The sequence below is a fragment of the Prevotella herbatica genome (genome assembly GCF_017347605.1).
GTDB classification, from domain to species: domain Bacteria; phylum Bacteroidota; class Bacteroidia; order Bacteroidales; family Bacteroidaceae; genus Prevotella; species Prevotella herbatica.
On record NZ_AP024484.1, the window covers coordinates 2,237,844 to 2,699,216 of the forward strand.

Below are 461,373 nucleotides of genomic sequence, written 5' to 3' on the forward strand. Positions count from 1 at the left end.
TAGTGGATGATGGTGGAGGATAGTGGAGGTTAACCTCCACCTTTAAATGGTTATCCACCAGTTATTTATGTGATGCGTGGAGGTTTTTTGTCTGTTTTAAACTTTCTGGAGAATTTTAATTTTCTGCCAATTTGCATGTAATAAAATATTGCAACAGGAATACTGTAAATTCTGTAAAACTAGGGAGATAGTCCTCGCAGAATCGTATAATTAATGGCTTATCAGTAACTTTCCTGTAATTTTTTCCTGGCGCCTTTAGGTGCGTTTCATGCAATTTTGTCAAGCCCTATATGTGATAAACTTTCCTTGGTTTCTGCATTTTATTTATTTCATGAATATCTAGCTGCACTCAACATAGCTCAAGTAAACTTGGCTCTGTCTTCGTTTGCAAGATATTTAAATTCTTTCAATATCTAGCTGCGTTCGGCATAGTTCAAGCTAGCTTGGCTCTGCTCTCACTTGCAAGATATTTCCGCGAGAAACGCGTGAACGGCCGTTATTGTTGTTATAGTTTCGTTTCCCAAACTGTCTTTCTCTGCCAAATCTGCGAGATCTGCGAGAGAACGGCCGTTTATATCTCAAGCAAACTTGCCCCAGCTTACATTTGTACGACAAGCCTTCAAGAACAACTCTTTTATCCTTATGAAATAGACAAGAGTACAATAGATTTAAGAACTGCTTTTTTGTTTATAATTCATTCCCAATATGATTTTATTTTTCTCATGCAAAAATGAGAACTGGCGATAGCTTATTTTGGTAGAATATTTATACCATTAACATCAAATAGTAGTGTGTTTACACGCTACCTTTTTTTGTGTTTTTTCCTTGTGTAGGATACCAATAAGCGATTTCTGTATTTATTTTTCATTCATTCCATCCATTTTAATATATTTTTAGCTTTTTGTTAACTAATAATTAGCATGCTACTATTATTTTTTGTAATTTTGTGCCGATTTCAGGGATATTATTATTATCCGAACTGTAAGAGTAGTGATTATTATCGTATGTTTTTTATAACAACGAACATTATATATTTTGATTGAATTTAAATAATTTAATAGCTGGTTTTTTGAATATTCATAGGCACGCATTCTCTTCTAGCTTTAGTTTAATCATATATATTCATGTCTCTATTCTTCAAAACGGTGCGGCTCGTGCAGTATCCCTTCCACCTCTTGGCAGTTGCCTGGAGGGAGGAGATTTTATATCCATTAACGTCACATTAAAAAAACATCATACAAATTATATGAAAAGGATTCTTTTTAGTTTATTCCTCTCTATTTTATCTCTTGGCGCATTTGCACAGATGAGCGATAGCCAAATCATGAGCTTTTATCAGCGTGAGGCTAAGGCTGGAACGTCGCAGGGACAGATTGTTACCAAATTGATGCAAAGTGGTGTCAGTATTGACCAGATTCGCCGTGTTCGTGACCAGTATACCAATCAAGCCAAGGACGCAGCTAATTCTTCGTCTTCAGCTGATGCTTCTACAGGCTCAACTGGTAACCTTCGTAAAAACAACGGAGCAAAACGTCAGGAACTCACTTCAAAGAGATACGATTCTGATAAGCGTACTAAGAAAAATATGCGTGATAATCAGGATGACGAGTCTCAACAAGATGATCAAACGCAGGATCGCTACCTTAAGATGCAGCGAAATGGTGACGAGCAAGTTGATGAAACGCTTACCCCTGGAGGAAAGAAAGTCTTTGGACGAGATATCTTCAACAATAAACTACTGAGTTTCGAACCGAATATGAATATCGCCACGCCGACCAACTATACGATCGGGCCTGGTGATGAAGTTGTTATAGAAATCTATGGAGCTTCACAGAAGAGTCTCACTCTTACCGTGTCTCCTGAAGGAACTGTTACCGTTCCTGGTTACGGTCCTATCTATGTAAGTGGTATGAGCGTAGATAGAGCCAATGCAAAAATCCGTGCAACCCTTGGTTCACGCTTTAGTAGCAGCCAGATTAAAACGTCAGTTGGGCAGACTCGTACGATCATTGTAAATGTGATGGGCGAGGTTAAGGTTCCTGGAACCTATACCCTTAGTGCTTTCGCTAGTGTCTTCCATGCACTCTATATGGCAGGAGGAATCAATGGACTTGGAACATTACGTAATATCAAAGTCTTCCGCAATGGTCGTCTTGCTACAGTTGTGGATGTATATGATTATATTCTCAACGGTCGCCTCACTGGTAATATCCGTCTTCGCGACAATGATGTTATCGTTGTAGGACCTTATGACTGTCTTGTTGATATTGGTGGAGCAGTAAAGCGCCCAATGACTTATGAAATGCGCAAGAACGAAAGTGTCGCTTCTGTTCTAAGATATTCTGGCGGTTTTGCTGGTAATGCATACAAAAAGTCGATTCGTTTGAATCGTGCCTCTGGTAATGAAAAGTCAGTGTTCAATATCAATGAGTTTGATATGAGCAATTTCCGTATTGCCGATGGAGACTCTTTGGGTGTCGACTCAATTCTCAACCGTTATGAAAATATGGTTGAGGTGAAAGGTGCTGTTTTCCGTCCAGGAATGTATCAGCTTGGAAATGATATTAATAGCGTTCGCTCACTCATTCGCCATGCCGAGGGTGTAACAGAGGATGCTTTCACGGATCATGCTGTACTTCATCGCATGAAGGCTGATCGTACACTTGAAGTAGTATCAGTTGATATAACTGGTATCATGAAGGGTACTGTTGCTGATATTCCTTTGAAGAATGAAGATGTATTGTTCGTCCCAACTCAGTCAAACCGAACTTCAACCCGTTCTGTCACTATTCATGGAGAAATCCAGTTCCCAGGAACTTATCAGTATGCAGACAATGAAACCATAGAGGACTTTATCATGCAGGCTGGTGGACTCACTGATGCTGCTTCTACAGCAAAAGTGGATGTATCTCGTCGCATCATGGATCCAGCGGCAACAGAATCATCAAGAGAGATTGCACAGACATTTAGTTTCACGTTGAAAGATGGATTTGTCATTGATGGTAAGAAAGAATTTAAACTACAACCTTATGATGAAGTTTATGTTCGTCGTAGCCCAGGTTTCCAGATTCAGCGTAATGTGCGCATCGAGGGTGAAGTACTCTTCTCTGGTTCATATACGTTAAACAGTAAGAACATGCGACTCAGCGAACTTGTCAAAGCAGCCGGAGGTACGACTCGTGATGCTTATGTTCGTGGCGCCCGCATAGAACGTCTTATGAATGATGATGAGCGTGCTCGTATGCAGAATGTATTGCGTATTGCCAATATGCAGAATGAGGATTCTAAGGATTCTATAAAGACGGCTAAATTGGATATCGGTGAAACTTATTATGTTGGTATTCATCTAGAAAAGGCACTAGCCAATCCTGGAAGTAACGATGATATAGTGCTTCGCGAGGGTGATAAACTTGTTGTTCCTGAATATAATGGAACTGTCAAGGTCAGCGGTGATGTGATGTTCCCAAATACGGTTGCCTATGCTTGTGATAAGAGATATAAGTATTATATCAACCAGGCTGGTGGCTTTGGAATCCGTGCGAAGAAGAGCAAGGCATTTATTGTCTATCAAAATGGAACAGTCTGCGAGGTCGGTCACGGCAAAGTTGAGCCAGGATGTGAGATAATTGTTCCTAGCAAGCCAAAATCAAAGGGCAATGGTTTAGCCAATATTCTAGGAATAGGAACAAGTGTTGCTTCATTGGCAACGATGATAGCCACTATAAGCAATCTTGTGAAATAATTTGTAAGTAACCCCATTTTATAATTTCTACATACAATGGATTTTGAATCAAAAGATACACAGTTGAATCATATAAATGAGGCTTCTGATAATAATTTGAAAATTGAAAACGAAGAAGAGACTTCTATAGATTTAAAGGCTGTATTCGCTGCACTTTGCAAACATAAGTTGCTTTATATAATAGTAATACCTTTGTCATTGATAATTGGCATAATATATGCGAAGTCTCTGCCAAAATATTATAAGTGTCAGGTAACACTTGCTCCTGAACTTGGTGGAGCAACAGGAGGAGGAACCCTCAGCTCTTTGGCTTCGTCAATGGGCTATAAGGTTGGTGGTAGTAAAGGCGATGCTGATGCCATTACTCCTACACTCTATCCAGACCTCATGAACTCGGTTGATTTTAAAACGAGCCTTTTTGATGTAAAAGTGCATCGCATGGACAGTAGCAGAGTCATGACATATTATGATTATCTCCTTTATTATCAGAAAACACCGTGGTGGTCGAGACTATTCAGTGGAAAGGATACAATCCGCCATGAAAAGGTAAATCCATTTATGTTGACAAAAAAACAGACAGATATAGCTAAAATTATCAATTCAAATGTTGTCTGCGATGTTGACAATAAAACAGGTGTAATCACTATTGATGTTACTGATCAGGACCCATTGATAGCGGCAATGATGGCGGACTCAGTAAAGACGCGTCTTCAAACTTTTATCACAAGGTATCGTACCAATAAAGCGCGCAATGATCTTGAAAGTACAAAGAAACTGTGCATCGAAGCAAAACGAAGATACGAACGTGCTCGTCAACTCTATGGAGCCTTCAGTGATGCAAATCAGGAAGTAATCCTAGAGAGTGTACGAAGTAAGCAGGAAGATTTAGAGAACGACATGCAGTTACAGTTCAATAACTATAATGCTCTAGCTGCTAGCCTTCAGGCAGCCTATGCAAAGGTTCAGGCAGTCACTCCTGTATTTACAACTTTGCAGAGTGCAACTGTTCCAACAAAAAAAACGAGTCCACAAGGAAGTCAGATAGTTCTAGTATTTCTCTTTGTCGGCATCCTAATCCCAACCATCTACGCATTAGCTAAAGAAGGAGAACTCAAAAGAATGATAGGCATTTAGATATACTTTTGCGTGCTATATCTCTGCAATCAAATAATGCATGTGATTAAATTTCGTACAAAAGGGAGCTGAGTTACAAAATTGCTTGAATCTATGTCGAATGCAGCTGAAATTCTTCGAATAAAAAGCGCAAATAAACGAAACCACGTTCCTTTCTCTTATTTGTGTATTACGTTATTAAATAACTGTATCTCAATCTGACATTATAGAGACGAAACAATATTGTAATATTGCTGATAGTTTGAAAACTCAATATATAATGCTACAAATAAGATAATAATAACCTTTAAAATATTTAGACATGAAGAAGGAATATCAAGTAGAATTTCAAGTACATTACTTCTTAAATCAAGATGGTTTGCATACTTTTAATGCGTTTCAGCATAATACATGTGAGAAGCAATTATTACAATCTTTGAAGACTATTGCTGCGATGGCTAATTGTCGAGATCTAACTATAGAGTTGAAACCAAGCCAAGAAGGAGGATGGAAAGATATAATAACTATAGGAGGTGGTGTTGCTTCTTTGTTAGTCTTTGTTAGCGCCTATATCCCTTATTTTTTCAGTCCAGCTGTTGATAAAAATATTGATACAAAAAATGTTGTTGAAATAGCTGAAAAAATATCAGAAGGAAAATTCACAGAAGAGGAAGCCAAAATACTTGTAGCTGGTAATGAACGGCTTGAAGCTTATGCAAGCCAATATTATAAGAATCTAAAGAAAGAGCAACGAGTAGTAAAAGTAGAAGGGCAAGTAATAAATCCTGAAAGTAAAAAAATTATTTGTACTTCTACGATAAATCAGAAGGACTTTGATAGTCATATTGTGAATAGATATAAAAATAAAATTGATATAAAAGGAACTACCATACAAATTATATCCCCAATACTAGTTGATGCTAAAAGTTTTAAATGGAGAGGAAAATATTGTGGTGATGTAATATCATTTGACTTAAAAGACAAGGATTTTATTACTCAGGTCCATAATCGTGATGTGCTATTTGAGGCAGGAACATCAATTAAGTGTGATTTACAAATAGATCAAACTATTATAGAGAAAGGACCTATGAAGAAAGTAAGAAACAGTTATACTGTAACTCAAGTTTATTCATGGGAAGATGGTAATCATATACAGACTGAAACTAAAAAATATGGAAAATTAGAAAAGTAGTATTCTTATCATCGTAAAATAAAACATACCTGAATTAGTGTCAAAATACTAATGGGTAATATTGTTGATAATTTTTAGAAGCAGTTTGAAAATAAGTTATTGAATGATTTAATTAACAAAATTTGATAATGACAACAGTGCTTTGTTTGATCAATTTTAGCTGAAGTATCAAAGATAAAGAATAGTATCAATTACATAGTTTTAGTTTCTAAAAACGAGCAATAACAAATAAAATAAGTTTTGCAGAAAGTCTTTTGAAACTTAATATAAATTTTAACAAGAGACATAAATAAGATTATTAATCAGCTAATTAATGGCATAATAATCGATAAATTGACTTGTTAGATAATCGATTATTGAAATTACATATGATGGATAAAGATATAATAATAGCCGTAGCCGGCACTGGCTATGTAGGATTAAGTATAGCAACATTGTTGAGCCAACACAATAAAGTGATAGCTGTTGATGTTGTTCCTGAAAAGATAGAGCTTATTAATAATAGAAAATCACCTATACAAGATGAATACATTGAAAAATATCTTGCAGAGAAAAAACTAAATCTTACAGCAACATTAGAAGCTCGTTCTGCTTATGAACAGGCTGATTTTGTGGTTGTAGCAACTCCTACTAATTATGACTCTGTAAAAAATTATTTTGATACTAGCCATGTTGAAGAGGTAATCGAATTGGTCCAGGAGGTAAACCCTAATGCTATTATGGTAATAAAAAGTACTATTCCTGTCGGTTATACAGAAAGTGTACGCAAAAAGTATAATAATAATAATATCATATTTGCGCCAGAGTTCTTACGAGAAAGCAAAGCTCTTTATGATAATTTGTATCCTAGTAGAATTATTGTAGGTCGTCCAAACAATGATGAACGTTTAGATAAGGCTGCTCATTCTTTCGCTAATTTACTTCAAGAAGGTGCTATAAAGAAAGACGTTGATACTCTTTTTATGGGACTTACTGAAGCTGAGGCTGTAAAACTTTTTGCAAATACGTATCTTGCATTACGTGTCAGTTATTTTAATGAACTTGATACTTATGCCGAAATGAAAGGATTAAATACTAAAGATATTATTGATGGTGTTGGTTTAGATCCAAGAATTGGTACTTTTTATAATAATCCGTCGTTTGGCTATGGTGGATATTGTTTACCAAAAGACACAAAACAGTTGCTCGCAAACTATCAAAATGTTCCTGAAAATTTGATAGAAGCTATTGTTGAAAGTAATCGTACTCGTAAGGATTTTATAGCGGATCGTGTATTGTATAAAGCTGGTTACTATGATTATTCTAATAGTGGTGACTATTCTGCTGAAGTGGAGAAACCTTGTATTATTGGCGTATATAGGTTGACTATGAAAAGCAATAGCGACAATTTTCGTCAGAGCAGTATACAAGGCGTTATGAAACGAATTAAGGCTAAGGGTGCGACGATTATTATTTATGAACCTAACTTAAATGATGGAGAGACTTTTTTTGGTAGCAAAGTTGTGAATGATATTGATGAATTTAAAAAACTTAGTCAAGCAATTATAGCTAATCGCTATGATAAGTGTTTGGATGATTTTGAAGATAAAGTATATACTAGAGATATCTTTAGAAGAGACTAATTATTATTCCAATTCTATACAATATGACAGCAAAAATAAAATCGCAAAGGGATTATTCAATTGATATATTAAGATGTATCGCTTTATTGGGCATAATTTGTATTCATGTACAGCCGACTTCTGTATTTATTCAACAATTTAGAAGTTTCGATGTACCTATGATGGTGTTCCTTTCAGGCGTTGTCTTTAGTATGAGTACTAACCACCACCCAATTGATTATAGGAGATATATAGTGAAGAGATTTGTTAGGCTAATTCTACCTACATGGATATTTTTGTCTGCTTATTTTGTTTTAAGATATTTGTTGCATCCTGGTACATTACCTTTTGGGATAAACTTCTTTTTTTTATTAACAGGTTGGTATGTTTGGATAATAAGAGTATTCTTTATTATAGCTCTATTTGCGCCTTTGGTGGTAAATGTCGGAGAGAAACGATCAAATGTAGCTTTATTTATATCGATAGTATTAGGACTTATCATAAATGAATTTATTGCAATATTTATACATTCTACAGATAATGAAAGCCTAGTAGTTATGCTTGTTATGAATTTAGGATATTTTTTAGTTTTTATTTTGGGAGTTGGTATGAAAAAAATTAGTATAAGTCAACTTAACGTTATAATAATTCTAGCCATAACAAGCTATGGTATTATTGCGACTTATTTATATATTCAAAATAGTCATTATGTACAGACTAATGATTATAAATATCCTCCTAGATTTTATTATTTATCATATGCCTTAATGATAATATTATTATTATATAAATATAAAGATATATTGCTGAAGATATCCCAAAAAATTCATGTTTTTAAATGTTTTCGTTTTATAGGCTCTCATACGATTTGGATATATTTTTATCATATACCTATTGTTGAATATTTAGTTCCACGTAACCTTCCCGCATCTTGGATTTATAGATATATGCTAGTATTAGCTATTGCTGGATTTTTTACATATATTCAAAGTTACGTTGTTAATAGTTTGGCTGAAAAATTGAAAAATAAAAAGATAAGTTACTATTTAAAAGTCTTACTTGTAGGATAATAAAATTATGATAGAATTAAAATCAGATTATTCGCAGAAGAATAAGAAAATAGCAATAAATACATTAATTGTTTATGCTCGAATGATTATTGTGACGCTAATCAGCTTAATTACTGTGCGTTACGTTTTAAAGGCTTTAGGAGCGTCGGATTATGGATTGTACAATGTGGTTGGAGGGGTTGTAGCTATATTGAATTTCATTTGTACAGCTATGCAGACAACAACCCGTAGATACATTAATATAGAGATGGGAAAAACAAATCGAAATCTTAACAAAATTTTTAATGTATGTTTGTTACTTCATGTTGGCTTTGCAATTCTCTTGTTAATTATAGTTGAGACAATAGGTAATTTTTATATATATAATTATCTTAATGTAGTGCCAGAAAAATTACAAGATGCTTCTTTCGTATTTCAAATATCTGCTATAGTTTCTATTATTGGTATAATAAATGTACCTTATCAAGGACTTTTGTCTGCTTATGAAAAATTTGGAACTATTGCTTCTATTGATTTTGTTACGACATTATTAAAAATACCACTTGTTGTATGTTTGGCTTATTTTGAAGGAAATGCATTACGTTTTTATGCGATAGGAACGTGTCTTATTTCTTTTTCTTCGTTTATACTTTATAGTTTATTTTGTTATAAGCATTATTCCGATATTGTTAAATTTAAAACATATAAAGATTGGAAGTTATGCCGTGAAATAATTGCATTTAATAACTACACCGCAATAGGTGCATTTGCATATATAGGACGTACCCAAGGATCTAATATAATCGTTAACTATTTCTTTGGTACCATTATAAATGGTGCATTTGCGTTAGCATACCAGATAGAAAACAATATAATGAATTTCGTTGGTAATTTAGCCACATCTTTTGAGCCTCAAATAACTCAATCTTATAGCAATGGCGATTATAAGAGATGCTATTCTTTGGTGAGTAAAATTTCAAGATATTGTATTTTAATAATGCTATTTGTCTTGTTTCCATTAATATTAGAGTTAGAATTTATATTAAAAATTTGGTTAGGTAATATTCCTTCTGGTGTTATTTTGCTTAGTTACTTAACATTGCTAAGTTTATTTGTGAGGTCCTTAACAGGAGGTTTGCCTCCTCTAATTTTAGCTACAGGCAATGTTAAAAAATTTCAGATTTCAGCGAGTTTTTTGATGTTGATAGGATTACCTTTAGCATTTATAGCTTATATTATTCATGCCCCATATTTTATTATTATTGTTATAATGACAATTCTGGATTTAATTAATAGAGGATATATAGTTTATTTGGCCTCTATCCAAACGTCTCTTAATATATATAAATTTATATCAGAAACTTATAAACCTGTTGTCTTTATGTTACCTTTTATAATTTTATATATATTGATGGATAAAGAAATAGAGTTTGTTGGTTATACTTATCATATCGTTAATTTATTATGTGCTTTTATATTTATAGGCTCACTTGGATTTATTTTTGGTTTAGACCATAATGAAAAGAAACTATTAATAGCAAAAATTAGGAGACACAATTTATGATATTGAATTTCGTTGGTGATGTCGTTGTTAATGACGCATTAAATATAGAACTCTCACTAAAATTAAAAAAAATACTTAAATGTGGTGATTATAATGTTGTCAATTTTGAGGCACCTGTAAAAACTGCAAACCAAAAAAAAGTACATAAATCAGGTCCTTCTTTAAGTCAAGATGAAAATGCGCCACATTGGTTAATAAAAAATGGTTTTAATGTAATAAGTTTAGCTAATAACCATATTTTTGATTATGGTGACTCTGGTTATTTGTCTACAATACATTCATTTAAAGGCAATAATTTCATAGGCGCAGGGACATGGGATGAGGCATATAGTCCATTAATAATAGAACAGGATGGACTAAAAGTTGCTATTTTTTCAATGGGAGAACAACAATTTGGTTTCTTTTTTGATAAAAAAGCTAAAAGGCAAAAATTTGGCTGTGCTTGGATAAATTATGATTCTGTTAATGACATAATAATAAATACAAAAAAAAATGTTGATTATATTATTATTATGGTTCATGCTGGTTTAGAATGTGTTGATGTTCCTTTGCCAGAATGGAGAACTAGGTATCGAACCTTAATTGATTTAGGTTGCGATGTAGTTATAGGTGGTCATACACACACAGTTCAAGGATTTGAAATCTATAATAATAAACATATTATGTATAGTCTTGGAAATTTCTGCTTTACAGAAAATTTGGAGAATAATTCAAAATGGAATATAGGGGAATTTGTTAAATTAAATATTAATAAAGAAGGAATTGATGTTAAGACCTATGGAACAGAATTTTTAAATAACAGAATAGAACTATTCGATGATTTACGTTGGAATAAATTATGTCTAAGACTCAATAATATGTTGATTGAAGATAATTATGATCAATATGTAAGAGAAATTTGTTTGTCTCATTTAAATGCATATGCATCATTGTGTTCTTGGGGAGGTTATATTCATCCATCAAAAATAGATGCAAAAATGCTATTTAAATTATTCCTTAGCAAGATAACACCTTATAAAATAAAATTTGATGATGTACATATGTTGAATAATTTGCAATGTGAAACTCATCGTTGGTGTTTTGAACGAGGATTAAAGATAAAAAATAATTTGATATGATATTATGAGTAAAGTGAAAAAATTACTAAAGAAAATTAGATTTGTAACTTATCTAAATGATTTACGTATTTATTATCAGTGTTTATTATTTCCAGAATATATGGCAAAACGCATTTATATCGGAATGTGTAAGCGAATACCTAATTTTAAAAATCCCAAAGACATTAATGAAAAAATTAATTATCAAAAGTTTCATTATGATATGAAACTGTGGGCTAATTTGGCCGATAAATATTTAGTCCGAGAGTATGTTCGTGATAGGGGGTTAGAAAATATTCTTATACCTCTTATTGCAAAATATTACAGTCCGGAAGATTTTATCAATGATTTTGATAATTTACCAGAACAGTTTATTATAAAGAATAATAATGGATGTGGAGATAATATAGTTGTGAAAAATAGAGATGAAATTAATAAATCGACTTTATTGTCTCAAATTAGAGAATGGTATAAAGTCGGGAGATTTGGAGTTTTGACGGTAGAACCACATTATACTTTGATAGATGAAACGATAATTTTGGTAGAAGAGTTTTTGGTTAATACAGAATGTTCAATAAACTCAATTTCTAAATCTTTAATAGATTATAAGGTCTGGTGTTTTAATGGCAAACCATATTGTATATTTGTGGGATACAATCGAAATATTTCTGACGGTTCGGCAACATTTGACTTGTATGATACTTCTTGGAATCGTATGAATAAATATATGGTTGAAGCAAATCCAGAGCATGCTGTGTCGTCAATAGAATTACCTAAACCCCAAAATTTAGATTATATGTTGGAATGTGCATCAATCTTATCCAATGGTAATCCTCAGGCAAGGGTTGACTTTTATAATATAAATGGCCATATATATTTTGGTGAAATGACGATGACTTCACAAGGTGGATATATGAATTATTTAACACAAGAGTTTCTTTTGAAAATGGGACAACAGTTTGAAGTTTAACAAGATTTATTAATAATATGTTCAATCTAAATCAGTTTATTGGCAAATTCGTAACAGAACGTAGTCAAAGCATGTTTGCTAAAGATATTGACGCAAACAAGGAAAAAATACGCAACGAAGTTGAAGGTAAAAGCCTTTGTGTTATAGGTGGAGCTGGTAGTATTGGTTCTTCGTTTATTCGTGCTATATTACAATTTCGCCCATGTAAGTTAGTTGTTGTTGACCTAAATGAAAATGGGTTGGCTGAACTTACAAGAGACTTACGTTCAACTGAAGGTATGTATGTACCTGATGAATATCGGACTTATACACTTAACTTTGCAGACCACATATTTGAAAGAATTTTCAGAGAAGAAAAAGGTTTCGATATTGTTGCTAATTTTTCTGCGCATAAACATGTTAGAAGTGAGAAGGACAAATATAGTGTTCAGGCTTTGATTGAAAATAATGATATTAAAGCTAAAAAATTACTTGATTTACTTTCTGTTTATCCACCTAAACATTATTTTTGTGTTTCTACAGACAAAGCAGCAAATCCTGTTAATATTATGGGAGCAAGTAAGCGTATCATGGAGGATATGATAATGGCTTATTCCTCTAAGTTCAATGTGACAACAGCACGTTTTGCAAATGTTGCCTTTTCCAATGGATCTTTACCCGATGGTTGGATGAAGCGAGTAATGAAAAAACAGCCATTGGCAGCTCCTAATGATGTAAAACGTTATTTCGTTTCTCCAGAAGAGAGTGGTCAAATTTGTATGTTGGCATGTATTCTTGGTAATAATGGAGAAATATTCTTTCCCAAACTTGGTGAAGAACAGATGTTGACATTTAGTGCTATATGTGATAAGTTTGTTGAATCAATAGGATGCAAGAAAAAAGAATTTAAAACTGATGAAGATGCTAAGAAATTTGCATCTGGCATGCCTTTTGGTAATAGTATTTACCCTGTTGTCTATTTCCATAGTGATACAACTGGAGAAAAACCATACGAAGAATTTTATGTTCCAGGTGAAAAGGTTAACCTACAACGCTTTAAAAGTTTAGGAGTTATAGAGGAAGTGAAGAAGCGTCCACTTGATGATATTAATTCTTTTTTCGTCGAAATGGAAAATTTATTTTCTGAATCAGAATTTACAAAAGAAGAAATCGTGCAGTCAATTAAGAAGTTTATTCCGAATTTCGAGCATGAAGAAAAGGGGAAAAACTTAGATCAAAAAATGTAATTATGGGATATAAGAAAATTACAAACTTTGTTAAAGATTTATTTCAAGAGGAAAAAGTTCCTCTTGCGGTACCTGTTTTCGTTGGTAATGAAAAGAAGTATTTAGATGATTGTATAGACACAACGTTTGTTTCAAGTGTAGGTGCTTACGTAGATCGATTTGAAAAAGATGTAGCTGAATATACGAAGTGTAGCCATGCAGTAGTTACCGCATCAGGAACAACAGCATTACATATGTCTTTGATATTGGCTCGTGTAGAACAAGATGATGAGGTGCTTACACAAGCTCTGACATTCATTGCTACATGTAATGCGTTAAGCTATATAGGTGCACATCCAGTCTTCATTGATGTTGATAAGGATACAATGGGACTTTCTCCTTTTGCTGTGCGCGAATGGTGTGCAAAGAATGGCGTAATAAAGGATGAACAATTGTTTAATAAAAAAACAGGTCGCCGTGTAAAAGCCGTTGTTCCGATGCACACTTTTGGTCATCCAATTCATTTGGATGAGATGGTTGAAGTTTGTAAAGAATATCATTTGCAATTAGTTGAAGATGCCGCTGAGAGTATTGGCTCTCTATACAAGGGAAAGCATACTGGTACTTTTGGCGTTGTTGGAGCATTGAGTTTTAATGGTAATAAAACAATAACAACTGGTGGTGGAGGAATGATGCTATTTCAGGATGAAAAACTTGCGGAATTTGGTAAACACCTGACTACACAAGCTAAAGTACCACATCGCTGGGAATTCAAACACGACCATATAGGTTACAACTATCGTATGCCTAATATAAATGCAGCGTTAGGTTGTGCGCAACTTGAACATATAGAAGAGTATGTTGCAAGTAAGCGTAAAACGGCAAATGAATATGAACAGTTCTTTAAGAATGTACCTGACATCACATTCTTTACTGAACCTGAAAATTGTCGTAGTAATTATTGGCTTAATGTTGTTCTCTTGAAAGACAAAGTTGCTCAGCAGAATTTTTTGCAGTATACAAATGATAATGGTGTAATGACACGACCTATATGGGAACTGATGAATAGACTTCCTATGTTTGAAAATTGCGAAACAGATGGATTGAAAAATACCGAATGGTTTGCAGATAGAGTAGTTAATATACCAAGTAGTGTAAGAATATAAAGAAGAGGCGATTGTGTTAATTCTTGATTCGATTTCAACTCTATTATTTAGAGTCCCACCAATTAGTTTTTATCAATTTTTTATGGGAATTATAAGCATTAATAACTTATTAAAAGATTTAAATAATATGAGAAATATAAAAAAATATTTAGAAAGGTGGGTAGGAGCTTCTATAGGGCTACGTTACACCCTAAATAGTAGTTTGAATTTCGAAGATAGTAATTTATATGATAGATAGTAGCTCCGAGGTGAAAATCCTCCACAGCCCACTTTTTTAGATAAATAATGAGACCAATAATATTAATAGGAGGTGGTGGACATTGTATGTCGGTTATAGATGCTGCAATCAGTGCAGGTTTCTTAATAAAAGGGATACTTGATCTACCTACAGGAGTTGGTAAATTTGTGTGCGGTATACCAATATTGGGAACTGACGAAGATATATCAAAATACATCAATGATTGTGACTTTGTTGTTACACTTGGTTTCATAAAGGATGTAACCCTCCGCATTAAACTTCATGATAAAATACGTGCTCTTGGCGGTCATTTGGGTACAGTTATCGCTTCTACTGCTCATGTAAGTCAGTTTGCAGAAATAGGTGAAGGAACAGTTATCCTTCATCATGCTAATGTAAATGCAGGTGCAAAAATAGGTATTGGGTGCATTATCAATACTTCTGCAAATATTGAGCATAGTGTTGTTGTTGGTGATTATGTTCATATTTCTACGGGTTCAATGATTAATGGTGATTGCATTGTTGGAAAAGGAACATTTATTGGAAGTCAATCTGTTGTTATAAATGGAAAATCAATTTGTGACAATTGTGTTATAGGAGCTGGTTCTGTTATCAGCAAAGATATTATACTATCAGGAACTTATTACGGAAATCCTGCAAAAAAAATATAGTTATGGAAAATGATGACTTAAGGGTATCAATTAACACATCCATTATTGATACTTTAAAAAAAATGGATGCTGCTCGACATAAAGTACTTCTTGTATTTGATGATAATAATTTTGTCTCGATAATAACTATAGGAGATATACAGCGAGCGATTATAAAGGATTCTAATTTAAATAGATCTATTTGCTCTATTGTATCTAGAGATAATAAGGATTTTGCTAATAGTAATGATACAGAAGAGCTAATTAAAAAAAAGATGTTGGCTATTCGATGCGAATTGATGCCAGTCTTAGATGATAATGGAACTCTCACAAAAATATATAAATGGACAGATTTCTTTGGGGAAAATGATATAAAGAATGACTCATTAATAGATTTGCCTGTAGTAATTATGGCTGGGGGGAAAGGAACAAGATTGAAGCCAATGACAAACGTCTTGCCAAAACCATTAATCCCATTAGGCGATAAAACTATATTGGAGGAGATTATGGATCAATTTGAAAACATAGGTTGCCATAATTTCTATATGTCAGTAAACTACAAGTATGACATAATTAAGTATTATTTAAGTCAGTTGTCGCACATATATAATATATCCTTTTTTAAGGAAAATAAACCTCTTGGTACAATAGGTAGTGTTTCTTTGCTTAGGGGGAAAATAAATACGTCGTTTTTTGTTTCTAATTGTGATATCTTAATAGATCAGGATTATCGTGATGTTTATAATTATCATAAGAAAAACGGCAATGACATTACGATTGTTACTGCAGTGAAAAATATTCAAATTCCTTATGGGGTTATTGATACCACGGAAAATGGCGTAATGACAGGATTAAGGGAAAAACCAAATCTTAATTATATGATAAATACTGGTGTTTATATCTTAGAACCTCAACTAATAAACGAAATACCAGATAATGAATTCTTCCATATAACGGATTTGATGAATAAAGTCAAAAAAAGAGGAGGAAAGATTGGGTGTTTTCCTGTAAGTGAAAAATCTTGGACTGATATTGGTGATTGGAAAGAGTATTTAAAAATAATAAATAAATAAGCAAATGGGAAATCCTTTGGTTAGTATTATAACGATTACAAGAAATAGGGCGAATATTATTTCTCGAGCGATTAATAGTGTATTAAATCAAACGTATACTAACATAGAATATATTATTGTTGATGGAGCTTCTACAGATGAAACTCAAGACGTAGTAGCTTTATTTAAAGACAAACGCATAAAGTATTTTAAATTAGATGAAAATCTGCCTATCCCAGAAACAATCAATTATGGTTTTGAGCATAGTCACGGAGATTATATCTCATTTCTTGATGATGATGATGAATATTTAGAAAATAAAATAGAGCGGCAGATAGAGTTGATTTCTAGACTTCCTTCTGAATATGGTATGGTCTATTGTTGGATGAGTTATTTCGATAATGAGACCGGAGCGTTTAAGTATGTTCATAATTGCCAATTAAAAGGTGATGTCGGAATAGATGTAGTAGAACGTCCTACAGTTTCGGGTACTCCTACTTTCTTAATTAAAAGAGATGCTTTTGCTCAGAGTGGAGGTTGGAGAAATGTTGGAATAGTTTCTGATTGGGAGTATGGAGCTAGATTTTGTCAAAAATATAAAGTCGATTTCGTACCAGAATCTTTAGTAAAAGTATATGTAAATCATGGTTGCCAGAGAATGTCTGATTGGGGATATTATAGATCACAAAATAAGCATCATATACAATTTCATAAATATTTTCTTTTAGAATATGAGGATATCTTTAAAAAATATCCGAGAAAGAAATTTTTTCATCTTTATAGATTAGCTTTATTATATTTCTGTGATGGACAGATCCTTAATTTTTTTAAGTCATATCTTGAGTTGATGAAAATAAAACCATCACTAAAAAATCTATTTATTCCTGTTCGAGCAATTACAATGTGGTATGGACAAAAATATAAATGATATAAGTAATAAAGAAAAAATAGCTATTGTAGTCGTTGGTTATAATAGGATAGATTCTCTGTCAAGATTACTACAGAGTTTATCAGTATCTAAACTTCCAAATAGTGTACCTTTGGTAATTAGTGTAGACTGTAGTGGAAATGAAGAACTATATGATTATGTAAAATCGTTTAGATGGCAATTTGGTGACAAATATGTGTTTATTCAGTCAAAACGTTTAGGCTTAAAAGAACATATTTTAAAATGTGGAGATTTATCCAAGTATTTTAAAGCAATAGTTTTATTAGAAGATGATATATACGTTTCTCCTTTTTTTTATGATTATATAGAGGCTACGGTTAATAAATATTCAACAGATACGCAAATATGTGGAATCGGCTTATTTAAAAATGAGATTAATGGATATGCACAAATTCCTTTGGAATTTTTAAATGATGGGGCAGATGTTTTCCTTTGGCAAGAAGTTTGCACGTGGGGAGAATGTTGGACTTATTCTATGTGGTCAGAATTTAGAGCATGGTATGACGAAAATGAAAATTTTAGTTTTGAAAAAATTGATATTCCTCAGGAGATAAAAATGTGGAAGAATGCTTGGTCTAGATATTTATTGGCATATATGATACAGACAGAAAAATACTTTTTGTATCCACAGATATCTCTTGCTACTAATTTTAATGATTGTGGTGTACATGTCAATGAACTAAATAATACTTACCAAGTAAATATGCTCTATGGTTCTAAACAATATATTTTACCAGAATTTGCTGAATTGAATAAATATGATATTTATTGTGCAAATTCTAAGTTGTATGCATTGCTTAATATGTCACAGTCGGAACTAACGATAGATTTCTATAATTTAAAAGAAAAGAAAAATTATAAGAGATGGATATTGACGAGTGCAATATTGAATTATAAGATAGTTAAATCATTCGGTCTGAATTTGCATCCGTATGAAGTAAATATTATGGTAAATAACTCTGGTCAAGGACTTTTCTTGTATGATACAAAGATACGATGTAAGAATATAGAGAAAAATGCACTTTATTCATATTTTTATGGTAATTTGAGATTAAATATACTTATAAAAGGTATGATAGGCTTTTTAAGAAATAAGTTTATTAGTAGAATTAAACTATAGTATGATTTTTAATAAAGTATATATTGCATTAATTGCTAAAATAATAAGGTTGTTTAGCTTTATATCTAAGCGGATTAAGTCTAAATATGAAGGTCATATATTAATGTTCCATACTATATCTCCAGTTAAAGATGTCAATGATGTTTGTGATTGTTCTTATGATTATTTTGAAAAAAGAATTAATTATTTTATAAATAATAATTATGAATTTCTAAGTATGGATTCTGTAGCTGATATTATTAGTCGCAAATTATCTAAAAGATTTGTCTCTATAACTTTTGATGATACATCTTTAACCGTATTTAAGAATGCTTTCCCGTTATTAAAAAAACATAGAATTCCTTTTACAATTTATGTTGCTTATAATCTAATTAATAGTACAGGTATGTTGACAGAACTACAGATTAAGGAAATGTTGTCATCTGGGCTTTGTACTTTAGGTGCGCATTCTATGAGTCATGTTAAATTAATAGGCAAGTATATTGATTATAATTATGAGATTAAAGAAATAAAATTAAAGTTGGAAACAAAATTTTCAACAAGGATCAACCATTTTGCTTATCCATACGGACAACCATATCAGGTTTCTTTGAAAGCTATAAGAACGGTCTCTAAGGTCGGTTATAAGACGGCTGTTTCATCTGTTAATTTGCCATTAAAGGAATGTACTTCTTTTAAATATTATCTACCAAGAGAATTGAATTGAATATGACCGATTACGAATTCATTTTTTTATTATATGATAATGTAAAGTTATACATAATAGATTTATTGATATTTTCTATTATTTTCTATGCTATATCAAGACGTTATATAATAAATTTATTAAATCCATTATTAGTGGGAGTTATTGGAACTGTTTTCGCAGATACGATTCCGTTGTTTTTGTTCCAATTAGGGAAAATAGATTCTAGTATATTTTTATATTTTGTTTTATGTGAAATATCTTTTTGGCTGTTTTTTATGTCATTTTATCATAAAAATTATTTTAATAGATTTGGTTATCACATAAGTAATGAACATAATATATCCAAATTAGTATTTAATATATTCTTTGTTTTTGTATTATCGGGCTATTTGTTTGTGTTTGCTACTGGTGGAATAGGGCTGTTTATGGAGAATAGATTTGATGTATTTGCTGATAATGGTTATCTTTCTTTGGTAGTACTTATTATTAACTTGCCAAAAACGTATTGCACAATTTATTTGTTTGATAGAATTAAGACAAGTAAGTGTAGATCCATTTTACTTATTTCTTTACTGTGTTTGCTAGATCTTCTTACAGGAACAAAGTCTTTTATATTACCATTGATTGGAAATTATTTTATATATAAGGTATTTTTTAAAAAACAAAAGATCAAGATACCTACGTACGTATATCCCATTATTTTACTATTCCCAACAGTAACATTGTTAATGAATGGAATGTCTGAAGGATTTTATTCAGCTATAGGAAATTTAAGTTTTAGGTTTGTCGAATATGGAGATGGATATTGGATGGCTTTCCCTAATCATGTAATAGCAAATATAAAAATAGATAATCCTATAGAATATATATTTCATCCACTGTTGTCTTTATTACATATTTCACCTCATGTTTCTAGACCACCTATTGGTACTCTGCTGATGTATGAAGTTAGACCCGAAATGGATGGAGTATTGGGCGGCCCAAATGCTAGATGTCCAATTACAGCTTATGCATTATTTCACTATGCCGGAGTCTTATTTTCTGCAATATGTGGCTATATAGCATCTTTTTTGGCATTTAGAATTAATCGCTTTTTGCCAAGTGGCTTAATAGGTGTAAGTATTTTTGGCTCATATTACTCTACGGCATTAGTGTTAAATGCAGACCCATTTTCTCAATGGCAAAATTTAATAATATTGACAGCTGAAACTTTTGCCTTATTATATATATTAAGGATATCAGGTATAAAGATAATAAAAAATGGATAATTTGAAGGTTAGTGTGATAACAGTTTGTTTCAATGCAGAAGAGACAATAGATGAGACTTTATTGTCTGTCGTTAATCAAAGTTATAATAATATAGAATATATTGTTATAGATGGAAAAAGTAATGACTCTACATTACTGCATCTTAAGAGCTATAAAGATAAAATTGATTGCATAATTAGTGAACCTGATTATGGTGTGTATGATGCGATGAATAAAGGATTGAATGTTGCTAATGGAGATTTCGTTATATTTCTTGGAGCTGATGATCATTTCATTTCATATGATATAATTGCTGATGTAGTTAATTTAATTAGGGAAAAAGATTGTGTATATTATGGAAATGTAGTTAGAGGTAAACGGAATGATATATATAAAGGCCATTTTAACAAGTATAAAATCTCTTTAGAGAATATATGCCATCAATGCATCTTTTATCCTCGTAGTGTTTATAAGTCATATTTATATGAACTTAAATACAAAACATATGCAGATTATTATTATAATTTGCAAATATTTCCGTTGGTAAAATTCGTTTATCTGCCTATTATTATATCATATTTTAATGTAGGTGGTATAAGTTCGTCCGTTGTTGATAAAGATTTTGAAAACGATGTGTTTAAGTTAGTACTTAGACAAAATGGTTTCTGGGCTTATTTATTACGACATATATATAAATTTTATAAGAAAATAAAATGATTAGTGTTTGTATGGCTACTTATAATGGTGAGAAATATTTGAAAGAACAAATTTCTTCAATTATGTCTCAGCTTTCTGAAAAAGATGAATTAATTATTTCTGATGATGGGAGTGAAGATAAGACCCAGGCTATTATTCAATCTAATAAAGATAATCGCATAAAATTTTTTAAGAATATTGGAAGACATGGTTTTATATGGAATTTTGAGAATGCATTGAAAAATGCTTCAGGCGATATTATCTTTTTGAGTGACCAAGACGATGTATGGATGTCTGATAAGGTTGAAAAAACTATGGATGAACTTAAAACAGTAGATATGATAATACATAATGCCGAAATTATCGATTCTGAAGGTAATTCAAAAGGATATGATTATTTCAGTAGATTGCATTGTTATACAGGATTTTGGCAGAATTTATATAAGACAAGATGTCTTGGATGTTGCATGGCCTTTAAACGTCATGTGCTTAATGAGTGTCTCCCTTTTCCAAAGCATATAGTAGCTCATGATTACTGGATTGGTATGTATGCGCTTTCTAAGTATAAAGTTATGTTTTCAAGTGAAAGACTTATAAAGTATCGACGTCATGGTGATAATGCCTCTCCTTCTGCTGAAAAATCACCATATTCTTTTTTTTATCAGCTTTTCATAAAACGTTGTAATATTCTTGCTAATGTCTTATTTAGAAGAATAAGACATTTTAATTTATAGATTGAGATAATGAATGTCTATTATGGTGAATAAAAATATATTGCTGCTTGGGGGAAATGGTTTCCTTGGTAGAAGTCTTGCTGTGGAACTTAATAAACGAGAAAAATTTAGAGTTTCTGTCTTTGATTTGACGGAGCCATGTCATGCTTATGATGGAATAAATTATTACGCTGGTAATCTGAACGAGACAGGAAAAATAATCAGTATTATACAGAAAGAACATATAAATGTGCTAGTGCATATGGTCTCGACGATAATTCCTGGTTCTTCTGTTGATAATTATATCAGTAACTGTGAAATAGTCCAGATAAATACTATTCCATTGCTTGATTATTGTGCAAAGAACAAAGTTGAGTTTGTCTTCTTTTCTTCTGGCGGTACCGTATATGGTGTTAAGGGAGGAACCATTCGTGAGGATGAACCCACAGCACCTATTTCCTATTATGGTTTAAGTAAAGTTCAGATCGAGGATTTAATAAATTTTTATCATCGTCGGTACAATCTTAATTATATAATTCTGCGCCCATCAAACCCATATGGGCATGGACAGAACCTTTATGGTAAGCAAGGACTTATAGCTGTTATAATGGGAAAATTATTGAAGAATGAACCTGTGAATGTATTCGGTAATGGGGAGACTATTCGCGATTACATTTATATTGATGACTTTGTGTATTATGTGGCATCTCTAATTCATAAGGGTGTTTTAAACGAAACCGTAAATATTGGTTCTGGTGAAGGATATTCGATCAATCAGATTGTGAGTTTTGTAAATAAGATGAGTGGTGATAAACTTAAAGTTGAATATATTGATGCTCGTAAAGATGACGTGCCAAAAATGATTCTTGATACAACTCGTTTGCACAATTTCATTGATCATAAAAATAAGACAATGGAGGAAGGTATAAAATTGTTTTACGATGGAATAATGAATGATAATACAAATATAATATGATTAAATTGGCAGTTAGTATAAATAAATGCGACTCTGGTGGTCAAAAAAGTGTAATCATGTCCTATTTGCGTAATTTTGATAGAAATAGAATACAATTTGATTTGATTGTTGATTCAGATTCAAATAGTATTCCTTTTGAAGAAGTCAAAGAACTTGGTGGAAGAATTCTTGTAATACCTCCTTATCAAAGAATTTTCAAGCATATGATAACTTTGGGAAAAATATGCAGAGATAATAAATATGACGTATTCTACTCAGCGAATAATACAATGAATATATTTCCTTTATTTATTGCTTGGATTTCAGGCATTAAAGTGAGGATAAGCGAGAGTTTGACAACCGCCTCTAAATTTGAGAAAAAAAAGACCTTACTAAAAAATATATTAAGAAGGTTCTCTCTTTATTTTTGTAATTACTATATGGCTAATGGCATTGAGAGTGCAGAATATCAGTTTGGAAAAAAAACAGTTCGTGATGGAAAAGTCGCTATTTTTTTAAATCCCATTGATTCAACTAAAAATGGATTTGACTTAAATTTACGCAATAAAACTCGAAATACACTAAATTGGGACAATAAAATTGTCTACGGAACTATTGCCAGATTTGAGACACAGAAGAATCCTCTATTCTTAATAGATATAATGGCTGCAATAAAAGAGAAACAGCCTAATTCGCAATTCGCTATTATTGGAATTGGATCAATGGAGCAACAAATGAAAGAAAAAATTAAAAAATATGAATTCGGAGATAGAATGACTTGGCTTGGACGAAGAGAAGATATAAAACAATTTTATAATGCTTTTGACGCATTTTTACTTCCTTCTTTATATGAGGGATTTCCTGTTGTAGGGGTTGAGTCACAAGCTGCAGGCCTTCCTGTTTTCTTATCTGATGTTATTACTCATGAAGCAGCAATTCAAGAATTGGGACACTATATTAGTTTAAATAAATCAGCTTATGATTGGGCTTCTATTATCATATCCGAAACAGAAAAATCTATGAAAAATAGACGCGGGCGTATTGATTATCTAAAACAGCATGGTTTTGATGCTGTCATGGAAACTAATAGATTAATGGATTATTTTGAGAAAGCGGTTATAAATACGAAATAAAGATACTTTCATGAATTATATAATTACTGGTGGTACTGGCTTTATTGGTACCCATCTTACGAATTTGATAAGGGAATGTTATCCCAATGCTAATATCTATAATCTGGATATTGTAAAGCCTGGAACTCCTAATCCTGTTGTTAAGGATTATAAGCCAGCTGTTCTTTCTGGTAATGTGTTAGAGAGTACATGGGTGGAGTCTGACGTCCGTAAACCTATAGAGAATTTGCCGTTTACTCCTACAGAGCATGATATTATATTTAATTTCGCAGCTGTTCATCGTACTCCTGGGCATGAGAACTATGAGTATTTTGAAACAAATATAAATGGGGCGGAGAATGTTGTCGCTTTTGCCGAAAAATATAATATAAAGAAAATCGTTTTTACGTCTTCAATAGCTCCTTATGGTGCAGCAGAAGTAGAAAAGTTTGAAACGACTCTTGAAACTCCTAATACAGCTTACGGTATATCTAAACTTGTAGCAGAAAAGATTCATAGAATATGGCAGAATGGTGATAGCGTTAATCGTCAGTTGACTATAGTTAGGCCTGGTGTTGTGTTTGGACATGGTGAAAATGGTAATTTTACTCGCTTGTATTGGGCTATACGTGGACATAAATTTGCATACCCAGGTCGTAGGGATACAATAAAGGCTTGCATCTATGTGAAAGAATTAGTTCGCTTCATGTTGTATCGTCTAGAAAACCATGAACAAGGAGTTGAATTATATAACTGTTGTTATGAACCAGCGTATACGATACAGCATATTGTAGAGGCTATGAAAAAGGTAACAGGTGTAGGTGTATTCGTACCAGAAATACCTAATTGGATAATAATGCCACTTGCTACCATTGCAAAATGTATGGGTAGTCCTATGGGGATATGTCCGGCACGTGTGAAAAAACTACAGATTAGCACAAATATATGTGGCGCAAAACTAAAGAATTCAGGTTATGACTTCAAATGGTCATTCGAAGATGCTTTAAATGATTGGTTTGAAGATAATGAAAAGAAAGAATTGATATAAAAATATATATTGGCTAAGAAAACTAATGTGATGTTAGATAAATAATTGTTGTTGCAACTTAACAATAGTATAAAACACGTTTAGTAAGCTATAAATCTTGACTTGACTTTAAGTTTTAATGTCAAGTATGCATGAACAAACATTCGTAAATTTAAAACTATAATTTATTAAACGGATTTAAAATTTCAATAAAATACTTTTTATGTTTACTGAAGATTTGTTTACTTTACTAAAATATTCTTTGTGGAAAAAAGACGTTAATATTGTTATATCAGAAAAGGATATAACGGTAATAATGGAATTGGCAAAACGTCAGTCTGTGATTGGATTGGTTGCTGATGCTATTATAAGCAATGATATTCCTATTGGTCGCGATAATGTAATGATGCTTTTGTCGTATCTCAATGCCGTAAAGCGTAATAATAGAAATGTTGATGAGGGATTGACTGAACTTTGTTTCTTATTGAATAAAAATTCTATTGGATATTTTGTGTTCAAAGGTCAGACAATGGCGTACCTTTATGGTAAGCAGAATATTAGATGTGCAGGTGATGTTGATTTTTATTGTGCAGAAAAGGATAGGGAAAGGCTATTGAGACTACTAAAGAATGATGTTTCATTCAATGATGAAGTTTCTTTTAAACATCTGTCTTACAAAAAGGATGGCGTAGATTTCGAACTTCATTTTAAGTTGGCAAACTTTAGTGTCAAAAGGCATCAAGAGTTTTGGGACAGTTTGATTGAAGCAGAAATACAAAATAAGAAGTGTGATAATATCTGTATTAATGATATTGATGTATCAACATTGTCACCAACGACAAATGCCGTATATCTATTTATTCACATATATCATCATTTTATGAAAGAAGGTATCGGGCTGCGACAGTTATGTGACTGGGCGGTATTCTTGGATCATTATAGAAATGAAATTGATCGTAATGAGGTTGAAAAGATACTGAATAAGTTAGGATATGTGAAAGCATATTGTGCCTTTGGAAGTATTCTTATTGATAAATTGGGATTAGAAAAAGACACTTTTCCTCTTCCCGTAAATGAGAATGACAGAAGATGGGGAAAAAAAGTGTTAAAGGTTATATATCATGGTGGTAACTTTGGATGGAGCAATAGAAAAATCAATAGAATTGGATTATTGCATAGCTTGGAAACAGGATTTCTGGCTATATCACATACGATAAGATTCATGTCTTTATCACCTTTGGAAAATTCAGTGTATATTCCTCATGAAATGTATAGATCAATGCGGAAATATATAAGGATTGGAAGAGATCGAACAGATATTTTATAACCAAAAGAAATGCGATGAAGGCTATAGGTTAGTAAGTTATTATCACAATTCTGATATTAACTTTTTAATCGTAGTATTACGGTTATGCTATATTTCGATTTATAAGAGTGAACTAATCATTCCAATACTCTTATAGTCGTATTTTAGTTATCATGAAAAACATAAATTAATAATATCTTCGTAGTTAAATTTGTATATACGTCCAATGGAGAAGAATGTTTTATTAATAATTTTGACGTATTGTAAAAATAGATAATAGTATTGCAATGAATATTATAAAAACAGATATTGACGATGTCCTTATTATAGAGCCTCGTGTATTTAAAGACGAACGTGGTTATTTCTTTGAAAGCTTCTCACAGAGGGAGTTTAATGAAAAGGTTGGCAATGTGAATTTTTGTCAAGATAATGAGAGTATGTCTTCGTATGGGGTTATGCGTGGGTTGCATTTCCAACGTCCACCATATAGTCAAAGCAAGTTGGTGAGATGCGTTAAAGGTGAAGTTCTTGACGTTGCAGTTGACATCCGTAAAGGTTCTCCTACGTATGGTAAACATGTGGCTGTGAAACTGACGGAGGATAATCATCGTCAATTTTTTATTCCAAGGGGTTTCGCTCATGGATTCTCTGTGTTAAGTGATGTGGCAGTGTTCCAATATAAGTGTGATAATTTTTATCACCCAGAGGCAGATGGCGGAATAAGTATTATTGATGACAGTCTTGGCATAGACTGGAATATTCCTACTGATAAGACTATCTTAAGTGAGAAGGATACTAAACATGATTTGCTTAAGGACTTTGATAGTCCTTTTGACTATAATGTAGATTTGTATAAATAATATTTTGCTTAAAAGAATAATGAAAAGAAACATTATAATTACAGGTGGTGCTGGCTTTATTGGTAGCCACGTTGTAAGATTATTTGTGAATAAGTATCCTGAATATAATATAATCAATCTAGATAAATTGACGTATGCTGGTAACTTGGCTAACCTGAAAGATGTAGAAGATAAACCTAATTATAAGTTCGTTAAAATGGATATCTGCGACTTTGACGGTGTATTTCAACTTATCCAGAATGAACATGTTGATGGCATTATTCATCTTGCAGCGGAGAGTCATGTTGACCGCAGTATTAAGGATCCGTTCACTTTCGCACGTACTAATGTGATGGGAACTTTGACGTTGCTTCAGGCTGCCAAATTATATTGGGAGAGCTTGCCTGAAAAATATGATGGTAAGAGATTTTATCATATATCAACAGATGAAGTTTATGGTGCTTTGGAAATGACTAATCCCGAAGGATTGGAGTCTCCATTCTCAACGAAGGCTTCTTCTGAGCTTCATCATACTTATGGTACTGACTTTTTTACAGAGGATAAAAAATATAACCCGCATAGTCCATATTCGGCAAGTAAGGCTAGTAGTGATCATTTCGTTCGTGCATTTCATGATACTTATGGTATGCCTACTATAGTCACGAACTGTTCAAATAACTATGGCCCGTATCAGTTTCCAGAGAAGTTGATACCTTTATTTATTAATAACATTCGCCACCGTAAGCCTTTACCTGTATATGGTAAGGGAGAGAATGTACGTGACTGGTTGTATGTTGAGGATCACGCTCGTGCTATTGACGTGATATTCCATAATGGAAGTATTGCTGATACTTATAATATTGGTGGATTCAACGAATGGAAAAACATTGATATCATAAAGGTTCTTATCAAGACTGTTGATAGACTGCTTGGTAGGAAAGAAGGAGAGGACCTCAATTTAATTACGCATGTCACGGATAGATTAGGTCATGACAAAAGATATGCTATTGATAGCAGAAAACTTCAGAATGAATTAGGTTGGGAACCTAGTTTGCAGTTTGAAGAAGGTATTGAGAAAACGGTTAAATGGTACCTTGATAATCAGGCGTGGATGGATAATGTCACTTCCGGTGATTACCAACAGTATTATGAAAATATGTATAAAGGCAGATAATCAATTTTAGTAAAATAGTTTAATAACAAAATGTGTAACTTTAAGTATAAAAATCCATTGGATGTTATTTCTCCAAAGGAGTTTGTAGAAAATGTTGAACTTCTTTTTGATGGTGGTCCTTTTTCATATTCAATTGTAAAGCTTATTTATGATGATAGTCCAGTAATAGGACTTCGTTGGAATGTGAGTGACCATGAACAAATGGATGATGAAAAAATAAATGGGAGTAAAGAATGTGTAGGAATTCCACAATCACATGGTGTCCCTATTTGGTTTATTATTCCTAAATCTTTTTATCGATATTTACGCTTGATTATTGAAGATGAGATGAAGTCAAATGACATACATACAGGACTATCAATACAACAAATAAGCGAAAAAATAGACAACATGGAAATAGTCTAATAATAATCAATATTATTTATTGACAGTTATGGAAATCTGGTAGACATATTATATTGTTAGTTTTATATATATATGATAATAGTGTTGCATTGCTAAGTTAATTACTTATATAATTTATATTCATAATAAATTCATACAGATTCTTCGGTGTGCTATTCATAATGACCTTGAAGTTCCACGGCTGTCTTTCTTGTGTTGTTTGGATAATATGGTCTCTCAAATTTATAAGTTCTATGTTAGGCATTTATATTATGTTTTATTTAATATGGCATAATATGGTTTGTACAATCTCCAAATAGAGGACCTACTTGGAAATTGTACAGAGAACCAACAATAAATTATTTTTTCTTTTTGTTGGGGGTTTGCGTAAGAGCACTGCCTGCAGCGGTCTTACTTTTACTACTAGTTCTGCCATCTCTGAGAACGCTTGAAGCTGCCTTGGCAGCTTTTCTACTCGTAACTTTTTTGGAGTTGTTCATATTCTAAAAATTATAAATTACTTGGAACTGGCACTAATTCTTCATCAACATAGAAGTTGCCCGTCCTTTGATTACAACTGTTACAAAGTGGCACAATATACCAACTTTGATCGCTGCTGTATGCTTTCTGAACATGGGCGCCGACTAAGTCACCTCTGTGATGACAATCTGTTGCACCACATCTGTAAGCCCTATGTGATGCATGGGCATTCCAATAATCCAACCATGATGAATAGCCCGATGGGGCAGAATAACGGGCTGAACCGTTTACATTTGTAACAAACATTTTATTTTTCCACGTTAATATGTGGCTCCTAACAGTTTACCAAAAGCGTTAGTTATTTATTAAAATACGTATTAATTATATTAATAGATAGAAATATGGAATTATCTGGCGATATGCTAATGCAAAAAATCGCAAATAGGGAAAATAATGAAGATTCTGCAAAAAAAGCATTTGTTCAGTTTTGTTCAAAATATGAAGAGAGGCTTTTGCGATTAGTTGAACCACAGTGTATTAAGTATGGATATTCTCCTGATGTGGCTTTTAAATCAGTAGAATGTGCATTTGCAAGAGTTTGGAAATATCACAATTTTGATAAGTCTAAATCTAAATGTAAAAATGTGGATGATGCTATTGTTATATGGTTGAACAGAATTGCTTATACCCAGATCCTAAAATTTAAAGATAGTGGTGAATGTGCAGTTGTGAATGGAGATGAAAATTTAGCGATTATTACTAACGGAACAGAGTTTTATGAAATATCTTCTGAATATAAATATATACCAGATGACGAGAGAAAAGAAAAATCTTTAGATCTTGATTTAAGGCTTTCTTGTATGGACGAGAAACATAAAATAGTTTTACTTACATATTTAGCTTATGAAGTACAGGGGAAGAATATGCCACGTACATTATTGTTAAAATTAAGATCTCGCTTGAATTTAAAACAGTCTTCAATAAGGGTTTACAAGAAAGAAGCAATTGCTTCATTAAACGTTAAAATATAAATTATTCTTAATATGAATGACATTGAGGAGATTCATTTTATGCTTTGCACTAGTGGCTATTTGCCTCCGCGTAATGAATATGAGTTGTATGAAACAGAAAAACATAATACAAGTTATAAGTTAAGAAATTCAGACAGGCGAGTTGATGTTGAAAAGATTATCAAAAAATCGTGCTCATGTAGTATTTCTTATATGCATGCAGATGATTCATCTATGGTTACAGAACCGATAAGAAGGGCCGCAGCACGTAACTTGGAAAGTTTGCCTCAGAATATAATAAAGAAAATAAAAAGTCAACATTCCTCAAAGAATGATGAAGATAAATAAATGCATAACTAGTCTAGCTGAAGAAGTGGCTAGAAATTATGATAGCCCAATTCTTCTTAAAAAGATTGCCGATGATGAGCTCATCAATGTTATCTATGATGATTATGGTAAAGATACATTTGATGGACTGACATGTTTTGAACCATTTACTGATGAATTCTATATTCATATCAATTGTGCAAGGGCCAATTCTCTGGATAATGCTAAAGGAAGGTTCACCTTCGCGCATGAGTTGGGGCATTATTTTATTCCATCACATAGACTTGGCTTGATGAGTGGGACAATGCCACCTCATTGTTCTGTTAATTTTTTATATGATAATAGTGCATGGATGATAGAACGTGAGGCTGATGCATTTGCTTCGTCACTTTTAATGCCAGAGTATTCGTTTTTAGATTTCATTAAAGGTGTTCCTTTCGATTTTTCTCTTATAGAAAATATAGCAAAATATTATAATGTTAGTAAATCTGCTGCGGCATTAAGATATTCAGCTATTGGGAATATTCCTATTATGGTTGTTTTTGGTATCAATGGAAAAATTAGGTGGGTGTGTCGCAACGAAAATTTCCCTTTTTGGCGAATGAAGTATGGTAATGGCAGAGGTGATGCTATTCCTGAAAATACCGTTATGGGAACATTTTTCTATGAGAATAATAATAGCGATTGCTGCCAGAAAGAGATTATCTACGCCGGTGATTGTTTTGACATAAATATCAAAGAAGAAAATAACCAGGAATTCTTTGAATGGTGTATTCCATATAGGAATATGGCATTAAGTGTAATATGGGAGAACAGCAATATGCGTTGATTTTATCTTTTATTACTATACAATTTAAAAAAGATACATAAAATATGATGTATCATAGCCGATTTTATACTTATATGATTGACATATACAATAAATTCTTCCAGATTCTTCGATGCGCTATTCATGATGATATTGAAGTTCCACAGCTGTCTGTGAATGAATGGAAACAGATATACTGCATAGCCCAAAAGCAATCGTTGTTGGCGGTGATATTCCGTGCTCTTGAAAGAGCTACACCTCCGTCGGATGATGATGAAGAAAAAGATGTGTTTGGAAAGCTGGTGATAGAATGGCTCGGACAAGTTAGGGCTATTGAGAGAATAAATCATAATGTCACGGCTAATGTCATTAAGCTATCTGAAAAGTTTGCTCAAGACAAATTCCAATCTTGCCTTCTTAAAGGACAGGGCAATGGCTTGTTGTATCCGCAGCCTAACTCCCGTACTCCTGGTGATATAGATATATTGATTAGACCGAGGAAGTATGACTTAGGAAAAAGGAAAGTTGCTGATGATGTAAGGAAAATAATAAAATATGTTAGATTGCAGGAACCTGATGCAATAGCAATCTATAATCATATTGAATATCCTAGATTTAACGGAACCGATGTGGAGGTGCATTATCGTCCTTCGTTCATGTTTAATTTCATTTTCAATTCTAGACTACAGGAGTTTTTCACTGAAAACGCTGATGAACAGTTCCATAACAGAACAGAGATGGCGGATGGAGTGATTGCTGTTCCTACGTCTGAATTTAATAAGGTGTTTTTGTTGAGCCACATTTACAAACATCTGTTTCATGAAGGTATCGGACTTAGGCAGTTGCTGGACTATTACTATGTGCTAGAGAATGATGTAGAATTCAGTAATGATTATAAAGCGTTGTTCTCACATCTTGGTATTTGCCATATAGCTGGTGCAATCATGTGGATATTGACAGAGTATTTTGGAATGAAACAAGAAAAGGTTCTGGTACCTGTTGATGAAAAACGTGGGCGATTTGTGCTGAACGAAGTATTGCAAGGAGGTAACTTCGGAAGGTATGATACACGGTATAACTTCGGCAATGACGTATGGGGAAGAAATTTGCAACGTCTGTATCGTGATTGGCGATTACTAAGGTATTTCCCGTCAGAAGCAATCTCTGAACCGATATTCCGCATCTGGCATTTCTGCTGGAGGCTGAAGCATAAAAAGACAAAGCTGAAAAAGCAGGAAGACATATAGAATGTTGAATATATAACGAGCATTAGAACTTTTACCGCTAATCACCATCGACTAATTTTCATGATTGTGGGATTGTTATTTGCTTGAATAGATTTCCAAATATTTTGGAATGAAATATTTATTTATGTATTCCTTCTGGTGTTCGAAAGACATTTTTATACCTCCAAACTTAATGATCTCCTTGGCTTCAACTGAAGTCTTTGAAAATGTTTTTTTAAATGGGATATTGTTCAATGTAGCTGTCAGTCGCCACGCTCCATTACCCATTTCTGTCCATTGAATATCTGCTATAGAAATATGATAATCTTTTTGAACATAATTGAAAATAGATGGTTTGTATCCATCCAACGATGACAGTAAATCAGGATTCATCTCGGCAAAATGCCCCTCAATCTTATCTATCCAATAACTGTCTACGCTATATCTTTCGGATAGTCTTCTGAACTCTGTTACTGCATTTACCGTATTGCGTATAATATCCTCTGGATTTTTGAGGTTATTCTTTCTTCCAAAAACCAACAAGTCTTCATGGGTGATATTCATGGATTTCCCATTGACTGAAAGATAATGTGATGGATCGAAATGATTACCTGGGTTGAAACAAGAGAATGTCATATCATAAGCTGGCGTAATATGCCATGCACCATTCTCTTCCATCATAAATGAAAAATTCTGGATATGAGCATCTACATTTGTTGTCAATATATTGAAAACCATGCGTCTGTAGGTTTCTTCCTTTTCTTTGTAAGGTAAGCCCAGTTCATCACAAACGTCCATCAAATCTTCATAACTGCTAGCCTCGGGGTTCATTGCAGCCAAAGTCTGTGTATGAATCTTCTTGCCATTCTTACGGTCATAACGCTCTGTAAGAAAGTGGTAGTCTCCATCTATCTTAATCAACTCTGAGGGCATCATTGTTATTCCTGCCAATTTCGCCATTTCGCTATAAACCATCTCTATTATTGTCAAAGGATAATAGTCTTTCTCTGCAAATTTTAAGATGTAATAGGTGTATTCAGAAGGCAGCAGAATTTGTCCTGATCTGATTTCTCCTGTTATTTTGTTACGCGCGATAATGGCTTTGGTATGTTGCCCACCAGCTGAAGTGCCAACTTCGTACAAGCTTTCCAAAGAAATGTCTTTGCCTGCAACAACAGTATCTTCGCGCTTTTGTAATATTTCCTGAGCTTTATGATATAAATTATCTAAGTTGATATCGTCGTTTGTGCCAATCTGTCTTGAGGGTTCGAATTCGAGAGCTCCCATGCTTCGTTGTCCGATAAATGACAGTTTATCGATTGGTGTCAAATTTTTATCCTTAATGTTCTTCGATTGTGCCCATGCTGCAAATACTGTATTTCCCCATCTGCCAGGCATACTATCGCTGATGAAAGCTGGTAGACCATGAAAAATACTATCGTTTTGCAGTCCATAGAAAGGAAAACGACTTTTGGGATTTCGTATAGATGCAGTAAGCGGTGCTATGTCCGGTCCATTTTTTAGAAATGTAGGATTGTACTCAAAAATAGAACGATTGCGTCGGATATCCCAAGTGAGCCGTCCTACTTCCTGATTCCAGATGATAACTTTAAGATTGTTTTCCATGTCTTATTCTCTTAGGTTTACGTTCTTCTAATTTCGCCATCGCATAAGGTGACACAGGAATCTCTGGCATAATATCTGCGATTCCATCTGTAAAATCTATAGCTTTCAGCATTGAGATGAAATTTCCCATTGTGATATTGTATGAATATCCCAACTCAAAACGTCTGATAGTGAGTACGCTCACACCAGATTTCTCTGAGACCTCTTTCTGCGTAAGTCTTGAAACTAATCGATACTCTTTGAAGCGCTTGCCTAAAGCAGCTATCACTTCACTTGCAGATTTCTTGTTTATATGGTTCAGCTCATCCATGTGGCAAAAGTACATAAATTATCTGTTAACTGCAAATATATTCTATAAAGAATAATATATGAACGCAAAATAAATATAATTTTGTGCTTAGATGTAGATAATAACAAAATAACAGAGACTTATAAAGTTGTTATAGCGATAAATATAATGTTTATAAAACTAGTAGGTTGAAATAAAAATATAAAGCATTAGATAGAGTGATTCTTAAAATTTTATCATACACTGATTTATAGTATGTTATAGGCATCAAAGCTTAACTATACGTATTGGTGTTTCTTCAATTTGCATGATACATCCAAACAAAAGGATATAAACTTGCATTTATTAAAAATACTTGTTATATTTGCCAGATGCAATCGGACTTTAAAAACTCTAATATATGAAAATATTAATTGCCGGTGGTACTGGATTTATAGGAAAGAGCTTGATTCCTTTTCTTGTAAAGAATGGACATGAAGTAAATGTTCTGACCCGACGGAATATGAATGATGTGGAAAACATACATTATTTCCGATGGGATGTAGATAAACGACTTATTGAGCCGAAGGCTTTTGATGGTGTGAATGCTCTCATCAATATGACTGGAGCTAATATTGGTGAAAAACGCTGGACTATAGACCGTAAGAACGAAATCTTAAATAGCAGGGTGAAGCCGTTGGACTTTCTTTTGAAAGCCATCAGTGAATATGGCAACAGAATAGATGTGCTGATTTCTTCTTCTGCTGTGGGATATTATGGAGCAGTAACCACTAATCATATTTTTACTGAAGAGGACTATAACGGTACTGATTTCCCGGCTTATGTATGTAGGTTATGGGAAGATGAAGCGTTGAAGTTCAGAGAGATAGCCGACCGAGTGGTTATTTTACGTAAAGGTCTAGTTATCGGAAAAGATGGAGGAGTATATCAGAAATTAGCACCATTGGCGAAGTTAGGTTTGAGCGTTGCTCTAGGTAGTGGCAAGCAATATTTCCCTTTGGTATATATGAATGATCTAATTCGTGCTTATAATTACATTTTGGAGCATCACGAAATTGACGGTGTCTTCAATATTGTGGGAAATCAAAATATGACCATGAACGAATTCTCCCAAAAACTATTAGACTCTTTTGGTAAAAGAAAGTTGTTGCCAAACATTCCAGCATTCATAATTAAAATGCTATTTATGGAACGAGCTGAAATGTTGCTTCAAGGCTCAAAGATTAGTAATGAAAAGTTTAGAAGTACAGGCTTTGAATTTATGTATTAATTGACTGGTGCTAGTAATGAGTCTGTAGGCGGAAGTAGGGGATGACCGTATATAAAATAATAATATAACTTTAATTTTTAAAGCCATGAGTATTACAATTGAACAAGCAGATTCTGTTATTAAGAGTTTAAATCAAAACAATCCGGAATGGTTTTCTGCCCACGAATTCATTGGTAGATACATTAAAATGTATGAGTATAATTATATAGATATGCTGGTGGAATACAAGAATAAACATACTCTGGAGATTTTCAAAACTGTTCATAATCAAATTGCTAACTTCCTAAGTGCTAACCAAAATAAATTAGGTATTAGTTTAAATGGTCAAGTAACAGATATGAATGTTCATCATTTAGAAACACCTTGTAGCAAATGGGATATGAAGCCAGCTGAATAATTGGCATTTTATATTTATATAGATGACTGTTTTTTTAGAAAAGGTTATAGTTGCAATAATTAGGTAGTCATATCCTAATCTGGTTTTCTGTAATAAAGGATTGCAATATGTAATGCAGTACGTGTAAGATGATACTGATTCACGATAATATGAATAATGTTGATTAGATAATGGGATTTACAATCAAAAACATAAATACGATAAATGATATTGCAACATCACACGGTGCTGGAATAAAGAAGGTATTGTGCTCAAATGATGAGGCTTCTAGTAACATTACTCAAATTGCAATGTCTCGCTTGAAGGCGGGTGAACAGGTAGAAGTGCATGTGCATGAAACGATGGAGGAACACTTCATCATTGAAGAAGGCAGTCTTGAATTCATGATTGATGATAAGGTGATGACTGTTAACGCGGGTTCTTATGTTATGGTTCCTGCTGGAACAAAGCATGGGATAAAGGCGGTCACTGACTGTAAAATGATAACGGTGGGGTGCGCTATTTAGAAAAGGCAAAATATTACCTTTTAACTTGTTCTTGGCACCGAATGAAGAATATTTGCATTTGCGTTGTGTGGGTGATGTCTTGTAACCAGATCATAAATATTCTAATGAACTATTGATTATGATAATTTTTTTGATTACATTTGTAATCTGAAAATAAAATTATTTATTACTATATAATGAGTCGTAAATTATGAAGATAAAAGAACTTATGATAGAAGGACTTTTCGATGAATATGATTTTCATTGGAAATTAAATGCTAATACTACTCACGATGTGAATATATTGGCAGGACGGAATGGTTCTTTTAAATCTACAATATTAGATATCATATATACTTATATAAAAGAAACACAATCCATCAATAAATTTAAGGATATTTCAAGCCTCAGTATTAGCTTTACTGAAAGCTATAAGTATACATATTTGAGAAAGAATGAAGAATTTAACATAACTAGTGGTGCTAGTGTTACTGGAGAAAATACAATTTCTATACCAGTGCATGACTATCTTGCAACAAAGGATCATATTAAAATAAAAAACGATGATTTCAGAGATCTTGTGCTTATTGATAAAATAGCAACATTTGACAGAATGGCGAATGGAAATTTGCTTGACCTGAAACTTGATAAACTTGTAAGTGGATATGGGCATTATCTTTATAATCTATCTGTAGAAATAACAAAAACGATACAGAAAGAGAATAAAATTGATTTTAATAGACTGAACGAAATTAATAAAGCAAAGGATCTTTTTGTGAAAATAATAAATGATTCTTTTGCGCATTCAGGAAAGAAAATCAATGAGAAATCTAATGAGTTGGAATTTATTACAAGTAAGGAAAAGAAGATTGGTGTAAAACAATTGTCTTCCGGAGAAAAGCAATATCTTATTATAATGCTTACCGTATTGTTAGAAGTCAATAAGGAATATATCTTATTAATGGATGAACCAGAGATTTCTTTAAATATAGAGTGGCAAGAGACTCTTTTAGAAAACATAGAAAAACTTAATCCTAATTGTCAGATAATTATGACAACTCATTCTCCAGGTATATTACTTAATGGATGGGGACAGATGGTTACTGAAATGGATAAGATAACGATATGTAAATAATTGAATCTGATGGATTTAAAAGAATATATAACTAAAGATTATATTTATAACACAAAATTCTTCAGAGAACAAAATACTCTAATACCAGTAAAAGTCCTTGTGGAAGGTGATGATGATATCGAATTTTGGAAAAAAGTACTTTCCAAATATAACAAATATAATTTTAGTATTGCAACTAATAAAGTAATAGATAGTAGAGGTACAACTACTGTACATAATGGGAAGGATGCTTTGATGAAATGGGCCTCTCTATTATGTGAGAATTTTATAATATGTGTGGATGCTGATTATGATTTGGTGATAGATAATTATCATTCATATACGAATATACTACGTGATAATAAATATATTATAAATACGGCGTATTACTCTATCGAAAATGTTTTGTGCCATCCTGATAATCTTACAAAAATAGAAAAAGAATTGACCACTATTGATTCCTCTTTTAATTATCTGGATTTCTTAGAGCTGTTGTCTTCTTCTATATATGATTTGCTACTTTTATTTGTAGCGGCAAAAAACGAATCTATTAAAAGTCAAACAGACTCTGATTTTACCATCATGGATTTTAAGAGGGTCGTAAATTCTCTTAAATTCCGCAATAATACTTATAGTGAAGATTTTAAAGCGTTCTCTGATGAATATCATAATGATAATGCATTAAAACTTCTTCTCGGTAAATATAAAAAAGCAATGAAGGCTGCTGATGTTGCTTTATGTAGTTATAATTGTAAAGATAAAAATGCCTACAAGCTGATACAGGGACATTTCTTATTTGATAGGATAGTATTCCCTGTATTATGTTTTATCTGTTCAACTATAAGAGGATGTAGAACGCAGATAAAGGATTTATATTATAATTGTACTACTTTTGATGATACAATGATTCCTGATTCACTTGAGAGGAAACTAAATGATATTTATGTCTAATTATTAGGGAAGGGGCATTGCTAAAGGATTTACGCTTTTATGTGTTACACCTTCTTCACGATGATTATGTTGTAGAGAGGGTGGCTTTTGTAATAGCTTGTTGATTGATTTGATGTAATGGTATCTTTGTTTAGTCCACAACTCATATAGATAGTAGTTTATTACAGTTAAGATAATATTATGCTTGAACAAAATTCTTAATCTTAGCTTAAAGAGTTAGAAATTTATTGAATTAGTGTGATGAATATTTAGAGAATAATAGCATTGTAAATACTGATATTATGGCTTTCGCCATAGTATTACATGAAGAAGGAAAATGGATATGAAGAGGAAACTCTTTATATCCATTTTCCTTTTATTTTTTTATGTCCTTGAAACAAAATCCTTTGTTTTTAATTTATAAGTGAGAAAAGAATATAATCATAGTCCTTTTGATCGCTAAATGTTAATATTTATAAATAAGTGTATACGAAAAGTACAATGTTTTAAATTTGACATTATATTTGTACCATTCTTAGTAATGCTAATTGGAAATATAAAATAATCGTAAGTGATTGATATATAAGAAGAAAGTTCTAATTGTTGTTGAATCTAAATCATGTAAATAGACAAGGTCTTCACTAATATAAAATTTATTATCAATTTGATAAAAACGTGTAGTTCCTGATAATAACATATTATAAGTGTTTATTGAAAATAATTTAGAACAATAATAAAAAGGATGAATTGAGTTAATAGTGTAAGTGGCTTCATACATTGGTAAATTCAACTTTTAAAAATATAACGAGTATAAAGTTGATGTTTATACTTTGCAGTGATAGTGATAATTAGAATTGGAGTTGTTAGAATACTCATCATGATTGTTGTATTCTATTTTATTTAAAGCCATTGTATATGAAAGTATTAATAGCCGTTAGTAATGGGTTTATAGGAAAAACTTTGATTCCTTTTCTTGTAAAGAAGGGAAACGAAGTAAATGTTCTGACCAGAAGGGCAATGACAGATGTGAAAAGCATACGTTATTACTTATGGGATGTAGACCAAGAATTTATGGATTCTAAGGCTTTTAATGGCGTGAATACACTTGCCAATATGTCAGGAACTAGTATTGATGAAAAACGATGGACTGTAGACCGAAATAAAAGAATCCTTAATAGTAGAGTAAAACTATTGAATTTCCTTTTGAAATCAATCAAAAAATCCCCAAACAAAATAAAGGTGTTGATATATTCATCTGCTTTGAAATCTTATAAAGCAGTAACTACTGATAGAGTTTTAAAGCATAACGAGGTTGGCCGCGTATTAAACATTATTTCAAACGAACATTTTATCATGAACGAGTTGTTTGATAAGATGTTACATGCTTTTAATAGAAGAAGATTATACCCAAACGTTTCTGAATGGGTAGTCGAAATATGATTCTGCGAATGTTCGTAGAAAGATGATGCTATGAGTGTTTATAGACAAAGATAAGAACAATAATAAAAAGAATGAATTGAGTTAATAGTGTAAGTGGCTTCATACATTGGTAAATTCAACTTTTGAAAATATAAGGAGTATAAAGTTGATGTTTATACTTTGCAGTGATAGTGATAATTAGAATTGGAGTTATTAGAATACTCATTATAATCGTTGTATTCTATTTTATTTTAAAGCCATTGTATATGAAAGTATTAATTGCTGGTGGTACTGGGTTTATAGGAAGAACTTTGTTTCCTTTTCTTGTAAAGAAAGGAAACGAGGTAAATGTTCTGACCAGAAGAACTATGCCCGATAAGGAAAACATTCATTATTATCAATGGGATGTAGACCAAGGATTCATTGATTCGAGGGCTTTTGATGGTGTAGATGCTCTCATCAATATGACCGGAGCTAATATTGGCGAAAAGCAATGGACTGTAGACCGCAAGAATGAAATCCTGAATAGTAGGGTGAAGCCGTTGGACTTTCTTTTGAAAGCCATTATTGAATCAGGTAATAGAATAGATGTGTTGATTTCTTCATCTGCTGTAGGATATTATGGAGCAGTAACCACTAATCATATTTTTACTGAAGAAGACAAGAACGGTACTGATTTTCCAGCCTATGTTTGTCGGTTGTGGGAAGATGCGGCTTTGAAGTTCAGAGACGTAGCAGACCGAGTTGTCATTTTGCGTAAAGGTTTAGTTATTGGACCAGATGGAGAGATATACCAAAAACTAAAACCAATAGCTAAATTAGGGCTTAATGTTGCATTAGGCAATGGTCAACAATATTTCCCATTGGTATGTATCAATGATTTGATGAATGTTTATAATCATATTTTGACACATAACGAAATTGACGGTGTCTTCAACATTGTTTCAAATGAACATCTTACCATGAACGAATTCTCGGATAAGATGTTGCAATCTTTTGGTAGAAGAAGATTATTCCCAAATATTCCTGCGTGGGTATTAAAAATATTATTCCACGAACGAGCGCAAATGCTACTACAGGGATCTAAAGTTAGCAATGGGAAAATAATAAGTACAGACTTTGACTTTTGGTATTAATATATCTATGTCTGTCATGAGTCTGGCTATTTTAATAATAAAGGAGGAAAATATTATGAAATTTTTGATTGGATTACGCAATAATGTTTATGCTGATTATATTGGCTATAACTTGAGATTGTTGGGACATGATGTCATGGTCGTTGAGGGGGGAAGCGACATTCTAGATATGCTATTTAGACAGAATTGGGATGTTGTTATTGTCGGCATTCTCGTGAATTATTATAATGGTTTGGAGATTTTAGATAAATATCAAAAATATTGCCATGAAAGATTGAAAGTAGAAGATGACTTTGTAAGAGCAAAGATTTTTATAGCTAGTAGTTTTTTTGATAAAATAAGTATGCAGCAGGCTATGTCTTTAGGCGCAGCCGATTATTTTGTTATGCCTCAGGATACAGATGAACTTTTAAATAACATACTAAAAAAATAAATATTATGAAATATCTTCTTTTTGTATTTTTATTAGCGAATTGCAACATCGCGTTTTGCCAGGAAAAATCGATAGAACTGCAATCAGTAGGTGTCACAAATATGATGGAATTTTATAATAAGCCATCTAGAGTGAACTGGAATATAACTTCAATTGAAGGAACCATAAAAACGAATATCGATAGCACACATAATATTACATTTGTGCCAAAACTAAATTTGGCGCAGAAAGTTCCTATTGGTGATGGCTATTTTAAGACGGTTTATGCTCAAGAGCAATTAGAAACTTATCTGATTATATCTAAAAAGCTATCTCTATATGCTTTATATGCATATTCTTCATCAACTTTGTTTTCTAAACATTTGGCTATAGTAGAAGGTACATTTTTATTAACAAACGGATGGAACCTGACTGGAGGTAGTAAGATGTATTATTGGACAAAACCAATTTTTAGTTATACTGTTGGTCTCGAAAAATACATTGGAAATTACTTGATTACCGTGAAGCCTTATCTGGCTTATATGCATTCTAATTGCTATGGATCAATAAACGTAGGCGTCAGAAGGTATTTCAAAGATCCAAAGAATTATATTCATGCTTGCTTTTTTGATGGACATTCTGCAGAAATAGTCCCCCATTTAGACAGCGAGTATTTATTAGGTAACAACACATGGGGCTGTTATATGCTATGGCAACAAAAACTGACTTCTTCTTTTTTGCTTAAGACTGTTGCATCTTTCAGAAATGAGCAATATACAAACGGAATGAACCGTAACATACCTGGATTTACTCTTGGAATCAATTATATATTTTAATTATATGATAACGCATTTTTTTATGTCATTTGATGCAGTATTACTGCATTTGATTCGCATTGCAGTTATACTTTTCATTTTATCTGCAATAGCTGTTTCTGCTACAACTTTATTTTTAAGTTGGAGAAGGCATCTAAGTGAGTATCGAAGAAAAGTGCTTCGTCTGAAATATGAAGATGTCATTTTTGGCTTATTGCATCATAGAGATATGACCGAGATTGGTAATATCAAGAAAAAGCTAGGCAATATAGAAAAATGGACATTTATCGGCATATTAAATGATCTGAGCAGATATTTCATGTACAAGGATCAAGAAAAAATCAGGCAGATAGCTGCTGTATATGATTTGGAATCGTACATGTTAAAGAATATAAGGTGGAGACATTTTGTGTATAGTACCAGAGCTTTGAAAGTATTGGTAAACATTGGATGCACTCAGAAGTCGTATCCGATATTACTGAAGCTTAGTGAAAGTAAAAATGCTGTCACCAGATTATATGCAACTCAAAATCTGATTCTTTATGGAACCTTTGATATTGAAAAAGATTTCGTAAACTACAAATTTTACCTTTCTCTTTGGGAACAGATGAGTTACTTTTATCTATTCAAATATAAGCTGAAGGAGGTGCCGAATTTTTCAATATTCTTATATTCATCAAATACTTCAATAATACTATTTGGATTAAGAATGATGAGATTGTTTCGTCTGCCTCTGGATATTAGTAGTGAATTTCAAGAAGAATTGATGAATAAAAACGCTCAAATTCAGATGGAGTTATGTAGATTGTTAGCTGTTAATAATAAAAGTATAACTGACAAAAAAGCATTATTTACGAAAATTGGTTTATATAGCATTGAGGATATGTTATCCAATTACTCTAGACTTGACTATATTACAACTGATACAATGCTTGATATTTATTATCATACCGATAATTTAAGTATTAAGAAACATATTCTGATTTGTATTTACGATTACGTCGTTGGAGGTAAAAGTGATATAAAATACTTCGCATCCCAATATGAAACTGGGGATTTAAATGAAATGTGTAGAAATTTAATTCAAGAGAAAAATGGAAAGTAATTTTTATATAGGATTTTGGCAAATTATAAATATGCTGTTTCTTACATATTCAATGGCCATCGTGATAATTTATACAGGAATGTCTTTGGTTTCAATTTTTCATCTGTTTCATTATAAAACAAGAAATGTTGATATTAATTATGACTTCCTGCTTGCGGCGGCGGATGCTGCACCGAGTGTAAGCGTAATTGCATCTGCATATAATGAGTCAGCAACGATTATCCCTTGTGTGAGAGCGTTGCTTAATTTAAGATACTCTAATTATGATGTGATTGTGGTTAATGATGGAAGTACAGATGACACTCTTGAAAAATTGAAAAAAGAGTTTCAACTAGAAAAACAAAGTTATATTATAAATTATAAAATCAAAACAAAAAAAGTTCGTGGAATTTATCGTTCTGAAAATAGTATTTTCAGAAATCTGATTGTTGTGGATAAAGAAAATGGAGGTAAAGCTGATGCCATGAATTGTGGAATAAATATTTCATATAAGTTTTATGTTGTTTGTGTTGATGTAGATTCCATCTTAGAGCGTGATTCTTTGTTGAAATTAGTAAAAGCCATTATTGAAAAAAAGGATGGGAATGTAATTGGAGTTGGAGCATCAGTACATGTAGCTAATGGTTGCAAGTTTGAAAACGGAAGTATTAGGGAGCAACTTGTTCCTAAGAGATATTTTGCAGGTATGCAAGTTGTTGAATATTTGCGTGCTTTCTTAATAGGTAGAATTTCTTTGGGACAAACAAGAAGCCTCTTACTTATATCAGGAGCATTGGGAATTTTTAAGAAAGAGGCAATGTTAAAAATAGGTGGATATCTGACGTCTACAATCGGGGAAGATATGGAGCTAGTCACGCATATACAGGAATACCATTATGATAAAAAAATACCTCATTTGGTATTGTATATTCCTGATCCTTTGCTTTGGACGGAAGTTCCTGAGACTCTTCTGTCTCTGGGACGTCAACGGACACGTTGGACACGTGGATTGATTGATACGTTGAAGTTACACAAAAGAATGTTTTTAAATCCAAAATACAGGTCAACAGGTTTATTAGGCTACACTTATTTCTTTTTCTTTGAATGGATGGCTGCTATTGTAGAAATGATAGGTTATATTTATTTCATAATAGCTCTCTGTTTAGGATTGACTATATGGAAAACATTCTTCTTGTTGTTTGTTTTTATGTATTTATTTGGCACTACATTTTCATTTCTTGGTGTTTTTATTAATGAAACTAGTTTTCATGTATATAATAAAACTAAAGATGTAATGAGATTGATTTTTTATTCATTGTTTGAAGCATTCATCTATCATCCATGTATTGTATTTTGGTCGTTGAAAGGTAATTATATGTATCTAAGAGGTAATAAATCATGGGGGACAATGAAGAGAAAAGGATTTTAATATATTTATTGTTTCTAAAAACAATGAATATAGTACGGTATATGTAGATGTCGTTTTTTCAGATAAGAAATCAACGTTTTGCATAATTGATAGATGTTTAATCATTACGTTCTACTGGAAAAATGGATGGATAATTGGGATTACTGAAGGGATAGACGACCTTGTTAATATAATGTTTAGTTATTGTTATAATATTAAAGATGATGAGAAATGGATACCGAGAGTATCCCCCCTCATAAAGCCATTTATCTTCTTTATTAATTTTCGAATTAGAATATATAACTTCAATAGTTTGAACTCGTAATATAATGAATGATGTTTATTCTTGGGTGTCATTAATCAGAATCTTAGAGAGTAAGAATGTTCGTTAAATAAACAGTATATTTGCGACATGCTTAGTAATGCTAAGTTAGTCTAGAATATAAGTGTAAATTATGAATATGGAAGAGGAAAATCCTAGTCCTTTATTAATCTATATCGTGTGCACAGGTTTATTATAATAACAGTCATTCATAAATAATGAATGGCTGTTATTTTTTAGTTAGATGCTATTACTGTTCTTGTTTAGCCCATAATTCACCTTCTCCTTGATAGCCGTTTTGCAACCACATCTTATCGAATGCGTGTGAGAGATCTTTCCCTATTTCTGCGCCTAAACATTCAAAGGCTACGTTTCCATTGCCTTTGTCATGGCAAATCCACTCTTCGCCTTCACCTTGAACACCATCTTGTAACCATAGTTTTGCAAATGCATGTGAGAGATACTTACCTTTTTCTTTTCCAAGGCATGCTAATGCAACTCTGTTGTTAGGTCTAAGCTCTTTAATGAAGATTTCTCCATCTCCTTGAATTCCGTGTTGTAACCAAACTTTGTCCAACGCATGGCTAAGATATGCGCCAATTTCTGCTCCAAGGGCTTCTAAAGCAATAAATTCTTGTTTAGCCCACAGTTCACCTTCTCCTTGATAGCCATTTTGTAACCACATCTTGTTTAGGGCGTGTGATAAATATAATCCCGTTTCTGCGCCTAAACATTCAAAAGCAACGTTTCCATTTCCTTTGTCATGGCAAATCCATTCTTCTCCTTCACCTTGAACACCATCTTGTAACCATAGTTTTGCGAATGCGTGTGAGAGATACTTACCCTTTTCTGCACCGATGCATGCTAATGCAACTCTGCCGTTAGGTCTGTTTTCTTTAATGAAAACTTCACCATCACCTTGATTTCCTGTCTGCAACCAAACTTCGTTTTTTGCATGGCTTAAATACTTTCCACTCTCGCCACCAAGAGCTTCTAATGCAATTTTTGTCATAATTTAAGTTTTAGATTATTTAAAAAAATGGGGTGTTTCCCCTTCTCTTGTTTTTCTAAGTTTTAGTAATATAAATATTGTCTTTTTGCAAATATAATAAAAAATACATAACGTGGTATTTTAGGAATCGTTTTTTTTTTTGCAAAAAACAAGAATAACAAACTGGTTTCTTGAGTGAAACCTTAATCTTCGTGAATAAGTATCTTCTTGAATAACACTGTTTTAAAATAAATATTATATTTGTGAAATACTTAGTAATACTAATTGTGAATTAGAAATAATCGTAAATTTATAGGGACGAGGAAAGTCCTAGTCCTTTATTAATCTAAATCGTGTGCACAGATTTTATCTAAATTTCAAGATTATGAAAAAAGTTTTTAAAATTAACTGCGAAAATCGTGCAGGTTTTGTTCAAGAGTTTAAAGTAAAATGGCATGGCGGTGAGAGTGGATGGAGTGATAGATATCCTAATCCACAAACTAAATCAATTGATTTAAGAACACTTAATATTCCGGAAGGTGCTGAGGTCTGGATTGAAGTCAATGCCATACTAGGCAAAAAGAAAACTGCTGATGAGCATGTTGTCTATGATCCAAACTCTGATGATGCTGCACTCTATGAAACTACTGGCGCAACTTTGACTTATAAAATTAAGTTGATTAACTAACACTTTTATTTAGGAGTGTTTACAATTAGTTTGTCTAATGTGCACTAAGTTGCAAGTTTATTGTCAACACTCCTAATCTAATCTTTTATTTAGATTTGCCGAGAAGGTATAACGTGGTAACTTCGGGTGATGATAGACAATGTATTCTCAAATTCAACAGATGATGTTGCTATTTGAAGTATGTTATATTTTAAGATGTATAATTCAATTGAATTATCGTTTATGTGTATTTTATAGTTAACTATGGCAAAAAAATCCTTTTGGAAGTTTCTCTGGTTAATTATATCTAAAAATAAAGAAGGTAATAAAATAATGTCTATATTTGTATAACAATCTAGAGAGTTGTTTATAAAGTTACAGTGGATGATTTTTGAATCGAATGAATATTATGATTTTAGTAAACTATAGACTTAAATTAAATTCAATCCACATGAAATGACAATAGCTCTTACATATTGACTACAAATTTGATATAACATAAAAAAAAACGATTTATGAACTGTAAAAAAAACTATTTTCTGCCTGTAATAACAGCTATTCTGATTTTGTTATCATCATGTAGTGATGAAATTAATTCAGATATAATATATGATATTGCACCTATCAATTTTAATTTCAAGATAGTTAATAAAGACGGAAATAACATGTTGGACTCTAAAGGACCAGGGTATAATCCTAATTTTATAGCCAACACAAGTATTACAATCCAGTCAAAGACTTACAAACTAGGCGTGGATGCCCAAACAGTACTTACACCAAGTACTCGTGCTTATTATGCGCCTTTTAAAGGTATGATGATTGGGGTTGACAACGGTGAGACATATGCTGTAATAGGTCCATTCATGGGAAACTATAACTGGGATAATGAAAAGGTAATTATTAATTGGGGAGACAATAGTACAGACATACTGACGTTCTCGTCATTTGTTCATTACAAGAAAAGTGGAGAACCTTACTTTGATCGATCTTATATTTTGAACAATTCAGGTTCTTCAACTGTATTTGACACGGCAGGATATATTACTCTTGAGAAATAATAGAATACTTTCCAAAAGTAGTCTATTTTCTCAATGATATAAGAGTAACCCGTTGGAGGGATTAAATGAATGTGCATTTAATTCCGTCAACGGATTAGATTATTGATAATGATTATCAATTCTTATTATGAACAATATTTAGAGTGGGGGATAATATTCTAGAATGTCATTCCCACTTTTAATGCGATTGAACCGTGGCTGAGGCTTTCTTGAAATTCAGTCTTCATATATTGATTTTCAAATTGCTTCAGTCTTTCAAACTCCTGAAGTTCGTAACCAACAGCAAATAACACCTTATTCTTTTTGAAGGCCGACCATTCAACACCAATTGTCGGGCTGAAATAAAAGCCTCCGTTAGTGTTATTTTGTGGAGCGAAACTATATCCACATCCACATTCGGCGTACGGAGTGAATTTGTGAGGTGCTGAAAGTTTGTATTTCACATCTGCATATAGTGGTATCAAAGTTTTCTCGTATACAGAAACACCTGTGCCTACTCCTGCTGAAAATCTGTTGCTGATATTGTAATAACCAATCACGTGAAGAGTGACAGGAGTACGGGCTGGAGTACTCATTGCAAGTCCTGTTCCTAGATATCCAGAAAAAGAAATTTTGCTTTCTTCTTGGGCATTAACAGTCATCATACCTGTTAGCATGATGCTAAGAAATAGAATTATTTTTTTCATTGTACAGTTACTGTTATTTGTTTTACAATTTTCAGAGCAGTTGTAATTCCGCTCATATCTTTATATATTGTTCCTGAAGTTCCGTCAGGACTGCTATGCCCAATCAATTGTGCATTAAATGTTTTCTGTCCTGTCGTTAAATCTACCATAGCCTCGTATACAAGTGCAGGTTGTCCGCTGCCTTCTTTTCCTCCAGAATAATTAGGGTCACCTTCTTTAGCATTCTTTGGATAGCTATCGTTAAAGTCGATAGAGTGATTAAGTTCTACCATGACAATGAATTTCTTAAGATTACTGTTTGGTGTAATCTTCACGTCAAATCCCCTACGTGGTGTGGCTCCCGACATTGCATCAGTAAGTGGTTGATCTTTTGTAGGTAGATACAGACCGTCTGCATATTTCACGCCTCTTGCATAACACCAACATGGAAGTGCTTCTTTTCGGCGGTTGCCTTTCGCATTCTGCCAAGCCTGATGGGCAATCTTATAAGATGCATACACTGTTGTGAGATAGTTGCCATCAGGGTCTTCAATCCATATTGCAACCTGTGGAGGATTCTTTTTGTTTATGCCAAGAAAGAGTGGAAAATCGTGAAGCCAGTTGTCACCCTCTACAATCTTTACCTTAATGTCGCCCTGACTGTATTCTACTAAGTCCTTGTTGCACGACCAGAAACTGCTTATCAATAGCAGCAAGCTAGAAATTAATACCATCTTTTTCATATCAAAGTTTAATTGTTATTTAATTGTTACCAAATGGGAACATGGATGAACGTAATAGTTCAAAGTATGTTTCAACATTTTTAAAAAAGAATTTGATTTTATTTAAGTGAATTAAAAGTATTGTCAATAATCATGTCTATTGCATCAGTAATCTGTTTCCATCCTGTTTCCTGATCAATTTTAATACCATTATATATATTGCAATTATCTTCAAGCATAGCTAAATATGTTATTGATGATGTTATTATTGTAGCTATAGCAGCAAGACTCTTTTGTTGGCACATCATTATTTCAGCTATGTTCGCAATTATATTGTTACCAGCTACTTCGCGCTGCCGTCTCACCACTTCAATAATATTATTATTGCTTGACAGTTCCCAACGATATAAGCGTCTGAGCACAGAGTTAGTTCTTAATTGCATTATCATTTTATGAAACACGCTTTTAAGAAAAGCAGGTATACCTTCTTTTTCAGGAAACTTATTTGGGAAGTTAAGCCAAAAATCGTTCTTACGTATGTAGGCAGTAAGGAGCCCGTCAATAGAACCAAAGTATCGATATATCAATATCTTTGATACTTCAGACTTAGCGGCAACAGCATTGATACCGATTTTTTCGAATCCGTTTTCTTCAATCATCTGTCCGATGGCCACAATCAATTTGTTTTCTGTAGCCTCTCTATCGCGTTCCGTATTTACTGTTTTATTCATATAAATAGTTATGTTACCAATCGGGAACAAAAGTAATTTGTTTTAATGTAACTTCCAAATAAGTCTCAATAAATTTATATTTTATTATAGATTTGTGTTTATCACAAACTCATGATAGATAAGATTAACATTAGCGATAGATAAAATAAATCAAATATATTTTGATTTATATTTAACTTGCACTATCTTTACAACCAATTAACATAGTCAGCATTAGGAAAAAGCAAAATTAAAACGTGTTTTTATTTTGTATTTCCACTGATTTGCTCTATCGTCGTTGAAGATCTATTTAAATTAAAAATACAATTATGGCAAAAGTAAATTTTCAAGGAAGCCCAGTAGAATTGACTGGTGAACTTCCAAAAGTAGGAGAAAAAGCACCAAAGTTTGGTGGAGTTAAAGCAGATTTGAGCGTTGCTCATATTGGTGATTTTATTGGTAAAAAGGTTGTGCTCAACTTTTTCCCAAGTCTTGATACACCTGTTTGTGCTAACTCTGTAAGACGTTTTAATAAAGAGGCATCTTCTTTACCAAACACAGTTGTTCTGTGTGTTAGTAAGGACTTACCATTTGCACAGTCTCGTTTCTGCACAACAGAGGGCTTGGAAAATGTAGTATCACTTTCAGCATTCCGCTGCAACAGTCTAGAAGATAACTATGGTCTTGGTATTACTGAAGGTCCTTTGAAAGGTCTTTTGGCTCGTGCAGTTGTCGTTGTTAACGAGGAAGGAAAAATTATCTACGAAGAATTAGTTAATGAAATAACTAATGAACCTAACTATGAAGCTGCTTTGGCTGCTTTAAAATAAAATTAGTTAGTTCTTAAATTGACACGAGAGAGGTTGATCATTATATTTAATGTTTTTCCTCTCTCGTGTTGTTTGTGAACCTTTATTTTTCTGCTTTGCAACATAATTTGATACGTTTTTCAGTTATAGAATTGGAAAAGTGGAAAAAAAATATTTAATTTGCATCTATGAAAGTTATACACATCTTGACTTCAGTTTGGCGATTCTATCGCGATGGCTTCCGTAACATGACGTGGGGGCGGACTCTATGGCTCGTGATAATTATCAAATTGTTTATCATATTCGTTGTATTACGAATGTTTTTCTTTCATCCTGCACTTAGTGGCATGAGCGACAAGGAAAAACAAAATAAAGTGGGAGAAAACCTCATAGATAATATAAAATAGAATAAACCTAAAGAAAAATTTATAAAAGATAATCTATATGTTAGACACTTCACTAATCGACTGGTCGAGAGCACAATTTGCTTTGACGGCATGCTATCATTGGCTATTTGTTCCACTGACGCTAGGCTTAGCGATTATCATGGGAACAATGGAAACTCTTTATGTTATTAAAAAAGATGATTTCTGGAAACGTGCCGCACGATTCTGGATGAAGCTTTTTGGTATAAACTTCGCTATCGGCGTGGCAACGGGAATAATTCTGGAGTTCGAGTTCGGAACTAACTGGAGTAACTATTCATGGTTTGTCGGTGATATCTTTGGAGCGCCATTGGCTATAGAGGGTATTTTGGCTTTCTTCATGGAGGCGACGTTTATCGCGGTGATGTTTTTTGGTTGGAATAAAGTTAGCAAAAGTTTTCATCTGGCATCTACTTGGCTTACAGGTATAGGTGCTACACTGTCGGCATGGTGGATACTGGTTGCCAATGCTTGGATGCAACATCCTGTGGGAGTGGCATTTAATCCGGTAACAGTGCGCAATGAAATGACCGATTTTTCTGCTGTCGCTTTTTCTGCTGCACCGGCAATGAAATTCCTTCACACCGTAAGTAGCGGTTGGTTGACTGGATGTGTTTTTGTGATTGGAGTGAGCTGTTGGTTCCTGTTGAAAAGGCGCGAACAACCTATGGCAAAGGCAAGTATAAAGGTGGCTGCGATAATCGGATTATTCTCTGCCCTGTTCGTTATGTTTACTGGCGACCAATCAGGCTTACAGATGGCGAAAAACCAACCTATGAAACTGGCTACTGCTGAGGGACTGATGGAGGGAGGAAAGGATGTGCCTTTTTCTCTGGTGCCAGGTTTGAAAATTCCAGGTATGCTTTCTGTTCTCGCCACACATGATACAAATGGTTACGTGCCAGGTATTAATGATTTAATTAATGGATACACTGATCCTGTAACTGGCGAGAAACATTTGTCAGCAGATGAAAAAATGGTTAAAGGAAGGTTGGCTTTGAATGCTTTCAGAGATTTCAAGAAATATGAAAAGACTGATCAGACAAAAAAAGATTCAGCTCAGTTAGTACTGAACAAAAACATGAAGTATTTTGGTTATGGATACATCAAAGATAAACATGAACTGATACCGGAGTTTAACTTTAATTTAATCTACTGGGCTTTCCGTATTATGGTTGGTATTGGTATTTTACTCATATTAGTTATGGCTTCGATGTTATGGTATGGCTACAAAGACAAATTAGAAAATAATCGCTGGTTGCTGTATACTGCAATTTGCTCAATACCTTTGGTGTGGATAGCAGGGCAGTGTGGTTGGATTCTGACGGAAGTTGGTCGCCAGCCTTGGGCGATACAGGATATGTTACCATTGTCTGCTGCTGTTTCTGGTGTAGAAAGTAGCTCGGTAATCATTACATTCTTCCTGTTCTTATTACTGTTTACAGCTTTGCTTGTTGCGGAATTGACAATCTTATTGAAAGCCATTCGTAAAGGACCAGAGCCTATTGTTGAATCAAAATAAAAATGTTGCCTTATGATAACTTATGAATTTCTGCAACAATATTGGTGGTTCGTAATTTCGCTATTGGCGGGATTGCTAGTGTTTTTGATGTTTGTGCAAGGTGCAAACTCTCTAATCTTCGCTGTTGGAAGAACGGAAGAGGAGAAGAAGCTGATTGTAAATTCCACAGGTCGTAAATGGGAATTTACTTTTACCACCTTGGTAACATTCGGTGGCGCTTTCTTCGCATCATTCCCATTGTTTTATAGCACAAGTTTTGGCGGTGCTTATTGGGTGTGGATGTTAATCTTGGTTAGTTTTGTATTACAGGCTGTGTCTTATGAATTTCAATCCAAACCAGGAAACATTTTCGGATCGAAAGTATATCGTCGTTTCCTCGTTTTTAATGGTGTCTTCGGACCGTTCTTGATAGGTGTAGCTGTAGCTACATTCTTCGACGGGTCAAACTTCATCGTAAACAAGGCATCAATGGGACTGCTTGACAATAACACAATCAGTTATTGGGCGAATGCTTCTCATGGACTTGACGCATTGCTTGATCCATGGAATTTGATATTTGGATTTGCAGTGATGTTCCTCGCTCGTATGGAAGGATCATTGTATATGATCAATAATATCAACGACAAAGAATTAAATGGTAAGTTGCGCTTGCAGCTCTTGCGTGACACTGTTCCTTTTTTGATACTATTCCTTGCATTTTTGGAACATATATTAGTTAAAGACGGTTATGGTGTTAATGCTGCCGGAGTGGTTAGCATGGTGCCGTATAAGTATGCCTTAAACTTGTTGCACATGCCCGTGGTAGGTGCAATGTTCCTTATCGGAGTGGTATTGGTATTATACGGTACGATTCGCAGCCTTATATCGAAGAAATATATGCGTGGCATCTGGCCTGTAGGAATAGGTACCACTCTGACAGTGATAGCATTGTTCCTTGTTGTAGGTTACAACAATACGGCCTATTATCCTTCCAATGCAGACTTGCAAAGTTCGCTTTATTTGAGCAATAGTTGTTCTAGTTATTTCACGTTGCAGGTTATGTCTGTAGTCTCAATACTTGTACCTTTCGTGTTGGCATATATTATTTATGCATGGCATGCTATTGATAAAAGATCTTTGACAAAAGATGAGTTGAAAGAAGACGGACAACTATACTAGAATTGAAACTAGACAGTGGTAAGTTTTTTTAAATACGGAATTTTTTGATTAATGTTATAGGTTCTTATTCACTTTTGGTGATGTCAATCTGTTTTATAAAAGTTCTCACATAAATGTTGTGGTGAAGCAATAAATTGATATTACAAAAAGTGGCTAAGAACCATTTTAAATTAGGTTATAAGCCATAAAGATGTGAAAGTAGAACCTTTATACCTATAAAAATAAGGATAATACCTCCCAGTAGTTCTGGTTTTAATTTCTTAGCGATAGGTTTGCCAAATCTTACCCCCAGTAATACGCCTGTTATAGACATTACAAACGAGACAAAGCCTATTATCAATAGTGGACATACAAGCATTTTAATATTTGAGAAGCCTGTGCAGGCGAAAGATATGCCAACAGCAAGAGCGTCTATACTTGTGGCAATGGCGAGAACAACTTGCGTTTTAAGTTTGCGTGGTTTTATTTTCTTTTCTTCTTCTGGGAGAAAAGATTCTCTTATCATTCTGCCACCCAAAACGGTGAGTAAGCCGAATGCAATCCAGTGGTCTATATTCTCAAGATATGATGTAAATGTACTCACTCCAAACCAACCTATCAATGGCATTGCAGCTTGAAAGAGACCAAAGAGAAAAGCCATTCTTATTATCATTTTCCCTATATGTTTCTTCACGATGATGCCACTTGCTATAGATACAGCGAAACAGTCCATGGCTAGTGCCAATGCTAAAAACCAAATATCGAGTTGATTCATTTATTCTTATATTTTATTGCAATATTATTGTCCTGAAATAATCCCTTAATACACCTTTGTAGCGATTCTGACTGTCAGCGCAAAGTATGATGACTTGACGACCATCAGACAATTTAGGCCCTAGGCACATACCTTCGTAGTTGGCAAAGTTGAAACTCGTCAGTTGTAAAGATGTGCGCCAAAAACATACAAGATGTTTGGTTGGATTACCTGGAACGATACGGAATATGCGGTTTATAACCCAACTGCCCAATTTCATAGGAGTTATATACAATTCACGCTCGAGAACAAGTAGGGTAGAATCGTTGAGTGAAAGTAGTTCGGAAACGCCATAGGCGTGTCTATCTTGTGGAGTGTCGGCAGGCTTTAAAGGCTTTTCTATGAAATATGGAAATTCTTTTTCTACGGTCAGGTCTGTATTCAACTGTTTTAGGCGTAACATTCTACAACTGTCACCTATAAGTGGTGACTCGTTGATGGTAAACAGTTTGTCACGAATCTTATCATAAGTAAGACTCTCTATGCTTCTGTTTGGGCTGCAATGTTTCTTATAATCAGTAATCTCTGCAGAGCGAATAATATTTTTTGAATTAACATCATATTCTATGATATTAGATGGTTCTTCGTTGCCAACATATATACGATGTGTCTCAGGATTGAAAGTTATCGCTTCCTCATCAAGATTACTTCCATTTAGATTAATAAAATCCTTGTTTGTTATATTTGTTATTTCGCCGTTGTTATTGATTTCTATATGGAAAATATAATACCCCTCATTGTTGCCCTTATCTGAAACAACAGCATAGTCGTCATTGCCTATATTGGCAATGCCACTGTAGTTGCCAGGAGGTATGGCTGAAAAATAATGTTGTGGCATAATACTAACTGAATCATAATCCTTCAATCTTTTTTGCCCCTGTATAGAAAGACTCAGTAAGATTATTATACCGAATAGAATATTTTTTTTCATATTCAATCAATTGTTGCCTTCTTTATGTTGTCCTTACAGAAGAAACGGTGCAAAGTTAATAAAAAAATCCAGATATGAACTGTTTGAATTTGTATTTTATGTATTTGAAATATTAAAATTCATGTCATGGTGCAATATATAATTATAATAGGCGTTATTATACTGATTTTCAATTTATATACTACAAACGTAAACTTCCAATTAGGGTTAATTATGATTAAATCTTATATATAAGATGTTGATATATCAAAAAAAATCATTACCTTTGCAAGCCTTTTAATAAGGTGTGAATACGGATATTGCTGATAATCAGGAAGTTAAGAAAAAGAAATAGGTAAAAGGATGAGACAACTTAAAATTCAGAAGAGTATTACAAACCGTTCAAGCGAAGCCTTGGATAAGTATCTCGTAGAAATTGGACGTGCACCACTTATCTCCATTGATGAGGAGATAGATCTTGCGCAGAAAATCAGAAAGGGAGGCGTTGAAGGAGGACGCGCCAAAGAGAAACTTGTTACAGCCAACTTGCGATTTGTTGTTTCTGTTGCAAAACAGTATCAACATCAAGGACTTTCACTTACTGACCTTATAGATGAGGGCAATATCGGTCTTGTGAAAGCAGCTGAGAAGTTTGATGAAACTCGTGGATTTAAGTTCATTTCTTATGCCGTATGGTGGATTCGTCAAAGTATTCTACAGGCTATCGCAGAGCAGAGTCGTATTGTTCGTTTACCATTGAATCAGGTTGGTTCATTAAATAAAATCAATCGTGAAATCAATAAGTTTGAACAAGAGTTCCAGCGTAAGCCTTCACTTTCTGAACTTTCTACTGTAACTAAAATAGAGGAAGAAAAGATTGACCAAAGCCTTATGGCTGATAGTCATCATGTAAGTATAGATGCACCTTTCCAGGATGGTGAGGATAATAGTATGGTTGATATAATGGCTGGTGGCGATGATAGCCGTACAGACCGTCAGGTAGATCATGAATCAATGGCACTTGAACTTGAATCAGTATTGAAGAAGGTTCTTAAAGAACGCGAGATTACTATTATACGTGAATGTTTTGGAATTGGATGCCACGAAAAGGGACTTGAGGAAATTGGAGATCAGTTAGGACTTACTCGTGAGCGCGTCAGGCAGATTCGTGAGAAGAGCATTGCTAAGTTGCGTGATAGTGGTTATGCAAAGATCTTAATGAAATATCTTGGATAAGATATAAATATGATATGAAAGGTAAGAGAAGAGTAGTCTTCTCTTATTTTTTTTGAGGCTAATCATAAATAGAGTGTTGTCGAATAAAACAGAGAATAAAACAAACTAATATATAGAAACAAACTAATTAAGACACAATTATGATTATAGAAGACACAAATTCATTTCATGTAGTCGATGAAGGCTTCACAATGAAAGAAGCTATAATTGAGGCTAAGAAATGTTTGAATTGTAAGACCCCACTATGTAGAAAAGGGTGCCCGATAGGAAATAACATCCCTGATTTTATTCATGCTTTAAGTATGGGCAACATGGGGGATGCTATGAGCATTATTAATGAAAAAAGTAATCTTCCAGCTATTTGCGGTCGTGTATGTCCGCATGAAAAACAATGTCAGGGCCATTGCGTTCTAAACAAGAAAGGTGAACCTATACAAATAGGTAAATTGGAACAGTTTATCGCAGACTTTGATACAAACATGAATCTTATTCGTAGAAAACTGCCACAGAAAGATCGTGGAAAAATAGCTGTTATCGGTTCAGGACCTGCTGGATTAACAGTAGCTGGAGATTTGGCAAGACAAGGTTTTAACGTAACAATCTTTGAAGGACAGAGTGAACCCGGTGGTGTGTTGATGTATGGAATACCAGAGTACCGTTTGCCAAAGAAAGTAGTACGTGCCGAGATATCAAAGATAGAGGCATTGGGAGTATACTTTGAATGTAACACTCTTGTCGGCGAGAATGGAGTAAATGTAGACAGTCTGTTTAGGCTGGGGTATGATGCAATCTTCATGGGAACGGGAACTGCTGTTCCGCAGAATATGGACAGTACGCCAGGTGCAAAACTTCATGGAGTAAGTCAAAGTACGTATTTCCTTCATAATGTGAGCAGTTTTAATGAAGGAGCAATAGGTAGAAACATGGTACCTTTAAAAAATGGTGAAAAGGTAGGCGTTATTGGGTGTGGAAATGTAGCTATGGATGCAGCTCGTACAGCGATAAGGCTTGGAGCAGATGTAACAGTGCTATACCGCCGAACTCAGGAAGAAATGCCCGCCATAAATTCAGAATATAATGATGCGTTGAAAGAAGGCGTGAAGTTTGAATGGGAAACAAGCGTAGAAGAATTTATTCAAGGAAAGAATGGACGTCTTGCTGAATGCAGATTAAAGACTCCGCAAGGAGAACGTATAGAGAAATTCGACCGTATATATCTTGCTATCGGAAGTAGGCCTGCAAATAGAATAGTTAGTACTACAGCGGGAATTGAAGTTGATGAAAAAGGGTATGTGAAAGTTGTTGATAGACCTTGCGGAATGACCACTCGTAGAGGTGTTTTCGCGGGTGGAGATGTTGTACATCGTCCGCAGACGGTGGTGCTCGCAATGAAAGCCGCAAAGAACGTTGCTCAGGGCATAGCGCAGTATGTGGATGCCATGAAACTGCTTCAAGTTGCTAAAAAAGTTGAAGAAGATCACAACGCAGACAAATAAAACACAATTTTTTATCAATTTCGTGTTGTCTATCAGTAGTTTTTAGTAACTTTGCGGGCAAATATATTAATATATTCAAATAATGGCTGAAATAAAGACAATTAAGACCGCTTTGATCTCGGTCTTCCACAAGGATGGTTTAGATAAATTGCTAGCTAAACTTAATGAAGAAGGTGTTAAATTTCTGTCCACAGGCGGTACTCAGAAGTTCATCGAGTCACTGGGTTACGAATGTCAGACAGTAGAGAGTGTAACAACTTATCCGTCAATACTCGGAGGTCGTGTCAAGACTTTGCACCCTAAGGTGTTTGGTGGTATTCTTGCACGTCGTGAGAATGAAGGTGACATCGCTCAGATGAAGGAATATGATATCCCTTCTATTGATCTTGTTGTTGTTGATCTCTATCCTTTTGAGCAGACTGTAGCAAGTGGTGCTTCAGAAGCAGACATTATTGAAAAAATTGATATAGGTGGAATTTCTTTGATTCGTGCAGGAGCAAAGAATTTCAAGGATGTTGTAATCATTCCTAGTAAGGCAGAATACTCTGTTTTGCTGGATATTCTTAACAAGAAGGGTGCTAATACAGATATTGAAGATCGCAAGATGTTTGCAGAGCGTGCTTTTGGAGTGAGCAGTCATTATGATACAGCAATCCATAACTGGTTTGTTAAATAATAAAATAAATATGGGATTTTTTTCTTTTATTCAGGAAATAGCAATGGACCTCGGTACAGCTAATACTATCATCATCAGTGATGATAAGATTGTTGTAGATGAGCCATCAGTTGTTGCCCTAGACCGTCGCACGGACAAGATGATTGCCGTAGGTGCGAAGGCAAAGATGATGTATGAGAAGACTCACGATAACATACGTACAATACGTCCTTTGCGTGATGGTGTTATCGCAGACTTTACAGCTTGTGAACTGATGATGCGTGGACTTATTAAAATGGTTCATTCTGGCAGCCGCTTGTGGTCTCCTTCTCTTAGAATGGTTATCGGTGTACCTTCTGGTTCAACTGAAGTTGAGTTGCGTGCTGTACGTGACAGTGCCGAGCATGCTGATGGACGTGACGTCTATTTGATTTTCGAACCAATGGCAGCTGCTATCGGTATCGGTATCGACGTTGAGGCTCCTGAAGGTAACATGATTGTTGATATCGGCGGTGGTAGTACTGAAATTGCAGTAATATCTCTTGGTGGTATTGTCAGCAATAACTCTATTCGTACAGCCGGTGATGATCTTACAGCTGATATTCAGGAATATATGAGCCGTCAGCATAATGTAAAGGTAAGTGAGCGTATGGCTGAACGTATTAAGATTCATGTTGGTTCTGCTCTTACAGATCTTGGTGCAGAGGCTCCTGAGGACTTCGTAGTACATGGTCCTAACCGTATAACAGCACTTCCAATGGAAGTTCCTGTTTGCTATCAGGAAGTGGCTCATTGTCTTGATAAAACTATTGCAAAAATTGAAAATGCTGTTCTTTCAGCACTTGAAAATACACCTCCTGAACTTTATGCCGATATCGTAAAGAATGGTATCTATCTTAGTGGAGGTGGTGCTTTGTTGCGAGGCTTGGATAAGCGACTCACAGATAAAATTAATATACCATTCCACATTGCTGAAGATCCATTGCACAGTGTAGCAAAGGGTGCAGGCATTGCACTAAAGAATGTAGACAACTTCTCATTCCTAATGAGATAACATATAGATGTAAGGTGTTGATTGACTTGTATTCTCAAGTTGTCAACACCTAACATTTAACTCCAAATTCAGATATGCGTAACCTTCTTGATTTTCTGGCAAAATATAATCACTGGTTTATCTTTATTCTGTTAGAGGTGATAAGTTTTGTCCTTCTCTTCCAGTTTAACAGTTATCAGGGCAGTGTTTGGTTTTCTTCAGCCAATGCTGTTACGGGAAAGGTGTATGAGACAGAATCTGAAATTGGCTCGTATTTCAAGTTGTCAAAGGTTAACCAAGAGCTTACTCAACGTAACTTGTATCTTGAGCAGCGACTTAGAGAACTTCATCAGCAGATAGGTGATTCCATTGGTGATTCAATCATGGAAAACAGCCGAATCTTGAAAAGTTTACAGCCTTTTAGACTTATTCCTGCAAAGGTAATAACTAATTCTGTAGACAAGCATGATAACTTGATGACTATCAATAAAGGTGAGGCTGATGGTGTGAAAAAGGATATGGGAGTAGTTTCTGGAAATGGTGTCGTAGGTATCGTATATCTAACTTCCACACATTATTCTGTTGTTATTCCAGTACTTAATTCACAATCAAACATTAGTTGTGTCATTCAAGGACGTGGCTATTTCGGTTATCTTCACTGGACAGGTGGCGATGCTTCACAAGCTTATGTAGATGATGTGCCACGTCATGCTCATTTTAAGTTATATGATTATGTCGTGACAAGTGGATATTCTTCGGTATTCCCAGCAGGAGTAATGGTAGGAAGAATAAGACACGTTTATAATTCTGCCGATCAGATGTCGTATAGACTAAAGGTGATACTTTCGACTGATTTTGGAAAGTTGCGTGACGTATGTGTTGTAGACAACACTATCATGGCTGAACGCCTTCAAGTATTACGCGCTGCGCAGGATTCGATAAAAACAAAAGAAGAAAAATAACAGAATAGGAAAGTTATGAATGTTCAGTTGCTTAGAGGCTTTTTTGCCTTTGCCATATTATTGTTGGTACAGGTGACGGTGTTGAATCATATACATTTGTTCAATTGCGCCACACCGATGCTTTATGTATATATGGTGTTGCTCTTTCCACGCAATTATCCGCGTTGGGCTGAATTACTGTTATGCTTTATTATGGGACTACTTGTGGATGTATTCTCTGATACCCCAGGTGTATCTATGGCATCTATGACTTTTCTTGGACTCATACAACCAACTATGTTGAAAATGTTTTTGCAACGTGATAGCGCTGATGACTTAGCGCCGTCGATACGTAGTCTGGGAGCATATAAGTTTGGATATTATGCCATAATAATGGTTTTGATATATTGTGCCTCATTTTTCACTCTTGAGACATTTAATTTCTTCAATTGGCTACAATGGTTGGAATGTGTTTCAGGTAGCACTATCTTGTCTGCCATATTAATATTGGCGATAGAAAATTTCCGTTCAAAATGATTTTGTCATTTATGACGTTTTCTGGAATTTCCATTTAATTAAATTACTGTACGGTGAAGGATTTTAATCTTGAAAACAGACGTTTTGTCATTGGTGGAGTGGGTATAGCTATTGTGCTCATTTATACCATTCGTTTGTTTACTCTGCAATTGCTGAGTGATGACTACAAGAAAAATGCCGACAGTAATGCATTTCTAAAGAAAATAGAATACCCTTCGCGAGGTTCTGTATATGATCGCAATGGTAAGCTGATGGTTTATAACCAACCTGCTTATGATATTATGGTTGTGATGAATGAAGCTCGTGGGCATTTAGATACACTTGAGCTCTGTTCTGCTTTGGGAATGACCAAGGCTGAGTTTACAAAGCGTATGAGCGATATTAAGGATCGAAATAAGAATCCTGGTTATAGTCGTTTTACACAGCAGCTTTTTAAAAGTCAACTTTCTGATAAGGAATTTAGTGTCTTCCGTGAAAAAATGTTCCGTTTCCCTGGATTTTATGTCCAAAAACGTAGTATCAGACAGTATGAGTATCCTTATGCAGCCCATGTGTTGGGGGATGTAGGTGAGGTTTCTGATGCAGATATAGAGGAAGATGATTACTATCAGCCTGGTGACTATATTGGTAAACTAGGTGTTGAAAAGGCTTATGAGAAACAATTACGTGGCGAGAAAGGCGTTCAGATTCTCCTTCGTGATGCTCATGGGCGAATTCAGGGCAGTTATCAAAACGGAAAATTTGATAAAAGGCCAGTTGCAGGTAAGGATCTGACATTGAGTATTGATGTTAATTTACAAGCTCTTGCTGAAAGAATGTTACAAGGAAAGATTGGAAGTATCGTTGCGATTGAACCTTCTACAGGTGAAGTTCTTGCACTTGTATCTTCTCCTACTTACGATCCAAGGACACTCGTTGGTAGAATGAGAAGTAAGACACATAGAGCTTTGTCACGAAACGTCTGGAAGCCACTGTTGAACCGTGCTATAATGGGACAGTATCCTCCTGGCTCAACTTTCAAAACAACACAGGCACTTACATATCTAACAGAAGGTATAATAACACCGTCAACTATGTTCCCGTGTAATCATGGATTTTCTTATCATGGATTACATGTAGCATGTCATAGTCATCCGTCACCGCTAAATCTTATAGATGCAATAAGTACGTCATGTAACGGATATTTCTGTTGGGGTCTTTATCACATGATGAGCAATCGCATTAAATACAAAAATGTGAAGGATGCCATGAATATATGGAGAGACTACATGGTGAGCATGGGATTTGGTTACAAATTGGGCATAGACTTGCCTGGAGAAAAGCGTGGACTTATACCAAATGCAACATTCTACGATCGGGCTTATCATGGTTCATGGAATGGACTTACAGTGATTAGTATTGCAATAGGACAAGGTGAAGTAAATCTTACTCCTTTGCAGATTGCCAATTTGGGAGCTACGATTGCTAACCGTGGTTATTATTATGTACCTCATGTAGTGAGGAAAGTACAATATGAACCTCTAGATACAATTTATATGCGTCGTCATCGCACAATGGCAAATGAAAGGGCATATAGGGCTGTAATTGCAGGTATGCGATCATCGGCACTAAAAGGATCTAGTAAAGCTTTGGGACATCTTCCGTTTACAGTCTGTGGTAAGACAGGAACAGCACAAAATAGAGGGCAGGATCACTCTGTATTTATGGGTTTCGCGCCAATGAACAAACCTAAAATCGCTATTGCTGTATATGTTGAAAATGGTGGATTCGGAGCTGATTTTGCAGTTCCTATAGCAGGAGTTCTGTTTGAACAATATATAAATGGTAAACTATCACCGTCGGCTATGAAAGAGGCGGATGAATTACAGAAACGTAGAATTGCTTATGGCTCGCGTAACAGATAAACAACCTAGTGTACTTGGTTCACTTGACTGGTGGACTATCGGCATCTATATTGCATTACTGATCTTTGGATGGATCAGTGTGTGCGGTGCTAGCTATACATACGGAGATACTGATATATTCAGTCTTTCCACACGATCAGGTATGCAGATTGTATGGATAGGAACATCTCTGTTTCTTGGGCTAGTTATATTGTTGCTTGATGATAAGTTTTATGATACGTTCTCCTATGTCATATATGGTATATTCTTAGTATTACTGTTTCTAACTATATTTAATCCGCATGAGATAAAAGGCTCACGATCATGGCTCGTTTTAGGTCCGTTGCGTCTGCAACCAGCAGAATTTGCTAAGTTTGCCACGGCATTGGCGATATCCAAGCTCATGGGATCTTATGGTTTTAATATTCATCGCTGGAAAGATTTTACTGCAGCATCCGCCGTTGTTGTCTTGCCAATGTTGTTTATTATAGCCCAAAAGGAGACTGGATCAGCATTGGTTTATCTGTCTTTTTTCCTTATGTTCTATCGTGAGGGAATGCCGGGAAGCGTCTTGTTTACCGGTTTGGCTATGGTTATATATTTCGTGCTTGGAATAAAATACGAGAATGTAATGCTGTTTGATACGCAGACATCTGTTGGTAAGTTTATCGTGTTATTGCTTGTGCAGATATTTTCAGCAGTGCTTATTAATGTATATTGCAAGGACAAGAAGAAAATGCTGATAGTGCTGTATTCATGTTTGGGAGCTACTTTGATATGTTTCTTGTTCTCGGTATATGTAATTCCATCATTTAATATTGTATGGGTACAACTTATAATTTGTCTGGTTCTTATCGGATATCTTCTTTACAATTGGCTGCGTACTCACTTATCAAATTATTTTTATATATTAGCATTTACGATAGGTTCTATCGTGTTTTTCTATTCAGCCGACTATGTTCTCAATAATGTAATGGAGCCGCACCAGCGTGTACGTATCAATGTGTTGTTGGGACTTGACGAAGATATAAGTGGTGCTGGATATAATGTGCATCAAAGTGAAATAGCAATAGGCTCGGGCGGATTGCAAGGAAAAGGATTTCTTAATGGAACTCAAACTAAATTGAAATTTGTTCCAGAACAGGATACTGACTTTATTTTCTGCACGGTAGGTGAGGAAGAAGGATTTCTTGGTTCAGCAGGAGTACTATGCCTATTCCTTGCTTTGATATTAAGGTTAATGTATCTTTCAGAGAGGCAACCATTTGCATTCGGACGAATATACGGTTATTGCGTGTTGGGCATATTTCTGTTCCACGTCTTTATAAATGTAGGTATGGTGTTAGGATTGACACCGGTAATCGGAATTCCGTTACCTTTCTTTAGTTATGGAGGCTCCTCCTTGTGGGGATTCACGTTGCTACTGTTTATCTTCCTGCGAATAGATGCAGGAAGAAATCTAGTGCGTACTTAGTGAATATCCAATGTCGCTGATACCAGGAAGTATCTCGCGTTTCATATTATGTCTTATGCTTACAACCAAACTGTCACCTTTGTTAAGGCTAACTTTGTCTATGTCGAAATTGTATTGGTAGTAGCTTATCCCTAATCCTTTGCTATTACCGTTCTTGTCGATAAGCTGACAGTTTATGGTGTCACTTTTTGTGATGTGTGACGGATATATAGTTTGATCAACAATAAGTGTGAGTCCCATAAATGGATAAGAGCTATTAATTCTCAATCCTAGATTAGCAGCAAATACACCATTAATATTCATTTTAGGTACCTCGAATTTCAAAGTGTCATTCTTTTCCCATCCAGAAACAGGTGTATGCTGATATTTGTCATACACCTTATTTCCAGTACAGGAACTTATAACGGTCATTGCCATTATAATCAATACCGTAAAGATATTCTTTCTCATCTTATATTATCCTTCTTGACCGTTGTTCTCAACTTTAGGCGGATAGTTTCTTTTTCTGTTGTTATTACGCTGAGGACGGCTGTTCTTGTCGTAGCCGTTGTTGTCAGCATTGCCATTTTCAGTATTGGTTACTTGCGGCTTAATGTTGTTATTTGGAACATTACGGTTCTTGTTCTTATTTTTCTTTTTTCGTTTAGAACTATCGAAGCGGTTAATATCGTCTTCAAGTAGATCTTTATGTTTCTTTGGTGCCTTTGCCTTATCGTTTTCAAGAAGTGATAAAGGTTTTTCACCGTGTCTGTTCATCTCAATGATCTCATGTGCGCGCTGTGCAGTAACAGTCTCCAGATTAGCTGCCATGTTCTTGTCTGTAGAGTAGGTGATGAGACCTGAAAGGATGTCACTCTTGAACAAATGATAGTCGTTGTCCATAGTTTGCAGCATTATTTCTCTGCTAGGAATCTTCTTTCCTGCTTCAACATATCCATCAACTTCATAGTTAAGACAACATTTTAGTTTTGCGCACATTCCTGCTAGTTTTTGTGGATTCAGTGATATATCCTGAAAACGTGCTGCATTTGTACTAACGCTTACAAAGTTTTTCATCCATGTGGCGCAGCACAGTTCACGTCCACAAGGACCTGTACCGCCGATTCGCCCAGCTTCTTGTCGAGCACCAATCTGCTTCATTTCAATCCTTACATGGAAAGCGGCAGCTAAGTCTTTAATAAGTTGTCTAAAGTCTACTCTTTCGTCAGCAATATAATAAAATATGGCTTTGTTTCCGTCACCTTGATATTCAACGTCACCAATCTTCATTTGCAAATTAAGATTCTTTGCAATCTGACGACTTTGAATCATTGTATCGTGTTCACGTGATTTTGCTTCTTCGTATTTTTCAATATCAACAGGTTTTGCAATTCGGTAAATACGCTTTACATCATCGGCTGATTTTAGATTAGCCTTCTTTATCTGTAGCTTTACCAATCTTCCTGTAAGGGTTACTATACCGATGTCATGCCCAGGAGTTGCTTCTACAGCAACGATGTCGCCTTTCTTCAACTCCAGTCCGTTAACGTTATGATAATATCCCTTACGAGTGTTCTTAAATTGAACCTCAACTAGGTCTGTGCTCTCTGCGTTACCAGGAACGTCTGCCAACCAGTCACAAGTGTTGAGTTGTCTGTCCTGTCTGCCGTAAGCTCGGCAACAGAGTCCATGGTCACAACCCTTAGAGACCTTGAATTTCATATTTTTATAATCCATACGAATTGTTATTTTCTAATTATTAAAACAATCATTTGCAGAGCCAAATCGAAAAATACTATTTTCCCGTTGGCATTCTGCCCTATATCTTTTCTAGCCTTCTGCAATAGTTCTGAAATCTCTATCACATTGGCTTCATTAATGAATCTTGCAAAATTGCTAGAGAAGTTTTCCTCCTCTTGAGTCATATAGCACAACTCGGTTTGTTTAAAGTTATACATAAAGTTTTCTCTAACCATTCTAGAGAAATAGTTTAGCATACGACGTTGCTTTTCCCTTCCATAGTTTGAAGATGCAATCTCACTCCATTTCTTTAGTTCCTTGATGTCGCGCTGATACGACAGCCGCATAAGCATTATGAACATGTCGAGGAATTGACGATTTTCGTTTCCTGCATCAAGATTCTCTAATGCGCGCATCCAGTTGCCGTTAGCTATACGTGCAATTCTGTGTGCAATGTCTTGGTCTAGTCCACGTCGTTCTGTCAACGCTTTTTCTATGGCATCGTCGTCAATCTTCTTTATGTCAATTCTTTGTGTACGACTTTTTATCGTATCAAGCAGCAGTTCCGGTTCTTCACAAACCATTATGAATACCGTCTTATGTGGCGGTTCTTCCAATAGTTTCAATAGTTTGTTTGCACATTCGGCATTCATTCTCTCCGGCAGCCATATAATACTTACCTTATATCCTCCCTGACTTGATTTCAAACTCATTTTTCTAGTCAGCTCGTCGCTTTCTCCTGCACCAATAATAGCTTGCTGGTTGGCAGCATCCATCTTTGTAAGCCAGTTGTCAATGTAGAAATATGGACCTTCAGAAATCATCTCGTGCCATTCTCTGGTAAAGTCGTCACTAATCATCTTGTGATCGGCAGACATTCCTGCGGGTTTTATAACAGGATAAGTGAAGTGAAGGTCGGGATGTTCCCAATTCTTCAGCATGGCTTCAGCGTTTCTTATTGACATCTGGTCACTCAATAATGAATTGTCTCCGTCACGCTCTCCTAAGAGATATGACGCGAAAGCCATTGCAAGAGCCATTTTCCCGCTTCCCAACGGGCCGCATAGCATCATTGTACTCGGTACTCGTTGTTCTTCAACAAGTTGTCTGAGTCTGCCTATTGCCTCTTCTTGACCTATAACATTACTGAACTTCATCTGTCTATAATATATCCTTTGCTATTTCTTTTACGCTATCTACTGCCGAAACAGTGTAGAAGTGTATCGTTTCAAATCCTGCAGCATAGAGTTCTTTGCATTGTTGTGTGCACCATTCTATACCTAATTTCTTTGCGTCATCATCTGTCTTGCACTTTATAACTTCCTCAGCCAGAGCTTCAGGCAAGTCGCATCTGAATGTTCGTGGTACGACTGTTAGTTGTGAAAGTTTTGCCAAAGGTTTAATTCCTGGTATGATAGGAATGGTGACACCAATTTCTCTCGCTCGTTTAACGAAATCAAAAAACTTATTATTGTCATAAAACAGTTGTGTTACAGCGTACTGTGCACCAAGATCCTGTTTCATTTTCAGGTATTTTATATCCATTTCCAAATTCGGAGCTTCTTCATGTCTTTCAGGATAAGCGGCTACACCAAAAGTGAATTTCTCTCCAGGATGCTTGATAATTGTCCCATCATTGAAGAAACCATTGTTGAAATTGTTAACCTGTTTGATAAGTTCTGTTGTATGTGTATACCCACCTTTTGTTGGGGTAAATATTCTGTCATCTTTTGCCTTGTCACCACGAAGCAGCAGTAGGTCTTCGATGCCGAGAAATTGTAGATCAAGTAGTTCGTATTCAATATCTTCGGCACTGGCTCCACTACAAATTATGTGTGGAATTACAGGTATGCTATATTTATTTCTTATAGCAGCAGCTATTGCTATTGTGCCCGGACGCCTACGCACTCTATTGCGTTCAAACTGTCCATTAGGAAGTTCCTTGTAGACGTATTCGCTATGATGAGTGGTAATATTTATATAAAGCGGGTCGAATACTTTCAGTTTATCAATTGTAGCAAAGAGATTTTCCGTGCCGTTTCCTTTTAAAGGAGGCAGCACTTCGAATGATAATTTTCGTTTACCCTTATTTTGGTTTATTATTTCTATTACTTTCATGTTTGTCGGGCGCAGGTACAATTTGTTGCAAAGTTAGTAAAAAACTATATAAAAAACGAAGAAAACAATAAAAATGACGTTAAAGGTCTTGCAAACAAGTTAGTTGAACTTTTTCAAGTATATCACTTTATTTATGGTCAATCATAAAAATAGAATGATGTAATCATATAATGAAACTAAAATAAAAACAGAAACTTTGTCAATTAAGGTACGTTATCCTCTATAAATGAATTTGGATGCTCTACCAAAAAAAGTTTTTTTAATGTCACTAATGTCATAATGTCACAAACCCTTTGTTTATAAGGGATGAGCGAGTGACATTAAGTGACATTATCGGTGTAAAAGTGGCATTAAATAGTAAATCATAACTGTTTTTGGCGATTTGTTACCAAATATGCTGTACATGTATAGACACTTTTTCGTTTATGATGATCTTTACTCGTCATTATGTACGCTATACTTCGCAATATGTTTAGTTTTTTATCTCAGAAGTCGACTGCAAAAAAGTGGTAATTATCATCAATCTTATTCTTGTCGTCTTATTGATAATCATTTGTTTACCTGCGCTGGGTAATAGCCTTTTTTACGTTAGGCAATTCAATTACCTAACGTGGGTAATTGAGTTGTTCACGTTGTGTAACCCGATTACCCACGTTGGGTAATCGGATTACACATGTGCTAAGGTAATCTTATTGCACACCCACTAATGTAATCGAATTACCCAAAAGCTGAGATAATTTAGGTAAAAGTTTGTGTGCTCAGTATTCCAAATGCATTTACATCCTTTAAATTCATTCTCTCATGTTCATATATGTATGACGTCGATTTTTGAATTATTCATGTTGTTTAGGAAACTAGCCTTTATATTCAACAAAACTCCATTAGCACAAATATGTATTTATACAAATAGCATAGTTGCGAAAAAAACGCTAAAAATAGGTACGAATTGGAGTTTAATGTCACTTTTACCCCGATAATGTCACTTAATGTCACTGGTTAAAGCCCGATAAACAAAGGGTTTGTGACATTATGACATTAGTGGCATTAAAAAAACTTTTCTGGTAGACCTTTCTCTGAATAAATGAATATAAAGCTTATGGAGTAGTAGTCAATCCTTTGAATACGACAGGAATTACATATTCTGTACGTACTGGGTGTCCCTTTTCTGTTCCTGGTTTCCATTTAGGCATTTTTTTCATAACGCGAAGTACTTCGTTATCACAATCAGGATCCAATGACTTTATAATTTTTATATCAGAAATGGTGCCATTTTTATTTATTATGAAACTTACTACAACTTTCCCGTCAATTTTCTTTTCTTCTGCAGATTTAGGATAACGGAGATTACGAGTAAGCCATTTCATATATTCTGTGGCACCTCCAGGAAATTCAGGAAGCTCTTCAATCACTCTAAACAATATCTTATCAGTGTTAGCATTAACACCATTGTGAGTTGTCGTTTTATTAGCAAAACCAGTAGTATCAGCTGGTATGTTTACTGAATTTGACTCTGTGCCTTTTGAAGCGTCACCGTTAGTAGCAAGCCCTGAAGATGTAACGTCTTTGTCTAGCATGATAACTGGAGCAGTAAATGCTGTGCGTTTGCCATCTTTTTTTGATATCTTTTTATGCGCTACATTAAGTAACTTAGGCGCAGATAACTTGTATTTATTTTCGGCAGGCTTCATTTCTGACAATACTTGGTCAAGGTCCATGTTGTATTTTTCCTTTGGAGTGAATAGTATAGTCAGTAGTATAAATAAAAAAGGCAATGCTACAATCGCTACCATAACAATCGTCACAATAGTATTGCGACGTGCCGAGTCAATGCGCAACTTGTATGCACCATACTCTTTGTTTTTTCCTTCAAAGATAATATCACACCATTCTTTGGATGTCATGTCAATTTTTCTCATCCCAATATTTGCCTTGTTATGATATGGCTTTTGCCTATTGTGTCAATTGCCCGATTTCAATTAATGTTATATATTTTTTATAAATGCATGCGAATATAGTTATTTTTTCACATCAAAGAAAAAATATCGTTGTTTTTTCACTTATTTTATACGCTTTGATCTAGTTTGACTTATCTTTGTAGTCAAAATATTAAGTAAAATGGATATACAACACGCAAAACTTATAGCCGCTATGACGGAATATGATAAAGGCGACGCTATGAGAATTCAGCATTTTATGAAAGTGCATGATTATGCCGTCACAATAGGAACTTTAGAGGGGATTGGTGAAAATCTGATGTCTATTCTCGAATCTGCTGCAATATTGCATGATATCGGAATACATTTAAGCGAAAAAAAATATGGTTCATCTAATGGTAAATATCAAGAGAAGGAAGGACCGGAAGAAGCTCGTAAGCTTCTTTCTTCACTAGGTGGGTATAGTAATCAACAAATTGAGAGAATATGCTATCTTATAGCTCATCATCATACGTATAATAATATTGATGGTCTTGATTATCAAATTCTAGTTGAAGCAGACTTTCTTGTAAATATATATGAAGACAATCTGTCATCTCGGGCTATAGAGAATGTCAGGGCGAAAGTATTCCGCACAAAACCAGGACTAGACTTGTTAGATAATATGTATGATGTTATCAAAGAACAACCATAAAGCATTTATTTTAGAGTGAAAAAGTGAGGCTAAATAGCTTTACTGTCTTAAAATAATCACTAATAATTTAAAATATTATAAAGGGAGTAAACATTTTATTGTTTTATGCGTCTTATAATTATATTTGCAACCATAATGAACTTAAAATTTATAGATATGAAGAAAAAAGTTTTGATGCTAACACTTATAGCTGGAACATTGCTAGTAAGCAGTTGTGCAAGCAAAAAGGAGTTACTGAATTGCCAGACAGAAAACAAAGAACTGTCTTCAAATTATCAGGATTCAAAAGAGCAGCTTGCTGCAACCAAGGCTCGTGTTGCTAGCCTTGAAGATCAATTGGCACAGCAGAAAAGAGACTATGCATCTTTGCAGGGGTCTTTGGATAAGAGTTTAACTAATGCAAACTCAAACAATATCAACATCTCAAAGCTTGTTGATCAGATAAACGAAAGCAATCGCTACATTCGTCACTTGGTTGAGGTGAAGAGCAAGAGTGATTCTCTAAACTTGGTACTAACCAACAACTTGACACGTTCTTTAAGCAAGGACGAGATGAAGGAAGTTGATGTACAGGTTCTTAAGGGTGTTGTCTACATATCACTTGCTGACAATATGCTTTATAAGAGTGGAAGCTATGAAATTAACGACCGTGCTGCCGAAACATTGAGCAAAATTGCCAAAATCATCATGGACTATAAAGACTATGACGTATTGATTGAGGGTAACACCGATAACGTAGCAGTAAACACGATGGCTCCTAGCATGAAGAATATTCGTAACAACTGGGACCTTTCTGCACTTCGTGCATCTAGTGTTGTTCAGTATTTGCAAGATCATTATGGTGTAGATCCAAAACGTCTCACAGCTGGTGGACGCGGTGAGTTTAATCCAATCGCTACAAATGATACTGAAATCGGAAAGCAGCGCAATCGCCGTACTCAGATTATCATCACTCCAAAGCTAGACCAGTTTATGGACTTGATAGACAAGGCACCTGAAGAAAAATAAAGAATATTAAAAGGTAAAAAGGTTATATTAATGGCGTGGGACTCAATAACAATGAGTTCTGCGCTATTTTTTTGTTTTCATTGCTTGGATAGCATATTTAATGTAAAAGCTATCAATTAACAACAATTCGATAGCTTTTTTCGTTAATGTGAAATCTTTTTTCTACATTTGCAAACACTATTGATAATTTAAGTATAGCTTTTATGGAAAAGATTAAAATGACCACACCATTAGTGGAAATGGACGGTGACGAGATGACACGTATTCTTTGGAAGATGATCAAGGATGAACTGATTCTTCCTTTTGTCGACTTGAAGTCTGAATACTACGATCTCGGTCTGCCCAACCGTGATAAGACTAATGATAAAGTAACAATAGATTCAGCTAATGCCGCACGCAAATATGGTGTGGCCGTGAAATGTGCAACAATAACTCCTAATGCTCAGCGAATGGATGAATATCATCTGCATAAGATGTGGAAAAGTCCTAACGGTACGATACGAAGTATTATGGACGGAACTGTATTCAGAGCTCCTATAACAATACCTTCAATTCGTCCAGTTGTGAAGAATTGGGAACAACCGATAACTATCGCTCGTCATGCTTATGGTGATGTTTACAAGAGCGTGGAGATTCGTGCTGATGAACCAGGAGTGGCAAAACTTGTGTTTGAAGGCAAAAGTGGAAAGAAGCAGGAGGTAGAAATTCATAACTTTGACGGTGCTGGAGTTATTCAGGGAATGCACAACACTGATAAGAGTATAACATCTTTTGCTCATAGTTGTTTTAAATTTGCGATAGACACAAAACAAGACCTGTGGTTTGCTACAAAGGATACTATTAGTAAAACTTATGATGCGCAGTTCCGACAGATCTTTGAAGAAGTGTATGAGAAAGATTATAAACAGGAGTTTGAAAAACTAGGAATTGAATATTTCTACACTCTAATCGACGATGCTGTTGCACGAGTAATCCGCAGTAAGGGCGGATTTATATGGGCATGTAAGAACTATGATGGTGACGTAATGAGCGACATGCTATCAACGGCGTTTGGTTCACTTGCAATGATGACATCTGTATTAGTTTCTCCTGATGGTAAGTATGAATATGAGGCTGCTCACGGAACAGTTACAAGGCACTATTATAAATATCTGAAAGGTGAAGAGACAAGTACAAATCCTATGGCAACGATATTCGCATGGAGTGGTGCGCTTAGGAAACGAGGTGAACTTGATAATATAAAAGAATTGGTTGAGTTTGGTGACAAGCTCGAACAGGCATGCCTTGACACACTTAATTCTGGAATAGCAACAAAAGACTTAGTAAATCTTATGGAAGGTGTTGAGGCAAAACAAGCCAACAGTGATGAGTTTATTGCTGCTATAAGAAAGAACTTGGAGGTTAGTCTTAGTAAATAATATTAAATAGCTCTTTGACTATAGAATTTATATAAAAAGTCCGTTGTAGCATTTTTTGCTACAGCGGACTAATTCTTTATTCCTGAAAATAATTTGTTAATCTTGAATCATTACTTTATAAGTTCTATTTATTAGCCGAGTCCCATTTGTAAGTGGCATCACATGTGATCTTTGCCGTTAGATTGTCTATCATAAGATTAAAATCTCCCTCTTCAAGAATCCATTTGCCATCATATCCAACAAATGCCAAATCATTTGCAGAAAGACTTATTGTTACGGTTTTAGTTTCTCCTGGTTGCAGTTCCACTTTTTCAAAGCCACGTAGTCTACGTCCGTCTGGAGTCATAGAGGCAATGAGATCTGAACTGTAAAGAAGAACACTTTCTTTTCCCAATTTATCACCAATATTCGTCACATCAACAGAAACATCAATGGTGTCATCTTTCAAGAAATGTGTTTTGTTGATTCGCAAGTTACTATATTTATACTCAGTATAACTTTTCCCATATCCAAATGGCCATTGTTGAGTTATCTTAGCATTATAATCATAAGCACCCTCCATTGTTGCAACTTCCTGACTTTTCTTGAAATCATAATTAGCAAGTGAATTTATTTCACTAGGATATGTGTATGGAAGTTTTCCTGAAAAATTACGTTCTCCAGACAATAAATTTACTAAAGCATCAGCCCCATAATTTCCCGGAAGCATTATATCTACAACACCATCTGCTAATGGTACTATATCAGAGATGATACGAGGGCGACCTTCATTGAGAATAAGAAGTATAGGTTTGCCAGTCTCTGCAAGCTTTTTTACAAGATTTCTTTGATTCAAAGATAATGTTAAATCTGTGAGATTACCTGGAGTCTCCGTATATGAATTTTCACCTAAGCAAGCCACTATTACATCCGCAGATGCTGCTGCATTAACTACAGTTTCAAAATCAGACACGTTCTCGTCGTAATATTTTCCTTGTTCGTTATAAGTTACTCCTTGGCAAAGTTTTACATTTTCCTTTCCATATTTATTGCAGAAAGCCTCATATATAGTATTGTATTTTCCTGCAAACTTATCCGTTAGATTTCCTTGCCATGTATAACTCCAACCACCATCAAGACAGCGCATTTGATTGGCGTTGGGACCGGTCAATAGTATTCTCTGTCCTTTTTTCAATGGGAGTATAGATTTATCATTTTTTAGAAGGACTATACTTTCTGTTGCTCCTTCTAAACTCAGGTTGGCAAATTCGCTACCTCCAAATTTAGGATAATCACAGAGCTTTTGTGTTGGATGATCAAATAATCCTAAACGATACTTCATACGAAGTATGCGTTTTACAGCATCATTAATTCTATCAATAGAAATACTACCATCTAAAACTAATTCTTTCAGGCTATCACATGTGGTAGGATCGTATGGTTCCATTATCATGTCAATACCAGCGTTTATGGCAATTCGCAATGCGTCTTTTTTATCTTTAGCAACCATTTCGCGCGTATATAAATTATTTATATCTGCCCAATCAGTAACAAGGACTCCATCCCAACCAGTTTGATCTTTTAACCATGTAGTAAGTAATTCATGATTTGCATGAACAGGCATTCCGTTTACAGATCCTGAATTAACCATTATTGAAAGTGCTCCACTATTGATTCCTGAAAGAAATGGTGCGAAAAATTTTTCACGCAAGTCTGCTGGAGAAATATATGCTGGTGTTCTATCTTTTCCTGTCCAAGGAACGCTATATCCCAAATAATGTTTAAGAGATACCGCAATATGGTGATTGTCTATATTATTAGGATTATTTCCTTGAAATCCTAAAACCATAGCCTTAGCCATTTCTGCATTCATGAAACAGTCCTCACCAAAATTTTCCCATATTCTCGGCCAACGAGGATCACGTCCTAAGTCAACAGTAGGGCTATAACTCCATGGAATACTTATCGCACGTGTTTCATAAGCTGTAGCTTCTGCGCAGCGACGTGCCAGATCTCTATTGAATGTGGCTGCTACATTAATGTTTTGTGGAAAAAGAGTTCCATCTTGCGTATATGTAGAGCCATGATTCTGATCTAGTCCATAAATACATGGTATACCTATACGTTTAATCGATATTTTCTGAATGTCAGACAAATACTTTTCCCAAAGCTTCGCTGTCGGAGCTATTGTATTTGGGGCATTCAGAATTGATCCAATCTTATAGCGATTGAATATGCTGTCAGCCTTTTGTAAGTCAATATGGAATACTCCGTTTTTATCATTACTACCCAAAAGGTCAACAACTACTTCCATCATTTGTCCTACCTTTTCGTCGATAGTCATCTTATTGAGTGTGTTGTTGACTTTTTGTTCTATTTTCACATCTTCTTTTATTACCGGTACGGCTGCTTGTATTTTACAAGCAGCCATTAAAATAACCGGTAGTATTATTAATTTATTCTTAAAGAACATATTTACTTCTATGTGTATATGTTTATTCTACAGTAACTCGATCTACATAAAATCCATGACCTCCGATAGCTAAAGCTCCTTGATTCATGATAAGGTTGCGGTCGTTATCGTTAAGTACAAATTCCCAAACACCGTCTGCAGCGATATCTTTCTTTGTACCTACAGATAATATGGTCCAACTCGGAGTCATAAGTTGTATTTGATGATAAGAATCGCTAGATTTAAGCGAGTAGTAAACTCTGACGTGTGCACCAACCTTTACATTTTCAAACATAGAAGATACTGTACTTTGGAAAATTTTGTTTGGATCTCCATCAGGAAGCTCCCATGAAACATAACTGTGTCCTTCCCATAAAGTCTTTTCTGATGTAACTGTAAGTTTACCAGTAGCAACAAAGGCCTTGTCTACATAGAACATTACGTCATCACCGGCTTTTGTCTTTGCTGTCATTACATAATCTCCTGCTTCTAAATCTGGACATGTAAATGTTAAAGATGTAGCTGTCTGCGCTACAAACTCTGTAATAGTATTACCGTTTATAGTGATAGAAGCTATATTCTCCATATTGATACCATTAATCGTTACTGGAGCCTTAGCGCTTGAACGTATTGCTGCATCAACAACCATAGTCTGTTTGTTAATCGCAATTTTATCAGCACCATACATCTTTCCGTCAGAAGTTACCATTGTTACCCGATAGCTACCATCGGCAAGAGTTGTTGGAACAGTGTAATTTAATGAATTTCCATCAGCTGCAGGTTGTGCGTCAATCGTAACACCACCAATGATAAGACTTTTTACGTTGGTGAGCTTTCCACCGAAAAGAGTTGCATTACCTCCAGAAGCGACGATACGTTCTACCCCAACAGTAGATGTATATGGATCGCTGTCCAATGGTTTAACCTTTACCAACCCCTCACGGAATGTAGACTTTCCCTCAACTGTGGTTGCAATGACTTTAACGTCATAAGTTCCTGCGAGAAGAGTTGTGTCTATTGCTGTACCTGTGTGAGATTCCTGACCGTCAAAGTTCCACGTAACTGTAGTGAACTCGGCAGGCGTTACTGTAACTGTCATTGAGAAACTTCCGTCACGATTGAATTCTGAAATTACTGGAAGTTCTCCATTAACCCTGTTTGCAAATACTGGATCCAAAATGTGCGGATTATCATTTGATGTAGCTGTGGCAAACGGATCATTGTCACTGCAAGAAGTAACGGTAACCGCCATTGTGAGAACTGCCAACAACATAAAATATATCTTTTTCATATTATTCTAAATTTTAATATGTCGTTTAATTTACTATTACTTTACATCCCACCATACATGGGTATGCCAATCATCTTTTCCTCCCATTTGTTGCAATGCGTCATCATAGCCTTGCTTGTTATAAGAAGATTCAAGAACAGGATAACAAAGACGAACAGGTATGTCATCACCACCGGTCAAGTACTGTCCGAATCCATAGTCTTTTGGCGATTTCATAATAGGATAGCCTGAACGACGTACGTTTGCCCAACATTCAGCTGGATTAGTAAAGTGCAAAATCCAAGCTTGGGTATTTATAGCTGCCTTAGCCTGTTCCTCAGTATGGCCGATACCGTTGTTGGAAATGTATGTGTTAAAGTCTGCGTCAGAAATTTTGTCACATCCATAATTATCTGAAAGAAAGTCCATTGCTGCGCGCACGCCTTTTGTGTATAGTTCTGTAACAGTTCCTTTATTGCTTATCCATCCTTTCAATGTAGCCTCTGCTAAAAGAAAATCTACTTCTGCTGAAGTAATTACGACGCCAGGATTGTCGCTTTTTAAAAAGTTATTGGCTAGTTTAGGCTCAACCTCACGGGCCACATTAGGATCTACATCCGGATTATTCTTTGCTATCTCTGTTAACTTGTCACTCTTGAATCCTGTAGGCCAAGGCTCCCAAGAAAAAGCACCTGGAACATTAGGCGTAAACTTGTTATTACTCTTAACCTCATCGGTTATATCAATGCGGCCTTCTGTTCCAGTAGAACTCATCAACTTGTCATAATAGCAGCGTGACATCATAAATGTCCTTGGGTCGTTGTTATCGTTTAACTGATTGAAAAGAGTAGAGCAAATGTAGCTAGGATTATTTGTTGGATCATTACCGAAAAGCAGTTTTGAAAGTGCATTTCCACGGTAATCAGAATAGCTTTCCTGACCAAAACTGAATGCGATAGACATATAATTTATTAATGCGTCATCGGCAGAATTTTCTATAATACCACCATCAGCATTAAGAGCTTTGATAAATTCAGTCTTAGCCTTATCAGGTTCTACATCAGAAATTCTCATAGCAAAGCGTAGTCGAAGAGAGTTAGCTAGCTTTTTCCATTTTGTAACATCACCTTTGTATATGACATCACCGCTAATCTTGTCACCAGCTGCATTAAGCATTGTTGTAGCAGAGTCAAGCTGTTGAAAGAAGTCAGCATAGATATCTTTTTGTAAGTCAAATTTTGGATTTGTTATTCCGTTATAGAATCCAAGCCCTGCCTCTGAATATGGTACATTTCCATAAGTATCTGTTATTACAGACATAAGGTAAACACGATACACGCGCATTGCTGCGTTTATATTTGACTTGGCTGCATTGCCGTTAGTACGTATCTCACCATCGGTAAGATTCTTTATTGCATTAGGATATAGAGTCGTCCACATGCGGCTCATTTCCTGATTATCAATGGTATGTCGTCCTCCATAGTTTGTGGTGTTCCAACATCCCATCAACTGCTGTGAGAAAGCATAGAAATAGTTACGATATATTTCAACCATGCTCAGGTCGCCATAAGTTTGCAATTCGGCAGTTGTTAGCTGTGCGTTAGGATCTATTGTAGCAGCCTTTGACGGGTCTGTATTCATGTCATTCATGTAGTTGTCACTACAAGAAATGGTGATAAGCGGAGCTACAGAAGCCAATAATATTATTAAATATGATTTATATTTTTTCATTTTTAAATCTCCTTTATGTTATAAAAGAACTATTGTATTAGAATTTCACGTTCACACTGATACCATAACTCTTGCGTGATGGCAGAGAACCATATTCTAGTCCCATACCAGTTGTGTTGTTATAGTTTGAATCAGGGTCAATGTTAGGAATGTTTTTCCATACAATAAACGGATTACGTGCCACAAGAGATATCGTTAAACCATTGATAGCTTTCTTCAACCATTGTTGAGGTACATCGTAACTCAATGTGAGTTCACGGCACTTTATATAAGAGTTATCATAAATGAACATTGATGGAGCATTACGGCATACGTTCATCCAATAATCTTCTGGATTTACATAAATATCGTTTTTACGGTAAGTTCCGTCACCATTGTCTATGACTCCAGGAGCGATAAAGCCACCTGTAGGTTTCCAACTGGCTGAACCTTTCGCAATGCCAGCTTCCTGACGCTGTTCTTCTGATTTATACCAATCTTCACGACCAGCCAAAGTTTCTTTTGCCTTTCCTGATTCGTAAGATGCACGGGCTGACATGGAATACAAGTCTGCACCAACTTTTACGTCAAATATTGCATTTAATGACAAGTTCTTATATGTAAGAGTCGTAGTAATACCTCCTGTCCATTTCCAAGAAGCATTTCCCAAAACGTGATTGCTTTTGTCGTATTCAGGCAAACCCGTTGATGGATTAATGAGAATCTGTCCTGCATCGTTTCTCTTGAAATCTGGACCAACAATAGAACCGAAGTTCTCACCAACTTTAGCTGCAACTTGAACATCAAGCCAAGAGGCTTTTTCAAGTTCAAACATATCCATGTTGTCAACTAATCTTTTCACCTTATTACTATTCTTAGAGAAATTGAGATTCAAATCCCAAGAGAAGTCTTTTGTCTGTATGGGGCGTGTGTTAAGTGCTATTTCAACACCTTTGTTATCTATTTCACCTGCGTTAATCAATCTATATGTATAACCTGATGTCCATGATGAAGCCATACCCATAATTTGGTTCTTACTTTTCTGTGAATAGTAAGTGATGTCAAGTCCCATTCTGTTGTTGAGGAACTTCGTTTCAACACCAATTTCGAAAGAGTTTGTTCTTGTTGGCTTTAAGTCTTTGTTTGGAATTGTATTGTTGTTGATGTATCCTATAGTGTATCCTGGATATGTAAACTTAGATTTAGTATATACTAGTCCAAGCTGATATGGATCTGTATCACTACCTACCTGTGCCCACGACATGCGCAACTTACCATAAGGAAGTAGATTGCCGAGTTTTGTTAATTCAGAGAAAACGAAACTTCCCGAGAATGAAGGATAAACATATACGTTGTTGCTTGTTGGTAGGGTAGAACTCTGGTCGCCACGTAATGTTGCGTCAAGATATAAAAGATGTTTCCAACCAAGGTTTACAGAACCATAAAGAGAATTAATTTGTTTACGATATGTATTCTGCTCCAAACTAATCTCATTGAAACTCATCAAAGCTTTGACATCACGTATCTGCATGTCTTGCGCTGTGGTTATAGTCGTGAGATTATTCACTTTATATATACTTCCACCAAGTGTCGCATTGAGGTCAAAGTCGCCCCAGCTATTGTTGTAAAGGGCAAGAGCTTCAAAGTTATACATGCGGTTGCGGAAGTTACTGTCTTGCATACGACCAGCTTCAAATCCTGGTGTTGTTGGAGCCTTGAAATCCTCGAATGTAAACCAGTTGAGGTCGGCACCCATCGTTGTCTGTAACTTCAAGTGTTTGTCTATGTTCCAAACAATCTTACCTGTAAGACGGAATTGGTCTTTTTTAGAATCGTTGGAATTTTTATATACATCCCAATATGGGTTCACATTATATGGGTCCATTCCGTTCCAGTTGGCATAATCTCCGTTGGCATCCTGATAAGTTTTCAACCAAGCCTGATTGTATGTAGTAGCCAAAGTCATTAGATTCTTTCCAATGTTTGACTTGCTGTCACCTAGAGCTGGACGGTTTTTAACATCCTCACGTGTGTAGTTAGCGCTGAAATCGAAGTCAACATTACCTACAGATGTGTTGGTGCGCAAGTTGAAAATGTCACGACTCATGTGAGTCTTTGGCACAATATCCTTGTTGCGCATGTCGGTATATGTGAAACGCATACCAGTCTTTCCGTTGTTAACTCCAACAATTGCTGTGTTTGTCGCAGTAAAACCAGAACGGAAGAAATCTGAGGTGTTATCTGGTATAATCATATATGGACGTTGTACACCATCAAAATATTTCAGGCTGTTAAGTGCATCGGCTTTAGGTCCCCAACTCTTGTTGGTGTTTGACACAGCATCAATACTATATGTGCCGTTACTGCCCATACCATAAGTCTGCTGGATATTATTCCACTTAGCCAATTGGGTATCCATTGTAACGGAACCATTGTATTCAACGCTGAATTTATCTTTTCCTGCTTTTTTAGTTGTGATGAGTATCACACCATGAGAAGCACGGCTACCATAGAGTGCAGAAGCCGCTGGACCTTTTAATACAGACATTGTCTCTATATCATCTGGGTTGATACTTGATATTCCGTCACCAAGGTCAAATCCTCCTGATGTACCAGCACTACCATAATTGGTATTGTCCAAAGGGACACCATCTACTACATACAATGGTTGGTTGTTACCTGTCATCTCTGTGCTACCACGAAGAATTACTCGTGTAGAACCTGATGCACCACCTGCAGTCTGACTGACAACTAGTCCTGGAATCTTACCAGCGAGAGAATTTATTACGTTTGTCTCTTTAGCCTTAGTAAGTTCTTCACCTTTGACCTCGCCGATTCCATAACCAAGAGCCTTTCTGTCACGCTTAATACCTAAAGCCGTAACAACTACTTCATCAATCATCTTTTTGTCTTCAGCAAGTACCACATTCATGTTGTTATTTGCTTTAACGGTCATGGTTTTGTATCCTACATAGCTTATTTCCAATAATGTACCAGGTTTAGCATCAAGGCTGAAATGACCATTGGCATCAGTTACTGTGCCCATACCTTTACCTTTTACAACGATACTAGCCCCGATGATAGGTTCGCTACCGTCGGTAACAGAACCAGAGATATTCTGAGTCTGCTGTACGATAGTTACACTTGGTTTAGCCTGCATTTGGATAGTTCCGGCTAGTGGTAAAGTCAGACCAATAGCAAGCATGTGAACTAATTTCCGATTACTTTTCTTCATCTTCTTAAATTTAGGTTTTTATTATTTATTAGTTATTCTTATTCTATTATTTTCTTACCGTTGTGGATGTATATTCCGTCCCAAGAAGGTTTGCCATTCAATTTCATACCATTTATTGAATAATATGCTGTGTCTTTTTTCCCTTGGGTATATACATTTTTCAGTCCTGCAGTTTCCTGTGTATAGACATTAACTTTTCCTTCTTCCTGATATATCCTTACATAGTCAATATACATTTTAGCCTCACAACCTTCTGTAGGTAGTGCGGTGATGTTTTCTGCGTTGAGAATATTTGGATAATCTCCACCAACAGCCATATTAAATAAAATATAAAATGGTTTATGGAAATAATTATATGAGTCATACTCGTTGGTTATTGTAGCCTCATAATATGGTTTGGTTGAATTATCAAGATAGAAACGCAGATAACTGTCATCCCATACAGCCGTGAATATATGATAGTCACCTGTTATGTCATATTCACTGGTAACGGCACCTGTCGTCCACATGCGGTGGTCTGTTAAACTGCTACCCCAATGAATGCAACCTGAGAATAATCGCTCTTGAGTTGAATTCTTAATACCATCTGAATGTCCGGCTTCCAGAATATCAATTTCTCCACATGCAGGCCAACCTACATTCTGCGGATCTTCACCCATCAACCAGAATGCTGGCCACAATCCGTTTGCTAATTTTGGCATCTTTATTCTAGCTTCAATCTTTCCATGTTTGAAGTTCACCTTTGTGCTGGAATTTATACGTCCGGAAGTAAAAGACTTTCCGTTGTGTGATTCCCTGCGGGCGATAATAACAAGATTGCCATTCTCTATATTTACATTGGAACTACTATTTGTATAACACTGAAGTTCGTTGTTGTATGGATTGTCTAATACTTCAACATTCCAGTTCTTATTCAAAGAGTTTTCATTAAATTCATCACTCCATACAAGTTTGTAGTTTTGTGCATGAATAGATAAAGGAATAGTGTAAAACAGTAAATAGATTATAAACTTTATTTTCATGATTGATTTTTGTTACCAAATTCGTGGCAAAATTAATCCAATACTTCATAGCATAGGTTTCAAAACAAACAGAAAAAGTTTCAATACTGACATATAATCAGTATTGGAATTTTGCCATAATATAGTAAAGTGCTTATTTACAGATATTTACTTGGAGAAACTCCAAAATGCTTCTTAAATGTGGTGCTGAAGTGTTTTACGTTCGCAAAGCCTGTCATAACAGAAACATCTAATACCGAATTACCTTCTTTTATTAAAACGGCGGCACGTTCGAGACGCAAAATCCTTATAAAATCCTGTGGAGTCTGAGACGTAAGAGCTTTTAGTTTGCCATAGAACAGAGTACGGCTCATAGCCATTTCTATACATAGGTCGTCTATTTTGAAATCAGTATCAGATATTTTATCCATAACTATCTTTGTGGCTTTCTCAATAAACTTACGGTCGTTATTGTTCATGTGGCTAATTGTACTATCATCAGGTTGCACGTTCCTTGCCATGTCAATAGATCGCCCCATATAATATTTGCTAAGTATGCGTCTGTTTCTTAACATACTTTCTATCTTACCCTTTAATATTGCTACGTCAAATGGCTTTGTGATATAATCGTCTGCGCCTACATTCAATCCACCGATAACGAAGTCTCTGCCTGACTTGGCTGTTAATAAAATAACAGGTAAAAAAGATGTATCTGGATTTTCCTTTATGATTTTGCAGAATTCATCTCCGTCCATTCCTGGCATCATAACATCAGATACAATAATATCGCATACTTCATTATCAAGATATCTCTGCGCCTCTTCTGCACTCTCCACTGTGACAACATTATAATTATTTCGAAATGTCATGCTGATATAATTACGCAGTTCGGCATTATCGTCAACAAACAGCATGATGTCTTTTGATTTATCATTTGTCAATTGTACATCCTCTTCTCTAGCTATAGATTCTATTGGTAATATGTCTTTGTTGTTATTCCTATCTGCATCCTGTTTATCAATAAAATCCATGAGATGTTCAAAGCCTCTTTTCAGTCTTATATGGAAAACCGTTCCGCTATTCTCCAAACTATTGAATGTGAGACTTCCTTTATGGAGTTTTATAAGTCTGTGCGTTAGCATAAGTCCTAGTCCGCTTCCCGTCTCATTGGAATTGATTGCATTATCGGCTCTGTAGAAATTCTGAAATATATGTTTTTGTGCCGTTTGTGGAATACCGATTCCATTATCAGCGATATCTATGCATATCTCATTATCTTCAATCCGTGCGCATATATTTATATATCCACCTTCTGGAGTATATTTCACTGCATTTGAAATCAAATTTTCAAATATGCTGTCTGCCATATTTGTATCCATCCATACATTTTCTTCTTCTGGACATGATTCTAATGCTATTATTATATTTTTTTGAGATGTTCGTGGAACAAATTTTTCTATTTGTGTTTGTAATAATTGTTTAAGATTTAATGGACTTACGCACATGTTTACTTCATCGTTGTCGGCTTTCTGGAAATCAAGTAATTTTGTAACCATTTTCAACAACTTTCCACCATTTTGCCTTGCTACATTCAGATACTTTCTAGTTGTATCGCTGAGCGAATTATCGGCAGCTATATCATTGAGCGGTGCTAGGATGAGGCTAAGAGGTGTACGAATATCATGGGCTGTATTAACGAAGAAGTTTATTTTTTCGTTAAAATACCTACGTTCCAAACGTTCCAAATAAAATCTCCAAGCAGCATAAGCTAAACCGCACATTATACATATATATATAAACCATGCAAAAAATGTGTTCCACCATGGTTGATTTACAGTTATGTCCAACGACTTTGTATCAAGAACTCTGCCGTCATTGCGACTAATACTTCGTATCAGTAACTTATAATTACCAGAAGGAAGATTTGTGTATTTCACGTTTTGTGCTTCGGATGGTGCACTCCATTGCCGGTCAAAGCCATCAAGCATATACTGATAGACTATATCATGTTGGTATTTGTAGTTTATGCTTTCAAAATCTATCTCAAATGTATTCTTGTCGTAATCCAGCGTTATGTCTCCTGAGGCAAGCATATCATAAAGTCTACCGTTAAGATCAGAGTCTTTATCCGTGGTATTGTCGTTTCCAAGAAGCGATATTTTAGTCAAAATTAGTTTTGCATTGTATGTAAGGTGTGATATTCTGTCCGGATTTATCACCACAGCACCGCTGCTGCTACCGAATACCATTTTCCCGTCGGAAAGTCTGCACACCGACATTCGTTTGTATTCCCTATCAAGCCCTCTTACAAAATTTATATCAATAACGTCATTTCCCTTTTCTGGAAGAATGAGCGATAATCCCATATCTGTACTTGCGAATATGCGATTTTGGTTGTCTTTTTCTAATGTGTAAACCGTATTAGACGGTAGTCCGTTGGCTTTTGTTATTGTTTGTTTTATCACATGTTTCTTCATGTCATAGATATAGATTCCTCCGCCGTCTGTAGCTATCCATGCCGTATTATGGTTGACAAACAAGATAGACTGTACATAAGAGTTTATATCTTTACCCGGAAACTCTGAAGCTAGAAAATACTGTTTAAAACTACCGCTTTCCTTGTTTACCGCAAAAAAACCATTTACCGTACCAACAGCTATTCGTCCATCTGGCATGTCGGTAATGCATTGTACTAACTGAATGGGATAATACTTTTTCTTGTTTCCGTCAACTTGCACAAGGTCTCCGTTAAGACACCCAATCCACAGCGTATTGTCATTGTCTTTCCACAAGGAATATACATAATCAGTTTTTAAAGTACCTTTACTGACACTATATATACTGCATGCCCTTCCTTCACTGTTTATTGAATATACTCCGTTCCCATAAGTCCCAGCAAGAACACCGCTAGCATTACGGCATAATGTAAGTACAACCTTGTCTGTCATTGCATGATGCCATATACCTAATTTCTTGTTATATATACTCACGCCTCTGTCTGTGGCAAACCATATATTACCGTCTTGAGTCTCAAGAACATCATTTACGTTATTATTTATCAGCGACTGGTTATTTAGATATTCATGCTGAAATAATTTCATTACATTATCTGTTGGATAAGCGATGTCAATACCTCCTGAATATGAGCCAATCCAGATGTTGCCATAGTGATCCCTACATATATCATATATGCCATTACCATGAAGAACATTTCCGGTATTATCATCGGCATTGAACAGCAGACTGACGGTTGTACCGTCTCTTTTTGCAGCATACACACCACCTCCGTCAACACCAATTAGCATCATCTTTTTATCCATTGGAATAATACTTCTTACAGGGGTCTTTGGTAAATTGTCAAAAGCTTTAAATTTTGAAATCTTGTGATGGTGCATATCATATATCTTGATACCTTGTTGAAATGTACCTATCCAAAGGTATGATGTAAGTTTATCATAATAGGTCACCTGTGCGTTTATTTTATTTAGAATATTTGCCGCTTTATATCTTTTGGTATCAACAAATATAATTCCGTCATTGGCGCATGCTATAAGGGAATTTCCTACATGATTCAATTTATTTATATATCTATTTCTAATAACTCTTATAAGTTTTTTGTTTGGAGTAATAGTATATAGTCCTGTATTCATGGCGAACCATATATTATAGTTCTTATCAACGTAAACATCGTTTAGTATAATCTCTCCATGAATAAGACTATCTAGAGATAGCTTGTTTTCAAAGCTATCAAGTCTTCTGTTATATATAAATAAATTCCCCTTGTTATCAAAAGCGTATATGCTTGCATTAGCAATAAAAACTCTTACGTTACGCCCGCTTGCATCGCTATACATTTTTGTGGTCTTAAAATTGTAGTTCTTTATCTGAATTCCGTTGTAGCGGTCTATTCCGTTTTTTGAACTGAACCACATTCCCCCATAAGGACCTTCAATTATAGAATATATTCGCTGACTCGAAAGTCCGCTACTCATACCTAGATGATCGAAAATAAACATGTCGCGACTATATTGTGGCAATACATTTGCATGCAATATACTAGCTATACTAACTGCGATTACAAGGCATATAGTTCTTAAATTTCTCATATGTAAAAAATTACGGCTCAACTTTCAAAATAGATTAATGTAAAATCACTTACAATTGCAAAAATAGTAAATTAATCTGATTCATCCTAAAAATCTGTTATTTTTGTAGAAATCATCTGATTCTTCATGGTTATAATAGCATTAATTTGATATATTTAACCCAACAAGTTTTAAGAAAATATAAAGTAACGGTGGTATTGTAAGTGATTGTCTTTTTTAACTTAACTTTGTGCAAGATATATATAATTGAATATGAAAATAAGGATACTCCCAATATTGTTTATACTTTGTGCTTTGACAAGTAATGTTGATGCTCAGGTAAAGGGCGTACTTATTGATATAGAGACGAGACAGCCGATAGACGGTGTAGCTATTTATACCAATACGAATAAAAAAATCTACTCTGACAAAAACGGACACTTCTTTATCTCTGACCCAAACTGTACTAGCATAACGCTTACTCATAATAGTTATGTTAGAAGAAATATGGAACTTAAGAACATGAAAGATTCAACTTTCCTTATTCCAAAAGCAATAACAATAAACACAGTCGTGATAACAGCTAAAGCTCCCAAGATAGGCTTTAGTACAAGTAGCATGGTATCTAATTTGTTTAATGATCCAATGACTTCTCCTAAAGGTCCTTCAGGAATAGACTTGTTGAGTATATTTGAAAAAAGTAGGAGTAAGGTGAAAAAAAGTGTGATGAGAAGGGCACATGATGCTGTGAAAAAATATTAGAATTTTGTTTCATAAACAAAATCTTCTAGGTATTTGATATTTTGAAAAATGTACATAGGTTTTGCAAAAAGATAAGCGTCTAAATGTCTATTTATTGGTAATCAGTAAGTTAGATAGCTTTTAGTTGAAAACATCGTGTCTGCATAATGTCAAATATGATTTCCTTTTCCATATAGAAACGTAAACGTTTGATCGTAGAAACGCAAACTTCGTATCGTAGAAACGTTAACGTTTGATCATAAGAATGCAGACGTTTGTTCGTGAAAACGATTTTCTATCCGCAGTAAGTCGTAAAATCAATAAAATCACACTATTAGAGCTGAGTATATTCATTGTATAATCGAGATTAAGTCTAAGTTTATATGATAAAACCGCATTTATTGCATCACTAAAAACGGCATTGTAACGTCACTTGATTATTGTAGATTTACAACTTAGTATGCTGATAATCAATGCTTAGTCACTACGACGCTATATTTTTCTAAAATCATATGTGCGCGCATGTGCGCATACATTATATAAAGTGCCTCATATTTTTATTTTGTATGATTTGCACTACCTTTAAATAAAGTAGGCTACGTCACGACAATAAAAATAAAATTAGCATTTTATTTTGTATTGTGTGTGATTTGCACTACCTTTGCAAAGCGAATATATCACCTACAAAAATATAAAAAAGTATGATTCTTTTTTTTAGAACTCAATCTAAGAGTGTTATTGCTACTGAATTCGATCATCAGCCAGACAAGAACGAAATCAGTGAACTTTGCTGGCTTTACGGCGATGCAAAGTTGGAAGAAACCCAAAAATTGGAAGGCTTCTTTGTTGGACCGCGCCGTGAAATGATTACCCCTTGGAGTACAAATGCCGTTGAGATTACCCAGAATATGAGTCTTAGCGGCATTTTGCGTATAGAGGAATACTTCCCTGTTGATTCAGAGGGAGCTGAACATGACCCTATGCTGCAACGTATGTATAATGGTCTTGATCAGGAAATATTCACAGTTAACCACAACCCAGAACCAATCAAGTATGTTGACGACCTCGAAAAATATAACAACGAGGAAGGTCTTGCATTAAATGATGATGAGATTGCCTATCTCCACACACTTGAGAAGGAAAACGGACGACCACTAACCGATTCTGAAATCTTTGGTTTTGCACAGATAAACTCTGAGCATTGTCGTCACAAGATCTTCGGCGGACAGTTTATCATTGACGGGAAAGAAATGGAATCTTCGCTTTTCAGTATGATAAAGAAAACCACTAAAGAAAACCCTAATAAGATTTTGTCTGCATACAAGGATAATGTAGCTTTTGCTCAGGGTCCTGTAATAGAGCAGTTTGCTCCTTCAGATCAAAGTACTAGTGACTATTTTCAAGTAAAAGATATAGAGAGTGTTATTTCTCTAAAAGCTGAAACTCATAATTTCCCAACTACTGTTGAACCTTTTAATGGTGCTGCCACTGGAACTGGTGGTGAAATCCGCGACCGTATGGGTGGAGGTGTCGGTTCATGGCCTATCGCTGGAACTGCATGCTACATGACTGCATACCCACGTTTGAAAGATGAAAATGGAAAAACAGATGTTGAGCGTGACTGGGAAGATATACTTCCTGTACGCAACTGGTTGTATCAAAGCCCTGAACAGATTTTGATTAAGGCTTCTAATGGTGCCAGTGACTTCGGTAACAAGTTTGGTCAGCCACTTATTTGTGGTTCTGTACTTACTTTTGAACATCAGGAAAATAATGAAAAATATGCCTACGACAAGGTCATTATGCTTGCCGGTGGTGTAGGATATGGCAAAAAACGCGATTGCCTAAAGAAAGAACCTGCAAAGGGAAACAAAGTTGTCGTCGTTGGTGGTGATAACTATCGCATTGGTCTTGGTGGAGGTTCTGTATCTTCTGTTGATACAGGTAAATATAGCAACGGAATAGAACTAAATGCTATTCAGCGTGCAAATCCAGAGATGCAGAAACGTGCTTATAATCTCGTTCGTGCATTGGTTGAAGAGGATGAAAATCCTGTTGTTAGTATTCACGACCATGGTAGTGCAGGTCACTTAAACTGTCTTTCTGAACTTGTTGAAGAATGTGGCGGTGAAATAGATATGACTAAATTGCCTATCGGTGACAAGACTCTTAGCGCTAAAGAAATTATCGCGAATGAAAGTCAGGAGCGCATGGGACTTCTTATTGATGAGAAGTATCTTGACCATGTTCAGAAGATTGCTGAACGTGAACGTGCTCCGATGTATGTTGTCGGTGAGACAACGGGTGACGCTCATTTCAGTTTCAAACAGGGTGATGGTGTAAAGCCTTTTGACCTTGATGTAGCTCAGATGTTCGGTCACACACCTAAAACCATTATGGTTGATGAGACTGTTGAACGTAGATATGACGATGTCACTTATTCACAAGATAATATAAACGAATACCTTAACCGTGTTCTCCAGCTTGAAGCTGTAGCTTGTAAGGACTGGTTGACTAATAAGGTAGACCGTTCTGTAACTGGTAAGATTGCACGTCAGCAGGGACAAGGAAAAATCCAACTTCCATTGTCTGACTGTGGTGTTGTAGCTCTTGATTTCCGTGGAGAAAAAGGCATATCTTCTTCTCTTGGTCATGCACCACAAGCAGGTCTTGCTGATCCAAAGGCTGGAAGTGTACTCTCTGTAGCTGAGGCTCTTACTAATATAGTATGGGCGCCTCTTGCAGAAGGACTTGATAGTCTTAGTCTAAGTGCTAACTGGATGTGGCCATGCCGTTCTCAGAAGGGTGAGGATGCACGACTCTATGAAGGAGTAAGGGCATTGAGTGATTTCTGCTGTGACATTAATGTAAACGTACCTACAGGTAAAGATTCTCTATCTTTAAGTCAACAATATCCTAATGGTGAGAAGATTATCGCTCCTGGAACTGTTATTGTAAGTGCAGGCGGTGAAGTCAGTGATGTGAAGAAAACAGTAAGCCCAGTACTTGTAAATGATAAGGATTCAAGTCTTTATCATATAGATTTCAGTTTTGATGAACAGCATCTAGGCGGTAGTGCATTTGCACAGAGTTTGGGCAAGGTCGGAAGTGATGTTCCAACAGTGAAGAATCCTGAATATTTTGTAGATTGTTTCAATGCTATTCAGGAACTTGTAAAGCGCGGTTGGATAATGGCAGGTCATGATATCAGTGCCGGTGGTTTGATAAGTACTCTTCTTGAAATGACTTTCGCAAATGAGAATGGTGGTATCAATGTTAATCTTCATGACATCGCAAGCGATGATATCGTTAAGACTTTATTTGCAGAGAATCCTGGTGTTGTCATTCAGGTCAGCGATGCACATAAGGAAGAATTGAAGAAATTCCTTGATGACGAAGGTATCGGATATGCTAAGATTGGTTATCCTACTCCTAATAGTCGTAAGATTATTGTTAAGAACGGAGATAAAGAGAATGAGTTCGATATAGATTCTCTTCGTGATACTTGGTACAAGACATCTTATCTTCTTGATCGTGATCAGAGTATGAACGGTATGGCAAAGAAGCGTTATACAAACTATAAGAAGCAACCTATTGAAATTTGCTACAATAAGGATTTCAAGGGTACACTTGCAAGTTATGGTATTGATATTAATCGCAGAAAGTCAACAGGAGTTAAGGCCGCAATTATACGTGAGAAGGGTACTAATGGTGAGCGCGAAATGGCTTATACAATGTATCTTGCTGGTTTTGATGTAAAGGATGTAATGATGACTGATCTTATCAGTGGTCGTGAGACTCTGGAAGATGTCAACTTTATCGTATTCTGTGGTGGTTTCTCTAACAGTGATGTTCTTGGCAGTGCCAAAGGATGGGCTGGAGCTTTCCTTTATAATCCTAAGGCAAAAGAAGCTCTTGATAAGTTCTATGCCCGCGAGGATACTTTGAGTCTTGGTATTTGCAACGGCTGTCAGTTGATGGTGGAATTGAATTTAATCAATCCAGAGCATGAACACAGAAGTCACCTATGCCATAACAACTCTAAGAAGTTTGAGAGTGCATTCTTAGGATTGAGTATCCCTCAAAATAAGAGTGTTCTTCTAGGAAGCCTTAGTAATAATAAACTAGGTATATGGGTAGCTCACGGAGAGGGTCGCTTCTATCTTCCAGAACCAGAAGACCATTATAATGTAGTAGCAAAATACAATTATGCTGAATATCCAGGTAATCCAAACGGCTCTGATTATAATGTAGCTGGTATCTGCTCTGACGATGGTCGTCATCTTGCTATGATGCCACACCCTGAGCGTGCTATCTTCCCTTGGCAGAATGCTTATTATCCACTTGACCGTAAAAATGATGAGGTCACTCCTTGGATTGAGGCATTTGTCAATGCAAGAAAGTGGATAGAGGAAAAAATATAAATATGTATTGGACATTATTCAAGACATTTATTAAGATTGGCTTAGTCACCTTTGGTGGTGGCTATGCCATGATTCCAATGATAGAAGCTGATGTTGTTGACAAATATAAATGGGTAGACAAGGACGAATTTGTTAATCTTGTCGCAATAGCTCAAAGCTGTCCAGGTGTATTCGCCATCAACATCAGTATCTTTATTGGATACAAACTGAAAAAAATATCTGGAGCAGTCTGCACTGCTATCGCTGCGGCATTACCGTCTTTTTTCATTATACTCCTAATAGCGATGTTTTTTCATCAGTTTCAAGACAACAAAATTGTGGCTTCCATATTTGCTGGCATACGTCCTGCAGTTGTTGCTCTTATTGCCGTTCCAACATTTAATCTTGCTAAAAGTGCGAACATCAATATTTATAATTGTTGGATACCTACAATAGGTGCTATTGCTATCTGGTTACTTGGTGTTAATCCAATTTGGGTGATTGTAGCTGCTGGTTTTGGTGGATTTCTCTATGGTAAGTATATAAGACCTACTGAATAAACATTATTATATTGAAATCAATATTATGATATTCATACAACTTTTTATAGCATTTTTTGAGATTGGCTTGTTTGGCTTTGGTGGTGGTTATGCCATGATTTCTCTTATACAGAGTATGGTCGTGACACGCTATCATTGGCTCACTGTAAGTGAATTTACTAATGTCATAGCCATTAGTCAGATGACTCCAGGACCTGTTGGCATAAATTCGGCTACGTATTGTGGATATACTGCTATACGCAATGCTGGATTTTCAGAATCTATAGGAATACTTGGCTCACTTACCGCTACAGCCGCAATCATTCTGCCTTCATTAGTATTGATGATTGTGATAAGTAAGATGTTTATGAAATATATGGATTTACCTATAATACAGGATGTGTTTTCTGGTTTAAGACCTGCTGTTGTTGGTCTTCTTGCTGCGGCTACTCTTCTACTTATGACTCCTGAAAATTTCTCTACTCCTTCTGATCCTTGGACATTCTGGATTAGTGTTGGATTGTTTGCCACAACGTTTATAGGAACAAAACTAGTAAAAATTAATCCTTTGAGCATGATATGCTGTGCTGCTTTCGCTGGATTGCTACTGCTATATTAATATAGGCTACGATTGCCGATAGTCTGCCATAGAAAAACAACAAGACTATTTGTATATTTTAAAGAGGTTTTTATGCTTTTTTCATAGAATATTATGGGGAACCAAGGTGTTTAAACGTAATATAACTATTAAATGTACATATAATTATAAATCTAATAAAACATGGGACAAAATCAAAAAGGGTCAAAAGTATACCTTGTTTCTATTGTAATGGTTGCCGTACTAGGAGGGTTACTCTTTGGCTACGACACTGCAGTTATTTCTGGAGCCGAAAAAGGATTACAAGCATTCTTTCGTGGAGCAACGGATTTTGAGTACACCGACTTTATGCATGGCTTAACTTCGTCGAGCGCATTAATTGGATGTATTATCGGTAGTTCGCTGTCGGGGCTTTTTGCGATGAGGCTTGGAAGAAAGAATTCTCTCGTGTTTGCGGGTATATGCTTTTTTATATCAGCATGGGGATCTATGTATCCAGAATCATGGATACTAACGAATGGTAAACCAACTCTGAATTTACTTGTCGTTTTTAATCTGTATCGTGTCCTTGGTGGTATAGGTGTTGGTATGGCTTCTGCAATTTGTCCAATGTATATTGGTGAAGTTGCTCCGAGTAACATAAGAGGTATGCTAGTAAGTTGGAATCAGTTTGCTATTATCTTCGGTCAACTTGTTGTTTATTTCGTAAATTTCATAATTCTTGGAGGTCACTCAAATCCTATATACAACGCAGCAGGAGCTATTGCGAATATGGCAGATGCACAGTGGACTATTACGACAGGTTGGAGATATATGTTTGGTTCAGAATGTATACCAGCTGCATTGTTTACAATTTTTATTTGCTTCGTTCCGGAAACACCTCGCTATCTTGTAATGATAAAACAGGATAAAAAGGCTCTTGACGTGCTCACGCGCATAAATGGGACAGAAAAAGCGATAGAAATTTTAAGTGATATTAAGAATACAATCTCAGTAAAGAAAGAGAAACTTTTCTCTTACGGATTTATGTGTATCTTTATTGGTATTATGCTTAGTGTTTTCCAACAGGCCGTTGGTATTAATGCTGTTTTGTATTACGCACCTCGTATATTCCAGGATATGGGTATGGAAAATCCTATGGTTCAGACAGTAATAATGGGAATAGTGAATATATCATTTACTCTTGTTGCTGTGTTTACTGTTGAGAAACTTGGAAGAAAACCACTTCTTATATGTGGATCTATTGGTATGGCTATCGGTGCTCTAGGTGTTGCGATAACTTTTGGCAATCCTTCACTCAACATTTTGACAATGCTTAGCATTATGGTTTATAGTGCATCATTCATGTTCAGTTGGGGACCTATTTGCTGGGTACTCATCGCTGAAATATTCCCTAACACCATACGTGGTACAGCTGTAGCTATTGCAGTGGCATTCCAATGGATATTCAATTTTATTGTCAGTTCAACTTTCGTTCCGATGTTCAATATGCATTTGTCTCATGGAGACAACTTCGGACATTGGTTCACTTATGGCATTTACGGTTTGATTTGTGTAATCGCCGCAGTCTTTGTTTGGAAGCTTGTTCCTGAAACGAAAGGTAAGACATTGGAAGATATGACTAAACTTTGGAAAAAATAACATAAACTTACGATTTAAAAGAAATAAATCCCGAGAATAATTTCTTGGGATTTTTTCTTGTGTGAACCTTCCAATATGCTGACAAAAAAGCGTAACTTTGCAGCATGCAATATTTGGGTGAGTTAATATCTTTGGGGGTAGCCTTCTCGTGGACGATAACGGCAATTCTTAGTGAGTATGCAAGTAAACGCTTGGGAAGTATCACTCTCAACATGTTGAGAATGGTTTTTGCTCTTGCTTTTTCAGTTGTTATGTTTCTTGTTGTATTTGGCAGGCCGTTGCCGGCTGAAGGATCTACTGAGGCTTATTGCTGGATGGCTTTGTCTGGCTTTGTTGGTTTTGTGATGTGTGACTATTGTTTGATGAAATGCTACACCATTATTGGCTCGCGTTTTGGACAGTTGTTTATGACATTAGCTCCGCTTTCGGCAGCTATCACAGCATGGATATTGCTTGGACAGAAGTTACAAATAATGAGTATATTGGCTATGTTTGTTACTTTGGCTGGAATATCAATATCCATACTAGGACGTGGCGACAATCATCTGCTTTCTTTGAAGTTGCCGTTAAACGGAGTATTTTATGCGGCTGTTGCAGCTGTGTGTCAAGGTATTGGATTAGTAATAAGTAAAGTCGGACTTGATAGTTATCAGGCAAGTATGCCGCATGATGTGGCGATAAGCACTCCGTGGATGTTGCCATTCTGTGCAAATTTCTTCAGATGTCTTGCCGGTTTGGGCGGATTTACTGTATTGATGATATTCAATAAAAGTTTTGGAAAGTTTCGTAATAGTTTTCGTGATGGCAAAATAATGGTTGCAGTTATAGCGACAACAATATTTGGTCCTTTCGTTGGTGTGGCATTTTCTCTTATGGCGGTGCAATATACTGCGGCTGGAATAGCAAGTACACTGATGGCACTTACTCCGATTATTATATTGCTACCGTCGCGATATATGTTTCATCAGCATATTACTTGGAAAGAAATAATGGGTGCTTGTATCTCTGTAGTAGGAGTTGCAATGTTTTTTCTTGGATAAGTTATTGATAATAACGAAAAATAATTATCTTTGTGGCGATCACGAGAATAAATTATAGAATATGAATATACTTGAAACGATAAAAGGTTGGTTTTCGTTTATGCGCAAATCAAAGGATGTAGCACTTGTCCTTGGTGGAGGGGGAGCTCGTGGAATTGCGCACATAGGAGGAATAGAAGTTTTGGAGGAACGAGGATATAATATAACATCTGTTGCAGGAACATCGATGGGAGCACTTGTCGGAGGTATGTATGCCTGTGGCAAACTGAAAGAATTGAAAGATATTATATTAGGAATAGACAAGAAGCAGATGCTTTCTATTATGGATATCTCGTTGGGACTTGATCATGTGGCAAGTGGCAAGCGACTTATGGAAATCATAAATTCAATTGTTGGTAATACAAAAATAGAAGATCTAAATATAAAGTTTTGTTGTTGCGCCTCTGATGTGGTAAGCGGTGAAGAAAAGGTTTTTAGAAATGGATTTTTGAAAACGGCTATCCGTGCTTCTGTTTCTGTACCATGTTTCTTCAAGCCAATGTGCGATGGTGATAATCATATTTATGTTGATGGAAGTGTACATAATATATTACCATTAAACAGGGTAGATAGGAAATCGGGTGATAAACTTATCGCCATTAATGTGAATGGTCCTGATAATACGCCTTTTGATGCTTATGTGAAAAAGAAAAAAGATAATAATAAAGCAATGCGTGTATTGCGTTCAATGTTATTTTTTTTAAAACCAGACCTGTCTGGAAATTATATGAATATGGCGGTAAGAGTTGTTCACATGTCAATACAGGCAAATTGCAAGTTAGCAATACAATTAAATCCACCTGATATTTTGGTGGAACTACCGATGGATAAATTCGGACTTTTTGACTTCTCACAAGCAAAGGAAATATATCAATATGGACGTGACGAGATGACTCGTAAACTTGATGAATATGAAAATAAATAATTTTATAATGAGAAAATTACTAATAGCCTTTCTTTTTACTGTCATCAGCATCAATAATGCTAATGCTCAGGATAAAAATACTTTTTGGTTGGGAGCAGACATAAGTGGAACAACCCAGTTGGAAAGTAGTGGAGAAAAACTTTATAACACTAAGGGCGAGATTAGGGAAAATACAGCTCTGATGAAAGAATTGGGATTGAATGCTGTTAGACTCCGTGTATGGGTGAATCCTCGTGGTGGATGGTCTGGAGCAGAAGATGTTTTGGAAATGGCAAAACGTGCCAAATACTATGATATGGCTATTATGATAGATTTTCATTATAGTGATTGGTGGGCAGATCCAGGCAAACAGCACATTCCTGCAGCATGGCAATATATGAGTTATGATGAAATGAAAAATGCTTTAGCTGAACATACAGAAGATGTTTTGTCACTTCTGAAAAAAAATGGTATTGACGTGAAATGGGTTCAAGTTGGAAATGAAACTACAAACGGTTTCCTTTGGCCTATGGGACGTGCAAGTGATAATATGGAAAAATATGCTGGCTTTACAGAAGCTGGTTATCAGTCAGTAAAAAAGGTGTATCCAAATGCTCAAGTCATAATACATCTTGATGGAGGATGTGACCAAAAACGATATGATTTTATCTTTGATGGATTGAAAAAATATGGTACACATTATGATATGATAGGGCTAAGTGTTTATCCTTATTGGGATGTAATGGCTAAATTGGAGAGTGATTGGAAAGGTACTGTTCGAGATTGTACAGCCAATATAAAACATCTGTATGAAAAATATGGAAAGGAAACCATGATTGTCGAGACTGGTGCAGAAGCAAAACATCCAAAAGAAGGGTATATCATTATGAAAGCTCTTATAAATGCAGCTAAAAATGATTGCGGAGGACATTGCCATGGAGTGTTCTATTGGGCACCTGAACTTGAGGGACAATATCCGCTAGGAGCATTTGACAATCATCGTCCAACAGAGATAATGAAGGCTTTTGCAAAATGATAAATCGTTGATATTATGACGTTATAACTTATCAGTGGGTGAAAATAATAAATAAAAAAGAATTTTATTTTGTTATTTCATTTGTTTGCGGTAATTTTGCAATTAAAATATAAATATCATACGATGACATATTCTATTGAAAAAGTAACCACACTGATAGGTGCGCGTCGTTTTGGCGAGAGTGATGCTAATATAGGATTTATCCTTACAGACAGTCGCTCTCTTTGTTTCCCAGAGGAAACGTTATTCTTTGCCCTTAAATCTGAGCGAAATGATGGTCATAACTATATACAAGAACTTTACAGACGTGGAGTTAAAAACTTTGTTGTCGCAGATGTTCCAGCAAATTATGATACATTATATAAGGATGCGAATTTTCTGAAAGTCATTAATGTTCTTGAGGCATTGCAGCGCCTAGCTGAGAGACATCGTGACGAATTTAATATTCCTATTGTCGGCATTACTGGGAGCAATGGAAAAACAATGGTTAAGGAATGGCTTAACCAACTACTTGGTGATGATCTGTTTGTTACTCGCAGTCCCCGTAGTTATAATTCGCAGATAGGTGTGCCTTTGAGTGTTTGGCTTATGAATGAACATACTCAGGTAGGTGTGTTTGAAGCTGGCATTAGCAAACCTGGCGAGATGTTGGCTTTGCGTGATATCATACAGCCAACTATTGCTGTTTTGACTAATTTAGGTGAGGCTCATCAAGAGAACTTTTCAACGAAAGATGAAAAATGCAATGAAAAGCTAGTGCTATTCCATGATGCTCAGACCGTTGTGTATAATGAAGATGATGATATTGTAAGTAAAGCTGTTTCTGAACTTGATGACTTTAAGGGTGAAAAACTGTGCTGGTCGCTGAAGGATAAGCATGCACCAATGTATGTTAAAAAAATAGATAAGCAAGAAAATACCACAACAGTTACATATATATATAATGGTGAAGAAAATAGTTATTCTCTGCCTTTTATAGATGATGCTTCTATTACCAATTCTATTATCTGTGCTGCTGTAGCATTGAAAATAGGCTTAGTTGCTGATAGGCTTGATAAAGGTATGCAGAAGCTTGAGCCTATAGCTATGCGTTTGGAAGTTAAAGAGGGGCAACATGGATGCACTCTCATTAATGACAGTTATAATTCAGATATTAATTCTTTAGACATCGCTCTCGATTTCATGAATCGCCGTCCTGATCATGAGGGACGTATACATACATTGATATTGAGTGATATTTACCAAAGTGGCATGGCCGCTAAGGAATTATATAGTGAGGTGAGTGAATTGTGCAATAAACGTGGAGTAGTTAAGTTTATTGGAATTGGTCCTGAACTTTCTGCTAATGCTGATGTTGTCACTGTTGGTGAAAAGAACTTTTTCCCAACCGTTGATGAATTTGTTGCAAGCGAGGTGTTCAAGTCTTTGCATGACGAAGTTATTCTTGTAAAGGGTGCACGTCAGTTTGGATTCGACCAGATAACAGAGCTTCTTGTACAGAAGGTACATGAGACAACTTTGGAGGTTAATTTAAATGCAGTAGTGAATAACTTGAACTGGTATCGTTCTTTTATGAAGCCAGAGACAAAGTTGGTTTGCATGATAAAGGCAGATGCTTATGGTGCTGGTAGTGTAGAGATTGCGAAGACTCTTCAAGATCATCGTGTTGATTATTTGGCAGTTGCAGTTGCGGATGAAGGAGTTACTCTTCGTAAGAATGGTATCACTAGCAACATAATGATAATGAATCCGGAGATGACTGCTTTTAAAACCATATTTGATTATGATCTCGAACCAGAAGTTTATTCTTTCCGTTTACTTGATGCTCTTGTAAAAGCAGCTGAAAAAGAAGGTATAACTGGATTCCCTGTACATATTAAACTTGATACAGGTATGCATCGCCTGGGCTTCAATCCTGATACGGATATGGAAGAACTTATTAAAAGGCTCAAACATCAGAATGCGATAATACCACGTTCTGTGTTTAGTCACTTCGTTGGTTCTGACTGTGATGACTTTGATAAATTCAGTGCTCAGCAATTTGAACTGTTTGAGAGAGGAAGCCGTAAACTTCAAAGTGCTTTCGATCATAAAATACTTCGCCATATTGATAACAGCGCTGGTATAGAGCACTTCCCTGAAAGGCAGATGGATATGTGTCGACTTGGATTGGGACTTTACGGTATAAATTCACGTAACAACGAAATAATAAATAATGTAAGCACATTGAAGACTACAATTCTTCAGTTGCGTAATGTTCCTGCAGGTGAAAGTGTAGGATACAGCCGTAAAACAATTCTGGATAAAGATAGTATTATAGCTGCTATCCCAATAGGATATGCTGATGGACTGGACAGGCATCTGAGTAATCGTAATGGATATTGTCTTGTTAATGGTAAAAAGGCTGATTACGTTGGAAATATATGTATGGATGTGGCAATGATTGATGTCACAGGAATAGACTGCAAGGAAGGTGATAGTGTCGAAATTTTCGGTGACAATTTGCCAGTAACTGTATTGAGTGATATTATCGGAACTATTCCTTACGAAGTGCTTACAGGTATAAGTAATCGTGTAAAGAGAGTCTATTTTCAAGATTGATAAATAATAGTTATAATATGATAAACTGCGAATCTATAATGAGATCCGCAGTTTTTTTGACACAAATAATATTAAAACGTAAACGTTTAAGTATATCTATTTGATAATTTGTATCGTTATGTGAAAAGTTTTTGTTAACTTTGCGAGCAATGGGTGAAAAATGCGCCCATGATTTTAAAACCTATAGAAAGCGAAACTACAAATTATTAATCGAAAATTTAAATGGAACAGATTTTCAGCTATATCATTAGCTTTGGTGCCAGTGTGATGATGCCTATTCTTTTTACCATCATCGGCTTGTGTATTGGAATGAACTTTGGAAAGGCTTTGAAGTCCGGACTCTTTGTTGGCGTCGGCTTTGTTGGCTTGGGAGTTGTTACGGCTTTGCTCACAACTAATTTTAATACTCCTTTGAGTTCAATATCAGATTTCTATCATCTACAACTTAAGGTGTTTGATATGGGATGGCCTGCCGCTGCCGCTGTAGCTTATAACACAGCTGTTGGTGCATTGATAATACCTATATGCTTAGGTGTTAATTTTTTAATGCTCGTCACAAAGACTACACGTACAGTTAATATTGATTTGTGGAATTATTGGCATTTTGCATTTATAGGTGCTGTCGCTTATTTTGTTATGGGTGAGAGCTTACTTTGGGGATATTTTGCAGCTATCGTTTGCTATATTATAACTCTTGTATGCGCTGATATTACAGCAGAAAAATTCCAGAAATATTATGATTTGGAAGGTATTTCTATTCCTCAGCCTTTCTGCCAAAGTTTTATGCCTTTTGCTATTATAATTAATAAGGTGCTTGATAAGATACCTGGCTTCAGTAAGCTTGATGTTGATGCAGAAGGATTAAAGAAAAAATTTGGTGAACTAGGAGATCCTTTGGTTCTTGGTGTTATCGTTGGAGGATTGATTGCTCTTTTCGGTGAAGCTGGACATATTGCAGACTTTAGTGGTTATGTTAAGGAATTGCAACAGGCAGATGCCACTACAACGTCAACAGATGCAGCTATGACAATAGTAAAGAATATCTTGTCACTTGGTGTTATTATGGGAGCCGTTATGGAACTTATACCACGTATCACTAAATTGTTTATAGATGGTTTGATGCCAATTTCAGAAAAGACAAAGGAACTTGTAAACAAAAAGTTTAATGGTAAAAAAATATATATAGGTATGAGTCCTGCTTTGGTTATCGGACATCCTACAACATTGGTTGTTTCCTTGTTCCTTATACCAACAATCTTAGTCTTAGCTGTATTCCTTCCAGGTAATCAGTTCCTTCCATTGGCATCTTTAGCAGGAATGTTTTATTTATTTCCTATGGTATTGCCTTATACTAAAGGTAATGTTGCTAAAACTTTTGTTATTGGTTTAGTGGCTTTAATATTTGGTTTGTATTTTGTTACAGATATGGCTCCTGCGTTTACAAAGGCTGCAGCATCTGTTTTCGCTGAGACAGGTGATAAAGCTGCTCAGATTCCTGATGGTTTTTCAGGCGGTGCTCTAGACTTTGCTTCAAGTTTGTTCGGCTGGATAATATATAAATGTACCAGTTCTTTACGATATGTTGGTATGGGGCTGTTGACCGCTGTAACATTAGTACTGATGCTTATTAATCGCAGACGCATTGTGAAGAGTGAAAGTAAAAAATAAATATAATATGAAAAAGATATTTTTAACAATGGCTTTATGCCTAACAGCTACATTTGGAATGGCACAGACAAATTATGAAGTAAGATGGGCTAGTAACCCTGAAGATGCTAAGCATTATGATACACAGCGTCTTCGTAAGGAATTTGCAATAGAAAAAGTTTTTGCTCCAGGGGAAGTTAACTGGGTGTATAGTATGTATGACCGTTTTCTTATCGGAGGTGCAGAACCTGTTAATGCTCCGATAAAACTTGAGGCTATTGCTCCTTTGAAAGTAGATCATATTCTTCATCAGCGTGAGCTTGGTATTATTAATATCGGTGGTGATGGAATTGTTACTGTTGATAATAAAAAATATGAACTGAAATTTAAGGAAGCTCTTTACATTGGTCGTGGTGATTACGAAATCACTCTTGAATCAAAGGATGCTGCAAAACCTGCAAAGTTCTATATGAATTCGGCTACTGCTCATCAGGCTTATCCGATAAAGAAAGTTAGTATGAAGGATGCTAAGGTTATCAATGCCGGTAGAGCAGAGGATAGTAACCTTCGCACTATTAATCAACTTATTATTGATGGTGTTGCAGGTGTTCATACATGTCAGTTGCAAATGGGACTTACTGAATTGAAACCAGGGAGCGTTTGGAATACAATGCCAGCACACACTCATTTGAGAAGAATGGAGACATATTTGTATTTTCAAGTTCCTGAAGGTCAGAAAATATGCCATATAATGGGTGAACCACAAGAAACTCGTCCTATTTGGTTGAACAATGAGCAAGCTGTTATCTCTCCACAATGGAGTATTCATTGCGCAGCAGGTACTAGCAATTATATCTTTATATGGGGCATGGCAGGAGAAAATCTTGACTATGGTGATATGCAGATAGTTAAAATACCAGATTTAAAATAAAAACAGACAACATCTTTCATACCTAATAACAACGAAAATGAGCAACTTAAATTCTGGTTCAGATGGTAATGCTATGACAAAATACCGCTGGACCATAGCAGGTCTACTGCTGTTTTCTACTACCGTAAATTACATGGATCGTAATGTGATAGGCTATCTTAAAGACTATTTCTGCGATCCTAATGGATTCGGTTGGACATCTACTGATTATTCAATACTAACTTCTGTTTTCACCGCTTTTTATGCAGGTTTTACATTGATAGTTGGTTTTATAATTGATAAAATTGGTACACGACTAGGACTTGCAGCTTCTTTGATTTTATGGTCAATAGCAGGCTTCTTCAGTGCTGCTGCTGGTAAAAGTCTTGGTGCTCAGTTGGCAGCACGAGGACTATTTGGAGCAGGTGAGTCTGGTAACTTCCCAGCATCCATTAAGACTGTAGCGGAATGGTTCCCTAAAAAGGAACGTGCACTTGCTACTGGTATCTTTAATTCTGGTTCAAATGTAGGTGCAATGATTTGTGCTCTTGCTATTCCGCCAATTCTTGCTGCATGGAATCCTTCTATTAACGGTCATCATCTTTTTATGGGACTGTTTCATGGTTGGCAGATGGCTTTCATTATAACTAGTCTTATTGGATTTATCTGGTTGATATTCTGGTTCAAGCTATATGCTTCACCTGCTGATATGCTGAAAAAAGGTAAGATTAATCAGGCTGAATTTGATTATATCAATAGTGATGAGGAATTTGTTAAGCCTGTAGTAGAATCAGAACATAATACTCCTGCAAAAAAAATACCATGGTATAAAATGTTATGCTATCGCCAGACTTGGTCTTTTGTTCTTGGTAAGTTCATGACTGATGGTATATGGTGGTTCTTGCTCTTCTGGTTGCCTACTTATATTAAACAGCAGTTCTGTTCTGATATGACCCCTGATGATACAAAATATACTGTGATGATTTCAACATTCGTTGTATTTGGTATTGCTATTATCGGTTCTGTTTATGGTGGTGCTCTTCCAATGTCATTTATTAACAGGGGATGGAAGACATATAAAGCGCGTATGACCTCATTGTTAATTATAGCTTTCTTCCCATTACTTCTTATCTTCACTCAGACTGTTGCTAAGTTTAACGGAATGAACGGACTTATCGCTGCTGTCGCTGTTATAAGTATTGCAGGAGCTGCTCATCAGGCTTTCTCTGCAAATTTATTTACTACAGTTTCTGATATGTTTCCAAAGAAGGCAGTTGGTTCTGTCACAGGTATCGGTGCTGCTGCTGGAGGATTAGGTGGCGTTTTTGTTCAGATAACGGCTGGACGCCTAGAAGATTACTACCGCGTAGCTAATAATGGTGATGTATCTACTGCTTACGCAATCATGTTTGGTGTTTGTGCTTTTGCATATCTTATTGCATGGTTATTGATGAAGGTACTTGTTCCTAAGTATAAACCAATTGCTGCATAATGTAATCATGAAATTATAATTTCATGAATTTCTAAATATAAAGTGCCCCCCGAAAGTTATATAACTTTCGGGGGGCATATTGTAATGTTACTACCTATTTAATGTTTGTATTGAATAAAGCGAAAAGCTAATTTATTAAATGAAACCTTGTTTCTTTAATGCATCAATCATTCCCTTACTCATTATCTCATTGTCTTTTTTCGTATATCTTATGTCTGTGAAAACTTGTGCAAGTGTTTCTTTCTTGTTTATTTCAACGAACTGAATATTCTCTTTAAGATTTTCTTTCTCGGTATAATAATCATTTATTTTCTCAGGCGTGTAGTCTTCATAATGCTCGTTGTGTATTATAGCGCTTAACGGAAGTCGATCTGATATGTTCGGTTCCTCATTAGGCCATCCTAATGTTATCGTTGCAATAGGAAAAACAAGCTTGGGTAATTTTAGGGTGTCTATGATCATTTGTGGCATATAGATAGTTGTGCCAAGATAACATGTGCCAAGCCCTTCACCTTCAGCAAGATTACAGAATGACTGAGTGTATAGTAACGCATCTGTTGAAGCATTCATGAATGATAGAAAATTATCATATCCAGGTTTTGCTTTTCTGTTCTCAGCCCACGTGCTGGTACGTCGAAAGTCTGCACATATAGTGAGAACAACTGGTGCTTCAGTCACCATCGGTTGATTGAAATGAGTAGGTGCGAGAGCTTCTTTACCATCTTTACTACGTGTAACAATCACGCTATATAATTGTAAATTCCCCATCGTAGGTGTATGCTCAGCTTCTTCAAGTAACTTATTAAGTAGTTCTTCGCTGACAATCTTATCTGAGTATTTTCTTATAGTTTTTCGATTTCTTATTGACATCATAATATTATAAGTTTTATTTTTAACTTCGCAAAGTTACTAAAAATAATTTGCAAGTTACTGATTTTGTGAAACTTTTGATTTTTACTTCAAGCAAAAGTTTTCTAAAAGGAAAATTTATTTGAAAAAATAACAGGGGAATCGTTTCATTATATCAAAATATTATCCTATATTTGCAATTACAATTTACTGTATTTACAAATAATGGAAAACAATAAGACCTTCTCTTTCGAGGATGCGTTTAAGGCAGCCTTAAAGTACTTTGGTGGTGATGAACTTGCTGCAAGAGTATGGGTGAACAAGTATGCGATGAAGGATAGCTTTGGTGCAATCTATGAGCAAAGTCCTGTGGATATGCATTGGCGTATATCTAATGAAATCGCCCGTATAGAAAATAAGTATAAGAATCCGATGTCTGCTCAGGAGGTTTTTGAACTTCTTGATCATTTCAGGTATATCGTTCCTGCCGGTAGTCCAATGACTGGCATTGGAAATAATCATCAGGTGGCAAGTCTAAGCAACTGTTTTGTTATCGGTCTTGATGGTGATGCAGATAGTTATGGTGCTATAATGCGAGTAGATGAGGAACAAGTCCAGTTGATGAAGCGTCGCGGTGGAGTAGGACATGATCTTAGTCATATTCGCCCGAAGGGTAGCCCTGTAAACAATTCAGCTCTAACATCTACCGGTCTCGTTCCATTCATGGAAAGATACAGTAATTCTACTCGTGAGGTTGCTCAAGATGGTCGTCGTGGAGCTCTTATGCTGTCAGTAAGTATTAAGCATCCTGATAGTGAGGCTTTTATTGATGCCAAAATGGAAGAAGGGAAAGTTACAGGAGCAAATGTGTCTGTAAAACTTGATGATGAATTCATGAAGGCAGCTGTTAGTGACAAGCCTTATATGCAGCAATGGCCTATTAATGCAGAAACACCTAAATTCAAAAAAGAAATATCAGCCCGTAAGTTGTGGGAAAAAATAGTTCACAATGCATGGAAAAGTGCTGAACCTGGTGTGCTGTTTTGGGATACCATATTGAAGGAGAGTATTCCTGATTGTTATGCCGATTTAGGTTTCCGTACAGTAAGTACAAACCCATGTGGTGAAATTCCTTTGTGCCCTTATGATTCATGTAGATTGCTCAGTATCAATCTTTATAGTTATGTTGATCATCCATTCACAAAGAATGCTAAGTTTAATTTCGATAAATTCAAGAAACATGTGCAGTTTGCGCAGAGATTAATGGATGATATTGTTGATCTTGAGATGGAGAAGATTGACCTTATAATGAAAAAAATAGCTGATGATCCTCAAAGTGATGAAGTTAAAGGCTCTGAATATAATTTGTGGAAGAAAATACAGCGTAAGAGCGGTATGGGAAGACGTACTGGCGTTGGTATCACTGCAGAAGGTGATATGCTTGCTGCAATGGGACTACGTTATGGTACACAGGAAGCGACTGACTTCTCTGTCATTGTTCATAAGACGTTAGCTATTAATGCTTATCGTTCTTCTGTTGATATGGCAAAAGAACGTGGAGCTTTTGAGGTTTATGATGCAAAGCGTGAGGAGAAAAATCCTTTCGTTAATCGTATAAAGGATGCTGATCCTGAATTATACTCAGATATGGTGAAGTTTGGTCGTAGAAATATAGCCTGTCTTACAATTGCTCCTACTGGTACAACTTCTTTGATGACTCAGACAACAAGTGGCATAGAACCAGTGTTTATGCCTGTATATAAGCGTCGTCGTAAAGTTAATCCTAATGATACTGATGTTCATGTAGACTTTGTTGACGAAGTTGGAGATAGTTTTGAAGAATACATTGTTTATCATCGTAAGTTCATTGAATGGATGAAGGTCAATGGCTATGACACAGAAAAGAAATATTCTCAGGAAGAAATAGATGATCTTGTTGCAAAATCTCCATATTATAAGGCTACTGCGAATGATGTAGACTGGCTTATGAAAGTCAAGATGCAGGGTGCTATACAGAAGTGGGTTGACCACAGTATATCTGTTACAGTAAATCTACCTAATGATGTTGATGAGAATTTAGTTAACAGGTTATATGTTGAGGCTTGGAAGAGTGGTTGCAAGGGCTGTACTATATATCGTGATGGCAGCCGTGCTGGTGTAATGATTTCTGTATCTAAGAAGGATAAGAAAGAAAGCGGACATGCTGAAGGTGCAGACGTTCAGGAAGATCAACCTAAGGGACATCCTTGCGAACAACCAGAAGTTACTGAAGTTCGTCCTAAAGAATTGGAGTGTGATGTAGTTAGATTCCAAAACAATAAAGAAAAATGGGTTGCATTCGTTGGACTACTCAAAGGTTATCCTTATGAAATATTTACTGGTCTTCAGGATGATGAAGAAGGTATTATTTTGCCAAAGAATATAATTAAGGGAAAGATTATCAAGTCTACAAATGAGGATGGTTCTCATCGTTATGATTTCCAGTTTGAAAATAAACGTGGATATAAGACCACTGTAGAAGGATTGAGTGAGAAGTTCAACCCTGAATACTGGAACTATGCAAAACTTATTTCAGGTGTGCTAAGATATCGTATGCCTATTGATCATGTACTCAAGCTCGTTGCTTCTCTCCAGTTAAAAGATGAGAGTATCAACACTTGGAAAAATGGTGTAGAGCGCGCATTGAAAAAATACATAGTTGATGGTACAAAGGCTAATGGTCAGAAATGCCCTGTCTGTGGACATGAGACGCTGGTATATCAGGAAGGTTGCCTGATTTGTACTAATTGCGGTGCAAGTAGATGTGGATGATATATGATAATTAAAGAAAGTTACATAACACTTACTGACCTGCGGTTTCATGCCTTTCATGGCGTGATGCCGCAGGAACGGTTAACGGGAAATGATTATAGCGTGAGCCTAAGGATTGGTTATCCAGTCTTTGACGCTTGCTTGTCAGATGAAGTTGATGATACGTTGAATTATGCTTCTGTATATGATATAGTCTCTCAGGAAATGAATGTGCCAAGTCAACTTCTTGAACGTGTGGCATATCGCATTGCTGATAGGTTGTTCAGAAAGTTTAATCTGATAACTGTATTAGATGTAAAACTTAACAAGCTTAATCCTCCTTTTGGTGCAGACTGCTATGGAGCTGGGATTGAACTTCATTTAATAAATGATAAAACCGAACTGTAAAGTTAGGTTTTCTAATTATTTTTTATTATTTTTGCCAAGAATATACTGGTATATGAGTAAAAAGAAGGTATTCTTACTGATAACAATGTTGTTGTTTACTGTTACACTATTAGCAGCAAACCATAAGTTTACACTTGTAATAGATGCTGGGCATGGTGGTCGTGATCAAGGTGCCCCTGGTCTTTATTCAAAAGAGAAAGACCTTACATTAAAATACGCTTTGGCGTTTGGTGATTATGTAGAACGTAATTGCCCTGACGTAAAAGTTATATATACACGTAAGACAGATGTGTTTCTTGAACTTGTTGAGCGTGCTAGAATTGCGAATAAGAATAATGCCGACTTGTTTATGTCGTTTCATATTAATGCCGTTGATGGTTCTAGGACCGCTCACGGATTTCAGAGTTACACATTAGGACGAGGTGAGCATACTGGAGATAAAGGAATAATGCAGAACCTTGAAGTTGCTAAACGTGAGAACTCTGTAATTTTTCTAGAGAAGGATTATAAAACAGTATATAAAGGCTTTGACACAAATTCTGCCGAAACTGACATAATGTATGAATTCATTGTTGATCATAATCGTGCTAGAAGTGTAGAATTTTCACGTATGTTACAACAGTGCGTATGTGCTTCTACAGGACGTCAAAATGGAGGCTCACATCAAAATAATCTTGCTGTGCTGAGACTAACCTCTATGCCTAGTTGCCTATTGGAATTAGGATTTATATCATCTCCTGACGAAGAGGCGTTCATGAATTCAGATGAGGCTGTACCTATGTATGTGAGAGGAATATTCAATGCGTTTATGAAATATAAACAGAAATATGATATTGATATATCTGTTCCGTATAAGGCTCCTGATACTGATGATAATCCTACAGTAGATTTGCCTCAGGTGGTTCCTCCTTCTTATAAAAATAGTAGTGAGGATAAACCAAAGATTGAAACTAAGCGTGTTCGTAGGGTAAAGCGTGCCCCTGTTGCAGTTAAGAAAGAAGACAGCAATGACTCTGATAAACCAGTATTTAAAATTCAGATTCTTGTCAGTAAGGGACAACTGAAAAACGATGACAGTCAATTTAATGGGCTAACAGACATTAGCTCATATACAGAAAACGGCATGATTAAGTTTACTTATGGAGCGTCGTCAAACTATAATGAAATATATCGTTTACGTAAGCAGATATTAGATAAATTCCCAGGTGCTTTCATCATAGCATTTAAAAATGATGTGAAGATGGACGTAAATGCCGCCATAAAAGAATTTAAGGCAAATAGATAATTGATTAAGATAAAATATGAAATTTACAAAGGAAATAAAGATTGCACTTGTTGCCATACTTGGTATTCTTGTGCTGTTTTTTGGACTCAACTTTCTCAAAGGTATGACCATTTTTTCAAATGATAATACTTACTTTGTATCGTTTAAGGATATTAGCGGCTTGTCTTCTTCTAATCCAATTTATGCTGACGGATATAAGGTCGGAGTTGTAAAGCATATCAACTATGATTATGATAATAATGGCAATATTATTGTACAGATAGATTTGAATAAGGATTTGAGAATTCCTAAGGGGAGTTCGGCAGAGATCAATAGTGATTTAATGGGAAACGTAAAGATGAATCTACTGTTAGCGAATAATCCACGAGAGCGAGTTAATCCAGGTGATACAATTGTTGGTGGTATGAACAGTGGCCTTATGGGGAAAGTTGCTGCCTTAGTTCCAACTGTTGAAAAGATGTTGCCTAAGATGGATAGTATTCTAACTAGAGTTAATACTCTTTTGGGTGATCCTGCAATAGCACATTCATTGCACAATATTGAGGGTATAACAAATAATCTTAATACAACATCGCAGCAATTAAATATATTAGCTACAGGCTTGAACAAAAGTGTTCCTAGCTTGATGCATAAGACTGATGGTATTCTTACTAATACAAATAAGTTTACGTCAAATTTAGCATCTGTAGACGTTGCTGGAACTATGGCACAGGTTGATGAAACAATCGCAAACTTAAAGTCTTTCACTAATCAACTGAACAGCAAGGATGGTACTCTTGGACATTTAATGTATGATCCTGCTCTATATAACAATATGAATAGAACCATGATTAGCGCTGATTCTCTATTGATTAATGTTCGTCAACATCCAAAGAGATATGTTCATTTTTCTGTTTTTGGAAAGAAAGATAAATAAATATGAATTTGGCTTTAATTAAAATTAGTCTAAATAATAGATAGCAATGTTTCACGGCTTTCGGTAGATACCGGAAGCCGTGTAATATTTAATGTTTAGCTATGATTTCAACGATGTTTCACTATCAAAGTGTTCGATATGGTAAAAATAGCTGTAATGCTCATAAAATCAACACTTTGCAAATTTGCAACACAGTCACTTTAAGCTAGTTTAATGTTAAATGCGTAAATCGCACTAAATGAGTGATTTATAACGTACCTTCGTAAAATTATTAAATTGTGCGATTTGCTTTTATGATTTTCTTTTATTAAATTTGCACTCGCAATAATGCTATAAGTCGAAAGACATACAATTTATTATTTTTTATAGATGAAAGTAAATCCTAATAACTGTTGGGGTAAGGCTCTTGAGCTCGTTAAGCAAAACGTCACGCCTCAGCAGTTTGAAACATGGTTCAAGCCTTTAGTCCTTGAAAATTTCGACGAAAATACAAAGACTATATTGGTACAGGTACCCAGCCCGTTTGTGTATGAGTATCTGGAGGAGAACTTTTTGGGTTTGCTAAGAACGGTTCTTTGTCGTACTTTTTGTGAGGGAGCACAACTTGCATATAGGGTAGTTACAGATAAAGAAAATAAACTTACACAAGATATTGAGGCAGATCCTGCTGATGCGGAGCCTAAGAAATCATATAATCATGCGAACCAGCCACCTTCATCTCTTGATGTGGCTATGCCTCAGGAAATTGATTCTCAGCTTAATCCACATCTTACTTTTAAGAATTATGTTGAAGGCTCAAGTAATAAGTTGCCAAGAAGTGTGGGTATGTCGATAGCAGAGCATCCTTCTACTCCTCAGTTTAATCCAATGTTTATTTTTGGACCTTCTGGTTGTGGAAAGACTCACTTGATGAATGCTATTGGTGTTCACTGTAAACAGATGTATCCCGAGAAGCGTGTACTTTATATCAGTGCTAGACTGTTTCAGGTACAGTATACTAATGCTGTGCTACAGAATACAATTAATGATTTCATCAATTTCTATCAGACTATTGATATGCTTATTGTTGATGATATTCAGGAATGGGCTACTGCAACGAAAACACAAGATACATTCTTCCACATATTTAATCATCTGTTCAGAAATGGTAAGAGAATTATTCTTGCTAGTGACCGTCCTCCGGTTGAACTTAAAGGCATGAACGAACGACTTCTTACTCGTTTCTCTTGTGGACTGATTGCTGAATTGGAAAAACCGAATGTAGAACTTTGTGTAGAAATCTTGAATAGTAAAATACGCCGTGATGGATTGCATATTCCGGTTGATGTGATTAGTTTTATTGCATCAACAGCAAATGGAAGTGTTCGTGATCTTCAAGGTGTCATTAATTCTCTTCTTGCATATAGTGTTGTGTATAATTGTGATATTGACATGAAACTTGCAGAGAGAGTCATTAAGAGGGCTGTAAAGATTGATGACAAACCACTTACAGTTGATGATATACTGGATACAGTTTGCAATCATTTTAATGTGACTACTTCTGCTGTAAACGGTAAGAGCCGTAAGCGTGACCTTGTTGTTGCCAGACAGGTTTCTATGTATCTTGCACAGAAATATACAAAAATGCCTGCTTCTAGAATTGGTAAACTTGTTGGTAATAGAGATCATTCTACTGTTATTCATAGTTGTTCTCAGATAGAAAAACGACTTAAAGTTGATGTTGCTTTTAAGGATGAACTTAGTTCTATTGAAACGTCTTTTAGACTAAAGTAGTACTTGTATTTTAATTATATAAATGATATCTCCAGTCTTATTGACTGGAGATTTTTTATGTGTTAAACATTGTGATATTTGTATTTCGTATTGAATAAAAGTGTATATTTGCCACTAAATCTATTAGTAACCAATTATTTTGCATGAGAACTAAAAATTTATTATTTTCAGCTATGTTGATGATGGCTATGCAATCGTCAGCTCAAGTAAATATCAATGTTGATGTTTACAATAAAGGTGTTGTTATGTCTCCTAATCTGTATGGTATCTTTTATGAGGATATTAATCATGCAGCTGATGGAGGATTGTATGCCGAACTTGTCAGGAACCGTTCTTTTGAGGATAGTAATACCGAAGCAGTGGCTTGGAACTCTGTTGGTGGAGCTACTATGAAGCTTGTTAAAACAGGCTTGTTGAATAAGGCACAAGCGCAAGCTTTAGAGGTTGGCTTTGCTGGAAATGGTAAGGCATCAGGCATTAATAATGATGGTTATTGGGGAATTAATGCTGTTCAAGGACGCACTTATAAACTGTCTTTTTGGGCTAAAGGTAACCTTGATGGTAAGTTGAATGTATGTCTTGGTAATGATAAGAAAGTAGTTGCCGTTACCGAAATTTCTGATATTGTTACCGGTAACTGGAAGAAATATAATGCTGAATTTACTTGTCAGGAAAATCAGCCTAATTCTCGTTTATGGATAACTTCTGAAGGCAAAGGTAATGTTGTGTTTGATGTTGTTAGTTTGTTCCCTCCTACATTCAATAATCGTGAGAACGGATTAAGACCAGACTTAGCTTCTATGTTGTTGGCACTTCATCCAAAGTTCTTGCGTTTTCCTGGTGGCTGTTTCGTAGAAGGACAGGAAAGTTCTGAAAATGCTTTCCATTGGGAACGTACAATTGGACCGATTGAAGAGCGCAATGGTCATAAAAATGTAAACTGGGGATATCGCACAAGTGACGGTCTAGGTTTCCATGAATATTTGCAGATGGCTGAAGATTTTGGTGCAAAGCCTCTTTATGTAGTAAATGTTGGTATTTGGCATGGCGGTTTTACACCGTTGAAGAAAATTCAGCCATGGATTGACGAAGCTTTGAATGCTTTGGAATATGCAAATGGCCCTGTTACATCAAAATATGGTGCCCTTCGTGCAAAGAATGGCCATCCAGAACCTTTCAATATTGAGTACTTGGAGATTGGAAATGAAAATAACCAACCTGAACAAAAAAATCTGAGTGATAAATACTATGAGCGTTTCAAACTTTTCAAGAAAGCTATCTTGGCAAAGTATCCTAAAATGCATCTGATTGGTGACGTTGCAGCATGGGGTACAGATGATCCTAGATGGAATAATCCAGAGAAGGTTGAACTTGTTGATGAGCATTATTATCGCAGTCCTGCTTGGTTTGCACGTAACTTTAATAAATATGATAGTTATCCACGTGATGGGCAAGGTATATATGTTGGAGAATATGCGGTAACACAAGGATTTGGTGTAAATGGTTCTCTAGATGCTGCTTTGGGTGAGGCAATATATATGATGGGAATGGAGAAGAATTCTGATGTTGTTAAAATGGCATCGTATGCTCCTATCTTCGCCAACTTGAATGATTTAAAGTGGCGACCAGATATGATTCAGTTTAACTCAAGCAACGTTTTTGGAACTCCTTCGTATTATGTTCAGAAGGTTATGGCTGATAATGTTGGTACTCGTGTACTCAATGTAACAATGAATGATCCATATACTAAAAATTTGATGGCACGAACTGTTGCTCCTGAAGTTAGTAAGTTTGGATTTGCTACATGGGGAACAAAAGCTTCTTTCAGCTTCGACAGTTTCTCTTCTGAAAATGCTTCTCAGATTAGTGTTGATGCAGCTAAACCTATGCTTGAAATTAAAGGTGATTGGAAATCAGATGGTAATATCGTATCTCAGACTTCAGACAAGGAGGGTTGCATTGATATTGTGAATGCTGATATTAAGTCTAATCAATATACCGTTAAAGCTAAAGCACGTAAAGATGGTGGTGCTGAAGGATTCATCCTTGTCTTTAATTATGTTGATAAGGATAATTACAGCTGGATTAATTTTGGTGGTTGGGGAAATACTCAGCATGGACTAGAACAGGTTGTTAATGGTTCCAAAATGCAACTTGCTACTAAACATGGTAGTGTCAAGACCGGTAAATGGTATGATATTACTTTGAAGCAGAATGGTGACAGTATCAAGTGCTGGTTGGATAATGAACTTGTTTTCGATACCAAACTGCAACAGAATACTGCATTGGGAGTATTCTCAACAGCTTCTTATGATGAGAAGACTGGAGATGTTATCGTAAAGGTAGTAAATACAACAGCTGAAGCCAACCAAACAAATATAAACCTTGGCAATTATAATGCAAAGTCTGCTAAGTTGATTTCGTTGTCTTCTTTGAAGGGTACTAATGAGAATTCTATTGATAATCCAACTAATGTTTATCCAATGGAACGTTCTTTGAGCCCTGCTGATGGAATTGTTTCTCTTGAGATTCCGGCTTACTCGTTGAGCATTGTTAGAATAAAGTAATTATACTGATTCGTCTGAAAGTATTTTCAGACGAATCTTTTTTATATGGATGCAATAAAAAAAATAGCGCTGCAATCTCACGATTCCGGCGCTAGGTATTTACTAAAATAAATTAACTCAAGTGTGTTTGACTTCTTTCTCACGAGTTCTGTCAAACTTGTAATATATATGCGAAAAATTATATTCTATTTGCGTTTGATATAATTACATATCGAATGCAAATATATAGTATTATTTTCAATTTATCAAGTTATTGATATGATTTTTTAAGTATTATAACAGTATTAACTATCTACATTCTCTTGATAAATTATTATCAATAGCTGATTTTTTCCATTTATAATACCCAGCGATTGCTATACAGACGTATAAACCATACAGAAGTGCTTTAAATGGAAGTCCTTTATAAATGTAGAGATAACAGCTGATTGCATCAACAATAATCCAGAATAACCACTGTTCAACATACTTTCTTGCCAAAGCCCACAAGCCAACGAAACTCATGGCGTTTGTAAATGCGTCAAGCACTGGAACGTTTGAATCTGTATAGTTTTTCAGAATCCAATATGTTATTCCCCATGCTATGAAAAAGAAGATTGTAGCTGGAATGTATAATTTCTTTCTCATGTGAGTAATTGGCAATACTTCGTCTTTTCTTTGTCCGTACTTCTTGCCGAATTTCCATATTGCATATCCATACATGGCGGCTATTGTGTAGTAAGCAGCCATGCCCGCATCTCCATATAGCCCATGACTTGCATAAAGCCATATATCAAGTGCTGGCATGATAATACCAACTATCCATAGTAATATACTAGCACGATACTCAAGCCAGATGTAAACCAGCCCGAGTATCGTTGTAAATATATCTAATCCGTGTGCGAGTATAAAATCCATCAGAATTTTAGTGTTATATATCCCATAGCGGTAAATCCAGCATTAGGGATGAATCCTATTTGATAATAGCGATTTTCATTTGGATGATTGTATGAGTCTATGATTGATGAGTACACCCATCCACTTGAAGCATAGTGTCGGTCGAAGATGTTATTGAAGTTAGCACCTATAATCAACTCTTTCATGCCAATCACTTTCTTTGCTATCTTAAATGTATAATTTAGATTTATGTCAGTTTGTGAATAGCAAGGCAGTGAACGATCGCTGTTCTGTGTATTGTCAAGATATTGACTGCTTACGAAGTTTGTGTGCCATATTGCTTGTACGCCACGGTAGTGCAGATTCACAAATCCGTTTAATATCGTTGAAGGAGAGAAGGCTAGGGTAGAATTGTCATAGTGTATTGTACGGTATGAATCATCCCAGTCTACACTTGCTGACTCATCAAAATTCTTGATTCTATTTCTGCTTAGTGCTGCATTGCCTTCAACTGTCAACCATGATAGTGGATTCCAGCCTGCTGTAATTTCAGCTCCCATACGATAAGAACTCTTTACGTTTGTTGTAAGATTCTCGCCTATATCACTCTTTGCACCTGTCTGAACAAATTGGTTGCTGTAGTACATGTAATAAAGGTTTATCCCAGCATGCCATTTGTTGCCACTATATTCATATCCTAGTTCTATGTCGGTAAGGCGTTCAGGGGTAGGGAAAGGATAACTTCCGTTGTCGGTGAAATTGTTACGTTCTGGCTCGCGGTTGCTATATGCTATAGAAGCATAGGCTTTGTGTCCATTGTTCATATATGTGATACCTGCCTTAGGATTAACAAAGTTATAATGCTCATTAATATCAAGCTTCTGGTTGCTATATGTTCCGTCTCCATTGCTTATAAACTTGTCATTAATACCTTTTGTCTTGTATTCAACTAATCGCAACTGTATATCCATGAAGGCATCCCAGTAATTATTGAAGTGATAGTCTGTTTTGAAAAAACCACTGTAATCATATTTATGTGCATCAGAGTCATAATACTTGTAGTTTCCGCTAGACAGATACTTTTCGCTCATCTCTTTGTTTGCAATATAGGTAAGATCACCGAAGTGATTTCCGTGGAATTGCTGAAGGTTTACACCTCCTGTTACATTCCATGTTCCGTCGTTATAGTTTACGTTGTATATGGCTCCGTATGTGTTTTCTGTTAATCCTTTCTTACGTACAAAGTCGGTCTTTTTTACAGTTTCTCCGTCTGAAGTTGTGAAGTTTGTAAGTCCAAATTTTTTAAGTTTGTTATTTGGGCGGAACTCTTTATAATATCCATATCCGTAAGTATAGTGGATGGCAATATTATGGCTCCAATGTTCACTAGGTTGCCATACAGCAGAAAGAATGTTGTGGTTTTGATAATAATTATCAGTAGTTTTATCCCAATAGCTTCCGTCATTCATCTGATATCTCTCTGTTATATATTTCCCGTTAGCATCTTTGGCGAAATTACCCTTATCATCGTATTTAAGAGTTTCGTAAAGAGTATTGTATTTGCCAAGACCAGCTTCATACATATCTTTATATGTCTTCACTCCGTAGTCCATAAGTGACATGTCGTTATCACCAGCAGTGACTCCGTTCCAAGCTTGACCTGTTTTCTCAAAGTTACCAATGTTTTTGTATCTTATCTGGAAATTGTCACCAATCCATGTTAGTCCACCATAATATGAACCAGAACGTCCGCCTGTTCCGTGGATGTATCCATCTGTAGCTGTCTCATGGTATGCACCGTCAAATATAAGATGTTTTCCCATAAGTCCTGTAGAGAAGTTTGCTCCAGTGTTGTATGTGTTGTATGAACCGTAAGAACCTGTTAGCTCAAAGCTTGGAGTATAAGATGGCGCTAGTGTTGCCAAGGATACTGTTCCGCCAAAAGCTCCGTCGCCATTTGTTGAAGTTCCTATACCACGTTGTATCTGTGCACTACGTATAAGCGTTGCATAACTGTTCATGTTTGCCCAGAATACCGTTTGGTCTTCAGGAGAGTTCAAAGGAACTCCGTCAAGCGTTACGTTTATTCTTGAATCAGCTGCACCACGAATGCGAAGGTGTGCTGTTCCTGTACCCAATCCATTTTCTCCCCAACCTATTACACCTGGTGTTTGAGCCAATAGAAATGGTAATTCCTGACCGCTCTTAGAGAATGTTTCCAGTTTCTTTTGGCTTATGTTAGCTACGGCATAGGGTGCGTTTTTCTGTGCTCTTACTCCGTTAACAACAACATCTTGTAGGTTTACCGTCTTTACGGAATCTGTAGTTTCTGCCTTTGTTGCGCCTGCGGCTAACAAAGCTGCAATGATAATCAAATCTTTTTTCATTAAGCTTATTTGTTAATACCTAAATTTTTGTCTATACGTTATCGTCTCTTTGCGATAGGGGTACTATTATAGAAATAAACTCGTGGATTTTGTTGTTGTTCCTGCGTCGGCATTATCCGTTTCAGGTTCCATGGGTCTGATCTCAGCATCCGCAATAGCGGTAGCACCCCTTGACATTAAATTCTTTATGTCGATGCAAAAGTAATTAAATAATGTCATACTACCAAAAAAACTTTTATTATAATGCTTTTAGTAGAATTTGTATATGAGAATGTCTTTAAACAAAAAGAGAACCCTCCAAAGATGGAAAGTTCTCTCTTAATGATTTATCTTAATGATAAGTTTGCTTATTTGCTGCAGCTACAAGCTGTCCAAGGCTTAAGTTCCTTGAAAAAATCGTGTCCCTTGTCATCTACAAGAATAAAGGCAGGGAAATTTTCAACATCAATTTTCCAGATAGCTTCCATTCCAAGTTCTGGATATTCAACACATTCAATACTCTTGATTGAACTCTGTGAAAGTACAGCTGCTACACCACCGATAGTTCCTAGATAGAAACCTCCGTGTTTTTGGCATGCGTCTGTAACAGCCTGTGTGCGGTTACCCTTTGCTATCATGACAAGACTAGCACCGTGATCCTGGAATTCATCTACATACGGATCCATACGATTCGCTGTAGTTGGGCCCATTGAACCGCAAGCATATCCTTCTGGTGTCTTAGCTGGTCCAGCATATAGAATTGGATGATCCTTGAAATATTGTGGCATATCCTCTCCTGCATCAAGACGGGCTTTAAGCTTTGCATGTGCGATGTCACGAGCAACAATGATAGTACCCTTGAGGTTTACACGTGTAGATACTGGATATTTTGCTAGTTCTTTGCGAACTGAGTCTATTCCCTTGTCTAGGTCAATCTCTATTCCTGTTGCGCCTTCTCCTGGCTTACTAAATTCTGCAGGAATTAGTTCTGATGGATTTGTATCCATCTTCTCCAACCAGATACCGTCAGCATTGATTTTTGCCTTTATATTACGGTCAGCAGAGCAAGAAACACCCATACCGATAGGACAACTAGCACCGTGACGAGGCAAACGTACAACACGGATGTCGTGAGCTAAAGCCTTACCTCCGAATTGTGCGCCAAGACCAATCTTGTGAGCTTCATCAAGAAGTTTATTCTCAAGATCAATATCTCTGAAAGCACGACCTGTTTCGTCGCCTGTTGTAGGAAGATTGTCGTAATACTTGATAGAAGCCAACTTAACTGTAAGAAGATTCTTCTCTGCAGATGTTCCGCCAACAACGAATGCAATGTGATAAGGAGGACATGCTGCTGTTCCAAGACTCTTCATCTTTTCAACAAGGAATGGCAGAAGAGTACCCTCGTTCTGTATTGTAGCCTTTGTCATAGGGTAGAAATATGTCTTGTTTGCAGAACCACCACCTTTGGCAACCATGACGAAACGATATTCTGCACCCTCAGTTGCTTCGATATCAATCTGTGCAGGAAGGTTGCATTTTGTGTTTATCTCATCATACATGTTTAGTGGCGCATTCTGTGAATAGCGTAGGTTATCTTCTGTAAAAGTGTTGTAGACACCGCGTGAAAGAGCTTCCTCATCTTCAAAGCCTGTCCAGATTTGCTGACCTTTCTCGCCGTGGATGATTGCAGTACCTGTATCCTGACAGAAAGGAAGAACTCCCTTTACTGCTGTTTCTGCATTACGAAGGAACTGGAGTGCTACATACTTATCATTCTCGCTTGATTCTGGATCTTTCAGAATCTCGGCTACTTGTAGGTTGTGCTCACGTCTAAGCATAAACTCTACATCGTGGAATGCCTGTTGTGAAAGAAGTGTCAATGCTTCTTTTGAAACCTTTACAATCTGTTTACCTTCAAACTCACTTTTTGTAATACCCTCTTTTGTTAGAAGACGATATTCAGTATCATCCTTGCCCACTTGGAACATAGGAGCATACTTGAACTCAACTTTGTTTGCCATATTTGTTGATAATATTTATAATAAGTGTTTAAATTTTGCAGTTTTCTAATAACCGAATATATCTTTAGTAGAGATACGCTTTATTGGTGCAATCTTTTCTAATGCATTCATATTCAAGTTTTTCTCGTCACCTAGTATGATATATCGATATGGTTTGCTAGCCATATTTTGCTTCTCGTAGTCAACGATATCTTTAAGAGTTACCGATGGAAGTGCGTTATATATTCTCCTGTTGATATCATAGTCCAAACCTTTTTCCTTTGCATTTAGATAAGAGTTAATGATATTCATCTTTGTAACACGCATACTTGCGAGTTGCTTTTGCAGACTTTGCTTAGCTAGGTTGAAGTTGGCTTCGTTTTGTGGAATTGTATCAATAATCTCGTTGAATACGCGTATACAGTCCATCATCTTGTCGTTTTGTGAGATGATGAATGTTGTTCCATATTGTGTGTGATTCTTTATAGGCATATTGTAATAATATGCGCTTGCACTGTATGCTAATCCACGTGCTTCACGAAGTTCCTGGAATACAACCGTGTTCATTCCGCCACCGAAATACTCGTTGAATACAGCTGCAACAGGAGCTTCTGCTGGATTAAACTTCTTACCTTCGTTGTGATACATCGTCATGTAGATGTTCTTTGCGTCATAAGGGGCAAGAAGTATTTCATTCTTTGGAGTTTGTTGCTCCATGTATGGCTTGTTCACTGGTACGTCAGCTAATTTTGTTGCAGTCTTATGCTCCTTTGTTATAAGGTTGTTCAACTGCTTTTCTGTTGCAGGACCATAATACAATACTGTATGTTTGTAGTTGCTGAGTTTCTTTATCAATGCCAACATGTTAGCTGGATTTGTATTCTTCAACTGGTCAGCAGTGAGGTCGTTTCTCACACTATTATATGTTCCATACATACCGTAAGCTTTAGCAGCAGTGAAATTGCTCCTCTGCTCTTTCTTAGTATCTTCACGGTTCTTTAGTACCATTGCTACATAGTTTTTCCATGCAGTGTTGTCAACCTTTGCATTTTTTAATACATTCTCAGCAAGAGCTACAGCCTGTGGCATATTCTCTGCAAGTCCACTTAATGATACTGTTATAGTCTTTCCGTTAACATTGATTCCGAAGTTGCATGCAAGTTTGTAGAACTGTTGTTTTACCTGCTCTGCACTAATCTTATCAGTGCCTAATAAATCAAGATAGTTGGCTGCGTGTGAGTATCTTACGTCGGCTTCATTTCCGAATTCGTATCTCATTTGCAGATTGAACAACTTGTCTTCGGCATTCTGTTTCATTATAATTGGAAGTCCCTTACTAGTCTTTCCGAATGTAAGATCTTTCTTATAGTCAATAAATTTAGGTTGGATAGGCTTAACCTCTGATGATGTTATATCACGTAGGAATTGACTGCTTTTATCCCTGTTTGTCGGGATTGCTGTAATCTGCGGCTTATCAATCTTCTTCTGATTCTTGTCTTCTCCTATGCGTTTGTAGACGCATGCGTAGTTGTTGCCAAAGAATTTGTTAGCAAAGTCAACAATATCTTTCTTTGTAAGTTTTGAAATTCTGTCAAGTCTATCTACTTGGTTCTTCCAGTCAATACCGTTGATAAATGATTCAACGAATTTATTTGCACGGTCCTTGTTGTTTTGTAGAGAGGTATAATAGCTGAGTTTCATATTGTTTATGACTGAAGGAATGAGGTCATCACTGAACTCACCTTTCTTCAGTTTTTCAATCTGCTCAAGCATCAATGCGCGTACATCTTCTAACTTCTGACCTTCTTTAGGTCCTCCTTGTAGAAGAAACTCGCTGTAGTCGTTTAAGTTCTCAAACCAAGCTCCGGCATATTGAACCTTCATGTTTTGGTTTAGGTTCAGATCGAACATACCAGCTTGCCCATTATATAGGATTGACTTAATAACGTCAAGAGTATCGCATTGCAAATCGCTAGCTTTGTTAGCTTTCCAGCCAAGCATCAGGTTTTCAGCCTCAAGACCAGTAACCGTTGAGTCTACAGCTGCGGTTAGATTTTTTACTGGTGCATATTCTGGGCGTGAAAGATTGTCGCTCTTCTTCCAGTCACCGAAGTATTTGTCAATAGTAGCTATAACTTCGTCAGGGTTCATGTCGCCAGCCATACATATTGCTATGTTGTTAGGCACATAATAGCGTTTGAAGTAATTTTTTATATTTAATATTGATGGATTCTTCAGGTGCTCCTGTGTTCCAATTGTTGTCTGTGTTCCATAAGGATGTTTAGGGAATATAATAGCGTTAAGTGCGTCATATTCTTTTTCTCCGTCGTTTGAAAGAGATATATTATATTCCTCGTATACAGCTTCAAGTTCGGTATGAAAACCACGTATAACCATGTTCTGGAAGCGGTCGCCTTGAACTTTTGCCCAATTGTCAACTTCGTTTGCAGGTATGTCTTCAACATAGCATGTAACGTCGTTGCTTGTGTATGCATTGCTGCCCTCACTTCCTATAGAAGCCATCAGCTTATCATATTCGTTAGGGATATTATATTTTGCAGCAACTTGTGATATAGAGTCTATCTGGTGATAGTATGCCTTGCGCTTTGCTGCATCGGTAATCTTTCGATAGATCTCAAATCTGTTTTGTATAGAATCGAGTAGGGGTGCTTCTTTTTGAAGATTAGAAGAACCGAAATGTGTTGTGCCCTTAAACATAAGGTGCTCTAGATAGTGAGCTAGTCCTGTTGTTTCTGCAGGATCGTTGCGGCTTCCTGTACGTACTGCAATATAAGTTTGAATACGTGGCTTTTCTGTGTTTACGCTCAGATAGACCTTCAAACCGTTGTCCAAGGTGTAGATGCGTGCTTGCATCGGATCTCCCTTGACGGTGGTGTAGTGATAGTCCTTGGCTATGGCTGTTGAAGCCATTGTCAAAACTATAGACGCTAAAATAATTCTAAGTCTCATGTTATGTTTTTTAGTTTTCAAAATCTATTTCGTGATCCAGATTGTTGATGAAGTCATCGAGCACGTGTTCCTCTACGTCGCCCATGGCATACTCTTTCTCTGCGTCCTTCTTTATTTCGGCAATCCATGCTCGGCGTGCCTTAACATAGTCTATACGGATACGTTCAATGTCAACTTCTGTTATCTCGTCGAGCTTGTAGTAGTCAAGTATCATCTTATATGTCCATGCCCATTGATACTCACGATAATTGTCGTTAATCTCTTTAAATCTTTCTATAACATCTTGTATAGTTTCAATGTCTCCGCTTTTGATATCCTCTAACAAGCGGAATTCCTCGCTTTCAGGCAGTAGAAGACCGCTGAGATCGTTCCATTTACCTAATCCAATGTTATCGGTAGGAGGTTCAATTGCTCCAAAACGCTTTACAACTCGTTTCAAAACTGCTCCCATATAAATGCGGAGCGCTATGTCGTAGTATTTTATTCCCTTATTCAGAGAATCTGCGTTTATAACGTAATTATGATATGTGTAAGCTGTAACATTTGTTCCACTAGCGTCAAGGAGTTTTTCAAGAATAGCCTTGCCTTCTAGTATCTCACCTACTGAAAATGGAGACAACCAATCAAAGTTTACAATACTTTTTTGACTTCCGATAGCTCTTACATCTCTCTTTGGCCATTTGCGGATGTCACGATACAATCCCACTGTTGTGATGTTTCTTCCTGGAGAGAGATACATCGTGTCACCGTAGGCGATGAGGTATGAAAAAGGAAGATTACGTGTGTCAGGGTGGTACATCAGTTTGCCGAAACATACTGAGAATGTACCTATGTTTGCTGGCATCAATACGTAAGCACCACTTGCAGTCTTTGTTCCTCTTTCTAGAACTCCATAATGCATTGGTCCCATTTTGTAGGCGTGGTTTGAGAAGTTCGTAGCACTTCCTGCATTATAGAATGAGAACATTCCACCGATTAGCAAGCTGCTCTTATGGTGACTGGCTGTAAACGGGCCGCAGAATGCGGCGCAAGCCTCTCCGTTGCTCATGTAAGAATTGGCGAAGAAAATGCTTGATGAAGCAGTGAAACCATTGCTAATTTGGCATGCTTCACCTACAAAACAGTCTTGCATCTTAACGCTGTTAATGATGCTTGAACCTTCACTGATGATTGAGTTCTCGCAGATTACTCCAGTTCCAATATATACATTTGAATTAGGAGAACTAAGGATTGTGCAGTCGCTTAATCGTGCCGCACCATTTATCTCGCAGTCATCATTGATTACAGTGTTGGTGATTTCTTTTGTATTTACAATTTTTACATTGTTTCCTATACATGCCTGATCTTGGCGGTTGCGAGCAACTTCCTCATTTATGAGACGACGAATGGAATCTTTCAGAGCTCTGTCATTAAAATGCTTTACCATGAAAGCTGCAAACTGACTGTTTAAATCACTGAATAGAATTACGTTTCCGTCGCCGACTTCATTTAAAACAGATATAAGATTACCTTCTCCGTATGTAGCGCCTTCAGTGGTTTCCATTGAACTGACATTACTTATATGGCAGTCATCACCGATAGTGTAGTTGTTGATAAAGCTACCTATATTTTCTATCAGGCAGTTATCGCCGATTGTGACATTACGTAATGTGGCATTATTTATACCTGAGTGTTTCAGAAATCCACGACTCACTTCTATATTCTTGTCGAAAGCCCCTATATTTATTTGTCCATACAGCATCACGCGATGCATGTAGTTAGGCTTGAAATCTTCAGACACGTGAACGTTGGTCCAGTCCTCAGCCCAACAGCTGCGGTCTTCAAGAATAGTAATTTCTTCGTCTGTAAGTTGTCTCATAATTATGGATTGTTAGTCTATTTTTGGATAGAGAAAATCATTGTAAGGGTACTTTTGCACATGCAACTCACGCACTTTTTTATATAATATCGTACGGAATTCGTCAACGTTTTCCTTCTCCTTAGCACTTATAAACAGACAGTTGTCGTTAAGTCGTGCCATCCATGTTTTCTTTAGCTCCTCAAGAGTTATATTCTCTTTGGTCTCTGGAGTAAGATCGTCTGGTTCTTTGTCAAGCCAATGATAGTTATCTATTTTGTTAAATATAATCATTGACGGCTTTTCGCTGCAATCAAGGTCCTTAAGTGTCTTTTCAACCACCTGTATCTGCTCTTCAAAGTCAGGGTGAGAGATGTCTACAATATGTAGCAGAATGTCTGCCTCTCGTACCTCGTCAAGCGTACTCTTGAAAGAGTCTACAAGGTCGGTTGGCAATTTACGGATGAATCCAACTGTATCGGCAAGAAGAAACGGTAGATTCTCAATAACAACCTTGCGTACCGTTGTGTCTAACGTAGCGAAAAGTTTGTTTTCTGCAAAAACATCGCTCTTAGCCAACATGTTCATAATCGTACTTTTACCAACGTTGGTATAACCCACGAGTGCTACACGTATCATCTGTCCGCGGTTTTTGCGCTGGGTAGTCTTCTGCTTGTCAATTTCTATCAGACGCTCTTTTAGTAGTGTTATGCGCTGTAGAATTATTCGGCGGTCCATTTCAAGCTGGGTTTCACCTGGTCCACGGAGTCCTACCGAACCTTGTCCTCCACCAGAGCCAGAACCACCACCCTGTCTTTCAAGGTGAGTCCAAAGTCGTTGCAGTCGTGGAAGCATATAGCGGTTTTGAGCCAATTCAACCTGAGTCTTGGCGTTTGCTGTCTGCGCACGCATAGCAAATATATCTAGTATCAGCGATGTGCGGTCAAGGATCTTAACCTGCAATTCGTTTTCAATGTTTCTCGTTTGCTTAGCAGACAATTCATCATCAAAAATGACCATGGCGATAGGTTCTTCGTTCTCTTCGCAGTCTTTAATATATTGTTTAATCTCTTCAAGTTTTCCCTTACCGACATACGACACGGAATTAGGTCCGGTTACTCTTTGAGTATACCTTTTAACCGTTACTGCACCGGCTGTGTCTGCAAGAAATTCAAGCTCGTCAAGATACTCCTTAGTTTTGGATTCATCTTGATTACTTGTGATAAGACCAACTAAGATAGCGGTCTCGTTCTTGACTTCGGATATAACTAATTCTTTCATTAATTGTATATGTATATAATTATTGTGCAAAAATAATAAATTCGATTGACAATTAATATAATCCTATCTATTATTTTTTATAATAATGTAGGTGTCGTTATGATAAAATAGTACCAGTCGAATAGTGTGATGACACTTATTTCGTCGCAAACGTTTACGTAACTTTTTACGTAAAAAAATGATAGCCATTTGATTTAAATCAATCTTTTGTATATCTTTGCATCATTATAAAACTGATTTTCAATAAGATCATAACTACATAAAGCAAACTGCTGAAACATTAAAAAATGAGAAATTGCTCCGACGTGATGTCGGAGCTTTTTTCATTTACGAAGGTTGTTTCAGTGAGACATCGCAAGTATTTCTAGTTCTTAATAAATTTTGATAGTGCCATTTATGTTGATCACCATTAAAGTACTTGTGATTTTCTAATCATGTGATTTTTTTATTACCTAGCGAATAATTAAGAATAAAAAGATTACCAAAAAGTTTAAAATAGCCAAAAAACCTCCACGGTTAATATAACATGCTGAAATATAATGTTTTATCGGTGGAGGTTATCTTCCACTATCCTCCACTAACCTCCACTATTTTGTAAAGTATTGGGAAATATATAGCTGATGTGAAGTTTAAATATTGATTTTAAAGAATCAATGTAACTTTAAAAATGTTTACATGGAGCACTGAAACAAAAAAAACTCCGCCATATTTTAGGGGTATTATGATATTTTGAAATCATACCTAGTATTATATGTGCATGCAAAAAAGGAATAACTTGATGTGCTTGTTATTAATTTAGCAACCTGTTTTACGTAGAAATAGACATCGTTTGATCGATGAAACGCAAACTTTATGTCGTAGAAACGCAAACGTTTGATCGATGAAACGTAAACTTTATATCGTAGAAACGCAAACGTTTGATCGTTAAAGTTGATGTCAAACGTGATAATTCTATTTTAATTTGTAAAAAAGTGGAGGATAGGTGGAGGATAGTGGAGGATATCCTCCACCGCTAAAGTATTGATTGATAGTTGATTACTCTACTAGTGGAGGATATTTTGAGAATTTGAACAAAAAAAGTTTTTTTTATTTATGATAATAGTATAGGATGTGGTCCTTCAAATTAAGGTACGATGTATATGATTATATTAAGAAAGTACTTGTAGTAATTGTATATCTTGATAATTACTGTGCGTATTTGTTGGAAATGGTGATAAATGTATCAACTATAGAAAAATATAGCGGTGTTTTATTTTGCTTTTAGGCTCGTTTTTTGTATATTTGCAATATCAATATAGATAATCTAACCAACATATTGCGCATGAGATTAATTATAGAAAAAGATTACGAACAGTTGGCGGAATGGGCTGCCGAACATGTCATTAAACGAATTAATGACTTTAACCCAACACCGCAAAAAAAGTTTGTGTTGGGACTTCCTACTGGGTCTTCACCTATCGGTATGTATAAGAAACTTATTCAAGCATATAATGAAAAGAGAGTTTCTTTCAAAAATGTAGTTACGTTCAATATGGATGAATACGTGGGGCTGCCGGTGGAACATTCAGAGAGTTATCATTCTTTTATGCATAACAATTTGTTTAAGCATGTTGATTGTCCGAATGAAAATATTCATATCCTTAACGGTAATGCTGCTGACTTGGAGGTTGAATGTGCCAACTATGAAAAGCAGATAGAAGAAGCTGGGGGGATAGACCTGTTTATAGGTGGAGTAGGCGTTGATGGACACATTGCGTTCAATGAACCAGGCTCTTCTTTGAGTTCACGTACACGACAAAAAACACTGACACAAGAAACACGAATTGTAAACAGTCGCTTCTTCGGCAACGATATGAATAAAGTTCCTGCTTATGCTCTGACAGTGGGAGTTGGTACGGTTATGGATGCACGTGAGGTTATGGTTCTTGTGAATGGTCACGCTAAGGCACGAGCTTTGCAGGCTGTAGTGGAAGGCGGAGTAAGTCAGATGTTTACAATATCTGCATTACAGATGCACCAGCACGGTATCATAGTATGCGATGAAGCTGCAACAGATGAATTGAAAGTAGGAACATATCGTTATTTTAAGGATATAGAAGGATTATGAAATTAAGTCTAAGTTCACAAATAGTATTAAACAAGGTGCCAGAGGAATTTTATCGTCCTAGCACCGCTGTAGAACGTTCGGAGATTACACGCTGTGAGAAGATTCCCACAGACATATTCCCCAAAGTCGAAGAAGGTGCTTGTAATATTGCCGATGAGATAGCGAAGATTATTTCCAATCATGCTAGCGAAGGACGCAAATGCGTATTGGGACTAGGTACAGGAAAGTCTCTTGTTCCTGTATATGATGAACTGATTTCAAGATATGAGAAACATGAACTTAGTTTCAGTAATGTAATCGTGTTCAATTCTTATGAGTATTTTCCACAAAGCGCAAAAAGTTCACACAGTGCCATAGCGCAATTGCATGATATGTTGCTTGATCATATTGACGTGAAACCTGAAAACATATTTTCTCCAGACGGTACAACTCCACAGGATAAAGTGTTGGAGCAATGTCGGTTGTATGAAGAGAATATAAGGAACTGCGGTGGTATAGACGTCATACTTCTTGGTATTGGAAGAATTGGTAATATTGCCACAAACGAACCTGGTTCAGGATTAACAACAACATCACGACTGATGCTGATAGACGCAACAAGCCGTGAAGAAATGACAATGAGTTTTGGAACTCAGGAACCTGTGCCACCATGTTCTATAACAATGGGTATCGCCACAATCCTTTCTGCACGCAAGATATTCCTTACGGCATGGGGCGAAGAGAAGGCGGATATTATTCAGCAGACAGTGGAAGGTTCTATCGCAGAGTCGATACCTGCCTCATTCTTGCAGACGCACAACGATGCTCATGTGGTGATAGACCTTGCAGCGGCGGCAAAACTTACACGTATAGTTCATCCATGGTTGGTAACAAATTGCAAATGGACTGATAAACTGATACGCGCAGCCCTTACTTGGTTGTGCCAAAAACTTCATAAACCAATTCTGAAACTTACTAATAAGGATTATAACGAAAATGGTTTGTCAGAACTTCTTGCATTGTATGGTTCTGCTTATAATGCTAACATAAAGATATTCAACGATCTTCAGCATACTATCACGGGATGGCCAGGAGGTAAACCGGATGCTGATGATACGTCTCGACCGGAACGTGCCAATCCATATCCAAAGAAGGTGATCGTGTTCTCGCCACATCCAGATGATGATGTTATTTCCATGGGAGGTACAATCAGAAGACTTGTACAGCAGAATCATGAGGTACATCTTGCTTATGAGACTAGTGGAAATATTGCTGTTGGTGATGAGGAAGTGACAAGATTCATGCATTTCATAAACGGCTTCAATCAGTTGTTTATAAATAGTGAAGATGCTACTATCACAAAGATGTATAAGGAGATAAAGGAATTCCTGGCAAACAAGAAAGACGGTGAGATTGATACTGTAGAGGTAAGAACGATAAAGGGATTGATTCGCCGTGGAGAGGCTCGTACCGCATGTACGTTTAATCATATACCGCTAGATAATGTGCATTTTTTAGACCTTCCTTTTTATGAAAGTGGCAAGATAGAAAAGTTGCCGATGACAGAAAAGGATGTAGAAATTGTACGTGCCCTATTAAAAGAGGTGAAACCGCATCAGATATATGTTGCCGGTGATCTTGCTGATCCGCATGGAACCCACAGAAAGTGTACGGATGCTGTTTTGGCTGCACTTGATCTGGAGAAAGAAGAAGGTGCAGAATGGCTTAATGACTGTCGTGTGTGGATGTATCGTGGGGCATGGGCTGAATGGGAAATAGAGAACATCGAAATGTGTGTTCCGATGAGTCCGGAAGAGTTGCGTGCAAAGCGTAATGCGATATTGAAGCATAGTTCGCAGATGGAAAGTGCACCGTTCCTCGGAAATGATGAACGTTTGTTCTGGCAGCGTGCCGAAGACCGTAATAGAGCTACCGCAAAATTATATGATGATTTGGGCTTGGCTTGTTATGAGGCTATGGAAGCGTTTGTGGAATATAAAATGCTGTGATAAAATAATAATCCCGGATTCGTTTTGAATCCGGGATTATTATTATTCGTTGACGATGATGCCGCCCATTGGAGCTATCGTTATCTTTGTCTTTCCGTTCTTGCTTATCTTTATGTTCTTCAAACTTGGTGTAGGCCATAGCTCACCTTGTTTTTTGTTTCCGTCTGCATATAGTTTCACTGTCTTTCCGGCAAACATGTCAAGATTCAATGTGATAGTTATTGGTTTGTCTGTACCGTTAATACCACCTACATACCATTTGTCACCAGTCTTTCGTGCTATAACAGTATACTTTGAAGGATATCCGTCTAAGAACTTCACGTCATTCCATGTTGTAGGGATTTGTTTCAACCATTCCTTCTCAAAATCAGGTAATGTTTCAACCACGTTTGGTGTTACCTCAACGCAGTTTACACTTGTCTGGTTTGTGATAGCGGTTGCCATTTCAAATATATCACCAGTGAATCTTTGATGACGGCTCTTGTTGTCCTTACTCATATATTTGTTCATGATAACACCACCCCAGTCAAAGCTGGCTACGGCATTTCTTGTATATGGGTACATGTTCATTTCAAAGCCTTCTTTCTTTGCGTGATAGTCAGAGAAGTAAACGTTCTCGCTGGCAAGTGCAGCTTCGCTTGCAACATAGTTAGGATACATGCGCTCCCAACCTCTAGGGATTGTGCATCCGTGGAATATTACCTGAATGCCATAGTCATTGGCATCACTCAGAATATCTTCATAAAGTTGCATTGTATGTTGTTTGTCTCCGCCAAAGAAGTCTACCTTTATACCCTTTACACCAATTTTCTGCATCCAAGCCATGTCTTTCTTTCGAGCGATAGAATTACTCATCACATTACGTGGAGTTTGTGGCGCATCGTTTTCAAAACCGTTACTGTTATACCATAACAAAAGGTGTACACCTTTGCTTTGAGCATACTTAGATAGTTTTTCCATTCTGTCTCTACCAATCTGTGTATCCCAGAATCCATCAACAAGTACATACTCATATCCCATCTTTGCTGAGACATCAATAAATGCCACTTGGTCATCATAATTTACACTGTTGTCTTGCCAGATAAGCCAGCTCCATGTATATCTTCCTGGTTTATAATCATATTTTGTTTCATACAATGGGTCTACTACATCGTATGGAATTGTAGTCTCAACGATAGGCTTCAAAGAACTACCCACGGTGATTGTACGCCAAGGAGTATTTCCTGGAAGAGAAATTGCAGCATATTCGCTTCCGATGCCATTTGCTTCTCCCTTTTGTGGATATGTAACGCTAAAGCCTTTTCCAGCTTCATATTCAGAAAGTCGGCTTCCTGGGTATTCTCCAGTCACTCCTGTTTCTGATATCAGCACCCAGTTGTTTCCCTTTGCATTTGGAATTCGATACAAACATGGGAAGGTATAGCCGACACCATATTGTGACGGATCTGTTAGCTTAGAGTCTGGTCTATATTCCTCTTCATAGCTAGGCTTTGTACGTTCCCATCCCGTCATAGGTGTTATCTGTGGAGAAAGGAAAGTCCTTGTTTGAGAAGGAAAGTTGAAACCGCTCACCTCTTTATATATAATAGCAGCCTTTGGATTGTCATTTTTCGGACGAGGCAAAGAGTATCTGAAAGCGATATCGTTGTTAGATACATTGAATGTAATCTGCATTGGCAGGTTATCTGCGTTTACAAGATCAAGAGTAATTTGGTTAGCGTTATATTCTACATGACTTTTTTTAGTGCGAGTCATGTCATAGCTTTTATTTACTTTTGATTCTTCAGCATTAACAATTTTCAAATTTTTGGTAAAGTCACCATAATTGGCATTTAGTCCTAATGCAGAACGTGATAATATTTCCGCTCCGTTGTAGTTTACTGAGTAGGTTGCTAGACCACCGTCGTCATTGATGTCGACTTTAAGTTTACCGTCTGGCGAACTAACAATATGATTATCGGCAAAGGCAATGGTTACCGATAATAATGCCAATGATATTAAAGTTGCTCTCTTCATGTTATTGTATTTAATTAGATTTCTTTTACAAAGGTAGTGCAAACGAGTGGAAAAGCAAAATAAAACATCGTTTTAATTTTGTTTTCCCGAGCGCAGCCTATCTTCACCAATGGGTAAAGGTAGTGCAAACGAGTGGAAAAGCAAAATAAAACATCGTTTTAATTTTGTTTTCCCGAGTGCCGCCTACCTTCAACTGGGTTAAAGGTAGTGCAAGCCGAACACAATACAAAATAAAATAGGAAATTTTATTTTTATTACTTATATGAATTTCATTCTCACCCCAAATACAATTACTTATTTCTCAGTTCGTCAAAATTTGTTGAGGCGCAGTTTACCTTAAATAGAGTCTGTTGTAGTGCAAATCTTATATAGAATAAGATTGATTTATTCATTCTTTATCTTATGATACTGTTTGATTTGAAATTAAAGTAAAATAATGCAAACTAACACTGTATATAATTTAAAAATGATATATTTGTGGTTTTCGTCATCTTTATTTTGTGAATGTCAACTAATTATATGTTAATTGTGTGATTACAGTTTAATATTGTTAGTAGGAAATGCTTTTTGTCAGATGCTAGAAAGTCGATTTATGCTAATTTTACATCGATTTAAGGGTAAAAAAGAATATTTTTAGTTAAAAGGTCAGTTTATTTTGTTATAACAAAAAAATGTTTATATCTTTGCACGATATTATATGACAGCTAAAAAAAGAGCTGTGTTACAGGCTCAAGAACTAGTAGAGTTGAGTTCTTCTATAAAGTGATAATTATTAGTGATAAGTAAATGAGTTTTATTCTTGATGTGAAACTACAGAATAGGTGTAGATTATTGTGTCCTATCTATTCATGCATTAGACGTTATCCATTATTGGCAAACATTAGGATTGTAAGATACTTGGGTGTTTGCAAAAGTAATGTGTTGCGCTTTTTTATGCTCGTTTCTCTGATGCTTATCCTGATTAATCCTAATGCTAAAGCGCAAAATTTTGCCTTGAAAACTAATATGCTTTATGATGTTTTGTCTGTTCCTTCTTTAGGTTGTGAAGTTGCTGTAGAAAAGCATTTTTCGGTCAGTCTTATGTGTACTTACAACCCGATAAAATACGGAGATAAGAAGTGGAAGAACTTTTCTTTCCAACCGGAAATAAAATATTGGTTTCACCGTAAATTCACAGGACCCTTTGTCGGAATTAATATGATTACTGGTGGCTTCAATGTTGATAATTTGCACGCTTATGGATTATATGGTAAGCACAGACAAGGTCACTTTGTCGGTGCTGGTATAAACGTTGGCTATAACCTAATACTGACTAATCATTGTAGTATTGAATTCTCTTTGGGTGCAGACTACGTCCGTACTAAATTTGAAAGATTTCGAGAGGGGGATAATCCTTATAAAGAAGGTGACTTTACTGGAAATACCGTATTGCCTACGGGCACTGGGGTTACTCTTGTATACATAATAAAATAAAAATTAAAAAATATCTAGATATATGAAATTTCATAAATTAACACTGCTGGCTCTAGCCCTAAGCTGCGTTTGCTGCTCTTTAGCTCAAACTGCGTATAAGGGGCAACTTTTCATCAACAACGAGAAGTTTACGATTCAAGGAAGTCTTCTTCGGGTCCAACTTCGTGTAAGTTACAACGATGACGTTCTTAACAATGGAGAAATGCTTAATTTCACCCCTGTTCTGAAAAACGGATTTCAGTCTCAAGCGCTTTCATCTGTAGTTATCAACAGTAAGGAACGTCTGAAGTATGAAAACAGAAAGGATTATTTTAATGACTTGATCCGTACAAATGTACCTGTTGTAACGAAAGACCCAAGACATGGTACTAGATATTTTATCTATGATACCACTATCCCTTACAATGACTGGATGAGAAATGCGTCTTTGTTTATCGAGAGTGAAGAGCGTGGATGGGGACATACACCTCATGTATATGAGGATAAGGTATTTAAACAGATCGTTCTTAACACTGTTCCTACATCAACTTCTGATTTTACTGTAGACGAGGTATTTGTAAATGGTGGTTCTTCTGCTAAAGCAGATTGGGTGCAATTTCTTGACCCTACGAATGTTTACAGTTCTGAACTTTCAATGAGTGGAGTAATTCCTCTTATGGACAGCAGAAAAATTGGAAAATTGAGTAATCGTAAGTTTAATAAGGCTATATATGAAGAATTAAAGAAATCACTTGATTCTCAGTTGCAGGTTCAAGGTACGGTTGTTCGTAATGTAGCTATTGTTGGTTATGGTGCACCTATCGGTAATTATAAGAAAAATGAAATAGAATCTAATGAGAGAGCTCTTAGTTTGAAGCAGTTCTTGATGAAAAATAATTCTACAGCTACTGATGGTCTTACTGTTACTTGGGTACCAGAAGATTGGGATAGCATAGCTAGTCTTGTTGATAAAAGTAGTATGAAACTCAGTGGAGCTGCTTTGGATATCATCCGTACAGAGGATGTTGTTGCAGGACGTGAAGATGAATTGAAAATGCTCGGTGACGGTGCTCCTTATGCTTACATGAAACACTATGTGTTCCCAGAAGTATGCAGATTGAAATATACTGCGATTCTTGAACGTAAGTCTAACGGATATAATTCTGGTAATACTGCCTTCAATAATGCTACTGCAGTTTCTGTTTCTCAGATGTATGCATCTGCTAATAACTTTAAGGTTGGATCTTCTGAATTCAATGATATAATGGACCTCTCAGCTCGTCTGTTCCCAGATAATGTTGAAGCTAATATTGATGCTGCTGGTGTGGCTTTGATTCGTGGTAATATTGCTCAGGCACAGAACTATCTAAACCGTTGGGAGACAGATCCACGCGCTTATAATAATCTTGGTGTAATGTATATGCTACAGGGTGATTTGTCTAAGGCAGAGGTATATTTGAAGATGGCTGCTGCTGGTGGAGTACAACAAGCTAGAAAAGTGCTTGATTATCTTAGCAATGTGAAGAAGCTTAAATAGGATTGAGAAGATTAAATTTTAATAAATAATAAATTACAAATAATTTTTCTTATGAAAGGAATAATAATTAAAATTCAGACTCTGCTACTTTGTGGAGTCCTAATCACTGGACTTTTTTCTTCTTGTGCTAGTGATGACAATATTGAGACTGGTACCAAGGTAAATCCTGGAGATAAGGTGTTGACTCTTACTCTCAATACTCCGAAAGCAACAACTACTCGTGCTACTAACATGACTGCAAACACCACAGAAGATCAGATTAATAGATTGACTATTGGTATATTTAGTTCTGATGGTAATACAGTTAGAACTATTCAGGAGTTGAGTTCTGATGCTGCTATAGGAACTACAGGTACTTTTTTTACAGATGGAACTAAAAAAGAAACGACTGCAACTTTGGTAACAAATTCTTTGGCAGATGGGGATATGGTATTGGTAGCAGTTAATGCTCCAACTACGACTTTTAATGGTTGCACCAAAGCATCTGACTTTGAGGACAAAACAATAGCTATAGATGCGGCTCTTGCTACTGACGACAAAAATAATATCGGAACTGCTGAGGCTAAAAATAACATACCAATGTATGGTTCTGGCAATATAATAAAACCAGCTACTGGATCAACTACCTATACTGCAAATGTTAATGTTAATCATCAGCTGGCAAAGATAACTTTAAGCGATTTAGCTGTTGCTTTTGATCCGAACGGTCCTTATAAGAATGCTATTTTTACACCGACTAGTTTTTTCTTGATTAATGTTCCTGAAGATTTAAAATTCAATTCAGATGCATGGTCTGGTTCTACTATAATTTACCACGGTAATGATGATAAGGCAACTACATATAAGGAGTACCTCGGTACAGGAAGTGTAACTGTTAGCCCTTTGCAAGTTGCTGCTTCAAAAACATCATCTGTTACCCTTAATAAATTTTTTTATACGATGCCTAACAGTGATGTAGCAAATAACACTAAATTGGTGATTTGCGGTACATTTGATTCTGATGGTGATGGTACGCCTGATCCTGGCAATACGTTTGATTCAAATGGTGATGGTACGCCTGATACAAATCCTGTATACTATCCAGTAAATATAAATTGGGTATATGATACTGCAACAAAGAAATCAGGTCCTGCCGATAAAGCTGTGGGCATTATTGCTAAGCAGGTTTCTCCTAACAAAAATTATATCTGCAATGTTAAGATAAAGACTAAGGGTGCAGCTTCTCCAACTGCAACCATAGATCCTGAGGACGTTTCAGTAACAGTTAAGGTTGCATCATTTGATAATGTGTCACAGGAAACTGTTTTTGAATAAATAGTTAAAAGACTTTGAATAAGTATTATCATTATGCGTAATGGAATTAAGACAATATTAATTGGACTTTTGCTGTCAATGATTATGGCATCATGCATTTACGATGAGTATCCTGATCGTAAACAATGTGATTTGATGCTTAATATCGTTGATAGCACAGGTTCACATTCTAATATACCTGATTCTGTTGCGCATAAATATGATGTTTATTGGTTTGTAAATGGTATCTACAAACAGACAATAAGTGCAGAAGATGATGGCTTATACAGATTGTCATTTGACAAGGGGGATCGAATTACTTTCGTTGCTATTGCTGCGAAAGATACTGCTGCTTGTAAGATGAATGTACCATCCGTGGGGGAGTCAATAAAGAATGTTTGGCTTCAACTCAAAACTAGTAGTAATAATATTTCTCCTCAACCTAGTGCTATTTATTACGGTAGTATTGATACCACGGCTACTGCGTCTGATCCGACAAGTAATAGATATGTTATATCTATGAAGGATGTTCGTTCTAGAATTAGTGTAAGAGTTAATGGACTAAGGGAGCGTTTTGGTGATGGTAACTATCGCATAGTTGTAGAGGGATTGCGTAGTGGTATTGCTTATGATGGTTCAACTTCTGGTGAATTGATAAACTATGAGTTTACTGGTAAATTTGATTCCGAAGGTAATTATGTTACAGGAAATGCAATGGTTTTCGCATCTGGTTCCGATGAGAGGGTTCGTGTTCGTGTTTATAAAGAGGATGGTGGAATGCTCTTCGATAGGGATGTTGATGAGGATAATAAACCTCTGATTGTGAATAAGCGTGACAATATCGTTTTTGTGATAAACGCCAGTTACTCTACAGATATGACTATTAGAATTGTGCCTTGGGATGAGGTCCCTAATCCTGGTGTATTCCAATAAGTTGACTGAATGTTAAATTTTATGACATTAAACAGTAAACATAATATATTTCAAAAAGTTGTTTTCAGTTTCATTGTTCTTGTCTCTTTCACTGCATCTTTTTTGATGCAGTCTTGTAGTGAGAATGATAATCCTGAAGATGATAAGGCTGTTGTTGTGTTGACATGTAAGTCTTTAGATTCTGAAACATCAACGAAACAGGACAGCAGTGTTACGCGTGCGATTACATCGACAACAGAAAATCAAATAAATAATGTTACTGTATTTATTTTTGATAGTAATGGTGATGTGATAGGTAGTGGTTATGGAGCTGGTGATATTACTCATACTGGTGCTAGTGTTACTATTACAACCAGACCTGCCGTAGGATGTACAATCTATGTGGTTGCAAATGTTAGTAGTGGAACGTTTAAAGGTGTGTATAATAAAACTCTGTTTGATCAGCAATATGCTACTATAACAGCCCCTTCTTATCTTCAAGATGATAAAACCAATATTGATACTTATCCTATCATGTTTGCTCAAGAGGCAGGAGTTGAAATAAAATCTGGAACTAAATTAGAGAAAACAATTGCTGTTGCGAGGTTATTGAGCAAGATAACGTTTAATATAAAACCAAAAAAGACTTCAGCGAGTCTTTATCCTATTACAATAGATGGTTATCAACTGCACCATGTACCTTTGGCTTGTTATTATGTTGATACTTATACGTCAGAACCTAATACAGTTTCTTATGGTGATTTTGATCCTGTTGCACTAACGACAAAGACAACCGATGGTAACACGCTCTCTTTCACATATTATGTGTATGAAAATTTGGCTGGCAAAAATTCAGCTTCTACTACATGGAAGGATAGAAACAAAATTAACACTTCAGGCCTCAATGTATCTTATCTGACAGTGGATGCTCATACTGATATCTGGAAAAGTAGATTCTATATTTATCTAGGTGGAAAGATTCTTACTTCAACTGGTACGAGTGGTGCTACCTATGATTATTCTGATTATAATATCTATCGTAATACTAATTATACAGTTACGGTGAATATTACTGGTAGTGGGGCTAGTGAAGATGATGTGAGAGTGGACTATGATGCTAATATCTATTTCGATGCGCCTGGGATTAAACAGTGGACTAATAATTCAATAGACGTATCGATGTAGTTTTATTCTACAGCACTTATTATGCGCTCGTTAGCAAAGTCGATACGCCTGTTGTCCATTGACTTCAGATATATTCTTGTAGTCTTCTCTGATGTGTGACCCATTCCGTCGCTTATCACGTCTATAGGAATTTCCATATCTAATGCTGCGCTTGCCCATGAGTGTCTTGCTACATACATTGTAAGGTTGCAGTCTAATCCTAGTTCTTTAGCTATCTTTTTTAAATTGTTGTTTATTGCCCTTTGACGACTGCGATATTGTGTACGCTCGTTGTCTTTGTTTGAATTCACTATCGGCAATAAATATGTACTGTCATTGCATGGATAGCGTTGTATGATGTCGCGCATGCATTGTTCCAATTTTATAGACAATATTTGACCTGTTTTCTTTCTTCGATAGGTGAGAAAACCATATTCAATATCTGTTTTCTTTAGGAATGCCATATCAACAAACGACATGCCGCGCGTATAGAAACTAAACATGAACATGTCTCTAGCAAATTCCATTGATTTTCTTATTTTTGTCATGCTTCTGATCTTACTGATGTCTAGTGTTGGTATAGCACGCTTCAAAGTCTTGTCAACTCCTGTATAAACATGCCTAAATGGTCTACTGTCAAATATTAACTCGCTGTCTACAGCTCTATTGTAAACAGCTCGCAATATGCGCATATAAAAAGAACTGGAGTTCATTGTGACACCTCCAGAACGCAAAAAAGTCTCGTATGATTCTATTAGCATGCAGTCTATATCCTGCATATTAATATCTTTATTCTTTCTGAATTTTTTAAAACTGTGTAGTGTACTAGTATATGTCTCAGCAGTGCGGTTATGCCCATTTTGAGATAATTGAGTAATAACATTTTTCATAAATGCAAAAAGAGAATGTTTATCTACTTTTTGTTTAGGTGTATCGTTTGTTATGTGACCTATACCTTTATCATCTACCTTAATTACAATGTCTTTACCCTTCTTAATTGTACCTTCAGAAATATCAATAATAATTTTTACCATAAATCCCTTAATCTTGAAGGTCCAAAGGTAAGATAAAAATTGGATATATTATTATAATATTTGTAATATAGTTGTATAAATTGAAGAAAATATTCATTAATATTGTCAAATCGGCATTTATTTCAGATTATTTATGCAGTTTGAAACTCCTGTTTTTAATAAAAAAGTCATGGAATAAATGTGATACGTGCATAGCCGTTGCCAGTATGTCCTGTTTCATTGCCTCCTCCTGGTGCAGGCAAAGATGTATTGCCTGCAATCATGGTTGAATTTGTAAATACGTAACCACTATAATGATTTGGAGTATCTGAAGGTTCTATAACAGTAGCTGTTGACGTTGCTTTAATGGCATTGCACCCTGTATAGCCCGATACAAATGAAGATCCCCCAGAGCCACCACAATGGGCAGCATTGCTTCCTGCATAATATCCACCACCTCCGCCAGTTTGCGTATTTCCATCACAATAACCAAAATGACCAGTTGACACAGTTGAATTATATACAAATGTGTTGCTTGTTGTATTATAAGTATAATATATATAATACCCTCCTGCTGTTTGTGTAGCCCCGAAACTGTTGTTATATCCGTAAGATCCACCAGTAGAAGGATTTGTGTGATTTATAGAAGTACCATTTCCTCCTATTAATGTTCCTCCGTATCCTCCATTTCCATCACCATACCATACTTCGGTTGCAGTATTTGTACTATTTCTATTGTTTGCACCACCACCACCAGCTGCAACCATAATCCTAGATTTCAAGCTATTAAAATCATTCCATGCTCCTGATGTAAGTCTAATATCTGATGCTCCACCTCCATTTCTTCCCCATTGATATTGGGCATTATCGTTGATTAAAGTAGAACCAGAATTAAAGGGGGTGGATGTTGCTACTAATGTACTACCTTGTTGTCCTACATAAATGTATACTGCATTGTCTTTTTGTAAACTAATATTTCCTATGGTATAAGCGCCATGCCCTCCTAAAAATCCGTTTATATCTCCTCCTGATGCTCCCCAACATTCAAATTTACTTGTTCCATACAAAGGTATAGTAAAACTTTGAGCAGCACCTGTATAATTGAAGTTTGCAATAAACTTATAAAACGTTCGGCTTGTATTTGTCGCTGTCAATGCAGAATAACTTCCTGGTGAGATAGTTGTAGAAAGAGGAGCCGACCATGCATCATTATTTGCTGTAATGCTATTGAATGTAGTACCCGAACCTGCCTTCGCTATATAATAATACTTATTATTGTAAAGCAAAGGTTGATTTCCCGAAAAATTACTTGAGGCAGTAACGGTTGTCTTATCTGAAGAGTCTGAGAATGTTGAATTTCCTCCCGTATAGGTCCTTGTTGTAGGAACACTTTTTGTTCCTAGAGTTATTACGGCAAGCCCCATTTTGTGTGCCATATCAAATGTGATACTGCTTGCTGTACTGCTTATTGTTCCCATTGCAACTTGCAGGTCATTTGCTTTAAAATCGTTTGTTGTGTTTTGAATTGTCGTAACAGACCAACCAGAAATGAGATTAGTAAAAAATGCGTCAGCTGTAGTTGCAGTAGCAGTAACGCTTGATGTTTGAGATGATTTATATGGATAATAAGCGAAATACTTATACTGTGGGGAAAACAAAATATTATTATCTAAAATCCAACTACTGCCATTATAAGAAGCTTTTACATTTGAATTCTTTATATTGTTGTTCTGATCCACTACATATATGCCAACGGCTTCTGGATTCTGGAAACTTGAAACTGGGGCCTCAGTTCCTCCCCAAGAACTAGGGTAGGAGATAGCTCCTAATGTCATTGTGTTAACCGAAGATGTAGACAACTTATATATAATGGATGTACCAGAATCCCATGTAGTTCCTGCCAGAGGTGCTTTGAGAGTCTTATCTCCGTTCCCATTATTGAATACCGCTTCTATATATGCGGTGCTGCTAGGCGAGAAAGTTTGTGGAATCATCATCATAGTACTTGTTCCACTGGTAAGCGCTACGTCTGCAGTGCCATCAATGACTATTCCTGTTGTTCCGTTGAGAGTAATACTTATATTACCTGTACTTGTACCATTGCTTGTATCCCAGGCGTTTGTGCTCAAATTATACGTTGCGGTTGTTATAGCCCCTTTTATAGCTATACTCTTGAATACACCAGGCACCATGTCCTTACCTACAGCGAATGTGATTGCCGTGAGAGCATGATAGAATGACATATCAACTCCTGCCGCAATAGACGTGGTATTTCTTGTCTGATTCAATGTCTTGGCAACCATCAGGTCTGGTTGTTTTGTCACATCAGTATTAGCTGTATATGTGATAGATGGCGTACCAGTTGACGAAGCACTCGCAACGGTCACATCACTGTTACCAAAAGGAGTATAGGCGAAAAAAGACAGTTTATCACCATTGTCAGGCCAAAAGTAGTCAGTACCCGTTTTCCAGATACTTCCAGAAGTGCTAACTTGTTGATTATTTATGAAATCGGGTGCGATACCGCTTAAATCAGTAGCAGAACTAGTACTGCGATAAGCGAGTAAGCCAAATGAGCTTCCAATAGAAGATGAAGTGTTTGGTGCTCCACGAGTAGGTAGCACCTTATCTGTAGATTCATCAATTATAACTCTTCCGCTTTTAGTTATAGGAATATTATTAGCTGTTTGAATATGGGTTCCTATTTGTGTTATGGGGTGAAGGTATAGTGGGGTAGGGATGTCAGATTTCACTATTAGTGGTTCTTTCTCATTACTTGACAAAACTGCTCGCGATTTCGCCTGTTGTCCTGTCCATCCTTCTACTGTCCGTGTGGTAAATAATATCTTATTTCCCGATAGATCATTATACGCAAATTCTCCGCTTTCTCGGCAAGACGATAGGGTTAATGCACATATACATACTATACCAGTTAAACACTTTTGTAAATCATTGATACTCATAATAATCACTATAACAATTTTCAATAATTATCACTCAAAAAAATGTCCCTCTCTCCGCGAGAGAAGAGATTTTTTAATTAATAATGGTGCAAAAGTAGATTTTATTTATAAACAATCCAAATTTTTAGAAACTTTTTTTCATCAAAAATTACAAGTCGACTGATTTTTAACACTTTACATATTATTTTATGCCTAAACATGAACAAAATAGTATATAATATCTGTTATATAAATAACAAATTATATAAGGTTTAGCATTAAAAAAACAGTGATATTCCTTTGATATAAATTTATAGTCATAAATAGAAATACTCTTCATGCTTAAATCAACAACTATTTCTTTTAAACTTTCATTTTGTTATTTAGAACTTCCACATTATTTATTAATAACTAAAGGAACTTTCATAAGTATTATCGAAACTAATACTGCATGCATTTATATTTATAATAAGATATTCGTATATTTCTATTCTCTCGCGGAGAGAACAGAATTGGATCGAGTTATGGAAAAGAAGTTTTTGCTTAGGATAAATGTATCACTTTTACTATTGATTATAATTTCTCTGTTTTCTTCATGTACTGGCGAAGCAAACATTATAGGCTGTGATAATAATGAACAAATTAACTTTTCAGTATTAACTCCAGAATGGCAAAATATAGATTCATTGTCTAGCACCAAATCTTCACGCGCAATACCAATTGTGGATACTTCATTTGGTACTGATAAAAATTTCAACTTGATAGCAGATCAAAATGACGGAGTTGGCAGTTACAGTATCTTGATAGATAAAGAACCTGTATCTTTCATTAATAGCATGTGGCAGACTACAAATCCTCATTATTGGCCAGGAATCACTAATAAGACGGTTAACTTCTACGCATACTACCCTACTAGTATTTCTGGTAATATTTCTCATACCGTTGGATCTGCGCCAACACTATCATATATAGTCCCAAATGATGCAGTCAACCAAATTGATATAATCACAGCTACTGCTAATAATGTTAGTGGGAATACTAATTCTGCTACGCCATTAACTTTTAATCATGTTTTTGCGGCAGTAAAGTTTGCTGTAGGTACTAGCGGATTGCCTAGTGGAACTATTAAATCAATAACGATAGATGGGATAAAGAATTCAGGCACATACACTTTTGGAAGTGGATGGGCTCTTGGTTCAACGATATCATCATTTACAGTATCACCATCTGCAACAATAACTGGTACTAGCGGAGAAAATATCACATCTGACGCCTTTACTTTAATGATGATTCCTCAACCTTTTACGAATGCAACCATCACGCTTACATATAATACAGGGACAACATATAAAAAAAATATATCTGGAAATTGGACCGCTGGAGCATCATATACTTATAATTTATCAAAACCTGTAAATATTGGTGATTACTATTATAGCGATGGTACTTGGGGAACAATTGCAGAGCATTCTAGTTCTACAGCATTACCAATAGGAATAATATTTTACAATACAACAAGCTCGATTGATAGTGGACATGGGTGGAAACATGGTTATGCTATGGCTTTGCAAACAGCAGCGAAATCAATACCATGGGAAAGTTCTAATGACGGTATAGTTGACAACAAGGATGTTAACACCAATTTTCCGACCACTTTTGATAAAATGAAATTGGATATGGATGGCTATACTCATAGCCTTTCAATGAAAACTTATGGTGGCAGTAATTCTAAAATTTTATCTAATTCAAACTATCCTGCTTATTATTCTGCTCTTAATTTTGGAAATGGAACTTATGGAAGTGTTATAAATGCAGCACCAAAAACAAATAATAGTGGATGGTACCTTCCTAGTATCGGCCAATGGTATTATTTTATGCTGTATATTGGCAAAGCATCTTTCATAAACAATGGAACTAGTGGATCATCTTCTCAAGCATCAATCATTATAGAAAATTCAATTAATACATATATTAATTTAGCAAAAACATATAATAACACATCAGAAACAGTTTACTCTATTTCTTGGAATTGGTGTAGTTCTGAGTATAATGGTTCAGTAGCTTGTGATGCGGCTTTTTCAGGAGATGCTGTATATATAATAGGAAACTTATCAAAGGAATATGTTGATAATATGGTTGTAAGATCAGCGATAGCATTTTAAGAATTATATAGAGCACATATGATTAAAAGATTTTTGATCGTTTGAGAAATACTAATGATACTTATTTGTAAAACTGATTTAACTTTATCCCCCCTAAATATTTTTAAAACGAACCTTTCTCTTCTCTCGCGGAGAGAAGAGAAAGGATTGAGTTATGGTAAGAAAGTTTTTGCGAGGTATAAATGTATCACTTTTATTATTAATTATTATATCTTCGTTTTCTTCATGTGCTAACGAAATGAATGTTTTTGAAGATAATAAACAAATAAACTTTTCCGTATCTGTCCCAGAATGGAAGAGTACTGATTCTTCTACTACTATGAAAAGTTCACGCGCAATGCCAATAGCAGGAACATCATTAAGCACTTCTAATACATTTAACTTAATAGCAGACCAAAATGACGGAGCTGGTAATTACAGTACATTGATAAATAGTCAAACTGTTACTTGTACCAATAATTTATGGAAAACATCAAATAATTATTATTGGTCAGGGATAGCTACTAAGACTATAAACTTCTACGCATACTACCCTACCACTATTTCTACCAGTATTACTCATACAGTAGGCTCTGCGCCAATTTTATCCTATACAGTTTCTGATAATGTATCTAATCAAATAGATATAATGACAGCGGCAGGGACGAATGTTAGTGGGAATACTAATTCTGCTACGCCATTAACTTTTAATCATATTTTTGCGGCCGTACAATTTAATATAGGCAGTTCGGGTATGCCTAATGGTACAATAACAGGTATTGCGTTGAATAATATATTATATAAGGGAACTTATAACTTTAATGGAACTTGGACTCAAGATGCAACGGTAAAAAAGTCTTTCTCACAAACAGTATCATCTTCTACAAGTGCCGGTACAGCAATAACATCAGGCACTACGACCTTTATGATGATACCTCAAACACTAGCTAGTGACGCAAGTATAACCGTGACCTATAGTAATGGTGGAACACTTACAAAATCTATAGCAGGAACATGGAATGCTGGAAAAATATATACTTACAATATTTCAAAAACTATACCTGTAGCGAATTTTGATTATACTGGTAATGTTCAGACTTATACAGTCCCTCTTACAGGAACTTACAAATTAGAAGTTTGGGGCGCTCAAGGTTCTTCGGGATGGTCTGGCGGCATAAGTGCAAATGGAGGTTATAGTTATGGAAATATTTATCTAACGACTGGAGCAGTACTTTATATCTATACAGGAGGATCTGTAGCTTATAATACTTTTAATGGCGGTAGTGAAACCTATAATGGTGGAGGAAAAGGTGCTGCACCTGGAGGAGGTGCTTCTCATATAGCCACAACAAACAGAGGGGTATTAAGTAATTATAAAAATTATCAATCAGAAGTATTGATTGTCGCTGGAGGTGCAGGAGGAGTAGAATGGAGTGGTACCGGTGGCTTTGGCGGAGGTTTGAATGGAGGAAATGGAAATTCACAACAAAGTAGTGATTTTGCAGCTTCAGCATCGGCATATGGTGGCAGTCAAACTTCAGGTGGTGCTTCCGTAGCTCAATCTACATCTGTCTATCCAAGTCCTAATACATTAGTAGATGGTAGCTTCGGGCAGGGGGGGGATGGATATCAAAGTTCTCTCAATGATTATGGTGCAGGCGGAGGAGGCGGTTGGTACGGTGGCGGAGGTACCTCATATTCTGGAGCTGGTGGCGGTGGTTCCGGACATTTAGGTTCAAATTTAATAAGTGGAACAACAGGTATGAGCAATGGCGTTCGTTCAGGTAATGGCTACGCTAGAATAACTTTCGTTTCAGCCAATTAAATTCCCGTTCTCAATCCTTTTCTCTTCTCTCGCGGAGAGAAGAGAAAAGGATTGAGTTATGGTAAGAAAGTTTTTGATAAGGATAAATGTATCATTTTTGTTATTAATTATTATTTCTCTGTTTTGTTCATGTACTGGTGAAATGAATATACTTGAAGGAAATAATAATAAACTAATTAACTTTTCTGTATCTGTACCCGAATGGGAAAATAACGATAATAATTCAAATCAGGATTCTAGAGCTACTCCAATCTCAGGAATATCATTAGGAACGTCAAGCACTTTTAACATGATTGCTGATGTCAATAATGGAAGTAATAGTTACAGCACAATAATCAATAACGAAACCGTTTCTTTCATAAATAGCATGTGGCAGACCACAACTCCTCATTATTGGTCTGGAGTTACAAATAAAACTGTTAACTTCTATGCATACTATCCAAGTAACATTAGTACTATTTTTCATACAGTAGGCTCTGTACCAACATTATCATATACAGTTCCTACTGAATCTAGCAACCAGATTGATATAATTACTGCTACAGGTAATAATGTAAGTGGCAATACTAATTCTTCTACCCCATTGACATTCAATCATATTTTTGCAGCAGTTAAGTTTGCTGTTGGCAATAACGGGCTACCTAGTGGGACTATAAAATCCATAACAATAAGTGGAATAAAAAATACTGGTACATACACTTTTGGAAGTGGGTGGACTCCTAGTTCAACAACATCATCATTTACAGTATCACCATCTACAGCAATAACAGGATCGGCTGGAGTAAATATTACATCTGATGCTTATACCTTGATGATGATTCCTCAAGTTTTCAGCAATGCAACAGTTTCATTAATTTACAATAACGGTACTACTTTTTCTACTACAATATCAGGTACGTGGAATGCTGGCAATTCATATACTTATAATTTATCCAAAACAGTAGTATCCAATTTCGCATATACAGGAGCATCACAAACTTTTACGGTACAATATGCAGGAACTTATAGAATACAATGTTGGGGTGCTCAAGGAAGATGCCAAGGTGCATATACTTCAGGAGATATTTATCTAAATAAAGGAACAAATCTATATGTTTACGTTGGAAGTGCAGGGGTACAATCTTCAACTTCATTATCATCTCCAACTGTATTTAATGGAGGTGGAGGATACACAAGTGGCTGTCTCGATTATAACAATTCTACAGGTGGAGGAGCTACTGATATAAGGCTGGTAAATGGAAGTTGGGATGATTTTTCTTCATTAAAAAGTAGAATAATAGTAGCGGCCGGTGGTGGTGGAAATATAGCTCCTATGACAAAGCCTGGATATGGAGGAGCCTTAACTTCTGCTGATGCTGATGGAGCTTATCCACAAAGTACATTTCCTAGCGATTATGGAACTGTTAGCGGTGTAACACAAACTAGTGGATATAGTTTTGGCATAGGACAAACAGGAAATTCCGGAGCAAATTTAAGTAGATCTGGAGGAGGGGGAGGATATTATGGCGGGTACGCTTATCATTGTGCAGCCTCAGGAGGTTCATCATTTATATCAGGTTATCCAGGTTGTAATGCGATATCAGCTTCATCAACATCAACAAATATTATACCAACAGGCTCTCCTAATCACTCTTCAGGGTATATTTTCATAAATTCGTCAATGATAGCAGGAGATTCTTCTATGCCTTCACCATCTGGTAGTGCGGAAATTGGTCATTTGGGTGCTGGCTACGCTAGAATAACGTTTATTTCTGCTAATTAAATACTTATTCTCATTCTTTTCTCTTCTCTCGCGGAGAGAAGAGAAAAGAATTGAGTTATGGGAAAGAAGTTTTTGTTAAGGATAAATGTATCGCTTTTGTTATTAATCATTATTTCTTCGTTTTCTTCATGTGCTAACGAAATGAATATGTTTGGGTGGAATAATAATGAACAAATTAACTTCTCGGTATCTACCCCTTCTTGGAAGGGTAATGATTCTATAGCTAGCCATTCTGTTAAAACAGAAACACGTGCAACTCCAATAACAGATGCTTCTCTTGGAACAGACAAAACATTTGGAATAATTGCAGATATTGTAAACGGAAGTAATTATACAACAGAAATAAACAAAGAAGTAGTTTCGTACAATACAACTAATAAGATTTGGGAAACAATAGCTGATCATTATTGGCCTGGTGCAAACAAAACGGTTAATTTCTATGCGTACTATCCCGCAAGTATCACAAATGGAACTATAACTCACACAGCGGGTACAACTCCGACATTAACATACACCGTTCCTGCAGACGCAACCACTCAAGTAGATATAATAACGGCTACAGCTAATAATATTAGTGGTAGCACAAATTCTTCTACACCATTAACATTTAGTCATATATTTGCTGCTGTACAGTTTAGTATAGGCAGCACAGGTATGCCTACAGGAACAATAACCGGTATTACTCTGAACAATATATTATATAAGGGTGCCTATAACTTTAATGGAACATGGACTCCCGATGCGACGTCAAAAACATCTTTCTCACAGACTGTATCAGTACCAACCAATGCTGGTGCTTCTATTACTTCAGGGATATTGACTTTTATGATGATTCCACAGACTTTGGGAAGTGATGCAAGTATAACAGTTACTTATAGTAATGGTGGCACACTTACGAAATCTATATCAGGAACATGGAGTGCAGGAAAAATATATGCATTCAACATTTCAAAAACGATTTCCGCAACTTTTAACTATACAGGCAATGTTCAAATGTATACAATACCTTTGGATGGAACATATAAAATAGAGTGTTGGGGGGCTCAAGGGGGATGTTGCGATAATGGAGATGGTGGCAAGGGCGGATATACTAAAGGTGAAATTTTGCTGAAAGCAGGAACCACCATCTACTTTTATGTTGGACAAAATCCATCCAAAAACAGTTTGCTAGGAGGGTGGAACGGTGGTGGCAATGGGAGCAGTCATGCCGATGGTAATGGTTTACAAACGGGCTGTGCCGGTGGAGGCGCTACAGATCTTAGACTTGTTTACTCACAAGATTCTCAGGATTTTAATAGTTTAAAATCTAGAATAATGGTTGCTGGAGGTGGAAGTGGTACAGGATATTGTGCAGTGTATACTCTTTACTGTGGAATTGCTGGTGCTGGTGGTGGTCTTAATGGTATGGATGGTAATGATATTAGTCAAAATGGGAATTTGGATTATACCGCTTCAGGTGGAACACAAACATCAGGTGGAAATACTAAAAATGCGTTTGAGTATGTTGATGGAGACCCTAATAAAAGCTTAATAATAAATTCTGGATTGAATAAGGGTGGATTTGGATATGGAGGAACAAACAATGGATATAAATCCGTATTAGGTGGATGCGCAGGCGGTTCTGGATATTACGGAGGAGGAGCCGCAAATAGAGCACATGGTGGTGGTGGTGGTGGATCCTCTTTCATATCAGGCTATCCTGGTTGCAATGCCATAGATCAATCATCAACATCAGATAGAATTACACATACAGGATCTCCTGTTCATTATTCAAAGTATGTTTTTACCAATTCACAAATGATTGCAGGTACCGCTTCTATGCCTTCACCTACAGGTGGCACCGAAACAGGTCATACAGGCAATGGATATGCTCGTATAACCTTCGTTTCTGCTAATTAAATACCTGTTCTCAATTCTTTTCTCTTCTCTCGCGGAGAGAAGAGAAAGGATTGAGTTATGGTAAAGAAGTATTTGCGAGGTATCAATGTATCATTTTTATTATTGATTATTATTTCTACGTTTTCTTCATGTGCAAACGAAATGAATATTTTTGAAGGAAATAATAATAAACAAATTAACTTTTTGGTATCTGTTCCAGAATGGAAAAATACAGATTCATTGGAAACGACGAAAACTTCACGTTCCACACCAATTACGGATACATCGTTTGGTACAGATAAGACTTTTGGAATGATAGCTGATGTTAGCGATGAAAGTAGTTATACAACAGAAATCGACAAAGAGACGATTAAGTATAATACTGTAAATAAGATGTGGGAAACGACAGCTGATCATTATTGGTCAGGAACTGCAAATAAAACCATGAACTTCTATGCATACTCCCCTACTAGTATTTTCACTAACATTTCTCATACAGCAGGCTTTGCTCCTACTTTATCCTATACAGTTCCTGATAATGTATCTGATCAATTAGATATAATGACAGCTACAAATAATAATGTTATCGGCAATACTAATTCTTCTACTCCATTAACTTTTAATCATATATTTGCTGCTGTGAACTTTGCTGTCGGTACTAACGGATTGCCTAGTGGAATTATAAAATCAATAACGATAAGTGGAATAAAGAATTCAGGCACATACACTTTTGGAAGTGGATGGACTCTTGGTTCTACAACATCATTATTTACCGTATCACCATCTACAACAATAACAGGTACTAGCGGAGAAAATATTACATCTGATGCTTTTACATTAATGATGATACCTCAAGTTTTTACTAATGCAACCGTTTCATTAGTTTACAATAATGGCACTACGTTTTCTGCTAAAATATCGGGAACATGGAATACAGGTGAGGTTTATACTTATAAGCTTTCTAAAACTATAGTTTTTAATTATGATTACACTGGCGCATCTCAGACCTTTACAGCTCCATGCACAGGGACATATAAAATTGAATGTTGGGGAGCATCAGGAGGAAATGATGATGCAGATGTCGTTATTGGTTATGGAGGTAAAGGTGGATATACAAAAGGATATATAAAAGTAAATTATGGACAAATATTTTATGTGTGTGTAGGTAGAGCTGGTATTTTAGTAGGTTCTGATTTTTTCAATGGAGGAGGAATCTCTAATGGTTCAGCCTCTGGAGGAGGAGCCACAGATATTAGATTAGATTATACCAATTGGAATGATTTTGAAAGTTTAAAATCAAGGATAATGGTTGCTGGTGGAGGAGGTGGTGGTGAAAATGCAAGTAAAGATGGTGGCGCTGCTGGTGGAATAAATGGTTATAGTAGTAAATCTGGAGTAATATCAGGCGGTGCTCAAACTGCAGGATATGGATTCGGAATAGCTTTGTATACTTTATATAATAATATTGATTGGGGGGGTGGAGGAAATGGTTATTACTCAGGATACTCTGCTACAGCAGAAACAGGCAACACCCATATTGATGGTGGTGGTGGCGGTTCTTCTTTCATATCAGGTTATTCTGTTTGTAATGCTATTGATAAATCATCAACATCTGGTAATATTATACATACAGGCTTACCGAATCACTATTCTGGATATATTTTTACTAATTCACAAATGATTGATGGTGCTTCATCTATGCCTTCACCTACAGGTGGGACAGAAACTGGGCATGCGGGCAATGGTTATGCAAGAATAACCTTTGTTTCCGCTAACTAAATGTCTTTTTCCATTCTTTTCTCTTCTCTCGCGGAGAGAAGAGAAAGGATTGGGTTATGGTAAAGAAGTATTTGCGAGGTATCAATGTATCATTCTTATTATTGATTATTATTTCTACGTTTTCTTCATGTGCAAACGAAATGAATATACTTGATGGAAATAATAATGAACAAATTAACTTTTCTGTATCTGTACCGGAATGGAAAAATAACGATAATAATTCAAATCAGGATTCTAGAGCTACTCCAATTTCTGGAACATCATTAGGAACGTCAAGCACTTTTAACATGATTGCTGATGTCAATAATGGAAGTAATAGTTACGGCACAATAATCAATAACGAAGCAGTTTCTTTCATAAATAGCATGTGGCAGACCACAATTCCCCATTATTGGTCTGGAATTACAAATAAAACAGTTAACTTCTACGCATACTACCCTACAAGTATTTCTAGTAATATTTCTTATGCAGCAGGCTCTGTTCCAACTTTATCATATACTGTTCCAAATGATGCAGTCAACCAGATTGATATAATGACTGCTACAGCTAATAATGTTAATGGAAACACAAATTCTTCAACATCTTTAACATTTAGTCATATATTTGCAGCAGTACAGTTTAGTATAGGCAGCGCCGGTATGCCTACAGGAACAATAACTGGTATTACTTTGAATAACATATTATATAAAGGTGTTTATAACTTTAATGGAACATGGATCCAGGATGCGACGTCTAAAACATCTTTTTCACAGACCGTATTAGTACCAACCAATGCAGGTACTTCTATCACTTCTGGAACACTGATCTTTATGATGATGCCACAGACATTAGGAAGTGATGCAAGTATAATTGTGACCTATAGTAATGGTGGAACACTTACAAAATCAATATCGGGAGTATGGACAGCGGGTAACATATACACATATAACATTTCAAAAACTATATCTGTAGCTAATTTTGATTATACTGGCAATATGCAATCTTATACAATACCTTTAAATGGAACTTACAAAATAGAATGCTGGGGAGCTCAAGGTGGTCCAAATGGTTGTAAAGGTGGATATACTTCAGGAGAAATAAAACAAACAGAAGGTTCTGTTTTATATATATATGTTGGCCAAAAAGGGCAAACATGTCCAGGATTCTCAACAGGCGGTGCAGGTTGGAATGGTGGAGGTAATGCTAATACAACAGCTTCAACAGCTGCCACAAGAGGCGGAGGTGGTGGGGCTACTGATATAAGAACTATCTCTGGTATTTGGAATAATTCGAATTCGTTGAAATCAAGGATTATGGTAGCCGGTGGTGGTGGAGGTATAGGACAAAGTTACTATGCCCTTTATGGGTATGCTGGTGGAATTAGTGGTGGATATATAGGTTCTATAGGTCCTGCCGGAAAAGGAGGTACACAATTATTAGGAGGGGCTGGAGGGTACGATTCTAAGTATGGCACCGCTTTTTCTGGAGGATTTGGATATGGAGGACAAGGGTTAGCCTTTGGAAGTGGTGGAGGTGGTGGATATTATGGTGGTGGTGGTGGTGTTCAATCTGATTCTGGAGATGGTGCAGGCGGTGGTGGTTCTTCGTATATATCGGGACATTCTGATTGTGCAGTTTATTCTTTAATATATACATTTTCAAAAACTATCATAATTGATGGCAACACTTCTATGCCATCACCTTCTGGCGGAACAGAAACTGGACACACTGGCAATGGTTATGCAAGAATAACCTTCGTTTCAGCTAATTAAATACCTGTTTTCAATTCTTTTCTCTTCTCTCGCGGAGAGAAGAGAAAGGAATTGAGTTATGGGAAAGAAGTATTTGCTTAGGATAAATGTATCGCTTTTGTTATTAATTATTATTTCTACTTTTTCTTCATGTACTGGCGAAACGAACATGCTTGATGGGAATAATAATAAACAAATTAACTTTTCTGTATCTGTACCAGGATGGAAAAATACAGATTCATTATCTAGCTCTAAAACTTCACGTGCAACACCAATTCAGGATGCTTCATTTGGTGCAGATCAAAGTTTTAACTTGATAGCAGACCAAAATGACGGAATTGGTAATTACAGTACATTGATAAATAGTCAAGCTGTTACTTGTACCAATAATTTATGGAAAACATCAAGTGATTATTATTGGTCAGGAACTGCAAATAAAACTATTAACTTCTATGCATACTACCCTACAAGTATCTTTAACCTCATACCACATAGCTCAGCAGGCTCTACTCCTGCTTTTTCATATACTATACCTGATAATGTAGCAAACCAAATTGATATAATTACAGCAACGAGCACCAACATTCCTGGAAATACAGTAGTACCTACATCTTTAACATTCAAACACATATTTGCTGCGATTCAATTTTCAGTAGGAAGTGACGGAATTGGTAGTGGAACAATCTCATCAATATCAATAGGTAATGTTGCTAATTCAGGAACATATACATTTGGTAGCGGATGGTCAAATGTAACAGGTTCTAAAACATTCACCATATCACAGTCAAAGACAATTACGGGAACTTCAGGAGAAGATATTTATTCTGGCACATATACTTTGATGATGATTCCACAAACTATAAATAATGTTACTATAACAATTACTTATAGCAATGGTGGAACATTAACAAAAGTTATATCAGGAGGATCATGGGAAGCTGGAAATATATATAATTACAAACTAGCTTTTATAAGAGAATATAACTATACAGGTGCTGTCCAATCTTTCACTGCACCAATTTCAGGAACATATAAAATAGAATGTTGGGGTGCACAAGGAGGTGGTATTACAAATAAAAATATATCAGGTGTTAGTTCCATATATTCATATCTAGGTGCCAATGGAGCATATACAAAAGGAAATATATCACTTAATGCAAACGAAGTATTATATATTTATATTGGTCAATGCCCTGGTTATGGAGATCTAAACATAGATCCATCTGTTTATTATGGAGGTTATAATGGAGGCGGCAATGGCTGGAATTCTGTTAATGAAGGTCTTGGTGGGCAAGTAGGCGGTCCCGGTGGCGGTGCAACAGATATAAGATTAATAAATGGGACTTGGAATAACTTCACTAGTTTAAAAAATCGTATTATGGTTGCTGCAGGCGGTGCTGGGACTGGAGCTTCGTCCTTTGCAGGAGAAGGTGGAACTTTGACAGGATTAGATGGTGTTGATATTGCTGGTGCAAACGCTGTTAACAATATGTACAGGGGTACGGGTGGATCTCAAACTTCTGCCGGTAATTGTGCCGATGATAAAGAATCCATAAATGGTGTAACTGTAACAAACACACTTTTTTATATGGGAGGTTTTGGCTATGGAGGTAATTCATATACAGGTTTTTTTGAAGGTGGTTCTGGTGGCGGTGGTGGCTATTATGGTGGCGGTGCATCTTGTAGAGGGCATACCAATGGCGGTGGTGGCTCTTCATTTATATCTGGATATACAGGATGTAACGCTATATCAGATTTATCTACTGAAAGTAATATAGTTCATACAGGTTCTTCGAATCACTATAGTGGATACATATTTACAAATTCACAAATGATTGCAGGTAATGCTGTTATGCCATCACCTTTTGGCGGAACAGAAACCGGACACACAGGCAATGGTTACGCTAGAATAACCTTTGTTTCAGCTAATTAAATACCTGTTCTCAATCTTTTCTCTTCTCTCGCGGAGAGAAGAGAAAAGGATTGAGTTATGGGAAAGAAGTCTTTGTTAAGGATAAATGTATCACTTTTGTTATTAATAGTTATTTCCATGTTTTGTTCATGTACTGACGGAATGAATATTATAGATGGAAATAATAATGAACAAATTAACTTTTCAGTATCTGTACCCGAATGGAAAAATACAGATTCATTGTCTAGCTCTAAGACTTCACGTGCAACACCAATTCAGGATGCTTCATTTGGTGCAGATAAAAGTTTTAACTTAATAGCAGATCAAAATGGCGGAGTTGGCAATTACAGTACATTAATAAATAGTCAAGTAGTTACTTGTACCAATAGTATATGGAAAACATCAAGTGATTATTATTGGTCAGGAATTGCAAATAAAACTATTAACTTCTATGCATACTACCCTACAAGTATCTTTAACCTCATACCACATAGCTCAGCGGGATCTACTCCTGCTTTTTCATATACTATACCTGATAATGTAACTAACCAAATTGATATAATGACAGCAACGAGCACCAACGTTCCTGGAAATACAGTAGTACCAACATCTTTAACATTCAAACATATATTTGCAGCGATTCAATTTTCAGTAGGAAGTGGGGGAATTGGCAGTGGAACAATCTCCTCAATATCAATTGGTAATGTTGCTAATTCAGGTACATACACATTTGGTAGTGGCTGGTCAAATGTAACTGGTTCTAAAACATTCACTATATCACAGTCAAAGACAATTACAGGAACTTCAGGAGAAGATATTTATTCTGGTACATATACTTTGATGATGATTCCACAAGCAATAAATAATGTTACTATAACAATTACTTATAGTAATGGAAGTACATTAACAAAAGCTATATCAGGAACATGGGGAGCTGGGATTGTATATAAATATAATCTGTCTTATCTACCAAGAAACTTTGCTTATACGGGTGCAGTTCAAACCTACACCGCACCAGTTACAGGTACATACAAGTTGGAGGTTTGGGGAGCAGAAGGAAGTGTCAAGGGTGGATATTCTTCTGGAACAAAGTCTTTGAATGCAGGGCAAACTATATATATTTATGTTGGAGGAAAAAACAGTGATGGATCATATTTAAATGGTGATGGAGCTACAGATATAAGATTAAATGGATTAATATATACACCACCATTAGCATACCAAGGAAATGTAAATGCATGTTATTATGGACCATATTGGCGAAATTCAATAGGAACCTATCAAGTTGATGCGACAGGGAGTGGATTTGACAAATGTTCTTTTACGGCATACAATTATTCTCCATCACATTCTTTTACGGTTACCAATGTTACAAAAACTGCATATCATTTTACTGCATATATTAATGTTGATATAGATGTGTCATCTGCAAGTTATTCAGGAATAGAATTAATAGTTGCCTGGGATGGAACTAAATATAATGTTACAATTTCAAATATTGCTATATCAAAATTATCAGATCGTATAATTATTGGTGCCGGATATAATAGTAGTAACTCTACCAGTGGTGTTGCAAATGGGACATCTCAAGAACATATCAATTCGGGTAATGGCATGGCTAAAATAACGTTACTATCTGTTCCTTAACATACTTATAATATAAACTTTTACATATCATCCATTGCCAAACCTTTATAAGAAATCTCATATTTTTTATATTCTCCAACTGTTTTAAAGAATGATGCAGCCTTCGAACGAAGTATTGAAAGATCTATATCTGATTTTTGACGCTTCACTTCTATAAACTCAACTTTCTTACATAAATCATCAGAGGCTATTATGTCAATTTCGTTTTCTCCTTTACGATCTCTCCAGTTACCAATACGAGTATAATTTTCTGATTCTATCATCATTCTTCTAAAGTATCCTTCAAGAATCTTACCACTATATGATTCATAGTCGCGTTTAACAATCTCTCTCAACTTTTTGAATGCACCGACCTCTATCATATAATTGTATTTGTATATGAAACGGAACCAAAATCGAAGAAAATTATCTTCTATAGCATAGTGAACATTTTTATTTGAAGATTTCTCAAAAAGAGGCTGATTTTTTATAATTAAATTATAATCCTTCTCTAGCTTTGTAAGATAGCCGCCAATTTCACTTTTTAAGATTCCCTCTATATCACCCCTAGTGTTATGTCCTTGAGCTATGAGAGTAAGTATTGAAAAATAAATGCCATAATCTTTACCAAATTCTTCTATCAGCATATTTTTACCTTCAGTTATGAATGGAGAATCATTATCAATTATTCGGTCTATCATTTTGGAATAACTTGTAGCCCCACTATCAATTAACAGTTCTATATATTTGGCAACTCCCCCTGTATAAAGGTAAAGTGATAGCAAATCTTCTTTGGTATAGGAAGGATTATATTCATTTAGAATCTCTTTTAATACAGATGGCGGAAATGGTTCTACCTTAAGAGTTACTGTCTGTCTTCCATATAAAGGTTCATGACTGTCTTTAAACAGTTTATTCATAAGTGAGTTTACAGAACCACAAACAAGAAGATTAATTTTAGAATTTTGTTTATTTAAATCCCAAATACGTTGCATTTCTGAAAATACAGATTTATTGACGCGGAGAAATTCTTGGAATTCATCAATTATAAGAGTAAATGATCTTGTCTTTGATAATTTCATTATATATTCAAAGATTAATGAAAATCTATCTGTACCTCCTAATATTGGAATATTAAGTTTTTCTTCTATTTCATTAGCAAAATCAACACATAGCTCACTTTCTGCCTTGCGTGACACAAAGAAATACAATACAGGTTCATCAGTATATGCTTTAAGCATTAGAGAAGTTTTGCCGATACGGCGACGTCCTGTAACAACTGTAAACTGAGCGACATTGTGTGACAGTTCACGTATTTCCCTAAGTTTTTTAATTTCTCTTTTTCTATCAAAGAATTTCATAAGCTATGTTATATAAGAAATGAACAGTTCCGAAATGTGCATTTCGATACTGCAAAGATATTGTTTTATTTCATACAAACCAAATGTTTTTAGTCTTTTCTCTTCTCTCGCGGAGAGAAGAGAAAAGAATTGAGTTATGGGAAAGAAGTCTTTGCTAAGGACAAATGTATCACTTTTGTTATTAATTATAGTTTCTCTGTTTTGTTCATGTACTGGTGAAATGAATATGCTTGTTTGGAATAATAATGAACAAATTAACTTTGCTGTATCTGTACCCGAATGGAAAAACACAGACTCATTGTCTAGCTCTAAGACTTCACGTGCAACACCTATTACGGATGCATCATTAAGTACTTCCAACACATTTAACTTAATAGCAGATCAAAATGACGGAACTGGCAATTACAGTATATTAATCAATAAAGAGACTGTATCTTTCACTAATAACATATGGCAGACAACTCCTTCGCATTATTATTGGTCGGGAATTGCAAATAAAACAGTTAACTTCTACGCATACTACCCTACAAGTATTTCTGGTAATATTTCTCATACAGCAGGCTCTGCTCCAACTTTATTATATACAGTACCTCCTGATGCTAGCAACCAAATTGATATAATTACAGCAATTAATCCTAATATATCAGGAAGTACAGTTACATCAACATCTTTAACTTTCAATCATATATTTGCAGCTGTAAAATTTGCAGTAGGAACTAACGGACTACCTAGTGGAACTATAAAATCGATAACTATAAGCGGTATAAATAATTCTGGAACATATACTTTTGGTAATGGGTGGACTCCTGGTTCAACAACATCATCATTTACAGTATCACCATCTACAGCAATAACAGGATCGGCTGGAGCAAATATTACATCTGATGTTTATACCTTGATGATGATTCCTCAAGTTTTCAGCAATGCAATAGTTTCATTAGTTTATAATAACGGTACTGCGTTTTCAACTACAATATCAGGAACGTGGAATGCTGGTGGGGTTTATACTTATAATCTTTCTAAAACTATAATATATAACTATGATTATACTGGTGGATTACAGATATTTACAGCTCCATACACTGGTACATATAAACTTGAAACTTGGGGAGGAGGTAGTAATGGGGCCTATAGTGGAGGCTTTTCTAGTATAGGATTGGGGGGGTATGCAGTAGGAACAATATATATTGCATCTGGCACTAAGTTATATATATACATAGGTGGAGTTGGAAAGACAAATAACGGATTAACAGGCGGGGCTGGTGGATATAATGGAGGTGGAAATGGAGAAAACGGAACTAGTTATGCAGGAGGAAGTGGTGGTGGAGGAGCTACGCATATTGCAATTACAGATAGAGGCGTACTAAATAACTATTCGTCATATAAAAACGAATTATTAATTATTGCGGGGGGGGCAGGTGGCAGTGCAATAAATAGCAATGCAGGTACTGGTGGTGGACTTACTGGTGGTAGTGCAGCAACAGCTGGATGGAGTTCTGGCGGAGTAGCTAGCATAACAATTAATGGGGGAACACAAAACAGCGGATACCTTTTTGGCAAGGGACAAGATGGTGGTACTAAATCAGTTGGTGGAATGGCTGGAGCAGAAGGAAACGGTGGTGGTGGTGGCGGCTGGTATGGTGGATTTTCATACACTGGTTCTGGAGATGGAAGTTGCTGTGGCGGTTCTGGAGGTTCTGGATATATTGGAGGGGTTTCTGGCGGATCAATGCAAAATGGTGTACGTTCAGGCAACGGTTATGCTCGTATAACCTTCGTTTCTGCAAATTAAATACTTATTCTCATTCTTTTCTCTTCTCTCGCGGAGAGAAGAGAAAAGGATTGAGTTATGGGAAAGAAGTCTTTGCTAAGGATAAATGTATCACTTTTGTTATTAATAGTTATTTCCATGTTTTGTTCATGTACTGGAGAAATGAATATTATAGATGGAAATAATAATAAACAAATTAACTTTTCAGTATCTGTACCCGAATGGAAAAATACAGATTCATTATCTAGTTCAAAGACTTCACGTGCAACACCAATTACGGATGCATCATTAAGCACTTCCAACACATTTAACTTAATAGCAGATCAAAATGACGGAGCTGGCAATTACAGTACATTAATCAATAAAGAGGCTGTATCTTTCACAAATAACATATGGCAGACAACTCCTTCTCATTATTATTGGTCAGGAATTCCAAATAAAACAGTTAACTTCTACGCATACTACCCTACTAGTATTTCTGGTAATATTTCTCATACCGTTGGATCTTCACCAATATTATCATATACAGTACCTACAGAATCTAGTAACCAGGTTGATATAATTACTGCTACGGGTAATAATGTAAGTGGCAATACTAATTCTTCTATCCCATTGACATTCAATCATATATTTGCAGCAGTAAAGTTTGCTGTTGGTACTAACGGGCTACCGAGTGGAACTATTAAATCAATAACAATTAGTGGAATTCATAATTCTGGAACATATACTTTTGGCAGTAGCTGGACTCTTGATCCAACAACATCATCTTTTACAATATCGCCATCTACTATTATAACAGGTGCTAATGGAGAAAATATTACATCTGATGTATATACCTTAATGATGATTCCTCAAGCTTTAAGCAATGCAGATGTTTCATTAGTTTACAATAATGGAACTACGTTTTCTGCTAAAATATCGGGAACGTGGGATGCTGGTGGAGTTTATACTTATAATCTGTCTAAAACTATTGTTTTTAATTATGACTATACAGGTGCATCACAAACATTTACAGCTCCTTACTCTGGGATATACAAGTTAGAAGTTTGGGGAGCACAAGGTGGAAGTATGGTAACATCACCATGGACTGGTAAGGGTGGAAAAGGTGGTTATACGACTGGAAATATAAGCTTGCAATCTGGTTCTATTCTATACGTGTATGTAGGAGGGCAAGGTCAAGGGTTTGTAGATGTCAATACATTACCTAATAATTGGGGTGGATGGAATGGTGGTGGAACTTGTTATCAAGGTGCTTCTGGTGGAGGTGGCGCAACAGATATAAGAACGGTTTTGGGTGCTTGGAATAACACCACAAGTTTAAATAGTCGAATTATTGTAGGTGGTGGTGGTGGTGGTTCTAACGATTATACAGAAGGTGGTGGTGGTGGTGGTTTGATAGGAGGAAATGGTTCTGCATCATCTGATGTTACTAATCCCATAATTGCAACAGGAGGAACTCAAACATCAGGAGGAATTGGATGGATAAATGGTTCATTTGGTATTGGTGGAGGTGCCGCAGATGCTAATGGAGATGGTGGCGCTGGTGGTGGAGGTTGGTATGGTGGCGCAAAATCACAAGGCTTTAATGTAAGTGGTGGAGGTGGATCTTCATATTATGGAAATCTTCAAAATGCAAACACAACAGCAGGTGTTCGTTCCGGCAATGGTTATGCAAGAATAACCTTTATTTCTGCTAATTAAATACCTATTATCAATTCTTTTCTCTTCTCTCGCGGAGAGAAGAGAAAAGAATTGAGTTATGGTAAGAAAGTTTTTGCAAGGTCTTAATATATTATTTTTATTATTAATTATTATTTCTACATTTTGTTCTTGTACTGGCGAAATGAACATGCTTGATGGGAATAATAATGAACAAATTAACTTTTCTGTATTCGTACCAGAATGGAAAAATACAGATTCATTGTCTAGATGTAAGACTTCACGTGCTACACCAATTACTGATGCATCATTAAGTACTTCCAACACATTTGACTTAATTGCAGACCAAAATGACGGAACTGGTAATTACTGCACATTTATAGATAAAGAAGCTGTATCTTTCACTAATAGCATATGGCAGACAACTTCTTCTAATTATTATTGGTCAGGAATTGCAAATAAAACTGTTAACTTCTACGCATACTATCCTACTAGTATTTCTGGTAATATCTCTCATACAACAGGCTCTGCACCAACATTATTATATACAGTTTCCGATGATGTCACAAGCCAAATTGATATAATAGCAGCAACAAGTAATAGTGTTCCGGGAAGCACTACATCTTCTACCCCATTAATTTTTAATCACATATTTTCAGCTGTTAAGTTCAGTGTAGGAGCTAGTGGATTACCTAGCGGTACAATAAAGTCTATATCCATAAGTGGAATTCATAATTCAGGAACTTATACGTTTGGAAGCGGATGGTCAAATGTAAAAGGCTCTAATACATTTGTGATTTCACCATCAACTGTAATAACAGGTACATCTGGTGTTAGTATTACATCTGATACATACACATTAATGATGATACCACAAATATTCAGCAATGCAACTATTTCATTAGTTTACAGTAATGGCACAACGTTTTCTACTACAATATCAGGAACGTGGAATGCTGGTGGAGTTTATACTTATAATCTGTCTAAAACTATAGTTCGTAATTATGACTATACTGGTGCAGCTCAAACATTTACAGCTCCTTACACTGGAACTTATAAAATAGAATGCTGGGGAGCTCAAGGGGGAACTATTTCTAATCAAAATTTTCCTTATCCAGATGGTGGACTTGGCGGATACACGTCAGGTAATATTTATTTGTTATCAGGAACAGTATTATATATTTATGTCGGTCAAAAAGGATCTTTACTAAATGAAATGTATAGGACTTACAATGGAGGTGGTATGGGAGCGGCCAATGATGGTGCTTGTTCTTCAGGCGGAGGTGAAACAGATATTAGAATAATTGGTGGTGAATTTGGTGAATTCAATTCTATAAAATCAAGAATCATGGTTGCAGGTGGCGGTGGTGGATGCGAAAGATCTTATTTGGCAGGTGCAGCAGGAGGACTTGTCGCTTATAATAGCAATAACACAAGCATTAATAATTTTATTGTGAATCAAACAAATGGTTATCGTTTATGCTTTGGCGAAAATGCAGATTTAAGTATTACTGCTAGTGGAGCTGGAGGAGGTTATCAGGGGGGGGTAACTGGTGATGCTATAGGTATGGGAACTTTATATTTAGGATCAACAGGTGGAAGTTCTTTTATATCAGGTCATAATGGCTGTAATGCAATAAATTATGATAAAACAATTACAGGAACAAGAACTGTAAACTCGTTAAATGAGACTTATGATATATGCTCATTTACTGGTCAAAGTATTCTTTATATAAATGGAGTTCCTTATGTCTTTAATAATACAAAAATGATAGATGGACAAGGATTTAATTGGACAGATACAAAAGGAACTTTATATGGTATGCCTTCACCTACTGGTGGAACCGAAACAGGTCATTCAGGTAATGGATATGCTAGAATAACCTTCGTTTCAGCTAATTAAACATCTATTCTCATTCTTTTCTCTTCTCTCGCGGAGAGAAGAGAAAAGGATTGAGAAATGTATAGTAAGAATAGATATAAGAAGAAAGGCTCATTATTATCATTATTTATAGTATCAATTACAATAGTACTTCTATGCTCATGCTCAAATGAAGACTTTGTATATTCTGATTTATCCACGAATAAGATTTCGTTTAAAGCCATTGCTTCAGCCTCTTGGAGTGATGGTAATTCTAATAGTTCATCCGCGGAATCCAAAATAAGTCGTGCCGTTTGTCAAAGTAATGAACATGGTCCTATTATTGTGAAATCAGAGCTGAAGCATGCACTTTACCTGCACCCTGTAACACAAATAGGAATACATATACTGAATTCCAAAGATAAACCTGTAACTAAAAGTGGAACACGCATTCTGGACGAGTCAACCGAAACTGTCGTTCCTACCCGTGGAGCACCTTACGTATCTGCCAATATGATTAATTCATTTGGCGTTCTTGCTTACAGAATACCAAGTACTGCTACAGATGTAAGTGGTACAGCGCCGGATTTCATAAATAATCAACAAGTTAGTACTTCTGGAAGCATCTGGAAAACGGGTGCTGACTATTTCTGGCCTGACGATGGTGATAAACTGTCTTTCTTCGCCTATGCTCCTTTTGGCAACAATGATGTAACCGTTGCAAGTGCTTCGTCAACTGGTACCCCATCTATAACATATACTGCTAACACTGACGTGACAAAACAACCTGACCTGATGGTTGCCAAGACATTGAATCAGACAAGAAATACCACATCCATTGCGGCAGGAGTTGATATGTCATTCTATCATGCTCTCACGGCAATCACATTCTCTGTTGGTAAAGACATGGTACCTGGTGTTTTCAAGAGCATTGCTATAAAAGGGGTTATAACAACCGCAACATATAATTTAAGTACAAACGCCTGGAACACAATCAATGGTACAAGTACAGGGGACATAAGTATTACTCTCAACGGAACAACAGGAATAGTTATTGATGGCACTGCAGACGTAGCGCTTACCAGTGGAACAAGTACTATGATGATGATTCCACAAACTTTCTCGTCTGGCAGCACCGCATATATAGAAGCTGTATTCAATAATGGAAACGGAGACAAGACTCTTACTGCCTCTCTGGCAGGAACTACATGGAATTCTGGTACATCTACAATATATAAGTTGTCTACATCTTCGGTTAACACAATGACATTAGGAACTATCTCCTACCCTAGTTCTTGGGGAGGAACAGTGGCGCCGATTTCAAGTTTTAACAGCGGAGAAGCTGTTGGCATATATGTAGTGGATCAGAACAACAATATAAAGAATTCAAATGTAAGAGCTGCTTATAATGGCAGTAGTTGGATTTTAGATAATAATATTTTATTTTCTCCACAGTATAAGTATTTCGCTTATTATCCGTATAAATCATCTCAAACATCAAGCGTTACGGCTGCTGCAACTACAGCTGACGCATTTTTTACTAATCTCATTTCTGGTTGGTCTGTTACCGCAAATCAAAACACGACAAGTGATTTTAAAGAAAATGACCTGCAAGTTGCAATGGGTACAATAAGCAGCACAGCAAGCAGTATTACTTTTGATATGGCACACAAAATGGGACTAGCTGTTATAACTCTAGGAACAAAGAGTGTTCCTACAACAAGGACATACACAGGAGGAAATTCAACATTTTCAGATTCTTCTGATAAGACAATAGTTACCGCATCAAGTAATTTCTCTGGAAATCAACCTTTGCTTTACAATAATAAGTATTATTATATAGCAAAGGCAGGCTCAGGTACAACATTCAACAGCATTACAGCAGATAATGATGCATGGTCGGCTCCTCTTTCTGCAACTATCTCATCAGGGAGCTATTCTGCATTAACAGCAACTAATACAAGCCGTACTTTTTATAAATTCATTGCAAACTTCAACTATACAGGTGCTGTTCAAAGTTTTACAATTCCTTTATATGGGACAAGTAAATTAGAAGTTTGGGGAGCACAAGGTGGATCTACAGGTATATCAGCTTCATATACAGGGGGGTTAGGAGGATATTCCTATGGAAATACTTTTTTTTCTAAGGATAAAAATGTATATATATATGTAGGAGGAGCAGGAGTCGGAGCAACTGATATGTATCAATCATTAACTGGAGGATACAATGGAGGTGGTAATGTCACTGGGAATAATTCTGTTAATCATTATACTAGTTCTGGAGGTGGAGCAACTCATATTGCAAATATTCCTGGTTTATTATCTACCCTTAATTCCAATAGGTCTGCTATCTTTATAGTGGCAGGAGGAGGTGGTGGTGCACGTGACCAAATTAATTTAGAGCCTGCATCTAGACACGGGAATGGAGGTAGTGGTGGAGGTTTGTCAGGAGGAGGAGAATGTGGAGGAACGCAAACTACAGGATATTCTTTTGGATTAGGTCAATCTGTAATAGGAGATTCTGCTGGTGGAGCAGGTTGGTATGGTGGATATAGTGGTTCTGGTGGTTCGATATACGTAGGTTATGGTTCAGGCGGTTCTGGATATATTGATGGTGTTACTAATGGGGGAACATCAGACGGTATACGGACAGGCAATGGTTACGCTAGAATAACCTTTGTTTCAGCTAATTAAATGCCTATTCTCATTCTTTTCTCTTCTCTCGCGGAGAGAAGAGAAAAGGATTGAGAAATGTATAGTAAGAATAGATATAAGAAGAAAGGCTCATTATTATCATTATTTATAGTATCAATTACAATAGTACTTCTATGCTCATGCTCAAATGAAGACTTTGTATATTCTGATTTATCCACGAATAAGATTTCGTTTAAAGCCATTGCTTCAGCCTCTTGGAGTGATGGTAATTCTAATAGTTCATCCGCGGAATCCAAAATAAGTCGTGCCGTTTGTCAAAGTAATGAACATGGTCCTATTATTGTGAAATCAGAGCTGAAGCATGCACTTTACCTGCACCCTGTAACACAAATAGGAATACATATACTGAATTCCAAAGATAAACCTGTAACTAAAAGTGGAACACGCATTCTGGACGAGTCAACCGAAACTGTCGTTCCTACCCGTGGAGCACCTTACGTATCTGCCAATATGATTAATTCATTTGGCGTTCTTGCTTACAGAATACCAAGTACTGCTACAGATGTAAGTGGTACAGCGCCGGATTTCATAAATAATCAACAAGTTAGTACTTCTGGAAGCATCTGGAAAACGGGTGCTGACTATTTCTGGCCAGACAATGGTGATAAACTGTCTTTCTTCGCCTATACTCCTTTTGGTAACAATGATGTGACCGTTGCGAGTGCTTCGTCAACTGGTACGCCATCTATAACATATACAGCTAATACTGATGTGACAAAACAACCAGACCTGATGGTTGCCAAGACATTGAATCAGACAAGAAATACCATATCCATTGCGGCAGGAGTTGATATGTCATTCTCTCATGCTCTTACAGTCATAACTTTTGCCGTTGGTAAGGATATGGTGCCTGGTGTTTTCAAGAGTTTATCAATAAAAAACGCAATAACTACAGCAACTTATAATCTTTCTACTAATACTTGGAACACAAGTAGTGGTACAAGTACAGGTAATATGACTATAAATCTGAATGGTACTACTGGTATCACCATTGATGGTACATCTGATGTTGCTCTAACAAGTGGTACAACCACAATGATGATGATACCCCAAACTTTTGCATCAGGTAGTACTGCTGTCATTGAGGCTGTGTTCAATAATGGAAACGGAGACAAGACTCTTACTGCCTCTCTGGCAGGAACTATATGGAACCCTGGTACATCTATTATATATAAGTTGTCAACATCTTCGGTTAACACTATGACATTAGGAGCTATTTCCTACCCTAGTTCTTGGGGAGGAACCGTGGCGCCAGTTTCAAGTTTTAACAGCGGAGAAGCTGTTGGCATATATGTAGTGGATCAGAACAATAATATAAAGAATTCAAATGTAAAAGCTACTTATAATGGCAGTAGTTGGATTTTAGATAATAACATTTTATTTTCTCCACAGTATAAGTATTTCGTTTATTATCCGTATAAATCATCTCAAACATCAAGCGTTACGGCTGCAGCAACTACAGCTGACGCATTTTTTAATAATCTCATTTCTGGTTGGTCTGTTACAGCAAATCAAAACACAACAAGTGATTTTAAAGGAAATGACCTGCAAGTTGCCATGGGAACAATAAGCAATACAGCTAGCAGTATTACTTTTGATATGGCACACAAAATGGGACTAGCTGTTATAACTCTAGGAACAAAGAGTGTTCCTACAACACGGACATATACGGGAGGAAATTCAACATATTCCGATTCTTCTGATAAGACAATAGTTACCGCATCAAGTAATTTCTCTGGAAATCAACCTTTGCTTTACAATAATAAGTATTATTATATAGCAAAGGCAGGCTCAGGTACGACATTCAACAGCATTACAGCAGATAATGATGCATGGTCAGCTCCTCTTTCTGCAACTATCTCATCAGGGAGCTATTCTGCATTAACAGCAACTAATACAAGTCGTACTTTTTATAAATTCATTGCAAACTTCAACTATACAGGTGCTGTTCAAAGTTTTACTATACCTTTATATGGAACAAGCAAATTTGAATGTTGGGGAGCACAAGGTTCCTGTGGCGGTGTAAGTGGCAACTTTGGCACTGGTGGTAACGGAGGTTATGCTAGAGGTTATACTAATCTAGTAGGAAGTAGTGCGCTAACTATCGTTATAGGTGGGCAAGGTTCGCAATCAAATGTTTTTCCTAGCCTTTCACCTTACACTGGAGGTTACAATGGTGGTGGAAACGGGCAAGAGGGCGGCGGCGGTGCTACCCACATAGCAAGTTATAATCGCGGTCTATTATCTAACTATGTCAACAATCAGTCAGAGGTTTATATAGTTGCTGGCGGTGGCGGTGGTCCAGATGGTGGAGATAATGGTGGTGCTGGTGGTGGAAGTAACGGCGGAAATGGTATTGACATTCCTAATACATACAATACTCAAGGATATGGATACGGAGGTACTCAGTCCGAAGGTGGTATTGGAGGAAATAAAGGAACTTTTGGTAGGGGAGGAAATTCATATGATAGCGGAACTGACTCATGCGGCGGTGGTGGTGGCGGCTGGTATGGTGGCGGAGGCGGAAAAGATGTTTCATCCCCTGGTGGTGGCGGTTCTGGTTACATCGGTGGAGTATCAAGTGGTTACATGGACAGTGGAGTACGTGAAGGTAACGGCTATGCTGTAATAACGTGGATTCCATAAAAATAAATGAAATCAGTTTAACAATGGATATGCTCGTATAACCTTCGTTTCTGCTAATTAAATACCTGTTCTCAATTCTTTTCTCTTCTCTCGCGGAGAGAAGAGAAAAGAATTGAGTTATGGGAAAGAAGTATTTGCTTAGGATAAATGTATCGCTTCTGTTATTAATCATTATTTCCATGTTTTGTTCATGTACTAACGAAATGAATATGCTTGATGGAAATAATAATGAACAAATTAACTTTTTTGTATCTGTCCCTTCTTGGAAGGGTAATGATTCTATAGCTAGCAATTCTGCTAAAACAGAAACACGTGCAACTCCAATAACAGATGCTTCTCTTGGAACTGATAAAACATTTGGAATAATTGCGGATGTTGTAAATGGAAGTAATTATATAACAGAAATAAACCAAGAAGTCGTTTCGTATAATACAACCAATAAGATTTGGGAAACAGTAGCTGATCATTATTGGCCTGGCGCAAACAAAACGGTTAATTTCTATGCGTACTACCCCGCAAGTATCACAAATGGAACTATAACTCACACGGCAAGTACAACTCCAATATTAACATACACAGTTCCCGCAGACGCAACAACTCAAGTAGATATAATGACGGCTACAGGGACTAATGTTAGTGGAAACTCAAATTCATCTACACCTTTATCCTTTAATCATATATTTGCAGCAATTCAATTTTCTGTAGGAAGTGCTGGAATTGGCAGTGGAACAATCTCCTCAATATCAATAGGTAATGTTGCTAATTCAGGAACATATACATTTGGTAGTGGCTGGTCAAATGTAACAGGTTCCAAAACATTCACTATATCACAGTCAAAGACAATTACAGGAATTTCTGGAGAAGATATTTATTCAGGAAATTATACCCTGATGATGGTACCTCAAAATATTAATAATATAACAATAACAATCTCTTATAGTAATGGAGGGACACTTACTAAAACTATATCAGGCACATGGGAAGCTGGAAAGGTATATAAATATCATTTATCTTATGCACCAAAGACTTTTGATTATACGGGTACAGTTCAAACCTACACCATACCAGTTACAGGTACATATAAGTTGGAAGTATGGGGTGCGCAAGGCGGAGGCGGTGGATATGGTGGATATGCATTTGGGAATATATATTTAACTCAAAGTTCTTTATTATACTTTTGTATAGGTGGAGCTGGGACTTATAATCTTAATGGAAGTATTTTGTCTAATCCTCTTACCGCTGGATATAATGGTGGTGGTTATGGACAATGTGGAGGAGGAGGGGCCACACATATTGCGATAACTAATAGAGGAGTTCTTAAAAATTATCTATCATATCAAGCAGAAATACTACTTGTTGCAGGTGGTGGTGGTGGTGGTGATGGTACCCCAGTTGGTGTTGGTGGAGGTACAACTGGCGGAGATGGAACCTCCAGTGGTTCCGGAGGTACACAAACCACAGGTGGTACAGGCATAGGAAGTGGCTCTTTTGGACAAGGAGGAAATATTGGAACGACGAATAACGATTCCGCTGGAGCTGGAGGTGGTGGTTGGTACGGTGGAGGATCGTCAGGACAACCTCAGATTGGCTCAGGAGGTGGCGGTTCTGGACATATTGGAACTAGTTTAATAAGTGGATCTACAGGTATGAGTAATGGAGTACGTTCTGGTGATGGCTATGCAAGAATAACTTTCGTTTCAGCCAATTAAATGCTTGTTCTCATTCTTTTCTCTTCTCTCGCGGAGAGAAGAGAAAGGACTGAGTTATGGTAAAGAAGTATTTGCGAGGTATCAATGTATCATTTTTATTATTGATTATTATTTCTACGTTTTCTTCATGTGCAAACGAAATGAATATTCTTGAAGGAAATAATAATGAACAAATTAACTTTTCTGTATCTGTACCCGAATGGCAAAATACAGATTCATTGTCTAGCTCTAAGACCTCACGTGCAACCCCAATTACTGATGCATCATTAAGCACTTCCAACACATTTAACCTAATAGCAGATCAAAATGACGGAGCTGGCAATTACAGTACATTAATTAATAATGCGGCTGTATCTTCCACTAATAACATATGGCAGACAACTCCTTCTCATTATTATTGGTCAGGAATCACTAATAAGACGATAAACTTCTACGCATACTACCCTACTAGTATTTCTGGTAACATTTCTCATACCGTTGGATCTGCGCCAACACTATCATATATAGTCCCAAATGATGCAGTTAACCAGATTGATATAATGACAGCTACAGCTAATAATATTAGTGGAAATACCAATTCTTCTACCCCATTGATATTCAATCATATTTTTGCAGCTGTAAAGTTTGCGGTTGGTATTAACGGACTACCTAGCGGAACCATAAAATCAATAACTATAACAGGAATAAAAAATACTGGCATATACACTTTTGGAAGTGGATGGAGTCCTAGTTCTGCAACATCATCATTTACTGTATTGCCATCTACTACAATAACAGGATCTGCCGGAGCAAATATTACATCTGATGTTTATACATTGATGATGATTCCTCAAGCTTTTAATAATGCAACTGTTTCATTAGTTTACAATAATGGAACTACGTTTTCTACAACAATATCTGGAGCATGGACTGCAAATGATATTTATACTTATAATCTGTCAAAAACAATAGTTTTTAATTATGATTATACAGGTACTGTACAGACATTTACTGCACCTTACACAGGAACATACAGGTTAGAAGTTTGGGGAGCACAAAGTGGAGGGTGGGGATCACATACAAATGCTCCAGGTGGATATGCTGGCGGTTATAAAAGGCTAACACAGGGAGATATCTTATACATAGTTGTAGGTGGTAAAGGTTATGATGTTAATTACTATGCTGATGGAACTAGCTATAATGGTGGCGGTATCGGATCTATACCTGAAGGAAAATATGGCGGCGGAGGTGCTACTCATATTGCGACACATGCCGGTCTTTTAAAAGATCTTTCGGCCTACAAATCAACAGTTTTAGTAGTTGGTGGAGGAGCCGGAAGCAATGGTTCATGGGCTGATCAAGACATATCAAAATATTTAAGTGGCGGCGGAGAGGTTGGATTAGGTAGTAATACCATATATTATTTAAATGCTAATACAACAAGCACTACAAAAGGAAATACTGGTGGCACTCAGACAGGAGTTGGTCCTGATGGTATAAAAGGTGGATTTGGATATGGTGGTAACGCTGCTGATTATGGTGGTGCCGGAGGTGGTGGGTGGTATGGCGGTAATGCCGCAGGAGATGGCGGAGTCGTAATAGGAACAAATGGAGGTGGTGGTTCTGGTTATATCGGTGGAGTAAACAATGGAGCTTTTCAGACTGGAGTTCGTTATGGTAATGGTTACGCCCGAATAAGCTTCGTTTCAGCTAATTAAATGCCTGTTCTCATTCTTTTCTCTTCTCTCGCGGAGAGAAGAGAAAGGAATTGAGTTATGACAAGAACGTTTTTGCGAGGTATCAATGTGTCATTTTTATTATTAATTATTATCTCTACATTTTCTTCATGTGCAAATGAAATGAATATTTTTGAAGGAGATAATAATAGACAAATTAACTTTTCTGTATCTGCACCCGAATGGAAGAATACAGATTCATTAGCAACTGTAAAAGCTTCACGTGCAATGCCTGTAGGTGGCACATCATTAAGCACTTCCAATACTTTTAACTTAATAGCAGACCAAAATGATGGAGCTGGCAACTACACTACATTGATAAATAGTCAAGCTGTTAGTTATACCAATAATATGTGGAAAACATCAAATAATTATTATTGGTCAGGAACTGCAAATAAAACCATGAACTTCTATGCATATTATCCAAGTGACATTAGTAATATTTCTCATACAGCAGGCTCTGCACCAACTTTATCATATACAGTTCCAAATGATGTGGTCAACCAGATTGATATAATGACTGCTGCAACTAATAATGTTACTGGCAACACAAATTCTTCAACATCTTTAGCTTTTAGTCATATATTTGCTGCGGTACAGTTTAGTATAGGTAGCGCCGGTATGCCTACAGGAACAATAACCGGTATTACTTTGAATAACATATTATATAAAGGTGTTTATAACTTTAATGGGACATGGACTCAAGATGCTACAGTAAAAAGCTCTTTTTCCCAAACAGTATCATCTTCTACAACTGCCGGTACCGCAATAACATCAGGGACTACAACATTTATGATGATGCCGCAGACTTTAAGGAGTGATGCAAGTATTACTGTTACATATAGCAATGGTAGTACACTTACTCAATCTATAGCTGGAACATGGACTGCAGGAAATATATATACATATAATATTTCGAAAACGATACCTGTAGCGAATTTTGGTTATACAGGTAATGTTCAAACTTATACGGTTCCTTTCACAGGAACTTATAAATTAGAAGTTTGGGGGGCACAAGGAACAAGCTATATTAAAGGAACAGGTGGTAATGGTGGATATTCATATGGCACCATTTCACTAACTAAAAATAAAGTCTTATATGTTTGCGTTGGCGGGCAAGGAAATTCTCCTACATATTCTTCAGATTATTCTTATAGTGTTTCTGGTAAAAGTTTAGGTGGAACTGGTGGGTATAATGGTGGTGGAAACGGAGGAGATGGTTTCACAGCTTATTCTGGTTGTGGTGGTGGAGGCGGTGCTACACACATTGCAACATATAATGGCGTATTAAAAGAACTATCATCAAATCAAGCTTCTGTTGTTATAGTTGCAGGTGGAGGAGGTTCTACTAGTGAAGCTGCAGGTGGAGGTATAAATGGCATATCTAGTACAAATGGAACATATACTAGCGCTGGTGGTGGGCAAACTTCAGGATATCAATTCGGACAAGGCCAAGCTGGTTATACTAAAACTGCTTATGGTAGTTCTGGTGCAGAAGGTAATGGAGGTGCTGGTGGTGGTTGGTATGGTGGATATTCATATCAGACAGGAAATGGAAATGGTACAAATATTGGTGGTGGAGGTGGATCTGGACATCTTGGTTCTGGAGTTACAGGATCCACTATAGCAGGTAATACTTCTTTTACAGATTATGATGGAACAACTGTTACCGGACATGCTGGCAATGGTTATGCAAGAATAACATTTGTATCAGCAAATTAAATTTAATATACTTATGTCATAATAGAAATATTGTGAAACAAAACATTCTATGAATTAGAATCTATCAATCTGTATTATTCAGTTTTTCACAACGTTATTTTAATGCAATAATAATTTATGTCTTATCAATAATAATAAAAATTTGTTTTTTATTTTGTATTGTGTTTGACTTGTACTACCTTTGCCTTCATGAGCAACACATTTATACCTGATGCCAGCCAGCAAAAAGTGATAGATATCAATAATGGATATCATTTGGTTTTGGCACCTCCAGGATGCGGTAAGACGCAGATTTTAGCATGTAGGGTAGGGCACGCACACGATGTTGGAGTACCATACAGTGAAATGCTTTGTCTAACGTTCACAAATCGTGCAGCTCGTGGTATGCAACAGCGAATAAACGACAATATAAATGATGATACATCCGACTTGTTTGTGGGTAACGTACATCGTTTCTGTTCACGTTATCTATATGATTCTTGTATTGTTGCGGCATCATCATCGATTATTGATGATACCGACGCATTAAGTATAATGTGCCAATATACTAATGATGATGAACAGGAAGTGACTGCAAGTTATAAGCGAATGCGAGAATATAATGAAGCTATTTTCCTTTCGCATTTGATGTACCAGATAAACCATGAATATCCACGTGACCTAAGACTTCATGCTGATTGCTTAAATAGTGATGATGTTAAGGTACTTGACGCTATTTGTAAATCACATAAAATGCCGTTTACTGCAAAGTCGATGAATGACATTTATATGAATACTGATTTCTATAGAGATAGTTGTAGTGAACTAGGTATGCAGCAGATCATATATGTGACGCTGAAGAAAATGCAGTTGGCTCGAAACTATGAAAAATACAAAGAAACAAACAATCTTCTTGACTTTGAAGATATCTTATTATTGTCTTATGACAGTTTAAAGAATAAATCTTTAGAGACGACGAAAGAATCGAAATCAACATATTCATGGATTCAAGTTGACGAAGTTCAGGATTTAAATCCTCTCCAATTAGCAATTATAGATTTACTTTCTCCGCAAGAAGATAATAAAGTTGTAGTATATCTAGGTGATCCGCAGCAATCAATATTCTCATTTATGGGGGCTAAAATGTCAACATTAGAATTACTTAGCAACCGCTGTAAGAGGAATATACACACATTAAGTCATAATCACCGTTCTCCAAAATACCTGCTTGACACATTTAATGCTTATGCAGTTGAAACTCTGAATATTTCACCAGACATCTTACCAACTACAGATTATGTTCCACAAACTATAGGTAATGAATTGCAATTGTTTCAATCCGAAACGATAGATACTGAATATCTGGATGCAGCACAACAAGCGATAAGACTGGGGGACGAATCGGCAGAAGACACGACTGCTATTATCGTGAGTTCAAACCGTGATGCTGACGCTGTAAGCAATGCTTTGAAGACTATGCATGCAAGTCATTTCAAAATATCAGGCGATGATTTATTTTCGTCGCCGCAGATAAAACTTCTTTTTGCGCATCTCACGATATTATCTAATGAAAATAACTTTATTGCATGGGCCAGACTATTAAACGGAATGAAAGTCTTTCAGACCACAACTGCTGCACGTAATTTTGTGCAGTCATGTGAAGATCGTGCTATGTTGCCATTAGACTTCTTGTTATATGAAGATTCCACTTATATACAGCAGTTTGTCAGAGCCTATGAAACAAAAGAAATAACGATTTTTGATACAGAAACAACTGGATTAGACGTATTCAATGACGATATATTGCAGATAGCAGCGGTAAAGATACGCAATGGAAAGATTGTAGATGGTTCGCAGTTGTCTATTTACTTGGAAAGTGATAAGCCAATACCAGAGATGCTAGGTGATATCGTGAATCCTATAATCGAGGAGAGAAAACATCAATCGCTTGTGTCACGTAAGGATGCGTTAAAGAAATTCTTGGATTACATTGGAGACTCCGTACTCCTAGGTCATAATGCAGATTACGACATAAATATATTAAAAAACAATGTAAGACGAGAACTTGGTGAAGAAGAAATCAACGATAAATTGATGTCACCATACATAGATAGTTTACGATTGATAAAACTATTACGTCCACAGTTGCGCCAATACAAACTTAAATACCTGTTGGAAATGCTGCATCTTGAAGGCGAAAATAGTCACCTAGCCGACGCTGATGTTGATGCAACACGCAGTCTTGTGGAATATTGTTATTCAAAAGCAAAAGAAGTTGTGGATAGTCAGTTGCAATTTATGCAACAGAAAAGAGTAAAAGACAGAGTAGAGACTTTGCGTGATAATTATGGTAAAATATATGCTGAAACACGCAATATGCTTTGGAAAGAGACAGGAGATAATAAAATATTGGTTTCTAAACTGAAACAGATGTATGACAATCTTTTAGCAGCAGATATCATTCAGCCATTAGATAATATATCATACATATTCAATTATATAGCATCAGACGTTATTAATTCATCAGATAATTCAGCATTGATCACCCAATTGAGCAATCACATGCTTGAAATAAACACTTTGAAAGAAGCTGATTTGTGCGGTAGTGATACGATAAATGAAAAAATATTCGTGACAACAGTGCACAAGGCAAAAGGATTGGAGTTTGACAATGTAATCGTCTTTGATGCAATCGAAGGCAGATATCCTAATTATTACAGTAAGAATAATAAAACAATGCTTGATGAAGATGCTCGAAAATTTTATGTTGCAATAACAAGAACTCGAAAGCGACTCATCATTATGCAGAGTTGCTTTCGGGTTGATTATCGTGGATATAGGCAACCTGTGCCTCTTACCAGATTTGCCGATTCAATAAAGAAAAGTTCAAATATCTGGTCGGTTGTATCAAACAAAAAATAAAGAGTGATTACATTGCGAAGATGTTGAAACCACCGTCAACAACAGCTACTGTACCAGTAACAAAAGTGGCAGCGTCACTCATCAAATACTGAATAGTACCGCAAAGTTCCTCTGGTTTACCCATACGACCGAACGGAGTCTGTCTGATAACATCCTGACCACGCTGAGTATAACTACCATCAGGATTAGTAAGCAAAGCACGGTTCTGCTCTGTGATAAAGAATCCTGGAGCAATAGCGTTTACACGAATACCCTCGCCAAACTTCATTGCTGTTTCGTGAGCCATGTATGCTGTGAAATTACTAATTCCTGCTTTTGCTGCAGCATATCCGCAGACACGTGTCATTGGACGGAATGCTGCCATACTTGAGAAGTTGATTATACTTCCCTTGCCCTGTTCAACCATAGGTTTCAAAAATACCTGAGTAGGAATAACTGTACCGGTAAGGTTTAGGTTTAAAACTTTCTGGAACTGTTCTGGATCCAAGTCAAAGAAGTTTTGGTCAGGACCGATAACTGCACCAGGCTGGTTACCTCCGGCAGCATTCAGCAGTGTGTCTATGCGACCATATTTCTCTAAAATATCTTTGCAGTTCTGCTCAACTACAGCCTGATTCATTACATCCGTTTTAAAGAAGCAAGCATCACCACCAGCTTTTTTAATATCATTAACGATAGCGTTACCTACCTCTTCTTTACGACCGAGAATAGCAACTTTCGCACCATTCTGTGCTAAATATTTAGCGATGCAGCGACCCAGAACACCTGTTCCGCCAGTGATAACTACAACGTAGTCTTTTATATCAAATAGATTTTTCATAATGCATTTTATTCATTAATTGTTTTTGCTTTTTCACGACTTCAATTTAATCAGTCAAAAAATCCAGGTTGTTTGTATTCAATACCTAGTTCTCGGTCGACAGTTGCAAGCACACCCTGAATCTGTCCCATTGCGAACATACGTCCCAAGAAACTATAACCAGCATTATATCCACGTTCCTCGTCACCAAGCATAGTCATACCATGGTCAACCCTCATCGGAAGTTTAGGATTAGTCTTCTCGAAAATTCGTGCAAGTTCAATAATGTCCGCTCTTCCGCCTAAGTGACTAGCTTCAGTGAAGTCTCCATTAGGGAAAATATGGCAACTGCGTAAGTGTACAAACCAAGTACGGTCTGCATATTTTCGTGCAAGTTCTACAGGGTTGTTGTGTGCTCCCGCAGATATACTTCCAGCACAGAATGTCAATCCATTATGTGGATTATCTACAGCTTTTAGGAACCAGTTTATATCCTCGTCGCAAGTAACGATACGTGGCAATCCCAAAACTGGGAATGGTGGATCATCTGGATGTACACACATATACATGTCGCATTCGTCGCATGTAGGCATGATTGCAGACAAGAAATAGCGCATGTTTTCTCTCAACTGTTCCTTCGTGATTCCCTTATATAAATCAAGCAGTTGTCTGAACAATTCAACAGGATGTTCATCACCCTCCTTAAAGTTACCAGAAACAAATCCTTGAGTTTTGATGATTATATTTTCAACCAGTGCGTGGTCTTTTTCCGCAGTCATAGTCTTTTTCAGTTCTTCAACTTCGGCAAGAATATCACGGTTCATACTTTTGCCCATTTCTTCCCAATCCTTTTCTGCACCTTCACGTTTAAGAATATACTGATCAAAATAAGCAAATTCAGGGAAACTGAAATAAAGGTTTGTAGATCCGTTAGGATTAGGATGCGACAAATCTGTGCGAGCCCAATCCAAAACAGGCATGAAATTATAGCAAATCGTATGTATGCCCTCTGCAGAAAGATTTCTAAGACTTTCCTTGTAGACCTCAATTTGCTGGTCACGATCAGGACCGGCATACTTAATCGTCTCAACAACAGGAAGTGATTCCACAACCGACCATTTCATGCCGAATGATTCGATATAAGTTTTTAAGTCGTGGATTTTTTCTCTACTCCAAACTTCCCCCAATGGTACATCGTGTAGAGCGGTGACAACACCTTCTACACCGATTTGTTTCAGCATGGCAAGTGTAATCTTATCATTTTTGCCAAACCATCTCCAGGTTCTTTCCATAAATGTTTATAATAGTTTTAAGTTATTGCTTAATTTTTGGATATTATGATATAAATCATGAAAGCCCGATATTTTAAGTATTGCGTGATGCAAATGTACAAAAAAATAAGTTAGGAGATAACTATGTTCCTCTATTTTTTCATTAATTCGTATAAATGTATTAATTTTGCGTCTCGTTTCAGGATAGCGTCCGCATATTCATGTCAATGATATATGGACATGTGCCGTTTTGAATAAAAAGACGCCCACATTTTACAACATTATGGATAAAACAAAAATTGAATATCAAGAAGCTTGCTATACTCCTTACGTAGCTGAGCCCCTTTTCTCAGAACGTGATGTTAATTTCTCTTTATGTCGTGATGGCGAGAATCCTCGCCCAGTTCGTCTATCGTTTGTCGTGTTTGCCGAAGATAAAGATGGTGAATGGGAAGATGACGCACCTATTGGTGAATGCTATGCTACAGTGCTAGGTGAAAATGATGATGACTTCGTAGAACCAGTTAAGATATATAATCTTGGTATATCAGCATCAGATTTTGTGACGATAGTACGTTCCGATTCAAAGTCGACAGTGTTTCGCATCTTCTGGCCTTATGGTACAGTTGAAATAGAAAACGCCAATCGTACGGAAGAAGGTCTTGAAATATCAAAGATAGACCTTGGAACTGGTGAGCATATTAATTGTACTCTGACTCCAAAAGATTCAGACCATAGTTTTAATCTCACGTTGCAGCTTCCTGTTTTCGGTTTCTCAATTCGTGATATTGACGCAAATATTGTCAATGACATGCTGGAAATCAATGAGGAAGAATTATCAAAATATGAATATGTCTTTGCGGGAACCGAAAACGATGATCGCATAACAATTCATTCAGATGCCGACCATATAACATATAAATATGTGTGGAATCAAGAGGGATACATTACTGTGCGCAACATGGCTGATATAAATGTTATCGTGGATAAAATCCCTTCAAGAGGAAATCTTTTACAGTTACTTCTTGGTTCTGAATATGTGCGAGGACTGATGCAGTTTTCTTCAGAAATACCAGTAAAAGAAAATATAGCATTTGTTATAAAGCAAAAAGATCAGCGTTGGCGTATTAAGATCAGTTCGTCGGTTGAAGAACATAGCGATGATGCTACGCTCTTAGAGCCAACAGAACTCTGTAAGGATGTGCTTGGTAAATTGATTAATCTACCCGTTGGCAGCAATGAACAACTGATTAATGAGCTTATGAAAAAGCAAGATCAAAGTGTTTTTCAATGGCTTTGGTTGCATGAGAATGATTGGGCTTACGTTAAATTGGAAGAACATTTCAACACCCTCGTTGATCCAGAAATGGAAATGATGAAGCGTGCTTTGGTATTCAACGACTTTGATAACTTTATGCATCGTCTACGTCTAGCATCTCTTGATGACAGAAGTCCTATTCAGGCAGACGCACTGCTTGCACGAAATGCTAAGCGAAAGATAATACGAGTGAAGACCCTGATTCAGGAACACAATAGTGGTGTGTCTTCATTATGGTCTTTGCAGCGTGAAGAAAGGATGAAAATATTATATTATTGGCGAAATTTCCATTCAAGTTTTGAATGATTTCATAAGTCGCTATTTTATTCTAATATATTCGAGGTGCATTTTATGTGAAGTGATCCCCAAAAGTTTTTGTTTAACTTTTGTGGTTCATATCACATGATGCGCCTCTTTTTTCTATTTGCTTATTACAAATTTCTTTCCGTCTTTTATGTATATACCCTTTGTAAGGTTTGCGGTGTTATTTCCTACACATTGTCCCATCATATTGTATATAGGTTGATGGAGGGTATTAGATGATTTGTTTATTTCTGTGATGTCAGTGTCTGTGCGGTTCTCCTTGTTCTTTATAACAGCAACGTCATCAATAATTAGGCGACCTGTAGTGACAAATTCGACTACAGTTTTTCCACTGTATTCAAAATCAAAAGAGAATGATGTCCATTTACCTGATTTGTTTTCTAGCATAGAAAACGATGTGTTTCCTGCATGAACATCAAGACTTTTTTCATCTTTGTCGAATGTAGCAACTCTAAATGTGAGAGTAGCTTTACCATTCATGTAAAATTCAGGAGAAGCTGTAGTTCCGCTTATTCTAGTAGTTCCGAATTTTGCGCATTTATAACCCGAATAAACATTTACGTTGCTCCATCCTTTGTGGTCAGGATTGAATGATCTTCCAAGAAAATAGCGCCCAGTCCAGTTATTATCGTTTCCACCTTTGCCCATACATTTATCAAATGATTCATGAAACAATGTATCTCCAGCTACTTCACTTTCTTGAAAATTATATCTTTTGAACACAAAATTAATAGTGCTGTCTCTATTTGAATTAATATCATTCAAACCCATGTCTAAATGGTTGCTTCCATTTTTTCCTTTATTGTATATATCTGCTGAAGGTACAGAATTAGCTGTGAGACTATCCTTAACCCAGATCGCAGATATTCTGTGGTGGTCAGTTTCGCTGTTCACGATGTTGTTTTCCCATGCCTCTTTCGAATAGTCTATGTGCATAGCAAGCATACCACTGTTTGGCAGATATTTGTCCCAACCAGTGCGTTGTCTGTTTTCTATGATATAATATTCATCATTGTTTGCATCATTATAAATAATGTAAGCTTCTCCGTTGTTGTTTGTTGTATTAAGATTTGATATTATTGTATCATTATTCAGTGTCTTAGGACTAATCCATCCGCATGAAGTCTTTTCATAAGCCGAATATCCGCATGGGCAATATCCACCTCCAAGATAACTTCCTGCTGCCATTAAGCTGTTGTAACCTATTCCATTATCCTTGGTGTTCTTGGTGTTATACATATCAGGTAGTCCTAGACAATGAGAAAATTCATGGCAGAAAGCACCTATTCCCGAAATATTCCCAAAAGAGTTTAGTTCCGAGGCACAAGCATATATATTAATCTTTTCGCCACCTATTTTTAATACCTTATTATATGATGAGGCTGAAAGCGCCCATTTGTGTGGCCATACCAAATTCGTGTCGTCATAATCTGCTTCTCCATGGCCGGCATAAACAATAAATACTTGTTCTACTTCGCCATCTCCATCCCAGTCGTATTTACTAAAATCAGTTGTGCTGGCGATAGCTTTACAAGCCTCAATTACCATTTCTTCTGGATGTCCATCATCGCCGTTGCTATCATTGTTTGCACCATAGTAAGCATAAGGATGACCAAGAGTAACCGGACCAGCAATGTCAAAAGAAAGATTAAACAAACCGTTGCTTTGATTCATAAAGTAATCATGAGCTGAACCTTTAAAAAGATCATTTCTAAATCCTGTTTGGTTTAAAATCTTGTTATATAGGTCTAAAGTAGAACTTTCCTTAAAATGGGTGTCTTGAAAATTCACAAGTATAACTAGAGCCTTTTTGTTGCCTGTTGAACTGTGTGTTGTCTTAACAGAATTCAGCATTCTCATCGTCCTTTTTTGTAAAGCTATATTGATTCTTTTGGCAAACAACTTTTTAGAAAGTTTAGAGTATATACCTTTTTGTGGCATATATTCATATTGTTCACCGTTGGCAGACTGCCAATATTTAAAGGACTCGTCACCACATAATTCTGCGGTTATCACTTTGTTGTTGCCTATGTTGATTCTCTTGGTACGTCCAGGCATTACTGGTATCGAAAAAGTCTTCATGGTAATAGCAAAAAGATACATTACTAAAGCTATTTTACGCATTTTTGTCTAATTACAATGCAAATGTACGACTTTTATTTTGTTTTTAGCCCAAAATAGGATATCTTTGTGCATATTTTTTGAATTATGGAAAAAGGTAATAAAGAGCAAGAGGTAGTGCAACTGCCAGAGAACGCCTTTCGAGAATTGAAAGAAGGCGAGGAATACAAGCCTGTGATGCAGGCAGATAAAGTTTATCCTGAAGTAAATCCATGGTCTGTGACTTGGGGAATACTGATGGCAGTGTTGTTTTCTGCAGCTGCAGCCTATCTTGGTTTGAAGGTAGGACAGGTTTTTGAGGCAGCAATACCAATAGCCATAATCGCTGTTGGAGCTTCTACTGCAGCAAAGCGCAAGAATGCTCTTGGTGAGAATGTCATCATACAGAGTATTGGAGCTTGTTCTGGAGCAGTTGTTGCCGGAGCCATTTTCACATTGCCTGCAATCTACATTCTTCAGGCAAAATATCCTGAAATGACAACATCGTTCATGAAAATATTTCTTGCTTCGGCATTAGGTGGTATTCTCGGAATTTTGTTTCTTATTCCTTTCCGTAAATATTTTGTAAGTGATATGCATGGAAAATATCCTTTCCCAGAAGCTACTGCTACTACTCAGGTACTCGTTAGTGGTGCAAAGGGAGGCGATCAAGCAAAACCATTGCTTATTTCAGGACTAATTGGTGGACTTTATGATTTTATTGTTGCCACTTTTGGTTGGTGGAATGAGAATTTTACTAGTCGTGTTGTTGGTTGGGGAGTCGATTTAGCAGATAAAGCAAAGGTCGTTTTCAAAGTAAATACAGGCTCTGCCGTACTTGGTCTAGGATATATTGTTGGACTTAAATATGCCCTTTATATATGTTTCGGTTCTCTTGCCGTTTGGTGGCTTATTGTTCCTGGTATGTCGTTAATCTTCCACGATCAAGTGTTGAATATGTGGGATCCAAGTATAACAAAAGCCGTTGGTGCAATGAGTCCTGAGGACATATTCAAGGCTTATGCTCGTAGCATCGGTATCGGTGGTATTGCAATGGCTGGTATAATCGGTATTATTCGTAGTTGGGGAATCATTCGTGACGCTGTTGGATTGGCAGCTCGTGAACTCAAAGGCAAAGGTGGAAGCATTGATGATGTAAAACGTACGCAGCGTGATATTAGTTTTAAGATCATTGCTGTTGGTAGCATTGTTGTATTGTTGCTTACATTCGTATTCTTTGTCACAGGAGTAATGCAAGGTAATCTGTTGTTTGCTGTCGTTGGAATACTTTTGGTAGCAGTGATAGCATTTCTGTTCACAACAGTTGCAGCCAATGCAATAGCGATTGTAGGAAGTAACCCTGTTTCTGGAATGACATTGATGACTCTTATTCTCGCAAGTGTTGTTATGGTGGCTGTAGGCTTAAAAGGCGCAGGTGGTATGTTGGCAGCACTCATTATGGGTGGTGTTGTTTGTACAGCTCTTAGCATGGCAGGAAGTTTTGTTACAGACTTGAAGATAGGATATTGGCTAGGAACAACTCCAAAGAAGCAGGAGAGTTGGAAATTTCTTGGTACACTTGTAAGTGCCGCTACGGTTGGTGGCGTTATGATGTTGCTTAATCAAACTTATGGTTTTGCAAATGGTAGTCTTGCTGCTCCTCAGGCAAACGCAATGGCAGCTGTCATAGATCCTTTGATGAATGGTGTTGGTGCTCCTTGGATATTATATGGTATTGGTGCAGTGTTGGCAATCTTACTTACCGTATTCAAAATACCTGCACTGGCATTCGCCCTTGGTATGTTTATACCTCTTGAACTGAATGTACCTCTTGTTGTGGGCGGAGCAATCAACTGGTTTGTTACTACTCGTAGTAAGGATGCAGCTGTTAACAGGGAACGTGGAGAGAAAGGTACTCTTATCGCCAGTGGATTTATTGCTGGTGGTGCCCTTATGGGGGTAGTGAGTGCATTGCTTAAATTCGGAGGTATTGAACTTTCTATTGCCGATAAATGGTGGAGCGATCCAATGAGTGAGTTTTGTTCACTTATAGCTTACATATTGCTTATCACCTATTTTATAAAGGCTACAAAGACCAAGAAGAAATAAAACAGGATTACTTTTATTCTGTTGGGAAATGCCAAATTGACGCTTTGATACGTCAATTTGGCATTTTATCTTTTATGGGCATATAGTTTGTGTAAAGTAATGTATAATCAATAATGGAGGGAACAAATATGACATTTGACAAATACACAATCAAGGCGCAGGAAGCAGTGCAAGCTGCATTGCAGACAGCACAGAGAGCAGGGCAGCAGAGTGTTGAGGCTGTACATCTGCTAACTGGTATAATAAGTAAGGGACGCGATATAACCAACTATGTATTCCAAAAACTGGGAGTAAATTCTCAAGGTGTAGATATTGCGTTGGAGCAGGAGATACAACATCTTCCGCGTGTTCAGGGTGGTCAGCCATTCTTTAGCAATGAAACTGCTCAGATATTTAATTCTGCAGAAGAGATTTCGCAGAAGATGAGCGATGAGTTTGTTTCATTAGAACCATTGCTATTGGCTATAATGAAAGGTAAGAGTACTGCCAGCCGAATTCTTAAGGATGCTGGTTGTACAGAGGAAGGAATGCGCAAGGCTGTTGATGAGTTGCGACAGGGACAAAAGGTACAGAGCCAAAGTGGTGACGAAAACTATCAGGCTTTGGATAAATATGCTATCAATCTTATTGAACGTGCTAGAGCGGGGAAACTAGACCCTGTGATTGGACGTGATGAAGAAATAAGACGAGTATTGCAGATCCTTAGTCGTAGAACAAAGAATAATCCAATTCTAATAGGTGAGCCAGGAACAGGAAAGACTGCAATCGTAGAAGGTTTGGCTGAAAGAATTATGCGTGGTGACGTACCAGAGAATCTAAAAAATAAGCAACTCTATTCTTTGGATATGGGACAGCTTGTTGCTGGTGCTAAATATAAAGGTGAGTTTGAGGAACGCCTGAAGGGTGTTATTAAGGAAGTAACCAATGCGCAGGGAAATATAATACTGTTTATTGATGAAATACATACACTTGTTGGCGCAGGTGGAGGAGAAGGTGCAATGGATGCCGCAAATATTCTTAAACCAGCTTTAGCAAGAGGGGAACTTAGAGCTATCGGTGCCACAACACTTAATGAATATCAAAAGTATTTTGAGAAGGATAAGGCACTTGAAAGACGTTTCCAAATGGTAATGGTCAAAGAGCCAGACGAACTTGATGCAATAAGTATTCTTCGTGGATTGAAAGAACGCTATGAAAGTCATCACAAGGTAAGAATACAAGATGATGCTTGTATTGCAGCTGTAAAACTCTCTGAAAGATACATCTCTGACCGTTTTCTTCCAGACAAAGCGATAGACCTTATGGATGAGGCTGCCGCAAAACTGAGAATGGAACGTGATTCTGTTCCTGAAGAGCTTGATGAAATGGAGCGTACTTTAAAACAGAAGGAAATAGAGAAGCAAGCTATCAAGCGTGAGAACGACAAGGAAAAGATTGCACTTCTTGACAAGGAAATAGCAGAGCTGCGTGATCAGGTAAAGGCTTTCCGCGCTCGTTGGGAAGCTCAAAAAGCTGAGGTTGATCATATTCAACAGATAAAACAACAGATGGAATCTCTTAAACTCGAAGCTGAAAGGGCTGAACGTGAGGGTAACTATCAGCGTGTTGCTGAGATAAGATATGGTGAATTAAAGCAGATGCAGGATCAGATAGATGCAGCACAGAATAAAATTCATAGTGAACAGGGTGGTGACCTCTTGATAAGAGAGGATGTAACTGCAGATGATATCGCAGAGGTTGTGAGCCGTTGGACTGGTATTCCTGTAAGCAGAATGATGCAGAGTGAACGAGAAAAGCTGCTTAATCTGGAGGCTGAACTTCATAACCGTGTCATCGGTCAGAATGAGGCTATAAATGCTGTAAGCGATGCTGTGCGTAGAAGTCGTGCTGGTCTTCAGGATCCTAAGCGACCTATTGCGTCATTCATATTCCTTGGTACTACGGGTGTAGGAAAAACAGAACTTGCTAAGGCTCTTGCAGAATATCTGTTTAATGATGAAAACATGATGACACGTATCGACATGAGTGAATATCAGGAAAAATTCAGTGTTACCAGACTTATTGGTGCACCTCCAGGATATGTAGGTTATGACGAGGGTGGACAGCTTACTGAGGCTGTAAGGCGCAAACCATATAGTGTTGTCTTGTTTGATGAAATAGAGAAAGCTCATCCAGATGTATTCAACACCCTTTTACAGGTGCTTGATGACGGACGTCTTACTGATAACAAAGGTAGACTCGTTAATTTCAAGAATACAATCATCATCATGACAAGTAATGCTACAAGAGAGCAACTCTCTGCAATAATGCGTCCTGAATTCTTAAATCGTATTGACGACATCATAACTTTCCAACCACTTACAAAAGATGAAATCATGCAAGTAGTAGAACTACAGATGAAGGGTGTCAAGAAGATGATAGAACAGCAGGGGTACACATTAACTTGGACAAAAGAAACGATAAGTGATTTAGCTGATTTGGGATATAATCCTGAATTCGGTGCTCGTCCAGTAAAGCGTGCTATACAGGAGTATGTACTCAATGACTTGAGCCGTAAGATTCTTGCTGGTGAAGTTGGAACAAATATAACTCTTGGGAAGATAGTTAAGTAGTTGCCGTTTTTCCATAAATAATATGTCCGCTGTTGCATTATGCGACAGCGGACTTTTTTGTATTGTCAAAAAGCAAATTTATTACATCTGCACGATAACTTCATGTTTTCCTAATTCAGCAGGAATGATATTACCATTTATGGTTTTGCCGTCTACCGTTATAGACTTAATACCCTTTTGGTTTCCTTCTGGATTGTTTACCGTAATATGGTATTCTCCACCTCTGAACTTTCGATTAACCTCGTAGGTCTTTGTCGTAGAAGGCACACATGGATCGATAAGCAGTCCGTCGTAACTCGGTTTGATACCAAGAATGTATTCACTTATGGTGTACCACATCCATGCGGCAGTACCAGTAAGCCAACTGTTTTTTCCCTCACCAGGTCGTGCTGAATCTTTTCCTGCTACCATCTGGCAGTTTACGTATGGTTCTACTTTGTGAAGAGTCTGATATTTCTCTTCCACGTAGCTAGGCAGAATCTTTTTATAGTGATTCCATGCGTCGTCACCACGTCCGTCTACAGTCTCGCCGATGATTACCCAAGGATTATTATGGCAGAAGATGCCTGCGTTTTCCTTGTAACCTTCAGGATAAGAACTAATCTCACCCATTTCAACATGATATGTTGTATATGCTGGATTGTTTAAAACAATACCATGTTCACATTCCATGCGCTCCTTCACACTGTCGAGAGCCTTATCGCATAATCCTTCTTTTAGTCCTATGCCTGCCATTGTGCACCAGCCCTGTGACTCAATGAAAATCTTTCCTTCATCATTCTCGTTGCTTCCAATCTTTTCGCCATAGAAATCGTAAGCTCTTAGGAACCATTCACCGTCCCAACCATGAACTTTTACGGCATTCTCCATAGCTTTTACGGCTGTTTCCATGCGGTCGGCTTCGTGTGGTTTTCCTAGTCGGCGACAAAGTTCTACATAGTCTTTTCCGGTAACGACAAACAAACCTGCTATCATTAGACTTTCAGCCTTGCTGCCCTTGCCTTGGTTCTCGGTGGTTTGGAAACTCTCATTAGGATCCCAACTGAAACAGTTTAGGTTCAAACAGTCGTTCCAGTCAGCTCTGCCGATAAGTGGAAGCCCGTGAGGACCAAGGTTATTGATTACATGGTCCATACTAATCTTCAGATGGTCAAACAGTTTAACTTCAGTTCTTGGTTTATTGTCAAACGGTACCATTTCGTTAAGGATAGAGAAGTCGCCAGTTTCTTTTATATATGCAACAGTTCCGAAAATCAACCAACATGGATCGTCATTGAATCCACCGCCTATATCATTGTTGCCTCGTTTAGAAAGGGGCTGATACTGGTGATAGCAACCTCCGTCGGCAAATTGTGTTGACGCAATATCAATTATTCGTTGGCGAGCTCTTTGCGGAATCTGGTGTACAAATCCAACAAGGTCCTGATTGCTGTCACGGAATCCCATTCCACGTCCGATTCCGCTTTCAAAGAAACTTGCAGAACGGCTCATGCAGAATGTAACCATACATTGATATTGATTCCATATATTTACCATCCTGTCCAGTTTATCATTACCGCTCTTAACTGTGAATACAGACAGTAAATTATTCCAGTATTCATTTAGTTCTTCGAAAGCCTTGTCAACTTTTTCTGCTGTGTCAAACTCTGCTATAAGTGCGTGTGCTTTTGCTTTGTTGATAACCTTCTTGGACTCAAATTTCTGTTCCTGTGGATTTTCCACGTATCCCAGAATGAAGACTAGGTCACGGCTTTCACGGGGCTTCAGTTCTATTTCAAGATAGTGTGAAGCGATAGGACTCCAACCGTGAGCGAAACTATTTCTTGCGTGTCCCTCAGTAACAGCATCTGGAGCAGCTTTGTCACTGTAAAGTCCCATGAAAGTTTCACGGTCGGTATCATATCCTTGTATTTCTTGGTTGACATGATAGAAAGCATAGTGGTTGCGACGCTCTCTGTATTCTGTTTTGTGATATATTGTTGAGTTTTCTATTTCGACCTCGCCTGTTGAAAAATTACGTTGGAAGTTTTCCATGTCGGTGGCTGCATTCCACAAGCACCATTCTTGGAAAGAGAAAACTTTAAGATGCTTTGTTTCGTTGCTTTGATTACGAAGCGTCATCTTTTGTATTTCACACCATTTGTGTAACGGAACAAAGAATAAAACGCTGGCTTCAACTCCGTTTTTCTGTCCACTTATGCGTGTATAGTTCATACCATGTCGGCATTCGTATGAATCTAGTGGGGTACGGCAAGGCTTCCAACCAGGATTCCAAGTAGTGTCACCATCCTTAATATAAAAATATCTTCCGTCGTTGTCCATCGGTACATTGTTGTATCTATATCGAGTTATACGGCGAAATTTAGCATCTTTGTAGAAGCTATATCCTCCTGCAGTGTTTGATATGAGTGAGAAAAAATCTTCATTGCCAAGATAGTTAATCCATGGCCATGGTGTCTTTGGATCGGTGATGACATACTCGCGGTGGGCGTCGTCAAAGTGTCCGTACTTCTTGTTTTCCATATTTTTAAAAAGTTGGTTTTGTATGTTTCGTTTTTAGATATTAGTCTTTTAAACTGCTTGCAAAATTACACAAAATAATGAGAATTATGTAGAAATATAAATGATTTCTTTCATTATTATTGGTTGAATGATTTATTTGTTTACTCATCTTTGATAATAATATTATTCTAATTATTTTCTAATTTCAGATAAGAACAATGTAATTGTATTTATGTGGGATGAAAATAAAAAGAATGTAAATTTGCAATTTAATGTGTATGGAATGATACTTGTTAATCTTAATTTATTAACTTTGTAACTGCAATCCAATTTTATATTTATAATTTATGGCAAAAATATTATTGGTAGAGGATGAGGTAAACATAGCTTCGTTTATAAAGCGTGGACTGATGGAACTTGGTCATGAGGTAACAGTGGCTTATGATGGAGAGGAGGGCTGGAATATTGCACGCTCTGATAGTTTTGATTTCTTGATTTTAGACATTATAATGCCTAAGATGAATGGACTTGATATGTGTGCTAAATACCGTTCTTCTTATGGTTACAAAACTCCTGTTATCATGCTTACAGCTCTCGGAACTACCGATGATATTGTAAAGGGTCTTAAAGCTGGAGCCGATGATTATCTTGTTAAACCTTTTAGTTTTACCGAACTTGAAGCGCGTATAGAGGCTTTGCTAAGGCGTGCTTCTGATAATGGAGTGAACTCAGAATTGCGGTGTTGCGATTTAGTACTGAATAGTCGCAATCATAAAGCTACACGTAATAATATAGATATTGATCTTACCGTGAAGGAGTATAGATTGCTGGAATATTTTATGTCTCACCAAAATGTTGCCATAAGTAGAATTACTTTGTTAAAAGAGGTGTGGGATAAAAATTTCGATACCAATACGAATGTCGTCGATGTTTATGTGAATTATCTTCGAACAAAAATAGATAAAGATTTTACGCAAAAACTAATTCATACGGTCGTTGGTGTTGGATATATTATGGCAGAATAAATAAGATATATAATGAAAATAGGTCATAAGATAGTGCTCTTTTATACGTGTCTTACGTTTGGCATAGCAATGTTTATCATTTTAATATTCTATGTGTTCACGTCAAGATATGTAGACAGAGTGTTTGAAGCAAACCTACGTGATAAGATCTACCTTTCGGCGCAGAGAAATTTCAAAGCAGACGAAATGGATTCTGATGAATACAAAATGTTGCAACGTAATTATCGAGAATTGTTGCCGCGTGCCAATGAATCAGTGATCAAAGTTGATGGCAATGAAAAAGCATTGAAAGATTCTCTTGATAAATATCTTACAGAAAATGAGCAGAGGGCTATCTATAACGGCAATCCTGTAAATTTTTCAAAGGGAGTTCTTAATGGTGTAGCATTGTATTATCCTGATAAATTGGGGAGGTTTGTTATTCTTGTCACTGCGCATAATAATTATGGCTATAAAATACAACAGCATACGCTTTATCTCTCGTTGATTCTCCTCTTATTAAGCATTACTATTACAGTACTAATGGGACAGCTCTATTCAGGAAGAATACTGAAACCTTTGAAGTCGATATTGGATCATCTTAAAAGCATTCGTGGTAATGATATGGATGTGAGGTTAGAGGAGACTGGAAATAAGGATGAACTTGATGCGCTTGTGCATAATCTTAATGATATGCTTGATCGTATAGCTGAGGCTTTTAGATCTGAAAAGTCTTTCGTAAGTGCTGCTTCTCATGAACTCAGCAATCCGCTAACTGCCATACAAGGTGAGTGCGAAATTACTTTAATGAAGGAGAGAAATGCACAGGAATACACAGAGTCGTTGCAGCGAATTTATTCTGAGAGTAAACGTGTATCTTTATTGATTAAACACCTTCTATTTTTGTCACGTCATGATGATGACCTAACTCAGCAGGAGTCGACTGGTATTGATATGTCTGAGCTTCTTTTAGGAATGGCGCAGTCTACCGAACGTGTAATTTTCTCTGATGAAGTAGAAACGCCAGCACTTATATATGCTAATCCGTATCTGTTGCAAGTTGCATTCCGCAATTTTTTAAACAATGCCACTAAGTATTCTAATAAAAATATAGACTTGCGTCTGAAACGTATTGTTGATAAGGTAGTTGTGGAGATTGAAGATTATGGTATAGGAATTCCAAAAACAGAAGTCGAACATATCTTCCAGTCATTTTATCGTGCTACCAATACGCGAGAGTATTCCGGTTATGGAGTAGGGTTGGCTCTTTCTGCAAAGATATTGAAAATATATAATGCCACAATAGATATAGACACCGAGGAAAATGTTCACACCAAATTCACAATTTCCTTTGATGAATATAAAGGAAATGGATAATTATATTATTACAAGGTGTTGGGGGAGTTTAATGAATGTGCGGGGCTATGGTATCTATAATTCTCCTATGCTTTTCATTTTTTAGCTACGTAGCTACGTCATCTCCTGAACCGGCTTTATACAAAGGGAAGGAGAACGTTTGTACTAGGAAAGTTAGCTACGTCAGGCTACGTTCAAGCTACGTCAATATCAGGTGTTTTGATATAGAATTGAAGTCTTAGCCCAAAAACATAGGTGAATTTCAATATGATGTTCTTTCTGAGATATATATTCAAACGCTTATATATATTATGTACGTACGTGCGTACTAGGACTTTTTAAAATATAAGTGTCTAAGTGTCGAATGTCTGACTATCAATATGTTAGCTGTGATTTAAGTGTCGGTGAAGTGTCGGTAAGGTGTCGGCGCATTTCTGATTTTTACCGACACTTCACCGACACCTTGCCGACACTTGTTCTTAACATAACTTCCTGATGATCAAGGACTCGACACTTCGACGCTTTTTTTAGAAAACTGTATGTAGGAAGAGTGAAACCTAGAAGACTGACGGCAGACCATTAATACCCATCCATCAAACCGTTTCTACGATCAAACGTTTCTATTGTATCGTTATAACGTTTTCATTCCTACGACATAACGTTTGCATTCCATCGATCAAACGTTTCCGTTATATCGTTAAAACGTTTCCGTTATATCGTTAAAACGTTTCCATTCCATCGTTAAAACGTTTTCTTTTTCCGGTTCAAAAGTAATCCCGAATAATTCCATCTTTTCCGTTTCATCGTTGAAACGCCATCCCATGCCGTAGCTCGAACGTAGCCTGCCGTAGCTGTATTTCTGTAAAATATTACGTAACTTGCTAAATGACAGTAAGTTAATCCGTTTACGTAGCTTCGTAGCTAGAAAAAACGAATTTCCACAGGTAGGAATCCCCTTTGTTTAGCTATTTGTCAGACATAACTATAAGCATTAAGAGTTCCTTCTATATATAATAATGTGTATATATTTTGAAATACATGATTCTGTCAACAAAACGGAAATAATGAAATATAATTGAAACTTTTTCATAAAAAGATTTGGAGGTTCGGATAAAAACCTATACTTTTGCATTCGCTTTTGAGAACAACGCTTCTCTTACAGCAAAAGAAAGAGTTCTTTGAAAAGATTTACATAGACAGAAAAGTAGTACAAGAAGCGAGTGCTGGGATTTATTTCGGTACTCGGGTAAAAAGAAACAAACCGTCACCGGACTTAGGTTCGGTTTCGAAAAAATCAGGTTTTAGACTACAATAATTTAGGAGATTCGTTCTGAACAGATTACAGACATTCTAGAAATAGAATATATAATATTTTACAATGGAGAGTTTGATCCTGGCTCAGGATGAACGCTAGCTACAGGCTTAACACATGCAAGTCGAGGGGTAACGAGAGGAAAGCTTGCTTTCCTTGTCGACGACCGGCGCACGGGTGAGTAACGCGTATCCAACCTGCCCACAACTAGGGAATAACCTTGCGAAAGTAAGACTAATGCTCTATAATTTCCTTTGACGGCATCTGATTAGGAATAAAGATTTATCGGTTATGGATGGGGATGCGTCTGATTAGCTTGTTGGCGGGGTAACGGCCCACCAAGGCAACGATCAGTAGGGGTTCTGAGAGGAAGGTCCCCCACATTGGAACTGAGACACGGTCCAAACTCCTACGGGAGGCAGCAGTGAGGAATATTGGTCAATGGGCGAAAGCCTGAACCAGCCAAGTAGCGTGCAGGATGACGGCCCTATGGGTTGTAAACTGCTTTTATACAGGGATAAAGTTAGCCACGTGTGGTTATTTGCAGGTACTGTATGAATAAGGACCGGCTAATTCCGTGCCAGCAGCCGCGGTAATACGGAAGGTCCAGGCGTTATCCGGATTTATTGGGTTTAAAGGGAGCGTAGGCCGTCTGTTAAGCGTGTTGTGAAATGTAGATGCTCAACATCTGAATTGCAGCGCGAACTGGCAGACTTGAGTGTGCGCAACGTAGGCGGAATTCGTGGTGTAGCGGTGAAATGCTTAGATATCACGAAGAACTCCGATTGCGAAGGCAGCTTACGGGAGCACAACTGACGCTGAAGCTCGAAAGTGCGGGTATCGAACAGGATTAGATACCCTGGTAGTCCGCACGGTAAACGATGGATGCCCGCTGTTGACCCACCTGGGCCAGCGGCCAAGCGAAAGCATTAAGCATCCCACCTGGGGAGTACGCCGGCAACGGTGAAACTCAAAGGAATTGACGGGGGCCCGCACAAGCGGAGGAACATGTGGTTTAATTCGATGATACGCGAGGAACCTTACCCGGGCTTGAATTGCAGAGGAAAGATCCAGAGATGGTGATGCCCTTCGGGGCCTCTGTGAAGGTGCTGCATGGTTGTCGTCAGCTCGTGCCGTGAGGTGTCGGCTTAAGTGCCATAACGAGCGCAACCCCTTTCTTTAGTTGCCATCAGGTGATGCTGGGCACTCTGGAGATACTGCCACCGTAAGGTGTGAGGAAGGTGGGGATGACGTCAAATCAGCACGGCCCTTACGTCCGGGGCTACACACGTGTTACAATGGCCGGTACAGAGAGACGGTTGCTTGCAAAAGTAATCCAATCCTTAAAGCCGGTCCCAGTTCGGACTGGGGTCTGCAACCCGACCCCACGAAGCTGGATTCGCTAGTAATCGCGCATCAGCCATGGCGCGGTGAATACGTTCCCGGGCCTTGTACACACCGCCCGTCAAGCCATGAAAGCCGGGGGTGCCTGAAGTCCGTGACCGCAAGGAACGGCCTAGGGCAAAACTGGTAATTGGGGCTAAGTCGTAACAAGGTAGCCGTACCGGAAGGTGCGGCTGGAACACCTCCTTTCTGGAGACGATTTTCCAACAATGGATTATATATAAGGATAGAACAAGAGTTTGGTTCTTTTCCTTCTTGTACTCACTGAACTGTTTATAGATATAAGAGAAATAAGGAAGCTGGGCAGCAAAAAGCCCACGTAGCTTGAATGAACCAGCTGGAAGATATAGTCCTATAGCTCAGTTGGTTAGAGCGCCACACTGATAATGTGGAGGTCGGCAGTTCAAGTCTGCCTGGGACTACTCCTTACAATCCCTCGGGGGATTAGCTCAGCTGGCTAGAGCACCTGCTTTGCAAGCAGGGGGTCAACGGTTCGAATCCGTTATTCTCCACACATGGAACATACTTTTGATTAAGTATATGCATTCCAGATAGATCTTTGACATATTGACACAAGCAAAACTGTAAAGTAATAAAGTTCAAACTTTGAAATCAAGAAAATCGCAAGATTTAAGGATTTCACTTAACAGCTGAAAGTATGAGCAACCTCATGACATTAATGTCATGTTGGCGAAAGAAAGTAAGAAAGGGCGTATGGTGGATGCCTAGGCTCACAGAGACGATGAAGGACGTGATAAGCTGCGATAAGCTTCGGGTAGGTGCAAATAGCCGCTGATCCGAGGATTTCCGAATGGGACAACCCGTCTGTCTGAAGGACAGTCACTCACGCCAGTCGTGAGGGTTAACCCGGGGAACTGAAACATCTTAGTACCCGGAGGAAGAGAAAATAAATAATGATTCCCCTAGTAGTGGCGAGCGAACGGGGACCAGCCCAAACCGGTGATGTGGCAACGCACCGCCGGGGTTGTAGGACCACGTGATTGTATGGAGACAATGAACAGAATGAACTGGAAAGTTCAGCCATAGCGGGTGATAGCCCCTTATGTGAAGTTGAATCCGGCATAGTGGTATCCTGAGTAACGCGGAGCACGAGGAATTCTGCGCGAATCTGCCGGGACCATCCGGTAAGGCTAAATACTCCTGTGAGACCGATAGTGAACCAGTACCGTGAGGGAAAGGTGAAAAGAACTTCGATAAGAAGAGTGAAATAGTTCCTGAAACCATACGCCTACAAGCGGTCGGAGCTGAGCAATCAGTGACGGCGTGCCTTTTGCATAATGAACCTACGAGTTACCATCTCTGGCAAGGTTAAGGGGTTAAGCCCCGCAACCGCAGTGAAAGCGAGCCTGAACAGGGCGTTCAGTCAGAGGGGGTAGACGCGAAACCAAGTGATCTACACTTGACCAGGATGAAGTTCCGGTAACACGGAATGGAGGTCCGCACCAATAAGCGTTGAAAAGCTTCTGGATGAGTTGAGTGTAGGAGTGAAAGGCCAATCAAACTTGGAGATAGCTCGTACTCCCCGAAAGGCATTTAGGTGCCGCGTGTATTGATCCTCATGAGAGGTAGAGCGACCGATAGGTCAAGAGGGCTTCACCGCCTATCGAGACCTGACGAACTCCGAATGCTCATGAGCGGCAGATATGCAGTAAGGGGACGGGTGCTAAGGTCCGTTCCCGAGAGGAGAAGAATCCAGACCGCCGTCTAAGGTCCCGAAATTCTGTCTAAGTTAGTCTAACGAAGTCTGGTCCCAGTGACAGCTAGGATGTTGGCTTGGAAGCAGCCATTCATTCAAAGAGTGCGTAACAGCTCACTAGTCGAGGGTCCGGGCATGGATAATAATCGGGTATAAGGCAGGTACCGAAGACGCGGGATAGTAATAATAAAAGTATCGGTAGGGGAGCATTCCATATGCGTCGAATGGTGAGGATAACCGATCCTGGAGCGTATGGAAAAGCAAATGTAGGTATAAGTAACGATTAGAGGGGTAAGATCCCCCTCCGCCAAAAGTCTAAGGTTTCCCAGGCAATGTTAATCAGCCTGGGGTAAGTCGGGTCCTAAGTCTCAGCCGAAGGGCGAGGGCGATGGCAGAAACGGTTAATATTCCGTTACTACCATAGGGAGTGACGTGGAGACGGAGCAGTGACACAGCCGCGGGGTGACGGAAGTCCCCGTTTAAGGGTGTAGATGTTGAGGAAGGCAGGCAAATCCACCTTCCGAGTCGAACCTGAAAGTACGGCATCCCCTTCGGGGGAAGCTGATAGCGCTGGTAAGCATACTCCCGAGAAAATCCGCTAAACTTAATCCCTGTGGTACCCGTACCGCAATCCGACACAGGTAGACGGGTAGAATATACTAAGGCGTTGAGAGATTCATGGTTAAGGAACTAGGCAAATTAACCCCGTAACTTCGGGATAAGGGGTCCTCTCCTCCGGGAGAGGCGCAGAGAATAGGTCCAGGCAACTGTTTAACAAAAACACAGGGCTGTGCTAACTCGAAAGATGAAGTATACAGTCTGACACCTGCCCGGTGCCGGAAGGTTAAGAGGAGATGTCATTCCTTAAGGATGCAGCATTGAATTGAAGCCCCGGTAAACGGCGGCCGTAACTATAACGGTCCTAAGGTAGCGAAATTCCTTGTCGGGTAAGTTCCGACCTGCACGAATGGTGTAATGATCCGGACGCTGTCTCAACCATGAGCTCAGTGAAATTGTAGTATCGGTGAAGATGCCGATTACCCGCGATGGGACGAAAAGACCCCGTGAACCTTTACTACAGCTTAGCATTGACCTTGGTCATCCGATGTGTAGGATAGGCCGGAGGCTTTGAAGCGTGCGCGCCAGCGTATGTGGAGCCATCCTTGAAATACGGCCCTTTGGCTGTCTGAGGTCTAACTCGCTTATCGCGAGGACATTGTTTGGTGGGTAGTTTGACTGGGGTGGTCGCCTCCAAAAGCGTAACGGAGGCTTCCAAAGGTGCCCTCGGGTCGATTGGTAACCGACCTAATAGAGTGCAATGGCATAAGGGCGCTTGACTGGGAGGCAGACATGCCGAGCAGGCAGGAAACTGGGGCATAGTGATCCGGCGGATGTGTATGGAAACTCCGTCGCTCAAAGGATAAAAGGTACTCCGGGGATAACAGGCTGATCCCCCCCAAGAGCTCATATCGACGGGGTGGTTTGGCACCTCGATGTCGGCTCGTCACATCCTGGGGCTGGAGAAGGTCCCAAGGGTTGGGCTGTTCGCCCATTAAAGTGGCACGCGAGCTGGGTTCAGAACGTCGTGAGACAGTTCGGTCTCTATCTATCGTGGGCGTGGGAGTTTTGAGTGGTGCCGTCACTAGTACGAGAGGACCGTGATGGACAGACCTCCGGTTTACCAGTTGTGCCGCCAGGCGCACCGCTGGGTAGCTGAGTCTGGAATGGATAAGCGCTGAAAGCATCTAAGTGCGAAGCCAGCCGCGAGATTAGAACTCCATAGAGGGTCGTTGAAGACGACAACGTTGATAGGGTGCAGGTGTAAAGACGGTGACGTCAAAGCCGAGCACTACTAATTGCCCGAAACTTTCTTTCGACAGGTCATACTTTGAGTTGTTTAAGATTATAGTAGGAACATTGTTCCTTACGGTTTGCTTGTGAAAAATACGTCATAACCCATATCAGGTGGTTATTGCGGTGGTGTCCCACCTCTTCCCATTCCGAACAGAGAAGTTAAGCCCACTTGCGCCGATGGTACTGCAATGCAATGCGGGAGAGTAGGTAGCCGCCTTCTTTTAAACAGAAGCCTCGAGGATAGCAATATCTTTCGAGGCTTTTTTGTGTTTATATCATTCGAACTATCAGATAAATATGATAGCTCTGAAAATATGATAGCTCTGATTAATCTGTTAAAATCTGATAACTAAGATTACTCTGATAATTTGTGATTAATCTTATCGTACAGCAATATTTTTTGTGCTATTTCATATCTAAAAATCTTATAGTTTGCTCTTGTAAATCTAATATTTTACTGTAATTGTCATATCTTACCGGTTATATTATAACGATCCTTTTGTAAGGAAAAAATACGGTGTAAATATTGTTTACTTGCTGATTATCAATATATTATAATATTATTTCTAATTCTTAAAAATAGACAATTTAAATAATAAAGGCTTGGTAAAACCGATTTTTTTTTGTATCTTTGCCAACGATAAGAATAAGGGTAATATTTGATTTATTAGAATTACCCATTAAGGTATCTAACGGAACTGAGATTATAAGTGAAGCTCTTTCTCACATAGACTTTAATCTCGAGCAATTTTTGCTTTTTCTATTGTTCAGGTTCCATAAAGAAAAAAATATGAAGAGAAGAAATAAGATTGTACTATTAATCATTATGGTATTTATGTTTATTCCTGTATCTGGTTTTGCAGCTGAGACAACAGGGGTAGATTCAAAAAATTACGATTGGAATCCAGTGATGGATGCGATAATCCAGGTGGAAAGTCACGGTAATAACCGCGCAAAAAAAGGTAGTTCAGTAGGAGCTATGCAGATTACTCCAATTTTGGTGGTTGAATGTAATCAGATACTTAAAAGAAGAAAAAGCAAAAAGAAATATAAGTTATCTGATAGATTCAGTCTTTCGAAATCGAAGGAAATGTTCTTACTTATACAATCGTATTATAATCCTTTCAATAATATAGAAAAGGCAGTTCGATTATGGAATGGTGGTATAAACTACAGCATTCAGCGAACACAGCGATATTTTGAAAAGGTTATGAATCTGTTAAAGAATTAATTTTATTCTATAGAGCCTGATTGTCAAAAATGACAATCGGGCTTTTTCTTACTAATTAATCTTAATAATACATTGTTTGAACAACTTTTAGATTAATTTTGTAACCAAACAAAATATAAACTATATTGATTATGAAATTGATTATTGTATTAGTAGTCGTTGTACTACTTGTTTTTTGGTGTATCTCTATTTACAACAATCTTGTAAAATTGAGAAACAATCGTGAAAATGCTTTTGCAAATATAGATGTTCAGCTAAAACAACGTCATGATTTGGTTCCACAACTTGTTGCTACTGTTAAGGGGTATGCTGATCATGAGAAAGAAGTGTTCATGAGAGTAACAGAGGCTCGCTCTGCTGCTATGGGAGCTACAACAATTGATGATAAAATCAATGCTGAAAATGCTCTTACCAGTGCTCTTGCAGGATTTAAAGTTTCTTTGGAGGCATATCCTGAGTTGAAAGCGAATGAGAATTTTCTTCAATTGCAAAATGAACTTTCTGATATAGAAAATAAATTGGCTGCTGTTCGTAGATTCTTCAATTCTGCGACAAGAGAGCTTAATAATGCAGTAGAGGTATTCCCTTCAAATATTTTTGCCAATATGTTTGGCTTTAAGAAGGAACCTATGTTTGAAATCCCTCAGGAGGACAGAGTTGAATTTGACAAAGCTCCTGAAGTAAAGTTCTAAGCAGATGAAATATGTTGGAATGCAGACTCAGATAAGTCGTAATAATATTCTGAGTCTGCTTTTATTGCTCGTTTTTCCTATTGGTATACTTGGCATGATGTGGGTCTTTGTTGCCTTGGTAAATTATTTTAGTAGTGGCGTTTATAACGATTACGGACAAATAGTTTATCATTTTAATGTAGATGCAGCAAACCAAATGTTCCTATCTTACTTGCCATGGGTACTTGGAGTTGTTGGTATTTGGTTTATCATTGCTTATTTCTCTAATGTATCAATGATAAAGCAAGCTACAGGCGCACGCGCTGTAAGTCGTATGGAAAATCCACGTCTTTACAATATCGTTGAGAATCTGTGCATGACTTGCAATATGGATATGCCGCAGCTTAATATCGTAGATGATCCACAGCTCAATGCTTTTGCAAGTGGAATAAACAAGAATAGCTATACAGTTACTGTTACAACAGGATTGATGGATTTACTTGATGACAAAGAGCTTGCTGGTGTGTTGGGACACGAACTTACGCATATACGTAACAGAGACACAAAACTTCTTATTACCAGTATTATTTTTGTTGGTATAGTTTCTACAGTAATGTCATTGGTATTGAATATGATGTATAACATGATGTGGTTTGGTGGAGCTAGCAGACGAAGTAATGATAATGACAATGATAAAGGTGGTGGACTTTCTATAGTTGTAATAATGCTTATAGGACTTGTTTGCTGCGCAATTGCATACATTTTTACTCTTCTGACAAGATTTGCAATATCTCGTAAACGCGAGTATATGGCAGATGCTGGTGGTGCTGAATTATGTGGTGATCCATTAGCGTTGGCTTCTGCATTGAGAAAAATATCGGGAAATCCAGGATTGGATAATGTAAAAAGAGCTGATGTAGCGCAATTGTTTATTATTCAGCCTGATGAAATGAAACAGGGACTTCTAAGTTTTATGAATTCACTGTTCAGTACTCACCCTGATACAGAGAAGCGCATAGCAATTTTGGAGCAATTTTAAGATCATGACGTATTTTAATAAATTAAGAATAAGGTCATTACTTGTCATAGCATTGTTTTCATCACAGGTTTTTGCACAGCATGTAAGCTATCGTTCATTTGATCATTATAATGACAAGGTTGCCGAGTTTGAGCGAATGAGTGACATTGACAGTACGGATATAGTGATGTTGGGCAATAGTCTAACAGAATACGCCGGAGACTGGAGTAAACTGTTAAAGTACGGACATGTGAAAAATCGTGGCATTGCTGGTGATGATGCTGAAGGAATATACCAAAGGCTAAACCAAATATTACCAAGAAGACCTAAGGCTGTATTTCTCATGGTTGGTATTAATGATATTAGTCATGGTTTAACAGCAAGTGAGGTCTTTGAAAAATGCCAGAAAGTAATAGATAAAATCTGGGCACATAGGCGTTACACAAAATTGTATGTGCAGAGTATTCTTCCTATAAATGAAACTTTCGATCAATGGAAAAATCTGGAAGGTAAGACTGATGAAGTTGCTGCTGTGAACAAGCTGCTGCGTCATTACTGTATGCGTAACAATATTACCTATATTAATTTGTTTAAAGATTTTAATCGACATGAAACAAATGAAATGCGTAAACCGCTTACCTGTGACGGACTTCACTTAACTCCAATAGGTTATAAAGTTTGGGCTTTTAGATTAAATAGATATTTATAGAAAAACGGATGCATAACTGCATCCGTTTTTTTATTATGAATAATATTGATTATTTTAGATAAATCGGTGTATGTCCTTAAATTGTTCCAAATATACAATAAAAAAACTCGGAACACCTTGTTTAAAAGGGTTCCGAGATAATTTAGTTGCGGAGGCAAGACTCGAACATGCGACCTCCAGGTTATGAGCCTGGCGAGCTACCAACTGCTCCACTCCGCGATATTAACCAATTGAAAATCAAGAGCTTCGAAATGTTTGTTATCCTATGTTCTTGTTTTGTGAGTGCAAAGGTATCACTAATTTTTGAGACCACCAAATATTTATATGACTTTTTTGAAAATAAGTTTAATAATTACTTATTATGTTTGTTATCTAAAATAAATATCATACATTTGCACATGTTTAATAGGATGTGCAATTAAAAATAGTATAGGAACAAATATGTCAATCTCAAGAACAAGGCAGAAGCTTGTGGACGTTGCAAGACTTTTATTTGCCAAAAATGGTATTGCCAATACAACGATGAATGACATTGCCGTTGCTTCTGGTAAGGGACGTCGAACTCTATACACTTATTTCAGTAGGAAGGAAGACGTGTATTCTGCTGTTATCGAATCTGAATTGGAACGCCTTTCTGATAGATTGGATGAAGTGGCGAGTATGAAGATACGTCCTCAAGATAAAATAATAGAACTTATTTACACTCATCTTAGTATGATACGTGAGACGGTTGTCAGAAATGGCAATTTGCGTGCGGAATTTTTCCGTAATATATGGATGGTTGAGAAGGTAAGGAAAAACTTTGATGAGGACGAAATTGAACTTTTCCGTAAGGTTTATGCCGAAGGTAAGGCCGATGGAGAGTTTGATATTGATGATGTTGATTTAGTAGCAGACATTACTCATTATTGTATAAAGGGACTTGAAGTTCCTTTTATATATGGTCGTCTAGGTCATGGATTGACAGAGGAAAGCAGTAAACCATTGGTGGCTAAGGTCGTTTATGGTGCATTGGGTAAATCTATTAGCAGATAATTTTTTAATATATAACATTTAACAAATTAGAAAAATGGGATTATTAACAGGTAAGACAGCCCTTATTACAGGTGCTGGACGCGGTATTGGCAAGGCTATTGCCATGAAGTTTGCCGAAGAAGGAGCAAACATTGCATTCACAGATCTATTTATAGATGAAGAGCATGGTGGTCTGGCAACAGAGCGTGAGATTGCATCTCTTGGCGTAAAGGCAAAGGGATATGCAAGTAATGCTGCTGATTTCAAGCAGACAGAAGAAGTTGTAGCTAAGGTTAAGGAAGAGTTCGGCTCTGTAGATATTTTAGTAAACAATGCCGGTATTACAAAGGACGGTCTTATGTTGCGTATGACAGAACAGCAGTGGGATGCAGTTATTGCAGTTAACTTAAAGAGTGCATTTAACTTTATCCACGCATGTGTTCCTGTAATGATGCGTCAGCGTGGTGGTTCTATAATCAACATGGCATCTGTTGTTGGTGTACATGGTAATGCTGGTCAGGCTAACTATGCCGCTTCAAAAGCTGGTCTTATTGCATTGGCTAAGAGTATCGGTCAGGAAATGGGTCCTAAGGGAATCCGTGCAAACGCGATTGCTCCAGGTTTCATCGATACAGCAATGACACAGGCTTTGCCTGATGATATCCGCAAGGAATGGATTAGTAAGATACCTCTTCGTCGTGGTGGTAATGTTACTGATATCGCAAACACTGCAGTTTATTTGGCTTCAGACCTTTCTAGCTATGTTTCTGGTCAGGTTATCCAGGTAGATGGTGGTATGAACATGTAATCAATAAGTAGAAAGAAATTGATTCCAGTTTACGAAGATAATCATATAATCATTGTCTATAAGAACAGTGGCGAAATCGTGCAAGGTGATAAAACCGGAGATGAGCCATTGTCTGAGACAGTGAAGAAATACATAAAGGAGAAGTACCAAAAGCCGGGAAATGTTTTTCTCGGCGTGGTACATCGCCTTGATCGTCCTGTTTCGGGACTTGTTGTTTTTGCAAAGACATCAAAGGCACTTACACGTTTGAATCAAATGTTTCGTGATGGTGAAGTGCATAAGACATATTGGGCTATAACAAAAGATTCCCCAAAGGAGTCTGAAGGTATGCTTACGGATTGGCTTGTGAGAAATGAAAAGCAGAATAAAAGTTATGCATACAATCATGAGGTTCCAAATTCAAAAAAGGCTATCTTGCAATATAAGGTAATTGCCCATACCGATAATTATAATTTGCTGGAGATAAATCTTATGACAGGTCGTCATCATCAGATACGTTGCCAATTGGCAAATATGGGATGTCCGATAAAAGGAGACCTGAAGTATGGTGCAAAGAGAAGTAATCCAGATGGAAGTATATCTTTACTGTCACATCACGTTGAGTTCGCTCATCCTGTGTCAAAAGAACTTATTTCTATTGATTCACCTGTTCCTGATGACAACTTATGGAAAGCTTTGACCGAATCTTTGTAAGTTTAGTCGGTAAAATTTGCACAATTCGCTTTTTTATTATATTTTCGCAGTTAGTTATTTTATTAAGCACGACAAAAATATTATGCTAATCTTATAATTGACATAATTTGATGCCTATGAGGAAGTATGTCAAATGGGGTATCGGAATAATTTGTACGCCATTTATATTGTTTGCCATCTTGGCAATATTGTTTTATTTCCCTCCGTTTCAAAAATGGGCAGTAAAGCAAGTAACTGCATACGCCTCAGAAAAAACAAAGACAGAGATAACTATTAACCACGTAAATCTTGAATTTCCTTTAAATCTTGGCATTGAAGGCGTGAAGATTCTTCAGCAGAATGATTCCATGCCGCAGATAAAGGATACAGTTGCCGACATAAAGAAAGTTGTAGCCAACGTAAGACTCATTCCTCTTTTCAGTAAGAAAATAGATATAGACGAGTTGAGTTTTGACTGTATGAAAGTGAATACAACTAATTTTATTCACGAAGCACGTGTGAAAGGTACTATCGCAAGAATGGATTTGGTGTCACACTGTATTGACTTAGGCGCTGAACACGTAAATATAGACAAGGCGAATCTTAAGAATGCGGTACTTGACGTGGCATTAAGTGATACTGTACCCAAGGATACAACAAAGAAAACTAATTTTTGGAAAATCAATGTTCGCAGGTTGAATATAGAGAAGACAGGCTTGACAGTTCATATGCCAGGGGATACTCTTCAGGTTCAGGCTTATCTTGGTAAATCAATCACAGAAGGCGGTTATTTCGACTTATATAGAGGATCTTTTAAAGTAAAACGCTTTGACTGGAAAGACGGTAGATTAAATTATGATAACAATTTTAAGATACACTCCAACGGATTTGACTATAACCACTTCAGCCTTAGCAACATTGCTATAGGCATAGAAAATCTTTCATATCTTGCCCCGAATTTGATGATGAAATTACGTGAATGTAGTTTCAAAGAGAAAAGCGGAATAGCCATTGACGCATTATCTGGAAAAATAAATCTTGACTCAAATAGATTATTTTTGCGGAATCTTTATTTCAAGACTCCGCAATCATATCTTAGCGCAAGGGTGTCATTGGATTTGAACGCATTTGCAAAAGGCAATCCTGGAAAATTTAAAGTTGATTTAAATGGAAGTTTTGGTAAGTATGATTTAATGCGTTTCATGGGTACTATGCCGTCGGCGTTTAAAAAGCAATGGCCAAATTATCCTTTAAGTGTTTCGGGGACAGCTGCTGGTAATATGAAATCAGTGAGCTTCTCAAGACTTGCTGTAAAGTTGCCTACAGCATTCAAGTTTGATGCAAAAGGTTTTGTATCGAACATGGACAATCTAAAGAAACTTAGTGGAAGCGTTAATATAAAAGCGCATACATATAATTTGGGCTTTGTAAAGTCATTGCTTTCTAAAGAAATAAGTCGCAATGTAAGAATACCAAATGGAATTTATGTTGATGGAGCTTTTAAGTTTACCGGAAACAAATATGCGGCAAACTTCATTGCAAAGGAAGGTAAGGGACATGTGAGAGCCGTGGTTGATTTCGATGCCGATAGAAAGGCATATAATGCAACAATAAACGCTTCAAATTTACAGTTGCAGCATTTTGTTCCAAATTATGGCTTGAATCCCTTAACTGGTTATATAGCGTTGAAAGGAAAAGGCTTTGACTTTACTTCTTCACGTACAATGATTGTTGCAAGGTCAAGGATAAGCAAATTCACTTATGGCGGTTACAATCTTGATCGTATCAATGCAAATATAAAATTACAGAATGGTGTAGCCAATGCCTCTATAAATAGTTTGAATCCTTTGTTAAAAGGAAGTATAAACCTCAGTGCATTAGTACATAAGAAAACAGTCAAGGCTACGCTTGTCTGCGATTTGGCTAATGCTGATTTGTATAACCTTAAACTTACCAAATCACCTTTGTCTGCATCTATATGTGCCCATCTGGATATAGAGTCAGACATGAATAAATATTATAAGGTAAATGGAATGGTTAATGATTTAGCTATTCATGACAACAAGAAGTTCTATAAATCAGATGCCATCGCTGTTGACATACTTTTGCGTAGTGATACAACACATGCAATTATTAACAGTAATGATTTCAATATTGGTATAGATTCTAAAGGTGGTTATGAACGATTGCTGAGTCAAGGACAAAGTATAGTAAAGGATATTCAGCGTCAACTTAAAGACCGAGTTATCAATCAGGTTATGTTGCGTAGAAAGTTGCCTGATGCAAGTATAACATTCTCAAGCGGTAAAGATAATTTCTTGGTCTATCTTCTTAATCAATATGGTTATTATTTCTCAAGAGCAAATGTTGATATGCACTCTTCTCACATTGCTGGTGTAACAGGAAATGTAAGCATAGATTCTTTGGTTGTAGATAGTATCCGCCTTGACACTGTTAGATTCAATATAAAGTCGGATGATAATAAGTTTATTTATCGTGCACAAGTTATCAATAATCGTAGAAATCCACAATATGTATTTCGTGCTATTTTAGATGGAGAATTAAATGAGCATGGTTCTTCTTTGAAGGCAAAGCTTTATGATGCCAAAGATAAATTGGGAATAGAACTTGGTCTGTTGGCAACAATGGAACAACATGGAATACGTTTGAGTATATTGGGAAACAATCCTATACTTGGTTATAAAACATTTACTGCCAGTGATGATAATTATGTGTTCTTAGGGGATGATAGACGATTGTCGGCTAAGCTTCAGCTAAAGTCAGATGATGGAATGGGAGTCCAGTTGTTTACGGATGACGGAAACAAGGAGGCACTTCAAGATCTAACAGTATCATTGCACCAATTTAAACTTCATGATATACTCTCTGTTTTACCTTATACACCTGATGTTTCGGGAGTTTTGAACGGAGATTACCACTTTATACAAACTAAAGACGAGATTTCTGTATCAACAAATATGACAGTGGACAAAATGATATATGAGAATTGTCCAATGGGAGATATAGGAGCAGAGTTTGTATATATGCCAAAGAAGGACGGTTCACACTATGTTGATGGTATACTCTCACAAAATGGATTGAAAATAGCCACTGTTAAAGGAACATACAACTCGGAAGGAGCTGGAAGTATTGATGCAAACTTAGGTTTTGACCGTACCCCAATGGCTGTATTCAATGGTTTTATTCCTAATCAAATTATAGGTTTTAAGGGTTATGCAGAGGGAACTCTGAACATTAATGGAACTTTATCAAAACCAAATGTAAATGGAGAAGTTTATCTTGATTCTGCATATCTAGTAAGTCAGCCTTATGGTGTAGAGATGCGTTTTGATAATGACCCAGTAACAATTAGTGGAAGTAAATTGCTGTTTGAAAATTTCCAGATGTATGCGCATAATGATAGTCCGTTGACAATGGCTGGATACCTTGACTTCTCTGATTTGGACAACATGGAAATGGACGTGAAAATGAGAGCTTCTAATTTCGAGATTATAGATTATAAGGAAAACTTACGCTCGGAAGTTTTTGGAAAGGCATTTGTCAATTTCTATGGAAGCATGCATGGACATTTGGACAATTTACAGATGAGAGGAAAACTTGATGTGCTTGGAGCTACAGACATGACCTATATCTTGAGAAATTCACCAATCACTACAGATAATCAATTAGACGGGTTAGTTAAGTTTACAGACTTTAAAAATTCTAAAACTCAGACTGTCAACCGTCCTTCATTGACAGGTTTCAATATGGATTTATCTATGAATATCAACAAAAGTGCTCATATACTTTGTGCGCTTAATGCTGATAAATCAAACTATGTAGACCTTATTGGAGGTGGTGATTTGAGGATGCAATACAATACAGTCGATAATCTGCGTCTTACAGGAAGATATACATTGAATAATGGTGAGATGAAGTATTCTTTGCCAATAATTCCACTAAAGACCTTTAATATACAAGACGGAAGTTATATAGAGTTTAACGGTGACCCAATGAATCCTAAACTTAATATCACTGCCACAGAAACAAACAAGGCTACTGTATCTTCTGACGGAGGTACTGGTAAAACTGTTTCTTTCGAATGTGGCGTGAAGATTACGAAGACTTTGAAGGATATGGGTTTGGAATTCATCATAAAAGCGCCAGAGGATATGGCTGTTAACAATCAGTTAAATACGATGAGTGTTGAGGAACGTGGAAAGATCGCTGTTACAATGCTTACTACTGGTATGTATCTTGCCGATGGAAATACAAATGGATTCTCTATGAACTCGGCATTAAGCGCATTCCTGCAAAGTCAGATCAACGGCCTAGCTGGTAACGCTTTGAAAACATTAGATTTAAGCTTTGGTATGGATAATGCGATGAATGCCAGCGGAAGTCAGCATACAGACTATTCATTCAAGTTCGCAAAGAGAATTTGGAACAACCGTCTTAGAATTATTGTTGGCGGTAAGTTCTCAACAGGACAAGATGTGGCAAATCAGAATCAGTCATTCTTTAGTAATGTATCTTTCGAATATCGTCTGAATGAGGCTTCAACACAATATTTAAAACTATTCTATGATCGCGATAGTTACGACTGGTTGGAAGGAGATGTAGGACAGTATGGTGCAGGTTTTATATGGCGTCGCAAGGTGCAGCATTTTAGTGATCTGTTCCGTTTTAAGGATTCTGAACCTTCCATTCCTGTGGTTGTTGATAAAAATAATGCAGTAAAGCAAAAATAAATATGATATCAAAAATATATAATTACATATTGTTTATTTGCGGTTTAGCGCTACTTTCAGCTTGCTCCACTACAGATAAGGTGCTAGAAGGTGACCAACTGTATGTAGGACTGACAAAAATAAAATATACTAATTATGAGAGTAATTCTCATTTCAAGTTCACCCGTAATGAACTTGATGCTGCTCTAGCATGTGCTCCTAATGGCGCATTGTTTGGTAGTTCATATTATCGCACTCCGTTTCCTTATGGTCTGTGGGTCTGGAATGCTTTTTCGAAATCAGAAGGACCTATTGGTAAATGGATTTCAAAATCATTTGGTAAGGCTCCTGTTTTGATGAGTTGGGTAAATCCTGCTTTGCGTGCATCTGTTGCTCAATCTGTACTTAAATCACATGGATATTTTAATGGAAGTGTGACTTACAATACAATAACGATGAGTAATCCCAAAAAGGCTAAGATAGGTTATGACGTTGATTTAGGACATCTATACACGATAGATAGTGTGGCTTATGAAAAGTTTCCTGAAGGTGCTGACAGTTTGTTGAAGAATACATCCGCCAATACTGTTATACATAAGGGAGATGCTTTTGATGTTTCTGCATTGGATGCCGAAAGGAAGCGAGTGAGCACATTGTTTCGTAATAACGGATATTATTATTATCAACCAAGTTATGCTTCTTATCTTGCAGATACTCTTTCGGTTCCAGGTAAGGTTCAGATGAAATTCCAACTTGCAGAACAAATTCCAGAAAGGGCAATGCATAAATGGTATATTGGAAGAGTGGACTTGCAGTTGCGTAAGCAGATGATTGAACAGCTTAATGACTCGTTGGTGCATCGTAATTTTACAGTTCATTTTAATGGACGCCATTCTCCAATACGTCCAAGAGTTATAATGCGTGATTTAAGACTTAGACCAGGAAAGGTATATAGCTATGACAACTATCTGGAATCTTCAAATAGAATTTCTAGTAATGGGCTGTTCAGTATCGTTGATTTTCAATTTGCTCCGCGTGATACATCTGCTACATGTGATACGTTAGACTTGGCTTTAAATTGTGTCTTTGACAAACCTTATGATTTCTATGTTGAGACAAATTATACTGGTAGGACAAGTGGAAGAATGGGACCAGGACTTATTGTTGGCTTTACAAAGCGAAACGCTTTCCGTGGAGGAGAAAAGCTTGATATAAACGTAAAGGGCTCTTATGAATGGCAATCTGGACACACAGCTAGTGGTGCTAGTGATAATGTAAATTCTTATGAATATGGTGGTGATGCCTCTCTGGAGTTTCCAAGACTCTTAATGCCTTTTATACCGCGTCGTAGATTTTTCGTGACTCCGTCTACCTTATTAAAGGCTTCTACTGATATTATCAATCGTGCAGGATATTTCAAACGTCATATAGCATCAGGAGAGTTAACATATACTTTCCAGACAAGCAAGAATTCTATGCATCAGTTTAGTCCTATTATACTTGAGTATGAGTATATGTCTTCACATACAGCTAAGTTTGACTCTGTAATGAAGGCTAGTCCTTATCTTCAAGTGTCAATGAAGAATCAGTTTATTCCTAAATTGAAATATAGTTATATCTACACGAGTGACAAAATATACAGAAATCCAATATGGTGGCAGACAACAATCAGCGAGGCTGCTAATATACTCTCATTGGGCTATGCAATTGCAGGAAAGTCATGGGGTGAGAAAGATAAAAAGCTGTTTAAGAATCCTTATGCTCAATATGTAAAAATAGAAACAGAGTTTAGGAAGACGTGGCGATTGGCAGAGCATTCAAACCTTGTAGCTCATTTTGACCTAGGTGCAATATGGGCTTATGGTAATTCTGACATGGCACCTTGGAGTGAACAATTCTATGTTGGTGGTGCAAATAGTGTGCGTGCCTTTACTGTAAGAAGTGTAGGACCAGGATCCTATTATCCTACAGCAAATACATACTCTTATCTAGATCAGACGGGAGATATCAAGTTTCTTGCTAATCTGGAATATCGTCCACACCTTTTAGGTAATCTCTATGGTGCAGTATTCTTGGATGCAGGAAACGTTTGGACGATGCATGATAGCAGCGACCGTCCAGGAGGAAAGTTTAAATTAAATAATGCTGTTAAAGAAATGGCTCTTGGTACAGGTATCGGCTTAAGATATGACTTGGATTTTTTTGTGATTAGAGTAGACTGGGGAGTAGGTTTGCACCTTCCATATAAGAATGGATTTTATAATCTACCTAATTTCAGGGATAGTCAAAGTTTGCATTTCGCAATCGGAATGCCTTTCTAATTATGTAAAAATAAGGTTCTTCGTTAATTTATAGGGATCCTCCATAAATGGGCTAAAGCTTGAAGACTCTACCAGAAAAAGTTTTTTTAATGCCACTAATGTCACTTTGTCACAAACCCTTTATTTATCGGGCTTCAGCCAGTGACATTAAGTGACATTATCGGGGTAAAAGTGGCATTAAGCCCTAAAGTACACCTGCTTTTTGCGTTTTTTTCGCAATTATGCTATTTGTATAAATACATATTTGTGCTAATAGAGTTTTGTTAAACATAAATGCTAGCTTCCTGAACTGCATGAATAATTCAAAAATCAACGTCATACATATATGAACATGAGAGAGTGTGAATTTGAAGGATGTAAATGTATTTGGAAACTGAGTGCACAAACGATTACTTAAATTTTCGCAACTTCTGTGTAATTCGATTACATCAATACGTGCGTAATCCGATTACCCAACGTAGGTAATCGGGTTACCCAACGTGAACAACTCAATTACCCACGTTAGGTAATTGAATTGCCTAACGTGAAAAAGAATATTACCTGATGTAGGTAAACGAATGATTCTCAATAAAACTACAAGAATAAGATGGATGACAATTACTACTATTATTGCAGTTGCGTTCTGATATATAAACGAAACATATTGCGATGTGTGGCATACCTGAAGACAGGTACAGACCATTATAAACGAAAATGTGTCTAAACATGTATAGTATATTTGGTGAAAAATCGCCAAATATAGGTGTGATTTGCTGTTTAATGTCACTTTTATCCCGATAATGTCACTTAATGTCACTGGCTGAAGCCCGATAAATAAAGGGTTTGTGACATTATGACATTAGTGGCATTGAAAAAACTTTTTCAAGTAAAGCCAAGCTCTTTTGTGAATGATATTACCATAAATTGACTAAGAGCCAAAAATAATCAGTTACAACATAAAAAAAATTGTTATGTTGATTAAAAAGTGAGGCGATACTTATTCATTCTCAGTATTATTTGTTAAATTTGCAACTCAAATTAAAGCACAATAAAAATATTATTTATGAAACCTACATTGTTACTTTTAGCTGCCGGCATGGGCAGTCGTTATGGTGGTCTTAAGCAATTAGATGGTCTGGGTCCAAACGGAGAAACTATTATGGACTATTCTATTTATGATGCTATTCAGTCAGGATTCGGTAAGATCGTATTTGTTATCCGTAAAGATTTCGAAAATGAATTCCGCACTAAGATACTTTCTAAGTATGAAGGTCATGTACCTGTAGAATTGGTATTCCAGGGTATAGATAGTCTTCCAGAAGGATTCTCAGTACCAGAAGGTCGTGAGAAACCATGGGGAACTAACCATGCTGTACTGATGGCAAAAGATGTTATCAAGGAACCATTCTGTGTTATTAACTGTGATGATTTCTATAACCGTGACTGTTTCAAGGTAATTGGTAAGTTCTTGGCTGATCTTCCAGAAGGAAGTAAAAACACATATGCTATGGTTGGCTTCAGAGTAGGTAATACTCTTTCTGATAACGGTACTGTAGCACGTGGAATATGTTCAAAAGATGCTAACGAAAATCTTACAACTGTTGTCGAGCGTACAGAAATCATGCGTGTAGACGGTAAGGTTTCTTACAAAGATGAAGACGGTAAGTGGGTTGCTGTAGAGGATAACACTCCTGTATCTATGAATGTATGGGGTTTCACTCCAGACTATTTCGAGCATAGTGAGGCTTATTTCAAGGAATTCCTTTCTGATCCTAAGAATATGGAAAATCTTAAGGCTGAGTTCTTCATCCCATTGATGGTAAATAAACTTATCAACGAAAATACTGCTACAGTAAAGGTTCTTGATACAACAAGTAAATGGTTTGGTGTTACTTATTCTGCAGATCGTCAGAGCGTAGTAGACAAGATTCAAACTCTTGTAAACGATGGCGTATATCCAAATAAGATCTTCTAGATTTCTAATTGGATAGATAATACAAACTATTCTTTATAAAATATAGTATTGGTCAGGAATGATTGCGGTAGTTTTATTTATTGCATCAATTCTGACCAATTTTTGTTTCCATTATATTAGGTTTCACCTAATTTTATTACCTTTGCAATCATTATGCAGATAGATATTATAACAGAGAAAGAAATCGCTGAGTTGAGAACTCTTATTAGCGATGCAAATAAAATAATACTTGTTGGACACAAAAGTCCTGATGGTGATGCAATTGGTGCTTGTCTTGGTTTGGCGGAATATCTACGTCAACAGGGCAAAAGTCCCTCTGTGTTTGTTCCTGATGCATATCCTGATTTTCTAAAGTGGTTGCCAGGTACAGAGAAAATAGTAAGATACGATAAGCATAAAGTAGAAATAGATGCTGCTTTTAAGAATGCAGACTTGATATTTATCCTAGACTTTAACGATGCTGCACGACTTGAAGATATGCAAGCAAGTGTAGATATGTCTTCTGCAAAAAAAGTGGTTGTAGACCATCATCTTAATCCAGTCATTAATTCTGTTATAACGATTTCACGTTCTGAAGCATGCAGTACATGTGAATTGGTGTTCCGCATGATCTATCAACTATCTGGAATGGAAAATATGACGCGTAAGATAGCTGTTCCATTATATTGTGGAATGATGACTGATACAGGAGGTTTTACATATAATTCAGCACGTCCAGAAATATATTCTATTATAGGACTTCTTCTCACTGTTGGAATTGATAAGGATAAAATATATCGCAATGTGTTCAACAACTATAGCCCGTGGGCAATTAAGTTTCGTGGTTATTTAATGAGTCAAAAGTTGAATATCTTTGAGCAATATCATGCCTCTTATTTCACAGTTAGTAAGGAAGATATGAAAAAATATCACTTTATAAAAGGAGATTTAGAAGGACTTGTCAATGAGCCGCTGCGTATAAAGGGACATAAGTTTTCTATATCACTTCGTGAGGATGACCGTCACGACAATACTATTCTTGTGAGTTTACGTTCTGTTGATGATTTTCCATGTAATAAGGTCTCTGAAGAATTTTTCAATGGGGGAGGACATCTTAATGCCAGTGGTGGCAAACTGCATTGTAGTCTTGCAGAGGCTGAAACAATCGCTCGCAATGCTATAATCAAATTCGGTGATATGTTGAAAGCTTAAAAATTGGGAAATATAAATAAAAACTCTCATTATAACCTTTCTATATGTTAGCTTTTTAGTATCTTTGCATCAAAATGACAGGATAATTCGCACATTTGCATTATCTTTGCCATTGTAATTTATAAATTTAACGATGAAGAAAACTTTATTTGCACTTCTCGCTTTGGTTGGTATAATGATTTTCGTTTCATGTAACAATTCGGAAACTTATGCTGATAAGAAGAAAAAGGAACGCTCGGCAATCAACCAATACCTCGCTGATTCTGCCGTTAATGTAATTTCTGAAGCAACTTTTTTTGCACAAGATTCCACAACAAATGTTAGTAAAAACGAATATGTGCTATTTAATAGTTCAGGAGTATATATGCAGATTGTAAGGAAAGGTACTGGCTCTAAATTGAAGAGTGGTGAGACTTCTCCTGTACTTATGAGATTTACGGAGGTAAATCTTATGACAGATTCTGTTCTGTTGTCAAATGATGTGCTTAAATACTCTGCTATAGTAGATCATTTGAATGTAAGAAATATTTCTGGTTCTTTCTATGGACAATTTGTATCTGGTGAAAGTTTGTTTGCTAGTTATTATAGTACAACATCAGTTCCTGAAGGATTGTTGGTTCCTTTTGCTTATGTCAATCTTGCACGTTACGCGTCAGCTGAAAGTGACATAGCTAAGGTGAAATTAATTGTTCCGTCGGCTAAGGGTACAACAATTGCATCAAGCAGTGTATATCCTTGTCTGTATGAAGTTACATTGCAAAAAGGTAGATAACATATAAATATATGACACTAATTAAATCTATTTCTGGCATCCGCGGTACTATAGGCGGACATGCTGGTGACACTCTTAATCCTCTTGACATTGTTAAGTTTACTTCGGCTTATGCTACATTTATTCGTCGCAGTAAGAAATCAGATAGCAACAAGATTGTTGTTGGTCGTGATGCTCGCATCTCTGGAGACATGGTTAAGAATGTAGTGTGTGGTACTCTTATGGGTATGGGATATGATGTTATCAACATTGGCCTTGCTACAACACCGACAACAGAACTTGCTGTGCGTATGAGCGGAGCTGATGGTGGTATTATCATCACTGCAAGTCATAACCCACGTCATTGGAACGCTCTTAAATTACTTAATAATGAAGGTGAGTTCCTAACGAAAGATGATGGTAATGAGGTGCTTGATATTGCAGAAAGTGAAGATTTTGATTTTGCTGATGTAGATAATTTAGGCAAATATAAAGAAGACGATACTTTTGATAAGCGACATATTGATAGTGTGTTGAATTTGAAGCTTGTTGATGTTGAAGCTATAAAGAAGGCTGGCTTTAAGGTTGTTGTCGATTCAATAAATTCTGTTGGTGGTGTAATCCTTCCTGATCTATTAAAGGCTCTAGGTGTAGATTATAAATTCCTTAATGGAGAAGCCAATGGTGACTTTGCACATAATCCTGAACCAATTGAGAAAAACCTTGGTGGTATCATGGGTGAACTAGCAAAGGGCGGTTATGATCTTGGTATAGTTGTAGATCCTGATGTAGACCGTCTTGCATTTATATGTGAGGATGGCAAAATGTTTGGTGAAGAATATACTTTGGTTTCTGTTGCTGATTACGTTTTGAGCAATACACCTGGTAATACAGTATCAAACTTGAGTTCAACTCGTGCTCTTCGTGACGTTACTATTAAGCATGGTGGTGTTTACACTCCTGCAGCAGTAGGAGAGGTTAACGTAACTACAAAGATGAAGGATGTTCATGCTGTTATTGGTGGTGAAGGTAATGGTGGAGTAATATACCCAGAGAGTCACTATGGTCGTGATGCTCTTGTTGGTATAGCTTTGTTCTTGTCTAATCTAGCTCATAAGGGATGTAGTATTAGTCAACTTCGTGCTACTTATCCAGAATATTGTATTGCTAAGAATAGAATAGATCTTACTCCTTCTACTGATGTAGATGCAATCCTTGTTAAGGTTAAAGAGATGTATGGTAAAGAAAAAGATGTTACCGTTACAGACATTGATGGAGTTAAACTTGATTTCCCAAACAAATGGGTACATCTTCGTAAGAGCAATACAGAGCCAATTATCCGTGTGTACAGTGAGGCTGCAACAATGGATGAGGCAGATGCTTTGGGCAAGAAACTTATGCAGGTAGTTTATGATATGCAATAAGTTATATTATAATATATAAAAAAGGTGCAATTCTGTTTTTGAATTGCACCTTTGTTTTTTATTATTTGCTCATGAATTCGCCTTGAATCAAAGCAATCTTTATCCATAAATCCATATATTTTTGCTGAAATGAAACAAGGTCTGTTGGATTACCCTTGTCATCATATATGTGTGTCTCAGGTTTGCCATTATCTTTTATTTCCATTGAAATTGCTTCTATCCCATTGTCATGATAGAATTTCAATGATTTCAAAACACCTTTATCGGTATTAAAAATACCCGTTTTGTCATCTTCTGTTCGTATTTCTCCGGTAAACGGTTTGTGATTGTAATACACAGAATCCTTTTCAAAACTTACTTCATTTATGTGTATCTTCTTTGTACACGAAGTTACCATTATCATGGCAATGGATATTACAATTAATATCTTTATTCGTTTCATTTTTAATTCGCTTTTTCTTTATCTGAAATGCCATCGATTTCAGTTAATTCTTTGTACATATCGTCGAGAGTATTGAAGAGTACATTGATATTAGCTTCGTTTCCACATGCTTCCACAAAGAGTTCTACCAAATCGTCACTTTCTTCTTTTAATACACTGTTGTTGATTAGTATATTTGTATTTATAAGCAACAATCTAAGTATTGTTATTTGGTTTAGACTTTTCTTACTTGGTTTTGCAGTTTTCAATCCTGCTGCATACGCTTTCATAATTGTTCTTACCATAAGCTGAATGGCTTTTGGCTCGTCAATTTCCGACAACTGTATGCCTTTTATATATTGTTCTAAATGCTCTGGTATAGTTGAGAACATTCCACCAAGAAGCAATTCCATATTTCTCTTGTATTCGTCAACTGTTGCTTCATAAAGTTTGGTTGTTTTACAAGCATATTTCAAGTAATCATTAACTGTCAGCTTCTTTTCTTTGGAAAGTTTTTGTATGTCGCTTTCAACTTTTTCTTCGTCAGAGTAATTAAGTCTTATAAGAGTCGGCAACATAATATCCATGAAATTGTTTCCTATTTCCTCGTAATGTTCGAGCATAGCTTGTTTGATATTGCTAGGATTATTCTTCTCATTAAAATCGTCACCAGGGTATGTACTGTCTACGATTGCAGTACCGAAAGCTTCGAAAAAAGCTCTTGTCAGTGCGGCTGTTGCTTGGTAGCTATTCACTTTCTTTGTCATAATCTTGTTGTTTTGGGTATAAAGTTAGCTTTTTTTCTTTATTGATGCAAGCCACGGCATCAATATTTCTTTTTAGTCCTTTGTATTTAGCTCTTTTTACGGCACTTCCTTTAAATAAATATCTATATTCTTCTTCAGTCAGGTTTTGCCATTTTTCTTTTGTCATATTTAAAAGCTCTTCCTTTGGTTGAAGTTCTGGAGTGTCGTTTGGTTGAGCGAATCTATTCCATGGACATGCATAGAGACATTTATCACATCCGTATATTGTGTCTCCCATCTCCTTTGCTAGCTGATAGCTTATTTCGCTACTGTTTTCTATTGTTTGGTACGACAAGCATCGTTCTGAATCAATTTCATTATATTCACTTATCGCATTAGTTGGGCATGCGTCAATACATCTATGGCATTTTCCACATCTACTTTTAATGGGTGTATCATATTTAAGTTCGACATCAAGAAATAATTCACCAAGAAAGAACATACTTCCTGCGTGTGGTATTATAAGTTGGTGATTCTTTCCAGTCCAACCTAATCCGGCCCTTTCAGCCCAATATCTTTCTAAAACAGGTCCAGAGTCAACGAATATTCTGCATTTGTTGGCTTGTGTATCTTTGGAATATAAATCATCTTCAAATCCAAATTTTTGGGCAAGCTGTCTTAATTTGTTTTTTATAATGTCATGATAATCTTTGCCAAGAGCATAGGCTGCAAGTTGATATTCTCCTTTTTCTATGGTCTTTTTAGGTGCATAGTTAAGAGCTACACAGACAATACTCTTTACCCCATTCATCAACAATCTTGGATCAAGTCGTTTGTCTGTGTAGTTTGACATGTAATCCATATTGGCATAATTGCCTTTTTGAATCCAGTCTTTTAAATGTTTTGCTGTCTCATCATCAACGGCTTCTGCTTTGGCAATGCCAAATGCAAAAAAGCCGAGGTTTTGTGCCTCGGCCTTTATTGCCTCTGTCAATGAGACACTATTCAAAGGTTTTGAATTCATAACCTTGTTCCTTTAACCATTTTATTGATTCAGGAAGTGCTGTCTTTAACTTGTCAATACTCTTTAGTGAATCGTGAAAAGTTATGATAGAGCCATTCCTGGTAAATCGTTTGACATTGTTTACAACATCATCGGCTTCAAGCCATTTTGAATAATCTCTTGTTACTAAGTCCCACATCACTATTTTGTATTTCTTTTTTAGCCACCAATATACGGAGTGTCTCATCCATCCATGTGGTGGTCTAAATAAGTGTGAGTGAATTAAATCATTTGCCTGATCGGTATTTTCTGCATAGGTTATAGTCCAATGCTTGAATGAGCCGAGATGATTGAATGTATGGTTACCAACCTGATGTCCTTCTTCAACGATTTTGTTGTATAGGTCATGGTGTCTCAATACATTTTCACCCACCATAAAGAATGTAGCCTTTACATCAAACTCTTTAAGAGTATTTAATATGAAAGGTGTGGACTCGGGGATAGGACCGTCATCAAACGTCAGATAAACTGAATGTTCTTTCTTATCCATTCTCCAAGTCGCACTGGGATACATCCAGCGCAGCCATTTTGCCGGTTGCTCTATAAACATATCTATTCTTTATTGTTGTGGCAACACACCGCCCTTGCCGCGATACATGTTAAACATATATTGGAATTGTTTACCTGTAGTTTTGGCGAGTTTTGGATCAATCATGTTAGCAACTTCATTAGCCTGTTGCATGATTGTCAATTCGCGTATGCAATCGTTCATTGACTGAGAGAAGTGATCGCTGCTCAATGACAGATACCAACCCATGTATTGTGTAGCATTCTTCCATACGTCATTAAACAACTTTCTGGCCTTTTCCTTCTTGCCAAGCATTGCATAGCATTCAGCCATGTCAAGACTTCCGCTCATGTAGTCGTTGGGAATGTTGTATGAAGGAAGAACCTTCTCGCATTTCTCAAGCACTTTAAGAGCCTTCGCATTCTTCTTCTCGATGATCAACTGTTTAGCGAGCTGCGCAAATAGTCTACGATGAGTGTAGCACATTCTCATTACAGTCTCGTCAATGTAAAGTCCTCTTGTCTCAAGACCGCCAAACTTATATCGATTCATCAGGTTGTTGTATGTCTTCTCTGTATCAAAGTTCTTTGCACCAGGTGCCGGTTTACCGTCAATGGTTGTTGTGAACGGAGTGATACGGTTTGCAAGACCTTCCTGTACGAAGTTGTTGCCAAGATTCATGTAGTTGTCTTCGCCAACTGTTAATGCCACGTATATAGGACGTGTCCAGTCGCATTGTGAAATCATCTCAAGCATCATAAGGTCACCCTTATAAAGAGCATCTTTCTTGGCTAGAGAAATAACCATCTTATCAGGTATTTTATTAGAAGCCATCATCATTCCGCTCTTCTTTACAGCTTCCTTGTTTATTGTTACATAGACAGTATCTGTAGGGATGAAATGCATATCAGGATTCTTTGAACGTACCCAATACTTCATTATATTCTTCAGTTCAAATGGATTGTCACCGAACTGCTTCTTTGCCTGGACGGGATTCTGTTTATAGAATTCTAGTATCTGTTTCTTAGCATCAGCCTGAATTGGTACATATTCATTTGTTCCAGAGCAGAAGTCGATTCTTGGCCAACTGATAGGGACAGCAGTAGATTTGTAAGCTGGACGCTTCATCTGGTCTATATACCAGTCTGTCTGTAGGTAACTTAAGTTACAAACACGTGCGTCTGTTCTTACTCCTTCAACTTCCTGATTATACCACAATGGGAATGTGTCGTTATCACCATTAGTGAATATGATCGGATTTCCCTTATCTTGTAGTGTCATTAAGTAATTTTGACCAAAGTCACGACATGTATATCTTCCACTTCTATCGTGGTCGTCCCATGTTTGGCTTGCCATCTGTATAGGAACAAGCAGAGCTAGTAATGAAACGATAGCAGCAAGAACAGGTTCGCTTATGTGAAGATACTTCTTTGATAAGTCGTAAATTGCTGCAACACCAATACCGCACCATATTGCGAATGCATAGAATGAGCCCGCATAAGCGTAGTCTCGTTCTCGCGGTTGCATTGGCGTCTGGTTAAGGTATATAACGATTGCAAGACCTGTCATGAAGAACAGGAAGAATACCACCCAGAATTGGCGAATTCCACGTTGTCCTCTCCATGCCTGCCAGAATAAACCGATTATACCAAGTAATAATGGAAGGCAGTAGAATACGTTATGCCCTTTATTATTCTTTAAGTCGTCTGGTAGTTTGCTTTGATCCCCTAGACGTGCTTTGTCAAGGAATGAAATACCTGTAATCCAGTTTCCATGTTCCAATTCTCCGTTACCTTGAATATCATTCTGACGTCCAGCAAAGTTCCACATAAAGTAACGCCAATACATGAAGTTACATTGATATGAAAGGAAGAATCTTAAATTCTCCAGTTGGCTAGGAACCTTCATATTTACATTTTCTCCACAGCGGTCATAAGCCACATTAGTACCGTCTACACCACCCATCCAGTCTTCGTATGCTTGTGCATGAGCTTGGTCATACATACGTGGGAACAACATGTTTTGGGCGTATTGGTATTTATTCTTATGGCTTACTATGAAGTAAGAGTCTTTCTCATTAGCGTTAGCTTTCTCTTTACGACTATAGATAGGTGCACCTTGAGTCATTTCAGGCTTGCACACGCTTCCGTCAACTTTCAGGGCTACTTGAGAAGTATATGCCTGTCCGTATAGCAGAGGACGATCTCCATATTGATCACGGCTCAGATAGTTTCCAAGTGTGAATATATCCTCAGGAGAGTTCTGATCCATAGGAGGGTTAGCTGCAGAACGAATCACTATCAGTGCATAACTAGAATAGCCTATCATAAGCATAAGCATGCATAGCAATGTGGTGTTCTTAGCTCGTGAAGTTACATAGCTTACTCGTTTTTTATCAACAGTATGCTTGTAGTTCAAGCCAAACCATAATGCGACGAGTACTACCACGCCTATTACGACTGAAGTCCATCCATATCCGTAGAAAGGAATGCCAAGCATAGCGAATGACGCTACGAATGATATGTTGCTACGTTTCTCGTTCGTATCAGAATAACTCTCGTATATTGCCCAAACAACAGTTGCTACAAGCAGTATAATATATACTATCTCACCAGTATTGAAAGGACATCCCAATACATTTACAAACAATAGTTCAAACCAACCTCCTACGGTTATGATTCCAGGAACAATACCGTATAAAACAGCTGCAACAATAACAAATGAGACGATAAGGGCTATGAGTGAGCCTTTGAGTTCCATTTTAGGGAACTTCCTGTAGCAGTAAACCAACACAATAGCTGGAATACAAAGAAGATTTAACAGGTGAACTCCTATACTCAAACCAGTCATATATGTGATCAATATTAACCAACGATCACTGTGAGGTTCGTCGGCATGGTCTTCCCATTTCAATATCAACCAGAATACGATAGCTGTAAACGCCGAAGAGTAAGCATAAACTTCACCTTCTACGGCAGAGAACCAGAATGTATCACTGAATGTGTAAATCAATGCGCCTACAAGTCCTGAGCCTTCTATTATGATAGTCTTGGCTGTTGTAAGTTCATTCCAATCCTTCACGATCAACTTACGCGTCAAATGGGTAATGGACCAGAATAGGAACATTATCGTCGTTGCGCTAAGCAATGCACTCATGGTGTTTACCATGCGAGCTACATGTGAAGGATTGCTTACAAACTGTGAGAACAAGTTTGCTGTAAGCATAAAAAATGGTGCGCCAGGTGGGTGACCGATTTCAAGTTTATAACCCGTAGTGATAAACTCAGGGCAGTCCCAGAAACTGGCTGTCGGCTCAATTGTAGAACAATAAACGAATGCTGCAATAAGGAATGCAAGCCATCCAAGTGCATTGTCTACTAATCTGTACTGTTTCATTTATTAAATATCAATAAGTTTGAATTTCAATATTATAGTATTTTGCAAAGATAGTATTTTAAATTGGAAAAGTATATACACGTATGTGAGAATGTTCTAATATTTGATTTTTTTTAAATTCTCAGGAAATGTTCTTCCAATTTTTGCATCGGCATATTCTTGTCTGCATGGTAATGCAAGCTTTTATTTACGCATGCAATATGCTTCACGTTATTCATTATCTCGGCGATGTCGTGACTTACAATTATTATAGCGCAGTACTTGTTTATCTCATTTAGCATTTCGTACATTTGCTCTTGAAATCGTTTGTCAATATATGTGTTTGGCTCATCAAGAATTAGTACTTCCGGGTTAGAAACTATAGCTCTAGCCAATAGTACTCTTTGTAGTTGGCCACCACTTAATGCTCCAATATGATTATGTTGTAGTTCTTCAAGTTCCATATCAATAATCGTTTGTTGAACTTGATTTAACTGTTCTTCCGTGTATTTTTTGAAAAGCTTCTTCTTTAATCCAGACAGTATTACATCGTACACTGATATTGGAAACTTTCTATCAATGTCTGTATATTGTGGTAAGTAACCAATATTGATATTATCCGTTTTTTTACCGTCACGATAGAATGTAACGCTTCCAGAATCTGGTTTCATCATTCCCAGAATGATTTTCATTAGCGTTGTTTTTCCGCCACCGTTAGGTCCAATGATGCCAAGATAGTCATCATCAAGAACTTTCAGTGAAACGTTTTCAAGTGCGATTTTCTGAGAATATTTTGCCGTTATGTTTTTTATGTCAATTATTGTATTGCTCATTTCAGTTTTTTTGCAATGTCTTCCATTTCTTTATTCCAATTATACGAAAGTGGATTTATTTCTACCTTTTTTGCATTGGTGCCTTCTTCTACAATTTCGGTATTACGATTTGCGAATTCTTTCTGTACAAAAAGAACTTTAACTTTTTTCTGCTTAGCTGCCGAAATAGTTTGTTGAAGTTGCGCCGCACTAGGTTCTCTGCCTTCTTCCTCAATAGGTATCTGCTTCAGTCCGTAGTCTCTTGCAAAATATGTCAATGCAGGATGGTATACAAGGAATGTAAGAGTTTTGTTTTTTGAAATACATTCTCTTACATTTATGTTTGTAATCTCTATCTTTTCCAGCAATTTCGTTAGGTTGTTTTTGAAATATATGCTGTCTTTGGAGTCAATCTCTGAGAGTGCCTTATAAATGTTTCTTGCAATTATTTTGGCATTTGATGTACTCATCCATACATGCGGATCTGTAACCCCGTTTTCGTTCTTTTGTAAGGTTATTCCTTCAGATGAATTTATGATAATAGTGTGTGGGGCATTGCTCTCAAGCTTCTTCATCCATGTACGCTCAAATCCAATATTACCAACCTTTATATACAGATCACTTCCTGAAAGCTTAACCATCTGTCTAGCAGTTGGCTCATAAGTCTCAGGGCTGCTCCCGTTGGGGACCATTGTAACTACATCAAATTTATTTCCAGCTATCTGTTCGGTGAAATATCTTAATGGTTCGATAGTCACCGTAATCATTCTCTGATTATTTTTTGATGGACTTATGCATGATGTTAGTGATAATACAGAGAATACCAATACAATATATCTTAGAGCTTTACCCAATGTTATGCTTATTATAGATATTGTTAAGTTTGACCTCATTAGTCCTAAAACGATAGGTATTGCATCTCCAACTACAGGGATGAAAGAAAAGAAACCCATCCATGCACCTCGTCCTTCCATAAATCGTTGTGCTTTCTCAAGGCTCTTTGGTTTAATGTGCAAATATTTTTCTATCCAATCAACGCGTCCCAGATGACCTATGGCATAGTTGAACATAGAACCAAGTACGTTTCCAATAGTTCCATAAATTATTAAAGGCCAAGGCTTTAGCCCTGCTGCTAATAATCCTAACATCACAGCCTCACTGCTGAAAGGAAGAATACTACCCGCTAAGAATGCGGCAATAAGAATGCCCCAATATCCCCAGTTAATCAGAAAGTCAATGATGGCATCCATAAATTGTAAGCTGTTATGAGTAGAGTTATTACTATTATTAAATGAAACGCTATATTAGTTATCCACGTATGTGTCAGCGTGATGAAGTGACCTATCAGTGCAGCAGTACTTATAATAAGTATTCTTAATAGAAAATCAAAGTGCTGAGGCTGAAGTATCGTGAATACTATGGTTGCTATTTCGAAAGCTATGAAACTTTCATATAGCATTCTTGTTTTTATTTTATCGTTGTAGCTATTACGTAAGAAATGTATTATACCTGTTATTCCTAGTATAGCAATGAATATGAATGTTACAGTTTGATGAGTGGTTATCATGCTGTAATCAAACAACTTCCCAAATTTAGCAAGTTCACAGAAATGATCAATGAATGGTTGCATATTGCCAGTTGATGCATAATATCCTGCCACAAACCAATATGGTATAATCAGTCCTAATATTGATGCAGTTATTGTTCTTGTGCTTAGTGCCAATATATTGGTTGCTAGTATAAACCATAATATAGGTACATAATATAATATTTGAACAAAGAAAATGCTAGATATGCCAATCATTGCAAAAGCATAGAATACTGAGCCTGTCCCACGCGGGTTTTGATAGGCATTAAATAGAAAAATGCATGTTGCAATGAATGCAACTTCAATAATAGCACCTTGTATTGATGGAAATAAGAATGAAGCCATAGTCATCAGTACAAGATATGAGCACGATACCATTCTGCTATATACTCGTATCAATGAGTAGCGATTGTTAAGAAATACCATCATTATGGTTGCAGCAAACAAAGCTGCGGTCTGTAACCACAGCTCTTGTTCTATAACACCGGCAGCTAATGTTGCCAGTGCTCCGTATGTTGCTGTAACAGGTAGCGCAAAACGACTTACTGCAAATCTTTCCTGTCTTCTTTTATTTCCCAATTTCTTGTTCCCCTATTTTATTATAGGTCTTGACCTATATCTCTTCTAAAGTATTTATCTTTAAATTCGATTTTCTGAGCTTCCTTGAAACTCTTTTGTAGAGCATCTTCCTTATTCTTTCCATAAGATGAAACCGCAATGACACGACCTCCATTGGTAACAATCTGACCGTCTTTAAGTGCTGTTCCGCTATGGAAAACAATACTTCCATCAACATCATTGATTCCGTTGATAGGATACCCCTTTACATATTCTTCTGGATAGCCACCGCTTACAAGCATAACACAAACAGCAGCTCTCTCGTCAAATTCTATTTCGCGTTTGTCTAAGTCACCTTTTGCTACACCATCAAATAGATCAACAATGTCGCTCTTCAATCTTAGCATCACACTCTCTGTCTCAGGATCACCCATTCGGCAGTTGTATTCAATTACCATTGGCTCGCCTTCTACATTTATCAAACCAAAGAAAATGAATCCCTTATATTCAATCCCTTCTTCAGCAAGTCCTTCTACAGTTGGTTTTATGATACGTGTATCCACTTTCTTCATCCATTCTTTCGTTGCGAATGGAACAGGTGTTACACTACCCATACCACCAGTATTCAAACCTGTATCATGTTCACCTATTCTCTTATAGTCTTTTGCTTCAGGCAGAATTTTATAGTTCTTTCCGTCTGTGAGAACGAAAACAGAACATTCAATTCCACTTAGAAACTCTTCAATAACAACTTGTGCACTGGCATTACCAAACATGCCGCCAAGCATTTCCTGAAATTCCTTTTTGGCTTCCTCAAGAGTTGGAAGTATCAAAACACCCTTTCCTGCGCAAAGACCGTCAGCCTTTAATACGTAAGGTGCTTTTAGTGTTTCTAGAAACTTCAGACCTTCCTCAATGTTTGTTCCATCAAAAGTCTTGTATTTTGCTGTAGGAATGTTATGACGTTCCATGAATCCTTTTGCGAAGTCTTTGCTACCTTCAAGAACGGCACCTGCCTTTGAAGGACCAATAACAGGAATGTCTTTTGTTCGCTCGTCATTTTTGAAATTATCATAAATTCCCTTTACCAAAGGATCTTCAGGGCCTACTACAACTATGTCGATATTATTGTCGACACAGAACTTCTTCAGACTCTCAAAGTCATCGGCTTTTATGTCAATGTTTTCTCCGCAGTTCGCTGTTCCAGCATTTCCTGGTGCAATAAATAGTTTACTACATTTGTTGCTTTGAGCAATCTTCCAAGCCAAGGCGTGTTCACGGCCGCCTCCTCCGAGTAATAATATTTTCATAAGTCTCTTTTTCGTCCTTATGATGGGACATTTATTAGTTTCATTTTAAGTAATCAAAGAAGTATTGAGATATCCTTTCGTGTAGGTGAGTACTCTGATGGCCTCTCATATTATGCGGTTCTCCAGGATATACAAAGAAGTCGGGTTGTGTTCCGGCTGCAATACAAGCCTTAAGGAATGAGAAAGCATGCTGAGGCACAACAACAGGATCATTTAATCCAATGATGATCTGCAACTTTCCTTTAAGATTCTTAGCTTTTGGTAGTAGACTACAATTAGCATATCCTTCAGGATTTGTCTGTGGAGTATCCATATAGCGTTCACCATACATAACCTCATACCATTTCCAGTCTATTACTGGTCCTCCGGCAACACCGACTTTGAATACATCAGGATATGTTGTCATCAGGTTTGTTGTCATGAAACCACCGAAACTCCAACCATGTACTCCCATGCGGTCTGCATCTACATAAGGTAAGGATTTCAAGAAATCAACACCTTTCATCTGGTCTTTCATTTCTTCTTCGCCAAGATGTCTGAATGTTACTTGTTCAAAGTCTTTTCCTCTGTTCTCGCTTCCACGATTGTCTAGGATAAATAGCAAGTAGCCTTTTTCTGCCATGTATGTTTCCCAGCCACGGCTGCAATAGTGCCAACGTGCATCAACATTGTGTGCATGAGGTCCTCCATAAACATATACGATTGTTGGATATTTCTTCTTTGGATCGAAATTCAAAGGTTTAACCATTCTGTAATACAAGTCTGTAACTCCGTCTGCGGCTTTTATAGTTCCGCACTCGTAAGTAGGAACAGTATATCCCTTCCAAGGATCCTCTGCTTTATAATAACTTGTTCTTTTACCATTCGCTGTATTTACTATTGCGATATTGTTTGGAATAGTTGGAGTCTGGTAACTGTCTACTATATATTGTCCGTCAGGACTTACACTGCCTGTATGCCAACCTTTACCGTTGTCGTCCATAAGCGCACGCTTGCCAGTTTCCAAACTTACAATGAATATGTTCTTTTGTATAGGACTTAATTCATTTGACTCAATAGTTATACTCTTGTGCTTTTCGTCAAAACCAAGAAAGTTTAATACTACCCATTTACCTTTGGTTATCTGTTTCAGTTGTTCGCCTTTATTATTAAATAGGTATAAATGAGTATATCCATCTTTCTGACTCCACATAATGAATTTGCTACTGTCCCAAGGAAGGAAAGTAATAGGGTGGAGCGGTTCTACATATTTCTTATCTGTCTCTCTGTAAAGTTCGGCAATTTTCTTGCCGTTCTCTGCATTATAGCTTACCAGTCTACAATCGTTTTGATCACGGTTTAACTCAAACATGTATATAGTCTTATTGTCAGGACTCCATGCAATATTTGTGAAATATCTATCTGTTGGGTCTCCTGCATCAAGATAAATGACTTTCCCCGTATTCACATCGTAAACACCAACAGTGACCTTATGGCTTTTTTCTCCAGCCATAGGATATTTTTCTGGTGCTGGTGTGGCAATTCTGCTTTCTCCTTCAGCAGGTTTCCAGTCTAATTCTGGAATGTTTACCAACGGGAAGTCTGTAACCATACTTTGGTCCATTCGGTAGAAAGCCAACTTCTTGCCGTCATTACTCCAGTATAAGCCTCCATTTATGCCAAATTCGTCGCGATGGACGCTTTGACCATATACAATGTTACGACTTCCGTCAGTAGTAAGTTGTTTGTCTTTACCTTTTGCGTTTACTACGTGTAACTGCCAATCTTTAACGTAAGCTGTGGCTCTAGAAGTGTAATTGAAGTTACTAGCCTGTGTGCTTCCGTTGAAATTATTGTCAGTGTGCCAGATTTCCTTTTTATCTTTCCAGTCAAAAAGCATCTGTTTCTTACCGTCGTTAAGCAAAACTTGTGTCTTGCCTGCAACAGGAAACGTAATATTGTACAAATGGTGCAGATCCATTCCGCTCCATTTGTTGATATTCTCCAATGAGAAAAGTTCTGTTTCTATGCCTGTATTCTTGTTAACGATATAACAATCCTCAACATCTGTTCTGACAAGTTCGTTGCCCCACCAAGTTGTATATCGGTGCTTTGGAACCATGTTATGGTAGTTGTTACCACCAAAATTTAAATCTTCTAATGTTAGCGTCTTCAATCCTTGAGCATACGTAGTTGTAGCAATCATCGCTAAGATAAAAACAAATATCTTTTTCATAATTATTTAATCTTCACTATCAACGTGAGTTTCTGTTTTTTCGAATCCGCCACGTTTGGCTTTATCACCAAACTTTTTGTCTCCAAACTTCTTTGCACCACCATAGCTTCCACGTTTGTCGTCACGTCTTCCACCAAATCCACTGCGTTTATCATCGTGTCTGTCACCATAGCTTCCACGCTTATCGTCACGTCTTCCGCCGAATCCTCCGCGTCTGTCGTCATGGTCAATGCGTTTTCTTCCACCTGCGAAATCTCCAATTTCATGTTTGTGGAAAGTAAACGAGCGTATGTCGCCCTCTTCGTTATTACTTTCTTCGTCAAGTCTGGTCTTGAATTCACGGACAGATCTGAATCTGTGTTTCTGGGCCATTTCCTGTTTCTCTCTATCAGTCTTAACGATACCGCCTTCGGCTCTGAATTCCTTCATTCTGCCGTCGAAGAGAGAATATTTTCTGAACTCACATTCCAGACTTCCGTTGTATACAGGGAACTTTATGCTTGGTTTCAAACCAATCTGGTCGAAGCACTCTTCACGATAGCTTAGTATCCATGCCTCGTTTCCGCCGAATTCATGTTTCAGTCTTTCACCAATCATCTTGTAAGTACCAAGAAGGTTAGGTGTTGAAATACGTTCTCCGTAAGGAGGATTCATGATCATAATGCTTTGCTCAGCAGGCTTCTTGAAATTTTTGAAGTCCTGATGATCAATACTAATCTCATTAGTTAAACCAGCAGCCTTAACGTTAAGGCGTGCAGTGTTCACGGCTTTCATATCGATATCATATCCATAGATATGGTGTTCGAATATTCTTTCTTGAGAGTCGTCGTTGTATATCTCGTCGAATAGGTCTTGATTGAAATCAGGCCATTTCTCGAAAGCAAATTCTTTTCTGAACACTCCTGGACTTATGTTGCGTGCAATAAGTGCAGCCTCAATCAGTATTGTACCTGAACCGCACATAGGATCAATGAAGTCGGTCTCACCTTTCCAGCCGGTCATTAAAACCATTCCAGCAGCAAGGACCTCGTTAAGCGGTGCTTCAACACTCTCTTGACGGTATCCACGACGGTGCAGACTTTCACCACTTGAGTCAAGGCTCAATGTGGCAGCGTCTTCAGCAACATGAATGTTCAGGCGAATATCAGGGTTGCTCACGCTAATGTTAGGGCGTGTACCTGTATTCTCTCTGAATTGGTCAACTATAGCATCCTTCACCTTATAGGTAACGAATCTTGAGTTTCTGAATTCCTCAGAATAAACAACTGAGTCCACAGAAAAAGTCTTTCCTTTTTCTATATATTTACTCCAGTCAATCTTTTTAACTTCCTCATACATGTCTTCAGCTGAGCTAGCCTTGAAATGTGCTATTGGCTTAAGTATTCTGATTGCGGTGTGTAGTTGAAAGTTTGCACGATACATCATTTCCTTGTCGCCTGTGAACGAAACCATTCTTCGTCCGATGTGTACTTTGTTAGCACCCAGCTGGGTGAGCTCCTGAGCCAAAACGGGCTCCAGTCCCATGAAAGTCTTGGCTATGAGTTCAAATTCCTGTTCCATTGTTATATTGTATATCTAATAAATCTTGTTTAATCTTCTTGTATTTTCTTGTCTTGGGTTTCATGTCTTCCATAACCCACGTGTTGGCACCAATGATGCAACTCTTGCCAATCGTAATTCTACCAAGAACAGTAGCGTTAGCGTAAACGATCACGTTGTCTTCAAGAATAGGGTGACGTGGAACTCCCTTTATAGGATTCCCTCTTTCATCCATTGGGAAACTCTTTGCACCAAGTGTAACTCCTTGATAAAGTTTCACGTTGTCACCGATAATACATGTTGCTCCAATTACCACACCTGTTCCATGGTCTATTGTGAAGTATTTGCCAATTTGTGCTCCGGGATGGATGTCAACTCCTGTTTCAGAATGAGCCATTTCTGTCATCATTCGTGGAATAAGAGGCACTCCCATTACATATAGCTCGTGCGCAATTCGATAATTGGTAAGTGTCTTTATTACTGGATAACAAGCAATAATCTCTGCAAAGCTTTCCGCTGCAGGATCACCATTGTATGCTGCAACGACATCTGTTGCTAAAGTCTTTCTTATTTCAGGAAGTTTGCAAATAAGTTTTGCAGACAAATCTTCGGCTTTTTTGCGCTTTTCGCAATGTGTGTTGTAGTCATCTTCTTCCTCTACGCAATCTGCAAAGCACAAACCTGCAAGAATCTGCTCTGAAAGCAGTTTCTGAAGTCTTTCCACATTGACACCAATGTGATATTTGATAGTTTTCGAATTTACTGATGATTTCCCGTAGTAACCAGGAAATATTATTGCTCGTGATAAATCTATTATCTCCTCGAGCGCCTTGGCCGAAGGTAACGGATCACCGTCGCGATGCTGATGAAATAGACCTTTTAGCGACTCTGTTTCCGACAACTCGTTTACGGTCTGTGTCAGAACATGAGTCCGATTGCATTTACTCATCTTTTTGTGTCAATATATATTGTTTGTGCAAAGATACACTAAAACTTGCATTGCGCAAAATAAATCTATTTATTTTCAGATATCTCTGCAACATTTTTATCATATATTACGTCTTATACTTAGAAATTTTAAAATGTTTTGTTATGAAGAAAGTAATATCATTGTTATTTACTGTTGCTGTTATGTTAATGTTATCATCATGCAGTGCTAGTTGTAGTTTGAATAGACGAGATGAAGGACCGCAGACAACTCGTGTTATAAAGGCGCATAGTTTTGATTCTGTTTCGGCTGATATTGTCGGTGACATATACTTCAAACAGTCTGATACTTTGGGTGTTCGCATCGAGGGACCAAAGGAAGAAGTAGAACGTATCAAAGTGGAATTTAAGGGTAATGCTTTAGTTTTTTCTACTGAAACTAAACTCAGTTCGTTCTTAAATGGTATAGGCAAGAATGATGGAGTGAAAGTATATATAAGTTCTCCTAATCTAGTCGCTGTCAGCGTTAAGGGTGTAACAGATTTCCATGCGAATAAAGTTGACACAGATAATATGTTCATTGATTTGTCTGGTGTTGGTGGTGCTTATATTGATAATCTTGTCTGTGATAATTTTGATACAAAGGTAAAGGGTACTGGAGATGTAGAAGTAAAGAGCTTAGAGGCTATCACTGCAAAGATATTCTTGCAGGGTACTGGTGATGTGAAAGCGTATTGCCATAAAGTAAAGGACACCGTTCTTTCTTTACAGGGTACCGGAGATATTGATGTCAGAATGGATAATTGTGGTAAAGTGAATGCCAATCTTCAGGGTACTGGCGATATAACTATCAAGGGTAATGTTTCTGTTCTTGAAAAGAGCGAACATGGTACAGGTGATATTGATACTAACGAACTGTTAGTTAAGGCTAAAAATTAAATAAGAAGAGAAATTCTCCACGACACTAAATTGTTGTCGTGGAGAATTTTTATATTAAAATATTCTTCCGTTTAGGCGTAGAGTCATACATGGATAAACAGTAATCTTACTTAATGTTTTGATTACTCCACCATCGTTGCCATCTGCGTCTTTTTCAGTTAATTCTTTTTCTCCATTCAAGCCCAACATGTAAACTTTTGGAGTTCCCCATAGTTGCGTGCCAAGGTCAAACTGTAGTGCTAGTCTGTGCTTTTGCGGAACAGCTCTTCCAAAACCAATTCCGATGTAAGGACGAAATTTTGTCACCTTTATATTAGCTTCAACATGCCCACCTTCTGATGTCTGGTAAGGAGCTAGCAGGTAGTCACCAAGTTGAACACCTACTTGTTTTAATCCAAGTGTCTTTGCAAGCGGGTTGGATGCCACAGTGTTATTGTATGCAACAACTTCAGCTAAGTCCTTATCATATTTGTTATATACGTTTATGATTTTATCATTGCCAATATAAGCTCCTACCGTAATATGAAAACTTGAACTTTTGAATGGAAAAAGGTCAAGCATAAAGTGAAAACTTCCAGAAGTGTTCTTGCCTTCCACGTCAACACTGTTTGGTATTGTATGTCCCCCAAGTTTAGCTTGCTCGCGTTCTGTGTCACTTATATTTAAATCTAATGAAGTTCCGTATTTGAAACTTGGCATAATGTCCATTCCTGCACGTACGTCAAGATATTTTGTAACCGGTGCGGCAATATCTATTGTTATTCCTGTTGTTCCTACTCCAAGGCCTAAACCAATGTGATTAAATACCTTGTTCTCTTGTGCATAAGTACTACTATATGATAGCAGTAGTATGCCTAATGTTAGAATTGCCTTTTTCATCTAAATACGTGTTTATTTTTTAATGGCACAAAGTTAACAAAAAATCACTAATTTTAATGTACTGTTGTTTAAAAACATCGTTTGTGTAGTAAAAAAAATATCCGAGCTATAGTATATAACTCGGATATTTCAAATCAATCAGATGTATAATTTATTGGATACTTAATTCTTTACCAGTGAGTTCTTTTATCTGAAGCAATATTTCTTGAGTCTTTTTTCTGTTCTTTCTATATTTTATTGTACCCAGGATTGTGCCAATTATGCCTCCTACAATACCTCCGTAAGCCATGCTTCTTACTTCTTCTGCGTTTTGTTTGAGTGTCTCAAACAAAAACCACGCAAACCATATAATGATAAACGGAATGCTGAGTCTAAGCCATAACGCTCCAAGACGTCTTATTTTTGTAATTTTATAGCTTACGTCAACAAGATTGCCGTCAAGCAAGTCGTTGGCATTTAAACCCTTGTGAGTTATGTATGTATATATAATCGCAACTACTAGAAATACATCAGTCACTCCGATAAACAAATCAGATAAGTTAAAGTGTGAAAATATCCATGTGCAGTATGGTATTCCCAAAAGAGCTACGCAACAAATGATAATAGCGTCTTTATGCAATCTAGACACATCTTCTTTCATTGCTCTTCGCATTAGTTGTTCATTAATGATGGTTTCTTTATCCAACTTGTCTTTTAATACGTCAAGTTGTTTTTTCATCATTTCAAACTCTTCTATATTAATATCTTTTTCCATTTTGCTTTCTGTTTAATCGTTAGACATACTTCTTAGTTTTTCCTTTATTCTAAACAGGCGTGACGCTACGTTTTTGGTTGATATTCCCACGATTTCACCAATCTCGTCATAGCTTATATTCTCAAGCCATAGCAATACTATTGCTTTGTCGAAAGGCTGTAACTTGTTGATCCTGTTATGGAGTAGTTTCACCTGTTTGGTATCTTCATCCTGATCCTGAAATAGATTTGCATCCATACTTAGTGGTATGGTTTTTATCTTTTTCTTACGGTCCATGGAAATACAAGTGTTCAGGGCTATGCGATATATCCACGTGCGTATTTCGCTCCGTCCTTTAAACGTATTCATTCCTTTCCATAAGTTTACAAGTACTTCTTGGAAAAGATCATTCACTTCAGCTGTGTCTTTTGAGAACATATAGCATACGGTATATATTGTACTTTTGTTCTCTTTGACAATTTGCGCAAATTCTGTTTGTAGCGTATTCATCTGTTTCTTAATAAATTCTACACTTTAGACGCAATGCAAATTAAAAAATTGCATTCCTTTCCATTTTTTTTTGTAATTGAGTCCACCGTGATTTTTTTTAGCACGAAGCTACGCTTCTAAGGTAATACACTGTAAATAAATAATATAAGCAGTTGCATCCTAAAATTTAGCTGCGGTCTAGCTACGTCAAATATTGATTTGTTATGAAGAAAGAAAACTCATATATAAATTAATTATAACTTTTATATCGATGGAATGCAAACGTTATGTCGTAGTAACGCAAACTTTATGTCGAAGTAATGCAAACTTTATGTCGAAGTAATGCAAACTTTATGTCGATGGAATGCAAACGTTATGTCGAAGTAACGCAAACTTTATGTCGATGGAATGCAAACGTTATGTCGTTAATATAGTTTCAACATTCACAACATAATTATTTTAAAGCTATTCTAAACAATCTCAAATACTTTTTACTAACTTAAAAACATATACATATTTATTTTTTAATGATCAGCATTTCTTTCCTACTTCTCTATACAATAGTTCCCCCTAGGCTTTTTCAAATAAATTAGTGTCGATGTGTCTAAATGCTGATAATCAGCTAGATAGATGTAAAAATAGCTCCATGAGGTGTCGGTGATGTGGCGGTATTTTAATCATTTCATTAATGAAACGCAAAATTAGCCATAATCTAGAGGTGATTTTTCACTTCTTCCCAATATGCGTTTCTATATAGAAATGCAGCAGTCATGAAAATTTAGCTGATTTTTGTTGTTTAAAACTTGCTGATTTTAGTGTTTTTGCTTAGAATAATGATGTTTTAATGCATATTTTACTAGCAAAATCAACACCGGAACTTCAATTAGTGGACCAATTACTGCAGCAAAAGCTTCTCCTGAATTAATTCCGAATATGGCAATTGACACGGCAATAGCCAACTCAAAATTATTGCCAGTTGCAGTGAATGCAATTGAAACAGACTTATCGTAATGCACCCCAATGCGTCTAGTAAACCAAAATGATGAGAAGAAAATAATTGAAAAATAAATTATCAGCGGTATAGCGACAAGCATTACATCAAAAGGAAGTTTTACAATATATTCACCTTTATAAGAGAACATGATAATGATGGTGAAAAGCAGTGCTATAAGGGTTATCGGACTTATTTTGGGTACTAAATATTCGTAATACCATTTGTTGCCCTTCATCTTTATAAAAAATCTTCTGAAGAGGTATCCTGCAGCGAAAGGAATACCAAGATATATGAGTACACTTTTGGTAATCATCCCCATTGTAATGTTACGAACTGCGTCACTTGATGGCAGTCCGATCCATTTTGGAAATATCGCAATGAAGAAGTAAGCGTATACAGAATAGAAGAACACTTGAAAAATACTGTTCAATGCAACTAGTCCTGCTGCATATTCGCTATTACCCTTTGCGAGTTCGTTCCAAACAAGAACCATTGCTATACAACGTGCCAGACCTATCATTATAAGACCATACATGTATTCAGGATATTTGGATAGAAATATCGCTGAGAGGATAAACATTAATATTGGACCTATTATCCAGTTTAATATCAAAGATGTTGCAAGTATTTTCTTGTCGGCAAATACTCTTCCTAATTCTTCATATTTAACTTTTGCTAGTGGTGGAAACATCATAAGAATAAGTCCGATTGCTAGCGGAATATTAGTTGAACCAACTTCAAAATACCCCCAGAAATCAACAATTTTAGGATAAATATATCCTATGCCAACACCTATAAACATAGCCAGAAATATCCATAATGTAAGATATCTGTCCAAGAATTTTATTTTTTCCATTTTGATAATTTATTTATTATATCAGGTTTGATAAATGATTTATTATAAACAGAAACAAAACTATAATTAAATAAATCAGCTTTAGTAAAGTTTATTTCTTTTTATTATCTTTCCAATAAGCATCTTCTAAGTTAAGTTATAGGATGCTATAACCTATTTACAATAAATTCCTTTTACTTAATCTTCGCATGAGCATTTTGGGAGTTCCTGTTTCTTTATTTCTTTTATATAAAAAGAGAAAAATTTATTTTTAATCTCATCTCTAATACGGCGGAATTCGCTCATCTGATACTCTGCATCGCCAATGACAGCAGCTGGATCTTCAAAACCGAAGTGCAAGCGATGTTTTACCTTTCCAGCAAAGACCGGACAGTTTTCATTAGCACCTCCACATACCGTAATCACATAATCCCATTCTTTGTTCGTGTATTGTTTTACATTCTTTGGGTAAGCACCGCTGATGTCTATACCTAATTCTTTCATCACAGCGACAGCCTTTTCATTAATCTTTTCAGTAGGTTCTGTTCCTGCCGAAAAAACTTTTAAAGTATTATCAAAGGATAACATAAATCCCTGTGCTATCTGACTGCGACAACTATTGCCAGTACATAATATTAATATTTTCATGCGCTTATAAAATTATATTATACAGATATCCAAGTAGTATGATAAACAGTGTTATTGTGCCGAAATAGATGCCAATGAGTCGCCAAGTCATCACTTTTTTTAGCATTGTTGCTTCGGGCAATGATAACCCAACAACTGCCATCATAAATGCAAGGGCTGTGCCGATTGGTACACCTTTAGCTACAAAAACTTCTATTACTGGTACGATACCGGCAGCGTTGGCATACATCGGAATACCTAATACTACAGACAACGGAACTGCAAACCAACTGCTTTTTGACATGTATTCCTGAAAGAATCCTTCTGGTACATAACCATGAATAATGCCTCCGATGGCAATACCTATAATAACATATAGGAGTACACCTTTTATTATTCCCCAAGAATCCTTGATAATTTTCGGTAGACGATTGATAAACGATATTCTATTTGTTTCCCATTGTTCTGTTTCGGTTTGTGAGTTTTTTTGAATATCTTTCACCCAGTCGCTAAGATAATTATCCAGCTTCATTTTACCTAGTATGAAACCTCCAATTATTCCAAGTAACATTCCACTGATTACATAAATAAGTGTTATCTTTAAGCCGAATGTACCCAAAAACATTGCTACGGCAACCTCATTAACGAGGGGAGAGGTGATGAGGAATGCAAATGTTACACCAAGTGGAATTCCACCTTTCACAAAACCGATAAAGAGAGGTATTGATGAGCAGGAACAGAATGGAGTGAGGGCACCGAACAAAGATGCAAAGAAATATTGTAATCCATATAGTTTATGTGTCGTGAGGTATGTACGTAGTCGGTCTATTGGGAAATATGCATTTATAATTCCCATTATAGTGCTGATAATGAATAGAAGTATCATTATCTTTGTGGTGTCATAAAAGAAAAAATCTACGGCTGAACCTATACGTGTATGAGCATTAAGTCCAAGCAAACCGTAAGCGAGCCAGTCGGCAAACTCTTGTAACATAATAATTTAATCTTTAAATTCTACAAATAAAAAGTGTAGGCATAATAGATTCCTACCAATATAAAAAGAATAGCAACGACTCTGTTTAACCACTTTTGAAATACTTTTATATGATTATAAAATTTTCCTATTCCCGCCATGCTGTAAGCAATGATCCATGCCACAAGTATCACAGGAATTCCCGTGGCGAAAGCAAACACTATTGGGAGGAAATACCCACCTGTTGCTTGAGCAGACATTGGTATTAACATTCCGAAATAGAGTAGTCCGCTTGTAGGGCAGAAAGCCATAGCAAATAGCATACCCAGTAACAAACTCCTCCAAATTCCATTTAATTTATTTGTTTCCATATTACCAGAAAAACCAAATCGAGGCAAATTCAGGCGGTCACCGAATAACATAAAGGAACCTATTAAAATCATTGCTGGAGAAATAAGCATCTCACCCCATTTACTTACATTCTTCTGTATGAAAAACATATTTTCTCCCTTATGTAGTATATATATAAGGATTGCTCCAAGTATAGAATAAGCAATGCATCGACCAACTGTATACAGTATTCCATTCCACAAAATGCGTTTCTTGCTTTCTATATCACGGCTTATGTAACCAATAGCTGTGATGTTTGTTGCTAGTGGACATGGACTAATGGCAGTCAGTAATCCTAATATAAAAGCTGTAACAATAGGGATGTTGCTATTATCCAATATGTTCTGTAAAAAATTCATAATATAATGTTTTACTTCAAAAACTGGATAATCTTGTTTTTAAGTCCTGTACGAAATGCTTGCGTATTGCTGCGTGCATTCTCAAAACCAAATCTAGTCATATCATAGCGTTTCTCCTTCCCATTCTTCCATTGGGTTAAATATAGAGATGACCATGAAACACTATATTTATCTGCAATTTCCTCCCCTTTAGGTGTTGAAATATCTATCTCTTTGAATTTCACCTGTCCAGCTTTTACTTGCTTTGCAAAGTCTTTATTCACAACATCAATAGAGTTGTCGCCAATAGCAATACAAGTTGGGCAGCGTTGTTTGCCGTGAAAATATAATACCTCAACAACTGTTTTATTTACAGACTTCTTTGTTATAACTTTCTTTTGTGAAAACCCTGATAAACTAAAACACATTAGTGTCATTATTGTCAATAAACAAATCTTTTTCATTTGTGTATTACTTGTTTTCATTAGTAAATATTGTTTTCAAGTCACTTTCAGAAATATTACCTTTAGCAACTACCTTCTCGTCAATTACTAATGCAGGTAAAGACATGACATTGTATTTTAGAATATTTTCCATATTCTCTTCTTTTACGAGAGAAGCGTCAATGCCCATTTCGTTTACTACTTTTTCTACAGCTGCATACAATGATTTGCATCTGCTGCAACCTGTTCCTAAAACTTTAATTTCCATAATCTTATTTTTTATAATTAATATGATAAATATCTTTCGTAGTTCGCAAAACAACGAACATTATATGCAAAATAAAAGCTGTATTTAGCAGCAATTATCCTTCTTGCATAAGCAGTCGCAAAAGAATTTGTCAAACATTTGTTTGGCTAGTTTCCAGTTGTCGCGGTTTATGCAATACTTAACTTTCGGAGTTTCTATTTCTCCTTGAATGAGTCCGGCATCTTTTAGTTCTTTCAGATGTTGTGAAACAGTAGCTTTTGCAATAGGTAATTCTTCGTGAATATCTCCGAAATAGCATGAGTCACGTTTCGCCAGAAAGTTTAGTATGGCTATACGTGCCGGATGTCCCAATGCTTTTGCAAATCTTGCTATCTGCTCTTGGTTCAAGGTATAATCTTTTTTGTTATCTCCCATATCTATTTTTGTTATGTTCGCAAAAATACGAACATTAAATTAGTCTTCCAAATATTATGAGTTAAAATAACAGATTGTTAACATTTTATAAATACTTTATGTTTCAAATTAACCTTTGGACCTTTTCTGGTTCAAATAGTCAGAAGATAACATCAATTGTATATGACAAAAGACGAAACGATATATCGTATGATCAAATCAGACAAGGAAGGAGGGTTCCGGATTTTGCTCGATGCATATCAAAAACCAGTTTACTACTTTATACGTAGAATGGTTGTTGTGCATGAAGATGCTCAAGACGTAATGCAGGAAGTCTTTGTAAAAATCTTCCTTGGATTGAATAAATTTCGTGGTGACAGCACCCTGAGTACATGGATTTATCGTATAGCGATGAATGAAAGTTTGAGATTCCTGAATAAAAAGGGAATAAAAGTAGTGTCGGCAGATAATGTGCATGATGAATTGATAGATAATCTGAAAGCGTCTGATTATATAGATTATGATGATAAGATGGCTGTGAAATTTCAAGAAGTTATATTGCGTCTTTCTGATAAGCAGCGTGTTATATTCAATTTGCGTTATTATGATGAAATGGATTACCAACAGATAAGTAAGATCACTGATACCAAAGTAGTTACTTTAAAAGTGACTTATCATTATATAAAAGAGAAAATAAAAAAATATATGGTGGAGGAATAATATGGAAAAAGACTTTGATTTTGAGAAAATAGGTAAGAATACTCCGTATTTCACACCCGAAGGTTTCTTTGACGATATGCAGAAAAAGATTCTTCGTACTGCTGAAAAGGATGTTCGTAAGCGTAGACAGATGAAGATCGTCTTTATAGCATTGCTTGCATCGGCTGCAGTATTTGCTGGATTGATTTTCTTTCCGTTTGCCAATGATATAGTGCAGCCACAACAACCGCAACTTGCAAAGACAGATACGACACTTGGTAAAACGTCAACGGTTCATGCTTCAGATGTCACTACATATCCACTTACAAAGGGAAAAAATGCTAGAATAGTTGTGAATAACGAGTCACGTATCAATTATAATAAAAAGAAGAATACAGCTACTGCGGTACAATCGGATGATGGTTCAACAAGCGAAGAGTGGATAGAACAATTATCAGATGAAGATCTTAAATCTTTAACCTCGATGGCTGATAATGATGAATTTTTAAATTAATGTTTAACAATTAAAATACATAGACAATGAAAAAGTATTTATTTATGGTTATGGTTGCCGTTATGATGTTAAGCGGTAGTAACACTGTTAACGCTCAGGTAGCGCAAAACGGAAAAGAAAGAGTACATCTTACAGTGGATCAGATTATACAGAAACGTACTGAAAAAATGGTGCAGACTTTGATGCTTGATGATGCAACTTCGGCTAAGTTTATCCCTGTATATTCTGAATATCTGAAAGAAAAAATGGAATGTCGTAGCATGAAACCTAGGCACATGGGTATGGATATCAATACAAAAACAGATGCAGAGGTAGATCAGATGATTCAGGATAACTTCGCACAAAGCCATAAAATATTGGATATACGTGAGAAGTATTATGCAAAATTCCACAAATTCTTGACACCGAAACAGATAATGAAAATTTATCAGGTGGAGAAAAATGATGTTGTAAAGATGACGAAAGAAATGATGAAACGTCAACAAAGAGGATTCGGTAATAAGGGCGCTTTCGCAAGACCAAATTTTAAGTTTAGCAATTGATTTCTTGTCTGTTAAAAAGTTTAGGTAGTCTTCTAATTAAAGTTTAAAATTATATGTTTGATGTTTGAAAATAATAGTAAAATTAATTTTAATGATTGAAAAAGAGTGGTAACAATTAATTTGTGCCACTCTTTTATTATAGTCTATAATATGATGAATCCTTGATTTATTATTTTGAATATGGGCATTCAAAATAATAGTGTCCTGAGCCTACATTGATGATGGTTTCGTTTCCGATTACTTTTGTCTCGGCCTTCGATACTGAAATGCCATAATCAGTTATTTTATCAGCTTCTGTAGTCGGCAGATGAATAACAGCTTTGCTGTTTGCCGGTATGTTTATTTCCAATGTGTATTTATTATCAGTAATCTTCCACTCGCAAGTAATCTTACCATAAGGTGATATAAAAGATGTCGTGGCATTGTTTACGCTGCTTACTATTTGTGGATTAATGCATACTTCCTTCCAAGCGATTGAATTATCAGTCTGACTAATTCCACCTATGCCATTAAAAAACCATTCTTGAAGATGACCTAACATAAGATGGTTATTAGATACAAAACCATAGGCTTGCCATGATTCAGTGAGTGCTGTGGCGCCATGTGATAATTGCCAACCATAACCTGGTACATCATATCTGCTGTTCATGTCGTTGATAACTTGTGAATATCCGTTATCCTTTAGTGTCTGAACAACATATCTGTAGCCAACATCTCCGGCAGTAAGTGAGTTTCCTCTTGACTGAATGTCTGCAACAAGATGCTTCATAACGATGTCTTTCTTGTCTTCTGGAACAAGCCCCATATATACAGCCATTGCGTTTGCTGTCTGACTATTCCTGTCATAGCAACCGTCGCTGTTAAGATATCTTTTGTTGAAAGCGAGTTTTATTTTCTCTGCCTTTTCATTGTAATAGGTATAGTCGTTGTGTTTATTAAGTAGCAATGCCGTTTCCGCCATAATCTTCGTGTCGTAGTAATATATGGCGGTGGCTGTAACTCCGTTTGATGTGAGTTGTGCTACTCCTGGTCTTTCAGGTCCTATATCAAACCAGTCTCCAAGACCGTAAGCAACAATTCCGTCTTTATCTTCTCTTGATGATAGATATGTGAGCATGCGTTTCATGCTGTCATAATACCTATCTAATAGACTTTTGTCTCTATACCATTTATATATATACCACGGACAGATGATAAATGCGCTTCCCCATTCTGGCGTATCTTCAAAGCCACCATCGAAATGAACATACTCAGGTGCAATCGTTGGTATATTTCCGTTTGGAGTTTGCGAGTCTTCCATGTCACCCATTATCTTATGATAAAGCATTCGAAGGTCGTAACGATATTGCATCGAATATTGCATAAGATGAGCCTCTTCCAACCAGCCTAACTTTTCTCTGTGTGGACAGTCAGTTAGTAAACTTTGCATGTTGCTTCTTACAGCCCAATCTATTAGTTCAAAAGTGCGGTTAAATAGTCTGTTTGAACAATTGAACGTACCTACTTCCGAGGCAGAACTACAAGTGTGGAGACCTGTTAAATCTTCTACGGTCGGCAAGCTGTCTGGATTAGTTTTGTCTTGTGGAACTGCATCTTCCAACTGCACATATCTGAATCCATAGTAACTAAATTTCGGGCTCCATTCTTCTGTTGTTCCTCCTTTCAGAGTATATGATAATGCATATTTTCCTGTTGCGCTTTGATTTACAGTACTGTCTGGGTTTAATAATTCGGCAGGACGGAATGTAACGGTTTTACCTCTTTTTCCTCGCAGTTTAACTCTAATTATTCCAGAGAAGTTCTGTCCTAAGTCATATACCCAGTTTCCTTTGGCATTCTTGAATATTCTGTTTACTGCAATTTCCTCATGTACTTTTACTGGCGGATTTTTCTGTGACTCCAATAATCCTGTGTATGATGTGATGATAACCTTTTGCCAAGGCATGTTTTCTTTAGTTGCGTCATAGCTTTCGCCACTATAAATCCCAGATTGAGTGATGGCGCTTTGTGCAGCTTTCCATGTTTTGTCGGTAATAATGTTTTTCACCTTACCGTCTTCATATTCAAGTCGCAGTAACATCCTTACCTTCGGAGCTCCAAACGAACCTAGCCATTTGAAGTAACCTCGTCGTGGAATATTGTAGAATCCGTTTCCTAGTGAAATGCCGATTTCATTATCACCTTCTTTAATATCTTTTGTAACATCGAAAGTTACGTAGAGTGCCTTTTTATCATATTTAGTCCATCCAGGATCAAGAAAATCATCACTTATCTTCTTTCCGTTAATGCATAGTTCAAACTGTCCGAGTCCGCATATAAAAGCTAATGCTCGTGATATCTTCTTGGTAGCAGTGAATGAATGTTTGAACTTCGGCAATAAATATGTTCCGAAATCCTTGTCGTTTATATGCTTTTTAACCAAAGGAGAGTGTATGCCAGGTACGACATACCAGTCTTTACGGTCTTTCTGAAGAGCTATCCATTTAGCTCCAGCCCAATCTTTGTCAGTAAACAAACCTGTGGTGAAATTGCTTGGTTGGCTCCATTCTGAAGTTTCCCCATTAGCTGACCAGATCTTTACTTTCCAAGTATATTGGGTTGCAGGATTTAGTTGTGGTCCATTGTATGGAACTAAAATAGATTCTGAACTATTAATTCTACCACTATTCCAAATAACTTTATTGTTTGATGAAAGTTCAATTTGGTATGCTTTTTGGTTAAATCCCCTTTTCTCAGAATTGATATTCCAACTGAAGCATAAATGTTCTGTGTTATCAGAACCAAGTGATGTGTTGTTTATCCGTAGATTATATGTAGAAGGATTTTCCTGTGCAGATGTCATGTTTGGCATAAGCATAAATGATACAATTGCGAATAATGTTTTGATAGCACTTTTCATAATAGTGGTAGAAATTGTTCATATTAGAATTTATATCCCCATCCGATATTTAGGTAGATAGGATACATATTGAATGTAACAGTTTTGAAATTACTTTCAAATATATTGTTTACCCCAAATTCCATGTCGGCATTTACACAAAGATGCTTATTGGCTAACCATGATGCACCGAATTGTACGCCAGGTTGTAGTTTTCTAAGGTTACCCGAAAAATCATACGTACCACGTTTGCCGTCGGTGAATTGTAGCTTCTGACCGACTGGTGTTCCTTCTCTCAGATATCCATCGGTAACATATCCTGTAAATTCTCTGTTCAAAGCATAAGAAAGATACATTCCTGCTCTAAATTTCCATTTGTCACCAAGTCGATAGTTAGCCATTACAGGAACAGACACAAGAGTTGTGCTGTATTTAGTGTTTACATATCCTGTCCAATATCCACTAACCTTGCTTCCGTCGTCGATAACTTCCGTCTTGTAGCTTTTTACATTAGCACCAGTATTCATACTCTTAGATTCGATTCTAATTCCAGTTGATATACCCCAATGTGAGTTAGTACTCATCCAACGTGTGATATCACCTTCGATAACACCATTGAAACGTGGATTATAACTTTCAATAGAACGAATTTCACGTGGCATAGACCAAGGTGCCGTACCTCCGATATTAATTCCGCATTTCAGTTCGTATTCCAAATCTGCTTTTACGATGCTGTCTGTTGGGGTGCTACTTGCATTTGCGAGCATTGCGCAAGAAATTAATATATATATTGTTGATATTATCTTTTTCATCTTATCTTAATCTTATTTATAAAACAATTGCATCTCGTCTACATATAGTGTACTACCCACAGCACCATTGAACGTTGCTCCGTCAATACTTGATGACATGATAATTGAAATGTTGTATTTGCCGTTTTTCAGTTTATCGGCATCAATAGTCTTACCGTCTTTCATTACAAACGGAATAGCGAATCTTGTCCAAGTATCAGTTTCTTTCTTGTTTTCAAGTCTTGCTATTGATACGATATTGTCACTGGTAAGTGAGTTCGTTCCATCAAGATATTGCACATCGTCAGTTACCTCATACAGTATTGCATAGATGTCAAAGTTATCTTTCTTTCCTTTCACTTCATTGCTGTTAATGTCAGTATATACATCTCCAGCTTTATATTTATAGTAACCTACAAGTTCTGTCGGTGTATTTTTGAAAGGTACACCGAAGTGTGTAGATTTAGCAGCGTTAGATAAGTCTATTTGAAATGAACCGATGAAAAGATTTCCTGCAGCTATTGGTGCCTTAAACATAGCTCCTAATGTGCCTGTACTTTGAGTTGTGAGCTTTACACATTTGCCAATGTATCCATTATCATCCTGACAAGTAGGGTAGGAGCTTGCTGGTCCCTCATAGTTTGTAATCATGAATCCTGCGTTTCCGCTTCCCCATTCAATAGATGAACCGTCAGGTGTGTCACTGTAGAATATTTGGTAAAACGGTCTTATCTCGTTGGTATTATAATCGGTTTCATAATAGTATTTCACGTTATCAAAGTTGTACGTAGTAAGAAGATTAGAGAATGTATATTCCACATTGTAAGTCTTCTTCCACTGGCCGTCTTGTGATGTGACAACATAAGTTTGTGGTGTCAAGAAGTTACGTGTCGTTCCACTTTCTGGACTGATAGTAGCTCCTTCCGTGAGATTGAATTTTGGCGATTGTTGGCTAATATCAGTAGAGTCTTTTACGTAAAAAGTTACTTTCTCGTTTGATATTACTGGGTCGCGGATAAGAATGTTTTTGTCAACTTCGCATGATGTGATGTCGGCTTCACTGTTAAGTGCTTCTTCTGAAATACAAGAAGTAAAAGTCATAAGTGTTAAAAGGCTTATGGCCGTAATAAATTTTAACTTCATCTTTTACCTTTATTATTTATTTCTAGCTTACAAAGCTAACATAACTAAGATTAAATTCAAAATTATTTAATTCTTTTTATACCGCAAATACTAAAAAATTTGCTTAATATTGATGTTTTATAAAAGAAAGACGTATATTTGCAGATTAAAATTAAAGTGAATGGGCATTACTGCTGACGTAATATTATCCGAACTCAAATATCTTATTGATGAAGAGAAAAGGATTGTATTGCCAAAATTTTTCAAGACAGGTAAAGGCGAATATGGTGAGGGCGATAAGTTCCTCGGAGTTGTCGTACCTAATATCCGAAGTGTAGCAACATCACATCTTGATGCTGTTGGCAATGATATTGCAATTTTGCTTTCTTCACCATGGCATGAGATGAGAATGTGCGGTCTGCTTATTATGGTGGAAAATTGCAAACAAACACGAAAAAGGTCGTGGTTGAAATTGCATTCTGATGAAGATGCAGAAAATTTACGTAAGCAATATTTAGATATTTATCTTGCGCATACTGATAGAATAAATAATTGGGATTTAGTTGATTTGTCTGCTCCGACCATAGTCGGTGAATATCTGGCTGATAAAAAACGTGATATACTATATAGTCTAGCAGAAAGTAGCTTGCTTTGGGAACAGCGTATCGCGATTGTCTCTACGTATGCGTTAATACGCAATAATGATTTAGACGATACTTATATGTTGGCTGAAAAGCTACTTTATCATCCTCATGATCTCATGCAAAAAGCCGTTGGTTGGATGTTGCGTGAGGCTGGTAAACGAGACAAGCCACGGCTCATGGACTTTTTGGATGAACATTCTACTGATATGCCACGTACAATGCTTCGTTATTCAATAGAGAAGTTCACGGATGGAGAACGTGAATATTATATGAAGAGAAAATAGTGTTATTAGTGAAAATATGAGAGTTTTGGTAATTAACGGTAGCCCACGTAAAAAGGGCAATGTCGCTACGATGCTTCATGCCGTATCTGATAATATGGGCGATGCCGATGTACATTGGATCAATGTCAATGACTTATCTATTCGCCCATGTATGGGCTGCATGAAATGTAGAGAAACAGGAATTTGTGTACTGCCTGAAGATGATGGTCACTGTATGGCTAAGGAAATAAAAGATTGTGATGCCCTTATAATAGGAACACCTGTGTATTGGGGAAACATGAGTGGTCAGATGAAACTAATGTTTGATCGTATTGTTCCGGCTATGATGGGGGAGTCTAAACTTGGAATACCAATCGCTTTGCACAAAGGTAAAAAGGCAGTTATAGTAAGTACTTGTACTACTATATGGCCGTTTAATTGGATAGCTAGGCAAACTAGTAATGCTAATCATGCGATGAAAGAAATATTGAAATATTCCGGATTTAAGGTTATCGGTAAACTAGTCTTACCTGGTACAAAAAACAAATCTGGTATTCCACAAAGAATAATAAAAAAAGCCAGACGGTTGGCTTTGAAATTATATAAATAATTTAATCATGATAAATAAAAAAGAAGCAGCTTTATCGTCAATTATAGCCGCCGTGTTTCTTACGACGATGAAGTTTGTTGTGGGTATTCTCACTTTTAGTTTGGGTATTATATCAGAGGCAATTCATTCATTGCTTGATTTGCTTGCCGCAATGATCACTTATTTTTCAGTGAGCATGTCTGATAAACCAGCAGATAGGCAACATCAATATGGGCATGGAAAGATAGAAAATCTTTCTGCTTTTCTTGAGTCTGTATTACTTGTTATAACCTGTGTTTGGATAGTTTATGAAGCTATAAACAGATTGTTAACTAACGAGTCTAGTGTCACTGTCACAATATGGAGTTATGCAGTTGTCATCGTTTCTATGATTATAGATATCAGTCGTTCTCGTATGCTATTTAAAGTTGCAAAACGGGATAACAGCCAGGCTTTGAAGGCAGATGCAATTCATTTCTCAACAGATATATTGAGTTCAGCAGTTGTATTGCTTGGTTTGGTCTGTGCTCATTTTGGATATTATAAGGCTGATGCTATATCAGCTATCGGAGTAGCAATCATAGTTTTGTTTATTTCGTATCGTCTTGGAAAAAGTGCGATTGATGTGTTGCTAGATCGTGTACCAGACGGATTGACTGAGAAAGTTGAGGCTAGGTTAAAGGCAAATACTGATATTGTTGGTTTTCATGATTTAAAGATACGTGTTGCAGGACCTGATACATTTGTTAAGGTTAATGTGCATATTGGACATGATTTGGATCTTGAAGCAGCTCATGATATTTGCGATAGAATTGAAAAAGATATATGTACTATGATTCCAAAATGTGAGATCATTGTACATGCCGAACCAGAATAATATAATGTTACAGGTGCTATAATAGCACCTGTAAATAAACCATTTATGCACAATTCCGTGCATTTTATCTTCCGAAAAAAATATTTTTTCTTGTTTTTAAATGCCGTTTCCTACATGTTTTTGCGAAACGCATTGTTATACAATACGTTAGCTAATGTATATAAGTCCGTTCTTATACATTTTAGGGAGTGATTAGGCCCTAATCACTCTATTGTCCTACATGCTTTTCAGAGTGATTAGGCCCTAATCACTCAAAGGCGCACCGAAAAAGGTAATTTTATTTTTGTTGTGCTTCATACATTTTACCTATAATAGGAATTGATTATAAACAATCATAGTTATACTTACTGACTCACTATACATTTTTTTAAGCTGTTATTGATAATCATTATTGTTTCTGAAATCCTTTACTGAAAAGGTTGGCATGTCAAAATGCCATATAAATTCGTTTGTTTTTGAAATATATTTATAAAATTGAGTGATGTTTCTACATTTATAATTCTCACGAAAGGCATTGATGCGATTTGCGTTACTGCCAGAGATACGGGGTTATGGTTTGACTAAAAAAGCGATTTTGGTATTATGGTTTGATCAAATTCCATCGTTTTAGGTACAAATACGTGCTTATAATGTAGGAACCATGTAGGAAAGATGTAGGAAAATGCACTCTTATACACTAGTTAAATAGTTGATATACAGGTATTTAAGTCAAAAATGTAGGTAATGTAGGTTATTTTTCTTTTTTTCTGGAATCTTTTTTCTAGTTAAAGGATAAAGCTCTCTATAATTAGCCCTTGGTTTTAGGTCGTTTCACACTTGCTCTATTAAAAATAAACTTTTAATAGTCTTGATTTTATTGACGTTTTTTTTTATGATTTCCTTCACTCTTTGCGCAAAATAAAAAACATTTAAGGAATAATATAGATAGATATCATACCATTATATCCATCAATCGATTTGTAGGATGAACCAAACATTAAAGCCTACGTAGTATATAAGGCAAACAATAATTTATAAATGTTTGTCTTATATGCTTCGTAGGCCTAAATTTTCTATGTCTATTAAACCAACAGTTAAGTTGGCTTATTTGTCAAACTCAATCTTTACGGCAACCATATCCTTCTTTCCCTGTTCCAGTTCAAAAGTCACGGCATTACCAGTCTTTATTCCCTCAGGTGCGTTACTAATATGGAAGAAGTATTTATTACCGTTGTTCTTGTCTTTAATGAAGCCATATCCTTTGTCATCATTAAAGTAGTCTACAACTCCTCTCATCGTTGGATCTTCTTCAACCTTCTTTGGCGTAGCGATTTCTATTGAGTTTACATCAATATCCTCTTTCTTCTCTGTCAAATCTGGTGGAGTATCCACAATGTTTCCGTTGACATCAACATAGGCAATCATGTCGTCCAATGAATTGCCACCGTTAGCTTTGCGCTCATCCTTACGGTGTTGCTTCTCTTGTCTCTTTTTTTGTTTCTGTTTTTGAATTTCTCTTTTGTTGTTTCCTATAAAACTTCCCATAAATATAATTTTAATTTAGATCATTAAGCCTTAGGCTGATTGTTGAGCTACGACATTCAGTTTTTTTCCTGTAAGTTTCTGTATGTCACGTAGCATGACACGCTCATCAGACGAACAGAAAGTTATTGCTGAACCATTATGTCCCGCACGTCCTGTACGTCCTATACGGTGGACGTAGGTCTCAGCAACATCAGGTAGGTCATAGTTTATCACCAACTGTAGGTTGTCTATATCAATTCCTCTTGCGGCAATATCAGTAGCTATAATCACGTGAGTCTTGCCTGCTTTGAAATTCGTCAGCGCGCGTTGGCGTGCATTTTGCGATTTATTGCCGTGAATGGCATCGCATAGAATTCCATTCTTATTTAATATTTTTGCAATCTTATCAGCTCCGTGTTTTGTACGTGAGAAGACAAGTGTTGATTTTATACCTTCCTTTTTCAACAAGTTAAGCAAGAACTTGCTCTTGTCTGGTTTCTCAATCATATACAGACTCTGCTTTATAGTGTCTACAACTGAAGAAACAGGTGCGACTTCTACTCTTGTAGGTTTGTTCAAGATCTTTCTTGATAGTTCAGCGATTGATGACGGCATTGTTGCAGAAAACAGCATAGTTTGACGTTGTTTCGGCAAGAGTGGCAATATGCGCTTTATGTCGTGTATAAATCCCATGTCAAGCATGCGGTCAGCTTCATCAAGAATGAAGTGCTTTATGTTGTCAAGATGAATAAATCCCTGATTAATAAGGTCCAACAGTCTACCAGGTGTGGCTATAAGAATGTCAGTACCTTGTTTGATTTGTCTAACTTGTGGGTTCTGGTTCACTCCTCCGAATATGACAGTGTGTCTCAGTGATGTATGTTTTGCATAGTCAGTGAAGCATTCGTCAATCTGTATAGCTAGTTCACGAGTTGGAGTCAGAATAAGTGCTTTAATATTGTGCTTGTTGTCAGATGTTTTTTCCGTAAGCAGTTGTATGATTGGTATAGCAAACGCTGCTGTTTTTCCTGTTCCTGTTTGTGCAATACCTATAATGTCTCTGTTTTCTAGTGCAACCGGTATCGCTTTTTCTTGTATCGGTGTTGGATTTTCGTATTTTTTTTCTGTTAGAGCTTGTAATATTGGCTCTGTTATATTTAATTCCTTAAATGTCATAAATGTGTTATTAAAAATATATAATACTACTTACGAATAGATAATTTTTCTATCCGTAATTGTACGTAAGTATTATGATGGGAGAAGAGGGTGCTAAAAGCCCTGCACAATAGTAGTTACGTTTTACAATAATGTGCTATAAGGTTTTTAAACATTCTCATATAATTGTTCTGATACCTTAAAACACCAATTTCGGATGCAAAGGTAATATTATTATTTGGATAAACCTAATATTTGATATTACTTTTTACTTACAATGTAGATGAAACATGAGAAACATACGTTCTGGTTTTTGCCAATCAATGAATTATCTTACCTTTCACCTTACATAATAACAATATCCCAAGCTCTATAAATAAAGGGATTGGGATATTGTTATGTAAAGCGATGTGCAAAATACTTTTTCTGAGATTATGAATATTTATATTATAATCGTAAGTGACAATCGATTTTTATTTTACTCTTATTTTGCCAGTGCATTGATAGTTTGCTACCGCACGATGTAGCAATGTTTTATTGATGTTATGTTGTTGTGCGCCTGTAGTCAAAGAGTATTTGTCTTGTAACAACTTAAACTGTTGCTGTTTGTGCCCTGCACTGAGAACAATCATGTTATTGTTTTCAATGTAGCCAAGATTCTGGTATGTAGCTGCAAATGCACGTTGATGATACAATGGTGATAGAACGTTCTGACCAAAGAAACGTGACGCATAGTTGAAATGTAAAATACCAAATACTGTTGGCATCAAGTCAATTTGCGAGATAAGTTTCTTGTTTACTGATGGAGCTATCATCGCAGGTGCATATATTAGTCCTGGAATATGGTATTCGTTTAGCGGAATATCCATGCTTCCTGCACTAGACGCACAGTGATCGGCTGTAATAATAAAAATAGTATTCTTAAACCAAGGTTGCTTCTTAGCAACTTCGAAGAACTTGCCAATTGCGTAATCTGTATACTTGACACCACCTTCACGACATTTCTTTGATGAAGGTATGTCTATCTTTCCGTCAGGATATAGATATGGACGATGGTTGCTTACTGTCATAATATGAGTAAAGAATGGCTTGCCTGTTTTTGCATTGCTATTCAATACCTTTATAGACTTGTTGAATAAGTCCTCATCACAAACACCCCAAACAGTACCGAACGTCTTTTCGTAATCCTTGAAATCAGATTGGTCGATAACCTTGAATTCGTTTCCACTGAAAAATTCCTTCATATTATCGAAATAGCTATCACCACCATATATGAAGTCAACATTATATCCCTTTGAACGCAAGATATGGGCAGTTGAGAAAAGCTTTTCGTTGTTTTTTTGCTTAATAATACTTTCTCCAGGACTTGGTGGCACACACAGCGTGACAGCTTCAAGTCCGCGAACAGTACGGTTGCCAACAGCGTAAAGATTGTCAAAGCAAATGCCTTGTTTCATCATTTTGTCAAGATTTGGCGTAAGATTATCAGTGTTGCCATATCTTTCAAGGAAATCACCGCTCATACTCTCAATGGTGATGAGTACAATATTCTTGTGAACTTCAGGAAATTTTGATTGTATATACTGAACATGGTCAGCCTTTCTCCAATACATGGAGTCAAGGAGGCTGTTAGCTTCCTTGTTTGGAATCATAGTGTAAAAGTCCTTATAAGACAAGTCGTTGTTAAAATATGCTTGACAGAATTTCACGCATCCATTAGCTTGTAACTCATTTACAAAGCTGTTTGTGTTGTGTTGAAATGAAAAATTGAAAGAAAGAAGTGCGTATGAAGCACCGGATAAAATGCAATAGACAAATGTAAAGATTATCTTGTTGCGAATGGTCATCGTATTCTTGAAGCAATCTTTCTTGATGTCGTGAAGTAGGAATATTGATGCGACGACAGCTAATAATACAACTATTGATAGAAGTGGAATCATAGGATATGATTCAAAGAAATTTCCAATGACTTCATTCGTATATACCAAATAATCAACTGCTATGAAATTATAGCGCAGTCCAAATTCACTCCAGAAAAAGTATTCTGCAAAAGCGTTTAATATAATTAATAGAACGTAGATGAAGAATATGGTATAGTATGTGTATTGTCGCCAAATATTTCTTATAGAAGGGACTAACAGACGTACAGAATAACTTACTATTCTATATAATATAAGGTAGCTGATTATTCTTGTAAGTGCGGCATTAAATTCTTTTAATGGAGTGTTGAAGAATTGCAATACTATAAATGTGACTCCAAGCAATGCGTAGATAATGAAAGTCCAAGGTTTATTATACTTATCTTTTGAGAAGAATAACAGAAAAACCCAGAAAAAAGAAAAGCTGAGGGTGGCGAAAAATAGGTCGTTGAAAGCACCCAGAATGAAAATTTGTATCCATTCGATAAACGAATAGTTTACAACTGTAGTAGGGTTAAACAGCAGAACTATTCTTAATAATAATCCCAGTAGAATAATTAGACCTGAAATTTTTAGAAATGCAGATCTTATAAGTTTTAGATTTTTCATGTCACAATTATAATAATTTTATTGGAATACGTAGTAATATATACTAGTAATTCATTATAATTTTTTATCTATTATGCAAAGATAGGCTTTTTATTTCAAAGATTAAAATAATTTTTCATTAATTGATTGTTTTCTTTCAGAAATTGCATAATTCTGCGTTTAAAAATGTTAATGTTTCTATTGGACTGCGTGTTGTTTGCTTTGGAACAAGGTGGTTTATATGTAAAAATGTCGAAACTCATTATTGGCTTTTGTAAATAACGTGATAAAAATAGAGGCTGTTGTTATTGAACATTTATGAGAGTGTTCTTGATGGTTATGCGTTTCGTTATCAGCAAATATTTTGGTTGTATTTACATTAAATAGTATTACATAATTAGTAATTAAATTAGTATGAGACATCTTAGAATGATATACGATATGAAAGTTATTGTTTTATATTGAAATAAAATAAGTACGCGCTATGAATAATGAATAAAAACTTCCTTATTTATTTTGTTCTTCCCTCATCTTAATGTATCTTTGCATTATAATGTTAGCTCCAAGCAAGTTTTCGCCATTGGATTCATTTTGACTAAAAAACTGAAAGTATGAAAAAGACATTTTTAATAATTGTATTAATATTACTAATACCTTTGGTAACTATAGCTGATAGTTATACATCTTTGTGGAAAAAATATATGTATAATATTGATAATGGTCATCCACAGACTGCATCTGTTGTGCTTAACAAAATTATTTCAAAGGCTACTGTCGAAAAAAAGTACGGTGAAGTCGTCAAGGCTGAATTTGAAATGTGCAGGAATAAAATAGAAATTTCTGATGACTCTCTGGATGTTGTTATTGCTGGTCTGAAGCAGAAAGCAAAAAGAGCTGAAAAAACGAATATAGCGATTGCTTCAATATACTATAGTGTGCTTGGAACGGTGTATGAAAATCAATTCAGCGATAATCAAGATTCTTTAGTTGAAGCAAAAAAATATTTTAGGGAATCGTTAGCACATCCTGAAATATTGGCAAATGAGCAGGCAAAGAACTATGAGCCTCTGATGATTGAGGGAAGTGATAGCCGTATATTTTATAATGATCTTCTGCATGTTATTGGAATTGCTGCTAAAGACTATAAAACTCTCTATGATTGGTATCTTTATCATAACAACAGAAGTGCTACATGTCTTTGTGCATATTATATGAACAAAAGGGATGCTGACGATGATTGCACAGAAATGAGTAAGTCAGCATGTCTTCAAAAGATAGACTCTTTGATAGATGTTTATCAAGATTTAGAAGTTGCTGGTGAATTAGCAATAGAGCATTTCAACTTTATGGACAAGGCTACTGACGCGACTGTAGCGGAAAAAATTGATTATATCAATTTTGCGTTGAGCAAATGGGGAAAATGGAAAAGAATGAATATCCTTAGAAATGCATATAGCAGACTCACTTTACCTAGTTATCTTGTAGATTTAGGGAGTCTCGTTCAAATACCAAACACTGAAAGAACCGTTGAAATACGACAAATTACTAATGTTGCTGCTATTACAATGACAGTCACAAAGCTTAAAACAAAAGAGGCTTTGAAGATTGATGTGTCTAATAATGATGGTTATTCCAAAATAGCAAAGATGCTTATGCGAGAAACTGGTGTTTCTGTGACGCATCGATATATAGGCATACCTAATTACAAAGTGAGCTGTGACTCGATGAAGATGCCAAAACTTGATAAGGGTGTTTACCTAGTCGAGTTTACTACGGATAATAAGGATATACGACCTGAAAGAATGTTATTGCATGTTTCAGATATGTATGCACTTACTGAAGGATTACCTGATGATAATTTGAGATTTGTTGCTGTCAGTGCTACAACCGGACAGCCTATTCCTGGTGCTAAGATAAAACTCACGGAAGAATCATGGAGTGAAAGTCGTAAAAAAAATAAAATATTGACAACACTGGTTGCTGACAAGCATGGTGAAGCAATGTTCCACTATGTAGTTGGAAGGACTCAACTGAAGCTGTATGTTTATACAGACCAAGATAGGTTCTGCCCAGAAACATCTACAAACTCAGGCTATTACTATTACGATGGAAAGGAATATGGCAAGCGTGAAGATGTTGTGGATTTGTTTACAGACAGGAGTTTATATCGTCCAGGACAAACCGTAAACGTGAATGCGATAGCTTATTCTGTGGAACATCATAAAGACAAGACTTCAGTAAATGCAGGGAAGGAAATTACTCTGAAATTACGCGATGTGAATTACAAGGTTGTTAAAGAGTTAAGTGTCACAACAGATGAATATGGTAGTGCTTCTGCTAAGTTTGAACTTCCAAAGACTGGGCGTACAGGTTCTTTTTCAATATCAACAGAAAAAGGAAGTGTATATTTTAGAGTAGAGGAGTATAAGCGTCCAACTTTCAAAGTAGAATTTTATAATCTTAATACGGCATATAACAGTGGCGATACTGTTAAGTTTGTAGGCACAGCCAAAAGTTATGCCGGTGTCCCTGTTCAGAATGCCAATGTCAAATATACTGTTACACGTCGTCCAAACAGACTTTGGTGGAGATTTAGTGCAGACGATGACGTGGTAGTTGCAAAAGATACTATAAAAACTGACGCTATAGGAAAGTTTGAAATTCCTGTAAAACTTGCTCTTCCTGAAAGCAAGAGCGATATTCCACGATATTATACATATAATGTCAATGTTCAGGTTACTGATTTGGCAGGTGAAACTCATGAGGCAGAAACTTCAATACCTTTGAGCAACAGAAATACCGTCTTTAATATTGATTTGCCACAGCGCATAGAGCGTGATAGTTTGAAGACGATAACTTTTGATTACAGTAATATAGCAGGAGATAAAGTAGACGGAAAAGTATACTATAAAGTAGACGGAAAACCATATACAGCAAAGACAAATGTTGCAACAGACATTACTGCAATGAATTTAAAGAGCGGTGCTCATGAACTTGAGGCTATATGTAATGGCGATACCATTATGAGAAACTTTACTGTGTTCTCAATGAAAGACAAAAGACTTGCTGAACCTACGCGTGATTGGTTTTATGTAAGCGATATGCATTTCCGCAATGATGATAAACCAATTTATGTTCAGCTGGGAACGTCAGATGATAATGTGTATGTTGTATATTCAATTATTGCAGGCGACAAAGTCATTGATAACGGAACTTTAGAAATGTCTGCCAATGAAGTGTATACACGTGCTTTTAAATACAAGGAAGAGTATGGTGATGGTATAACTGTTGATTATGCTTGGGTGAAAGATGGTAAGATCTTTCAACACTCTGCAAATATAAACAGAGCATTGCCTGATATGAAACTCAATGTTAAGTGGACAACATTTCGTGACAGATTGACTCCCGGACAGAAGGAAACATGGATGTTGTCTGTAACAAATGAAAAAGGAAAAGCTGCTAAAGCACAGCTTATGGCAACAATGTATGATGTTAGTCTGGACGCAATACACTCACATGATTGGAACTTTGAAGTAAGATTAAATAGATTTGTTGCTGCCCTCTCATGGCGTGGTACAATATTCGAAAATAGTTCGCTTTATGGTGAGATGCCAATTAAATATTTAAATCAGTACGATTTGGACTTTACACACATGGATGATTTAAGTATGGATGGTTCTGGTGGAGGTCGCTTTTCAACAAATACTGTCATGATTAGGGGCACTAGATCCGTTAAAAGAGTTGGTATTGTTGGGTCTGTATCAGCTTATGAAGGTAAGTTTGATAGGGATGTAACGGCTTCGTTTAATGATATAGCATTAGCGAAATCTCCTAAACTAGCTATTGGTAGTACAACTAATAAGAAAACAAATAATGATTATGTGCGAGAGAACCTAAATGAGACAGCTTTTTTCTATCCAGCACTTCAAACAGATAAAAATGGAAACGTGGCATTGTCGTTTACTTTGCCAGAAAGTGTTACGACTTGGAAGTTTATGGGGCTTGCTCATGACAAGAGTATGAACAGTGGCATGATTACTGCTGAGGCTGTTGCAAAGAAAAACTTGATGATAATGCCTAATGTTCCTCGTTTTGTGAGAATGGGCGATAATGCCACAATCGCTGCTCGCGTGATAAATACCACTGACAAAAAACAGATAGCAAAGGCATATATGACAATTATTGACCCTGAGACAGAAAAGGTCTTGCTTGAAAATCATGTGCCTGTAACAATAGAACCTAATGGGAGTAGTAATGTGAACTTTAAGTTATCTCCATCTGAAATTAAGATTAATGATATAACGTCTCCGCTCATTTGTAGAATGACGATTGAAGGCAAAAACTTTAGTGATGCTGAACAGCACTATCTCCCGATACTCTCTGACAAAGAGCATGTTATTACAACCATAGCTTTTAGCCAGAATGTACCTGGTACATATAAACTTGATATAGACAAGCTGTTCCCTGTAAAAGAGAATAACAATAAGTTGACGCTGGCATACACAAACAATCCTGCATGGATGATGATAGAGGCTATGCCATCTGTAGCTAAATCTAATGTAAAGAATGCCATGAGTTTGGCGGCAAAGTATTATACTAATAGTATTTCTGCCTATTTGCTTAAAAATATAGGAAACACAGATTCTTTAAACTTGTTGAATACATATAAAGAAGATGCGCTTTATGCAATGAGACAGTTGCAGAATGGTGATGGCTCTTATAGCTGGTGGCCTGGTATGCACGGAAGTTTATATATGACAGTTGGCGTGACAGAAATGTTGCAACGACTTAACGTGATGATAGGTGAACAGAATGCAACTAGCAGTATGATAAATCAAAGTATGAAATATCTATCAGATAAGGTTGCTGAAAATGTTACTGATTTGAAGAAACTAGAGAAACAGGGAGTAAAGAGCCTGTTGCCTGATGAGACTTCAATACGATATTTATATCTATGTGCATTGAGAAATAGCGGACTTGATAATCCAAATAGCAAGTATTTACTGAAGCTCCTAGAGAAGCGTGATAATGCTTTTACTATATATGGTAAGGCTATGATGTCTGTAATATTTGCAAGATGTGGAAATATGGAACTTGCAAATCAATATCTGACTAGTATAAAAGAATATTCTGTTTACACAGATGAAATGGGACGTTACTTTGATACTAGAAGAGCTGGATATTCTTGGTTTGACTATAGGATTCCTACAGAGGTTGCTGCGATAGAAGCTTTAAAACTTGTTTCACCAAATGACAAGCAGACTATCGCAGAGATGCAGAGATGGCTTTTGCAGAGTAAACGTACACAGAATTGGGATACACCTATTAACTGTGTTAATGCTGTTTATGCATTCCTTCAAGGAGAGACTCGTGAGAGTATTACTGGATATGGTGATAATACAGTTTTGAAACTTAATGGAGAGAAGCTAAAGACGACCGAACCTACCTCCGGAAGAAATGTTGTTAAGGCAGAGGTCATTGGTAAGCATTTCGGAACTTTAACAGCGGAAAAGAGTTCTTCAAATATCAGTTGGGGAGCTGTCTATGCTGAATTTGACCAGAAAGTTTCTGATATAGAGAGTAATTCTACGTCTCTTTCTGTAAAGCGTGAACTTGTTGATGTAACTGGTGCGGTGATAAAAGATAATAAAAATCTGAAAGTAGGTGATAAGATTACTGTTAGACTCACCATAAAAGCCAACCGTGACTACGACTTTGTTGATGTTCAGGATAAGCGTGCTGCATGCATGGAACCTGTAGACCAGACAAGCGGATATGGTTGGGGATATTATTATGCGCCTGGCGATGATGCAACAAATTATTATTTTGATCGTTTATCTAAAGGTACTCACGTTGTTGAGACTGAATATTACATAGATCGCGAAGGCGAGTATATGAGTGGCACATGTACAGCACGTTGCACATACAGTACTGAGTTCAGTGGTCGTGATAAGGCAATGAAATTAAACATTAAAGATGAAAAATAAAATAATTATAAGTACGATGTTTCTGTTGGCGGCGTTAGATGTAAATGCCCAGAAAATATCAGTTGAAAATAATGTTATTAATGTTGGTCAGGTGCTATATAGAGTACCTGTGAAGGCTGAATTTAAGTTGAAAAACAAGGGATTGCGTTCTTTGCATATACAGGATGTAGAAACATCTTGTGGTTGCACCACTGCAGATTATCCTAAGACTGTAGGAGGTGGAAATGAATTTGCAATTTCTGGAGAGTACAATGCCGAGACATTGGGACACTTCCAAAAGATGCTATGTGTGTATAGTAATGGCAGCAAAAAGCCTGTAGTCTTGACAATAAAAGGTGTTGTGGTTAGTGAGTTGAGGAGTTTCTCTGGTGAGTATTCTTATACATTGGGCAATCTTAAAACCGATGTTCATAATGTGGAGTTTGATAATGTAAATATAGGAGATAATCCAAAACAAAAAATCTATATACTAAACACTTCAGAAGAAACCGCAGAGCCTGTATTCATGCATTTGCCAAATTACCTTGAGGTAGAGATGTACCCTGCAAAGATAGCACCACATCATACTGGCGTAGCTGTGTTATCTCTTGATTCAAAAAAATTGCACGATTTAGGATTGAACCAAACTGATATTTATTTGGGATTTGCTCCTGGTGACAAAGTTGCTGACGAGAAGATGATAACAGTATCTTCTGTGGTGCTTCCCGCTTTCCAAAATCTTACAGCCAAAGAAGTTGCAGATGCTCCTAAAATTAAACTCTCCACAGATTTATTAGACTTGGGAAGCTTTAATGGAAAGAATAAACTTAAAGGCGATATCGAAATTAAAAATGAAGGTAAATCGGTGTTGGAAATAAGAAATTTGCAGATGTTCACTATGGGACTGGACGTTTCTTTGAACAAGACTAAGATAGAACCGGGACAGAGTGCCAAACTGAAAATCACGGCTTATGCAGAACAGATTAAGAACATAAGGAGTAAGCCTCGTGTTCTGATGATTACCAATGACCCAAGTATGGGTAAGGTGACAATTGAGATTAAAGTAAAAAAATAAGGTAGATGCTTCAAATTGAGATAGACAATGGTAGTGGTTTTTGCTTTGGTGTCACTACTGCAATAAAAAAGGCAGAGGAAGAGCTTGCTAATGGCGAGACCTTGTACTGTCTTGGAGATATTGTTCATAATGGTATGGAGGTTAAGCGACTTCATGAACATGGTTTGGTAACAATTGATCATGATCAGTTGGCTGAATTGCACAATGTAAAGGTATTGCTTAGGGCTCATGGCGAACCACCAAAGACTTACGAAATTGCAAAGCGTAATAATATCGAGATTATAGATGCTACATGTCCTGTTGTGCTGCAACTACAGAAAAGAATAAAAAAGCAATATGAAAATCATGATGTTAAATCTACTGACAACAGGCAGATCGTAATATTTGGCAAGAATGGCCATGCTGAGGTGCTTGGACTTGTCGGTCAGACGCATAGTGAAGCTATTGTTATAGAAAAGTTTGATGACGTGAAGAAGTTAGATTTCAATCGTGATATCTATCTTTATTCGCAGACAACAAAGAGCCTTGATGAATTTCATAATATAATTCAGTATATACAAACACATATATCAAAGAATTCTACGTTTAAGAGCTTTGATACTATATGTCGTCAGGTTGCAAACAGAATGCCGAATATAGCTCTTTTCGCAGGTAAGCATGATGTTGTGCTATTTGTTGCAGGAAGAAAAAGTTCAAATGGGAAAGTTCTATTCAAGGAATGTCAGATAGTTAATGGTAAGAGTCATCAGATAGAAAGTCCGGACGAAATAGATATGGCATGGTTTGATGGTGTATCATCAGTTGGTATATGTGGAGCTACGAGTACTCCGAAGTGGCTTATGGAAGAATGCCGTGACTATATATTGAGGAGACGGGCAAAATAAAAACAAGAAGGGCATCTTTTCTCACGAAAAAATGCCCAATAAAAAACAGTAATTAACTCAAAATTTATAATCTTAATTGAATCTATTACGCTTTTTTCGTCAATATACCGGAGTGTAAAAAAACCGGTACGTCGAAATTAACATAAACAAAAACTTAATTATTATTAGTATCGCGCTTGATACTTTTCTTTGATTGCAAAGATAATAATAATTTTTCTATCTTTCAAATTTTGTTCAACGAATAGGCTGTTTTTTTCAGCAAAAACTTAATTGCGTTATGCTAATTGTCCATACTGATAAATCATTGGATTTTTTTGCATGCATCAGTGAATTTCTGCATCAGCCACTCACTCTGTTCGGCAATAGTCATATTGCTATTGTCTAATTCTATTGCATCGTTAGCCTTTCGTAATGGACTAACTTCTCTATGACTGTCAATATAGTCGCGTTCTTTTACATTTTCAAAAATGTCGTCAAAGTCAGCAGGCATTCCCTTTTCATTTAATTCGTCAAATCTACGTTTTGCACGAACTTCAGGTGAAGCAGTAACAAAAATCTTTAGTTCGGCTTCAGGGAAAACCGTTGTACCAATATCACGACCGTCCATAACCAAACCTTTGTCTTTGCCCATGCGTTGTTGCTGTGCCACCATAGCCTCACGTACAAAAGGTATTGTCGCAATATTACTTACGTGACTGCTAACTTCAAGAGTGCGGATTTCTTTCTCAACAAGTTCGCCATTCAGATATGTATCAGGACGTCCAGTCTCATTATTGAATACAAATGAAATTTGGATATCTTTCATTCTTTTTTCCAACTCAGTGGTCTTTACAGAACCGTCTTTGCTGAAAAGATTATTCTGCATTGCAAATAATGTTACAGAACGATACATTGCGCCGGTGTCGACGTATACATAACCTATTTTTTTGGCCAGATCCTTAGCCATGGTACTCTTACCACAAGATGAGAATCCGTCAATAGCGATAGTTATTTTCTTCATAAAGAGTATGCTATATTTATTATTAATGAATTACTACTGATATGATATTTGCCGTAAGCGATATTCAGTTTGAAACGTTCTAGATTTATACCTCCACCTAAAGAAAAACCAGCTCCGTGACTGCTTCCCTCATTATTGGTGTCTGTAATCTTCATTTCGTTTGCGCGTCTGAAATTATATCCTGCACCAACCCAAATGTTTGGTGAAAGCATTACGTCTAATCCTGCGACAATATGATTTATAAACTTATAATCCCATTTTGTAAGATCACCCATCGTTACTGAAACTCTGAATGGGGTGTTGGTGAGCTTCTTGCTTACTCCAGCCTGCAAGTCAAATGGCATTTTCTCAAAGTTATCATTATATGCTTTAAGTTGTCCGCCAAGGTTCTTGGCGACAAGAGACAAAGACCATTCATAGTTCGGATCATAATAGTTGATGCCGAGGTCTACACCCATTGCTATAGAATTGTAGTTACCAATATACGATGTGATAAATTTTGTTGTGATTCCGGCTGCAAGTCTATCTGTAAGAAGATATGAAAAATAAGCTCCGAGAGAAATATCTTTTGCGGTGAAGTCACCATTCTGTACATTATTCTCGTCAACCTCCTTCATCGAACCATAATCAATATATTGTGCAGAAACAGCCCAAGATGCACGTTCCTTCACTATTCTGTTGAAAGCGGCGCTTGCTGTGTTGACACCTTGCATATAGTTCATATAATTTAGGTTGATGGTTTTGTCACTTACACTTGATAATAAAGCTGGATTATTGAAAATCATAGACTCATCGTCTTCAATTATCGTGATATTGTCACCACCTAAAGCTGCAGCATGAGCACTTGCTGGAAGACGCAGAAAGTTGTATCCGGTCTGGCTTTCCTGTGATATTGCTGAAACACAAAAAAGGGCCATAATAAGTACACATGCCGTTTTTTTCATTTATTTTTCCTAATTATTTCGCAAAGATAATGCTTTTTTCAAATATAAGCATTACTTTTGCGTCACAAAGTTATAACGCTATTTGAAAAGATATATTTTCTAAAAAGTGGAAATAAAGAAAACACATAGTGCTGATATCGCAAACAAGTTGGCTGCTAATTTCCTGCTTGTACTAATACTTTTTTTGCTATGATATATTTGGCTTAAAATACTCTTTATGCCTTCCTGATATAGCAATAATGATGAAATTCTTGATGGTATAAGTTATTATATAGATATGACGCATGAATGTAAACTCGGAATAGAAAGAACAAACCTTGTTGTACAATGTTTGCTATACCGTTAAACTTTAAATTATAATATGACCGCAGACGAGATTTTAGTTAAGGTTAATGAATTTTTAGATAACCTTAGATATGACAGAAAGCCTAATGGCTTGTATGATCCCATAAAATATGTATTGTCTATGGGTGGTAAGCGTATACGTCCAACGCTAATGTTATTGGCATATAATCTTTATAGGGATGACCCTGAGAGTATTTTGATGCCAGCGTGTGCTTTAGAAACATACCATAACTATACACTCTTGCATGATGACTTGATGGATAATGCCGACGTGCGAAGAGGCAAAACAACGGTCCACAAAAAATGGGATCCCAATACTGCTATTCTTAGTGGTGATTCAATGTTGGTACTAGCCTATGAACGCATGACTAAATGTGGTAACAAGTATCTTAAGGACGTATTGGATGTGTTCACAGAAACAGCTTTGGAAATTGGTGAAGGACAGCAATATGATATGGATTTTGAAACCCGTAACGATGTTACTGAAGACGAATATGTTGAAATGATTCGTCTTAAGACTAGCGTATTGTTAGCTTGTGCCATGAAAATTGGTGGAATCCTTGCTGATGCTCCAAAAGAAGATCAGGAAAATCTATATAAATTTGGTGAACTAATTGGACTTGCATTCCAACTTCAGGATGATTATCTTGATGTATATGGAGATACTAAGTTATTCGGAAAGAATATCGGTGGAGATATTACAAGTAATAAAAAGACATACATGCTTATCAATGCATTCAATATGGCCAATGACGTTCAGAGAAAAGAACTTGATTCTTTGATTGGAGCAGAAGAGTTTGATAGAGATGAAAAGATTGCATCGGTTACAAGATTGTATAATGAAATCGGTATAGATAAGTTGGCTCTTAAGAAGATAGAATATTATTTTGAGCAGAGCCGTAAATATCTTGATGCAGTAAATGTCGATAATTCAAGAAAATCAGAATTGGCACTCTATGCACAGAAAATGATGGAACGTAAGTATTAACAATGATTTCTTTTACAGATACACATACTCATTTAGATGGAGAGGAGTTCGCTAACGATCTCCCTGATGTTATTCAGCGTGCAAAGGATGCTGGTGTGGCAAGAGTGCTCATTCCTGCAATTGACTTGAATAATGTTGATTCTGTAGTGAAATTATGTCATAGCTATTCTGGCTATGCCTATCCAATGATTGGACTGCATCCTGAAGAAGTGAAAGCTGATTGGGACAGCGTGCTTCATGAAATAAAAAAAATATTGAATTCCAATACTGATTTCATTGCTATTGGTGAAGTCGGATTGGACTATTACTGGAGCCGTGAGTTTGAAAAAGAACAACTGATGGCTTTTGAAGAACAAGTGAAATGGGCGGTACAAACACAGTTGCCATTGATGATTCATTGTCGAAAAGGACAGAACGAGATGGTGACGATACTTAAGAAGTATGAAAATGATCTGCCTGGTGGCGTATTTCATTGTTTTACTGGCAATCAAAAAGAAGCAGAACAGTTACTGCAATTCGATAAGTTTGTACTTGGAGTAGGAGGTGTACTTACATTTAAAAGCAGCCATCTAAGAGAAGATCTTCCAGCTGTTGTTCCACTAGAACGTATCGTGCTTGAAACAGATAGTCCTTATATGACACCAGTTCCACATCGTGGTGAGCGCAATGAGAGTTCTTATGTAAAATTAGTTCTGGAAAAGTTGGCAGAAGTATATGGCGTTTCTGAAGAAACTGTAGCCGAAATAACAGAAAATAGCGTGAGAAGAATATTCCCCAAAATATAAATAATGATAGCAAGTATAAAAGGTATTGTAACTTTTTGCTTTAATATTATCTTTCATATCCCAACAAGTATTGGTACGATTGACCGTGTCTCAGAGAATTAATGTTCTCACAAATTGTTGAAAACAGAGTTCTTTGGCAATAGTTTAGATGAACCAACTTGTGATTAATCTTCAATAGTTGAAATAGTTATTCATGTCTTGTACATCCAATTTACTATTATGTTTGTGTGACTTCTTTAGGCGTAGTTTATTAAGCTATAGACGAAAAAACAAAATGTAGACAGAATAAATGTTATTGAAGAGTGTATCAAAAAAAGCGTATAGAAATACCAAAATGAGTGCGATAACTGATATAAAACAAACATTACGTCAGACGAAAGCCTATAAAATTAACTATTCGTTAGTTTAAACAAAATAAATGTTATTCTTAAAAAGAATTACAGTTTAATACAAATGTTATTAATTTGTTGCAAAAGTCAAACATTTATACTAACTTTGCGACCAAATTAATATATAATATGTCACATCACAATTTAGATTCACTTGACAAGAAAATTCTTCGTCTAGTTTCAGAGGATGCTAGAGTTCCTTTTTTGGAAGTCGCACGTGCGTGCAATGTTAGCGGTGCTGCCATTCATCAGCGTATTCAAAAACTAACAGCACTTGGTGTGCTTAAAGGTTCTCAGTTTATCATTGATCCAGAAAAAATCGGTTACGAGACTTGTGCTTATGTAGCACTGTATCTTAAGAATCCGGAGAAACACGATGTAGTTGTTGCTGCCTTGAAGAAGATTCCTGAGGTAATAGAGTGCCATGCTACAACTGGTGGTATGGATCTTTTTATTAAGATGTATGCTAGAAACAATCATCATCTGATGGAAATTATCCATGATAAGTTGCAGCCATTGGGCTTGTCACGCAGTGAAACAATAATCTCATTCAACGTTTCAATAGATCGTCAGCTTCCTATTCTCGATAATCCTGTAGAAGAAGAGGATGACACCGATGAGGATGTCGTTACGGATTAAAATTTTATTTTATAAATATTTTAAAGGCGAATGCAAAATCATTGTATTCGCTTTTTTTGTGCTCTTCAGACGAAACGCATTTCCATTTGCTGTAATCAGGGAAAAAAGTATCGGCATTTTTAGGACAGTCATCAATTTCTGTGATATATAGTTTGTCGGCAATATTAATTGCCTCGTTGTATATCATGCTGCCACCAATGATAAACACCTCTTCTTCATTTCTGCATGCGTCAACAGCTTCGTTGATAGATTTCATGCATTCGCATCCGTCAATGTGTCTTTTGCTATTTGTGATAACAATGTTTCTCCTGTTAGGTAATGCTCCGAAAGGTAATGACTCAAAAGTATTTCTTCCCATAATCACGGTATATCCTGTTGTTATGGTTCTAAATCTTTTCATGTCGTCGTCAATTTTGTATAAGAGTTTATTCTTGTACCCGATTGCATTGTTTCTTGCTACTGCTGCTATTATGGATATTATCATTCTATGATGGTTGTGTTTTCTTCCGGAATATGTGAGCTCTTTATTCTCCATTCCTGTGGATAAAGGTTATTTGCTCTGTTGCCGATATTCTTTGCAAATCCAATTGGATGTTTCTTGTATGTAAGCAGTACAATACCTTTAGGTGCATTTTCGCCAAGAGTTATAGCTTCTTTTCTTAAATAAGCTATAGCATTTTTATAGTCAATCTCCACTTCAGGATATTCATCTATATCTTGTGTTGTAGACATTGCTTTAGAATGATCAGGAATAGCCTGTTTACCCTTTATTGTGTCAGGCTTTACACCATTATATAATACATTTAAAGGCTTTAGTGTTTTAGCGTCAATACTACTGGTAGATATTTTGCCATTATCGTCTTTATGTTTTCTCAATACTGCCATGAAAATACCCTCTCCACGAGTTTTGCCAGGGATGAATCGATACACAGGATTATTGTCTATAAGACTTCCTGTAATGTTCCATTCCTTTTTTGTGTCTATGCTAATAAAGTCAGCACCAAGATTTTCTGCTATCCAAGCAACATTTTCCTCGTCTTCGTGAGCGTTGAAAGTGCAAGTAGAATATATCAGTATTCCTCCAGGTTTTAGGTTGTCCCATATATCACTTACGATTTCTCGTTGTAGTCTTTGACAGATTTGAACATTATTAGTGCTCCATTCGTTTATAGCCCCTTCGTCTTTTCTGAACATACCTTCGCCCGAACATGGTACATCAGTAAGAATTACGTCAAATATCAGTTTGCTTTTATTGTAATCCTTTGCATAGTTATTCGTTACACATATATCGGTAATGCCAAATTTTTGAATGTTTTCGCTAAGAATCTGTGAGCGTTGCCTTATTGGTTCGTTGCTGAACATCTTGCTTCCTTTCGGCAAAGCCGACATAGCGCATGTAGTCTTTCCTCCAGGAGCTGCACATAAGTCAAGCATTAGTACAGGACTCTTCACCACCTGTTTCAACACGTGATATACAAACATTGATGATGCCTCCTGTACGTAATAAAGTCCAGCATGAAGCAGTGGGTCAAAAGTAAAGTTAGGGCGTTTATTTAAATACATTCCATATTCACACCATTCGATGTCTTCATCTTTCAGCGGAATGTTTATATTGTTTATGTCTGTCTTAAATGGGTTGATGCGTATGCTTACAGGAGGTTCTTCCATCATGCCTTTTTCAAAAGTAGCATATAGTTCTTTGCCCATAAGCTGGCGTGTATAATCGGTAAATTCTTTCGGGAGGTTCATACTTTATTATATATATAGTGCAAATTTAAAAAAAAAATTGTTCCTTTGCAACTAAATTATAAAACGTTTCGTCTAACATTCAGAAATAATAAAAAAATATATATTATGAAACAGATTTTAATGGCATTGACAGTTGCCCTTTCGCTTAGTACATCTATGCAAGCTGGAGTACGTTTGCATCGTCACACACCTCGCACTGAGGCTGTGGCAACAAAGCCTGATTCTGCTAAAAATCAAGGAGTTGAGGCTTTCTCTGATACAACATCAAATTATAATCAGGCGGCTGATGATACAACTTATACAAGTTCACCGGCTAGAAGTTATAATCATGATTATGACATTGATGGTAGCAATTGGTTCTTTAAGGCAATAGGAGGAGCATTGGGTGTTGGAGGCTTCTTTGTAGTAGTATTGATATTACTCCTTGGTGCATTGATATGTCTAGCTCCATTAATCGTTGTGATATTAGTGATAAGATACTTGATAAAGCGACATAACGATAGCGTTAAGTTGGCAGAAAAGGCGATGGAAACAGGACAGCCAATTCCTAATACTATTAAGCCAACCAAAATTTATACAAGTGAGGAGCAGTGGCAGCGTGGTATCAAAAATGCTTCTATTGGATTAGGACTTATGATACTTTTCTGGTTTATTGATGCAGATTCAATCATTGGTGTTGGTGCACTGATATTATGTATGGGTCTTGGACAGATGTTTATAGCACGTACTTCACCAAATAAGCATAATGATTCTGATAATAATTCAGATGCTGATTTAAAGGATTAATCGCTTTACTATAACCATAAATTACTTAAAGTGAAAGAATTAGACGATATATCTCTCGTTACGCAGGTGGCTGTGTTTCACAACAGAAAGGCTTTTGATAAGCTTGTTGTGAAATACCAGTCTCCTATACGTCGTTTCTTTCTTACTCAGACTCGTGGAGATCAGCAATTAAGTGATGATCTCGCGCAAGATACATTCGTTAAGGCTTATACCAACATAACTAAATTCCAAGGATTGTCCAGCTTCTCTACATGGCTATATAGAATAGCTTATAATACTCTCTATGACTATTTTCGCCGCAATAAGATAACTGATGATATAGATGGTGTACCGGCTGTTGCAAGCCGAAACTCTGAGAATGGTGACAGCAATTTAAAAATGGACCTTAAAGATGCAATGCAAATACTTTCGGACAAAGAACGTTCCTGTGTTTCGTTGCAGTTAATAGAAGGGCAAAGCATTGATAAAATTGCAGAAATCACTGGTATGAATCAAGGCACTGTGAAAAGTCACTTGTCGAGAGGAAAACAGAAATTGACGAATTATCTAAAACAGAATGGATATGATTGATAATAACATAGACGACGAACTCCTTGCGAAGTTCTTTGAGAATAATAGAATAGACGACATCCCTGATGATGGCTTCTCTAATAGGGTAATGCATCATTTGCCAAAGCATAATGAGTGGATAAATACCCTTTGGACAGCAGCTTGTGCTATCGCAATAGTTATATATTTCATTATTCGTAATGGGTTTAATGTTATAAAACTGGCGATATTTAATATATTTGGCGATGTCTCAGGAGCTGCGGTATCATTTAAATGGGGTGACCTCACTCCAATACTTATTTATATAGGTATTGTTACCGTTACGCTTGTTGCAGCATATAATGTAATCATGCGTGAGCGCCACGTAGTTTAAATTGAATTAAATATAACTTTACAACGCTGATACTTTTATGTATCAGCGTTGTAAAGTTTGTTACCATATAGACATATTTTGTTTCTTAATTATATGTTAGATTGATAAAATATTTTCATTTACTCTAATTGTTGCATATATTAATACGCACAGAACTACCTTTATATAAAATTCTATTTGTTTTCTGCCTTAATATTCAAGCAAATTGAATAATTCACCTCTTATTTATTGATATTTTGTTGAATTGTTTCGAAATACGTGCGTGATTTAATGGAAATCGAAATATTAGATTAAAAAGATTATGCTTTTCTGTATGTCTTCAATAATTTAAAACAAAAGGAAAATAATATACGAGATTGCAGAATTTACTCATCTTTATATAGTGTTTATCTTTCTTAAAAATTTACAGCTCAACTAGTCGTGACGAATTTTTATTTGGTTGAGATAAATAAATGTAGTATATTTGCACTTCTAATAATATAATGTCGTTCATATTTCTTATTTATACAAATACACGAAAATGTAAGTGAGTGACGATTAATGCCAAAATGTGCAAAGATTATAATAATTTAAGTATTAAACACAACAGGAATGGAATATGCCCTAATAACAGGCGCGTCGCGCGGAATAGGAAAGGCTACTGCCATAAGGCTTGCCAGTAAAGGTTATGGAATTGTTATTAACTACAAAACTAATGACGAGTCAGCGCAGGCAACTCTTAACGAGATAGAAATGCTTGGCGCAAAAGCTGAACTGCTTAAGTTTGACGTTTCTGAAGAATCTGCAATTGAATCGGCTCTTGAAAAATGGGAATCAGAACATCCTGATGATTATATATCTGTGCTAGTCAATAATGCTGGCATTAGAAAAGACAACCTTATGATATTCATGCAGAATAGTGAATGGCACAATGTCATAGATACTACAATGAACGGTTTTTTCTATATCACGCGTAGATTATTGAAGAATATGTTGACTCATCGTCATGGAAGAATAATAAATATCACTTCACTTTCTGGAATAAAAGGTATGCCTGGACAGACTAACTATTCTGCTGCCAAGGCTGCATTGATAGGTGCAACAAAGGCTTTGGCACAAGAAGTCGCAAAGCGTAAAGTTACAGTAAACGCGATAGCTCCTGGATTTATTGAGACAGACATGACCGAGGATCTTGATGTTGCTGAGCTTAAAAAACTAATTCCTGCCGGAAGATTTGGAAAACCAGACGAAGTGGCTGCTTTAGCTGAATTTCTAGTAAGTAAAGAAGCCGAGTATATCAATGGACAGGTGATACAAGTTAATGGTGGTTTATATACATAAGTAGTTGTTTGTACTTTACAGGATATATCCGAAGATAATAATAGTTATATGGAAAGAAGAGTAGTGGTGACAGGCATGGGCATTTGGTCATGTATTGGCACAAATAAAGATAAAGTTACAGAATCGTTAAAAGCAGGTCGCTCAGGAATAGGCCTTGATAAAGATAGATTGGAATATGGTTATCAGTCTGGACTTACTGGTATAGTAGAACGTCCGGTATTGAGAGGCTTACTTCATCGCAGGCTAAGGCAAGGACTGTCTGAAGAGGCAGAATATGCATATATGGCATCGAAGGAGGCTTTTGAACAAGCTGGTATCGACGATGCTTTTCTTGCAAAGAATGAGATAGGGGTGATATTCGGAAACGACTCTTCTGCCCGCCCAGTCATAGAGGCTGCCAATATAATGGCAGAAAAGCATGATACCCAACTGCTTGGTTCTGGTTTCATCTTTCAGTCTATGAACTCCACGGTAAACATGAACCTAAGTAGTATCTTTCACCTCAAAGGTGTAAACTTTTCTGTAAGTTCTGCATGTGCAAGTGGCAGCCATTCAATAGGACTTGCCTATCTGCTTATAAAGCAGGGATTGCAGGATCGTGTGCTATGTGGTGGAGCGCAGGAAGTTAACTATTACTGCATGGCTACATTTGACGCATTGAATGCTTTTTCAAAGCGCATGGATGAACCTCAAAAGGCTTCACGTCCGTTTGATCGAGATCGTGACGGACTTATTCCTAGTGGAGGTGCGGCAGCATTGATGTTGGAAGATTACGAAAGTGCCGTAAATAGAGGTGCGACAATCTTAGCTGAAGTCTGTGGATATGGTTTCTCTTCAAATGGTGGTGGTATTTCTGAACCATCTGATGAAGGTAGCGTAATTGCCATGACAAGAGCTCTTGACGACGCAGGTGTTACTGCTGATGAAGTAGACTATATAAGTGCACATGCTACAAGTACCGTTCAGGGTGATATGTTTGAGGCAATGGCAATAGACCGTATGTTCCGTGGCAAGCATGCTCTTGTTTCATCAACAAAGGGAATGACAGGTCATGAATGTTGGATGTCTGGAGCAAGTGAAGTTGTATATTCGATCTTAATGATGCAGGGTGGATTTATCGCTCCAAATATAAACTTTGAAAACTCAGATGAATACAGTGAACATTTGAATCTAGCTACACATACTGTAGAAACAGAAATAAACACTGTGTTGAGTAACAGTTTTGGCTTCGGTGGAACCAATTCGGCACTTGTAATTAAGAAAATATAATTATGCATCTGTCTGAAGAACTTAAAAAGAGATACACAAAAGATAAGCATTCTGTACGTGAAGCACAAAGAATCGCTGAATTTATAGCTTTTGGACCTGTTGTATTTCAAGTGTCACGACTGATGCTTAAATGGGGCATTCTGGAAATGCTTCGTGATGAAGAACTTACTTCCGATGAGGTTGCTGAGCGTGCTGGTATTACAAAATATGCAGCAAAATGCGTCATGGAGGCTTCACTTACAATAGGTACTGTCTTGGTTGATAGCAACAGTGGTAAATTTACGATTTCAAAGATAGGATGGTTTCTTGTAAATGATCCTGCAACGATAGTTAATATTGATTTCAACCATGATGTAAACTACCTTGGTATGTTTGATTTGGAGACGGCTTTGAAGGAAGGACGCCCTGCAGGATTGAAACAACTTGGCAACTGGTCTACCATATATGAAGGACTCTCAACATTACCTGAGAAAGCCAAGTCTAGTTGGTTCGCATTTGATCATTTTTACAGCGACAGTTCCTTTGAGGAGGCATTAAAGATCGTGTTTGCCTCATCTCCAAAAACATTAATGGATGTTGGGGGGAATACTGGTCGTTGGGCGATGCAATGTGTGAGCTATGACGAGAATGTAGACGTGACAATTGTTGATTTGCCACAACAACTAGATATGATGCGCGAAAATGTTTCAGGCAAGAATGGTGCTGATAGAATACATGTATATCCAACTAACCTTCTTGATGAGAACAATGGTTTGCCAGATAGTTCGCATTGGGATGTTATCTGGATGAGTCAGTTCCTTGATTGTTTCAGTGAAAAAGAGATACTTAGTATATTGAAGCGCGCGGTAAAGGTGATGGATGCTGATAGTACCATGTATATAATGGAGACTTTATGGAATCGTCAGAAATATGAGCCTGCTGCTTTCTGTCTTACTCAGATAAGTTTGTATTTCACAGCAATGGCAAACGGAAATAGTAAAATGTATGGTTCTGACGAGCTTACAGAGTTGGTGGATAAGGCTGGATTAAAGATAGAAGCGATACATGATAATCTTGGACAGGGACACAGTATACTGTGCTGTCGTAAGAAATGAGAATATAATAAAAACAAACAATATTTTATGGAAAGAAACGAAATTGAAGAAAAAGTTAGAGAGTTCCTTATTGATGACCTGGAGGTTGAAGAAGAGAAGATTGCTCCAGAAGCATTACTTAAAGACGACTTAGGTATAGACAGTCTTGACTTCGTGGATATCGTTGTTATAGTAGAGAAAAAGTTCGGTTTTAAAATCAAGCCTGAAGAGATGGCAGGTGTTAAGACTTTGAATGATTTCTGCGACTATATACAGTCAAAAGTTGCTTAGAAAAGATGAGTGTAGAAAAGGAATGGACGGGTAGGACTAGTGGCACAAAATGGATGCACCGAAGTCTGATATGGATGATGCATAATCTTCCATATAGAGGAGTGTATTTATTTGTCTGCATCTTTGTGATTCCTTTCTGCATGTTGTTTTCTCATAAGGGATATATCGCCATATATCATTTCTTCGTAATGCGCAGAAACGAGAATATGGCGCTTGCCTTTTGGCATACATATATGAATCATTGCATGTTTGCGGGAATAATCCTTGATCGCTTTTATACGTATTCAGGAGGTAAACTGAATATTGAAGTGGAGGACTGGGACTTATATCATAATCTTGTAGACTCAAAAGATGGCTTTGTGATACTAAGTGCCCACATAGGAAATTATGAAGTGGCAGGTTATACTTTAGAAGCTGAGTCAAAACGTTTTAATGCTCTTGTCTATTCTGGAGAAGCTGAAACAGTGATGGATAATAGGCGTAAGATGTTTGAAACCAAGAACCGCCACATGATAGTTATAAAGAAAGACATGAGCCATCTGTTTGAGATGAGTAATGCTCTTGCAAACGGAGAAATACTCAGTTTGCCTGCAGATAGAATATTTGGTAGTAGTCGTCATTATAATATAGATTTCCTAGGATACAAAGCAAAGTTTCCTGTAGGTCCGTTTGCTGTTGCCGCACAACGTGAAGTTGCAGTTTTGGCGATAAATGTAATGAAGACTGGTTATAAAAAATATCGCATACACATAAAGCAGTTGCAACAGACGGAAGGTAATATAAAACAACGTGCCGAAAATCTAGCATACCAATACGCAAACAATCTCGAGAATGTTATGAATGAATATCCAACACAATGGTTTAACTATTTTGAATTCTGGAATTGATGGAACTTGAAAAGATTGACATACACGAACTTTTACCTCAGCAGGAACCTTTTGTGATGGTAGATACCTTGACTTACTTTGACGAGAAGAAAACGTCAACGAAGTTTACCATCAGAAAAGATAATATATTTGTTGAAGATGGAGTTCTAAACGAATGTGCCATAGCTGAGAATATTGCTCAGACATGTGCTGCACGTTTAGGGTATATAAATAAATATATCCTGAAGCGTGGAATACAGATAGGTTTCATTGGTGGAATAAAGAATTTGGCGTTTTCTGAAACCCCGAAAGTTGGTGATGTTCTTGATACCACAATATACGTTACAGAACAGGTAATGGAGATAACATTAGTCAATGCCACTGTGAAATGCTGTGACAGAATCATTGCTACAGCTGAAATGAAAATTGCAATGGCAAACGATGTAAAATTACAATAATGGAATTAAAGGCATCTAAAGAGTTTGAAATAAGATTCAGTGAAGTTGATTCCATGCAGTTTGTATGGCATGGTTCTTATCCTTTGTATCTCGAAGATGCACGTGAGGAGTTTGGACGTAAATATAGTCTGGAATATATGACGATATACGGCAATGGATGTTTTGCGCCTTTGGTGGATATGAATATTCATTACCGTAAGCCGATGAGATATGGAATGAAACCAAGAATCGACATCATATACCGTCCTACAGAGGCGGCTAAAATGGTGTTTGATTATGAAATATATGATACTGAGACGGATGAACTACTTGTTACAGGACATACCGTACAGGTATTTCTTGACAAAGAATACAACTTGATGTGGGAAAATCCGTTATTCTATCAAGAATGGAAAACGAAATGGCTAAGTAAATGATAAAAAAAATAGCTGATAATATTACATCACCGTTAGGTTTTACTACCGCAGACAACTATAAGGCTGTATGCGAAGGGAAATCATGCCTTAAAAGATATGAAGGCAAATGGAAACTTCCAGAACCTTTTGTGGCTTCTCTTTTTCAAGAAGGTCTGATTGAAGACTGGTTTTCCTCTAAAATTCATACAGACAAAATATATACACGATTTGAAAAGATGGTTTTGCTATCAGCAACCAAGGCTATTGAAGAAAGTGGTATTGACGCTTCTTCTGAAAGGACCATATTCATATTGTCAACCACAAAGGGAAACGTATCTTTGCTCGAAAGAAATCTATGTGGTGTCGATGATGACCGTGTGTTGCTAGGAGTTATGGCGAATGTTATTTCGCATCATTTCGGTAACACCAATATACCTGTAGTTGTATCAAATGCCTGTATTTCTGGTTTGTGTGCGCAGATTGTAGCAAAACGATGCCTTGAGAGTGGCAAATATGATAATGCTATTGTCATAGGCGCAGATGAACAGAGTCCGTTTATAGTTAGTGGTTTCCTATCATTTAGAGCTCTTTCTTCCGAACTTTGTCGACCGTTCAGTAAAAATAGGAATGGACTGAATCTTGGTGAGGCTGCTGCAACTATTATATATCAGCACTGTGATAATTTGATTGACGGTTGGCAAGCTGTGAAAGGAGCTATAAGAAATGATGCTAATCACATATCTGGTCCTTCAAGGACGGGTGAGGGATGTTTTCGTGCCTTGAAATATGTGATGACAGATGAGGTTGTGTCTAATGATATAGCAGTTGTCAACGTACATGGTACGGCAACAGTCTATAATGATGAAATGGAAAGCATAGCTATATCACGTGCAGGACTTTCTGATACACCGATAAACGGATATAAAGGTTATTATGGTCACACAATGGGAGCAGCCGGAGTTCTTGAAAGTATCTTGTCTATGAAGGCTCTTGATGACGGACTGATACTAGCCACAAGAGGTTTTGATGAAATAGGAGTAACGCATCCTGTGAACATAAGTAATAAGATTCGCCATACCAACAAGAAGACATTTATCAAATTGCTTTCTGGCTTTGGAGGGTGCAATGCTGCAATGCTTTTTAATAGAAGATGAATATGAAAAAAGCTGTTCATAAAATAACGATAACTACAACAGATGTAGTCTTAGATGGGAAACCGCTTGACGTTACATGTTCGGGGAGCAGTATACTTACTGAATTGTATCGAAAATATGTGAATGACTATCCAAAATACTTCAAGATGGACATTCTTTGCAAGTTGGGGTTCATTGCTACAGAATTACTTTTGCAGACAGAAGGAAAAGTAAGATTTGAACCATGCGAGAACAGAGCTGTGGTGTTTTTCAACAGAAGTTCGTCATTGCATGCTGATAAATCTTTTGAAAGCAATATCAGCAATCGTGGAAATTTTTATCCAAGTCCGGCAGTGTTTGTCTATACATTACCTAACATCGTCACAGGCGAGATTGCAATAAGAAATAAATACTACGGTGAGACTAATTTCATCGTTATAGAAAAACGTGATGAAGATGTTTTTGAAAACATCATCGACGGAGTGTTTACAGACAATATGACGACTAGTGTTGTTACTGGTTGGCTAGAAGCAGAAAGTGAAGCAGAATTTAATGCAGAAATCTACATAATAGAAAAATGATATGGAACTGAAAGAAGAACTGAAAGGAAAAATTATTGATGCTCTAAACCTAGAGGATATAGTAGTTACAGATCTTGAAGACGATGCTCCTTTGTTTGGTGAGGATGGTCTTGGACTTGATTCTATTGATGCGTTAGAACTTATCGTATTACTAGAGAAAAACTATGGTATAAAAATCAGTGATCCTAAGGAAGGAAAAAACATATTCAAGTCAGTCAATGTCATGGCTGATTACGTAGAGAAGAATAGAAATAAGTAATGAATAAAAGGATATTGATAACTGGTATGGGTGTCGTTTCAGCAATAGGTAATAATGTTGTTGAAAACTATGATTCGCTTAGAAAAGGCGAGTCAGGCATCTGTAAGGTCAAATATCTTGATACTGAGCATATTGAGTTTCCCGTTGGTGAGGTTAAACTTAGTAATGAGGAGATGTGCTTGTTGCTCAACATTCCTTATACTGATAAGGAGAGTCGTACAGATCTGCTTGGTATGCTAGCCGTTAGTGAGGCTTTGCAATCTGCCGGATTGAAAGATACTGAGCATTTAGCTTTGATATCAGGTACAACCGTTGGAGGAATGGATAGAACGGAAAAGTTTTATCCCGACAATCTTAGTGCAGATATACTTGAAAATCATGACTGTGGATCAGGCACGGACCGTATTGCTGATTATTTTGGTAATTTTGACTTTGCCACAACAATCTCCACGGCATGCTCATCAGCTTTGAATGCTATAATAGTTGGTGCAGAAATGATAGAATCTGGACTGAAAAATATTGTCGTTGTTGGTGGAACAGAGAGCCTAAGTCGCTTCCATCTTAATGGTTTCAAGTCGTTGATGATATTGGATCAGTCAATCTGCCGTCCTTTCGATGCAGACCGAGCAGGACTAAACCTTGGTGAAGGTGCTGGTTTTATAGTTATCGAATCCGAGGATAGCGCAAAGAGACGTGGAGCCAATGTGTTGGCGGAACTCAAAGGAACTGGTAACGCATGCGATGCCTTTCACCAGACTGCATCATCAGAAAACGGAGAGGGTGCTTTCCTTGCCATGTCAAAAGCTATTGCTGAAGCTGATATTCAAGTTACTGATATACAATATGTAAATGCTCATGGAACAGGTACTCCTAATAATGATGCATGTGAGAGCACTGCGCTTATGCGAGTGTTTGAAAATAAAATGCCCAAAGTGTCATCTACAAAGATGTACACTGGTCATACGACGAGTGCTTCTGGAAGTATAGAGGCAATTTATTCCATTCTCTCGTTGCAGCATCAATTTGTTCCTGCAAATATCGGATGGTCGAAAGCTGACGATAGTTGTGTAACGCCTTATGTAATTGGTCCTTTTGGAAGGATAGACAATGTGATGTGTAATTCTTTCGGATTTGGTGGCAACGATTCATCTATAATAATTTCACGATATGGAGAATAATGTGTATGTTATAGCCGAAGTGGATAATGTTTCTGAAGCAGAATATCGGGAATATCTTAATCCAATAAAGACGCGTAGATACGGCAGACTTCTTAAACGTGCATTGGTTTCTGCAATGAAAGCCATAAAGATAAGTGGAATAGAACAGCCAGATGCAATTATAAATGGTACTGCTTTGGGATGTGTAGAAAATTCAGAGAGACTTCTTACCGCATTATCTGTTGAAGGAGAATCAGTGAGTATGCCCACAAACTTCATGCAGTCTACTCATAACACAATAGCATCTCTCATTGGAATGTATACCCATAATCATGGATATAACTGTACGTATTCTCATAAGAATATTTCATTTGAGAGTGGAATGCTTGATGCCTATATGCAGATAAAACTTGGAAAAATAAAGACTGCTTTGGTTTGTGTAAACGATGAGATTACTCAAGATATTCGTTTAAAGGCTAATAAGGTTGGATTAAAGTCTGATGTTAAGGATCGCTCTTATGCAGTGGTGCTTTCTTCTGAAAAAACAGATAAAGCCTATAAGATGATAAAGGATATCAGGATAAGTCATGACCGTATAAAGGGTGATACAGCAGAAATAATATACTCAAAGATATGAGACTGATAATATTATCTATATTGCAAAGCATGTTGTTGTGTGGAGGACAGGTGTTTCTTAAGTTTGCCCTGCGTAAGATGGGCGACTTTCACATGTCATTGTCTTTCATCTTCGATCAACTCGCCAATATGTATTGGTTGGGATGTGGTGTATGCTATGGTGTAGCAACAATACTATGGATGTATATCATAAAGAACTTTCCTTTTTCAATGGCATACCCAATGATATCGCTAAGTTATATATTAGGAATGTTTGCGGCTGTGATATTCTTTCATGAATCAATTCCATATACACGTTGGGCAGGCGTATTACTTATTATGGCTGGTTGTGTACTTGTGGCAAAATAAAGAGAATAAAAAAATAAAGAATATGAAAAAGTTACTGTTTTTTATCGTGTTGCTGTATTCGGCGTTAAGCGTTTCAGCACAAAGAATGCAGAAGGTGAGCGGTGCTCAACAGGCAAAAATGATAAGCATCATAAATGCTACGGCTGCAAGTATAAAGACAATACAAAGTAACTTCTCGCAAGTTAAGTCTGTTTCTTTCCTCAACGAGAATGTTAAGTCTTATGGTCGGATGTATTACAGCAATCAAGGTAAGCTTCGCTGGGAGTATAATTCGCCTTACAGATATACATTCGCTATCAATGGTGGAAAGGTTTACATTAAGTCTGGTGCTAAAAGTCAGGTCATAGACATAAGAACTAGCCAACTTTTCAAAAGCATTGCGCAGATAATGATCAATAGCATTACAGGAAAGAGTCTTAAAGAAAATAATGACTTTAATACTCAGATGTATGTTGATGGTAATGATTGGATAGCTGTGCTCACCCCAAAGAAAGCACAGATGAAGAAGATGTTTCGCACAGTTCAACTTCATTTCAATAGTCGTCACAATATGGTGTCAAAGGTTGTGATGACTGAGACTTCTGGTGATGCTACAGTAATAACCCTTTCAGGTGTACGTACAAATGAAAATATTCCAGATCAGATATTTTTTGTTAAGTAGTCTGCTGCTGTTTTGTGTTTCATTACAAGCACAGAAGCATTATATTCTTGGCTGTACAGATAGTATTGGCAGACAGGAATATAAGATGAGCATTGGTGTAAAGGATGCTGATGTAAGTGGAATACTCATAATGAAATGTGATTCTACCGGAGTCATTAAATGCGCTCTAATGAATGAGTTTGGTATCAGTGCTTTGAATTTCTGTATCAGTGAAGACAGACGTAAGGTTGAATTGGTAAATGTTATCTCATTCCTCGACAAATGGTATATAAGGAAAGTATTGAAGTCAGACCTTGAATACCTTTTTTCTGCCACAGAAGATGACTTAGAAAAGGAAAACCATAATAGGGTGATAAAACGTGCTGACGATAGCGTGATACTTGAAAATAAGAAGTACAACATAACATACACTTTGGAGCAATTAAAAGGTAACGATAATGAAGCTGATCAATGATATGTATTCCATAAAGGCATGGAGTGATGACGGCAGGAAAGCTCATATAGAGTTTAATGCTGATCATATAATATATCATGCTCATTTCCCAGGAAATCCAATCACTCCAGGTGTCTGCATCATAAAGATAATCAGTGAGATAGCCGAACTGATTATAAAGAAATCTCTTCGACTATCTATGGTCAAAAACTTGAAGTTTGTAAGTCCGATATCTCCTGTTGACAGTCCTTCTGTCTGTGTAAGTATTGATAGAATTGAAGAAGACTGTAAAATGCTTAAGATAAAGGGAGTGATAGCAGACGATAATAAGATATATACAAAATTCTCAATAATTTATAATTGCCTGTGATGTACGATACAGCTGAGTTTATGAACCGTGAGAGGATATGCGTTATAGTTCCTACATATAATAATTCGGGAACCATAGCCGACGTGTTGTCGCGCATATACAAAGTAACTCAGAATATCATAGTCGTTAATGATGGTAGTGATGATGACACACATCGCATATTGCAGAATATCGCTTTCCCATTGACGGTAGTGGAATATAATCATAATCGTGGAAAGGGATATGCTCTTAAATGTGGATTTAAAAAAGCATTGAGTATGGGATTTCTTAATGCTGTTACGATAGATTCAGACGGACAGCATTTCCCCGAAGACATACCTCTTTTTATTGATGCTTATCGTGAACATCCGGGATCACTGATAATAGGAGTGAGAAATCTATGTGAAGATAATATGCCTAGTGGCAATACGTTTGCAAATAAGTTTTCTAATTTCTGGTTTACTGTGCAGACATTGGTTAAGTTGGACGATACACAAAGTGGCTACCGTCTTTATCCAATCAGTCGCATTAAAAAATCTTGGATATTCACGTCGCGATATGAAGCTGAATTGGAATTATTGGTGTTCTCAGCTTGGCATGACATTGATATACGTCAGGTTGGTGTACGTGTGTATTACCCTTCTCCTGAAGAACGTGTGACGCATTTCCGTCCTGGGTATGATTTTTTCAGGATAAGCATCCTAAATACAATGTTGTGCATGGGAGCTTTGTTTTATTATTTACCTAAACTTATATATAAGTGGTTAAAATGTTGAAAATATACGATATATTATCAAAGAATAAGGTTGTAGCATCACTTATACTATTTATATTCTGCGTCGTTGCAATTATTCTTGCAACGGGCATCCATTATGAAGAGGACATAGCAAAGTTCCTTCCGCATAACGCACAGAACGAGAAGTATCAGGATGTGTATCAGCGCATTGCTTTGCAAAATAGAATTGCAGTGATGTTCACGGCAAAGGATTCAACACGTCCTGTTGATACTGATAGTCTTGAAGCTGCAATGGAAACGCTTGGTGGAGAGATTAGCCACAGTAAGTTGATTGATAATTTACAGGTGAGCGTCAACGAGACAAAGATATTTGATATAATTCAGTTTGTCGGACAGAATTATCCTTATTTCCTCACGAAATCTGACTATCAGCATATTGATTCGCTTCTTAGTGATGATAATTACGTTAAAGATCAACTGTCTGAAAATAAAAAGCTGCTAATGCTGCCTACAGCAGGGATGGCTTTGCAGAACATGAAATATGATCCTGTTCATCTGTTTTCTCCTGTTTTAAAGAGATTGCAAAACTTCCAACTTAACAGTAGATTTCAGGTAATAGATGGTTATCTGTTTTTCGAAGACGAGAAAATGTCTATAATCACGATGAACAGTAAATATGGTTCTAGTGAGACACATGAGAATGGCTATATCGCGGATATGCTTGACCGAGCCATTGCAAAAACTCAGAAGCAGTATCCTAATATTCATATAAGTGCTATTGGCGCACCTTTGATTGCTGTCAGCAATGCCAATCAGATTAAATCGGATTCATTACTTGCCGTGTCTATTGCTTCCGTATTGATACTGTTGATATTATGGTTGCATTATAGAAAGATCAGTGACATAATCTGGATAGGAATATCGTTAGCTTTCGGTTGGTTGTTTGCAATAGCTGGAATGGCTTTGTTCAATGATGAAGTGTCGATAATTGTACTCGGTATCGGGTCGGTGATAATAGGTATTGCTGTTAATTATCCGTTACATTTTCTTGATCACATACGTGAAGTTCATGACCGAAGGGCTGCGCTAAAGGAGATGATTCCTCCTTTGTTGATAGGTAACATAACTACTGTTGCTGCTTTTCTGTGTCTTATTTGGCTTGATGCTCAGGCGATGAGAGACCTTGGTGTCTTCGGTTCACTAATGCTTGTGGGCACAATCTTGTTTGTGCTTGTATTCCTTCCTTTATATGCTAAACAAAGCAAGAAAAATGATCATAATGATTCTGTTAGCATTGTAGGTAAACTGATTGAAAAGGTTGAAAACTATATTAATACAGGTGCTATCCGCAGATATGTATTTCCCGTTGTTGTGATTATAACTCTGATACTCGGATATTATTCCCTTCAAACCTCTTTTGATAGTGATTTAAGTCATATCAATTACATGACTGCTGACCAGAAGCGAGATATGAAAATGCTTTCTGGTATGCAAACCGAGGCTCCATTATATGCAGTTGCCGAAGGCAGAAATCTTGATGAGGCTCTTAATGCGAATGAACATATTGGTAAAGTTGTTCAGGGGACAGGTTGTAAGATGAGTGGAATAGGAAATTTCGTTCCATCAGAGATGATGCAGCGTGAGGCTTTAACAAGATGGAACAACTACTGGCAGCATGGAAAGGGAAAAGCTCTTGTTGCTAAGATAAAGAAAGAAGCCGCTTTACAAGGCTATTCATCAGGCGCATTTACGCCTTTCTATGACATGATGAATGCTGATCATCACGTTAAGAATATCACTTATTTTAATCCGATAATTAATTTGCTCAATGGAACTTTCATCTTGAATGATAATCATAACTGCAAGATCGTTAACTATCTCACTTCTGTAAGCGATACCACGAAGATAAGGCAAAAGATAAATTCAACGAATTGTTATGCCTTTTCTTCAAAAGACATAGGGAATCAATTGGTAATACTATTAAATAATTCATTCAACTATATAGGATTTGTCTGTGGTTTTGTGGTATTCTTCTTCCTCTGGCTTTCATTTGGAAAGATAGAACTCTCGTTGATGTCATTTCTTCCATTAGCCGTTAGCTGGGTGTGGATATTGGGAATAATGCATGTTTTCGGTGTTCAGTTTAATATTGTCAACATCATTCTTGCAACGTTCATATTTGGACAGGGTGACGATTATACGATCTTTATCACCGAGGGGCTGATGTATGAATATGCTACAGGTAAGAAACGACTTGCTTCTTACAAGCGTAGTGTGGCTATTTCATCTATTCTCATGTTTATAGGTATTGGTAGTCTTGTCATTGCTCGTCATCCAGCTTTGCGCTCTTTGGCTACTGTCACCATAATAGGCATGTTTACGGTTGTTGTTATGGCATATTATCTACCTCCTTTGGTGTTCCGTCTGCTTACCGTTAAGAATGGAAATATACGTAAAGTTCCGCTTACATTAAGGCGTTTTGCTTATTCTCTAGGTTCTATGCTTTTCTTCCTTGCTATTATGTATTTCTTCCTTTTACCATTTACATGGTTTTATTTCCACATAGGTAGGAATACGGAAAAGAAGAAACTGCGCTATCATAAACTCTTGTATAATATGGCAAATATTATAGTCAACAAGATTCCTGGAGTGAAGTTCAAATTTAATAACCTTGTTGGTGAGAAGTTTGATAAACCAGCTGTGATAATAAGTAATCATTTAAGCCATCTCGACACGCTATGCCTTATGACGTTATGCCCTAAGATGATATTTATTACCAATAAATGGGCTTGGAATAATCATTTTTACGGTTCAGTGATACATCAAGCAGAATTTTTACCTGCATCCGACGGACTTGATGCACATATTGATGACTTAAGGTCTCTTTACAGTCGTGGCTATTCTATTTGTATATTCCCAGAAGGTACAAGGTCAGTAGACCATCGTTTGCATCGTTTCCATAAGGGAGCTTTCTATCTAGCCGAACTTCTTCATGCAGATATCGTTCCTGTTGTCATGCATGGACAGGATCATGTACTTCCAAAGACAGATTTCATGCTGAGAGAAGGAACAATGAGTGTCAGAATATTGCAACGTATATCTTCAGATGATACTTCTATGGGAACTGGATATCGTGAATTGACTCATAACATTCATAAACTCTATGTTGATGAATATGCAAAAATATGTGCCGAAAACGAGGACGCTGCATATTATGTCAATTTTGTTAAGTCTCAGTATAGATACAAGGGACTTGAAATAGAGCGTAGATGTAAAAGAAACATAAAGTCAAACGACAGTTATTCATCTGTTATTGACGCAGATAGCGAGAAAGGTCTTGCTGAACGTGCATTCCATAATGCCGGATTGTGTGAACTTCCTTATCTCTATGCACTCGTCCATCCTAGTACATCTGTGAATGCGTATGTTGATAATGAGGATGACTATGTCGTTGTAAAGAATATGGCGTACCTACCACAAAATCTAAATATATATCATAAGGATAGATGACAAAGAAGTGTGTTATAATAGGAAGCGGTTTAGGTGGTCTTTCAAGTGGAGTCATCCTTGCCAAGAACGGATATGATGTGACTGTGCTTGAAAAGCATTTCCAGATAGGTGGATGCCTGCAATGTTTCTGTCGTGACGGAGTTAAGTTCGAGACAGGAATGCATTTCATAGGAAGTGCCGACAAAGGACAGACTATGGATGCCATGTTTAAGTATCTTGAAATCGACCGTGATGTCGAGTTGAGTCGACTTGATGAAACGGGATATGATGTTGTGTCTTTTGCAGGAAAGAAATATCGCTTTGCCAATGGACGTTATAATTTCATCAAGCAGATGCTTGAGTATTTTCCGGATTCAGAAGATGATCTCAATGCATATTGCGATATCATTGATAAGGTTTCTGCTGCGTCTTCATTGCATAGCCTTCAACACACTCAGACAGATGAAGCGATAAATAATGAATATCTTCTTCGTAGCATAGATGATGTACTCAATGAGACTATTCATAATGACGAACTTCGCAATGTCCTTGTCGGGAATCTTCCGCTTTATGCTGCTGAGAAGGGAAAAACTTCTTTCTCAACTCATGCTTTTGTTGCTGATTTCTATAACAAGAGTGCCTTCAGAATTGTTGGAGGTAGCGATCACATCGCCAAGTCTCTTGTTCATACGATAGAAAGGTATGGAGGAAAGGTACTCACTCGTCAGAATGTCGTAAAAATAGAGTGTGATGACAGTCATGCTGTTGCTGCCGTTACTGATGATGCAACACGATATGATGCCGATGTGTTTATCTCTGATCTTCATCCTGCTCGTACAATAGAACTTACTGATTCGCCACTGTTGCGCAATGCTTATAGAAAAAGAATAAAGACTTTGCCGAATACTGTTGGCTGCTTTACCGTTTATATTAAATTCAAGGATAAAGTTCAGCATTATATGAATAGTAATTTCTATGGTTATGCTGGAAAATCTCCATGGGACTGTGAAAAATATTCTGATAACGATTGGCCAAAGGGATATTTGTATATGCACTTTTGTAATACAGCTAACCATGAATATGCTAAGAGTGGACTTATCATATCCTACATGCAGTATGATGATGTTCTTAAATGGGAAGGAACTTCCGTCGGACATCGTGGTCAAGATTACGAGCAGTTTAAGAAGTTGAAAGCTGAAAAGCTTATAGCGAGTGTTGAAAAAGAGTTTCCTTGTTTGCGTGATAGTATTGAGACATATTATACGAGTACTCCGCTTACATATCGAGATTACACGGGAACTGAGGCTGGAGGAATGTATGGCATAGCTAGAGACATAACTCTAGGTCCTGCTGCAAGAGTTCATCATCGCACAAAGATACCTAATTTGTTACTTACAGGACAGAATGTAAACAGTCATGGAATATTGGGAGTACTTGTAGGTACTGTTGTTACTTGTGGTGAGTTGATAAGTTCTGAAGAGATAATAAGACAAATGACTGAATCTATAGAATAAGATGAAAAACGATAATATCCAAAATACAGTAACCGTTATTGGTGGTGGACTTGGTGGCTTGTTCGTCGCTGCTTTCCTTAGTAAGGAGGGCTACCGTGTCACGGTGTTAGAGAAAAACAAGGTTATAGGTGGTGGCTTGCAGACTTTTAATCGTCATGGCGTAAGTTTTGAGACTGGTATGCATTTGCTTGGTGGAATGCGTGAAGGCGGAGCATTAAATAAGATATGCCGTTATCTGGGAATTTATGATAAGATGGATATTCGCGATACCGATCATGACTGCATGGACCAGATAACATATTTTTCTGACGGGAAAACTTATCGTGTGCCTGAAGGACGTGAGGCTTTCGCTGAATATTTTGCTTCGCAGTTTCCTTCCGAGCGAGACAATATACATGCTTATGTTGATGCCATTTATAAAATGGTTGATGAGATTGACTTTTTTTATCTTCGCCCTAATAATGAACATGTATACACACATTCCGAAGAGTTTATGTGGCCTGCAGATGAGTTTGTTGCTCATTACATAAAGGATCCTAAACTTAGAGATTTGTTGAGTTATATGAATCCTATGTTTGGTGGTGTTAAGGGTAAAACTCCAACTTATATTCATGCACTTATCAACGTGCTATATATTGATGGACCTAGCAGGTTTGCTGTTAATAGTCAGCAAATGGCAGATGCCCTTGCCGATATAATACGTCAGAATGGTGGTGCAGTTATAGGCGGTGATAAGGTCGTTAATATTGATATTGTCGACAAAATGATTACAGCTCTTCATACTCAGAAAGGAAACGTATATTCATCTGATTATTATATTTCGGCAATACATCCGTTTGAAATGTTGAAGATGACGGATAGTAAGGCTTTTTCCAAAGCTTTCAGAGATAGAATTGCCGAAGCTCCAAATAGTTATTCTTCTTTCTGTGCTTATTTCATTTTCAAGCCAGATAGTTTTCCTTTTATAAACCATACATGCTATTGTCAGCAGGATTATGGTAAGGTGTGGAACTACGCTGATTACGATGTCGAAGACTGGCCTCGTGGTTTCATGTATATGACACCTTGTGAAAAGAATCAAGGTAAGTATGCTGTTAAAATGGTTGTCAATGCCATTATGCCGTATCGTGTTGTGGAACGATGGAGTGGTACTTCTACTGGTAAAAGAGGTAAAGAATATGATGAATGGAAACAATGGCATATCAATAAGATACTCGACCGAATGGAAATCCTTTATCCTGGATTTAGTGATAAGGTGGAGTATATGTTCGGTTCGTCTCCTTTAACCATAAGGGATTATTATGATGAACCAGAAGGTGCTCTTTATGGTATGTTCAAGGACTGCAACAATATTGCCCAGTCACAGGTGTCGATATATACAAAGGTTAGAAATCTTTTTATGACAGGTCAGAATATAAACCTGCATGGATTCTGTGGCGTACCACTTACTGCTGTTAATACAGCAGAAGCTATCGTGGGGCATAATGTTATATTGAATAAAATCAATGAATATAATGCGTGTGTTTAAAATAATATTCTTACTTTTGCTTATTGCCTGTCCGTTAAAAGCTCAGAATAGGATTGACGGTTTCAGCAGTCTTGTTGAATACCAACCTACATGCAAAACTTCTACTGCCGTTATCGTATGTCCTGGTGGAAGCTATTGTTGGCTTAGCAAGAAGTATGAGGGAAGTGAGGTCGCTAAATGGCTAAATGCGAATGGTATAGCTGCTTATGTGCTTTATTATCCTACTGCTGGTTGGGCGGGCTTTGCATGGCACAGTAGATTGGTCTTTCGGGGGCATCAGTATCCTGACCAGATTCAAGCTGTGGAAAAGGCAATGAAGTTAGTGAGAAGTAAGGGATATAATAGGGTCGGAATGATGGGCTTCTCGGCTGGAGGGCATCTTGTCCTTTGCGCTGCAGAATATCTGCGACCATGCTATAAGCCTGATTTCGTAGCATCACTATATCCTGTTATCACTTTTTCACGTGATGAATTTGTACATCGCCGAAGCCGGAGGGGATTGCTTGGCGAGCGCAGATGGCGCAATAAGACTATATGTGACTCGTTGTCTGTAGAGATGCATGCTGACTTAATACAGTGCCCTGTTTTTATCGCAAACTGCAAGGATGATCCTATCGTTAATTATCATAATGCTATGTTGATGGATAGTGCTCTTACCGCCAATTATAAACAGCATCTTTATATACAATATAAGACGGGTGGTCATGGATTTGGAACTACTGCCTCAAAAACCAGTGCTGAGGCTATTACGTGGAAAGAACGTTTCCTTACTTGGATGAAGGGAATAGACAAAATAAGAAAGTAGAAAATGAAAGATATTGAATTTGAGTCAATAGATAATATTAAGGCTTTTCAAGATGATAAGCTGCGTAAGGCTGTTCTTTATTTAAAGGAACATTCTACATATTATCAGCGATTATTTGACAAGTGCCACATAAATATCAACAATATACGTCAAATAGAAGACTTAGTAAACATTCCGTTTACTGAGAAGAAAGATCTACAATTGTTCAATGAAGATTTCTTGTGTGTACCTAAAGAAAAGATTATTGACTATATCACAACAAGTGGAACGTTAGGTGAACCTGTTACCTTCGGGTGTACAGAGGTTGATTTGCAGCGTTTGGCTTATAATGAAAAGAAGAGTTTTTCGTGTGCGGGTCTTCATCCTGGAAATATATTGCAGTTGATGACTACAATTGATAAACGTTTCATGGCAGGACTTGCTTATTTCCTAGGTATTAGGGAGCTCGGAGCCTCTATTATCAGGGTTGGTAATGGTATTCCTGAATTGCAATGGGACACCATAATGAGAATAAAGCCCGACAGCATAATGTGTGTACCTTCATTCATTCCGCGTCTCATCCAGTATGCAGAGGAGCATAATATTGACTATAAGAATTCAAGCATAAGGAAAATTATCGGTATTGGTGAGGGCTTGCGTAATCAGGATTTCTCATTAAATCTTCTTGGACAGCAGATAAAGAATAAATGGAACGTACAGCTCTTCGCCACATATTCAAGTACAGAGATGGGCTCTACATTCAGCGAGTGCGAGTATGGTTGTGGTGGACATGTGCATCCAGAACTTATCATTGTCGAGATTATCGGTGAGGATAATATGCCTGTTGCCGATGGTGAGATAGGAGAGGTTGTCATAACAACTCTTGGAGTTGAGGGAATGCCACTTCTTAGATTTCGCACTGGTGACATGTGCGCGAAGATTGTTGAGCCTTGCAAATGCGGCAGAAACAGTTACCGACTTACTCCTTTGGTTGGTAGAAAAAATAACATGATCAAACTGAAGGGTACAACTCTCTATCCGCCTGCTATAAATGATATACTTGATAATACTGACTATGTACAGAATTATGTGGTATATGTGCAGGAATCCGAGGCTGGAACTGATGATGTTGTCGTAAAGGTTGGACTTAAATCTGATGCTTTGGCAAAGCACAAGGCTATTGCCGAGAATCCTGGTGCCATAGTAGAAGACCTTAAAAATAGATTCCGTGCGCATCTGCGTGTATCTCCGAAGGTGGAAATACATCCTGTTGCCGAAGTTCAAGCGATAAACTTTCCACCAAAGACGAGAAAACCTGTTAAGTTTATCGACTTGAGAAAGAAATAGAATATACACCATATATATAATATCTAAATGATTACATCCGAATTTGACGATATCCGTCCATATAATGATGATGAGATACCTTCTGCCATGAGACGCATTGCAGCAAGTGATGCTTTTCCTGTATTGGCTTCATGGATATTTCCTGGTAGGGATTTGGAAGATGTGCGCAGTATGGTGCTTTCATTCAAGACTATTAAGGATTTTCAGTATGGTGTCATGATACCTGTGAACAGACAGATTATTGAGCGTTCTATGACTGAGCTTACCTTTAGGGGATTTGAAAAATTGAATCCTGACACGCAATATCTCTTCGTGAGTAATCATCGTGATATAATGCTTGATGCGTCTTTGTTGCAATATCTGTTTGCACAGAGAGGGCGTGATACCACAGAGATTACGTTTGGTGCAAACCTCATGACAAAGGGACTTATCACAGATATAGGTAAAAGTAATAAGATGTTTAGAGTTGAGCGAGGTGGTAAACTGAAAGACTTCTACATGTCGTCACGACATCTTAGTGATTATATACGCAAAACTATCATTGAGAAAAAACAGAGTGTTTGGATAGCCCAGCGTAACGGGAGGACAAAGGATGGTGATGACCATACTGATCAGGGAATTATAAAAATGTTTTGTATGAGCCGTCCTGAAGACAAGATAAAGGCTTTGAGTGAACTCCATATTATTCCAGTCAGCATTAGTTATGAATGGGAGAGTTGCGATGTGTTAAAGGCTATTGAATTGTATGAGAGTCGATTTGAGAAATACATAAAGAAGCCTGGTGAGGATTTAACAAGTGTACTTACTGGTATTGTTCAGAAAAAGGGTAGAGTGAACTTCTCTCTTTGCGACGAAGTTACAGAAGATGATTTAAGTCAGTATGATAGTTGTACAAATAACGACTATCATCGTTTGGTTGCCAATCTACTTGATGAAAGAATCAACAGTACATATAAACTTTATCCAAATAATTATTTGGCTCATGATATCCGTCATGGCCAGACTCGTTTCAATGCATATTACACGCCTGCCGACAAGCTGCATTTCATGAAATATATGGATTGTCTAAACGATTATGATGTTGACGAACCTGATATTTTAAAGGATTTATTTCTTGGAATATATGCCAATCCTGTAAGTAATAAAATCAAATTGGGAGCTATATAGCATGATGATTATGCTTATAGTTGCTGAATTGTCTGCTAAAAGTATATCTCGGCATCTGCATCTTTATTCTTGTTCTTTGTCTTAGGCAATTCTTTCAGATTGCCGTTTTTGTCAAACAAACCATAAGTGGTTCTGATGACACGAAACTCTGTGCGACGGTTTAACTGGTTGCATATCTCCTGTTTATCGTTGCTTAATTTCTTGATGTATTCAGCTGTAAGTCGGTCGCCTTCTTTCAGCCAATCATATTTCTCTGTAATTTTCTTCTTTATTGTCTTTGGATTCTCTTTTCCGTATCCTACAGGGGTGAGGCGGTCTGCTGCAATACCTTTGCTGATTAGATACCTCACAACAGTTTCTGCACGTTTCTGTGACAAAATCTTGTTGTATTCATCACCTCCACGATAATCGCAGTTGGCTGACAACTCTATTGTTACATGAGGATTCTCATTCAACAAAGTAACAAGTTTGTCTAGTGCTGTTGCTGACTCTGGACGAAGAGACGCTTTATTAAGATCATAGAATATGTTGTCAATAAGTACAGGGGCAGCTATTGATGCTAACGGAAATTGCAAAGTATATTCCTTTGACTCCTTTACACTTCCAATATTTATTTCTTCTTTGTGATTAAGAAATCCATCACATGTAGCAAGAAGTACATAGTCTACTCCTGGAGATACGGTCTGGGTGAAAGAACCATCTCCCTTGACGCTTAGTTTCAGGTTTGTTCCATCGTTACCAATCATATATACCTGAGATTTAGGCAGTTCATATCCGTCTGTTTCGTAAACCCATCCCTTTATCGTCTGTATAATCTCTGGATTTTCAAAACTGTAGATGTGGTCGTATCCTTTTCCGTCATTGCGGTTGGAAGAGAAGAAACCACGATTGTGTGGACCTTCAAAAGTGATACCAAAATCATCGTCGGCACTATTTAGTGGATATCCAGGATGTTCTATCTTTATTTTTCCTGTATTCTTGTCTGTTTTTGCGATGAATATATCAAGTCCACCCATCCCAGGATGTCCGTCACTAGAAAAATACAAGTCTCCGTTAGGGCGGAATGAAGGAAATTCTTCGTTACCCGGTGTGTTGATTGTTGAATCCAAGTCTTCAACTCCACCAAGTCCGGCAGGTGTTATCCTTATTCTCCATATATCAAGTCCACCTTTACCTCCAGGCATGTCTGACGTGAAATATATCCAGTTTCCGTCTGGTGATATTGCTGGATGTGCAAAACTAGAAAGTGTATCTCTGCTTATGGGCAGTTCTGTGGCTTTGCTCCATGATGCGTCGCTTCTTTGCGATGTTAGTATCTTTGCATATCTTGGATATAATGGGTCTGTAGTGCATTGTGTGATATACATAGTTTTTCCGTCTGGAGAAAAATCACATGCGCCCTCATCATATTCAGTGTTAAGGCTTCCTGAAATAGCTTCCGGCTTGTTCCATTTGCCCTTATCATCTTTTTCTGATAAGAATATATCTCCGTTTTTAGCTCCTGTGATTCCACTTAGTTCATTGCCAAGAGCTGTATTTCGTGTAGATGTGAAATAGATTTGTGAATATCTGTCACCTTGAAGTTTGGGACAGTATTCGCCTTTGTTGGAATTAAACAGATTCATCCTTTTTACAGTGTATCTGCTTCCTTGTTTTTTCCATGCTACCGCCTTTTGTGCAGAGATGAGACCGTTTTTCACTAGTATATCATTTGGTAGCGAGTCTTTTAGTGATAGAAATATCTTCTCTGCATTTTTATATTGTGCGTCTTTTAGCATCATGCGCGCCAACGTCAATTTGTCGGAATTGCTTGCATGATTATATCTTTCTGCATTCTGAAAAGCTGCTATAGCACGTTTTGTCTGGTTAATCTTTGTATAGCATCGTGCCATCTTAACAGCATATAGTCCTCTTTCATTACGGTTCTTTGCGGGAGTCTGCTGATATGCTTTTCTGAACATTGTTGCGGCATCATAATATTCACCTAGAGCTAGATGCTCCTCCGCCTTTTTCAGACTTCGTTCAGCACCGCATGAAGCGAATAGGCATAATGCTGTAAATATATATATGATGTAAAACTTGCGCATGTAGTAATAACGCAAATACTCTATTTATATTATTATTCAAAAGGTAAAACGAATTTGCAACCTTCTTTCCAATTGCTACATCCATAAGCGTTCTTACCTTTTATGATGTGTCCTTTTCCGCATTCTGGACATATCTTTCCTATGAGTTCATCATTTGGAATAATAGTTGTCTTATCTTTATTTTCTTGGGTAGCTTGTGGCGTATTTTCAACCTTCTCCTTCTTCTTTGGAGTCGCCCTTTTCTTTTTGACAGTCTTCTTCATGTCTTCGTCAGACATAATAGTGACGCGTCTGTTACTATTGTCGCATAGTACATCGTTGACAATATCCGAAATCTGCTTTTTCAATTCCTCAATAAATATGGCGGCATCATACTTCTTATGCTCAATATCTCGCAGTTTCTTTTCCCATATACCTGTAAGTTCAGAACTTGTGAGAAGTTTTTCATGAATCATGTCTATCAGTTCCACGCCTGTGGGGGTAGCTAGCAGATTCTTTCGCTCGCGACGTATATATTTTCTTTTGAACAAAGTCTCAATAATTCCGGCACGACTAGAAGGTCTGCCGATACCATTTTCTTTTAATGCTGCACGCAGTTCCTCGTCGTCAACGAATTTACCAGCAGTCTCCATTGCTCTAAGCAATGTAGCTTCGGTATAGTATTTAGGTGGAGTTGTCTGCTTCTCTGTAAGGGTAGGAGTGTGAGGACCATTTTCACCTTTTGTGAATGTAGGCAATGTTCGTTCTTCGTCACTCTTCTTCTCGTCATCGTCATTTGTATTTGTGTCCTTGTTGTAAACAACTCTCCAACCTGGCTCTAGAATTTCTTTTCCTATAACCTTGAATTCAATCTTGTCAACTTCTCCAAGTACTGTTGTCGTAGAAAATTTACAGTCTGGATAGAATACGCTTATGAAACGTGTAGCGATGAGATCGAACACATTCTGTTCCATATTTGTCAAGCCGTTTACAGGTACACCTGTAGGAATAATGGCATGGTGGTCTGTAACCTTACTCGTATCAAAAACCTTTTTACTCTTTGGGAGTTTGGCACTTATTGCTGCCAGATTCTTAACCAGTTCCATATACTTAGGCTGACTGTCGATCTTGCATTGACTCACTCCGTTCAGTATCTGTGGACACTTCGGATATATGTCATCGCTCAGATATTGAGTATCAACACGTGGATATGTGGTGAACTTCTTTTCATAAAGACTCTGAATTATATTAAGAGTGGTTTCAGCTGAATAACCGAACTTTTTGTTACAGTCTACCTGCAATGAAGTAAGGTCATATAGATGTGGTGGTGCGTCAGTACCTTTCTTCTTCTGCACGTTGGTGATGAAGAAAGGCTTTCCCTCAATTGTTGCAAAAGCCTGTTCACCCTCTTCCTTACTGGTGAACTTGCCCGATGTTGCCGTGAATTGTGTATCACGATATATTGTAGCCAATACCCAATATGTTTCAGGTTTAAAGTTTTCTATTTCTTTCTGCCTGTTTACAATAAGGGCAAGAGTAGGGGTCTGAACTCGTCCAATACTAAGCACCTGTCGATTCTGTCCGTATTTAAGAGTATATAGACGCGTGGCGTTCATACCGAGCAACCAGTCACCAATTGCACGGCTAAGACCTGCAAGATACAACGGTTGATAATCAACCTGTTCTTTGAGTTCTTGAAAGCCCTGTTTGATAGCTTCATCAGTCATAGATGATATCCAAAGTCTTTTTACAGGGCATTTCACATTTGCCTTCTGCATAACCCATCTTTGGATAAGTTCTCCTTCCTGTCCGGCATCACCACAGTTTATAATCTCGTCGGCTTGTGAATAAAGTCTTTCGATTGTAGCAAACTGTTTCTTTATTCCGTCATCAGGAATGAGCTTTATTCCGAAGCGTAATGGAATCATAGGAAGAGCAGCCAAACTCCAGTGTTTCCAATTCTCACTGTAGTCGTTTGGCTCCTTTAACTCACATAAATGACCGAAAGTCCATGTGACCTGATATCCGTTTCCTTCCATGTATCCATCTCTGGAACTATTGGCCCCAAGGATGCGTGCAATGTCTTTAGCTACGCTAGGTTTCTCAGCTATGCAAACAATCATATTTCTTTATTTTAGTCTACAAAGGTAGTGCAAGCCGAACACAATACAAAATAAAAAATAGTTTTTTTATTTTTATTGTTGAGGCGCAGCCTACCTTCAACGCAGTTAAAGGTCAAGCCGAACACAATACAAAATAAAAAATAGTTTTTTTATTTTTATTACTTAAAGTGAATTTCATCCTCACCTCAATATAACCCAAATAAATTTGGTTATATTTCGGTTCGTCGAAATTTGTTGAGGCGTAGCCTACCTTAAAGTTAGTTTTACACTATCACTTACACTATCATTTACACTATCATTTACACTATCATTTACTGACTCGTTCGTCTTTCATAGATAATTGTTAAAGTCCTTTTAAAATAATATTGTCCCATATCACTAATCGTACGTTACTTAATATTTACGATATTCATTTGTTGCGTAATACATGACTTCATCATGCGAAACCCTTCAAGGTTGTAGAATGGAATCTCACGATTCACAGCCCGTTTTCCTTCTTGGCGAACCTGTCGGAAATTCCGATAGGTTGCTTCTTCTCGCAGTTCGTGGTGACAATAGCTTCCTTGTCATGTTTAGATAACTCCTCCACCTTAAATGTTTAATAGCAAAAAAGTGAGTATATAGCGTAAATAATTGGGATAAATTTGTATCTTTGTCGCTACAAATAGAAAACATCAGAGCAAAATGAAGAAATTGAAGATAGAAATAAATTATGATTTCTGCCAGCCTGAAGAATTAAGTGCTGAAGACAATCAGCTTATAGAACGTGCAAAAGCTGCTACATCAAATAGTTATGCCAATTACAGCCATTTCCATGTTGGAGCTGCATTAAGGCTTAATGATGGTGATGTCGTTATAGGTGCTAATCAGGAGAATGCAGCATTTCCATCTGGACTTTGCGCCGAACGTTCTGCGATCTTCGCTGCTCAGTCACAGCGTCCTGACCAGCCAATATCTGCATTGGCAATAGCTGCATATAATGATCACGGATTTCTTGCAGATCCAATAACTCCATGTGGAGCTTGCAGACAGGTTATTCTGGAAATTGAAGATAGATATAAGCAGAATGTGCGCATACTTCTTTATGGTACAAAAGGTGTATATGTACTGAATAGTGTTAAAGATTTGTTGCCATTCTCGTTTGTTGATGAGAATATGAGAAAATAGTTTATCGAATATTTCTTTTCGGTAAAACTTTAGGTATTAAATATTTTTAAAATAATATCGAGGTATATAATGAAAGTTGGACTGTTTATTCCATGCTATGTTGACGCTCTATATCCGGAAGCTGGTGTGGCTACGTATAAATTACTTAAGCATTTCGGAGTTGACGTGAGTTACCCTGAAAAGCAAACTTGCTGTGGACAACCTATGGGAAATGCGGGATTTGAACGTATGGCAAAGCCTTTGGCAAGGAAGTTTGATGACATGTTTATGGATTTTGATTATGTGGTTGCTCCTTCTGCGTCATGCGCTGCTTACGTGAAAGTGTTTTATCCGCATATCCTTGAAGGTGAGCATGAATGTGTATCTTCAAAAAAGATAATGGATATCGTGGAATTTCTGCATGATGTTCTAAAGATTTCGTCTCTTCCTGGTAGTTTCAATCATGTGGTTAGTGTACACAACAGTTGCCATGGCGTGAGAGAATTGGGATTGTCATCACCTTCAGAACTTAATGTTCCGCAGTTCAACAAGATCATTGATTTATTGAAACTGATAGACGGTATCACGATAAAGGAACCTGAACGTAAAGATGAATGTTGTGGATTCGGCGGTATGTTTTCTGTTGAAGAAACGGCGGTATCAATACGTATGGGTGAAGATAAAATAGAACGTCACATGGCTACTGGAGCTGAATATGTGACAGGCCCTGACAGTAGTTGCCTCATGCACATGGCTGGTATTGCCAAGCGTGAGAATAAGAATATAAAGTTTGTTCATGTATCGCAGATTCTTGCTGCCGGACTTTAATTAAAAGGAAAGATATTATGAGTACCATTCATTCAAAGAATGCTGAAATATTCAATAAAGACCGTGCTAAGACAACATGGCACGACCAAACATTCTGGGCGTTAAGAGAAAAGCATGATAACATGGCTAAACAACTGCCCGAATGGGAAGAACTACGCAGCCATGCAAGTGATATAAAGCGCCATACGATTACTCATCTAGCTGATTATCTAGAAAAGTTTTCTGCCAATCTTGAAAGCCGAGGGGTGATTGTTCATTGGGCTGCTGACGCAAGCGAGTTTAATGAAACAGTGTTGGATATTCTGAAAAGCCATAATGTGAGCAAGATGGTGAAATCAAAGTCTATGCTTACAGAGGAATGCGAGATGAATCCATATCTGGAAAAACATGGAATAGATGTTGTGGAGACTGATTTGGGTGAGCGAATACTACAGCTCCTTCATCAGAAACCAAGTCATATCGTAGTCCCTGCCAGTCACCTGAAACGTGAGGAAGTGGGAAGAATGTTTGAAAAAGAAGGTATCTCAAAGGAAATTGGAAATTATGATCCTACATACCTCACACGCTGTGCTCGCTACAGTCTTCGTAAAGAATTTATGGATGCTGGTGCTGGAATGACTGGTTGTAACTTTGGTGTCGCCGATACTGGTGATGTCGTAGTATGTACAAACGAGGGTAATGCTGATATGAGTACGTCTATGCCTAAACTGCACATCGTTGCAATGGGTATAGAGAAACTTGTTCCTGACTATGATTCTTTGGCTGTATTCCATCGTCTTCTTTGTCGTTGTGGAACAGGTCAGCCTACGACTTCATTCACATCCCATTTTCGTCAGGCACGACCAGGAGCAGAGATGCATTTGGTTATTGTTGATAATGGTAGAAGCGACATGATAGCAGATAAGGAGCATTGGCAAACTCTTAAATGTATTCGTTGTGGAGCTTGTATGAATACCTGTCCGGTATATCGTCGTAGTGGAGGATATAGTTATACATATTTCATTCCTGGTCCTATCGGTGTTAACTTAGGAATGTTTCATGACCCACAGAAGCACTGTGAAAATTTAAGTGCTTGCTCTCTTTGTTTAAGTTGTGATAATGTATGCCCTGCTGAAGTTGCTCCAGGCAGCCAAATATATCTTTGGCGTCAGAGTCTTGAAGCATTGGGCAAGGCGAATAAAATGAAGAAAATCATGTCGTTAGGCATGTCGGCACTTTTTAATAATCCCCCACTTTATAATGCAGCGCTTAAATTTGCCCCATTGGCAAATATGGTACCAGATAGTTTTACCAATTTAGGACATCTCAATCCATGGGGAGTGGGACATAGTAATCCTGAATTTGCAAAGAAATCATTTCGCAGTTTGTGGAGAGAAGGTTTAAAATAACACGTACGAAAAGATGAATAAAGAAGAATTTCTAAATAAATTGCGTGCAAATACTACTCAGCAGTTTGATATGCCTGATATGAACATAAACGGTATTAAGTATGAAGATACTGTAGCCCAGTTCATTTCAATGACAGAAACATCTGGTGGAAAGGTTGTCAATGCCAAAAAGGATGACGACCTGAATGCCATCATACGTGCAGCCTATCCTGACGCGAAAGTAATAGCAAGCAATGTTTCTGGAATAGATGCCAGTCTTAATCCTGATACTGTTGCCGAGGCGCAAGATTTGAACGGCACTGATGTTGGTGTGGTGAATGGAGAAGTTGGTGTGGCAGAAAATGCTTGTGTCTGGGTTCCGCAGACCATGAAAGAAAAATCTGTATGCTTTATTTCTGAGAATCTTGTGATCATTCTTCACAAGAGCTGTATTGTTGACAATATGCACAATGCATATAAAGCAATACGCATGACAGACTATGGTTTCGGTTGTTTTATCAGTGGACCAAGCAAAACCGCCGATATAGAGCAATCTCTTGTTATGGGTGCTCAGGCTGCACGTTCGGTTACAATAATATTGATTGACTAGATGAATCGCTTTCTTCACATATTAATCATATTCTTAATGCTGATAGTTGGTCAGCAGGAAACTCATGCTGTGACAAGACAGCGTGAGAGGGATAGAATTTGTGAGGTGTCTAAGTATAATGATACGCCAAAGGAGGCCGTACTTTCTGATTCTCTCAGTTTATTGAGAGTTTGCAGCACATGTCCTCAAAGAATTATACCAGTTTTTGTGGAGAGTACAGGTAAGATATTTGGCAGAATCGTATTTTATATATCAAAACCACAATCTTGTTTTTTGCTCATGGGAAGATGTTGCCGTTTAGAGACGGCACCATTTCAGTCCCAAGCCTCATGTGATTATTACATATTTGCATTGAGGCGCCTGTTGTGTTAGATTTATCTTTTTCGTTATGTATTTGCATGCGGAATGGTTTATTGCTCCTGTTGGGGCTAAATAATAATTGCAGGATTGCATCCTGCATATAAGTCTAACAAATGCTTACTCTTTTTCACATAATGAATAGGTGGGGGGAGTATGCTCAACATTATTTTAAATATGAACATAAAGAATTTGAAGATGGCAGATGCTATCTTCTCAAACGATAAAATAACATTAAAGAAGTCATTCATGGGTTTCGGTAACTCTGTAGTTTACACTCCAACTGGCAGTAAAATTAAAGCCATTGGTGAAGAATATAGTCAGGATGCCGGCAATAAGATAGAGGCTGTTATCAATGCTAAGGATGAAAACCTAGAAGCTGCCGTAAAAGAAGCTACTGGAGTAAAGTCTGCTGCAATGAGCAGTATTCGTCTTGAAGGTTGTATCTCTGATGATCATGAGTTTGTAGCATTGCAGCTTTTAGCTTACAAAGATTTTCGCTATTCACCAATTACAGATGTTCGAATTTATGAGGGCAAGTCTGCCGAAATAGTAAGCAGGCTGTTTTAATATATCGTAGTATAAAATTGTAAAGACTCAGAACCCGAATATAAATGATTAAACATTTTCTCGGACTCTGAGTCTTTTTTAGTTATGATATCCTTCAATTATCTTAATTGAAAGAATAGATTTGTATTATTTCAGTTTCTTATAGCCGTATTGTGCATTACTGCCTAGTTCTTCTTCAATACGTATCAACTGATTATACTTTGCAATACGGTCTGTTCTTGACATAGAACCAGTCTTTATCTGTCCTGAGTTTGTTGCAACAGCAATATCTGCAATCGTTGTATCTTCAGTTTCGCCAGAACGGTGAGAAGTTACAGTGGTATAACCGTGACGGTGAGCCATTTCTATAGCTTCGAGAGTTTCTGTTAGAGAACCAATCTGGTTTACCTTAATCAGAATAGAATTGGCTGCTCCAAGTTTTATTCCCTTTTCAAGGAATTTTGTGTTTGTAACGAATAAATCGTCGCCAACCAACTGGCATCTGTCACCAAGTGCTTTTGTCAGCTTCTGCCAACCATCCCAGTCATTCTCGTCAAGACCATCCTCAATACTGTCAATAGGATACTTTGTTATCAGTTCTTCAAGGAATTTTATCTGTTGATCATCTGATAACTCCTTGCCGTTCGGATCTTTCGGCATTCCGTTTGACAGTTGCTTATAGTTATAATAGTATTTACCGCCTTTTTCACTTGCAAACTCGCTTGCAGCGCAGTCAATAGCTATTGTTACATCTTTGCCTGGTTGATAGCCTGCATCTTTTATTGCTTCAACAATACTTTGCAGAGCGTCTTCAATATTATTTAGTTTTGGAGCGAAACCACCCTCATCACCGACAGCAGTTGATAATCCTCTCTTTTTGAGATTCTTTTGCAACATGTGGAAAACTTCTGCACCAATGCGTATTGCTTCTTTTTCAGAAGATGCACCGACAGGACGAATCATGAATTCCTGAAATGCAATAGGAGCGTCACTATGTGCGCCACCATTAATGATATTCATCATCGGCACTGGCAGGATATATGTGTTTGAACCACCGATATATCTGTATAGAGGAATGTTTAGAGCTTTTGCAGCTGTATGTGCTACTGCTAGTGAAACTCCAAGAATTGCGTTTGCACCCAATTTACTTTTAGTTGGAGTCCCGTCTATTTCCAACATCTTGTAGTCTATCGCACGCTGGTTAAGAATATCGAAACCATTCAGTGCTGGACCTATAATATTGTTTACATTCTTAACAGCTTTCAATACACCTTTACCACCAAAACGGCTCTTGTCTCCGTCACGTAGTTCCAATGCTTCGTTCTCTCCAGTTGATGCACCAGATGGAACACTAGCTCTACCCATTATGCCATTATCTGTTGTTACCTCTACTTCAATAGTTGGGTTACCTCTTGAATCAAGGATTTCTCTTGCATAAATCTTTTCTATTTTCATAATAATGTTTTTATTAATAACTTTATTGCAAATATAGCATTAAAATACATCATATGCAATACCTAATAATGATGATTTATAAAGATTATACTTCTTTTAATATCAAAGAGAATTGCTTATTGACTGTATCCACTTGTCAATGCGTTCTTCACTCTTGGCTTCGTTCTCGTTGGCATCCAGTGCTAGTCCCACAAATTTACCGTCAATCACTGATTCTGAGTCATCAAATGTGTATTCTGAGGCATCAACTCCTCCTACGATATTGGCACCAGAATCTTTCACTGTATCGTAAATCTCTCGCATGCCTCCGCAAAAAGTATCGCTGTAACTATCTGCATCGCCACATCCAAACAGTGCAACTGTCTTTCCACTGAGATCGGCATCCTTTAGCTTTCCAATGCCGTCATACCAGTCATCCTGCATTTCTCCAGCTCCCCATGTTGAAGTGCCGAATACAAAATTATCGTATTCTGCTAGCTTATCTATACTAATGTCGTTTACGTCAACAATATCAGCTTTAATTTTTTGAGCGATAATTTCGGCAAAGCTCTGGCAATTGCCGGTTGACGAACCAAATACTACCAATGTTTTTTTCATATCTATTCTCCTTTTTTATTTTAAAATGAATATTTATTTTAGCTGAAATCAATGTTTTAATCATCTTGAACTTGTTGCCTGCTCGCAGACTGTGAACACCACCTGTCGCCATCACGAATATTTGTTCGGCTTTAAATGATAATCATCTTTGTCAAGAGTTTATACAACTTATTTTTTCTGGTGCAAATATAGTGCTAAAATAAAAAATCTACAATACCTTTTAATGATGATATTTTAAGATTATCACATCTTATGCGATCTCATTTTTATTCTCCTTTTTATTTTTTAAAATCAATATTTCTTTTAGCTGAAACCATTGTTATGATCATCTTAAATTTGTTGTCTGCTCGTAGACTGTGAACATGACCTGCCGGTATCATGAATATTTCTCCGGCTTTAATAAGATGTTCTTCATCATCCAGAGTTAATACAAACTGTCCGTCTATTGCTTGTATAAAAGCATCGAGTGGGGCAGAGTGTGGACTGAGCTGTTGACCTTTACCAAAAGCGAAAAGAGTAATGCTTCCGCTTTCGTTATGTAGAAGTTCCATACTTACGATACCTTCTTCTTGATATGCGATGATATCATTAGGATTTAGGGCTTTTCCTTTTTCAAATCTTGCCATACAGTTTTATTTTTATTTCTTCAACAATACTTTCTATTCTTATAGATACAAATCAAATGCCATGATGATAACGGATAACAAATGTTACTTAAATATGTTCTGCCAAAGCCATTGCATGATTATTCTTGGTGAGTTCGTTTCTATAGTTTTCAGCAAAATGTTTTGTCGTTTTCTTCTTTGCGTCCGAATGCCTTTCTTATTTCTATTGATGATTCTATTTTTCTTGCAATGCTTGTAAATGGCTGCATTTGTCTTCGAAATATCCCTAGGCTATAGTAGGTCTATCAATATTCGAAACCCGTCTTCTTCATCATAGGGAAGATAAATTCTTTTTATTTTAAGTTTGTTCATATCTTTATAATTTATCTTTTAGCAAAGATATGAACATTTCAATGAATATAATGGTAACAAATGTTACCTTTTTTGTATAAAAGTAGTTAAATATTGGCTTGCTATTTACTAGCAATAATTGGCTGCCTATAGAAAGCAAATGCCGTAAGAGTAAAATGTTGTTTTGAATACAAGTGTATATTTTATTACATACGCAATGTCTAAAAAAGAATATTATCCCAAAAGTTTGAAAACAGACAAATATCCTCCACTCATGGTATAAGCGTTTGACATATAGATGATTAGAGGTGGAGGTTGTCATCCACTAACCTCCACTATCCTCCACGTTTTTGTAAACTATTAAGAAATAATAAGCTGTTACGATGTGTAAATCTGAACTATGGTGAATAATATGTGTTTAAATATGTTTACATTTATTGCGTGAGATGGTTTTGCTAAGTGTTTTGAAATGACATTTCTGTTGTATTCTTAACAAGTCAGCATAAGCGTTTCCGTTTTGTCGTAGAATGGAATCTATTCCATCGATCAAACGTTTTCATTGTATCGTAGGAAAGAATCTGTTATATCGTATAGACGTTTCCGTTTCATCGATCAAACGTTTCCAAAATACTTTAATTTATCGAGTGATTAGGGTCTAATCACTCAGCGTTTCTTCGTATATTGCAGAGTGATATGGCCCTTATTACTAAATTACGTATCGAAAAGGTGATTTTTTCTTTACGGGCAAAGATTGTTGTAAATGTTAATTATGGTAAATATTAAGTTGGAGATCTTGTGATTATTAGAAATAAATTGTATTTTTACTAAGTGAATAAAAAATATACTTATCTGAAATGAAAAAACACATTATTATTTTAACAGCATTATTCTTAAGTTTGCAATTAAATGCTCAAACCCATTTGCAAAAGGATTCCTTGAATATTCCTGTGATTCTGGTTGATGGGGTTGAAGTACAGGACATAGATAGTCTAAAGCAAGATGATATTATAAGTGTAAACGTTGTAAAGGACAAAAATATTTTAAAATACTTTTATCCACGTATGGGAGGTATTATGTGTATAACGACAAAATCAAAAAAATATCTTAAACCGATTCAGCAAAAATATTTTAAGCAACTCGAAGAAGCTAAGAAAAGACGAAAAAAAGGGGTGTTTCTAATAAGGTGATTTTAATCATGATGCACTTACAACGTGTAAAAACGATTATGGATAATAATTTGTAGAAAAGTAGTTTGTTGTATTAGTTAAATATTAGAAAACAGCGGACAATCATCACAATATGGTTGTCTGCTATTTGATACTATTTATCAAGACGATAAATGAACTAAGATATATTCGTAGAAATGTAAATATATCTGATTTGTTGCTATTCATGATATATTAGATATAAGTTCAACGTTAGTAAAATATTTCTTAATAGTTTACAAAAACGTGGATGATGGTGGAGGATAGTGGAGGTTAACCTCCACCTCTAATTATTTATATATCAAACGCTTATGCCGTGAGTGGAGGATATTTTCCTATTTTAAACTTTCTGGATATTTTTGCTTTTTCATGATTTGGTCTGTAAAAAAACTTACAGATAAATCTGTTTATGAATAACTATAGTTTGCATATACTTAACTTCAATATATATGTTTATTAGTTTACTACAAAATGTAGAATAAACTATGAACATATTAAAAAACTATTGTCAGTTATTTCTTTATAAAATAAGGGGCATTAGATAATGCCCCTTATAATCTTACTTAATGTTTTTCTTGTTAACAACAAAAGAAATCAACTTGCCATGCTTAGGATAAATCCTATGGCCATACTTTGTGATGTAGCGACAGAATATACGTGTCTTAACATCTTTATTCATGCTTACCATAATAATTTTTTTTATGTGCAAATATAAAATAAGCACATGGTGAAACTTGTGTTATGAATTACTGTTAAAAAGTAACTTGATACAAAGTTATTATTAATTGCAATCAGTATGAACTCTTTTGCCTTAATATAAACGACAATTAGCTAATTGTCAGAAAGTAACTGCTTTATGCTGTTTATCGCATATATTTTTATGCTGTAAAGAGGGAAAAATCCCCCAACCTTATAGGAACGGGGATATAGTATTATTTTGTTTTCTTAAATAAAAATGTTCTTGTAAGTAGTTTGTTAATTATAGAACTATATTCTTGCCAAGTTATGGTAGTTATATATTCGTTCTTCGGTTCAAATTTAAATATTTCATTTCCATCTTGATATCCCAACCCATCTAATTTCTTGCATGTTGTCGTAGAATTAGAAAATGTATATGTGCCATGCGATTCATAAACTCCGTAATAGTATATGTATGTTCTATCAGAATTAAAAACTATTTCTCTTGATACATCTTTTACTGTTGTTCCGTCATTATTAATCTCGTATGTACTTTCCCATGTTCCAATTATTGATGAAATATTTGAGAAATCGACAGGATTCTTTAGTGTTAGGTCTTTATCATCTGAATCTTTATCTTCGCAAGATATAAGAAATAGTGATATGATAGTAAGAAGACACAGTAAAATTTTCTTCATAATTTAGTATGTTAGCAATTGTTTTTGTCGCATGTTATTTAAGACATTGGTATAGATTATTACATGCCTGATCTTATTTTGACTTAGAATCTTCTTTGTCAATTATAGCAGATATTCTACTTTTCCATTCTTCTGCTGCTTTTTTTATCGTATCTAATAACATATCTGTCCCTTTATATTCATAAAACTTAATTATATACAAAGGATTTTCTATGTCACGTAGTGTTAAGTTTAGATTTATAGATTTAATCTTTTCCTTCTTCTTTGATTTTCCAGACAATCCACCAATAACAGTGCCAACACCTCCGGCAAGCACATTGCCAACTATTGCCCCCCCAAGAACTCTTGACGTAGATTTCTTATATACAGATTCTCCGTCTATAACAAGTTCGCATGCGATAATATCAGAAAACGGAATTACTTTTTCAGAAAATATACATCTCTTGTTATTGATAGCAATAAATATTTCTTTGTTTATATCTAGCGCAATTATTCCTGTACTAGTCATTGTTTTACATGATATATCATATCCTTTTCCTTTGATAAAATTATTCATGATTTTTGTTTTATTTTCGGATTCAGATATTCCAGAAAACAGTACAAGCCCCAAGACTATAACGATTGAGATTATTATAACCAATATTACCATATTTTTATTTTTTAATTATTTGAAAGTGCAAAATTAGTCTTAAATCAACGACCAAACAATACTGATTTATCAGTAATATTTGTTATAACGGAGAATCGAGAAGACCTAGATTTTCAGCATATCTTATAGCTTCTATTGATGTGTCAACATTAAATTTTTTAAAAATACTCTGTCGATGTATATTTATAGTATTAACGCTGAAGTGAAGCTTGTTTGATATTTCATTACTTAGTTGTCCAGCACTAATTAACTTTAGAATTTCCAATTCTTTTGAAGACAAAATCGTATCTTTATTATAAAATTCATCTAGAGGAGGAAACACCAAACCGGTTTTAAAATTAACAATTTTGGAGTTAACAATATATGGAGGGGCTTGGTTTGGTGCAATATCAACTATACTTAGACTTAACCAAATATTACCTATTTTGTCAAATGCCAATATTGTTATATGTTCTACAACGCGCTGGTATTTCCCTCTTACCAAAGCCCTATATTCTCTTATTACTTTATTATACTTGGCATTTGTATTATTAGAAAACAGATGCTTGAATGTTGCAATTCCATTTTTAAAAAGAGCTTCATAATCATCAGGATGCACTTTAACTTCAGAATACTCCTTGTCTGTCTCCTTAAATAATTCTTTATAGTATTCAGACTCATATACATGTTTTTTTCTATAAACATCAAAAACAGAAAGTGCACAGCCTTTTAAAAAAGCGGAATTTGAAATCTGATCAATATTTGTTTTCAAGATTTCATCCCCAATGCTACTCTCATCAAATTTTTGATATTCAAGTAAATGGCAATATTCTTCTTCTATAGTATTCATATTGATTGCAAAAATAGAAATAATAATTCATATATGATCACTAGTGTCCACTAAAAAGTGGTCTTAGTCAAAATTAAATAATAGCGATTCACTTGAACTAGTGCGTTCTTTGTCATTATTGAATATAGTCTTGTCAAGAAGTTCTCTCAAGGGAGTCTTGTCTGTTAATGAGATACTAAGTATCTGCAAGACCTCATGAGTGCTCCTTTCGAGTCTCATGGCAATTATTGAGCATGATCTACATCTGGACTGCAATATTTATGAAGTGATGAGCATTTTTGGAAGTTCTCTGCTTGCAAAGGATAATATCAAAGAGCTCTGTTCAAAGGCACCTTTGGATCATGTTGGTAATAACGATATGCTTAATATACAACTTGATATACAGTTCGCGCATGATTAACTAATTTTAAAGGGCACTAGTGTTATCCTACAAACTATTTCCTTTTTCTAATTATTTTAGGATGAATAAACAAGCCAGTCAGTAAGATGATGACGATTAAAATTCCAAACACATTGACATAAACAGTTGAAAAAAGCCCTTTCATCCAATTTGTAAAAAAACGACCAACATGGATTTCTAACGCCAGATTCCATAATGGCATGCCTTGCTCTTTCAACGTCTCTGGAATTTCCCCAACCCCCTTCGAAATCTCTTTTCCATGATTATCTATGATACCTTTTCTTTTATCAAAAAGAATATAATGATTACGATTTAAATCTTTAGAGAATCCAACTACGGCAATATTTTTTCCTATATTTTTTGTTACCTCATTTTCTGTATCATAGATATATGCACCTTTTAGCGAACCAACCAACCACTTTGTACTATCTATTGGCTCAAAAACATTCAAACCCATGCTCGTAAGTTTGGGATGTCTATTCATTTTCTTTACATTCCCGTCTAGTTTATCTAACCAAAACATTGATTGACTAGTTGCCAACATCCATTTCCCTGCATAAGCATTCCATCTTATCGCTCTCAAATCCTTTATATTTTCACTATAAGTATGATAGGTCACATTACGCAATAATCCAGCAAGAGGATCACGTAAACATAAACCTGTAATAACGATTTTTAAAGTAAAAAGGATTAGCCATAATCCCAAAATATTATGCCACTTCAATACTGTTTTTTTTATTCTTTTCTTACCAAACGAAAAAAGGATTCCTGTAATTGTAAGAGTAATCAGTACTATTGCTATAAAATCTATAAAATATACACCTAGAGATCCATTTATCTCTCCAGTATGCATTTTCATCGCTATAGAAAACAGATTAACTTTTACGTCTTTATTAGGATTCTTTATGCTATAATATGTAAAATGATTATAAGGTGGTAAACTGGTAATAACAGAATCCTCAGAAACAACCACCACCATGTTTCCCTTTATGGTCATATCGCGGATAGGTATGTCGCGTAGTCTTATCCACTCATTTTTCCAAATATATAAAGCCCATGAAGATGCTGCAAGTAATTGTCTATGCTGATTCATGGTCACAGTAAGAATATCCCTATTATCAGCTCCCTCTGGTAATCCTTTATTCATAGACTTGAAGAACGAGAAATGGGAATCAGTCTGCCAGACTCCCGCATTTCCCCATACAATCACATTGTGAGCACTCCTTACAAGCGTGCCTCTGACAATGCCATTATTATAGTTGTTGATGTTATAACTTTCAGGCAAATATGTTCGATTTATATCTTGGCTAGCTAAAGCCTTGCGATGGTTTAAGATAATGCCTGTTATACTGAAGAATACTATAATAATAGCAATGCCTAGCCCTAGCCATTTATGCCATTTTCGAAATACTTTTTTCTTCATTTTACTATTATATTTCTATCTGTATATTAAAAATTAATTCATTGCGTTTCGTATTTTCTCAACAATACGATCTTGTACCTCTGGAATTTCTAACAATCCTTGATTAATAATTTTCACATCATAATCTTCGTTCTCAAGTGCTTGTCTCCATTTCCCGTCTAGATCTTCAACTGCATGATTACCAGCAATTAAGAGAGAGGATATAATGTAACCTTTTTAGCCTTGTCTTTTTTAAGTATGCGTTTGACCATTGCTAAGTCTGGATAATTCTCAATAGTTCCTATATGGAATTTTTTATCTATCTCAGCAGCATCATTGCCTGTGCCATAATATGTCATCATTATTGAAGGGGGGCTGGGCTTTAACGGAAGCCGTGGATAAAAAACATCCAATTATTAATTCGAGTAACTTATTCATCTTTTTTGGTTGCAAAGGTACTTGGTAAGCATAATGATTGCAATACCTAAAAAACATGATTTTCACGTTATTATAAATGATAAAGGAGTAAGAATAGCCCGTTGGTAGAATGAAAAAGGAAATCAATGTCGTTCAGGTTTTGTTTTTCATTTCTTAGACTTGAAAGTAATACCACTGGGGGTAACCGCAGAACCTATTGGAATTGACCGTGAGAACTATTTTTTTTGCGAAACTATCAGGGGCTTATTCCGAATTACCTCACTTGGTATTCCAAAGGCAGCTCTACGATCGTCGAAAACAAATAGTGGGTCTATCTCTCAAATCGAGGTTATATACGTACCAGTATACAACTTGATTTATTTGAAACAGCAAATATTAAATTGGAAGTTCCATAAAGACTCAACCAAAAGAACTGTAAGCCAATAATTCCATTTGCTAAAGCAAATAAAAGAATAGAAACTGTTTTCTCTCAAATGTGCGACCGATTTATAATTATAAGTATTGTATTACTTGAAATGCGGTATGAATGAGTTTTTTTTGTATCTTTGCACTGACTATTGACAATAGTGAATGTTACTTTGAATGATGTAGCCATATTCAGTACAGGTGCATCTTTCTTTTATTAATGGGATACTGGTTGGAAATTTTATGGATATATCCAAGTATGTGTTTAGACAAATCCAATGTGATAAGGCAATGTTTTGCTGATAAGACAAGAAGTATAGGATACTACAATATAATATGATTAATAAACCTAAAGAACTCGGAACAGAAAGAGTAAGTCGGTTGCTGCTAAAGTATGCATTACCCTCAATAGTTGCATCTACAGTGATGTCGATATTTAATATCGTCGATAGTATATTCATTGGACATGGTGTGGGTACACTGGGTTTATCAGGATTGGCAGTCTTGCTTCCATTGATGAATATGATGGTGGCATTTTCAACACTTGTTGCCATAGGTGGTGCTAACTTAATGTCAATAAGACTGGGACAGAAAGATTATAAGAGTGCAAATATCATATTAGGCAACGTTGTTACTTTGAGCATCATTTATGCCACAATACTCAACATTGTATGCTATACATTTCTTGATAAGATTCTTGTTTTTTCAGGAGCATCAGCAGTGACGCTTCCTTATGCACGCAGTTTTATGCAAGTGTTTCTTGCAGGTAATATTTTCACACAATTGTTTTTCAACCTCAACGCAATGCTGCGCTCTTCGGCTGCTCCACAAAAAGCAATGATTGCCACAATTGGCATGGTGTTGATCGTTGTTATATTAAATCCAATATTCATCTTTGGATTGAAGATGGGAATGCGTGGAAGTGCTTTGGCTACGGTCTTGTCACAGGGAATCATGCTGTGTTATCAGCTACATCATTTTTATAATAAAAATAACTGTGTTTATTTTCAGAAGGGCATATTCAGATTGCGATGGAATATTATTTCAAAGATGATGTCGATAGGCCTTTCTCCTTTCTTTATGAATCTGACAGCATGCATGGTTGTTATTATTATCACAAATAGTCTGACTCGATATGGAGGTGATGTCTCTGTCGGAGCTTATGGAATAATTAATCGTTTCTTATTCTTCTTTGTAATGATTGTCATTGGACTTATGCAAGGTATGCAGCCTATTGTAGGTTATAATTATGGTGCAAAATTATACAACCGAGCTTTTAAGGCGTTGAAACTTTCCATTTCGTTCGCCACATTGATATCAGTTATAGGGTTCTTACTAGGAGAATTTTTCCCACACATGATTACTTCTCTGTTTACCACTGACAAGCAACTTACAGAGATTGCTGCGTCGGGTATGAGAATAATGATGATGGCTGTGCCTCTACTCGGTACTCAGGTTATTTCAACAGGTTTCTTTCAGAGTATCGGGTATGTAAAAACAGCCATATTCTTATCGTTGCTTAGGCAATTAATCCTTATCATACCAGCATTGCTTGTGTTCCCATTATTCTTTGGACTTAATGGAATTTGGATGAGCATACCGGTAAGTGATACGCTGGCTACAATTATATCTGTCACTATATTGATATATAATTACAGGCAACTCAAAAAACTAGCTAATTGATATGATGGGCGCACTCAAATAGTACGCCCATATCGTTTATATTTAATGAAATAAAGAATTGAGATTGTGATAAGCTAAAATTTCTGTATATTTGCATGAGCATAGACAACAGTATTTTTATTATTGCATGTTTGCATATCATAAATTAATAATATAGAAATAATAATATGAAAAAGATTGCATTGATAACAGGAGCTACGAGTGGCATTGGTGAAGCATGTGCCCTTCGTTTCTCTAAAGGAGGATACGACTTGATACTTACAGGTCGTAATCAGAGCAAATTAGATTTATTGCAGAGTCGTCTTAATGCCGACGGTACCGATGTGAAGTTACTTAATTTTGATGTTCGTGACCGTAACGCAGCAACAGAGGCTGTAAATTCACTTGCAGGTAAATGGTGTGATATAGACGTACTCATTAATAATGCTGGACTAGCATTAGGTTTGGAAAAGGAATACGAGCTTGACCCAGAGAAATGGGAGACGATGATAGATACTAACATCAAGGGCATGCTTACAATGACTCACCTTGTCGTTCCGCACATGGTAGAGCGCAATCGTGGTCATGTCATCAATATGGGCAGTCTTGCCGGTGAAGCAGCTTATCCGGGCGGTAATGTATATTGCGCTACCAAGTCAGCCGTTAAAGCCATCAGCGATGGTCTTCGTATAGACTTAGCTGACACATGTATAAGAGTTACCAATATCAAACCAGGATTGGTAGAGACAAACTTCAGCGTTACCAGATTTTATGGTGACAAATGCAAAGCTGATAATGTATATAATGGTATTCATCCGCTTAGTGGTGAAGATATTGCCGATGTTGCTTTCTATGCAGCGAGTGCACCAGAGCATGTACAAATAGCAGAAGTCCTTGTTCTTGCTACACATCAGGCTAATAGCTATGTGGTTAGTAAAGATTCTAACAGAAAAGAAACTTTGAGCTAGAATAATCATATTGAACTGTTCGGCATTTCCGAATAGTTCAATATATCAAAAGGCTTTTCAAGTTCATATTTACACGGTATGTCCTTTTTGCCATTGCTCCAAGTAGCTAAAGCAAAGTCAACATGAGAGTTGATGGCGCATTGACTATCATAAGCAGAATCTCCTATGTACAAAGTGTCAGCTGGTGTAGCTCCAGTTCTATCTAAGTATGCAAGTATTGGGTCTGCCGACGGTTTAGGATTGACAGTATCTGTAACACAAATGGCAACATCAAATAGATGAAAAATCTGGCATAAAGCATCATCATTGTTTAACTCATCATGTGTTCGTGAAGTTATCAATCCTAAACTATGATTTGTTTGTTTAAGCACTTGGACTACTTTGTCAATCCCATCAAACAAGGTTATTTCGTTTCTATGCTCCTGAAAATGTTTGCTCCACAAATCAAAAGCTTCTTCCGAATTTTTTGCTCCTAGTTTCTCCATGGTTGTTACACCTGGAATGCCTAGAACGAAATTTAACTCGTCTTTCTCAAAATGTTTACCAAAAAGTTCTTCAATGGTTTGTTGCCATGTATTTATTACAGCACTTTCATTGTCGACCAATGTGCCGTCAATATCAAATAATATATGTTTATATTTCATATTTTCTTGTTCTTGATTTCATATACAATAGCTGTATATTTGTTTTCAACAATCGTATATATAAACTCTTGTATATAGTTTCCTTTAACGCCAACTTCGTTTGTAATAGCGCAAAGATAGTGCTTTTTATAAAATAGGCTCAATAATTATTGTAAAAAGTTACTTATAAAACTATGAAAAGCATTTTTTTTATTATATTTGCAAATGAATTAACATCTAACTTGTTACGAGAACAATAACCACAATAAGGTTTATTCAGTTATTAAAACATATTGATGGCGAGAGTTAACCTCTTGTTTTATCATGAAACCACATAAGAACTATATTAGAAAGTTTTAATTTCACTTTAAGTTCTTTTAATCGATAGTTATGACTGAATAGTTTAAATATAAGTAATTTTGCAACATAATTTATTTATTTCGCTAAAAATATGAATAAACAAATACTTATGCTTGCCGTTGGTATGGCACTGATGACAATAAGTTGTAAATCAACAAAAGAAAAGGATGTATCTGCAGTTTATTCAGTTACGACTCCAGAGGTAACAAATACGTCAGTCTCAAAAGACTATGTAGCAAATATACAGTCTCAGAAAAGCATTGAGATAAGAGCTCAACAAGGTGGTATATTACGTGATATATATGTTGATGAAGGTCAGATGGTGAGAGCCGGTCAGCCTTTGTTTCGTATTGCTTTAGTTGGCGCACAGCAAGAAGTGGAAAAGTCAAAGGCCGAAGCTGAACAGGCTCGCATAGACTTGCAGAACACTTCTACTTTGGCGGCTAATAATATCGTGTCGAAGAATGCACGTAAGATGGCACGTGCAAAGTTGAATTCTGCTATGGCAGATTATCGTCTTGCCACTGAGCGTAAGCAGTTGTCACTTATTACAGCACCTTTTACTGGTATAATAGGTAGAATACCTAATAAAAGAGGTAGTTTACTTCAAGATGGTGACTTGATTTCAACTCTTTCTGATAACACGAATATATATGCTTATTTTAATGTTTCAGAACCTGAATATCTTGATTACCAACAGCATGCTGCAGAAAGAAACAAACTTCCATTAACCCTTATTCTAGCAAACGGAACAACTTTCCCAGTAAAAGGACATTTCCAAAATGTAGAAGGTGAGTTTGACAATGGAACTGGTAATATTGCTTTCCGTGCAAAGTTTGCCAATGTAAATCGTATTCTTAGAAATGGTGAAACAGGAACTGTAAGAATGAATATTCCTGCAAGGAACGTAATGATAATTCCTCAGCAGTCAACCTATGAAATACAAGATAAGAAATATGTATTTGTCGTTGATGCTCGTGGTTATGTTCATGCGCGTCCTATAAAGATAGCTTTTGAAAAGCAGAATGTGTATATAGTAACGGGAGGCTTGTCAATTAATGACAAGATTCTGGTAGACGGTATACAAAAGGTGAATGATGGTGATCGCATATCAATACGTTATAAGAGCCCGGCTGAAGTAATGCAGTCTATCAAATTAAATGCTAACTAATTATGTTCAAGAAGTTTATTCGTAGACCGGTTCTTGCAATCGTCGTTTCTCTTGTCATTGTGTTTATAGGTGTGTTGTCATTGATCAACTTGCCTATTACTCAATATCCTTCTATCTCACCTCCAAAGGTTAATGTTGTCGCTGATTATCCTGGAGCCAACAATGAATTGCTGATTAAATCGGTTGTAATTCCTTTGGAGCAGGTCCTTAATGGTGTTCCTGGCATGAAATATATTGAGTCTGATGCCGGTAATGATGGTGAGGGTGAAATTAATGTAGTGTTCAAATTGGGAACCGATCCTAATGTTGACGCTATTAATGTACAAAACAGAGTGTCGGCGGCTATTAATAAATTGCCGCCAGCAGTTGTGCGTGAAGGTGTTAAGATTTCTCGTGAGGAACCTAACATTCTGATGTATATAAATCTATACAGTAATGATCCTAAAGCAGACCAGAAATTCCTTTTCAACTATGCTGATATAAACATTTCTCCGGAATTACAGCGTGTTGATGGAATGGGCGACTTGGATATTCTTGGTACACGTAACTATGCGATGCGCGTATGGTTGAAACCAGATAAACTCACCGCCTATAACTTGTCCGCGGACGACGTGAATCAGGCTTTGGAAGATCAGAGCATTGAGGCTTCACCAGGTAAACTTGGTGAAAGTTCGGGTAAGCGACCTGAGAGTTTTGAGTATGTGTTGAAATATCCAGGACGATATACGACTCCAGAAGAGTATGGAAACATCATCTTGAAGTCAAATCCTAATGGTCAGTTTGTACGTCTAAAAGATGTTGCTACAATAGATTTCGGTACAGAGATGTATGATATTTATTCTACTCTTAACGGACATCCATCGGCAGCCATAACATTGAAACAAGCTTACGGGTCGAATGCACGTGATGTAATACAGAACGTGAAGAAGACGATGGCTAAACTACAGAAAGACATGCCTAAGGGTATGCACTATGAGTTAAGTTATGATATTAGTAGATTCCTGGATGCATCTATAGATAAAGTTATTCATACACTTTTTGAGGCATTCATACTTGTAGCTATTGTTGTGTTCATATTTCTTGGTGACTGGCGCTCGTCAATCATTCCTTGTATGGCTGTGCCAGTATCGTTGATAGGAAGTTTCGCGGTGATGTCGGCATTTGGCATAACGCTGAATATGATATCCCTCTTTGCCCTTGTCATGGCGATAGGTATAGTGGTGGATGACGCCATAGTTGTGATTGAGGCTGTCAACGTAAAGATAGCCACGGAACATCTCTCACCTTTGGAAGCCACGCAGGAAGCGATGAAGGAAATCAGTGGTGCTATCGTTGCGATAACGCTTGTAATGGCATCGGTATTTATTCCTGTTGCCTTTATGGGAGGACCTGAAGGTATGTTCTATCGTCAGTTCTCTATCACAATGGCATCAAGTATTATCCTTTCTGGATTTGTTGCATTGACACTTACTCCTGCACTTTGCGCACTTATTTTGACTAGAGAACAGGAGCAAAATATTAGAAAGTCATGGCTTCATAAACTTCTTGATAAGTTTAATACTGGATTTGACAAAGGTGTGATAGGGTATAATAAGGTGTTGCAGCGTACTGTTTCCAACAAATTTGTCACATTACCGTTACTTTTGTTATTCTGTGCAATAGCTTTTTTTGTAAATAATTCTCTTCCATCAGGTTTTATTCCAGAAGAGGATCAAGGTATGGTATATGCTGTGATTGAGACGCCGCCGGGTTCAACAATTGAGCGAACGAACAAGGTTGCACATCAGTTATTAAATATAGTTGAGAAAGAAGAGGGTGTTCAGAGTGTTTCTTCTCTTGCAGGTTATGAAATACTATCAGAGGGAACAAGTGCCAATTCTGGTTCTTGTCTGATAAACCTGAAGTCATGGAAGGACCGTAAGCATACCGCAAAGGAGATCATTGCTGATCTTGAAAAGAAATGCGTTGCTATAACGGGAGCTCATATAGAGTTCTTCCAACCGCCTTCTATACCAGGTTATGGTGCTGCGTCTGGATTTGAACTTCGATTGCTTGACAAGACGGGTAATAACGACTATCACCAGATGGAAAAGGTGAGTAAGGACTTTGTTAAGGAACTTAATAAGCGACCTGAGATTGGTTCTGCTTTCACGTTCTATTCAGCAAGTTACCCACAATATATGCTGCGCATTAATAATGATATTGCAGAGCAGAAAGGCGTTTCTATAGGTTCGGCTATGGACAACATGTCTACGATGATTGGTTCCGATTATGAGACTGGATTCATACGTTTTGGAAAGCCATACAAAGTAATCGTTCAGGCTAGTCCAGAGTATCGTGCTTATCCACAGAACCTCATGGGATTGACGGTGAAGAACAATCAGGGTGAGATGGTGCCTTATGCTGACTTCATGCAGCTGCAAAAGGTTTATGGTATGAGTGAAATTACACGTCATAATCTTTATAACTCTGCAGAGGTTACTGGTGCACCAGCATCTGGATGTAGTAGTGGTCAGGCAATTAAGGCAATAGAAGAGGTAGCTGCAAAGAAATTGCCTCACGGATTTGATTATGACTGGGCTGGTATTTCAAAAGACGAAGTAGATCAAGGTAATCAGGCAATACTGATATTCGTTATCTGTCTGGTCTTCGTATATCTTATCCTGTCGGCACAGTATGAGAACTTCATACTTCCGTTGCCTATCATAACATGTCTGCCAGCCGGAATATGCGGTGCATTCATATTTCTAAAACTTTTGGGGTTGGAGAATAATATCTATGCACAGGTGGCGATGGTGATGCTGATAGGACTGCTGGGAAAGAACGCGGTGCTGATGGTGGAATATTCCGTCCAACGCAGAAATCTAGGAATGACGATCAGGCAGGCGGCAATTGAGGGAGCGATTGCTCGATTCCGTCCTATATTGATGACTTCGTTTGCATTCATAGCCGGACTTATACCTTTGGTATTTGCAAGCGGTGCAGGTGCGATAGGAAACCGTACTATTGGTAGTGCTGCCGTTGGAGGTATGTTGTTTGGAACATTCTTTGGACTGATAATAATTCCTGGTTTATATTATATCTTTGGAACGATGGCAGAGAAAGTCAAGATGGTTAAATATCAGCGAGACAAACCTCTGACAGAAACAAAAGACAAAAAGTATAAGAAATGAAAAAGTTACATATCCTATATACTGTATTGGTGTCGGCAGCCGTCATGACGAGTTGCAAGACACCTCAGGCTACCAATATGACGGACCGTGTGAAGTTGCAGTTGCCTTCTAAATTTCAGAAGGATAGCGTTGCTGGCACTAGTGCTACAGTAACTCCATGGAGACAGTTCTTTACTGATTCAGCATTGGTTTCGTTGATTGATACGGCTTTGGCAAACAATCAGGATTTGCGCATCACGGTTCAACAGATAGCGATAGCCAAGAGTGGGGTGCTTTCTCAGGAAGGACTGATGATGCCTACTGTGTCTGGTGGTGGAAGTGTAGGTGTATCAAAAGCTGGTAGATATACTAGTGAAGGTGCAGGTAACGCTACAACTGAGATAAAGCCGGGCAAGTCAATGCCAGAACCTTTGATGGACTATCAGCTTGGTGCAACAGCCGATTGGGAAGTTGACTTATGGCATAAACTAAGTTCCAGCAAGCATGCTGCTGTAGAGCATTATCTCGCAACTGTTGATGGACGTAATGCTGTGTTGTCGTCTCTTATCTCGCAAGTGGCTGAAAATTATTATCAACTGCTTGCACTAGATAACAAACTAGATTTGATACATCAGTATATTGACTTGCAGAAGAAGGCTGTTGAAATAGCTAAGATTCAGAAGAAGGCTGACGCTGATACGGAACTTGCTGTAGAAAAGTTTGAGGCAGAACTGGCTAAGGCTCGTGCAGATGAATACACATTGAAGCAGCAGATTACTGAGAGTGAGAACAGTCTCAACTTACTGCTTGGCAGATATCCTACACAGATTGACAGAAACAAGGCTGCTTTTCTCTCAACAAATCTACAGAAGGTGACTACTGGTATACCGTCTGAATTGCTAAATAACCGACCAGACATCAGACAGGCTGAACATGAGTTGGCTTCAGCAAAATGGAGCGTTGAGGCTGCAAGAAAGGAATTTCTTCCATCATTAAATATATCTGCAACACTAGGTCTTGATGCATTTAATCCAACATATCTCACTCAGTTGCCTAAGTCTTTAGCTTTTAGCGTTATTGGTGGGCTTACAGGTCCGCTTATCAATAAAAAGGCGATACAAGCTAACTTCCAGACTGCTGACGCTCAGCAGATAGAGGCTCTTTATGAATATGACAAGACTTTGCTTACTGCTTATTCGGAAGTATGCACGCTAATGTCGAAAATAGACAACTTAGACCGATACTATCAACTGAAAAAAGAGGAATCACAGAAACTTGATCAGTCTATAAACATAGCTCGATTGCTGTATATGAACAGTCGCTGCACATATCTTGATGTGCTTATGGATGAACGTGATGCATTGGATGCAAAAATGGAACTTCTTGATGCTAAGGCGCAGCAACTCTCAAGTGTGGTTGATGTATATCGCAGTTTGGGAGGAGGACAGAATCCTGTGAAAGAATAATATTGATAATATTATCCTTTTCTTCATGTTTACAAAATAATGATTACTTTTGTAGACAAGATATAATATAGACTAATAATTAAATAAATGAAAATGAAAAAGTTTTTTTTGAAATCAGTTGTTGTTGGAGCTTTTTTCATGACTTCACTCAGTGCAAGCGCACAGATTGACTTAGGTAATCTGGGAAAAGTTGTCAGTTCTGCTATTGGAGGAGAGGGAGGATCAATTATCTCAGGTAAAAATAATGTATCAAAAGAAAACATTGTTGGTACATGGAGTTATCAGCAGCCTTCAATCAGCTTTGAAAGTAGCGATTTGTTGAAGCAGGCTGGCGGTCAGTTGACTTCTGCAGCTATTGAGAAAAAGCTTGCAGCACAGTTTGCTAAGGTTGGAATCACTCCTGGCAAGTTTCTTGTTACTTTCGGTAAAGACAATACATTCTCTACAATAAAGAACGGTGTCGCTACAACTTCTGGAACATACGTTCTTAGCGGTTCAAAGATAACATTCTCATATCTTGAAAATTCTGCAAAGATAACAGGTTATGCACAGATGAAGAACGGCACATTGTCTATCTCCTTCGATAGTTCTAAAGTTCTTGATGTAATGAGTAAGATGAGTAAGTATTCTGCCAACAGTACGCTAAGTACAATATCTTCTCTTGCCGGTAGTTTTAACGGTATGAAGACTGGTGTGGCTCTTGTTAAGTATGTAGCTCCTGTGGCAAAAGCAAAAGTTGCAACATCAAAGACTACTACTGTTAAGAAGGCAACAGCAAAGAAAACTACTACCAAGACAAAGAAATAATTCAAAGGTAGACGATATAGAAATGAGGATATTCTAACAAGAATATCCTCATTTTTATATATATGCGTTTATGTTCAAGAAGTGTTTATAGAAACAGTGCAAAAATAGATGCGCCTATAACTGTAAGAATACCACATACAACAATTGATAGACCACTGATAGCACCTTCTACAGCTCCCATTTCCATGGCTCTGGCTGTCCCAACGGCATGAGATGAGCATCCGATAGCAATACCTTTGGCTATAGGCTCTTCAATATGTAATAATTTAAGTATTCCTTCTGCAAATATGTTTCCCAGAACTCCCGTAATGATGATTACAACAACTGATATAGATACATATCCACCCAGTTCTTCGGATATTCCCATACCAATGGCTGTAGTGATTGATTTTGGTAGAAATGTAACATACGTGTTGTGATCAAAAGAAAAGAGCAATGCCAGTAATAATATAGATACCAGACTGGAAAGTACGCCAGACAATATACCGAAAAGAATAGCCTTACTATTCTTCTTTAAAAGTTCCATTTGTTGGTAAAGAGGCACCGCAAGACATATTGTTGCGGGAGTAAGCAGATAGCTTATCCACGAAGAATTAGATGAATAAGATTTATAGCTGACACCGGAAATAAGTAGGACACAGATTGTAATGATGATGGCTATAAGAAGGGGATTCATATATGATAGCCTTGTCTTTTTTCTAATCCATATACCAAGTATGTAACTGCTCAGACTAATAAGAACACCAAAATACACTGAATCTTGAAATAAATCTTTCATTTTTCATCTCCTTTCTTGTTGTCTCTACGTATAACGTATTGGGTAACGAATCCGCTTGTAGCCATTACAATAAATGTACTTACTACTGTGACAATAATATATGTCAGTAAATGGCTTTTAATGATAGCCCATGAATCAATCAGTCCCACGGCTGCCGGAATAAACATCATCGGCATAACAGATATTAATAATGTACTTACTTCTCTTACTTGGTTTACTTTTATCCATTTCATCATTAGAGCCGTGAACAAAAACAAAATGCCATATATGCTAGCTGGTATTGGCAATGGAATGAAGAAATGAAATACTTCTCCTAAAAACGAGAATGCAATGATAATCAAAAACTGTATAATATACTTCATGCTAATTCTATACTATTTTAATACACAGTCTATATACTGTTCAATATACTTTGCTGAATTTACTGGCCCCATTCGCATACAGTCGAAGCAAATGTCATAATCTTCTGCATTTCCCCATGTTAAACCTGTATAGAATTTATGATATCTTATTCTACTGTTGTCCATTTCGTCTACGAATTCTGTGGCATCAGATTTGGTCAGTTGTCGTTCTTTAGCTATTGAATCAATACGATCGTCAACATTACCTTTGAGAAATACGGAAATAAGATCTTCTCTGTCTTTGAAAATATAATTTCCGCATCGTCCAATGATAATACAATCTTTGCCGCCTATCATATTAACTAATATGCTGAATGTCTTCTCAGATATCTTAGCGGGATATTCTATGGCTTCAGAAATGGCAAACATAAGTTCATCAACAGGTCTTTCTTCGAAGAAATTATTCATTTCATCAAGAACACCTTTTTTCTGAGCCATTTCCTGAAGATTCTGGCGTGTATAAAATGGAATATTATAGTGAGAGGCAAGTATTTTCCCTATACTCAGTGCTCCACATCCACATTGCCGTGCAATTGAAATTATCATTTTACTATGTTATTTGGGCGCAAAGGTAATGATTTTATATAAGAATATGTTGCTTTTTTATTTTTATGTTGTATCTTTGTTGCCATCTTAAATACCATAATTATTGATATGTTGTCATATATACTTAGAAAACAAACAAACTTAAAAAATCTTTTAATATACTTGTTCGTATTGTGTTTATTTTGTGGCTGTAAGGAGAAAACTGGTGAGTTGAAACATAATTTTTCAACTCCAAAAAAGAATATTTCGTTTTCTTTACCATTAAAAGTGAATACAGAGAAGCTAACAACTAATGACGGGCTTCCTGATAATAACGTGTGTGACATATATCAGGATAAGCGCGGCTTTATATGGTTTTGTACATTAAATGGTCTTTCTAAATATGATGGCAATAGATTTGTTAATTTCAAGAAGCAGGATGATGAAGAGATATCGTTAATAGATAATAGAGTAAAGTCTGTTAAGGAAGATAGAAATGACCATCTGTGGATTTTAACATCAGCAGAATTGTATAGTTGTCTGGATTTAAAAAATGATCGTTTTGTTGATTATAGTGGGAATGGTGACTTATATTCCCACTATAGAAAAATATTGTTTGCAAATAATAATGATGTCTGGCTATGGGGGAGCTCTGATGGTTGCAGAAAATGTACATATAATGGTGAATCTTTTGTTTCATACAAGTTTGACAAAAAAAGAATCGGTTCAAATATTGTAAATTGTCTGTTTGAGTTACCTAAAAATAAGGTACTCATAGCAACTGATAAAGCACTATATTTATATGATCATGGTAAATTGTTGCGAATAAAGAATAATTGTAATTTTGTAAAAATTATAAAGAAAAATGGTAATATATATTTGCTTTCTGATTATGGAAACTGCTATGAACTACTTCCTAATTTTAGATTGAAACAAAAAATAAAAAGTTCTAGTGCAAGTCAATTATCTAGTAATAGTGGAAATTTTTTTATTGGAAATGAATGGATTGTCTTTACAAAAAATGGTGGCTATTCTTTTGATTTGGCATCATTTATAAAAAAGCGTCTATCTGGTGATCTTGATATACCTAACGGCATGGTGATTAAGACGAAGAAAAATCTTTATATCTACAATAAGACTGGATGCCTCCGTTTTGTACATAATGGTAAAGTTAAGGCTTTGCAGCTTATTCCAAAGAAAAAAGCCTGTTATATTGATTACGAGAGATTTCATGTTGTTGAAGATACTAATGGACTTGTGTGGATATCTACTTATGGAAATGGTCTGTTTGTTTATGATTGGAGAAAAAACGAAACTCAGCATTTTATAGCTAAAGTAAATACAGATTCACCTATTGCATCAAATTGTCTATTAAATGTAATGGAAGATAGATCTGGTGGAATATGGGTTAGCAGTGAGTTTTCGGGAATATCACATTTATGGAAAGTATCTGAGAAAGGTAAACAATTTTTTCCTTTTTCTTCAGATGATGCTGAAAGTTCCAACTCCATAAAGATGATCAAGACAAGAAATGATGGAAGTGTGGAAGTTTCAACTCGTAATGGATGGCTGCTAAGATATAATAGCAATATGACAAAAGTTGAAGAAAAACGTCATTTTGAAAAGAATATATATTCGTTATTGGAAAATGGTAAAGAAACATTTATCGGAACAAAGGGGGGAGGACTTCTTGTTAATTCAAAACAATATATCAAGTATGGAAATAATGGCGATTATTCTGATGATGATGTTTATTGCATGTTGAAAGATCGCAATGATAATTTGTGGTTTGGGTCTTTTGGCGGTGGACTTGATTTAGGAATTAAATCATCTGATGGTTACACATTTCGTAGTTTTTTCTCAAATATAACAGGCTTAAAGGAAGTGCGCTGCATGCTTGAGGATAGTAAAGGCCGAATCTTATTAGGAACTAGTGGTGGACTGATTGTGTTTAATCCGAAAAATTTAATATCCAATGATAAAAAATATATATGCTATAATTCAAAAAATAGTAACCTTCCTTCTGATGAAATAAAAAGTATAATGCAAGATAGCAAAGGTCGTATATGGTTTGCTGTCACAGGTTCTGGCATTGCATGGTGTGATGATTTGGGCATAAAAAAACAAAAATTCAATATATTAAATGTATACGATGGGCTGGTAAATGATAAAGTACAGTCAATTGTAGAGGATAGACAAGGTAACTTATGGATAGCTACAGAATATGGTATATCTCGTTTACATAGAGATAATATGAAATTTGAAAATTTCTTTTTTTCAAGCTTTGTTTTAGGAAATGTAAATAGTGAAAAATCTTCTGTTTGTCTGAATAATGGTAATATTCTATTTGGAACCAATTATGGTATAGTAATGATAAATCCTAAGACAGTAAGATGTGAGAATAAAAAGTATACTGTTACTTGTACAGGACTTCGTATTAACGGAATTGATACAAGCCCTAAGGATATAAATTCCCCACTATCTAAAACGCTTGCGTATATTAAAAAAATTGAATTAAAATATAATCAGAATAATTTTGCAATTGATTTTTCAACTTTAGATTTTCCAGAAAAAAATGCTGTAAAATATTCTTATAAGTTATGTGGGTATGATAAAGAATGGAGTAAACCTTCATCTCTAGCATTTGCCTCATACAAGAATCTGCCTTCTGGAACATATTCTCTTTATGTGAAGGCTTGTGATTTTTCTGGCGTTTGGGGAGAGGTATCTACAATAGTAATAAAAGTAAAAAGTCCATGGTATTTTATGTGGTGGGCGATTATTTTATATATCATTATAATAACATGTATCGCTTATTTCTTGGCTAGGATGATCGTAAAGATGAATAAGCTTAGAAATGTTGTAAAAGTAGAAAAAGAGGTCGCAAAATATAAGATGGCTTTTTTTACTAATATCTCTCATGAGTTCAGAACTCCACTTACTTTAATACGAGCTTCATTGGATAGATTAAAAATGATAGTTAAAAATGATGCTTCAAAGGATATCGGAGACTCTCTGAAGATTATGGAGAAAAGTACTGTTAGAATGATGAGACTTATTGAACAGTTGCTTGAATATAGAAAAATGCAAAGTAATAAACTTACACTTTCACTTGAACGTGTTGATGTTTCAAAAATGATAAAGGACATTTGTTCTATGTTTGCTGATAAAGCAAAATCAAATGATATACATTTTTCTTTTATTGATGACGAATCAAGTGTGCCATTTTATGTGGATAAAAGACATCTTGACAAAATAGTCTACAATCTATTGTCTAATGCCTTCAAGTATACACCTGAAGGGGGGAAAATAACAGTTAGGATAGTTTTTGATGCTAACAATAAAAAGTTTTATTTAATTGTCGCTGACAACGGAACTGGTGTTCCAAAAGATAAACAGAATCGTATTTTTGATAGTTACATGTGTGGCAGCAAGAATAACGATAGTTTTGGAATAGGGCTTTGTCTGACAAAGAGTCTTGTAAGTATTAGTAAGGGAGATATTTCATATAAAGATAATGTTGGTGGAGGATCTGTATTTACAGTTGAGTTGCCTACAGATAGCAGTATCTTTAATAAAAATGATTTTCAAAAATCAGGCAACGAATTTAAAGTTGCAACAGAGGTAAATAACGTCAATGACGAATGTATGATAGATGCTGATAATGAATTTTTAGAAAAAATAAAACCATATAACACAAAAAAAATACTTATTGTTGAAGATAATGATGATGTGAGAAACTTTATTATTGATATTCTTGGAAGATATTTTGAAGTAATATCTGAAAAAAATGGATCAGATGGATTTACAACAGCTAAGTCAACTGATGTTGATTTAATAGTTAGTGATGTAATGATGCCTGGTAAAAATGGATTTGAACTGACCAAGAGATTAAAAAATGATTTTGAAACAAGCCATATTCCTATAATATTACTTACTGCATTGGATGATGAAGATAGCCAGTTAGAGGGAAGTCAGTCAGGCGCTGATGCTTATGTTACAAAACCATTTAGTATGCGATTACTTCTTGGTAGAATATTTCAACTTCTTAATCAAAGAGAAAAATTGAAATTGAAATTCACAAACGATGTTTCTGTAGTAGATACTTCCTTGTGCTCAAGCGAACAGGATCAGAAGTTTATTAGAAGAATGGAAACAATTGTTGATAAGCAAATGGGAGATTTTCAGTTTTCTGTTGATAAATTATCTGACATGTTGAATGTAAGAAGAACAACATTCTATAAAAAAGTACGCGGAATTACAGGATATACTCCCAATGAATATATTCGTGTAGTCAGACTTAAAAAAGCAGCAGAGATGTTGAGCGAAGGAACTTATAACGTTTCTGAAATTTCATATAAAGTGGGATTTGATAATCCGTTTTATTTTAGTAAATGTTTTAAAGCACAGTTTGGAGTGTCACCTTCGCAATACAGAAAATAGCTAGACTTCCTTTTGCAGGCTTCTGCCAATAAGTTGTACATATCATGATTTTGATATTAAAGCGTTTGAATACTCTAATATTCTGAAAATCAATGATATATACAACTTTTTTTTATTGTTAATTCCTAGATTCCTTCATTCTATATCGAGGTTGCAAATATTTGCATTGTACGAAAATATATATAAATGAACTGTATTGTATGGCTCGATTTTAAATAAATTAATACTTTTGCACTCAGAACAGACGTTAAATAACTTTAATAACTTAATAACTTAAAAACTTGATATGATGATAAAACGTTTCAAAAAAATTATCGCATTACTATCGATTTCATATTGTGTAATATGCGCACAAGCTTCTTGTGTGGATAAGAATTATGAAAACGACTTAAATCCAAAACTTCCAACGACTAATGCTGAAAATAGTAATTTTGGTGACCAAGGTTCAGAAGCCGGTAATGCGACTGGTTTCCCTTTATTTGATGATGGTATATTGTCTTTTCCTGGAGCTGAAGGCTATGGTAAAAATGTCACAGGTGCAAGAAGTGGAGAAGGTACGGAAATATATCATGTTACTAATTTGAATGACACTGGTACTGGTTCTTTTAGAGATGCTGTTAGTAAACCATGGCGTATAATAGTATTTGATGTGTCGGGAATTATCAAGTGCGGCAATTCACCTATTATATTACAAAGCAATCAGACAATTCTCGGACAGACAGCGCCTGGTAAAGGTGTAGTTCTTTATGGTGGTAGAGTATCTGCGTCTGGCGCAAAAAATCTTATTGTACGTTATTTGCGAATGCGTATGGGTGCTGGTTATTCTGGAGATAAAGATGCTTGTGGTGTGGCAAATGGAACAGATATGATTTTTGACCATTGTTCTATCACTTGGGGTAAAGATGAAAACTTCTCTATTAATGCCGATAATAAGGGTTCTCGACCAAAAAATATCACTATACAAAATTCAATAATAGGACAGGGATTGCAAAATCATTCTTGCGGAGGTCTTATTCAAACTGATATAGATGAGGGTATAACGATCTTTCGAAATCTTTATATAGATAATAAAACACGAAATCCAAAAGTTAAGGGATTGAACCAATTTGTTAATAATGTGGTATATAATTGGGGAAGTGGAGCTGCTTACAATATGGGTGGAGAATCAAGTGGAAGATCAGAAACGGCTATAGAAAATAATTACTTTATAAAAGGTCCATGTAACAACTGGCAAAATGTGGCACAACCTGATGGCAGCATTATGACAGAGAATGTGGCTATGAGCCCGGCAAAACCTTTCCTGGGCGGTAATGGAGACTTCCGTAGCTATTGTGTGGGAAATTTTTATGACTCAGATAAAGATGGCGCTTTGAATGGTGTTGAAATTACTCAAGAAAATTGGAATCAATATTGTAGTGGCACACCTACATTTCTGTCGACACGTTCTGAATTGCATCCGATTATAAAAAATCAAAAGAGTGCTTCTGAAGCTTATGATTGGATTGTGAAAAAAGTTGGTGCATCTCTTCCTGTACGTGATGAGGTGGATAATTTTCTTATAGATGAACTTACATCATTGGGTTCAAAAGGTACAATAATTCAAGATGAACGTATGACAACTCAGTTTGTTTTAGGTGGTCCAGGTAAAATCAATAGTGCAGAAAAACAATTGGATACTGATAATGATGGTATGCCTGATGCTTTTGAAGATGCGTGGGGATTAGATAAGAATAATCCTAATGATGCTTTGCTTAAAGCTAGAAATGGTTATTTGAATATTGAAAATTATGCTCTTTCCTTAGAGTTCCCTGAAGAATATCAATATGAATTAAACAAGTTAAAACAATAATATTTAAAAGATGAAGAACATAATGATTAAATCGGTATTACTATTTGTTTTATCGATATCTCTGTTTGTATGCTCATGTTCTGACAAAATGGGTGATTATTATGATGCACCTAGTTGGTTTCAAGGAAGTGCATGGAAAATTTTGGAAGCAAAGGGTGATTACTCTATTTTCCTTAAAGGAGCAGAATTAGCAGGTTATAAACCAATCATGAATGGAAATAGCATTCTCACTATCATGGCCCCTGATGATAAAGCTTTTTCAGAATATTTATCTAAACATGGGTATTCAGATATTAGTGAAGTGAACACTTCTGAACTACAGAAGTTAATAGGTTTCCACTTATTGTATTATTCTTATAATAAGGACAAACTTGTTAATTTCCGTCCAGAAGGAGATTTGGCTACAGATGAAGAGAAAGAGAAAAATGCCGGTATGTATTATAAATTCCGTACTCGTAGCAGCAATACACCTACTGTAGAAATTGAAGCTTCAACAGGACGTCGTCGCACAGTGTATCATTTAGATCGTTTTATTCCTGTATTCTCATCAAGATTTTTCCAGACTAAGACATTGGATGCTGCATCTAACTATAACTATTTCTATCCTAATACCATTTGGAAAGGTGATGAAGGATTCAATGTGTCAAATGCTGCTGTAAATGAATATGGAATTCTTGCTGATAATGGATATATCTATACTGTAGATCAAGTGCTGGAACCCCTTGAAACTATCTACACCAAGATGAAAACAAATGGTAACTATTCAATTTTCTCTAATCTATATGATCAAAACACATCATACGTGTATGATGCAACTTTATCAAAAGATTATGGAACATCTCTAGGTGCAGATTCTTTGTTTATTCATACTCATGGATCAGATTTACCTGCAATTGCTGTCGAATGGTATTCTACGAAATATGCTGATGTGGCTGATAATGCTTCAAAGGCATATAGTGTATTTGCACCATCGGATGATGCGATGAATAAATTCTTTGATGATTATTGGGAACAAGGTGGATATGAATCATTAAGCGATGTAGATGCGTTGGCAATGAAATATCTATTGAAACAGTTTGTATATCCTGACGGTATTGTGTTCCCTGAAGAGATTAAGAGTGGAAAAGTAAAAAATGTGTATGATATGAATTTCAACTTTGATCCAGATAAAGTTACAGACAAATCTATGTGTGTGAATGGTGTATTCTATGGACTAAATACTATAGACACCCCCTTGTTGTTTGGCTCTGTTGTGGGACCAGCTTTCCGTAATAAAAATAATAATTATTACCTATATATGCTCGCTGGTGCAGGACTTATTGTCTCTTACTCTTCACAAGATACTAAATATGTGTTGCTTATGCCTTCTAATGAAATAATACAATCAGAAGGCATTTCTTTGCGTACATACGCAGATGGCAGTAGACTGCAACAGGAAACAGAAGATGGCTTGGCTGATGTATCTACATCTGTGATGAGGGATGTCGTAAATTTACATACCGTTACCGGAGTGCAGAGTTTAAAAGAAACAGGAACGCAGATACTTGCCACACAAATGGGTTTCAACTATCTTTTTGTAAAAGATGGTAATATTACTACTAGTGCAGCATATACTCAACTTTTAGAGCCGGATAATAATGTGAATCCTTTTGTTTCTTTTTCTGAAATAAAGAATGGTAATGCCAGTTGGAATAATGGAAAAACATACAGCTATGGTGGTGACAAACTATTCAAAGCAGAGGATGGTGATGGATTGAAACATCGATTAGCCGTATGTAATGATTCTCGTTACGTTTATTATCAATTTGCCAAATTGTTGCAAAAATCCGGGATGGTAACATCAAATGATGCTATTCTAGATTTAATTGGTACATCACATTTTATTAGTTTCATTCCTACAAATCAGGCAATCTCTGATGCTATTTCTGCCGGAAAAATTCCAGGAATGAATTCTTCTGGTACAGTAACGAGTGCATCTCAACTTAGACAATATCTGTTGAATTATATAATACGTGATAAAGAAAATGCAATTGTAGCATATCCTTATCCTGGTTCTGATATGAAGAGTGCTACATATATTTCTGCGAATGGTAATCCTTTAATATATACAGATAATGGAAGTTCTATTACAATAAATATTAATGGTGAAAGTGCTAATGTTGTGTCAACATACAACTATTTCCCATTTGCCTTTAATGACGGATGTTTCCAGTTAATAAATACTGTATTATGATTTAACCAGAATTAAATATAAATATGAAATTAATTAAATATATGCTTTTGTCAGCGTTGCTTCTGTTGGGAACAGAAGATATATTCGCTCAGGCACAGGTGATAACCGGTAAAGTTACGGAATTAGTAGGTACTGCTTCTGAACCTATAATTGGTGCGAATGTGAATGTCGTGAACTCTCAAAACCGTTCTGTTGCTGGTGCCGTAACTGATATTGATGGTAATTATTATTTACAAATACCAGAAAAAGAGAATAAACTTACGTTGGTATTCTCTTATATTAGTATGAAAACTAAACGTGTAAAATATGTGGCCCAAAAAGTACTTGACATAACTCTTGAATCTGATACTAAAACTTTGAATGAGGTTTCTGTTACAGCTCATCGTATAGACCGTAATAATATGGGTATAGGACATAAAGAAAATGTATCTGCTACTCAAAAAATTATGATGGAAGACCTTATTGCTACATCTCCAGTTTCTTCGCTTGAAGATGCATTGCAGGGGCAATTGAGTGGTGTAGATATTGCATTGGGAGGTGACCCAGGAACGCGTAGTTCTATACGCATTCGTGGTACTAGTACATTGAATGGTTCTGCAGATCCATTAATAGTAATTGATGGTGTTCCATATACTCAATCTTTGGATGCAGATTTTGATTTCTCTAATGCTAACGAGGAAGACCTTGGTGCTTTGTTAAATATTGCTCCTACAGATATTGAGTCTGTTGAGGTTTTGAAAGATGCAGCCGCAACCGCTATTTGGGGTACAAAGGGCGCTAATGGTGTGCTTTCAATAACTACAAAGAAAGGTTCTACAGGAAAGACCACATTCTCCTTCTCTTCTAAGTTTACATGTAAATTTGAGCCAAACAATATCCCAATGTTGGATGGTTCTCAATATATAGCTATGGTTCAGGATGCTTTGTGGAATAGTGCGAATTATATAGGTCTTAATGCAGATACTTATTTAAAATATTTGTATGATACACCCGAAATAAATTATTCTCCAAATTGGACTTATTTTAATGAGTATAATGTCAATACCAATTGGTTGGATGAAATACGTAGAAATACTTTTACTTCTGATAACAACTTTTCTATGAGTGGAGGTGGTGAAAAGGCTACTTATCGTTTAGCTTTGGGTTATCTTAATGAAGGCGGTACAACTGTAGGTACAGGTCTGAAGCGTTTTAATTCAGCTTTACGTGTAGATTATAAATTCTCAGATAAACTTAAGTTTGGTGCTGATTTCTATTTTACGCAGACTGATAAAGAATCAAATTGGACATCAGACGATTCTAATGTTCGTTCTGAGGCGTTGAAAAAAATGCCAAACAAATCACCTTATTATATAAGTGAGAATGGAGAACGTACATCTCAATATTTCTCATATCAGACAAAAGACTGGGAAGGTGCATTTAATGGTAGTAGTAATTATAACCCTGTAGCAATGGCTAACGAAAGTTCAAACAATATAACTTCTCGTGATGCAAGAGCTAATTTCCGTGTAGATTATAAAATATTACCTTGTCTTTCTTACTCAGCCTATGCTTCTCTCAAAATGTCTTCTTCTAACAACGATAAGTTCTTGCCACAAGTGGCTACGGGGGTAGCATGGACAAATATATATGCAAATCAAAGTACAGTTTCTTCTTCTGAAAGTTTGACTTTGCAGACAGAAAATAAACTAATTTTCAATAAAAATTGGAATGACAAACATGCTTTAATTGCAACAGGAGTATTTCGTACAACCCAGGCTACAAGTTCAAGCAAATCAAGTGTGGCTTACGGAAATGCTTCTTCCGGATTATCAGATCCTGTTATTGGAAATACAGTAAGCAGTATGAAGTCAGGAGAATCTGAAGCTCGAAGTATATCGGGTACAGCTTTATTGAATTATACGTTGCTAAACCGTTATGTATTTCATTCCTCTGTTACAATGGATGCAAATTCTGCTATGGGTAAATCTGAAAGACTAGGTGTATTCCCTACAGCAGGTATATCTTGGAATATGCAGAATGAACGATTCATGAAAAAGTTAGAAGACTATGTTGATGAGGTGAAGTTGCGTTTCAGTATAGGACAAAGTGGTAACGCTCCCTCAGGTACAGCAGCTTATTATGGTGCATATAGTTCTCTAGGTGAGTATATGGGAATGTCTGCTATTTATCCGAGTAGAATGCAATTGAATAAATTGAAATGGGAAACATCTACAGAATACAATTTTGGTACAGATTTGAGTTTTTTAAGTGGAAGGCTTAAATTTACATTTGAATGGTATAACAAGTATGTGAAAGATTTGTTGCAGAGAAATCAATCTATGCCTTCTGCCACAGGATATAGTACTATTAAATGGTATAATTCTGGTAAGATGGAAAATAGAGGTTGGGAAGCTCGTGTTGATGGTGTTATAGTTGATAAAAAGGATTGGCGTGTCAGTTCTTATTTTAACTTGAGCCGTAATACCAATGAAATTACAGAATTGCCGGAAACAATGAACCCTGAACCATATATATTTAAAAATGGAGAATATGCCATACGTATAGAAGAAGGACGTCCTTTTGGTTCTTTCTATGGATATCGTTATAAAGGTGTATATCAAAATAAGAATGCCACATACGCTCGAGATAAAGATGGTAGTGTGATGAATGATGTGAAAGGTAATCCTGTTGTTATGAAAAATGGTTCCAAGCAAGTTTGTCCTGGTGATGCTATTTACGAGGATATTAATCATGATGGAGTCATTAATGAATATGATATTGTTTACCTAGGAAACTGTAATCCTATTTTAACAGGAGGTTTTGGTTTCAATGTTAGATATAAGAAACTAACTCTTACAGCATCGTTCTATGGACGTTTTGGTCAAAAAATTATCAATCAGACTCGTATGAATAACGAAGCTATGTATAATGATGATAATCAGAGTACGGCAACACTTAGACGTTGGAGAAATGAGGGCGATGTTACAGATATCCCGCGTGCATTGTTCCATGAAGGATATAATTATTTGGGGTCTGACCGGTTTGTGGAGGACGCATCTTATCTGCGACTTAAAACACTGTCGCTTAATTATGCTTTACCACGAAATATAACTAAGAAATTGGGTATCAGTAATCTTAGTGTTTTCATTACGGGGTACGACTTGTTTACTTGGACTAACTATACAGGTCAAGATCCAGAGGTGTCACTCCCAACATCAGCTTCTAAACTATCCAAAGACAATGCGAGCACTCCTTGTTCTCGTCGTTTCTCTTGTGGCTTTAATTTGAACTTTTAACTAATAACGATATGAAAAAACTTATTTATATAGGAATTTTTGGCTGTTGCTTATTACTTAATACAAGTTGTAACGACTGGCTCGACCTGCTTCCTAAAAATGAACAAGTGACAGACGCCTACTGGAAATCTAAAGAGGATGTAGAGGCTGTTGTCGCTTCGGGATATTACTATATGCGCCAGGCTTGCCCAACATTAATAAAATGGGGAGAATTGCGGGCTTCGTCAGTCTGCACATTAACTGGTGATAATGATGGAATGAAACTTCAGAATTTCCAGTTGGATGGAACCGAGACTATAACCAATTGGAACACGTTGTATCAGGTCATTAATATGGCAAACGTAGTCATTGCTCATGCTCCGGAAGTGAGAAAAATAGACGCTACATATTCAGAGGGCGCAATGAATTCTCATTTGTCAGAGGCTTACTTTATGCGTGCTTCAATGTATTTCTATTTAGTGCGCAATTTTAAGGAAGTGCCATTGATAGTAACTCCGTATGAAGATGATTCCACACCATTTGCAATGACTAAGTCGTCAGAGGATGATATATTAAAACAGATTAAAGCTGATCTGAAGACCGCTATTGATAATGGTGGCGCAAAAGATTTTTATGACAACGACCAGTGGAATGCAACTAAAGGACGTATCACGAAATGGGCTTTGTATGCGTTAATGTCTGAAGTGGCTTTGTGGTCTGAAGATTACGACACAACAATAGAATATGCCGATAAAATAATTAACGCGACAGAATCTCGCCGTCCGGCATTTATTACTATTCCTGAAAACTGGTATAGTATATTCAATCCAGGAAATAGTAATGAATCTATCTTAGAACTTAATTGGGATGGAAATACGTATGGTCAAAATGGCGGACCATCTTCTATGTTTACAGCTAGTTCTAATCCTACCTATGAGTATTCTTCTCAGATGGCTGAAGATTTTGAAAACGACGAATTAGAAGTTGCATCTGGCAAGAGTGATATACGTGATTTCTTTGGGGGCGTAATCTCTGTTGGTGATAATGCCGATAACGCTAAAAATTGTATATGGAAATATAAAATGGGTGACGTCGACAACACGAATATTGATGCAATACGTATAAACAATGATGCCAATTGGATAATGTATAGAATGGCAGATGTGATGTTGATGAAAGCTGAAGCTTTAATATGGAAAGGAAAAGATAACTGGCAAGAAGCTATTGACATTATCAATAAGATTCGTACTCGTGCTAATTTAACAAAGAGGGCAGTCGTATTGGAAGAAGAAGATGAAGCTTCGATGATGGAAAATTATCTTCTGCCAGAACGTAATATTGAATTGGCTGCTGAAGGAAAGAGATGGTATGATTTACTTCGGTATGGCAAGAGTAAAAGCTTTGCTCATAAGACTGCAATGATAAACATTATTCAAAAGTATAACAATACGGCTAATGACAGTTGGTTGCGTTCTGCTTTGCAAAATGAATATGCATGGTATCTGCCTATTAACGCTAGTGAAATAGAGAATAATAATTTATTGGTGCAGAATCCATATTATGGAAAAACCAATAAGAAATAAAAGAAAGCACTATTATGAAGATTTTTAAAAATATATGTTTGTTACTGATGGTAGTATTTTGCTATGCATGTAACGATCCGTACGAAAATACTACATACCAGATTTATGATGTCAATCCTGCATCTACGTATTTGGAAACTCGTGCCGATGAGTTCTCTGAGTGGATTCATGTGATGAAATATGCAGATTTGTTTAATGCCGTAAATCAGGCATCAAATAAATTCACTGTTTTTGTTCCTACCAATGAAGCAGTACAGAAATTCTACAAGCTGAAAAATGTTTCTTCTATAGAGGATCTTGGTAAAGAATATGCACGTAGTTTGGTGGAGCATCATATAATAAAAGATTCAATTAACAGAAATACATTTGTACAAGGAGGTAAGCTTGAGTCAAAAACTCTTTCTGATGATTATCTTTCTGTTTCTTTTGATGAAACTTCTGAAGAAGGTGGTTTTAATTCTATTTATTTAAATAAGGATGCCCATGTTAGTGAATTGGCAATACAAGTATCTAATGGCTATATATATGTTTTGGATAAGGTAATGCCGCCATTGGTAGAAAGTCTATACGATCGTATAATGGAACAAAAGGATAAATATTCCATTTTCATTGAAGCGATGGATAAGACCGGTTGGAAAGATAGCGTTAATGTAATATATGAAGATGTCAAGCAGGAAAACAACACGGTGATAAAACAAAAACGTGATTATACGTTGCTTGCTGTTTCAAATGAATCTTTCGCCAAGTCTGGAATAACATCTCTTGCTGATTTATCCGCAAAAATAAATGCTGTTGGTAATGATTACACGAACAAGGACAATGAATTAAACCGTTATATTGCATATCATATCCTTTCAGGAAGTAATACTGTTCTAGACTTAGAGGATATGGGAAATGGCAATAAAAAATTGTTAACTACTAAAGCTGGGGTTGCGTTGGAAACTTCTATTCAGGAAAATAAACAACTCTATTTTAATTATGATGGCGAGATTAATGGCATCTCTGTAAAGGCCCAATTAATTAAATCTGGTAGCGATATAGAGGCCAAGAATGGTATGATTCATGAATTAGATTCGTATCTTCCACTTTGGGAATCTGTAATCCCTGTAAAAGTGGATTGGGATTTCTGTGATTATGCTGAAATTGCTTCTTATATCAAAGGTGGTTATGGTGCCGAAGGACAGCAGTATCAGACAGAGACGGATAATACAGAATATCAATCTGATATCTCCGCGCTATCTTGCTTTAATGTTATAGCTAAATCCAGTGCGACACCCACCAGTTCATATTACCCAGTTGGTTATGCTACTGTTAGAAAATCCAATACTTGGACTAATTGCAAGAATAAAGATCAAATGTATTTGAATCTTGGCTATCAAGGTTCTATATCAATGAAATCTCCTATTGTAATTGCAGGAAAGTATAAAGTTGTTATGAAAGTAACTTATGCTACATCCATGGACTTTATGCGCACAATGTCGAGTGGAAGTAATGGAGGAAAGATAGATTTTATTTTTGATGATGATAACAATAAAACTAAAACTGTAGCTCTTTACGCAAGTATTACAGCCAATACATTGGGATTGTATGATACTGTGATTTTTGACGAAATAGAATTTCCAAAGACAGGTTCTCATACTTTGAAAATGGTTGTTCAAGATCCAGCTGCTGCTTCTAACAGCAAATTCCGTATTCAATTGGATTATATGACATTTGAACCTATAACTGAATAAAAAATGTTTATGAAAACTATTAAATATATATTATCAATATTATTGATTACAGGCACTTTTGTAGCTTGCGACAATAATTGGGAATCTCATTATTCTAATCAAGAACAATTGATAGATAATTTGAACGTAATACAAGTAGATATGTCTACTTTGGATTATTTGAAGTCTCAATCTGATTATACCACAATGTATCAGTTGCTTGATAAAACCGGCGTTTTGACTAAAATGGCAGAGAAGAATTTGTTAAGTACGGTTTTTGTATTAAACAATGAAGACGCATCTTCTAACAAATTACCTACGGATGATGAAAAGTTTTTAGCTATGGCTCATATCTCTGATATTTCCATCTCACCGTCTAATTTGACTGATGGACAGAGATTGCTGGTATGGAATGGTAAATATGTCAACGTGTCAAAAGTTACAGCCGATAATAATCTTTCTGAGATTGGATTTAACAATAGTCGGGTGAAAAAGGTTATAAAAACAACAGATGGATATATTTACCAGTTGAATAATTACTTAAATACACCTAAATCTCTTTACGAAATGATTAGTAGTTTAAGTGACCAATATTCCATGTTTAGAGATTCAGTGATGGCTCACAATGAATTGACATTTGATAAAAATGCAAGTAAGATAATTGGAGTGAATGAAACTGGTAGTAGTGTTTACGACTCTGTCTTCGTGGTAACAAATCCATATTTTGCTGAACGAGGATTTGATATAATGTCTGAATCTCAAAACTCTACATTATTAATTCCATCAAATGACGTAATAAACAAAGCTTTGAAAAAAGCGCATTCCACACTTTCTCGTTGTGGATTGGAACGTGATGAGAATATATTAAAAGAATGGACCATGCAGGCTATGTTCTTTAATAATAAACTCTCAAAAACAGACTTTGATGAAACAGAAGATGTTAATTCTATATTTGGCAAACAGTGGAGAACCACAGTGCAGAAAATAGATTTGGATAATCCTGTGATTCTCTCAAATGGCATAGCATATTATGTTACCGATTTGAAGATACCGAATAATGTGATAATTTATCGTGTTAAAGATTTTATGAAATGGTATGAGTATCTTAGTGAAGATGAAAAAGCTGAATACTTTAAAACGGATAATTTGACATTCAATAACATTACTACCAAAGTAACGGCTTGGTCTGGATGGCCAGGAGTATTCCCAAATATAATAAATCGTGTTGTATATTTCAACTTGACAGATCCTACCTCAAAAGGATATACTTTAGATTTTACGGGTTTTAAATACGATGAGACAAATAAGGTGGCTACACCGTATATGATACCACCAGGTGAGTATGATTTATGTCTTGGCTTTGAACAAAAGATGGGACATGATGTAGAAGTTTCATTTAATGGAGAATATATTGGTACAGTGACAGCCTCTCAATTGACAAAGACTGATTTTCATTATGATCGTGGCGGGCAAGGTTATCCAGAAGGTTATGATATTTCAAAAGCTACAGACAAAAAGAAAAGTAATTATGACCGTGATGGTGGTAGAGTTGCTGTAATCAAAATTGGTGGGACAGAACCTGTTAAAGTAAATATTAAATTTCATGGAATCAATGCAACTAAATGTTGTTTCCACCATTGGTGTCTGAAACCTACAAAGAACTGTTATTAACTTTGATTATAATATAATATGAAAGCAATAAAACTTATTTTTACAATCTTGTTGCTGTTTTTATCAATCAGCACATATGCACAAAATCGTAAAATTAGTGGCAAGGTGGTTTTATCAACCAACAAACCTATCGAAGGTGCTATAATATCTGCCTCTGGTAGTCAAAATGTCAAAAGTGATGCAGATGGTAAATTTAGTATAAATGTTAATGATAAAGTAAACCAAATAACTGTATGGGCTGAAGGGTATTATCAGCAATCAAGATATGTTGATAAAAAACAGAATGTTATAATTCAAATGATGCCTAATGACGCATACAAGTATAATGAGTCTGCTGTATTACCTATGGGAATTGATAAGAAACGTCCACAGCTTACTTCTGCTGTAAACATCACCAAGAAAGATTTTACTTTGGGAAGTATGACCATAGATCGGGCCTTAGCCGGTCAAGTGGCAGGTTTGCAAGTTGTTCATAATGGAGGTATGCCAGGTGAAGGAAGTTATATGAATATGCGTGGACTTCACACTTTTATTGGAAATAATGCTCCTTTGATTGTTATAAATGGTGTTCCATATCTTCCTGATACTCGTGAATCACAGCTGATCGAGGGATATACAAGAAATATTTTTCAAGCATATAATATTAATGATATTCAGAACATTACAGTTCTGAAAGGTGCCGATGCGTCTATGTATGGTTCACTTGGATCAAATGGTGTTATTTTGATAGAGACAGATGGTGCAACTTCTGATAATTTGGAAACACGTGTCAGCTTCTATGGACAGTATGGTGTAAATTGGAATAATAAGCGTATTCCATTGCTTAAAGGAAATGGCTACAAATCATATTTGTCTGATATAGGTATGACTTATTTCAACAATATGGAGAGTTTCTTTAATGATTTTCCATTCTTGAGTTCCCCAAATTGCAAGAATAATTTCCTTTATAACAATAATACAGATTGGCAAAGTGAAATATATAAGAATGGGTTTGTGACGGACAACTTGTTTCGTGTGGAAGGAGGCGATGCTATTGCCAAATATGATCTTTCTTTGGGATATGCTTTAAACAATGGAATAACTAATCTTACTCAGAGCCAGCGCTATCACACCCAGTTAAACACTAATGTGCTGATAAGTAAATGGGTTGAAATAAATGCAACTGTGGGTCTTGCTTATCTTAATGGAAATTATCAGCAACAAGGCATGGATAGTAAGAGCAATCCAATTTTGTCTGCTTACTCAAGATCGCCACTTCTTAGTCCATATAAAATGGATAATGCGGGAAATATCCTGAGTTCTTATTCCTCATATTATTATGGAGATTCTCAGAATATGGATTTTGCGGTAAGTAATCCGTTGGCAATTATAAATAATCTAGACGGACGTAACCGTCAGTATGATGTCAATATAAAAATAGGTTTGAGCTGGAAGCCTATGATGGGGCTGTCATTTAATGGGACTTTCGGGATGTTCTATAACTATAATAAGGAACACTTATTTATCCCAGGTCTAACGGACCACAGTATACTACCTGTAAAAGATCAATATGGTACTGCTGAGAACTCTGTGAAGGAGGGTGTTGGTGAAAAAACTAACTTCTTTGCTGATGCCAATGCTAAATATGAAAAAACATTTAACGGAGTTCATAGGTTTAGTTCTATGATTGGTGCACAAATGCTGATTACCAATGCAAGGTATGAGGCTGGTGCTGGTCGCAACACCCCTAATGATTTTTATCAAACTTTGAGTGATGCTAAAGATATTGGCCGTTATTTCTATGGCTATTTGGAAAAATGGAATTGGGCAAATTTATATGCTCATGCAGACTATACATATCATAATATGGTAGCCACATCACTAAACATGTCTTTTGACGGAGCTTCTTCTTCAGGCACTTATGGTACTCGTATGTTTGCTTATCCGTCTCTTGGCGTAACATTATTGGGTAAAGGCTGGTCTCCAATCTCTAATTCGACAGTCATAAACCGTTTGAATATCCGTGCAGAATATGGATTATCTGGTAATAGTCAGTTTTCTTCTAATTTAGGTAAATACTATTATACAAGTTCGCCATATATGACTAATGCGGGAATCATACGTGCCAATATTTCAAACACGAATCTAAAGCCAGAGAGAACAACTCAGTTAGATTTGAGTTTAGATTTAGGAATGTGGAACAATCGTTTGGCATTGACATTTGATTATTATAATAATGTAACAAATGATGTGATTTTTGCGATACCTCATTCTTCGGGTTTTGGAACTCTAAACTATTACGATAATTGCGGTAAGCTAAAGAATCATGGCGTTGAGTTGGCAATACAAGCCACATTGATGAATTTGAAAGATTTTAAGTGGATAGTTGGTGGAAATATAGCAAGAAATATTTCAGAAATAGAGTCGCTCGGAACGGCATCGAATTTAGTTACTTCTTATACAGATGGAGCACAACTCGTTTCAAAGGTAGGCAATTCTCCATATCAATTTTATGGATATCGGACTTTGGGTGTGTTCTCTACACAAGCAGAGGCTGATTTGGCAAATTTGAAGAATGTAAAAGGGCAGAAATTCCAAGCTGGGGATATACATTTCGTAGATCAAAACCTTGATGGGCGTATTGATGATAAAGACCGTGTTGCTTTAGGTAATGCTGCTCCAAAATATTTTGGCGGTTTCTTTACACAATTTAGTTATAAGTCATTCGCTTTATCAGCAGAATTTTCTTATTCAAAGGGTAACAAAGCTTATAATGCTGTAAGGCGTAGTTTGGAATCTTTGTCTACTTTTGGTAACCAAAGTGAAGCTGTTGAAAATCGTTGGTCTTTGGAAGGACAGCAAACAGACATCCCACGTGCTCAATGGAATGATCCTATGGGGAATAATGATTTCTCAGATCGTTGGATAGAGGACGCTTCTTATCTTAAACTAAAGAACTTAACCTTGAGTTATAGCTTTGATAAGAAATTCCTTAATTTCTTTAGATCAGGTACATTATATCTTACAGGGGAGAATCTTTTGACATTTACAAAGTATCTAGGATTGGATCCGGAATTCTCTTATTCGTATAGTGAATCAGTACAAGGTTTTGACTACGCAAAAATGATGCAGCCGAAGTCTATTAAATTTGGTGTAAACTTGAACTTTTAAGACAATGAAAAATATAATATTTAAATGTGTTCTACTTTGCATGATGGGTACTCTGAGTGCATGTAGTGATTTCTTTAATGTTGAGACAGGTAATGTGCTTGACCATAAGGATTATATAAAAGAAGAAAGCGAGCTTTATTCTGGTTATATTGGTATTATGACTAAGGTGCAAGCCATTGGTGATAAGGTGATATATCTTACAGATACAAGGGGGGAACTATTGGAACCAACAAGCAATACTCCTAATGAATTGTATAGTATATATAATTATGATACGGATTTAGCAGGTAATAAATATGCCAATCCTGCTCCTTACTACGATGTGATCATCGCCTGTAACGATTATTTGTCAAAACTGTATGATTATAAGACTGCTAATCCTACAGCTATTAATATAACACATTATAAGGCTTTGATTAGTTGCACACTTCGTGTAAAGGCTTGGATTTATCTTACCTTGGGTAAAGTATATGGAGAAGCTATATGGTTTGATGATCCTATTCGTGAGATGAAAGATCTGAATAATTATCCTGTTAAAAATTTGGATGAAATAGTAGAATCATGTCTAGATTTATTAACTAAAGGTTTTGATGGGGTTGATGCCACAAATACAATGTCTTGGAAAGAATGGCTTGATCCTGATACCGATACAGGCTCAAGTGCATACAGATATTGGGATTACATGACACCTGAGTTCTTTCCATTGTATGCAGAATTATGCTTGTGGCACGGCGATTATCAGAAAACGGTAAATGTGATATTGAATGCTATGAATGCTAAGTTCGCAAGCACGGTAAATGATGCAACACAATACATGCATAACGTGAAATTGACAGGTACGTATAGTAAGATTTGGGACAACACAAATCCTCAACCTCAAGAGACTATTTCTGCAATAATATATTCGTATAAAAATAATCAGACAAATAGTTTGTTGAAGCATTTTGGAATAGATTCTCCTAATGAATATTTATTAGCACCATCCCAGGTAGGATTAGATCGTTATTCTGATCCTAATTTTGACCCATTAGGTGGATCCACATTGGATAAACGTGCATCAATTTATTTTGCAAATTACGATGGAAAAAATGTTGTATGTAAGTATCGCCCAAGAAGTAGTTCGGCCCGTACTTATGCTTATCAAGATGATGTTCATATCTATATTTATCGTGGCAGTGAACTATATTTTATGTTGGCAGAAGCATTAAATAATCTTGGACGTGTGCAAGAGGCTTCTGCACTAATCAATCAAGGTGTTAATGGAAGTTTCCCGAATGGAGGTGTAACTTGGCCTGGTTTTACAGATGATTGGACCGGTACAAGTAGTTTAGGTTCACGTAAATATCCAGACATGGGTATTCGTGGATCTTTCAATTTGGGTAATAGGGAGTTCAAACGTGATGATATAAAAGCAAATGACGAACAGATTTTAAATGAGATGATGCTTGAATTCCCTGCTGAAGGCAAGATATACCCTGCTATGATAAGAATGGTACGACGTTATAACGATTTAAATATTATTTCAGATAGGGTTTGTCCTAAGTATCAAAATCCGGAAGAAATTCGTGCAAGAATATCTGAAGATGTAGATGGAAAGCCAGGCTATTTTGTTCATTGGAAATTGAAATAATTATATTGAGTAACCAGTTGACAGAATTAAACTGATTAAATAATGATGTATAAAAGTTGCTGATATTGCTTGTTTGTTCTAAATCAGCAGTGCCAAAATCATTAGATTCAAATCATTTGAATTACATTATGGGGAAGGCCATTGGTAAATCAAGTACGCACAAAATCAATTACACCAACTGGTTAATAATTTATTTTATAATAGGGTTTGGCTGTAAAGTCAGACCCTATATTAAATATACTTTGGTACATGAGGCATAAATTATTTTCATTTGTTATATCCTCGAGAGAATAGGTGCTGTAAAGACCGACTTATCTCCAAAGGGGGCTTCATTAAATCAGCCATTTGTGGATGCAGAAAAAATTCCGAACGTGGAATGTGTTGTGGCAGAAAATATCAAGCAAAAAGTTGATGAAAACTGCTGTTATAAATTGTGACTTTTATTATTTATGAAATTTAAAATATTATATATTATCGCTTTAGTCTTGTGTCTTGGATGTTTGCATTCTAATGCGACAATAAATCGTCGTACTGTAGTATGCAGAAATAATCCTATAGTAACGATGATGGATACTTTGTCATCATTTTCTGTTGGAAATGGAGGCTTTGCTTTTACTGTTGATGCAACAGGATTACAGTCGTTTCCTGAATACTATAGTAGAGGCGTACCATTGGGAACGATGAGTGATTGGGGATGGCATAGCTTTCCGAATGTTAAGGGTTATAAACCACAGGAAGCTTTGAAGGCAATGGACTTCGGGCGTGGTCATAAAGAATTATATTCTGTTCAGTTCAAAAAAGCTGGACGACAGAAAAGTGCTTCTGAATGGTTTCGCAAGAACCCTCATCGATTGCATTTGGGTATTGTGGGGCTGGAATTGGGGGATAATCCTCTTGCGATAAAAAATATACGTGAACAATTAAAGATGTGGACAGGTGAGATTACTAGTCACTTTTCTTATAAAGGGAAACAGTGTGATGTGTCTACAGTTTGCAATCCAGAGCGTGATATGATTGTAGCCAAAGTAGTATCTAAAGGTCGATATGGAGTGAAATTCCGCTTTCCTTATCCTACAGCTGGTCATTGTGATGATGCGTGCAGATGGGATGCTAATCTTTTGCATTCTACTGTTATTATGAAAAAGGGAACTAATTATGCCTTATTGAAGCGTACTATTGATTCTACGATATATTATGTAGCTATCACGTGGTCTGGAAAGGCCGAATTTAGGGAAAAAGAACGTAATTACTTTGTATTGATTCCAAGGGAGGATACAATAAGTTTTTCATGTGAGTATTTAAATAGTATTAACGATAGAAAAGTTTTTCATTCAGATAGTAAATATACTTCAATAAAGACTTTGGCTGCAAGCTATTGGCAGAAATATTGGAATACAGGTGCTATCGTTGATTTCTCGGCTTGTAAAGATTCTCGTGCAAAGGAATTAGAACGACGTGTTGTATTGAGTCAATATATTCTTGCCGTTAATGATGCAGGAAATACTCCACCACAAGAAACAGGACTTACATATAATTCTTGGTTCGGAAAGTTTCATCTTGAAATGATACTATGGCATCAGGCACAGTTTGCACTACTTGGACATCCTGAAATGTTAGAACGTTCATTAAACTGGTATTTCAAGGCAGAGCCTAAGGCTCGAGAAATAGCAGCAAGGCAAGGTTTCTGTGGAGTAAGATGGATGAAGATGACAGATCCTAGTGCAGAGGAAGCTCCTTCTAATGTAGGAAGTTATCTTATTTGGCAACAACCACATCTAATCTATCTGGCAGAATTACTTTATCGTTCTGGAATGACAGATGTGCTTGGCAAGTATGCAAGACTTGTTGATGAAACGGCTGAATTTATGAGTTCTTTTACAGAATACGACGCTACTAAAGATCGCTATGTGCTCCGCGGATGTATAGCTGCTCAGGAAACTCTTCCGGCAGCAACTACTGTTAATCCGCCATTTGAGTTATCTTATTGGCATTTTGCCCTTCAGATAGCTCAGAAATGGCGTGAACGATTGGGCAAGAAACGCAACGCTCATTGGGATGATATAATCAATAAGATTTCTCCATTAGCCCAAAAGGATAGTCTATATCTTGCTGCTGAGACTCAACCTGATACATATAAGGACATCAAGATGTTTTCAGATCACCCAGCAGTATTGGGTTCTGTGGGATTACTTCCCTTAAGTAGCAGACAAGTGGATACTGGTGTGATGAACAATACCCTCAACTGGGTCTGGAAGAATTGGTATTGGAATAAGACTTGGGGATGGGATTTTCCTATGGTGGCAATGAATGCTGCTCGATTGGGTGATCCTGATAAGGCCGTAGATGCTTTGTTGATGAATAAACGTACTAATACATATCTTAGAAATGGGCATAATTATCAAGATGAGCGTCTACGTTGCTATCTCCCAGGCAATGGAGGTCTTCTAATGGCTATATCTATGATGTGTGCAGGTTGGGATGGTTGTGATGTGAATAATCCTGGTTTCCCTAAAAATGGTAAATGGGATGTACATTGGGAAGGTTTTAAACTGATGCCATAAATATATAAACAGAATTTTATGAGAACATTTTTTTCTTTTATCTTTGTGTAGCATCGGGGCTTTTGCTTAATACGTCTTTTCTTCAGATGTGCAGAAGAAAGTTGGAGATTATATTGAGTCTACGTCTTATAATGATATCAAAAGAGGTAAACCACGTATGTTACAATATTTGCCAGATGGAGATGATATTGTATGTGTAAACGGCAATAATCGTTATACACGTTCTCTTTATAGCAGTCATACTGCATGGAGACTAGAAAATATAAGTTTTGAATAGTCCTACTGAGGAGAACGTTGTATGGGAACTCTCTAGTAAAGGTTTACCTGAGGGGTGTATTATAGAATTTGTGAATGTCTCAATAATGCTAAAAAACTCTCGGGTAGTGGTGATTTAGGAGCAGACTATCCTCTTTGTTTTGATTCTTCAGAAAATAGAAAGATATTACAAACACAAACATGTTCGCTTTCTGATAAACTACCTTTGTATATATCTGTTACAAATAATGTGTTGGAAGGGGGGAACGGATTCTTCTGTGTTTGCAGAGTATGAACAAGCTCGTCGTGTTCTCGCAAGTCCCATCGTAATCAAAACTTTGTCTAACGAGGACGTAATAGGTATTATAGGAGATTACGCTTTATAGATGAAATGTAAAGTCATAAGTAAGTAAAAATGGCTAAATTATTTCTATATGCTAGCCATAGAACTGTTTGTGTGCTTTTTGTGGCTTTTAAACGTATATTTGACTATCATTTCGCAAAAAAACTTTCAGAAGTTATCTGAGATACAAAGTATTTTAGTAACTTTGTGGTCGGTAATCATAGCGATTGTTGATTGTAATATGTTAATTTACAACACATTAAAGTTATACAAGAAATCGCTAGTCACCATCGTTTTAAACACTTATAATTCGCCGAACTCACGTTAATATATAATAACAATGAAAATGAGATTAATTTTACTATCTGCACTATTTGCGGTAAGCGCTGGGACCATGGCACAAGGCACTCTTGCTGACTACAACAGAGCCTACAGTTTATCCAACAAGTTTAGTAACGACAATGTGTATAACTCGCCTGTCGACATTAAATTTAAAGATTCCACAAACACATACTACTACACAGAGAATATTGCTGCTGGTAAAAGATATGTAGCAATGGATGCTGGTACTAACAATAGTAAATCATTTGGCAGCAAAGAAGAACTGTATAAATACCTAGATATAAAACTGCCAGAAGCAGCAAAACCACAATTCGGTCGTAAGCACGAACGCCACTGGATGGAAGTAGACGAAGAGAAAGATACACATCCTGTTGTATCACCAGATGGTAAACTGGAAGCATATATCGAAGGAGAAAACGTGGTGCTACATGAAGTTGGTAAACCCTATACAGAGAAACGTATACTAAGTACCGATGGTACACTCTCAAACTATTACTCTGCATGGATACAATGGTCGGCTGACAGCAAATATATAATGACATGCAAACGCAGACCTGTTGAAAAGAGATATGTATATTATGTGGAGTCTTCGCCTGCCGACCAGCTGCAACCAATTCTACACAAGCAGGAATATGCTAAACCTGGAGACGAACTTCCATTTAAAGTACCTTGCATATTTGATGTGAATACAGGTAAAGAAGTTATCGCATCAACACAACTATTTGATAAGCAGTTTAGTCTGGATGGTTTCACATGGACTACTGACAACAAAGAAGTGATATTTGAATATAATGAGCGTGGACATAAAGTTTATCGCGTGCTGGCTATGTCGGCACAAACAGGTAAGGTGAGAACGATTATTGAAGAGACCGCTACCACATTTGTAAACTATCCACGCCACTATCGATACGACTTTGCCGACACATCTAAGATGATATGGATGAGCGAACGCGATAATTGGAACCATCTGTACATGTACAATGTGTCAAAGGGTAAAGTGATAAACCAGATAACAAAAGGAGCATGGTGTGTGAGAGAAGTAATAAAGGTAGACGAAAAAACGAATACCATATACTTTTCTGCAAGCGGTGTAAATCCTAATGAAGATCCCTACCAGATACACTATTACCGCATAGGTATGGATGGTAAAAACATGATATGTCTTACACCTGCCGAGGGAAACCATCAGGCTGTATTCAGCTACGATATGAAATATGTGGTAGACAAATACTCAAAAGTTGACACACCTCCTGTTACCGAATTGAGAAGTGGTATAGATGGAAAGCTGATTAGCACCATAGCTAAAGCTGACATATCAAAACTTAAAGAAAGTGGTTGGGTGGCACCAGAGATATTTAAAGCTAAAGGCAGAGATGGTATCACTGATATATGGGGAATCATACAACGACCAACCAACTTTGACCCTACAAAGAAATACCCTGTGATAGAATATATCTATGCTGGTCCTGGCGATGCCTACACACCAAAGAGCTTTATAGCTTATAATAGGAACACCACGGCATTAACGGAACTTGGATTTATAGTCGTACAAATGGATGGAATGGGGACAGCATGGCGTGGAAAGAAATTTGAAGAACTATGCTATAAAAACCTTAAAGACGCTGGTTTCCCAGATAGACAACTGTGGATTCAAGCTGCTGCAGCTAAATATCCTTATATGGATGCCAGTAATGTGGGTATCTTTGGTGCCTCTGCTGGTGGACAAGAGAGTACAACCGCTGTGCTTCTGCACGGTGATTTCTATAAAGCAGCTTATTCTAGTTGTGGATGTCATGACAACCGCATGGATAAGATATGGTGGAATGAACTATGGATGGGATATCCTGTAGACAAGAGTTATGAAGAGTGCAGCAATGTTGTAAATGCTCATAAGTTGCAAGGAGCATTGATGCTTGTAGTGGGCGAACTGGATGATAATGTAGATCCATCTTCTACATATCAGGTGGCGAACGCACTAGAGAAAGCTGGCAAAGACTTTGAACTTGTTGTGCTGCCGGGTGTACACCACACTATGGGTGAAAAGTTTGGAGAGCACAAACGTTTCGATTTCTTTGTGAAAAATCTCTTGAAAGTAAATCCACCTAAATGGAATGAAATAACAAAATAGTGAATTTGTTCTATCTATTTTTCTCGCATATCTGTCAATCTGTTATGTCTGCAACGCTTATAAATACTAGCGCTTTGATAGTCTCGTAACATATTGACAGATAGAAAAGAGAAAAAACAAGAAGATATTATTAAGTTAATTATATGATTTGGCAATCTCTACAATAATAGATGCTACCACCCAAGTAAGCCTCTTTTATTATTTTACCTCCACATTTTGGGCACAGCTCGTGGCACGTGTTTTTAGACAGAATACAATGATATCCACCTGGATTACCAAGTAGGTCTTTCTCGGTGTCCCTTCCTCCTTCGGAAATCATATTTTCAAGAGTTTCTTTGATAGCAACAAATAAAGTCTTTTCATCTTCATCAGACAACGTATTTATTTTGCGCTTCGGATTAATGCCAGCATTAAATAGTATATCCTGTAACACGCCATTACCTAGTCCAGGTATTCGCTGCTCTGTAGCTAGAAGTGCCTTGACAGAAATGTTTTTACCTGTATCTGTAATCATCTTATGAAAGAAATTGATATCAAATCTTTTATCCAAAGGTGATAACTTATCTCGACTACCACAATAATACGGATAATCAAAAGTACCCTTGAAAGCAAAAATACCTCCATACATAGCTACCGTGAAAACAACATAAGTGCTATCATCAAAAACAACGAGCAACTGAAATTTTTGTGGACACTTATCTGCCTTTTGGAAATACTTCATATTTGTTCCATCACTAATAGCAAGGTGTGTGTCATGATCAAAACAAATATCAATATAACATCCAAATCCCTTTACTTCCTCAACTTTTCTTCCTACTAATATTGAAGAATATAATAGTGGATCTCCATGATACCATGCAAAGCGATGGGGATTGGTCGCATTGATAACATCAACAACAACCTTTCCACGCAGAATATTTTCAGCACGCGAAGCGAATACTTTAGATTCAGGTATTTCTATCATATTATATAATTAAAATCATTTGTCGCTACTTGTTATGATAGCCACAATTATTTATTAAAATAATCTTTGTTATTGCATAAAGAATAGAATTCTAGATCTAAAACTTTACCGTCATATCTTTTTTCGCCCTGACGCAGACAACCCTCATATTCAAATCCGCACTTTTGAATGACTCTTCGCGAACGAGGATTAATGGAATAGCAGGTGCAAGAAATCATACTAATGGCCAATTCACTAAAGCCATATTCAATAACAGCTTTGGCAGCTTCTGTCATAAGTCCTTTGCCCCAATAGTGCTCAGACATTGCATAGCCTAGCATCAACACTTCCGGATTGTTGCGATGGGGATCTGGCACCAAGCCAATGCTACCTATCATTTTACCAGAAGATTTGAGCACTATTCCAAATACATTATCTTTATCAATAAATACAGCTTTCATGATTACTCTAGTTTCTTCTATATTCTTATGAGGTTTCCAACCTGCTGCCGGACCAACATTCGGTTCACAGCCATATTCGAATATATCGCTGGCATCATCTTTATTTATCGGACGTAATATCAAACGTTCTGTTTCAAGTGTAATCATATATTATTCTCTATATTTTTTTTCATACAAACGGAACTGTCTAAAAAGGCGTATGGACCATAATTCTCTATGAACGAGAAACCACACGAAGTATATAATTTCTGTGCACTCTTCATGGGTAAACCTGTTTCAAGTATCAATGCTTTATATCCTTCAGCCTTTGCCAAATGTTCTATTTCTGTAATTATTTTATGACCATATCCATGATGTCGAAACTCATCTGCGACAAATACACGTTTTACTTCAGCCGTATCTTCATCTACTTTTTTAATGCCACCACAACTAATTAGCTTTTCTCCATCAATAAGCAAGATGACATCATCAATATCTACCAATGCATTATGTTGATTATACTCTTGCTGCTGCTTTTCTTTTCCTATTGCATCATTGAGATAATTATCCAACATAGAACATAACTTTCTAAATCGACTATCGGTGTTATTTGTTTTGATAATGTTCATGTCGCTATTATTTTATTGTTATATTATCAAGTATGTATTTCAGAGAAGTCTCTCATCTTATGCTTTAATACGGTAAACATATTGTTTACATCATGCATCTAATAATTAACTATATTATTTGCAAAGATACAAAAATTATAGTAAAATGCAATTAATGAATGGAAAACATACCGTATCTGATAAATTATCAAGATATTATGATTTATTTATTACGAAGAATATTTTGTAATTAACTGTTTGTGATATAACTTAAACTAGTATATGTTTTTTGCTATTGCTAAATAAAAACAATCATAATAGATTTAGATAATTGCAATATAAATTTGTATATTTGCATATCAAGATATTTTGAACACAACAAATAAGGGCTGCAGATGAATTATAAAATACATGAATTCCCAAATTCAAGAATAGCAAGCATGGATGTTTGTGAAATTGGAAAACATAAGCATCATGTTACAGGATTGCTTGAATTTGATGTTACTGAAAGCAGAAAAAAAATCAGAGAATATAATAAGATTCATCAGAAAAAGATTTCTTTTAATGCATGGTTGATTAGTGTGATTGGAAAAACAATCAAAAAGCACGAAACAGCATGTTCTTATCTTATTGGTAAAAATAAAATAATAACATTTGATGATATTAATATATCTGTCATTGTTGAAAAGAATTTAAATGGAACGAAAGTACCATTCCCACTTGTTATAGAGAAAGTTAATGAAATTAGTGTTGAATCAATAGCTAAAGAAATTTCTATGGCGAAGAACCAAAATGTTACCCCAAAGGATATCATACTTCAAAAGCGAACCGGACAAATTGCACGCATTTACTATTTACTTCCAAAATTTCTACGATTACTCTTTTGGAAATATCTATTGAAACATCCAAAACTTGCATTCAACAAAATGGGTAATGTTTCATTTACATCTATAGGAATGATGGGAAAAATCAAAGGTTGGTTTATTCCGATATCTGTGCATCCGATATGCTTCGGGATAGGTTCTATAATTAAAAAACCAACAGTGTTCGATAACGAGATTGCTATCAGAGAGATATTAAACTTATCTATTCTTATAGATCATGATGTAATGGACGGTGCACCAATGGTTAGATTTATCAACGAGCTGCGAACAAATATAGAAAACGGATTGAAAATATAAAATAATGAGAAACTTTGAACAAACAGTTGAAAACATGGTTGAAAAATCAACTAACACGTTTATTTGCTATATTGATGAAGATGGTTGCCCTGTGACAAAAGCTATGTTGAAACCTCGTGAACACGAAGGTGTACGCATTTTTTATTTCACGACAAACACATCTTCAAATAAGGTGAAGTGTTTTAAGCAAAACAATAGAGCAAGTATCTACTTTGTAAATCCACAATTTTTCCGTGGCGCTAGTCTAACAGGCACAATGGAGGTCCTTGAAACTGCAGAAGCAAAAGAAAGAATCTGGCAGAAAGGAGACGAGATTTATTACCCAAAAGGTGTAACCGATCCTGATTACTGTGTGCTGAAATTTACGGCAACAAAAGGACGGTTTTATAATGACTTTCACTCAGATGATTTTGATATAAACCAATAATAAAATTAAAATATTATGCCATACATTACAATGGAATGTGGTAAATTGACCACAGAACAAAAAGAGAACTTAATCAGTCGTTTAACAGAAACAGCTTCTGAAGCAACAGGTATTCCACCGGAATTTTTTATGATAACTATTAAAGAATTGCCTGATACAAATATGGGATTTGGTGGTAAAACCGTAGAAAAAACAAAACGTGAATATCTAAAAAAATAATATACAAGATATAATGGAAAATAAAGATATCAATATCAGATTTGCACAAGAAACTGAAAGCGAAGTTATATTAGAATTAATTAAAGGACTTGCCGCTTATGAAAATATGGAAGATGAAGTGGCTGCAACAAAAGAGCAGATACACGAAACTTTATTTATAAACAAAGATGCAGAGGTATTATTAGCAGAATATAAAGGAAAAATCGTCGGATTTGCCTTGTTCTTCCATACCTATTCAACATTCCTTGGTAAAACAAATATCTATCTCGAAGATCTGTTTGTTAAAGAGGAAGCAAGAGGCAAAGGTATTGGCAAACTATTCTTTAAGCATATAGCAAAGATTGCTATTGACAAAGGGTATGGGAGAATTGAATGGTGTTGTCTAGACTGGAATCAAAAATCTATAGAGTTCTATGAACATATTGGAGCACACGTTTTGGATGATAGAAGAATTTTTAGAATTTCAGCTGACAAATTTAAGGAGATATAATACTTAATATGAAAGAAGTAAAGCATAATACCATAACTTTCACAATAAGGGTTATTGATGAAAAACAGCAATCTCAGGCACTAGACCTTGCATGGCGGGTTTTTAACAAATTTGAAGCACCCGAATATAATGAAAAAGGTATAGAATCATTCCATCAGGCTATAAAATCTCCTGAATATACTAGCCAACTAAAGATTTATGGAGCTTTCTATCGAGAAGAAATAGTAGGAGTTCTAGCAACAAGAAATATGGGTAGTCATATTGCACTATTCTTTGTCGACGATCGGTTTCATAGAATGGGTATCGGTAGACAACTCGTAGAGAGGGCTCTAAAAAATTGCCACACAAACGAGATGACGGTAAACTCTTCACCTTATGCTGTCAAAATATATCGTGCTTTAGGATTTGCAGAGGTTGATACAGAACAGATTTCTGACGGCATACGTTATACTCCCATGTCCTACAATCAAAAGAATAAAACCACTAAGAACTAACATGCCAAAACACAAATGTTAATTATATGTTAAAAACAAAAGATTGTTTGACTCATCCCTTAGGTCATGGTATAACTTTGTACCCGTAATCATTGCGCAACAGATTATGAAAACAAAAATCAAATTTAAAATCGGCGAGTTCTCAAAAATCAATCAGATCACAGTGAAGACACTGCGACATTACGAAAAGATAGGTTTGATAGCACCTTGCGAAGTGGATGAATGGACGAAGTACAGATATTATGATGTGAATCAGCTCAAGAAAATGAGCAATATCATGTATCTAAAAAGACTCGGATTTGCCCTTAGTGAAATAAAGGATATCATGGACAAAGACGGAGGTGTTCCTTCTTTTGAGGTGATAGAGGCAAAACTAAAACTATGCAAGGATGAAATCGAGCATCTCGAAGTGCTTCAGAAAGAACTGAGTGAGCTAAAGAACAGCCTCAAACAAAAAACTAAAATGGAGAAGTTTATTATTAAATCTTTGCCTGCGATTATAGTTGCAAGACATAGAAGTCTTGTAAATAGTTATCAAGATTTATTCAATTTATGTCCAAATGTAATTGGACCAGAAATGGAACGTTTGGGTTGTGTTTGTTCTGAACCTGGATATTGCTACACTATTGATCATAACAAGGAACATAAGGAAACGAATATAGAAATAGAATATTGTGAAGCTGTTACTGAAAAGAAAGAAGATTCTGAATTAATCCAGTTTAAGGATGTTCCTGCCGTGAAGAAGGCGCTCTGCTTTAATCACTATGGTTCTTATGAGAAGTTTCCAGAGACATGGGCAAAAATTTATGCCTTCATTGAAGATAATGGTTATAATATTGTTGACGACCCACGTTTCTGTTATATTGATGGTATTTGGAACAAGAATAATGAAAGCGAATGGCTGACAGAAATCCAAGTCCCTATTGAGAAATAGCACAATAAAGAAAAGGGCTTATAATGAATAATGTCACTCGTTAAAAACCTGCATAAATGTAAGTAGTGACATTAGCCGTAATAAAAAAAATCCTATCGTAACTTTCTAAGAAACGATAGGATTTATATTTATTAAAATTTTCTTGTTGTCTATTTTTTCAAAGTGAGGTTTCCTAAATGAACATCTGTTCCACCAACGATTTGAATACCAGACTTGATAACTGTTATATTTTTAGTTGACAAATCTTCTGCTTTCAAATCATAAGTACCACTAAACAATCCATGTAATTTGAAATAATTATTCTGTATGGTATCTGATAGAGTTGAAAGGGTGTCATTTGTTGATGTCACAGTAAAGATTCTCATCGCTGTCTTTGATGGTTGTAGATTACCATCTATAGCAGATGAATTGGCTGTTATATAAGAGCGAATAACAGGCTTCAATAGATAAGATCCACTATTACCTTGTTTTACAATTGAACGCGAAGCATCAAAATCGATGATTATTTTATAGCCACTTGTTAATTGGGCAACTGATTGAACATCTAATTTTAATCCAGATGTCTGTCCGCTTGGAGTTTTTAATGAAACAGTAGTACCATTATTTAAAACAACAGTATTGTTATCTCCCAAGACTAAGCGAATTTGTTGGACTTTTGCTCCTGCATTAAATTCCACATTCGACAGCAAAGAATCTTTTCCATTTGAAAAGTGTAACAAGTCAACAGTACAAGGTTTAATATCCAATGTTGTCCAGCTTTGCCCATCAAGAGAGCATTCTATGGATTGGATGTCAATGTTTACAGATTTATATCCTTCAAGAGAAGGAGCATCCGTCAAATAAAAGCCAACAGTTGCTTTGCTTTCTTTATCAGAGTTGTTATCGTTATTGCTACATGAATATAGTCCGATAAGCAGTAAACATAAGAAGAAGAGTTTTTGTTTCATCATTTATCTTTTTTGTTAGATGTTCGTTATTTTGCAAATTTACTATAATTCTGTTAATGGACCAAATAAAATATATGTATAATGTGAAAAAGGATATTTGTTGTATATTCTTACTTTGTGCTATCCTTCTATTCTGTTATATTAATATGTTACATCTATGCCAGTTTTATGTGTCTTCACCCATAGATATAAATAAATGTTTAAGCGCCTATTTATTGAATATAAGTATGTTACATTTAATAAATAGGCGCTAGCCAAGTGTTGTCAATGTGATGGTTCCTATTATTTTCTCAATGACAATTCTATTTCAAGTATTGACTTTCAATAAATGACAATTGTTTTTCAAGCATTGCTGCCATCACCATATTATATCCATTCTTCTTAGCCTCTTCTATTGAGCGAGAATAAAGATATTTAATTTCCATCGGGCGTTTGAAATCATAGTCAAGTTTCATACTTGGAGAATAGGGTGGCATTACTTTTGTCATTTCAATCGTCTTATCTGCCAATGACGAGTCTATATTCTTAACTCCAGCATGCTGAGCGGCTTCAATCACCTCGATCATCATTTCGTGTAATAATTTCTCTGTATCAGGATTTGCCATCAACTGGTCTGTTGTCGTATTTAATACAACAGTCATTCCATTAAAAGGAATATTCCATACTGCCTTTTTCCAACGAGCTTCTTCATAGTCTACTAGTTTTGTGTCTACACCAGCCTCGTTTAAATCCTTGATGGCTTCTTCCAGTAAAGAAATGTCACTACAAGAGTAAGCCCCAATATTAATCTTACCTAAGCTTTGATGATTAATGCGTCCTGGTTCATTCTTGCTTGCACAAATAAATGCCAAGCCTCCCGCAAGGTTCAAATCTGGAAAAAATTTCTGTAAATCACTTTCCAAGCCTATTCCATTTTGGATAAGTATCACTATTGTATTTTTGTGCAAAAGAGGAGGGAGCATCTCTTTCAACAAACCATTATTAGTAGATTTCAAGCATACTAGCACAATGTCACACTTTGGCATATCCTTTGTGCTTCGGTAAGCGTTAACTTCCGGCAAATGAAAATCACCATCAACAGAGTCAATCTGTAATCCATTAGATTTTACAAATTCATAATCTGAATGGAAGAGAAAATGAACGTCTTTACCTGCTTTTGCTAATTTACCTCCGCAATATCCACCAATAGCTCCTGATCCTATTATTCCGTACTTTAATGTCATATTCAATTTTTTTTATACCTATATTTATGTTGTTGTCAAAGCAAGACAATAATGTCTTTGCAATCACACTACAAATATACAATAAATATCTAATAGAATATAAGATGTAATCATTTTTAAAATAATGGGTAAGTATAGCTAATGTCAATAGTGTAATTTTGTCGCATATCTCTATCTTTTATTTATAAAATGATAACTATATTGTTATAATCACTTCCTATTAGTCATTGATATGTGTTTTGTAAGATCTTATTCTTTTCACGTTGTTTTGCAACTCTTACTGAACGAAGCGAACAAACAACATATCCTATTCATCCAAACGATCTGAAAAAAAAATATTTTGTCAGAGATACAATCTTGAGTAGTCTTCATGTACCTCCTGTAATAAGGAATCTTGCAAAGGAGGCATGTATGAGTGAAACAAAATTAAAACGTCTTTTCAAACAAGTGTTTTGTGATAGTATCTTTCATTATTATGAAATACGCCGTATTCAAAAAGCAGCAGAACTCCTATAAGTAGAGACACGAACAGTTTCAGACGTAGGTTATACGTTAGGATTCACAAATCTCAGTCACTTCTCTAGAATATTTGAGAGAGTAATAGGGATGAAGCCAAAAGCATATTGTAAACTTCATCATTAAATATGATTTTACTCTTGTTCACTTAAAGTGATTAGCATTTAGTGTAGCGTATTATAAAATAGATGTTTTGAGCCAAGATTTCTCGGTGATGATTTGAATTTTGCACATTTAAGCTGTCTTCCCTGCGTTTTTGGTGTTTTTTAGCTACGAAGCTACGGCTTCTCTCGCAAAGCCTATAAACAGAGGGATTAACGATACGTAGCTAAGTCAATTTAGCTACGATAGCTACGTTCTAGCTACGTTATCTATTTCTGCTTATATAATGTACGTGCATGCACGCGCATACCTAGGGTTTTGAAAAATATAAGCGTCGGAGTGTCAACTTGCTGAATACCAATATTTTATCGACGAATTTGACTAATAAAGGTGACGATGAATTGGCAGTCAAATTTCAAGTTTTGCATGCGTTTCCATATAGAAACAGTTACGTTTCTATATAGAAACGCAAACGTTTCTACGATGTTTTACCTCCTATTGCTTCGTAAAACGCAATGCATTCCTTCGTAAAACGCACGGCAAAACATCGAAAAACGCATCGAAATACTTCGTAAAACGCAATGCGAAATGAAGAAAAATTTCACCCATATTTTATCGACGAAAACCGTCACTTTATTCTACTAGAAAAAGAATTCTAACAAATTGAAACTCAATGGATAGGCACTACGACACTTGTTATTACGAAAGAGTCTGAGTGCGCATACGCACGCACGTGTGCTAACAATGTGTTGCTCCAGTAATTAAAACTTTGGCTAACAGGCTAACCTAAATCCTATTGCATGGGCAAAAATTTCGCAGTATCTTTGCGGAGAATTCAGAGGAATTCAGCAGAATAGTTAAACAAGCTTGAAAATTCTGTTCTCGTTTACTGTATCAATTCATACATCCTCAGTTCCTCAGATGCAGCCAACGTTTCTTTGACAAATTCACTCATGAAATACATTCCATCGTTAAAACGACACAAAATTACGTAGCTAGAACGTAGCTTGCCGTAGCTAAATCCAGCAAACTACGTATCGTTAATCCCTCTGTTTATAGGCTTTGCGAGAGATGCCGTAGCTTCGTAGCTAAAAACATGAGAAGACTCTAAGTTTGCAGAATAAAAGCTATAGAATCTTTCCTTAAGTTGTTTCCTATAACAGGTTTGTAGAACTAGAAAGCCGTGTATTTTTTTTATTTATGTTTTTTCACACAATGAATACTTTGGGTCCTTGTACAGGTATAAGGTATCTAGATCGTACGATGATTCCTGTATGCCATAAAGTTTTTCTTCATCAGGGGCCAACTCATTGAATATTTTTTATAATCAGTTATTTTCTTCGATCAGATCACTTCGGTAATATGTTTATAGTTGGACTTAATGATCTTAAATATTTCATCTACACGTCCGCTTATCATCATTTTCCCCATATAAAAAGCAAAACCTTTCATCTGGTCAAACTCCAGTTTAGGAGGCATGGCAAGAGCATTCGGATCTGTCTGAATGGTAATTAATGCAGGACCATCTTGTAGAAAGGCTTTTTCTAATGCTGGTCTAACATCTGCGGGATCATTAATTAGAATTCCGTACATTCCCATTGCTTCAGCTAATTTCACGAAATCAGGATTCAACATATCCGTTTCTATGTCAGGAATTCCTGCTACTTGCATCTCCAGTTTTACCATGTTCAATGAACGATTATTAAAAAGTACAATCTTTACAGGTAAATTGTATTGAACAATCGTCATCAAGTCACCCATCATCATGGATAAACCGCCATCACCGCAAAAGGCAATCACTTGTTTGTCAGGACATGCAAACGCTGCGCCAATGGCTTGCGGCATGGCATTGGCCATTGATCCGTGATTAAATGAACCCAACATTTTTCGTTCACCGGTTCCAGCAATATAGCGTGCAGCCCATACACAACACATTCCTGTATCTACCGTAAATATGGCATCCTTGTGAGCCAACTCATTTATCACAGAAGCAACATATTCAGGATGAATAGTATTTGGTTTACCAGGATCGTTTACATATAATAATAAATTCTTTTTGACTACATCGTAAAACTTTAATTGGCGATTGAGAAATTTAGCATCTTCTTTTGTTTCTATAAGGGGCAATATGGCTTGTAGCGTGTCTTTTACATCACCACAAAGACCCATCTCAAGTTTTGCTCTTCGTCCAAGATTTTCCGGTTTAATATCAATTTGTACAATTTTATTATGAACAGGCATAAAGGGTGTATACGGAAAATCTGTTCCTAATAATATAAGCAACTCACATTCATGCATGCTTTGGTAAGCAGAAGGGACCCCCAGTAAGCCGGTAAGCCCCACTTCATAGGGATTATCATACTGAATTGCCATCTTTGCCTTATAAGAATAGGCCACCGGTGATTTTAATTTTTCGGCAAGCTGAATAATCTCATCATGTGCTTCTGCAGCCCCAAGTCCGCAATAAATCGTGACTTTTTTGTGCGTATTTATTATTTCGGCGAGTTGTAACAGTTCATCCTCGGATGGTCTGACAATAGGTTTGTTACGAAATAGCCTTGTTGTAGTTTCGGCTTCTTCTGCAGGAAGATTCGTGATGTCACCAGGCAGCCCAAGAACAGCTACCCCCTTTTTATGTATGGCATGTTGAAGGGCGGTTTGTAGCATACGAGGAAATTGCGTTGTTGTTGTAGCCATTTGATTATAGCAACTGCAATCGTCAAACAGCTTGAATATGTTTGTTTCCTGAAAATAGTCGGTTCCAAATTCACTGGTAGGGATCGTGGAGGCAATGGCCAATACGGGAGCCGACGAACGATGTGCATCATACAAACCATTGATCAGATGAACATGTCCTGGACCACTACTACCCGCACAACATGCCAGACCGTTTAACTGTGCCTCTGCACTGGCTGCAAAAGCGGCAGTTTCTTCGTTTCGGACATGAACCCACTTGATCTTGCCATTACGATGCACTGCTTCATTTACATGATTAAGACTATCTCCTGTTACGGCATAAATTCGTTGAATTCCTGCTGCAATTAAGGTTTCCACCAGTTGATCAGATATATTTTTACTCATAATATAGATTTTAAATAATACATAATTTATAATTTTTCCACTAAATAGCAAATAATCCTAGTAATCCGATTAAATAAACGATCATTACAATGAATGAATCAATACCCATCCTTAGTATTTGCTTTCGGGGACGGAATATTAAACCGCAGATATAGATAATAGTTAGAAGCATTGCTAACCCTGTAAGATAAATATCTGTTTTATGCGCTTGCGGAAGAACAGATTCACCCGAAATAACAGTTGCCACCATAAATAATACAGGCAGGAATGCATTTCCTCCGAAAATATCACTCATGGCCATTTGATAATCCTCCAATTTTACGGAAGTTAAACCTGTAGTAACTTCAGGCAGCGAAGTCGCAGCCGCTAAAATTGTAGCACCGAATAATACACCCGTCATTCCTATCTGTTTAGCAATGGCTTCGCCCGTTACTTCCAATCCCACACCGGCAACTAAAGTGACCAATGAGCATAAAGCAAAAATAAAAATAACAACTTGAATGCTTGTTCCTTTTTTTATAGCTAAATCATATTTCTTTATTTTGCTGTGTCCCCGCTTTTCTTTTTGACTGTTCGGAAGAACACCTAACTGATGCCAAGGCAAGTTAGTTCTTGCTTTCCCGATCAAATATATACCTACAATCCACACCAACACGATGATTACATCTATTGGCGCTACACCATGGAAAATAACCGAGGAGCCAAACTGATTGCCCACAATCACTAATGTCAACACAATAATAACCATTAATCCTTCCAACACTAATATAAGCGATGCAGCACGATAAGTAAGAGGATATTTTTTGCCCAGTCCAAACACATCCAACACCACAAGTACAACAGTTTGTAGAGCAATACCTCCCAGAATATTTCCGATAGCAAGTGCCATATTGTGCTGAATTGCAGCGCTTACAGTAATGGCAATTTCGGGGAGATTTGTTACAATTGCTAGTAAAATTAATCCACCCAATGCTTCACCCAAACCAAAGTGTATGGAAAGAATGTCGGCTGTCTCGGTTAATTTGATTCCTGCCAACCATATTAGTATTGCACTAACGCCGAATATCAGTAGAAGCATTGTTAACGAAAGAGATTCAATCATAATATATATATTGAGTAACAATTAATAGTCTATTTCAAATCTTTTAAAACCTCATTTTCTTCTTTGATTTTTACAGATAGCATAATCAAATTAAGTACCGTAAACAGAATTGAGGTGCAATACAAATGTAATGTCTCCAAAATCCGTACCCTTTGGGAAGTACTGCCTAATAAGTTCATTTGTGTTTTCAGTGGCTACTCTTTCCCATGAGTGATATGGTTTTGCAAAGTAAATAAAAATATTCAATTTATCTGCGATTTTTCGGGAAAACTGAATTCTTTTCCATTATCAGCCGTTATTGCGTGTATCATATCCTTAATTAATAGTGTTTTTATGGCAACTTCAGTCAGTGGGACGGCTTCTTTCTCACTTAATAATAGAATCTATACCAGACCTATGGCCCTATCATTGATAATAAGAAGGGATCCATTATGGTTCTTGCCAATCGCTGTGTCAATCTCTAAATCTCCGAATCTAAGCTTCTCATCTACGATAGAGGGTCTTTGACCAATGCCAATATGATTCTTGATAAATCCACGACCATTCGTCTTTGAACCACGTTTTGCATAGTGCCTTCCGCGTCGATGAAGATGCTTGTATAATTCTTTGCCACCTTGTCTCTTGGGACAATAACTTGAAAGTGAAGGTCTTTAACTCTACCTCTAAATAGCGATGTAAAGATAAGTAAATTATTTGTGGATAACGAATTTAATACTAAAAATGTTGTTGTTTTTATATTTTACAACATTAGTGTTCCGTTAAATATGAAATTATCATAGAAACGTGTTTTTGCAATCTCAAATCATCTAAAAATACAGTCGTCCTCTTAGAAAGCGCTCAATAATATTAAAATGTTTATTGTTATGTCTGTTTGATAATTTTTCCTTAGAATAAAGTTTGTTGATTATCATTGATATTCTTCAAATTGATAATTTGTTTTTAAGAAGTATGCGTGTGCTTGTATTATTTAGTGTGTAGTATGATGCATTAATACTTAACAGTTTAAAATCATTTATTAAAACTTTTAAATGACTTTCATTATAAGAAAGAGAATTCTAATCTTAATCATTTGTTGTAATTTCAACTACCCAAACACCGCTCAGTTCAACGGGCAATAAGCAAAAAGTTTAACACATGATTTGCATACTTTTACAAAAAAAATACTTAAATTTGTACTTAACTATTGATTTCATTGTGAAGTTTTATTTAAATACTCCATTGTATCATACATAACAGAACCAGAAATATAAACATACTCAAATAAAATGATGGAAAAATATAAAGTTTTAGTAGCTGGATCTACTGGATATTTAGGTCGGTTCATTACCCAAGAGTTGATAAATAGAGGTGCTGATACGACGATAATCGTGCGAAATAAAAATAGGATAAACCTAAAGGCACCGAATCTCAAAATCATAGAAGCACAAGTGACCCAACCTGACACTTTAATGGGAGTATGTGACAATATTGATATAGTGATTAGCTCTGTCGGTATCACAAGACAGAAAGATGGATTGACTTATATGGATGTAGATTATCAAGCGAATGTGAATCTGCTAAATGAGGCAAAAAAGAGTAAAGTAAAAAAGATTATTTATATTTCTGTTTTAAATGGCGATAATTTGCGTCAACTGAAAATTGGAGAAGCCAAGGAAAAATTTGTTGATGAACTAAAAACATCAGGTCTGGATTACTGTGTAATTAGGCCAAATGGTTTCTTCTCTGATATGGCAGACTTTCTCAATATGGCAAAAAATGGCAGAGTTTATTTGTTCGGAAACGGTGAATTAAAACTCAATCCAATTCACGGACAGGATTTAGCGCAAGTTGTTGTTGATGCCATAAATCAAAATGTTAAAGAAATCAATATTGGAGGTCCTGATCTACTCTCCCAAAACGAAATAGGAGAATTAGCTCTGAAAGCTTATTCCAAACCTGTAAAAATTATACATTTACCAAATTGGATTAGGATATTAGCAATTAGACTTATCCGCATTTTTACAGGTCCGAAGACTTATGGTCCTATAGAATTTTTCTTAACAACAATGAATATGGATATGACTGCACCAAAATATGGGAAACATCACATAGCAGATTTCTTTAATGAAAGAGTTAAGTCAAAACACTCTTCTTGACTAATTATGTCCATCAAAAAATGATTAGCATTTAATGGGATGTATAATATAAAATTACGAACCAATACTTCTCTATCGTGATTTAATATTTATATGTTCAGGCTGTCCACCCTGCGTTTTTTTGTTTTTTAGCTAACGTAGCTAAAAACACGAAAAACATAGGGAGCACATCAAAACACACAAAATACAAATCGTCACCGAGAAATCTAGGCTCTAAACATTTGTATGGTCATCCGCTACACTAAATGCTAATCACTTTAAGGGATACTCTAGTATTATACGATTAACGCCATCTAAAGAAATGAGATACTATTTTCTATTCAGCAGCACCATTTCTATAAATGTATGATGCATCTATACCTACCTGCTGAAGATCACTTGTTAGAGCTTTTAAACGACCTCCTTTAATAGGAAAAGAATAGTAGTCATAATCTTTTGTCACAACTTCAATAAGCTCTCCTTTGCCCAAAGAACATATCGTAACCTTTAATATATCCTCTAACTCAATAACAGATTTATGAATATAACCTTTAAGTATTAATTGGTTATCTTTTATTTTAACTGCAGGATGGCATAATAGCGTTGCGCCAACTAATATGCAAGCTATTCCAAATAGGTATTGAAAATTCAATTGCATAAAAGAATTATTCCCACTTCTGATAAAAAGAAATCCAAGAATAAACATCATGCAAGATGCTAATATAAAGAACATTTCATTAAGTAGACTTCTATATGATTCGTCTTCCACATCAATAGTTGGTAGGATGTTTGAATGGAGATTAAGAAATGGAATGTTATTATCATGAAGATAATGAAGTACTATGCTTACATTTTTTTTCTTTAGTTTGATACTTCTGTTTTTTCCATTATTAATTTGAAGAGTAAGTATTGGGTCCCCGTTAAACGTGCTGGGGTTTGCCATGAAATAAAATCCATTTACGTCATTTATTTGTTCTTCATTTTCTGGTAGTGTTATTGTTGCCATGCTTATAGTTATTAGTTAATGATACAAAATTACATTGTTTTTCTGAGAATTCAAAAAGTATAATGAATTAAAAAATAAATTTGATATAACAGTAATAGCCGAGTAAACTTCTACTCGGCTATTGTTACGTTCTATTATTTATAGTGTTATTTAATCTGTCTTATTTTAGGATTTCTGCTAATTTAGTCATCAGTTCATCTCCACGAAGATCTCTTGCTATGATTTCACCTTTTTGATTTATAAGTACTGTTGCTGGTATTGCTTGTACATTATATGAGGCTGCGCCCTTACTACTCCAGCCTTTTAAGTCAGACATCTGTTTCCATGGAATACCAAGTTTTTTAACGGCATTGCTCCATGCTTTTTTATCAGTGTCTAGGGATACGCCAACTATTTCTAATCCTTTTGAGTGATATTTATTGTATACTTTTATCACGTTTGGCATCTCTGCACGACATGGTCCACACCAAGAAGCCCAAAAATCTATAATAGTAAGTTTGTTTTTCTTTACTAAATCTGAAACCTTTATAACTTTGCCGTCTAAACCCGGTAAGGCAATATCTGTAAATTGTTTACCCGTTGATGTTTTGCTATCAGCTTCGTGCTGAGCTACTATTTTTTTATAGTATGGGTATTCACTATTATTAGATTTCATCAGATCTAAAATCTTCTTCTGATTTTCAGCTCCAAGTGCTTCGGAATAATATCCAAGGAGCATATCACTAATTGCAGATGGAATATGTTCACAGATAAATTTAGTTCTTAAGGCTTCTTGCACGTTATCTATTGAGTCTAACTCTGTTTTCGCTGCTTTTCTTGCAGCTTCACTTGCAGTACTATCATTCATAGTTTTCCATGGATCTGCAGATTTAGCAGAAACACTATTTTCGATCTTGCAGAACTCTCTCCATAGTTCTGTACTTACGCTACCTTTTACATCTGCAAGTTTTTTTGTTGAGTCATTGAAAATCTCAACTTGCATATCTTTGTTTTCAAGGATAATATCATTTATTGATAGTGGCTTTTGGTCTTGAATCAAAATAATAAATTTAAGAGCAGCAGCATCTTGTTTGCCACTGAAGAAAAATTTCTTATCCTTAATAACTGCTGAGTCTGTTGGGATAAAGTCAAAATATTGCATATCTGCAATATATACTTTATCTCCGTCTTTTGCAAAATCAGCTTTTCCGGAAATCTTATAACTTGCACTTTGTGCGAAAGCATGACACAGAGTAAATGCCGCTACAATTATTAAAAATAATTTTTTCATTTTTTGTTATCAATTTTTGTAAAATAATCATCTATTTCAGAAACATATTGTGGAACTCTTGCAATTTGTCCCTGTGGGTCTACAATAATATAAAATGGAACTCCTAAAATTAAATATTTTTCTAATAGCTGTTTGCCACCATCAATTGTGAGACAATATTGTTTCCATTCCATTTTCTCTTTTCTTATTGCATTTATCCATGGGGCATATTTGCTATCAGCACTAACCCCAATAATCGCGATATTGGGATGATTTTTTGCTACTGTTTTTAAGTCGGGTATAGAACTACGACAAATGCCACACCATGATGCCCAAAAGTCAATTAGTGTGTATTTTCCTTTGGGTATAATCTTAGTAAGTCTATTTGCTATCTTTTTTGTGTCGAATAACGGTAGATCAAGAATTGGTTCACCAACAGCTGTTCTCTTTGCAAATTCACAATTACGTCTGAATTCTGATAATCGCTCTGTGTCATCGGGTACAGAACTTATCAAATTTGCAATGTCTTGAATTTCAAGTTTTCTAAGTCCAGACCCTCCTTTTATTAAATCATTTGCAAGTTTTACAGATAGAACAGAATGGGGGTGATTCTTTATCCAGTCTAAAGGTTTGATTCCGGATAAGTTATATTCGTTGAAATCAGCTTGAGGGCGCCCACCTGTTATTCTGAAGTACTTTCCGATTGGAGCATTATTTGCTATACTATCATAAGCAGAAGCTGCAAATGTCATAGTTGTATCACTTACGAAAACAGTTGTATATGTCCAGTGTATTTTCTCTGTATCTTGATCATTGCCTAGTAAATTCAAATTATTAGTAGTAAGCGTACAAAGTGTTGGATGACTTAGCTTACCTCTTAATGTAAATTTCCCATTTTTTATAGTGTCAACGGCAATTTCTTTATTTTCAGAATTCTCTGCTGTCATTAGGCTTGCAACAATGCCATCTTTAATTCCGGGTATTGCACTTTTTATTGTAAATCCATTCTGAGCGATTGAAGTCGTAGAAATTAATGAAATTAAAATTCCTATTATATATTTTTTCATATTATTCTTATTTAGCGTCTCTTACAAATCTTACACTCATCATATTGTTTATCGGAGATTGATGGCGGTATACTTTACCTGAATTATATACGATCTTTCTAAAATATGCAGTCGAAGTATTTTTATCATACGTATCTGTCCAATAATATCCAAAGGCTTCAATATAATAAAATTTTGAAGCAATGGTAGTGCTGTTGCCATCCATAAATCCTCCATATTTGAGATTTAGTTGTGTGCCATCTTTCTCAGACATAAGTGTTGCTTGATAGCTTCCTCTCCATCCATCCGAGTTTGCCTCATTTTCACTCATATTAAGTGATATTTCAAGTTTCTTCCAGTCTTCGTCTGTTGGAAGTCTCCAACCTTCAGGAACAGCCAGTTTTGCTCCTTCATACGAATATAAATATCCATATTTTGCTACAGTTAATGAGTCATTTATTGAATTATCATCCCCTAAGATTTGCTGAGTTGTATAGATACTTCTAGTGTAGTCATCATTTGTATCATATTTTGCATTATCAGTAGTCCACTCCAAGTTTCCTATTCTCACATAGTTATATTCTTTTCCATCTCTTGAATCGGTGAATTTTCCTGTGTAATTTGGAAGTATGGTGGGTATTGTATCGTTGTCATCACTGCTACAGCTTGTTATGCACAACAATGTTATTATTATTAATAATGTGATTTTGTCTAATTTCATATGCATATTGTTTGTTAGAATTTGTAGCCAAGAGAAAGTATGATTTTTTTCATTACCATGTATTTCTCAAGTATTATTTCGTTATTGTATGTATCTTTTACGTACTGATCGTCTTTTTCTACAACAAGTTTTGCAAAGTCTTTTATATCTTCTACTTTATTTGGGTAATAGCTATATAAAATAAATCCACTTAAATAGTGTGGACCTATAAAACCACTCTCTTGCATCAATTTCAAATTTGATTCATCATCCCATGGTGTTGTTTCTGATGAAGTTTCATATAAATTGTCACAAAACTTAGTAAATGGTTCTAGTATGCTGGCTTCTTGACTTGACACTTTGTCTGCTACAATAGTAGCGGATAAATCTTTTGCAAATTGTTGTGTATCAGATTCGTCCATATCGAAGATGTCTTGAATGCCAATAGCCGTGGCTCTATTTCCGACTACAGATCCTTGTTCAGAATCATAACTATACGAGTTATCATTAATAGCATATTTTGTGATACTATTTACGAGAAGCCAAGAATAAGGCCTTAGCTGTGCACTTAAATGAGGTAGTATATTTTTCTCTATAAAGTTGGCTGCGGCCCTTTTCTTTTCGATATCTTTTATGTAGGTATATTTATAAGCAAAATAAGCCTGTGATGACATGATGTAAGGAACATCTACTGTTTCAGTCTGATATATGGTTTCACCATTTGGCTTTACTCCGATAGAATCATGCCTCAAAGTATCATTAAAAAGTAAGTAACATCCATTGGTTTTATAAAATTCTTTTCTCAACAGAGATTCTTCATCATTAGCGTTGATATCTGCTGCGAAATAGTTTTTTTCTGGTACTTCTGGTGTGATATTATCTTCTTTGTCTCCACATGAAAAGAGAGATAAGGATATAAAACCACCGTACACTAATATTCCTAATGTCTTATATTTTTTCATTTCTTCCGTTTTTTTTATTCTACATAAAACGTTCTCTCGCCCCTTTCATTATTCTTCATGCCTGTATTCATTAATAATGTTTCATGAGGTATTGGAAGTGTATATCCCCAATCATTAGGTTCGAGAGTGAATACGTGGCATGATGTCTTTTCATATGAATCGCGATTTACATAATAATAGTAATGATGTATAATGCTCTTTGCTTCTGGATATTTCTCGCATACTGCATAGCGGCGTAAGTCAAACCATCTTTGACCCTCAAGGCATAACTCTCTTTCGCGTTCACAACGTATAGTTTTTATCAAATCATAGCCAGTGGCTGCAACTTCATAATCTGTTCCGGTTTTGTAGCGGTATTGACGTAATGTATTTAACATTTTACGTGCCTCTTCATCATGTCCCATATATGCTTCAGCTTCAGCCTTTATTAGGTATGCCTCAGATGACCTAAATAAAAATTTGTCAGACAATTCTGTTGTAATTTTATTATATGGACTATCGTAGGCATAAAAGTAGTAATCAGGCATATCTTCTGTCTGTGTAAGTGTAGTACTTAGCATATCCATCTTTTTATATCCATGAAATGTTCCGTAAGTCCATATATATTTAGTTTTTCTAAGATCATCGTCCGAGTAAAGATTGTAAATGCTATCTGAAATGGTAAAGCTTTTGTATTCACTGGTCGTAAAATTACACAAAGCATTACTTCCCATAGAGAATATGTTCTCTGCAGAAGATGGTGATACAATTCCCTTATTTTGTTGAATCGTATTCAGCTGTGTTAAAGACGGATGGCTGTCAATAACCTTTTGAGCATATTCAGATGCTTTATCCCAATTCTGCATATAGAGATATACTCGGCTAAAAAGAAAATTAACTGCTGTAGAATCAGCTCTATATATAGTTTTCTGCTTTCCATATTCTGTTAACTCTCTTTCTGCAATCTGCAGATCGCTTAGTATTAAATCATAACATTCTTGTACGGTGTTACGATTAAATATTTTGTCTTCTACAGTTTCTGATGTCTTTATTGGCACTCCTAAATCTGTTGATGCGGTACTGGGCGTATAGGCTTTACCATATAGATTTACTAAAAAGAAATAATAATATGCTCTTAAGAATCTAGCTTCACCATCGACTTTAGATTTCCCGATTTTTTCACCTTGCGTAGTTTCTGGTAATTTATTAGCACTATATATAATATTATTTACAACATTTATATGTTTGTACATTTGCTCCCAGCATTCATTTTCTTTATTGAATCCTGTATAAGAATCATTCTGTCCTGATCTTGCTTGCCATGTATAATATCCAAAAACCTTTTCTTTACCATCGTATTGCATTGTATTTCCATCATAACTAATGGTGTTTTCATCTAATTCATCACCTAGAAAATGTATAAAATATTCATTGTCATTGACGTTTGCAATGTTGTCACTCTGGAACTGAGGTAAATAACCATCTCCAATAAGTAACTCGTTAAGATCTTCCCAAGAACGTACATAATCTGTATCTTGTGAATACTCTTTTAGAAAATCAGAACAACCGGATACCATAACAGTTGTCATAATTGTATATAACAATATTTTAAATTTCATGATCGTCTATTTTAGAATTGAACATTTATACTAATTGTATAGTAGGGATTGTCAGAAAGCTGGACATCTGAAAATCCAGATTGAGTTGGAGTTTGTCCTTTTAGTTTACTGTTGCATAATGTATATAAATTGTTACCAGCAGCAGTGATCGAAAGTCTTTGTAGCCCTAATTTAGGTAATAGCTTTTCAGACAATTCATATGTAAGACTTAAACTAGCTAGGCGTATATAATCTGCACTGATGACTCTAATATCAGAATAGTCGTACATTGTATATGAGTCGGTAGCTATTTGCACACCTTGATATTGATTTCCTGATGACCAATGCTGGTCATATTTATAATAGTTCAAACTTGTTTTACTCATTATTGATGGAATATTTGTCCGAGCTTCATCCCCAGGTTTTATCCATCTGTCTAATAAAGTTCTATTCAGATTATATTCAGGATATATATTTCCTGGTCCTGATTGATACATAGTTGCACCTTGTCCAAAGACTTTGAATAATCTTACTTTGTTTCCCATGGCATAATCCATTAGTATTCCGAGTCTAAAATTTTTGTAACTCAAAGTACTGCTTATGCTACCTGTTATATCAGGATCTCTCTTTCCTGATTTTGAAAGAACTCTCATGAACGTTTCATACTTACTTAATCCAAGTAATTCGTTTGATCTATCTTGATAGTCATCAAACAAAGGACCACCATCTTCCGGATTTAGTCCTATGAATCTATAAGAGTAAAATGTTCCTAGTGATTGTCCATTGATTACAGCAGTGCCATTGAGATAATCGTTTAGTGAGTAAGAATCTTCTCCTGGTGATGTTTTCATCTTATTTATAACTTTGGATAAAGATGCAGACACAAGCCAATTCCAATCCTTATTTTGAATTGGTATAGCAGTTATAGAGAAATTATAACCCTTATTTATTATTTCGCCAGAGTTAACAATATATGATGTATAGCCATTAATGTCAGAAATAGTTTTATTCATGAATGCATCTGTTGTCTTTTTATAGTAGTATTCAAGTTCTAACATTAGTCTGTTCTTAAATAAAGAGGTCTCAAATCCAGTACTAAAAGAATGGGTCTTTTCCCATTTTAAATCAGGATTAGCATTGCTTGCTGTTGTAGAAGTCATTTCTGAATAATGCGTGTCATAAGAACCTTTTGTCAGTGTTAGTACTGGACTTTGTCCGTCTAGCATATTTCCTTGTTCTCCATATGATATCTTCCAGTTTATAGCGTCTAGCCAGTTGAGTTTTATATGTGCTATTTCTTTTATGTTTGCTACTCCAGATGTAGACCATACAGGAAGTATTTTTTCATTAGACCTATCTCCAAATTTATTTGAGCCATCATATCTCGTATTTGCGTTAACAGTAAAATATTGCTTGTAACTATATGATAGAGTTCCATAAACAGATAGCAGGTTCGTTTTTGAATCTGTTATAATAGGCACATTTGTACCTAACCACGAAAGATATGTTTTATACTTATCGGGTATACTTGTTACAAACTTTTTACCGCGATCTAAGTAATATCCACGTTGCGTATATTGGTCACCATTATAATGCGTCGAATTTGCTTCAAATCCAACAGCTAGATTAATATTATGTTGTAAATCTGATCCAAAATATTTATTTACATTGCCCTGAATACGGGCAGTCCAGTTATTTTGTCCTATATTATTGTTAGATAGTTCTCCGCCAAAAGGCATCTGGCTATCTTCATTAGGCTCAACTCCAAGTGACGTTTTTCTCAGATTGCCTGCATACCAGCTTTTTTCGCCATACCAGCCTTCAATATTTGTGTTTGTTGTATTATAAGACATTATACCATTAAAAAACAACCAGTCTGTAGGGTTGTAACGTAGGTTTACTGTCGCTTTCATACCGTTTTCTATCTGTTTCTTATAACTATTGTCCAGCTCATTAAGTATATTGAAGCTCATGATCCCTTGAATCCCGGAAGCAATTTTATTGTAAAAGAAATAAGATCCATCATCATTGTATGCTGGTAAAACCCTACTCGTGCGGTAAGCATAATCAATAGGAGAAAGATTATCCTGATCATACTGCTTATTAGTGTGATATACATTCAACTGCATTGAAGCTTTGACCTTTTCAGTTATTGTGAAGTCTAGATTTGTTGAGGCTGTATATCTTTGATTTGTATTATTGTTTATGACATCATTATCGTCTGTATATCCCAGTGATGCGTAATATCTAAATTTGTCAGATCCACCAGAGATGTTGGCAGAGTGATCAGCTGAAAAAGAATCCTTTGTCAATAGTTTAAACCAATCAGTGTTTTGTGTTTCTGATTTTGCGACCGCTGTATTAAACTGATCTTGAGAATATGTTCCATTATAGTATTTGTTGACAGCATCTTCATATCCAATATATGTCATATCATTAGGGTATGAGTAATGCATACCTACAAGATATTTGGAAATGTCAGTGCGTTCTTGAGAATTCATCAGGTTTATTTTACGGTCAGAATACCGAGGTCTTCTTCGGTAAGTTCCATTGAAGTTGTAAGATATTACAGGCTTTCCTGCACGTCCCTTTTTTGTTGTAACTACAATTACTCCATTAGCTGCTCTGGTTCCATAAAGAGCTGTAGCTGCAGCATCCTTTAATACATCAATACGGTCAATATCTTGAGGATTTATTCCAGATATGGCATTGCCAATTCTATTTACATAGTCAGGATCGTTTATCACGTCTGCTGATAAGTTTACTGGATCGCTTACGATTATACCATCAACAACCCATAGAGGTTCACGATTTCCGATAAGGGTTGATGTTCCGCGAATACGTATTTTAGGTACAGCATTAACCTCTGAACTAGAATTTGTTACCACAAGATCAGGTATACGGCCTTGTAACATTTTGTCTAGGCTTGAAACACCAGGTCTATCAATTTGATTCATGTTTACAGAAGTCACAGAACTTGTAAGATTTCTCTTGTCAATTTGTTGGTATCCTGTCACTACTACTTCTTCTGTAGTATGGGTATCATCATCGTTCATTACAATTAGTTGTACCGTGCCGTCTTTTCTTACATTTTCTGTTACTGATTTACATCCTATGAATGAGCATATAACTTGCATATGATTAGATCTTTTAACATGAAGTTCATAATGTCCATTTTCATCTACAGATGTCCCTATTTTTGTGCCTACAATTCTAATTGTAGCACCGATTAGGGGCTCTCCATTACTATAATTAACCTTGCCGCTTATTACAATATTTTCTCCTTTTGTAGTTTCTTGCGCATTAATATTGTCTGTTACTAATGCAATAAAGAACATAATCAGTAATAGCTGAAACAATCTTTTTTTTCCCATACTAGTTTGTTTGTGATAAATTCATAATTTTGTATAATATCTGTATGGAGTGCAAAATTAATCTTTTTTTTTGTAAACATATCCTTTTTCTCGTTTTTCTGCATTAAATGTTTGAAAATATGCAGTTTTTGGTGTTATTGTGTAACTTTTTTAGTGGTTTTTAATTACATTGTGAATAATTGCTGTTTGAAAATTAAAGATCATGGTTGTTTGTTATTTGTTTCAATCTTATGATACTAAACTCATTTTAATTTGCACATTATTTATCTATAATAGTTTATCTCTATTTCTGATAAAACTATAATTTCAGTATTCACTGCACTCAGAACAAATAGTACAAGACCTGCATCTGCCTTTGAAGAAGTTGTTATATATTCTTTATTTAACGGCTTTATACTACCATGATATAAGACATTAACTTCTCTGATAAAGTTTGGCTCTTGTGCAAGCATGTAACTGGGAAGAAGCAATAAAAGCATTAATAATGTCTTTTTCATATTATATATTTTATTTTATAGTCAGTTTTTGTCAGGTGCTGATATAGAATTTTTCATGTGTGTATATAAAATCTTTATATAACAAAAAAGGACTATTTGTAAAAAATAGTCCTTTGCTTTTTTGTGATCCGCATGGGGCTCGAACCCATGACCCCAACATTAAAAGTGTTGTGCTCTACCAGCTGAGCTAGCGGATCAATCATCTTCCTGTTTGAAAGCGAGTGCAAAGGTAAATAAATTTATTGAAACAGAAAAAATATTGATGAAGAATATTCTCTATTTAACTTATTTAAACAATTAAGCTACTCTTTGGATTCCGTATTAGGGGATATTTCTTTCGTCTTATGTTCTTTGGTTACATATCTCTGCCAGTAGGCTATTAATAGTGTTGTAAGGGGTAAGGCGACAATTAGACCAATGAATCCTAACAATGCACCCCATATTGATAATGAAAGTAATAGTATTGCTGGGTTTAATCCCATTGCCTTTCCCATTATCTTAGGAGTTATTATCATATCGCTTATAATCTGAATTACGACAAACAGCCCTAAAGCTATACCAAAGATAACCCAGAAGTTCTGTCCGGTATCAGCTGCTTTGAGCATTGCAAGGAATGCTGTAGGGATTAAAGCAAAGGTATGAAGATATGGAACTAAGTCCAAAATACCAATAAGGATGCCTAAACCTATTGCCATAGGGAAGTCCATGATACTGAAGCCTATGCAGAACATAATTCCCATACATAAAGCCACCGTTCCCTGACCACGGATGTAGTTGTTGAGCTCACGTTTCACATCCTGCATCAGTTCTTGCCAAAATGGACGATTCTTGGTTGGAAAAATGCGTATCCAGTTGGTTGTGAGATATTCATAGTCAAGAAGTATGAAAAACATATATAATAACGTGATCAAAGAAGCAATGATGCTTATTATGATATTCGCAGTCTGGCCAACAAACGTAAATACTTTAGGCATTGCTGTCTTAACGGCATCGCCGAAGTCCTTGCTGTTGAATATCTTTTTAAGTTGTGTTTGGTTGTCTTCTATCCAACGTGAAATGAGTGCAGTGATGTTATTGGTATGTGTTGTGTCGTGTACCCAACGCGTTATGACGCCTCCAAGTTTATCAAATTGCTCAATCATTGGTGGAATTATTAGATAAATTATTCCACCGATGACACAACATAGAAGTAACATCGTGATAAGGATGCTTATTGCGCGTACACGTATGTGCATCTTATTTTCGATAAACTGCACTATTGGATAAATAAGGTATGCCAGAAGCCATGCCACGAAGAATGGTAGTAGAACTCCACTAAGGTAGTTTACCAGCAGAAGTACTGCAATTATTAGCAGACCAGTTCCTGTCCATCGGATGAAACGGTCAAAGGTTATTTCTTTACTCATGGTTTATTTTTTCTTCTTTTATAGCCTTTTGATAGCAATCTCTGCATAAAGGTTCATATTCTTCCTTTTCACCTAGCATGACGCGATGGTCATTATTTACCAATCGATGGCTGACGTATGCCAATGAACCGCATTTTACGCATATTGCATGTACTTTAGTTACTTCGTCGGCAATAGCACAAAGGGCAGGGATTGGACCGAATGGAGCACCTTTGTAGTCCATGTCCAGACCAGCGATGATAACTCTAACGCCACGGTTGGCAAGTTGATTGCATACGTCAACAAGTCCATCATCAAGGAATTGCGCTTCATCTATACCAACAACGTCTATGTCTGAAGCCAATAGAAGTATTGAGCCTGATGAATCGATTGGGGTAGAATGAATGACATTCTGATCGTGACTCACTACGTCTTCCTCAGAAAAACGTGTGTCAATTGCCGGTTTGAAGATCTCAACCTTCTGTTTGGCAAATTTTGCTCGCTTCATTCTACGAATCAGTTCTTCTGTTTTCCCAGAGAACATTGAACCGCACACCACCTCAATTCGTCCTGGGCGATGTGATTCTCCTGTTAAATTTTCAGTCATAATACTGCAAAGATAGTGCAAATCTTGTAGAGAACAAAATGAATTTATTCATTTTTTATCTCAAGATGCTGCCTATTTTATTTAAAGATAGTGCAAAAATGCCACTATAATACAATGATGATGCTATTACTTGTTAAATCAGAGTGCGCTATCATGGTAAATGCTGTATTTAAATAAATGTAGGCATAATCCTGCAAATCATAACCCAGATAGCAGCTTTTGGCCATATTTCGTTGTGGTTTCACTTTTTTTTAGTGCAAACGTTTTAAAAATTGCAAAGAAATGACAAGTTATTTTGCAATTGGGCTTTTATTGTATATATTTGTGATTGATTATGGGAATACTATATATTGTACCTACTCCGGTGGGAAATATGGAAGACATGACCTTGAGGGCCATGCGCATATTAAAAGAGGCAGATTTAGTGCTTGCGGAGGATACCAGAACATCGGGTCTTCTTTTAAAGCATTTTGAGATAAAAAATCACCTGATGTCACACCATAAGTTTAACGAACATGGTACTGCATCGGGAATAGTTGAGCGCTTGAAAGCTGGACAAATCATTGCTTTGGTAAGTGATGCCGGCACACCAGGGATAAGTGATCCTGGTTTTTATCTGGCGCGAGAGGCTGCAAACGCAGGTATTACCGTACAGACTTTGCCAGGTGCTACGGCATGTATTCCGGCAATAGTTTCTTCGGGATTACCATGTGATAGATTCTGTTTTGAAGGGTTCCTGCCACAAAAGAAAGGTCGTCAAACTCATTTGTTGTCTTTGCAGACTGAAAGCAGAACGATGATATTCTATGAATCGCCATATCGTTTAGTAAAAACATTGACGCAGTTTGCTGAGGTTTTCGGAGAAGACAGACAGGTGAGTGTGGCAAGAGAAATATCGAAATTACATGAGGAACATGTAAGAGGAACCTTGAAAGAGGTGATAGAACATTTTACCGAAACAGAACCACGAGGTGAAATCGTGATTGTGCTTGCTGGTTTAAATGAGAAAAAAGATAAAAAACTTAAAAGGGAGATTAAATCATGAAAAAGTTATTGTTTGTAACTGTTGGTGCGTTGTTGCTGACTTTTACTAGTTGTAAACAAGATAAGACGAAGGTTAATCTTGAAAAGGTTGAGCAAAGTGACTCTCTACAGAGTATCATTTCTCAAAAGGATAGTGACATCAATGATATGATGGGCACGATGAATGAAATCCAAGAGGGTTTCAGACAGATTAACGAGGCTGAAAACCGAGTTAATATTGTGAAGGATGGTGAAGGTGCTGATAAAAAGAGTCAGTTGAGACAAAATATAAAGTTTATTTCTGCAACTATGCAGAAGAATCGTGAACTTATTGGCAAGTTGCGTCAGCGTCTAGCTAACAGTAGTCTCAAGGGTACACAACTCAAGGCTACTATTGATAATCTTGTCAAGCAGCTTGATGAGAAAGATCAGCAGTTGCAGCAGTTGAGAGCAGAACTTGATGCAAAGGATATTCATATTTCTGAACTTGACGAAACTATCAACAATTTGAATACCAATGTAAGTAACCTCACTACTGCTAATACTCAGAATACTCAGACTATTAACAGTCAGGATGCACAGTTGAATACTGCTTGGTACGTATTTGGAACAAAGAATGAGTTGAAGGAACAGAGAATTGTAGAAGGAGGTAAAGTTCTTCAAACAAACTTCAATAAGAATTATTTTACGAAGATTGATATTCGTGTGGACAAGAATATAAAACTGTATTCTAAGTCTGTTAAGATTCTTACATTGCATCCGTCTAGCAGTTACACACTTGCACGAGACGCAAATAAGCAATATGAGTTGACAATTACTAATCCTCAGATTTTCTGGAGTACAAGTAAGTATCTTGTCATTCAGGTTAAGTAAAGGTGACGGATTGATAAGAAATAAAAAAAAGCAGGAATGGAGTTGTTACTCTGTTCCTGCTTTTTCTTTTTTATCTTACTTTCATAAAAAAGTTCTGCATTATTTCCCTGCATTCATCTTCAATAACTCCTGCCGTAACAGTTGCCTTTGGATGAAGTGCTTTTGGTGCAATCTTTGTATATCCGCGTTTTTCATCTGGAGCCCCATATACTACTCTGCTAATTTGTGCCCAACCAATGGCACCGGCACACATTGTACATGGTTCTACCGTCACATAAAGTGTGCAGTCACATAGGTATTTGCCTCCTAACATGTCAGCAGCTGATGTTATTGCCTGCATTTCAGCATGTGCCGTAACATCGTGAAGCGTTTCTGTTAGATTGTGAGCACGGCTTATGATACGGTCGTTGCAAACGATCACAGCTCCAATAGGAATTTCGTTGGCTTCTGCTGCAAGTCTTGCTTCAACCAAAGCCTTGCGCATATAGAATTCGTCTTTCTTTATTTGATCTTCATTCATGCTTGCAAAGTTATTAAATTTATAATAAATAATTTGATGTGTGGAATAAAAATTGTACTTTTGTGTCTGTAAAGACTACGTTTGTCTTACATAGAAAATATAATAAATGGCAGTTCATAATGATTTAGGTAAATGGGGGGAAGACTATGCCGCTGAATACTTGCTGAAAAAAGGTTATGAAGTTATCAGCAGAGATTGGCGACTTGGTAAACGTGATATCGATATCGTGGCACGAACAGAAGACGGATTGACTGTGGTGTTTGTAGAGGTTAAGACTCGTGCAACTGATGTCATTGTGAGCCCTGAAGATGCAGTTGATGAAAGAAAAATAAAGAGTATCGGCTGGGCTGCCAACGCTTACGTTAAGGAGTTTCAAATATATGATGATATTAGATTTGACATCATCACAATCGTTGGAACAAAGCCGCAAGATGCAAGCTTAGAACATATTATCGATGCGTTTAATCCTGTGTTAGCGATGAACGGTAATCATTAGAATTTATTACATTATTATATATGTGGTGCTTTAATAGAAATAAAAAGAAAACAGTTAAACCTAATATCATTTGGCTTGACGAAACTGATTCTACAAATAATTATCTGAAGAATTATGTTCCTGCTTCTGATCAAAAAATAAGTGTTGTAGTTGCCGATTATCAGAAATCAGGTAGGGGACAAGGTGACAATACATGGGAGAGTGAAGGAGGTAAAAACCTTTTATTCAGTATTTTGGTTCATCCAGTCATGGTCCCAGTACATTGTCAATTTCTGCTTTCAATGGCTGAAGCTCTAGCAGTGAAAGAAACTTTGGATAAATACACAGATGGGATAACTTTGAAGTGGCCTAACGATATATATTGGAATGATAAAAAGATTGGTGGCACACTTATAGAAACTACTCTAGGTGGTGGACATATAAAGAACTGTATTTTCGGTACCGGTATTGATGTTAATCAGACTGAGTTTAAAAGTAGTGCACCTAATCCTGTTTCATTGAAAAACATCATAGGAAATGATATAGACAGAAAAGTACTTATGGATGAAATAGTTAATTCATTCACGAAGTATTATGCAATGATAGAGAATGGACAGTATGGTGACATCTCTGCTTTATATCATTTGGCATTATATCGTAGACATGGTTTCTTTAAGTATCGTGACAAGAAAACAGATGAAGTTTTTGATGCAGCGATAATAGAAGTGGGAGATGATGGAACTTTAGTTGTTAGAGACAGGAATGGCATTATCAGCGAATATCGTTTCAAGGAGATAGAAACGGTGTTGTAAGCAAGTATACAAAATAAACAAATAATATATTATGGCAAGATTTAAGAGAATTCTTCTTAAACTAAGTGGTGAGAGTCTTATGGGCAAACAAGGATTCGGTATTGATCCTGATCGTCTTTCAGACTATGCCAAGCAGATTAAGGAAGTGCACGAGATGGGTGTGCAGATCGGAATAGTTATCGGTGGCGGTAACATCTTCCGTGGGTTGAGTGGTAGTCAAAAAGGTTTCGACCGTGTAAAGGGAGACCAAATGGGAATGTGCGCTACAGTCATAAACTCTTTGGCGTTGAGCAGTGCCTTGGGAGCGATAGATGTAAAGACTAAAGTTCTTACCGCTATTCGCATGGAACCTATTGGTGAATTTTATAGCAAATGGAAAGCTATAGAGGCTATGGAAGCTGGATATGTTTGCATCTTCTCTGCTGGCACAGGTAGTCCTTATTTCACTACAGATACAGGTAGCTCTTTGCGTGGTATCGAGATAGAGGCAGACGTAATGCTGAAAGGTACACGTGTAGACGGTGTTTATACTGCTGATCCAGAGAAAGATCCTACAGCTACAAAGTTCAGCGATATTACTTTTGATGATATCTACACACGTGGACTTAAAGTAATGGACCTTACTGCAACAACAATGTGCAAGGAAAACAATCTTCCAATCTATGTGTTCAATATGGATGTTGTCGGTAATCTTAAAAAGGTTATGGCTGGTGAGGAGATTGGTACGTTGGTACACAATTGATGAATTTCAAAAAAAGTATATACGAAAAATGCGAAGAATATCTTATTCTCCGCATTTTTTATATTTAAAGTTTATTACTTTTCTTCTTCAGTATAATCAACATATTCACCTTCATCCTTAGTGAATATCTTTTTATTTGCATCTTCCGGATTGCGTGTGTCAATCACCTTTTCGTCATCACCGTAAGAGTTATATTTGCCGTGTCGTTCTCCATTGTTCCCATTTTGCTTATTAAATTGGTTCATTCCGTTTCTGAAGAGATTCAGGATGCGGAAAGCAAAAATCAAAATAAAGAGGAAAAGTGCTATGAACAGCATTAATATAAACTTGAAAATAAACATACGTTATTTCTCCTTATTATTTAAATTTAGTATTACTGAAATGATGAAATATAATGAAATGACTATCCACCATGCTTCTAAGATTCCAAAAACAGCTACGCAGAATACCGATAAAGCCATAAAGCAATACTTAACCTTATTGTCCTTCCAACCCCATTGCTTAAATTTAAGCGCAAACATAGGAATCTCGGATATCAGTAAGTAGCAACTTATTAAAACCAATACTATAACAACTAATACAGACCAATTATTTCCTTCAAGCCATGTCGGATTTGCTACTACAAGTGAACCCCAAAACAAAGCATTAGCTGGAGTTGGTAGTCCGATGAATGATGTAGTCTGTCGCTCATCAAGATTGAACTTTGCAAGACGTAGTGCTGAGAATGCAGCCATTACAAATGCTATATAAGGAATAAATTGGCGCATAGGTTCCATAAAAGACGGATATTCCAAAACGCCAAGTTCTGCAAATACTATTGTTGCTGGCGCTACACCGAATGTCACGTCATCAGCAAGTGAATCAAGTTCCTTGCCAATTGGTGAAGATACATGTAGTAAGCGTGCGCTCATTCCATCAAAAAAATCAAATACAGCACCTATGATAATCCATATAAGAGCCATTTTTGGATTTCCGCTGAAAGCATAAGTGGTAGCAATGCAGCCTGAAATAAGATTACAGCATGTGATGCTGTTAGGAATGTGTTTCTTGAAATTCATTTTTCTTTCAACCTTTTAACTTTGCGATAACGGTCTGGTCACCAGTAGTGGCTTGACCCATCTTTACGCAAACTTCAGTGCCGATAGGCAAGAACACGTCAACACGGCTTCCAAGTTTGATGAATCCTAAATGCTCATCAATGTAGCAGTCTTCACCTTCTTTTGCGTATGTTATAATACGGCGTGCCATAGCTCCCGCAATCTGGCGGCACAGAACTTCCTGTCCGTCTGGAGTTTCGATCATTATATCAGCATGTTCATTTTCTTCACTAGCTTTAGGAAGCCATGCTTTATGGTAGTTTCCGTTCTTGTGATTTACGAATTTAACTTTTCCGTCAACAGGGAACCAGTTGGCATGAACATTGAAAAGACTCATGAAAATACTGATCATGAGTCGGCGATCGTGAAAATATTCGTTTTCTTCTACCTCTTCAATAACGACAATTTTGCCATCAGCAGGTGCGACAACTATATTTTCAGTATCGTCATCTTCTGAAAATCTGCGTATTGGACAGCGATAGAAGTTTAATACTATACTATATATAACTCCGAAAATTACGATGAAACTCCAAAAAGGAAGTTTGTTGTCTAAACGGTTAAGCAACAAAGCAATTGCGGCCAATATAATAAAGCCGTAGAGTAGCGTATCTGTACCCTCACGGTGAATGCGTATCTTCTTAAATTTCTTAATTCTTTTTATCATAGGTAAATTAGGATAGTACTAATTGAATGCAAAGATAATTATTTTTTATCGTTTCCGCAAATATAAGAATAAAAAACGACTTTTTATTTTGTGTTTTGCTCGATTTGCAGTAACTTAGCAACTCAAAACGAAAATATTATATGGAAGACTTCATCCACTTACACGTTCATACCAATTATTCTATCCTTGACGGACAGTCAAAGATACCTAAACTAGTAGACAAGGCTATCAAAGACGGCATGAAGGGCATGGCGATCACCGATCACGGTGTGATGTTCGGCATAAAAGAGTTATCTGATTATTGTGCAGGAGTAAACAAGAAGCGAAAGGCAGAGGGGCTTGAACCATTCAAGCCTATTCTGGGATGCGAGATGTATGTTGCTCATCATAGATTGGAAGATAAAGTGAAGGACAATGGTGACAATTCAGGTTACCACCTTATTGTCTTGGCAAAGAACTATAATGGTTACAAAAATCTTATAAAACTAGTCAGTAAGTCTTGGGTAGATGGTTATTATTATCGTCCACGTACAGACAGATTTGAACTTGAAAAATATCATGAAGATCTTATTATTTGTTCTGCTTGTCTAGCAGGTGAGGTTCCTGCAAAAGTTCTTCATAATGATTTGGCTGGTGCTCGTGAAGCTTGTGAATGGTATCATCGAGTGTTTGGTGATGACTTTTATTTGGAGTTGCAGCGTCATGAGGTGAAAGACCCTTCCTTACTGGCAAACAGAGAAGCATTTCCACTTCAACAAAAAGCTAACAAAGTCTTAATTGAGTTTGCTAAAGAATATGGTATAAAGCTTATTTGCACAAATGATGTTCACTTTGAGGATAAGGAAACTGCTGAAGCTCATGACCATTTGCTTTGTCTAGCAACAGGTAGGGATCTAGATGATCCTAACCGTTTGAGATATAGTAAGCAGGAATGGTTTAAGACCAAGGCTGAGATGAACGAGATATTCTCAGATGTTCCAGAAGCCATGGCTAATACTTTAGAGGTGCTTGATAAGGTTGAAATATACAGTATTGAGCATGGACCTATCATGCCTTTTTTCCCGATACCAGAGGATTTCGGTACAGAAGAAGAATGGAGACATAAGATTACAGAGGAACAACTTTATAAGGAGTTTACTTCTGATGAGAACGGAGAAAATCAGTTGTCTGAAGAGGAAGGGCAGAAAGTTATTAAACGATTAGGTGGATATGACAAAATATATCGCATCAAGTTTGAAGCAGACTATCTTGATAAATTGGCTTATGATGGTGCTAAGTTACTATATGGTGATCCTTTACCAGATAATGTAGTTGAGCATATTAACTTTGAGCTTCATGTGATGAAGACCATGGGTTTTCCTGGATACTTCCTTATCGTGCAGGACTTTATTAAAGCAGCGCGTACCGAATTGGGAGTTATGGTCGGTCCTGGACGTGGATCCGCAGCCGGTTCTGTTGTTGCCTATTGTTTGGGAATTACAAAGATAGATCCATTGAAATATGACTTGCTGTTTGAACGTTTCTTGAATCCGGACCGTGTAAACCTTCCTGATATTGATACCGACTTTGATGATGATGGGCGTGGAAAGGTGCTCCGTTGGGTTATGGATAAGTATGGTCATGAGAACTGTGCGCATATCATTACCTATGCAAGTATGGCGACAAAGAACTCAATAAAGGATGTCGCACGTGTGGAAAGGTTACCACTGGAAAAGTCAAATATGCTTTGTAAGGCTATTCCTGACCGTTTGCCAGATGGCTTGAAAATGAATCTTACGAACGCCATTAAATGTACCCCTGAATTGAGGGAGGCTGAAGTGTCAACTGATACACGTGAGCGTAATACGATTAAATATGCTAAGATGCTTGAGGGTACGGTGCGTGGAACTGGTATTCATGCCTGTGGTTTCATTATCTGCCGCGACCCTATAAGTGACTGGGTTCCTGTTTCTACAGCTGATGACCCTGATTTTCCTGGATTGAAAACTGCCGTAACACAATATGATGGGCACGTGATTGAGTCAACGGGGCTTATCAAGATGGACTTCTTGGGATTAAAGACTCTTTCGGAGTTGAAGGAAGCTTGCAAGGTTATCAAGAAGACTGTTGGTGATGATATTGATCTGGACACAATTCCTATTGACGACGAACTTACCTATAAACTATATCAGGAAGGACGTACAATCGGAACATTCCAGTTTGAGTCTCCTGGTATGCAGAAGTATCTACGTGAACTTCATCCTACAGTATTCGAGGACCTTATTGCCATGAATGCTTTGTATCGTCCAGGACCAATGGATTATATACCAGACTTTATTAAGAGAAAGCATGATCCGTCTCTTGTTACTTATGATATTCCATGTATGGAGAAGTATCTTAAGGATACTTACGGTATCACGGTATATCAGGAGCAAGTTATGCTTCTTTCCCGTCAGTTGGCTAGTTTCACTCGTGGTGAGAGTGATGCGTTGCGTAAGGCGATGGGTAAAAAGAAGAAGGCTATTGTTGACGCAATGAAGCCTAAGTTCATTAAGCAGGGAAAAGAGAATGGTCACGATCCTAAGGTCTTGGAAAAGATATGGACCGACTGGGAGAAGTTTGCTTCTTACGCTTTCAATAAGTCTCATGCAACATGTTATTCTTGGGTAGCTTATCAGACTGCATATATCAAGGCTCATTATCCAGCTGAATATATGGCTGCGCTGATGACTCGTCGATTTAGTCAGATTACCGAAATCACCAAGTTGATGGAGGAGTGTCAGAATATGAAGATAGCCACTCTTGGACCAGATGTTAACGAGAGTTACTCTAAGTTTGGTGTAAACAAGAAAGGTGAAATTCGTTTCGGTCTGTCAGCCATTAAAGGAATGGGAGAGGGGGCTGCTCTTGCTATCGTGAAGGAACGAGAGGATCATGGACCTTACAAAGATATATATGATTTTGCTGAACGTGTTGATTACAGCAATGTAAATAGAAAGGCTTTTGAATCTCTTGCTTTGAGTGGTGGCTTTGATAGTTTTGCATTCCAACGTGAACAGTATTTGGCAGCTAATTCAAAAGGAGAAGTATTCCTTGATGTGTTAGTTCGTTATGGTCAGTTGTTTCAGACAGAACAGCGTGAAGCTCAGAATTCACTCTTTGGTGGAGAGCAAGCTGTTGAGATAGCGCGCCCTCAGCCTGTAGAAGCAGAAGGTTGGAGTAATATTGAAAAATTGAATCGCGAGCGAGATCTTGTTGGAATATATATAAGTGCTCATCCGCTAGATGAATTCAGTATCATCTTGAATACGATGTGCAACACTCATTGTTCAGAACTAGACAATAAGCAAGAGTTGGCAAAGAAAGAAGAAATAACTTTGGGCGGTATTGTTACTGGAGTTAAATCAAAGTTTACTAAGACTGGTAAACCATGTGGCTTTGTCACGTTAGAAGATTTTGAAGGTAGCGGTGAACTTGCTTTTTTCGGTGAAGACTGGGGCAAATGGCGAGGATTGCTTACCGAGGGCTGCATCGTGTATATCAAAGCTAAGTGCCAGCAGAAGTATCGTGATAGTGATTACTATGATTTCCGCATTTCTGATATTCAGTATATGCAGACAGTGAAGGCAAATCGCCTAGAGAAGTTCACTATAACAATCAACAGTGATGCGATAGATGAGACTGTGGTCACTGATATTTCTACAATGGTAGAGAAGGCTGTTGGTAATACTCAGTTGTACATTCAGGTCATAGATCAGGAACATAATGTGAGTATGATGTTACGTTCAAATAATCATTCAATAGAGATAAAGAAAGACTTGCTGAATTATATAGAAAGTAATCCTGAGATGTCTTATCATGTAAACTAGTAGGAAATTTTCTTTATGATATATTAATGTATGTGCTCGCACGTCCACTAAAAAGTTCTCTGAAATCTAAGTGGTTGCATGTTGGTTATCAATATGTAGCCACTTAGCTACTTGTTTTTTTGTGTTATTTAGCTACGAAGCTACGGCATCTCTTGCAAAGCCTGTAAACAGAGGACCTGACGAGATATAGTTTGTAGAATTTAGCTACGGTAAGCTACGTTCTAACTACGTCAACTTTAGTTGTTTTAAGAATGAAAAGTATTCAATGAGTGAATTTGTCAAAGAACCGTTAACTGTATCTGAGGAACTGAGGATGTGAAAATAGATTCAGTAAACGAAAACAGAATTTTCAAGCTTGTTTAAGTGTTCTGCTGAATTCCGCTGAATTCTCTGCAAAGATATTGCAAAAAATTTGTCCATGCAATCAAATTTAGGTTAGACTGTTAGCCAAAGTTTTAATTATTGCGAGCTACACATCGTAATACATGTACGTATGCATACGCGCGCACTCAGACTTTTTCGTAAAAATAAGTGTCGAAGTGTCTATTCGTTGAGCATCAATTTGTTAGACATCTTTTCGAATCGAATAAAGTGACGGTTAATCGTCGGTAAAATATGGGTGAAAAATTCCTCATATTGCGTTGCACTTTATGGAGTAATTTGATGCGTTATTTGAAGTTTTGCAGTGCTTTTCTTCGTAAAATGCATTGCGTTTTACAAAGGAATAGGAGGTAAAACATCGTAGAAACGTTTGCATTTCTATATGGAAAGAGTTACGTTTCTATATAGAAACGCATGCAAAACTTGAAATTTGACCGTCAAATCACCGTCACTTTTATTAGTCAAATTCGTCGATAAAATATTGATATTCATTATGTTGACACTTCGACACTTATATTTTTTAAAACCCTAAGTGCGCGCGCACCGGCACGTACATTATATAAGCGGAAATGGATGCCGTAGCTAAAACGTAGTTCATCGAAGCTAAATGGACCTTGCTACGTGTTATTTTCCCCAGTGTTTATAGGCTTTGCGAGAGATGCCGTAGCTTCGTAGCTAAAAAACACCAAAAATGCATGGAAGACAGCCTAAATGTACAAAATTCAAATCGTCATTGAGAGATTTAGGCTCTAAACATTTTAAGTAGACCGTTGTGTTAATATGATAAATCATTCATTTTTATGATGGTTTCATTTTTAACGGCACACTAATGATTTAATATTATAATTGGTATTTTGATGTTTAAAAATATGAACGTGTACTATATATTACATGCTAAAAAACAAAATTGTGCAAAAAAGTTTTCTGTTTTAACTTATAATGTGTACTTTTGCTACGTTTTTAGTAGCTACAAAAAAATATTTAGATGAATTATGCAATTATTGCAGCAGGTGAAGGGTCACGTTTGGCACAAGAAGGCGTTAATGAACCTAAACCGCTGGTAAAAGTTCAGAATGAGCATCTTATAGACCGTTTAATACGTGTTTTCATGGATAACGATGCTGAAAAAATAACAATTATATGTAATAACCTCACGACAAAGGTTAGTCAGCATCTCTTGAAACTGGAGGAAGACGGACTGAATGGTAGACCAGTTCCTTTGAACTTTATCGTGAAGACAACCCCCAGTTCTATGCATAGCTTTTTTGAATTAAGTAAACTTCTTGATGAAAAGCCTTTTGTGATGACTACTGTTGATACAATATTCAAGGCAGAAGAATTTAAAGCATATATATCTGACTTCCGTGAATGTATAAATTCCGGCTATGACGGATTGATGGGAGTTACGGATTATATAGATGATGAAAAGCCTCTTTATGTAGGTACAGATAATGAATTAAATGTAACCGGGTTCTTTGATAATAATGAAAACGGTTGCAAATATATATCAGGTGGAATATACGGATTGAATGCTAAATCACTAGATACTCTCAATGACTGTATGGAACGTGGCGAGAGTAGAATGAGAAATTTCCAACGTGGACTTATCAGAGACGGAAGAAAACTGAAAGCTTTTTCTTTTTCAAAAGTCATGGATATAGACCATGCTGAAGATATTGTGAAAGCAGAACAGTTCTTGGGTCAATATGCACAAGTTTTGAAATAATATTCTGAACTTTACTATTTATGAAGATAATAGCTGTTAGGCGAGATGACAGGTTCTCTCCAAACTCAGTGGAGAAAGACAGGGCTATATTGCAAGCTGTATGCGACAGATTGCCGTATGATATTTCTATGATAGATGAGGACAAACTGTCTGTCTATGATGAAGCTGACGTATATCTGTCTATGGCAAGGCTTCCTGAAACATTGACTTTGTTGAAAACAAAGGAAGATGAAGGGGCTGTTGTCGTTAATTCTGCTTATGGTGTAGAAGCTTGTGGACGCAGAAAACTAGACAATATAATGTGTGACAATCATATACCAGTTCCTCCATCAGAAGGAAATTTTGGATATTGGCTCAAGCGTGGTGACGCTGCAGCTCAGTCTAAAAGTGACGTGGTTTATTGTAAAGATAGAGAAACGCTTGCCAATAAAGAGGCAGAATTCGTGATACGAGGGATAACAAGCTGGATCGTTCAGGCGCATGTGCCAGGCGACTTGGTGAAATTTTATGCTGTTAAAGGTGGCTTCTTTAGATATTTCTATCCAAACGACGACGGTGAGTCTAAGTTTGGTGATGAAAAACATAATGGTGATGCACGTCATTATGCTTTTGATGAAAAGCTTTTGAAAACCACGGCTAATAAAGTAGCACAGATTACAGGCATAGACGTGTATGGTGGAGACGCAATAATAACTGAAGACGGAGATTTTTATATAATAGATTTCAACGACTGGCCTAGCTTCTCTCGTTGCAGAGACATTGCAGCAGATGCTATTGCGAAGTTGACAACAAAGAAAAATAGTTTAAACATAATAAAAATATAAAAGGAATAATGAGTAGTTTTAAAGAATTGTTACAGGCATCTTTTAAGTCAAATGATACAGAAGAGTGGTTGGATGTGCATTTTACACGTCCAATAGGATTGGTATTTGCATTGTTTTGGAATAAGCTCAACGTGCATCCAAATACTATCACTGTATTATCAATATTCTTAGGCGTTGCAGCTGGTTACATGTTCTATTATCCCGATACTCAACATAATATAATGGGAGTGGTGCTGCTTATGTTTGCCAATTTCTGTGATTCTACAGACGGACAGATGGCAAGACTAACAGGCAAGAAAACATTGATTGGAAGAATGTTGGATGGATTTTCTGGCGATGTATGGTTTTTTTGTATATATTTGGCGATAGCATTCAGATTGATGAATGATAATATTCCAAACACAGATATGAAATGGGGCTTATGGATTTGGGCAGTGATAGTTGTTGCAGGTATTCTGTGCCATTCTCCACAAAGTTCTTTGTCAGATTATTATCGTCAGATACATTTGTTCTTTTTGAAAGGAAAGAGTGGAAGTGAACTGGATAGTTATGAAGGACAGAAAAAGGTGTTGGCAGAATTACCTGCAAAAGGATCATTCTGGGCACGTATCTTTTATTCAAATTATGCTAAGTATTGTCGCAGTCAGGAGAAACGTACACCGGAATTCCAAAAGTTCTTTAAACAATGGAACGAACTTGCAGGAAAAGAGGAATATAATGAAAAGAGAGAACAAGTTAAGAAAGAGTTTCTCGCTGGTTCACGTCCTCTAATGCCATATACAAACTTGCTGACATTCAATCTCAGAGCTATTGTATGCTATGTTTCATGTCTTATAAATCATCCTTGGATTTATCCGATGTTTGAGATTGTTATAATGAGCTTTATGTATATTTACATGCATAGTAAGCACGAAAAAATGTGCGCATCACTTATCGAAAAATTGAAATAAACATGATAAAAGGATACATATTTGACTACGGAGGTACTCTAGATACAGAGGGAGACCATTGGGGAAAGGTGCTGTGGCACTCATACCAAAGACAGAATGTGCCTGTTACAGAGGAACAGTTTCGTGAAGCTTATGTGTATGGTGAACGCACTTTGGGTAATGTGCCTATAATAAAGCCAGACTATACTTTTTACAAGACATTGGACACAAAGCTTAGACTGGAGATGGAATATATGTGCAGTGCAGGCTTTTGGGATGCAGGAGAAGATGAGTTGAATCGTATGCACAAGGCTGTACTTGATGATGTATATTCAGAAGTTCAGAAGGTTACAGATCACAGTCGTGACGTGCTTGAAAAACTTAATGCTAATTATCCAATGGTGCTTGTAAGCAATTTCTATGGCAATGTTGGCGTCGTTCTTAAAGAGTTTAAGTTAGATCATTTATTTCTTGCCATCGTAGAAAGTGCTGTTGTGGGAATTCGCAAGCCAGATCCACGTATCTATAAATTGGGTGTTGAAAAGCTTGGACTACAACCTGATGAAGTAGTTGTAGTAGGTGACAGCTTTTATAAAGATATTCAACCCGCCAATAAAATAGGTTGTAAAACGATTTGGTTTAAGGGTGAAGGATGGACAGATAAAGTATATGATGAAACATTGCCAGATAGAATAATAACAGATATTGCCCAAATATTACAATAGGAAATATATTAAGGATGAAAGGACTATACAGGACATACGCAACTATTCTGCTTTTGCTTATAACATCATTTGCAAAAGCGCAGATTGTAGGTTTTGTCACCGATGCAATAACCGGTGATACTATATCGTATCCAAGTGCTTCGTATAAAGGACAACATATTGCAGTCAGCGGTGATGTATTCGGAAAATTTGTTATCGAATACCATAACGGCTGGCCACTTACTATAAGCGCTGTGGGATATCAGTCAAAGACTTATAACCTGAAAGCTGATCAGCATGATGTGCTGCATGTGAAGTTGAAACCCGACACAAAAACATTAAAGGAAGTCGTGGTTAAGACAAAGAGAAAACGATACTCCAGAAAGGATAACCCTGCTGTAGAGTTGATGAGACGTGTGATCGCAGCAAAGAAAAAAACAGATTTGAGTAATCATGATTATTATCAGTATAATAAATATCAAAAGATTACCCTGGCTGTGAACGATATCCAAAAAGCTGATATCGACAGTGGATTCTTTGCAAAGAAGCAATGGCTTGTAGACCAGATTGAGACAAGTCCGTATAATCATAAACTGATATTGCCTTTGTCTGTTGACGAGACCGTTACACAACATATTTACAGAAAGAATCCGAAGAATGAGAAAGATATTATTATTGGTCAGCAAAGTAACGGAATAAACCAGTTGCTGGAGACAGGCGATATCCTTAATACAACATTGAAAGACGTGTTTACTGATGTCAACTTGTATGATGATCAAATACGTTTGCTTCAATATCCGTTTACAAGTCCTATTGGTAAAAATGCCATAGAATTCTACAGATATTATATTGAAGACACTGTATATGTGGATCACGACTTGTGTTATCATCTGCAATTCATACCAAACAACCAGCAGGATTTCGGATTCCGTGGCGAACTGTATGTCTTGGCTGATTCGTCATTGCATGTGAAAAGATGCGAACTAACCATACCAAAGCGCAGCGATGTGAATTTTGTGGAAAATCTTAATGTGAAACAGGAATACACAAAACTGCCAAATGGAGAATGGGTTTTGAGCGTTGATGACATGATTGTTGAGATGAAGGTCGCAAGTTTTTTGTCTAAAATACTTGTAACACGAACGACACGACTCAGTGACTATGCGTTTGATCCATTGCCGAAACAATTATTCAAAGGTAAAGCTGCCACTAAGCGAGAGTCAAACGCAATGATGCGTGATGAGGCTTTTTGGAATCAATATCGTACCGTGGGACTTACGAAAGGTGAGAGCAGTATGGATGCTTTCATACATCGTATAGAGCAGCAGAAAGGATTCAAATATATAATATTTGGTGTCAAGGCATTAGTAGAAAACTTTGTAGAAACTGGTGATCTCAATCATCCAAGTAAAGTGGATATTGGTCCGGTAAACACAATGATTACATCAAACTTTATTGACGGACTGCGTACACGTTTAAGTGCACAGACAACTGCCAATCTGAATAAGAATCTATTCTTCTCTGGATATTTTGCACGTGGTTGGGACAGTAAAAAGAACTATTATGAAGGAACTGTCACGTATTCTTTCAACAAGAAGGATTATCTGCCGAGAGAATTTCCAAAGAGAACAATAACTCTGTCTTCAACGTATGATATAATGGCACCGTCAGACAAGTTTGTTCAAACAGATAAGGATAATGTGTTTACTGCATTCAAATGGGCTACGGTAGATAAAATGATGTTCTATAATACTCAGCGACTCGATTTTGAATGGGAGTCTGAATGGGGTTTGAAAACAACTTTAGGCTTGAAAACAGAAGAGAATGAGGCGGCTGGTCGTCTGTTCTTTATACCGTTGAGTAGTATGAATGATGCTAATCAGACTCTTGTAGAACAGCTAAGAAATCTTGATGACAGTCAGGTGGGCAAGTATATCCATAACGGAAAAATACGCACGACTGAACTTAATTTGGGATTCCAACTTTCACCGGGACGTACATATATCAATACAAAACAACGTCGTATTCCTATAAATCTAGATGCACCTGTATTCTCTTTGAACCATACGATGGGAGTCAAGGGATTGCTTGGGGGCGACTACACTTATAATTTTACAGAAGCAGGTATCTATAAACGCTTTTGGATGAATAGCTGGGGAAAGATTGATATGTACGTAAAAGCAGGAGCACAGTGGAACAAAGTTCCTTATCCTTTACTTATAATGCCGGCTGCCAACTTGAGTTATATTGTTGAGGATGAAACCTTCAATTTGATAAACAATATGGAATTCCTGAATGACCGTTATGCGAGTCTTGACGTGAGTTGGGACCTTAATGGAAAGATTTTTAACAGAATTCCTCTATTTAAGAAATTGAAATGGCGTGAGTATATAGGTGTAAAGACTCTATGGGGAAAACTTACAGACAAGAATAATCCTATGTTGCCACAGAATGCAATGGACAATACACTGATGGCTTTCCCAGAAGGATGTTATGTAATGGATCCTAATAGACCATACGTGGAACTTGTTGCTGGAATACATAATATCTTTAAGATAATGCATGTGGAATATGTACATAGATGCAATTACACCGGACTTCCTACTGCACATAAAGATGGAATAAGGTTTATGCTAAGAATGACATTCTAGCAATCGGAAAAATGACAAATATAAATTAAATATTTGTCATTTTTCATTTATTTTACTTACTTTTGCGGTAAAATGTAAGCAAATATGAGAATTCTGTTAGCTGACAAGCAAGATATTACACGTGCTGGACTGATGTATATTATTGATTCCATGGATAATTTGGAATACAAATATATAGAAGATAAGGCAGAGCTTTTAGTGGCGTTGAATGAAGATCAGGATAGTGTAGTAATCTTGGACTATACGATGTTTGATATCAATGATGCTGCTGAATTGGGAATTCTCAATCAGCGTTTCACGATGACACGTTGGATTATATTCAGTGAAGATCTGAGTCTTGATTTCACAAAACTAATTATTGCGACATCAACGAAATTCAGTATATTACTTAAGGAAAGTAGTATGCAAGAGATAAATGAAGCGATATCATTTGCTATTAATGGTAACCGTTTTATCTGCCAGCGAATGACAGAGATGCTGCTTGCTCCAAATAAATTGGAAGAAGAGATAAATCTTACTAAGACTGAAACTGAAATTCTTAAAGAGATTGCTTTGGGAATGACTACAAGAGAAATAGCCGAAAAGCGTATCTCTAGTTTCCATACAATTAATACCCATAGAAAAAATATATTCAGAAAATTAGGGGTGAATAATGTGCATGAAGCAACAAAGTATGCATTGAGAGCAGGACTAGTAGATTCTGCAGAATATTATATATAATATATTCAGAATAATATATAAATAAAAAAGGTTTAAAATTGTCTCACGACAATCATAAACCGTACATTTTCTAACTAACTTATTATCAACTATTCATTACTCATTAAAATTCTGATACAAATTTAATGCTTTTTTTGACTAGTTGTTATTAATTAGCCCTAAAAAATAACGTAAACGTTTGCGCATCAGCATTAAATTTGTACTTTTGCATTTGGCAGAAATATTAATAACCTTCAAATATAATAATGAAACAGCGTAGAACTTCTTTAAAGGATCTTGCGGACGAACTTGGCGTTAGTATTGCAACAGTATCTCGTGCATTGAGGAATAGCCACGAGGTAGGAGACGATATGAAACGTAAAGTAAAGGAATTGGCTATGAAATTAAATTATCGCCCAAATCCTTTTGCGCAGAGTTTACGAAAAGAGGCTCCAAGAGTTATTGGTGTTATTGTACCTAATCTTGTTACTCATTATTATGCTGCCGTGCTCGACGGAATTGAAGACTTTGCCTCAAGAGCTGGATATTCTGTTATCAGTGCAAATAGTCATGAAAGTTGTGAAATGGAGAAAAGAGCAATTGATAACTTCATTTCAATGCATGTTGAAGGTATAATTGCATGTCTAGCACAAGACACGGTAGATTATACGCATTTTGAACAATTGTATGAAATGGGAATACCTGTTGTATTCTTTGCACGTACATGTCTTCCTGAAAAATTCTCTCAAGTTGTCGGTAATGGTGATGAGGCTGCTCAGATTGCAACTTGTCATCTCATAGAAACAGGCTCGAAGAGAATAGCTTTTGTTGGTGGCCCCAATCATCTCGATATGGTGCGCAGACGTAAACATGGGTATCTAGAGGCGCTTCGCCAAAAAGGATTGCCAATAGAAAGAGACCTAGTGATATGTGATAAAATTGATTTTGATGTAGCCAGACAAGCTACAATAAAACTTTTGCAGAATGAAAACCGTCCTGATGCAATACTTGCGTTTAATGATATTGTTACTTATGCTGCTTTTGATGCGATAAAGGAATGTGGACTTTCAATTCCAGACGATGTCGCCATTATCGGATTTACAGATGGTGATTCGGCGGCTTTTGTTACCCCAAAACTCAGTGCTATTATGGATCAGGCTCATGTGCAAGGTAATAAAAGTTGCGAATTGCTAATGAGAAATATCAATGGTGATCAAACAATTTATAAAGAAATTGTACCAATGATATTGAAAATACGTGAAAGTTCAGAAAAACATTGAGCCTTGTTTCGTATCATTTTAATGCCATTCTATTCTTATATGCAAATGCAATAAAAAGTAAAACATAATAAATGCTTTGGTGGCTAAAAAGGAATTACTGATATGAGAAAAGCTTGGTTTGATTTGGAACTAAGCAAAAAACTATATATCTTTGCAAACTAAAGTATATACACATGAAACGCTTACTAACTGTTTTAGTAATACTTATATCTAGCATCTCCTGTTTTACCATTAAAGCACAAAATAATGTTAGTTTTCATCGTTTAGGAACCCATCAAGGCTTATCAAATAGTCAAGTTAATTGTGTTTTTAAGGATTCAAAAGGTTATATCTGGTTTGGAACACAATCCGGATTAGATCGTTTTGACGGTTTCAGATTCAAAAACTTCTTTTATAAATATGGCAATGATCTTTCATTGCCCAATAATGCTGTTGACCGTATTCAGGAAGATATTAATGGAAATCTTTGGATTCACACTGCTGTTGGATATTGCGTTTATATGAGTGATACCGAAAATTTCAATCCTGGTTCCAATCAACTTATGCAGGCAATGGGAATGAATGGAACTGCTGACTGGGTGGAAATAGATTCACATAAAAACATGTGGGTGGCTGTTAATGGACGAGGTGTATACTATAATGAGGCTGGTAAAAATAAATCTTTTTTATTCAAGCAGGATGGTAATAGATCGTCTGTTTTGCCCTCTGGAATGGTGTCGTGTATCACAGAATGTAAAGGTGGTGTTATTATTACTTTTAATAATGGAATATTGGCTAAACTGTCAAGTAAAACTCGTAAAGTTGAATGGGTGAATAAAAGCCTTTTTAATTTGCATAAAGGTGTTTTGATGGCTCATAGTACTTATGTTGATTTATATGGTAATATTTGGGTTTCATACGTTGGACATACTGTTGTATGGAGTTGCAAAACAAAACAATGGTATAATTCTGTTTCGCAGATTATTAAGGAATTTGGTATTAAGGGAGTTAACTGCAATAATATCTTAGTCAAAGATCTTGTCACTGATAATATTGGTAGGATATGGATAGCTACAGACCATGACGGAATGTTAATGCTTGATACACGTAATCATACTTGTGAGTCATATAAATATGACAAAACTAATTCTGAGAGTATTCCTGATAATACAATACAAAATCTGTTTCTTGATAATAATGGTGCGTTATGGGTAGGCACATATAAGAATGGAGTAGCATTTTATTCAGCCGAAGATTCAAAATTCTCTACTATATATTTAGGTGATGTCTGCACTATAGTGGAAGATAATTCTGGTAATCTTTGGTGTGGCACAAATAATGAAGGAATTGTTGTATATAATCCTCTTACAGGTGTAGCGCATCATTATAGAAGTGGAGAAACAGGACTTGGTTCTGAAGCCGTAATAAGCAGCACCATCGCTAAGGATGGGTCTTTGTGGTTTGGTACATTCAATGGAGGAATGACTCATTATAAGGATGGTCGTTTCACTCCTTATCGTGCTACGGGAAAGCCTAATTCTCTTGCTAATGATAATGTTTGGGCTTTAGAAACTGATACTAATGGCAATATTGTTATAGCAACCCTTGGTGGGGGTTTACAGTTTTTGAATACTCTTTCAGATAAGTTTACTACTTATAACAGTCATAATTCAGGCTTACTTTCCGATTTTATATTATCTATTTCTTTTGATGGAGAGGGTAATATCGTAATAGGAAATGCACAAAGCTTTTCGGTGTTGGATGTAAAAACTCGAAAGATAACCAAATACAACACGACACGTTCCGGACATGTATTTTCAGCATCATCAATCAATCAGATATTAGTTGATTCACGTGGTATTGTATGGAATGCGTCGGCTTCAGGTCTTTCTTCTTATGAGTTAAAGGGTGATTCCCTGAATGAAATATCCCTCTTCCCTGGTTCGCAGAGTTTTGTGGCTTCTTCTGTAATAGAGGATTTAGCCAATACAATATGGGTGGCTACTGATAAGGGTGTTTCTCATATCGTATTGACAAACGAAGATGGTAAATGGAATTATTTTGTCACAAATTATAATGAAATAGATGGTTTGCAAAACAGACAGTTTAATAGTCGTGCCATTTTTCTGTGTCATAATGGTAACGTTGTGGTAGGCGGTCAGGATGGTATAAATATAATTCCACCACAAAAAACTAAAAGAAGTTTTAGGCAGTCACATGCATTGTTTGCTGGCTTTGTACTTTATGACAAATCGGTTGATGTAGGAGAGGAATACAACGGAAGAGTAATTCTGGATAAGGCATTGCGTGACGGAGGTTCTTTGACTCTAAATCATTCAGATGATGCCTTTACAATATTGCTTGCATCCGACAATGTTTCAATACCAGAAAAGAGCAAATTTCTTTATCGGTTGAAAGGATTCAGTGACAAATGGATGCTTACCGCTGACGGGCAACCTGCTGTGTCGTTTACCAATCTATCTTCAGGTGATTATAAACTTGAAGTTAAAGTCGTAAACCGTGACGGAACACAGAGTGACATAGTCAGCACACTTGACATTCATGTAAATCCGCCCTTCTATCTTTCAATATGGGCAATCCTATTTTATGTAGTGTTGGTTGCCGTGTTATTGTATTATGCTAAGATTATATTTCTTAGAAGACAAAAGGAAAAATTCATGATAGAACAAGTAAAGAGAGATGCCGAGCAGAGCAAGCACCTTGATGAAATGAAACTTAATTTCTTTACGAATGTAAGCCATGAGTTGCGTACTCCAATTACTCTCATTATTTCACCATTGAACAATATGATAAAAAATGAGACTGATGGTGATAATAAGAATATGTTGGAACTCATTCAGCGAAATGCTAAGAGGCTGCTCAATATGGTAAATCAGATATTGGATTTCCGCAAGATGGATGAAAATCAGCAGCAACTGAATTTGCTTACAGGTGATATCGTGGAATTCGTTAAAAACATTTGTAATACATTTAATAAACTAGTAAGTAAGGATATTACTCTTACATTTTATTCTTCTGTTGGTTACCTATTTATGTCTTTTGATGATGACAAAATAGGAAAGATTATAAACAATCTTCTGTCTAATGCATATAAGTTCACACCATCTGGAGGGCGTATTGATGTTTCAATGCGTGTTATTTCTAACAATGATTCAGAAGGCAAGAATATAGATATGCTTGAAATGAAGGTAAGTGATACAGGTGTAGGTATTAACGATGAAGAGAAGACACATGTCTTCGACCGTTTCTATCAGGTTAATTCAGAGAAAGGACAAACCTATGGCGGTAGTGGGATTGGTTTGAGTCTTGTTAAGACATTTGTTGATATGCATGGCGGTACTGTATCTGTTTCTGACAATCCAGGTGGAGGTGCAGTCTTTGTTATTTATCTTCCTATACGTCATGATTCTACGCAGACGGTTTTTAGGACAGAAAAGCTTGTTGAAAAAAGCAACGAAGAAGTGAGATTAGTATTGAATCATGATGAAAACAATGTCAACAATAAGGATATTCCTGCAATACCTGTATATGCGAATCTTGCTAAATCTGATGTTCTTGTCGTTGATGATTCTGATGATTTTCTATCGTTTATGACAGAGGTATTGTCGACCGATTATAATGTTAGGGTGGCTCATAATGGTATAGAGGCACTTAAACTTGTGGCTGAAAAGAAACCAGACATAATTTTATCTGATGTTATGATGCCGGAAATGGATGGTAATCAGCTTTGCAAAGAGTTGAAGTCCGATATAAATACTAGTGGTATTCCCTTTATAATTCTTACTGCTAGGATGGCGCAGGAGCATAAGATTGAAGGATTGGAAAATGGTGCTGATGATTATATCACCAAACCATTTAATATGGATTTGTTGAATCTTAAGATACAGAACCTCATTAAATGGCATAAGGGACCAAGACAGAAACTTATCAAACCTAAAATAAAGCAGCTTGAAATTACTTCTGTCGATCAGCAAATGGTTAACGATGCTACAAAGTATGTTGAGGATAACCTCGATAATACCGATATAAGTGTAGAGACGTTAAGTGCTGACCTAAATATGTCACGTGTGCAGTTATACAAACGATTGTTGTCAGTAACTGGTACAACCCCTTCAGAGTTTATCCGTACTATCAGATTGCAGCATGCAGAACAGTTATTAAGGCAAAGTCAGCAAGGGGTGAGTGAAATAGCTTATCAGGTAGGGTTTAATAATCCACGCTATTTTTCAAAGTACTTTACAGAGATGTATGGAGTCACACCTTCTCAGTATAAGCATAAGTTTGAAAAGGATAGATAACATTATATATACGTTTTTGAAACATTTAAGCATGGTTGTGATAAGATAGTATCGGATTTTATTAACATTATATTATTTGTTTGTTTGATTTTTACAGTATCTTTGCCGTAGAATCAATAAACCTGAAATGAAATGAAAATCGCAAAAACTTTATTATCTGTTGCCTTGTTTCTATGTGCCACTTCTGTATATTCAGCAGCATATACGCAACATGGTAACTTCATTACGATTAATGTAAAAAAACAAACTGCACATGGTGCAAAGATTGTTCGTCTGCAAGTTATTGACGACAAAATTATACGTGTTGAGTCTACAAACGAATCGGCATTCAAACCCAAGCAAAGTTTGATTATTGTACCTCAGAATGCAAAATCAAATTTTAAGGTGATAGAAAATGGTGGGAATGTCATTGTTTCCACTTCCGAAATCAAGGCTTTTGTTGATGAGAATACTGGTCGTGTTACTTTTAAAGATGCAAAAGGCAAAACTATTCTTGCAGAAAGTAACATTGGTGGAAAAACGTTTTCACCGTTTATTGTTCCAGAACGTGAAATTGGTGTAGACAGTCATCTCACCGAGTCTCAAAAGCATGGTGTATCATGGCATGCTCTTTTTGACAGTCCTGCCGATGAGGCTTTCTATGGATTGGGTCAACATCAGTCAGAGGAACTTAACATGAAGAGTAAGAATGAAGATTTGTTCCAATATAATACTAAAGTTAGTGTGCCGTTTGTTGTAAGTAACCATAATTATGGATTGCTTTGGGATAGTTATAGCTATTGCCGTTTTGGTAATCCTGATGGTTATAAACAACTTAACAACCTCTTTACCCTTTATGACAAAGATGGAAATAAAGGCGCTTTAACTGGTACATATACCCAGAAAGATGGTTATCAAATAGTTCGTGGCGAAGATAGCATATACTATGAGTTCGCACTTCCTGATTTGGCTAAAGCTAAAGCTGGGAAAGATTTAGGTGTAGGATGTCTGCCTAAAGGATTTAAACTTAATGGTTCTCATGTTACTTATGAGGGATATATTGAATCTCCTGTAGATAATCTATATCGTTTTATTTTGTATTATGCTGGGTATATGAAGGTATATGTTGACGGAAAGGAAGTTGTTCCTCAGCGTTGGCGTACAGCATGGAATCCCAATTCATATAAATTCACTGTGCCTCTTCGCAAAGGCGTTAAAGCAAAGTTGCTCGTTGATTGGTATCCTGACGGAGATGTCAGTTATTGTGGACTTCGTGCTGCCTCTCCACGTAGTGAGGTTGAACAGGGAAAGCTAAGTATATGGAGTGAGATGACTCCTGATATGGATTATTATTTTATCGCAGGCAAAAATCTCGATGATGTTATTTCTGGATACCGTACTCTTACTGGTAAGGCACAGGTTTATCCTAAATGGGCACTTGGATTCTGGCAAAGTCGTGAGCGTTATAAGAGTAGTGCCGATATAGAATCTACTTTGAGTGAATTCCGCAAGCGCCATATTCCTATTGATAATATTGTTCAGGATTGGAATTATTGGAAGACCGATTCTTGGGGAGATCATACTTTTGAGTCTTCTCGCTATCCTAATCCACAGGCAATGCTTGACAGTGTTCATGCTCTTAATGGTCGTTTCATGATTTCTGTTTGGCCTAAATTCTATAGCAGTGTTAAGAACTATAAAGAGTTGGATGCCCATGGTTGGATGTATCATCAGGCAGTGAAAGATTCTATCTATGACTGGTTAGGATATTTAGGTTCATTCTATGATGCTTATGCACCAGGTGCCCGTAAGATGTTTTGGCGTCAGATGGACGAGAATCTATATAGTAAATATAAATTTGGTATAGATGCATGGTGGATGGATGCAAGTGAACCAAATGTTCGTGACTGTACTCCTATGTGGTATCGCAAGGCTCTCAGCGGTTCTACCGCTTTAGGTTCTACTACCGAGTATTTTAATGCTTATTCTCTTGTAAATGCCGATGCAATATATAATGGTCAGCGCAGTGTAAATCCAAATCAGCGTGTGTTTCTTTTGACACGTAGTGGATTTGCAGGTGAACAGCGTTACAGCACAGCAACATGGAGTGGGGATATTGGTACTCGCTGGGAGGATATGCGTGCTCAGATGACAGCGGGAATGAACTATAGTATCAGCGGACTTCCCTTCTGGGGGATGGATCAAGGAGGTTTCTGTGTAGAAAATCGTTATGTTGCAGCACAACAGTTGTATGATAAAACTGGTGAGGAAAATGAGGATTTGAAAGAATGGAGAGAACTTCAGACTAGATGGAATCAGTTTGGATGCTTTATACCTTTATATAGAACTCATGGACAATGGCCTTTGCGTGAGGTTTGGAATATAGCACCAGAGAGCCATCCTGCTTACAAGACCATTGTGGCTTATGACAAACTACGCTATCGCATGATGCCATATATGTATAGTCTGGCTGGTGCTGTTCATTTTAATGATTATACCATTATGCGTCCGCTTGTGATGGACTTTAATGGCGATGCCAATGTTTATGACATTAAAAATCAGTGGATGTTCGGTCCTGCTCTAATGGCTTGTCCGGTTGGTGTGTATAAAGCTCGCAGCCGTGAGGTTTATCTTCCTAAGCAGAGAGGATGGTATGATCTTTACACAAATAAATACTATGCCGGCGGACAGACGATTAATGCCGATGCTCCTTATGATAAGATTCCGGTATTCGTACCAGAAGGTTCAATAATTCCATTTGGTCCTGATATGGAGTGGAGTGATGAAAAGCCTGCCGAACTTATTAATCTGTATGTATATCAAGGTCATGATGGTGAGTTTACTCTCTATGAAGATGAAGGTACTAATTATAATTATGAAAAAGGTCACTATTCTACCATTAAGTTTACATATAATGATAAGATGAATACCTTAGTAATAGGTGACCTTAATGGTAATTATAACGGTATGGTTAAGAATCGCCGTTTTAATATTGTATATCATCGTAAGGGACAGACTGTTGCTAATGCATTAGACTTTGACAATATTTCTGGTACTATCGTTAAATACACAGGAAAATCGTTGTCTGTAAAATTGGAATAAATGAAAAATAAGTCAGTTTTATTATTATTGGCATTGCTGTTTACAGTCAAGGCTTCGGCTGTTGAAAGTAAATTGTTTGTTGACAATTGGCTATTTAAATTGGCTGATTCTACAAACATGTCATTACCTAATTATAAAGATTCTTCTTGGCGAAAACTTACTTTGCCGCATGACTGGGCTATTGAGGGTGATTTTCTTGTTACAAATCCATCTGGAGAGAGTGGCGGAGCATTACCTGGTGGCATAGGTTGGTATCGTAAGCATTTTGACATAAATGATTACTCAAAAGCCAAAAGATATTATATTGATTTTGATGGCGTGTATATGAATTCCACTGTATATGTGAATGGCATAGAATTGGGTACACGACCTTATGGATATAGCAGTTTCAGATATGATATAACTAAGTATGTCAGGAAGAATGGCAATGTAGTTGCGGTAAAAGTGGATAATTCTGATCAGCCAAACAGTAGATGGTATAGTGGGTGTGGCATCTACCGTAATGTATATCTTGTAGAGACTGGTAATATCCATGTTGCCCATTGGGGAACTTTTGTTACTGCTTCACAGAATGGTAATGTTAATATTGATGTTAGTATAGACAATACCTGCAATGCGTCAGAGAAAATAACAGTGCGCAATAGTATTGTTGATTCTCATGGACGAATTATATCAGTTGCGTCTTCTGCTTCATTAGTTAAAGCCGATACTGTTACTGTAAACATGCAGCGTCTATCAGTTAATAATCCTTCCCTTTGGTCTGTTGATAGTCCGAATATGTATCTTTTGAGAGCAGAACTTTTACGTGGAAAGAAAGTTGTTGATACTTATACCACGAAGTTTGGTTTCCGTTCTTTTAAGTTTGATGCAGCTAGCGGCTTTTGGCTTAATGGCAAAAATATGAAAATAAATGGTGTATGTAATCATCATGATTTAGGATGCCTTGGTGCTGCGATACATAAGGATGCTATCATTCGTAAATTGTCCATTCTAAAGGATATGGGTTGCAATGCCATACGTTGTTCGCATAATCCGCCTGCCCCTGAATTACTTGATGCCTGTGACTCTCTTGGTTTCATCGTCATGGATGAGAGCTTTGATATGTGGCATCAAAAAAAGACGAAGAATGATTATGCTCGTTTCTTTGATAAATGGTTTGAACGTGATTTGACTGATTTGGTTGTTCGTGATCGCAATCATCCATCTGTTATCATGTGGAGCATTGGAAACGAAGTGCTTGAACAGTGGAATTCTGCTTCAGCAGATAAATTAACTCCAGAGCAGGCAAACCTGATACTTAATGCTTCTCATGATGCTTCTTCACTTGGTGGAAAGGAGTTGAGTATTAATTCAAAGCTCACACGCCGATTGGCTGATATAGTAAAGCATTTGGATCCAACACGCCCCGTAACATCAGGATGCAATGAACCTTCTCCAGACAACAATTTGTTTAAGAGTGGAGCATTGGATATTATAGGATATAATTATCATATAGGTAATATAAAGGATGTGCCACATAATTTTCCAGGCAAACCTTTTATCATGACAGAGTCGGTATCTGCATTGCAGACTCGTGGAAACTATATCATGCCAAGTGATACCATTTATAAGGCACCAAAAGAATGGTGGCTCCCATATACAGATCCGTCTTTCATGTGCAGCGCATACGATAATATGCACGCCTCTTGGAGTAGCACTCATGAGCAGACATGGGATATAGTTAAAAACACTCCTTTTGTGAGTGGTCAGTTCATCTGGACAGGATGGGATTATATTGGTGAACCGACTCCTTATAGTTTTCCTGCACGAAGCAGCTATTTTGGAATTATAGATTTAGCAGGTTTCCCTAAGGATATTTACTACATGTATCAGAGTGAATGGACTTCAAAGCCAGTGTTGCATCTCTTCCCACATTGGAATTGGATTCCAGGACAGACTATAGATCTGTGGTGCTATTATAATAATGCTGACGATGTAGAATTGTTTGTCAATAATGTCAGTCAGGGTGTGCGCCATAAGCTGCCACATGAATATCACGTCATGTGGAGAGTAAAGTTTGAACCTGGTGAAGTGAGAGTTGTAGCAAGAAAGAATGGAAACATCGTGCGTGAGCAGACAATACATACTGCTGGTGCACCCGATCATATACGATTTACAGCAGACCGGAGTTCAAACACTCATGGTGGATTGGTTTTTGTTAAGGCTGAAATTGTAGACAAAGACGATAACCTTTGTCCTTGGGCTGATAATCAGATATTCTTTAATGTAAATGGCGAAGCCTCTATTGCAGGTGTTGATAATGGAAGTCAAACATCAATGGAGCGTTTTAAGGCAAATAATCGTAAAGCATTCTTTGGACGTTGTATGATTGTTTTAAAGACTTCTGACACTTCTGGTGAAATAGAACTTACTGGTAAGGCTGTTGATTTAAAAGATGGATATATAAAGATTAACAATATTAGTTATTAATTAGTATCATTTTTTGTATAGTCGTGCATACATGTGAGTGTATGCACGATTTCTTATGATAATAAGTGATGTAGTTATCATAAACGATTCTTTTCTAAACAAGAATAATTATTAATCATTATTCCTTAGATAATTATATAAATCAAATTCAATTTTGTTGGCACTAATATCTCCTTTGCGATTCTTGCATCTTTTACGATATTCTTTAGGTGATATTCCAACATACTGTTTAAAGTACTTACCGAAAAATGTCTGTGTTGGAAAATTCAGTCTGTCAGCGATTTCCTTTATGCTGATATTGGTAAATTCCAACATTTGTTTTGACTCTATTATTACGCGACTTATAATCCATTTCAGAGCAGTAACGCCAGTCTTTGCTTTTATTATCTCAGAGAAATAACTATAAGAAAGACATTGCTCTGCTGCGTAAAAGGCAACATTTCTTTCTTTTCTGTAATGAAGATCCAGTGCTACAATAAAATTTTGCATGATTTCATCATTTCTGTCTGGGGCAGACAATTCTATCGGTTGATTTATAAGATACTGGTTTAATATCTCATAAAACAATGTACTGGCTTGTGATTTTATAAGTTCGGTAAGAACCATACGTCTTCGTTCATCCATCTCAGAAGAAATCTCATGATTAATTCGTTCTTCTATAGATGATAATAAACCAGAAATATATTTGTATTGCTGGTCTGTCATCGTTAGTTTTGGATTATCGCGTATATACATCTGACTTCTCACATTAAGAAGATTGGAAATCAGAGGTAGTATGAAGTCTAACTTTGGTTTTATTAGTAGTCCTGTAAAGTCATCGCTGACATTGGACACACGTAAGAATCCAGCAGGAGTATAAAAAAACATTTCCTTCTCTTTTATGCTATAATTGTTTAGCCCAGACTTTATATCTATACTACCTTTAGTACATAGACATATTACCATCCCCATGGAGTTGTCTATTGAGACAACTTCACCTGGCTGTATAAATGTATCAGATCGATCTGGTACATAATGAAACTCAAATGGGAGCTGAAGAGATTTTTGACTATCATTCTCTAACATCATTATTTATAGTTTAATGAATAATTAACTCGACAAATATACTAATTTATAGCCATTGTATTGCTATTTTTCTGTTACTTTTAGTGGGTATTTGGCAAATCGAACAATTTACTGCAATTATCAACCTTGCTAATAATGACTATTAACGCTAATTTTGTGCCGTTTTATAACAAATTTATATTTAGAGAAATGAAAGTAAAAGGATTGATTGTATTTTTGATGGTAACGATTGTATTATCAAGTTGTTCCAACGTGAAAAAAACAAATAGCGTAAAAGCTATTAATGTAAGTGTTTTAATGGTAAACGGTACAGATGAAGCTACAACCAAGACTTATGTTGGTACAGTAGAGGAATCTTATGGTTCACAGTTAAGTTTTGCTACAATGGGCACCGTTTCTCAGGTCTTTGCAGATGAAGGCAAGTTTGTTAACAAAGGTGATGTACTGGCAGTTCTTGATAAGCAGACGTTACATAATACATATGATATAGCTAAATCTACATTAACACAGACACAAGATGCATATCGTCGTATGAACTTACTGTATAAGAAAGGTAGTCTACCAGAAATCAAGTTCATCGAGATACAGACCCAGCTTGCTCAGGCTCAATCTGCTGAACGTATCGCAAGAAAAAATCTAGGAGATTGTGTCTTGCGCGCACCTTTTGGTGGTTATATTTCTGAGCGTAGTGTAGATATGGGTAACAATGTTCTTCCAGGACAAAGTTGCTTTAAGCTAGTAAAGTTAGATAAGATTAAAGTGAAAGTTTCTATTCCAGAGAAGGAAATTGCAGATATACATGTTGGACAGTCTGTTCAATTTAATGTTGCTGCTTTGAATAACCGTATGTTTACAGCAAATGTAAAGGAAAAGGGAGTTCAGGCTAATCCATTAAGTCACACTTATGATATAAAATTAGAAATAGCAAATAGCGATAGAGCTCTACTACCAGGAATGGTATGTAATGTTTCCATACATCATTCTGGTAATGATAACAGTATTGTTGTACCACAGGACGCTGTACTAGTTGACGGTGAAGGCACGTACGTGTGGATCGTAGACGGAAACAGAAGTAAACGTCGCAATGTTACTTCTGGTGATGTAAGTAATCAGGGAATTATCATTACTATGGGACTTAATGTTGGTGACAAAGTAATTGTAAGTGGACAGAATAATGTAAGTGAAGATTCTAAAATAAAGATTCAATGATGAAACGATCTAGATTTGATCCCGTAGAGGGAGTTATGCGCAATCGTAGCATCATGTTACTGATTGTGTCTGTATTCATTGTCTTTGGCATATATTCACTTATTAATATGCCTAAAAATGAATTCCCAACATTCACAGTACGTCAAGGTGTTGTAGCAGCGGTTTATCCAGGTGCCACTTCAGCTGAAGTAGAAGAACAAGTTACTAAACCTTTAGAGAAATTTCTTTGGGGATTTAAGGAAATAAAGAAGTCAAAGACATATTCAGAAAGCAAGGACGGAATGTGCTATGTTTTTGTGGAGTTGAATGACGATATAAAGAATAAGGATGAATTTTGGAGTAAATTTAAAATAAGACTTCAACAGTTTAAAGGTGAATTGCCGTCGGGGGTGTTGGCTTTAATAGCAAATGATGACTTTGGTGATACATCGGCAATGTTGATTACTCTGGAGAGTAAAGATAAAACTTACCGACAATTGCATGATTATATGGATAATCTGCAAGATAGTCTGCGTACTATTCCAGAGGTCGCCAATATGAGAATATATGGTGAACAGCAGGAACAGATTGGCATTTATGTAGACCGTGACCGTCTTTCTACTTATGGTTTGAACACAGCAACATTGCTTGCAAGTCTTAAGTCACAAGGCATGACTATAATAAGTGGAGCCGTTGACAATAAAAGCAGTGTAAGACCTATACACGTTGTGTCTAATCTTAGTACTGAAAATGATGTGGCGCAGCAAATTGTCTTTTCTGATCCATCAGGCAATGTGATACGTTTGCGTGATATCGCTACAATTAAGCGTGAATATCCTCAATCAGATTCTTATGTCAAAAATAATGGCAAAAAATGTATTGTCTTATCATTAGAGATGAACGAAGGTAAAAATATTGTTCAGTTCGGTGATAAGGTAAAGGATATCATGAATAGGTATAAGGCTAATTTGCCTTCAGATGTTAGCATATATACTATAACTGATCAGAGTCAGGTAGTAAACTCATCTGTTGTAGATTTCCTTAAAGAATTGTGTATAGCGATTGTTTCTGTCATCGTGGTCATCATGCTCCTATTGCCTATGCGTGTGGCGAGCGTTGCAGCAGGCACGATTCCTATTACGATATTTATTGCTTTGGGAATATTCTATGCTTTTGGTATAGAGTTGAATACGGTAACGCTGGCGGCACTGATTGTGACCCTTGGTATGATTGTTGATAATAGTATTGTTATCATAGACTGCTATATAGAGAAGATTGATCAGGGAATGAGTCGATGGCATGCTGCTTCTATGTCGGCAAAAGAATTCTTCTCATCAATATTCAGTGCCACGTTGGCTATTTCCATTACATTCTTCCCGTTGCTGATAACGATGAAGGGTATGATGTTGGATTTCGTAAAATGGTTCCCGATAGGTGTCTCTATTGTTCTTGGTGTGTCTTTGTTAATAGCGTTATTCATGGTACCATGGATGCAATATACATTTATAAAGAAAGGTCTAAAAGAAGATAAGAGTAAACAGAAACATAAATCTTTCTTGGAAATAATACAGCATTATTATAATATATTGATTAATGCTTGTTTCCGACATCCGTTTATTACATTGGGCTTTGGCGTATTTACTGTTATAATAGGAGGAGCTCTCTTTTCACAAGCTCCGCAGAAACTTATGCCAAGAGCAGAGCGTAACCAATTCGCTGTAGAAATATATATGCCTTCTGGCACTGCGATTGAACGTACTGCGCAAGTTGCTGATAGTTTGCAACATCTAATGAAGAAAGACAGTCGTGTACTTAATATCACTACATTCTATGGTAGCGGTTCTCCTCGCTTTCAGACTAGTTATGCTCCACAGATTGGCGGTACTAATTTTGCACAGTTTATTGTAAATACTAAAGATGATGAAGATACACAGGCTTTGCTTGATAAATTCACACCTATGTATTCTAATTATTTCAGTGATGCTCAAGTACGTATTAAACAATTAGACTATTCAGATGCTTTATCACCTGTTGAGATTAGATTTAGTGGTAGCAATCTAGCACAGTTGCATAAGACTGTAGATAGTGCCATGACCATTATGCGTCGTGACAGTGATTTATTGCTGGTAAGAAGTAATTTTGAAGGAACTACCAGTGGACTAAATGTGATAATGAACAGTGATGAATCTAATAGATTAGGCATAAACAAAACAATGTTGTCACTGAATCTTGCTACAAGATTTGGCAATGGCATCCCATTAACAACTGTATGGGAGGGAGACTATCCTGTAAATGTAATGCTCAAAGATGTAAAATCAGGGAAACAGAATCCTGATGATTTGAGCAATGCTATGGTTAGTGGTTTAGTTCCAGGAGTAAATGTGCATCTTAATCAGATTGCTAATGTGAAACCTGATTGGCACGAAAGCATGATTGTGAGGCGTAATGGAGTGAGAACAATTTCGGTTTTCGCTGATGTTCGTAGAGGTGTAAATCTAAATACAGTTACGGATAGAACGTTAGCATCTTTAAAATCACTATCTGGTAAAGATGTAACAATGAAAGCTGGTGGACAGCGTGCGAGTGATGATGAAAACGGACCACAGATATATGGTGGTTTGTCGATATCTATTATTATTATATTCGTGATACTGATTTTCCATTTCAGAGACATACGTATGTCTGTACTGATAATGTTTTCACTTCTGTTCTCTCTGCTAGGAGCAGCTTTGGGTATTTATATAATGCATCAGGATGTAAGTTTGACAGGTGTACTTGGAATGATATCGCTTATGGGAATTATAGTGAGAAATGGAATCATTATGATTGATTATGCAGAAGAACTGCGCAAGAATAATAGAATCAGTGCTAAGCATGCAGCTCTTCAGGCTGCAGAAAGACGTATGCGCCCTGTATTCCTCACGAGTGCTGCTGCATCAATGGGAGTTGTTCCTATGGTGATACAAAACTCACCAATGTGGGGACCTATGGGAGTCGTTGTATGCTTTGGTACAATCATGGCTATGTTCTTTATTCTCACAATGATACCTGTTGGATATTGGATGATATTCCGCATAGAAGATAAGAAACGTCATTTAAAGAATGAGAAAGAGCGTGCAAAGCTTATACAGAGTATCGTAAGTGCAGAAACTGAATAGACAACAATATTTATAATAATTATGATGAAAAGATTATCAATAATAATATTATCAGTTGGTATGATTTTGCCAATACACGCACAAAAGATATATACATTGAAAGAATGCCGTGACTTGGCAATGCAAAACAATGTAAAGATCAAGGATGCTAAACTTGGAGTAAGTCAGGCTCTGGAGACGGAAAAGAATGCATTTTCTAAATATCTGCCTACTGTAACGGCTGGTGCTCTTTATTTCCAAGCCAGTGATTATATGATAAAAAAAGATGTAAGTCTGTCTGCAGAAGAGCAAGGAAAATTGGGAGCTATCGTTTCACAGATGGGATTGAATCCTGCTGCTTTAGCTGCATTGCCATCTTCTTACTCATTTAATATGTTGAAAAATGGGGCTATGGCGCAGATAATGGCTATGGAACCTATTTATGCTGGCGGACAGATTACGGCTGGTAATAAATTGGCTAAGTTGCAGACTGATGTTAAGAAACTTCAGATAAGACAGTCTGAAGATGAGATTATATCAACAACAGAGACATACTATAATCAACTGCTAACTCTTTATGGAAAACTTAAAACCATAGAAAAGGCTGATGCTCAGTTGAAGCGTATTCATAATGATGCTGAAAATGCATACAAAGCTGGCTTGTCTACAAAAAAAGATATGTTGACAGTAGAATTGAAACAGAATGAATTGCTTGGTAACAGATTAAAAGTTGAAAACGGTATTAAATTGTGTAAAATGGTTCTGGCGCAATATATTGGTATGAATGGTGAGGAAGTAATGATAGATACAACGTTGACAAATAATATTCCTGAACCATCTACTTATCTTGTTGATCATGCTTCAGCATTGAACAATAAGGTTGAGTCACAACTTTTGGATAAAAATGTTGAGGCTAACAAACTCCAGACGAAACTTAAAAAAGGAGCTTTGCTGCCAACTGTGTCTGTAGGAGCTGTTGGGTTGTATCATGATCTGATGGGCAACGGTCAGGCTAATGTTGTTGGAATGGCAACTGTTAGTATCCCAATAAGCGGATGGTGGAGTGGAAATCACGAGGTGAAGCATCAGAAAATAGCCGAACAGATTGCACGCCAGGACAGGGATGACAATCGTCAATTACTCATGATACAGATGCAAAGTGCATACAATGATTTGGATAATTCATATAGACAGATTTTAGTTGCACGCAAGAGCATCGAACAATCAACAGAAAATCTTCGTCTGAATGAGGACTATTATAAGGCTGGCACTGCAACAATGAGCGATCTGCTTGATGCCCAGACTAGTAATCAGCAGTCTTTAGATAAATATACTGAAACGGTATGTAACTATCTGGATTGCAAGACGGCTTATTTTATAGCTACAGGCAGGGATGCTGAATAAAAACTAACATATTCAAACTATGCAATCGTTTGCTCAACGATTTGCGCTAATATTGACAATTATCAGAACAATGGGGGAAATTTAGTCTTATCTTTGCATTGTGATTGGAGTTCACATAAATCATTTGATTGTGGTTATGTACTTTCTCCAAGCTATTATAAAAATAAAATAGATTCAATGTTTTTAGGTACACGATTAGACTTAAAATGTTTAGAAAGTTTTGATTATTGTGTTTTGATAGATTAGATTTTGATTTCCCACATAGCGTGGATGGGTTTAAATGGTTTTTGTTGATTTAGTGAGAAAGGACCCGCTAGCAGATATGCTGGCGGGTCCTTTATTTATTGTCACTTGTCAAATCGTATTTTTACATATTCAAATCCCATGGAGTGCAATATGTTGTCAAACTGTATTCTTGCGTTATCCTTAGCTTTATTAATGTTTTTTGTTGTCATGCACCGGCTTTTCATCGCTTTGTATGCCTTTGTGTATAATGCTTTACGGTCTTTGTCGGTCCATGTTCCTGTTTCTGAGAATGGCTTTGTTCTTGCCTCATCAATGAAATCATTATCAAGCAACTTTATCTGTGGCAGTGTTGCCTTTATGGTGTCGTTGTCTACTTTTAGCCAGTCTTTATTTGTTTCGTGCAGATTGATTCCTAGTCTAAGTGTCCCGTAATATATTCTGACGAGTTCACTGTCTCCAAAGAAACCTTGCTTAGTTGTATCAGCCAACTCTTCATCATTTATCTGCAGAAATTCCCATTCACCTATGTCTTCAATAGATTTTATCATTGTTGGCGTAAGGTCAATCTTCTTGTTTTCTTCAATGCTTATGCTATTATCCTTGTTTAGCCAATACAGTCCAGTTATAACAATGATGACTGCTATAGCGATTATCGCAACTTGAAGTAATGGATTTACCGTAATATTGCGGATAATAGACATTATGCTGAGTTTTGATTTATTTTTATTTCCCATGTTCAATTGTCGTCTTATCAATAAGGTTGTTTATATTGTTGCTAAAATCCTTTCTGAAATTAATGGTTATATTTTTTTCGTCATATCCCATTAGTTTAATCATTGGTATGATGTTGTTGGCTGCGTTCATCTTTGCTCTTTCAAGAATATCAGTTTGGGGAATAGCTTTTATTATTTGGTCTCGTCCTTGTTTTTCATAACTTAGCAGTTCATCGTCACTGAAGTTTGAGCGCATCAAACTGACATCTTTCTTAATATCTTCATGATTTATTTTAGAACTTGTCATTATGATTCGTGGGTCGGGTAGTGTAATTTCGATTTTGTTGCCATACTTTGTTATATTCTTTTCTGAAAAGTTAGAGAAGTCGATATATGCTTTTACGGTTGCGTCCATAGGGATTGCAATCTTTCTTTCGCTCATTGGAATATCAAAGCTCATGTCTGTTTTAAATAGCGAAGCCTTGATTGTTTTTTTATCCTGATGAGTTATAATCTTGTGGAATGTGTATTCTGCAGTATATAGTCGTGAGCATTTTTGTATATGCATCACCATTTCTGGTATTGTATCTACCTGCTTAGCTGTTTCATCTGTCTTGTTTCTGTTGCAAGAAGCAAGCAATGTAATAGCCATCATAACGATTAATGTAGCTTTATGTTTCATGTTCTTTATTTTTCAATAATACAAATATAGATATTTTTTCCGAAACAAGGAATGTATTTGTCGAAATTAATTAATTACGCTTGTAGGTTATATCTCTGAATGGAATTAATTATTGATTCTTATTCATTTGAATGTCAGCGATTGAGTAAGATGAGGCAACTTATTTATTACGTTCAAGCTACGTCAACTTGTGCCGTTTTATAGATTGAATTTTTCTGTGAGTAAATTTGTCAAAGAACTGTTAGCTGTATCTGAGGAACTGAGGATGTGGAAATAGATACCGTAAACAGGAGCAGAATGTTCAAGCTTGTTTAAATATTCTGCCGAATTCCGTTGAATTCTTTGCAAAGATACTACAAGATTTTTGTCCATGCAATCAGATTTAGGTTAGGTAGTTAGCCAAAGTTTGGTGCTACACATTATAATACACGTGCGTACGTGCGCACACTCTGAATTTTACGTAAAAAAAAGTGTCGAAGTGTCTATTCGCTGAGCATCAATTTGTTAGGCATCTTTTCGAGTCGAATGAAGTGACGGTTATTCGTCGGTAAAATATGGGTGGAAAATTTTATCATATTACATTGCGCTTCACGAAGTTTTTTGTTCCGTTTTGCATTGCGTTTTACGTTATATTGCATTACGTTTTACGAAGCAATAGGAGGTAAAACATCGTAGAAACGTTTGCGTTTCTATATGGAAAGAGTTCCGTTTCTATATAGAAACGCATGCAAAACTCGAAATATGACGGTTGAATAACCGTCACTTTATTTAGTCAAATTCGTCGATAAAATATTGATATTCATTCAGTTGACACTTTGACACTTGTATTTTTCAAAACCCTAGGTATGCGCGTGTATGCACGTACATTATATAAGCAGAAATAGATAACATTGCTAAAACGTAGCTAATCGAAGCCAAATTGACCTAGCTACGTATCGTTAATTCCAATGTTTATGGGCTTTGCAAGAGATCTTTTAGCTTTATAGCTAAAAATGCGAAAAAAACGCAAGTAAGAAGCCTCATGGCACCCACTTATCTTTTATAACCGAAAGAGTTATGATATTGGTTGCATTCAAGAAGCCTTTTTTTGTAGCTGTGTCTTTGAGACTAGTAGGATGGGGGGAGAATATAAAAATAGGAGAATACAAAATGTATTCTCCTACTTGATTTATTGTTTAATAAGAATATCCTTATTTAATCCAACGAGGGTCACCTGTCTTTGAAGATTTCAAATCATCGCTCTTTACTGTGAAGTCATGATTTGCATAGTCTGCATAGCTAGGATTGTAACTAGTACCAGTATTATCATAGACGGTTATACCTGGATTTGTTTTATCATCAGTCGCCAGAACAAAGTTTGGTGAGTTATAGTAGTTGTTACCACTGAAACTCGGAATAACTGTTGTTGCAAATTTACAGAATACACCAGTAGAGTTACTTACGATATTGTTTGTAAAGGCTACCGTACTTCCTGTAAATCTTACATAGAATACACCCTTATTTACTGAAGCCAAACCGTCAAGTGTGTTGTGGTCAACGCTGATGTATGGAGTTACTCCAGGGAAACTGCTAGCCTTGTTATCATATCTAAAGAAATCACGACAAGAGATAGCGTAAACAGTGTTGTTTGTAAATGTCAAGTTGTGTATTGCACCTGCTCTACAATCAAGGAAGTCACTTGCGGTGCTAATGTCATGAATGATACAATTGTTTATTTTTAAGTTCGTAATATCTGATGCAACATTCACATAGTAAACACCACCTGTATATCCTTTAACTTCGCAACCTTCAATAGTTAGATCACCAAATTTGCCAGCTGTCTTATAGTCTGCAACATACTTGATGGTAGCATTGTTGTTTCCGTCAAGAACCAGCTGTGTCAAACTAAGTGTTGCACCGTCACTGAGTTGGAAACCGCCTTGTATTATAGCCTTGTCGTAAGAGCGTACTGACTTGATAGCGATGCTCTTGTTCAGAGGCATGTTGCCGTCTATTGTGTTTATAGGATAGTTACCAGGCATCAAAGCCAATACGTCACCATCTTTTGCATTGTCAATACTAGTTTTAAGGTCACTACCTGCTTTTACAAGAGTTGCTCCACCTAAATCAATCGCAGTCTTAACACTTACGGTACCTCTTGTCTTAGTGTTATTATACAGTTTGATCGTGTAGCTGGTTTCAGGAGAAAGCCCACTTATTGTTGCCGTTCCAGCAGCAATTTCATCTGCTGTTATAGTGTGTGAGATTACATTTGATGCGACTGAACCATCCTCTGTAGCCACAATAGAAGTAGCAGTTTCTCCAGCTGGCCATTTCAAAGTTACAGTCGTTGCAGTGATATCAGTCTCTTCATTTACAGCACTGAGAATGTTTTCAGGATCAGTTTCAGCATAAGCCGTACTCCATTTAGAGTCTCTTGATGAATCATCCTTTGTAATGGCTTTTATTCTGAATGAGTATTTTGTCTCACCTTGCAGACTACTTACTGTGTAAGGTATGGCGCTGGCTAGAACGCCAGTAATTGTTTTCACAGGAGTTCCTGCAAAAGTAAGACTGTCATCTTGGAATACTTCAATGGTATAGCTGTCTGCATTAGATTTTTGCCAAGTAAGTTTTACGTTCGTCTTGTTGACAACTTTTGCAGTCAGTTCTACTGGAGCATAGTTTCGGTCGAGAATTAAACTTGTTATCTCGTCCATTGGATTACTGCAAGAACTTACTGAAATGATGGTCGCAAGTCCAAGCAGGTATTTTGATATGTTATTTATAATCTTCATAATCTTAGGAATTTTATATATTAAAATCCGAGCCATGTGTTGTTTAGCTTACCATTACTGTTGTCAACGAATGTTTGCCAGATAGGCCAGATTGCATGTGTACTTGGCGTATTGATATATAGACCGTTAATGAGATCATCATCAATCTTTAATACACCAGTTTTAGAGTCTGGTTCAAGCCATGAAGTCTTTTCGTATCCATTCAAGCTAACAAGGTTTGCACCTTCATCATCTGTATCTCCATGATTAAGACCATAGATAATAAGGGTCTCGCCATCTGCAGCAGTCTTGGTATATACACTTCCTGGTAAGTCCGCGTAAGCACCAGTGCGAGTTCTTAATGCCTGCATCTTTGTTTTTGCTTCAGCAAGTTTGTCATCAATAAGGTTCCAACGTATAAGGTCAGCTTTTCTAAGTTGCTCACCTGCAAATTCAAGTCCGCGCTGTTCAACAATACCATTGAAGAATGCGTCTTTGTTTGCTGTATATTTATTTTTAAGAGTAGCAACCTTCTCTGCTGGCAATACGCGTGACAACACTGGTTCCATATATCCCCATGCATCGCTAGGACCACTAAGTTGGTTAATGGCTTCTGCTGCCATTAGATAAATATCAGCCATTCGCATATATTGGAAGTTGACACCGTCATCGTTTGTCGATGTAACGATGCGGCCCATCCATTCGTAGCGGAGTTTGCCGAAACACCATTTGCTTACTTTGCGCAGCTGCTGCTTTGATTGTGACTCGTTGCTCCAGTCGTATGGTACACAAGTAATGTCACGACGAACATCCTCATTGTCGTAATCATAATACAAATAAGGTAAAGGACCGTTTACACCGCCTTGTGCCTGCTTTGTGTACTGGTCTTTGGCATTATGCTTAACGCCCCAAGTATATAGTACACGTCCACGACCGTCAGAGAAAGGAACTTCCCAGAGACTTTCGTTACCCGCATCAGTTTTGTCCATACAAAGGTTTGTAAAGTTTGTCTTGAAGTCACCTAATTTATTCTTTCCGCTGTTGATGACGTCTTCACATTCGTCACGTGCAATCTTATACATGTTGTCCACAGAGAGGGCTGGAGCGTTACTCCTTCTTACAGTTCCGTCTGCACGGTAACTAAATCCAGCTGCATAGAGTGCGATGCGTGCACGAAGTCCCTTTACAAAAGACTTGCTGACACGTTCTACGTTCTTAGTCTTATCATTGTCGTTAGGCCAAGGCATCATATCTTCGGCCTCCTTGAGGTCGGAAAGCAGTCTTACGTAGATAGAATCACGGTCTGTGCGTTCCTGATACATTGTATTAGTCGAAATAGGCTCAAAGCGTGCAGGAACATCTCCCCATCCTTTTATCAAGTCAAGATAAAGTACGGCACGAAGAGTCATGCCCTCACCGAGCAATTGCGCCATTTCTGGACGATTTGCAGGGTCACCATATTGCTTTATCGCATCTATTACCATGTTGGCACGTTCAATACCTTCATAAAACTTTGCATACGCATTGTTTGATGTATTCATAAGAGTATTGTTTGGTGTAGCATTGTAAGCACATAGGTCATACTTTGCACCGTCTGGAGTTTGTGCCAAAGTAGGGATGTTTATCATCTCAACATCGGTATTCATTCCGTAATATGGAATGAAACGACCACGATATGAATTAGTCTCTCCAAATGACTGGTGAATACCCATTATGGCAGATTCAGCCATTTTTTCAGTATATCCAACAACACTAGGGTCAAGCGAAGATTGGTTTGGTGCATCCATATCGCAAGAACTTAGTCCGGCTAATGATAATGCAAGTATTGATAGTTTTATATATTTTTTCATTGTTAAATCCTCCTGCGTATTAGAAATTCAAGTTCAAACCAATAACAAACTGACGACTCTTTGGGTATCCAGAGTAGTCAACTCCAGGTGTAAGGTTTGTTCTGCGCATTGTTGAAACTTCAGGATCATAACCTGAATAACTTGTGATGCAGAACACATTGTAAGCTGTAACATAGAAACGAAGACTGTTTATGCCCATTTTGTTTGTAACGAGCTGAGGTATTGTATAGCCAAGCGTCAATGTGTTAAGACGAAGGAAAGATCCGTCTTCTACAGACCAGTCAGAGAATACCATTCTGTTTGTGTATGGAGAGAACTCTGTTGTTGTTGCATTAAGTTCTTTTAATTTCGCAGGGTCGTTTGTAATCAGACCTGTTGCAGGATCAAGATTTGTCCAACGGCTACCAGCAGCCATTGTGCTTAACATGTTACGGTATTGGTATTTGCCTGTTGTTGAGAACTCAATCTTGTTGGCATTGTATATATCGTTGCCAACACTGAAATTAAAGTTTGCACTTAAGTCAAATCCATAAGCATGGGCATTGATGCCGAAACCACCAGTGAAATCAGGGTTAGCATTGCCGATGATAGTTTTATCACTTGTATCAATCTTACCGTCACCTGCATCTGGTTTACCATCACCGTCTGTATCTACTGTTAGCTGATCTGCCAGCTTCATTGAACCTGGACGCACCTGACCTACAACACTTGTAGCATCAGCTACACCGCTCTTGAGTATCCATTTCTTTTTTGTTGCGTCATAACCAGTGAAGTCATCAACTTCATATCTGCCTGCTGACTTATAACCGTACATCTGACCAACAGAACCTCCTACAGCTATCCAATAGTCGTTTCCTATTTCAGATGAAGCCCAATAGCTTTCTGCTCCAAAGTCGTTCATCATACCAAGACTTTTGATTTTAGACTTATTGAAACCAATGTTTCCATTTAAATCAATTCCCCAGTTCTTAGCATTTACTGCATGCCAAGTGAAAGATGCCTCAAGACCTTTATTCTCTGTCTTACCCATGTTTCTGTATTGGTAGTCATATCCTGTTCCTGATACAGGGAAGGCGATAAGTAAGTCTTTTGTCGTGTTAAGGTATGCCTCAACAGAACCAGTTAATTTTCCACCCCAAAGAGTGAAATCAAGACCAAGGTTACGTGTAATTGTAGTCTCCCATTTCAAGTCAGGATTTGACATATAAGTAGAAGGTGCCCAATAGTTACTGATACCGTTTACCCAAGATGTAGTATTGTTTTCATACACCTGTGTTAACTGTCCTGATGGAATATTGTTGTTACCGGCAGTACCGTAACTGAAACGAAGTTTTAAGTCATCAAGCCATTTTGATGTACCCTTCATGAAAGGTTCTGAAGATATACGCCAAGCAGCAGCAGCTGAAGGAAAATATCCCCAACGGTTTTCTTTAGAGAACTTAGAAGAAGCATCTGCACGGAATGTCGCGCTTAAAAGATACTTATCCTTGAAATTATAGTTAGCTCGTCCAAAGAATGATAACAATTTATCGTCAGGAGAGTAATAGTCTTTAATCATATAAGGAGTACCCTGTGTAGAGAGTCTCCATGCATCTTCAGCCATGTAGTTTACAGGGAAGCCGTGAATGATGTTTGTGTTTACTCTTTCTTTTGTTATGATATACTCATGACCTAACATTATGTTAAGGCTGTGATCTTTGTTATTGAGCAACTTCTTGAAATCATAACTAATAGTGTTAGTATTGCGGAAACTATGACGGTCAGTCTGCTGAAGTTGTGTAGCAGGCATATTCTGATTTTCGCTTGCGGGTACATTCTTTACATAATATGTAGTAGTACCCCAGAATCTCTTGTCGTAGTTTGATGTAAGGTCGTAACCGAACTCAGTTTTTGCTGTGAAGTTATCAAATATCTCCCAGCCGAAATCGCCAGCTAAGTTAAGATTCTTTCTGTTCTGCAAACGGTCGTTGTCATAAACAGACTGTACAGGATTATATAGGTTACCAAGGTCGTCGTCGCCAGAACCTGAATCAGAAGTTAAGTTATTTATTGGGAAAGGTGTATAAATTACTGAATACTTCAAACGTTTATCAGAGTCGTATGAACTTGTAGCATCATTAGCACCACCACCACGAATGTTAGTCATAGAATACCTAGCTTGTAAATCAAATGTAGTATTCTTTGTTGGTTTGGTGTTTAACTTCAAAGAGAAGTTATCGCGCTTGTAGTTACTTCCAAGCATAATCGCCTTATCGTTCATGTGGGCATAACTGAAAGCATACTTCAATGCATCTGTGCCACCATTGATATTGACGTTGTGGTTGAAGGTGTGACCAGTGCGACCGAATGTTATGTCCTGCCAATTGTTAGTTGCGACATCATCATATAAGTCAAGATCTTGATATGAACCAAAGAAATTTTCATAGTTAGATATTGATTCACCACCCTTCAACTGTGCAAGTTCATATTGCCATGTAGCATAATCTCTAGCGTTAAGAACATCTAGTTTTTTAGCGATTTTCTTAAAACTGTAATAAGCGTTATAGCTAACCTTAACTTTACCGCTTTTACCGCTCTTTGTTGTTACTAGGATAACACCGTTGGCACCACGAGAACCATAAATAGCCGTTGAAGAGGCATCTTTTAATACTGTGATGTCTTCGATGTCATTTGCTGGAATGTCACTGATACTTTCAACAGGGAAACCGTCTACGATGAATAGAGGTTCATTGCTCTGTGTGATAGAACCACCACCACGCACACGAATCCTCATTTCTGCATCAGGCGAACCTTCTGTTGTTGTGATCTGTACACCAGCCATCTTTCCTGTTAACGCTTCTGCTGCGTTGGCTACAGGTACAGCTTGCAGAGCCTCACTGTTTACTGTGGCAACAGATCCGGTCAAGTCTTTCTTCTTGACAGAACCATAACCGATTACGACGACATCGTTAAGGCTTGTTGCCTCATCGTCAAGAGTTACTTTGATAGAGTTTTTTCCTGCAACATTTACGACTTGTGGTTTCATACCAACATACGAAACTTTAATTTTCTTAGTGTTGCCTTTTAGGTTTAATGTAAAGCTACCGTCAATGTCGGTTACACCGCCATTACCTTGTACTCCCTGTTCCATAACAGTTGCACCGATAATTGGTTCACCGGTATTGTCCTTAACTGTACCTTTGATAGTTTGTGCTGATAAACTTCCGACGAATAACGACAGAAGGCAGACTAGCACAATTCGAAAATTTTTCAAGTTACCAGACATACGTTTTTGATTTTATTAGATTAGTAAAAATTCACATTCGCAAAAGTAATAAAAATATATTAATTATCAAACTAACAAATTGACAATAATATATGAAAAATTGTTAAGTCGTTGATAATCAGATTTATAGATAATAAAATTGTTAGTAATTAATTAGGGCCGAAATAAAAAAAGAACTAACTATTGTGGTTAGTTCTCGTATATGTAAAATGTTTGTAATGGGAAAAACTCGCTATTTTAACATATCATTTTTTATTGTGTTTACTTTCGTCGTCTCACTAATTGATTTCCTATGTTAATTTTCTACAGGTAGATTGCTTTGCTCCATTTCAAGACTTGCCCAAACAAAAGGTCCTACACCTTTTGCGTCATTGTCACGTACAGGTTCTGAAATATAGTATTCAAAGCTACCGTCACGTTTGTAGTTAGGTGTTTTTACGTATTTGCCAGGACCAGGACCTAGACCACTGACAGAACAACATTTCGTCAGACTTATTGTTTTGTCAGCATTTACACGTACAAACTGTTTTAGTATGCCGTTGTATGCCGTTATACCTGCTTTTTGAAATTCAGCAGGAAGGTAGCCTTTGCGTACTCCCTTTAGAAGAACGTATGCGAACATAGATGATGCTGTGCTCTCAAGATAATTCTTGTCGCTATTCACATCCATGACGTCATACCATACACCAGTATTCTTATCTTGATATTTCACAACTGCTTTCATTGCCTTGTTTAACAGTTTGATAACTTCACCGCGTCGTTCATAGTTTTCTGGAAGAACATCAAGAACTTCAGTCATAGCCATAACATACCAACCAAGGGCACGAGCCCATGTGTGTTGGCTTTGTCCATTTTCTTTGTTTGCCCAGAATTGTGAATGGGTTTCATCCCATGCGTGTTTCCACAAACCTGTAGATTCGTCATAAGTACGCTTGTCTGTCTTAATGATCTGATTTACTGCGTCATCAAAATATTTGTTAGCTTTCTTTGCGCTCATGTTTTGCGCTGCATAAGCTGTGTAGTATGGTAGTCCCATGAATATGCCATCTAGCCAAACTTGGTTTGCATAAATTGCTTTGTGCCACCAAACTCCCTCTTTTGTACGTGGTTGGTTTTTTAATTGTTTGAATAATGTCTTTAAAGCTTTATCTATATTCTTTTCAGGCTGTAGATTATTCATTCTAAGTATGAATTTGGCTGTACGAACGTTATCAAGATTGAAGTCTTTATATTCATATCCAGTGATGTTGCCTTTTGGATCAATCATCTTTGCAGGATACTCTTTGAGATAATTCAATATTTCTGGGTTCTTATATTTCTCATAAGTATCAAGCATGCTTTCTTGTTCAATTCCCATAACGTAACTCCATTTGGGTTTAGTAGAGAAATCAAGAAGGTATGGATGAGCAGTTCTTTTCATTTCTGATGCAACCAGCCATTCGCTATAATTCTTGAAAGGCTTATCAAGCAAAACCAACGAACCGTTGATAAAAGTGTTTTCAATATTTATATCATGACTTTTACCTGTACGCATGATATCTTGGTCTTGTACACCATTAAATGTGCAGTTATTTACATTTATATTATATATGTTGTCGGCATCATCTAGTCCGTTGAGCAATATGCCATATTTGCTTTTTTGGCATGTTACATTTTCCATATATACATTCCTGACTGTAGGGTTGAAACCACGCTTTGCTGCTTCTTTTGGCTCATAATTCAGGTTGATTCGCAATACGGCTTCACGGCATTGTCCAACTTCTACATTACGCATATATATATTTTCGGTCAATCCTCCACGACATGAATTTGTCTTTATACGCAATACACGTTCCAAGTTTGGTGAGTCCATTTTGCAGTTTTCAACAAACACGTTGTTGCATCCGCCTGAGATTTCTGAACCAATAACAACACCTCCGTGTCCGTCTTCCATCACGCAGTTTCTAACAATGATGTTCTTACTTGGAATATCCCATTTTCTTCCGTCAGCATTTCTTCCACTCTTTATGGCAATACAGTCGTCACCAGTATGGAAATTGCAGCCATCTATTATTACGTCTTCACAGCTTTCTGGATCACAACCGTCACCATTAGGACCATTGTTCCAAACTTTAACACCCTTTACAGTGATGTTTTTTGATAGTAATGGATGTATAACCCAGAATGGAGAGTTGAGTAGAGTAACATTTTCGATAAGAATGTTTTCACATTTATATAGGTTGATTAGTTGCGGACGCATTCCTAATCCCTTCATGTTGCGTTTCTCTATAGAAGTTCCGTTTTCTACGAACTCAAATAATTTTGGCCTACCTATATTTTGATTTTCCGTAACTTTCTCATTTGCTTTGAACCAATCTTTTCCACACATCTTCCACCATGTATTCACGCTTCCATTGCCATCAATGGTACCTTCACCTGTAATAGCGATGTTCTTTTCTCCATAAGCGTATATGCAAGGTTGATAGTTCATGCAGTCCATGCCTTCCCAACGCGTTTTTACAATAGGGTAGAGGCTCGTGTCAAAAGCAAAAATTATATGTGCATCTTTCTCAACAACAAGATTTACATTGCTTTTTAGTGTAATTGCACCTGTGTTCCATGTACCAGAAGGAATTATTACTTTTCCTCCCCCAGCTTTAGAACATGCAAGAATAGTTTTGTTAATTGCAATCTGATTCTTAGCAGCAGAAAGTTTAGATCCTGCTCCATACTTGGTGATTATAAAACTCTGGTTTAGAAACTCTGGTTGTTTCACTCTTTGTTCAATCTGTTTGTATGTGTTGTTATTCCATCCTTGCGCAGCAATAGCGATAGGACATAATAGTAGTGCAAACAGAATCGTTTTAAAACATCTCATGATATAAATTGTTTATTCAATTATTTTTTTGATTTAAATTTTTAAGTAGTGAAGGCATTTAAAAAAACTGATTGTATGTCTTCACAGACATAACCTGTTATAATCGAAATGTCTTTTTCCCATTTTCACAATGCAAATATAAAAAAAATATATTTATTTAATGATGAATATTCGTTTAAAATATATTATTATTTATCAAGTCGTTGATTTATAATGGATTATGAAGATAATAAAAATAAAATAATAAGCTTTGTATGATAGAAAATAGAAGTGAAAAATAATTCATTATATTCAATAATGTGTTAAATCCTGAATTTATATGTTACAAAATTTGTTTTTTCAATTTATATAATTTATATTTGCCACAAGTTTTTAAGATTTAGTTTTTTACTAAATCGCCCTCGAGGTTGGATGCATCCTGCGCCAACCTCTTTTTTTTTATCGTTAAAAATTTGCCTGTACCGAAAATATATTTTATCTTTGTAGCAATTAATACTTTAAAAGCAATAAACAACAATTCGCCTATTGAAGCAATTTTACTTGGAATTTAAAACATTTACAAGATGAAAAATCTAGCCGTTATGACTGATGAAGAGTTGGCATTATCTTATGTCAATGGAGATAATAGGGCGTTTGACGAATTGTTATTACGCAATCAGTCTAAAATATTCTCTTATATTTTGTTCGTTGTCCGTGATCGCGATATGGCTAATGACATTTTCCAGGAGACTTTTGTTAAAGTGGTTGTCAAGCTTCAGCAAGGGAAGTATGTTCCAAGTGGAAAATTCTCAGCATGGGTGCTGCGTATAGCGCATAACGTGATAATGGATCTTTATCGCGGACAGAAGTCACAAAAGATTATAGATGCTGTTGATGACAACGATCTTTCAAATATTGCGAGCAATGATATGATTATTGGCAATGTTGAAAGTCAGTTTGTGAATACTCAGGTTTTGAGTGATGTTAGGAAAATGATGAATCTGCTTCCTACCACTCAACGTGAGGTTGTCTACATGCGCTATTTTCAGCAGATGTCATTCAAAGAGATTGCTGATACCACCAACGTTAGTATAAACACAAGTTTGGGACGCATGCGTTATGCCATTATAAATTTGAGAAGAATGGCAAGAGAGCATGACGTAGTTCTTCAGCTTGTTTAAATATTCTTCAGTGACTTTATCGTTGATATGGGGTCTGAACTTTTGAATACGTAACTTCCGCTTACCAACACATTAACTCCTGCTTTCACTAGTATAGGAGCTGTTTTTGCATTTACGCCTCCATCAACTTCGATAAGTGTATTTGTTCCAGCTTCGTCTATCATCTTGCGAAGTCTTTTGACCTTATTAATCGTATTCTCAATAAACGTCTGTCCACCGAAACCAGGATTTACGCTCATCAGCAATACCATGTCTACATCACCGATAATGTCTTCAAGCATGCTTACTGGTGTTGCTGGATTTAAAGTTACAGCAGCCTTCATACCCGCATTGTGAATTTGTTGTATTGTACGATGTAGATGCGTGCAAGCCTCATAGTGCACATTCATCATCATTGCACCAAGTTTTGCTGTTCGCTCAATATATTTTTCAGGATGCATAATCATGAAATGTACGTCAAGCGGTTTCTTACAGATCTTACTCACAGCTTCGATAATAGGGAAACCGAAAGATATGTTTGGAACGAACTCGCCGTCCATAACGTCCAAATGCAACCAGTCTGCCTCACTTTTGTTGATCATTTCTAGATCTTCCTTTAAGTTCAGGAAGTTTGCTGATAACAATGAGGGCGATACCAATGTATTCATCTTCAAGTGTTTTAAATATTAGTTAAGGCAGAACACCTCTTGTTTGCCATTTACCGTTATCACCCGATAGGTATAGGCTATCTGCCTTATAATATTCAAAGTCTTTTCAGATGGTTGGGCTTCTTTTTGAGTAAAATACTTCATAGGCACTCTGCTTTTATTATTAATATATTATTGAAACGCACCATCTCTCGTATTATTGTGCCATTGATGCTAAAATATCGCCTATAGTGTGACATATCTATATACATTATTACATAATAGTTTTTATGCTTCTTTTATTAGTTTTGAGATGAAATATCACTTGCGTAGATATTATGATATCAGTATATTTATGGCTTTGTTCATACTGCAAAATAAGCTAATAAATATTTTTATTGTATTTTTTGTTTCGATTTGTTTGTAGAATAAAAAAATATCAGTATATTTGCAACCGAAACAATTAAATAAAAGCAAAATGAATAATATGATATCTACATCATGGTGGTGGCGTTACTCGAGATTAAACAAGTCGTGAGTTACGAAGCCGTGTGGATATATATATTAATGATATACAAAGAGGCCTGTCGTTCTTACGACAGGTCTTTTTTGTTTTAACAACATGTAATGACAATATAAAAAATATACGATTATGGCAATGAAGGACATTTTAAACCGCATGCTCAATCATGAAGAGTTGACGCGCGAAGAGACTAAAAACATCATTCTAGGTATCACGAAGAGTGAATTTCCTGAAGAACAGATAACAGCTCTTCTTACAGGATTGCAGATGAGAGGTGTTACTGTAGATGAATTATTGGGTTTCCGTGATGGTATTCTTGAAACAGGAGTTCCTGCTATTCTTGATTGTGACCGCTATATTGATGTAGTTGGTACTGGTGGTGACCGTAAGAATACATTCAATATTTCAACCACTTCATGCTTTGTTATTGCCGGAGCAGGATACAAGGTGGCTAAACATGGTAACTTTGCTGCAACTTCGGTGAGTGGTGCATCTAATGTTATTAAGAATCATGGTGTTGAGTTTACTGATGATTTAGATAAACTTAATCGATCTATGGATGAGGCTAATATTGTTTACCTTCATGCCCAACTCTTTGCAAAGGCAATGAAGTTTGTCGGTCCTATCCGTAAAGCATTGCAATTTCCTACAGTGTTCAATCTTCTAGGTCCTTTGGTTAATCCTTCACAGCCACAATGCCAACTTCTTGGTGTTGCCAATCTCGACCAGATGAGGTTATATAATCAGGTTTATCAGAAGATTGTTATTGATTATGCAATTGTTAATAGTATAGATGGTTATGACGAAATTTCGCTAACAGGAGATTTCAAAGTGTCTACAAATGATTATGAAAAGATATTCTCACCTTCTGATTTAGGCTTTAGAATAGCTAAGCCTGATGAACTTAAGGGTGGTGCTACAGAGTTGGAAGCTAAGGAAATATTCGATGCTGTGATTGAAAACAGAGCACTCGATGCCCAGAAGAATATTGTACTTGCAAATGCTGCATTTGGTATTCAGGTAATGGAAAAGGGCAAAAAGAGCATTGAGGAATGTATTGATATTGCCCGTGAAAGTATAGACAGTGGTGCTGCTCTTTCTACATTTAAGAAGTTTGTTGCACTTAATTCTTAACGAAATAGTATATATAGTAATATGGATATCCTTGAAGAAATAGTAGCTCATAAGCGCATAGAGATAGATCAGCGTAAGCAGTTTATCGCTCCACGCCAATTATATGGAATGGTAGCTCAGAAGTTACAAGATGCACCAGCTACAACAGTAAAGTTTGCTACATCATTAATGGAATCAGAAACGGGTATAATTGCCGAGTTCAAGCGTATGTCTCCAAGTAAGGGATGGATAAACAAGGATGCAAAGTCTTCAATTGTTCCATTGTCTTATCAGAAGAATGGCGCGACAGCACTTAGCATATTAACCGATACCGACTATTTCGGAGGCTATGACGAATTCGTTCAGGATGCAAGGGCTACCGGTGTAACAATACCTATATTATATAAGAACTTTGTTATCGACGAATATCAACTTTTTCAGGCGAGTTTCTGTGGAGCTTCAGCAGTGTTATTAATCGCTGTATGTCTTAGTAAAGCAGAATGTAAATCCCTCATGTCGTTGGCGCATGAACTTGGACTTGAAGTGCTTTTGGAAATGCACGATCGTCATGATCTGGAATATGCAGAATTGCAACCAGATATGTATGGCATAAATAATCGTAATCTCGGCAGCTTTGTTACAGATGTCAACAACAGCTTTAAAATGGCAGAACAGTTGCCTGCTGATGTATGCAAAGTGAGTGAAAGCGGAATTGATAATCCAGAGACATTGAAGTCATTAAGAGAAGCAGGATATAATGGCTTCTTGATGGGAGAGTGCTTTATGAAGACGTCTGATCCAGGAGAAGCTTTGAATAAATTTATTTCTAATCTATAAAGACGAGTATATGATCATAAAGGTTTGTGGAATGCGCAATGCTGACAATATACGTCAGGTGTCTGAACTAGACATAGACTTGATTGGCTTTATATTTTGGCAGAAATCAAGTAGATATGTGCGCATGATATCAAGTAAGGCTGGTGTACTCCCAGATTATAGTACGGAGCGTTATCGTCAACTTTCTGAAGGAAATCTAGTCGTAGCTACTGAGAATAAGCCAAAGCGTGTAGGCATCTTTGTTGATGATATGCCTCAGAATATCGTTACTCGCATCTATAATTATAATCTTGATTATGTGCAGTTGCATGGTAATGAGAGTGTGGTTATGATAGATAATCTAGTAAAGACTATTGATCCAGATATCCACAAGAATATAAAAATAATAAAGGCATTAAGTATAAACACTCCCGATGATATTGACCGATATAAGGAATATGAGGGACATGTTGATTTGTTTCTCTTTGATACAAAATGTGATACAGTAGGTGGTGGTGGTAAACATTTTGATTGGTCAATGCTTGAGCGTTATGATGGAGAAACTCCGTTCCTACTTAGTGGTGGAATAGGTCCTGAAGACGTGGAACAGATAAAGAACTTCCATCATCCAAAGTGTGTAGGTATAGATATTAATAGCAGATTTGAGACTGAACCGGCAATGAAAGATGTAGATCTTTTGCGTACATTCATCTCACAGTTAAAAGGCGTATGAATAAAATTAATAAACTTTTCAGTGAAGTAAAAGACCGCAAGTTGCTCTCTCTTTACTTTTGTGCAGGTTGTCCAGCTCTTGATGGTACCGCTGATGTGATAATGACTTTGCAAAAGCGAGGTATTGACATGATTGAAGTTGGTATTCCTTTTAGCGACCCTCTTGCTGACGGTCCGGTAATTCAGTCGGCTGCAACAAAAGCACTAAAAAATGGAATGACTCTTAGTAAGTTATTTGCTCAACTAGGAGAAATCAAGAATCAGGTGACTATCCCATTAGTTATGATGGGCTATCTTAATGTCATCATGTACTATGGTATAGAAAAATTCTTTAAGAGTTGTGCTGAGAATGGTGCAAGTGGTTGTATTATCCCTGATCTTCCTTTCAAAGACTACCTTGAAGTTGTGAAGCCTATCGCTGATAAATACGACATACGTGTAATCATGATGATTACTCCCGAAACAAGTGAGGAGCGCATTCGCCTAATAGATGATAATACCGATGGATTCATTTATATGGTAAGTTCTGCTAGTATCACTGGTGCTCAGAGTAATTTCAATGATGACAAAGTGGCTTATTTCGAGCACATAAATGCGATGAATCTAAAGACTCCACGCATGATAGGATTTGGAATAAGTAATAAGCAAACTTTGGAGAGTGCACAGAATAATGCTTCGGGCGCAATCATTGGTAGTAAGTTTGTTACCTTACTTAATGAGACCGGCAACCCAGATGTTGCAATTGATAAATTGTATGACGCTTTAAAGAAATAAAATATGAATAAACCAGATAAACAAGGATTCTACGGACAGTTTGGTGGTGCCTATGTTCCGGAGATATTATATAAATGTGTACACGATCTTCAGGATGCGTATATTCCTATTATAGAGAGTAAGGAGTTTCAAGATGAATACAACCAGTTACTCAAAGACTATGTTGGTCGTCCTTCTCCTTTGTATTATGCAAAGCGCATGAGCGAGAAGTATGGTTGCAAACTCTATCTTAAACGTGAGGATCTTAATCATACCGGTGCCCATAAGATAAACAATACTATTGGTCAGATTCTGATGGCAAAGAAGATGGGTAAAAGTCGTATCATTGCTGAAACGGGAGCCGGACAGCATGGTGTTGCTACTGCTACCGTGTGTGCACTGATGAATATGGAATGCGAGATATTCATGGGAAAGACTGATGTTGAGCGCCAGCATACCAACGTAGAGCGTATGCGTATGTTAGGGGCAAAAGTGCATCCTGTCACAACAGGAAACATGACTCTTAGTGATGCATGTTCTGAGGCAATACGTGATTGGTGCTGTCATCCTCAGGATACATTCTATATTGTTGGTTCTACAATGGGACCACATCCTTATCCTGATATCGTGGCAAGAATGCAGAGTGTGATATCAAAGGAAATTAAATGGCAGCTTCAAGAGAAGATAGGTCGTGATTATCCTGATTATCTTATCGCTTGTGTTGGTGGAGGTTCTAATGCTGCGGGTACAATATATCATTATATTGATGACTCACGTGTGAAAATGGTCCTTGCTGAAGCTGGTGGTCATGGAATAGATACTGATTATACTGCTGCAACAATGCATTGCGGTACAGAGGGAATTATTCATGGTGCTCGTACACTCGTTATGCAGACTGATGACGGACAGATTAAAGAGGCATTCACAATCAGTGCAGGTCTTGACTATCCTGGTATCGGCCCAATGCATGCTCAGCTTGCTAAAAGCGGTCGCACAAAGGTGTTTGCCATTAATGATGATGAGGCTATCTATGCAGGATATGAACTTACCCGAATGGAAGGTATCATACCAGCCATCGAGAGTGCGCATGCTGTGGCTACACTCAAAAAGCTCACATTTAAACCTGATGATATCGTTGTGTTAACAGTAAGTGGTCGTGGCGATAAGGATGTGGAGACATATCTAAATAATAAGAAAATGGCTAAAGAATATGGAGATTTTTAATTATACTACACATACCGAGAAGATTCTTGCTGATCTTTATACACCTGTTGCTGTGTATATGAGGTTGCGCGACATCTATCCTCAAAGTGCATTGATGGAAAGTTCTGATTATCACGGAAATGATAATTCTAGAAGTTTCATCGGCATTCATCCAATGGCTAATATTCAGGTTAGTCATGGTGTAATCCGCAGTACTTATCCCGACGGATCAGTTGATGAAACTGTTATTAACACTTCTGTAAAGGGTAAAGCGAAAGATGTTGTTGCCGATGCGATAAATAATTTCATTGGACATTTTAAAGTTGAAGGCGAAGGGAAAGACTTCTGTGGTCTATATGGCTATACTACTTTCAATGCTGTACGCTATTTTGAAGACATTGATGTAAAGGATGCGACAATGGAACAGAACGATGCTCCCGACATCTATTATATAATGTATAGGGATATTATTGTTTTTGACCATTTCAATAACAGTATGCAGATTATAAGTCTTTCAGATGATTCTTCTGCTATTGCTGACATCCTGCGTTCTATCAACAAGCAGAATATAAAGCCATATAGTTTCAAACCTGTTGGTGATACTACTTCAACTCTTACCGATGAAGAGCATAAGGCTAATGTGCGCCGTTGCGTGAAGCATTGCTTGCGAGGAGATGTATTCCAGATTGTCATTTCTCGTCGTTTCATACAGAAATACGAGGGCGATGATTTCAAGCTCTATCGTGCTCTGCGTTCTATCAATCCAAGTCCATATTTGTTTTATTTTGATTTCGGAGGTTTCCGTATTTTCGGTTCTTCACCAGAAACTCATAATCGCATCGTTGGTGACAAGGCTTATATAGACCCTATTGCTGGAACAACAAAGCGTACTGGTGATACAGAACAGGACAGAAAGAATGCAGATTTTTTGCGTAACGATCCAAAAGAGAATGCCGAACATGTAATGTTGGTTGATTTGGCACGTAATGATTTAAGTCGTAATTGCCATGACGTGAAAGTTGATTTCTATAAGGATATGCAGTTTTATAGTCATGTGATTCATCTTGTTAGCCGTGTTAGTGGAACGCTTAATGAAGGTGCAAACAGCATAAGAGAGTTTATTGATACTTTCCCTGCTGGAACATTAAGTGGTGCTCCAAAGGTGCGTGCTATGCAGATTATTTCAGAATTGGAACCGCATAATAGGGGAGCGTATGGTGGCTGTATTGGCTTTATCGGACTCACCGGTGAACTTAATCAAGCAATTGTAATACGTACTTTCATTAGCCGTAATGGGGAGTTATGGTTTCAGGCTGGAAGTGGCATCGTTGCAAAGAGTAATGATAATTATGAGTTAGAAGAGAGCAGCAATAAGTTGGGTGCATTGGTAAAGGCAATTCATATTGCCGAAAACCTTTAGTTGCTAGTTTATTGTTGAATCCCTATTTATATTAATTTTTATGAGTGAATATTATAATGGAATAGAAACTTCTGCTGATACGATAAAGGTTGATGGCAAGAAGGTTGTTATCATTGATAACTATGATTCATTTACATATAATCTTGCGCACCTTGTAAAAGAGTTGGGCGCTGAAGTAACGGTATATCGTAATGATAGGTTTCAGTTGAATCAACTTGAGACATTCGATAAGATTATCCTCAGTCCAGGACCAGGTATTCCTTCTGAGGCTGGTTTACTTCTTGATGTTATCAAGCATTATGCAGGACGCAAGTCAATATTAGGAGTATGTCTTGGCCATCAGGCTATTGGTGAGGCTTTTGGAGCCAAACTGATTAATCTTGATGCGGTTTATCATGGTGTAGCAACTCCGATAACACAATATGGAAATGACAAAATATTTGCAGGACTTCCAAAGCGTTTTGATGTTGGTCGCTATCACAGTTGGGCTGTTGATAAAACAGGATTCCCTGATAGTCTTGAGGTCACTGCTTTAAGTGATGATGGCTGTATTATGGGATTGAAGCATAAGCACTATGATATCCATGGCATACAGTTTCATCCTGAGAGCGTGCTTACTCCCGAAGGTAAGAAGATTGTAGGTAATTGGCTTGATATGTAATATATAAAAAATGGCAAACCTGTTAATCGCCCATAAGCGTTAGCAAGTTTGCCATTTATAATATGTTTACTGTTTATTTAAACAGTTTCATCACGTTCTCCACAACCGGTGCCATGTCGTAATATTTATATTCAGCAAGTCTACCTCCAAAAATTACATTACTTTCCTTTGCTGCCAGTGCGCGATATTTCTCAGCGAGTTCGTTGTTTATCTTATCGTTTACTGGATAATATGGTTCCATTCCGTCTTTCCATTCTGTGGAATATTCTTTTGATATAACCGTCTTTTTACAGTCATATACCTTTTGCCCGAACATCTCGAAATGCTTGTGCTCAATCACACGTGTGTAAGGCACTTCTGCTTCAGTATAGTTTATCACTGCATTTCCCTGATAGTTAGGCTTGTCAATAATATCCTGTTCAAATTTTACGGTACGGAAGTTTAGTTTACCGTATTTGTAATCATAGAATTCATCAATCTGTCCTGTGAATACAACTTCCCCAAAACTGTATAAGTCATTTCCAAGGGCATCATTGCTTGATGCGTCAAGAGTGAAAGTTCCGTCTTCGTTTTTGTTTATATCCTTTCTTAAATCAAAGAAATCAATATTTTTATGACATTCCACTCCATCTAGTAATCCGTCAATAAGTTTATTATATCCTCCTATAGGAATACCCTGGTATGTATCGTTGAAATAATTATTGTCGAACACCATTCGTACAGGCAGTCTTTTAATGATAAAGGCAGGTAGTTCCGTGCATTTTCTTCCCCATTGCTTTTCGGTATATCCCTTGATAAGTTTCTCGTATATATCTTTACCGATAAGAGTTTGAGCTTGCTCTTCAAGGTTTCTTGGTTCTGTTGCACCTTCAGCCTTCATCTTAGCCACAGCTTCCGCTTTCTGCTCATCAATCTTAGCCTGAGCTTCATCTGGTGTTGTCACTCCCCACATCTGGTAAAATGTGTTCATGTTGAAAGGCAGATTATAAAGTTTCCCTTTATAATTTGCAACAGGAGAATTTGTATATCTGTTAAACTCAACGATTGAGTTCACGAAATCCCATACATTTTTATTACTCGTATGGAATATATGTGCGCCATATTTGTGTACGTTTATACCTTCAATATTCTCGCAATATATATTTCCTCCAAGTTGAGTACGCTTGTCAATCACTAGACATTTCTTGCCTTGTTTCTTTGCCATGTAGGCGAATGTTGCTCCAAAAAGTCCGGAGCCAACTATAAGGTAATCGTATTTTTTCATTACAGATTATTGTTTATTCTGCAAAGGTAGTGCAAGTCGAAGACAATACAAAATAAAAAGCATTTTTATTTTTATTGTTTCGGCGTAGCCTATCTTCGACTAGTACTGCTCTTATTCTATTATCAATTGTCTGATTGTGTCGGAAACACATAGAAATGGCGATCTTTAATGAAATCAATCATCCATTGATCTACTTCCACGTGGTTGTCAATAGCCTTGATAGAAAGGGTGTGATGCCCTTTCGAAATATTTATAGGGAATAATAATACAGCCTGTCCTCTAAGCACATTCAGTTTCCATTGTTCCGAACGATCTTTCTCCTTATATGATTTCACAGTGTAATCCTTTCCGTCAATGTTTATCGCAATACGAATATCTCCGTCGTCATTAGGTTGTGTCGGTATAACAGCTACACGTAGCATTGTGTCGGCATTTCTGTCAGATTCGAATTCATATTCCAGATAGCCTTCTTTTGGCAAAGCCACAGCGTTCATGCTATGTCCCAATGCCTGAATAGTATATGCGCCAGCCGTTGCCGATGAGTATTGGCATGCATCCATCGCTATGGCATCGTTTATCTTTATAGTGTGTCTTTTCGCAACAGCCGATTTTATTATCATCTCTTTTGCTATACTGTCAGAGGGCATTATCGGTAGCATTGGAGGATAGAATGCGAATAAATCTCTTGGCATAGAGGTCATTGAATATTTCCATTTACCACCAGCCATTTTGTTATTGTAGTAATCAGTGATGTTCTGAATATCATGATATGCCTCCATGCTTTTGGCACTAGCCAATGTCATAACAGAGTCGCGTGACCAGAGTGTCGCGTTTACCTGTCCTGTAGCAAACGAGCGTGCACGTTGTGCCTCAAGCATCTTTGTCGCCATGTCAGCAGAAGCACATACACCATATTCTATATGTGAAAAATAAGCATCTCTCTTTTCTTTCGCAATAGTCCCCTTAATGTCTTCAATAGCTTTCTTAATGTCAGCATAATGTTCAAGATAACGATCCATTTCACCACCAAACTCATTGCTGAATTCCGTGTCCTTTATCCACGACATTCCTCGAACGTTGGTTGCTTTGTCAAGTTCTACTTGAGTCCATCCCATGTGCTCTGGTTTACGTATTCCGCAAAGTCTATAATATTCCAACATAACAGGCAGCAGCTTCTTTCCTGCGTTCTCACCAAACTCTCTTATCAGCCAGTTGCCTAGATGATTGTTTATTGTTGATGGCGAAATGCTATTTATGTTCCAAGCCATATCCATGAACAGTTCCAGTTGATAAGCTGCTGGCTTTGGATTATGAATGTTTACGATCCATTCCTTTCTGGCGTTATTGTCATAAGCCTGTTTCATCTCGCTATACACCAGTCCTGGTTGTGTTGTGCATAACCATAAGTAGTCATGTGGTCTGCCCCAGTAACTCATGTGATAATACACTCCTGCGCCACCGCTGCGTTGTTGCTCGTTTTTCTCTTTAAGGCGTGTCATGTAACCATAGTTGTCGTCACACCATAACAATGTTACGTCTTCTGGCACTTTCAAACCGTTTTCCATTATCTGCAACACCTCTTTGTAAGGAACGAATACCTGTGGAATACATGCCACGTCTTTATTTACGTATTTTTTCAGCAGTTCTCTTTGGTCGTCAATAGCATTTTGCAACCATATCGTTTTTTCCTGCATTGTTTTCACGCCTTCCATACTTCCGTCATGTATTCCTCTCATGCCGATAGTGTATAGATTGTCGTATCGTGCCACCTCTTTTAATCGTTCAGCCCAGTAGTCACGTACATTTTTTCCGTTTGTTACATAGTTAAAGTTGCCTCGTTTTACCACATCCCATTCGCCTACATTGTTTCTCATCAAAGGTTCGCAGTGTGATGTTCCAATGATGATGCCGCAGCTATCAGCCGTCTCTTTATTGCCATTTACAAAGTAAAATGGAACGGTTCCTCTGTGCATAGCTGGCCACATCGTGTTTGCGCGCAGTCTCAGCAACAGCTTGAATATCTGCTTGTATGTCTTTGCGCCGATACATCCTGTTTTATTTTCCTTTTCGTAAATCTTCCAACTCCATGGTTGCAGACTCCAGTCTTCATCATTTATGAATATGCCCCTATATTTTACTGAAGGACTTTGTGTCGTGTTGAAATTATCGTTAATAGTGAGAATGTCTTTATGTTGTGGCTTAGAGTCCGCCCACCATGTCCATGGCGATACTCCCGCCATTCTTGATAGTTCTAGTATTCCATAGGCAGTTCCTCTTCCGTCAGAACCAGTAATAAGTATCGTTCCGCTTTTATTTGTTCTTATGTCGAAACATTCAGTTTTACTCGCAATCTCATCAACAGGAACGTTCATGCTTTTCAGACTTTTCTTAGTGCTGTTCGAAGCAATATCCAATTGTGTAATCTGTATCTTTGCTGTTGTTGGTGATGATTGTATAGCCTTCATCCCAGTAACATCTTGCATGTCATCAGAAAACATGTCAAGTGCAGTCCTCACCACAAGTTTGCATTTCTTATGTACGGTGTATGTAATCGGATAATGTCCGTCATACCATACAATGTCCCCAGCCATAATGGTCAACGACGATATAATAAAAGCTGTTGCTAGCAAAAGTCTTTTCATTTTAGATTTATCTTTAAGTAATAAGTTGTTTATGTTGCGAAGGTACACCAAATGAGCGAAAAATCAAAGAAAAATTTAATCCTTTTTTTAACACAACTGACAATCTTGTCAGAAAATGACATATAAAGAGTTAATATAGTTTACATTTACTGACGAAAAGTCAGCACTTGTCTAATGGCATGTTTGTTGCATTTCTGTTATCGGATATCAAAGCCGAAAGGCAGAGAATCCAAACGAATATATGTTTAACAAAATAATAATTAGGAGGTTTTATTATGTGGTTACCAGTATTACGTACAAACAACAATTGGTTAGACAATGCATTCAATGATTTCTTTGATGACAGTGCAATGAAACGAATGAATTCTACCGCACCTGCAGTCAACGTTAAAGAAGACGAAACAGCTTATACAATGGAAGTTGCAGTGCCTGGAATTAAAAAGGATTTTTGTCGTGTAGACATCAATAACGATGGCGATCTTAATATTGCCATTGAGAATAAAATGGAACACAAGGAGGAGAACAAAAAAGAGCGTTATCTGCGCAGAGAGTTCTCATACACGAACTATCAGCAAACATATTCTCTTCCAGACAATGTCAACAAAGAAGGCATCAGTGCAAAGGTCACAGATGGCGTCTTGACAATACAGTTGCCTAAGATTGAAAAAGTTGAACAAAAAGTTCAGCGTAAGATAGAAGTTGGTTAATTCATATTCAATGATTGTAATATGTAGAGCCGGGGCTATATTAGCTTCGGCTCTTTTTTTGTTTTCGTAAGTGTAGCTGATATTCCACCGATTTTTTTTGCTTTACAAAACTGAATTTTATCCCGCAGATAGCGGAGATTTGCGCAGAGAATAATATCTGAGGGAAACCATAAATTCTGATTCATTGCGAAAGACAATGTCATTGCATAATTACATAATGAAACTTTAAATAATTAACTTTATCATGCTTTTGCAACCCAGTTGCAAGAATATCTTTGTATATTTGCACCACATATAAAAATAGTTTGTACAGATAAATGCGATTCATAACAGTTATATTCACCGTTTACATTATGCTGCTAGCAATAGTTCCTTGCCATTGCGATACAGCGAATGGAGATTGCTCGGAAACCAAATTGGTATCCGAGATAACTGCTGATAATCATACAAATTATAAATATGTAGATTTGTGTACGCCATTTTGTCTTTCGTCAGGATGTGTACATGCTCCAATATTCTTCTTGCCATCTAGCCGCGTTGTATTTAATAAAACAGCAGTCGCTATTGATAAAACGTTTGTTTATCAAGATGAAACTCCTGTGGGATATCATGGCACTTTTTGGCATCCGCCAGTAATGTAATAACAGATACTTTTTATTATGAACTTACGCATTTATATCATTATAGATGCGTTGATAGATGTGTCGTTATACATAAAATTTTATTAAATGTTTCAGAAAATAATCGATTATTCAATAAAGAATAAATTGGTTATTGGCATCATGACGTTAGCCCTCATTGTATGGGGTGGAGTGTCTTTGAGCCAATTACCGTTTGATTCTACACCGGATATTACAAATAATCAGGTGCAGGTAATTACACAAGCTCCAACACTTGGAGCACAGGAGGTTGAGCAATATGTAACAACACCACTCGAAATGTCATTTGCTAATATTCCTGATATCATTGAACGCAGAAGTATCAGCAGAAGTGGACTGAGTGTAGTTACATTGGTGTTTCGTGATAATGTTGATATATACTGGGCACGCCAGCAAGTAAGTCAGCAGATGAAGGAGGCTGAGGAACAGATTCCTTCGGGTGCAGGTAAAGTAAGTCTTGCACCAATCAGTACAGGACTTGGAGAGATTTACCAATACACAATTCATCCAAAGAAAGGGTATGAAAATAAGTTCACCTTGACGGATATACGAACCGTGCAAGACTGGATTGTGCGCAAGCAGTTTGCTGGTACTGAAGGTGTTGCTGAGGTAAATGGATGGGGTGGATATGTGAAGCAGTATGAAGTGGCAATAAACAGTGATCGCCTGGCTTCATTTGGTCTTACCGTGAGCGACCTTTACAATGCCATCGAAAAGAACAATAAAAACACGGGTGGAAGTTATATAGAGCAAGGAAACAATCAATATTTTATACGAGGAATAGGATTGACTCGCACACTGGATGACATCAGGCAAATACCAGTGAAGACCGTCAACAGTATTCCTGTTCTTGTATCAGATGTAGCTGATGTTCGTTTTGGTACAGCTATGAGATATGGCGCAGTAACGAGAAATGGCGAGGGCGAAGTTGTAAGTGGTATCACACTCATGTTGAAAGGCGAGAACTTTCAGGAGGTGATGAAAAATGTGAAGACTCGTATGAATCAGATTCAGAAGAGTCTACCTAAGGGACTTGTGATAGAGCCGTTTATAGACCGCACTCAGTTGGTTGATAGAGTAACGGCAACAATATCACGCAATTTGGTAGAAGGACTACTAATCGTAATGTTCATGCTCGTGCTGTTTCTTGGTAATGCTCGTGCTGGACTGGTGGTAGCATCTGTCATTCCGCTGTCAATGCTTTTTGCCTTTGGCATGATGAAGACGTTTGGTGTTGGTGGAAACCTGATGAGTCTAGGTGCACTGGATTTTGGTATTATTGTTGACGGAGCCGTAATCATCGTGGAATGTGTGAGCGGATATGTTGCCACGCATGGTGTGAAATTCGGTAGAAAGCGACTCTCGCAAGCTGACATGGATAAGGTTGTTACACATAGTGCAGGCAAGATGATGAGTAGTGCTGCTTTCGGAGAAATTATCATCATGACGGTTTATATTCCGCTGTTTACATTGGTAGGCATAGAGGGAAAGATGTTTCGCCCAATGGCAATGACGGTATTCTTCGCTGTGCTTGGTGCATTCATCCTGTCGCTTACCTATGTTCCAGTAGCCAGTTCACTTTTCTTGTCAAAGAAAGTCAGCCACAAGGAGAATTTCTCTGATCGCATGATGCATACCATTCAGCGATTCTATTATCCCATTGTAGATAAGAGTCTGAAACACTGTAAGGCTATCATCGTTTCAGGTGTAGCATTGTTGGCTTTGGCATTGCTTTTATTTAGCAGAATGGGCGGTGAGTTTATTCCTAATCTTGAGGAAGGCGATCTATGTGCCGAATTGAGTATGAAACAAGGTACATCACTCACTAAAATGATAGAGTCTACTACTGCCGCAGAAAAGATATTAAAGAAGAAGTTTCCTGAAGTAAAACAGGTGGTGACACGTATAGGTAGTTCGGAAATACCTACAGACCCAATGCCTATGGAGCGTGCAGACATGATGATTTCACTAAAGTCAAAGGATGAGTGGACAACCGCAAAGACTCAGGCTGATTTATCTGATAAAATGGAAGAAGCCATGAATAAGGTTGATGGACTGAACGTGGAGATGTCGCAACCGATACAGATGCGCACCAATGAACTGATAACGGGCGTGAAACAAGATGTGGCGATTAATATATATGGTAATAACATAGATTCACTGGCGAGTATAGCAAAGCATGTGGCAAATGAGATTGCAAATGTTGATGGTGTGGGCACACCAGTTGTAGAACGAGTTTCAGGATTACCGCAATTACAGGTGATTTATGATCGTGCACGTCTTTCAGCCTATGGTATTTCAATAGATGATGCTAACAACACACTGCAATCAGCTTTTGCGGGTGCAACAGCAGGATCTGTTTTTGAAGAAGACAAACGATTCGACATTGTTTTGCGACTGAATAAGGATATACGTGATAATGTGGAGACATTACAGAATCTTCTGCTCACTGTTCCCGACGGAAGTACAGTTCCTTTATCGCAGGTAGCTGAAATAAAATATGTGAATGTTCCGTCGCAGATTACGCACGACGAGGGGCAACGACGTATTTACGTAGGTTTTAATGTCCGTGGGCGAGATGTAGAAAGTACAATCAGTGATATTGAACATAAACTGGATACAGAACTGAAGTTGCCTACGGGGTATCATTATACCTATGGTGGTCAGTTTGAAAATCTGAAGGAAGCAAAGGCTAAACTATCTGTTGCAGTTCCTGTGGCGTTAGTCATCATTCTCTTTCTGCTATTCATCACTCTTCGAAGTATGCGTGAGGTGCTGATTGTATTTACCGAAATTCCGCTTGCAGCTATTGGTGGTATAATTGCCCTTTGGGCTAGAGGGATGCCTTTCAGTATATCGGCAGGTGTAGGATTTATTGCTCTCTTTGGTGTCGTGGTGCTAAATGGTATCGTACTGATAAATCAGTTTAACGAGTTTGAACGTCAGGGAATAACCGACATCAACCGAAGAATACTAAACGGATGTATGCTTCGTCTTCGTCCTGTGTTGATGACGGCTCTTGTGGCATCACTCGGTTTTCTGCCAATGGCAATATCTACGGGTGACGGTGCCGAAGTTCAGCGTCCGTTAGCAACAGTAGTGATAGGAGGATTAATCATAGCCACGATACTCACGCTAGTAGTTTTGCCGGCAATATATAAACTGTATTCAAGGAAGAAAAAATAGATATGAAAAGAATTATAATCATTGCACTCGCCATGATGGCGATAGTGCAAAGTATGATAGCGCAGGAGCGCAGAATGACTCTGAATGAAATACTGAAACTGGCTACGGAGCGCAATCTCTCATTGCAAAGTTCACGAATAGCTGTTGAGAGAACTCGCGCCCTGCAAGGTACTGCTTTTAATTTAGACCCTACAGCAGTGAGTTTGTCACAGGATCCGACGAGTGGAGGTAGTCCTGATAATGCTATCACAGTGAGTCAGAGTTTTGCTCTTCCAAGTGTTTACACTGCACGAAAGTCATTGCTCAAAGCGCAGACCGATGTAGAAAGAAGCAGACTGGCGGTGAACGAAAGTGAGTTGAAACGTGAGGTTAGCAAAGCCTTCTATGATTTGCTATATGCTCATGACGTACTTACTATCTATTCACGTCAGAACAGTATTTACAATGACTTTAACCGTGTGGCTGTGGCTAAGTTCAAAGCTGGTGAAACAGGAAGATTGGAGAAGATGAACGCTGAGCGACTGAAGCGTGAAAACGAGATAAAGAATATGAACGCAGAGAGAGACTTCCGCACAGCGCAACTCGTGATGATGAAATGGTTGAATACGGATACGTTAATCGTGCCTGTTGATTCTATTGATGACAAAGCAATTTTTCAGAGTAATCCATCTATAGACTCACCTCTTCTGATGCTTGCAAAAGCAGATGTTGACGTGGCAAACCGCCAGTTGAAACTTGAAAAGAGAGGTTATCTGCCCACGTTATCATTGGGTGCCAGCATTCAGGCTGTTATCAAGGGATTCAATCCTTATAATATAGAGCGACGTCCATACTCAAAAGGAGACTTCATGGGATTTTCTGTCGGGGTGAATATACCATTGGCATTTGGAGCACAGAAGGCCAAAATGAATGCTGCACGCAAGAATGTAGATATAGCAAGACTGAATGTCAGAAATCAGGAGTATATGCTGCGCAAAGCTTATGAAGTGGCATATAACGACTATCTAAGTGCGCTCAACTCACTGGAGTATTATCAAACGAAAGGAGTGCCACAAGCGCGTGAGATGGAACGTATATCAAAAATAAGTTATGAGAATGGTTCAATAGGTTATATAGAACTGATGCAGAATATGCAGAGCGCTGTAGATGTGTGGAAAGACTATGCTGATGCAGTGTGCAGATATAACAAAACGATTGTGGAATTAAATTATCTGAAAGGAGATAAACAATGAAGAAAGTAAGTAAATATATCGTGATGCTTTTTGTAGTAGCTGCACTGGCATCATGTGGAAGTGGTAAGAAAGATAACATGAATGACAAGAGTAAGACTGAGGCTTCAGATAAAGAAGAGGCTGATGATGAAGAATCTGCAGATGCTGACCCAGCACCAGATCTAAGTAAGACAAATAATATTGTGAGGATGACTGGTAAATTGGGATTGGATCCTCAGAATCGTGCTGATATTTCGCCTATTGCTGGTGGAGTAGTGCGTAGGATTCTTACGCGTGAAGGTTATCGTGTAGGTCGTGGACAGGTTGTGGCTTATATAGAGAACACAGAGATTGTGGCTCTTCAAAGGCAGTATATCGCCTCTGTGAGTGAGCGATCAGCTGCACGACTAGAGTTAAATCGTCAGCAGACTCTTACAAGTCAGGGAGCTGGTGTTCAGAAAACTCTTCAGCAGGCTGAGGCTTCTTATGCGATAGCCAATGCCAGTGTGCTAGGTATAGGCAGACAACTCAAACAGTTGGGCGTGAACCCATCTTCGGTATCGTTAGGTCGTATTACAACATTGATCCCTGTTCGTTCGCCAATCAGCGGTATTGTGGGAAAGATTAATATCAGTATGGGTAGTTATGTGGATATGACAACATCGTTGATGACCGTCGTAAACAATGTAAATCTGCATTGCGATATGAAGGCTTTTGAGAAAGATTTACCAAAAGTACGTATAGGTCAAGTTGTGAACGTATCGCTAACCAATAACCCGATGGTAAAGTTTCGTGCACGCATTTACGACATCAACTCAACATTTGATGATGGTTCTAAATCAGTTACCGTTCATGCAAAGATTATTAAGCAACCTGCCTCAAAGCTATTGCCCGATATGTTTGTGACAGGTGTTGTTGAATGATATATAGTTTACTTCCTTCATTGTTCTGTGCCATATATTGATTGTGGTGCAGAGCAATGAAGGAACAAAATATGATTTATAATAGCATGATTAAGCTGCCAGCGGTGATAAACACTGCACCCAAAACAACTTTTAATGTAACGGGTTCTTTTAACAGAATGAATGACAGAATAATAGTTATTACAACACTGAGCTTGTCAATAGGAGCAACTTGAGATACATTTCCGCTTTGCAAAGCCTTGAAGTAAAAGAGCCATGAAAGTCCTGTAGCAGCTCCAGACAGAACAAGGAATATCCAAGTATGACTTGTTATCTGTTTAACCTCACCAAGATGATTACCAATAAGGACAATTCCCCACGTGATAATCAATATTATCGTGGTTCGGATAGCGGTTGCTAAATCAGAGTTGATGTCTTTGACTCCTACTTTAGCGAAAATTGCTGTCAGTGCAGCAAAGCATGCTGACAATAAAGCATAATATTTCCACATTGTTTTATTTCTTTTTATCCTTACATATCAGGGATCAAATATTTATAAGATATGATGTTGCAAAGATAGTACTTAATTATTTATGATAGTATGTTTTCGAAAATTTTAATATTACCAATACAACTTTTTATGAAGGAGTAAGCTGCATTTGTGCCATAATATAGACAATAAATCATAATGAAAGCAAAACGATTATTAGAGTTTGTGGAAACAATAATTTCAATACTTAATGTTACAAAGTCGTGGCATTTAACTCATTTATTATGAAAATTAATAGTTTCTACAAAAAAAAATAGTAATTTTGCCGCCAAATCCTAATTAAAGTGTATGAAAATAGTATTTATGGTATTGATGAGTTGCCTTGTGACATGCAAGGCAATAGCTCAAGATGATAGTTTGAAATATAGTAGTGTTAAAATTGACACATTGGATAATACTCATAATCTGAAACTAAAGCAATTTATAGCTCCTACGGTTTGTCTAGGTGTAGGAATTCTGAGCATTGGAAGTGATTGGTTGAATCATCAAACTCATGAAATAAATGAAGAACTCCGTGAGGGCATTGATTCTAAATTTAGTATTGATGACTATTCACAATATGTGCCGGCATTGTCTGTTTATGGATTGAATCTTTTTGGAATAAAAGGTGTTCATGACTTTAAAGATAGAACAATGATATTAGCTATGTCAACTATTACAATGGGGCTTGTAGCAAATACAATGAAACATACAATCAAAGAGATGCGTCCTGATGGAACAACAAATAATTCTTTTCCTTCAGGTCATACGGCTATGGCTTTTATGGGTGCAGAATTTCTGTATCAGGAATATAAGAATGTATCACCATGGATTGGCGTAGCTGGTTATGCAGTGGCTGCAGGAACTGGATTCTTTAGAATGTATAACAACAGACATTGGTTGAATGATATTTTGGCTGGTGCAGGTATCGGTATATTGAGTACTAAATTCTCGTATTGGCTTTATCCTAAAATATTCAAGAATGCAGATTGCCAGAAAAAGAAACGTAGTATGCAATTTGTTGCTATGCCATATTATGATGGCAATGGAGCAGGATGTGCCGGCTTAGTTAGATTCTAAGGATGAATTCTAACTCTGTTTGTCACCTTCATGTTATAAAAAACGACAGTTTTGTTTATAGTTTCGTACAAATGTTAATCTGTGCAAAAGCACAGTGCTGTTTCTGTATTTGAAAGTTATATTTGTGTACCTTTGCCACTAAATGCAGGATAGACATATAATACGGCATTTTGAACGCATAAATGAAAATTAAAATACTGAAATTTATCAAGTTATATATGGTTCTGGTAGGATTGTTCCTTATCCAGAAACCACTTTTTATGTTGGCTTATTATAAGCGTTTCTCTGACGTTGGTGTTATTGAATGGTTTAGAGTCATGTTTCATGGGTTACCACTCGATTTATCTATGTCGGGATATCTTAGCGCATTTCCGGGATTGTTGCTTATAGCAGCTATCTGGACAAGGAGTAATGCTCTGAAATGGATAGGACACGTATATATGGGAATCGTCGCATTTTTTATTTCCCTTACGTTTTGCCTGAACATAGCCTTGTATGAATACTGGGGATTCCCATTAGATTCTACACCGCTGTTTTATTTCTTCTCGTCACCTTCTGACGCAGTAGCTAGCGTAAGTATGGTTACTGTTATCTTAGGTGTGTTATTGGCATTGGCAATAGCTGTTGGCATATTCTATGCTTTGCGCTGGACTTTCCTTGAAAGGGATAAAAAGCCACTCGGAAGTGGAGCATATAGGGTGAAGAGTACGGTGTTGATGACTGTCTTGGTAGGACTTTTGTTTCTGCCTATTCGTGGTGGTATCACGGTTTCGGCTATGAATACCGGAGAAGTGTATTTCAGTACTGATATGAAACTGAATCATGCAGCTGTAAATCCATTCTTTAGTATCATGGAGAGTTTGAGTCATCAGGAAGATTTCGCTGAACAATATAGATTCATGGACGGTAAGAAGGCTGATAAGCTCTTTGCCAAAATGATTTATACAAAGAGCGATTCCACAAAAGCCGTGATTAATAATGACCGACCAGATGTGTATATTGTAATCATGGAGAGCTTCTCTGAAGCCGTGATGAAAACCAATGCACTGCCGAATATAAACAAACTAAAGAATGAAGGTATCTATTTCACTAACTTCTATGCCAATAGTTTTAGAACTGATCGTGGCACGTTGGCTATTTTAAGCGGATATCCTGCACAGCCAACAATGAGTTTGATGAAATATCCAAAGAAGACAAATAATCTGCCTTCTATATCAAAAAAGTTGAGTAAGGCTGGATATGGTCTGAAATATTACTATGGTGGTGATGCCGACTTCACAAATATGCGCTCCTACCTTACTAGTATGGGATTTGCCGACATCGTTGCTGACGTTGATTTCCCTATTAACGAACGACTTGGTAAATGGGGTGTGCCTGATCATCTTGTATTTAACAGACTGGAAAAAGACTTAAAGGCAGAGAAGCAGACTAAGCAACCAATGATGAGGGTGTTGCAGACAAGTAGTTCGCATGAGCCTTTTGACGTGCCTTATCATAAGTTGGGCAACAAAGTGCTGAATGCTTTTGCTTATGCCGATCATAGTGTTGGCAATTTTATTTCATTCCTAAAGAAAAGCGGACGTTGGAAGAAGTCATTGGTTATCCTTGTTCCTGATCATTTGGGATGTTATCCTGAGGGCATCAGTAATTTTGTGATTAAACGATACCAGATTCCTATGATTTGGCTTGGTGGAGCGATAGACTCACCACAAAAGATAAATGTATATGGTTCGCAGCAGGATATTGCAGCTACGTTGCTAGGACAGTTGAAGCTAGATCATTCTGATATAAAGTTCAGTAAGGATATGCTTGATGCCAAAGCGCCACACTTTGCATTCTTCACTGTTCCTGACGCATGGGGAATGGCAACAGCTGACAACCGCATTATATATGATAACACATCAAACAAGATAATGCTTAATGAAGGAAAGCGAAAAAGCCTTCTACTAAATAGTGGAAAAGCATATCTGCAAAAACTATATGACGATATTTCAAAAAGATGATAGCTTTATTATTAGATATTATGCAGGAAGTGAAGTCTGCTGACACTTCAGCCTTCCTTACTGTAAATGGTTGCCACAATTCATATTGGGACACGTTTATGTGGTTGGTCAGCGACAGATTTATTTGGGTACCGATGTATTTGTCTTTGTTGTATGTGTTGTTGCGCAACTATTCACCAAAAGTTGTTCTGGGGATATTAGTTTCTGTTGGAGTGATCGTCCTTTTCACAGATAGTTTCAGTTCACAGGTTATTCGCCCATGGATAGCAAGGCTACGACCAAGTAACTTGCAGAATCCTATTTCCGGTATGGTGCATATCGTAGACGGACACCGTGGAGGAAGCTATGGTTTCCCTTCGTCGCACGCCAGTAACACTTGGGGACTTGTGTTTTTCATGGCTTATCTTCTAAGACGTCATTGGTTGACAGGATTTCTTTTCGTGTGGGCTGCGATAGTATGTTATAGCAGAATGTATCTGGGTGTACATTATTTTGGCGACATCATAGTCGGTACACTGTTCGGACTGCTTGGTTCTTCTGTTGTATATTACGTATTTCAGCGACTCAGCGGAAAGAAATATAAACAAAACCTAAAATACACTTATGTGCCAGTATGGGTTGGACTTTCAATTTTTGCTATAATATTCATAACAGCTATATTCTATAGAGTATGATCATTGAACCTATTGCATATATTCATTCACCGTTTAATTCTAAGTTTGGTATTCCCAGACAAAGCGGTGTCGTCGGCAGCCTTAAAGCCAGCATAGTTTTTGAACCAAAATACAGAAGCGCTGATGCCATAAGGGGAATGGAAGACTTTGATTACCTCTGGCTTATATGGGAGTTTTCTGCCAATAGCCATGCAGGGGCAAGTCTTATGGTGAGACCGCCACGATTGGGCGGTAACGAAAAGGTGGGCGTGTTTGCTAGTCGCAGTCCTTTCAGACCAAACAGACTGGGAATGTCTTCTGTAAAGATAGATTTTATTGATTACGATGCCAAAGACGGACCGATCATAAATGTTCTTGGTGCAGACCTGATGGACGGCACTCCGATTTATGATATAAAACCTTATGTAACTTATGTAGATTCTCACGAAGGTGCAAGATGTGGTTTTGTAGATCGTAATAAATGGACTAAACTGGATGTTGTTATCACTGATGAAGATAAAGCTAAACTTGTTCAGGCAGGAATGAATGAAGAGTTAATTGCCGAACTTACAGAGGTGATAAGTGAAGATCCTCGTCCACAATATCAGGATGATAACGATAAGGTTTACGGTATGATATTTGCCGGACTTGACATTCACTTTGTTGTTAAGTCAGGTAATGCTACATTGGTTTGGTAACTATTTTTTTACAATTTTGTCCTAATTTTACATGCGTTGTAAATGCCCGTTTAAAAAGATTTGTTTAACTTTGCATGTCATAAATGATAAGGAAAATGAAACCGATAAATAAGTTCAATAAGTATATAGTTTTGGCTCTTGCTGTGGCTCTTTTTGCAGGATGCAAGGGTGGTGATCATAAAAAGGTAAAGGAAAATACTGTTCAGGGAAAGGATATACCAGTAGACAAGGATTTGCGTAGTAAATTGAATGAATTTGCTTCAAAACCAAGAACAAAGGGTAACTTTGCTTTCTCTGTTTATGACCTCACAGCAGATAAGCCTGTCTATGGATATGATGAAAACAAGACTTTGCCTGTTGCGTCATGCCTTAAATTGCTTAGTGGTGTGGCTGGACTTCATTTGTTGGGTACTCATTATATGTATGCCACATCTCTTTATACCAGAGGAAAAATAGATAATGGTACGCTTCATGGCGATATTGCTTTTAAGTGTGGACTTGATCCACAACTTAATGAACCTGATTTGGCGATGTTTACAAAGCAGTTGGCAAAGCAGGGTATTAAGAAAGTTGACGGCAAACTTGTTGTCGACCTTGTCTTAAAAGATCCTGTAACGAGCGAGCAGCATTGGTATCCTTGGGATTTGTCGTTCTCTAAATATGGCTTGTTCTATAAAGGTTCTCCAAGAGTGATGAAGGCATTGAAGGCAGCCTTGCTGAAGCAAGGCATCCATTTGGCAGACAGTCAGGTTGTCCTTGCTAGAGTTCCGAAAGGCTCAAAGTGCCTTTTCCGTTTCCGCCGTCCTGTTGAACCAGTAATCAGACGTATGTGGAAGAACAGCTCAAATACTCAGGCTACATCATTATTATATACTATCGGTCACCACATCAATCCAAAGGGTGTTCCTACTGTTGTAGGTGTAGACTATCTTAAAAAGTTTTTGAAACAAGAACTTAAACAGACCAATAAGACGATTGTTGTTCACGACGGATGCGGATTGTGTATTCACAATCACCTTTCTCCGGCTGTGCTCGTTGCTGTATTGCGCTATGGATATATCCACAAACCTATTCATAAAGTGTTGATGCGTGAACTTTCTATATCAGGAGTCGACGGCACATTGCGCGGTGAGATGAATAGCCCCAAGTTGCGTGGACTTGTACATGGCAAGACAGGAACCCTTTCACATCCTTATGGCATCAGTTCGCTTGCAGGATATTGCACGGGTGGAAATGGACACTTGCTGGCTTTCTCTATTGTAGACAGCGAAATGTCTGTGCTTGATGCACGAGTGTTGCAAAAACGTCTTTGCGAAATACTCGTGAAGAAAAATAAGAATTAACGTGTAGGATATGTGACAAGTTTAACGTTGTCAAGCTTGATATCACAATCAGCGTCAATATCTGTTGCCTTGTTCGTGTAGAAGATAGTAGAATTGGCGATAGTGATGTCGTGAATCATTCCCTTCTCACCATGAGCTGTTATTCCGTTTCTTGCGTCACGGCATATAACATTTGATATGTGAATGTCTTTAAAGTTTGGTACAAAATCCATAGCTGCTGCCATACCCTTCTTTTTGCTTCCTACGTGATTATCAAAATAGGTTGTCTCAAAAACTATTGCGTCGTCTTTTATATCGCTCATATAGATGTTGCTGATATAAATGCTTTCGGTGATTCCTCCACGTCCTATGGCACTCTTGAAGCGAAGTCCTGTATCAGTTCCGCTGAAAGTATTGTTGTTCACAAAGATATTCATCATTCCACCAGAAAATTCACTACCTATTACAAATCCTCCATGGGCATGATACACCTTGTTATCCTGTATATTAATGTTCTCGCATGGACCGTTTTCCAGTCCAGCCTTTCCTGCACCACCTTTCATACATATACCGTCATCGCCAGCATCAATGGTGCTATTTATGATAAGCACGTTGCTGCAGTTGCCAACGTCTATTCCGTCCCCATTCTGTGCATTCCAGGGACAGCGTACAGTTACTCCGTCTATAATCACGTTGTTGCATCTTTGAGGGACAATGTGGAACTTAGGTGAGTTCTGTATCGTCACGCCCTGAATAAGTACATTTTCGCATGCTGTAAGTCTTATAAGGTGAGTGCGCATGTTCTCTTGTGCTTCGGCAGAGTTAGCAATGTTGTCGAAGTTTTTTAAGTTATATGGATACCATAGTTCTCCATTAGCAGAAACAGTTCCACCCATCAGCTTAAATTGATTCCATTCAGCATCACTAACCTTTGAACGTTTCACGGCTCTCCACCATTTACCGTTACCGTCTATAGTGCCTTCACCTGTTATTGATATGTTCTTGCGATTGCTTGCGTTGATACCAGGAGTAGGTTTGTTGTCAGTCGTTCCGTCTTCAGTCTTGAAATGATCTTTCTTGTCTGGTGAAAGCAGTATCATCGCATTGCACTCTATGTGAAGATCTATATTATCTTTAAGAGAAATCAATCCTGTGAGATATATTCCTGCTGGAACATTAAGATGTCCTCCTCCAAGTTTGCTTAACTTACTTATTGCTTTTTGAAATGCAATCGTATTCATTGTTATTCCGTCACCAATGCCTCCACATTCTGTAATTGAAACATTGTTATCGGGAATAGTAGGGGCAACAACCTCAGGCATAGGCTTTGGCAATCCTTGATAGTATTTAGCATAGTTGTTTCCTGCAAAAGCAGTCATACTGATGATTAGAGAAAGACTGAATAAGATGTATTTTTTCATTTGTTTTATTATTAAGTTTGTTTATTGTAAAAATGATAATGCAAATATAGTATAAAACAAATGTTATTATACGGTAGGATATTATCTTTTAAGAGATAATAACAAACAGACCACAAAAAAGCTCGATACAAAAGATTGTATCGAGCTTTTTGTGGTACCACCAGGAATCGAACCGGGGACACAAGGATTTTCAGTCCTTTGCTCTACCAACTGAGCTATGGCACCTTGTTGCTTAATTGCGGGTGCAAAGGTATGAATTAAATTGTAAATAAAAGAATAGCGTATTAGAAAACTTCTTTAGATTAGTATTTATTAACAATTTTGTGACTTAATTTATTTTATTCATAATGAATGAAAATTGCAAGGAAACAAAGTAACGTTGCGTTGACTCATTACTATAGTAAAGTTACTACTGCTTTATCTATTATAAAAGTATCACTAGTGTTCACTTTAAACGATTAATCTTTAGTGCAGCGTATTATATAATAAAAGATTGAGCCAAGATTTCTCTGTGATGATTTGAATTTTGTATATTTAGGGTACCTCCCTGTGTATTTTCTTGTTATTTAGCTACGAAGCTACGGTATCTTTGGCAAGGCCTATAAACACAGGGATTGACGATACGTAGTTTGGAGGATTTAGCTACGTTAAGCTACGTTTTAGCTACGTCAACTTATGATGTTTTAAGGATGGAATGCATTCAATGAATGAATTTGTCAAAGAATCGTTTGCTGTATCAGAGGAACTGAGATGTGTAAATTGATGCATTAAACGAGAACAGAATTTTCAAACTTGTTTAAGTATTCTGCTGAATTCCGCTGAATTCTTTGCAAAGATACTGCAAAATTTTTGTCCATGCAATCACATTTAGGTTAGACTGTTAGCCAAAGTTTTAATCACAGGAGTGTTACACATCATTATACACGTGCTCACGCATGCGCACACTCTGGGTTTTTCATAAAAACAAGTGTCGAAGTGTCTATTCATTGAGCATCAATCCGTTAGAATACTTTTCGGGTCGAATGAAGTGTCGGTTATTTGTCGGTAAAATCTAGGTGAAGATTTTCATCATACTGCATCACGCTTTACGAAGTTTTTCGTTGCGTTTTGCGATGTTTTGCAATCCGTTTTACGATGAAATGCACTGTGTTCTACGAAGCAATAGGAGGTAAAACATCGTAGAAACGTTTGCTTTTCTATATGGAACTAGTTGCGTTTCTATATAGAAACGCATGCAAAACTTGAAATTTAACCGCCAGATCACCGTCACCTTATTTAATCGAATTCGTCGATAAAATACTGATATTCATTAAGTTGACACTTCGACACTTATATTTTTCAAAACCCTAAGTGCGCGCGTTAGGGCGTGTACATTATATAGGCAGAATAGGATAACGTAGCTAATACGTAGCTCACGTAGCTAAATTAATTTAGCTACGTATCGTCAAACCCTTTGTTTAAAGGCTTTGCGAGAGATACCGTAGCTCCGTAGCTAAAAAACACTAAAAACGCAGGGGGAGCCCCCAGAAATATGCAAAACTCAAATCGTCACCAATAAATCTAGTTTCTAAACTTTTAGTGGACAGTAATAAAATCATAACTAACTTAATATGGTTAGTCGCGGCGCTACTTAGCAGCACGGTATGGATTGCAGGATAACAACAGAGGGGGATGTGCTAAAGCACATCCCTCTGTTGTTTTTAGGTTTCCCGCAGATGTTTATTGTTTATGCTCCTGCAGATAGATTGAGTCCTCTTGCATGATTATTCTCCCGCAGATCCCGCAGATTCCCGCAAAGAAAAACACAAAAGTGGGAGAGTGGGGCAAAGTATTATTGATATAAACAATGCCGTGAAGATGGATTTATATTGAAGTCTATGTAAAATTCTACTTCTTTTCAAGCTCAGACTTTATCTGCTTTATAAAATCTTTATCCTCACCGATTAACAGTCTTACAAGCTTATATACCATTGTGCAAGGGTTGTGGTCATGGAATTTCTGATTATTAAAGATTTTCGATTGACGTTCTGCACGTTTGATAGCAACATGTTCATCGCAATGACAAGCACTGAGTATAGCACGCATATTTATATCGTTTTTAAGATAAGTATATTCCTTATTACCTTTACGATAACCAGTGTAACGTACACGTTTTGTAATAATATCCTTATAATCATTACGATTCATTGGGGTGGAACGATCATCAAAATGGTAGACGTACCAAAGTTCAAATGCTTCGTTGCTCCATGCACATCCAATTCTGTTTTTAGTAGCCTTTTTAATGGCATTATCAAAGTCTGTAGGTTTAAAATCATCACGATCGAATACTACCCAAACAGAGTCGTAGGGGTTGCCAACCTTGTTAGCTTGCGCTTTTAGCTGAATTGCTTTATCAACCACCTGAATGGTATTGATTCCACCACCAGTAGTATTTATTTCATAGACTAAGCCACTAGAATTAGCCATCATACTGAATGAACGAAAATAATTTGGTTCAGTTTTTTCTCCTTCACATACAATCAGAATTCGGCATCGGACATACCTTTTGTCATCATTCGCCACTGGTTCCATGATGATTTTTGGTTTAAGCGATGCTATGTTTAATTTCTTTGCCATGATTATTCAGTGTAAGGAATGATATAAGGTATACCTCCATAACGGCCATTGATATAGTTGCGCCCTATATTTCCATCGCCACGTGGTTTAGTACCATCTGGCAACACAATCTGCATCATATTGTAAATATCTGTACGTTCCTGAGAATCTTTCTCAGTGAACCATATTTGATCACGACGTAGAAGGTGACTTGATAGAAGGTTGGTGTCATGTGTTGAGAAAATAAGCTGAGCGCAATTTTGATTGCGGGCTGGGTCATTGAACAGTGATACCAATTCCAATGAAATTAGTGGATGCATCTTGGCATCGAGTTCATCAATAACAAGTACTGTGCCTGAGTTCAACGTATCGAAAATAGGACCAGCCATATCGAATAGTTTACGAGTACCTGCAGATTCCATTTCATCGAACTCAAAATTTTGAGTACCAACCATTGTTCCATCTTCATCATATATTCCATGTGAAGAGAAAATCTTTATTTGCTTCTTTCCAGTTAAATCCTTAATAAGTTCTTCTCTAAGTTCATTTGGTATATCTTTTGGAAGATCATTAGCTTCAAAATCGTGATCCATTGAAACAACATCTTTGAAACCAAGTTTTACTCTGCCAAAGAAATTTTTCATCTCGTTACATCCTGGCAAGTCTTTATTCAAATACAATTTAGTAAAAGATTTGTAGGAGTTAGTATCAAGTCCAGATAATACATTGATACCTTTTTGGAAAAAATCAATGATTGAGTTAGATATTTTTCCCCCTAACTGTCCAACTAGAGAAATAAATAATCGGTTATTATTTGTTCTTTCCTCAAGGTCTTTACCTTCTGGGAATAGTTTATTATTCACTCCAATGCCTTCAAGCGTACGAATGAATATATTACTTTCTTTGCCAGACTTCTCTTTACGAATAAGCCATTCTTCACATATCTCTTGTGCCGTGTTTGAGAAGCCGTAACGGTAACGGATGCCACTCGTTACAAACTCAGCCTCATATAGTGTTGGTTTATTCGTATTCGCTTTGTTAAGCAGAAAAGGCTCATAAGAAAGCTCTTCCTTGTCATTCATCTTTATTGATGACTGTACAAGATGTGCCATTTTAGAAATACCTAGAATAACATTACTCTTGCCACTTGAATTTGCACCATAAATGGCTGTAGTGCGTAGGTAGTTGCCGTTATCATCATTTACGATGTTAGAAAATGGCTCATCCTTTATTGATGTAGGAGTGAAAACCATTGTCTTCCTCTCTGCGATAGAGCGAAAGTTTTCTATTGTAAAACGAAGCAATGTAGCCATATTATTTGATATGTTAGTTTAATTAATTGTGTTTTATTCTCAAATGTTACTGCAAATATACGTAATAAGCTGTGTGTTTGATACATAAAATGAGAAAAACTCTCAAATATTATGTTTATTTAGCTGTAAATGATATCAAAACACGAAAAATAATCAATATACAACTTGTCACTATAGTAGCATTTCTTTTGCTTATCCTACTTTGCTACTTCTTAATAGAAATGCAGTAGCGTGCATTTGGGTGAACGGTCTATTCTCCCGCAGATTACGCAGATTCCCGCAGACAAACTGCAAACAGCATGAGTTACATTATCTCCCGCAGACTTATTGTCTCAACTTGAACTACATATTCTCTCGCAGATAACGCAGAGGTCGCAGATGAACGCAGCAAGCTGCATTCGCAGAGAAAGACAGTTTGTTGTTCGTGTGGTTATTGAGGTTTGTCTGCGATTATCAGCGAGATCTGCGTGAGAATCGGCCGTTTGTAGATGCTAGAGTTGCAATATAAAGAAAAGAACATTAAGGGAAATCTGCGTGATTAATAGGGGAGTATTTGTCTTTGTGTTGTTCTTAAAAGGTAATGCTTGCATTAGTTGTAACAATGTGTTTAAAAATGATTAGCAATAAAATTTGGTAGTAGCTTCAGAATTATGTAACTTTGCGTTCAGAAGTTATTCTCTGATGAGATAAATACCTGAAATTAAAATGACCATTAAATAGTTTTACTTACACACCAAACAATTAAAAATTCTTATTGGAATGATTAATGATGGAAAAATACAAATGTCATTTTTGGCAATGTTGTTGTCTTTCTTCGTTTTACCAATTTATGGCGTCCTGCATAATATAATGATAGAGAGTACTAAAGACTCTATTATATGTGGACAATCCTAAATATATAATATACTTAAAATAAAATTAATGAAAATCACGAAAAGGTACTTAATGGGAAATAGCATAAAGCTTACTTATGTGTTTATTCTACTGCTTTTGCTAGGCTCTTGCAGGAAGAATAGAAATGTCTCTGAATTTGTTGTTGATCCTCCCTACGAAACTAAAGTAGAGTATATGGAAGACACAATCAAATTAACAGATATACATCCTACAGGTCCCACAGGGGAAGATAATTCTTATATCTGGGTGAAAAAGAATGGAAAGTACTATTCTGACGGCTTTTTAATCATGTCAACTGAAAAAGACACGTCTTATATTTTTCCAGAAATAAATCGTGTATTACCAGTCAAAGAAGTGTGTGTAACACGTAAAATAAGTAAAAACTTATATTCAAATAAAACATATTTAGAGCTTGCACCTCATCATTGGGAAATGTGTTATGCTGTTTATTATGATAAATCTTATCGAATAATAAAGTTCCAGAAAACAATAGCAATCAGTTTTATACTTAAAAAGTAGACTATGAAGAATGTAAAGATTAAAATGGGGTTAATACTATGTATTGTTATTTTGTTAAGTTCCTGCAAAAGAAACAAGAATAATTACACGATAATTCCGCCTTATAAATATCAAGTTGAATATTGTGGTGATAAGATCATTATCAGCAAAATCACCAATATAGGGGATACAACTTCTACAATATGGAAGAAAAGAAATGGGGAATACTTTGATGAAAATAATCATTTAAAAATGTCTTTAAAAGACACTAGTTATATTTATTATCAGAAAGTGTATAATATTAAGCATACTAAGCTATGTACAGAAATCAGTGCTGAGAAGGATAGTCTTTATTCCTGTACAACAACATTTCTATGGGGATATCATGTTGAAGAAATGGGGCTTGTCGTCTATTATGATAAATCTTATCAAATAAAAAAAATACGTTCTGGAGGATTATGTGAGTATAGTAATAAATAGAAAATTATAGGCTCTATCACATGTGAACAATCCTAAATGCATAATATACTTAAAATGGAATTAATGAAAATCACGAAAAGGTACTTAATGAGAAATAGCATAACGTTTACTAATATGTTTATTCTACTGTTTTTGCTAAGCTCTTGCAGGAAAAATAAAGATGTCTCTGAATTTGTTGTAGATTATCCCTACGAAACCAAAGTGGAGTATATGAAAGACACAATCAAATTAACAGATATAAGTCTTAATGATCCCAGTGAGAATAATTCTTATATATGGGTGAAAAAGAATGGACAGTACTATGACTACGACCATTTAATTATGTCAATGGAAGAACATACAGAATATTTTTCCACACGAATGTATAGTGAATCACCAATTAAAGGAGTGTACATGATCCGCAAAGAAGGTAAAAATTTATATTCGTATAAGACATATTTAGAAGTTGCACCACATCATTGGAAATTGAATAATGCTATTTATTATGATAAATCTTATCGAATAATTAAGTTTCAAGATATGTTTGCATGTGATTTTATACTTAAAAAGTAGATTATGAAGAATATAAAGATTAAAATGTTTTTAATATTATGTGTTGTCGTTTTGCTGAGTTCCTGCAAAAAAAACAATAGTATTTATAAGCTACATCCGCCATATAAATATCAGGTTGAATATAGTGGTGATAAAATCATTATCAGCAAAATCAACAATATAGGGGATACAACTTCTACAATATTGAAGAAA

At 36.6% G+C, this 461,373-nt stretch carries 349 protein-coding genes, 5 tRNA genes, 3 rRNA genes, 5 pseudogenes and 1 riboswitch (1 of these 363 cut by a window edge); of the genes and pseudogenes, 237 read left to right on the forward strand and 125 right to left on the reverse strand.

Going from position 1 to position 461,373, the window contains the following annotated elements; translation table 11 throughout:
- Positions 1 to 1,246 precede the first annotated feature (1,246 nt).
- From prwr041_RS08290 to prwr041_RS08410, 25 genes are all read left to right on the forward strand, one after another.
- Positions 1,247 to 3,742 (forward strand): SLBB domain-containing protein, encoded by a 2,496-nt coding sequence (locus prwr041_RS08290; RefSeq protein ID WP_207153349.1) that lies wholly within the window; start codon positions 1,247 to 1,249, stop codon positions 3,740 to 3,742.
- A 36-nt stretch (positions 3,743 to 3,778) separates the two neighbouring features.
- Positions 3,779 to 4,876, forward strand: coding sequence for a Wzz/FepE/Etk N-terminal domain-containing protein (locus prwr041_RS08295; protein WP_207153350.1), 1,098 nt, complete (start codon positions 3,779 to 3,781; stop codon positions 4,874 to 4,876).
- Between the two features lie 301 nt (positions 4,877 to 5,177).
- On the forward strand, positions 5,178 to 6,047 hold the full coding sequence (locus prwr041_RS08300) for a hypothetical protein (RefSeq protein ID WP_207153351.1): 870 nt from the start codon (positions 5,178 to 5,180) through the stop codon (positions 6,045 to 6,047).
- A gap of 371 nt (positions 6,048 to 6,418) precedes the next feature.
- Positions 6,419 to 7,669 (forward strand): nucleotide sugar dehydrogenase, encoded by a 1,251-nt coding sequence (locus prwr041_RS08305; protein ID WP_317194530.1) that lies wholly within the window; start codon positions 6,419 to 6,421, stop codon positions 7,667 to 7,669.
- A 23-nt stretch (positions 7,670 to 7,692) separates the two neighbouring features.
- A complete protein-coding gene (locus prwr041_RS08310; RefSeq protein WP_207153352.1) occupies positions 7,693 to 8,718 on the forward strand; it encodes an acyltransferase family protein in 1,026 nt (341 codons plus the stop codon).
- 7 nt (positions 8,719 to 8,725) lie between these two features.
- Entirely contained in the window at positions 8,726 to 10,261 is a 1,536-nt protein-coding gene (locus tag prwr041_RS08315; RefSeq protein ID WP_207153353.1) for a lipopolysaccharide biosynthesis protein, read from the forward strand.
- Positions 10,258 to 11,379 (forward strand): CapA family protein, encoded by a 1,122-nt coding sequence (locus prwr041_RS08320; RefSeq protein ID WP_207153354.1) that lies wholly within the window; start codon positions 10,258 to 10,260, stop codon positions 11,377 to 11,379. Before prwr041_RS08315 ends, prwr041_RS08320 begins: the two co-directional genes overlap by 4 nt.
- A 4-nt stretch (positions 11,380 to 11,383) precedes the next feature.
- Positions 11,384 to 12,328, forward strand: a complete 945-nt coding sequence (locus prwr041_RS08325) for an ATP-grasp fold amidoligase family protein (RefSeq protein ID WP_207153355.1) — start codon at positions 11,384 to 11,386, stop codon at positions 12,326 to 12,328.
- Between the two features lie 17 nt (positions 12,329 to 12,345).
- Positions 12,346 to 13,554 (forward strand): polysaccharide biosynthesis protein, encoded by a 1,209-nt coding sequence (locus tag prwr041_RS08330; RefSeq protein WP_207153356.1) that lies wholly within the window; start codon positions 12,346 to 12,348, stop codon positions 13,552 to 13,554.
- A 2-nt stretch (positions 13,555 to 13,556) separates the two neighbouring features.
- Positions 13,557 to 14,699 (forward strand): LegC family aminotransferase, encoded by a 1,143-nt coding sequence (locus prwr041_RS08335; protein WP_207153357.1) that lies wholly within the window; start codon positions 13,557 to 13,559, stop codon positions 14,697 to 14,699.
- Between the two features lie 285 nt (positions 14,700 to 14,984).
- Positions 14,985 to 15,608, forward strand: a complete 624-nt coding sequence (locus prwr041_RS08340; protein WP_207153358.1) for an acetyltransferase — start codon at positions 14,985 to 14,987, stop codon at positions 15,606 to 15,608.
- 2 nt (positions 15,609 to 15,610) lie between these two features.
- Positions 15,611 to 16,660: a nucleotidyltransferase family protein gene (locus tag prwr041_RS08345; RefSeq protein ID WP_207153359.1), complete on the forward strand. Its 1,050-nt coding sequence runs from the start codon at positions 15,611 to 15,613 to the stop codon at positions 16,658 to 16,660.
- Between the two features lie 4 nt (positions 16,661 to 16,664).
- Complete coding sequence (locus prwr041_RS08350) at positions 16,665 to 17,567, forward strand: glycosyltransferase family 2 protein (protein WP_207153360.1); 903 nt, start codon at positions 16,665 to 16,667, stop codon at positions 17,565 to 17,567.
- The gene (locus prwr041_RS08355; RefSeq protein WP_207153361.1) at positions 17,548 to 18,708 is read left to right on the forward strand and encodes a hypothetical protein; all 1,161 of its coding nucleotides are present in this window, start codon (positions 17,548 to 17,550) and stop codon (positions 18,706 to 18,708) included. The genes prwr041_RS08350 and prwr041_RS08355 overlap by 20 nt, the downstream gene beginning before the upstream one ends.
- A 1-nt stretch (position 18,709) precedes the next feature.
- Positions 18,710 to 19,414 (forward strand): polysaccharide deacetylase family protein, encoded by a 705-nt coding sequence (locus prwr041_RS08360; RefSeq protein ID WP_207153362.1) that lies wholly within the window; start codon positions 18,710 to 18,712, stop codon positions 19,412 to 19,414.
- Positions 19,415 to 19,416: 2 nt separating this feature from the next.
- Positions 19,417 to 20,664 (forward strand): hypothetical protein, encoded by a 1,248-nt coding sequence (locus prwr041_RS08365; protein ID WP_207153363.1) that lies wholly within the window; start codon positions 19,417 to 19,419, stop codon positions 20,662 to 20,664.
- Positions 20,657 to 21,361, forward strand: a complete 705-nt coding sequence (locus prwr041_RS08370) for a glycosyltransferase family 2 protein (protein WP_207153364.1) — start codon at positions 20,657 to 20,659, stop codon at positions 21,359 to 21,361. The genes prwr041_RS08365 and prwr041_RS08370 overlap by 8 nt, the downstream gene beginning before the upstream one ends.
- 11 nt (positions 21,362 to 21,372) lie before the next feature.
- Positions 21,373 to 22,074: a glycosyltransferase gene (locus prwr041_RS08375; RefSeq protein WP_237072182.1), complete on the forward strand. Its 702-nt coding sequence runs from the start codon at positions 21,373 to 21,375 to the stop codon at positions 22,072 to 22,074.
- Between the two features lie 22 nt (positions 22,075 to 22,096).
- Complete coding sequence (locus tag prwr041_RS08380) at positions 22,097 to 23,029, forward strand: NAD-dependent epimerase/dehydratase family protein (RefSeq protein ID WP_207153366.1); 933 nt, start codon at positions 22,097 to 22,099, stop codon at positions 23,027 to 23,029.
- A complete protein-coding gene (locus prwr041_RS08385; RefSeq protein ID WP_207153367.1) occupies positions 23,026 to 24,141 on the forward strand; it encodes a glycosyltransferase in 1,116 nt (371 codons plus the stop codon). Before prwr041_RS08380 ends, prwr041_RS08385 begins: the two co-directional genes overlap by 4 nt.
- A gap of 10 nt (positions 24,142 to 24,151) precedes the next feature.
- Entirely contained in the window at positions 24,152 to 25,168 is a 1,017-nt protein-coding gene (locus tag prwr041_RS08390; RefSeq protein WP_207153368.1) for an NAD-dependent epimerase/dehydratase family protein, read from the forward strand.
- Between the two features lie 202 nt (positions 25,169 to 25,370).
- Positions 25,371 to 26,474 carry a nucleotidyltransferase domain-containing protein gene (locus tag prwr041_RS08395; RefSeq protein WP_207153369.1) on the forward strand — a complete coding sequence of 368 codons (1,104 nt, stop codon included), beginning with the start codon at positions 25,371 to 25,373 and terminating at the stop codon, positions 26,472 to 26,474.
- 266 nt (positions 26,475 to 26,740) lie between these two features.
- Positions 26,741 to 27,313, forward strand: coding sequence for a dTDP-4-dehydrorhamnose 3,5-epimerase (rfbC, locus tag prwr041_RS08400; protein ID WP_207153370.1), 573 nt, complete (start codon positions 26,741 to 26,743; stop codon positions 27,311 to 27,313).
- Positions 27,314 to 27,332: 19 nt separating this feature from the next.
- Positions 27,333 to 28,466 (forward strand): dTDP-glucose 4,6-dehydratase, encoded by a 1,134-nt coding sequence (locus prwr041_RS08405; protein WP_207153371.1) that lies wholly within the window; start codon positions 27,333 to 27,335, stop codon positions 28,464 to 28,466.
- A gap of 30 nt (positions 28,467 to 28,496) precedes the next feature.
- The gene (locus prwr041_RS08410) at positions 28,497 to 28,871 is read left to right on the forward strand and encodes a hypothetical protein (protein WP_207153372.1); all 375 of its coding nucleotides are present in this window, start codon (positions 28,497 to 28,499) and stop codon (positions 28,869 to 28,871) included.
- Positions 28,872 to 29,209: 338 nt separating this feature from the next.
- Here the strand turns inward: prwr041_RS08410 and prwr041_RS08415 are convergent, their stop codons facing one another.
- A complete protein-coding gene (locus tag prwr041_RS08415; protein ID WP_207153373.1) occupies positions 29,210 to 29,350 on the reverse strand; it encodes a hypothetical protein in 141 nt (46 codons plus the stop codon).
- 10 nt (positions 29,351 to 29,360) lie between these two features.
- Positions 29,361 to 29,636 carry a hypothetical protein gene (locus prwr041_RS08420; RefSeq protein WP_207153374.1) on the reverse strand — a complete coding sequence of 92 codons (276 nt, stop codon included), beginning with the start codon at positions 29,634 to 29,636 and terminating at the stop codon, positions 29,361 to 29,363.
- A 95-nt stretch (positions 29,637 to 29,731) separates the two neighbouring features.
- On the opposite strand from prwr041_RS08420, the gene prwr041_RS08425 reads away from it, so the two are divergent.
- The 4 genes from prwr041_RS08425 (at position 29,732) to prwr041_RS08440 (ending at position 32,722) form a co-directional block, all read left to right on the forward strand.
- Positions 29,732 to 30,361 (forward strand): hypothetical protein, encoded by a 630-nt coding sequence (locus prwr041_RS08425; RefSeq protein WP_207153375.1) that lies wholly within the window; start codon positions 29,732 to 29,734, stop codon positions 30,359 to 30,361.
- A gap of 12 nt (positions 30,362 to 30,373) precedes the next feature.
- On the forward strand, positions 30,374 to 30,688 hold the full coding sequence (locus tag prwr041_RS08430; RefSeq protein WP_207153376.1) for a hypothetical protein: 315 nt from the start codon (positions 30,374 to 30,376) through the stop codon (positions 30,686 to 30,688).
- On the forward strand, positions 30,672 to 31,496 hold the full coding sequence (locus prwr041_RS08435; protein WP_207153377.1) for an ImmA/IrrE family metallo-endopeptidase: 825 nt from the start codon (positions 30,672 to 30,674) through the stop codon (positions 31,494 to 31,496). Before prwr041_RS08430 ends, prwr041_RS08435 begins: the two co-directional genes overlap by 17 nt.
- A 74-nt stretch (positions 31,497 to 31,570) precedes the next feature.
- On the forward strand, positions 31,571 to 32,722 hold the full coding sequence (locus tag prwr041_RS08440; protein ID WP_207153378.1) for a nucleotidyltransferase family protein: 1,152 nt from the start codon (positions 31,571 to 31,573) through the stop codon (positions 32,720 to 32,722).
- Between the two features lie 75 nt (positions 32,723 to 32,797).
- Here the strand turns inward: prwr041_RS08440 and prwr041_RS08445 are convergent, their stop codons facing one another.
- Together prwr041_RS08445 and prwr041_RS08450 are read right to left on the reverse strand one after the other, a co-directional pair.
- A complete protein-coding gene (locus prwr041_RS08445) occupies positions 32,798 to 34,327 on the reverse strand; it encodes a type II toxin-antitoxin system HipA family toxin (protein ID WP_207153379.1) in 1,530 nt (509 codons plus the stop codon).
- A complete protein-coding gene (locus tag prwr041_RS08450; RefSeq protein ID WP_237072183.1) occupies positions 34,311 to 34,652 on the reverse strand; it encodes a helix-turn-helix domain-containing protein in 342 nt (113 codons plus the stop codon). Before prwr041_RS08450 ends, prwr041_RS08445 begins: the two co-directional genes overlap by 17 nt.
- 364 nt (positions 34,653 to 35,016) lie before the next feature.
- Here prwr041_RS08450 and prwr041_RS08455 point away from each other — a divergent pair, with 364 nt between their 5' ends.
- The 11 genes from prwr041_RS08455 (at position 35,017) to prwr041_RS08505 (ending at position 45,107) form a co-directional block, all read left to right on the forward strand.
- Positions 35,017 to 35,886 carry a TIGR01777 family oxidoreductase gene (locus tag prwr041_RS08455; protein ID WP_207153380.1) on the forward strand — a complete coding sequence of 290 codons (870 nt, stop codon included), beginning with the start codon at positions 35,017 to 35,019 and terminating at the stop codon, positions 35,884 to 35,886.
- A gap of 85 nt (positions 35,887 to 35,971) precedes the next feature.
- Positions 35,972 to 36,283 (forward strand): hypothetical protein, encoded by a 312-nt coding sequence (locus prwr041_RS08460; protein ID WP_207153381.1) that lies wholly within the window; start codon positions 35,972 to 35,974, stop codon positions 36,281 to 36,283.
- A 170-nt stretch (positions 36,284 to 36,453) separates the two neighbouring features.
- Entirely contained in the window at positions 36,454 to 36,789 is a 336-nt protein-coding gene (locus prwr041_RS08465) for a cupin domain-containing protein (RefSeq protein WP_207153382.1), read from the forward strand.
- 190 nt (positions 36,790 to 36,979) lie between these two features.
- Positions 36,980 to 37,903, forward strand: a complete 924-nt coding sequence (locus prwr041_RS08470) for an AAA family ATPase (protein WP_207153383.1) — start codon at positions 36,980 to 36,982, stop codon at positions 37,901 to 37,903.
- Between the two features lie 9 nt (positions 37,904 to 37,912).
- Positions 37,913 to 38,833, forward strand: coding sequence for a DUF4435 domain-containing protein (locus prwr041_RS08475; RefSeq protein ID WP_207153384.1), 921 nt, complete (start codon positions 37,913 to 37,915; stop codon positions 38,831 to 38,833).
- A gap of 894 nt (positions 38,834 to 39,727) precedes the next feature.
- The gene (locus prwr041_RS08480) at positions 39,728 to 40,252 is read left to right on the forward strand and encodes a Rossmann-fold NAD(P)-binding domain-containing protein (protein WP_207153385.1); all 525 of its coding nucleotides are present in this window, start codon (positions 39,728 to 39,730) and stop codon (positions 40,250 to 40,252) included.
- A gap of 245 nt (positions 40,253 to 40,497) precedes the next feature.
- Complete coding sequence (locus prwr041_RS08485) at positions 40,498 to 41,367, forward strand: TIGR01777 family oxidoreductase (RefSeq protein WP_207153386.1); 870 nt, start codon at positions 40,498 to 40,500, stop codon at positions 41,365 to 41,367.
- A gap of 55 nt (positions 41,368 to 41,422) precedes the next feature.
- Complete coding sequence (locus prwr041_RS08490) at positions 41,423 to 41,800, forward strand: DNA-binding transcriptional response regulator (RefSeq protein WP_207153387.1); 378 nt, start codon at positions 41,423 to 41,425, stop codon at positions 41,798 to 41,800.
- A gap of 101 nt (positions 41,801 to 41,901) precedes the next feature.
- A complete protein-coding gene (locus prwr041_RS08495) occupies positions 41,902 to 42,615 on the forward strand; it encodes a YaiO family outer membrane beta-barrel protein (RefSeq protein ID WP_207153388.1) in 714 nt (237 codons plus the stop codon).
- Positions 42,616 to 42,637: 22 nt separating this feature from the next.
- Positions 42,638 to 43,699: a hypothetical protein gene (locus prwr041_RS08500; RefSeq protein WP_207153389.1), complete on the forward strand. Its 1,062-nt coding sequence runs from the start codon at positions 42,638 to 42,640 to the stop codon at positions 43,697 to 43,699.
- A complete protein-coding gene (locus prwr041_RS08505; RefSeq protein ID WP_207153390.1) occupies positions 43,689 to 45,107 on the forward strand; it encodes a glycosyltransferase family 2 protein in 1,419 nt (472 codons plus the stop codon). Before prwr041_RS08500 ends, prwr041_RS08505 begins: the two co-directional genes overlap by 11 nt.
- A 551-nt stretch (positions 45,108 to 45,658) precedes the next feature.
- On the opposite strand, the gene prwr041_RS08510 is transcribed toward prwr041_RS08505, so the two are convergent.
- Positions 45,659 to 46,420 (reverse strand): hypothetical protein, encoded by a 762-nt coding sequence (locus prwr041_RS08510; protein WP_207153391.1) that lies wholly within the window; start codon positions 46,418 to 46,420, stop codon positions 45,659 to 45,661.
- Positions 46,421 to 46,784: 364 nt separating this feature from the next.
- Here prwr041_RS08510 and prwr041_RS08515 point away from each other — a divergent pair, with 364 nt between their 5' ends.
- Together prwr041_RS08515 and prwr041_RS08520 are read left to right on the forward strand one after the other, a co-directional pair.
- Positions 46,785 to 47,087 carry a hypothetical protein gene (locus prwr041_RS08515; RefSeq protein ID WP_207153392.1) on the forward strand — a complete coding sequence of 101 codons (303 nt, stop codon included), beginning with the start codon at positions 46,785 to 46,787 and terminating at the stop codon, positions 47,085 to 47,087.
- A 494-nt stretch (positions 47,088 to 47,581) separates the two neighbouring features.
- Positions 47,582 to 48,124 carry a hypothetical protein gene (locus prwr041_RS08520; protein WP_207153393.1) on the forward strand — a complete coding sequence of 181 codons (543 nt, stop codon included), beginning with the start codon at positions 47,582 to 47,584 and terminating at the stop codon, positions 48,122 to 48,124.
- A gap of 158 nt (positions 48,125 to 48,282) precedes the next feature.
- Here prwr041_RS08520 and prwr041_RS08525 read toward each other — a convergent pair whose 3' ends face one another.
- The 3 genes from prwr041_RS08525 to prwr041_RS08535 all read right to left on the reverse strand — a co-directional run bounded on the left by prwr041_RS08525 (position 48,283) and on the right by prwr041_RS08535 (position 50,242).
- Positions 48,283 to 48,810, reverse strand: a complete 528-nt coding sequence (locus prwr041_RS08525) for a hypothetical protein (protein WP_207153394.1) — start codon at positions 48,808 to 48,810, stop codon at positions 48,283 to 48,285.
- On the reverse strand, positions 48,807 to 49,532 hold the full coding sequence (locus prwr041_RS08530) for a hypothetical protein (RefSeq protein WP_207153395.1): 726 nt from the start codon (positions 49,530 to 49,532) through the stop codon (positions 48,807 to 48,809). The genes prwr041_RS08525 and prwr041_RS08530 overlap by 4 nt, the downstream gene beginning before the upstream one ends.
- 98 nt (positions 49,533 to 49,630) lie before the next feature.
- Complete coding sequence (locus prwr041_RS08535; protein ID WP_207153396.1) at positions 49,631 to 50,242, reverse strand: TetR/AcrR family transcriptional regulator; 612 nt, start codon at positions 50,240 to 50,242, stop codon at positions 49,631 to 49,633.
- 308 nt (positions 50,243 to 50,550) lie between these two features.
- On the opposite strand from prwr041_RS08535, the gene tpx reads away from it, so the two are divergent.
- From tpx to prwr041_RS08555, 4 genes are all read left to right on the forward strand, one after another.
- On the forward strand, positions 50,551 to 51,051 hold the full coding sequence (gene tpx, locus prwr041_RS08540; RefSeq protein WP_207153397.1) for a thiol peroxidase: 501 nt from the start codon (positions 50,551 to 50,553) through the stop codon (positions 51,049 to 51,051).
- Positions 51,052 to 51,278: 227 nt separating this feature from the next.
- Positions 51,279 to 51,437 (forward strand): DUF4492 domain-containing protein, encoded by a 159-nt coding sequence (locus prwr041_RS08545; RefSeq protein ID WP_394370817.1) that lies wholly within the window; start codon positions 51,279 to 51,281, stop codon positions 51,435 to 51,437.
- 37 nt (positions 51,438 to 51,474) lie between these two features.
- Positions 51,475 to 52,977, forward strand: a complete 1,503-nt coding sequence (locus tag prwr041_RS08550; protein WP_394370790.1) for a cytochrome ubiquinol oxidase subunit I — start codon at positions 51,475 to 51,477, stop codon at positions 52,975 to 52,977.
- Between the two features lie 15 nt (positions 52,978 to 52,992).
- Positions 52,993 to 54,135: a cytochrome d ubiquinol oxidase subunit II gene (locus tag prwr041_RS08555; protein WP_207155627.1), complete on the forward strand. Its 1,143-nt coding sequence runs from the start codon at positions 52,993 to 52,995 to the stop codon at positions 54,133 to 54,135.
- Between the two features lie 175 nt (positions 54,136 to 54,310).
- Here prwr041_RS08555 and prwr041_RS08560 read toward each other — a convergent pair whose 3' ends face one another.
- Positions 54,311 to 54,889 (reverse strand): manganese efflux pump MntP, encoded by a 579-nt coding sequence (locus tag prwr041_RS08560; RefSeq protein WP_207153399.1) that lies wholly within the window; start codon positions 54,887 to 54,889, stop codon positions 54,311 to 54,313.
- 13 nt (positions 54,890 to 54,902) lie between these two features.
- Positions 54,903 to 55,859 (reverse strand): esterase-like activity of phytase family protein, encoded by a 957-nt coding sequence (locus prwr041_RS08565; protein WP_237072184.1) that lies wholly within the window; start codon positions 55,857 to 55,859, stop codon positions 54,903 to 54,905.
- Positions 55,860 to 56,201: 342 nt separating this feature from the next.
- On the opposite strand from prwr041_RS08565, the gene prwr041_RS08570 reads away from it, so the two are divergent.
- The 8 genes from prwr041_RS08570 (at position 56,202) to rodA (ending at position 65,093) form a co-directional block, all read left to right on the forward strand.
- On the forward strand, positions 56,202 to 57,074 hold the full coding sequence (locus prwr041_RS08570; RefSeq protein WP_207153400.1) for a sigma-70 family RNA polymerase sigma factor: 873 nt from the start codon (positions 56,202 to 56,204) through the stop codon (positions 57,072 to 57,074).
- 140 nt (positions 57,075 to 57,214) lie between these two features.
- Positions 57,215 to 58,570, forward strand: a complete 1,356-nt coding sequence (locus prwr041_RS08575) for an NAD(P)-dependent oxidoreductase (protein WP_207153401.1) — start codon at positions 57,215 to 57,217, stop codon at positions 58,568 to 58,570.
- A gap of 82 nt (positions 58,571 to 58,652) precedes the next feature.
- Positions 58,653 to 59,246 carry an IMP cyclohydrolase gene (locus prwr041_RS08580; protein ID WP_207153402.1) on the forward strand — a complete coding sequence of 198 codons (594 nt, stop codon included), beginning with the start codon at positions 58,653 to 58,655 and terminating at the stop codon, positions 59,244 to 59,246.
- A gap of 10 nt (positions 59,247 to 59,256) precedes the next feature.
- Positions 59,257 to 60,279: a rod shape-determining protein gene (locus prwr041_RS08585; RefSeq protein ID WP_207153403.1), complete on the forward strand. Its 1,023-nt coding sequence runs from the start codon at positions 59,257 to 59,259 to the stop codon at positions 60,277 to 60,279.
- A 74-nt stretch (positions 60,280 to 60,353) separates the two neighbouring features.
- Positions 60,354 to 61,220 carry a rod shape-determining protein MreC gene (gene mreC, locus prwr041_RS08590; protein ID WP_207153404.1) on the forward strand — a complete coding sequence of 289 codons (867 nt, stop codon included), beginning with the start codon at positions 60,354 to 60,356 and terminating at the stop codon, positions 61,218 to 61,220.
- Positions 61,221 to 61,235: 15 nt separating this feature from the next.
- Positions 61,236 to 61,736: a rod shape-determining protein MreD gene (gene mreD, locus prwr041_RS08595; RefSeq protein WP_207153405.1), complete on the forward strand. Its 501-nt coding sequence runs from the start codon at positions 61,236 to 61,238 to the stop codon at positions 61,734 to 61,736.
- Between the two features lie 53 nt (positions 61,737 to 61,789).
- On the forward strand, positions 61,790 to 63,640 hold the full coding sequence (gene mrdA, locus prwr041_RS08600) for a penicillin-binding protein 2 (RefSeq protein WP_207153406.1): 1,851 nt from the start codon (positions 61,790 to 61,792) through the stop codon (positions 63,638 to 63,640).
- Positions 63,621 to 65,093 carry a rod shape-determining protein RodA gene (gene rodA, locus prwr041_RS08605; protein ID WP_207155629.1) on the forward strand — a complete coding sequence of 491 codons (1,473 nt, stop codon included), beginning with the start codon at positions 63,621 to 63,623 and terminating at the stop codon, positions 65,091 to 65,093. The genes mrdA and rodA overlap by 20 nt, the downstream gene beginning before the upstream one ends.
- Here rodA and prwr041_RS08610 read toward each other — a convergent pair.
- From prwr041_RS08610 to prwr041_RS08630, 5 genes are all read right to left on the reverse strand, one after another.
- Positions 65,079 to 65,543, reverse strand: a complete 465-nt coding sequence (locus tag prwr041_RS08610) for a gliding motility lipoprotein GldH (protein ID WP_207153407.1) — start codon at positions 65,541 to 65,543, stop codon at positions 65,079 to 65,081. The two genes, rodA and prwr041_RS08610, sit on opposite strands and share 15 nt — an antisense overlap.
- A gap of 6 nt (positions 65,544 to 65,549) precedes the next feature.
- On the reverse strand, positions 65,550 to 66,809 hold the full coding sequence (locus prwr041_RS08615; protein WP_207153408.1) for a PSP1 domain-containing protein: 1,260 nt from the start codon (positions 66,807 to 66,809) through the stop codon (positions 65,550 to 65,552).
- Positions 66,810 to 66,817: 8 nt separating this feature from the next.
- A complete protein-coding gene (locus tag prwr041_RS08620) occupies positions 66,818 to 67,969 on the reverse strand; it encodes a DNA polymerase III subunit (protein WP_207153409.1) in 1,152 nt (383 codons plus the stop codon).
- A 4-nt stretch (positions 67,970 to 67,973) separates the two neighbouring features.
- Complete coding sequence (locus prwr041_RS08625; RefSeq protein WP_207153410.1) at positions 67,974 to 68,930, reverse strand: methylenetetrahydrofolate reductase; 957 nt, start codon at positions 68,928 to 68,930, stop codon at positions 67,974 to 67,976.
- 1,094 nt (positions 68,931 to 70,024) lie between these two features.
- Positions 70,025 to 70,846 (reverse strand): energy transducer TonB, encoded by an 822-nt coding sequence (locus prwr041_RS08630; RefSeq protein WP_207153411.1) that lies wholly within the window; start codon positions 70,844 to 70,846, stop codon positions 70,025 to 70,027.
- Positions 70,847 to 71,045: 199 nt separating this feature from the next.
- Here prwr041_RS08630 and prwr041_RS08635 point away from each other — a divergent pair, with 199 nt between their 5' ends.
- The 3 genes from prwr041_RS08635 (at position 71,046) to prwr041_RS08645 (ending at position 73,984) form a co-directional block, all read left to right on the forward strand.
- Positions 71,046 to 71,558 carry an HD domain-containing protein gene (locus tag prwr041_RS08635; RefSeq protein WP_207153412.1) on the forward strand — a complete coding sequence of 171 codons (513 nt, stop codon included), beginning with the start codon at positions 71,046 to 71,048 and terminating at the stop codon, positions 71,556 to 71,558.
- 156 nt (positions 71,559 to 71,714) lie between these two features.
- The gene (locus tag prwr041_RS08640; RefSeq protein ID WP_207153413.1) at positions 71,715 to 72,566 is read left to right on the forward strand and encodes an OmpA family protein; all 852 of its coding nucleotides are present in this window, start codon (positions 71,715 to 71,717) and stop codon (positions 72,564 to 72,566) included.
- A 203-nt stretch (positions 72,567 to 72,769) separates the two neighbouring features.
- Positions 72,770 to 73,984 carry an NADP-dependent isocitrate dehydrogenase gene (locus prwr041_RS08645; RefSeq protein ID WP_207153414.1) on the forward strand — a complete coding sequence of 405 codons (1,215 nt, stop codon included), beginning with the start codon at positions 72,770 to 72,772 and terminating at the stop codon, positions 73,982 to 73,984.
- Between the two features lie 124 nt (positions 73,985 to 74,108).
- Here the strand turns inward: prwr041_RS08645 and prwr041_RS08650 are convergent, their stop codons facing one another.
- The 6 genes from prwr041_RS08650 to prwr041_RS08675 all read right to left on the reverse strand — a co-directional run bounded on the left by prwr041_RS08650 (position 74,109) and on the right by prwr041_RS08675 (position 87,737).
- Positions 74,109 to 76,394 carry a glycoside hydrolase family 3 N-terminal domain-containing protein gene (locus prwr041_RS08650; protein WP_207153415.1) on the reverse strand — a complete coding sequence of 762 codons (2,286 nt, stop codon included), beginning with the start codon at positions 76,392 to 76,394 and terminating at the stop codon, positions 74,109 to 74,111.
- Positions 76,395 to 76,458: 64 nt separating this feature from the next.
- Entirely contained in the window at positions 76,459 to 77,706 is a 1,248-nt protein-coding gene (locus prwr041_RS08655; RefSeq protein WP_207153416.1) for a hypothetical protein, read from the reverse strand.
- 36 nt (positions 77,707 to 77,742) lie between these two features.
- Positions 77,743 to 79,416, reverse strand: coding sequence for a SusD/RagB family nutrient-binding outer membrane lipoprotein (locus prwr041_RS08660; protein ID WP_237072185.1), 1,674 nt, complete (start codon positions 79,414 to 79,416; stop codon positions 77,743 to 77,745).
- A 37-nt stretch (positions 79,417 to 79,453) separates the two neighbouring features.
- A complete protein-coding gene (locus prwr041_RS08665; protein WP_394370791.1) occupies positions 79,454 to 82,630 on the reverse strand; it encodes a SusC/RagA family TonB-linked outer membrane protein in 3,177 nt (1,058 codons plus the stop codon).
- 38 nt (positions 82,631 to 82,668) lie between these two features.
- Positions 82,669 to 83,652: a glycoside hydrolase family 16 protein gene (locus prwr041_RS08670; protein WP_207153417.1), complete on the reverse strand. Its 984-nt coding sequence runs from the start codon at positions 83,650 to 83,652 to the stop codon at positions 82,669 to 82,671.
- A 137-nt stretch (positions 83,653 to 83,789) separates the two neighbouring features.
- Positions 83,790 to 87,737, reverse strand: a complete 3,948-nt coding sequence (locus prwr041_RS08675) for a hybrid sensor histidine kinase/response regulator transcription factor (RefSeq protein ID WP_207153418.1) — start codon at positions 87,735 to 87,737, stop codon at positions 83,790 to 83,792.
- A gap of 252 nt (positions 87,738 to 87,989) precedes the next feature.
- Between prwr041_RS08675 and prwr041_RS08680 the strand changes: the two genes are divergently transcribed.
- The 12 genes from prwr041_RS08680 (at position 87,990) to prwr041_RS08735 (ending at position 105,307) form a co-directional block, all read left to right on the forward strand.
- Complete coding sequence (locus prwr041_RS08680; protein WP_207153419.1) at positions 87,990 to 88,478, forward strand: peptidase associated/transthyretin-like domain-containing protein; 489 nt, start codon at positions 87,990 to 87,992, stop codon at positions 88,476 to 88,478.
- Positions 88,479 to 89,158: 680 nt separating this feature from the next.
- On the forward strand, positions 89,159 to 92,881 hold the full coding sequence (gene purL / locus prwr041_RS08685) for a phosphoribosylformylglycinamidine synthase (protein WP_207153420.1): 3,723 nt from the start codon (positions 89,159 to 89,161) through the stop codon (positions 92,879 to 92,881).
- Positions 92,882 to 92,883: 2 nt separating this feature from the next.
- Positions 92,884 to 93,420, forward strand: a complete 537-nt coding sequence (locus tag prwr041_RS08690) for a chromate transporter (RefSeq protein WP_207153421.1) — start codon at positions 92,884 to 92,886, stop codon at positions 93,418 to 93,420.
- Positions 93,421 to 93,445: 25 nt separating this feature from the next.
- A complete protein-coding gene (locus prwr041_RS08695) occupies positions 93,446 to 94,018 on the forward strand; it encodes a chromate transporter (RefSeq protein WP_207153422.1) in 573 nt (190 codons plus the stop codon).
- Positions 94,019 to 94,180: 162 nt separating this feature from the next.
- On the forward strand, positions 94,181 to 95,638 hold the full coding sequence (xylE, locus tag prwr041_RS08700; protein ID WP_207153423.1) for a D-xylose transporter XylE: 1,458 nt from the start codon (positions 94,181 to 94,183) through the stop codon (positions 95,636 to 95,638).
- Positions 95,639 to 95,742: 104 nt separating this feature from the next.
- A complete protein-coding gene (locus prwr041_RS08705; RefSeq protein WP_207153424.1) occupies positions 95,743 to 96,678 on the forward strand; it encodes a DMT family transporter in 936 nt (311 codons plus the stop codon).
- A gap of 61 nt (positions 96,679 to 96,739) precedes the next feature.
- A complete protein-coding gene (locus prwr041_RS08710) occupies positions 96,740 to 97,642 on the forward strand; it encodes a patatin-like phospholipase family protein (RefSeq protein ID WP_207153425.1) in 903 nt (300 codons plus the stop codon).
- A 7-nt stretch (positions 97,643 to 97,649) separates the two neighbouring features.
- The gene (locus prwr041_RS08715; RefSeq protein WP_237072186.1) at positions 97,650 to 98,657 is read left to right on the forward strand and encodes a glycoside hydrolase family 53 protein; all 1,008 of its coding nucleotides are present in this window, start codon (positions 97,650 to 97,652) and stop codon (positions 98,655 to 98,657) included.
- 123 nt (positions 98,658 to 98,780) lie between these two features.
- Complete coding sequence (locus prwr041_RS08720) at positions 98,781 to 101,258, forward strand: bifunctional UDP-N-acetylmuramoyl-tripeptide:D-alanyl-D-alanine ligase/alanine racemase (protein WP_207153427.1); 2,478 nt, start codon at positions 98,781 to 98,783, stop codon at positions 101,256 to 101,258.
- 222 nt (positions 101,259 to 101,480) lie between these two features.
- Entirely contained in the window at positions 101,481 to 102,926 is a 1,446-nt protein-coding gene (locus prwr041_RS08725; RefSeq protein ID WP_207153428.1) for a PTS galactitol transporter subunit IIC, read from the forward strand.
- A 7-nt stretch (positions 102,927 to 102,933) separates the two neighbouring features.
- Complete coding sequence (kduI, locus tag prwr041_RS08730) at positions 102,934 to 103,836, forward strand: 5-dehydro-4-deoxy-D-glucuronate isomerase (RefSeq protein WP_207153429.1); 903 nt, start codon at positions 102,934 to 102,936, stop codon at positions 103,834 to 103,836.
- A 37-nt stretch (positions 103,837 to 103,873) separates the two neighbouring features.
- Complete coding sequence (locus prwr041_RS08735) at positions 103,874 to 105,307, forward strand: MFS transporter (protein ID WP_207153430.1); 1,434 nt, start codon at positions 103,874 to 103,876, stop codon at positions 105,305 to 105,307.
- Positions 105,308 to 105,442: 135 nt separating this feature from the next.
- On the opposite strand, the gene prwr041_RS08740 is transcribed toward prwr041_RS08735, so the two are convergent.
- Positions 105,443 to 106,180: a nitroreductase family protein gene (locus tag prwr041_RS08740; protein WP_207153431.1), complete on the reverse strand. Its 738-nt coding sequence runs from the start codon at positions 106,178 to 106,180 to the stop codon at positions 105,443 to 105,445.
- A 201-nt stretch (positions 106,181 to 106,381) separates the two neighbouring features.
- On the opposite strand from prwr041_RS08740, the gene prwr041_RS08745 reads away from it, so the two are divergent.
- From prwr041_RS08745 to prwr041_RS08770, 6 genes are all read left to right on the forward strand, one after another.
- Positions 106,382 to 108,967: an adenosylcobalamin-dependent ribonucleoside-diphosphate reductase gene (locus prwr041_RS08745; RefSeq protein WP_207153432.1), complete on the forward strand. Its 2,586-nt coding sequence runs from the start codon at positions 106,382 to 106,384 to the stop codon at positions 108,965 to 108,967.
- Between the two features lie 3 nt (positions 108,968 to 108,970).
- On the forward strand, positions 108,971 to 109,354 hold the full coding sequence (folB, locus tag prwr041_RS08750; protein WP_207153433.1) for a dihydroneopterin aldolase: 384 nt from the start codon (positions 108,971 to 108,973) through the stop codon (positions 109,352 to 109,354).
- A gap of 52 nt (positions 109,355 to 109,406) precedes the next feature.
- Positions 109,407 to 110,639: an N-acetylmuramoyl-L-alanine amidase family protein gene (locus prwr041_RS08755; protein WP_207153434.1), complete on the forward strand. Its 1,233-nt coding sequence runs from the start codon at positions 109,407 to 109,409 to the stop codon at positions 110,637 to 110,639.
- Positions 110,640 to 110,655: 16 nt separating this feature from the next.
- Positions 110,656 to 111,555 carry an MlaD family protein gene (locus prwr041_RS08760; protein WP_207153435.1) on the forward strand — a complete coding sequence of 300 codons (900 nt, stop codon included), beginning with the start codon at positions 110,656 to 110,658 and terminating at the stop codon, positions 111,553 to 111,555.
- Between the two features lie 369 nt (positions 111,556 to 111,924).
- Complete coding sequence (gene dnaA, locus prwr041_RS08765) at positions 111,925 to 113,328, forward strand: chromosomal replication initiator protein DnaA (protein WP_207153436.1); 1,404 nt, start codon at positions 111,925 to 111,927, stop codon at positions 113,326 to 113,328.
- 143 nt (positions 113,329 to 113,471) lie between these two features.
- Entirely contained in the window at positions 113,472 to 115,895 is a 2,424-nt protein-coding gene (locus prwr041_RS08770; protein ID WP_207153437.1) for an alpha-L-arabinofuranosidase C-terminal domain-containing protein, read from the forward strand.
- A 288-nt stretch (positions 115,896 to 116,183) separates the two neighbouring features.
- Here prwr041_RS08770 and pnuC read toward each other — a convergent pair whose 3' ends face one another.
- The 6 genes from pnuC to hflX form a co-directional block, all read right to left on the reverse strand.
- Complete coding sequence (gene pnuC, locus prwr041_RS08775; protein WP_207153438.1) at positions 116,184 to 116,792, reverse strand: nicotinamide riboside transporter PnuC; 609 nt, start codon at positions 116,790 to 116,792, stop codon at positions 116,184 to 116,186.
- The gene (locus tag prwr041_RS08780) at positions 116,792 to 119,158 is read right to left on the reverse strand and encodes a TonB-dependent receptor (protein WP_207153439.1); all 2,367 of its coding nucleotides are present in this window, start codon (positions 119,156 to 119,158) and stop codon (positions 116,792 to 116,794) included. The genes pnuC and prwr041_RS08780 overlap by 1 nt, the downstream gene beginning before the upstream one ends.
- A gap of 81 nt (positions 119,159 to 119,239) precedes the next feature.
- Positions 119,240 to 119,339, reverse strand: a riboswitch (TPP riboswitch).
- Between the two features lie 166 nt (positions 119,340 to 119,505).
- Entirely contained in the window at positions 119,506 to 121,161 is a 1,656-nt protein-coding gene (locus prwr041_RS08785) for a fumarate hydratase (protein ID WP_207153440.1), read from the reverse strand.
- Between the two features lie 45 nt (positions 121,162 to 121,206).
- A complete protein-coding gene (locus prwr041_RS08790) occupies positions 121,207 to 124,110 on the reverse strand; it encodes a M16 family metallopeptidase (RefSeq protein WP_207153441.1) in 2,904 nt (967 codons plus the stop codon).
- Positions 124,111 to 124,120: 10 nt separating this feature from the next.
- Positions 124,121 to 125,968 carry a DUF4954 family protein gene (locus prwr041_RS08795; RefSeq protein WP_207153442.1) on the reverse strand — a complete coding sequence of 616 codons (1,848 nt, stop codon included), beginning with the start codon at positions 125,966 to 125,968 and terminating at the stop codon, positions 124,121 to 124,123.
- A 12-nt stretch (positions 125,969 to 125,980) separates the two neighbouring features.
- Positions 125,981 to 127,228, reverse strand: a complete 1,248-nt coding sequence (gene hflX / locus prwr041_RS08800; RefSeq protein ID WP_207153443.1) for a GTPase HflX — start codon at positions 127,226 to 127,228, stop codon at positions 125,981 to 125,983.
- A 1,321-nt stretch (positions 127,229 to 128,549) separates the two neighbouring features.
- Between hflX and nagB the strand changes: the two genes are divergently transcribed.
- Together nagB and prwr041_RS08810 are read left to right on the forward strand one after the other, a co-directional pair.
- Positions 128,550 to 129,335, forward strand: coding sequence for a glucosamine-6-phosphate deaminase (gene nagB, locus prwr041_RS08805; protein ID WP_207153444.1), 786 nt, complete (start codon positions 128,550 to 128,552; stop codon positions 129,333 to 129,335).
- Positions 129,332 to 131,323, forward strand: coding sequence for a glucosamine-6-phosphate deaminase (locus prwr041_RS08810; protein ID WP_207153445.1), 1,992 nt, complete (start codon positions 129,332 to 129,334; stop codon positions 131,321 to 131,323). The genes nagB and prwr041_RS08810 overlap by 4 nt, the downstream gene beginning before the upstream one ends.
- Before the next feature lie 42 nt (positions 131,324 to 131,365).
- On the opposite strand, the gene prwr041_RS08815 is transcribed toward prwr041_RS08810, so the two are convergent.
- Positions 131,366 to 133,339, reverse strand: coding sequence for a glycoside hydrolase family 97 protein (locus prwr041_RS08815; RefSeq protein WP_207153446.1), 1,974 nt, complete (start codon positions 133,337 to 133,339; stop codon positions 131,366 to 131,368).
- A 786-nt stretch (positions 133,340 to 134,125) separates the two neighbouring features.
- Here prwr041_RS08815 and prwr041_RS08820 point away from each other — a divergent pair.
- The 5 genes from prwr041_RS08820 to prwr041_RS08840 are packed head-to-tail and all read left to right on the forward strand — an operon-like array spanning position 134,126 to position 139,718.
- Positions 134,126 to 134,812, forward strand: a complete 687-nt coding sequence (locus tag prwr041_RS08820; RefSeq protein ID WP_207153447.1) for a DUF3575 domain-containing protein — start codon at positions 134,126 to 134,128, stop codon at positions 134,810 to 134,812.
- Between the two features lie 22 nt (positions 134,813 to 134,834).
- A complete protein-coding gene (locus prwr041_RS08825; protein ID WP_207153448.1) occupies positions 134,835 to 136,328 on the forward strand; it encodes a tetratricopeptide repeat protein in 1,494 nt (497 codons plus the stop codon).
- 51 nt (positions 136,329 to 136,379) lie between these two features.
- The gene (locus prwr041_RS08830; protein WP_207153449.1) at positions 136,380 to 137,642 is read left to right on the forward strand and encodes a fimbrial protein; all 1,263 of its coding nucleotides are present in this window, start codon (positions 136,380 to 136,382) and stop codon (positions 137,640 to 137,642) included.
- Between the two features lie 33 nt (positions 137,643 to 137,675).
- Positions 137,676 to 138,554 carry a FimB/Mfa2 family fimbrial subunit gene (locus tag prwr041_RS08835; protein ID WP_207153450.1) on the forward strand — a complete coding sequence of 293 codons (879 nt, stop codon included), beginning with the start codon at positions 137,676 to 137,678 and terminating at the stop codon, positions 138,552 to 138,554.
- Positions 138,555 to 138,575: 21 nt separating this feature from the next.
- A complete protein-coding gene (locus prwr041_RS08840; protein ID WP_207153451.1) occupies positions 138,576 to 139,718 on the forward strand; it encodes a fimbrial protein in 1,143 nt (380 codons plus the stop codon).
- A 2-nt stretch (positions 139,719 to 139,720) separates the two neighbouring features.
- Here the strand turns inward: prwr041_RS08840 and prwr041_RS08845 are convergent, their stop codons facing one another.
- The gene (locus prwr041_RS08845) at positions 139,721 to 140,731 is read right to left on the reverse strand and encodes a tyrosine-type recombinase/integrase (RefSeq protein WP_237072187.1); all 1,011 of its coding nucleotides are present in this window, start codon (positions 140,729 to 140,731) and stop codon (positions 139,721 to 139,723) included.
- A 167-nt stretch (positions 140,732 to 140,898) separates the two neighbouring features.
- On the reverse strand, positions 140,899 to 143,463 hold the full coding sequence (locus tag prwr041_RS08850) for a glycine-rich protein (protein WP_237072188.1): 2,565 nt from the start codon (positions 143,461 to 143,463) through the stop codon (positions 140,899 to 140,901).
- Positions 143,464 to 144,176: 713 nt separating this feature from the next.
- Between prwr041_RS08850 and prwr041_RS08855 the strand changes: the two genes are divergently transcribed.
- The 8 genes from prwr041_RS08855 (at position 144,177) to prwr041_RS08890 (ending at position 158,326) form a co-directional block, all read left to right on the forward strand.
- Positions 144,177 to 145,814 (forward strand): fimbrillin family protein, encoded by a 1,638-nt coding sequence (locus prwr041_RS08855; protein WP_207153453.1) that lies wholly within the window; start codon positions 144,177 to 144,179, stop codon positions 145,812 to 145,814.
- A gap of 154 nt (positions 145,815 to 145,968) precedes the next feature.
- Positions 145,969 to 147,618, forward strand: a complete 1,650-nt coding sequence (locus prwr041_RS08860; protein ID WP_207153454.1) for a glycine-rich protein — start codon at positions 145,969 to 145,971, stop codon at positions 147,616 to 147,618.
- 58 nt (positions 147,619 to 147,676) lie between these two features.
- Positions 147,677 to 149,380 (forward strand): fimbrillin family protein, encoded by a 1,704-nt coding sequence (locus prwr041_RS08865; RefSeq protein WP_207153455.1) that lies wholly within the window; start codon positions 147,677 to 147,679, stop codon positions 149,378 to 149,380.
- Between the two features lie 57 nt (positions 149,381 to 149,437).
- Complete coding sequence (locus prwr041_RS08870; protein WP_207153456.1) at positions 149,438 to 151,279, forward strand: fimbrillin family protein; 1,842 nt, start codon at positions 149,438 to 149,440, stop codon at positions 151,277 to 151,279.
- A gap of 57 nt (positions 151,280 to 151,336) precedes the next feature.
- A complete protein-coding gene (locus prwr041_RS08875; protein WP_207153457.1) occupies positions 151,337 to 153,037 on the forward strand; it encodes a fimbrillin family protein in 1,701 nt (566 codons plus the stop codon).
- A gap of 56 nt (positions 153,038 to 153,093) precedes the next feature.
- A complete protein-coding gene (locus prwr041_RS08880; RefSeq protein ID WP_207153458.1) occupies positions 153,094 to 154,788 on the forward strand; it encodes a fimbrillin family protein in 1,695 nt (564 codons plus the stop codon).
- Between the two features lie 58 nt (positions 154,789 to 154,846).
- Positions 154,847 to 156,700, forward strand: coding sequence for a fimbrillin family protein (locus prwr041_RS08885; RefSeq protein WP_207153459.1), 1,854 nt, complete (start codon positions 154,847 to 154,849; stop codon positions 156,698 to 156,700).
- 57 nt (positions 156,701 to 156,757) lie between these two features.
- Positions 156,758 to 158,326 carry a fimbrillin family protein gene (locus prwr041_RS08890; protein ID WP_207153460.1) on the forward strand — a complete coding sequence of 523 codons (1,569 nt, stop codon included), beginning with the start codon at positions 156,758 to 156,760 and terminating at the stop codon, positions 158,324 to 158,326.
- A 20-nt stretch (positions 158,327 to 158,346) separates the two neighbouring features.
- Here the strand turns inward: prwr041_RS08890 and prwr041_RS08895 are convergent, their stop codons facing one another.
- On the reverse strand, positions 158,347 to 159,666 hold the full coding sequence (locus prwr041_RS08895; protein ID WP_207153461.1) for an ATP-binding protein: 1,320 nt from the start codon (positions 159,664 to 159,666) through the stop codon (positions 158,347 to 158,349).
- A 136-nt stretch (positions 159,667 to 159,802) separates the two neighbouring features.
- Between prwr041_RS08895 and prwr041_RS08900 the strand changes: the two genes are divergently transcribed.
- From prwr041_RS08900 to prwr041_RS08940, 9 genes are all read left to right on the forward strand, one after another.
- Complete coding sequence (locus tag prwr041_RS08900) at positions 159,803 to 161,458, forward strand: fimbrillin family protein (RefSeq protein ID WP_207153462.1); 1,656 nt, start codon at positions 159,803 to 159,805, stop codon at positions 161,456 to 161,458.
- A gap of 57 nt (positions 161,459 to 161,515) precedes the next feature.
- Positions 161,516 to 163,138 carry a fimbrillin family protein gene (locus prwr041_RS08905; RefSeq protein WP_207153463.1) on the forward strand — a complete coding sequence of 541 codons (1,623 nt, stop codon included), beginning with the start codon at positions 161,516 to 161,518 and terminating at the stop codon, positions 163,136 to 163,138.
- A 58-nt stretch (positions 163,139 to 163,196) separates the two neighbouring features.
- Positions 163,197 to 164,999 (forward strand): fimbrillin family protein, encoded by a 1,803-nt coding sequence (locus prwr041_RS08910; RefSeq protein WP_207153464.1) that lies wholly within the window; start codon positions 163,197 to 163,199, stop codon positions 164,997 to 164,999.
- A 57-nt stretch (positions 165,000 to 165,056) separates the two neighbouring features.
- Entirely contained in the window at positions 165,057 to 167,651 is a 2,595-nt protein-coding gene (locus tag prwr041_RS08915) for a fimbrillin family protein (protein ID WP_237072189.1), read from the forward strand.
- A 57-nt stretch (positions 167,652 to 167,708) separates the two neighbouring features.
- The gene (locus prwr041_RS08920; protein ID WP_237072190.1) at positions 167,709 to 170,318 is read left to right on the forward strand and encodes a fimbrillin family protein; all 2,610 of its coding nucleotides are present in this window, start codon (positions 167,709 to 167,711) and stop codon (positions 170,316 to 170,318) included.
- Between the two features lie 119 nt (positions 170,319 to 170,437).
- Positions 170,438 to 172,027, forward strand: a complete 1,590-nt coding sequence (locus prwr041_RS08925) for a fimbrillin family protein (protein WP_237072191.1) — start codon at positions 170,438 to 170,440, stop codon at positions 172,025 to 172,027.
- A 56-nt stretch (positions 172,028 to 172,083) separates the two neighbouring features.
- A complete protein-coding gene (locus tag prwr041_RS08930) occupies positions 172,084 to 173,724 on the forward strand; it encodes a fimbrillin family protein (RefSeq protein WP_207153465.1) in 1,641 nt (546 codons plus the stop codon).
- Positions 173,725 to 173,781: 57 nt separating this feature from the next.
- Positions 173,782 to 175,464 carry a fimbrillin family protein gene (locus prwr041_RS08935; RefSeq protein WP_207153466.1) on the forward strand — a complete coding sequence of 561 codons (1,683 nt, stop codon included), beginning with the start codon at positions 173,782 to 173,784 and terminating at the stop codon, positions 175,462 to 175,464.
- 189 nt (positions 175,465 to 175,653) lie between these two features.
- Positions 175,654 to 178,365 (forward strand): 3'-5' exonuclease, encoded by a 2,712-nt coding sequence (locus tag prwr041_RS08940; RefSeq protein WP_207153467.1) that lies wholly within the window; start codon positions 175,654 to 175,656, stop codon positions 178,363 to 178,365.
- 7 nt (positions 178,366 to 178,372) lie between these two features.
- Here prwr041_RS08940 and prwr041_RS08945 read toward each other — a convergent pair whose 3' ends face one another.
- Positions 178,373 to 179,185, reverse strand: a complete 813-nt coding sequence (locus prwr041_RS08945) for an SDR family oxidoreductase (protein ID WP_207153468.1) — start codon at positions 179,183 to 179,185, stop codon at positions 178,373 to 178,375.
- A gap of 50 nt (positions 179,186 to 179,235) precedes the next feature.
- Positions 179,236 to 180,456 carry a mannonate dehydratase gene (uxuA, locus tag prwr041_RS08950; protein WP_207153469.1) on the reverse strand — a complete coding sequence of 407 codons (1,221 nt, stop codon included), beginning with the start codon at positions 180,454 to 180,456 and terminating at the stop codon, positions 179,236 to 179,238.
- A gap of 262 nt (positions 180,457 to 180,718) precedes the next feature.
- Between uxuA and prwr041_RS08955 the strand changes: the two genes are divergently transcribed.
- Complete coding sequence (locus prwr041_RS08955) at positions 180,719 to 182,059, forward strand: hypothetical protein (RefSeq protein WP_207153470.1); 1,341 nt, start codon at positions 180,719 to 180,721, stop codon at positions 182,057 to 182,059.
- Between the two features lie 114 nt (positions 182,060 to 182,173).
- Here prwr041_RS08955 and prwr041_RS08960 read toward each other — a convergent pair whose 3' ends face one another.
- Entirely contained in the window at positions 182,174 to 184,201 is a 2,028-nt protein-coding gene (locus tag prwr041_RS08960) for a M6 family metalloprotease domain-containing protein (RefSeq protein WP_207153471.1), read from the reverse strand.
- Positions 184,202 to 184,285: 84 nt separating this feature from the next.
- Between prwr041_RS08960 and prwr041_RS08965 the strand changes: the two genes are divergently transcribed.
- Together prwr041_RS08965 and prwr041_RS08970 are read left to right on the forward strand one after the other, a co-directional pair.
- Positions 184,286 to 186,286 (forward strand): OPT family oligopeptide transporter, encoded by a 2,001-nt coding sequence (locus tag prwr041_RS08965; RefSeq protein ID WP_207153472.1) that lies wholly within the window; start codon positions 184,286 to 184,288, stop codon positions 186,284 to 186,286.
- 128 nt (positions 186,287 to 186,414) lie between these two features.
- On the forward strand, positions 186,415 to 188,898 hold the full coding sequence (locus tag prwr041_RS08970) for an ATP-dependent Clp protease ATP-binding subunit (protein WP_207153473.1): 2,484 nt from the start codon (positions 186,415 to 186,417) through the stop codon (positions 188,896 to 188,898).
- Positions 188,899 to 188,979: 81 nt separating this feature from the next.
- Here the strand turns inward: prwr041_RS08970 and prwr041_RS08975 are convergent, their stop codons facing one another.
- A complete protein-coding gene (locus prwr041_RS08975) occupies positions 188,980 to 191,421 on the reverse strand; it encodes a GH36-type glycosyl hydrolase domain-containing protein (protein ID WP_207153474.1) in 2,442 nt (813 codons plus the stop codon).
- Between the two features lie 326 nt (positions 191,422 to 191,747).
- Here prwr041_RS08975 and prwr041_RS08980 point away from each other — a divergent pair, with 326 nt between their 5' ends.
- The 11 genes from prwr041_RS08980 to prwr041_RS09030 all read left to right on the forward strand — a co-directional run bounded on the left by prwr041_RS08980 (position 191,748) and on the right by prwr041_RS09030 (position 203,676).
- Positions 191,748 to 192,425, forward strand: coding sequence for a response regulator transcription factor (locus tag prwr041_RS08980; RefSeq protein WP_207153475.1), 678 nt, complete (start codon positions 191,748 to 191,750; stop codon positions 192,423 to 192,425).
- A gap of 12 nt (positions 192,426 to 192,437) precedes the next feature.
- The gene (locus tag prwr041_RS08985; protein ID WP_237072192.1) at positions 192,438 to 193,781 is read left to right on the forward strand and encodes a sensor histidine kinase; all 1,344 of its coding nucleotides are present in this window, start codon (positions 192,438 to 192,440) and stop codon (positions 193,779 to 193,781) included.
- 1,354 nt (positions 193,782 to 195,135) lie between these two features.
- Positions 195,136 to 196,665, forward strand: a 16S ribosomal RNA gene (locus tag prwr041_RS08990).
- A gap of 159 nt (positions 196,666 to 196,824) precedes the next feature.
- Positions 196,825 to 196,898, forward strand: a tRNA-Ile gene (locus prwr041_RS08995).
- A gap of 16 nt (positions 196,899 to 196,914) precedes the next feature.
- Positions 196,915 to 196,988, forward strand: a tRNA-Ala gene (locus tag prwr041_RS09000).
- Positions 196,989 to 197,170: 182 nt separating this feature from the next.
- A 23S ribosomal RNA gene (locus prwr041_RS09005) occupies positions 197,171 to 200,068 on the forward strand.
- An 86-nt stretch (positions 200,069 to 200,154) separates the two neighbouring features.
- Positions 200,155 to 200,267, forward strand: a 5S ribosomal RNA gene (rrf, locus tag prwr041_RS09010).
- The 16S, 23S and 5S rRNA genes sit together here with 2 tRNA genes alongside, the layout of an rRNA operon.
- Before the next feature lie 570 nt (positions 200,268 to 200,837).
- Positions 200,838 to 201,278, forward strand: coding sequence for a lysozyme family protein (locus prwr041_RS09015; protein ID WP_207153476.1), 441 nt, complete (start codon positions 200,838 to 200,840; stop codon positions 201,276 to 201,278).
- 131 nt (positions 201,279 to 201,409) lie between these two features.
- Positions 201,410 to 201,970 carry a LemA family protein gene (locus prwr041_RS09020; protein ID WP_207153477.1) on the forward strand — a complete coding sequence of 187 codons (561 nt, stop codon included), beginning with the start codon at positions 201,410 to 201,412 and terminating at the stop codon, positions 201,968 to 201,970.
- Positions 201,971 to 201,974: 4 nt separating this feature from the next.
- Positions 201,975 to 202,988, forward strand: a complete 1,014-nt coding sequence (locus tag prwr041_RS09025; RefSeq protein WP_207153478.1) for a M48 family metallopeptidase — start codon at positions 201,975 to 201,977, stop codon at positions 202,986 to 202,988.
- A gap of 4 nt (positions 202,989 to 202,992) precedes the next feature.
- Positions 202,993 to 203,676 (forward strand): GDSL-type esterase/lipase family protein, encoded by a 684-nt coding sequence (locus prwr041_RS09030; RefSeq protein WP_207153479.1) that lies wholly within the window; start codon positions 202,993 to 202,995, stop codon positions 203,674 to 203,676.
- Between the two features lie 146 nt (positions 203,677 to 203,822).
- Here prwr041_RS09030 and prwr041_RS09035 read toward each other — a convergent pair.
- A tRNA-Met gene (locus prwr041_RS09035) sits at positions 203,823 to 203,895 on the reverse strand.
- Positions 203,896 to 204,117: 222 nt separating this feature from the next.
- Here prwr041_RS09035 and prwr041_RS09040 point away from each other — a divergent pair.
- From prwr041_RS09040 to glmM, 9 genes are all read left to right on the forward strand, one after another.
- Positions 204,118 to 204,711, forward strand: coding sequence for a TetR/AcrR family transcriptional regulator (locus prwr041_RS09040; RefSeq protein WP_207153480.1), 594 nt, complete (start codon positions 204,118 to 204,120; stop codon positions 204,709 to 204,711).
- Positions 204,712 to 204,745: 34 nt separating this feature from the next.
- Positions 204,746 to 205,498, forward strand: coding sequence for a 3-oxoacyl-[acyl-carrier-protein] reductase (gene fabG, locus prwr041_RS09045; RefSeq protein WP_018463802.1), 753 nt, complete (start codon positions 204,746 to 204,748; stop codon positions 205,496 to 205,498).
- Between the two features lie 18 nt (positions 205,499 to 205,516).
- Entirely contained in the window at positions 205,517 to 206,191 is a 675-nt protein-coding gene (locus tag prwr041_RS09050; protein ID WP_207153481.1) for an RluA family pseudouridine synthase, read from the forward strand.
- Positions 206,192 to 206,307: 116 nt separating this feature from the next.
- Positions 206,308 to 210,921, forward strand: coding sequence for a translocation/assembly module TamB domain-containing protein (locus prwr041_RS09055; RefSeq protein ID WP_237072193.1), 4,614 nt, complete (start codon positions 206,308 to 206,310; stop codon positions 210,919 to 210,921).
- Between the two features lie 2 nt (positions 210,922 to 210,923).
- Positions 210,924 to 213,221, forward strand: a complete 2,298-nt coding sequence (gene tamL, locus prwr041_RS09060) for a translocation and assembly module lipoprotein TamL (RefSeq protein WP_207153483.1) — start codon at positions 210,924 to 210,926, stop codon at positions 213,219 to 213,221.
- Positions 213,222 to 214,263: 1,042 nt separating this feature from the next.
- Complete coding sequence (locus tag prwr041_RS09065) at positions 214,264 to 215,175, forward strand: glycosyltransferase family protein (RefSeq protein WP_207153484.1); 912 nt, start codon at positions 214,264 to 214,266, stop codon at positions 215,173 to 215,175.
- Between the two features lie 153 nt (positions 215,176 to 215,328).
- Positions 215,329 to 216,366, forward strand: a complete 1,038-nt coding sequence (locus prwr041_RS09070) for a DHH family phosphoesterase (RefSeq protein ID WP_207153485.1) — start codon at positions 215,329 to 215,331, stop codon at positions 216,364 to 216,366.
- 133 nt (positions 216,367 to 216,499) lie between these two features.
- Positions 216,500 to 217,138, forward strand: a complete 639-nt coding sequence (locus tag prwr041_RS09075) for a DUF4827 domain-containing protein (protein WP_207153486.1) — start codon at positions 216,500 to 216,502, stop codon at positions 217,136 to 217,138.
- Between the two features lie 11 nt (positions 217,139 to 217,149).
- Positions 217,150 to 218,541 (forward strand): phosphoglucosamine mutase, encoded by a 1,392-nt coding sequence (gene glmM, locus prwr041_RS09080; RefSeq protein WP_207153487.1) that lies wholly within the window; start codon positions 217,150 to 217,152, stop codon positions 218,539 to 218,541.
- A gap of 61 nt (positions 218,542 to 218,602) precedes the next feature.
- On the opposite strand, the gene prwr041_RS09085 is transcribed toward glmM, so the two are convergent.
- From prwr041_RS09085 to epsC, 12 genes are all read right to left on the reverse strand, one after another.
- A complete protein-coding gene (locus tag prwr041_RS09085) occupies positions 218,603 to 218,983 on the reverse strand; it encodes a hypothetical protein (RefSeq protein WP_237072194.1) in 381 nt (126 codons plus the stop codon).
- A 2-nt stretch (positions 218,984 to 218,985) separates the two neighbouring features.
- On the reverse strand, positions 218,986 to 219,729 hold the full coding sequence (locus prwr041_RS09090; RefSeq protein ID WP_207153488.1) for a hypothetical protein: 744 nt from the start codon (positions 219,727 to 219,729) through the stop codon (positions 218,986 to 218,988).
- The gene (gene queG, locus prwr041_RS09095) at positions 219,710 to 220,732 is read right to left on the reverse strand and encodes a tRNA epoxyqueuosine(34) reductase QueG (protein ID WP_207153489.1); all 1,023 of its coding nucleotides are present in this window, start codon (positions 220,730 to 220,732) and stop codon (positions 219,710 to 219,712) included. The genes prwr041_RS09090 and queG overlap by 20 nt, the downstream gene beginning before the upstream one ends.
- Positions 220,710 to 221,321 (reverse strand): polysaccharide deacetylase family protein, encoded by a 612-nt coding sequence (locus prwr041_RS09100; RefSeq protein ID WP_207153490.1) that lies wholly within the window; start codon positions 221,319 to 221,321, stop codon positions 220,710 to 220,712. The genes queG and prwr041_RS09100 overlap by 23 nt, the downstream gene beginning before the upstream one ends.
- A 9-nt stretch (positions 221,322 to 221,330) precedes the next feature.
- Positions 221,331 to 224,675: a glycosyltransferase family 117 protein gene (locus prwr041_RS09105; protein ID WP_207153491.1), complete on the reverse strand. Its 3,345-nt coding sequence runs from the start codon at positions 224,673 to 224,675 to the stop codon at positions 221,331 to 221,333.
- A gap of 113 nt (positions 224,676 to 224,788) precedes the next feature.
- Positions 224,789 to 225,487: a metal ABC transporter ATP-binding protein gene (locus prwr041_RS09110; RefSeq protein WP_207153492.1), complete on the reverse strand. Its 699-nt coding sequence runs from the start codon at positions 225,485 to 225,487 to the stop codon at positions 224,789 to 224,791.
- Complete coding sequence (locus prwr041_RS09115; RefSeq protein WP_207153493.1) at positions 225,484 to 226,716, reverse strand: metal ABC transporter solute-binding protein, Zn/Mn family; 1,233 nt, start codon at positions 226,714 to 226,716, stop codon at positions 225,484 to 225,486. Before prwr041_RS09115 ends, prwr041_RS09110 begins: the two co-directional genes overlap by 4 nt.
- Complete coding sequence (locus prwr041_RS09120) at positions 226,692 to 227,633, reverse strand: hypothetical protein (protein ID WP_207153494.1); 942 nt, start codon at positions 227,631 to 227,633, stop codon at positions 226,692 to 226,694. The genes prwr041_RS09115 and prwr041_RS09120 overlap by 25 nt, the downstream gene beginning before the upstream one ends.
- Before the next feature lie 20 nt (positions 227,634 to 227,653).
- A complete protein-coding gene (gene purD, locus prwr041_RS09125; RefSeq protein WP_207153495.1) occupies positions 227,654 to 228,922 on the reverse strand; it encodes a phosphoribosylamine--glycine ligase in 1,269 nt (422 codons plus the stop codon).
- A gap of 40 nt (positions 228,923 to 228,962) precedes the next feature.
- Positions 228,963 to 231,137: a S9 family peptidase gene (locus tag prwr041_RS09130; protein WP_207153496.1), complete on the reverse strand. Its 2,175-nt coding sequence runs from the start codon at positions 231,135 to 231,137 to the stop codon at positions 228,963 to 228,965.
- Positions 231,138 to 231,143: 6 nt separating this feature from the next.
- Entirely contained in the window at positions 231,144 to 232,697 is a 1,554-nt protein-coding gene (locus prwr041_RS09135) for a THUMP domain-containing class I SAM-dependent RNA methyltransferase (RefSeq protein WP_207153497.1), read from the reverse strand.
- On the reverse strand, positions 232,681 to 233,625 hold the full coding sequence (gene epsC, locus prwr041_RS09140; protein WP_207153498.1) for a serine O-acetyltransferase EpsC: 945 nt from the start codon (positions 233,623 to 233,625) through the stop codon (positions 232,681 to 232,683). Before epsC ends, prwr041_RS09135 begins: the two co-directional genes overlap by 17 nt.
- A gap of 143 nt (positions 233,626 to 233,768) precedes the next feature.
- On the opposite strand from epsC, the gene prwr041_RS09145 reads away from it, so the two are divergent.
- Positions 233,769 to 234,542: a GIN domain-containing protein gene (locus prwr041_RS09145; RefSeq protein ID WP_207153499.1), complete on the forward strand. Its 774-nt coding sequence runs from the start codon at positions 233,769 to 233,771 to the stop codon at positions 234,540 to 234,542.
- Positions 234,543 to 234,596: 54 nt separating this feature from the next.
- Here the strand turns inward: prwr041_RS09145 and prwr041_RS09150 are convergent, their stop codons facing one another.
- From prwr041_RS09150 to prwr041_RS09195, 10 genes are all read right to left on the reverse strand, one after another.
- Positions 234,597 to 235,421, reverse strand: a complete 825-nt coding sequence (locus tag prwr041_RS09150; RefSeq protein ID WP_207153500.1) for a hypothetical protein — start codon at positions 235,419 to 235,421, stop codon at positions 234,597 to 234,599.
- 151 nt (positions 235,422 to 235,572) lie between these two features.
- On the reverse strand, positions 235,573 to 236,175 hold the full coding sequence (locus tag prwr041_RS09155; RefSeq protein ID WP_207153501.1) for a hypothetical protein: 603 nt from the start codon (positions 236,173 to 236,175) through the stop codon (positions 235,573 to 235,575).
- Positions 236,176 to 236,187: 12 nt separating this feature from the next.
- Entirely contained in the window at positions 236,188 to 236,664 is a 477-nt protein-coding gene (locus prwr041_RS09160; RefSeq protein ID WP_207153502.1) for an RNA polymerase sigma factor, read from the reverse strand.
- Positions 236,665 to 237,455: 791 nt separating this feature from the next.
- Positions 237,456 to 238,493 (reverse strand): ACR3 family arsenite efflux transporter, encoded by a 1,038-nt coding sequence (gene arsB, locus prwr041_RS09165; RefSeq protein WP_207153503.1) that lies wholly within the window; start codon positions 238,491 to 238,493, stop codon positions 237,456 to 237,458.
- 177 nt (positions 238,494 to 238,670) lie between these two features.
- Positions 238,671 to 239,120 (reverse strand): arsenate reductase ArsC, encoded by a 450-nt coding sequence (locus prwr041_RS09170; protein WP_207153504.1) that lies wholly within the window; start codon positions 239,118 to 239,120, stop codon positions 238,671 to 238,673.
- Between the two features lie 4 nt (positions 239,121 to 239,124).
- Positions 239,125 to 240,093 (reverse strand): permease, encoded by a 969-nt coding sequence (locus tag prwr041_RS09175; RefSeq protein ID WP_207153505.1) that lies wholly within the window; start codon positions 240,091 to 240,093, stop codon positions 239,125 to 239,127.
- A gap of 20 nt (positions 240,094 to 240,113) precedes the next feature.
- Positions 240,114 to 240,821: an aromatic aminobenezylarsenical efflux permease ArsG family transporter gene (locus prwr041_RS09180; RefSeq protein WP_207153506.1), complete on the reverse strand. Its 708-nt coding sequence runs from the start codon at positions 240,819 to 240,821 to the stop codon at positions 240,114 to 240,116.
- 11 nt (positions 240,822 to 240,832) lie between these two features.
- The gene (locus prwr041_RS09185) at positions 240,833 to 241,264 is read right to left on the reverse strand and encodes a nitrophenyl compound nitroreductase subunit ArsF family protein (protein ID WP_207153507.1); all 432 of its coding nucleotides are present in this window, start codon (positions 241,262 to 241,264) and stop codon (positions 240,833 to 240,835) included.
- 7 nt (positions 241,265 to 241,271) lie between these two features.
- Complete coding sequence (locus prwr041_RS09190; protein WP_207153508.1) at positions 241,272 to 241,511, reverse strand: thioredoxin family protein; 240 nt, start codon at positions 241,509 to 241,511, stop codon at positions 241,272 to 241,274.
- A gap of 84 nt (positions 241,512 to 241,595) precedes the next feature.
- On the reverse strand, positions 241,596 to 241,925 hold the full coding sequence (locus prwr041_RS09195) for an ArsR/SmtB family transcription factor (RefSeq protein ID WP_207153509.1): 330 nt from the start codon (positions 241,923 to 241,925) through the stop codon (positions 241,596 to 241,598).
- A 162-nt stretch (positions 241,926 to 242,087) separates the two neighbouring features.
- On the opposite strand from prwr041_RS09195, the gene prwr041_RS09200 reads away from it, so the two are divergent.
- From prwr041_RS09200 to prwr041_RS09210, 3 genes are read left to right on the forward strand one after another with little or no spacing between them, the layout of a single operon-like run.
- Complete coding sequence (locus prwr041_RS09200) at positions 242,088 to 242,624, forward strand: RNA polymerase sigma factor (protein ID WP_207153510.1); 537 nt, start codon at positions 242,088 to 242,090, stop codon at positions 242,622 to 242,624.
- Position 242,625: 1 nt separating this feature from the next.
- Positions 242,626 to 243,117 (forward strand): hypothetical protein, encoded by a 492-nt coding sequence (locus prwr041_RS09205; RefSeq protein ID WP_207153511.1) that lies wholly within the window; start codon positions 242,626 to 242,628, stop codon positions 243,115 to 243,117.
- A 26-nt stretch (positions 243,118 to 243,143) separates the two neighbouring features.
- Positions 243,144 to 243,659, forward strand: a complete 516-nt coding sequence (locus prwr041_RS09210) for a DUF3826 domain-containing protein (protein ID WP_207153512.1) — start codon at positions 243,144 to 243,146, stop codon at positions 243,657 to 243,659.
- Positions 243,660 to 243,828: 169 nt separating this feature from the next.
- Here prwr041_RS09210 and prwr041_RS09215 read toward each other — a convergent pair whose 3' ends face one another.
- The 3 genes from prwr041_RS09215 to prwr041_RS09225 are packed head-to-tail and all read right to left on the reverse strand — an operon-like array spanning position 243,829 to position 248,471.
- On the reverse strand, positions 243,829 to 246,558 hold the full coding sequence (locus prwr041_RS09215; RefSeq protein ID WP_237072195.1) for an alpha-L-rhamnosidase: 2,730 nt from the start codon (positions 246,556 to 246,558) through the stop codon (positions 243,829 to 243,831).
- A 23-nt stretch (positions 246,559 to 246,581) separates the two neighbouring features.
- A complete protein-coding gene (locus tag prwr041_RS09220; protein ID WP_237072196.1) occupies positions 246,582 to 247,349 on the reverse strand; it encodes a porin family protein in 768 nt (255 codons plus the stop codon).
- A 12-nt stretch (positions 247,350 to 247,361) separates the two neighbouring features.
- Positions 247,362 to 248,471, reverse strand: a complete 1,110-nt coding sequence (locus tag prwr041_RS09225) for a PCMD domain-containing protein (RefSeq protein WP_207153513.1) — start codon at positions 248,469 to 248,471, stop codon at positions 247,362 to 247,364.
- Between the two features lie 160 nt (positions 248,472 to 248,631).
- On the opposite strand from prwr041_RS09225, the gene prwr041_RS09230 reads away from it, so the two are divergent.
- The 3 genes from prwr041_RS09230 to prwr041_RS09240 are packed head-to-tail and all read left to right on the forward strand — an operon-like array spanning position 248,632 to position 250,823.
- Positions 248,632 to 249,378, forward strand: coding sequence for a DNA alkylation repair protein (locus tag prwr041_RS09230; protein ID WP_207153514.1), 747 nt, complete (start codon positions 248,632 to 248,634; stop codon positions 249,376 to 249,378).
- Between the two features lie 16 nt (positions 249,379 to 249,394).
- Positions 249,395 to 249,967, forward strand: a complete 573-nt coding sequence (locus tag prwr041_RS09235; RefSeq protein WP_207153515.1) for a flavodoxin family protein — start codon at positions 249,395 to 249,397, stop codon at positions 249,965 to 249,967.
- Between the two features lie 7 nt (positions 249,968 to 249,974).
- A complete protein-coding gene (locus tag prwr041_RS09240) occupies positions 249,975 to 250,823 on the forward strand; it encodes a cation diffusion facilitator family transporter (protein ID WP_207153516.1) in 849 nt (282 codons plus the stop codon).
- Positions 250,824 to 251,906: 1,083 nt separating this feature from the next.
- On the opposite strand, the gene prwr041_RS09245 is transcribed toward prwr041_RS09240, so the two are convergent.
- From prwr041_RS09245 to prwr041_RS09255, 3 genes are all read right to left on the reverse strand, one after another.
- The gene (locus tag prwr041_RS09245) at positions 251,907 to 252,347 is read right to left on the reverse strand and encodes a cold-shock protein (RefSeq protein ID WP_207153517.1); all 441 of its coding nucleotides are present in this window, start codon (positions 252,345 to 252,347) and stop codon (positions 251,907 to 251,909) included.
- Positions 252,348 to 252,377: 30 nt separating this feature from the next.
- Positions 252,378 to 253,502, reverse strand: a complete 1,125-nt coding sequence (locus prwr041_RS09250) for a DEAD/DEAH box helicase (protein ID WP_207153518.1) — start codon at positions 253,500 to 253,502, stop codon at positions 252,378 to 252,380.
- Between the two features lie 452 nt (positions 253,503 to 253,954).
- Complete coding sequence (locus prwr041_RS09255) at positions 253,955 to 256,009, reverse strand: LTA synthase family protein (protein ID WP_207153519.1); 2,055 nt, start codon at positions 256,007 to 256,009, stop codon at positions 253,955 to 253,957.
- 590 nt (positions 256,010 to 256,599) lie between these two features.
- Between prwr041_RS09255 and prwr041_RS09260 the strand changes: the two genes are divergently transcribed.
- Genes prwr041_RS09260 through prwr041_RS09270 form a run of 3 tightly spaced genes read left to right on the forward strand, consistent with a single transcriptional unit; the run spans position 256,600 to position 263,913 of the window.
- Positions 256,600 to 261,975, forward strand: a complete 5,376-nt coding sequence (locus prwr041_RS09260; protein ID WP_207153520.1) for an alpha-2-macroglobulin family protein — start codon at positions 256,600 to 256,602, stop codon at positions 261,973 to 261,975.
- On the forward strand, positions 261,965 to 263,029 hold the full coding sequence (locus prwr041_RS09265; protein ID WP_207153521.1) for a DUF1573 domain-containing protein: 1,065 nt from the start codon (positions 261,965 to 261,967) through the stop codon (positions 263,027 to 263,029). Before prwr041_RS09260 ends, prwr041_RS09265 begins: the two co-directional genes overlap by 11 nt.
- A 5-nt stretch (positions 263,030 to 263,034) precedes the next feature.
- Entirely contained in the window at positions 263,035 to 263,913 is an 879-nt protein-coding gene (locus tag prwr041_RS09270; RefSeq protein WP_207153522.1) for a 4-hydroxy-3-methylbut-2-enyl diphosphate reductase, read from the forward strand.
- Positions 263,914 to 264,214: 301 nt separating this feature from the next.
- On the opposite strand, the gene cmk is transcribed toward prwr041_RS09270, so the two are convergent.
- Together cmk and porQ are read right to left on the reverse strand one after the other, a co-directional pair.
- Positions 264,215 to 264,913, reverse strand: coding sequence for a (d)CMP kinase (gene cmk, locus prwr041_RS09275; protein ID WP_207153523.1), 699 nt, complete (start codon positions 264,911 to 264,913; stop codon positions 264,215 to 264,217).
- Entirely contained in the window at positions 264,910 to 265,857 is a 948-nt protein-coding gene (gene porQ / locus prwr041_RS09280; protein WP_207153524.1) for a type IX secretion system protein PorQ, read from the reverse strand. Before porQ ends, cmk begins: the two co-directional genes overlap by 4 nt.
- 361 nt (positions 265,858 to 266,218) lie before the next feature.
- On the opposite strand from porQ, the gene prwr041_RS09285 reads away from it, so the two are divergent.
- From prwr041_RS09285 to prwr041_RS09295, 3 genes are all read left to right on the forward strand, one after another.
- The gene (locus prwr041_RS09285; protein ID WP_207153525.1) at positions 266,219 to 267,190 is read left to right on the forward strand and encodes a polyprenyl synthetase family protein; all 972 of its coding nucleotides are present in this window, start codon (positions 266,219 to 266,221) and stop codon (positions 267,188 to 267,190) included.
- 5 nt (positions 267,191 to 267,195) lie between these two features.
- Positions 267,196 to 267,975, forward strand: a complete 780-nt coding sequence (locus prwr041_RS09290) for a TatD family hydrolase (protein WP_207155640.1) — start codon at positions 267,196 to 267,198, stop codon at positions 267,973 to 267,975.
- Between the two features lie 518 nt (positions 267,976 to 268,493).
- Positions 268,494 to 269,003: an Lrp/AsnC family transcriptional regulator gene (locus tag prwr041_RS09295; RefSeq protein ID WP_018462425.1), complete on the forward strand. Its 510-nt coding sequence runs from the start codon at positions 268,494 to 268,496 to the stop codon at positions 269,001 to 269,003.
- Positions 269,004 to 269,007: 4 nt separating this feature from the next.
- On the opposite strand, the gene prwr041_RS09300 is transcribed toward prwr041_RS09295, so the two are convergent.
- Positions 269,008 to 269,487 (reverse strand): dihydrofolate reductase, encoded by a 480-nt coding sequence (locus tag prwr041_RS09300; RefSeq protein WP_207153526.1) that lies wholly within the window; start codon positions 269,485 to 269,487, stop codon positions 269,008 to 269,010.
- Entirely contained in the window at positions 269,484 to 270,752 is a 1,269-nt protein-coding gene (locus prwr041_RS09305; protein WP_207153527.1) for a methyltransferase RsmF C-terminal domain-like protein, read from the reverse strand. Before prwr041_RS09305 ends, prwr041_RS09300 begins: the two co-directional genes overlap by 4 nt.
- A 105-nt stretch (positions 270,753 to 270,857) precedes the next feature.
- On the opposite strand from prwr041_RS09305, the gene prwr041_RS09310 reads away from it, so the two are divergent.
- The 26 genes from prwr041_RS09310 to prwr041_RS09430 all read left to right on the forward strand — a co-directional run bounded on the left by prwr041_RS09310 (position 270,858) and on the right by prwr041_RS09430 (position 294,254).
- Positions 270,858 to 271,538 (forward strand): DUF6249 domain-containing protein, encoded by a 681-nt coding sequence (locus prwr041_RS09310; RefSeq protein ID WP_207153528.1) that lies wholly within the window; start codon positions 270,858 to 270,860, stop codon positions 271,536 to 271,538.
- Positions 271,539 to 271,568: 30 nt separating this feature from the next.
- Positions 271,569 to 272,108, forward strand: coding sequence for an RNA polymerase sigma factor (locus prwr041_RS09315; protein ID WP_207153529.1), 540 nt, complete (start codon positions 271,569 to 271,571; stop codon positions 272,106 to 272,108).
- Positions 272,101 to 272,460, forward strand: a complete 360-nt coding sequence (locus tag prwr041_RS09320; protein ID WP_207153530.1) for a DUF5056 domain-containing protein — start codon at positions 272,101 to 272,103, stop codon at positions 272,458 to 272,460. Before prwr041_RS09315 ends, prwr041_RS09320 begins: the two co-directional genes overlap by 8 nt.
- 591 nt (positions 272,461 to 273,051) lie before the next feature.
- Positions 273,052 to 273,780 carry a 3-oxoacyl-ACP reductase FabG gene (fabG, locus tag prwr041_RS09325; protein ID WP_207153531.1) on the forward strand — a complete coding sequence of 243 codons (729 nt, stop codon included), beginning with the start codon at positions 273,052 to 273,054 and terminating at the stop codon, positions 273,778 to 273,780.
- 48 nt (positions 273,781 to 273,828) lie between these two features.
- Complete coding sequence (locus tag prwr041_RS09330; RefSeq protein WP_207153532.1) at positions 273,829 to 275,049, forward strand: beta-ketoacyl-[acyl-carrier-protein] synthase family protein; 1,221 nt, start codon at positions 273,829 to 273,831, stop codon at positions 275,047 to 275,049.
- A 2-nt stretch (positions 275,050 to 275,051) separates the two neighbouring features.
- Positions 275,052 to 276,143 (forward strand): class I SAM-dependent methyltransferase, encoded by a 1,092-nt coding sequence (locus prwr041_RS09335; RefSeq protein WP_207153533.1) that lies wholly within the window; start codon positions 275,052 to 275,054, stop codon positions 276,141 to 276,143.
- Positions 276,144 to 276,170: 27 nt separating this feature from the next.
- Positions 276,171 to 276,413 (forward strand): acyl carrier protein, encoded by a 243-nt coding sequence (locus prwr041_RS09340; RefSeq protein ID WP_207153534.1) that lies wholly within the window; start codon positions 276,171 to 276,173, stop codon positions 276,411 to 276,413.
- Positions 276,414 to 276,418: 5 nt separating this feature from the next.
- Positions 276,419 to 277,300, forward strand: coding sequence for a lysophospholipid acyltransferase family protein (locus tag prwr041_RS09345; RefSeq protein ID WP_207153535.1), 882 nt, complete (start codon positions 276,419 to 276,421; stop codon positions 277,298 to 277,300).
- Positions 277,300 to 277,737 (forward strand): pseudouridylate synthase, encoded by a 438-nt coding sequence (locus prwr041_RS09350; protein ID WP_207153536.1) that lies wholly within the window; start codon positions 277,300 to 277,302, stop codon positions 277,735 to 277,737. Before prwr041_RS09345 ends, prwr041_RS09350 begins: the two co-directional genes overlap by 1 nt.
- Positions 277,734 to 278,153 carry an acyl-CoA thioesterase gene (locus prwr041_RS09355; protein ID WP_207155641.1) on the forward strand — a complete coding sequence of 140 codons (420 nt, stop codon included), beginning with the start codon at positions 277,734 to 277,736 and terminating at the stop codon, positions 278,151 to 278,153. The genes prwr041_RS09350 and prwr041_RS09355 overlap by 4 nt, the downstream gene beginning before the upstream one ends.
- Positions 278,150 to 279,286, forward strand: coding sequence for a beta-ketoacyl-[acyl-carrier-protein] synthase family protein (locus prwr041_RS09360; RefSeq protein ID WP_237072197.1), 1,137 nt, complete (start codon positions 278,150 to 278,152; stop codon positions 279,284 to 279,286). Before prwr041_RS09355 ends, prwr041_RS09360 begins: the two co-directional genes overlap by 4 nt.
- 2 nt (positions 279,287 to 279,288) lie before the next feature.
- Positions 279,289 to 279,846: a hypothetical protein gene (locus tag prwr041_RS13650; protein WP_237072198.1), complete on the forward strand. Its 558-nt coding sequence runs from the start codon at positions 279,289 to 279,291 to the stop codon at positions 279,844 to 279,846.
- Position 279,847: 1 nt separating this feature from the next.
- Positions 279,848 to 280,105 carry a phosphopantetheine-binding protein gene (locus prwr041_RS09365; protein WP_018462438.1) on the forward strand — a complete coding sequence of 86 codons (258 nt, stop codon included), beginning with the start codon at positions 279,848 to 279,850 and terminating at the stop codon, positions 280,103 to 280,105.
- Positions 280,105 to 281,283: a beta-ketoacyl-[acyl-carrier-protein] synthase family protein gene (locus tag prwr041_RS09370; RefSeq protein WP_207153537.1), complete on the forward strand. Its 1,179-nt coding sequence runs from the start codon at positions 280,105 to 280,107 to the stop codon at positions 281,281 to 281,283. Before prwr041_RS09365 ends, prwr041_RS09370 begins: the two co-directional genes overlap by 1 nt.
- The gene (locus prwr041_RS09375; RefSeq protein WP_207153538.1) at positions 281,273 to 281,899 is read left to right on the forward strand and encodes a beta-ketoacyl synthase chain length factor; all 627 of its coding nucleotides are present in this window, start codon (positions 281,273 to 281,275) and stop codon (positions 281,897 to 281,899) included. The genes prwr041_RS09370 and prwr041_RS09375 overlap by 11 nt, the downstream gene beginning before the upstream one ends.
- Positions 281,896 to 282,246, forward strand: a complete 351-nt coding sequence (locus prwr041_RS09380) for an EamA family transporter (RefSeq protein ID WP_207153539.1) — start codon at positions 281,896 to 281,898, stop codon at positions 282,244 to 282,246. The genes prwr041_RS09375 and prwr041_RS09380 overlap by 4 nt, the downstream gene beginning before the upstream one ends.
- Before the next feature lie 22 nt (positions 282,247 to 282,268).
- Entirely contained in the window at positions 282,269 to 282,907 is a 639-nt protein-coding gene (locus prwr041_RS09385; protein WP_237072199.1) for an outer membrane lipoprotein carrier protein LolA, read from the forward strand.
- Positions 282,870 to 283,361, forward strand: a complete 492-nt coding sequence (locus prwr041_RS09390; RefSeq protein ID WP_207153540.1) for a hypothetical protein — start codon at positions 282,870 to 282,872, stop codon at positions 283,359 to 283,361. Before prwr041_RS09385 ends, prwr041_RS09390 begins: the two co-directional genes overlap by 38 nt.
- Complete coding sequence (locus prwr041_RS09395; protein ID WP_237072200.1) at positions 283,345 to 283,710, forward strand: hotdog family protein; 366 nt, start codon at positions 283,345 to 283,347, stop codon at positions 283,708 to 283,710. The genes prwr041_RS09390 and prwr041_RS09395 overlap by 17 nt, the downstream gene beginning before the upstream one ends.
- Entirely contained in the window at positions 283,710 to 284,465 is a 756-nt protein-coding gene (locus tag prwr041_RS09400) for a glycosyltransferase family 2 protein (RefSeq protein ID WP_207153541.1), read from the forward strand. Before prwr041_RS09395 ends, prwr041_RS09400 begins: the two co-directional genes overlap by 1 nt.
- Positions 284,459 to 287,935 (forward strand): 1-acyl-sn-glycerol-3-phosphate acyltransferase, encoded by a 3,477-nt coding sequence (locus tag prwr041_RS09405; RefSeq protein ID WP_207153542.1) that lies wholly within the window; start codon positions 284,459 to 284,461, stop codon positions 287,933 to 287,935. The genes prwr041_RS09400 and prwr041_RS09405 overlap by 7 nt, the downstream gene beginning before the upstream one ends.
- Entirely contained in the window at positions 287,932 to 289,428 is a 1,497-nt protein-coding gene (locus prwr041_RS09410) for a phytoene desaturase family protein (protein WP_207153543.1), read from the forward strand. The genes prwr041_RS09405 and prwr041_RS09410 overlap by 4 nt, the downstream gene beginning before the upstream one ends.
- A 1-nt stretch (position 289,429) precedes the next feature.
- Positions 289,430 to 290,956 carry a phytoene desaturase family protein gene (locus tag prwr041_RS09415; protein ID WP_207153544.1) on the forward strand — a complete coding sequence of 509 codons (1,527 nt, stop codon included), beginning with the start codon at positions 289,430 to 289,432 and terminating at the stop codon, positions 290,954 to 290,956.
- Positions 290,934 to 291,761, forward strand: coding sequence for an alpha/beta hydrolase (locus tag prwr041_RS09420; protein WP_207153545.1), 828 nt, complete (start codon positions 290,934 to 290,936; stop codon positions 291,759 to 291,761). The genes prwr041_RS09415 and prwr041_RS09420 overlap by 23 nt, the downstream gene beginning before the upstream one ends.
- 3 nt (positions 291,762 to 291,764) lie before the next feature.
- A complete protein-coding gene (locus prwr041_RS09425) occupies positions 291,765 to 293,087 on the forward strand; it encodes a phenylacetate--CoA ligase family protein (RefSeq protein WP_207153546.1) in 1,323 nt (440 codons plus the stop codon).
- A gap of 27 nt (positions 293,088 to 293,114) precedes the next feature.
- Positions 293,115 to 294,254, forward strand: a complete 1,140-nt coding sequence (locus prwr041_RS09430) for a 1-acyl-sn-glycerol-3-phosphate acyltransferase (RefSeq protein WP_207153547.1) — start codon at positions 293,115 to 293,117, stop codon at positions 294,252 to 294,254.
- 35 nt (positions 294,255 to 294,289) lie between these two features.
- Here prwr041_RS09430 and porE read toward each other — a convergent pair whose 3' ends face one another.
- A complete protein-coding gene (porE, locus tag prwr041_RS09435) occupies positions 294,290 to 296,341 on the reverse strand; it encodes a PorE family type IX secretion system protein (protein WP_207153548.1) in 2,052 nt (683 codons plus the stop codon).
- A gap of 32 nt (positions 296,342 to 296,373) precedes the next feature.
- Complete coding sequence (locus prwr041_RS09440) at positions 296,374 to 298,443, reverse strand: DNA topoisomerase 3 (protein WP_207153549.1); 2,070 nt, start codon at positions 298,441 to 298,443, stop codon at positions 296,374 to 296,376.
- Positions 298,444 to 299,127: 684 nt separating this feature from the next.
- On the opposite strand from prwr041_RS09440, the gene cdd reads away from it, so the two are divergent.
- From cdd to prwr041_RS09465, 5 genes are all read left to right on the forward strand, one after another.
- A complete protein-coding gene (gene cdd, locus prwr041_RS09445; protein ID WP_207153550.1) occupies positions 299,128 to 299,610 on the forward strand; it encodes a cytidine deaminase in 483 nt (160 codons plus the stop codon).
- 69 nt (positions 299,611 to 299,679) lie between these two features.
- The gene (locus prwr041_RS09450; protein ID WP_207153551.1) at positions 299,680 to 300,417 is read left to right on the forward strand and encodes a (Fe-S)-binding protein; all 738 of its coding nucleotides are present in this window, start codon (positions 299,680 to 299,682) and stop codon (positions 300,415 to 300,417) included.
- 17 nt (positions 300,418 to 300,434) lie between these two features.
- Positions 300,435 to 301,805 carry a lactate utilization protein B gene (locus prwr041_RS09455; protein WP_207153552.1) on the forward strand — a complete coding sequence of 457 codons (1,371 nt, stop codon included), beginning with the start codon at positions 300,435 to 300,437 and terminating at the stop codon, positions 301,803 to 301,805.
- Positions 301,806 to 301,818: 13 nt separating this feature from the next.
- Complete coding sequence (locus prwr041_RS09460) at positions 301,819 to 302,394, forward strand: LutC/YkgG family protein (protein ID WP_207153553.1); 576 nt, start codon at positions 301,819 to 301,821, stop codon at positions 302,392 to 302,394.
- Between the two features lie 534 nt (positions 302,395 to 302,928).
- Positions 302,929 to 303,321 (forward strand): hypothetical protein, encoded by a 393-nt coding sequence (locus prwr041_RS09465; protein ID WP_207153554.1) that lies wholly within the window; start codon positions 302,929 to 302,931, stop codon positions 303,319 to 303,321.
- 126 nt (positions 303,322 to 303,447) lie between these two features.
- On the opposite strand, the gene eno is transcribed toward prwr041_RS09465, so the two are convergent.
- The 3 genes from eno to prwr041_RS09480 all read right to left on the reverse strand — a co-directional run bounded on the left by eno (position 303,448) and on the right by prwr041_RS09480 (position 305,978).
- Positions 303,448 to 304,755: a phosphopyruvate hydratase gene (eno, locus tag prwr041_RS09470; protein ID WP_207153555.1), complete on the reverse strand. Its 1,308-nt coding sequence runs from the start codon at positions 304,753 to 304,755 to the stop codon at positions 303,448 to 303,450.
- Positions 304,756 to 304,857: 102 nt separating this feature from the next.
- Positions 304,858 to 305,352, reverse strand: a complete 495-nt coding sequence (gene fldA / locus prwr041_RS09475; protein ID WP_207153556.1) for a flavodoxin FldA — start codon at positions 305,350 to 305,352, stop codon at positions 304,858 to 304,860.
- Between the two features lie 278 nt (positions 305,353 to 305,630).
- On the reverse strand, positions 305,631 to 305,978 hold the full coding sequence (locus tag prwr041_RS09480; protein WP_207153557.1) for a cupin domain-containing protein: 348 nt from the start codon (positions 305,976 to 305,978) through the stop codon (positions 305,631 to 305,633).
- A gap of 1,184 nt (positions 305,979 to 307,162) precedes the next feature.
- Here prwr041_RS09480 and prwr041_RS09485 point away from each other — a divergent pair.
- On the forward strand, positions 307,163 to 307,495 hold the full coding sequence (locus tag prwr041_RS09485; protein WP_207153558.1) for a hypothetical protein: 333 nt from the start codon (positions 307,163 to 307,165) through the stop codon (positions 307,493 to 307,495).
- A gap of 577 nt (positions 307,496 to 308,072) precedes the next feature.
- Here prwr041_RS09485 and prwr041_RS13710 read toward each other — a convergent pair.
- The 5 genes and pseudogenes from prwr041_RS13710 to prwr041_RS09505 all read right to left on the reverse strand — a co-directional run.
- Positions 308,073 to 308,201, reverse strand: coding sequence for a hypothetical protein (locus prwr041_RS13710; protein ID WP_262896997.1), 129 nt, complete (start codon positions 308,199 to 308,201; stop codon positions 308,073 to 308,075).
- A gap of 244 nt (positions 308,202 to 308,445) precedes the next feature.
- Complete coding sequence (locus prwr041_RS09490; protein WP_207153559.1) at positions 308,446 to 308,889, reverse strand: hypothetical protein; 444 nt, start codon at positions 308,887 to 308,889, stop codon at positions 308,446 to 308,448.
- Positions 308,890 to 308,962: 73 nt separating this feature from the next.
- Entirely contained in the window at positions 308,963 to 309,538 is a 576-nt protein-coding gene (locus prwr041_RS09495; RefSeq protein WP_207153560.1) for a hypothetical protein, read from the reverse strand.
- An 82-nt stretch (positions 309,539 to 309,620) separates the two neighbouring features.
- Positions 309,621 to 310,367, reverse strand: coding sequence for a response regulator transcription factor (locus prwr041_RS09500; protein ID WP_207153561.1), 747 nt, complete (start codon positions 310,365 to 310,367; stop codon positions 309,621 to 309,623).
- A 63-nt stretch (positions 310,368 to 310,430) separates the two neighbouring features.
- Positions 310,431 to 310,586, reverse strand: a pseudogene (locus prwr041_RS09505) (IS4 family transposase); the annotation flags it as partial.
- Here prwr041_RS09505 and prwr041_RS09510 point away from each other — a divergent pair.
- A complete protein-coding gene (locus tag prwr041_RS09510) occupies positions 310,585 to 310,767 on the forward strand; it encodes a hypothetical protein (protein ID WP_207153562.1) in 183 nt (60 codons plus the stop codon). The pseudogene prwr041_RS09505 and the gene prwr041_RS09510 sit on opposite strands and share 2 nt — an antisense overlap.
- 34 nt (positions 310,768 to 310,801) lie before the next feature.
- Here the strand turns inward: prwr041_RS09510 and prwr041_RS09515 are convergent, their stop codons facing one another.
- The 3 genes from prwr041_RS09515 to prwr041_RS09525 are packed head-to-tail and all read right to left on the reverse strand — an operon-like array spanning position 310,802 to position 312,531.
- On the reverse strand, positions 310,802 to 312,190 hold the full coding sequence (locus prwr041_RS09515; protein ID WP_207153563.1) for a PepSY-associated TM helix domain-containing protein: 1,389 nt from the start codon (positions 312,188 to 312,190) through the stop codon (positions 310,802 to 310,804).
- Positions 312,191 to 312,223: 33 nt separating this feature from the next.
- Entirely contained in the window at positions 312,224 to 312,397 is a 174-nt protein-coding gene (locus prwr041_RS13775; protein ID WP_207155644.1) for a sirohydrochlorin cobaltochelatase, read from the reverse strand.
- Positions 312,379 to 312,531, reverse strand: coding sequence for a hypothetical protein (locus prwr041_RS09525; RefSeq protein WP_207153564.1), 153 nt, complete (start codon positions 312,529 to 312,531; stop codon positions 312,379 to 312,381). The genes prwr041_RS13775 and prwr041_RS09525 overlap by 19 nt, the downstream gene beginning before the upstream one ends.
- 390 nt (positions 312,532 to 312,921) lie before the next feature.
- Between prwr041_RS09525 and prwr041_RS13655 the strand changes: the two are divergent.
- The 3 genes and pseudogenes from prwr041_RS13655 to prwr041_RS09535 form a co-directional block, all read left to right on the forward strand.
- Positions 312,922 to 313,104: pseudogene (locus prwr041_RS13655) on the forward strand (IS982 family transposase); the annotation flags it as partial.
- 244 nt (positions 313,105 to 313,348) lie between these two features.
- Positions 313,349 to 314,695 (forward strand): MATE family efflux transporter, encoded by a 1,347-nt coding sequence (locus prwr041_RS09530; protein ID WP_207153565.1) that lies wholly within the window; start codon positions 313,349 to 313,351, stop codon positions 314,693 to 314,695.
- A 167-nt stretch (positions 314,696 to 314,862) separates the two neighbouring features.
- Positions 314,863 to 315,642: an SDR family NAD(P)-dependent oxidoreductase gene (locus tag prwr041_RS09535; protein WP_207153566.1), complete on the forward strand. Its 780-nt coding sequence runs from the start codon at positions 314,863 to 314,865 to the stop codon at positions 315,640 to 315,642.
- 5 nt (positions 315,643 to 315,647) lie between these two features.
- Here the strand turns inward: prwr041_RS09535 and prwr041_RS09540 are convergent, their stop codons facing one another.
- Entirely contained in the window at positions 315,648 to 316,286 is a 639-nt protein-coding gene (locus prwr041_RS09540; RefSeq protein WP_207153567.1) for an HAD family hydrolase, read from the reverse strand.
- A 430-nt stretch (positions 316,287 to 316,716) separates the two neighbouring features.
- Between prwr041_RS09540 and prwr041_RS09545 the strand changes: the two genes are divergently transcribed.
- The 4 genes from prwr041_RS09545 (at position 316,717) to prwr041_RS09560 (ending at position 323,221) form a co-directional block, all read left to right on the forward strand.
- Positions 316,717 to 317,796, forward strand: a complete 1,080-nt coding sequence (locus prwr041_RS09545; protein WP_207153568.1) for an efflux RND transporter periplasmic adaptor subunit — start codon at positions 316,717 to 316,719, stop codon at positions 317,794 to 317,796.
- Positions 317,797 to 317,798: 2 nt separating this feature from the next.
- Positions 317,799 to 320,969, forward strand: coding sequence for an efflux RND transporter permease subunit (locus prwr041_RS09550; protein ID WP_207153569.1), 3,171 nt, complete (start codon positions 317,799 to 317,801; stop codon positions 320,967 to 320,969).
- Entirely contained in the window at positions 320,966 to 322,414 is a 1,449-nt protein-coding gene (locus tag prwr041_RS09555) for a TolC family protein (RefSeq protein WP_207153570.1), read from the forward strand. The genes prwr041_RS09550 and prwr041_RS09555 overlap by 4 nt, the downstream gene beginning before the upstream one ends.
- Before the next feature lie 93 nt (positions 322,415 to 322,507).
- Positions 322,508 to 323,221, forward strand: coding sequence for a lipocalin-like domain-containing protein (locus prwr041_RS09560; protein ID WP_207153571.1), 714 nt, complete (start codon positions 322,508 to 322,510; stop codon positions 323,219 to 323,221).
- Positions 323,222 to 323,306: 85 nt separating this feature from the next.
- On the opposite strand, the gene prwr041_RS09565 is transcribed toward prwr041_RS09560, so the two are convergent.
- From prwr041_RS09565 to prwr041_RS09575, 3 genes are read right to left on the reverse strand one after another with little or no spacing between them, the layout of a single operon-like run.
- A complete protein-coding gene (locus tag prwr041_RS09565; protein WP_207153572.1) occupies positions 323,307 to 323,999 on the reverse strand; it encodes an LrgB family protein in 693 nt (230 codons plus the stop codon).
- Positions 323,996 to 324,361 (reverse strand): CidA/LrgA family protein, encoded by a 366-nt coding sequence (locus tag prwr041_RS09570; protein WP_207153573.1) that lies wholly within the window; start codon positions 324,359 to 324,361, stop codon positions 323,996 to 323,998. The genes prwr041_RS09565 and prwr041_RS09570 overlap by 4 nt, the downstream gene beginning before the upstream one ends.
- A gap of 12 nt (positions 324,362 to 324,373) precedes the next feature.
- A complete protein-coding gene (locus prwr041_RS09575) occupies positions 324,374 to 324,946 on the reverse strand; it encodes a cytidylate kinase-like family protein (RefSeq protein WP_207153574.1) in 573 nt (190 codons plus the stop codon).
- Between the two features lie 210 nt (positions 324,947 to 325,156).
- Between prwr041_RS09575 and prwr041_RS09580 the strand changes: the two genes are divergently transcribed.
- From prwr041_RS09580 to prwr041_RS09635, 12 genes are all read left to right on the forward strand, one after another.
- The gene (locus prwr041_RS09580) at positions 325,157 to 329,368 is read left to right on the forward strand and encodes a hybrid sensor histidine kinase/response regulator transcription factor (RefSeq protein WP_207153575.1); all 4,212 of its coding nucleotides are present in this window, start codon (positions 325,157 to 325,159) and stop codon (positions 329,366 to 329,368) included.
- Positions 329,369 to 329,657: 289 nt separating this feature from the next.
- Positions 329,658 to 331,217 (forward strand): pectate lyase family protein, encoded by a 1,560-nt coding sequence (locus prwr041_RS09585; protein WP_449579654.1) that lies wholly within the window; start codon positions 329,658 to 329,660, stop codon positions 331,215 to 331,217.
- Positions 331,218 to 331,227: 10 nt separating this feature from the next.
- Positions 331,228 to 333,450 carry a fasciclin domain-containing protein gene (locus prwr041_RS09590; protein ID WP_207153577.1) on the forward strand — a complete coding sequence of 741 codons (2,223 nt, stop codon included), beginning with the start codon at positions 331,228 to 331,230 and terminating at the stop codon, positions 333,448 to 333,450.
- A gap of 23 nt (positions 333,451 to 333,473) precedes the next feature.
- The gene (locus prwr041_RS09595; RefSeq protein WP_207153578.1) at positions 333,474 to 336,728 is read left to right on the forward strand and encodes a SusC/RagA family TonB-linked outer membrane protein; all 3,255 of its coding nucleotides are present in this window, start codon (positions 333,474 to 333,476) and stop codon (positions 336,726 to 336,728) included.
- An 11-nt stretch (positions 336,729 to 336,739) separates the two neighbouring features.
- Positions 336,740 to 338,290 (forward strand): RagB/SusD family nutrient uptake outer membrane protein, encoded by a 1,551-nt coding sequence (locus prwr041_RS09600; protein ID WP_207153579.1) that lies wholly within the window; start codon positions 336,740 to 336,742, stop codon positions 338,288 to 338,290.
- A 14-nt stretch (positions 338,291 to 338,304) separates the two neighbouring features.
- Complete coding sequence (locus tag prwr041_RS09605; protein WP_207153580.1) at positions 338,305 to 340,023, forward strand: DUF5108 domain-containing protein; 1,719 nt, start codon at positions 338,305 to 338,307, stop codon at positions 340,021 to 340,023.
- Positions 340,024 to 340,032: 9 nt separating this feature from the next.
- Entirely contained in the window at positions 340,033 to 341,673 is a 1,641-nt protein-coding gene (locus prwr041_RS09610; protein WP_237072201.1) for a fasciclin domain-containing protein, read from the forward strand.
- 18 nt (positions 341,674 to 341,691) lie between these two features.
- A complete protein-coding gene (locus prwr041_RS09615; RefSeq protein ID WP_207153582.1) occupies positions 341,692 to 344,823 on the forward strand; it encodes a SusC/RagA family TonB-linked outer membrane protein in 3,132 nt (1,043 codons plus the stop codon).
- A gap of 4 nt (positions 344,824 to 344,827) precedes the next feature.
- On the forward strand, positions 344,828 to 346,453 hold the full coding sequence (locus prwr041_RS09620; protein ID WP_207153583.1) for a RagB/SusD family nutrient uptake outer membrane protein: 1,626 nt from the start codon (positions 344,828 to 344,830) through the stop codon (positions 346,451 to 346,453).
- A gap of 449 nt (positions 346,454 to 346,902) precedes the next feature.
- Positions 346,903 to 349,014, forward strand: coding sequence for a hypothetical protein (locus prwr041_RS09625; protein ID WP_207153584.1), 2,112 nt, complete (start codon positions 346,903 to 346,905; stop codon positions 349,012 to 349,014).
- 88 nt (positions 349,015 to 349,102) lie between these two features.
- Positions 349,103 to 349,291 carry a hypothetical protein gene (locus tag prwr041_RS09630; protein ID WP_207155706.1) on the forward strand — a complete coding sequence of 63 codons (189 nt, stop codon included), beginning with the start codon at positions 349,103 to 349,105 and terminating at the stop codon, positions 349,289 to 349,291.
- Positions 349,292 to 349,952: 661 nt separating this feature from the next.
- Positions 349,953 to 352,082 carry a DPP IV N-terminal domain-containing protein gene (locus prwr041_RS09635; RefSeq protein ID WP_207153585.1) on the forward strand — a complete coding sequence of 710 codons (2,130 nt, stop codon included), beginning with the start codon at positions 349,953 to 349,955 and terminating at the stop codon, positions 352,080 to 352,082.
- 139 nt (positions 352,083 to 352,221) lie between these two features.
- On the opposite strand, the gene prwr041_RS09640 is transcribed toward prwr041_RS09635, so the two are convergent.
- Genes prwr041_RS09640 through prwr041_RS09650 form a run of 3 tightly spaced genes read right to left on the reverse strand, consistent with a single transcriptional unit; the run spans position 352,222 to position 354,094 of the window.
- On the reverse strand, positions 352,222 to 353,046 hold the full coding sequence (locus tag prwr041_RS09640) for an endonuclease VIII (RefSeq protein WP_207153586.1): 825 nt from the start codon (positions 353,044 to 353,046) through the stop codon (positions 352,222 to 352,224).
- Positions 353,047 to 353,093: 47 nt separating this feature from the next.
- On the reverse strand, positions 353,094 to 353,633 hold the full coding sequence (locus prwr041_RS09645; protein WP_207153587.1) for a GNAT family N-acetyltransferase: 540 nt from the start codon (positions 353,631 to 353,633) through the stop codon (positions 353,094 to 353,096).
- On the reverse strand, positions 353,630 to 354,094 hold the full coding sequence (locus prwr041_RS09650; RefSeq protein WP_237072202.1) for a GNAT family N-acetyltransferase: 465 nt from the start codon (positions 354,092 to 354,094) through the stop codon (positions 353,630 to 353,632). The genes prwr041_RS09645 and prwr041_RS09650 overlap by 4 nt, the downstream gene beginning before the upstream one ends.
- 374 nt (positions 354,095 to 354,468) lie before the next feature.
- Here prwr041_RS09650 and prwr041_RS09655 point away from each other — a divergent pair, with 374 nt between their 5' ends.
- From prwr041_RS09655 to prwr041_RS09680, 6 genes are all read left to right on the forward strand, one after another.
- Complete coding sequence (locus tag prwr041_RS09655) at positions 354,469 to 355,254, forward strand: 2-oxo acid dehydrogenase subunit E2 (protein WP_207153588.1); 786 nt, start codon at positions 354,469 to 354,471, stop codon at positions 355,252 to 355,254.
- Between the two features lie 4 nt (positions 355,255 to 355,258).
- The gene (locus tag prwr041_RS09660; RefSeq protein WP_207153589.1) at positions 355,259 to 355,681 is read left to right on the forward strand and encodes a pyridoxamine 5'-phosphate oxidase family protein; all 423 of its coding nucleotides are present in this window, start codon (positions 355,259 to 355,261) and stop codon (positions 355,679 to 355,681) included.
- A 15-nt stretch (positions 355,682 to 355,696) separates the two neighbouring features.
- Positions 355,697 to 355,900 carry a 4-oxalocrotonate tautomerase DmpI gene (gene dmpI / locus prwr041_RS09665; RefSeq protein ID WP_207153590.1) on the forward strand — a complete coding sequence of 68 codons (204 nt, stop codon included), beginning with the start codon at positions 355,697 to 355,699 and terminating at the stop codon, positions 355,898 to 355,900.
- 13 nt (positions 355,901 to 355,913) lie between these two features.
- Positions 355,914 to 356,390 (forward strand): GNAT family N-acetyltransferase, encoded by a 477-nt coding sequence (locus tag prwr041_RS09670; RefSeq protein ID WP_207153591.1) that lies wholly within the window; start codon positions 355,914 to 355,916, stop codon positions 356,388 to 356,390.
- 8 nt (positions 356,391 to 356,398) lie between these two features.
- Positions 356,399 to 356,884, forward strand: a complete 486-nt coding sequence (locus tag prwr041_RS09675) for a GNAT family N-acetyltransferase (RefSeq protein ID WP_207153592.1) — start codon at positions 356,399 to 356,401, stop codon at positions 356,882 to 356,884.
- Between the two features lie 106 nt (positions 356,885 to 356,990).
- The gene (locus prwr041_RS09680) at positions 356,991 to 357,818 is read left to right on the forward strand and encodes a MerR family transcriptional regulator (protein ID WP_207153593.1); all 828 of its coding nucleotides are present in this window, start codon (positions 356,991 to 356,993) and stop codon (positions 357,816 to 357,818) included.
- A gap of 149 nt (positions 357,819 to 357,967) precedes the next feature.
- Here the strand turns inward: prwr041_RS09680 and prwr041_RS09685 are convergent, their stop codons facing one another.
- Positions 357,968 to 358,765, reverse strand: coding sequence for a DUF4382 domain-containing protein (locus tag prwr041_RS09685; protein WP_207153594.1), 798 nt, complete (start codon positions 358,763 to 358,765; stop codon positions 357,968 to 357,970).
- Between the two features lie 302 nt (positions 358,766 to 359,067).
- A complete protein-coding gene (locus prwr041_RS09690) occupies positions 359,068 to 359,988 on the reverse strand; it encodes a putative 2-dehydropantoate 2-reductase (protein WP_207153595.1) in 921 nt (306 codons plus the stop codon).
- A 570-nt stretch (positions 359,989 to 360,558) separates the two neighbouring features.
- Here prwr041_RS09690 and prwr041_RS13780 point away from each other — a divergent pair.
- Together prwr041_RS13780 and prwr041_RS13785 are read left to right on the forward strand one after the other, a co-directional pair.
- Positions 360,559 to 360,630: pseudogene (locus tag prwr041_RS13780) on the forward strand (hypothetical protein); the annotation flags it as partial.
- A gap of 1,125 nt (positions 360,631 to 361,755) precedes the next feature.
- Positions 361,756 to 361,893, forward strand: a pseudogene (locus prwr041_RS13785) (IS982 family transposase); the annotation flags it as partial.
- Positions 361,894 to 361,950: 57 nt separating this feature from the next.
- On the opposite strand, the gene prwr041_RS09700 reads toward prwr041_RS13785, so the two are convergent.
- The 3 genes and pseudogenes from prwr041_RS09700 to prwr041_RS13790 all read right to left on the reverse strand — a co-directional run.
- Positions 361,951 to 363,687: a thiamine pyrophosphate-dependent enzyme gene (locus prwr041_RS09700; protein ID WP_207153596.1), complete on the reverse strand. Its 1,737-nt coding sequence runs from the start codon at positions 363,685 to 363,687 to the stop codon at positions 361,951 to 361,953.
- Between the two features lie 40 nt (positions 363,688 to 363,727).
- Positions 363,728 to 364,789 carry a sodium:calcium antiporter gene (locus prwr041_RS09705; RefSeq protein WP_207153597.1) on the reverse strand — a complete coding sequence of 354 codons (1,062 nt, stop codon included), beginning with the start codon at positions 364,787 to 364,789 and terminating at the stop codon, positions 363,728 to 363,730.
- Between the two features lie 126 nt (positions 364,790 to 364,915).
- Positions 364,916 to 365,412 (reverse strand): annotated as a pseudogene (locus prwr041_RS13790) (IS30 family transposase); the annotation flags it as partial.
- Positions 365,413 to 366,057: 645 nt separating this feature from the next.
- On the opposite strand from prwr041_RS13790, the gene prwr041_RS09715 reads away from it, so the two are divergent.
- Positions 366,058 to 366,924, forward strand: a complete 867-nt coding sequence (locus prwr041_RS09715) for an SDR family oxidoreductase (protein WP_237072203.1) — start codon at positions 366,058 to 366,060, stop codon at positions 366,922 to 366,924.
- 316 nt (positions 366,925 to 367,240) lie between these two features.
- Here prwr041_RS09715 and prwr041_RS09720 read toward each other — a convergent pair whose 3' ends face one another.
- The 11 genes from prwr041_RS09720 to prwr041_RS09770 form a co-directional block, all read right to left on the reverse strand.
- On the reverse strand, positions 367,241 to 367,909 hold the full coding sequence (locus prwr041_RS09720; RefSeq protein WP_207153599.1) for a hypothetical protein: 669 nt from the start codon (positions 367,907 to 367,909) through the stop codon (positions 367,241 to 367,243).
- A 160-nt stretch (positions 367,910 to 368,069) separates the two neighbouring features.
- Positions 368,070 to 369,179 (reverse strand): TlpA disulfide reductase family protein, encoded by a 1,110-nt coding sequence (locus prwr041_RS09725; RefSeq protein ID WP_207153600.1) that lies wholly within the window; start codon positions 369,177 to 369,179, stop codon positions 368,070 to 368,072.
- Entirely contained in the window at positions 369,176 to 370,225 is a 1,050-nt protein-coding gene (locus prwr041_RS09730; RefSeq protein ID WP_207153601.1) for a TlpA family protein disulfide reductase, read from the reverse strand. Before prwr041_RS09730 ends, prwr041_RS09725 begins: the two co-directional genes overlap by 4 nt.
- A 7-nt stretch (positions 370,226 to 370,232) precedes the next feature.
- Positions 370,233 to 370,925 carry a fibrobacter succinogenes major paralogous domain-containing protein gene (locus prwr041_RS09735; protein WP_207153602.1) on the reverse strand — a complete coding sequence of 231 codons (693 nt, stop codon included), beginning with the start codon at positions 370,923 to 370,925 and terminating at the stop codon, positions 370,233 to 370,235.
- Positions 370,926 to 370,939: 14 nt separating this feature from the next.
- The gene (locus prwr041_RS09740) at positions 370,940 to 371,866 is read right to left on the reverse strand and encodes a hypothetical protein (RefSeq protein WP_207153603.1); all 927 of its coding nucleotides are present in this window, start codon (positions 371,864 to 371,866) and stop codon (positions 370,940 to 370,942) included.
- Positions 371,867 to 371,880: 14 nt separating this feature from the next.
- Positions 371,881 to 373,464, reverse strand: a complete 1,584-nt coding sequence (locus tag prwr041_RS09745) for a RagB/SusD family nutrient uptake outer membrane protein (protein WP_237072204.1) — start codon at positions 373,462 to 373,464, stop codon at positions 371,881 to 371,883.
- 11 nt (positions 373,465 to 373,475) lie between these two features.
- Positions 373,476 to 376,817 (reverse strand): SusC/RagA family TonB-linked outer membrane protein, encoded by a 3,342-nt coding sequence (locus prwr041_RS09750; protein WP_237072205.1) that lies wholly within the window; start codon positions 376,815 to 376,817, stop codon positions 373,476 to 373,478.
- A gap of 263 nt (positions 376,818 to 377,080) precedes the next feature.
- The gene (locus prwr041_RS09755; RefSeq protein WP_207153604.1) at positions 377,081 to 377,314 is read right to left on the reverse strand and encodes a hypothetical protein; all 234 of its coding nucleotides are present in this window, start codon (positions 377,312 to 377,314) and stop codon (positions 377,081 to 377,083) included.
- Between the two features lie 124 nt (positions 377,315 to 377,438).
- Positions 377,439 to 377,511, reverse strand: a tRNA-Lys gene (locus prwr041_RS09760).
- A gap of 105 nt (positions 377,512 to 377,616) precedes the next feature.
- Complete coding sequence (locus prwr041_RS09765; RefSeq protein WP_207153605.1) at positions 377,617 to 378,720, reverse strand: AI-2E family transporter; 1,104 nt, start codon at positions 378,718 to 378,720, stop codon at positions 377,617 to 377,619.
- Positions 378,713 to 379,306 (reverse strand): thymidine kinase, encoded by a 594-nt coding sequence (locus prwr041_RS09770; RefSeq protein WP_207153606.1) that lies wholly within the window; start codon positions 379,304 to 379,306, stop codon positions 378,713 to 378,715. The genes prwr041_RS09765 and prwr041_RS09770 overlap by 8 nt, the downstream gene beginning before the upstream one ends.
- 334 nt (positions 379,307 to 379,640) lie before the next feature.
- Here prwr041_RS09770 and rsmI point away from each other — a divergent pair, with 334 nt between their 5' ends.
- Together rsmI and prwr041_RS09780 are read left to right on the forward strand one after the other, a co-directional pair.
- Complete coding sequence (gene rsmI, locus prwr041_RS09775; protein ID WP_207153607.1) at positions 379,641 to 380,351, forward strand: 16S rRNA (cytidine(1402)-2'-O)-methyltransferase; 711 nt, start codon at positions 379,641 to 379,643, stop codon at positions 380,349 to 380,351.
- Positions 380,348 to 381,202 (forward strand): Cbp1 family collagen-binding glycoprotein adhesin, encoded by an 855-nt coding sequence (locus prwr041_RS09780; RefSeq protein ID WP_207153608.1) that lies wholly within the window; start codon positions 380,348 to 380,350, stop codon positions 381,200 to 381,202. Before rsmI ends, prwr041_RS09780 begins: the two co-directional genes overlap by 4 nt.
- Positions 381,203 to 381,272: 70 nt before the next feature.
- Here the strand turns inward: prwr041_RS09780 and prwr041_RS09785 are convergent, their stop codons facing one another.
- Positions 381,273 to 381,722: a nucleoside deaminase gene (locus prwr041_RS09785; RefSeq protein WP_207153609.1), complete on the reverse strand. Its 450-nt coding sequence runs from the start codon at positions 381,720 to 381,722 to the stop codon at positions 381,273 to 381,275.
- A 106-nt stretch (positions 381,723 to 381,828) separates the two neighbouring features.
- Between prwr041_RS09785 and prwr041_RS09790 the strand changes: the two genes are divergently transcribed.
- From prwr041_RS09790 to pyrH, 3 genes are read left to right on the forward strand one after another with little or no spacing between them, the layout of a single operon-like run.
- Positions 381,829 to 382,218: a YraN family protein gene (locus prwr041_RS09790; RefSeq protein WP_207153610.1), complete on the forward strand. Its 390-nt coding sequence runs from the start codon at positions 381,829 to 381,831 to the stop codon at positions 382,216 to 382,218.
- Positions 382,219 to 382,238: 20 nt separating this feature from the next.
- Positions 382,239 to 383,009, forward strand: a complete 771-nt coding sequence (locus prwr041_RS09795; protein ID WP_207153611.1) for a biotin--[acetyl-CoA-carboxylase] ligase — start codon at positions 382,239 to 382,241, stop codon at positions 383,007 to 383,009.
- A 31-nt stretch (positions 383,010 to 383,040) separates the two neighbouring features.
- Positions 383,041 to 383,751 carry a UMP kinase gene (gene pyrH / locus prwr041_RS09800; protein WP_018462521.1) on the forward strand — a complete coding sequence of 237 codons (711 nt, stop codon included), beginning with the start codon at positions 383,041 to 383,043 and terminating at the stop codon, positions 383,749 to 383,751.
- A 74-nt stretch (positions 383,752 to 383,825) separates the two neighbouring features.
- Here the strand turns inward: pyrH and prwr041_RS09805 are convergent, their stop codons facing one another.
- The 3 genes from prwr041_RS09805 to prwr041_RS09815 are packed head-to-tail and all read right to left on the reverse strand — an operon-like array spanning position 383,826 to position 385,512.
- The gene (locus prwr041_RS09805; RefSeq protein WP_207153612.1) at positions 383,826 to 384,092 is read right to left on the reverse strand and encodes a DUF4834 family protein; all 267 of its coding nucleotides are present in this window, start codon (positions 384,090 to 384,092) and stop codon (positions 383,826 to 383,828) included.
- A 3-nt stretch (positions 384,093 to 384,095) separates the two neighbouring features.
- Positions 384,096 to 384,809 carry a CDP-diacylglycerol--serine O-phosphatidyltransferase gene (gene pssA, locus prwr041_RS09810; RefSeq protein ID WP_207153613.1) on the reverse strand — a complete coding sequence of 238 codons (714 nt, stop codon included), beginning with the start codon at positions 384,807 to 384,809 and terminating at the stop codon, positions 384,096 to 384,098.
- 7 nt (positions 384,810 to 384,816) lie between these two features.
- Entirely contained in the window at positions 384,817 to 385,512 is a 696-nt protein-coding gene (locus prwr041_RS09815) for a phosphatidylserine decarboxylase family protein (RefSeq protein WP_207153614.1), read from the reverse strand.
- A gap of 140 nt (positions 385,513 to 385,652) precedes the next feature.
- Between prwr041_RS09815 and dnaE the strand changes: the two genes are divergently transcribed.
- From dnaE to prwr041_RS09870, 11 genes are all read left to right on the forward strand, one after another.
- A complete protein-coding gene (dnaE, locus tag prwr041_RS09820) occupies positions 385,653 to 389,360 on the forward strand; it encodes a DNA polymerase III subunit alpha (RefSeq protein ID WP_207153615.1) in 3,708 nt (1,235 codons plus the stop codon).
- A 1,366-nt stretch (positions 389,361 to 390,726) separates the two neighbouring features.
- Positions 390,727 to 391,467: a sugar phosphate nucleotidyltransferase gene (locus prwr041_RS09825; protein ID WP_207153616.1), complete on the forward strand. Its 741-nt coding sequence runs from the start codon at positions 390,727 to 390,729 to the stop codon at positions 391,465 to 391,467.
- Between the two features lie 20 nt (positions 391,468 to 391,487).
- Positions 391,488 to 392,291 (forward strand): ATP-grasp domain-containing protein, encoded by an 804-nt coding sequence (locus prwr041_RS09830; RefSeq protein ID WP_207153617.1) that lies wholly within the window; start codon positions 391,488 to 391,490, stop codon positions 392,289 to 392,291.
- An 8-nt stretch (positions 392,292 to 392,299) separates the two neighbouring features.
- Entirely contained in the window at positions 392,300 to 393,241 is a 942-nt protein-coding gene (locus tag prwr041_RS09835) for a CDP-alcohol phosphatidyltransferase family protein (RefSeq protein ID WP_207153618.1), read from the forward strand.
- A 2-nt stretch (positions 393,242 to 393,243) separates the two neighbouring features.
- Positions 393,244 to 393,945, forward strand: coding sequence for an HAD family hydrolase (locus tag prwr041_RS09840; RefSeq protein WP_207153619.1), 702 nt, complete (start codon positions 393,244 to 393,246; stop codon positions 393,943 to 393,945).
- Between the two features lie 14 nt (positions 393,946 to 393,959).
- The gene (locus prwr041_RS09845; protein WP_207153620.1) at positions 393,960 to 396,575 is read left to right on the forward strand and encodes a DUF5686 family protein; all 2,616 of its coding nucleotides are present in this window, start codon (positions 393,960 to 393,962) and stop codon (positions 396,573 to 396,575) included.
- Between the two features lie 84 nt (positions 396,576 to 396,659).
- Positions 396,660 to 397,295, forward strand: coding sequence for a response regulator transcription factor (locus tag prwr041_RS09850; RefSeq protein ID WP_207153621.1), 636 nt, complete (start codon positions 396,660 to 396,662; stop codon positions 397,293 to 397,295).
- Between the two features lie 245 nt (positions 397,296 to 397,540).
- Positions 397,541 to 398,554 (forward strand): LacI family DNA-binding transcriptional regulator, encoded by a 1,014-nt coding sequence (locus prwr041_RS09855; RefSeq protein WP_207153622.1) that lies wholly within the window; start codon positions 397,541 to 397,543, stop codon positions 398,552 to 398,554.
- 173 nt (positions 398,555 to 398,727) lie between these two features.
- Positions 398,728 to 402,852, forward strand: coding sequence for a hybrid sensor histidine kinase/response regulator transcription factor (locus prwr041_RS09860; protein WP_207153623.1), 4,125 nt, complete (start codon positions 398,728 to 398,730; stop codon positions 402,850 to 402,852).
- Positions 402,853 to 402,984: 132 nt separating this feature from the next.
- Entirely contained in the window at positions 402,985 to 405,933 is a 2,949-nt protein-coding gene (locus tag prwr041_RS09865; RefSeq protein ID WP_207153624.1) for a TIM-barrel domain-containing protein, read from the forward strand.
- Entirely contained in the window at positions 405,934 to 408,402 is a 2,469-nt protein-coding gene (locus prwr041_RS09870) for a glycoside hydrolase family 2 TIM barrel-domain containing protein (RefSeq protein ID WP_207153625.1), read from the forward strand. It abuts the gene before it with no gap.
- Between the two features lie 111 nt (positions 408,403 to 408,513).
- On the opposite strand, the gene prwr041_RS09875 is transcribed toward prwr041_RS09870, so the two are convergent.
- Positions 408,514 to 409,470 carry a helix-turn-helix domain-containing protein gene (locus tag prwr041_RS09875; RefSeq protein WP_207153626.1) on the reverse strand — a complete coding sequence of 319 codons (957 nt, stop codon included), beginning with the start codon at positions 409,468 to 409,470 and terminating at the stop codon, positions 408,514 to 408,516.
- 186 nt (positions 409,471 to 409,656) lie between these two features.
- Here prwr041_RS09875 and prwr041_RS09880 point away from each other — a divergent pair, with 186 nt between their 5' ends.
- Genes prwr041_RS09880 through prwr041_RS09890 form a run of 3 tightly spaced genes read left to right on the forward strand, consistent with a single transcriptional unit; the run spans position 409,657 to position 415,196 of the window.
- The gene (locus prwr041_RS09880) at positions 409,657 to 410,676 is read left to right on the forward strand and encodes an efflux RND transporter periplasmic adaptor subunit (RefSeq protein WP_207153627.1); all 1,020 of its coding nucleotides are present in this window, start codon (positions 409,657 to 409,659) and stop codon (positions 410,674 to 410,676) included.
- The gene (locus prwr041_RS09885; protein WP_207153628.1) at positions 410,673 to 413,813 is read left to right on the forward strand and encodes an efflux RND transporter permease subunit; all 3,141 of its coding nucleotides are present in this window, start codon (positions 410,673 to 410,675) and stop codon (positions 413,811 to 413,813) included. The genes prwr041_RS09880 and prwr041_RS09885 overlap by 4 nt, the downstream gene beginning before the upstream one ends.
- A 21-nt stretch (positions 413,814 to 413,834) precedes the next feature.
- The gene (locus prwr041_RS09890; protein WP_237072206.1) at positions 413,835 to 415,196 is read left to right on the forward strand and encodes a TolC family protein; all 1,362 of its coding nucleotides are present in this window, start codon (positions 413,835 to 413,837) and stop codon (positions 415,194 to 415,196) included.
- A 347-nt stretch (positions 415,197 to 415,543) separates the two neighbouring features.
- Here the strand turns inward: prwr041_RS09890 and prwr041_RS09895 are convergent, their stop codons facing one another.
- From prwr041_RS09895 to prwr041_RS09920, 6 genes are all read right to left on the reverse strand, one after another.
- A complete protein-coding gene (locus tag prwr041_RS09895; protein ID WP_207153629.1) occupies positions 415,544 to 416,176 on the reverse strand; it encodes a DUF4230 domain-containing protein in 633 nt (210 codons plus the stop codon).
- Positions 416,166 to 416,837, reverse strand: a complete 672-nt coding sequence (locus prwr041_RS09900; protein ID WP_207153630.1) for a DUF4230 domain-containing protein — start codon at positions 416,835 to 416,837, stop codon at positions 416,166 to 416,168. The genes prwr041_RS09895 and prwr041_RS09900 overlap by 11 nt, the downstream gene beginning before the upstream one ends.
- A gap of 1,190 nt (positions 416,838 to 418,027) precedes the next feature.
- The gene (locus prwr041_RS09905; protein ID WP_207153631.1) at positions 418,028 to 419,614 is read right to left on the reverse strand and encodes a DUF4957 domain-containing protein; all 1,587 of its coding nucleotides are present in this window, start codon (positions 419,612 to 419,614) and stop codon (positions 418,028 to 418,030) included.
- Between the two features lie 20 nt (positions 419,615 to 419,634).
- The gene (locus prwr041_RS09910) at positions 419,635 to 421,443 is read right to left on the reverse strand and encodes a RagB/SusD family nutrient uptake outer membrane protein (RefSeq protein ID WP_207153632.1); all 1,809 of its coding nucleotides are present in this window, start codon (positions 421,441 to 421,443) and stop codon (positions 419,635 to 419,637) included.
- 19 nt (positions 421,444 to 421,462) lie between these two features.
- The gene (locus tag prwr041_RS09915; RefSeq protein WP_207153633.1) at positions 421,463 to 424,708 is read right to left on the reverse strand and encodes a SusC/RagA family TonB-linked outer membrane protein; all 3,246 of its coding nucleotides are present in this window, start codon (positions 424,706 to 424,708) and stop codon (positions 421,463 to 421,465) included.
- Between the two features lie 295 nt (positions 424,709 to 425,003).
- Positions 425,004 to 427,565: a glycoside hydrolase family 88 protein gene (locus tag prwr041_RS09920; protein ID WP_207153634.1), complete on the reverse strand. Its 2,562-nt coding sequence runs from the start codon at positions 427,563 to 427,565 to the stop codon at positions 425,004 to 425,006.
- Between the two features lie 563 nt (positions 427,566 to 428,128).
- On the opposite strand from prwr041_RS09920, the gene prwr041_RS09925 reads away from it, so the two are divergent.
- Positions 428,129 to 428,725, forward strand: a complete 597-nt coding sequence (locus tag prwr041_RS09925) for an RNA polymerase sigma factor (protein ID WP_207153635.1) — start codon at positions 428,129 to 428,131, stop codon at positions 428,723 to 428,725.
- Here prwr041_RS09925 and rpe read toward each other — a convergent pair.
- A complete protein-coding gene (rpe, locus tag prwr041_RS09930; protein WP_207153636.1) occupies positions 428,722 to 429,372 on the reverse strand; it encodes a ribulose-phosphate 3-epimerase in 651 nt (216 codons plus the stop codon). The two genes, prwr041_RS09925 and rpe, sit on opposite strands and share 4 nt — an antisense overlap.
- Positions 429,373 to 429,390: 18 nt before the next feature.
- Positions 429,391 to 429,516, reverse strand: a complete 126-nt coding sequence (locus tag prwr041_RS13715; protein ID WP_262502963.1) for a hypothetical protein — start codon at positions 429,514 to 429,516, stop codon at positions 429,391 to 429,393.
- Between the two features lie 487 nt (positions 429,517 to 430,003).
- Between prwr041_RS13715 and trpD the strand changes: the two genes are divergently transcribed.
- From trpD to prwr041_RS09965, 7 genes are read left to right on the forward strand one after another with little or no spacing between them, the layout of a single operon-like run.
- The gene (gene trpD, locus prwr041_RS09935; protein ID WP_207153637.1) at positions 430,004 to 431,008 is read left to right on the forward strand and encodes an anthranilate phosphoribosyltransferase; all 1,005 of its coding nucleotides are present in this window, start codon (positions 430,004 to 430,006) and stop codon (positions 431,006 to 431,008) included.
- A gap of 21 nt (positions 431,009 to 431,029) precedes the next feature.
- Entirely contained in the window at positions 431,030 to 431,824 is a 795-nt protein-coding gene (gene trpC, locus prwr041_RS09940; protein ID WP_207153638.1) for an indole-3-glycerol phosphate synthase TrpC, read from the forward strand.
- Between the two features lie 10 nt (positions 431,825 to 431,834).
- Positions 431,835 to 432,536 carry a phosphoribosylanthranilate isomerase gene (locus prwr041_RS09945; protein WP_207153639.1) on the forward strand — a complete coding sequence of 234 codons (702 nt, stop codon included), beginning with the start codon at positions 431,835 to 431,837 and terminating at the stop codon, positions 432,534 to 432,536.
- On the forward strand, positions 432,533 to 433,309 hold the full coding sequence (trpA, locus tag prwr041_RS09950; RefSeq protein ID WP_207153640.1) for a tryptophan synthase subunit alpha: 777 nt from the start codon (positions 432,533 to 432,535) through the stop codon (positions 433,307 to 433,309). Before prwr041_RS09945 ends, trpA begins: the two co-directional genes overlap by 4 nt.
- A gap of 3 nt (positions 433,310 to 433,312) precedes the next feature.
- Positions 433,313 to 434,512: a tryptophan synthase subunit beta gene (trpB, locus tag prwr041_RS09955; RefSeq protein WP_207153641.1), complete on the forward strand. Its 1,200-nt coding sequence runs from the start codon at positions 433,313 to 433,315 to the stop codon at positions 434,510 to 434,512.
- Entirely contained in the window at positions 434,499 to 435,911 is a 1,413-nt protein-coding gene (locus prwr041_RS09960; RefSeq protein ID WP_207153642.1) for an anthranilate synthase component I family protein, read from the forward strand. The genes trpB and prwr041_RS09960 overlap by 14 nt, the downstream gene beginning before the upstream one ends.
- A gap of 40 nt (positions 435,912 to 435,951) precedes the next feature.
- On the forward strand, positions 435,952 to 436,572 hold the full coding sequence (locus prwr041_RS09965) for an anthranilate synthase component II (RefSeq protein WP_237072207.1): 621 nt from the start codon (positions 435,952 to 435,954) through the stop codon (positions 436,570 to 436,572).
- A 73-nt stretch (positions 436,573 to 436,645) separates the two neighbouring features.
- Here prwr041_RS09965 and glf read toward each other — a convergent pair whose 3' ends face one another.
- Positions 436,646 to 437,836 (reverse strand): UDP-galactopyranose mutase, encoded by a 1,191-nt coding sequence (glf, locus tag prwr041_RS09970; RefSeq protein WP_207153643.1) that lies wholly within the window; start codon positions 437,834 to 437,836, stop codon positions 436,646 to 436,648.
- A 122-nt stretch (positions 437,837 to 437,958) separates the two neighbouring features.
- The gene (locus prwr041_RS09975) at positions 437,959 to 440,478 is read right to left on the reverse strand and encodes a glycosyl hydrolase 115 family protein (RefSeq protein WP_237072208.1); all 2,520 of its coding nucleotides are present in this window, start codon (positions 440,476 to 440,478) and stop codon (positions 437,959 to 437,961) included.
- Between the two features lie 275 nt (positions 440,479 to 440,753).
- Between prwr041_RS09975 and prwr041_RS09980 the strand changes: the two genes are divergently transcribed.
- The 5 genes from prwr041_RS09980 (at position 440,754) to prwr041_RS10000 (ending at position 447,164) form a co-directional block, all read left to right on the forward strand.
- Positions 440,754 to 441,185, forward strand: a complete 432-nt coding sequence (locus tag prwr041_RS09980) for an Hsp20/alpha crystallin family protein (protein WP_207153644.1) — start codon at positions 440,754 to 440,756, stop codon at positions 441,183 to 441,185.
- 353 nt (positions 441,186 to 441,538) lie between these two features.
- Entirely contained in the window at positions 441,539 to 441,826 is a 288-nt protein-coding gene (locus tag prwr041_RS09985) for a hypothetical protein (RefSeq protein ID WP_207153645.1), read from the forward strand.
- A gap of 87 nt (positions 441,827 to 441,913) precedes the next feature.
- The gene (locus tag prwr041_RS09990) at positions 441,914 to 445,030 is read left to right on the forward strand and encodes an efflux RND transporter permease subunit (protein ID WP_207153646.1); all 3,117 of its coding nucleotides are present in this window, start codon (positions 441,914 to 441,916) and stop codon (positions 445,028 to 445,030) included.
- 2 nt (positions 445,031 to 445,032) lie between these two features.
- Positions 445,033 to 446,262, forward strand: coding sequence for a TolC family protein (locus prwr041_RS09995; protein WP_207153647.1), 1,230 nt, complete (start codon positions 445,033 to 445,035; stop codon positions 446,260 to 446,262).
- Entirely contained in the window at positions 446,259 to 447,164 is a 906-nt protein-coding gene (locus prwr041_RS10000; protein ID WP_207153648.1) for an efflux RND transporter periplasmic adaptor subunit, read from the forward strand. The genes prwr041_RS09995 and prwr041_RS10000 overlap by 4 nt, the downstream gene beginning before the upstream one ends.
- A 76-nt stretch (positions 447,165 to 447,240) precedes the next feature.
- Here the strand turns inward: prwr041_RS10000 and prwr041_RS10005 are convergent, their stop codons facing one another.
- On the reverse strand, positions 447,241 to 447,654 hold the full coding sequence (locus prwr041_RS10005; protein WP_207153649.1) for an EamA family transporter: 414 nt from the start codon (positions 447,652 to 447,654) through the stop codon (positions 447,241 to 447,243).
- Between the two features lie 327 nt (positions 447,655 to 447,981).
- On the opposite strand from prwr041_RS10005, the gene prwr041_RS10010 reads away from it, so the two are divergent.
- The 5 genes from prwr041_RS10010 to prwr041_RS10030 all read left to right on the forward strand — a co-directional run bounded on the left by prwr041_RS10010 (position 447,982) and on the right by prwr041_RS10030 (position 453,449).
- A complete protein-coding gene (locus prwr041_RS10010; RefSeq protein WP_207153650.1) occupies positions 447,982 to 448,752 on the forward strand; it encodes a phosphatase PAP2 family protein in 771 nt (256 codons plus the stop codon).
- A 182-nt stretch (positions 448,753 to 448,934) separates the two neighbouring features.
- The gene (locus prwr041_RS10015) at positions 448,935 to 450,755 is read left to right on the forward strand and encodes an LTA synthase family protein (RefSeq protein ID WP_207153651.1); all 1,821 of its coding nucleotides are present in this window, start codon (positions 448,935 to 448,937) and stop codon (positions 450,753 to 450,755) included.
- Positions 450,752 to 451,429 (forward strand): phosphatase PAP2 family protein, encoded by a 678-nt coding sequence (locus tag prwr041_RS10020; protein ID WP_207153652.1) that lies wholly within the window; start codon positions 450,752 to 450,754, stop codon positions 451,427 to 451,429. Before prwr041_RS10015 ends, prwr041_RS10020 begins: the two co-directional genes overlap by 4 nt.
- Entirely contained in the window at positions 451,426 to 452,106 is a 681-nt protein-coding gene (gene tsaA, locus prwr041_RS10025; protein WP_207153653.1) for a tRNA (N6-threonylcarbamoyladenosine(37)-N6)-methyltransferase TrmO, read from the forward strand. The genes prwr041_RS10020 and tsaA overlap by 4 nt, the downstream gene beginning before the upstream one ends.
- Before the next feature lie 95 nt (positions 452,107 to 452,201).
- On the forward strand, positions 452,202 to 453,449 hold the full coding sequence (locus tag prwr041_RS10030; RefSeq protein ID WP_207153654.1) for a D-alanyl-D-alanine carboxypeptidase/D-alanyl-D-alanine-endopeptidase: 1,248 nt from the start codon (positions 452,202 to 452,204) through the stop codon (positions 453,447 to 453,449).
- Here prwr041_RS10030 and prwr041_RS10035 read toward each other — a convergent pair.
- From prwr041_RS10035 to prwr041_RS10050, 4 genes are all read right to left on the reverse strand, one after another.
- Positions 453,446 to 454,849, reverse strand: a complete 1,404-nt coding sequence (locus prwr041_RS10035; RefSeq protein WP_207153655.1) for a glycoside hydrolase family 28 protein — start codon at positions 454,847 to 454,849, stop codon at positions 453,446 to 453,448. The two genes, prwr041_RS10030 and prwr041_RS10035, sit on opposite strands and share 4 nt — an antisense overlap.
- Before the next feature lie 152 nt (positions 454,850 to 455,001).
- Positions 455,002 to 455,074: transfer RNA gene (locus tag prwr041_RS10040), tRNA-Phe, on the reverse strand.
- Positions 455,075 to 456,736: 1,662 nt separating this feature from the next.
- Positions 456,737 to 457,465, reverse strand: coding sequence for an RloB family protein (locus prwr041_RS10045; protein ID WP_207153656.1), 729 nt, complete (start codon positions 457,463 to 457,465; stop codon positions 456,737 to 456,739).
- Between the two features lie 2 nt (positions 457,466 to 457,467).
- Positions 457,468 to 458,757 carry an AAA family ATPase gene (locus prwr041_RS10050; RefSeq protein WP_207153657.1) on the reverse strand — a complete coding sequence of 430 codons (1,290 nt, stop codon included), beginning with the start codon at positions 458,755 to 458,757 and terminating at the stop codon, positions 457,468 to 457,470.
- Positions 458,758 to 459,825: 1,068 nt separating this feature from the next.
- Here prwr041_RS10050 and prwr041_RS10055 point away from each other — a divergent pair.
- The 4 genes from prwr041_RS10055 to prwr041_RS10070 all read left to right on the forward strand — a co-directional run.
- On the forward strand, positions 459,826 to 460,170 hold the full coding sequence (locus prwr041_RS10055; protein ID WP_207153658.1) for a hypothetical protein: 345 nt from the start codon (positions 459,826 to 459,828) through the stop codon (positions 460,168 to 460,170).
- Positions 460,171 to 460,173: 3 nt separating this feature from the next.
- A complete protein-coding gene (locus tag prwr041_RS10060; protein WP_207153659.1) occupies positions 460,174 to 460,629 on the forward strand; it encodes a hypothetical protein in 456 nt (151 codons plus the stop codon).
- Between the two features lie 210 nt (positions 460,630 to 460,839).
- Positions 460,840 to 461,181, forward strand: coding sequence for a hypothetical protein (locus prwr041_RS10065; protein ID WP_207153660.1), 342 nt, complete (start codon positions 460,840 to 460,842; stop codon positions 461,179 to 461,181).
- 3 nt (positions 461,182 to 461,184) lie between these two features.
- Positions 461,185 to 461,373, forward strand: partial view of a hypothetical protein gene (locus prwr041_RS10070; RefSeq protein ID WP_207153661.1) — the 5' end (the start) only. 267 nt of this gene lie beyond the right edge of the window; 189 of the gene's 456 nt are visible here — the first part of the coding sequence; it begins with the start codon at positions 461,185 to 461,187; its stop codon lies beyond the right edge, outside the window.

Excerpts from the sequence above, each read along its gene's own strand:
- prwr041_RS08405 (WP_207153371.1), top strand. The coding sequence starts at position 27,333 with ATGAAAAGAAACATTATAATTACAGGTGGTGCTGGCTTTATTGGTAGC.
- prwr041_RS09205 (WP_207153511.1), top strand. The coding sequence starts at position 242,626 with ATGGAAAAAGACTTTGATTTTGAGAAAATAGGTAAGAATACTCCGTAT.
- prwr041_RS08300 (WP_207153351.1), top strand. The coding sequence starts at position 5,178 with ATGAAGAAGGAATATCAAGTAGAATTTCAAGTACATTACTTCTTAAAT.
- prwr041_RS08525 (WP_207153394.1), bottom strand. The coding sequence starts at position 48,810 with ATGAAAAAAATAATTCTATTTCTTAGCATCATGCTAACAGGTATGATG.
- prwr041_RS08645 (WP_207153414.1), top strand. The coding sequence starts at position 72,770 with ATGGAAAAGATTAAAATGACCACACCATTAGTGGAAATGGACGGTGAC.
- prwr041_RS10015 (WP_207153651.1), top strand. The coding sequence starts at position 448,935 with ATGAAAATTAAAATACTGAAATTTATCAAGTTATATATGGTTCTGGTA.
- prwr041_RS10065 (WP_207153660.1), top strand. The coding sequence starts at position 460,840 with ATGAAAGACACAATCAAATTAACAGATATAAGTCTTAATGATCCCAGT.
- prwr041_RS09785 (WP_207153609.1), bottom strand. The coding sequence starts at position 381,722 with ATGAATGAAGATCAAATAAAGAAAGACGAATTCTATATGCGCAAGGCT.
- prwr041_RS09270 (WP_207153522.1), top strand. The coding sequence starts at position 263,035 with ATGCTTCAAATTGAGATAGACAATGGTAGTGGTTTTTGCTTTGGTGTC.
- prwr041_RS09230 (WP_207153514.1), top strand. The coding sequence starts at position 248,632 with ATGGGCATTACTGCTGACGTAATATTATCCGAACTCAAATATCTTATT.
- prwr041_RS08570 (WP_207153400.1), top strand. The coding sequence starts at position 56,202 with ATGAGACAACTTAAAATTCAGAAGAGTATTACAAACCGTTCAAGCGAA.
- prwr041_RS08360 (WP_207153362.1), top strand. The coding sequence starts at position 18,710 with ATGATTTTTAATAAAGTATATATTGCATTAATTGCTAAAATAATAAGG.
- prwr041_RS10045 (WP_207153656.1), bottom strand. The coding sequence starts at position 457,465 with ATGGCAAAGAAATTAAACATAGCATCGCTTAAACCAAAAATCATCATG.
- prwr041_RS09840 (WP_207153619.1), top strand. The coding sequence starts at position 393,244 with ATGATAAAAGGATACATATTTGACTACGGAGGTACTCTAGATACAGAG.
- glmM (WP_207153487.1), top strand. The coding sequence starts at position 217,150 with ATGACACTAATTAAATCTATTTCTGGCATCCGCGGTACTATAGGCGGA.
- trpD (WP_207153637.1), top strand. The coding sequence starts at position 430,004 with ATGGCAATGAAGGACATTTTAAACCGCATGCTCAATCATGAAGAGTTG.
- prwr041_RS08485 (WP_207153386.1), top strand. The coding sequence starts at position 40,498 with ATGAAAGTATTAATTGCTGGTGGTACTGGGTTTATAGGAAGAACTTTG.
- prwr041_RS08585 (WP_207153403.1), top strand. The coding sequence starts at position 59,257 with ATGGGATTTTTTTCTTTTATTCAGGAAATAGCAATGGACCTCGGTACA.
- prwr041_RS09945 (WP_207153639.1), top strand. The coding sequence starts at position 431,835 with ATGATCATAAAGGTTTGTGGAATGCGCAATGCTGACAATATACGTCAG.
- folB (WP_207153433.1), top strand. The coding sequence starts at position 108,971 with ATGATAATTAAAGAAAGTTACATAACACTTACTGACCTGCGGTTTCAT.
- prwr041_RS08920 (WP_237072190.1), top strand. The coding sequence starts at position 167,709 with ATGTATAGTAAGAATAGATATAAGAAGAAAGGCTCATTATTATCATTA.
- prwr041_RS09440 (WP_207153549.1), bottom strand. The coding sequence starts at position 298,443 with ATGATTGTTTGCATAGCTGAGAAACCTAGCGTAGCTAAAGACATTGCA.
- prwr041_RS08420 (WP_207153374.1), bottom strand. The coding sequence starts at position 29,636 with ATGTTTGTTACAAATGTAAACGGTTCAGCCCGTTATTCTGCCCCATCG.
- prwr041_RS09090 (WP_207153488.1), bottom strand. The coding sequence starts at position 219,729 with ATGACAAAGAAAGTGAATAGCTACCAAGCAACAGCCGCACTGACAAGA.
- prwr041_RS09515 (WP_207153563.1), bottom strand. The coding sequence starts at position 312,190 with ATGAAGAAAAAAGTATTTCGAAAATGGCATAAATGGCTAGGGCTAGGC.
- prwr041_RS09645 (WP_207153587.1), bottom strand. The coding sequence starts at position 353,633 with ATGATTACACTTGAAACAGAACGTTTGATATTACGTCCGATAAATAAA.
- prwr041_RS09420 (WP_207153545.1), top strand. The coding sequence starts at position 290,934 with ATGAATATAATGCGTGTGTTTAAAATAATATTCTTACTTTTGCTTATT.
- dnaA (WP_207153436.1), top strand. The coding sequence starts at position 111,925 with ATGAAAGTAAATCCTAATAACTGTTGGGGTAAGGCTCTTGAGCTCGTT.
- prwr041_RS08350 (WP_207153360.1), top strand. The coding sequence starts at position 16,665 with ATGGGAAATCCTTTGGTTAGTATTATAACGATTACAAGAAATAGGGCG.
- prwr041_RS08880 (WP_207153458.1), top strand. The coding sequence starts at position 153,094 with ATGGTAAAGAAGTATTTGCGAGGTATCAATGTATCATTCTTATTATTG.
- prwr041_RS09040 (WP_207153480.1), top strand. The coding sequence starts at position 204,118 with ATGTCAATCTCAAGAACAAGGCAGAAGCTTGTGGACGTTGCAAGACTT.
- trpC (WP_207153638.1), top strand. The coding sequence starts at position 431,030 with ATGGATATCCTTGAAGAAATAGTAGCTCATAAGCGCATAGAGATAGAT.
- prwr041_RS08785 (WP_207153440.1), bottom strand. The coding sequence starts at position 121,161 with ATGGCAAACAAAGTTGAGTTCAAGTATGCTCCTATGTTCCAAGTGGGC.
- prwr041_RS08945 (WP_207153468.1), bottom strand. The coding sequence starts at position 179,185 with ATGAAAAATCTATTTGATATAAAAGACTACGTTGTAGTTATCACTGGC.
- prwr041_RS08345 (WP_207153359.1), top strand. The coding sequence starts at position 15,611 with ATGGAAAATGATGACTTAAGGGTATCAATTAACACATCCATTATTGAT.
- prwr041_RS09320 (WP_207153530.1), top strand. The coding sequence starts at position 272,101 with ATGATTGATAATAACATAGACGACGAACTCCTTGCGAAGTTCTTTGAG.
- uxuA (WP_207153469.1), bottom strand. The coding sequence starts at position 180,456 with ATGGAAAGAACCTGGAGATGGTTTGGCAAAAATGATAAGATTACACTT.
- prwr041_RS08720 (WP_207153427.1), top strand. The coding sequence starts at position 98,781 with ATGACATATTCTATTGAAAAAGTAACCACACTGATAGGTGCGCGTCGT.
- cmk (WP_207153523.1), bottom strand. The coding sequence starts at position 264,913 with ATGAAGAAAATAACTATCGCTATTGACGGATTCTCATCTTGTGGTAAG.
- prwr041_RS09200 (WP_207153510.1), top strand. The coding sequence starts at position 242,088 with ATGACAAAAGACGAAACGATATATCGTATGATCAAATCAGACAAGGAA.
- prwr041_RS09900 (WP_207153630.1), bottom strand. The coding sequence starts at position 416,837 with ATGAAACATAAAGCTACATTAATCGTTATGATGGCTATTACATTGCTT.
- rsmI (WP_207153607.1), top strand. The coding sequence starts at position 379,641 with ATGGGAATACTATATATTGTACCTACTCCGGTGGGAAATATGGAAGAC.
- prwr041_RS08825 (WP_207153448.1), top strand. The coding sequence starts at position 134,835 with ATGAAATTTCATAAATTAACACTGCTGGCTCTAGCCCTAAGCTGCGTT.
- purL (WP_207153420.1), top strand. The coding sequence starts at position 89,159 with ATGATTCTTTTTTTTAGAACTCAATCTAAGAGTGTTATTGCTACTGAA.
- prwr041_RS08455 (WP_207153380.1), top strand. The coding sequence starts at position 35,017 with ATGAAAATATTAATTGCCGGTGGTACTGGATTTATAGGAAAGAGCTTG.
- porE (WP_207153548.1), bottom strand. The coding sequence starts at position 296,341 with ATGCGCAAGTTTTACATCATATATATATTTACAGCATTATGCCTATTC.
- prwr041_RS08475 (WP_207153384.1), top strand. The coding sequence starts at position 37,913 with ATGGATTTAAAAGAATATATAACTAAAGATTATATTTATAACACAAAA.
- prwr041_RS08365 (WP_207153363.1), top strand. The coding sequence starts at position 19,417 with ATGACCGATTACGAATTCATTTTTTTATTATATGATAATGTAAAGTTA.
- prwr041_RS09075 (WP_207153486.1), top strand. The coding sequence starts at position 216,500 with ATGAAGAAAACTTTATTTGCACTTCTCGCTTTGGTTGGTATAATGATT.
- prwr041_RS09620 (WP_207153583.1), top strand. The coding sequence starts at position 344,828 with ATGAAAAATATAATATTTAAATGTGTTCTACTTTGCATGATGGGTACT.
- prwr041_RS09340 (WP_207153534.1), top strand. The coding sequence starts at position 276,171 with ATGGAAAGAAACGAAATTGAAGAAAAAGTTAGAGAGTTCCTTATTGAT.
- prwr041_RS09705 (WP_207153597.1), bottom strand. The coding sequence starts at position 364,789 with ATGATTGAATCTCTTTCGTTAACAATGCTTCTACTGATATTCGGCGTT.
- prwr041_RS08875 (WP_207153457.1), top strand. The coding sequence starts at position 151,337 with ATGGTAAAGAAGTATTTGCGAGGTATCAATGTATCATTTTTATTATTG.
- prwr041_RS09850 (WP_207153621.1), top strand. The coding sequence starts at position 396,660 with ATGAGAATTCTGTTAGCTGACAAGCAAGATATTACACGTGCTGGACTG.
- prwr041_RS08380 (WP_207153366.1), top strand. The coding sequence starts at position 22,097 with ATGGTGAATAAAAATATATTGCTGCTTGGGGGAAATGGTTTCCTTGGT.
- prwr041_RS09245 (WP_207153517.1), bottom strand. The coding sequence starts at position 252,347 with ATGGGAAGTTTTATAGGAAACAACAAAAGAGAAATTCAAAAACAGAAA.
- pnuC (WP_207153438.1), bottom strand. The coding sequence starts at position 116,792 with ATGGATTTTATACTCGCACACGGATTAGATATATTTACAACGATACTC.
- prwr041_RS09920 (WP_207153634.1), bottom strand. The coding sequence starts at position 427,565 with ATGAGATGTTTTAAAACGATTCTGTTTGCACTACTATTATGTCCTATC.
- prwr041_RS08780 (WP_207153439.1), bottom strand. The coding sequence starts at position 119,158 with ATGAAAAAAGATTTGATTATCATTGCAGCTTTGTTAGCCGCAGGCGCA.
- prwr041_RS09025 (WP_207153478.1), top strand. The coding sequence starts at position 201,975 with ATGAAATATGTTGGAATGCAGACTCAGATAAGTCGTAATAATATTCTG.
- prwr041_RS09100 (WP_207153490.1), bottom strand. The coding sequence starts at position 221,321 with ATGTTTATAGAGCAACCGGCAAAATGGCTGCGCTGGATGTATCCCAGT.
- prwr041_RS08295 (WP_207153350.1), top strand. The coding sequence starts at position 3,779 with ATGGATTTTGAATCAAAAGATACACAGTTGAATCATATAAATGAGGCT.
- prwr041_RS08445 (WP_207153379.1), bottom strand. The coding sequence starts at position 34,327 with ATGGAAAACAATCTTAAAGTTATCATCTGGAATCAGGAAGTAGGACGG.
- prwr041_RS09175 (WP_207153505.1), bottom strand. The coding sequence starts at position 240,093 with ATGTTACAAGAGTTTGCCGACTGGCTCGCTTACGGTTTGCTTGGACTT.
- prwr041_RS09455 (WP_207153552.1), top strand. The coding sequence starts at position 300,435 with ATGAGTACCATTCATTCAAAGAATGCTGAAATATTCAATAAAGACCGT.
- prwr041_RS09235 (WP_207153515.1), top strand. The coding sequence starts at position 249,395 with ATGAGAGTTTTGGTAATTAACGGTAGCCCACGTAAAAAGGGCAATGTC.
- prwr041_RS09525 (WP_207153564.1), bottom strand. The coding sequence starts at position 312,531 with ATGATGACATATTATGGCACAGGCAATGATGCTGCTGAGATAGATAAA.
- prwr041_RS08790 (WP_207153441.1), bottom strand. The coding sequence starts at position 124,110 with ATGAGACTTAGAATTATTTTAGCGTCTATAGTTTTGACAATGGCTTCA.
- prwr041_RS09605 (WP_207153580.1), top strand. The coding sequence starts at position 338,305 with ATGAAGATTTTTAAAAATATATGTTTGTTACTGATGGTAGTATTTTGC.
- prwr041_RS09330 (WP_207153532.1), top strand. The coding sequence starts at position 273,829 with ATGGAAAGAAGAGTAGTGGTGACAGGCATGGGCATTTGGTCATGTATT.
- queG (WP_207153489.1), bottom strand. The coding sequence starts at position 220,732 with ATGAATTCAAAACCTTTGAATAGTGTCTCATTGACAGAGGCAATAAAG.
- prwr041_RS08630 (WP_207153411.1), bottom strand. The coding sequence starts at position 70,846 with ATGAGAAAAATTGACATGACATCCAAAGAATGGTGTGATATTATCTTT.
- arsB (WP_207153503.1), bottom strand. The coding sequence starts at position 238,493 with ATGGAAAAAATAAAATTCTTGGACAGATATCTTACATTATGGATATTT.
- prwr041_RS09130 (WP_207153496.1), bottom strand. The coding sequence starts at position 231,137 with ATGAAAAAGATATTTGTTTTTATCTTAGCGATGATTGCTACAACTACG.
- prwr041_RS09825 (WP_207153616.1), top strand. The coding sequence starts at position 390,727 with ATGAATTATGCAATTATTGCAGCAGGTGAAGGGTCACGTTTGGCACAA.
- rfbC (WP_207153370.1), top strand. The coding sequence starts at position 26,741 with ATGAATATTATAAAAACAGATATTGACGATGTCCTTATTATAGAGCCT.
- pssA (WP_207153613.1), bottom strand. The coding sequence starts at position 384,809 with ATGAATTTCAAGAAACACATTCCTAACAGCATCACATGCTGTAATCTT.
- prwr041_RS08505 (WP_207153390.1), top strand. The coding sequence starts at position 43,689 with ATGGAAAGTAATTTTTATATAGGATTTTGGCAAATTATAAATATGCTG.
- purD (WP_207153495.1), bottom strand. The coding sequence starts at position 228,922 with ATGAAAATATTATTACTCGGAGGAGGCGGCCGTGAACACGCCTTGGCT.
- prwr041_RS08735 (WP_207153430.1), top strand. The coding sequence starts at position 103,874 with ATGAGCAACTTAAATTCTGGTTCAGATGGTAATGCTATGACAAAATAC.
- prwr041_RS08905 (WP_207153463.1), top strand. The coding sequence starts at position 161,516 with ATGGGAAAGAAGTCTTTGCTAAGGATAAATGTATCACTTTTGTTATTA.
- prwr041_RS09295 (WP_018462425.1), top strand. The coding sequence starts at position 268,494 with ATGTCACATCACAATTTAGATTCACTTGACAAGAAAATTCTTCGTCTA.
- prwr041_RS09425 (WP_207153546.1), top strand. The coding sequence starts at position 291,765 with ATGAAAGATATTGAATTTGAGTCAATAGATAATATTAAGGCTTTTCAA.
- prwr041_RS09335 (WP_207153533.1), top strand. The coding sequence starts at position 275,052 with ATGCATCTGTCTGAAGAACTTAAAAAGAGATACACAAAAGATAAGCAT.
- prwr041_RS09735 (WP_207153602.1), bottom strand. The coding sequence starts at position 370,925 with ATGAAATTAGACAAAATCACATTATTAATAATAATAACATTGTTGTGC.
- prwr041_RS09145 (WP_207153499.1), top strand. The coding sequence starts at position 233,769 with ATGAAGAAAGTAATATCATTGTTATTTACTGTTGCTGTTATGTTAATG.
- prwr041_RS09585 (WP_449579654.1), top strand. The coding sequence starts at position 329,658 with ATGATAAAACGTTTCAAAAAAATTATCGCATTACTATCGATTTCATAT.
- prwr041_RS09855 (WP_207153622.1), top strand. The coding sequence starts at position 397,541 with ATGAAACAGCGTAGAACTTCTTTAAAGGATCTTGCGGACGAACTTGGC.
- prwr041_RS09160 (WP_207153502.1), bottom strand. The coding sequence starts at position 236,664 with ATGAATACGCTACAAACAGAATTTGCGCAAATTGTCAAAGAGAACAAA.
- prwr041_RS08930 (WP_207153465.1), top strand. The coding sequence starts at position 172,084 with ATGGTAAAGAAGTATTTGCGAGGTATCAATGTATCATTTTTATTATTG.
- prwr041_RS09065 (WP_207153484.1), top strand. The coding sequence starts at position 214,264 with ATGAAACCTACATTGTTACTTTTAGCTGCCGGCATGGGCAGTCGTTAT.
- prwr041_RS09730 (WP_207153601.1), bottom strand. The coding sequence starts at position 370,225 with ATGAAAAAATATATAATAGGAATTTTAATTTCATTAATTTCTACGACT.
- prwr041_RS09750 (WP_237072205.1), bottom strand. The coding sequence starts at position 376,817 with ATGGGAAAAAAAAGATTGTTTCAGCTATTACTGATTATGTTCTTTATT.
- prwr041_RS08915 (WP_237072189.1), top strand. The coding sequence starts at position 165,057 with ATGTATAGTAAGAATAGATATAAGAAGAAAGGCTCATTATTATCATTA.
- prwr041_RS09240 (WP_207153516.1), top strand. The coding sequence starts at position 249,975 with ATGATAAATAAAAAAGAAGCAGCTTTATCGTCAATTATAGCCGCCGTG.
- prwr041_RS09870 (WP_207153625.1), top strand. The coding sequence starts at position 405,934 with ATGAAAAATAAGTCAGTTTTATTATTATTGGCATTGCTGTTTACAGTC.
- prwr041_RS09345 (WP_207153535.1), top strand. The coding sequence starts at position 276,419 with ATGAGTGTAGAAAAGGAATGGACGGGTAGGACTAGTGGCACAAAATGG.
- prwr041_RS08315 (WP_207153353.1), top strand. The coding sequence starts at position 8,726 with ATGATAGAATTAAAATCAGATTATTCGCAGAAGAATAAGAAAATAGCA.
- prwr041_RS09675 (WP_207153592.1), top strand. The coding sequence starts at position 356,399 with ATGAAAGAAGTAAAGCATAATACCATAACTTTCACAATAAGGGTTATT.
- prwr041_RS09895 (WP_207153629.1), bottom strand. The coding sequence starts at position 416,176 with ATGGGAAATAAAAATAAATCAAAACTCAGCATAATGTCTATTATCCGC.
- prwr041_RS10000 (WP_207153648.1), top strand. The coding sequence starts at position 446,259 with ATGAAGAAAGTAAGTAAATATATCGTGATGCTTTTTGTAGTAGCTGCA.
- prwr041_RS08655 (WP_207153416.1), bottom strand. The coding sequence starts at position 77,706 with ATGAAAAAGATATATTTTATGTTGTTGGCAGTTCTCACAATGGCGGTT.
- prwr041_RS08440 (WP_207153378.1), top strand. The coding sequence starts at position 31,571 with ATGATTGACATATACAATAAATTCTTCCAGATTCTTCGATGCGCTATT.
- prwr041_RS08815 (WP_207153446.1), bottom strand. The coding sequence starts at position 133,339 with ATGAAGAGAGCAACTTTAATATCATTGGCATTATTATCGGTAACCATT.
- prwr041_RS09690 (WP_207153595.1), bottom strand. The coding sequence starts at position 359,988 with ATGACATTAAAGTACGGAATAATAGGATCAGGAGCTATTGGTGGATAT.
- prwr041_RS08550 (WP_394370790.1), top strand. The coding sequence starts at position 51,475 with ATGTTAGACACTTCACTAATCGACTGGTCGAGAGCACAATTTGCTTTG.
- prwr041_RS09020 (WP_207153477.1), top strand. The coding sequence starts at position 201,410 with ATGAAATTGATTATTGTATTAGTAGTCGTTGTACTACTTGTTTTTTGG.
- prwr041_RS08960 (WP_207153471.1), bottom strand. The coding sequence starts at position 184,201 with ATGCGTAAAATAGCTTTAGTAATGTATCTTTTTGCTATTACCATGAAG.
- prwr041_RS09110 (WP_207153492.1), bottom strand. The coding sequence starts at position 225,487 with ATGAGCAATACAATAATTGACATAAAAAACATAACGGCAAAATATTCT.
- prwr041_RS08545 (WP_394370817.1), top strand. The coding sequence starts at position 51,279 with ATGACGTGGGGGCGGACTCTATGGCTCGTGATAATTATCAAATTGTTT.
- prwr041_RS10010 (WP_207153650.1), top strand. The coding sequence starts at position 447,982 with ATGAAAATAGTATTTATGGTATTGATGAGTTGCCTTGTGACATGCAAG.
- prwr041_RS08355 (WP_207153361.1), top strand. The coding sequence starts at position 17,548 with ATGGACAAAAATATAAATGATATAAGTAATAAAGAAAAAATAGCTATT.
- prwr041_RS08855 (WP_207153453.1), top strand. The coding sequence starts at position 144,177 with ATGGAAAAGAAGTTTTTGCTTAGGATAAATGTATCACTTTTACTATTG.
- trpA (WP_207153640.1), top strand. The coding sequence starts at position 432,533 with ATGAATAAAATTAATAAACTTTTCAGTGAAGTAAAAGACCGCAAGTTG.
- mreC (WP_207153404.1), top strand. The coding sequence starts at position 60,354 with ATGCGTAACCTTCTTGATTTTCTGGCAAAATATAATCACTGGTTTATC.
- prwr041_RS09500 (WP_207153561.1), bottom strand. The coding sequence starts at position 310,367 with ATGAATACTATAGAAGAAGAATATTGCCATTTACTTGAATATCAAAAA.
- prwr041_RS09845 (WP_207153620.1), top strand. The coding sequence starts at position 393,960 with ATGAAAGGACTATACAGGACATACGCAACTATTCTGCTTTTGCTTATA.
- prwr041_RS08705 (WP_207153424.1), top strand. The coding sequence starts at position 95,743 with ATGCAATATTTGGGTGAGTTAATATCTTTGGGGGTAGCCTTCTCGTGG.
- prwr041_RS09535 (WP_207153566.1), top strand. The coding sequence starts at position 314,863 with ATGAAAAAGATTGCATTGATAACAGGAGCTACGAGTGGCATTGGTGAA.
- prwr041_RS09380 (WP_207153539.1), top strand. The coding sequence starts at position 281,896 with ATGAGACTGATAATATTATCTATATTGCAAAGCATGTTGTTGTGTGGA.
- prwr041_RS08340 (WP_207153358.1), top strand. The coding sequence starts at position 14,985 with ATGAGACCAATAATATTAATAGGAGGTGGTGGACATTGTATGTCGGTT.
- prwr041_RS08560 (WP_207153399.1), bottom strand. The coding sequence starts at position 54,889 with ATGAATCAACTCGATATTTGGTTTTTAGCATTGGCACTAGCCATGGAC.
- prwr041_RS08925 (WP_237072191.1), top strand. The coding sequence starts at position 170,438 with ATGGGAAAGAAGTATTTGCTTAGGATAAATGTATCGCTTCTGTTATTA.
- prwr041_RS09450 (WP_207153551.1), top strand. The coding sequence starts at position 299,680 with ATGAAAGTTGGACTGTTTATTCCATGCTATGTTGACGCTCTATATCCG.
- prwr041_RS08530 (WP_207153395.1), bottom strand. The coding sequence starts at position 49,532 with ATGAAAAAGATGGTATTAATTTCTAGCTTGCTGCTATTGATAAGCAGT.
- prwr041_RS09790 (WP_207153610.1), top strand. The coding sequence starts at position 381,829 with ATGGCAGTTCATAATGATTTAGGTAAATGGGGGGAAGACTATGCCGCT.
- dnaE (WP_207153615.1), top strand. The coding sequence starts at position 385,653 with ATGGAAGACTTCATCCACTTACACGTTCATACCAATTATTCTATCCTT.
- prwr041_RS09180 (WP_207153506.1), bottom strand. The coding sequence starts at position 240,821 with ATGAATTTTTTACAGAACATATTGGATAATAGCAACATCCCTATTGTT.
- prwr041_RS09830 (WP_207153617.1), top strand. The coding sequence starts at position 391,488 with ATGAAGATAATAGCTGTTAGGCGAGATGACAGGTTCTCTCCAAACTCA.
- prwr041_RS08535 (WP_207153396.1), bottom strand. The coding sequence starts at position 50,242 with ATGAATAAAACAGTAAATACGGAACGCGATAGAGAGGCTACAGAAAAC.
- prwr041_RS08305 (WP_317194530.1), top strand. The coding sequence starts at position 6,419 with ATGGATAAAGATATAATAATAGCCGTAGCCGGCACTGGCTATGTAGGA.
- prwr041_RS09565 (WP_207153572.1), bottom strand. The coding sequence starts at position 323,999 with ATGAAAGATTTATTTCAAGATTCAGTGTATTTTGGTGTTCTTATTAGT.
- prwr041_RS08650 (WP_207153415.1), bottom strand. The coding sequence starts at position 76,394 with ATGGCTGCTTGTAAAATACAAGCAGCCGTACCGGTAATAAAAGAAGAT.
- prwr041_RS08860 (WP_207153454.1), top strand. The coding sequence starts at position 145,969 with ATGGTAAGAAAGTTTTTGCGAGGTATAAATGTATCACTTTTATTATTA.
- prwr041_RS08885 (WP_207153459.1), top strand. The coding sequence starts at position 154,847 with ATGGGAAAGAAGTATTTGCTTAGGATAAATGTATCGCTTTTGTTATTA.
- prwr041_RS08755 (WP_207153434.1), top strand. The coding sequence starts at position 109,407 with ATGAGTAAAAAGAAGGTATTCTTACTGATAACAATGTTGTTGTTTACT.
- prwr041_RS08985 (WP_237072192.1), top strand. The coding sequence starts at position 192,438 with ATGAAAATAGGTCATAAGATAGTGCTCTTTTATACGTGTCTTACGTTT.
- prwr041_RS08965 (WP_207153472.1), top strand. The coding sequence starts at position 184,286 with ATGGAAAAAGGTAATAAAGAGCAAGAGGTAGTGCAACTGCCAGAGAAC.
- prwr041_RS09370 (WP_207153537.1), top strand. The coding sequence starts at position 280,105 with ATGAATAAAAGGATATTGATAACTGGTATGGGTGTCGTTTCAGCAATA.
- prwr041_RS09545 (WP_207153568.1), top strand. The coding sequence starts at position 316,717 with ATGAATAAACAAATACTTATGCTTGCCGTTGGTATGGCACTGATGACA.
- prwr041_RS09835 (WP_207153618.1), top strand. The coding sequence starts at position 392,300 with ATGAGTAGTTTTAAAGAATTGTTACAGGCATCTTTTAAGTCAAATGAT.
- prwr041_RS09925 (WP_207153635.1), top strand. The coding sequence starts at position 428,129 with ATGAAAAATCTAGCCGTTATGACTGATGAAGAGTTGGCATTATCTTAT.
- prwr041_RS09375 (WP_207153538.1), top strand. The coding sequence starts at position 281,273 with ATGGAGAATAATGTGTATGTTATAGCCGAAGTGGATAATGTTTCTGAA.
- prwr041_RS09625 (WP_207153584.1), top strand. The coding sequence starts at position 346,903 with ATGAAATTTAAAATATTATATATTATCGCTTTAGTCTTGTGTCTTGGA.
- prwr041_RS09170 (WP_207153504.1), bottom strand. The coding sequence starts at position 239,120 with ATGAAAATATTAATATTATGTACTGGCAATAGTTGTCGCAGTCAGATA.
- nagB (WP_207153444.1), top strand. The coding sequence starts at position 128,550 with ATGAGATTAATTATAGAAAAAGATTACGAACAGTTGGCGGAATGGGCT.
- eno (WP_207153555.1), bottom strand. The coding sequence starts at position 304,755 with ATGAAAATAGAAAAGATTTATGCAAGAGAAATCCTTGATTCAAGAGGT.
- prwr041_RS10005 (WP_207153649.1), bottom strand. The coding sequence starts at position 447,654 with ATGTGGAAATATTATGCTTTATTGTCAGCATGCTTTGCTGCACTGACA.
- prwr041_RS09265 (WP_207153521.1), top strand. The coding sequence starts at position 261,965 with ATGAAAAATAAAATAATTATAAGTACGATGTTTCTGTTGGCGGCGTTA.
- prwr041_RS08635 (WP_207153412.1), top strand. The coding sequence starts at position 71,046 with ATGGATATACAACACGCAAAACTTATAGCCGCTATGACGGAATATGAT.
- xylE (WP_207153423.1), top strand. The coding sequence starts at position 94,181 with ATGGGACAAAATCAAAAAGGGTCAAAAGTATACCTTGTTTCTATTGTA.
- prwr041_RS09485 (WP_207153558.1), top strand. The coding sequence starts at position 307,163 with ATGAAAAAACACATTATTATTTTAACAGCATTATTCTTAAGTTTGCAA.
- prwr041_RS08820 (WP_207153447.1), top strand. The coding sequence starts at position 134,126 with ATGAGTTTTATTCTTGATGTGAAACTACAGAATAGGTGTAGATTATTG.
- glf (WP_207153643.1), bottom strand. The coding sequence starts at position 437,836 with ATGAAAAAATACGATTACCTTATAGTTGGCTCCGGACTTTTTGGAGCA.
- prwr041_RS08640 (WP_207153413.1), top strand. The coding sequence starts at position 71,715 with ATGAAGAAAAAAGTTTTGATGCTAACACTTATAGCTGGAACATTGCTA.
- prwr041_RS08565 (WP_237072184.1), bottom strand. The coding sequence starts at position 55,859 with ATGAAAAAAAATATTCTATTCGGTATAATAATCTTACTGAGTCTTTCT.
- prwr041_RS09595 (WP_207153578.1), top strand. The coding sequence starts at position 333,474 with ATGAAATTAATTAAATATATGCTTTTGTCAGCGTTGCTTCTGTTGGGA.
- prwr041_RS08680 (WP_207153419.1), top strand. The coding sequence starts at position 87,990 with ATGAAAATAAGGATACTCCCAATATTGTTTATACTTTGTGCTTTGACA.
- prwr041_RS08690 (WP_207153421.1), top strand. The coding sequence starts at position 92,884 with ATGTATTGGACATTATTCAAGACATTTATTAAGATTGGCTTAGTCACC.
- prwr041_RS10020 (WP_207153652.1), top strand. The coding sequence starts at position 450,752 with ATGATAGCTTTATTATTAGATATTATGCAGGAAGTGAAGTCTGCTGAC.
- prwr041_RS08425 (WP_207153375.1), top strand. The coding sequence starts at position 29,732 with ATGGAATTATCTGGCGATATGCTAATGCAAAAAATCGCAAATAGGGAA.
- rodA (WP_207155629.1), top strand. The coding sequence starts at position 63,621 with ATGGCTCGCGTAACAGATAAACAACCTAGTGTACTTGGTTCACTTGAC.
- prwr041_RS08370 (WP_207153364.1), top strand. The coding sequence starts at position 20,657 with ATGGATAATTTGAAGGTTAGTGTGATAACAGTTTGTTTCAATGCAGAA.
- tsaA (WP_207153653.1), top strand. The coding sequence starts at position 451,426 with ATGATCATTGAACCTATTGCATATATTCATTCACCGTTTAATTCTAAG.
- prwr041_RS09600 (WP_207153579.1), top strand. The coding sequence starts at position 336,740 with ATGAAAAAACTTATTTATATAGGAATTTTTGGCTGTTGCTTATTACTT.
- prwr041_RS09190 (WP_207153508.1), bottom strand. The coding sequence starts at position 241,511 with ATGGAAATTAAAGTTTTAGGAACAGGTTGCAGCAGATGCAAATCATTG.
- prwr041_RS09415 (WP_207153544.1), top strand. The coding sequence starts at position 289,430 with ATGAAAAACGATAATATCCAAAATACAGTAACCGTTATTGGTGGTGGA.
- prwr041_RS09490 (WP_207153559.1), bottom strand. The coding sequence starts at position 308,889 with ATGAAGAAAATTTTACTGTGTCTTCTTACTATCATATCACTATTTCTT.
- prwr041_RS10055 (WP_207153658.1), top strand. The coding sequence starts at position 459,826 with ATGGAAGACACAATCAAATTAACAGATATACATCCTACAGGTCCCACA.
- prwr041_RS08980 (WP_207153475.1), top strand. The coding sequence starts at position 191,748 with ATGGCAAAAATATTATTGGTAGAGGATGAGGTAAACATAGCTTCGTTT.
- prwr041_RS08520 (WP_207153393.1), top strand. The coding sequence starts at position 47,582 with ATGAACTGTAAAAAAAACTATTTTCTGCCTGTAATAACAGCTATTCTG.
- prwr041_RS09070 (WP_207153485.1), top strand. The coding sequence starts at position 215,329 with ATGCAGATAGATATTATAACAGAGAAAGAAATCGCTGAGTTGAGAACT.
- prwr041_RS09765 (WP_207153605.1), bottom strand. The coding sequence starts at position 378,720 with ATGAGTAAAGAAATAACCTTTGACCGTTTCATCCGATGGACAGGAACT.
- prwr041_RS08670 (WP_207153417.1), bottom strand. The coding sequence starts at position 83,652 with ATGAAAATAAAGTTTATAATCTATTTACTGTTTTACACTATTCCTTTA.
- prwr041_RS09975 (WP_237072208.1), bottom strand. The coding sequence starts at position 440,478 with ATGAAAAGACTTTTGCTAGCAACAGCTTTTATTATATCGTCGTTGACC.
- prwr041_RS08895 (WP_207153461.1), bottom strand. The coding sequence starts at position 159,666 with ATGAAATTCTTTGATAGAAAAAGAGAAATTAAAAAACTTAGGGAAATA.
- prwr041_RS08470 (WP_207153383.1), top strand. The coding sequence starts at position 36,980 with ATGAAGATAAAAGAACTTATGATAGAAGGACTTTTCGATGAATATGAT.
- prwr041_RS09685 (WP_207153594.1), bottom strand. The coding sequence starts at position 358,765 with ATGAAACAAAAACTCTTCTTCTTATGTTTACTGCTTATCGGACTATAT.
- prwr041_RS09015 (WP_207153476.1), top strand. The coding sequence starts at position 200,838 with ATGAAGAGAAGAAATAAGATTGTACTATTAATCATTATGGTATTTATG.
- prwr041_RS08865 (WP_207153455.1), top strand. The coding sequence starts at position 147,677 with ATGGTAAGAAAGTTTTTGATAAGGATAAATGTATCATTTTTGTTATTA.
- prwr041_RS09150 (WP_207153500.1), bottom strand. The coding sequence starts at position 235,421 with ATGAAAAAGGCAATTCTAACATTAGGCATACTACTGCTATCATATAGT.
- prwr041_RS09495 (WP_207153560.1), bottom strand. The coding sequence starts at position 309,538 with ATGGTAATATTGGTTATAATAATCTCAATCGTTATAGTCTTGGGGCTT.
- prwr041_RS09860 (WP_207153623.1), top strand. The coding sequence starts at position 398,728 with ATGAAACGCTTACTAACTGTTTTAGTAATACTTATATCTAGCATCTCC.
- hflX (WP_207153443.1), bottom strand. The coding sequence starts at position 127,228 with ATGAAAGAATTAGTTATATCCGAAGTCAAGAACGAGACCGCTATCTTA.
- prwr041_RS08480 (WP_207153385.1), top strand. The coding sequence starts at position 39,728 with ATGAAAGTATTAATAGCCGTTAGTAATGGGTTTATAGGAAAAACTTTG.
- prwr041_RS09570 (WP_207153573.1), bottom strand. The coding sequence starts at position 324,361 with ATGAAGTATATTATACAGTTTTTGATTATCATTGCATTCTCGTTTTTA.
- prwr041_RS09055 (WP_237072193.1), top strand. The coding sequence starts at position 206,308 with ATGAGGAAGTATGTCAAATGGGGTATCGGAATAATTTGTACGCCATTT.
- prwr041_RS09510 (WP_207153562.1), top strand. The coding sequence starts at position 310,585 with ATGGCAATTATTGAGCATGATCTACATCTGGACTGCAATATTTATGAA.
- porQ (WP_207153524.1), bottom strand. The coding sequence starts at position 265,857 with ATGAAAAAAACGGCATGTGTACTTATTATGGCCCTTTTTTGTGTTTCA.
- prwr041_RS08675 (WP_207153418.1), bottom strand. The coding sequence starts at position 87,737 with ATGAGAAATTTAAGAACTATATGCCTTGTAATCGCAGTTAGTATAGCT.
- prwr041_RS09635 (WP_207153585.1), top strand. The coding sequence starts at position 349,953 with ATGAAAATGAGATTAATTTTACTATCTGCACTATTTGCGGTAAGCGCT.
- prwr041_RS09805 (WP_207153612.1), bottom strand. The coding sequence starts at position 384,092 with ATGTTTATTTTCAAGTTTATATTAATGCTGTTCATAGCACTTTTCCTC.
- prwr041_RS08415 (WP_207153373.1), bottom strand. The coding sequence starts at position 29,350 with ATGAACAACTCCAAAAAAGTTACGAGTAGAAAAGCTGCCAAGGCAGCT.
- prwr041_RS09890 (WP_237072206.1), top strand. The coding sequence starts at position 413,835 with ATGATGAAAAGATTATCAATAATAATATTATCAGTTGGTATGATTTTG.
- prwr041_RS08940 (WP_207153467.1), top strand. The coding sequence starts at position 175,654 with ATGAGCAACACATTTATACCTGATGCCAGCCAGCAAAAAGTGATAGAT.
- prwr041_RS09115 (WP_207153493.1), bottom strand. The coding sequence starts at position 226,716 with ATGGATGCCATCATTGACTTTCTGATTAACTGGGGATATTGGGGCATT.
- prwr041_RS09465 (WP_207153554.1), top strand. The coding sequence starts at position 302,929 with ATGAACATAAAGAATTTGAAGATGGCAGATGCTATCTTCTCAAACGAT.
- prwr041_RS09365 (WP_018462438.1), top strand. The coding sequence starts at position 279,848 with ATGGAACTGAAAGAAGAACTGAAAGGAAAAATTATTGATGCTCTAAAC.
- prwr041_RS08435 (WP_207153377.1), top strand. The coding sequence starts at position 30,672 with ATGATGAAGATAAATAAATGCATAACTAGTCTAGCTGAAGAAGTGGCT.
- prwr041_RS09410 (WP_207153543.1), top strand. The coding sequence starts at position 287,932 with ATGACAAAGAAGTGTGTTATAATAGGAAGCGGTTTAGGTGGTCTTTCA.
- prwr041_RS08625 (WP_207153410.1), bottom strand. The coding sequence starts at position 68,930 with ATGAAAGTAATAGAAATAATAAACCAAAATAAGGGTAAACGAAAATTA.
- prwr041_RS08665 (WP_394370791.1), bottom strand. The coding sequence starts at position 82,630 with ATGAAGAAAAGTAATCGGAAATTAGTTCACATGCTTGCTATTGGTCTG.
- prwr041_RS08770 (WP_207153437.1), top strand. The coding sequence starts at position 113,472 with ATGAGAACTAAAAATTTATTATTTTCAGCTATGTTGATGATGGCTATG.
- prwr041_RS09610 (WP_237072201.1), top strand. The coding sequence starts at position 340,033 with ATGAAAACTATTAAATATATATTATCAATATTATTGATTACAGGCACT.
- prwr041_RS08615 (WP_207153408.1), bottom strand. The coding sequence starts at position 66,809 with ATGGATTATAAAAATATGAAATTCAAGGTCTCTAAGGGTTGTGACCAT.
- prwr041_RS08310 (WP_207153352.1), top strand. The coding sequence starts at position 7,693 with ATGACAGCAAAAATAAAATCGCAAAGGGATTATTCAATTGATATATTA.
- prwr041_RS09715 (WP_237072203.1), top strand. The coding sequence starts at position 366,058 with ATGGAAAAATATAAAGTTTTAGTAGCTGGATCTACTGGATATTTAGGT.
- prwr041_RS09560 (WP_207153571.1), top strand. The coding sequence starts at position 322,508 with ATGAAAAAGTTTTTTTTGAAATCAGTTGTTGTTGGAGCTTTTTTCATG.
- prwr041_RS09360 (WP_237072197.1), top strand. The coding sequence starts at position 278,150 with ATGATAAAAAAAATAGCTGATAATATTACATCACCGTTAGGTTTTACT.
- prwr041_RS09915 (WP_207153633.1), bottom strand. The coding sequence starts at position 424,708 with ATGTCTGGTAACTTGAAAAATTTTCGAATTGTGCTAGTCTGCCTTCTG.
- prwr041_RS09745 (WP_237072204.1), bottom strand. The coding sequence starts at position 373,464 with ATGAAATTTAAAATATTGTTATATACAATTATGACAACTGTTATGGTA.
- prwr041_RS09990 (WP_207153646.1), top strand. The coding sequence starts at position 441,914 with ATGTTTCAGAAAATAATCGATTATTCAATAAAGAATAAATTGGTTATT.
- prwr041_RS08830 (WP_207153449.1), top strand. The coding sequence starts at position 136,380 with ATGAAAGGAATAATAATTAAAATTCAGACTCTGCTACTTTGTGGAGTC.
- dmpI (WP_207153590.1), top strand. The coding sequence starts at position 355,697 with ATGCCATACATTACAATGGAATGTGGTAAATTGACCACAGAACAAAAA.
- prwr041_RS08745 (WP_207153432.1), top strand. The coding sequence starts at position 106,382 with ATGGAAAACAATAAGACCTTCTCTTTCGAGGATGCGTTTAAGGCAGCC.
- fabG (WP_018463802.1), top strand. The coding sequence starts at position 204,746 with ATGGGATTATTAACAGGTAAGACAGCCCTTATTACAGGTGCTGGACGC.
- prwr041_RS09085 (WP_237072194.1), bottom strand. The coding sequence starts at position 218,983 with ATGAAACGAATAAAGATATTAATTGTAATATCCATTGCCATGATAATG.
- prwr041_RS09400 (WP_207153541.1), top strand. The coding sequence starts at position 283,710 with ATGTACGATACAGCTGAGTTTATGAACCGTGAGAGGATATGCGTTATA.
- prwr041_RS08935 (WP_207153466.1), top strand. The coding sequence starts at position 173,782 with ATGACAAGAACGTTTTTGCGAGGTATCAATGTGTCATTTTTATTATTA.
- prwr041_RS09720 (WP_207153599.1), bottom strand. The coding sequence starts at position 367,909 with ATGGCAACAATAACACTACCAGAAAATGAAGAACAAATAAATGACGTA.
- prwr041_RS09590 (WP_207153577.1), top strand. The coding sequence starts at position 331,228 with ATGAAGAACATAATGATTAAATCGGTATTACTATTTGTTTTATCGATA.
- prwr041_RS13715 (WP_262502963.1), bottom strand. The coding sequence starts at position 429,516 with ATGAAGTATTTTACTCAAAAAGAAGCCCAACCATCTGAAAAGACTTTG.
- prwr041_RS08335 (WP_207153357.1), top strand. The coding sequence starts at position 13,557 with ATGGGATATAAGAAAATTACAAACTTTGTTAAAGATTTATTTCAAGAG.
- prwr041_RS09880 (WP_207153627.1), top strand. The coding sequence starts at position 409,657 with ATGAAAGTAAAAGGATTGATTGTATTTTTGATGGTAACGATTGTATTA.
- prwr041_RS13650 (WP_237072198.1), top strand. The coding sequence starts at position 279,289 with ATGAAAAAAGCTGTTCATAAAATAACGATAACTACAACAGATGTAGTC.
- prwr041_RS09030 (WP_207153479.1), top strand. The coding sequence starts at position 202,993 with ATGACGTATTTTAATAAATTAAGAATAAGGTCATTACTTGTCATAGCA.
- prwr041_RS09215 (WP_237072195.1), bottom strand. The coding sequence starts at position 246,558 with ATGAAAAGTGCTATCAAAACATTATTCGCAATTGTATCATTTATGCTT.
- prwr041_RS09430 (WP_207153547.1), top strand. The coding sequence starts at position 293,115 with ATGATTACATCCGAATTTGACGATATCCGTCCATATAATGATGATGAG.
- prwr041_RS08580 (WP_207153402.1), top strand. The coding sequence starts at position 58,653 with ATGGCTGAAATAAAGACAATTAAGACCGCTTTGATCTCGGTCTTCCAC.
- prwr041_RS08575 (WP_207153401.1), top strand. The coding sequence starts at position 57,215 with ATGATTATAGAAGACACAAATTCATTTCATGTAGTCGATGAAGGCTTC.
- prwr041_RS09795 (WP_207153611.1), top strand. The coding sequence starts at position 382,239 with ATGTGGTGCTTTAATAGAAATAAAAAGAAAACAGTTAAACCTAATATC.
- prwr041_RS08450 (WP_237072183.1), bottom strand. The coding sequence starts at position 34,652 with ATGTACTTTTGCCACATGGATGAGCTGAACCATATAAACAAGAAATCT.
- prwr041_RS09255 (WP_207153519.1), bottom strand. The coding sequence starts at position 256,009 with ATGAAAAATCTAAAACTTATAAGATCTGCATTTCTAAAAATTTCAGGT.
- prwr041_RS09660 (WP_207153589.1), top strand. The coding sequence starts at position 355,259 with ATGAGAAACTTTGAACAAACAGTTGAAAACATGGTTGAAAAATCAACT.
- prwr041_RS09770 (WP_207153606.1), bottom strand. The coding sequence starts at position 379,306 with ATGACTGAAAATTTAACAGGAGAATCACATCGCCCAGGACGAATTGAG.
- prwr041_RS08325 (WP_207153355.1), top strand. The coding sequence starts at position 11,384 with ATGAGTAAAGTGAAAAAATTACTAAAGAAAATTAGATTTGTAACTTAT.
- prwr041_RS09460 (WP_207153553.1), top strand. The coding sequence starts at position 301,819 with ATGAATAAAGAAGAATTTCTAAATAAATTGCGTGCAAATACTACTCAG.
- prwr041_RS08810 (WP_207153445.1), top strand. The coding sequence starts at position 129,332 with ATGAAATTAAGTCTAAGTTCACAAATAGTATTAAACAAGGTGCCAGAG.
- prwr041_RS09185 (WP_207153507.1), bottom strand. The coding sequence starts at position 241,264 with ATGAAAAAGATTTGTTTATTGACAATAATGACACTAATGTGTTTTAGT.
- prwr041_RS08890 (WP_207153460.1), top strand. The coding sequence starts at position 156,758 with ATGGGAAAGAAGTCTTTGTTAAGGATAAATGTATCACTTTTGTTATTA.
- prwr041_RS09755 (WP_207153604.1), bottom strand. The coding sequence starts at position 377,314 with ATGAAAAAGACATTATTAATGCTTTTATTGCTTCTTCCCAGTTACATG.
- prwr041_RS09575 (WP_207153574.1), bottom strand. The coding sequence starts at position 324,946 with ATGATAATTTCAATTGCACGGCAATGTGGATGTGGAGCACTGAGTATA.
- prwr041_RS09650 (WP_237072202.1), bottom strand. The coding sequence starts at position 354,094 with ATGAACATTATCAAAACAAATAACACCGATAGTCGATTTAGAAAGTTA.
- prwr041_RS09225 (WP_207153513.1), bottom strand. The coding sequence starts at position 248,471 with ATGAAGTTAAAATTTATTACGGCCATAAGCCTTTTAACACTTATGACT.
- prwr041_RS08290 (WP_207153349.1), top strand. The coding sequence starts at position 1,247 with ATGAAAAGGATTCTTTTTAGTTTATTCCTCTCTATTTTATCTCTTGGC.
- prwr041_RS08375 (WP_237072182.1), top strand. The coding sequence starts at position 21,373 with ATGGCTACTTATAATGGTGAGAAATATTTGAAAGAACAAATTTCTTCA.
- prwr041_RS09725 (WP_207153600.1), bottom strand. The coding sequence starts at position 369,179 with ATGAAAAAATTATTTTTAATAATTGTAGCGGCATTTACTCTGTGTCAT.
- prwr041_RS08835 (WP_207153450.1), top strand. The coding sequence starts at position 137,676 with ATGCGTAATGGAATTAAGACAATATTAATTGGACTTTTGCTGTCAATG.
- prwr041_RS09480 (WP_207153557.1), bottom strand. The coding sequence starts at position 305,978 with ATGGCAAGATTTGAAAAAGGAAAAGCCCTAAATCCTAATGATATCATC.
- pyrH (WP_018462521.1), top strand. The coding sequence starts at position 383,041 with ATGGCAAGATTTAAGAGAATTCTTCTTAAACTAAGTGGTGAGAGTCTT.
- prwr041_RS08795 (WP_207153442.1), bottom strand. The coding sequence starts at position 125,968 with ATGAGACAACTTACAGACGAAGAAATTACTATTCTTGAAGACCGCAGC.
- prwr041_RS08620 (WP_207153409.1), bottom strand. The coding sequence starts at position 67,969 with ATGAAGTTCAGTAATGTTATAGGTCAAGAAGAGGCAATAGGCAGACTC.
- prwr041_RS09815 (WP_207153614.1), bottom strand. The coding sequence starts at position 385,512 with ATGATAAAAAGAATTAAGAAATTTAAGAAGATACGCATTCACCGTGAG.
- prwr041_RS09910 (WP_207153632.1), bottom strand. The coding sequence starts at position 421,443 with ATGAAAAAATATATAAAACTATCAATACTTGCATTATCATTAGCCGGA.
- prwr041_RS08515 (WP_207153392.1), top strand. The coding sequence starts at position 46,785 with ATGAAAAAAGTTTTTAAAATTAACTGCGAAAATCGTGCAGGTTTTGTT.
- prwr041_RS08410 (WP_207153372.1), top strand. The coding sequence starts at position 28,497 with ATGTGTAACTTTAAGTATAAAAATCCATTGGATGTTATTTCTCCAAAG.
- prwr041_RS09995 (WP_207153647.1), top strand. The coding sequence starts at position 445,033 with ATGAAAAGAATTATAATCATTGCACTCGCCATGATGGCGATAGTGCAA.
- prwr041_RS09865 (WP_207153624.1), top strand. The coding sequence starts at position 402,985 with ATGAAAATCGCAAAAACTTTATTATCTGTTGCCTTGTTTCTATGTGCC.
- prwr041_RS08330 (WP_207153356.1), top strand. The coding sequence starts at position 12,346 with ATGTTCAATCTAAATCAGTTTATTGGCAAATTCGTAACAGAACGTAGT.
- prwr041_RS09550 (WP_207153569.1), top strand. The coding sequence starts at position 317,799 with ATGTTCAAGAAGTTTATTCGTAGACCGGTTCTTGCAATCGTCGTTTCT.
- prwr041_RS09250 (WP_207153518.1), bottom strand. The coding sequence starts at position 253,502 with ATGACATTTAAGGAATTAAATATAACAGAGCCAATATTACAAGCTCTA.
- tamL (WP_207153483.1), top strand. The coding sequence starts at position 210,924 with ATGATATCAAAAATATATAATTACATATTGTTTATTTGCGGTTTAGCG.
- prwr041_RS08320 (WP_207153354.1), top strand. The coding sequence starts at position 10,258 with ATGATATTGAATTTCGTTGGTGATGTCGTTGTTAATGACGCATTAAAT.
- prwr041_RS09285 (WP_207153525.1), top strand. The coding sequence starts at position 266,219 with ATGACCGCAGACGAGATTTTAGTTAAGGTTAATGAATTTTTAGATAAC.
- rpe (WP_207153636.1), bottom strand. The coding sequence starts at position 429,372 with ATGAATACATTGGTATCGCCCTCATTGTTATCAGCAAACTTCCTGAAC.
- prwr041_RS09980 (WP_207153644.1), top strand. The coding sequence starts at position 440,754 with ATGTGGTTACCAGTATTACGTACAAACAACAATTGGTTAGACAATGCA.
- prwr041_RS09540 (WP_207153567.1), bottom strand. The coding sequence starts at position 316,286 with ATGAAATATAAACATATATTATTTGATATTGACGGCACATTGGTCGAC.
- prwr041_RS08500 (WP_207153389.1), top strand. The coding sequence starts at position 42,638 with ATGTCATTTGATGCAGTATTACTGCATTTGATTCGCATTGCAGTTATA.
- trpB (WP_207153641.1), top strand. The coding sequence starts at position 433,313 with ATGAATAAACCAGATAAACAAGGATTCTACGGACAGTTTGGTGGTGCC.
- prwr041_RS08660 (WP_237072185.1), bottom strand. The coding sequence starts at position 79,416 with ATGAAAAAATATAAATCATATTTAATAATATTATTGGCTTCTGTAGCT.
- prwr041_RS09395 (WP_237072200.1), top strand. The coding sequence starts at position 283,345 with ATGAAGCTGATCAATGATATGTATTCCATAAAGGCATGGAGTGATGAC.
- prwr041_RS09385 (WP_237072199.1), top strand. The coding sequence starts at position 282,269 with ATGAAAAAGTTACTGTTTTTTATCGTGTTGCTGTATTCGGCGTTAAGC.
- fabG (WP_207153531.1), top strand. The coding sequence starts at position 273,052 with ATGGAATATGCCCTAATAACAGGCGCGTCGCGCGGAATAGGAAAGGCT.
- prwr041_RS08610 (WP_207153407.1), bottom strand. The coding sequence starts at position 65,543 with ATGAGAAAGAATATCTTTACGGTATTGATTATAATGGCAATGACCGTT.
- prwr041_RS09210 (WP_207153512.1), top strand. The coding sequence starts at position 243,144 with ATGAAAAAGTATTTATTTATGGTTATGGTTGCCGTTATGATGTTAAGC.
- prwr041_RS09555 (WP_207153570.1), top strand. The coding sequence starts at position 320,966 with ATGAAAAAGTTACATATCCTATATACTGTATTGGTGTCGGCAGCCGTC.
- prwr041_RS08715 (WP_237072186.1), top strand. The coding sequence starts at position 97,650 with ATGAGAAAATTACTAATAGCCTTTCTTTTTACTGTCATCAGCATCAAT.
- prwr041_RS09305 (WP_207153527.1), bottom strand. The coding sequence starts at position 270,752 with ATGAACCTCCCGAAAGAATTTACCGATTATACACGCCAGCTTATGGGC.
- prwr041_RS09155 (WP_207153501.1), bottom strand. The coding sequence starts at position 236,175 with ATGGAAAAAGATATTAATATAGAAGAGTTTGAAATGATGAAAAAACAA.
- prwr041_RS09615 (WP_207153582.1), top strand. The coding sequence starts at position 341,692 with ATGAAAGCAATAAAACTTATTTTTACAATCTTGTTGCTGTTTTTATCA.
- prwr041_RS13710 (WP_262896997.1), bottom strand. The coding sequence starts at position 308,201 with ATGGTAAGCATGAATAAAGATGTTAAGACACGTATATTCTGTCGCTAC.
- prwr041_RS09740 (WP_207153603.1), bottom strand. The coding sequence starts at position 371,866 with ATGAAAAAATATAAGACATTAGGAATATTAGTGTACGGTGGTTTTATA.
- prwr041_RS09655 (WP_207153588.1), top strand. The coding sequence starts at position 354,469 with ATGAATTATAAAATACATGAATTCCCAAATTCAAGAATAGCAAGCATG.
- prwr041_RS08845 (WP_237072187.1), bottom strand. The coding sequence starts at position 140,731 with ATGGTAAAAATTATTATTGATATTTCTGAAGGTACAATTAAGAAGGGT.
- prwr041_RS08955 (WP_207153470.1), top strand. The coding sequence starts at position 180,719 with ATGGATAAAACAAAAATTGAATATCAAGAAGCTTGCTATACTCCTTAC.
- prwr041_RS09300 (WP_207153526.1), bottom strand. The coding sequence starts at position 269,487 with ATGATAATATCCATAATAGCAGCAGTAGCAAGAAACAATGCAATCGGG.
- prwr041_RS08465 (WP_207153382.1), top strand. The coding sequence starts at position 36,454 with ATGGGATTTACAATCAAAAACATAAATACGATAAATGATATTGCAACA.
- prwr041_RS08395 (WP_207153369.1), top strand. The coding sequence starts at position 25,371 with ATGTTTACTGAAGATTTGTTTACTTTACTAAAATATTCTTTGTGGAAA.
- fldA (WP_207153556.1), bottom strand. The coding sequence starts at position 305,352 with ATGAAAAAAACATTGGTAGTATTTGGTTCGTCAACCGGCAATTGCCAG.
- prwr041_RS09390 (WP_207153540.1), top strand. The coding sequence starts at position 282,870 with ATGAAAATATTCCAGATCAGATATTTTTTGTTAAGTAGTCTGCTGCTG.
- prwr041_RS08495 (WP_207153388.1), top strand. The coding sequence starts at position 41,902 with ATGATGGAATTTTATAATAAGCCATCTAGAGTGAACTGGAATATAACT.
- prwr041_RS09680 (WP_207153593.1), top strand. The coding sequence starts at position 356,991 with ATGAAAACAAAAATCAAATTTAAAATCGGCGAGTTCTCAAAAATCAAT.
- prwr041_RS09960 (WP_207153642.1), top strand. The coding sequence starts at position 434,499 with ATGGAGATTTTTAATTATACTACACATACCGAGAAGATTCTTGCTGAT.
- prwr041_RS09195 (WP_207153509.1), bottom strand. The coding sequence starts at position 241,925 with ATGGGAGATAACAAAAAAGATTATACCTTGAACCAAGAGCAGATAGCA.
- prwr041_RS09350 (WP_207153536.1), top strand. The coding sequence starts at position 277,300 with ATGGAACTTGAAAAGATTGACATACACGAACTTTTACCTCAGCAGGAA.
- prwr041_RS09405 (WP_207153542.1), top strand. The coding sequence starts at position 284,459 with ATGTTGAAAATATACGATATATTATCAAAGAATAAGGTTGTAGCATCA.
- prwr041_RS09905 (WP_207153631.1), bottom strand. The coding sequence starts at position 419,614 with ATGAAGATTATAAATAACATATCAAAATACCTGCTTGGACTTGCGACC.
- prwr041_RS09985 (WP_207153645.1), top strand. The coding sequence starts at position 441,539 with ATGCTGCTAGCAATAGTTCCTTGCCATTGCGATACAGCGAATGGAGAT.
- prwr041_RS10050 (WP_207153657.1), bottom strand. The coding sequence starts at position 458,757 with ATGGCTACATTGCTTCGTTTTACAATAGAAAACTTTCGCTCTATCGCA.
- prwr041_RS09530 (WP_207153565.1), top strand. The coding sequence starts at position 313,349 with ATGATTAATAAACCTAAAGAACTCGGAACAGAAAGAGTAAGTCGGTTG.
- prwr041_RS08900 (WP_207153462.1), top strand. The coding sequence starts at position 159,803 with ATGGGAAAGAAGTCTTTGCTAAGGACAAATGTATCACTTTTGTTATTA.
- prwr041_RS09640 (WP_207153586.1), bottom strand. The coding sequence starts at position 353,046 with ATGATAGAAATACCTGAATCTAAAGTATTCGCTTCGCGTGCTGAAAAT.
- prwr041_RS08385 (WP_207153367.1), top strand. The coding sequence starts at position 23,026 with ATGATTAAATTGGCAGTTAGTATAAATAAATGCGACTCTGGTGGTCAA.
- prwr041_RS09780 (WP_207153608.1), top strand. The coding sequence starts at position 380,348 with ATGAAAAAGTTATTGTTTGTAACTGTTGGTGCGTTGTTGCTGACTTTT.
- prwr041_RS10035 (WP_207153655.1), bottom strand. The coding sequence starts at position 454,849 with ATGAAAAAATACATCTTATTCAGTCTTTCTCTAATCATCAGTATGACT.
- prwr041_RS10030 (WP_207153654.1), top strand. The coding sequence starts at position 452,202 with ATGAAACCGATAAATAAGTTCAATAAGTATATAGTTTTGGCTCTTGCT.
- mreD (WP_207153405.1), top strand. The coding sequence starts at position 61,236 with ATGAATGTTCAGTTGCTTAGAGGCTTTTTTGCCTTTGCCATATTATTG.
- prwr041_RS09875 (WP_207153626.1), bottom strand. The coding sequence starts at position 409,470 with ATGATGTTAGAGAATGATAGTCAAAAATCTCTTCAGCTCCCATTTGAG.
- prwr041_RS08760 (WP_207153435.1), top strand. The coding sequence starts at position 110,656 with ATGAAATTTACAAAGGAAATAAAGATTGCACTTGTTGCCATACTTGGT.
- prwr041_RS09220 (WP_237072196.1), bottom strand. The coding sequence starts at position 247,349 with ATGAAAAAGATAATATCAACAATATATATATTAATTTCTTGCGCAATG.
- prwr041_RS08840 (WP_207153451.1), top strand. The coding sequence starts at position 138,576 with ATGACATTAAACAGTAAACATAATATATTTCAAAAAGTTGTTTTCAGT.
- prwr041_RS09885 (WP_207153628.1), top strand. The coding sequence starts at position 410,673 with ATGATGAAACGATCTAGATTTGATCCCGTAGAGGGAGTTATGCGCAAT.
- prwr041_RS09310 (WP_207153528.1), top strand. The coding sequence starts at position 270,858 with ATGAAACAGATTTTAATGGCATTGACAGTTGCCCTTTCGCTTAGTACA.
- prwr041_RS09965 (WP_237072207.1), top strand. The coding sequence starts at position 435,952 with ATGAGTGAATATTATAATGGAATAGAAACTTCTGCTGATACGATAAAG.
- prwr041_RS10060 (WP_207153659.1), top strand. The coding sequence starts at position 460,174 with ATGAAGAATGTAAAGATTAAAATGGGGTTAATACTATGTATTGTTATT.
- prwr041_RS08510 (WP_207153391.1), bottom strand. The coding sequence starts at position 46,420 with ATGACAAAAATTGCATTAGAAGCTCTTGGTGGCGAGAGTGGAAAGTAT.
- prwr041_RS08710 (WP_207153425.1), top strand. The coding sequence starts at position 96,740 with ATGAATATACTTGAAACGATAAAAGGTTGGTTTTCGTTTATGCGCAAA.
- prwr041_RS08390 (WP_207153368.1), top strand. The coding sequence starts at position 24,152 with ATGAATTATATAATTACTGGTGGTACTGGCTTTATTGGTACCCATCTT.
- prwr041_RS08970 (WP_207153473.1), top strand. The coding sequence starts at position 186,415 with ATGACATTTGACAAATACACAATCAAGGCGCAGGAAGCAGTGCAAGCT.
- cdd (WP_207153550.1), top strand. The coding sequence starts at position 299,128 with ATGAAGAAATTGAAGATAGAAATAAATTATGATTTCTGCCAGCCTGAA.
- prwr041_RS09260 (WP_207153520.1), top strand. The coding sequence starts at position 256,600 with ATGAAAAAGACATTTTTAATAATTGTATTAATATTACTAATACCTTTG.
- kduI (WP_207153429.1), top strand. The coding sequence starts at position 102,934 with ATGAAAAAGATATTTTTAACAATGGCTTTATGCCTAACAGCTACATTT.
- prwr041_RS08460 (WP_207153381.1), top strand. The coding sequence starts at position 35,972 with ATGAGTATTACAATTGAACAAGCAGATTCTGTTATTAAGAGTTTAAAT.
- prwr041_RS08725 (WP_207153428.1), top strand. The coding sequence starts at position 101,481 with ATGGAACAGATTTTCAGCTATATCATTAGCTTTGGTGCCAGTGTGATG.
- prwr041_RS09670 (WP_207153591.1), top strand. The coding sequence starts at position 355,914 with ATGGAAAATAAAGATATCAATATCAGATTTGCACAAGAAACTGAAAGC.
- prwr041_RS08910 (WP_207153464.1), top strand. The coding sequence starts at position 163,197 with ATGGTAAGAAAGTTTTTGCAAGGTCTTAATATATTATTTTTATTATTA.
- tpx (WP_207153397.1), top strand. The coding sequence starts at position 50,551 with ATGGCAAAAGTAAATTTTCAAGGAAGCCCAGTAGAATTGACTGGTGAA.
- prwr041_RS09135 (WP_207153497.1), bottom strand. The coding sequence starts at position 232,697 with ATGGAACAGGAATTTGAACTCATAGCCAAGACTTTCATGGGACTGGAG.
- prwr041_RS08490 (WP_207153387.1), top strand. The coding sequence starts at position 41,423 with ATGAAATTTTTGATTGGATTACGCAATAATGTTTATGCTGATTATATT.
- epsC (WP_207153498.1), bottom strand. The coding sequence starts at position 233,625 with ATGAGTAAATGCAATCGGACTCATGTTCTGACACAGACCGTAAACGAG.
- prwr041_RS08740 (WP_207153431.1), bottom strand. The coding sequence starts at position 106,180 with ATGATGTCAATAAGAAATCGAAAAACTATAAGAAAATACTCAGATAAG.
- prwr041_RS08430 (WP_207153376.1), top strand. The coding sequence starts at position 30,374 with ATGAATGACATTGAGGAGATTCATTTTATGCTTTGCACTAGTGGCTAT.
- prwr041_RS08870 (WP_207153456.1), top strand. The coding sequence starts at position 149,438 with ATGGGAAAGAAGTTTTTGTTAAGGATAAATGTATCGCTTTTGTTATTA.
- prwr041_RS09700 (WP_207153596.1), bottom strand. The coding sequence starts at position 363,687 with ATGAGTAAAAATATATCTGATCAACTGGTGGAAACCTTAATTGCAGCA.
- prwr041_RS08975 (WP_207153474.1), bottom strand. The coding sequence starts at position 191,421 with ATGGAAAACAAGAAGTACGGACACTTTGACGACGCCCACCGCGAGTAT.
- prwr041_RS08695 (WP_207153422.1), top strand. The coding sequence starts at position 93,446 with ATGATATTCATACAACTTTTTATAGCATTTTTTGAGATTGGCTTGTTT.
- prwr041_RS09105 (WP_207153491.1), bottom strand. The coding sequence starts at position 224,675 with ATGAAACAGTACAGATTAGTAGACAATGCACTTGGATGGCTTGCATTC.